Genomic DNA, 327,372 nt, shown 5'->3' with positions numbered 1-327,372 from the left:
GAGTCTGGGCCGTGTCTCAGTCCCAGTGTGGCCGTTCACCCTCTCAGGCCGGCTACCGATCGTCGCCTTGGTGAGCTATTACCTCACCAACGAGCTAATCGGACGCGGACCCATCCAAGAGCGGATTGCTCCTTTGGTTGTCCGGGGATGTCCCCAGACAACGTTATGCGGTATTAGCAGCCCTTTCGGGCTGTTATCCCCCACTCTCAGGCAGGTTATCCACGCGTTACTCACCCGTCCGCCACTAAGAGCTTCCATCGAAACTTCCGCTCTCCGTTCGACTTGCATGTGTTAGGCATGCCGCCAGCGTTCGTCCTGAGCCAGGATCAAACTCTCCACAAAAAATGTAGATAAGCTTGAGTCAAGCTCTCATTAATGAAATCATTGTCCGTCCCGCTTGCGCGGGCCGAATTGACTTTGGTTTCGCACGCTTTTGCTTACAACTGTTTGATTTTCAAGGACCGTAGTTGATATTGCCACGCAGTGAAGTTTTTTCAAACCGTTCCGCGCCGACAAAAAGTATCTTATCACACTCACAACCGCACCGTCAACTGGTATTTATTTCAGCAATCGGTATTTTTTATTTTGGCTGGAGCAGACAACGAAGAGAATCATAACATAAACTTCAAAGCTGGTCAACCTCAGAAGATCATTTTTTTTCGGTTCCAACGTCAATCGTCGGTGATAGGGCCGAACTACCACGAAGGTATACGTTAGGAACGGAACCGGAAATGATACTAGTTGAAATTGGTACCCGTGTGTTTATCGGTACTTCTGTCGACATTAAGGGAACAACAATGCGGATGGCGCTCTCAATATCTAATGCAACCATGTACTTTGTTTGGTTTATCCCTGCCTCTTCAAAAGATTCCACTGGTTTTGCTTTTACACTACCGACTGGGGTTATATGTATCCGCACTTTGGGTCCCACATTAGCCAATAAACTGCTTCCTAACATCTGTCCTAGGGGAACGGCAATTTCCAATTGGTCAAGATTGCTCAATGACTGTTGGACCTCCAGGACCGTTTCGGAAGTCAACTGATTGATTCGTAAGGTATTGGGCTGAAGGAGAACAATCCGTCCCTCTTGATCGGTTTTATAATAGACGAGATCTCGAAAGTTGGCATCGTTCGAGACCCGGTTCAGGATAGCATTGTTGATCGCTTGAGTAGCCATTTCTCTACTTTTTGCTTCAGCGATCGCCATTATGGTGTTTTTCATGTTTACTTCGGCAAGAGCAAACAACAGCAAGCAAACAATAAGGACGATAATCGGTATGACCCAATAGAACAATCCATCTTGCTTCCACCGTTGCCACCGTAGTTGCCATCGTACTAAAACCACTGTCATCACCTCCTGCCTAGTCAATGTATGCGTCACCCTCTGGCTAGGTGAAGACTTTAAGAAAAAAGCGTCTGATAAAAGTTGAAAAGCCACTCCGAAAAGGAGCAGCCCTGTAAACACTTTTGCCTCAACGGCGCGCACACTATAAATTTACATTAAACCGAAACATTTGCATCTAGATGATTAAATACGTTTTTCCGTAATCGCTACGTCTGTATTACTGCCATGGGTGGCTGGAGTCGTTCCCGTACCGGCAGTCTTCGGATCTTTGTTTTTTGAGCTCTTTTTATCCTTAGACAAAAAAATCTCCTCCTTTGACTTCTACGGATATACTGAATTCATACCTTTTTACCGTTCATTTGAATAGAAAGCTTTCACTTAAACAGCTCTTTTGGGAATATTCGCCTGAGGGGTTGGTTCTTTTCTCGTTGGTTCCATTCTAGCGTCAGCTCTTTTTAGCGTCTTTGTAGGCATTCTTCAGACAAAGGGATCCCCTCACTATAGTATTCCATCAAAGATTATCTCACTCGGGAAGCTTATCGTTTCTTTCCAAGCCTGCTCCTGTAGACGTATTTTTATAAGTGACACCGTCTTCCTGTTTTAACCGGTCTGTTCCCGGAAGGATAGGATTGACGTAACTATGCAGTATTCCAGCTTGATTGCCGTGATCAGTCTTTCCTTTATCAGCCAAGCGCTTTACACTCCCTTTTACATTTTGTCCTTAGGATACCTGTAAGTGAAGGCAACCATACGACCGACTAATAAAAAAACTGGACCCATACCCCACAGGGATATTAGCGTCCAGTTTTATAGCCAGTTAAATTCTGAAACAGGAGTGCCTTAAAAACTTTTTACGGCATGAGTATTCCTTGGATCTACCTTATTAGGACGGAGATACCACCAAGCGGATAAAATGACGTTTTCCTAAACGAATCAAGGTACCCTCTTCCGGGGGCACCGTTGAGTGAATATCTTTAATCACTTGATTGTTCACTTTAACGGCGCCTTCAACGATCTTCCGCCGAGCTTCACCGTTAGACTTGACTAGACCAGCCGAAACGAGGACCTTGATCAAGGACACTTGTCCATTTTCCAGGATATCGCCGGTTATCATAAACTCGGGAATTTCATCGGGAAGTTCTTTCTTCTGAAATATGTTGATGAACTCTTCTTCAGCCTGACGAGCTGCCTCTTCCCCATGATAGAGAGAGACGATCTCTCGGCCAAGACGCATTTTTACATCCCGGGGGTGAAGAGAGCCCTCCTTGAGTCCATTGGCGATAGCCGCGATCTCTTCCGATGGAATGCGCGTCACCAATTCAAAGTATCTGACCATCAATTCATCGGCGATAGACATGGTCTTACCGAACATCTCCCGCGGTGATTCATTGATGCCGATATAGTTACCCAAACTTTTGCTCATCTTGTGGACACCGTCGAGGCCTTCCAAGATGGGCATCATTAGTGCCACTTGCGGTTCTTGGCCGTACTCCTTTTGCAGCACCCGGCCTACGAGAAGGTTAAATTTCTGATCGGTACCACCTAGCTCCACGTCGGCTTTCAATGCCACAGAGTCGTACCCTTGCATGAGCGGATAAAAGAGTTCATGCATGCCAATCGGACGATTCTCTTGCATTCGCTTGGTGAAGTCTTCCCGTTCCAGCATGCGAGCCACCGTGTACTTGGCTGCCAGTTGGAGGATGTCGGCAAAATTTAACGGCTGTAACCAAGAAGCGTTAAAGGTGACCTCTGTTTTTTCGGGATCGAGCACCTTGAATATCTGGGTTTTATATGTTTCCGCGTTGCGGTTGACTTCTTCTTCGGTCAGTTGCTTCCGCGTCTCGGACTTCCCAGAAGGATCACCGACACGACCGGTAAAGTCGCCGATGACGATAACCACCTGATGGCCGAGATCCTGGAAATGACGCAGTTTTTGCAGTACGACCGTATGTCCTAGATGAATATCGGGCGCCGTAGGATCGAGCCCTAATTTGACTCGCAACGGGCGCTTTTCCATAATAGAACGTTCCAGTTTTTTCACCAAATCTTCTTCCGGGACGATTTCCGCAGTACCCCGGCGCAGAAGAGCCATCTGACGGTCTATTTCATCTTGAATTTCTTTTGGCAAAACCGGCTTGTCGGACACCGTACTCCCCCTCCTGCACGCCTGACGCGTGCGCTACCACGGAGCTTCCCCCGCATAAATACTTTGCCCATTTTATCATGTTTTTCCACCTCTTTCAACAAAAGCAGCCTTGCCATTTATCTACCACCGTTTCCTATGCTATAATAAACTTTGATTTGTTGCCGAAAAGGAGGATTCCTAGTGGTCGATACGCCTCGGGAACCGAGAAAGACTCCCACTCTACCAAAAACTTCGACGAAAACCGCAAAAACAAAAGTTAACTGGCCTCGAATGGCTCTCTTTATCACCGCCATTTTGCTTGTCTCTATTTTAGGCATCGGCTCCGGACTCGCATTCTCATGGGCTCGGGAAGCCCCGTCCATCAATATGAGCGATCTGGACATACATACCACCACTCAACTCTTTGACGACAAAGACGTACTATTTGCGAACCTTCACGCCGGTGAGAATCGAACGCTCGTCGAAAAGATCGATACTGTACCAAAGAACTTACGCAACGCCTTCTTGGCTATTGAAGACAACAAGTTTTATGAGCACCATGGTCTCGACTTCACGGGTCTCGTCCGGGCAGTCTTTGCCAATATCACTGACGGTTTTGGCTCGCAAGGGGCCTCTACTATCACCCAGCAGTTGGTCAAACTCTCCTTTCTGACCCCGGAAAAAACTCTAAAACGGAAAGTACAAGAGCTAATCCTTTCATTGCAATTGGAGCGAAACTTCACCAAAGACGAAATTTTTCTCATGTACTTAAACCGGATTTATTTCGGTGAAGGTGCTTACGGGGTGAAAGCGGCTGCCCAAACCTTTTACGGCAAGGATTTAGAAAAACTGGATCTCAGTGAAGCAGCCCTACTCGCCGGTTTGCCTAATGCACCCTCCAAGTGGTCGCCCTACCGTGATGCTGAGGTGGCAGAGCAACGGCGTCAAACAGTCCTCAATCAAATGGTTAAATTCGGTTATATCACCGGCGACGAAGCGGAAAAAGCCAAAAAGAATCCGCCCAAACTGCTGGAAAAGGCGAAACGGACCAGCGCTACCGGTGACAACAATTTCCCTTATTTTGTAGACGCTGTGATTCAAGAGTGCATTGATAAGTACGGCATCACGGAGAACCAGCTCTATAAGGGCGGTCTCAAGATTTATACCACCGTCGACCCGGCAGCGCAGAAAGCGGCGGAAGCTGCTTTGTCAGACCCAGGTAACTTTCCGAAAGGAAAAGATGACACTCCCATTCAAGCAGCCATCGCTGTACTCGATCACAGCAACGGTGAAGCCCGGGCGATCGTGGGAGGCCGGGAATATACGGTCAAACGAGGTCTCAACCGAGCCACTGATTTGAAACGGCAACCAGGATCCGTCTTTAAGCCGATCGCCGTCTACGGACCGGCCCTAGAAAAAGGAATGACTCCAGCCACTGTTTTAGATGATGTACCGGTACAGTACGGCTCCTATCAACCGGGCAACTATGACGGCACCTACCGCGGCCTGATCACCATGCGTGAAGCGGCCCAGTTCTCTGTTAACATCTACGCCGTGAAAATGTTAAACGAAATCGGCGTCCAAACGGGATTTGATTTCGCCCGGAAATTGGGTATTAAGACCCTTGATGAAAAACAGGATTTGACGCTTCCTCTGGCTCTCGGCGGTCTACATCAGGGGACAAACCCTTTTGATCTAGCTAGTGCCTATGGGGCCTTCGCCAACCACGGCGTCTGGAACGAGCCTCATGTGATTCGAAAAGTAGTTGACCGAGACGGAAATACCATCGTGGAAGTAAAGCCGAAACAAAGCTCGGTCATGAAAGAAACGACGGCCTATCTGATGACGAACATCCTAGAAACGGTTGTCCAGGCCGGTACGGGTACAAGAGCGCAGATGGACCGACCTGTGGCCGGTAAAACCGGCACGACGGAACTGCCGAGTTCCGTTCCTGAATTCCGCGGCATCACCGGAAACAAAGATGCTTGGTTCGCCGGCTACACACCGGAATTGGTCGGTGTCGTCTGGATGGGCTATGACAATACCGATAAGAATCATTACATGTACAAAACATACGGCGGATCCTACCCGGCACAAATCTGGCGGGCCGTCATGACCAAGGCCCTCGCCGGAACGAAAGCCAAGTCCTTCGTTCGCCCGCCTGGCATCGTAGAAGCAAATGTAGACATCAAGTCAGGCCTCTTGCCGAGTGCTTTGACGCCTGCCGAGTATATCCGCACTGAGCTCTTCGCCGAAGGAACTGTCCCCGGCAATACGAGCAACGTTTGGCAGGAAGTAGAGGTCAACGCTGAAACCGGTCAGCCACATAAGCCAGGCGATTCTGCGAAGACCGTCAAAAAAGTATTCCTAAAACGGCCGACCCCCTATGAAGGCGCCACTCCTGCTGACGCAGACTTAGAGACACCTCATGAAACCACCGTCGAAAAGCCAACACAGCAAGTCCCGGCAACAGATGACTATGATCAGGAGAGTTCACCGAGCTTGCCAAACGGGTCCAATAAAACCACCAAACCAGAAAACACCGGTAAAACGAGTCAGACACCATCAGGTTCCAAACCTCAGACATCAACGCCCTTAGTTATCCCTCCGGGTACGTCTAACAGCCCCGCTACTGATAATGGTCCCAAAGGATAATGGAAAGAGCCCGAACGCATTCGTTCGGGCTCTTTTTGTTAAACCTTTCTCGCAAACAATACGACGAAATTATAGTACTTATAGACACAGTCTACGTCAGAAAAACCAGCTTGCCTTAACCAGTCTGTTTGATCGTCTAACGTGGACATTTTATCTAACTTTTGACGTTCGTAGGCCGCTTTGATTTCTTCCATAGACAAACCGCTGTGCTCTACTTTGTACTTCCAATCTTCCATATACATCGTTTCTAAAAAAGACGTTTTCCCAAGCACCTGGTCGGCATTGACAAAGATTCCCCCCTGTTTCAAAAGAGAATAAATCCGTTGATAGAGAAGACGCTTTTCATCGTCGGTCAAATGATGAATCGACAAGGAAGAGATGACCATGTCGTACTTTTCCGTGAAACTATGTTTCGTATAGTCTGCTACTACATAGGTCATATTCGGATGATCGCCGAACCTTTTCCTGGCCACATCGAGCATTTTTTCGGAGATATCGATCAGCGTAAACTTTCCCTGAGGGTATTTTTCCGCGAAGAGCGATGTAAACAACCCTGTTCCTGCTCCAATATCTAATATTCTGGGCGACTCTGTTTCAGTCTGGCAAAGGGAAAGAGCGATCGAATAAAAATCATCGAAACAAGGGATCAACTGTCTTCTTTGACTGTCATACTTAGCAGCATGGGCATTAAATTTTAATTGAACGTTTTTCTTGGATGAATCCATTTTTATCCTCCTAACATATGCGATAGACAGCGTTAAGACCTGTCCTTATGGGATTTTCTATAGAACGATTATAAATGGAACATACCCCCGTTGATAGTCCCCGCTGAAACCTGATACAGGACCATACCTTATCAATTTGATCCTTACCATTTTATATAAAAATGTTGTATAATAATCATTATTAGTATCGAAGAAATATTGGTAATCACAGGATAAGAAGGTGTTTTTTATGGGAGTTATTAAAAATCCATTGACAGTTATTACAAACATGAAACATCCCATTATCGTCTGTGATGAAAATATGTATATCCAATTCGTAAATCCGGCTGCGGAACGATTACTCGGTAAAAACGCTTCCACGCTAGAAGGAACTCATTTTACAGAAGCTTGCCGAACCGGCCCAGCTCCCGACGAGTTCACTCCGCTATATGATGAAGATTCCACGCTCGCCGGTTACATCATCGAATTGAAAAATACAAGATATTCTAGCCCGACTTCACGATTCCAATTGCTTTTAAAGGCAATACCCGACCCGATCATTACGTTAGATTTAGAGGGACGAATCACAGGGTTTTATGGTCGTTGGGACTATGATACACAGATTCTTCAAAACGGCAAAGAACTGCAACTAAAACTGATTTTAGGGAAAACCCACCGGGACATTTTAGGCGAAGATGACGCCGCTAACCACGAAAAGGCCATCGCCCAAGCTTTGCTTGGAGAAACCGCCTTCTGTGAGTGGAAAATGAAGACACCCGAAGGATTCCGCTATTACCTCACCAGCTATTCCCCCGTTATGGATCACGACGGCAATATCAGCGAGCTAATCGGGATTGGACGTGACATTACCAAACAGGAAGAGCGGAAGCTGCAGTTAGAGGCAGAAGAGCAGCGTTTCCACAGCGTCATCAACTCCCTCGATGAATACATCTGGGAAGTGGACCTCCAAGGCAACTTTATTTATGTATCAGACCGTGCGGAACATATCTTGGGACTGCCCAAAGAAGAGTTAATCGGAAGAGATTCCACTGCCGGTGTAGAACCGGCGGAGTTAGAAAAGTTTAGAACCGCCGTCCGCGAAGCCGTAAAGAACAAAGAACCTTTTAGCGACGTTGAGATTATTCGCAACAATCCCTCTGGGCGATGTTGGCTCAGTCTCAGCGGGATCCCCGTCTTTGACGAAGATAATCGAGTTGTGGCCTATCGAGGCGCGACACTAGATATCACGAAGCAAAAACAGATGGAGGCAACGCTGCGAGACAGCGAAGAAAACTACCGCTCCATCATCACCTCCATGGCTGAAGGGGTCATCGTCACCGACAGAGAAGGCGTGATCATTAAAGCAAACCCCACCGCTGAACATATATTGGGCTTTTCATTCGATGAGATTCAAGGTTGTTCCTGCTTTGATCCCTCATGGGAAATGTATCTCGACGATAATACCCCCGTAACGAGGGAAAATCATCCTGCCATGGTAACGTTACATAGCCGTTCTGCTTGCCGAAACGTAGTCATGCGAAAAAACAGTCTCACTGGTGAACCCCTTTGGATTCAGCACAATTCGGAGCCCTTATTTCGTTTGGGATCTGATAAACCTTACGCTGTTGTATCCACCTTTTCCGATATCTCCGCGCGAAGAAACATGGAAGAGGAACTGAAAAAGGCCCAGCAAAATGCGATTGAGGCCAGTCGTGCCAAGAGTGATTTTCTCGCGATGATGAGTCACGAAATACGAACTCCCATGAATGGAATCATGGGAATGTCTACATTACTTCTCGACACCGCACTCAATCGTCAGCAAAGAGAATATGCCCAGGTCATCAATGATTCGTCGGAAGTCTTGCTAAATGTGCTCAACGATATTTTGGATTATTCCAAGGTAGAAGCGGGCAAGTTGGTCCTCGAAAGCCTCGACTTCCACTTACCGGGAGTTATCTACAATGTCACTACCTTGTTTCAACAAAAGGCCTTGGAAAAGGGCATTCGCTTAACTTCTTTTATCGCACCGGAAGTGGAGGACTGGGTAAAGGGCGATCCTACCCGGTTACAACAAGTCTTGACGAATCTCGTCAGTAATGCTGTTAAATTCACCCACTCAGGGCAAGTAAAGGTCCACCTTCGGAAGGAAACATCAGACCGTCATCAATCAAGACTTCGTTTTGAAGTCACCGATACGGGGATCGGTATTGAAAAAGCGATGATGGAGCAAATTTTTCATCCCTTTCATCAAGCGGACAGTTCGACATCCCGTAAATTTGGCGGAACCGGACTCGGTTTGGCCATCACCGGGCAACTGGTTAAACTTATGGGAGGGAATATCGGAGCGATCAGTGAACCGGGGAAGGGATCAACCTTTTGGTTTTCCATCCCCTTCCAACCTCCCAAAACACAAGTCTTCATACCAAAAGTCGAAGGCCATTCACCCCCGGAAAAAACGGACTTCCCCCTATGGAATATCCCTCTCCCTGTGCTGCTCGTAGAAGATAACCCGGTAAATCAACAATTAGCGGTCACGATTCTGACCAAGATGGGTTTGATGGTTCATCGGGCTAACAATGGCCTCGAGGCGGTAAAAGCGGCAGCGGAAACAGAATATGCGATCATCTTTATGGACTGTCAAATGCCTGAAATGGACGGATTTGAAGCGACAAAAATCATTCGCAACCAACAGGCTCAGTCCGGACGACATGTGCCGATCATCGCCATGACCGCCTTAGCCATGTCCGGTGACCGGGAACGGTGCCTCAACGCCGGAATGGACGATTATCTCAGTAAGCCTGTTCTTATGGAGCATCTGATCGCCCTGCTCGATAAATGGCTACCCTACGAAAAATCTACCCTTGTACAGCCCCCATCGAACTTTCAAACTGATGAATTCCCATCAGCCTCAGCGGGAACGGATCCGTGTTCGGTTATAGATCTGACTGTTTTAAAGAACATACTGGCCATGGGCGACGACGATCATTTTGAGTTTCTAACGTTATTGCTCCAGACCTATTTGGAAGACGCGCAACAGTTGATGCTTACGTTACAACAAGCAGTAACACTACGGGACCCGGCAGGTATTCATAAAACCTGCCACGCCTTGAAGTCTAGCAGCGCCAGCATCGGTGCAAAAGAGCTTGCGTCGCTCTGTGCACATGTTGAACAGCTCGGACGCACGGGAAATCTGGAGAATATGGAGCTATTTTTCACTCAAATGAAAGCGAAGTATACCGAAACGGTTTCCCTATTGAACCAGTTGATAGAATATCCGGACACGCTCCAGTAATAGTGATTTCGATGAGGATGTGAGGGAATCGAATGTCAAGAGCAGCTACATGGATAACGCTGTTACTGGCCGGGGTAACCGTAGCGACTGCCTTGTACATGAATTTTTTGGGAATGAACAAGGATATTCATCCCGATCCCCAGGCAACTAATTCTAAAGAACAAACTTTTTCTACTGCGCAGTCGCCTATTGTCCCACCTTCGAAATTAGATAAAGGCAGTTTCGTCAGAACCATCCGAGGAGATACTCGATCGATGACAGAGAAAACCCTGGCCCGGTGGCAAGAGTGGCGTCAGGCTGTCGAGCTTTTATCTATGCAAAACCCAGATACGTTGTTTATCGGAGGTCCCTCAGAAAAGAAAGCTCTTTGTCTGACATTCGACGATGGCCCTGATAATCGAAACACACCGAAAGTGTTAGACATTCTTCAGAAAGAGCAAGTTCGTGCCACCTTTTTCTTTTTAGGAAATAACTCTGAACAGTACAGGAAAATCGTCAAACAAACCTATGATGCTGGTCACGTAATCGGAAGTCATAGTTTTGATCACCCTTACCTAACCAAAAAAACGGAACCGCAGTTAACAGAACAAGTTCATAAAACAGAGCAAAGTATGTTTGAAATTATTGGAAAGCGCCCTACCCTATTGCGACCTCCCTATGGCGATATAAATGCTTCCGTATTGAACGTCCTAAATAAAAACGGATATAAAGCGGTACTCTGGTCGCTCGACACCTTTGATTGGAACCAAAAGACAAGTACTGAAATCGTCGATTACGTTTCAAGCAATGTCCATCCCGGCGATATTATCTTAATGCATAGTGCCGATAACGGCTCAGCTTCTGTTAAGGCGTTGCCCGCGATCATCGCTGCTCTTAAGCACGCAGGGTACAGCTTTTGTACTGTTGACGAAATGCTGGGGATTACCCCTTATCATTAACCGGCGTCTGACTTGATCGCAAGTAGTATGTTAAAACCCACCTAGGTAGGAATTACTCGACGCAAGATATCGCTATATAATTGTTCAAATCGCTTTTTTAGGAAAAACATAAAGCCAGAGACAAAGGTCTCTGGCTGTTCAAGCCCCGTCTTCCCCAAGGAAAAACCCGGGCTGGTGCAAAATCAATATTTTTTTCGTTAAACGTAAAACGCAGTAGTTCCACTCCGTTGTGTATTCGTCACAATTTTAATTATCCGCCCATTTGGAATGGTATACAGGGAAACTAATTCACCGCCATGTGTAATCGCTTGTTCATTGGATGTCCAAACTTCCGGCGAAACGGAACCCCAATCTCCGGTAAAATGACGCGTAAACAACGATTCAAATAATTCTAGGGGGAAATCAGAACAAAACAATTCGGGGTGCATCGACGTAATACCTGCGTCAAACTTCATATGATGTCGTCGCCACCTTCACAATAATCCCTCTGCAACAATTATATATTCATTGAACAAGGTATGCAATTACTTTTTACATGTATAAATTCTTACAACCCCTCTTATGTTCTGTCCCCGCACTTTAACTGCCATCTGACCGTCCACAAACTCTACTTTACAACAGTCAGTTGCGGTCCTATAAAAAAGCAGTTCAACCATAACGGGTTGAACTGCTTTTACTCGCTCAATGATGTTCTTTAGATCTCCTACACTGATTTAATGCATTCTACGGGACAGGCATCGGCACAGGCACCACAATCGATACAGGCAGCTTCGTCGATAACTCGTTTGCTATCTTCACATTCAGAAATGCAAGAAACGGGGCAGCCGCCTTCACAGGCTCCGCAAGCGATGCAGTCATCCGCGTTGATACGATATGCCATAAGAGAGCCTCCTTTCATCTTTGTGATTATTGGAACAATGTATTTCTTCGCGGCTTATATTCAAATTTCCTTCTGAATTTGACACTGCTCTTCCCACCGATAATGTTCCGTAAGAAACTGCCGTTGCTTTACCCGAAAAAGTCGTTACCTCAACTAAGGTCAGAAGGGTGGCCCGGATATATTGGTTCAACCTGCCATCAAGGTCGAACATTCAAGCTTTTGCCAACTTTATTTCCTTCCTTTCGGGGGAAGAATATATTTGCACGGATATAGCTTCGACCCTAGAGAGCTTTTATGGTCTAAAGTACCACACTACCCGTGTATACTAAAGATGTAGTCCTGATCTGGTTAGACGCTACTCTCCTCGATTGCCATTGGCTAGGGAGGTTTGACGGATATCCCAAGACAGGGCAAAATACGAGGAGGTTTACTATGTTTCAAGACAAGACACTGACCTGTAAAGAGTGCGGAAGTGAGTTCGATTTTACCGCTTCCGAACAAGAGTTCTTCGCCGAAAAAGGTTTCACAAACGAACCAGGCCGTTGCCCCCAGTGCCGTGCGGCTCGGAAGGCGAACATGAATAACCGTGGTGGTGGCGGATATCGTCAAGAACGAGAGATGTATCCGGTAACCTGTTCTTCCTGTGGTAAGGAAACGACTGTTCCCTTCCAGCCCCGTGGAGATAAGCCCGTTTACTGCCGTGATTGTTTCCAGCCCCGCAACCGTTGGTAATAACCATAAATAAGAAAAAAGCTCGCCGGTATGGGCGGGCTTTTTGCTTACGGCCGCTTTTTCTCGTCATTAGCTGAGGGGCTCTATTGATGGACTCCTAAAACTCAACCAAATCGGGTGAAATCTTCAAGAGCCAAGTAACCGCTGAATCGAATCTGGAAATAACGAAGAGAGCAGCAAGAAAACCGTTAAAACAATGAGAATCACCGTGAATAACCAGGCGATTAGGTTATAACTTTTCGAGTTTGTAAAGTTCCCCATGAGATTGCCGTTGCTAGCGATAAGAACCATAAAGATGAGGATAGGCGGCAACAGAATGCCGTTTACCACCTGAGAGATCAGCATGACATGGTATAAGGATAAGTCAGGCCAGAGTACCAATGTGGATCCAAGGAAGATCAACGCTGAGTATAACCCATAAAAAACAGGGGCTTCCTTATAGCTTTTGCTAATTCCACGTTCAAAACCGAAGGCCTCACAGACCGCGTAGGCAGAACTGAGAGGTAAGATAAACGCCGCCAATACGGACGCTCCCAACAAGCCTCCCGCAAAAAGCAATGATGCATAGTTTCCTGCCAGCGGTTGAAGGGAAATGGCGGCATCCTTTGCCGTCTCAATCGATATATGGTTTTTATAAAGGGTAGCAGCCGTAGCCACTATAATGAAAAAGGCGATCAGTCCGGTAAAGAATGATCCAATGAGCACGTCCCAACGAGTGATCGAGAATTCTTTCGCTGTAATTCCTTTATCTACTACGGAGGCCTGCACGTAAAACTGTCCCCACGGCGTGATTGTCGTACCGATAACTCCGACAGCCATCAATATAAAATCAGGCTCACCGGAAAAAGAAGGCGTAAGAGACTGGTGAAATACTTCTCCCCAGGACGGATGAACGATAAATCCAGAAATAATGTAACTAAAAAAGGTGATACAGAGAAGTAAAAATACTTTCTCTACTTTTTCGTAATCGGTTTTTAACACCAACCACCAGACGATAAACGCACCGATCGGTACGGAAATGTACTTACTGATTCCCAGGATCTCAAAACTGGTGGCAATACCCGAGAACTCGGAAGCAGTTGTGCCCAAATTGGCCACCAGAAGGACAGCCATCGCAAAAAAAGTCCATTTGACTCCATACTGTTCACGAATCAAATCAGATAAACCTCGCCCAGTCACCGCTCCTGTTCTAGCCGAGATCTCCTGCGCAATGGCCAAACAAACCGTACTCACGAGCATGATAAACATCATTTTATATCCGTACTTAGCCCCTGCGGACGCATATGTGGCGATGCCCCCTGCATCATTATCGGCAAAAGCTGTAATAATCCCCGGGCCCATCACTGACAAAATAAGCAGGACACGACTCTTTAATCCTTTTATCGCTTCCATCTTTACACCCTCCTTTCCGAGTGGCGCCGTACCTTAAACAAGGAGAACAAGCTTGATCGTTCTCGTTCAGACATCAGTTCTTCCAGCACATCATCCACGGTAATAATTCCCAACATTCTCTGTCGCTCATCGACGACCGGGAGAGCGAGAAGTCCGTACTTGTTGATCCTTTCAGCGACGGTAGCAGGGTGTTCGTAATCGTGGACAGAGACAACATGTGCGTTCATAAAGTCCCCTAAACAGGTCGACGGATCTGCTAAGAGCAGTTCACGCAGAGAAAGTACACCTTTCAAAATACTATGTTCGTCCGTCACAAAGAGATAGTAGATTGTTTCTGCCGTCCTGGCAAACTCCCTCAGGCGAAGGATCGCTTCATCAGCCGTAATCGAAACCGGTAATTCCACAAACTCCGTCGTCATGAGAGAACCTGCAGTGTCCTCCCGATACTCCATCAGTTCCTTTACATCTTGAGCCTCGTCAGCTTCCATAAGTCCTAAGAGACCTCTGGACTTTTCCTCAGGCAATTCAGCCAGGATATCAGCGGCATCGTCGGGCGGCATCTCTTCCAAGATATCCGATGCCCGGTGAGCATCCATTTGGTTGATTAATTCTACTTGTGTATCTAATTCCATCTCTCGCAACGCTTCCACAGCTTGGTCAGAACTAAGGCGTCCCATCAAATCGGCCCGCTTATGATAATCGAGTTCCTCCAAGATATCGGCTATATCAGCCGGGTGAAGCTGACTGAGCTGCTTTTTTTCTCGATTTAAGTAGAGGCTAGAATTTCGATCCTCAAGTGGGTTGATATATTGCCAACCTAGAAACCGATTTTCTATCTTTCGGACGAGAAATTCCAAGCCCATACGGCGCATAAGTCCGCGAAATCCAATGTCTACAGCCACCAGTAATATTAACTTTTCCGAGCCACGAGATACCCAGGAAAGAGTAATATCATTGACTCGTACCAGCCGTGAGCCTTTTAGATCGATGATCTGTTTATCCAATAACCATTTACTGATATAGATCTCATGATCTTGAAGGAGGACTGTTATGGAAGGGGAAAATTCGCAATTTAAGTACATCCCCTTTGCGTCCCACTTCTCTATGCGTTCGGAGGGGATGAGGAGTTTACTCTCTTTGTTAAATTTAATTCCAGTTACTTGGGGCGAATGTCCGTTCCATAGAGTTACTAAATCCCTGACATAGCCTACTGTCTTTCCATGTATGTCAAAAATGGGCTTCCCCAATATTTGACTAAGATAAAAATCGCCCATCACGGTGATTGAAGTCATCACTTAGCCTCCTTCATCTCGGATAGGGTCCGCTTTCTCTCGACGAACGCAAGGACCTCTATCAACGCTTACAGTATTTTTACCGTATATACCGCGTAAAACAACGTAACTGCCGACGCAAACTATGACTGGTTGATTGTCAATTGAGAAACGTATTAACCTACTCGAGGGACCCGTATCCATTCCCCCACCCCCTTCTGTTGAGTCGGTGATTATGTTTTAAAAAGATAAGACCTTCCAATAGAATATTAGAAGGTCTTGCAATCGGGCAAAGCCGGATAAGAGCCTTCTTTCACTCGTTGAGCTTTAGCACTGCATAACGTAGAGCTTCGATAGCTCAGCCACATTAAGTAGAACCTTAAGCCGGTAATACCTGTTGACCCATTGGCGTCTCTCGACGTTTCCGGGCAGTGGCCTTTGTTTATGCAGGAGCCTCACCTAACAAAGAAGAACATTTCATTTACTTTTTTATATAGTTTATTTTTACTTCATAAATCAAAGTTTGTCAACGAAAATAACTTTGGAATTATCAACAACACACATCAACACAGAGCTATCTTCCTAAGTAGCCCATAGGATTCTGAAAGTTTCCGCCTGTCATGACTTCGAAATGCAAATGAGGTCCCGTCGTATTTCCTGTGACACCGGAACGGGCGATGACTTCCCCCTGGTTCACTTTCTGCCCCGAACCGACAAGGATTTCCGAAAGGTGATTATAAGTCGTTTGAACGCCGCCGCCATGATCAACGATGATGCGCTTTCCATAGCTGCCGGCCCACCCGGCAGAGCGAACAACCCCATCGGCACTAGCAGCTATATCGGTTCCAACAGGACAACCGATGTCTACGCCCGTATGCAGTTTACCGTCTCGCATACCGAAGGGGGAGGTAATCAAGTGGCTAGAAGTGGGCCAGGAAAACTTTCCTACGCCGCCGCGGGCTGCAACCATGTACCGATCCCCTTTGGCGACGATGCGAGTTACAGGAGCTTTCAGGACTGTTTCTCCCTGTAATTCCTGATTTACGGTCTCGCCGTTATGTTTAACCACTAAGTATCTAGCTTCTTTTTTTCCGTTTTCCCCTTCTTGCTTGACTACGGGCTTAGACCAGCCTAAGCTCTGGTCTTTCACTTCTTGCGTATCAAATTTGATGTCCTCATCTTGTACGAGAACATAGGTCGTTTCAATGTCGATATCATAGGTCGGTTTAACCAACCTCAATGCTTGTCCGATTTGTAAACGTTCTGGAACAAGACCGGGATTAGAAGCCAATAGTACAGACATGGGTGTTTTGGTTTTTTCCGCAATAATAGAAATACAGTCTCCCGGCTGGACTTGATATGTAATCACTTCTTGTTCCGGATGGGTAAGTTTTTTTACCGCATCCTCTATGCTAAGCGGGGTTGTTCCGGCAGGCAGGTCAACTTCTTCATAGGCAATCGTATCTTTGATTTGGTAAGATTGCAGGGTCATTCCCTGTTCGGCTTTTTCTTTCGTAAAAAAGTCGACCACTTGTTGGATGACATCCTTGGCTTGGGATTCGTTGGGAAGCAAGGCGACCTGTTTGCCCTTAACCACAATCGCGGTAACTTTTTGCCCAATATTTGGCGATTGATTTACCGACGTCATAGGTCCGCTTATCATTCCAAAGGGACCATTTCCTGCGATAGAATTCAGACATAGCGCACCTAAACCAAAAACGACGACCGTAGCCGATATGGTTAAACGTTTATATTGAACGCTATTTAAAGATTTGATGCGTTCGATTTTCAGATATTCCATAAATTTGTCTGTAAAACCCACTCATTCTCAACCCCTAAAATTAATACTTGTGGTACATAATAGTCAACATAGTAATTATATGTCACCGCGATATATAAGCCAAGAAAGGCACGGGAATTCGAAAAAGTCTAAATCTTTCAAAGAGTATCTAAGGAGTAAAAAAACAGACCCTGCAAATACAAGGTCTGTGTACGTTACGGTCGAGAAACCAATATTTATATAATTGTTAGTACATACGTTTAACGGCAGTGATGTGCTTGCCCCAGTATGCATTGGAAGCTACGCTCAAGTAACCTACTTTACCGAGACCGCCGCCTTCTTGGATAACTTGGTCGTTCCCCACATAAATACCTACGTGTTTACCGTTATCAAAAATGACGAGATCGCCAGGGCGCATCTGACTTTTCGGGACTTTCCAACCGACAGAAGTGTTTTGGGTTCTTGAAGCGGTGCTCATCTTATAACCCAAAGCATGATGATAGACATAGGCGGTGAAGTTAGAGCAGTCAAATCCTCTTTGTCCCCGGTCTTCGTTATGACCCCAGATATAAGGTGTACCTAGTTTGCTCTTAGCAACTTTCAAAACAGCATTCAGCTTCTGTTGGTCGCTGGCGCTAAGGGAGGCTAAGGGTTTGATCGTCTTGTCCATCTTTACGCCAGGAGGAAGCTGAGAGTTTACAGATGCAGTCGATACGGTTTGAGTACTCGTAGCAGCAAGAGCCGGACCTGCCAAGGCAGAAACGGTGGCACTGATGGCGAGTACAGAAGCGATGAAAGTACGTTTGAACATGAAATGTTTCCTCCTTTACGCCTACGAGGTTAGCTGACGGGTTCGGTGGGGAGTACACCGGCCGTAAAAACGACTTCACCCCAGAAGTTGGTTCCCCCGCGCTCTTTTCGAGCTTCGGCTTAATCTGTAGTGCTCAAAGAGCTTAACATCTTGTGAAAAGAATCTCAATGATAAGAATTAGGAATAACTTCTATATCCTGAGTGAATTAGATGAACTTAGCTTTCTTGAACCCAATTTCCACAATAAAAACCCCCGATCTTCCACTGTGAAAATCGGGGGTTAGAAACTGATTTATTTTTTTCTTCGCAATCGGGCGATGGACCGGATCCGTCGATAAATACTTTTATCAGGTAGCTTTCGAAATAAAAAGTGAGCAGGACCGGTATTTTCCTCAATAACCCATACCTTGCCTCTCTTATCGACACCTAAATCGAGACCGATCTGCCAATAGGACTTGTATTTATCAAAGCGCCGGCAGACCTTATAGCCAAGACGAATCATATCACGCATGATCTGTGCCACCGTTTCTGCGTCAAAAAGTTCGGATCGTTGAAGCGCCGTTTCAATATCCAGAATTTGACCTTTCGAACGAAGGTAGTTCGTAACAATGCTGTTTTCTCCGGCCACCTTCGCTAAGGCACCGATGTAACGCCATGCACCCTTTTGTCGCATCATCATCAAGCGGATATCGAAAGGTCGTCCGTCAACATGGGCCAAGTCAATCGCTTTTTGAACGATATATCCGTTACCGGTAAAGCAGTACCTTTTCAAACTGTTGTATAGATCAGTAAAAGACGCTCGCCTATGTGTTTCTCCCTTAACACGAACATAGGAATAGCCCTTCTCCGTTTGCCAGACCTTAATGATCCCTTGTCCCCCGTATCCTGCACTTGGTTTCAGATAGACCATTCCGTAGGAGTCGAGGAATCTTTTCAAGCTCGTCATACTGAATTTTCGGGTCGGCGGTAAGTACGGGCGTATGGACGGATCGGCTGCAAAAAAGCGCCATAAGCTCCATTTACCGAGTTCAGGGCGGCTCACTTTTTGGGACTTCAAAAACGTTCACTCCCAATCATTTCCTCGTTCTTTAGCTTATGAATTAAAATCATTGGTTGTTCCATCACGTAACCGTTGTTATCACCCATGAATACAGTAAGGAGAGATTATTTCCCCTATGTGTATTAAGGAGTGGGTGGAGCAGTGCTTCGTTGGATGTGTAAAGGGAAGATTCACCGAGCCACCGTAACTGATGCCGATATCGATTACGAAGGAAGCGTCACGATCGACGCAAACCTGATGAAGCAGGCGAATATTTACGAACATGAGATGGTGCAGATCACGAATTTGCGAAATGCTGTGCTCTGGAAGACGTATGCGATTCCAGCACCGGCAGGTTCAGGGAAAATATGTTTAAACGGACCGCCGGCTCTCTTGTTTCAGCCCGGAGATAAGGTCATCATCCTCAGTATGGGCTCATTCTCACCGGAGGAACTGGTCGAAGGTACCCACTCCGTAGTCCATGTTGATGACCAGAATCGGTTGATTCAGGTGAAGACAAAAAAATTAATTGGCCATGGCTAAAACAACCGCCCGTCTGCGGTGTTCCCGGACTTATGTCTCGGGTACCCACTAGACGGGCGGTTCATTTTGCAATCAGAGCTGTAGCACTTTCCCGGGATTTAAGATTAAATTGGGATCTAGACATTGTTTGATCGCTTTCATCATTTTTAATTCCACGGGATGACAAAACTGCTCCAATAACTTTACTCGTTTATAACCAATACCATGTTCCCCGGACAACTTTCCTCCCAGGGAATAGACCTTTTTGTATATCTCATCGTGCAGTGCCGGCAGGATTCGCCGCCAATTATCATCGTTGATACTGTCTTTCAGTATATGGGCATGCACATTGCCATCGCCGGCATGTCCGGCACAATGGATGGTCACTCCATATTCTTCTCCTCTATCGAAGATAAATTTGATGATATCCCCCACAGCAGAAAGAGGCACAACCAAATCTTCCCCCGAATAGACAGGGCTCCGGGCTCTGCTGGCTTCAGCGAATACTCTCCGGGCCCTCCATATTCGCCTTGGATCAGCTGCTAAAATCTCGATCACACCGCTATCCCTACAGACCTCATCGATGAGAGCCATCTGTCCCTCCAAAAAACCTTCGTCGTCCCCTTCGAGTGTGACGATCAGATAATAAGCATCTTTCCTATAGGGTAACTTTTCCCCAATATACTCTTCACAACATTGTACAGCCCGATTATCCATGAACTCCAGCGCCGCAGGGATGATCCCTTTTTGCAAGATTAGCGGAACCGTTTGCATGGCCGAAGACCGGTCTCGAAAAATAGCCAACAGATCCACCCTATGGCTGGGCAGCGGTTGTAGCTTGAGGATGACCTTCGTAATAATACCTAGTGTACCTTCCGAGCCGATGATCAAGTTCAACAAGCTATATCCGGTAGAATCTTTCATACATTTACCGCCCAGGAACACAATATCCCCTTCTGCAGTAACGACTTCCAAACCGTATACCTGCCTGCGGGTAGAACCGTATTTCAAAACCTTGTTCCCACCGGCGTTGGTGGCCACATTGCCTCCTATCGTCGAGCTATGACCGCTACAAGGATCTCCCGCATACAGAAAACCCGCCTGATTTGCTGCTTCTTGAACTCGTTCCGTGATTACGCCTGCTTCTACGGTCATGAACATATTTTCGGAATCGATTTCAATGATTTTGTCAAGACGTTCTAAAGAGATGACTATGCCACCGAACTTAGGAACGATGCCACCAGAGAGACCCGTACCGGCACCCCTTGGAACGATCGGTAGCTTATGATGATTCGCCAATTTTACGATCTCAGCCACCCGTTGGGTATTTTCCGGCAACAGGACCACTTCAGGATAATGGGCTAATTCCGGGTCTGCCGTTTCATCATGAGTATAAGGACCCATCCGCTCCTGATCGACGATCACATACTTAGCTCCCACGATGAAAATGAGCTGTTCAAGGATCTCCGGTGTGATTCGGTTATATTGGGTCAATGAACTTCCCCCCAACGAAATGAAAAAATACGTTTTCACGATCTTATAGAGGAGCTATTTAGCAATAGAAGAATTAATTTCCTGAGCTTATCTTATTTCAGAAAAACATCTTCTGTGAAACATCCTCCATTATCTAACTCGTCCTTCATTTCTGATTTCAAAGCCGAAGATCGAGTTCCGTAGGAAGGAGTCACCTCTAACCACCCCCACCCATAAAATGGCATCGTAGGTAACTACAATCCACTTGAAAGGAGGAACCCTAAATGGCTGCTGTAGGTGGAGGATATTTCGGTTTCCCAACGGTAGTTGGGCTTGTGATCGCCCTTATCGTAATTGGTGCATTTTATCCGGCCATCATTGGTTTCGGTGCAGTCGGTGATCCCTGATCATAAACTCATTTTGAGAGGAGGAAAAAACCATGGGTGCATGCGGGTGCGGAACGACCGGTGGATATATCGGCAATAGCATTGTGGCCTTAGCGATTTTGATCATCATCATTGCTATCCTGGGCACTGGTTTTGGCATGGGCTTTGGCGTCGGTTATTAAGCGGTACTGAAATCCACATAGAAGGAGGAACAAAAAATGGGTGCAGCTGTTGGCGGCGGTTATGTCGGATTCCCGACCGTAGTCGGCCTGGTGATCGCTCTCATCGTTATCGGCGCTTTCTATCCTGCGATTATCGGTGTTGGTTACGTCGGTGACCCCTGCTAATAGGAAGGGAGGAAGGAAATATGGGTGCATGCGGCGGTTGGACCGGTGGATATATTGGCAATAGTATTGTCGCTCTAGCGATTTTGATCATCATCATTGCCATCTTGGGCACCGGATTCGGATTTGGATACGGTTCTTTCTAATATAGATAATCTTGCTCAGAGGCGTGCGGTAGTTAAACTGCCCACGCTTTTTTCTATTTACAAAATGGGTTCCGCGAGGGATTTGTCCGTCATGAAAGCTTGTCAATGCGTAAATGTCATTGCAGGATTATCACCTTTATCTAAATAAAGTATAATAAGTGTAAAAAGCGACAAGTGTCACGATGAAGGAAGTGGATTTCCTTGGATTTATTGCAAAAAACAGACTTAGAGGAAATCAAAAAAAGTTATCATCAGTTTTTTGAAAATAATCTAGCTATAACATTACTGATCGATCCGCAAAACGGGCGCATTGTCGACGCCAATCGTGCCGCTTGTGATTTCTACGGTTACAGCACAGATGAACTTTGCCACAAGTTCATCTATGATATTAATACATTGCATAACAATGAGATTAATCAAGGAATGTTACGGGCAATAAACAGAAAGTTAAACATCTTTCATTTTAAACACCGCCTATCCTCAGGGGAGATTCGAGATGTCGATGTATACTCTTCCCCCGTTTTCATTCAAGACCAAGCCTTTTTGTATTCGATTGTCTTTGACGTCACCGACTGGAAACGAACAGAAGCGGCGTTGCGGGATAATGAAGAAAGTTTTCGGACCATCGTATCGGTCATGGCCGAAGGGATAGTTGTGCAAAACCGAAAAGGAACCATTATCCGAGCGAATCCGGCGGCGGAACAAATTCTTGGACTTACCGAAGAAAAGATGAAAGGCCGTACGTCAATGGATCCCTCTTGGAGAGCCATTCATGAGAATGGTTCTCCTTTTCACGGAGAAGACCATCCTTCCATGGTTACATTGCGCACCGGCCTCCCCTGCCGCAACGTGACCATGGGACTGTATAAGCCAGAGGGGGATCTCACTTGGATTCGAATCAACTCGGAGCCATTGTTCCGACCCGATGCAGATAAACCCTATGCAGCGGTAACCACTTTTTCGGATATAACGGAACAACGGAATGTGCAAAACAAATTGAAGACCACGGAGCGACAATTAAAGGGCATCTTTAACAGCCTCGATCTGGTCTTCTGGTCGATGGATCCCCACTCGAATAAAATTCTCCAAATCTCGCCAGCATGCGAAAAGATTTATGGATATCCGCCTGAAGCGTTTATTGAGAATCCCCGCCTCTGGTTTGACTGTATACACCCCGACGATATTCATAACGGCGAAAAGGCGAACAACAATGTTCTAGGTGGTTCGCCCGTATATACAGAAAATCGGATCATCAGAAGGGACGGAGAAGTCCGCTGGATTCGGGTCCACATCATCCCGCTTTTCGACGACGATGGCAGAGTCACTCTCCTGAACGGGTTGATTATGGATATTACAGACAAAAAACAAACGGAAGAAGAACTGCGGTTGGCCAAGGAAAAAGCGGAAGAAGCCAGCCGTGCGAAAAGTGATTTTCTCGCGATGATGAGTCATGAGATTCGCACACCGATGAATGGAATCTTGGGCATGAACGATCTCATGTTGGATACTGCGCTGACTCGAGAGCAAAATGAATACGCTGAAGCCATTCAAGAATCGGCTGAAGTTCTTTTGAATGTAATCAATGACATTTTAGATTACTCAAAAGTAGAAGCCGGGAAAATGGAATTGGAAAAGATCGATTTTGACTTACATACGACGATCCGAAGCGTTATCAAGGTTTTTACGAATAAAGCAAAGGATAAGGGATTAGTTTTGTCCCTTTCTATATCGCCGGAAGCAGACAAATTATTACAGGGGGATCCGACTCGCCTGCGACAGGTTTTATTTAACTTGGTCGGTAATGCGATTAAGTTTACGAAGTCGGGTAAAGTTTCGCTCACTGTTACCGTGAAATCGAAAGACAAGGACCGGATAAATATTTATTTTGAAGTTACCGATACGGGCATTGGCATTGAAAAAGAACTCTTAGGTTATCTTTTTTCACCTTTCTCTCAGGCGGATAACTCAACATCACGAAAGTTCGGAGGCACTGGTCTCGGTTTAGCGATTTCAAAAAAGCTCGTTGAACTCATGGGAGGAGAAATAGGGGTAACGAGTGAGATCGGAAAGGGTTCTACATTCTGGTTTACCGTTTCTTTTCTCACTTCCCAATCTTCCCCGGCTGAAAATACCTTTTCGACAGACGGAATCTCCTCACACAAAAACAGCCGCTCTCTTTGGCAAACCGGGCGGCCCCTTTTACTTGTGGAAGATCATGAGACAAACCAAAAACTGGCGGTAGCTCTACTAAACAAACTCGGGTTACAGGTAGACGTAGCGAAAAACGGAATGGAAGCGATTCACGCCGTCACGGAGAAGTCATACGCTCTCATACTTATGGACTGCCAAATGCCAGAGTTGGACGGTTTTGAAACCACACAGATCATTCGTGATTGGGAATTCGCACAACACCAACATATCCCCATTATCGCTATGACAGCCATGGCCATGCAGGGCGATCGGGAGAAATGCATCCGTGCCGGAATGGACGATTATATCAGCAAACCGATCATGATCGAACAACTGGTTAGCGTCTTAGATCGTTGGCTGCCAAAACAAAAGAAGAAGGAAAAACAGGCCTTTGCCGAAAAGCCATCCTCCTCTTCTTTAGACGTGGCTTTTTTCGATCAAGATTCCTCAATCATAGACATGAGCGTGCTGAGGGAAATTGCTGATTTAACAGACGACCAAAGCCATACCCTGCTGCCTTCTTTAGTCGAGACGTACGAAGTTGAATCAAAGAAACTGATGAAAAGCTTGAGTGATGCCGTTAGGCGCTCCGATCCTGAGGCTATTGAAAAAGCGGCTCATGCATTAAAATCGGGTAGTGCGAGTCTAGGTGCTCTACACTTTGCTAAGCTCTGCGGACAACTGGAGTCCTATGGACGTAACAAAAGGGTGGACAACCTTGAACCTCTATTTCTCCATATGGAAAAAATGTATAGGGAGGTCATCACGATTTTGCGTCAATTCAATGACATTCATAGACGCAATTACTGATGACAAGCAAAAAGAGTCCAACCTCACAGAGGTCGGACTCTTTTTGCTCATGGTCAGTTTGTATTCGTTTGTAATCTTAACTTCATTATGTCGTTTATTTTTTACTGTTCTGGTCAGACATCCAGGTTTCATAATCCTTAATGACTTTGGTCAATTCAAGGATGATTTCGTTTTCTTCTTTCTCGGCTAACACTTCAATGAGTTTTTTAGCTTCACTATACATCCGCGACGTGATCTCTAACACGTTGGGATTGTCTTTTTTCCGGGAAAGATGATGGCTCTTCGGTTCCGGGATGATGGAACGGACCATATCTGCAGTGATTACGAAATCACTTTTGGTCTTGATCGGCATGGCGTTCGGGTCAAGTTTTACGCGAAAACGAGTAAGACGACGTTTCACCATGGCCGGCATGATCCCGTGATCTTCTAACTGAAGGGCTACGATGGGACAGAACTCTGGATAAAAAAGCCCTTCAATGTGCTGACATACCCCCGATGAAGTTCTTCCATACTTACAAGGTTTTCCTGGTTCGGTATTATTGTACAATGGGCATAAAGTACTAATCTCGGAAATGTGCTCTTTCTGATTTTGCATATAAACTAGGCTCCTTATTGTGAATGTTTACAAATACATTCGATATTTGCGGTGGAATATCCTGCAAAAGAATTAACAATATATATTTAAACTTCGAATATTGCTCTTACTATTTAGTTACTAAATCATCCAAAAATACCAACCCATTGTTGAAAAGGAACAAAAGCGCCCCCGTTCCACTTTAACGCGTTCATCATATATCCCAGGCCGTCGGCGTTATAACGTCCTATGATCCGTTGAAAAGCCAACAGTTCATAGATTCCATCGCGCTCAAAATCAACAGGATATAATCCGCCAATCCCGTTCACATCTCCCCGGATAGGGGCTTTCAGCTTTCCGTTCTTGTCATAAATCTCCGATAGATACTCTGCGCCCTTGTAGCGGATGTCGATCCGGTAGGACTTGTTCAAGTTTCGACTGATGACTTCCACTTGATAATAGTCTAGATAATTCACGTCGTACCGGTACGCTTCATTGAACCGCTCAAAATCAAATAACTGACGGCCTTGATCATTTAGAAAGGAATAAACATACTCATAGGTGATTCCGCCAGAGCCCCCCGAGGCGATACTGATTTGAATGTCCTTGACTTGATCCCCCGTAAAATCGCCAAGAAATAGAGTCGGGTTGTACCCTGCATTCGCTTTTAAGGGAATGGCGTATGTCCTCATAGTCCTACCGTCTTGAATGTTCAGGGTGATTTTATCGACAAATTGACTACCGGGATAGGGGTAGTTCCCGGTCAAATAGACCCAGTCCGGGACATGATCACCATTGACATCCCCAGTTTGCGCATAAAGAACATTGCCGGCTCTACCGGTTTGAGCCAGCAGAGAATCCCTAAATCCTTGGTGAAACATTACATCTCCTCCTGCAAATCATTGTTTAGATAACCTATGATTTTAGGAAGAGATGTGCCAAGAATTTGGTCGTCATCGTTGAGCACAACGGACTATTTTAACTCTACCACCGTCACCCCGACGCCGCCTTCCCCATGTTCGCCGCTCCGAAAAGACTTCACATAGGGGTGTTTCTGCAAGTAGGACCGGATCGCCGCCCGTAAGGCACCCGTGCCTTTTCCGTGGATCAGGTTTACCGGTGAAATGCCAGCTAAGTAGGCATCATCGAGGAATTTTCCGACCAACTCAATTCCTTCGTCAGCCGTACAGCCCCGAAAATCCAGTTCCCTGGACATCTCTTTCGCCTTACCGCTAGCGATGGCGGCGTACTGAGTGGCACCTGATTTTTGTTTCTCTTCTTTTGCCGCCTGCAGTTCGTTCAGTTTTACGGTCAGTTTAAGGATCCCCGCTTGAATGTGCAGTTCGCCGTGGGCGTTAGGCATCGACAGTACGGAACCTTTTTGGTTGAGCCGCGGTACGAAGACGGTCTGGCCGATTTTAACCGTCTTTATGCCTGCTTCCTCATCGACGACCTTTTTCATCCGCCCCTCAGCCAGTTTTCCCTGCATCGCCCGCAATCGTTGCCGCTCGTTCTCAGCACGGGCCATTTCTTCTTTGACGGGCGCCCGGTTCATAACCTCCCGGAGGGAACGGAGGATCTGATCGCTTTCTTCCTTCGCCTGCCGGACGAGATGGTAAGCCTCTTCCCGGGCCTTATCTAGTAAGGATGCTTCTTTCTCCCGAATCGTTCTTTCCCGCTCCTCGAGCTGCCGCCGCAGTTCCTCTGCTTCCCGGCGAAGCCGATCTGCTTCCTCTCGATCTCGCTGCGCCGATACCTGATCGGCTTCGAGGTGCTCGATCAGGTTGGCCACATCGCGCTCTTCTTGACTTAACAAAGACCGGGCTTGCTTCACCACTTCGGCTTTGATACCCAGCCGGGCGGCGATTTCAAAAGCGTTCGACCGGCCTGGACGGCCGATGAGCAATCGGTAGGTGGGGCGCAGCGTTTCCAGATCGAATTCCACACTGGCGTTCTCGACGCGAGGGTGGGCATAGGCAAAGGCTTTCAATTCACTGTAGTGAGTCGTGGCGATGGTCTTGGCGCCCTTTTGCAAGATGTATTCCATGATGGACTGAGCCAAGGCCGCTCCTTCGGTCGGGTCTGTTCCGGCACCCAGTTCATCTAAAAGGACTAAACTGGTGGGACCTACCTTCTCTAAGACGTTGACGATGTTCGTCATATGCGAGGAAAAGGTGCTCAGGCTTTGTTCGATCGATTGTTCATCGCCGATGTCGACGAAGATCTGATCAAAGAGCGACAATTCCGTGCCATGTTCTGCCGGTACGTGCAGGCCTGCCTGGGCCATGAGGGTTAAAAGGCCCACCGTCTTTAAGGAGACCGTCTTACCGCCTGTGTTCGGGCCGGTGATGACGAGCGTATCGAAGGCATGGCCCAGTTCGATGGTGACAGGAACCACCTTTCCCTGGATGAGCGGATGGCGCCCTAACCGGATCGAAAGTTTTCCCTGGCTGTTGATGGCCGGTTCTCCGGCGTCCATTTTCCAGGATAGTTTCGCTTTGGCGAAGATAAAGTCCAGCCGGGCTAGCACTTCCAAACTAACGGCGATGTCTTCCGCGTTCTGGGCCACCAGCAGGGACAGCCCCCGCAGGATGTTCACCACTTCCGTCCGCTCGGCAGCCTGGTGGCGCTTTAGTTCGTTGTTCAGTTCCACCACAGCCATTGGTTCGATAAAAACGGTAGCTCCGGAGGCAGACTGGTCATGAATCAGGCCGGGGATGTGGCTGCGGTATTCGGAGCGAACCGGAACGACGTAGCGATCGCCCCGGACCGTGATCAGTGCGTCTTGAAGGTATTTTTGCGTGTCCGGGTTGCGGATGATGGCGTCCAGCTTTTCCCGGACCCGGTTTTGGATTGTTCGCATGGCCCGGCGGAGGCGCGCCAGTTCTGGCGACGCGTCATCGGCGACTTCCCCATCACCGACGATGCAGCGGTTGATCTCATCTTCCGCCTCGCGGTAGACACCCAACCCTTCCGCTAAAGCTGTCAGGATGGGTGTAGTCTTTTTTTCGTCTGACAATAAAAAGGCCCGAACTTGCCGGGAGATGCGTAGGGCCTGAGCCACTTGTTGCAGTTCACTCGCTTCTAAGATGCCACCTACCTCGGCTTTTCGAAGGTATGGTCGTACATCGTGAAAAGCAGCCATCGGATTACTCGGACGGAGACGCAGGACTTCCTTCGCCTCCGTCGTCTCACTTAACCCTTCCTGTACCTGCCAGAGCTTGTACTTCGGCAACAAACGTTCTGCTAGTTCCTTTCCCATATCGGAAACACAGTGGCCAGCTAATTGAGACAAGATGCGGTCAAATTCCAATTTTCGAAGTGTCCGTTCGTTCATTCCCTGTTCTCTCCTCTATTCAACCCCCCGGAACAGGTGTCCCTTGGTATATCCCGGCGGATGAACCCTTTCCAAGTCTTTTATCCACGATTGTACCGTATCGTTATTCCAATCCCCTGCCTGGGCAGACCGTAAGGCCTTGCGGTATACGGGCAAAAGGGCCTTCAACCACGAGGCATCTTCCGTCCGCCCTTCAATGCGCAATCGTTTCACACCCAGCGCTAACAAGTCGGGCAAGTTTTCCAGCAGGGATAGGTCTTTCGGATTCAGAATATGCATTCGGCAAAAGCTGTCTGTATATAAGGGAAAACGAAAATTCAGTCGATCGATCAGGTAGAGGTCCCGATGACGCTGGCAGGCATGATCACAGGACTTCTCCAAGGTACGGCCGCCGAGAAGCGCGCCTGTGGCGCAGTATTCGCTCACCATCATCGGGAGGGAACCGTGGACGACGATTTCCGTTTGATCCATAGTCATACCGGCCCGGACAAGACCAGAGTGGCTCATGGCACGCATCTGCTCTAACGATAATTCAGGGCTTAAGGTTACTGTGGCGGCGCCTAATTCCTGAAGACTCCGGGCTGCCTGGCCGTTAAATACCCAAAGCGGGTAGTCGGCCCGAATCTCGATCTGGTCGCTTTCAGAAAGGCTTTTAACCAGTTCCACATATCCCAAATTGGGAAGCAAAAAGGATTTTACCCCTGCTTCAAACCAACGGCGGATGATCCCTTCGATTACAGATCGATGCTCGGCTCTATAAACGCGGGGCAGTGCCACAACGACAGGAATACCGGCAGCCCGGCAAAGGCTGACAGCGGTTTTCTCCTCACCCGGTCGAAAAGGCTGCCCCTGCCGAAACCCTTCGGTGCTGAGATAGACTTCATCAATACCAGTAGACAGAGCCGTTTTTAGATTATTTAAACCCTCCACCGTTACGGTGAGCAAGGGTTCATCCTGTCCCTGTCCTTTTCGTTCCTTCGCTCTCGGTCGTTGAGCGATGGCGAAAGAAGCCTTTTCTGACCAGCCAGCCTTCTCTGCTCCCCTACGAATCAAGCCTAGGTGCGCTAACCCTGCCTGCCACTGACTTTCGTCGATCCGTACCGGACGGGTTCCTTCACTCCGGCGTTTTTCCAATTCTGCGATCGCCTCACGGCGAGCTTCATTTAACTGGCTCACCGGTACCATCGCTTTTCCGTCGCCTTCAAGTTCGACCTGTTCGAGACGGAAGGCGGTGTTGCCGAGGCGCCCCAATTGATCCGTTAAGGACTCTGTCGTCAATGGCCGGTTCCGCGCTTCTTGGGCTCTGTCGGTGGTAACGCCCCGGCCGAAACGCCCTTCTGCGTCACGAAACTCAATCACAACGGGCTGACCGACAGTGGCCCACACATGAGCCCGCAGAGGGTTGCGCCTGCCTTCGCCAGGCCGCTGGTAAGACTCCCGAGCCTGGGTCGTCAGCAACTCATCATGAATTTTGAAGATGCGGTCGCCATTGCGAACATTACCGCGCCATTCAGCTGTCACGTCTTCCCCGGCAAGTGCTTTTTCCCGCACCTGTCCGCTCACCCATATCTTTTCTACTGTCGTAGCGACCCGTCCACCCCGGGTGACCCATGCCTCGATCTCATCGCCCAGGTTTAAATCCTCTTCCAAGACGATCCGGGCCTGCTGTCGTTTCGCGTCATAGCTTTTCACGCGCCCCAGAAAGAGTCCCCGGTTGTTCGGTCGTTTGTAGCTCATCAAATCCCGGCCAGGGTTTCCCAAGAGATAGGCTGGCGCGAAATCCCGGTTGAAGATCTGGCGCAAAGCCCGATCCTCTCCGGGATCGACTGCAAAAGGTTCCTTTGCAGCTGTCCGATCTAAGGCCTGCCGGTATTGGCGGACGACGGTGGCCACATATTCGGGCTTTTTCATACGTCCTTCGATTTTCAAAGAATGAATGCCCGCTCGAACCAACTCGGGCAGGTGTTCAATCGTTTTGATGTCTTTTGGGCTCAAGAGGTGCTGGCCCACATCCTGTTTCGACACCATTTCCCGACCACTCGCATCGACAAGGCCATAGCCAAGGCGGCAGGGCTGGGCGCAGCGTCCCCGGTTTCCGCTGCGACCACCGATGAGGCTGGACATGAGGCATTGGCCCGAATAACCGATACAGAGGGCGCCGTGGACAAAGACCTCCACTTCCAACCCAGGGACTTGGCACAATTCCGTGATGTCTTGCAAAGTCAATTCCCGAGCCGGCACCACCCGATGTACGCCTTGTGCCGCCAGGAGACGGGCTCCTTCGGTATTGCTTACGGTCATCTGTGTGCTGGCATGGATTTCCCACTGAGGCAGCAGGTTTTGGATGACCCGTAACACGCCAAGGTCCTGAACGATGACGGCATCGACGCCAAGTTCGTAAAGATTTCGAGCGTACTGGGGAAGTTCATCCAGTTCAGCGTCATCGAGCAAGGTATTGATCGTTACATATATACGCACATTGCGTTGATGGGCATAAGTTACTGCCTCACCCATTTCGTTCATGTCAAAGTTGGCGGCATATTGTCGAGCACCAAATTTTTTTCCGCTCAAGTATACCGCGTCTGCACCGTTTTCTACGGCTGCCCGCAGCGCTTCCATCGATCCGGCCGGCGCCAAGAGTTCTGGCAAAGCTGTCACAAGCCGACCTCCTACTTCATAATACTTGTCCCATTATATCAAATTTGCATTTCCTACGGCAAAGTTGGTGCGAACCCTGTGTAAATATATTAAACAACTTTTCAATACTGATTATTGTTATTATTGTAATCTTTGCTTTTATAAATTATAATTTTAATCACAAAGGCTTGTTACTTGTGGCGTCTCGGCGGTCTTCCGCCTTTATGCATAAATTGCTCCGGCGTCCCGGGAAACTTCAAACTCCACGCCAAGCAAATCAATCCAAAGGAGGTTGTCACCATGGACGTAGTTCTCTTGTCCCGCATCCAGTTTGCCTTGACGGCGGGGTTTCACTTTATTTTCCCTCCGCTCACCATCGGCATGGCCTGGCTCATTTTTATCATGCAAACGAAATTCTTGCGCTCCGGTGATGAGTTGTACGCCCGGATGTCCCGGTTCTGGTTAAAACTGTTCGCCATCTCTTTTGTGGTCGGTGTAGCTACCGGAATCACCATGGAGTTTCAGTTCGGCACCAACTGGTCGGAATATTCCCGTTTTGTCGGAGACATTTTCGGAGGCCCTTTGGCGGCGGAAGGCATTTTTGCATTTTTTCTGGAATCGGCCTTTATGGGTGTGTTGATCTGGGGCGCCAACCGCGTTTCGAAGAAAATGTATTGGTTCTCCTCGCTGATGGTGGCTGTCGGTTCTACCCTATCAGCTTTATGGATCATCATCGCCAACTCGTGGCAGCAAACACCTACCGCTTATCACATCGTCAATGGACGGGCTGAACTGACCGATTTCTGGGCGGCGATTATGAATCCCTCTACTGTTCCGCGCTATTTGCATACGGTCGACGGTGCACTCATTACTGGTGCCTTCTTTGTGATAGGGATCAGTGCTTACTATTTACTTCGGCAGAGACATCTCGATTTTGCCAAAGAATCTATGAAATATGCCCTCATTGTCGCTCTCGCCGCCTCGCTCGTCCAACTCTATTTTGGACATATGCATTCTGTTCAGGTCGCTGAAACACAGCCGGAAAAACTGGCTGCCCTGGAAGGACTTTTTGAGTCGGAAAAAGGCGCGTCCTTACTCATCTTCGGTATTCCTGACGAAAAAGCCGGCGTTACTCACTTTCGCATCGGCATCCCAAAAGCCTTGAGTCTATTAGCGCATAACGACCCTGAGGCAGAAGTGAAAGGCTTACAGGCTTTCCCTGAAGATGAACGGCCCCCCGTGCTTATGCCTTTCTTATCGTTCCACCTGATGGTCGGCTTAGGTACGTTCTTCATCCTCTTCACCCTTTGGGGCCTTTGGCTTTGGAAAAAGGATACCCTCTGGACAAACCGGACCTTTCTGACGGTTGCTCTCTGGTCCATCCCGCTGCCTTTCATCGCTAATGAAGTCGGTTGGATCGCCGCTGAAGTGGGCCGGCAGCCTTGGATCGTCTACAAACTCTTGAAAACGGTCGATGGAATCTCCTTTACGGTTCCCGCCTGGCAAATCCTTGCGTCCATCATTCTCTTCGTCGCTATCTATATCCTGCTCTTTGTGACGTGGTTTTTCTTACTGCGCAAAAAATTGGATGCTGGCCCGGAAGAAGCGAACTCTGGCGTCATTCGTAACGTCTCCGGAACGGGGGTGGGTCTATGACAACGCTGCAAAGCATCTGGTTTGTTCTTGTGGGCGTGCTGCTCCTCGGTTACACCTTACTGGACGGTTTTGACCTGGGGGTTGGCAGTCTCTATCTCTTCACGAAAGACCCGAAAGAGCGGGAACGCATGCTCTATTCTATCGGACCGTTCTGGGACAGCAATCAGGTTTGGCTGCTCACAGGCGGCGGTGCCATCTTTGCCGCCTTCCCAATGGTCTACGCTACCGTCTTCAGCGGATTCTACCTGGCTTTAATGCTCGTCCTCTTCGCCCTGATATTCCGTGCCGTATCTCTCGAATTCCAACACCAGCTTGACACACCGGGATGGCGCAAGTGGTGGGATATCGGTTTCGGCATCGGCAGCTTGCTTCCTTCAATTCTCTTCGGCGTCGCCATGGGCAACATCCTGCGTGGAGTTCCCCTTGACGCCAAGGCAAACTTTATCGGAGACTTCTTTGGCCTCTTAAATCCCTATTCACTCGTCCTGGGACTGTTGAGTTGTTCTATGTTCGCTCTTCATGGCGCCACTTTCCTCTACGCCCAGACCGATGGTGCCCTAAAAGAGAAGACTCGCCGCTGGGCCCGGACCGCTTGGATGGGGCTGGTACTCTTTTTTATCATCGGAACGGTCTGGAGCTTGGCGGCTACACCGCGACTCTTTACCAACTTTTTCGACCAGCCTTTACTCTTTATTCTCCCCCTGACGGTGATCGTAGGCTTAGTTTATGTACCTGTCGCTCTCGCTAAAGGAAAACCGCTGACCCCTTTCTTGGCCTCCAGCTTGACGATCGCCGGGCTCTGGGGAACGATCGGGGCAAGCCTCTTCCCTTACATGGTCCCCGCTATCAACGACTTGTCGAACAGTTTAACGATCTTTAACGCTTCTTCATCGGAGCGGACCTTGACGGTGATGCTCATCTTAGCGCTCATCGGCCTGCCGATCGTTCTCACCTATACAAGTTATATTTATCGTACCTTCTTGAAGTCAAACAAAGGGGTTACGGTAACGGGCAGTAAATCGTCGAAGTCTTTTTCGAATATGTAAGAGTAGGGAAGCCTTGCCGCTCCGGTCTCGGATGAGTAAGGCTTCCCTTTTTTTATGCCTACTGTTTGGCATATGAATCTCCGTCGGACCTATTTCGGTTCAAGGTCATTTCATTGTTGGCCGGTGTAAACGGATGCAGCGACTGTGGGAGGAAATCTTGATTCGCCCTCTCTAGTGCACCTACATGTTTATCGGGAAACCCTTCTGTTTCTTCGATCACAGCTCCGAGCTTTTCGACAGGAACGGGGGATTCTCTACGGTCTATTTCTCCGATCTGACTCACCTCCCCCGTTAGTATGAGCGATAAAACGCTCCCGATTCTAAGGGCAACTTTCTCCTTCTTCTATGCGCATGTCCCCGTCTATCGGCGAATATGATTAGACAAGTCAAGGAGGGGATTGTACCAATGAGTGCACCGAACATACCGGAGCGTACACGCGAAGAGGCGATCAACGATATTATTGAATCCATCGCGCTGGAGGAAACGGCATTAGCTCATCTCATCAATGCCGAAGCCCATAAGGTGCAAAATGCCATTAGTACAGATAATATTTCCATTCCGGAACTAACTGCACTGAATAAAAGTGTTCGTGATTTAATGATGATCGTGGTGAAAAAGGAAATGCTACTCCAGTTTAAGCTGGAGTTGGTGCTCACATCGTCCCCTTCCCCTTGCTCTCCCAGAGGGCGCTGTCCCTATTTCAAAAAGCGACCGAAAAAAAGGCCTCCCTGTCCACCACCAGGACCACTGATGGATTCACAGGCCCCTTACCGGCCGCCCGTGCCGCCTCACCTATACTCAAATCATCACGGCGACGCTGCGGAAGTACCTACGGCGAACTATTCCCCGAAGCCTCCCTCGAGTCAGCGTCGAAACAAGACACCTTCCCATATGAACGAAGTATTCCAACCGGAAAGCTACCCGTCCCCTGAAAGTAGAAATATTTCTTCCACTTACCCCGTCCATTATTCAGGCACCAGTGCAAAACCGGGCAATCCATCTACGCCCCCATCAGACATGAAAAATAAATTGCTTCGAAGAAAAAAGCGTCGTTAAGGTGAGAAGCATATGGTAAAAGCCGTAACTCCCGCGATGAAATCCTTCTACGATTCTCAAACTCTTCTTCGGGTTGCTATAAAAAGCCTGGAACAGACGATGCATACTGCCCTCGTCCAGGCGGGGGCGTCTGAGGAAGTTCATCAAGAAATCCTTGAGCATTTTGACCATCTTTACTTATTGATCGAGACACGTAAGAACATATTTACCATCACATTAAACATCGAAGGTCTCCCACCGAAAGCTCCCTCGAGTTCGGTTACTCCAACAGTAAGCCCCGTTTCCCATCAGGAACGTCTGATAAAATCTCGATTCACTGGGAAGATCGGTCGAAAAGAGTGGGAAAAAACACCACTCATTTAGAAGTCAAGTTTTCCTTTCCTCTCCCATACTCTTTAGAGCAATAATAAAAAGGAGGGATTTTCCTTGACTGCTCCCGTAATCACGCCGATCCCGACTCTGCCTGAGGCCAAGGCCGAACTGCTTCACTCCATAGCCCTGGAAGAAGTCGCCATTGCCCACATTCTTAACGCCGAAGGGGAAAAAATTCAAAAAGCACTTACCTGTGAACATAACCTGGATGATTTAATCGCTATTGATGCCTCAGTCGCTTCGGTGTTACGTTTACTCATCAAAAAAGAAATGATGCTTCAGTTTAAGTTGGAATCGACTCTTACGCTCCCGAATAGTACCCATCCCCACCCGCACCCCTAGTCTCTTTTTAGCCAAAAGACTCTAACGGCATCTGCCTCTATCGCAGGTGTCGTTATTCTTTTTTAAACCAAATAGTTTCCACAATCCTGTTTATGGAGTTTATCGAAATTTTGGTTTTGGTCAAAGCGGTCATGCCCGGGAATTGAAAACACGTTTTTTCTCAAGCAACATATCCTGGTACAGGTAAGCTGGGCCTTCAAATAGGCTGGATCTTAGGGGGTCTTTCTTTTGACTACAGGGAAACAAAAATTATCTTTAGCGATGATCGTTAGGGATGAAGAAAACTGTATCAAGCGATGTTTAGATAGCGTGAAACATCTTGTCGATGAAATCGTGATCGTTGACACGGGATCAGTCGATCGAACCATAGAGATTTGCCATTCCTATAACGCCCAAGTGTATTCATATCCTTGGAATGATAATTTCGCTGAAGCTCGCAATTTTGGTTTGGACAAAGTTTCCGGTGAATGGATACTCTGGTTGGATGCCGATGAGGAGGTCATTTGGGACGATAAAGATATACTCTCGGATCATTCCCTCTTTGAGGATTATGATGCTCTCTCAGTTCCACTCATTAACTTCTACGGTGATCAGGTGGACTTCGATCAGGTCGCTCAAATCGCACAACCACGAATTTTTAGAAACCAAAAAGGGTTTCGCTTTGAAAACAAGATTCATGAGTGGCTGAATCTGTCAACTGCGTATGCCCAGAACCGTGTAGGCTTTATGGACCTAAAAATCTACCATTATGGCTATATCAACAACAGGATCCACGATAAACAGAAATATCAGAGAAACGTTAATCTGTTATTGAAGGAATTGGAAGAAAACGAGAATAACCCATGGGTCCATTACTATTTAGCGACGGAGTATTACCGAGGAAGAGATCTTAACGCAGCCTTCGAACAGGTTAACCTATCCATCGTACAGTTTTTAAATCAGGGCATAGTTCCCCCTCCCTCGATGCTTTATAGCCTGAAGTATTCCATTCTTATTGAAACGGGGAGTTGGGATGGAGCATGGCCGAGTATTCAATCGGCTGTTAAAATGTTTCCGGATTATGTCGATCTAAAATTTTATATGGGAGTCATTCTCTATTATAAAAAGATGATTACTGAAGCGCTTAAGGCTTTTGAGGAATGTATAGAGCTAGGAGAAAACAACCTTAACTATCTGAGCTTGAGAGGCTTAGGCAGCTTTAAATCTTGGTATTATAAGGGACTTTGTTTAGAAGCGTTGAATAGACAAGATGATGCTGTAGGGGCTTATCTTCAGTCCGTAAAGCTTTCGAACAATTATATTCCTGCAAGCGAAGCCCTCAATAAACTGCTCGCAGCCGCTCGCCCTTAAAACAGTAGTTTGAAGCTATTGTAGCAGATTGCTTTTTATCACATATAGTAAAATTAAACCAGTATAAAGGAGGAAAAAACATGTCATTTCCCTCAATCCCCACGATAACCCCATCCATTAGTCTGAACCGAGGTCAAGTATGCAATCTGCTTCTAGCTTCCATCGCCTTTGAAGAACTCGGTTTAGCACACATTATCAATGCTGAAGGCGAAAAGATTCAAGCCGTATTAGGTACACTTTCTAATGGTGTAACTGTATCAGGAATATCCATTAGCGGATTACTCTCGATAAATCGCGGGGTTAATAAAACTTTACAAAATGTTATTAAAACCCAAATGTTGCTTCAATTTAAATTAGAAGATATTCTTGATAATTGTCAGCAACAGCACAATCAAGAAAAATGTTAAATTAGGATAAAAGGGACCTATCTCATCGTATGATAAAGATAGGTCCCTTTTGTGAAAAACCTCTATTATGCTAATATTTAGCTAAAAAACGTAAAATCTCCTCCAATTTGAATAGTATCAGCATTTGTTGATTAATTACTGCTTTTATTGTTCGCTCAACAGAAGAATTAATTTCAATCAAGTCTTTTATTTTTAATGGTTCATTTTTGTCCTGCCGATGAAGTGGATCTAAAACAAATTGAATTTTCTCTGCTTCTGCGTTAATGATGTGCGCTAATCCTAACTCTTCAAATGCCATGCAGCTTAAAATTAAACTAACAGCTTCCTCCACAGATATATTTGGATTTATGTTTGGAATAGTGGGAAATGACATTTGTCATGACCCCCTCTCATGTGCAATCATTTACTACATAAATTATGAAACTTTCAATAATTTTGTGTTTAAGGCAAAACACTTGTCCCTCCCATGTTTTAAAACATAAGAAAGCGTTCGGAGAGAATTGAACGGACGCTTTCTTTACATATTTTGCATATTATGATGATGAACGATATTAGAAAAAAGGGATAGCCTTGGGTAAACAATCGTCAGGTTCCTCATTATCTACCGAGCTAGTTGGGTTGCGTTCCCTTCAAGCATTAGGGCAATTGATCGTCGCGACTGGTTCTGCCATTGCTTTTTTTTTCGTTAATACGACAAATTCCGTTATTGCAGGAACAGGGGGCTATTATTCAAAAACTATCTCGTTTGATAAAGTGAACTTTTTACCGTTGAGAACATTGTTTTGACCGCAGGGATTGATTCCCAGCGGTCATTTACTTCGCTCACATAAATACAACTAAATCCATAAAGTGGTATAAAGGTGATGCCTTTATTATAGAATTTAACGAGCGTTCGGCAAATACTAAGCCGGACGCTTTTTTTAAGAAGTTTCTGTCATAAATCCTATTCATTTGGGGAAATCTTTTTTTAGGAGTCTCAATCCATAAACTCCAATATTTGAGGGTCGTTTTAACTGTATGGACAAAAACCAGTCATCAAAAAACATTCGTAGACCGCTGGCTTTCGTTTCAACAATAGCCACAAACCACATTCATTTGCGAAACCCCTGGGTAACGGTCTGGCTATCGGCTTTATTTCCGGGATTTGGGCAAATATTTTTGGGAAGCTACGTAAAAGGATTTCTCTTAATTATCTGGGAGATTGTTATTAACGTAGAATCGAAACTTAACTTGGCCATCCTTTATTCATTTACCGGTCAGTTTAACCTCATTAAAGAGACAGTAAACATTCGATGGCTTTTGTTATACGCAGCCACTTTCGTCTATGCCATTTGGGATAGCTATCGTTCAACCGTAGATCTAAATAAGTTTGCGATTCTAGCCCAAAGGAACCACGCTTCTGTAGTTCCATTTAAGATGGATGCACTAGAAATTAACTACTTTGATAAAAGAAACCCCTGGGTAGCTGTTATTTGGTCAGTATTTATGCCTGGGTTAGGTCATCTATATACGCATAGACTACCGACTGGTTTCTTCGTACTCATCTGGTGGATAGCGATTACTTACTTTTCACATCTAATGGAGGGAGTTCATTATACGGCTATTGGTGCATTCGAGCAGGTTAAAATAAGTGTTGACCCACAATGGCTTCTATTCATGCCCTCTATATACTGTTTTTCCATTTATGACGCCTACGTTCATACCGTGGAGTACAATAAGCTCTTTGAGTATGAACAAGCAATGTATTTGAATTCTATGTATCAGAGCAAAAACTTTAAAAAGCCTATATAGCCGCCTGGAGTGGTAGTCATGTATGTCGTGGCAACGTTTGAACAATCACTATTATTAGAACTAGCTATTACAGAACTTGAAGAAAAAGGTGTCGACAAGCAAAATATCCTAGCTATTCCACTGAAGGTAACTATGAAACAAGCTAAAATAATGGACACGATTAACTCCGCCGATGGAATTAGTGTTTTTGATGGAGCTACCGTTTTAGGATCAGGATTAATGGTTTTGGGTGTTATCTATGGTTATGTATTTACTTGGGGACCTATTATCTGGGGGTTAATCGGATTAGCCGCAGGCTTTTTAATTGGTCTAGTGCTTGATCTCATGTTTAGAAAAACTAAAAGAGAGTATCGTGCTTCCAAGTCAGACGTCGTAGTAATGATCTCCTGTTCCGAAAAACAGTTTGACTGGGTTTCTACCGTCCTAGAAAACCATAACCCGAAAGGTATTGGCATGATTAGGGACTAATTTAAGAGAAACACGGTTTTTATGGGATTGACTAGGGTTACACAGGTTATCTAAACAAATTAAATGGTAGTAATTGGGTGCAAACGAGCGAAACTAAGTTAAATTAAGTTCTATGGAGCGGTTAAATGGCAGATATTCCGGAATCATTACTCAAACTGGTCATAATGCATGAGGCGTTTAGTAAGGCTCGAATTGAAGTATGGAATGCTGAAATTCTCTGGTCGTGGAGATGGTGGTTGTTAATCGTTCTCATGTTTGCACCATGGATTTTTTGGTGGCGATTCGTTGACAAAAAGCGGCTAACAGAAATATGTCTGTTCGGGATGTTTATACTTGCAACCTCTTCCTGGATGGACGAGCTAGGGACTGAACTTATATTATGGTATTACCCATATAAGACCTTTGCCTTGTACCCTCAATTGGTTCCGATCAACTACACGGTAATACCTATAACTTTCATGCTCGTATACCAGTACAAAAAATCTTGGAAAACATATATTTTTACTTTAGTAATTATAGCAGCTATCTATTCATGGGTAGCTGAACCAATACTAAATTTAATGGGCATTTACAAGCCAATTAACTGGAAGTATAGCTATTCCTTTCCTTTATATGTTTTGATCGGCATTAGTCATAGATGGCTGCTTGAGGGGATATTAAGAGTAACTAGGAAAAATAGTGACGATATTTAACCAATTTAACTAGCAATCTATGTTCCAGGTTGCTATGATGACGCCAATGGGTTTAACTGGAGACCCATTGACGGTGCGGACTGACGGGGTTAGAATAAGTCTACAGCCCCCTTATAAACTCACAGTTTGGTAGCGTGCTTGGTTCGGGACCAAGAGGCCGCAGGTTCAAATCCTGTCCCCCTGACCATGGTTTATCCGGGGGTTTGTAAGGTCTGACAGTGGCTATTGTTATGATTTGACGCCTGCAGTGACGCCTACGGGGTTTTGAAGAGTTAAAAGTTGAGGAAACAGTTAAGGCCCGGGATGAGAAATCCTGGGCCTTTTTGCGTTTTTGACATAGCGTTTACGTCGGTAAATAAGATGTTCATCTAACGGATTTTAAGGTAAAATATTCTATGGAGAATAGTCCGTATGGAAAGAAGTCTGCAAAAGTAACTATTGGCTTTTAAGGGGTGTTTTATTTGAGCCTTCCGCCCTACCTTTCGAACCTTACCGAATTGTATATCGACATTAGACGGAAATTAAAAGCAGAGATCGATGCAGTCCCTTATACACTTCGTGAAAAACAACCTATAGATGGCTATTGGTCAGTTTCAGAAGTATGTGCCCATCTATCGCTCGTTCAAACGTCCGTTAGTCGCATTCTTGAAAAGCTTATTAAGAAAGCTAATAAAGAAACACTGAACCTTCAAGGAACTGCAAACTGGGATACGAACCTACCTTCTTTACCAGAAAAGGTAAGTGCACCAGAAAAAACTGTTCCCGAAAAAGAAATCTCTTTCGATAATGCATGGACCGAGTTAGAGCTAATCCATGCCAACATATTACACCATATTCCGGAATTAGCCCCATTCGATTTAGGAAAGCTCACATTCCATCACCTTATCTTCGGTGAATTAAACATATATCAGTGGTTGAGGTTTAACGTTGAACATGAAGAACGACATACTGACCAAATTAGAAAAATAAAAAATATGTTTCTGATTGAATCTTTCATAGCCGCCTACAACGATTTTGACGTTGATGGGATGGTATCCATATTGCACGATAATATAATTTTTGAAAATTACTCAAACGGCGAACGAAATGTGTTCACTGAAGGTATTGGGGATTTCAAAAAAATAGCTGTACAGTCTGTCTCTTTTTTTAAGTCGAGGAAGCAAAGTATTTCCAATATTACATTTCAAGGGGATACTGCCGAAGTTACAATAAACTTTGAGGGTATATTGGCTGTTGATTTTTCTGAGAGCCTGAAGGCTGGCGAGACTCTAAAACTTCCGGGAAAATCCGTATACCGTTTTTCAGAGGGTAAAATCTTATATATTGTAGATTATAGTTAATTTTGCATAAGATAACAACCGTACAGGCTAACTTGCTTGACTTCGCAAGATATGCGATGGACTCGGACCTAATTATTTGTATGGGCGATACATTAAGCCATTTAGATAGTTTTGGAGAAATAGAGTGTCTATTTTGCAACGTTTTAGAAAATCTACGGAACAATGGTAAGTTTTTGATTTCTTTCAGAGACTATTCAATTGAATTATTGGGACTAGACCGATTTATCCCTGTCCAAAATGACGATAACAAAATAATGACAACCTTTTAGAGTTTACAGAAAATATCGTATTCGTCCATGATATGATTTACATGAAGGAGCATAATGGATGGAAACTTTATAAAAGTTGTTATAAAAAGTTACGAATTACACCTATATGGATTGAAGAACAATTGAAAAAAATAGGCTTTGAGATAATTCATCACGAGACCCTAACCGGATTTGTGTACTTACTTGCCCAGAAGAAATAAACCTAAACCTTCAATCTCCCTTATTGCGATCTTATACGTAAATGCCTGAGAGATTGTTATTTAGCGGTCAGGTGGCTCGTGAGAACGTGAACTTATATGGTCGCCCTTTACACCTCCTGCTGAATAACGTAATGAAACAACCATAAGGATGCAGCAGGTTCAAATCCTGTCGCCCCGACTATGATGAAAGTCCTGGCCTTTTCGCTGTAGATTGTCAGATTTTTGAGTGGAGGTAATGGTAAAAACTAGATAAAAAAATGAGGTCCCAGATGAGAAGTCCTGGCTTATTTTCTCGATAATGCTGCAGAAGGGCCTGACGCCTACGATGACGCCACGTTGAGGAAGCCTGTTAAGCACGCTCTTCCCTACTCGTCTTCCTCCAAACACACCGATTCCTCTCCCAATGAATAGTAATGAATTTGTAAGGAGGGGAACGGCTGTAATGCCTTTAGCACATGGAACATTTTTCCTATGCACAGTTTATCCTAATGACACTCTATACTCGATCGGAATGAGGTTCGGTAGTACGATTGAGCAGATAGATCAACTAAACGTATTATATCCACCATTTACAGATCCAGGGCTCGTTTTTCCTGGGCAGATACTTGTTGTACCTTATCGATATAATCCGACCACTCAAGTCTTTTACTCTATAAGGCCTGGCGATTCGATGTACTTGATTGCTAACCAATTCTCCACAAGTGTCGAAAATCTGAATAGGTTGAATCCGCAAATTAAAAATCCAAATTGGATTTATCCAAATTTTCCGTTAAAAATTCCCGTTCGGATATACATCGTGTCCCCCAGTGATTCACTCTACAACATAGCAAATAGATCTCGAATATCGATCGAGGCTTTAATTAGGGCAAATAGAGGACGACCTGGTTTTTCACCGGATGTACTCTTTCCTGGTTACGGATTAGTAATCCCGGACTCACGTCAAGCTTGACGCCTACTGAAATTTGAAATGGATATACGATGCCGTTAGGGGACACTCTTTGGCGACGTGATGGCTTTGTGATTACTAGTGGAGCATTTATAGCAGATATTACCGTTTGAGAATGCTTCAGCTTGACATACTCTTCCCGGAGCCGGTCAACCTCACGGGATACTAGGATAGATTTTGAAGAAAAGTTGTTGGTAAACTAATATCGTAATTAAATATGTAAAAGAAAAAGCGTCCGGCCCCACCACTGCCGAATGCTTTTTTCTTTTGTTTATCTGTAAAAAGAAGGAAACTGACCTCGGAACAGCGGATAATAGAGAACCCACCAGAAACGAATCTAACGGGGCCGAAGTACCTGAGTATTACCGGAAAAAAAGTTTATATCCTCAATTGAATCCCTATAGTCTTCCATAATATGAAGGAATATTGTGTTCTTGTTATTTGTTTATCGATAGATTCCTATTCCGACAGCAGCTGGTAACATCACCCCGTGGAATATAAACCATGCCCACTTTCCAAACCGAAAGGCTTCTTCGGGTATATTAGGCCTCATCCATACAAACCCCATTGAAAGTTAAATACATTAGCGGAGTTTATGAAATAATAGACGCTCATTCGCATCTCTAGCACCATAATCACTTCTCATGCATAATATGAAACGGAATAGTATCATGGATGAGGAGGATCAGTTTGTATCAATTTAACGCCTATAGTTACCACGTTTCCCAACTCCCAACGCCTTTTGGAACGTTGACTTATACAGTTCAACCCGGCGATACTTTGGGGAAAATCGCAAGGGATTACGTGACAACTGTTCATAACATCTTACTGTTCAATCGTATACCCGATCCAGACTTTATTTCTCCCGGTCAAACAATCATCATCCCGTTATCTCCACCAGAGTCTATCCTTTATACCGTTCGTCCCGGCGATTCGTTATATTCTATTTCTAACAGATTCGGCACTGGGCTGAGTCTCACGATTTCTATCAACTACCTTTTTCCTCCGTATATTATTTATCCCGGACAACAACTGGTTGTGAATCCGTCATTGCGTTGATCGACCATGCGTTAGGGTAGGCATAAACACAGTTACGCATCAATCTAGGGTATGGGCCAGAAACGAAAGAGAAATACTAACATAAATGAAACTGATAACTGGGTGTTATTCTTACCTGCAGGATCGATTAGGTTCTGGCAGGGATGGTTATATTTTGTAGTGTTTTTCAGGTCATAGTGTTACGGGCTTTAAACGAGGAGGAAGTATTGTTGAGGGAACTACCGGGGTATAGGGCGTATTGCTCGCAAACAAGATATCGGTTGTTCCCTATGGTTTGGTGAAAAAAGCGTTCGGCAGTCATGGGGCCGGACGCTTTCGTATTTGACCTACCTTTACGTCAATACTTGTATAAAACTTCCCCAATGCAACCGCCTGATACTCTCTTAAGATTGATTCCGCAGTGGCAAGTTCTTCATCTGATTTACATTCAACGGACACGATGATCTCTCCTGAAGGAATGGCATTACTTCGTTGATCTCTTTTTCGTATAGATTTATCTATCATGTATCCCAATCCAGCCCCCAGAATCATTCCCAGGAGACCCACTGTTATTGACCCGACATAGAGAACAGAACCGAAAATGACACCAAACAGCATGCCCACTGTTCCAGAAAAAGCCATCCCATCAAATAAACTAAGCCCGTCAGATTTATACATGTCATCGATTAAAACAGATGTTCCTTTAACACAGGTATCCAGCGGTACAACCCTCACTCTATCACCGATAAACCCCTTTTCTTGTAAAGCATAGACACCTAATTCCGTCTTTAGAGAAGTTTTAAACAACCCGTAGATGCACTTCATGCAATCACCTAACCCTAGTATAAACCGGAAGAATAGGGTTATTCTAACTACACACTACTTTAGGAGTGTGTAGTATTGGAGCAGTTCCGATTAAAACGCATGAATATAACCGGTTTATCTATCGGAATGTATTCAAAAAAACCACCCTGGATGTCCGCATGGTGGTCGGCAGCTTTGCCGGGTCTTGGCCATTTGTGTATGGGAGAATATTTTAAGGGACTCATCCTAATGTCCTGGGAAATCTTTGTTAACTTAAAGGCTAATCTAAATCTGGCGATATTATATACCTTTAATGGAAGATTTAACCAAGCTAATGAGGTCTTACATCCCGGTTGGGCTTTAGTTTATGTCTCTATTTTCTCTTTTGCCATCTTTGATAGTTACCGAATGTGTGTTGAATTAAATACTTTATCTGACTTAGAGCGAAAACAAAAAAAGAGATATCTTAAGTTTGCCCGTTACTCCGTCTTAGGTGTTAATTACTTAGATCATAAAAATCCATGGGTCGCAGCTTTGTGGTCTGCATTATTTTCAGGATTCGGTCATATTTACAACATGAAAACATTGAAAGGCATAATACTGTTATCTTGGTTAGCAGTTATCGTATATCTCTCAAATTTTCCTATGGGGATTATCTATACGTTCACTGGACGCGTTCAAGAAGTGAACAGTATGCTCAACTATGAGTGGCTATTGTTTTACCCATCAGTCTATATATTCGGAATATGGGATTCCTACAATGATGCAGTAGAAATGAATAAGCTCTTTGAAGAGGTGTTTAAGAATCATTTAAGAGAAACTTTTGGTGGTTTTTCTAAAAACCCAAAGCCACTAAAATAATAGCAAACCCAAACCCCGGATAAATATAAAACCGCTGTCCTGTGGTCTTCTTCACAGAACGGCGGTTTTTCTTTTAGGTGTTAAGGGCTTTTTCTAAGTTCTCTTACTTTGAGTTCCGAGACACCCGGATCAATCCAGCACAAGTGATGATTTCAACACCACGGGCCTCCAAGGCGTCTAAGAGCAGGTTCATTCCCAAGGAGTCACTGGCCATATGACCGGCGATGACGACATTGATGTGGTTCTTTTCTGCTTCTTTGCGGTGCTTTTCCCCCATGTGCATACCGACGATGGTGCCTACCCCCGCTTGGGAGAGTTTTCCGTAAGCATCTTCAGAACCGGAGGTGCCGCCAGTCATGTCGACCATGACTTTTCCACAGCGGCCTTCGGGACGGCCCGTAAAGAGGGTTGGACCGGAACCCATATCGGCGGCTGCTTTATATTCGGGAATTTCCTTTAAAAGCTTCAAGATTTCGCCCACTTTGGTCGGTTTTTTCTCTTCGATCTTTTTGGTTAAGAATGTCTGCACCTGATTGTCGGCAGGCGTATGGACGCACATCATCGACAGCCCTAAAATGCGGGCCGCATCGACAGCACGGTTATGGTTAAGAGGAGCTAACCCACGTTTGACCTCGCTGATGCGGCTAGACAGCAGTCCTTCGGCTACGTTGATCGGTACGCCCAATTGAGCCAGTAGGTCTTCCTGCATATGCATGACATCGTGGAGAGCCGATAGGGCTTTGCCTTCCGGATGGTGTGCGATGATCAGGTCGATGGGCTGTCCTTTTTGTCCGAGACGATCAGCGAGCAGAACTTCGCCGACTTCGATGTCCACACCGACAAGGATCCGTTTCACATCCCGATCAAGATCGCCTACTAAGAATCGGGTGTCGCTATAGGGATTCTTTAAGGCCTCTTGGTCGAATTCGGCTTTTTGTTCCTCTTTCATTTCTTCGAAGTCTTTCGATTTTTTGGATAAGAGGGATTCTACTTCATTACGACCACGGGGGTCTGCATCGATACCCATGGAGACCATGAGTTCGTAAATTTCACGTGCCTTCAATGATATTCCTCCTAAACAATGCGGTTTTCGAAGTTTTTCCGCGAGTATCGCAAGATTTTATTACCCTTTCGGTTTCGCGAGAATCTTTTTGACGTCCTCAAGGGGCTGGCAGTTCAATATGTCCTTTGGCTCCAACCCGGCCCGGCGGGCATTGTTTACGCCGTAGGAGATATCCCCTAGTTTAGCCCGGTCATGAGAGTCAGTGTTGATCGATAACATGATGCCGCATTCTTTTGCCATTTTTGCATAAGGTGCAGCCAGGTCGAGGCGATCAGGCGATGAGTTGATCTCTAGAATCGTTCCCGTTTTCGCCGCCAAGTCAAGCAACCACTCCATATCGACATCGTAAGGCTCCCGAGCACCGATGAGCCGGCCTGTCGGATGACCGATGATGTCGACATGAGGATTTTTTAAGGCTGTTTCCAACCGGGCATGAACCTTGTGCCGCTCTTGCCGCAATCCGATATGAACGGATGCAATGACGAGATCCGTTTCTCGTAGCATCTCATCGGGGAAATCCAACCGGGCGTCAGGTAAGATATCCATTTCAATCCCTGAAAAGACGGTAAAGTTTTTATCGCGGTGGGAAAGATTTCGAATGGCTTGTCGTTGTTCCCGCAGCCTTGTCTCAGATAATCCCCGGGCGACGCTGAGCGACTGGGAATGATCCGTGATCGCCATGTATTCATATCCTCGTTCCCGACCAGCGTCGATCATCTCCTCTAATGAAGATACGCCATCGCTCCAGTGGGTATGAATATGCAAGTCCCCCCGGATGTCAGTGATCTTGACGACTTCGGGAAGTTTTCCCTCGGCAGCAAAGGCCACTTCGCTGCCTTCCTCTCGTAATTCCGGCGGAATCCAGGGCAGAACGAGATCGCGGTAGTAGTTGATCTCAGCTTCCTGCGTGGTGATAAAACGCTGCCAGTCGCCGCTGTATCCATCGCTCCTTTTGGCTCCTCGCTCCTGTAAGGCGGCCCAGTGAGCTTGCGACCCCGTTGATTCCACCCATCGAGCGATGAATTCGGCTTCATCGACGACTTCCACTTGGACCGGTAAGCCAAAGCTCAACTGAAAGCGGACAAAATTAGCACCGTCATCGAGCAATTTTACGGCGGCAGGGTGTTTTTCGATTAAATCGAGGATTTTATCAGGTTCTTGGGAAGAGGCGAGCAAGTGAATCTCTTCCACCACTTCCTGACTACGGCGAAGGTCACCGGTGATTTCGGCCCGGTGCACTTCCGGCAGGTTTTGCAGAAATCGGACAAATTCTTCTGCGATCGGACGGGCTACGCCGATACCAAACTTGCCGCTTCGGCGGCGCAGCATCTCCACACCACGGATGACAGCCACTTCCGTCTTGGCGGCAATTCCAGGCAGCAGGCGTAGCTTGTGCTTTCGGGCACCTTCCTCAAGTTCATCGAGGGTCGTATATCCGTTGCCAAAAAAGGTCCTTACGGCTCGGATACCCACACCGGGCAACCGGAGCATATCAAGCACTTCCGGAGGTACTTTTTCACGCAGGTTTTGGAGTTGCCGGCTCGCGCCCTCTTCCAGCATCTCGTCAATCTCCGCACAGAGCCCTTTACCGATGCCGTCGATTTTGGCCAGTTGCCCACGATCGGATAAGGTCTTTACTGGTGTCTCGATCCCTTCGACAATGCGGGCTCCTTTACGGTACGCTCTTACCTTAAATGGGTTCTCTCCCAGGATCTCCATTAAATCGGCTATCTCCGTGAGGGCCCAGGCAATTTCCTGGTTGTGCATCGCTTCTCCCTCCTTCCGGCTATTTTGCCCAGGTAGCAAGGAAAAAAGCGCCGGAATCCCGGCGCTTAGAAATCAGGGAATCATTTAGAGGAGCCGGAATCTTCTAGAAGCTTGATCAGGTCGTCATAATCTTCCTGAAGCTTCGCCAAGTCATGAGCTAAGTGAAAAGCGACCAGCACAGCGATCTTCGAAACGGACAGGTGGTTCGCCTTACGGGCGATATCCTGCATACGCTCATCAATCATACCAGCCAATTTTCTAACCTGTTGGGGAGGAACAGGGCTTTTGATAGTATAAGGTTCACCATAAATATGGACAGTTGTCTTAAAAACCTCTTCACTCACTTTGTAGCTCCCCCTCGACAGCGACAGCATTCGAGTTTTTCTGGTTCAGTAATCAATTTCCTTTTCGCTGCCAATGTCGAAAAACCCTTTTTTGAATAAACAATTATCTAAATTGTGCGCCTAGGCGTTCTATGAGGGCTTTTTTGATAGATTCGTGGGCATGATTGACTTCTTCATCCGTAAGGGTACGGTTAGGAGCTTGATAGCGAAGCGTATAGGCAAGGCTGCGGAAACCAGCGGAGATCTGGTTGCCTTGGTAGACGTCAAAGAGTCGCCACCGTTCTAAGAGATCGCCGCCGACTTCGGCGATGACGGCTTCTACCTGACCTACCGGTACGTCTATGGGTAACACCATCGCCATGTCGCGGTCAGTAGAGGGGAACCGGTGCAGCGGGCGGTAGTCGCCTTTTGCCCGGGCCAGCAAGGTTAAGGCGGAAAGGTCCAGTTCCATCACGACCGGACGAGCCACAAGGTCATAAGCTTCCCGTACATCAGGGTGAACTTCTCCCATGTAACCCAAGTCAAAGACCATGCCGTCTTGGACGATCTGTAACCGGGCTGATCGGCCGGGGTGCAGATAAGATAGTTCCGTCTCACGGGACCAGGTAACGCCTTCGATTTTTAAAGCAGTCAACAGTTTTTCGATTATCCCTTTGAGGAAATAGAAGTCGTACGGTTGGGGTTTGCCGCTCCAATGGACTGGTGCCGCCCCCATGACGAGGGCCGATACTTTCCAGGCTTCGTCCGGCAATTCTTTGAGCGGCAGGGCTTTCGGCAGGAACGTTCCTCCCAACTCGAAGATAGCTAGGTCTGGAATACGGCGGCTCGCATTACGGGCGGCCACTTCCAAAAGCCCCGGTATGATCGTCGGCCGGAGGATTCCCTGTTCTTCACTCAAGGGATTTTGCACCGGAATGACCTGACGGAGGTGATCATCTGTAGGGATAACGAGACGGTCCAAATGGCGGGGGTTGATGAAGGAAAAGGTCACCACTTCACGGAATCCGCTGCCCACCAAGGTGTCGATGATTTTTTCCCGCACCGTCTGGGGCCATGTGCGCTGTCCAACCGTCGTCTTGCCTTGAGGCAAGGTGGTTGGGATCCGGTCATAACCGTAGAGACGGGCCACCTCTTCGGCTAAATCGTGCTCGCCTTGGATATCAGGACGATAGGTGGGCGCGACGACGATACCGGCGCCCCCTTGTTCCCCTTCGGCTACTTCTTCCCACTGCACAGGGAATTGAAGGCGTTGGAATATGTCTTCCATCTGTTCCGGATGAATCGTCGTGCCCAGGAGGGCGTTGATCCGGCTGGCCCGGAAGGGGACTTTCGTGGGCTCCATCGGGCGCAGGTAATTGTCCACATATCCAGGAACCACATCAGCTACACCCAATTGAGCTACCAGTTCGGCAGCGCGATCCATGGCCAGTTTCACCGTATCGATGTTGACGCCTTTTTCAAAGCGCTGGGAGGCTTCCGAGCGCAAGCCCACTTGCCGAGCCGTGCGGCGTACACTGGCTGGGTAGAAGTGAGCCGCTTCCAGTAGGATAGTGGTCGTTTTTTCGGTGATCTCTGTGTCCAGGCCGCCCATGACGCCGGCTAAGGCGATGGCTTTTTCGGGGTCGGCGATGACGAGGTTCTCCGAGTTGAGCTCCCGTTCTTGACCGTCCAGGGTGACCAGTTTTTCCCCGGCACGAGCACGGCGGACGACGATATGACCGTCCTTGACGGTGTGATAATCAAAGGCATGGAGCGGGTGGTTCATTTCGAGCATCACATAGTTCGTGATGTCGACGATGTTGTTGATGGGGCGCATCCCCGCTGCCTGCAAGCGGCGCTGCATCCAAAACGGGGACGGCCCCGGCCGCAGGTTGGTGAAAAGGCGGGCCGCATAACGTCCGCAGAGGTCGCTGTCTTCAATAGTGACCTTCACTTGCTCTTCCGTTCGGCCTTTCCCTTTTTCCACCACTTTCACATCGGGAAGCTGCAGCGGTTGGCCGGTAATAGCCGACACTTCCCGGGCCACGTTGATCACAGCCAAACAGTCAGCCCGGTTGGGCGTCAATTCTAACTCAAGGATAGGTACATCGAGTCCCAAAGCCTGGGCGATCGGCTGTCCCACCTGGGCATCTTTGTCGAGGATTAGGATACCTTCCCGGTCCTCTGGAGAGATGGTCTTTTCTTCGAGGGCTAATTCTTCGGCGGAGCAGAGCATCCCTGACGATTTGATACCGCGAAAAGCAGCTTCACCGATTTCTGTACCGTTAGGGAGTTTCGCACCGGGAAGAGCCACCGGGACTTTATGGCCTTGGCGAACGTTTTGGGCGCCCGTGACCACTGTATATTGACGCTCTCCTGTATTGACCGTGCAGACCCAGAGACGATCCGCTTCGGGATGTTTTTCGATAGCATCGATATGACCGACAATGATCTGATCTAATCCAGCGTCTCGGCAAAGGACATTCTCAACGGCAATGCCGGAACGAGTCAGTTTCTCGCCTAAATCAGCCGCTTCCATGCCAGGTTTGACGTACTCACCCAGCCATTCCATGGATACACGCATGGGATTCACCTCATATTTTTGTACGTTTCAATATCTTGGTGGTACATTGATCATCCAAGTTAAAACTGGCTTAAAAACCGCATATCATTTTCATAGAGCAGTCGCATATCATCAATACCGTACTTCAGCATGGCGATCCGTTCGACGCCCATACCGAAGGCGAAGCCAGTCACTTCCTGCGGATCGTAGCCGCCGTATTTCAACACGTTAGGATGGACCATGCCCGAACCGAGGATTTCGAGCCAGCCTGTGCCTTTGCAGACACGACAACCGCTGCCGCCGCAACCGCAGGAGATATCCACCTCGGCGCTCGGTTCGGTGAAGGGGAAGAAGGATGGACGGAGCCGAATCTCCCGCTCTGGACCGAACATCTGGCGGGCGAAGGTAAGCAAGGTGCCCCGCAGATCGCCGAAGGTGATACTTTTATCAACAACCAATCCCTCCACTTGGTGGAACATAGGGGAATGGGTAGCATCATCGTCACGACGGAAAACCCGCCCTGGGCAGATCACTTTCACCGGCAGTTGGGGACGGATCCGTTCCATCGCCCGGATCTGTACCGGCGATGTATGGGTGCGCAGCAGGATATCCGGTGTGATATAGAAGGAATCTTGCATATCCCGGGCGGGGTGATCTTGCGGTAAGTTCAGGGCTTCAAAGTTGTAATAATCGGTCTCCACTTCCGGGCCTTCGGCGATTTCATAACCCATCCCCAGGAAGATTTGCTTGATTTCATCGATGACAAGGGTAAGGGGATGTTTACTGCCGACAAGGGCTACCTGACCTGGCAGGGTGATATCGATCGACTCACTCGCTAAGCGGGCTTGCTTTTCTTTTTCTTTGAGTTGGCGGCTCTTTTCCTCAAGCATAAATTCAATGGCCGCCCGGACTTCGTTGACTAAGGCACCCATAGCAGGGCGTTCTTCGGCAGGAACTGCTCCCATGCCCCGCAAGATTTGGGTCAGTTCGCCTTTCTTTCCGAGATAACGGACGCGCCAGTCCTGCAGCGCTTCCGTCCCTTCCACTCCCTGCAGTTCATCGGCAGCTTGGAGCCGAATTCGTTCCAATTGTTCGCGCATTTGGTTAAACCTCCGGTATATTCGGTTTGTCCATAAAGGGACTCTTGAATAAAAAACAAAAAACTCCCATCCCCTATGGGGACGGAAGTTATTTTCCGCGGTACCACCCCGCTAGGCTGCAGAAAAAACAGCCCACTCGGCCGACAAGTGTCGTTTCCCGATAACGGCGGGAATGCCGTCGAGACCTACCCACTTGTGCGGCATAACGATGCCGACAGCTTCAGCCTGAAGCTCCCGGGTGAATTTCCTCCCTATCGGCTTGAACGGGGCTTTCAGTCTATGGCACCCGTTTCCCTGGCAAGCGACGCTAGGAGTACTTCTCCCGTTCTACGCTTTTCCCTGCTCTTTACTGTATCAGCAAGCGCCGATATAGCATATATGCTGCAACCGAACCCGTCATTGTGAAGACACGCCAGAAAAAGTCAGCGGAAAACACCGACGACCACAACCTTTCTGCGTTCCAGGGTCCACCAGCTAGGGAAATTATATCATAGCCCTTTTTTCGAAGCAACCGAACGATGGCGAGCGGCTTCAAAAATCAATACAGAGGCAGCGATAGCGGCGTTGAGTGACTCTACCGGGGGAACCAAGGGGATGCTCACGGTCATGGAAGCCTTCTCCCGAAAGAGCGGTTGAGGACCGACCGCTTCGCTGCCGATGACGACAGCGATGTTCTTCTGTGCCCATTGGGCTTCATAATAAGGCAGACCATCAGTAGCATCGGCCACAACGATGGAGATCTTTTTTTCCTGTAGTATGTTCACCAGTTGTTCCACAGAGGGCACTGTAGCTACGGGTAATCGAAAAAGGGACCCCATGGCCGCACGAATGACTTTGGGACTATGGGGATCGACCGTCCCTGCCGTGAGCAGTACTCCCGACAAGCCGGCCCCTTCGGCAGTTCGAATGATGGTTCCCAAGTTTCCCGGATCTTGCAATCCGTCGACGATCAATAAAAAAGGATCTTCTTTATCAAGCACTGCCTCCCAGGGGACAGCGGGCAATGGGGCTACCGTAACAATCCCTTGACTTTGTTCCGTTTCCGTAATGGAAGCCAACGCTCGCTCGTCGACGTCAACGCAATTGACGCCGGCCGCGACGAGTTTATCCAATAAGAACTTTCCCCGAGGATTGTTGGCAACCCGCTCCGTGTAAAGAGCATATTCGAGAGCGAGTCCGGAAGAGACGGCTTCTTCCACGAGGCGTACTCCTTCGATCAGGTACTTCCCCGTTAAGATTCGCTCTTTTTTCCGCGATAGAGAGCGCGCTTCCTTAATATATTGGTTGTTGAGCGATGTGATCGTCAACGGGATTCCCCCTCAAAACGGTTCAGATCTTCGTTGGAACCGACAGCCACGATGATGTCTCCCGCATCAAAAGTCGTATCGGCCCCTGGCGATGCGATGACATCGTCACCTTTACGAACAGCGATCACAGTGATGCCATAGCGAGCCCGCAGGTCCGCTTGGCCTAAGGCTTGGCCGATGAACCGTTCCGGTGTGCGAATCTCCACCAAAGAATGGTGCGGTGACAGCTCCAAGTAATCCATGACCGTCGACGTTGCTAATGCGTGGGCGACCCGCACACCCATATCTCTTTCGGGGTAGACCACCTGATCGGCTCCCACTTTCGTCAATACCTTGCCGTGGAGATCGTTCTGAGCCTTGGCCACGACATGTTTGATTCCCATATCTTTTAAGATGACCGTCACCAGGATGTTCGCCTGAATATCGGAGCCAATGGCGACGATGACCGTGTCGAAGTTGCGAATGCCCACTTTTTTGAGCACGTCTTCATCTTTGGCATCGGCCTGTAAGGCATGGGTGACAAAGTCGGCCACTTCATTAACTCGTTCTTCCGATGTATCGATAGCCAGCACATCATATCCCATCTGGTAGAGCGTCTTGGCGATGCTGGTACCAAAACGTCCTAAGCCGATGACCGCAAACTGCTTAGCTTCTTTCGGCTTTGCTTTCACCATATTATGTTTCCCCCTATCCCACCATGACCCGTTCCTCAGGGTAGCGAATTTTGGCTTGTTCCCCATTGTTTAAAGCGACAGCGATCGTCAGTGGACCCACACGCCCGGCAAACATGGTCAGCGCGATCAGTATTCTGCCAAAGTCGCTTAGATGGGGCGTCAAACTCATCGTAAGTCCAACCGTACCAAAGGCCGACGCAGCCTCAAAAAGCAATGCCAGAAAATCCGCATTTTCACTGATCGTCAGCAACATGGTGACAGCCATCACCAGCAACCCTGACAATACCGTAATCCCTACTGCTTTGTAGATGTTATCCGGCGGAATGCGCCGCTCCATGATGCCTACATCAATTTTTCCGTTTCGCATGCTCCAGACTGCTGCGATCAGTGCCGCTACCGTCGTGGTCTTGATTCCGCCACCCGTCGAACCTGGCGATGCACCGATAAACATGAGGATGACCATCAAAACTGTGTGGCCGGCCGAAGGTCCACAATGCTTACTGTGTTATAACCAGCCGTCCTAGGGGTAACCGCCTGGAAATAGGAGGCTAACATTTTCCCTGGCCAACTCAGAGTCCCGAGGGTTTTGGGATTGTTCAGTTCAAGCAAAAAAATAGATACCGTTCCGATGACGATTAAAGCAATGGTCATCATCCAGACCAACCGGGTATGCAACGAAAACCGCTTTACCTCCCGAAAACGGTAGGTTTCGGCGATGACCGTAAAACCAAGACCGCCAAGAATGATCAAGGCAGCTATGGTCAATGTCACCACGGGATCTTCCACATATCCCGTGATGCCTCGAAAACCGCCGAAGAGGTCAAAGCCAGCATTACAGAACGCTGAGATGGAGTGAAAAAAACCGTAATATATGCCCTTGGCAAGCCCCATCTCCGGGATAAACCGCAGCGATAAGATAACGCCGCCGATCCCCTCAATGAGAAAGGTGGCAAAAAGCACGTGTCTAGCTAATCGAACTACCCCTTGCATAGACAAGCTGTTCAATGCTTCTTGCATGAGCAGTCGTTCTTTGAGGTTGATTTTTTTCCCCATCAACAGGTAGATGAGTGTGGCCATCGTCATGAATCCGAGCCCGCCGACCTGAATCAAGGTGATGATGACCAATTGTCCAAGCAGGGAGTAATTATCGTGGGTGTCCACGACGATAAGCCCTGTCACACAGACAGCAGAAGTGGACGTGAATAAGGCATCAAGGAAACGAGTTCCGACACCGCTGCGCGATGCCACCGGTGTGCTAAGCAGTAATCCCCCGATGAGAATGATGAGTGCAAATCCTAAGACCAACACCTGTGCCGGCGATAAGCCATAGGCTGGTCGTTTTCCGCGGACATAAGGGGCAAAAACAGGCTTCGGTGGCTCATATCTTTCCATAGATGAACCTCTTGTCTCCCTGTATAGATTTTAACAAACGTAGACTAGGGGGTTATCTAAAACCTTCCGTTAGCTTTCCCAGAAAAACAAGACATGACCAATGGCCATGTCTTGTTTTTTTCATCGTCTATTACTTCAATTGTCCCTTGGCCACGTCGACAAGCTTGGCAAAAGCAGGCAGGTCGTTTACAGCCAGGTCGGCGAGCATCTTCCGGTTGACAACGACGCCAGCCTTTTTCAGACCGTTCATCATGTTGCTGTAGGAAATGCCGTTCATACGGGCAGCCGCATTGATCCGGGTGATCCAGAGCTTGCGGAAGTCGCCTTTTTTCTTTCTCCGGTGCGCATAAGCATATTGCAGCGCTTTCATAACGGACTGGTGGGCTGTGCGGAACAGCTTGGAATGGGCGTTCCGGTAGCCGCGAGCCAGTTTTAAGATTTTTTTATGTCGTTTACGAGACATGGGTCCCGTTTTTACACGAGCCATAACAAGACCTCCTGTGGCGCTTTTGGCGAAATTTCTAATTTAAGCAGGATCGACGATTCGTTTATAGGTAAGGCAGAAGAGCGTTCAGTTTCGGCGTATCTTGCTTGGAGACTACATCAGTGCCGCGGAGTTGGCGTTTCCGTTTGGCTGATTTCTTCTCCAGGATGTGGCGGGTAAAAGCGTTTTTCGATTTAAATTTGCCGGAGGCCGTTTTCTTGAAACGTTTGGCTGCCCCACGGTGAGTTTTCATTTTAGGCATCTAGTTCAGCTCCTTTACGGGTTAAAGAGACAGCGTCTTATTCGCTAACTTCTCCTTTGGCCGGGGCTTCCGCTTTCTCAGCCGTTTTGGCATCGCGAGGCTTCTCAGCCTTAGGTTCCCGCTGGGTTTCGGCTTTTGGGGTCAGGATCATGATCATGTTGCGACCTTCTACTTTGGCGTCTCGCTCCACGTTGGAGATCGGTTTGCAAACCTCTGCTAGGCGGACGCACAGCTGCCGTCCCAACTCGGGATGAGTAATCTCCCGTCCACGAAACATGATGGTGACTTTGACCTTGTCTCCATCCTCTAGGAACCGGATGGCATTGCGGGCTTTCGTGTCGAAATCATGATCTTCAATGTTCGGGCGTAGTTTAACTTCTTTAATACTGACGATCTTTTGTTTCTTCCGAGCTTCCCGTTCCCGCTTGCTCTGCTCGAACTTATACTTGCCGTAATCCATGATCCGGCAAACCGGCGGTTTGGCCATCGGAGCCACTTCCACCAGGTCGAGATTACGCTCTTGCGCCATGCGCAGCGCGTCCCGCACGGCTAAAATCCCCAGTTGTTCACCATCGGTGCCCACTAAGCGAACTTCGCGGACGCGGATTTCCTCATTGATGCGCAGGTCCTTGCTGATAAATGTTCACCCCCTGAAAACTTTCGAAAAAAAGACAAACAAAAAAGCGGGTTTTCCACCCGCGCTTTCCACAAAACCGCTCCAACAGGCGTACCGATGCTTTTACCGCATCTGGCGCCGTAGGGGCCTTGACGGATTAACCCAGGGAACTTCTTCGCTCCTGGGTGAGAAGCGGATGGCTTCTGCTTGTTTGTCATTCCGCAGTCTAATATAGCACGGTTGGCACAGTCATGTCAAGGTTTTTTCCAGTTAAGTTTAGTCCTAGCCTTTATACTTTATTGCAACGAACCAATTTCTAATTTTTGGTATAATTTATAATTACATCATGCATAAAGGAGGTAGAATTCTATAGAAGAAAATAGGGTATTTCTTTATACGGTAAGTTATCTATTCGCTTTCGGTTGGGCAATCGGGTTTGTTTTTCATCTGCTTTTTCGAAAGAGAATTATTAATCGTATAAAAAAACTAGATACATTCATTTGTACGATCACTTCAAGCGGCGATTTGTCACAGCGCTTCATCGTCGACGGTAATGATGCTCTTACCGATCTTACCGACGACGTAAACGAAATGCTAGCCACGATAGAAGGCGCCCAAGCTCAACTCCGGCAAAGTGAAGCAGAATATCGCTACCTTTTTGATGAAGCCCTGACGGCCAACTTCATCGCCGCACCTGACGGAAAGATACTCCTCTGTAATCGCACTTTTGCCGAAATGTTTGGCTATCCTTCTGTGAACGACGTTTTGTTAAGCCACCTCGCACATCTCTTTCCCGACAAGCAGACCTATCCATGGTTGCTGGAATCAATAAAAAAGGAAAAAAAGCTGGAGCATTTCGAGGTGGAAATGGTAACGCTCGACCAGCGCCGCATCAACGTGATAAAAATCATGGTCGGCCTTTTTGCAGAGGGCCAGTTGCAACAGATCATTGGATACATTCACGATGTTACGGAACGCAAGCGAACCGAAGGGCGTTTGCGCTATCTAGGAATTCACGACATTTTAACAGGTCTCTATAACCGCAGCTATTTTGAACAGGAAATGGATATCATCGACAAAGAGGGCTTTGCCCCGGTCGGCATCATCGTATGCGACGTGGACGGGTTGAAATTCGTCAACGACACCCTCGGTCACAATCAAGGGGACCACTTGCTCATGGAAGCAGGGAAAATCCTTCGCAAGTCTTTCGGTACCTCCTCTATCTTGTCCCGGATTGGCGGTGATGAATTTGCTGTGCTGCTGCCAAATACCGATGAGGCGACTGCGGCGCTAATCACTCAGCAGATTCGGAAAAAGATCGCCGCTTATAATGAACAAAACAGGGAACTTCCTTTAAGTCTGTCGATCGGTTACGCCGTACGAACTGTTCCTTCTATAAGCATGAGTGACGTTTTTAAAGAAGCCGATAACAATATGTATCGAGAAAAAATTCATCATCGGCAAAGCGTTCGCAGTGAGCTCGTGCAAACCTTGACGAAAGCCTTAGAAGCCAGAGACTATCTCACCCAAGGTCACGCCGAACGACTTGAGCATTTCGTCACCTCCCTCGCCAAAGCGGCAAACCTCCCCGTTAAGTCAATAGCCGATCTGCAACTCCTGGCCGAATTTCACGATATCGGTAAAGTCGGTATCCCCGATTATATTTTGAACAAACCGGGACCCTTAACGGAGCAGGAAAAGACGGTCATGCAGCGCCATTGTGAAATCGGCTATCGCATCGCCTGTGCCTCCCAGGATCTTCTTCCCATCGCCGACTGGATTCTGAAACACCACGAATGGTGGAATGGCAGCGGATATCCCCTTGGGTTGAAAGGTGACGAAATCCCCTTGGAGTGCCGGGTTTTAGCCATTGCAGACGCTTTCGACGCGATGACGAACGATCGCCCCTATCGAAAAGGAATGACAGTCGAAACTGCCTGTGCAGAACTTGCCAAGAATGCCGGTACCCAGTTCGACCCCTATTTGATTAAACACTTTTTAGAAATCATACCGAATATCTCCGCCCATCCGCCCAAACCTCCCCTGTGACGACAGGGGAGGTTTTATCTTTTTCTACAATCCCCTGTTCAATCACACCATTTTTTTCCACAGAATAGACTTTAATTGTAGCCGGGTATTTGGCTGTAAGAACAGTAGGTAATGGAGTGGTAACTGTGAGCGAACAGACTAGGGTCGGACTCAACACTCGTCAGGTTTGGTTTGACGGCAGACCCGTTCCTTTGGAACAACATGATCTCTGGTCCTTGATCCACAATTCGAATATTACGAAGGTCCTTGTAACCCCAGCACAGCGGCATAATGGAAACTTTCCATTGAAAACGGAACTGATCACAGAAATCATGGAAACTTCAGACCTCGACGGTATCCCTAACGGGGAAATCGTCCTCTCTGAGAATGGTCCTCTTCTCGAAGCCGCCAAAGCAAAAGGCTATCAAACTTGCATTTCTTTCTTTATTAAAGGTACCCAAGATGACCTGGAAAAAGCCAGCCTAGAGGCGATGAAACATGATTTTGCTATCGTCGACTTCGACCTCCCCACCAACATTCCTTTGGAATTGATCATCGCCCGTCTGCAAGACAGCAAGACGGTTCTCTTAAAAAGGGAATCCACCTACGCCGACATGGAAGTCGCTTTCGGTGTTCTGGAAAAAGGAAGCGACGGGGTCTTGTTGGCGACAACAGACTTCCACGAAATCATTAAAGCTAGTGACTATGTATCTCTACAAGACAAAACCACTCTAGACCTCTGCCCTCTCCTCGTCAAAGAGGTCCGTCATATCGGCATGGGCTTGCGGGCTTGCATCGACACCACGGGGATCATGAAAACCGACGAAGGCATGATTGTGGGCTCCACGTCGAACGGGGGAATTTTCGTCTGCTCAGAGACGCATTTTCTGCCCTATATGAATCTGCGCCCCTTCCGGGTCAACGCCGGGGCAGTGCATTCCTATGTCTGGGCCCCCACCAATGCCACCGAGTATTTGACAGACTTACGAGCCGGCAGCCAAGTTCTCTGCGTCAACACCAAGGGGGAGACTCGGAAACTGATCGTCGGACGGATCAAGACGGAAGTCCGTCCGCTGCTGCTGATTCGAGGAATTGCCGCAGAAACGCCGATTAACGTGATTGTTCAGGACGACTGGCATATTCGAGTCATGGATGTGAACGGTCAGCCTCGCAATGCCACTACCGTTCAACCAGGCGATCAACTGCTTGCCTATGTTTGTGAACCGGGGCGTCATGTCGGTATCAAGGTTAATGAACAAATCCTTGAATACTAGGAGGCCATCGAAAAAATGACAGGTAAACAGATCCGTCTGGGACGTCTCATAAAAGATTCGCAAGGTTTGATCGTCGTCCCTCTCGATCATGGGGTAACGGTCGGTCCGATCCATGGGTTGACTCATATCGCCGAAACGGTTCGTCAGGTCACAGAAGGCGGCGCAGACGCCGTCATCGTCCACAAGGGCTTGGTGAAAACCATCGCCCCGGTCTTGGCGAACAAAAGCGAGTTGATCATCCACTTATCGGCTTCCACCACCTTATCACCAGAACCGAACCGCAAGAGCCTCATATCGTCAGTGGAACAAGCGCTGCGTCTCGGTGCGACAGGCGTTTCTGTACAGGTAAACTTGGGAACCCCTTCAGAAAACGAGATGCTGTTCCATCTGGGAATGGTGGCCGAACAATGCGATCTTTGGGGATTGCCCCTGCTCGCCATGATGTACGTGCGGGACGGTTCCGAAGATAGTGAATATAATACGGAGAAAGTTAAGCATGCCGCCCGTGTCGCCGAAGAGTTGGGCGCTGACATCATCAAGGTGAACTACACTGGTTCGGTTGATTCGTTCAAGGAAGTTACCAGTTCCGTCCGAGTACCCATCGTCATCGCTGGCGGTCCCAAACAAAATTCGAAGGAAGACTTCTTGAAAATGGTTTCTGCTGCTTCTCAAGCCGGCGCCAAAGGGGTAGCTATCGGAAGAAATGTCTTTCAAGATCCAAATCCCCAGGAGCTCACTCGCGCCCTTCGAGATGTTTTCAACCCGTTGTTATCTCAGCCCTCGTAAGAACCTTAACTATGCATAAGGGGGAGCAATCATGTCTCGCAAACACCGTCATACCAGCTTTCAGCCCAGATCTTCCTGGGCTTTTATTCCCAATCAAGTACCAAGAGGGCTGACGCCACCGTCGTCCATAGACGAGAAGCAGGAGCACAAAGATCCGTTGTCTGAAGCGATTGAACTCCACGATGCCGGAGTAAAAGGAGATAAATCTGCAGTGATACGCGCTCACCAGATTTTATCGGATTTGCATTCGTCATCATCGGATCCGTTGGTCCAGTCCTATTACGGAAGCGCGACTTGCCTTTTAGCCAGGGACAAAAAAGACCCGAATGAACAATTTTCTAAAGCTCTGCAGGGCCTGAAAGTCCTCGATGAAGTCGTCAAAACCCACCCCGATCATATTCAAAGCCGGATTCTCCGTAGTCAAGTCTGTCTCCGACTCCCCGAACAGTACTTTCACCGAAATCGGGTCGCTGTCGACGATTTAACCTATCTGGCATCCCGCTTTGAACAAGACCCTGCACTGTTTCAGCAAGAATTTTACTGGAAAATCCTCTACGATCTCGGAACTGCCCACAAAAACATGTCAAAAGTGAACGAAGCCAAAAGCATATGGGCCAAATTGCTCAGTGTCACATCCGATGGAAAGTATCGGCGTTTAGTTGAGAGGGAGTTGAAACAATGAGCCATGCATAATCAGCGTCGAGAAATTGCACCGCGAATCAATTCCTGGTCAGCCATACGCCGCGGCGTTAGTGCAATCTACTCGGGTACCGGATATGGCTATGTAGTGGTAGACAAAGCTCGCATGCAAAAAGGGAGAGAATTACACCACAAGGCTTTATCAGGAGATAAAGAGGCCCTTCGAGCAGCTTTTGATTTCTTTGAACAGCTTTACCAAGAGTATCCCGAAGATGACGTGGTTGCCGCTTACTATGCCGATTGCTTGTCCTTATCATCACTGTTTTCACAACAAACCTTTGCCATGTTTAAGAATGCGGTAACTGCATCCAAACTGCTCGATTCATCGGTGAACAATCAACCGGACAATCATGAAATCCGGATGTTACGAGCTTATCAAAGTTTTCGTCTCCCTGAGGGGTTCTTTTGGCGGACCATGACAGCCATTAGTGACTTTGAGTACTTGATTGAAGAGTATGAATCCGGTCGTACCTCCCTGGCGGAAAAACAGTACCATCAACTTCTTTTTGACTTAGGGTGCGCCTATCAGCGCACCCAGATGACAACAGAAGCTGATCATACCTGGAATCGGCTGCTCTCTCTTATTCCTGATTCGTCTTACGAGAAGGAAATCGAAAAGAAACGGGGTCTCATACCGGTTGAGTGGGAAGAAAAGGTCAACTCACTAACTGCAAAGGAAGACCTGTTACAAGAAGGCATCCGGCTTCACGATCTCAGCGTCGCCGGCCATAGTGGAGCAGCCAAACTGGCCCACCAAGCCTTGTCTAAAGCCTATGAGCTCGATCCCGACGACGCCCTCATCCACGCCTACTTAGGCAGCACTAACGCTTTGACCTGCCTTCACGGGAACGACGCGAATGCATTGTTTTTTAGCGCCATTTACGGCTTAAAAACGCTAACTGAAGCCTTGTCCAAAGATCCTGAAAATCCTCGAATTCACCTCTTACGCGCTTATATGAATTTTTCGCTCCCGGAAGTCTTCTTTCATACCACAGAAACGGCCATCAAGGAATTCCTCTATCTGCTCGACGCTTATGAGAAAAACCCCGCCATTCTCTCTCCCCAGGAATACTGGCAGATGATTGACGACCTGGGAGTAGCCTACAGCCGTCTCGACCGCGACCAGGAAGCTAGACAAACTTGGGCGAAGCTGGCCGATTGCCCTGATCGGGAGCTTGCTTCAAAAAGAATTTCGAGTAATATGGAGTGAATTCAATGGAACTGCCTGCCGAAAAGCGTTTTCTGACGGAAAGAACCCATCCGTTGCTGGCAAAGTACTTTATGAATCATGACGCAGACACGATGCCGACGGAGCTAATGGCAACGTATCAAGAAGAAGCGTTGCAAGAAATCATCACCCACGCGGCGGAGAAATCCCCCTTCTATCGAGAAAAGTTTCAAAAAGCCGGGATCAATGCGAAGGATATTCAGAACATTTCAGACCTCTCCAAACTCCCCTTTACCACGAAAGATGAGTTGCGTGGAGACCCTTGGCGGTTCTTAACCTGCGATAAAAAGAATATCAGTATCATCCATGTATCCACTGGTACGACCGGCGGAGAACCGATCTATGTTATGCATACGTACCAAGACTTTTTTCTAAACGACCTTGCTCCCGGTTTCTGCAAGCTTGTGCCTGTTGAAGAGGGAGATATCGTATTAAACGCACTGCCTTATGAAATGAGCTCGGCCGGACTAGCTTTTCATAAATCTTTTATCCATTGTTGCTCCGCCACCGTCCTTACGGCGGGCAAAGGCGGGGCCTATTCCACACCGGAAAAAACGGTAAAAATGATGCGCGATTTAAAGCCGACCGTCGCTATAACCAGTCCCTCCTATGCTGTCACTCTGGCGGAGACAGCAGCAAAGGAAGGCTTTGACTTGACCACTCTCCCTTTAAAACTGATGTGGATCACCGGCGAAGGCTGCTCTCCGGCTTTCCGGCAACGGGTGGAAAAACTCTGGGGAACGACAGCAAACTTTTATTACGGTACGCTGGAAGGCGGCGTAATCGGCATCGAATGCAATAACCATGCGGGATATCATATTGCCAACAGCCATGTGATTGTAGAAATCGTCAATCCTACGACTAGTGAAGTTCTCGAACCGTTGGAAATCGGTGAGATCGTCGTCACCTGCTTAGCCCGTTTTGGTACCCCCTTGATCCGTTATCGAACCCAGGACCTTGGCTATATCGACCCAGAGCCTTGTGACTGCGGCACCGCGCTTCCACGCATCTTCTTACGGGGAAGGCTCGGCGACCAAGTTAGGGTGAACAATATCGACTTTTCCCCCTTTTATCTGGAAGAGTTTTTGATGCGGCAACCGGAAGTGGGGAACTGGTACCAGTTCGTCGCACAACCTGGAAACAATGACGTCTTGAAAATCCGTGTTGAGCTCGCTCCGGGCGTTGTACCGAGCCCTGCCTTAGCCGACAAACTATCTAGCAAAATGGAATTTGCGATCGGAGTCCCCTGCGAAATAGTGATTGTTCCTGAGGTTCCCCGTCCCCGCGCTAAGACAGTGCGAGTCATCCGCAGCGAGGAGGATACGGCATGATCATCGACGGCCATAGTCACCTTTCCGACAGCGATTACGGTAATATACAAGTGTATTTGACTCAGTTAGAGGAAACCGGGATTGACCAGGCGGTCTTGGTACCCGGCGGCATGGTGGATGTGCGCAAAATGACCGATTACATCACCGGTCGTGCTGAGCCTGAAAGTACCGTACCCAATAACGCTTACATCGCTAAAGCTTGTCAAGAGAATGATCGATTCCATGGTTTTGCCTGCATCGACCCTCACTCTAGCGATAGTGAGGCCCATTTTGAGAGCTACCTAAAAGCTGGCTTTCGCGGTTTAAAATTTTCGCCGCTTACGCACCAGTTTACCTTTACAAGCCGTGCCGTCGCCGATCTCATCGCCTGTTGCAGTCAATACGGGGTTCCTGTCTATAGCCACGTCCTCTATAGCCCAGGCGCCTGTACAGCCAAATTTGTCAGTTTGGCAAAACAGTACCCCAAGGTCAATTTCATTCTCGGCCACATGGGCTTTGGTCCAGCCGATCAAGAAGGATTGGAAGCTGCCGTGAGTCTCGATAACTTCTTTTTGGAGACGTCTACGGGAAGTTTCCTTCATATACAGGAGTCCGTTCGCCGAGCTGGTCCCTCAAAGATCATCTTTGGTTCTGAGTTCCCTCTCTCTCACCCGAAAGCAGAACTTGAAAAGATTCTCCTGTTGAAACTCTCTGATGATGAACGGGAGAAAATCCTCGGAAAGAATATAGCTGAACTGATCCAATTAGGGTAAGCGATCTCGCTTCCCTTTTTTAATATAACAAACTAACAGTAAGACTTTTTATATCTTTTTAAATAATAATCTATAAGTGTCGAATTTTCTAAATTGGCATAACATGGAATTAGGGAGTCATTACTGACTCTCAATAATGACTGAAAGGAGTTTTTCCTAGAGTGGATCAGAAAAATGTACAGCAAGCTATTACCAACATGAGGGTTCAATTAAGCCAAGTAAAGAATGCAGAAAACAAAGCAGAATTTATACAAAACGCCGTCCATGAAATGCTTCAAGGTATGGGCATAAACCCGCAAGAAACGACAGCAGCAGTCCCCAAAGCGAACCATAGTAGCAACGGTACCACCACGAACGATACGCAAGTTAACGAGGTAACCCAGGCGATTCAAGAGAGAATCGCAGCTGTAAGGAACAGCAGCAACAAAGGGCAAGCGATTCAAGAAGCGATCCTGGAAACGATCAACAACCTAAATATCCCCATTCCGCCCACGGTAAATTTGGCTGCGATGATCGGTGCCGCGACTCAGGCCATCGGCAGCTCCTCCGGAAGCAGTCGCTCCAGAAAAAGACGGAGACATTAATCGTACTTGTCGAGAGGGGGTTTCCCCTCTCACTTTTTAGTGATTAAAGTCGTCACACCGCTTCTTTTTTTGAATAGGCTTCAATTAGCCAGAAAAATTTTGGCCGATTGAAGCCTATTCTCTGAGAGTAAATCGAACTTTGGAGTGAGACGAATGGGTCCTCTTATCGAAAATCAACTGGATCGAATTAACTGGGCGTTACAAAGATCCCGGAGTGCCCTTTTTTACCGGGAGCGGCTTCCGAATCATTGTTTACACTCCGTCGAAGAGTTTCGCTCCCTCCCCTTGACCTTCAAAGAAGACTTAGTTCGTCACTCCCCTTTTGGCTTTGTCTCCGTGCCCCTTGATGAGCTTAGACAGTACCATGAAACCTTTGGGACGACGAGCGCTACCGCTTCTACCTGGCTTAACGAAATAGACCTGCGAGATAATGCCGACCAAGTAAATACCTGCGGAGTCCAGTTCAGACCGGATGACGTCGTACTTATTCGCTTCCCTTATGCGATTTCACTCATCGCCCACATGGTTCATCGCGCCGTTCAGGACCGGGGAGGAAGTGTCATCGCAGCGAGTTCCCGGTCGACGATCAGCCCATTTCCCAGGGTTATCGAACTGATGCAAAAGTTACATGTGACTGTTCTCGCCGGTTTACCGATGCAAATGCTTTTGATTGCCGAGACGGCCGAACTGCTCGGGATGAATCCAGCTACGGACTTTCCTACCCTGCGAGCCTTGGTTACCGGCGGCGAACCTCTGTCTACGGGAAAACGGAAACTGCTTGAAAGGATCTGGGGCGTCCCAGTCTTCGAATTATACGGCACGACGGAGACTGGGACGATGGCCACCGGCTGCTCCAACGGGAGGCTACACCTGCTTGAAGATTATTACCTATTCGAGGTATTGAAAGAAGATCTGCGAACGGAAGCCGCTCCCGATGAAATCGGTTACCTTGTCATAACTACACTGACAGAGAAAGCCACACCGCTTGTCCGCTATGTTACCAATGATCGGGTGATCCGTACTTCCCATGCATGCCCTTGTGGGAATGATGAATTTCTTCAGGTCAGAGGTCGCAGGCAAGAGATTATTTCCATCGAAGGCAAACACATAGATCTATGGGATCTAGATGCGATTGTCTCACATCTTCCTTGCCAACGGTTCTGGGTCGCAGGACCCGATGAGAAGGGGCTAAAGCTTATCGTCGAAGCGGAATCTACTGAGGATCAGGTTACTGCCGGTACTCAGCAACGAATGGAGCAGCAACTCGGCTTGCCTTTGGATCTACAAATCGTTCCAAAAGGTACTCTTTATAACCGTGATGAGCTGCTCAGTGTTGGGGTTGTGGGAAAACCTCGATATATCTATACGGCAGCAGAGATGGCAAACCAAAAGTATTTGTCTTCTGTTAAAGTATGACGGTTAAAACAGGCTAAGTTGTGTCCTTTGGAAACGAATGGAATATGATGGTTATGAAGAGTTTAAAGACTCTTGCATCTTAAAGGAGGTCAATTGAGTGGATCAACAACGAATTCAAGAGGCGATTTCTTCCATGACAGAAAAGATGGCTCAGGTGAAACATGCTGAAAACAAGGCCGAATTCATTCAGGGCGCAATCAGCGAGATGTTGGAATCGATGGGCCTCCCCGTACAAATTCCCTCCGCCTTTCCGTCCGTAGCTTCTGACTCCTCGGAAGGGGTTCAATCGTCAGAACAAGTTCAAACGTACAGTCCAGCTATCGGAGCCCCCCTGCCTCAAACGTCCCGTAAGAGAAGAAAGGAACGCCATGACCATCATCATGAAGTCGAATCCACTTCTTCCTTAGGGAACAACACCTCTCCTTCTAGTGCAGGCAGTCAAATCGGGGAAGCCATTCAACAAAGTGTCATGGAGATGCTGAAGGGCTTTAATGTCAAGCCCGCTACCACCAGCAATAATACCCCTGTTGATGTAACACCATCACCCGTATTCCAAGTTCCTTATCAATTCACTGGCATTTCCCGACAAGGTAATAGCAGAAAAAGAAAACGGAGGAGATAAGTTCTCCTCCGTTTGGCCTTCCGTTTACCGATAAAACCAGCCTGAGACGGTGATTTGACTTTTGGCCATAAAATCTCCATCATCGGTTGATGGGACTTGAAAAAATTGATGAGCTTCTAGATCCCTGCTTTGCCAAACAAAAATCATATTTTTCCCGAAGATTAAGGCAGAAAGAAACAGCAGAACGTCAAAGGTAACTGTAACTTTTATATCTATGTTGCAAGAGCTTCCGTACTCCGAAGCGAAGATTTCTGTGCTTTCTTTTACGTTTAGGACATGAATCGCTATGATTCTCGCGTCTCTCGGAAATCGATAAACTTTAACCGGACGTATAAAACGAAATCTATTTGCCTCTTTACATACAACTATCGGAGATATCAACGATATAGAGTCGCCACGAATATTTTCCTTACTTTCCTCAGGAAGGATCGTTGCCTTAACCTCGTTCTGCACGGTTTTGTGCAAGTGGATGATGCAGTCAAACTGGATCGCGGCACTCATACATTCGTAATCAAAGGGCCCCGTCGGTAATGGGCTGTATAGTACCTGATTCGAGGGAGTCTGTTTATCGGTGGACTGATTAATTAGAGAATTTTCCATAGTGCAATCCCTCCGCTCGTTCACTCCTATCCAACCCATACTATGTTTTCTAAAAAACGATGTACCTAGCTAAATATTCCACAGGAGATCACCGGTGTATAACTCATCCAGTAACTGTTTGTTGCTAAGTACCATATGATGGAATTGTAAGTCTTAATTTTTTATCAGGAGGTTGTTGCAATGGGACTTAGAGATGCCATGACCACAGCCACCGTTGCCCCCAACCGGTGTCGGATCGTACCCCTTACATTGCAATGTGACACAAACCGTGCTATCCAACTAAGTGTATCGGTCGATCCCGATTGCCCGGTCTGTGCCAGTCAAGGTCCCTTTAAGTTCCTCGTTCGAGTACGCCGTACTAATCCACCCGGCGGTTCGGTAGTGGCCATGAAATTCGTTGATGCCATTACTCCTGGCGCTTTGAACGGTACCGTAATTCCCATCTGTGAGACGGTCTGCGCCTCGGCTACCTACGATGTGGATATTTTTGCCGCAGAATGCGTGACCATGCCTTGTTCCCTATAGTCTAACTAAATCATTTTATCAGACCTGTCGTTAGGTCTGATTTTTTTATCCTTGTGACCACTTTGCCGCTTCTTCATAAGCTGGGGGAAGAGATAATGTTAAAGACAGGTGGGGCTTATGTGTCTTGATCCCCTATCCATTAGTCTCTGTATGATCGTCAAGGACGAGGCAAGTCATTTGCACCGGTGTCTGAAGAGTGTATCCCCCTTCGTAGATGAAATCGTTATCGTAGACACCGGGTCCATCGATGAGACGCCGGATATTGCCCTATCCTTCGGGGCAACCCTGATTAAAAGCCCTTGGAAGGAAGATTTTTCGGCAGCCAGAAATGAATCCATTCGCCAGGCGACAAAGCAATGGATACTTTTTTTAGATGCCGATGAAGAACTCCCCCAGGATACGGCTCATCGTTTACGTATACTTGTCGCTGAGCCTGAGGTTGAAGGATGGAATTTTACAGTAATCAATGTCAATTCACCGGTAGATGGACATAACCACATCACTCACACGAATCTGCGCTTATTTCGCAACCGTCAAGAGTACCGCTTTGAAGGAAAAATCCACGAACAAATCCTCCCGAGTATACGCAGAGCCAATCTAGGGTCAGTAATACATTCCCAACTTCCCATACTTCATCATGGATATAATCCGCAGTTTGTCGATCAGCAGCACAAGGCACAACGCAATATTCGCTTGCTTGAAAAAGAAATTAGGCTAGATCCCCATAATGCTTTTCATCACTACAACCTCGGTGTCAGTTATTCCGCACTCGGCGTCCTCAACAAGGCACTAGACCACTTTCATATTTCCCGTGAACGGCTAGACTTTTTTCGTGGATTTGAGCCGGCTTTGTACCGAGATTACGGCCGTTGTTTATACGGGTACGGAGAATACGAGTTAGCGTTGGAGATCGTGAATGAGGGATTGACTTATTTTTCTGATTATCCAGACCTGTTTTTTCTACGAGGATGTCTAAACCGAGATCTGAATCGACGAGAAGAAGCGATCGCTGACTTCTCGAAATGTCTCCTGTTTCGCAAAGTACCTTATAACTATCCGACAGAGGAAGGAATCACAGGGTCTCTCCCCCACTTCCAGCTCGCTGAGTCGTATGCACAAATCAATCTCCATGAAAAAGCTATCGAACATCTCCTTCAGACCCATCCGAAAGAATCGTCCCTCCATACTCAACTACGGCTCGATAGTAATATCCGAAAAATCCTGACTACACCAAGTACGGTCGAAGGATTACGAAAACACTTCTTCACTCATACCCACACCGTTATCCAGTTGTTATATGCGGGGAAACACTTTCAACCCTGTTTAGATTGTCTGAACCAACTCGAAGTGAATGAACCAATCCTTCTGTTATGGAAGATCAAATGCCTTATCCATTTGAAACGTTTTGAAGAAGCCGAAGCGATCCTGAATGTTTTTCCTCACGACTCCTCAACCCGAGAGCGGCTTCTCTATCATTGCCTGATTTTATGGCTTCAAGATCCTCCGAAAGAAGCGTCTCCGCTCATCCGTACTTTTTTCGATTCCGATTCCCCCTTGAGCCAAGCCTTACAGCTTGCGGACAAGATCATCTTGAACCGTAGCAGTGAAAGCGATTTATCTGTACGAAACGATGAAATCGCTTTAGAGATATTATCGTTCGCCTTAGAAATGGAGAGCTTGGGATACCTAGAGAAGGCTCTCCTCTTACGACGGCTCTATACGGAAAGCCATGACATCGGAGAGGCATTCTTTCTGCTCGGGAAACTGTCCTTTCTTCAAGGGAATGATGAGAAAGCATATCCCCTGTTAGTAGAGGCCGTCGCGAATGGTTTTTCTGATGACGACGAAGTACACTTTCTTCTGGGTAAGACTTCGGAAAGGCTTACCACCCCACAAAAGGCACTTCACCATTATTTGACCGCACTCAAACATAACCCCGCCAATGAAAGTTATGCCGCCTCTGCCTTAGAACAAATGGCAAAAAGCTGCTTTGTACTAGCTAGTGACGTCCAGCAAAAAATACCCGATGACGCTCCCCAACTTAGGCCACTTCTCCTCTGGCTCCGCTCGATAGAAAAAAAAGCAGCCTACTATAGGGAGGCTTTGCTCACATGAACAGTAGCTCTATAAGCCTTTGCCTAATTGCGAGGAACGAAGCGGAACACATCGGGCGCTGCCTATCCAGTGCCCGAGATTATGTGGAAGAAATGATCGTCATCGATACCGGTTCCTCCGATGCAACCATAGAAATTGCCCAAGCGATGGGAGCGAAGGTCTTTCTAGAACCCTGGCAGGACGACTTTAGTTTCGCCCGAAACAAGTCCCTGGAGAAAGCGCGGGGAAATTGGATCCTTGTCTTGGACTGTGATGAAGAGCTTGAGGAAGCCTCCGCCACTGAACTTATAAACATCACCACAGCTTCTGCTTACGAAGCTTATTATCTGCAGATCGTAAATCGGATTGGAAGTACCCTCGAGATCTGTTCCCCGACGGTGCGCCTGTTCCGCAATAAAGAACAGTACCGGTTTACAGGTCGAATTCACGAGCAGATTCTTCCCTCGCTCTATAAAGCCAGAGGCACGAATTGCGTCGGTACGAGTTCCCTTAAAATTATTCATTATGGATACGATCCATCGAAAACCCACATTCACGCAAAAATACAACGAAACCTGCAAATCTTAGAAAATTACCCGGCAAAAGATAGAGACGGCTTCTTCTGGTATAACAAGGGAAGTGAGTACTTACGGCTAGGTCAAATCGAAGAGGCTCTCTCTAGCTTTGAACAGAGCCTACAGTTAACATCGTCACTTCAACAGGGTTATGTACCATTTCTGATTAAAAAGCTCACGGCAGCGCGAATGGCACTCGGCCGCTATGCCGATGCGCTCAGTCATCTCACCGATTATCAAAAGGTATTCAAAGGATATCGAGACTTACGATACCTGGAAGGGATGTGTCATTACCACTGCGGACGGTATAGTCAAGCTTATGAAATATTCGAAAGCTATCTTGCTTCCTCCGATTCTTTGCAATACCCCTCAGAGACCCCTTTTCACGGGACCTCCCCCGCCGTTTTTCTCGATAACGTAAAAAAGCAACGAGCTTTTAACTCAAAACTTGACATTACCATTTGTATTATCGGTCACGACGCAGTCAATGAAATCGGCCGATGTATTCAGAGTATCCACGAACTCGGAGAACAGGTCATCTATGTCGATATGGGTTCCCTTGATGAAACACCAGGACGGGCCAAACAATTTGGAGCCACTGTATTGCAAGTTCCCCGAACGACTCCTATCGTCGACGCCCGAAAGAAGGCTCTCGCGCAGGCAAAAGGAAAATGGATTCTTATGGTCAACACGAACGAGACGCTTTGTGCCGAGGGCCGGAAAAAAATCAGCCAGCTTGTTGCGACTAGCGACGCCGACGGTTATATCTTTAAAATCGAATCTATGCTTCCCGGAAACCCATCGATACCCCGTCTAACCCGTAAAGGCATGTGTCGATTGTTTCGAAAATCGGAGACACTGGCAGGCACGCTGACGTCGGCTGATGTCACTCTCTATCGATGCAACGATAGAGATTATGATTCGGCCATTCAAATTTTTGAACGGTGTATTCAGGAAAAGGCCGAACCGAAGGATGCTGAATCCTGCTTTTACTACGTTTATGCTCTTTTGCAAAAGTCAAACTATCCATTAGCCATTCAAACCGCTCAGAAAGCGATCCTTCTTTTCCCGGATTACACCGATCTTTATTATTTTGAGGCTTATGCACAACTTTCTCTCGGGAACTTCCAGGAGGCAGAAGCATCTATACGGCGGTGCCTGCAATTGGGCGATGCCCCTTGGAGTCGATATGTTGTCCTCGCCGGAACAGGCAGTTATGCTGCAGAGTTATTACTGGGCGTTCTTTATGCGGAAAAAGGCGATGACTCGAAAGCGATAGATATGTTCATAAAGACCCTCGATCAACCGGATACAAGTTCACAGTCTGTTGAGCAGATTGTTCGAATCGCCGAAAGACAGTCTATTCCGCTGAAACAGTATCTTGAGGAATATCACTTAACGAGTACCTACAGGTTGCTTATCTGTGCTAAGACCTTAGCAACCTTAGGTTTGTTTGAAAAAAGCCTTACCGTACTTTCCACGGCTCTGGGCGATTGGTCTCAGGACCGCGATGAACTACCCCTGCACCTTCTCCAGTCCGTCATGGAAGAGTTGCTGCAGCGGTTTCACCAACAGGTTTGCGAAGCTTTATCCGAAAGCTCTCCTTTGCGCGTTTTCGAGATGTGAAGGAGATAAGCGGCAGTTCCAAGGTAAAAAGTGCGCAAGGGATTGTAAAGACACAGGAAATGATAACCCCCCGGTATAAGACCATCGGTCTGTTTCGGGGGGTTTACTATGCTCACCCGGCAAGGTTCTGATGAGACAGGTATTTTCGTAAATGCTCTTCCCATCCCCGATAACAGGGCATGGCTTCGATGACATGCATATATTCCTTCGCTAAGGAGTACGCGGCATTTCCCTCGCCGAGCACTTCATAAAGATTGCACAAATCTCGAACTGCAGGGAAGAAGAAAGGAGCGTAATATAAGGTCATTTTTAGGTGTTTCTCAGCCTGCTCGATTTCTTCTTTCTCCAGCAAAATCCGAGCCAAGATGTACCTTGCCTGCACGTTCGTGCTCCTAAGGCCTATGCTCGCTTCCAGCGCTTCTATCGCCTCTTCCCGCTCATCGAGCCCCTGATGGGCCTTTCCTTTTTGTTCATAAAGTTCGCTTAAGATATGATTGGTAAGCCGGGAGTGAACGATACTCTCAATCGGCGATGAGAAAAGAATTCGTTCCCTCTCCACTCGAAAGTCATCGTACTTGCGGGGAAAAAAGATGCCCTCAAAACTTTCCGGACTGGCCGTGAGGCAACGTTGGCGGATATCGGAAAAAATATCGAGAACTAGTCGATAATTTTGAAACGTTGCTAGGACCCAAAATAAATTAAAAAGGGGAACAAAGACGTTCTCATCGATGATGGCCGCCTGTTGCCAATCAGACAATATCCTTTGAAACTGTCTGTTCTTTGCTTCTGGTTCAAGATTCTTTTCGAGCAGATTGAGCATTTGAGCGCAGGCCCGCATGTTGAGCCACCAAGCGGTGGAATCATCGGGCCATTGTTGATCATGAAGCGTAATTAGCCGCCCTAAAAGGCTGTGAAATTCACCATAAGTTGCATTAAACACTTGCCTGGCCTGCATCTGAAGTACTTCATCACCCGTCACCGTTACGGTCTTCTTTTGATATCTCCCCAAGAAGCCCGCTTGTTCTAAAATATCGATGATCTTTTTAAAGTGACAGGTGTAACTATCCTTCGCCGTGATTTTTATCTGCGCCCGCTGAGCCATGTCCTTACGTTTCGATTCATCTGTAAGGAACCTTTTGATCAGTTCGACGAAATTATCCCGGCGATAAGAGACATATTCTTGAAATGGCTCTAAGTGTTCATCCACTTCGCTGTTTTCCTCTTCCACCATGAGAACCGCACCTGCCCGAGGTGCCTCGTAGCAACGAAGGTTCATTTCTGACCGTATCGAACGATTAAAAACGATCTTAGAGCGATTTAGAATATCATTGTACTCCTCACCAAAGAGTCCCGAAAGAATCCGAACATTTATGCCTTCTTTTCGTAAATCGCAGAGCGCTTTGAGCCAGAAGGAGCGGTCATATTGGACTTCGTGATTGATGTTGCCCACCAAGGATACATCTATATCGCGCTCATCCTTCCCGTTGTCAAAATGAACTTGAGGTTCAAAACTGTAGAGTGGGCTGTAGGATACATGGTCAAAACCGAGCGAACGAAAATGACGAGTCCCTTCTTTGTCCATGAAGACATAATCGTACAAGTGTAACGTCTTCACCAGGGTGGAATAACCTAGATTCCAATCACTCACTAAGGCGATAACAGGAGCATCCTGCTCAAATAGCCCTATCGGGTTGGCATAAAATTCGGGAGACCAAACAAAAATCAGTTCCGGATGCCATCCCTGTGGGAGTTTTTGTTCTAACTGTTCCATTGTAAAACAGTCTGAGGACATCTGAATCCGGCCATCTTCTTTCCAACTGACCGTAATGTAACGGTTCTCATCAAAATACTCACCGAAGAAGGCTTTCGCGAACGTATCGGAAAAATGGATACAGAGAATTTTCATATCGTTGATAGCCTGGTTCACAGAATCCCCCCAATTTTTTATTTTGAATAAATAAATCATGGATAGTTTAACTCTGACGTTAACGGGCAAAAAAACACCGGCCTTACATCAAGCCGGCTATAGCGAGCAATTTTTCTACCTTTTCTAGGTCAATTAGAATATCCTCAGAATGAATCTTAAATGGTTCTTCATATTCCGCAGGTTGTGGCCCCTCGCCGATCAGGTAGTAGTACTCCAAACCCGCTTGCCAACTCATCGCCCAGTAGAGTCCCTGTACATAATAGGGACCGAATAACTCGATGACTTTTGCTCCTGGAGAAGCGAAGACAAGGTTGGTCAATCCCGCACCATGTGGAGCAATAATCGCTTCCGCATTGGCAAATAGCTCCGCTTGTTCTGTGATTGATAGCTCTTCTAAATAGAACGTTTCGAAGCCCTGTTTTTCGAGCAATTCTCTCAATGCCTCTTCATTAATCACCCTGCGCCAAGCCGATTTTGCCCGGGAAATATATAATTTTCGTTTCTTCATCGGTAGACTTTTTTGCAGTAAAAAGGTACTGCGAAGATAATCGTGGACCCATCGGGGTATGTATCCCCATATCCCCGGAAGTGAAGGTGCCAGCAAAAGGGGGAATTGAAAATGTTGTAACTGGTTACAATGAAGAATTTTTTCATCGGGTATACCGATGATATCCAATGCTTCTTTGTGATAGGGGTACCATTCATTGACAATATAATAATCTGGATGAATCCCACTGCGTCGGATCAACTCAAAACGAGGCAATGCATCGATCATCCAGTGATAAAAGCTGTCGGCGTAGGAAGTCGTAATCACCGCCGCTGTTTTTTCGATTTTCTCCATCTTCGGAAGAGACGATTGTAAAAAAACGGAATGAGTTTGTGGCAAAAATAGAGTTGACTCCACGGATAAGTCATACAGAAGCTGATTATCCGGCGTAATGACAGTTCCATTTGTCCCCCAAACCCGTCCGTTGGGAATGACAGCAACAAAGGCTTCCGGGCTTTGATAGGTGTACTTTTTCCACAAATCCCAATTGATTTGAGCATGAGACTTGATTTCTATATTTTGGGATAATACATCTGCTAATCGAAACTTCCAATGAGTCTCTTTATCCAGTGTTCCCGGAAGACGACGAGAGATCGGTTCACCGGAGAATATTTTTATATATTGGGTTCCCGGGTGTTTTGTCCCTTCCCGTTCGATCCATTCTTTCGCAGTGATATATTCCTTCGGAGGATAGGTCTGGAAAGTAAATTTTCCCTCTCTCTTAATGGTGAAGGCACGCATAACAACCTCCTGGGTGGCAACCTTCAAGTAATCTAACCTGTTTTATTTGGTTCTTCCTACGACTGCACACCATTCCTGTAAGGTCTTTTTTGACCTCTCCCAAGGTACATATACATGGCCTGTGCAAAAGGCACAGGCAGTTGGCGGTTGACGGAGAAAATCTAAGATTTCTGACCCCGTTTTTGTATGAATATCAATGCTAGAGTCAGGTATGACCAAGCCAAAAGCTTTATTCACTGTTCCTGCAAGCCCTACGAAAGCACAATGATATATCTTTCCATTCCTCAAAAATATACATTGTGTTAACCAACAATGTTCAAAGGTACTCTTTATATCTGAATCACCATTTGGATTCAAACTAACAAAAAACTCATTCGCTTCTCTAATGGAAATAGATATGTCGTACTCTTTTGCTTTTACCAGGAGTGCATCCTTTTTTAACCCGGCTATGGGATAAATGGATATATCCAATCCCACTTGATAGGTCTTTAGTGTCTTGTAGAAATCATCTTCCATTTTGGGCAGCAAAATCCCATTCGTCACCAGAGTAATGTAACTATGAGGGAAGAATTGGCGCGTAGTTTTGATAAACTCCGACACGTTTGGATGGAGCAACGGCTCCCCACCTAAAATTCGAATTTGGCCGATATTTTCGAAAATTTCAGCCAGCCTACTCATATCCCTTAAATGTTCATTTAATGAAAGAAAGTGTTCATCTGCGATTGGACAAAAATGACTACAGGCTTTGCAGTTTAAGTTGCAATGATCAGTTACATGAAACTCTATATAAGGTAAAAGGGGAAGTTTTTTATCTTTATCATCCTGCATAGAAGTCCCTCCATGATATTAACTAGAAGTTTGGAGGCGGCTATATTTGTATTAGTGTTCGTTTAAAAAGCTACAGCCAGTCTTTAAGTTGTCGATCAACCTTGTCAATGTCAACTGTAAAATCGGCCAAATAATTGCCGCTAGTGAACGGGTTAATCTCTGCTGGTGGTTCGTCACCCTCTCCAATGAGATATCGGTATTCTAATGGAATAAGTGAACTAAGACCCCAAAACATAACGTTAATATATTTTGGGCCCATCAGTTCAAGTACCCTCGCTCCAGGCTCGCAAAAAACGAGATTGGCTAAACCGGCTCCGTGTGGAGCGACAATAATCTCGGCTTTGCTAAACAGTTGTACTTGCTCGAGAAACGATAATTCCTCAAGATAGACTATACGAAAATCGTATGGTACAAGGTATTTTAACAAATCATCTTCATTAACGATTTTCCGTCCTGATGCTTTAGCCCTGGAAATATACAGACGTGGACGGTTACGCTTATCAGTCACCCTTTTAGATACAAATGTTTTTCGGAGATAAACACATACCCATGGGGGAATTCGGCTCATAATTCCCGGCAAAGAAGGAATAATTAATCGTTTAGCCTTGTAATGATTTGCCTCTCTAACGTAGATCAATCTTTCTTCCGGGATTCCTAATTTTCTAACAGCAACGTCTTGGTAGCTATTGGGATAATGACTCACCAAGTAGTAATCTACTTTTATACCGCTTTTGCGTAATAACTCGTATCGCGGCACTGAATCAAATAACCAATGGTAATAGTTCCACCAACCAGAGGTAGATAAAACAGCAACTGTTCCATCTATGTCATGCACCTTCGGTAATCTTTCTTCCCTAAATATCGGGTTTGCTTCAGGAGGGGCATTAAACCAGCTTGATACATCAGAGAGGAGTATATTATCTGGTGTAATTACAAAACCAGAGGTGCCCCAAACCCGTCCATGTGGAATGGCCGCCACAAAAGTCTCCGGGCTATCTACAATTTGTTCATTCAAAAAAGCTCTATGTGGAGACGTTCCTTCCGTTTGTATTGGAACTGTTCGCTTAATCTTAGTTCCTGGATTAATTCTGATATATTCTATAGAGTCATATATCCCCTTGTGTCTGTCTATCCACTGTTTCGTCGTCATATAACCTTGAGGGATTGGCATTTCCATAGTATCGTTCTTCTCTTCACCATCGAACCTAAAGCACATCCCCAGTCCCTCCTTCCCCTTTTTATTACATACCTAACTTGCGTAGAACCTTTTTCAATTTTTCGATGTTAATGATAAAATCCTCGCGGTAGTTTTCAGAAGAAAAGGGGTCTATATTCCGCGAGGCTTGTTCTCCTTCACCAATTAAATAATGGTATTTCAACCCCATAAGATTACTTAAAGCCCAAAACATAGTAGTTACGTACTTCGGCCCAAACAGTTCTATCACTGTTACATGAGGTGAACAAAAGACAAGATTCGTCAGACCAGCACCATGTGGAGCCACAACTACATTGGCTTGAGAGAAAAGAACAGCCTGTTCCTCAACGGTCAATCCTTCTAACCGTACAACCTCGAAACCTAAAGGTTTCAAATGTTCCATTATCTCCGGCTCGTTTATCAATCGGCGCCATTGCGCACGTTCGCGAGAAATGTATAAAAGGCGATAAGGTTCTTCCACCACATTTTGCGGTAAGAATTTACTCCGCAAAAAGTCACAGCCCCACTTGGTCATATTATCAACGACTGAAGGCAATGACGGCACCACTAGTTTCTCCGCGCAATAGTAGGCGTTGTCATCGGGATTAATTACTTTTTCTTCAGGTATGCCAAGCGACAGCAAGCTTTCCCTCTGAAAATCTAATACATTCGTCTTAATGATGTATTTATCTATAGCGATCCCGCTGCGTCGTAACAGTTCAAAACGGGGCAAGATATCAAACATCCAGTGGTAATAGTTCCACCAACCGGCAGCCGAGACAACAGCAGCCGTCCCGTCGATCTTTTGTGGTGGTGGAAATTTCCCTTCAGTTAGCAGCGGGTGTCGCTCCGGTGGAAAATTAAACATGTTCGAAACATCGATCAGAAGTCTCTGGTCTGGCGTGATCACAGCCCCAATCGTTCCAAAGACCTTTCCCTCAGGAATGGTTGCTACAAAACATTCTGGGCTTGTAAAGGTTTTTCGTTCACGAAAAATCCAGTGAACTTCTTCATCCGCTTCTCCCGGCAAGGTTCGCTTGATCTCTTCTGGGGGAACAATTGTGAGAATCTCATTCTCTGGTCGATGTTTAGCAATTTGAATGTCTATCCATGCTTTCGTGCTCATAAGTCCGGTAATACCTGTCGAATTCTTTGGCGATACCGATAAGAAGTCTGTAAGTCGGGTTGCCCATTTATCATACTCTGGCATCGTCTCTATAACATTTAGATAGTGTAAAGCGAGTTCTCTCGATGCTTCCCAGTTCCCCGCGCTTTGATAAGTTTCACAGAGAGTGATGACCCCTTCAAAATAAAAGGGATCATATTCTAGTAAAAGCTTCAACTGTTCCACTGCATCATGGTTTTTTTCTTCTTTTCGTAAAGCCAAAGCGAGCAGATACCTAGAAGGTATATTCGTGGCACGATAGGTGACGCTTATATCAAAAGCCTCAACAGCACTGCTTAGTTCTCCTAGAGCGATGTGGGCTTTACCTTTTAGTTCGTAGAGCTCACTTAAAAAATTGGTTATCAAATAAGACTGTCCCTTTATCTCTCGAAAACATCTCACTTCAATGCTGTGTCGTTCCGCAGAACCATCTCCCTCTCTCGGAAGAATAAATCCATCGAAACTATGGTTTCTCCCCAGTGAACAGTACTTACGGATATAGTCGAATTCATCGAGGGCCATACGATAATTCTCAGTGAGTACAAGAGCACTAAACCAGTTAAATAAGGGCAAAAAATAGTAATCATCTATTTTCGCTGCATTTTCCCAGTCCTCTAATGCGCTCTGAAAGGATAAAAATCTCTCGGTCTCAGATAGATTTTCATCAGCGGAAGCGAGCATTTTTACACAACCTCTAGCATTCAGCCACCAACTGTCGCTGGGATCACAGTGCCTTTGGAAAAACTCGTTTAGCATCTTTCCGACTGCTCCGTAAGGGGCGTTGTAAATTTGCGAGGCCTGGCCTCGGATAGATTTACTGGAATATGTCCTGTCTACTCTCCCTTTTTGCGAGAATAGTGGATTCTCTGTCAGCAAGTTAACAATTAATCGAAAAGGCTCTTCATCGTTTTTCTTGCTGTCTGTCTTCGTTTCCCCATCTCTAACCATATTCTGAAATTCTTCTTCTTCGTCATCGTCTACAGTGTCTCCCGACTTTCTCGATACGAATGCGCCTTTGAGCCTATGCAAAGGGAAAGCAGAAACATATTGCAAACCGAACTTTTCGAATACTCGTTTCCCTTGGTTATCGGTAAAGAGCCAGTCGTAGTCGCCTAAATGCTCAATAAAAGCGCTCCCTCCCCTATCCCAACGGCAAATGAATGCGAGAATCGGGATATTCTCGACGAACATTCCTAAAGGGTTAGCGTGATCTTCTGGGTTCCAGACGAGGATCAAATCTGGCACCCAACCGTCAGGAAATCTATTTTTGATATCGTCTATGCTGTAACATTCTTCGTGCAATTGAATGTGAGCTGTTCCTTTCCAACTCACCGTGATGAATTGTTTGTCATTAAAATAGTCACCAAAAAAAGTTCTAGCGAAGGGTATGTCAAAATGCAAACAGAGACAATTCCGGTCAAAGTTTTGCTTGTCCATAAACCCTCCTGGAAGATTAAAATCATCCCCTCTTGGGATGATTTTTCTTTATTTAGACACTTTCTTCACATGTTATTCAGGCGAAAGGTGATCGGTTCTTATTTCATAAATCCGTAACCAATTTACTTCCAAATAAATATGTTAATCATGTGTATTGGCAAGCATGATCATGTAACGAGGTGATTGGGTTTGAACGTTGCCATCATCGGAACCGGCTATGTCGGTCTTGTGACTGGTGCATCGTTAGCTTTGCTAGGGAACACGGTGAAATGCCATGACATCGATCAAGAAAAAGTCAACCTCTTATTAAAAGGGCGGGTTCCCTTTTTTGAGCCTTATTTAGAGCCCATCGTTCAGGAACAGGTGACGAACAAGAGACTCCTCTTCAGCAGTAATTTATCCACTTGTATAAGCGATGCCGATTTTATCTTTATTACTGTGGGCACACCAACAGACCAGGTAAGCGGTGCCGTTAATCTGGAATACGTTTGTAAAGCTGCCACATCTATCGGGAAACTTCTCACCCCTGATAAATCTCCGGTAATTATCAATAAAAGCACGGTCCCCGTCGGCTCCCATAAAATCGTTCAGAAGATGATCGAAGAAGGGGTTTATCAATCCGGTAATGATAGCGTCCATTTTGCAGTGGCCAGTAATCCGGAATTTCTGCGCGAGGGAAGCGCCATTATCGATTTTTTTTATCCTGACCGTATCGTCATCGGGAGCGAAAACACAGAAGCGTTAGCACGACTGGAGTTACTCTATCGCCCTCTCTTAGATCAAAGTTTCAATCCCCCTCCCACCATCCCCCCTCGTCCAGAAGGCTTTTCTCAAGTCCCACTGATAAAGGTAGATCCCATCAGTTCGGAATTAATCAAATATGCCTCTAACGCTTTTCTAGCGATGAAAATCTCTTTTATTAACGAAATCGCCAATATTTCTGACCGCTTAGGCGGAAATATACACGACATCAGTCGCGGAATCGGTTTAGATCGACGGATAGGGCCTCACTTTTTAAAGTCAGGCTTAGGTTGGGGAGGCAGTTGTTTCGGTAAAGACTTGAAAGGATTAGTATTTGATGCCAATGCCTCTGGTTACAACCCGAGAGTATTAACGGCTGTATTGGAGTCGAATTCCCTGCAACGCACAGTGCCTATTCTAAAGCTCCAGTCATACTTGAAGTCTTTGCGCGGCAAGTCTATCGGTATACTCGGTCTTTCCTTCAAACCGGATACAGATGACTTACGGGATGCTCCCTCTATAGAAATTATTAAAAAGTTGATCGACTTACATGCCATCGTTAAAGTCTACGATCCCGTCGCTATGAATCATTTTAGGGCGAATTTCCCAAGCCTCCCCATAAAATACGCGAATGATGAATACGACTTAGTCAATTCGCTGGACGGCCTCATCTTAGTCACTGAATGGGACCAATTTACTCATCTAGATTGGAAAACGGTCTACGACAAAATGAAGCACAAGGTGGTTGTGGACGGACGCAATGTCTTAGATAAGAAGGGTATGGAGGCGATCGGTTTTGTCTACTATGGCATCGGTTCGTAATTCAAAACAACCACTGTCACTCGTTTCAGGGTGTGCAGGTTTTGTCGGAAGTCATCTCGTCGATCGATTGATCCAAAAAGGTCATAACATTATCGGCATTGACAATTTATCTACAGGCTCCTGTGAGAACCTCTGTCATGCCCTGGAACAACCGGAACTCTTCCGTTTCATTCAAGGTGATTTGTCGGATACTACTGTGATCCCTGATCAAGATTACGATTTCATCTGGCATATTGCCTCACCGGCGAGTCCCCCAGATTATCAGCGGTTGAGTATCGATACCATGTTAATCAATAGCATGGGTACTAAGAACATGTTGGATATGGCGAAAAAAAAAGGATCGCGATTTCTGTTGACCAGCACCTCTGAAGTATATGGCGATCCATCGATGCACCCCCAAAAGGAATCCTATTGGGGAAACGTGAATCCCGTCGGAGAAAGAGCATGCTATGACGAGAGTAAGCGTTTTGCGGAAGCCCTCACGATGGAATATCATCGCAAGTATGCTGTTGAAACTCGCATTGTCCGTATTTTTAATACCTACGGACCTCGGATGCGTCCGAATGATGGCCGTGTCATCACTAACTTTATCGTTCAAGCTCTCGAGGAAAAACCGCTCACTATCTATGGGGACGGAACCCAAACCCGCAGTTTTCAATACATTGATGACTTGATAGATGGATTGTTGTTGGTGATGGAATCGGATTATGCTCACCCGATTAATTTGGGCAACCCTGAGGAGTATTCCATGCTCGAGTTGGCAAGGATCGTCCTTGAATTGACCGGAAGTTCGTCACATTTATCTTTTTTACCTCTGCCATCAGATGATCCGAAGCAGCGGAAACCGGATATCACCTTGGCGAAACAATTACTCTCTTGGGAACCTAAAGTTACTTTACGGCAAGGCTTGATGAACATTCTAACCACTTTTCAAGCCCTTAAAGAAATATAAGAAAAACGAAAGCGTGCATTCACTGTTTAAACTTTGAATGCACGCTTACCTTTGACATATCCATTTTTTTACCGATTAAATCCAGCATACCGGTGTCTTGGTCCTAATCTTTACTTTAGCGACAAGAGTCCCTTCTTTAGGTTCGGGTACGCAAAAGTAACAATGACAGCTTAAGTTACAGAACTGCCGTGAAACAATGCGAGTTTTACCCTCTACGACGGCCGAAAATATGACTACAGCATCAAAGCAAACGGTCACTTTCACATTAGCTAAGCAATGAGGATTATCGTTTCCGATCATTTCAATATGTTTCACAACGTTCAACGGGTGGCAGGCGACGATTACAGCCGATTTGGGGATTCCGAACACCTTAATCCGTTGTTTTGTACAACAACATTTTGATTCTTTAAACACAATTTCTGATGCGATGATACAGACCGGTGGCCCTATGATCTCTTCACACTTGTCTTTTTCACAAACCAGATTTGCTTCCAGTTGGATCGGAATTACTTTTCGTAAGAGGACGCAGCATTCGAATTCAATTTCTCCAGGTATTGGCGTTTCACAAGGTAACTCGACCAATGTACAGGTTACCTCGTTGGGACCTACCGTCACAGAGGTCGATGCATCTTTTATAGTACAGTCCAGGGAGCATCACCCTTTCATCGTAAACAACGCCCGTTTATTCACTCCCATTATATGTATCGTCTCTTAATTCGCTACATTTTTCAAAACACCGTTTCCAACATATCTCGTAACCTCACAGGTCGTTGATAGACAAATCAAAAGCCGCCGATTTACATCAGCGGCCCTTCCCGAGAGGAATTCTAGTAACTTAAAAAGTTAGTATTCATTATTACATCGACGACAACAACTGCAGCAACAACAGCACCTATCTTTTGGTAGTAACCGATCATGATGTTCTTTATGATTACAAATGTTAAGGTCCTCATCGTTACAGTAGTCGTCACAGTATTCCCTACTGTAACAGCATGAATAATACTTACTATAAGCTTTCGAATGTTCCTCACAGCATCTGTTGATATAGCCAATTAGGTCGTCATAAGAACGGTGGTACCTGTCATTGGTATTTCGACAGTGATGGTTCGGCGGATAGTCCTGTCGACGAAGATAGTATGATTCACCGGAATCGGGTTGATGACAATGGTGCGAAAAATCAGATGGAATTGAACAAAAAGAGGCTCTTCTTTTAGGGCTTTTCTTTCTTTTATGACACTCCAAAGAAATACCTCCTTTATTTTCATTGTATGTTATCGAACTTTAGCTTGGTTCCTTTCTCCAAATAGGTCTATAAAAAACAAGAGCCACTAACATCGTTAGCGGCTCCATTCGGTTCATTTAGATTATGAGCAAGCTTTTCCCGGATTTTTCTTCGTTTCGATTTCTTCCATCAGCATCTGCGTAAACTCATCGAGCCCGCAAGCGCCTTTATCCCCTTCTCCGTATTTGCGGACGGCGACAGCACCGTTCTCAGCTTCCTTGTCACCGACCACCAACAGGTACGGGATTTTCTTGACTTGGCCTTCCCGAATCTTATAACCGATTTTTTCATTACGGTCATCCACTTCAGCCCGGATACCCCGTTCAGCCAAGTGGGCCAGAACCTTCTGGGCGTATGCATGATGACGGTCTGTAATCGGCAGCACCCGCACCTGCACCGGGGCCAGCCAGGCTGGGAATGCACCGGCAAAGTGTTCCGTAAGGATGCCGATAAAGCGCTCAATAGATCCGAAGACAACCCGGTGAATCATGACAGGGCGGTGTTTCTGCCCATCTTCACCCACGTAGGTTAGGTCGAACCGCTCCGGCATTTGGAAGTCCAGTTGGATCGTTCCACACTGCCAGGTCCGGCCGAGGCAATCTTTTAAGTGGAAATCGATCTTCGGTCCATAGAAGGCGCCATCGCCCGGATTGATTTTATAATCCATGCCTTTGGCTTTTAATGCCTCTTCCAGAGACGATGTAGCAAGCTCCCAAATATCGTCACTGCCCATGGCTTTTTCCGGCTTCGTGGACAATTCGATATGGTAGTCAAAACCGAAGGTCTTATAGAACCGGTCCACCAGATCGATGACACCCATGATCTCTTCTTTGATCTGCGAGGGCAGCATGAAGATGTGTGCGTCATCTTGGGTGAAACAGCGGACCCGCATCAGACCATGGAGGGCTCCAGAAATTTCGTGGCGATGAACTAGTCCCAGTTCCGCCATGCGCAGGGGCAGATCGCGATAAGAATGAATGGAGTTTTTGTAGACGAGCATGCTGCCGGGGCAATTCATCGGTTTGACACAAAAATCCTGCTCATCGATCTGGGTGAAATACATATTCTCTTTATAATGATCCCAATGACCTGAGCGTTCCCAGAGAGAGCGGTTCAAGATGATCGGTGTCCGGATCTCCTGGTAACCAGCTTTGGCATGTTGCTCACGCCAGTATTTCTCCAGTTCGTTGCGAATGATCATCCCTTTGGGAAAGAAGAAGGGGAATCCGGGACCTTCTTCCATAATCGTATACAATTCTAGTTCCTGGCCGAGTTTACGGTGATCGCGGCGCTTCGCTTCTTCTAAGCGATGCAGGTAATCGTCCAGTTCGGATTTTTTCGGAAAGGACGTACCGTAAATCCGCTGTAGCATCTTGTTCTTTTCACTGCCGCGCCAGTAGGCCCCAGCCAGGCTCATGAGGCGCATCGCTTTAATCTGCCCGGTTGTCGGCAGGTGAGGGCCGGCACAAAGGTCGATAAAATCTCCTTGGCTGTACATGCTGATCACAGCGTCTTCCGGCAGATCCTCTACGAGTTCGACTTTGTAACTTTCACCGATCTCCTGGAAAAACCGAATCGCTTCTTCACGGCTGACTTCGCGCCGGACAATAGGCAAGTCCTCTTTTATGATCTGGTCCATTTCTTTTTCGATGGCTTGTAAGTCTTCCGGAGTAAACTTGTGTTCCGAATCAAAGTCATAGTAGAAGCCTTCGTTGATAGCCGGGCCTATACCCAACCGGGTACCCGGGAAAAGCCGTTGCACTGCTTGGGCTAACAAGTGAGAGGAAGAGTGACGATAGACGTCCCGGCCTTCCGGATCATCGAAAGTTAAGATTTCCACGAAGGCATCTTTTTCGATAGACGTGGTTAGTCCGACGACTTTACCATCGAGCTTCCCAGCCACTGCATGCTGTGCGAGCTTTCGGCTGAGGGCCGCAGCCACTTCCGCAACCGTCGTGCCTTGGGGAAATTCCCGAACGGCACCATCTTTTAGAGTAACCTTCACTATACTCAATGTATGTCCTCCTCACATATAGGTAAACCTCTCGCCTTAGAAGCTAGGCGAGAGGCGAAAGTCCGTCTCAAAATATAATTTTAGACCTCATATATGGGCTTGTCAACCGAACCGCTTTCATCAATCCATATTGGCCTTATGAAAAGAAACCGCGATACTTCAAGCACCCTTATGAAAAAAGCCCCATCTAGTTTGACTAGCTAGGGCTCTTTTGCCTATGTTCATCGCTGCAGCACCACGTTTTCTTGAAACACCAAACAGCGATCACAGCCTGGGCAATAGTGCAATCGGTCTCCAAAGACAGCTTGTATCGTCTGCATTGATTCGCTCGACGGAACGCCTTCCGTATAATGAATCACGACTTGAACGGGGGCGACTGTAACTAAAGCGCTGATCAAGAGATCTTCGAAACAGATTTCTTCGTGCTTTATTACATCCTGATGAAATCCTTCGACGATTTCATTGTTTACTGGTATTCCACGTTCATCGAGAAGTTGAAAACCACCGGGGCGCATATACACGTGAACAACAGGGACTCGTGTATCTTGAATCTCCAAGAAATAGCGTAACAAGCTGACGAACTCTTTGTATTCCTTCTCCATCATATATTCGTCTACAGCCACATCTACAGAATCGGATAAGGTCGCTAAATAATCACTGAGTCGAAATCGAAGGAAGCCGTCGATGTGAACTCTTCCAAAGGTGACCAGCACATCAAGCAACCGTTCTAGAATCCGCTGTCTACGACCGACTCGATAGATGATATATTCCTTCGAGGTCTCTTCCTCTTGTTTCAATATTTGTGTCGCTTTCTCGGCGATGACCCATCGTTCTTCTTCTGAAAAATAAGCATATTCGCTGTTAATACGTTTCTCAACCAGTTCCTGTTCCCAAACGTCAAGAATCCAATCGGTTAGCATTCTCGCACAGTATTGGCGCAAGATTAGCGCCATCTCTTCCGGCGATTCGCCTTCGGGGTGTTCATCGAGGTAGCACGAAAACTGGTGAACCCCGTTTAACCATTGCCGGCGGGTACCGAACTGCCATCCTTCTCCGGCCAGTTCAGTCAGTTCGCAGGTGAGCCGGTAACCTAGTTCATCCAGATCACGGCTTGCACCGATAGATAAGATCTGAACCAAGGAGTTCACCCCCCTTTGATGTCTTTATTATATGTTCGACAACAAGGGAGTATACAGTTTATTCCCTCCATTAATATCCATTTGTTTTCCTGAAAAGGTAGAAGAATAGGGTCTTCCAGAACGGGTACTTTACCATTGAAAGCATAAAGGGGGGATTACTACATGCAGCGCTTACTCTGGTTACTTGTGATTGCTTTTATTCTGATTACAGGCATCACTTCTTGTTCTCCACAGCGCCGCCCCGCTGAGTCTCAAGGCCAAGGACAGCAACAGGGGCAGCAAGGGCAACAAGGTCAAAGCCAACAAGGACAGCAAGGCCAAGTCCAGCAGCAACAACCGGAATATCAAAACATGAAGGCCATGATGCTGGACATTATAAAAACTGACGAATATCAACAACGGCTGGCGCGCATGATTCGGGACCCCGAATTTCAGACGATGGTTTTATCGCAAGATCCAAAGTTTATGAAAACATTCCAGGAAATGCTGATGAGTTCCAAGTTTCAAGAACAGCTTGCCTTAGCCATGAAAGAAAAAGAAGTAAAAAAGTCAATAAAGGATACGGTCAAAGACGCTATGGACGATCCGGATGTTAAGAAGAAAATCCAGGCAGCAGCGAAAGCCCAAGGAGGCAAAAGCGGTGGCGGCAGTGAAGGCGGCGGCGAGGGAGGCGGTGAAGGCGGCGGGAGCAGCGGCGGTGGCGGTAGCGGCGGAGATAAAGAAACCAGCAAAGATAAAGGCAGCTAACTTTGAATCGACGCTAATCTCATGAATTAAACTGCAAAGGCTGACCAGCTCGGCACCCCGTCGGTTCTCCTTCCATGACTGCTGCCTGGCCGTTGACAAAAACATACCTCATCCCTACGGGCAGTAGATTCGGTTTATTCCGTTTCGCCCGATCTTGTACATCCTCCAATCGAAAAACAAGTAGATCTGCCTTGTAACCGGGAGCTATTTTCCCTCGACGGGAGATCCGGAAACGTTGAGCCGGCAGATTACTCATCTTGGCGACGGCTTCTTCCAGAGAAATCACTTGTCGATCGCGGACATAACGAGCCAACATCCTGGGAAAGTTGCCGTAGGCGCGTGGATGGGTGACTTTTCCGTTCGCGTAAAGGCCGGAATCGCTGGCGATAAATATACGGGGATGGGCTAGTCCCAATTGAATATTCTCTTCCGAGATGGAAATGCGTCCAGTACCAAAATCCCAGGAAGAAAAATCATAGAGGTACATGTCCCCCCAGAGGTCGACTCCCTTAGCATTTGCATTGCTTATCCGTTCGAGCACTGCCGGATACTTGTCCCAATTGTCTTGAAAAAGAGCCTTCACATGGCTGTACTGCCAGGAAACACCCGACTCCAGAGCTATCTCCGTCATCTCGTCGATGGACTCTAATAGCTGATCCGATTCACTTCGTATATGGGTAGCCATGATCCCTTTCTGATTGGCCAGCGTTTGAGCGAGTTTTTTTAGTTCCCGCCCTGTGGCTGATGATTGAGGTGCATATTCCAAACCGAAAGACAGACCCGGAGAACCTGCCTGAAGACCTTGCTGCAATAGATCGACCATTCGATCGATTTCTCTCCCGGTGGCCTCACGCTCTGCTTCCTCTCCCATGGCCAAGCGGCGTAGATTTCGATAACCCATCAACTGCCCATAGTTTATGCCCAAATCGCCGAGAAGCTGGTAAAAACGAGGAATGTCGTCGACCGATTCGCCACAATTTCCTCCGATTTGCGAGGTCACCCCTTGTAGGAGACGTATTTCGGCCCGGGGATTTGTCCTCAGGTATTCTTCGTTATGGGTATGTACATCGATAAAGCCGGGAGTAACGCAAGCACCGTCTGCAAGAATCACTTTGCAGTCCGGTTTTAATCGGTATCGCTCTGTTCCGACATACACTATCGAATGATCGATGTTGGCGCTGCCTTCGAGCACAGAAGCAATCCGGTCCTTCGTCACCGCCACTGTTCCTCGGAACCCCCCTTTGCCTGTTCCATCGATCACGTTGCCGTTGGTGATGAGCAAGTCCCAATCGATATCCTTAGCATCAGGCAATGTTTCCTTTTGAGGTTTAGTGGTGGTTAGTCCTCGGTTCGGTTCAACGCTGCTTTGCCTCCTACTTCCTCCAGTGGCACAACCGGTGAGACCGGTCAGGGAGATACCCCATGCCACTCCCTGAAGAATAAACTCTCGTCGGTTCCTGTCGGACATCGTTCCCCTTCCCTTCCCATGAACAGTAACTACCTTCATGAACAAAATCCGGTATAATGAGTTTACAAAACTGCTAATAGGGGGAATTCAGATGGTTGAACGTACAGGTATCATCACATTTCAGGGAAATCCCTTAACTCTGATTGGCCCGGAAGTAAAAATCGGCGAAAAGGCACCCGCTTTTACAGCCACTGCGAATGACTTGTCCCCTAAGTCTTTCGGCGACTTTGCCGGTAAGGTAAAGTTGATCAGCGTGGTCCCCTCACTCGATACACCTGTCTGTGATCTGCAAACGCGTCGATTTAATCAAGAAGCTGCTGACTTAGGAAAAGATGTAGTCATTCTAACTTTAAGTTGCGATCTACCCTTTGCTCAAGCACGGTGGTGCGGCGCCGCTGGCGTGGATCAAGTCGTAACCCTCTCCGATCACAAAGATGTCTCCTTTGGACAAGCTTACGGCGTGCTGATCAAAGAACTCCGTCTCTTGTCCCGTGCTATTTTTGTCATCGATAAACAAGATCGGGTAACTTACGTGGAGTATGTACGAGAAATAACCAACGAACCTGATTACAATCAAGCACTCGCATTCGTTAAAAAATCCTTGGGGTAATTTGTCTACTCAGGATATCGAAAAAGCAAGGAGTATCCCTTTGTCGAGGGAATCCTTGCTTTTTTCTTTTGGGGTCGACCAGAGGAGATGGTTCCTCTGTATTTGTCCATAAAACAATCATCCATTGGATATCATAGTAATAGAGAATAGTGAACCGGACGCAAGGAGGTTTTGACAATGCTTTTTCGGGGCCAACAAGGTCTTTTGCCTTTAGAGAAGGTGGTTCGAGCCTTTCAGCTATTCTCAGCCGAATTTCCCGATGCACCGGTACGCCTCTGGATTGGGACAGACAGCCAGACTCATGGTGGAACAACACGTGTCGTTACTTCGATCACTGCCTATCGGGAACACAAAGGCGGGCAGTCCTACCAGTACGTTCAAGTTTTAGATCGAGCGCTGGCATTAGCCGAAAAACTCGATGTGGAAACGCATATGTCCATTGAGATCATCGGGAAACTGCGGGATTTGCTGAACCAAAAGCTCATCTACTGGGAGTTGGAACTACATATCGATGGGGGTACGAATGGGATGAGCCGGCTTCACCTCCCCCGTGTCGTCGGATGGGCCGAAAGTATGGCTTCCGTATATCAGTATGCCGTACGGACAAAACCGGACGCCATTGGTGCTAGTCGTGTCGCCGACCGGTACGCCAAGTAGACTAACCGCTGACACCGACGAGACGGGGACTGCGTAATTCCTTCAGTTGCCCATCGATGAGCGAAAACAACCGTTCCAGCTCCTCTTCCTTATATATGAAAGATTCCGGTTCCACCAGTTCAGGCTCATGAAACTCATCCCATTCAATCTCCGGATACCGGTAGGTCACCGAGATAGAGCCGGCGACGTGGTAATCCAGCTTCACGAAAAATGTGATGACCTCATCTTCCCCGTTCTGAGGATCCCATTCCGAGTCGATCTGTACGCTTAGCCGATCCCCTACCGCCGCTTTAAACAAGGTCACCGTGCCTATGTTCAGCATAGATGGGCAGATCATCAGATGCTCACCGAGCAGTACAGAAGCTTTTTGTAAACGGTTTGCCAGCGGGGACTGAATACGCTCTATAAAGAACTGCTGAAACTTACGGTGCATGTGGCTCGCTTCTTCCCATTCGCTGCGCAGCTTGTTTTTCTCTTTAAGTGGGGCAGAGGAAAATTCCCAGCGAAGAACCGGCAGGATCATGGAGTAACAGACCTTGCAGAGGCGAACCGGTTCCACCCCTTGTTTCGAATCATCATTCTGAGGAATGATGGCTCGAACCTCTTCATGAAGGAGAAAGGGGGCTTTACAACAGGAGCACCGGGCTAGTTCTTGAGGGTCAAAGCTTTCGGAGGGATAACCTTTTCGACCGAGTTGAAAGCTAAGCTCTAAAATCGTCATGTCAGAAAAATATCTGGAAGGGTCGAAGGACAAAGCAGTTCCCCGTTGCGGTTCTGTCCGGCGCAGCAGATGGGCCAATTGCTTCGCGTAGAGGCGAATTTCATCGACCTCCAGATCGCGAGATACGGCCTGACGCATGACCATCATCTTTTCGTCGGCTTTGTTCGTTTCTTCCGCGATTAAACGTAAATTTTCAGCGATATGGGTAGGCACTTCTAAGCCATACTTATACATCATCGAATGCTGCAGCACAGCCCAAAAATGCTGTCCCACGGTGCGAACCTGGATTTCGGCAAACCGGGTGATGGGACCTTCGGGAGCATACATGTCATATTCAATAATCAAGTGATAACTTCGATAACCGCTTGCCTTCGGGTTACGAAGAAAATCTTTCTCATTCACCAAGCGCATATCGGAACGTTTTTTTAGGATATCTACTACCCGGCTGATATCGTCTAAATGCTGGACAATCACTCGCAAGCCGGCAATATCTTTTATGTTTTTCGTGATCCCTTCATTGACAGGCCATCCATAACGGCGTGCTTTTTCAATCAAACTCTTCGCTTTTTTCGTTCGGCTTTCAATAAACAAGATGACGGGACGTCCATACTTGATTTCTAAGGGCCCCCGCAGTGCATCGAGTTTAACCCGCAGTTCCAATTCCATCTGCCGGTAAGAAGCGAGGATGCTTTCTAGTTGTTGACAGGTGAGTTCCATGGGCATTCACCTCAATCATATGGGGCATATTTGTAACATGTCGTACATTCTTTTTATTCGCCGAATTGATGCGCCGTTCCTTCCCTGATGTATGTATACTTGCCGAGAATTATGAACTTTTTGTCAGTTCGGGAATCGGAAAAATGGGGGCGGCCATTGACCTTTACCTATTCTTTGATTAGGCTGGTAGTAATTCATACCGATTAAACCAAAGCAACGAGAAAGGTTCGGTGCCCCGTGAAAGAGACGCTGCGTGAATACGCCCTTGTGATTGTAGGTGCTCTTTTTTTTGCTATAGGAACCCGGGAGTTTATCCTTCCTTCTAAGCTGGCGCCGGGTGGCGTTGCCGGGCTGGCTACGTTGGTCTACTACATGACGAACATCTCTCCAGGTATTCTTATGTCCCTCATAAACCTTCCCTTGTACATCCTCGCCTATCGCAATATCAACCGGGAGTTTGTCCTTAAGACCTTTATCGCTGTAACCGTATCGTCCACCTTTATCGACTGGCTTCGAATACTCCCTGACTTTTCTACGCAAAACATCCTCCTAAATGCTTTGTACGGAGGCTTGATTTACGGTACCGGCGTAGGATTGATCGCACGTGTCGGCGGAAGTCTGGGTGGCGTCAATATCCTCGCTAAAATCTATTCCAGCCGGTTAGGTATTTCTTTCGGCACCTTAAACCTCACCTTGAATTCGATCATCGTTCTCCTTTCCGGTTTGTTTATCGGTCATGAAGCGGCCATGTATACGATCGTAGCCTTCTACGCTTCGAACCGACTGGTGGACTTCATCCAAGAAGGCCTGCCGAAAAAGGCGGTGACGATCATCTCCAAGGATCCGGAACTGATCGCCCACAGCATCATGGAGGAGATGGGACGAGGCGTCACTTTTCTTAAAGGAGAAGGCGCTTTTACCCATGATAATAAAAACGTCATTCTCTGCGCGATAGAACCTAACCAGTTGTTTACCCTGAAAAAAACGGTCTACCGCCTCGAACCGAACGCCTTTATCATCATCTCTGATGCCAAGGAGATCTTGGGGAGAGGGTTTAGGCCGCTAACCCCCTCTTCCTAAAAAAAAGAACCCCCATTTCGGGGGCGCGGTATCCCGCCTTACTCATATAAAATTATTTTGACAATATGGGCGATGAAGAGCGGCCCCAGAGCCGGTTCCACCATCCTTTGACGCCTCGCTGGTTTTGGTCCCTCAGGACCTTCTGACGCCATTTGATGATCATCTCCGTCGAACGATCTACCGACCGTCTTACTCCTTCTACAGAGCTCTTCAGATCATCGAGACGTTGTTCGATCACTTCGGAACCGTTTTGTTGGTTGCCCACCACTTGGCTTAAGGTTTCACTCACTTCCACCATCAGCTTCTTCACTTCACCCACCGTAGACTGGTTGTCTACGGACAATTTATGGATGAAAGCTTGACGCATTTCCCCATCGGATTGACTGGCCGCTACTTCCTGCAGCGTACACCGCATATCATCGAAGACAGTGTCTACATTGTGCTGCCAAGCATCGAGTCCACCACGAAACTCACTGAGGCCTTCGTTCAAGTCGTGCCGTACTCGTTCCATCGACGTCCGCAGATCGCCGTTTACACTCTGATGCAGATGGACCACCCGGCCTTCCACTTTGCTCAAGTGCTGGTGAAACCCTTTTTTCAGGCCTAGCACATCCGACTGGACTTCAACGATTTGCTCGATCATTTGTTCTAACCGTTGCTCCCAGTTCGGCATAGAACGCAACAGTTCAATCAGTTCCTTCGCTGTCGCTTCAGCCTCGGAAGAACTGTTTAATCGTCTTTCGCTCTCCTCCGGACATGGTAGAGTGGTCGCTTCACCCGCTTGTCCTTTTTCGGCGGAACCGCTTGCCACCGCTTCCCCTTCCCGCATTAGTTCCTTCTTCGGCGCTTCCACTCCCAGGATAGTCGATACAACGCCCCGGTGCCGACAAAAGTCTCGTAATCCTTCCAGGGGAATCAAATACATAAACCCTCCCGGGATCTTTTGCTGCTTCGCAGCCAATTCGCCACGATGAATGGCGTCCCGCAGGGTATACCGTTGCAGACCAGTCATTTTCGATGCCTGGGCCACTGTCAACTCTCCCGGCAAGCTCATAAACGCGTGCCCCCTCCTTCTCACCCCGAGTATTCGGCAATGACGCTGGCAATTCCTTCCATCTGGTTACATTTATATCAAATTTTTTCCATTTTTTCAATTGTTAAAGGCAAAAAAGAAGAGGACCGACACAATGATCAGTCCTCCTGTTGTGATATAGTGACTTATTTCGCCGCTTCGTAAGCGCGAGTGATCTCTTGCAAAATAAAAGCTCGATCTTCCGGTTTGTGAACATAATCGAGGTTAGTCACGTCTAACGTTAACAAAGAGCCGCCTTTATAATCACGGTAATTATTTTCATAAAAAACGTTCAGCAAGGCCCAGTAATCGCGCTCCACCTCGACTTCATCGGCACGTCCTCGCATATGGATACGCCGTATCGCTTCGTCTGTATCCACCTTTAAATAGACCATCAGACGGGGCGGTTCTAGGCCGTCAATCATGCTGTTCAACAGATTTTCATAAACATTATATTCTTCAACCGTCAGATACCCTTGTTCGCGGTACATTTTCGCGAAGATACCATCTGAATAAATGGAACGATCCATAATCGCCTGATTGGAACGGGAAGCTTCCCGGTATTGTTTAAACCGGTTGGTCAAAAAGTTGATCTGCATGGGAAAAGCCCAGCGTTCCCGGTTGTGAAAAAACTTGTGCAGCAGTTGATTTTCATCTTCAAACATCTCTCTGAATTCAACTAGGTTCAGATTTTTGGCAAGCAAATCGACGAGGGTTGACTTGCCTACACCGGTCACTCCGTCGATCACCAATTGAACCTGACCGGGATTCGATAAGGTCATAATAAGCACTCCTTTTGGACATCTGCTATTAGCTCTTAACAGAGGCACAATCGCGCCGTATCCATCTCCTGCTCATTACTTCGCGAACGTCTGCGGAATATCCTTCCACGAGCGGGAAAGTATCTCTTTGTCTATGGAATGTGACTTTTTGATTAGACATTTTTGAAAACCCTATGATATACTAAATCAAGCCATGTCCTCGGAAGTACTTTTGTCTTTTTGTAATAATTGTGCCCCTTGAATCATATACATTTTTGGTAAGTACGATTGAAAGGAGGGCCGTTTACGTGGTCTATGCGGTGCCCCTCCAACCCTTGCAGAGCGTGCAGGCATTAATCAGCGGGTTGCTGCTTGGCATCACTTTGGCCATGCCCCTTGGCCCCATCGCGGTAGAAGTACTTCGTAATTCCATGCGCTACGGATTTTGGATGGGGTTGGCCGTCGGTACAGGAGCAATCATCGCTGATGGTTTCTATCTGATTCTGGTTCAATTCGGCCTTGTGCCTTTATTAGAAATGCCCTGGGTGCGTACCATCTTCGGTTTTGTGGGATCCATTGTTCTCTTCGTGATCGGCGCTTCTCTCGTTCGGCCTCACAAACAAATGGCAAAAGCGTTCCCCGGTTCTGGAGAGATGGCACCGGAGATGGAGTCTCCCTGTTTAGGGCAGAGTAAATTTTCCCTACAATCGCTTTTATCGAATGCCACCTCCAATCGGGCAACAAAACGAGCTCTTTTAAATGGTATGTTGATCACTGGCCTAAACCCGTTAACGCTGACCTTGTGGATCGGCGTCGGTACAACGGCCGTTTCTAGTTGGAACTCCTCCTCTCCGTTGCTCGGATTGATCTTCATCTTTGGGATCCTCTTCGGACAGGAACTTTGGTTCGCTGCCATCTCCCGGCTGGCTCGTACCCGTTTCTTTCAGTGGCAGATGCATATCGTCCCTTGGATTCAAAAAGGATGCGGCGTCTTAATGATCGGCCTTTCCTTCTTTACCATCTGGTATACCTTTTTCCGTTAAGAACTTAACTTCGCTAAAAGAAACCCCCCTGCCCTAGGCATTTCCTACGGACAGGGGGTTCGTTTTTTCTTTATCCCTAATTATCAGGATAAATTTATAGGTAGATCTGTTGGCCTTTGGATTTTATCGCGTTCTTATTTACCTAATTGACGCTTCAAGGCAGCAAGCTCATCATCTACGCCTTGGCCTTTATCTAGAGCAGCCAGTTCATCATCGAGGCTTCCTGCCGAACCGTGAGCCAACTCTTTGCTTGCTTCGGCGCGGGCTTCCATGCCTAGAACCTTTTCTTCCATCCGTTCGAAGCCCCGGCGCGCCGAATTGCTGTCAAAACCACTCATGACCGAGTGGACTTGCTCAGTGGCCTTTGCCGCATTGGCCCGGGCCACGAGCGTATCCCGGCGGGCTTTCAATTTCTCGAACTCAGAACGCATTTCTGCCAACTGGGCTTTAAGTTTCTCAGAGGTAGCTGAGTGAGTCTCATACTGGCTTTTGAAGTCACGTAGGCGAGTTTCATGATTCTTTTTGTCTTCCAGGGCACGTTTAGCCAAATCGTCTCGACCGACATTGATCGCTTTTACGGCGTCTTCCTGGCGTTTTTGAACCATCGACTCGGCCTCTTTGTATTGGGCCTCGAACTTCTTCGTCACCGCAATTTGCTGAGCTACTGCAGCGGAAGCTTCTTGGATATCTTCAGCCATATCCCGAAGGTATTGGTCTAACATTTTTACAGGATCTTCTGCCTTGTCGAGAAGGGCATTGATATTGGATAAGGTCAGATCTTTCAGACGTTTAAACAGGCTCATGGTTTCCTTGTTCCTCCTCAAATTTTATAAATTTAAGTTATCCGGCTACGACGGACAGTTCAAATGCGTCTATCCATCGCCCATCGTAGTGAAAAAAGCGTCCCTGTTGCCATTCGATCCGGTAAATCTCCCGTTGATCCGTCTCGAACTGCCAAAACATCAGTTGTCCCCGTCCGACCGTCGTCTCTCCAAAGGTGTCGACCGGACCTTCACCATGGTAATCTAGGAAAAAATGCTTCCCGTCTAAAACATATTCTGTCTTCACATCGGTCATATCGTCGATCCGTCCGGCAAAGGGGGTGAGCACAACCGCCTTATCCGGTGCGGAACGATCGAAGAACAATCCCTGCCGCTGTCGACCAGACTTTACAGCGTAGAGAACCCATCCCGGTTGCGCATGGTAGATCACTTTACCCTCAATGATCCAGTCCTCCAAATCGAGCGAAACGACCTGGCCCACGTTGAGGTCGAACAACGTGCGTTCTTTTGAAACCGGTTCATCGGCGTGAACTTCTGCCTCGAACATCTGGCGCAGGCGTCCAAAGAGGCTCAATGTCCTCACCTCCATCTCCATCTTCTCATAAAACGGTCTCATTGAAAAGATTTCATACAATTTTCTTCACGACTTGTTTGTGAATGTTTGTCTGTTTATACTAAAAGCGTTGCACAGTTTCTACGAAAGGATGAAATGGAATGAAGTTTACTTGGAAAAAAGGCACCGCCTTCGTCACGTTAGCTATCGCGACTTTTTTGGTCGGTTGCAACCAGACTTCCAATAAGCCCTCTGAACCGGCCCCTGCTCAGCAAAGCAAGGAAGCTCCCGCTCCAGCCGCCAAAGCGCCGACAGCCGAAAAGAACAATAAGTATTCCAAAGCCCCGGAAATGCAGATTGACACGAAGAAACAGTATATCGCCACGATACAGACGAACCTCGGCAATATAAAGATTCAACTGTTAGCTGCCGAATCGCCCAAAACGGTCAACAATTTCGTATTCCTGGCCCGGGAAGGCTTTTATGACGGAATCCCCTTCCACCGAATCGTCAAAGACTTCATGATTCAAACAGGTGACCCTTTGGGCAAGGGTATTGGCGGTCCCGGCTACAAATTTGACGATGAACTACCGCCCAAACTCTCCTATGGACCAGGCGTTGTAGCTATGGCCAATTCAGGTCCGAACACAAACGGAAGCCAGTTCTTTATCTGTAACGGTGAGCAAGCGAAAGTGTTAAACAGTCACCCTAATTATACTGTATTCGGAAAAGTCATTGAAGGTATGGACACAGTGTTAAAGATTTCGGACGTTCCCGTTACGAAGAGCGACTTTGGCTCAGAGGTCAGCAAGCCCACACAAAACATTGTCATGGAAAAAGTCACAATCGAAGAAAAGTAATCAGACTGTCGCCCCCTGTATTACCAGGGGGCTCTTTTTCACCTTGCTTTTTGAATCCCAGGGCGAAATAAAAAAAACCGTGAAAAAATATCACGGTTTTTTTGCTCTTGAAAGACTAGATGCACTTGCGCGTATCGGCAGGCCACTGCGATTTGCATTCAGGACATTGCCAGGCAACCGTCTGATCACCGTTATAGTTCAAAATGCCAATCGTCCGGAAGACTGAGCAGTAGTTATCGCTTTTCCGAGATGATTCACTTTTTTTGTCCGCCAATAAACTGGCTCCACATTCAGGGCACGTCGTCAACATTCTACCCATGAGGTTCTCCTCCTAACTTCAACAGATGTGAAGTTGTTTATCTTTTGCTAATGCTATTTTAATGAAATGTCGCGAAAACTAGACATTAATTATTAAATCGATGTAACACTTTCTATACATTAGTTTATCATAGTCTATACATAAAAGACAAGATTTGCCTCTGATATCAGAATAATTAGTTTTTCAATAACGAAACTTGTTCACAGCCTGGCGTAACTCTTGCCCAAGCGAAGCTAGCATTTTCGCATTGGAGGAGATTTCTTCTGCAGAGGCGTACTGTTCCTCGGTCGTGGCGGCGATTGTCTGGGCATAGTCACTAATTTTCTTGGCGATTGCACTGATCTCTTCGGTGGCATGAACTGTATTCGCACTGCCGACGGCCATATGCTCGATGGCACTAGTCACTTCACCAATCTGCCTAGACACGTCGGCTGCCTCTTTTTCGATTTCCTGAAATGTTTTTACCCCTTCCCCGATAGTTAGAACGCCCAATTTCACCACATCGGAGTTATGCTCCATCGCCTCCACAGCTTCATGGGTCTCTTCGTGAATTTCATGGATAATCTTCGTAATTTCACTGGCAAACCTTCCCGCTTGTTCAGCCAGTTTACGAACTTCCTCGGCGACGACGGCGAAACCTCGTCCAGCTTCTCCGGCCCGAGCGGACTCAATCGAAGCGTTTAAGGAGAGAAGGTTTGTCTGTTCCGCAATTTTATCGATTTGCTCAACCATTTTCTCGACCTTCTGGGTTTGCTTTTCGAGCTGATGAATCAATGTAGCCACTTCGTTGGCGGAGTGATTGATCTTTTCCATGTCATTCATGGCTTTCGTCATTGTTAACGTACCTTTTGAGGCTTTTTCACTTGTTACAGTCGCTGAGGAATAGACATGCTGTGCCGACGCGTTGATTTGCTCGGCCACGGCAGATATTGCCTCAGCGTTTTCCACAGTCGTTTCCAGATGATTATTATGGTCTTCCAAGTCTTTCGCCAGTTGTTGCGCCACAGCAGCGACCTGACTGACGGCATGTTTGTTTTGCTCTGTACTCGCACTCAGTTCTTCTGAGGAACCGCCTAATTGTTGTGATCCTTCATCAATTTTCAAAACAAGATTCCGTAAGCTATTCACCATCTGATTGAAACGTACCGCCAGGATGCCAAACTCATCGTCTCCGGTGATCGATATCTTTTCTGTTAAACGGCCATTCGATATTTGTTCCGCCGATGTTAGAAGAACATCCACCGAATGGGTAATACGGCGAACCATCGTATACAAAGTGAGCGTAAAAAAGGCCGTAACTAATACGATGGCGGTAATAAGTATCATTCTTGTCTTTTCATGGTCCTGATCGTTTATCCGCAAATCTGTTGCGGCACCATTCAGGTTATAAACGACGAGACTTTCTGCCGACTGCCACAAGCGGTTAAAGTAATCTCGCAGTTCCCCTTTTAGTAGGAGAGTCGCTTCTTTATCATCACTTTCTTGCCCTAGAACTATAAATTTCGAACTAGCCGCTCGAAAGCCTTTCCATTCATCTCGGATCGAATTTATGGCCTCAATGTCTGAGGGTTCCATCGCCGTGTCTCGATACTCTGTGATCGCCTTTTCAATTTTTTCTTCTATCTCCGATAAGGTCCTTATATTGAGTTGATCTTCATCTTCAAAATAGGGGTGTGAAAGTTCGATTTGTTCTCTGCGATATTCCACAAACAAGCATTTTAACTCATTAGATAGATCGACTCTCGACAGCCATATATCGTTCATCTTTTCTAGCCTCTGATGGGAATCTTCATACTTCGTTAAGCTATACATTCCGAAACCAATGAATAAAAACAAGGTGATTCCAAAGGAAACGAACAGTTTCGCTCGAATTCCCAAATGGACTCCTTTCCATCGCATAAGGTGAGAACAGCTCCTTTCCAACTTGCCTGGCTTCAACGACATCACTGTTTGCGCCTAAATAACCACCTCCCTTTTTTATACTTCAAATCATCCTCGCATTTATATTTTAACTATGGACTATTTTTTCGTTACAATCCTTAGATTTGAGAATAAAAAAGAGGCCAGTTCAAGTAAAATTCTTGAACTGGCCTCTTTTTTATATTTGAAATACTCTCTTGCTATACAAGCAAATTTGTTAGTTGCCGATAAACTCCTGTACCCATGCCCCTTGATAGTAGCCGACACCAATAGTGTCATAATTTGAATTTAAGATATTCGCCCGGTGACCGGAGCTGTTCATCCAGCCCTGCATGACCTCCTGCGGGGACTGTTGACCTTCGGCGATGTTTTCTCCGGCATAGCTGTAGGCAATACCATATTGCTTCATCATATCAAAAGGAGAACCATAGGTCGGGGAGGTATGCGAAAAGTAATTGTTTTGGATCATGTCTTTTGCTTTATCGGCAGCCATCGTGCTCAAAGCTCCGTCCATCCGAAGGGGTTGCAGTCCCGCTTTGGCCCGTTCTGCGTTGACCAGTTGGGCCACTTGCTGAACGTAGCTCAGTTGCGGTGCCGGCTGCGGCGATGGTTGAGGAGCGGTCACAGAAGAAGGGACATTGAGCACCTGTCCTACGTAGAGGTAGTTCGGGTTGACTTGGGGATTCGCCTGCGTCAGGCTGTTCAAGGAAACACCCAGTTTGGAGGCGATTTTCCACATGGTATCACCGGAGACAACCCGATAGGTTTTGCCTTGAGAAGGGATCGTTAACGTTTGACCAGGGTAAATCGACGTGGTGGACATGTTGTTAGCCTGCATCAAACTAGAAACAGACACACCGTTCGTCGCAGCGATTCTCCAAAGGGTATCACCGGTTTGAACGGTATAGTTCGACGAAGCCATGGCGGGTCCTGCTAAACTGGTAACTAGAAGCATTCCGGCAAGAAGACTTGATGCCAGGGTCCAAGCTTTTCTCTTCATGTAGCGTCACTCCTTTCGCAAAATTATAAGCCGCTATTGGATAACGACTTGAAAAGAAAGCTTGATGCAGTATAACACAGTAAAATTCCAACATCAATCTCATTTATATATTTACATATAATTACCTAATTCATAGAGTACCCAAATTTACACCATTGAGAGCTTATGGAGTGTTCATTTCATCATCCCTTTACGGTAATAAATCATCATCGGTGAGACTTTTGTTTAAAATTACAAATCCCCCGATGATTTCATCAGGGGAGAAAGATATAACATCCTAAAAAAGTTTTTCGCCGATACCCATCAATACTTCAAAAACGATCAATAGGATAATCGCCAGTTCGAGGAGCACACCTCGATGATTGATAACCTCATCATTCAGCATGGAATAATTGCCTTCGATCACTTTTAACTTATGGCGGATGCTGTCCATCCACACCGACGTTCGCAAGATGGAGTGAGCTGCTCCATAAACGCGCGCATAAAAAATATCCTCCGTTACTTTGATGGAGTTCTGGATTTTTTCGGTGACTTCGTTGATATCGATGGCGAGAGCCATTTGCGATTTCATGATTTGGCGGTATTGGCGGAGTCGGGAATACCAGGAATCCTTGTCAGCCCGCTCAATGTCGTCATACATGCGTTTCATTTCTCCCGATAACAACCGGTCGAAATACCGAAGCTCTACCAATTGCGTTAAGGCAAATTCCACTAACTCGGGAATATCGGTGCTTCCTTCAGCGTCGACGACTAAAGCGGAGTCCCAAGTGAGGATCGTCACGTCTTTTGTCCCGTAGGAAAAAGAATTTTTCAATGTATCGTGGCGAAGTTTTGGGCTTACCGGTTCCCGCTCGGCTAAAAGAATCGGAACAGGATCCCATTCGTCGCGCCAACGGCGGAAGAAAAAGAGGGTAAAGTCTTCCTCCACTTTTCCCTCCTGCAGCGGTTCCATGGCCCCTGATAATATGCTCGTAACTTTATCGAGCCACTTATGAAAGAGAGATTCCAGTTCTTCCTGCGTATACAAGGCGACCGATAAGTCCAAGAGCTGCTCATAAGTCAAATCATCAGGAAGCATGATCCGCAGGATAAGGCCGATCACCCCTAGATCATACACCCGGGCTAAAACATGACAGGTGTAATTTTTTCCTCGGAATGAAATCTCTACAGGACCTAAATCGATCGATACAGGTGGATTTTCGATGATGATCGATTTGGGTCGCACACGAGATAAGCGCATGCGGCTCGTCGGCTTTTCTTTGACAAAGATGTCCTGGACCAATCCTAAGTCAAATTCTTTGGCTTCTTCATAGATCCGGTACAACCAAATGGAATCCTGCATGGTTTCTTCCCCTTTAGAAGTCTAGAGGAGTATCCACATAAAGAACCCCCACCTGCGATATGGACGCTTGACCGGAGGTCCAATCATTCACCTTTTTCGTAAGGATCCCCTCAAAACCTTTTTTCTCTAAGGCCACCAGGATGACCTTATCGGTAAATCTCGTTTCATCGATGCGATAACCGAGGGAACGCAGTTCATTCTCGACAGCCCCGTAAAAGGTATAATCCATTTCGATGGCCATCCGCGTATGCAATCGACGCTCCAAGATTCCCGCCGCTTTTAGTCCCACAGTGGCTCCTTTGCCATAAGCGCGGATCAGCCCGCCTGCACCCAACTTGATGCCCCCGAAATAGCGGGTGACCACGATCACTGTATCTTTGATCCCTGTTTTTTTGATCACTTCAAGGATCGGTTTGCCGGCGGTACCGGAAGGCTCTCCGTCATCATCGGCTTTTTGGTGTTCATCCTTTTCTCCGATCACGTAGGCAGAACAGTTATGGGTCGCATCCCAATGTTTCTTTTTGATTCGTCCGATAAACTCCAAGGCCTCTTCCACCGTTTCAGCGCGGTTTGTATAGATAAGAAAGCGGGATTTGCTAATCTCCAGCTCTGTTTCTCCGTATTCTTTCACGGTTTGATATATTTCAAGCATGTTTTTTGTAACACCTCAAGAAAAGCATACCCTACCGCTTCTCCAGGCACAATGTCCTATCGCTAAAAAGGCTCATTGGTCCTAAAACCAGAACGTATAGTCGACCCTTACTGATGAAAAACTAAGTAAAACTTCTTATTTGCCAAACGATCCAGGGCAAAGGAAGCATGGTGAAAACAGGGGGGAGAAGCTTGGTCGATAAACTCTCTGGGATCATAACCTTTTTGCTTACCTATTTCGCCTTTTCCATCACCAGTTGGATCTTTCCGATGGACCGAAAATGGCTTGAATCCCTGGACAAGCCCGCATGGTCTCCTCCCGGCTCGGTCATCGGTCTCGCTTGGGTCGTCATCTTCGGCCTAATTTCCCTCGCTGTCGCCCTTTTGCAGGAGAAAATCGGCTGGCGCCGTCTGGGCGGGCTTTGGAAAGGGGTTTTTATTGCTAATTATCTATTCAATCAACTCTTTATCATCGGACAGTCTTTCAGCCGGAACCTTTTGCTTTCCTTTCTGGATACGGCCGCTATCGCCGTTACTGCCTTTGTATTGGTCTTCGTCACTTGGTCTTATTCGCGCCTTGCCTCAATTCTGTTTATCCCCTATGCCCTCTGGTCAGGGTTTGCCACTTTTCTTTCTTACGCTATATACCGACTTAATCGGTAAGAGAACGAAAGTAGCTCTTAAAATCTTTGCGAACATGAAAAAGACCTTTCCCAACATCTCTATTGGGAAAGGTCTTTTTTTTGAATAATCCCTTTTCATCGAAAGAGCCTGTGAGCCCACAGTCATGAACGACTAATTAAATCGGCCTATAGCCAAGACCAGCCTACAGTCCATCAATGGTGACTGCACACGTTCCTGTCATCGATGGGCGCGATTTTTCCCGCGCAAAAAGCGTCGACGACTTTCTCTACAGTCTGCTCGCTCGCTTGATACACTTCGATCCCTGCGCGGCGAAAACCGGACAGAGGGCCTCCTCCGATCCCTTGAACAACGAGCGAATCGACTTGATGAGCCGAAAGCAGTTGCACCGGCCGCATGCACCCGCCATGAACATGGGGCGGGTTTTGAATCACGTCGCTTCCTATGACTTTTCCTTCTTCTACGTCAACGACGGTGAAGCAGTCACAACGGCCAAAATGACCAGAGCAATCGGCTGAAAGACCACCAGGAGCAACAGAAGGAACGGCAAGACGCTTTTTCGACATATGATTCATCCTTTCTTACCTTTACCAGTGACTGTTCTGCCACGGTCAAAGCACTCATCTGTTTGATCATCTAAATTAGGTCCTAAACTGGTGATTAACACTTTCGACGGATGCACCTTCTCACTTATGCGCTTGTATTTTCTCCTTTATCCTGCACGATCACAGTCCCGTCAGAGGAAATCGATACAGCCAATCGTTTTAATGGCTTTGGCGGAGGTCCGGCCACGTTTGTCCCGACGTTATCAAAAACGCCGCCGTGACAAGGGCATACGATTTGCTTGTCTTTGAGATTCCCTTTGGGAACATCCACAGTACATCCCAAATGGGTGCATTTTAAGGTAAAAGATATTACTTGGTCTTTATCCACTTTCATCGCCAAGGAGGGAACGTCTTCATAGGCAAAGAAGACCGGTTCCCAGGGTTTCATATCGTCGATATGGGTGACTTTTTTCGGAGCCGGCGGTCGAAGCAACGAATCGGGAGGATAGATAAAACTCCCGGTAGCGGCTATCGGAGCGGAAATCGCTGCGACAGCCGGGACGGCGATCATACCGCCAAGAAATTTCCGTCGAGATAGGTTACGGTCCTGCATAGTTCGAATCCCCCTTAAAAGAACTGGCGTCCTTTACGCCCATTTCTCCGGCCTAGTCCTTGACCGCCAATCTGACAAAGCTTATCGATACAGTTGCGGAACATGGGACCAAGCCCCCTACCTCCGAATCCCGCGCCGGTTCCCAAACCTCGACCGGCTACTTTTCCGTATTTCAAGGCGCTTTTCTGATCTGTTGGTACGTCTTCCCATTTCATGACACATCGACCACGTCCTCGACCGGTCATCATTCCCTTGCCTAGAGGTCCTGATCCATTGAATCCAGGCATACTGATTCCCTCCTCACCATTTCTCATTGGTTCTTAACTCGTTTACTCATAACTCACGATTTATGAACTCTGCTCTTACTGAACCAGTAAGATGAAATATTTCTGCAATAACCGTTGTCATACCATTACTGTTTGCTATTTATCACTACTATATATTTGTCATTAGTTAGATACACTTGAACACCTTGATAAGGGGTCACGAAATCACATGTATGACATCCTGCGTCTCACGACACAGTTGCCACAGGCAACGGCATCGTCGGTTTTCATTCAGCTTCACCAGCAGATTCGAACCCCTCAAAGACCCGGAGAAAGGCTTCTAAATCGCTTTTTTGCTTTTTAAGACTGACCGCCCAAGCACGGAGATAACATTCTCCCTCTGGGGTGATCGAGTACACCTTTCGGGCCGGACCTCCTTTCCCAGGCTCAAGCCGGGATTCCACCATCCCTTCTTCTTCCAGGCGCCTCAGGTAGCGGTAGACAACAGCCGCATCAGGCAAGACATGGATAAAGGGCATCTGGGACAGCTTTTCCATCAATTCGTACCCGTGAGCGGGATGCTGTCGTAGGCTCAGCAAGACACTGGGAAAAGCCATGGAATCGGTGCGACCGCCATGTCCTCCACCACAGCCGCAACGGCCTCGTCCTCTCCCCCGGCCACGGCCGTAACCCGGGCTGGCCTCAAGTGTTTCGTCAGGACCAAGATCCCTGCTACACTTCAAATCACTTTCTTCTTCGAACGTCAACACGGCATCACCCCTCGTCAGTATTATCGCATGTCACTACTTGCATTTTATCACTAGTGATGTTTTGCTGTCAATAATTCTTGCCAGCAATTCCTAAAGATATTCATCAGATCAATTTATTGTAAAATGCTGCTTTCATCAGTATATTGTAACCAACCTAGTATGTAGGTAGATAAAAACAATCATAAGAAGCCCTCTATTGCTCATAATCGCAAATTGTTTTGGTACGGATAGGATTCGAGAGTTCGTTGCAAAACCATAAAAAACCGCAAAATTAAGAAGGATATTTGAGCTAAAAGTTGAATACATGTAAGTGACTAATGATCTCTGGAAAACCGAAAATTGATTGCTGGAACAGGTCGCCCAACTCATCTCTAGTTGGGCGTTAGAAAGGGAAGTTCGGTGGAAATCCGACGCGGTCCCGCCACTGTAAGGGGAATGACCCTCCACTAATGTCACTGGCGTTAAAGCGCTGGGAAGACGGAGCGGCCAGATGAACCCGAGCCAGGAGACCTGCCTGTTACCACGTCACCGCATTGACCCACGGCCGATGGGGAGGTGATGGTTCAGAAATGGTTATCGTCGCATATCGTGAAGAATTTTTCAAGCGACACTAGATCTGAATTTCACACACTCCCCCCTGCCGGGCTCAGACCTTGCAGGGGTATTTTAATTTTCAGAGCGTTCTATTTCATCCTAACTGAAACAGGAGGTTAGACTATGCACATTATGGAAGGCTTTTTGCCTGCCACACACGCTGCCGCATGGACGGCCGCCTCGGCCCCCTTCGTCGTTCACGGGGTTCGCTCTATCCAAAAAACAGTAAAAGAGAATCCGGAAGCAAAAATGCTGCTCGGTGTTTCAGGTGCTTTTTCCTTTGTCCTCTCTGCTTTAAAACTACCCTCTGTCACAGGCAGTAGCTCCCACCCTACGGGTGCCGGCTTGGGGGCGATTCTCTTCCGCCCCACGGTTATGTCTGCTTTAGGTACGATTGTACTCTTGTTCCAAGCTCTGTTGCTAGCCCATGGGGGCATCACAACTTTAGGGGCCAACGTTTTTTCTATGGCTGTCGTCGGACCCTTTGTGGCCTACGGTATATATCGTTTGGGGCAACGTCTCAATATCCCGACCACAGTATCCGTATTTCTAGCGGCAGCTCTGGCTGACCTCTCCACCTACGTTACTACATCTGTTCAGTTGGCCTTAGCTTTTCCCGATCCTGTTGGCGGCTTTATGGCCTCCTTTGTTAAGTTTAGCACCATCTTCGCAGTCACCCAGATCCCACTGGCGATTAGTGAAGGTTTCATCACCGTTGTCATCTTCAATACGCTGGCCAAATATAGCGGCCACGAACTCTCATTACTTAATGTCTTTCATAAAAAGGAGGTAAAAGCATGAGCAAGTTTTCTATACGCAACAACATCCTGCTCATCGCCGCTGCCGTTCTTTTATCTGCGCTTCCACTGTTTATGTCCCATCATTTTTCTGAGGGGAATGCAGCTTTCTCCGGTACTGATGATCAAGCTGAAGCAGCGATTCAAGAAATCAACCCCGACTATAAACCATGGTTTCAATCGTTCTGGGAGCCTCCCTCTAGTGAAATTGAAAGTCTTCTTTTCGCTCTGCAGGCAACATTGGGAGCAGGCTTTATCGGCTACTACATAGGTCAAAAACGAAAACGCTCGAACCCCCTAGACACGAAACTCGGCAAAGAACCTTCTGTACAATAGGAAGACCTTCGCCCCAGAGCGGTCGTGTATATTTCAAACTATAATAGGTTAAGAAAGCCCGAAAAGCGACCGTCGTCGCTCTTTCGGGCTTTCTTCGTAAAATAGGATAATGTTCCATCTGTCGAAAAACTTCGTGGTTTAAAAGTACCTTACATAAACGTACAGATGCGATATGGCGACAGACAGGAGCATGAAAGGAAATCCAATCACCAGAAACTTTCGGAAAGATATGGGCACTCCTGCCTTTTCGGCAATACCCGCGACGATGATGTTGGCCGACGCACCGACAAGCGTCCCGTTGCCGCCCAAACAGGCACCGAGTGCCAGTGACCACCAGACCGGCCCTAAATCCATGCCTGACAGGGCACCCATCTCGTGAATCATCGGGATCATGGTCGCCACAAAGGGAATATTGTCTACAAAGCCGGAAGCGATGGCGGAAAGCCACATGATTAAAAAGGATGTCGTTTGTGTGTTGCCTTGAGTAACCGTGAGAGCCCATTGTGCCAGCGAAGCGATGACACCAGTCGACTTCAGTCCCCCCACGAGGACAAAGAGACCGATAAAAAAGAAGATCGTCGGCCATTCCACATGGAGCAAGATATCTTCCGGTTCTTCCCGGCTGATGATCATCAGCACCATGGCACCGGTCAGTGCAATCGTGGCTGATTCAAGATGAAGTATCCCGTGTAAGGTGAAGCCGACGATCGTCAGCCCTAAGACAACCAGTGACTTTTTGAGCAGCGCCCAGTCCTTGATTTCTTCCTTCGGCTCCATAATCAGGATCTTCCGGCGGCTTGCTTCATCACCTTTTAACTCTTTACGGTAGATCACCATCAAGAGTGCCGTCGAAACCAGCAGAATCAGCAGCGCAATAGGAGCTAGGTGAATCAAAAAATCCATGAAGCCAAGTCCTGTTGAACTGCCAATCATGATATTCGGGGGATCACCGATCAGGGTCGCTGTACCGCCGATGTTGGAAGCTAGCACTTCTGTAATCAGATAGGGTATGGGATTCACTTTCAACGTATCGGCTAAGATGATGGAAATCGGCGCAATCAGAAGAACTGCTGTTACGTTGTCCAACAAGGCAGAGGCAAATGCTGTAATCAACGATAACAACCCTAACAGATAGAGGGGATTGCCGTGGGTCACCTGGGCCGCCCAGATGGCTAAGGCTTCAAAAATACCGGTGCGGCGAGTGATGGCTACGAGGATCATCATGCCGATTAATAAGCCGAGCGTATTGAAATCGATGTCATCCTTGATGGCCACTTCCTGGGTTAAAAAGCCCAGCAAGATCATCACGAGTCCCCCTAGCATAGCCGTAGTGGCCCGGGGGATTTTTTCCCAGATAATCAGACCATAAGTAATCACAAAGATCACGATCGAAGCGATAAATCCAACATCCGTCATATCCTTTAGTTCCTCCCTTTTCCAGTGCAAAAAGACAAAAAGGAGCCTGTCGATGACAGGCTCCTCCTATTTACTCAATATGCACTTTTTCTAGAAGTATTATACGATATCTATGCCCCAATTACCATAGTTTTTGCTAGCGGCCAGCATGGCCTCAAGAACCCCGCCGGCGACAGCTCTCGCCTTATCGCTGATGGTAAAACAGGAGTCCCGATCGGCTCGCGGATCCACATCTCCGATTTTCATTCCTGATGTGACTGTTATTCCATCTTTGATCAACCCGCGCAGCATGCCCGGAATCGTACTTTCAACGGGATGACCACCGACATTCCCCACGATATCGCCCGCTTTGACCAGATCACCGATGGCTTTAACAGCGGTAAAAGTCCCGTCCACCGGCGCTCGTAACAAGCGCTCGTGACTGAAGCCGCCGATTTCGCCAGGAATCCCCGTATTCGCAATGGCGGGACCTTCCCAGATCACCCGTCCGAGATAATGGCCGCGCTTGGTCTCTACGACGGCATGGACATCCTTCCCCGCGTAAAATCCGGGGCCTAAAGCGATCACGACTGGCGCATCATCGATGCTCGTTCCCAGATTCTCCTTGGCCACAGTAGCGTCAATGAGCACATGGGGCCTCATTTCCAGAATCACCTGCCCGGACACATCGGGAAGCACCGGGATGATCCTTTTTCGGCGGTATTCCATGGCCTCTTCTAGATTCATGACCCTTTTGGCGGTAACCCCTTCCACAGTCGCCTCACCGGAATAAATCGCTTCAGCAAAAGACACGGTCCGGCGAACAACCAAGGGATGCTCCAGTTCGGTCATAACCGGCACAAATCCGGAGCGGTAGAGCCGATGAGCAACACCACTGGCTAAATCACCGGCACCTTTGATGACGATCCGAAGTCTTTCCATAGAATCAATCCCCTTTACCGACTGGAGCGATGAAAACTTCCATGGTGCCGCCACAAGCCATTCCCTCTTCAGCCGCATCGTCACTATTCAAGGAAAAGCGATACAATCCCGGTTCTCCGCTCTCTATTCGCTGCAACGCCTCCCGGCGAACTTCCCCTTCGATACAACCGCCTCCGATGGTCCCCATCATCCTTCCATCCTGGAAGATGAGAAGTTTCGCGCCAGCCTTGCGGGGCGTGGAACCTTGTGTGGCGATGACTGTCGCCAGTGCCGCCGGTAGCCCTTTTTGTGCGGATTCTACTAAAGCCCTTAGTAAGTCTATGTCCTGCATGGTGATCCCGCCTTGACGATACTTGATCAGTTCGGCGGCAATGCTGACGGCTATTTCTTCCGGTGTTTCAGCGCCAATATCGAGTCCGATAGGCATATGGAGACGTTCCATCAGACCGGGATCGATGTCCTTTTCCTGCAAGAGATTTCGAATCAGGTGTACTCTACGACGACTGCCGATCATGCCTAAATAGGCTAGGTTCTTTTCCGACACTTGCTCCAAGCAGAGAAGATCATGGCGATGTCCTCGGGTGACGATGACCACACTGCAGCGTCGGTGCAAGGGAAGCTTACCGATGGCATGGACAAAATCATCACAAATCACCAGCTCTGCATCGGGAAACTTCTCCCGATGAGCGAAGGAAGGCCGGTCGTCGACAACAGTGATCTGATATCCGAGCATAGCGGTGATCGGGACCAAGGCCTGTGAAATATGACCGCCACCGAGCACGACGAGTTCATCAGGGGGAAAAAAAGGTTCACCGACGAGAGTGATTTCCTCTCCCTGATCGTTTCGTAGTCCTTTCCTGAGGGTCAGCTTTCCCGAACGATAGACTTCTTCCGCTAAGCTGTCTGCCACATCCTCCAGTCCCAAGTCACCGAGCGATCCCTCTATCCATTCAGGGGACCATAAGCGATTTTTCCCTACACCGATACGGTGGATGTCGTCCTTTACAGCCTGGTCAAGGAGCATCGGAGGGGTCCTTCGAACCTGGATGACAGTGATCAGAACAGCCGTTTCTCGACGATTTAAAATCTCTAAAAGCTTGGCATATATCATAGGTCATCTCCATCCTTACCTACGATAATTCCTTTGGGTGGAACAATGCTTATCCTCATCTATCTGCCACCTTGACCGAAGCTGCACCGAGGAAAATGACATTCTGTACAACTGCGGCAAAGGCCTCCATGGGCCATCTCTATAATGTCATCGCTATCGATTCGTTCTCCGGCAAAGATCCGAGGCAGGATTAGATCCAGTAGAGTGATGCGAAAATACATACCGCAAGCGGGGATGCCGATAACCGGCACGTCGCCATGATAGGCCAGCATAAACATCGCTCCCGGCAACACCGGCGCTCCATACTTAACAACAACAGCCCCACTCAAACGGATCCCTTGGGGCGTTACGTCATCAGGGTCGACAGACATTCCCCCACTAACCAACACCATTCCTGCTCCAGCTGCGACCATCGCCGAAATCTTTTGCGCGATGACCTCGGGGTCATCCGGTGCGTAGTCGGTACTGAGCAATCGAGAACCATAAATCTCGACTTTTTGCTGCAGCACAGGACCAAATTTGTCCTGAATCCGCCCAGAGAACACCTCGGCACCGGTGACAACGATTCCTACGTCCATCGGCCGATAAGGGACCACCTCAACGATTTTTCCAGATTTCAAACAGATCTCTTCTGCTGATTGGACGACTTCCTCCTTGACTGCTAAAGGAATCACCTTCGTTCCAGCTAACAGGTCTCCCTCTAGCACTGGAGTATTGTTGGTCAGCGTCGAGAAGATCACTTCCGGCAATCGATTGATCTCTTTTAGGGCCGGTACGTTGATTTTTAGCAATCCCCTTTGATTTGCATAAAGATTGACTCGGCTTTCTCGAGGTTCACTGCAAGTAACCCCTTCCCCGGCGGCAGCCGATCCGAGTCGAACTCCCGCTTCATCTTCATGGACGTCATCGGCTTCGAAGTCCAGTACAAAAATCTGCGATTTACCCATACTAAGCAGTTCGGGAACGTCTTTATCTTGAATCACATGGCCTTTGCGAAAACAAGGTCCTTTGAATCCGCCTTTTTCAATTTTGGTCATATCATGGGGAATCACCATACCTACTGCATCTTCTACCTTGACCCGTTGGACTTTCATGCCTTCCCCCCCGTGAAGCCTATCTTCTACAACAAAATTCTAGCACTTGTGATATTTTACACTTTTTGGAGTTCGGGAAAAGACTCTATTCGACTGTTTAACACAAGTATGTACAATTCGCGAAACAGGACTATATATCCTCCCTCAAATAAAAGCAGACGAAAGCTTCATGTATGAAATATTACCTGTTTTCAAAAAATACTATGAATTCCTTCGTCTAAAACTCTAGTTCCAGGGAGGAATTACCGAAACGGCGTAGAATGTGATTATTATTACAAATATTATTCTATGGAGGTTTACTGCCCATGTCTGATAAACTCAAAGGAACAAAAACGGAAGCCAACTTAAAACTTGCCTTTGCCGGTGAATCCATGGCACGAAATAAGTATACCTTTTTCGCGAGTGTCGCCAAAAAAGAAGGTTACGAACAAATCGCCGCCAAATTTATAGAAACGGCTGAGAACGAATCGGCTCACGCAAAAATCTGGTTTAAGCTACTCCAAGGAATCGGTGATACGAAAACCAACCTCGAACATGCTGCTCAAGGTGAACACGAAGAGTGGACTGATATGTATAAAGGGTTCGCCGAAACAGCGAGAGAAGAAGGGTTTTTAGAGATTGCCGACTTGTTTCTCCGCGTCGGTCAAATCGAGAAGGAACATGAAGAGCGATATCGGGAACTTCTCCAAAATCTTGAAAATGGCACCGTTTTTCGTAAGGATGCCGTCCAAACCTGGCAGTGCCGAGTTTGCGGTCATCGTCATGAAGGACTGGAAGCGCCAACGGTCTGCCCCACATGTAGCCATCCTCAATCGTACTTTGAACTGACCTGTAAAAACTTTTAAAAATTAAAGGGATATTTCCGGAGACAGAATTTATTATCGTCTTAGGATTACAAGGCGAGGATCACTTAACAGATCCTCGCCTTTTCATTTTGTCCATCGAAAAAAATAAAAACCGTCAAAGAATCCTTTCTCTGACAGTTTAGAACGAAACAAATAGACTTAAGTAGTTACGCACGGTTTTTAGGAAATCCAATCTGCTTTGCGGTTTATCAGAACCACATTGTTAACGATAGGCTGGATTCGGATTCGTGAACTTTTCCGATTGGTTTAGCAACCCCAACAAAAAGTCCAACTCCTCTGTCGTTAACAGGTCCGCCCAAATTTTTGGGAAATCATCATTGTCCCAGGCCATTTTAACGTCCCTCCTAACAGCTTCTGCTCAAATTTTAATAAATGATTAATTCGATAGAACGCCAATATTTCCTGCTTTCTTTTAAGAAATTCTCTCACAAAAAATAAAACTGCCGCAGCGCAGCAGTTTATTAACCCTATATCTTATGCAATTCTTGTACGATTTGAGTCAGTTCCTGCACTAGCACTTCGTCGGGCAACCGTCGGCGGATCACCTTACTGAATTCATCGTAATACCAAAGAGTTTGTTCCTTAGTGGCATGAAAGCGGTTCCAAACCTCTTCGCCATAGCGCTCTATATCGAGTAGTAAAGACCGTCCATTATGAATTTTATCCGCCAGGGAGACGTACAATGCCCCGGTGCTCGCTTTTTCCAAATGGGCTAGGTATTTTTGCTTTCGCTCCAGCCACGGAGGTTTTGGTGTTTCCTCGGCATCACTGCACTCTAAAACGAGGTCTCTTACGGATGGTCCAAAGAGGCTGGCGATTTTTTCTGCCATCGCCCTCCCGCCACGGTCTTCCACAGCATCATGAAGTAAAGCTGCGATCACCTCATCTTCCGGCCTCCCACAATCAATGACCATAGAAGACACTGCCAGGAGATGCCCTACGTAAGGTCTTTTTCGCTCACTACAACTGAGCCTTTCACGTTCCGTAAGTTTTCGATCTTGATCGGCATGGAGTTGCATGGCAAAGATGAGAGCATCTCTAAAGCGGGATGTCAGTTGCAACCTAAACCCCTTCCTTTCGTTTACTCGAATAAACTTCGCTGGGAGAAATAAAAAGTTTCGAGGGGGGTGGTGGGAAGTGATACGTACCGGCCTTGTTCTTTTTTGGGATGCTCTAGCTTACATCATCGCCACGGCTTTTTTCGATATAAACACCGTCATCCCCAGTTTTATCTATTCCGCCAGCCATTCAGAGATGTGGGTCGGTTCTGCCTATGCCATCAAGCAGATCGGATTTGTCCTGCCTCAATTGTTCATGATGACTGTCGTTCATCATCTATCGAATCCCGTTCGTTTCATTTGGAAAGTTATGCTTTTCGACCGGCCCCAATGGCTGTTCTTTCTGCTTACGCTTGCCGCGAACGCCGGTGGGGAGCTGACGTTGTTTTCTTTCTTTTTCTGTTTTGTTCTGTTCTCTGTTGGGGAAGGCATCATCCAAGTACCTTGGATGGATCTTTTTAGCCGTTCCGTAGAAACGGGTCGACGAGGCCGACTATTTGGCTGGATTCATGTCGCCGGAAACACGGGGGCGCTCGCAGCTGGATACATCATCTCTAAGGCGATCCCTGATGCCGATCACGGTTTACCTACCGACTATCTCCCCGTTTTTTCTGTAGGCTATCTATTGTTGTTACCGTCGCTGCTCTTTTTCCATCTGGCTCGTGATCCATCGCCTGTCCGATTATCGTCTTTACCGCCAGCAGGCCTTACAGCCGTCGGTACCTGGTTTCGGCACTGTTTAGACAATAGCAGTTTCCTCTATCTTACACTCTGTCAGTACGCACTGTCCTTAAGCTTGCTCGCATCTCCCTACTATCTCATTGCCCAACTGGAAAAGCCTCATGTGGACCTGAGTATGGGAGATATGATTTTCTACAGCATCGCCGGCTCGGCTGCCGGTGCGCTGCTTTTTGGCTACCTCGGCGATAAGCAGGGAAACCGCTCGGCCATGATCATCGCATCAGCTCTAGCTCTATTTTGTCCGCTTCTTTTTGTACTCTGTGACATCTTAACCTCTCATGAATGGTTACAACCCTTGCTGGTGACCGCCTTTACCTTGCAGGGGGTCGCCTCCTCCGGTTCACTGAGTTTATTCAATTACTTATTGGAAATACCCAGTGACCGGGAGAGACCCGGCTTTGTAGCGATAAACAGCCTGCTTCAACTTCCCGTCAGTTTACTTCCGCTGGCAGGAACGTTGCTGCGAGACCACTTGGGGGATACACCCATTCGTCTGGTCGTATCGCTGGCAGCATTTTTCGGGTTGATTCTCGCTTTGTACCTCCAGGACTCTCGCCCATATCGTTAAGAGTGGCGTAATTCATCCCGCCAAGTTGGCCCGACAATGACCACATCATACTCCATGATCAATACCTCCTAAGTAACCATTCGATCCCATAATAACATATTAATCCACTGTTTATTATTGGTCTCCCAAAACAATCAATCAAGCGACAAAGGGAACAATATTTTTTGGAAAAATTTGTTTTTCTTGCAGGAAAAAGCGACCGGTAGGTAGAAAGAATTTTCCAGAAACTAACAACAAGATGGCTGAATTTTTATCAATCGGTATTTTACGCATATTTTTGCGAGAGGAGCACGTTAACATGAACATGGAAAACTTCCACAACTCCACCGAGGTAGCCTTGAAATTCGGATTCGTCGGGATTGGTCAAGGAGGCGGAAAAATCGTCGACGCTTTCGCCGGAATTAAAACGTCAGAAGGAACACCCCTCTATGAGACGATGGCTGTCAACACGTTCCCCGGCGACTTAGCTGCCTTGAAAAACGTCCCTCAAGACCGGAGGGTTCAGTTGCGCGGCTGGGAAAAAGGTTCCGGCGGCAACCCTGACGAGGGGTATAGAGCATTAGTGCACGATGAAAACCGGGAACGTGTCCTGATTCGTCTCGAAGAGGTAGCACTAAAGTCAGATGCTTTATTCATCGTTGCCAGCTATGGCGGCGGCACTGGTACGGGCGGTCACGGCGAGTTGATCAACTGGGCCAATCAGTTGGGTAAGCCTGTCGGTGCCATCGTGACTTTACCTCGGAAGGGGTATCTCGAAGAATTGGAAAACGCCCTGTCTGCGTTAACCCACTTGGTGAACAACCAATTAGGCACTGGGGTAAAACCTTTAAAAAGCTTAATAATTCTCGATAACGAAAAACTCTATCGTGATTTTCTGGTCGAAAAGGAACAACAAATGGTTCCTGAAGATGTCGATTGGTTGAGTCATAGCAACCGAAAACTATCCTCCATCCTTCATGATCTGAATGTGTTAGCCACAGGCTCCAGCGACATCGCCATCGACGGTCAAAACCTCTTCAACGTTCTTTTTAGCGGCGGTTGCTTGGCTTTGGGGCTGCGCCAGTCGAAGGAGGACAACAGTGAAAATAACCTACTGAACGAAGTCCTCCAAACGATTGAAGGCAACAATCCTCTCAGCGATGGCTTTGATTTTCGCAAGACCGTGGCCGGTCTCTATTTGGCGGTTACGAACAACGGCAGCCGCATGATCAACAACATGGAAACCTTATCGGACGAGTTAAAGACGAGATATCCCGGTCTAGGTCGCTGCCATTATCGCGGTTATGTCGATTGGAGCAAAAGCGATCAGATGCTCCTTTACACTTTGATGTGTGTCCGCTCTCTCCCCGATCGAGCCCGTCATTTAGTGAAAGAATTCGTCGTCGGTAAGAAAGAGGAAGAAACGTTCCTCGCCTCTATCAACGACTTCGCCATCGAGGCTGATGTAGACGGTTTTTGCCTTCGCCTTGACGATATGGAGATGGAGATGATCGAAGAAGTCGATTTTGGCGCTGCAGCCGTCGAAACGGCCATCGCTCAGGAAAGGGAACTTCCCAGCAAGACTGAAGTGAGCCGTTGGCGTATGTAGTCCGGGGAAAAGCCAAGATGGAGATGTTCAATATGCCATTTCCGCAAGGACGCGAATATTTAGAATCGGTAGAAGACCTACGGAATGCTTTCGAGGACCGTGAACTTCGAACCTGTTTCGTAGAGCGAACTCCTTTAGGACGGCCGAGACTATACTCAGGGGGCAATACGACCACCTTTCACTTCTACCGTCCTCAGGCAGGCTGGGCTGTCCGATGTTATTTGCAAGAGATACCGAGTTTGGATCACCGCTATCAGGTCATTCGGATGCTCATGAAAGAGAAGCCATGTAACCTTTTTGTTCCCTCCGAATGGGTGAAAAAGGGCATCCGTGTTGGCGACCAATGGTATCCCATCGTCAAAATGCCTTGGATCGACGGAGATCTCCTCCATGATTACATTGAAAAAAACTTGTCCCAACGGGTTGTGTTGCAGCAATTACCCAAGGCTTTTTTGCAGCTCATCCTTCAGTTGAACAAGCTGGGTGCTGCCCATGGCGATCTACAACACGGAAATATCATCGTCCACGACGGAAAACTCCATCTCATCGGTTATGACGGTATGTATATCTCCGACCTGTCTAGCCTGGGACCACTCAACCTTGGCCATCCCAACTACCAACATCCCTTGCGCAGCGACGCCCATTATGATGAAAGCATCGATAACTTCTCTTCTATCGTCATCTATCTAGCTATGGCGGCGACAGCCCTTTCTCCAGTCCTATGGACGCAGTTTGCCGACGGTGAAAACATCCTCTTTCGCCAAGAAGATTTTCACCGCCCTGAACAGTCGGAATTGCTTGCTCGGATGAAAGAGCTTCCCCAAGTCGCTCATCTCGTTGACCGTTTTAAGTTGATTTGCCGGCTGCCATATGAGAAAATCCCTCGATTGGTCGATTTTCTCTCCCGAAACTACGTCCCCCCCTCCTTGCAAAATGTTTCTTTACCGTCACCTGCTTTGCGAAGCCCCTATCCCCTGGTGGAAACCACTGACCCCGAACGATTACTATCCCATGTGGGCCAGCGTATTGCCGTCTCAGGACGAATTTCTCGCATTCACCGAGGATTCCGCCGGCCAGAGATATTCTTTCACTTCGGCCTTCCACCTAGAGAGACTTTTTCTGTAATGGTATGGTCGGAACAGATCGACACGCTGCGCCGAAATGCCCTGGTCGAACATTTTTCCGGTAAAAAGGTTCGAGTCACCGGGGTTCTCACCATCCATGAAGGTAAGCCGGTAATGATTCTAGACAGTTTAACATCCCTTCAAGTCCTAAAAGAGCCTATGAGCATTCCCGCTAACCGAAATCAACCATCATTTACCCCGCCACCATCACCGGTAAATACCGGAGAAAAAACTGCCGCCCCAACTCAGGCAATCGCGCAGCCCCTTGCCGAAGACCCCCAAAAAAAATCTAACGTCACTGAAGTCCCCTCACTCGTTCCCTCACCCGTCAAGACTGAATCTAAGGATGACCCCGATGATGAATTGACTTCCATGGAGACATCTCGGCCAGAAAATATTACCGAAGAACTCTGCCAGGATCTTGCCTTATCGGGGTTGTTAAAAAATGCTCTCGCCAATGCCGATAGAGACCAATCGGTGCCCCCTCTTACTCTCGAATCATTCCCTTCAGCGGCGGTCGAGACGAATGACAAAGAGGGTATTCCAGAAGAGGCTAATCGAGAGCCGGATCGAATGAACGAAGTGGGTTCAGAAGCGAATCCCCCTGATACGACGAAGAATCGCTCTACGGCACCAGTGATTGAGAAAAGAATCCCTCTAACCCCATCGTCGGGCATACCCTTTGGCGCAGAACCCGTATTGCCCAAAAAGAAAGGACAACGCAAAGCTTCGGTTCGTACCGGAACCCCTTCTTCGCACTGCCCTACTCATATCCCTTATGGGACAAGCCCATCAGCAACTCCCAGCAACCTATCCCTGATCAAAACAGTCTTTCGATACTTTTTTGATTAACCGTCGACCTTATTGCTGATCAGTTTCCATGGAAGTAATCAAATCCAGTCGCTGCAATTCCTTTATAAACGATTCACTGTCGTTGAAGTGGATGGAATTTCCCGTCTCCTGTTGGACCGTTGTCTTCATCTCTTCCATAAAGTTCGTCACCGACGGTTTCACCGTCGTAGACTCTTCCATCATTCCGCGGACAATATCTTCGTAAGTCTCCCCTTGAACGGCCAGACCCTCTTTAAAGCGAACACGGATCATTTCCGCACCTCTTCTCTTAATAAAGCTATCGCCTTTACTGGTTTTATCGCCCGATCTTCCTTTACACCTAGACTTTTTATTGAATGCATCGGTCCTGTTACTAAGTGTTCTCGCCTTGCCTTCACTTATTCACATTAGCCTCCCTTCTCGACGCTAGTTTACAGGAGAGAAATGACCCGCTATGATTGAGGTATAGCATTTCACAAGAAAGGTCGGACATCTCTGTGAACAACGTACGCAACATCTACTGTGTCGGTTGGAACTACCGCCTTCATGCGCAGGAACTGGGCAACACCGTTCCCGACTCGCCGATCATCTTTACCAAACCTACTCACGCTTTAGTGGAGATGCTCGGACAGGAGATAGCTTTTCCGGCAGATCAAGGTTCTCTTCACTATGAGGCTGAACTCGTGCTCGTTATCGGCAAGGCTTATCGTCCAGGAATCAAGGTGGACGACTTAGTGGACCGAATGGCCCTCGGTCTTGATATGACGCTTCGCGATAAGCAAAACGAAGTAAAAAAACAAGGCCGCCCCTGGTTGTCTTGCAAAGGATTTCTTCGTTCTGCTCTGATAACAAAGACCCTTCCCTTTCCCGGGATAGATAACCTCGGTAAAACAGAATTTGTATTGCAGAAAAATAACCAAGAAGTGCAGCGCGGCAATGCAAGCCTGATGGTCTTTGCGCCTCAGGCACTCGTCGATTATATCGGTTCCCACTATGGGCTCGATGCAGGAGATCTCATTTTCACCGGAACCCCGGTCGGTGTAGGCCCCGTCAATCATGGCGACCATCTAGCCCTGTACTGGGGCGAAGAGCAACTTGGCGAATGCACCGTCCGACTGGCATAAAAAGAAGAAACCCCTGAGACATTTCGTCTTAGGGGTTCTTTCTTAGGCTGTTGATTTGGGGAGTATCCTTACGTAATTAGTGCTCAATTTTCGGCTGCTGGTCTACACAATAACCGCAGCCGCCACATTCGACACATTCATGGGGTTGATAGACACACATCAAGAGCGTGTCAAATTCGGTCGTGGGCAGGACCTTTAGGATTTCTTGAGTCATATACAGCGCCTCCCTTTACCGGTTCTGTTGCATCAACCTTGTGATTTACGCCACTATTTGTGAATGTGTTAATTTTCTTTTATTGTAGTCTATCTGTGAAAATATTTCAAGTATTATCTCCTTTTTGTCTCGCTCAAAAAAGCGCTATATTTAAAAAGCACCCTTCTCATGGCAAAACCGCTCCCACCACTTTCCACCTGCAAACAGCGATTCAGGGGTATGGATTTGCCACATTTTATGGATCCTTAAGAAGAATAGCGAGAATAAGGAGGCTCATCAAGTGACCCTCGATCCACAAGTCAAGGAATTTCTACAGCATTTTTCTTTTACCGGAACTTTTCCCTTAAGCATGCTCTCTCCAGGTATGATACGCACTGCCTCAATGATGCACATAGGGGCGATCGACGAAAGCGACATAGGCAACTTACAAAAGATCGAAAATCATACCGCTATCGTCAATGAGCGGAAGATCCCTATACGAATCTATACGCCAAAAGGCAGTGCCCCCCACCCTGTTCTGGTCTTTTTTCACGGCGGCGGATTTGTCGTAGGTAATCTCGACACTCATGACGCCTTCTGCCGAGAAATGGCCCAAAGTGCCCGCTGTGCTGTCATCTCTGTCGATTACCGGTTAGCACCGGAACATAAATTCCCAGCTGCTGTGGAAGATGCTTACGACGCTGTAACCTGGGTGCATGATCACGCCGAGGAATTCCAAATAGATAAAGAGCGCATCGCAGTGGGTGGAGACAGCGCCGGAGGAAATTTGGCTACTGTCGTCGCCATTCATGCCAAAGAAAGAGGATTTCCCCAAATCGTCTATCAACTGCTCTATTACCCGTCTACGAATTTTCTCGGCGAGACCGCCTCTATTCGTGAATTCGGCAAAGGCTTCCTTCTCACCACTGAGTTGATGAAGTGGTTTGCCCGGCACTATCTTCGCGACGATGAAGACAGAAAAAATCCCTATGCTTCTCCGCTGCTCTACCCTGACCTTCATGGACTGCCGCCGGCAATGATCATCACCGCCGAATATGATCCCCTCCGCGATGATGGAGAAATGTACGCAAAAAAATTGGAGGAAGCAGGTGTCCCCGTTACATTGAGACGATACAACGGTATGATTCACGGCTTTGCCAGCTTGCTGGATCATTTTGACCAAGCAAAAAGGGCCATAGAAGACGGCGCTAACCAGTTGAAAAATATTTTATATCCTGGCTAAAACCGATTGCAGTTTAGCGTAATTCACTTGAACACCGTCATCGATATCAAGGGAAAGGGCTTGCTCGGCTAGTCGGGCAAGTGTTTCACTGAATCGATGACATTCTTTAAGCTGTTCCCAAATTTTCTCTTCCTTTTTACGGATAGCACCTTTTTCCGGATTAGAAATTCCAGACCCTTCTAAGCGTCTCAATTCGGCTTCATAGATGCCTATCTGCAAGGGGAGGTATATCGTTCTCAGTCGCGTCAGCGTTTCCGGATCATAGCGATGCATGTAGATAAGAGCCTTAAAACCTTCCCATGGTCCCGAATTGACCTGCCAGTAGATCGGTCTTTTCCGATAAACCTGAAGATGATCCTTGAAAAAATCACTGTGAAAATACCGTCTGATAGTCTGCAGGGCCGTTTCCACTGATTTTTTTCCTAAAATCCGAGCGACGTAGTTCAAGTTCTCTTCTAACCTAACGGTACCGAAGCATTCACCCATAAACTGCTCAAACCGGTGGACAATATCATTCTCTTTGGCAAGGCAGTCAGCTATGTTTTCGTCACAACTCGGTAGTGCTTCACTATTGGCGATGAGAACAATATTACCTTCAACGGGGCCGAAGGCAGTTTTCACCCAGCCTACCCCTTTTACCTTAACCTCCCAACTCTGATCAGCATTATTCTGCCTCCATCGTTCACCGAAATCGCCGCCCCCATAAATCAGACCTGCTTGAACGAGCGAATACCGGCCAAACATGCAGCCGACAGCATAGGACAAAAAAGAATTGACATCACGCAGGGCATCAGCTTTTTTGATGGAAATGTCCTTATCAAGCACGTTCGGTGCCAGATCACCTTTCAGACCGTACAAGTCGATGAAAACCCGGTTCAGTTTCTCTTCGTTCGCTCTTAATCGTTTAAATTGCCCTTCGGCAAAACCTTCCCACCGATGGAAAGTTTCCTCGAAGCTGTCCCCCTCCTGTTTATGCATCAGCAAAGGGTGCCGCTCAAAATCCCAAGAAATCTCCTGGTTGTCCCAGTCTCGCCGGGACAATTCTATATTCTGCCTCACGAGCGCATTAACCTGAGATAAAGTGTGTTCGTCAGGCTCTACCACTGGCAACCGGGCGATATCACCCGGTTGATAGTTAATCGTTGGGTTGAGAGAATCGATCAAAAAAATTAGCTTGGAATTCAGGAGCCCCAAAATATAGTTCCGTTTATCTTTTTCGCAAAAAAAACAACTTCCGCCATTGTCAAACAAATAGCCGTGGCCGAAGGACCGGGCGCTGAAACTGCCCGACGTAACTGTCGACCAAGTGATCCCTGGGACATAATAGAACTCTTTATTTCGCAGGTTCGATTTGGGAAAGCTTCGTATTTCCTCGCCCTCGTCTTGCCAGTTCAAAACGAATTCATTGTTACCATACCACTTGCGAAAACTGCCGCCTTTGTTGTATGGAACCCATTTATATTCCCCCTGTCGTGCCTCCTCAACGTTTTCCGTAGGAAATCGAATGGTTCCCGCCTTCACTTCGTGCCACAAGCGGAGAAAGCGGGCGTTATCACCCGTATCGATGCCTTTGCAGCATTTTCCAAAAGCACCTAAAGGGGGTGCCTCCTGAAACAGGGCGATGTTTTTTTCATTCAGCCAGTAGGCAATCGATCGGTTCGGCAATTTTTCAAACACCTGCTGAGCGATCGCCTTGTTTCGATTGTGCGGCGGTGGGAACACTTTCGGTTGTTCTTTTTCCATCCCTTCCGCTTCCATATACAGATATCGTCCCTTAAACATTGGGACCGAACTGTTACGAAAGACCGTCGCCGATGTGCCAAAAGCGATTCCCATGACCATATTGCCCATATGGAGCAACGTCCATATGGTCCTTTGCGAAAGGATGGCTTCTCTAAATTTTTCAAAGGACCTTAGGTACATCCATGATTGCATCGTAACCATAGCATTAAACCCGTGAGGCTTACACCACCGAAACCCTTTTTCCATAAACACGGCAAAAAGGTCGCTGCTGCTTTCAGGGTAATGGCGATCGACATACTGGACGAGTTTTTTTCCCATCCCTTTACGCCCCATATAGGGAGGGTTTGTCACCACCACGTCATATTTTTGCGCCATGATCTTCGCTTGTTTGATCAGCAACGTCAATTGCCGGAGAGCTGTCCCTGTATCCTTTGGGTTCTGTTCAAGGCACTTGCAGTCACTTTTCCTAATTTCATACCGGTTCTGTTCCAGAATGTAATGACTCATAACGTTCTCACGTATTTTCTTCAGCCTAGCTTCGATTGCTCCGAGATGTACCGGAGGAATCTCCAAAATCGATCCGTACTCCTTTGCGTCCTGAAAGAGATCGAGAATCTTTGTAAGGTCTTCTTGATTAGAAATGAAAAAAGCGTCGATAGCGCTTCGGGGAAAATGGTTGCTTTCTTGGATAGAACATATATTTAGTTCGATTTTATCTTCGAAGACTCGAGGGTTTTTGCTCCTGGCCTTCATCCATAAGGCAAAAGCGGCCAGCTTTGCCGATCTGTCATCGATATCTAAACCAAAAAGGTTCTTTTCCAGAATCAAAACGGGGATATCCCTCTCCGAGTAACCGGCAGCTTGGTAGATGTCGTAAAGTAAATCGAACGTGTAAACCAGCATGTGCCCAGTCCCGACAGAGGGATCAAGCACTTTGATCGATTCCGGCTGTATCCCTCCGACCGTTTCCCGGATTTTTTTCAACTCCACAGAAACGCCGGCTTCCTGCTCTTCATCTACAAGGTAATAATCCCATTTGGCTTGCAAGGCCTCATCGGGGTGGGCTTCGATCCACAACCGACCAATAGAGTTTTCTACGAGATAGCGCACAATCCACTCAGGCGTGAACAACTGGGTAGCAGCCGGGATATTATCCTTTGAGATTTTAATGTTTTTCTTTAGTCCTTCAAAAACCTCGTCTTTCTTCTCAGAGACATAATACTGGTATAACCATCCAATGACTTCAACATGTTCCCGAAAATTCGCTTCGTCGATGCTCTCGACCAGTTTGCGAATGACAGATCCCCGGGAGTGTAAATTGGAGGGAAGGAGCCTCTCATCCCTTTCATCAATCGTCTCCAACAATTCGGGAAAAACAGACTGGAGGAGGTCCCATTGCAAGATGAGGAGCGATCGGAACAAACCCTCCTGATCTCCGCACTGTATGTAATGAGAAAGTCGCTCTTGATTTGCAGGAGTATTTATCACCGAGGGCATTTGAAAAAAATTTGGGTCTTTTAACGACAGGATTTTAAGCCCCGCAGGATAATAATCATTGACTTCCATGTACCATAAGATGATGAAGCGAATAAACCAGCTAAAAGCTGTTTCCTCGATGAGAAACCTACGTTTTTTTATTTCCTCTGCAGTTAATTCCCCTTCACTTATTTCAAAAAGTGCCTCTGCTTTCTGTCCGATCTCTTCGACAAGTTGCTTTCTAGCGGAGAGAGCAAAATTTTTCAATGTCCTTTTATCCATTTGGAACTGCCTCCCTATCCATAAGCAAGGTTTGTTACGGATATTTTATCAGATACTATCCTCAAGTGGTTTTTCATAAAAGAACCTCCTTTCGCTTGTCCAGCTAAAAAGGAGGTTCTATTTCGTTTCTTCAGTTATATCAGCGAGAATCCATCAAGACTCGGCTGTCCCAATCATTTTGAATGATCCCGTACTCCTCATCAGTCACTTGTTCTTCCGAAGTGATCAGCGCCTTTTCGTTAAAGTTGGCGTTCGACGGGACTAATCCTTTTTGTTTTAGAATCCGGATTCGACTGGCAATGCGCTCCCGGGCGTCGGCCTCAGCAATATCCTTTTCTGCACCAATCCCTAAAAAGCCTTCCACCTCGCCATTAGGCCACCGATATGCAACACGGTAAACAAACATAAAAACACTCCTATCGATGTATATTCGACACGGAAGCTATGTTCGATCCTTCAACAGAATGCATCATTTGATTGGCCCTGTTTCAAACCACTTTTTTAGTATACCTCTGAGTGAGTGGATTCACAACAACAATAACATTCGATTTGTTTCCGCTGTTCCATGGCATAAAATCGTTAAAATAATAAAAAATCCCCGGTCTTCCGGGGAGATACTAACAAGGGGCCTATTCCTTATTTTTATACACAGCTTCAGTCACCGCTTTTTACGGCAACAAACTCGCCATATTCATCACCACATTCTATCCCTTTCGTTTGCGCACATTGAAAGGTGTGTATCCCATTCGGATATTTATCCCCGTAAACTAGATCCATGAAGGCTGCACAAATGCCACAGAGCATGTAGGCACTCATCTTGGAAGAACGTCCCTGCTCGACAATATCCGCCTCATAATAGTCGTAGGATCGAACGACCATTTTCGTTTTCGGGATTAATTCGACGATCTCTGCCTTAGCCCAGCCCCAGCTGGTGATGACGGCTAACAGACCGTGCAGGGTATCTTCCGGTGGTTTAAAGACAAATGGTTGAACGACAGAACGCCACTCTTCGGAAGACAGGATGCCCTGTCCCGTATGGTATCCGCACTCGTGTGCAGCGTTGATGAGCAGTTCTTCCGCAGCTCTTCGCAGATCCATCCGAACGGATCGTGTCAATCGCTCGGCAAAGTTGTTCCAAAAATCTGCGGGCAATTGCGTCAAGAATACTCCGAAGGCGGAAATCATGCCGTTCTCATTTCCTTCCACCTCCAATCGACAAAGATGGTCAATGATTTGCTTTCTATCGATCGGCATAGGCTTTACTCCTTTCAAACCCGTACTGCAATAAACAGCGATTGCATATCACCACAGGCGATGCTCTTCTCTTCGACGACTCGATAGGAGCGAGCGGGTTGGTTATATAAGCTAGAAAAGAGCGCTGCGATAAATCCACAAGTAATAAAATTTACCGGTTTTTCTGCCCGGCCGAATTTTTTTAACCATCCGCTGTCTAGATGGGAGTGGTGCAAATAAACTTCACCACCGTTTTCTCCTAGACAGCCGATCTTCATATCTCCTAAACCGGACCAGGAATAAAACTGCCGGCCCATGTCGGCTTTTTCCTCCAGAGTCATTCCAGGGTGATCCGCGTCGTACCGATCGAACCATGCTCGGAAGCTGTCTTCTGCAGCGTCGGTTAGTAATTGGGGACCATCCGCTAAATCCTTTGCATCGATGGCTAACTGGGTATACAAGGTTGCATAATGGTGACAGTGAAATACGAAGGTGTTTCCATTGATCTTTCGGCGTGCCTGCTTAGGGTCATATTTATAATCTATTTCCAGGGCTTTGTAAGTGGACATCTTCATGATAATTAAGCCTCCTCCTGTTGCCTTTCTCTCTCCTCGTCTAATCTCTTTTCAAGAACCTCACCGAGTTTTCGTTCAAAGTCCTTTTGGAGGTTACCTATCTCCCCTAAAAAGACGACCCGAATCACCCTTTCTCCAGTTAGGCCCTGCATTTGGATCCCCTCAGATGGGCGAATTCGAAAGAACGGTCGAGGAAAATGGCTATAAAATTCTAGCCTTCCAAACTCCCCTAACGACTTCAACAATCTTTCGTCTATCGGAAATAATATCTCATACAGAAATGATCGGGGGTCTATAAAACAGTCCTCTAAGGTGGAACGGATGAAGAGATTTCGTTCAAAGCTCATCTTCTACGCTTTGTAAGGTTTGCCGGTGACTTCCTCAGCCGCTTTTGTGTATCTCTTTACTTTTTCGGGATTCGACGGGGTATTTTCATCGATCCGATTTACATCCTCTCCCAAGAGCATCGTCAATCTGGCCATCGCCAACTTGGGTAAACGACTATTTTTCCGGACAAATTCAAGAATTTCTAACAGTTCACTCATCCTAAACTAACTCCTCCCCAACGACAATCGCAGCCTCCGATAGCTGTATGTATTCATCGTAATCTATTTTCCATATTTTGCTACTATATTGAATTTTCATATGGCACTATTCAATGTTATTCTTCACTGTTAAACAAATGCTACATAAATGCAAAAAGGCCCAACAGCAATCTGTTGAGCCAATAAAACCAAAAAAGATCCCCCTGCAGGCGTTTCGGTCTCTCCGGCAGGGGAAACAGTGTAGGGACACCATTTATTATAGCCTTTGCTTCTTTTATTTACCAGCGGGAGAAAAACAATATTTTTGTCGAAATCTCCCGTAGTAAGTAGATTCGAACATAGAAAATCCCCTTAACAAAAAAAGCACACCTTACAGTGTGCTTTTATGTATGAAGTGGTGCCGGAGGCCGGACTCGAACCGGCACGGTCTTGCGGACCGAGGGATTTTAAGTCCCTTGCGTCTACCAATTCCGCCACTCCGGCGTGTTTGTCGTGAAAAAAGCGATTGGAGGCGGCACCCGGATTCGAACCGGGGAATAAAGGTTTTGCAGACCTTTGCCTTACCACTTGGCGATGCCGCCGAAGTATTTAAATATTACCAGATTTAAGAAGCTGCCGTCAAGGGATAACTAAGATCGTCCATAGATATCTACGGGAAAGGAGTTGAGATAATGGCAGACATTTTTACCCATTTAGGGGACATCATCTTCACTGCCGACGTCCATAAGATTGGGGACATGATCGAGCGACTGAAAGATGGTGACGAACTGATTATCTCGTTAGAAGCGAACGACGCCCACCAGGCCGATAGCATTTTAGCCTTTCTCGACCGTAACGGCATGGATTACCATGCCGAAGGCAGTCATGACGGAAAAGAGTACCGGATTATCGCACGGCGAAAGCTTCATTAATCTCAAAAATAAACGCCACCTCGGATGCTCGTGGTGGCGACTTTGTTGTTATGGAGCGGGAAACGAGATTCGAACTCGCGACCCTCGCCTTGGCAAGGCGATGCTCTACCGCTGAGCTATTCCCGCAAGTGGTGCCTCGGGGCGGAATCGAACCACCGACACGAGGATTTTCAGTCCTCTGCTCTACCGACTGAGCTACCGAGGCAACTGGCGGAGCAGACGGGATTCGAACCCGCGATCTCCAGCGTGACAGGCTGGCATGTTAGGCCTCTACACCACTGCTCCGTGCCGACAAGGGATATTATAGCGAAGTTGTCCCCTGTCGTCAATTCTTTTTTACTGGTTGATTATTCCTCTAAGAGTATTCTGCTTTAATCGTCAGGGCTTATTTAAGTAAGTCTTGAACGAACTTCGGCAGTGAAAATACCGCTTTGTGCAGAGCCGGTGTGTAGTACTTCGTATCCCGTTCCGGAATCGTGCTGACGTCGACAGCTTCCGGATCGTATACTTTCGAAGCGATCGTAAAGCTCCACAGACCGGAAGGATACGTGGGGATGGAAGCGAGATAAAGCTTAGTGATCGGGAAGATGCCCTTGATGTCTTTATAGACGCGGGAGATCAACTCGGCGTTGACAAAGGGCGACTCCGTCTGGGCGACCATGATGCCATCCGGTTTTAAGGCACGGTAAACGGCTTTGTAGAAGTCTGCAGCGAAGAGGCCTTCGGCCGGTCCTACAGGCTCTGTCGAGTCGACCATGATGACGTCGTATTCGCCTTCATTTTCTTCGATATGTTTGACACCATCAGCGACGAGTATTTCCACTTTGGGATGACCGAAGAGAGCTGAAGCAATTTCTGGAAGGTATTCCTTGGACGTTTCGATTACCCGTCCGTCAATCTCGCAAAGAACAGCCTTTTCTACCTTGTCATGCTTCACAGCTTCTCGGATCGCGCCGCCGTCGCCGCCACCGATGATCATGACTTTTTTGGGGTTAGGGTGAGTGTTCAATGCTACGTGGCTGATCATTTCATGGTAGACAAACTCATCTTTAATCGTCGTCATGACCATGTTATCCAATACGAGCATGCGACCCCATTGAACCGTGTCGATCATAGCTAGCTCTTGAAAGGGCGTCGTTTCTGTGTGCAATGTTTTGTTGATTTTGCAGCTGTAGCGCAGATTCGGTGTTTGTTCTTCCGTGTAAAAGAACCCTGAAGACATCTTGCATTACTCCTTCTCGCAGTATCATCTTATCGACAAATTGTTTTAAAAACGTGTACGTAGCTGTTGAGAGGTCCCCGAATGAAATCACCTGCCTGCTATCTCACGCAGGCAGGTGTTTCAATGGACGATGCGAGGATTAGTACCAAAGGGGCGCAGCAGCGAAGGCGCAACCTATCTTTTCAACGGTATGTTCTACAGCATTGACTTTGATTTCCTTCAGTTCCATACCGCGGACTTCGAAAGCTTCTTGAACCATTTTTGTGATGCGGGCTTCCGCTTCTTCTTTCGAAAATTTGCCCGTCAATTCCATGATCACACCGAAGCTGTCTGGAGAGACGCCAACGGCGATGGCAGCAGCGATCGTTTCCCCAGGGATGTCAGAGATGATGGAACCGTAAGCTGTAGGAACCAAAGCGCCGTAGGGAATCTTCATTCCCGGCGTGTACTCGCAATCGGGAGGCAGAATACTGCTGACCCGCACCAAGTTCACATTGCCGATGCCGGCTTTCAACAGGGCGTTATCGAACGCCGTAAGCTTACTTTTTCCCTCCGCAGCCGCAGCTGTCGTAAAGTATTTCTTCGGTACGGGAAGCATAATGGCATACCTCCAGAGACTTATTTTATTATCGGTCAAAGACCGAATTTATTATACCAGAGACTCCGAAAAAATAAACAATAATTTTGCATTAAAATGTAGGGAAGGAAGACTTTCGCCTCCCTTCCCTGTTCCGACATGGTTATGTCAATATTTTCCGCTACTTAATGACCTCATTGTAGGATAGGCCCCGTGTGTGCACCGTATGGCTCCACTCGCGCTTATTACGGTTCCAGAAACCGAAGAAGCAGATAGGAATCCAACTGTAGATGAAGACCGGGTATATGACGACCCACTTATAGGAGCGGCGATCAACCTTATCCAGCATAAGAGCTACTAAAGGCAGCAGCAGTTGGATATAAGAAAGGATCATCCACAACCGTTGGTCATAGACTGTACTGAATACCTGCGTATAGCTCGATACAAAGGGCTCAATACTGCTGATGACGAGGAAAATCGTTACGATAATGACCAGCAGAGGTTGGAAGAGATGCATGGCCCCATCGATCATCGAGAAGTTGCCCGTGGTAAAACCTTTCCAGGCCATCTTCAAGAAATAACGCATAAACATATCCACATGTCCTTGAGCCCAGCGCTTGCGTTGGTTCCAAGACTGTTTAAAGGTCAAGGGTTTTTCATCGTAGATGATGGCATCATGAGCCCAGGAGGTTTTGATGCCATTCATAAGCGCTTTCATGGAAAACTCGAGGTCTTCCGTTAAGGAAGTGGCGCCCCAACCGTATTCTTTCAGCAGGTTTGTGGCAATACACATGCCGGTACCGCCCAGAAGGTTGGAAAGGCCGAGATTATAACGGGCCAGTTGAAGGAGTCGGTTCGTGTACCAGAAGGCGATGGAGAAGGTAGCTGTGACCCAGGTGTCAAAGGGATTTTTTGAGTCGATATAGCATTGGATAATTTGATGGCCTTCAACCATCTTTGTGTTCATTTCAGTCAGAAAGTTTGCTTTAACGAGGTTGTCCGCGTCGAAAATGCAAATGCCGTCGAAGTGGCGTTCCATCCGGAAAATCTTTTCAAACATCCATTCGAGAGCATAGCCTTTGCCTCGTTCTTTACGGTTGAACCGTTCATAAACTTGGGCTCCGGCTTCACGGGCGATATGGGCGGTCTTGTCGGTGCAGTTGTCGGCGACAACGAAGATCTCATAAAGTTCTTTTGGATAGTCAAGTTTTTTTAGGTTTTCAACGAGAGGACCGATGACAAACTCCTCATTATGGGCAGCAACGACAAGAGCAAATGTTTTTTGAGGGGCCGCCGGTGGACTTTCCTTCTTTCGGTAGAAACCGAAAACGGCAAGAAATAGGTAATAGAAGGTGCAGAAAATGATCATGAATTGAACAGGTATCATGAATACGTCGTATCTCTGTGGAAAAAGAGCCTCCAATAACTCCAAGGCTCAACTCTCTCCTTTCCCTATCCCTCCCGTTGGGGGTCAGGGCACTTTTTCTCTTTGGTAATTTTAGTCAATAGTGGAACCAAGGAACTATCCTTGTGTATTGTACCGAAAAAAGCGGGGTATCGTCAATGCTCCTGTTAAAATCAGTTATTTTCTGAAGAAAAACTTTTCTCTGCAGTCCCTAACTGGTATTACGTTCAAGAGAGAATCAGCCCTTACCGTCTTATTCCATTCACGATTTGCTAGAAGATTCTGCAGTCGCTTCTTAAATCGATAAGGACTTATGTAATTGGGAGCCGACTCCCGAAAGCCGGCATCAGAGGAACCGTGAATGAGAGGAGTCATTTAGATTACTCTAGTTTCTTACTGACAAAAAAGTTTCCTTTCGTGTCAATTGCCGCGAAAAAGACTTCGTCAACTGCCTTGATACCCATTTTTTCTAGTTCCTTCAACAGCCATTCTTCATCCTGTTTGATCGCTCGAAGGTTTCGATAGTCTACTTTACCATCGAGAATCAGCGGTGCAGGCAAGCCTTCGTATTCTGTGGGGATGTGCAGGTCCTCCGGTGTTAGAGGACGTTTTTGTGACTTCGGGATGACACTTAGTTTCCCCGATGTCTCTAAAACGGCAAATTCAATATCATGAATGTTCGGTACATTCTTTTCCCGTAATTGGGCCATCAAATCGTTCAAGTTATACCGTGTTCTACGCATCTCCCCTTCCAATATCTTGCCGTTTTCTATGATGACCGTGGGAGAACCGTTGAGCAAATCTCTTGCTCTGGGTGATTTTAGAGCGATGTAAGAAAAAGTCACTTCAGCAAGTACCAGAATTCCGATGGGGATCAATCCGTGATGAAGGGGTATTTCGGGATCTTCCATAGGTATAGCTGCCAGTTCCGCGATCATGATCGCCACAACAAGGTCGACAGGCGAAAGTTTGCCGATTTCCCGCTTGCCCATGACACGCATGATCACGAGAACAGAAAGGTAGATCACCAATACCCTGCCGATAATGGTTAATACTTCTCGTAAGTCCATATTCGTCCCCCGGCTCAACGATAATACCTATGCCGGTACTATTATGGCCTTACAATGGACTAATATGAACCTGTCCTTCCGTCTATTCACGGTTCTTTTGTAAAGAGATCCCTAATGAAAAAGCCAGCTAGTCGTAGAGTTCGTGATACATGTAATAATCATGCAAGACAGCCTTCACATACTCTCGAGTCTCAGGGAACGGTATGTCTTCCAGGGTATGTTCTTTGCCAGACCATCGCTGTTCTTTTATCCATTGCTGCACATTGCCTCGGCCTCCATTATAGGCGGCGATCATGATCGGTATATTACCGTTAAATTCCTCTTTAAGGCTGGCTAGATACCAACAGCCCATACGAATGTTCGTCTCCGGTTCATACAGTTGTTCATCGCTGTAACCGGCTAACGGAATCTGCTTGGACACCCATTGAGCCGTTTGGGGCATGATCTGCATGAGGCCTTTAGCCCCTTTAGCACTTTCTGCCCAATAAAAGAATTTACTTTCGCGACGAATGATGGCTGTCACAAGGTAGGGATCGATCCGATATTCGGAGGAATATTTGAATATCAGTTGTTTATGGGGAACAGGATATAGTAATTTTTGCACCCACGGGCTGAACCATATGAAGTTACCTGCCAGGCCCAGGACGAGGACGGTAGCGACGACTCGGCTGATCCATCGGGTGCGTGGGAAGTCAAGCCTCACCAGACGCCTCCTTCCAGTATCGTTCTACTCTTTGCAACATTAGGTTTAAAGGTTCCTTCGCGTCTATGATTCTATGGGCCTTCTTTACCTTTTCGGCCAAAGGCATTTGGGAGGATATGCGCGCTCTCGCTGCCGTCTCATCGAGCCTGTCCCGTTCCATCAAACGATGAAGCTGGGTGCCTTCATCAATAGCAACCACCCAGACTTCGTCTGTCATGCGATCCATGCCGGTCTCCAGCAGCAGCGGAACATCCCAGATGACCATCGTCTTTCCTTCACGGGCCAACTCTTCCGTTCTGCGGCGAAAGACCTCAAATACAAAAGGGTGAGTAATATCGTTCAGGCGTTGGCGAGCCGTTGGATCGGAAAAGACAATTCGCCCCAAGGCAACTCGATCAAGCGTACCATCCGGGCGAAATACATCTGGCCCGAAAATTCCTAGAATTTTTTTCCACGCTGGCTCTCCAGGAATGACGACTTGGCGAGCGACCACATCGGCATCGATGACTGCCGCCCCCAGCTTTCGCAAGTGATTGGCGACAGTCGTTTTTCCGCTGGCGATACCGCCCGTCAAACCGACAACTTTCACGGAGTTCTCTCCTTAAACATATTTATGTGAAACTCACAAAGAATAGTCGACTTTCAAAAGGTTATTTAGAAAAAGATTTTTCCGATACCGAGGGATAACAAGACTAAACCTGAACCGTAGGCGATCCAAGTCCCCCCAGCCCACCGTGCTTGGAGATGACCAAAATAAACACCGGTGCTTACAAAGAGCAGTTGAGTAAATCCCACCACCAGGGGTGTAAACAATGGCAGGCTGCCGACCATGGAAGCGCCAAGCCCAGCAGCCATGGCGTCCATATTCAAAGCGATACCCAGCAAAAGGGCTTCTCGCGGGACTAATTCGCCGGAGTGGTCCAAATCAGCTCGCGTCGGTTCTCTCAGCACTTGGATAACGAGGCCAAAAGGTCGCAGCGTAATCGAGAGAATCTGCTCAGCTTCCAACTCAGATACATTTTCCGGAACATCTTCTTGAACAATCTGTCGATTTGAACTGTCTTTCAGTGTGTTCAACAGCTGAAAAAGACCCAGCAAGATGAGAATAAGTCCGCCTAGTTTGCCGGCCCATTCTCCGGGGATCAGCGTCGTTAAACCGTGTCCTGCCAATAGGGCCACCGCCATGGCGATAGTTGAACAAAGACAGATAACCAAAAGGGAAAACAATGGTACACGGATCCGCTTGATTCCGTAGGCGATTCCTGCTCCGAAACCATCCAGGCTTAAGGCGACCGCCAATCCTAACAACGACCATATCGTCACGATTACTCCCTCCCGGGCTGACACCGTTTCCCCCATATACTATGGTGTCTTCCGGAAAAGGTACCGAGAGGAGAGCATCAGACCTATAGCAGGTTGGCTGCGTTCCAAAGGTTGACTAGAAGGACTCCATAACAGTTTCCCATTCTGCATAAGCCTCGGTCAACTTGGCTTGAAGATCCTCAAACTCGTCCTGTATCTTCCGAGCGTAGTTACCGTCGCGGTACGTCTCCTCCGAGGCCAAAGCTTCCGTCAGTTCCTGCAACCTTGCTTCCAGCTGAGAAATCCGGGCTTCCGCATCTTTTAAGGCTTGTTCCCTTTTCCAAGGGTTTGAGATCTTCCGTTGGTTATCATCGCGCATAACCACCTTGGGAACTGCCGAAGTTTGTTTCTTTTCTTCCTGTTTGATTGCCGCTTCCTTGGCGGCTGCTTCGAGCTCCAGTTTTTTGGCCCGGAAATCGGAGTAATTTCCGAGATACTCCGTAAAACGGCCGTCGGCCAACTCTAGAACACGGTCGGCCAGGCGGTCCAAGAAAAAGCGATCGTGGGAGATCACCATCAGGGTTCCTGGGAAATCGGCCAGAGCCTCCTCTAAGGCCTCCTTAGCGCCAATATCAAGGTTGTTCGTCGGTTCATCGAGAAGCAGCAAGTTCGCACCCGTCAAAAAAAGTTGGGCCAGGACGATGCGGCTTTTTTCGCCTCCGCTTAAAACACCGATAGGCTTGAATACATCTTCTCCACGAAAAAGAAAGCGCCCCAGCAGTGTCCGCGCCTGTTCCTCTGTCATGGGCCTCATGCTCCGGATGGCTTCTAGAACTGTTTGGTCCGGGTTCAGATGCTCCTGCTCTTGGGCGTAATAGGCTGGTTTCACCCGGACGCCGAACAGGACGTCTCCCTCAGCAGGCGGCAGTTCTCCTAAAAGAACTTTGAATAAGGATGTTTTACCGACGCCGTTTTTGCCTAAAACAGCGATACACTCGCCCCGCCGGACCGTCAAGTCCAGCTCTGAAAAAAGGGGTCTGCCGGGATATTCGGCTGCCAGTTCGTGAGTCACCAACACTTGTTCGGCACTGGCCGTCTGCGGGATGAACTTCAAATCCTGCAGCCGCATGCTTTCCACGGGTTTGGTGATGCGCTCGCGCCGGGCCAACAAAGTTTCCCGCCCGCGAGCTTGCTTAGCGTTCACGCCGGCTTTATTTCTCCGGATATACTCCTCAATCCGGGCGACTTCCGCTTGGTCCTTCGCGAAAGCCCGTTTCTGAGCCAGCATCGCTTCTTCCCGAAGATGCAGGAAGCGGCTGTAGTTTCCCGGGTAAACGGTAAGTTGGCCCATTTCCAGATGGAAAATCCGTCCACTGACCTTATCGAGAAAATACCGGTCATGGGAGATGACCAAAACGGCCCCACGATAACTTTGAAGATAATCTTCTAGCCATTCTGTTGCAGTGATGTCCAGGTGGTTCGTCGGCTCGTCCAACATGAGCAGGTCGTAAGGGCGCAAGAGAAGACGGGCCAGAGCCAGTCTCGTCTTCTGGCCGCCGGAAAGCACCTCGGCAGGTAATTGGAAGTCGTCATCGGAAAAGCCTAACCCTTTTAAGACAGATCGCACTTTAGCCTCAGCGCCGTATCCACCGCCTTCCTCGTAGCGGTGAGTCAGGTCTGCATAAGTGCTTATCACCTTGTCTAAGGTGCTTTCATCGTTGAGCACATCAGGCTGCTCCATCTCTTTTTCCAATCGAGCGATCTCCGTGCGCATCGCCAGGATGTCAGCGAGTTCCTCCAAGGCCGCCGTAAAGACCGTCTGTCCCGCTGGCGGTGTCCTGACCTGCTGCAAATAGCCCACTCGAACCCCTTGGGTCCAGTTTAAAGCTCCTTCGGAAGGTTCTTCCGTTCCCGTCAGTGCACGAAACAGGCTGGTCTTCCCGGCCCCGTTGGGACCAACCAGCCCAACCTTATCTCCTTCATGAATAATAAAAGATACGTTCTCAAAAACCCGGCGTGAACCGTAATTGAGTGCCAGGTTTTTACTTTGGATAATAATCCGGTTGCTCATCGTTATCTAAACATCCTTACTAAGGCCTTTTGGTCCTATAGTCACATCTTACGGTAGGTGAAAGGTGAATTGGAGAGGCAACGCAACTCCACTCTAGCACAAGGCCGCAAAATTACGTTACGTAGCGACCACAGTGCCCTACCGCTGGCAAAAAGGACAAAAGTGGGTACTCCGTCCTCCCCGTTTTTCCCGTACCACCGCTGTCCCACAGCGCCGGCAAGGCTCCCCTTCTCGACCATAGGCCCAAAGTTTTTCCTGAAACTCGCCTTTCTTTCCTTCCCCGTCTACATAATCCCGAAAGGATGTCCCTTTCGCGTCAATTCCTTCTTGCAAGACGGCCTGAATACTCTCATAGAGCCGTCTGCCCTCCTCATCATCCAGGGAATTTGCGTTGCGATCGGGATGAAGACCAGACCGAGCCAGTGCCTCGTCGGCATAAATGTTGCCCAGCCCGGCAAGAAAACGTTGATCCAGCAATAGCGGTTTCAGTTTTGTTTTGCGGGCACCCAAGGCTTGGCAGAAGTGCTCATAGGAAATCTCCAGCGGCTCGGGGCCTAAAGCCGCTCTTCCCGGACTGCTTAGAGCGTTCGACCTATCCATGATGGCCAGTGTGCCAAACTGGCGCACATCGGTATAACGCAACAGGCTCTGATCGTCTAAGGCAAAGACGACATGCGTATGGGCCGGTTCTGGTGTATTGCTTTGACAATGGACCAACCGGCCCGTCATACGCAGGTGGATGACCAGCGTCTCTTCTTGGTCCAAGTGTATGAGGAGATATTTCCCGCGACGGCCGAGTTCAACAATAGGCCGACCTGTGAGCGCATCTGCAAAGGGCCGGCCGGCCGGTGAAGTGACCATCTTCGGGAGCCGAACATCCACTTTGACAATCGTCCGGTTGAGCACCCGGGAAGCCAAGGAACGGCGGACTGTTTCTACTTCCGGTAATTCGGGCAATGCTATTCCTCCAACGTATAGGGCTTCATATCGTACCAGTTGGCTCCCTTTTTCACGTCGACCGTGAGCGGAACACTGATCTCGATCGTCTTTTCCATGATTCTCTTAATCAGTGGGGCAACGACAGTCAGTTCTTCTTCGGGGACTTCAAAGATCAATTCGTCATGAACCTGCAGCAGCATGCGGGTTTTCAGTCCATGATCTTTGAGGGCCTTCGGGATCTTCACCATAGCTGCCTTGATGATGTCTGCCGCAGTCCCTTGGATGGGTGTGTTCATGGCCGTCCGTTCACCGAAGTTCTGCCGGATTTTGTTTTTGACAAAGAGATCGGGCAGGCGGCGGCGGCGTCCCAAGAGGGTCGTTACGAATCCCTGCTGACGGGCTTCCGCGATGATCCGGTCAATATATCCACGGACACCATGATAGCGCCGGAAATAACCTTCGATATATTCCTTCGCTTCTCCCCGGGTGACACCGAGATCCCGACTCAAACCAAAGTCACTGATACCATAGACGATGCCAAAGTTGACCGCTTTCGCTCGGCGGCGCATTTCGCGGGTCACATTTTCCATGGGCACGTCGAAGACTTCACTGGCTGTTCGGGTATGAATATCTTGGTTTTTGGCGAAGGCATCCTTAAAGGATGGGTCATCGGAGAGGTGGGCCAGGATACGAAGCTCGATTTGAGAGTAATCGGCAGCCAACAAGGTCCAACCGGGCTCGGGAGCGATAAAAGCTTTACGGATGAGGCGGCCTTGTTCCAGACGAACGGGTATGTTCTGCAGGTTCGGCTCTGTCGAGGAGAGTCGGCCTGTAGCGGTGACGGACTGGTTAAAGCTGGTGTGAATTCGTCCTTCCGGACCGTCGATGAGCGGCAGCAGCCCTTCCACATAGGTCGATTTCAGCTTCATAAGCTGGCGGAATTCGAGTACTTTAGGCACGATGGGATGACGGTCGGACAGTTCTTCCAGCACCTCGACGTCTGTCGAATAACCGGTTTTCGTCCGTTTTATCACGGGCAGCCCTAGTTTTTCAAAGAGGATTTTGCCGAACTGCTGGGTCGAATTAATGTTGAAAGTCTCACCGGCCAGTTCGTGAATCTCCGCCTGAAGCTTTTGAATATCGCTGTTCAGTTCCCCTGCCATGTCCTGAAGGACTTTGGGGTTGACTTTGATCCCGATCCACTCCATGGAGCCGAGGATGGGAGCCAGGGGGAGTTCCACGTCGCGGTAGAGTTTTCCGAGGCTCTCTTCCCCCAGTTTCGCTTCCATGGCAGGAGTGAGATGAAAGAGCCCGGCAACGGCCAAAGCCGCGTCTTCAGCCGGTAACACTTGCTTGCCCGCTTCGGGCGAGATCTTCCAATCGATCAGTTCGTGAGCCAACCGGGCCAGTGAGTAGTTGTTCGCCAGGGGATCCAACAGGTAGGCACCGATGAGGCCGTCACCGTCGATGCCCTGAATTTCCACGTCTTCCTGACGAGCCAGCAGCCAGAGGGATTTTATATCGTAAAAAAGCTTTCGATGCTTCTCAGAGGACCAAAAAGGCTCGGCCTCAGCAAAGATAGGTCCCGGATCGTCGATCACCCAAACACGGGGCGGTTCGGGGTGAGCATCCTGCCCAACGGCCAAAGCGATCTGCCTCAAAAGTCCCTTGCGGGGCGGGCCTTCCCAGGCAGCTAATATAGCCGTCCGGTAGCCCGGTTCCTGTCCGAGGCGCATCAGTTCTGCCAACATCTCATCCCGTTGACCTTCGTCTTCTACCTTCTGGTAGGCGACGTTCAATGGCGCATCGACTTGCACATCGATGCTTCCGTCGGTTTCGTTTATAGACCCCTTTTCTGAAAGAGTCTGTTTGCCTTTGCTTTTTCTTTCATCGCTTTTATCTCGTTCATTCCCTTCCTTCGCAAAGAGCACCGCTTCAGCAGACTCTTCGCCTTCAGGAAGAGGAAGGTTTTTCAGAAGTGAGCGAAATTCCAAGTCTGTGTAGAGCTTACGCAGCACCACAGGGTCCGCCTGCATCCTTTTGAGGGATTCCCAATCGATTGCGATGTCCATGTCACAGACGATGGTGGCCAGTTTTTTCGACAAAAAGGCTTGCTCTTTGTGGGTGACCAGCTTTTCCTTGAGCTTACCCTTCACTTCGTCTACCCGGTCATAGAGAGTCTCCATCGTCCCGAACTGCTCCAACAGTTTTAGCGCCGTCTTTTCACCGACACCGGGAACGCCGGGGATATTATCAGAGGTATCGCCCATAAGGCCTTTTAGGTCGATGATCTGCTTCGGCGAAAGGCCGACTTTCTCTTTTAAAGCCTCCTCATCATACCGTTCCACTTCACTGATGCCCTTGCGAGTCAGCAAGACTTCCACACCGGGCGATATCAACTGCCATGCATCGCGGTCACCGGTGACGATGAGGGTGTAAATCCCCTTTTCTTTGGCCAGGCAACTCAAGGTGCCGATGATATCGTCGGCTTCAAAACCTTCCTGCTCGTACACCCCAAAGTCATGGGCCGCCATCACTTCTTTGAGTAACCCGAATTGGGGCCGCAGATCATCAGGTGTAGCCCCCCGCTGTGCTTTGTATCCCTCAAAGGTTTGCGTGCGAAAGGTCATCCGGCTCTTATCGAGACAAACGGCCAAGTACTCAGGCTGGTATTCCCGGCGAAGCCGCTCGAACATCGTCAAGAAACCATAAACGGCGTTGGTAGGCACCCCCTGAGAGCTGGACATAGGCGGAAGCGCGTAAAAGGCTCGATGGAGCAAACTGCTGCCATCGATGACCATAAAGACAGAATTTTTCACGAAACATGGCTCCTTCAAAACCAATATGGCTAAATCAAGCGTTAACTGGTATTACTTCTGCAGAAAGTAAAAAAAACCTGCTGAGCTTTATTAAGCTTCAGCTGACCTTTATCCAGCTTCAGTGAAAAGGAATTTCTTGTCTTACGACCCTGGACAAGCAGAACTGTGCAACCTTCTTATGAGTGATTATACCCTTTCCTAGAAAGGTAAAACGGAAAAAGAGACCTAAGTCGCAATTTTAGACTTAGGTCTCTTTTTGTATGGATGTTTTTACCTCACCAAAGTACACGTTTATGGGCGGGAGGAACGTACCCTTCCGGGCAATCGATCTTCTCTATCTTACAGGCGCATACTTTAAGTTCCGGGATTTTGGCGATAGGGTCAGTGGCAGCATTGGTCAACTTATTGACCATCGCCTCGACAAAGTGGAAGGACGTGAAGACCATCCCTGCGACGATGCGATCGGTCATCCAAACGGCTATCTCGATGGCTCCCCGCCGGGTCGACAATCGTACCCAATCATGGTCCTTCAAACCGAGATCGTCCGCATCATCAGGGTGAATCTCCAGGTGTTCTTCCGGATAGACTTCTTCCAAGCCGGAACGGCGAGACATGGTCCCTGTATGGTAGTGGAAGAGGCGGCGACCTGTCGAGAGGATGAGTGGGTACTCGTCATCAGGCTGCTCCGCCGGGGGTAGATAGGGAACAGCGTGAAACTTGCCTTTTCCCCGCACAAAGCCGTTCATGTGCAGCCGCGGTGTACCGGGATGGTCCTTCGCCGGGCAGGGCCAGCAAAGGGGGCCTTCCTTATCGAGTCGATGGTGGCTGATACCGCCATAAGAAGGTGTCGTTTCCGCAATCTCGTCCATGATCGACGCCGGGTCCCTATAGGGAAAAGGGGATCCCATGGCGGCGGCGAGGTCTCCGATGATCTGCCAGTCGGGCCGGGAATCGCCGACCGGTTGAATCCCTTGGCGAACCCGCTGCACCCGCCGTTCTGTGTTTGTGAAGGTGCCTTCCTTCTCGGCAAAAGAGCAAGCCGGGAAAATCACATCGGCGTGGCGGGCAGTGTCGGTCAAAAAGAGATCCATGACAACGAGGAAGTCCAGCCGCTCCAACGCTTCGATGACGTGTTGGCTGTCGGGGTCCGAGACGACCGGGTTCTCCCCCATGATCAGCATCGATTTAAGCCGGCCCTCGTGCGCGCCTTGCAGCATTTCACCGACGGTGAGGCCAGGACGCTCCGATAAGCTATCGATCTTTACGTCCCATGTTCGGGCAAATTTTTCACGTACACCGGCGTCGGTGACCGGTTGATAGCCAGGGAGCACATTGGGCAGCGCCCCCATGTCACAGGCGCCTTGAACGTTGTTTTGCCCGCGCAAGGGGTTGACGCCGGTCCCTTCTCTTCCAATGTGCCCCGTCAGCAAGGCCAAATTAGCGATAGCCATGACGTTGTGGGTACCGGTGTGTTTTTGGGTTACCCCCATGGTGTAGTAGATAGAACCCCTTTGTGCCCTGGCATACCGGCGGGCCGTATCTCGAATCAAATCGGCGTCGATGCCACAGATGCTCTCAGCCCATTCGGGCGTCGTTTCTGTGACGGCTTCGCACAGGGTTTCAAAGCCTTCCGTATAAGTCTTGATGAAGTCTTCTTTGTAGAGCCCCTCGGTGATGATCACATGAGCCATCGCGTTCAGAAGAGCTAAGTCGCTGCCCGGTTTTAAGGGCAAGTGCTTATGGGCCAACGCCGCCAGCTCTGTCTTCCGGGGATCGATAACCACACAAGGGGTTCCTTGGCGGATCGCCCGCAACATAGAAAGAGCTAAGACCGGATGGGACTCGGTCGTATTGGAACCGATGACGAGCATAAAATCGGTCTTGGCGATGTCTTCGATCGGATTGGTCATGGCACCGGAACCAAAAGAGGCCGCTAAGCCAGCCACCGTCGAGCTGTGGCAGAGGCGGGCGCAGTGATCGATGTTGTTCGTGCCGAGAATAGTCCGGGCAAAGCGGTTCAAGAGATAGTTCTCTTCATTGGTGGCTTTCGCTGAAGCGAGAACACCAAAGGCGTCACCGCCATATTCGGCATGGATGTCCCCCAAACGGGAAGCGGCAAAAGCGATCGCTTCTTCCCAAGAGGCCTCGACAAATTGTCCGTCCTTCTTGATCAAGGGAGTGGTCAGGCGATCGCGGTGATGGATGAAATCCGTCCCAAATCGACCTTTGACACAGAGGGCACGCCCATTGACTGGCGCGTCGATCGATGAGGCGACGCCGATCACTTCTTCTCGCGTCTGGCCCTTAGAATCGGAGCGACGGGCGATTTCCAGGTCAAAATTGCACCCGGTACCACAATAGGGACAGGTCGTGCGGACTTTCCCGATATCCCAGGCCCGTCCTTTGCCTACCTTGTTCTTTTCGATGATGGCGCCGGTGGGACAGACTGAGACACAGGAACCGCAGTAGACGCAAGCCGTGTCTCTCAGTTCTCGATCCATCTCCGGGGCAACTCTCGTCGCAAAGCCCCGGTGGGCATAATCCAAGACGAACCTTCCCTGCACTTCCCCACAGGCGCGGACACACTTGCCGCAGAGGATGCACTTGTTCATATCCCGCAAAATAAAGGGATTGCTGTCGTCGACGGCGTAGTTCTGGCGCTCTCCATCGAGGGCCGAACCAGACTGGGGAAAGTCGGCGCCGTATTCGTAAGCGTAAGACTGCAAACGGCAGTTGCCAGTCCGTTCACAGCGCAGACAATCTTTCGGGTGGTTCGCCAAGAGGAGTTCGAGGATCTTCTTGCGGGTTTTTCGTACGGTCTCTGTCAGCGTCTGAACCACCATGCCGTTGCTGACAGTCGTCACACAGGACGGCGGCAGATTCCGCATCTTCCGTCCGTTGAGCTCAATTTCTACAACACAAAGTCGGCAGGAACCGGGATTAGACAATTCAGGATCGTGACACAATGTAGGAATGGGAATCCCCACCCTTTGTGCCGCTTCCAACACGGTCGTTCCTTCTGGCACAGTCACTTCCTGCCCGTCGATCGTCACCGTTACCGGTTGCTTTGGCTTTGGATCCATCTCTACCTGCCTTGCGATCACTGTCTTCACCGTTTCGTTCTTCGTCCTATTCTGCATCATCGCCATCTCTCCTTACCGGCGTGACACAGCGTTGAACTTACATTTGTCTTTGCAAGCTCCACACTTGATGCACCGGGTGCTATCGATCACATGGGCTTCTTTCGGTTTGCCGCTGATGCAGTTGACCGGGCAGACCCGGGCACAGAGGGTACAGCCGATACACCTGTCCGCTTCAATCTGATAGGTGAGCAGCGCCGAGCAAGCACCGGCAGGGCAGCGCTTCTCTTGGATATGGGCTTCATATTCATGGCGAAAGTAGCGGAGTGTGGTCAGCACGGGATTGGGAGCCGTTTGACCGAGCCCGCAAAGAGAGGAATCCTTTACGACCTGGGCCAGTTCTTCGAGGGCCTCAACGTCCCCTGGGCGGCCTTCCCCCTGGGTCATCCGGGTCAGAATCTCCAGCATCCGTTTCGTCCCCTCCCGGCAGGGGGTACACTTGCCGCAGGATTCCTTCTGGGTAAAGCTTAAGAAAAATCGAGCAATATCGACCATACAGGTTTCTTCATCCATAACGACGAGACCGCCGGAACCGACCATCGCACCAGCCGCCGTGAGCGAATCATAATCGACAGGCAGATCTAGCATCGATTCAGGCAGGCAGCCGCCGGAAGGGCCGCCGATTTGCACCGCTTTGAAGGGCTTATGATCTCGAATCCCTCCGCCGATATCAAAAATGATCTCCCGTAAGGGTAAACCCATCGGGACTTCTACCAGGCCCGTGTTGTTCACTTTTCCGGTCAGGGCAAAAACTTTTGAACCTTTCGACGTCCTTGTCCCCATCTGTGCGTACCAGTCAGCACCGTGACGGAGGATGTGTGGTACGTTCGCATAAGTCTCTACGTTGTTGATATTTGTCGGCTTGTCCCAGAGCCCCTTGACGGCGGGAAAGGGCGGTCTGACCCGGGGCATCCCGCGGTTGCCCTCGATCGAAGTCAGCAAGGCTGTCTCTTCGCCGCAGACGAAAGCGCCGGCACCGGCTTTGATGTGCAGATTAAAGTTGAACCCTGTTCCCAAGATGTTTGTCCCTAGAAGTCCGTATTTTTCGGCCTGACCGATGGCGATTTGCAGGCGTTCAATCGCCAGAGGATATTCAGCCCGTACATAGATGTAACCCTCATCAGCACCGATGGCGTGAGCAGCGATGAGCATCCCCTCGATGACGGCGTGAGGGTCACCTTCGAGGACCGAGCGGTCCATGAAGGCACCGGGGTCGCCTTCATCGGCATTGCAGATGATATATTTCTTTTCACCAGGCGCATTCGCGGTGAATTCCCACTTCATACCGGTCAGAAACCCGGCCCCACCGCGACCTCGCAGCCCCGAACGCTTTAGTTCTTCGATGACAGCGCCCCGCTCCATCGATAAAGCCTTGCGCAAACCCTGGTACCCTTGTAAGGCCACGTATTCGCCGATATCTTCGGGATTGATGTGTCCGCAGTTTTGCAAGACAATCCGTTTTTGCCGGGCGTAGAAGCGGATTTCCGGATAAGCGAACACGGCCTCACCGCTTCCCGGTTCCCGGTATAACAATCGGTCAACCCTCTCCTCCCGGAGAAGGTGCTGTTCCACGATTTCATCGACATCTTCCGTCTGCACACGGCAGTAGAAGGTTTTACCGGGCTCGACGATCAAGATCGGCCCCTGTTCACAGAAGCCATGACAGCCGGTCAAAATGATATCGACATCTCGTCGCAGTCCCCGTGCCGTCAACTCCTTTTCTAAGTGCTCTTTGAGCGGGCGGCTTCCCGACGCAATGCACCCGGTCCCTGCGCAGATGAGCAGACGTTTTTTTCCCTCCGCTGGTTGTTGGATAGTTCGAATCCAATCTTGTCTGGCCTCTTTACAAAGTTCACTATCGTGACAGAGGGGTCCCTCAAGCCTACAGGAGATGTAATCACTGCAAGGAGTCAGTGGGCTATGGGTACATTGACGGCAGCAGGCTTCCATCAGGTTTTGCACCGTAGGGTACCTCCTCACTCGTATTTCGATAAAATCTCAGTCAATTTTTCCGGCGTCAATCGTCCATGAGTATCGTGATTGATCATGATCACTGGCGCCAATCCGCAAGCGCCGATACAAGCGACCGACTCTAAGGTAAAGCGCAGATCCGCCGTCGTCTCTCCGTCTTCGACGGCCAGTTTCTTTTGTAGGGCTTCAAAGATTTTAGCACCTCCGCGGACATGACAAGCCGTACCTAAGCAGACCCGGATGATGTTGCGGCCCCGTGGTTTTAGGTGGAACTGGGAGTAGAAGGTAACGACGCCGTAGACTTTCGCCAAGGGAATCTGCAGTTCTCGGGCGACCTTTTGCAGCACTTCTGCCGGCAAATAACCGTATATCTCCTGGGCTTCCTGCAAGACGGGAATGAGCGCCCCCGGTACGGTGCGGTATTTGTTCAGCAACTCAACCAGTCGCCTGTCTTTTTCAGATAGAGCCGGTTCGGCGTTGCAAGAGCAGTTACACATGAAGGCTTTGTCCCTCCCTGCAGTTGATGATCCGAGATTCTGTAATGATCAAGTCCATGGGGATATCGTGTTCATCAGAGATGAACTCGTCCATGAGCTGCAACTCAAAGGCGAAGGCGATCTTCGGTGTATCCGGCGGCAAGGACGGCAAAAATCGATCGTAAAAGCCGGCGCCGTATCCCAACCGGTTCCCCCTCAGGTCGAAAGCAACACCAGGGATCACGATCAGGTCAATCTCTTGAGCGGGCACAGCTTGTACTTGGCGGGGTTCCAAAATGCCCCAAGTGCCAGGCTGCAGGTCGTCGGGATAATTGAAGATCGCCGCAGGAATCAGCCGTCGTTCCTCTTTTTGCGTCACTGGGACGGCGATCCCTTTGGCGTTTAGCAGGGCTTGTTGAATCAAGCTTTTTGTCTCTACTTCCTGCCGAAAGTCGACATAAGTCATGATCATCTTAGCTCGATTGTAAGCGGTATGAGACAACAGGTTCTTGACGATGGTAGAACTCTTTTCGGCGACTTCCTGATGGGTCTGTCTGCTGCGAAGAGCGAGTACGCTTTGTCGTATTTTTTGTTTCCATGCTTGTTTTTCAGCTTGGTTCAAAATCCAACATCCTTTGTTTCAAAGGGTCTCTAAATATAGATTCGTGATAAATGTCGGTTTTCCCCTGTCGAAACAATATTACAACTCATCTGAAAAGTTAGTCAATTCCACAAAAAAAACAAAGGCTCGGCATGAAGCCGGCCTTTCAATACATATGAACAAGTAACGGAGGCGGATATCAGCGAAAGGCAATGCCGCGAACGGTAGTTGCCTGAGGTCGTAAGCCATTCGTATTGAGGTTTTGCGTAAAGCGCATTAAGTCGAAGTATACAGTCAAATCGACATTTTGGACCTGTACATGGGATGGTCCTTTTAAGATGATTGGTGAGAAATTCAGAATCGCTTCTACACCAAGGTCGGTCAATTGCTGAGCCACGCTTTGCACGGCATCAACCGGTACGGCGAGGATAGCCATCCGTACGCCATGTTCCTTGATCAAAATCTCTGCTTCTTCCCACGAAACAACAGGTCTTTCAATCACTTGGGTGCCTATTTTCTCCGGATCCGTATCTACCATAGCGACGACATCAAATCCTCGCTGTTGGAAACCCGGATAAGCGGCTAAAGAAGAGCCCAAGTGGCCGGCGCCGACGATGATTACGGGCCAGTTGCGGTCTTGCCCCAAAAGTTTGCGAATGTTGTCCCGCAGTTCCCGTACGTTATATCCAACGCCGCGAACGCCAAACTCACCGAACATGGACAAATCCTTACGGACGACTCCCGAATTGATTCCTACGGCGTCACCCAGCTCGACCGAAGAAATGATCGGGACCCCACGATCTTCCATCTGTTCAAGAATTCGCGAATAGAGGGACAAACGCATGATTGTCGGCTCAGGCACCTTGAAAAACTTCACGTCCTCATCCTCTTTTGTACTCTTTGATGTCAATTATGTGCGTTGGGCAACCAGGGATATCTTTTGTCCGATATCCTATGAATGTTTGTCTATCTGTAATTTAACTATACATGCGATAGTTTCCACTTGCAATACCTTTTTTGCAACTTTTGCATAAACTTTGACACATTTTTTTCGACTCTCTCTTTTGACATTTGAGGCTCCTTGATCATAATATAGATATGAGTTCTGATCTGTTCGAAAGGAGACCTTGGTTATGTCCCGCCTAGCTGATTCTCGTCAACCCGATGACAATTCTCTCCTGTACACCTTTGGCCGGATCAACCGCTTTGTCCAACCGGCCCTGCTCTTGCTGCTCTCGGAGAAGCCTTCGTACGGGTATGAATTGATGGAGCGAATCAGCGACCTACGTTTGCTTGACGGACCGACAGACGCCGCCCTTATTTATCGAACCTTACGCAAGATGGAAGATGAACATCTTGTGCAATCGAACTGGCAGACCGGTGAAAGCGGTCCGGCCAAACGCTGCTATGAACTGACGAGCAAGGGTGTTGAGTCTTTACATAAGTGGGTCGCTGAAATGGAGCGGCATCGAGGCGCTTTAGAGGATTTCCTCTCCCGTTATCGTTCACATTTTAATTTGCCCTCCGAAAGGGAAAACATGTTGGATATCGGTTAAACAACCATCTTTTATGACATAAACATGATTGCATAACAGGGGCAAGTCTCATCGCACGCTGGGCTTGCCTTTTACACAAAAAAGAGGTACTTCGAAAACCCACAGGGTTTTTGAAGCACCTCTTTTTCGCTGGATTTAGACGATATAAAGCTTTCTTTATTAACGTCTAACGATCGTCTAACGTCAAGGACTCGCCCGGTTCGAGGATTTGGCAAAGGCAATCAGTATTTTCCGTGACCGCCTTTTGGAAGCTCCTGGCATCCTGGGCGATCACCGGGAAGGTATTATAATGCATCGGAACGACCTGCTTCGGGTGCAGCAGTTTTGTGGCGAACAAGGCGTCGTCCGGTCCCATGACAAAGTTGTCACCGATAGGCAACAAGGCCAGATCCAGTCGAGCGCCCTTTAGAAAACACATACTGATCAGTTCCATGTCACGAGTTAAACCGGTATCACCGGCATGGTAAAGGGTCTTTCCGCCCATATGGATCAAAAAGCCGCAGGGATTGCCCAGTTCGATAGGACGACCGTCTTCTACCGTACCGGAACCGTGTAAGGCCACGGTCAGGCGAACCCGGCCGAAAGGGAAATCTCGTTTGCCGCCGATGTGCATTCCATGGGCCTTGGCGCCTTTACTCTGGCAATAGACAGCCAACTCGTTCGGGGCGATGATGGTCGCGCCGCACCGCTTGGCTATCGTGAGCGCATCACCAAAATGATCTCCGTGAGCATGGGTGACGAGAATATAATCGGCGGAGACTTGATCCGCCTTGACAGGTGAAAGAGGATTTCCCGTAAAAAAGGGATCGATCAATACTTTGTATTGGCCATCATCAAGCAGGAAGATGGAGTGACTAAAAAAGGTTACCTTAAGCATTCCTTTTCTCCTCTCCGTTGAAAGGTATAATAAAGCACCTTTTGGATCTTTCGCCCAATCCGGTCAAAAATCCTTCCTCCTGACCTGGCGTCCGATGATACAGCGCTGGCTTTCAGATGGAGTCTTCTCCAACAGCTCCTTTGGCCTCAAGAGCAGCGTTCAAACCAGTCTGATCGCCAGAGACAACTAGTTCGGGTAATTTTCGGTTACCTCTTATCCATTATGATCCACAAAAGGTGAATTATACAGGAAGCCAGCTTTATTTTGTTTGTAAAGACAGAACATATGTCGAAAATGTCTGTTATCCTCGAAAATCGTCATGAAAAAGCCATCCACATCTTTTTCCACAAACTTTTTTCAGTCATAGCAACAGCTCGATAGACTTATCCCCATTATCCACAATCAGGTTTTCCAGAGTTATTCCAAAAGCTTTCCACACGAAAATTCCCTGATAACTCACTTACCAACAGACTTATCCCCATTATCCACAGAGAAAATCATCCACAGTGGGGATAAATCGAAGATCTGTTTGCCCCTTGACAACAGAAAAACCGGGACCATGATCCCGGCTTTTTCTGGAAAATACGACAGAAGTCCCGATTTATCAGGATTTTTTCCGAACGATGTTCTAATGGGTTAACCTTAAGAGATGGAACGGGGTAGAACAAAACAACGAACTACTTTAAGCCGTACTTACCGGATAACCAGTTCCGTTCATGCTCTACTTCTTCATCGGTGAGCACTGCAGGACCGCCGGCTAAAAAAGACAACAGGTAGACCATAGCGCATTCTTCCAGCAGTTCCGCTAAGGTAAAAGCTTGATCTAATCGTTTTGCTACGGCGACAGAGCCATGATTGGCCAACAGCGCCACCGGGCCATCGCCTAAGGCCTCGATGACATGGTTGGCTAATTCGGGCGTCCCGATGGCTGCATGGCAAGCCGTCTTCACTCCGCCGCCGAAGAAGGTGACCATGTTGTCCAGTGCAGGAGGAAAGTCTTTGCGTGTCGTAGCCACCGCCGTGGCGTATCTCGAATGGCAATGAATCACCGCGTTCACGTCAGGGCGGTGCAAGTAGATCGCCCGGTGCATTCCCTGCTCGATTGAAGGTTTTCGATGGCCTAATACCACCTCACCGGAGGCAATATCCAAGACCACCAAATCGTCGAGAACCAACTTGTCATAGGACATGCCGCTGGGGGTAATCAGGATCTTGTCCCCTTCCGGCAACCGGTGACTGATATTTCCTCCCGATCCTGTCACCAGACCTTTGGTAATGAGCAACCGGCCGTAATGAAGAATCTCTTCAGCGATGTCTTGCATGTTTCTTCTCCTTTCAGGTCCCCAGAGGCCAATCGGCCACCGCATTTAAATCGACAGCGGCTGTCTCTCCCCGCATCAACCGGTGATATCCGGCGCAGGCGATCATGGCTGCATTATCGGTGCAGAGGATCAGCGGCGGAACAACAAGACGACGGCCGTCGGCAGCCAGGGCTTCCCGTAGACGTTCCCGCAGGTACCCGTTTGCGGCCACGCCGCCGGCAAGCAGCACCGTCTCCGCATTAGACTCTCGAGCTGCTCGACAGGTCTTTTGAATGAGCACATCGACAACGGCCTCCTGAAAAGAGGCGGCCAAGCCAGCCTTGTGGATCTCTTCGCCGCGCTGCTTCGCCCGGTTCAGCAGGTTAAGGACGGCCGATTTCAAGCCGCTGAAGCTGAAGTCATAGCTGCCTTCGAGCCACGCCCGAGGTAGATCATAAGCCTCGATAGAGCCTTCCCTCGCCAGTTTCTCGATCAAGGGACCACCGGGGTACCCAAGCCCAAGCGCCCGGGCAACCTTGTCAAAAGCTTCGCCAGCAGCGTCGTCGCGGGTAGAACCGATGATCTCCAAACGTCCATGCTCCAAAAGACGTACAAGATGAGTATGTCCGCCCGATACGACGAGGCAGAGCAAGGGAAAAGAAAGTTCCCTCTCCGTCAATAAGTTGGCGTAAATATGCCCTTCAATATGGTGAACACCGACTAAAGGCAGTTTTCGGGCCATGGCGGCCCCTTTCGCATAGGCAACTCCGACGAGGAGCGCCCCCACAAGGCCCGGCCCGCTCGTCACGGCGATGGCCGTCAGATCATCCCAGCCGATTCCTGCCTCTTCGAGGGCACTATCGACCACCCCGGTGATATTCTCCATATGTTTCCGCGAGGCGATCTCGGGAACGACGCCGCCAAAACGCTGGTGGGTGGTGATCTGCGAAGAAATCACATTGGACAGGATTTCCTTCCCGTCTTTCAACACGGCTGCCGATGTCTCATCACAGCTCGTTTCCAGTCCTAATATAAAGCGACCGGCCTCACGGGCCGGTCCACGCAGTGAAAATAACGTCAATGTAAACACCTCTACCAGACCCGGACGTTTTCTACATCGACCCCGCCAAAGAGCCATTTTGTTTTTATCAGCCGGGCAGGTTTATTTGGATCGATCAACTTCAAAATCCGAGGGTAATGAATCGTTACCTCGTCCACATTCGCAGTCAAAAAGTATTCAGGTTCTTCCGGTAAGCCCCCTCGGACCGAGGGGACATATGTGTCCAAAGGTGTTCATCCGCCGGAACATAAGCGCTGCAGTTCCACAGTCACTTCGTTGTTCCACTCAGCCAGCTTCGGCTTGGCTTGTACATCAACAGCCCATTCCATCCAGTCTTCCCCCTTTTTCATAAACCGGTATCTACATTTATTATACCCCGTACCGGTATGTTGACAACCCAAAGGGGTTTATTTTTTCTGTCCGACGGTCATGTAATAACCCTCACTGATGTCCGTGGTCAATATATCGCTGAAATTCCTCTGAGCCAGCAATGCCTCGACCTCCACCGGTGCCACTCGATGGTCCTGGGGAGGCCCTATTTCTGTAAAACCGGGCTTCCAGTCTACGACGCCCAACCGTCCACCTGCACGAAGAATACGATAGGCTTCCTCCACATAGCCGCTTCGGTTTTTCAACTCATGAAATACAGCGACCATGATCACAGCGTCTACGGAATTAGCCGGAAGGGGAAGAGAATCTTCTGGATTCAGTATCCACGCGATATTCCGAAGACCTGCGTCCTGGCTTCGCCGGCGTCCCTCGATGATCATCTGTTCTTGCAGGTCGAGGGCGAATAGGTGACCTTCCCGTCCGACCCTCTCGGCAGCAGGGATGGTTACATAGCCAACACCACATCCGAGATCGGCAAGATAACTTCCCTTCTCGACCTGTAACAGATCGAGCATCTTGTCGACAGGGAGCAGTTCCTGTCTTCGCGGATTGTCTAATTTGGCAAACTGGCGGCTGTCAAAAAGATGGGTCAAGCGGAACACCTTCTCTCAGTGATGGATTTTCGATTGTCTTTTGACAAGACGATTTCTCACCTAAGGGTTGGCTTCAGTGGCGTCCTTTACGTTAGCTGCCCTTCCCGAAAGGCGAGCACATACCGGCGAAAGCCGGGATCTTTTTGCAGCAGCGCCTCTGCGGCCCGCAGCGACGCCATTAAGTTTTTGTTTTCCGGGTCGAGGATGGCTCCGTCTAGGCCGGCGCTGATGGCCAGCGTGAGAAAGGTACGGTTCAGCAGAGCACGGGCAGGTAAACTGTAAGAAATGTTCGAGACACCACAGATGATGTGCATGGCGGGAAATTCGCCGCGCAGACGACGGATGACTTCCAGACTGAAGTTTCCCCAGTGCTCTCCCTGCCCGACGGGACGAATCAAGGGATCGAGGTAAACATCGTCCACATCCACACCATCTTGTGTCAACCGCTCCATCAACCGGTTGGCTACAGCGATTTCCTGATCAACCGTCTCAGGGACACCTTGATCGTCTAGGCAAAGAGCGATTACTTTACAGCGGTATTGTTTCACTAAAGGGATCAACGTCCGGTACCGTGTTTCTTCCGCCGAAATAGCATTGATAAAAGCCCGTCCCCGGTGTACTTTCAACGCCGCTTCTAGAGCGACCGGGTTAGGGCTGTCTAAACATACCGGTTCGTTAACGACCGTCTGGACCGTTTCTACGAGCCAACTGAGCCCCTCCGGTTCTCGGTGGCGCATGGTCGTACAATTCAGATCTAAAACATCAGCACCAGAGAGTTTCTGACGTAGGGCAAGATCCTGTATGAGGGCCACGTTCCGAGAAATAATGGCGCCTTCAATGCCGGGTCGCCCAGTATTAATCTTCTCCCCCACAATCAGCATATTATCCATCCCTTCTATTCACCGGCGGGGCCTGATCCCTTTTCGCCATGAGAAGGATCGAAAAACCCTGCCGCCAAGCAGGGTTACGCTAGTTTTCTCAATTGCTTCCCTCGAGTAACTGGGCACACAAATCGAGCACATCACTGACCGAAAGAATGCCCACCACTTTTTCCCCTTCCAAAACAGGCAAAACGCTGACCTTATACCGGCGCATCAGTCGCACCGCATCGGCTAAAGGGGTCTGCACTTCACAATAGACAGGATTTTTCGTCATCACCCATTCGACAGGGGTCAGTGGAATAATACCGGCCGAACGCATCGCTTTGTCAATATCATGAAAGGCTATGATCCCGACTAGTCGATCATGATGGTCGACTACGGGCAGTCGTCGTACCGTATTCTGAGTCATGACTTGTAAGGCATCACGAATCGGTGTTGTCAGCCCTGTCGTAATCGCTGGGGAAACCATTTTTTCACCGACGTTCATAGGTACCCTACCTGCCTTTCTGAAAATACTGGAAAGGTCGTACCTATGTCTTCGTCATGAAGACATCAAAATCCTGCTTTGCCCTGCTGTTCCTCTTCGGCTTTACGCAAATCCCGCCACATGATGATCGCATCCTCACCCGTGTCGGTGTAGTAACCGCGACGTCGGCCCACGTCTTGAAAACCTATCTTGCGGTATAGCGCAATCGCACTCTCATTGGACGGGCGAACCTCCAAGGTGATCCGCTCACCGCCTTTGAGGATAGACTCCAAAAAGATAAAGTTCAACAGAGCTTCGCCGAGTCCCTTTCCTCGCCAGTCCCGGTGAATCGCGATGGTGGTAATATGGACTTCATCCAAGATGGCCCATGTGCCCGCATAGCCGATCACCCGGCCCTGATCCGATTCCGATGAACTTTCTGGGTAAAAGAGGCAAACCCAGTAGTGCGAGAGGCTGCTTTCAGTTAACTCAAGGACAAAAGAGCTGCGGCTCCATGGAGTCGGAAAGGATTGGCATTCTATTTCCATGACCGCATCAAGGTCGTCTATCGTCATGGGCCGAAAAGAAACCTTGCCGCCTTTAATTTTCATCGTTCACACCCCTGGCAAGCAGCCCTGTTTTTTGGCCCAATTCACTTCTGCTTCCGATTGACGCAAATAAAAGGGGGCTAACTGGTGCAGATCGTCTCTGTGGCCTTGGCGAAGCCGTTCCCAGCCGAGGCGAGCCACCTGGCTTCCTCGCGGATAGCCCGTTTCGGCAGTCGCGAACAGCGCTTTCTCCTTCAGTCCCTCTGTAAACAGTTCCCGGTACACAGGCACTGCGTCTCCGACGAAAAGGACCGTCTGTCTCTCCTTCGCTCTGCCCGCATAAGTTACTTCGGCTTCGGCCAGATAGGAGCGAAGTTGTTCCATGAGTTTTTCAGGGTGAATAGCCTGGTAATCGGTCACCTTTTCCATTTCTTCAGTGCCGCTGCGGTAAAGACACGTATACACTTCCGACTTGCGGGCGTCCAAGATGGGACAAACAATCCCTTCATAAGGCCAGGCGTTGCGAGCTAACCCATCTAACGTAGGCACGCCGACGATCGGCAGCCCGAGCGGGTGAGCCATCCCTTTAATCGTTGCCATGCCGATGCGCAAGCCTGTAAAGGATCCCGGACCCGTCGCGATGGCCAGTCCATGCATATCTTGCAGCGTAAGCCCTGCCAGGGAAAAGAGTTGCTCTATTGCCGGCATTAAGCGCTTCGAGTGAGGTCGATCATTATGTAGAAATATCTCGGCCACAACCTGGCTGTCATCAACGATAGCCAAGCCGGTTACCCGAGTGGAGCAATCCAGTCCAAAGACGTACACGCCGTTTCCAACTCCTTTACCAATGCCAGCGCTTTTTCGCCGCGACCCATCAGTTCCACACGACGGCCTTCGTCAGCACTAGCCGAATCGTCTCGTGTTAACCGGATCGTCAAGGCCTCTTCAGGCAACAGATGGTCTAACCGTTCAGGCCACTCCACACAGAGTACGCCCTCTCCCCGAAGATAATCGGACCAACCGATATCCCAGACCTCTTCGGGATCGTCGAGGCGATAAAGATCGAAATGATAGAGGGAAAGGCTCCCTTCATATTCATGCACCAAGGTAAAGGTCGGACTCGTCACCCGCCCTTCATAACCTAAGCTGCGAGCCATCCCCCGAACCAAGGTCGTCTTCCCGGCGCCCAAATCCCCATACAACAATAGAATATCGCCAGACCTCACCCGCTGGGCCAACCAACCTCCCAGGGCTTCTGTGGCCCTCTCGTCAGGTAAAAATCCTTGCCAAGATGATTCGTACAAGCGTCAGAGCTCCTTAATCTAAAACTATGGATTATTGCACTATTCAGCCACGTCTATATTATTTCCACTCCGCATGATACACAGCCATCACCTTTTGTATATCCTCCCAGACGGGCCGTTTTTTCGACGGATCCCGCAGCAGTGCCGCCGGATGGAACGTAGGCATGATCAACCGGCCTTCTTTACGGACCCATTTTCCCCGGTCCCGAGTGATCCGGGCTTTCGGATCGACCAATACCTGTGTAGCTAAGGCCCCTAAGCAGATAATGATCTCTGGATTGATCAGTTCAATCTGCCGTTCTAAGTGGGGTAAGCAGGCTTTTACCTCGTTCGGTAAGGGAAGGCGATTAGACGGCGGCCGACATTTGACGACATTGCATATGTATACCTCATTCCGCGGGAAGCGGCCGGCATCTAAAATCTTGTTTAATAATTGCCCGGCGGCACCGACGAATGGACTGCCTAAGCGGTCTTCATCAGCTCCAGGCCCTTCACCAACAAGCATGAGGCGCGCCTCAGGGTTCCCTTCTCCGAATACGACCTGATTACAACCTTCCCGCAGCGGACAAGCGCGGCATTCCTTGGTAAGGGACTCATAATCAGCTAGTTCCCTTTGACGACTCACAAGTACCCCTCCTATTTCCATCCTACACGAAAACATTTAAAATAGCAAAACCCTGCAAAAAAAGAAAAGGCCGCCCCGCAAGGGCAACCTTTATATCCAAAAGACCTGTCACGAATTACATACCCGTAGATTTTCTTCCCTCTTAGTCGACTTCTCCCATCGGCTTTCTTCGATGACAGTTTCCCACAATGTATCGATCCGCTTTCGTAATTCATAGACGTCGAAGGGTTTGGTCATGTAATCAATAGCACCTTGTTCTAAGGCCCGCTGAATCAATGCTTCATCGGAGTAAGCTGTCATTAAAACGACTTTGATGTCGTGATTGATTTTCAACATCCGCTCCATAGCCTGAAACCCGTCCAACCCGGGCATGCGTACATCCATCAATACAAGAGGGGGGTTCAATTCTTCCACTTTTCGCAATGCATCCAGCCCGTTGCCCACAGTGATCACTTCATAGCCAGCATCCTGAAGGATGATTCGTAAAAGTGAACGGACACCAGTCTGGTCATCGACTACCAATATCTTTCTATCTGACTTCATCCCTGCAAACCCCCTCGACTTAACTCGACAATTTCCGACATACTTTTTACATCTCATCTTATATTTACCAATTCTAGTTTTTTGTTAGAATTCCTGCCATGTTTCGAAAAAGTATGAGGAAATTTGGGGATTAATGGGTAGAAGCACTATTTTCCAACAATCTCCATGCCTTTGACCCAAACCCGTTCGACATGGCTGCGGGTATCAAAGGGATGACCATCCCATAGGACCACATCGGCCTGCTTGCCCTGTTCCAGGCTCCCCAATCGATCGTCGATTCCCAGGATTTGAGCCGGATTGATGGTGATTGCCTTAAGGGCTGCTTCCTCCTCCATGCCAAAGCGGACGGCGAGACCGCCGCAAAGGGGGAGGTACTGGATCGGGATGACAGGGTGATCGGTCATCAAGGCGACCAGAACGCCGGCCCGATGTAAAGCGCCGGCAGTAGCCGGGCTGATTTCCTTCATTTCCACCTTGGCCCGGTTTACCAAGGAGGGGCCGACGACGGCGGGAACAGCCGCTTGGGCCACCTCCTTGGCGATGAGATGGCCTTCCGTACAATGCTCAAGAACCATTCGAAGACCGAATTCTTTGCCGATACGAATCGCTGTCAATAAATCATCAGCCCGGTGGGCATGGATCCGCAAGGGAATCTCTCCATCCAGCAGGGGTCGAAGCGCCTCCCAGCGCAAATCGGGCTCTGGCGCTTTAGCAGGGTCGGCTGCGGCATAATCCTGCTTTTCCCGGTATGCTTTTGCCCGCACCAGCGCTTCCCGCAAGAGCGCCGCCGAAGCCATCCGCGTGATCGGCGCTTTTTTCTGCTTGCCATAGACCCGTTTGGGGTTTTCCCCAAGGGCACCTTTCATGGCCCCACGATTTTGCAGAACCCGATCTGCCAGGGGACCGCCCGTTTTCATCACCACCGCCTGCCCACCGATGACGTTTGCACTCCCCGGTAAGATGCAGACTGTCGTGACGCCTCCTGACAAGGCGTCCTGAAAAGCGGGATCGGAGGGATTGACGCCGTCTAAGGCTTGCAGATGTGGCGTGATGGGATCAGATATTTCGTTCAGATCGTCCCCCTCGACAGGGGCGATTTCCTCCACGATGCCCACATGGCAATGGGCATCGATGAAACCCGGTAAAAGCAGTTTACCTGTTCCATCGATGATTTGGGCATTTTCGTCTGCTAAAAAAGGAGGCAGGACCCCTATGTCGGGTCCCACCCACGTAATGATACCTTCCTCATCAAAGGCCACAAGGCCGGGATCGTAGCTTTCCCCAGCCATCGTCAGCACCTGAGCGCCGCGAATGATCGTGGTCATAAAAATCTCTATCCTTCCAAGGTAAAGGCCGTCCGGACCTCGCCGACGACTTGCTTTACGTTGTTTTTGATCACAAAGTTGTCATGGGCCGCTAAAGCTGCCCGCTGTTCTTGAGTTAAAACACCGAGTTGGCTCAAAGACTCGACGACAATCGGGCCCAGCATCTTCATATTACCGTCGTCAATCTTGGCAGCCAAACCAATTCCTTTTTCCGGTACCGCCAGCGCGTAGACACCGTCGGCACCGATCTTTGCGACGACAGCACCTTCGGTGACCTTCATCAGGTCCGTATCGAGCCGGCCCGTCCCCGAAATCAGGAAGGGATGCTTGACCATCGCTTGGGTCATGCGCCGGCAAGCGATGCGGCGCGCTTCCGACCCGTGGTTGGCCAGGCCCAATCGAGCAAAGGCAAGGGCGATGTTTTCTAAAGGCATACCGTAGACGGGGATACTGCATCCGTCGATCCCGATCACCACGTCTTCCGCTTTTAGGCCGGCCATATCGGCGACGGCCGCTAAGATATCGACCTCAGCCGGATGGGAGGGATCGGTGTAGTTAGCCAGTTCAAAGCCTTTGAATTTTGCGTAGGCCAAAACGCCTGTATGTTTACCAGAACAGTTACAATGCAACACCGTCGGCTTTTGACCGGCCGCCCGGAGGGCATCGGCGGTTTTCCGATCAAAGGGAGTATGGGTCCCACAGGACAGGGCGGCCTCGGTTAAGCCGACCTTCTCCAAAGCCTCAGCGACAACTCGGCGGTGTTCGTCTTCTCCGGCATGGGAACTGGCGAAAATCGCTAGGTGTTCATCGCTCAATTGGAAGTGTTCGGCACCACCTTGTTCTACCAGGGGCAGTACCATCAGGGGTTTTGAGGATGAACGCATAAAGGTCATCGCCGGTTCCCCGACGGAGGCAATCCGGCGCCCCTCTCCATCAACAACGACGATCGCACCACGGTGACGGTTTTCCACCATTGGGCCCCGGGTGACTTCAACGAGAACTGCAGACATGATGACTCGCTCCTTATCGAATGCTTGAATGAAAGGACCCATTTGAGATACGGGACAGAAAAGGGGATATAGGGCAGTCAGTTGAAAGACCGGATGATATAGAGAGACAGGTTTACGGGGTTAGACAAATCGATGATCTTCTCATGGTCCAGAGGAATTTGGTGTTCATTAAAAACAATACGGACAATAGGTCGTGAGGGCAAGCGGCGGTTAGCCTGGATGACCACGCCGCAGTCGTTGTTACTTAATTGAATGACTGAACCGATCCGAAATAGAGTGATGCTGTTTAACAAGGCTTTGACGACCCGTTCCGGGAACAAGACGCCGGAAGCTCCCATGAGGTACTCGACCGTTTCGACGGGATTAAAACCGCGGCGGTACTGCCGAGATGAAGTCATCGCCTCGTAGACATCGGCGACACTGACGATCTGGCTGAACAAATGGACACTATCACCGGTTAATCTCTTTGGATAACCCGATCCGTCCATACGCTCTTGATGCTGCAGAGCGATCAAGGCAACTTCCTCAGGGATGTCTTTATCCCGGTGGAGTATCTCGTAGCCTAGCCGAGGATGCTCTTCGATCTTCTGACGGCTTTCCCGATCAAGTGGACGATCAGACCAAAGAACTTCCGGAGGAATCCGCTTCTTACCCAAGTCATGATAGAGTCCGCCCAGTGCGATGTTTCGTATGCTTCCCTCGGACAGACCCATGTTGATTCCGACGAGCACCGATAAAACGGCCACATTGACAGAATGGCGGAATGTATAGGCGTCCACCGATTTGATATCCAACAAGTACAGGATCCGGTTTCGCCCTCGCACAAGCTCGCGGAACATACCTGTGATGGCCTCGATATCGGCAACATGACCACCCTTTTGAGAGTAATTGATCACCGCCTGTTTGACCATCTGCGATAAGTCTTCCCGCAACAAGTGGTAAAAGTCTCGATCCTCGACGGCTTCTGTTGCTTCTGCTTCTCGCGGCAAAATCGGACTCTCGAAGGCCTCTTCATCAGAGATATCTTTGCTCCGATCTAGACTGAAGGATCCCAACTTTTTTCGAGCCAATTTAGGGGTGACTTCGATATATTCAATGCCTAGATTCTTTAAGTAAGGAATATGCCGCTCATTTAAACTCGTTCCCCGAGGAAGCAGCAAGGCCCCACTTTTGGTATAGATATGCTGGTCCAAAATCAACCCCTTGTGTATCGCCTCAACATGAATCCGGTTCACGGTAACCAACCTCCACGGGTTCTCCCTGTACCCATTGTTCCCCTCTACATGCTTCGGCAAAAAGCTGGAACAATCCTCTCGCTTCCGGTTCGTAAAGATATAAATCTTCCGGATGCCATTGGACGCCGACGATAAAAGTGTTCCCCGTTCCTTCGATCGCTTCGACGATCCCGTCTGGAGCGACTGCCGTAGAGCGCAGGTTGTTTCCCAAGCGGTCAACAGCCTGGTGGTGAAAGCTGTTGACCCGGCCAAATCCGGAGGAAAAGACTTCTCGCAGCCGGGATCCTTCGGCCACTTCTACGGCGTGGGAGGTGTGCCAGCGTGGCGCTTTCTGCCCGTGGCGCAGGGCCAGAGGACGCTGTTTCGGGATGTCCTGAATCAGCGTTCCGCCCATGGCTACATTGAGCACCTGCATTCCCCGGCAAATCGCCAAGATAGGGATTGCTTTCTGCAAGGCATAGGCGATCAGGGAAAACTCCAATTCATCCCGCTCCGGATCGATTTCTCCCAGAGCAGCATGAGGCTGTTGCCGGTAGCGAACCGGATCGACATCTCCGCCGCCGGATAACACCAACCCCCTGATATGGTCGCAGTAACTGGCTACATCGTGGACCGCCTCAAGAGGCGCTGGCCAGACGACGAACCCTGCGTCAGTCAAGGCCCTGCAGTACTCATGGCGAAGTGAAATCCGCCCTCGTTCAAAAGAGGGCGTGATCAGCACGGGTAGTTTGGACATAGTTCTCCCTCCCCTGAATTTCTTTCTTCTCCAGGACAAAGAAAAAGCCCGGGGGTATTTCCCGGGCTTTTTTCTCAGATATCGATGAGGCCAAGACTGATTTCCAGCGCCTGCGCGACTTTATTCATCATTTCTTCGTCGAGAACGCCGATTTTCTCTCGTAACCGTGTTTTATCGATGGTGCGGATCTGTTCAAGTAAAACAACAGAATCCCGATCCAGTCCGCTCCGGCGTGCCGGGACTTCAACATGGGTCGGGAGTTTGGCCTTGCTAATCTGCGACGTAATGGCGGCGACAATGGTCGTCGGGGAGTACTGGTTACCGATATCATTTTGGATGATCAGTACCGGACGGGTTCCTCCCTGTTCGGAGCCAACTACCGGGTTCAGTTCGGCGTAGTAGACTTCTCCTCTGCGAATAACCATGACGACTACCTAGCCAACCTGGCCTCGTATAGTCGTTCCACATCGACTTCGGCCACAAAGCCCTCCAACGCCAATTCAAGGTTAATCCGCGCCATCTCGATGTACCCGCGACGCATTTGGTCCCGCAACACCTTCCGCTTGTGCTCGTTCATGTAGAGATTGACTGCTTCTCGGATGAGCTGACTACGGTTCATATTTTCCGCCATCAATACCCGGTCCAATTCGTTCAGCAATGTTTCCGGCAAGGTAACTTGGATGCGTTTTAACTCGGGCACACGGTGCACCTCCCAGGGGATTATCCGCCTTTGTACTCCATTATATAAATTGTACCCCAATCGACGCAAGAGTAACATGGCAAGCCAACCGTTCCAAATTATGGGACATAGCATCGAGGGATGCGCGGCGATATGCCGCAGAGAATCTCGTAGGAAATCGTCCCCAGTTTTTGGGACCAATCTTCCACGGAAGCTTGCCGCCATTCGCTTCCTTCCATCCAGCGGCCAAAAAGGACCACTTCATCGCTTTCGCTTAAGGGCGACTCTCCGATATCGACCATGATATGATCCATACAGACCCGTCCCACTTGCGGGAATGTCCCACCTCGTCCGTACAGTTGAATACGGCCCGAGAGTACCCGCGGGATTCCGTCGGCATAGCCCAGAGGAACCGTGGCGATGCGGGTGGGCCGAGGACAGCGATATGTACAGCCGTAACTGACCGGCATCCCTGCCGGCACTTTTTTCACCTGCACAATGCGAGCTTTAAGAGTCATCACCGGCAGCAAGGGTACCTGTTCACGGTTCACCTCATCGGACGGGTAATAGCCGTACAGGGAGATACCGGCGCGAACCGCCTCTAAGTGTGATTCAGGCAGATCGATGATGCCTGCTGAGTTTGCCATGTGACGCAGGGGAATCTCCAATCCTGCCTTCCGAAGCTGTTCCACCGTCTCCAGAAACTGCTCTAACTGACTGTGAGCGAAGCTCTTGTCCTTCTCGTCGGCCGTGGCAAAATGGCTGAAGATCCCTTCGATTTCAATCCCCGGGAGCCGGGCCACGGCGAGCATGTTTCGAATCGCTTCCTCTCCATAGAAGCCGACTCGTCCCATGCCCGTCTCCACTTTCAGATGGACCCTCGCTTTTTTCCCCAGCCGCCGGGCTGCCTGAGATAAGGCCTCTGCCACAGGCAGGCTGTATACCGTTTGGCTGAGATCGTATTGAACCACCTGCTCACAGGCGGCGGGCGGCGTATACCCTAAGATGAGGATCGGTACGTCGATGCCCCCTTGGCGCAGGTGAATCCCTTCATCGAGGATGGCTACGACAAAACCGTCGACCCCTTCTTGTACAGCCGCCCGAGCGAGCGGCAAGGCACCGTGCCCGTAGGCGTCCGCTTTGATGACCGCAAAAAACTTGGCTTCTCGGCGAGTCACCTGCCTCAGGGCACGCAGGTTATGGACAAAAGCCTTTAGATTTATTTCTGCCCAGGCCGGCCGTCCGTCAAGGGGATAATTCTTGGAATACGTGGGGGTCTGCGATTCAAAAAATGGTTGCAACTCCGAATATGACGGCAACTCGACTTCCAATGTAAATTGCGCCTCCTGTCAAACCAGGTCCTGCGCCAGGGCTCGAATGATATCAGCCCGGGTGACGATCCCGACGATTTTCTCATGGGCGACGACAGGGAGACGATTGATCTTCTGTTCTGTCATGGTATTGGCCATTTCAGACACCAACACATTCTCTTCCACGGTGATGACGTCACCAGTCATGATCTCTTCCGCTTTCAGTGCTACCGATTTACGGAATTCCTCTTCAAAACGCTTCGGGCTCTCGAGATAAATCATGCCGCCTAGAAAAGAGATATAGGAAGGATAGCGCAAGTCCTTGTCTTTAAAGAGCAGATCCCCTTCCGAGATGATCCCCAGTACGGCTCCATGTTTGGAGATGACGGGAACACCGCTGATCCGCTTTTCAATCATCAGTTTTACGACTTCGCTGACAGGAGTCTCCGGATATACCGTAAAAACCTCTTTCGTCATAATGTCGTAAGCCCGCAAGTCTTTTGAACTCATAAAGCCACCTGCTTTCCATCGAGATTCATCGCTGCCTGTTCCAATTGGGTCCATCCTTCAGGCAGAAAATCGACAATATCGCCGGCTTTCATGGCTCCTTGCCCATAGCGTCGAGCCGCCAAATCGCCAGCCAGCCCGTGAACATATGCACCTAAAGCAGCCGCGTGAACCGCGTCTACCCCCTGGGCTGCAAGCGCTCCGATGACCCCGGCCAAGACATCGCCGCTGCCGCCGGTAGCCATGCCCGGGTTGCCGGTAGAGTTGATGTAAAGACCACCTTCCGGCGTAGCGATGACGGTGCGAGAGCCCTTTAACACGATGACACAGCCCCACTCCTTGGCATAGCGGGCGGCCACCTCAATACGGTCCTTTTCCACTTCCGCCGTGGAAAGGCCTGTCAAGCGAGCCATCTCGCCAGGATGGGGCGTCAATATGACCGGCCCCTGAGCTGCCGCCAGCAGTTCGATATGACCGGCCAAAGCGAACAAGGCGTCCGCATCAAGCACCACCGGTCCCTTCACTGCCTCCAAGAGAGCGAGTAAAAAATCGGCTGACTCTGGTCGTCGTCCCATTCCGGGCCCGATGACAGCAGCACTGAAGGGACTGCAATCTTTTTCTTGGAGAGAATCACCGGTCAAAGCACCATCGACGGAGGGAAGCGGCCAAGTCATCGCTTCGGGCACCTGCGGAACGATCAGCGGATAGATCGACTCTGGTATAGCTGCGGTGACTAAACCGACACCGGAGCGTAAGGCGCCGGAGACGGCGAGAACAGCCGCACCGGCCATCCCGGTCTGACCGCCGGCGAAGAGCAGATGTCCAAAGTGTCCTTTATGGGCCATTGCCGGACGACGCTTCAGCCAGTTCCGGCAAAGTTCCCCCGTCAATAAAGCACGAGAAATGCGAGTATTGGCGATCATTTCACCAGGTATGGAGATGTCCACAACGACCACTTCCCCGGCGGCTGATGCGCCAGGTTCGACGACCAGCCCCACTTTCGGTAAGCCCAAGGTCACTGTCACCTTTGCCTGCAGGCAGACCGACGGGATTTTGCCGGTATCGGCTTCCAATCCAGAGGGAAGATCGACAGCCAGCACGGGCAAGGCTGATTCGTTGATCATGGTCATGGCCTTGGCGATCAATTCCGGCACGTCCCCGCGAAAACCGGTCCCATAAATCGCATCGACCACTACCGAGGCCGACAGCAAAGCTAGGCGCAAGGCGTTCAAGTCTTTCGGATCTTGAAAAGAATAGACCTTCCCGCCCATGCGCTGATAAATGGTCAAGTTCGTCAAGGCGTCACTTTTGATATCGCGCTCTGAGGCGAGCAAAAAAAGGATGACTTCGGCACCGTTGTTGATCAGATGACGAGCCGCCACAAAGCCGTCGCCGCCATTGTTCCCTTTACCGCATAAGATCAATACTCGTTTTCCGTCGATGTTCCCGGCGAGCAAGCGGGACACTTCCCGGGCGACTTGTATGCCGGCGTTCTCCATTAGGATCAGCGAGGGAATGCCATATTCTTCGGTGGCTCGGGCATCGAGACGGCCCATTTCCGCCGCGGTTACCAGTCGCATTCGTTTGTCCCCTCCCCTGGTCGGCCCCAAGCGATCACGGTGGCGATGGCATGGGTCCGTTCATGAGACAAACTGACTGCCCAGCGCTTCCATCCCGACTTGGCCGCATATTCTGCAGTGAGGCCAGTAAAATGCACCTGCGGTTTTCCTGTCGAATCCCGGAGAGTTTCCATCTCCGTCAACCGGGGAACGAAATCACCCGGCATGGCTTTGATGACGGCCTCCTTGGCGGCGAAACGAGCGGCGAATGAAGGCCAAGGATTGGCTTTTTGCCGGCACTCCACGATCTCGGCCGGAGAAAAAACCCGCTCTAAAAAGCGTGGATGCCCTTCCGCCGCCTCCCGGATACGAGCAATTTCCACAATGTCACAGCCGATAGCCATCGGTTCCACAGAGTCGTCGCTCCGTTTCGTATGTATTCATCTTGGAAATAGTATAACCTAAGTATAAAAGCCAAAACCCTGCTTATACTACAGGGTTTTGGTTTGCTTGCTTTAAAGGGCTCCGGCCAGTTGGGCCTTCTCCCGTTCTGTCAATATTTTATCCAAATCTAAAAGGATCAACAATCGCTCGCCTACCTTGCCGACACCTTTCAGGTAATCGACAGCAATGCTGGAAATCATCGGCGGCGGCGGCTCGATAGACGCAGTGGCCAAGCGCAGTACCTCAGTGACGGCATCAACGATGATACCTACCGTATGTTTGCCTACATTGACGACGATGATCCGGGTATTTGCCGTGTATTCTTCCAAGGCAAGGCCAAAGCGCTTTTTCAAGTCGATGATGGGAATAATATTCCCCCGCAGGTTGATAATCCCCTCGACAAAGTTCGGTGCTTGGGGAATTTTTGTCGGCGTGATCAGCCGGTTGATCTCTTGCACCTGTGTAATGGGAACGCCATATTCTTCTGTTCCTAACTTAAAGACGACGAGTTGAATTTCCCCAGAATCGACTCTCAGCTCGCTCATGTTCACTGTTCCTCCTTTCGTAATGGAAAAGCTTCGTCACCCTCTAGGCAGTTCACTCCTAGGGAAGGATTATCGGCCCGAGGGACAAATTTGACCAGCCGGATAGAGTTTCCTTTTTGGTTAAACGTGACTTCATCCATGGCCGCACGGATGAGCAACAAGCCTCGTCCCGTCTCACTCAGCAGGTCATAATCTTTTCGGACATCCGGATTAAAGCCAGTGCCTTCGTCGGTCGCTTCCACCAGAAAACGTCCATCGACCACCCCGTAGCAAACAGTCACCCATTTGTCCGGATTTTCCTTGTTCCCATGGACGACAGAGTTTACAAGTGCTTCGATCAATGCGAGTTTGATAAAGTCCAAATCCATCGGTTCCCAGGGGAGGGTTCGCACCTCGTCAAGGATTTGCTCCACTGCTTTTTCAATATTTCCGAGACAACTGGCAAAACGAAAAACTTTTGTCGCTGTCATGAGGAACAACCTGCCTTTATGCATGGGGACACAATATCCTGACTTGCGCCTGTCGATTTCCTGTAAAACGCAAATGTTGTGCCCATGATGCCAGATGTTTTAGGGGCTAAGGGGATTTGTCGGGTACATATATTCGTGCTTACGAGGAAAATATCCTTTTCCCCATAGTCATCTTCTTTTCGATCTCTTTCGCGCCCCATTCGCTGCCCCCCTGCAAAGCTGATTCATCGTTTAATGCTTTTATAGTAATTGTTGTATTTCGCTGCTCATGGACGGATTCCTTTTTGAAAAGAGGAATTCCTTGTGATTCCTTTGGGTAAAAGTATCTGTTGACATCTTATGTGATTTGGAGTAAATTCGCACTAGATACCCTACGGGGGGTATGGTAAATAACGAGGAGGATTGAGCGATGGAAAAGAACGCTCATTCCATGGTGTCTCAACGGAACAAGCAGGATTTGCTCAACCGCATGCGCCGCCTGGAAGGTCAAGTTCGGGGAATCACTAAAATGATTGAAGAAGACAGATACTGTGTCGATATCCTTCTACAGATCAGCGCTTCTCGGGCAGGGCTGCAAAAAGTGGGCCTTTCCATTCTCGACAGTCATACCCGGGGATGTGTAACGTCCGCTATCAAGGAAAACCGGGGCGATGAGATGGTGGACGAACTCATCGATGTTTTAGACAGGTTCATGAAGTAACAGTGCAATAGTTTGGAGGTAAGAATTCATCGCTTTTATAAGGAATGGCTCCCCTCTATTCGATAGTTGAAGGGAGGAATCTAAAATGTCAAATGGGACAGATTCATCGAAATCTTGCAGTGAATCTGCTTGTACAGTTGATCCAGTTCAGACAACGAAAACCGTACAAAAAGATTCGAAGGGTCCGACCGGGCCTTCTGTTCGAGTGACCCTTCCCGTGACCGGCATGAGTTGCGCCGCCTGTTCGAGCCGGATCGAGCGAAGTTTACGCAAGATTCCAGGCGTGCTGGAATGCAATGTGAACTTGGCCCTCGAAAAAGCGACCGTCGAGTTCGATCCCGGTCAGACTGGTATTGATGCCTTCGTACAAAAAATCCACGACCTTGGCTTTCAGGTGCCGACGGAACGAATAGAGCTATCTGTCGGCGGCATGTCTTGTGCCGCCTGCGCAGCACGGATCGAAAAAAAGCTGAACCGCTTGCCCGGAATCATTACGGCCTCGGTCAACTTAGCTACAGAAAAAGCGGTCATCCAGTACTACCCCGGCGAGTTGGGAAACGCTGAGATCATCAATGCCATCCTCACTTTAGGCTTTCAAGCTCGATTTGCCGAGACCTCCGACGGGACCGACCGGGAACAGGTCGAGCGCGAGCAACGCCTTCGCCGCCAATGGCTTCTCTTCGGTCTCTCGGCCCTCTTGTCTTTTCCGATGCTGCTGATCATGATCGCTGAGATGAGTGGCTTTGTCCTTCCCCGCTGGCTCACATCCCAGTACACGCAATTCCTCCTGGCAACACCGGTTCAGTTTGGCGTCGGTTGGCAGTTCTACCGGGGCGCCTACAAAGCTTTGAAAAACGGCAGCGCCAACATGGACGTGTTGGTCGCCTTAGGTACCTCCGCCGCCTACATTTATAGCGTCTACTTTACCTTTTTCTCTCCCCATGGCCATCATGTCTATTACGAGACAGGCTCCATCCTAATTACGCTGATCCTGCTCGGCAAGACCTTAGAGGCTGTGGCTAAAGGACGGACCTCAGAAGCCATCAAAAAACTGATGGGATTACAAGCGAAGACAGCCCGCGTCGTCCGTGACGGCAAGGAAATAGATATACCCATCGAGTTGGTGATGGCCGGCGATAGGGTTATCGTCCGGCCTGGCGAAAAAATACCTGTCGACGGCATTGTAGAAGAAGGCTTGTCCGCCGTAGATGAATCTATGTTGACCGGGGAAAGCTTGCCTGTCGACAAGAAACCTGGGGACGCCGTCATCGGTGCGACGATCAACAAGCACGGAAGCTTCAAGTTCCAAGCCACTAAGGTGGGCAAGGATACAGCCCTCGCCCAGATCATCCGGGTCGTCGAAGAAGCGCAAGGTTCGAAAGCGCCGATTCAGCGCATGGCTGACAAAATCTCCGGCTACTTCGTTCCGGCTGTCGTGACGTTGGCCGTCGTCACCTTCCTCCTTTGGTACTTCCTGGTCGAGCCGGGGAACTTTACCCGGGCGCTGCTCAACTTTACCGCTGTTTTGGTCATCGCCTGCCCTTGTGCCTTAGGTCTTGCCACGCCCACATCGATCATGGTGGGAACCGGGAAAGGTGCCGAAAATGGCATTCTCTTTAAGGGCGGAGAACACCTGGAGAAGGCTCACAAGATCAGCACTGTCATTCTTGACAAAACAGGCACGATCACGAAGGGAAAACCGGAACTGACTGATTTTATTGCACTCGGCGACTTTGCCGGTCAAGAGTCAATGCTGCTGCAGTGGGCCGGCCGGGCAGAAAAATCTTCTGAACACCCGCTGGCCGAAGCGATCGTGAAAAGGTCTAAGGAAGAATCTGCATCCTTGGCCGATGTAGAATCCTTCCAGGCCATTCCCGGACGGGGCGTTAGAGCTACTATCGATGGCCACTCTATTCTTTTGGGAACACGCAAACTGCTGACGGAAAACGAAGTCCCCTTTGCCGACTTTGAACCGATCGCCGAAAGGCTGGAATCGGAAGGAAAAACAGCCATGTTTATGGCTGTGGACGGTACCGCCGCAGCTGTGATTGCCGTAGCCGATACTATCAAAGAGACTTCCGCGGAAGCAGTTTCGGCACTGAAGGCAATGGGTATCCAAGTCTGGATGATCACCGGCGATAACCGCCGCACCGCCGAAGCTATCGCCCGGCAGGCAGGGATAGACCACGTCATCGCTGAAGTTCTCCCGGAAGACAAGGCCCTAAATGTGAAAAAACGCAAAGAAGAGGGCCATGTGGTGGCCATGGTCGGTGATGGCATCAACGATGCGCCCGCCCTCTCCACGGCTGACGTGGGCATGGCCATCGGCACCGGTACGGATGTGGCGATGGAGGCAGCCGATATCACCCTCATGTCAGGTGATCTGAGAGCTATCGTCGCGGCGATCCGCCTCAGCCGGGCCACGATGAGCAACATCCGGCAAAACCTGTTCTGGGCGATGATTTATAACAGTTTGGGGATTCCCGTAGCGGCAGCAGGCTTGTTAAATCCGGTCATCGCCGGCGGGGCTATGGCTTTCAGTTCTGTCTCGGTCGTGGCGAATGCGTTGCGGTTGCGGAGGGTTCAGCCCTATGATAGAACGTAACGAACAGCTTCTAAAGCCGGCTTGCGCTTATCCTTGCCAAGACTGCAGTTCTTTGAGGTCAAATAGACCTTAAGATAAAAAATTTATATTTCATAGTAGTATAGGAGGAGTTTCTATGACCGACATCACCCTGAAAGTCGAAGGAATGTCTTGCGGACACTGTAAGGCGGCTGTGGAAAAGGCATTACACAGTCTGACCGGAGTGAGTAAAGCAGAAGTCAACCTAGCAGCGAAAGAAGTAGCCCTTTCTTTTGACGAGACACAAACCAGCATAGATGTCATCAAAGAGGCTATTGAAGACGCCGGGTACGATGTGATTTAGTTCCACCATCACCTGTCTTCCTTGGGTAGAATCAGCATCCGAAAAGACGTACCCCTTGTGTAAAAAAGGAACTGGTTTTCTATCAATTTCCCTTGCACTCTCCTTTGTTCTATGATATATTTCATAAATGTGGCTAACTAAACGGCCACTCCCTGCTCCACACAGTGAGGTGGGGCCATACGTCCGAAGGGAGGTGCCATTGTGCGCGAATACGAAGCGATGCTTTTGATCCGCCCCAACATGGAAGAAGAAGCTTTCCAGGGGGTCGTCGACAAGTTCGTCAACCTCATTACCCAACAAGGTGGCGAAATCGTCAAAGCTGACAAGTGGGGTAAGCGCCGGCTCCAGTACGAGATCAAGAAGTTGAAAGAGGCCTTTTATGTCCTCATCACCTTCAAAGGCGAGCCTGCTGTCGCCCACGAGCTGGATCGGGTCATGCGGATTTCCGATGACATCGTCCGGTTCCTCGTCATCCGTAAAGACGAGAAGTAATGGGTTACGATTCGTCCATCTTTTAGGGTAAAGGAGGTTTAACGCATGCAAGATCGTGGTGATAAGCCGGAACGCAAAGGCCGGAAAGGCCGTCGTCCCCGCCGCCGCATTTGCTTCTTCTGCGTCGACAAGATTGAACAAGTCGAATACAAAGAAGTCGGCAAACTGCGCAAGTACATCACGGAACGGGGTAAAATTCTTCCCCGCCGTGTATCAGGCTGCTGCGCTAAGCACCAGCGTCAACTGACCTTGGCCATCAAGCGGGCCCGTCACGTTGCCCTGCTGCCGTTTACCGTCGCAGAATAATCAAAGCTCGTCAAACCGGAGGAACCCTGTTACAGGTGTCCTCCGGTTTTTCATTTTTCTTGTAGGTTTTTTTAATCCTTCGTCGAACAAGTCCTCTATTACGCAATATGCCCGTCTCGATAAAAATACCTTCGAATATGATTATCGAGGCAGGTTCTGTTGGAGCCGACTGGGTCTTTTTGACCCGGAAAGGAGTGATTTCGGTGCCCGAGGCGGCCAATTCAGAGACGGAAAAGGAAATACCAAAGCGGATACCTTATCAAAAGACGCTTGCCGTGCTCTCCATTCTGGGGTTAACATTGACAGCCGCTGGTTGTGACTCCGATCCCCCTCCCCCTGCAGATGATCAAGCCGCCTATTCCGATGATGGGGTCGTCATGGAAGACGACGAAGATGATGATAATCTCTTTATCTATCACGGCGGCAGTTATTACCCATACCGTTCCTTCACAGGATCTTGGGATGGGGCTACCATGGTTTCCCGCAAGAACGGAACGTATGTGCCTTATACAGGAGCAAAACATCCACCTTCTTGGAGCGGCAATCCCGGTTATGTAAAACCGACAACCTCTCAAGGAACTGGCAATGTAGTGCGGAAATCGAGCGGCAGCTCCAGCAGTTCATCGGGCAGCATCTTTGGCTCCGGCGGGTCGAAGTCCAGCTTCGGATCTTCTTCGTCTGGTGCTCGAGGCAGTGCCGGATCAGGCAGTTCGTCCTCAGGCGGTTAATCGTAAGAGGAGATCACCTATGTTACCTTTTTTCGACTCTGCTAAAGCTATCGCTTCCCTGCAAGAGAACCGGTCCGTGCCTTTGTCTGCCGATGCCGTGGAAGGAGTACTCGGTTATCTAGAAGAACAACAAATGCCCTATCTGATCACTTATTATCCTGAGCAACACAGCCGGGAAGAGCACTGGCTGGTTCAACTGCCCGAAACAACAGGTCAATACAAGATGAAGGAACCGACAGCCCCCACGGTGGAAGCAGCGCTGACTCAGTGGCTGTTGCAGCGCTGGACCGTCACCGATGAAGAAACGGCCGTCCTTCTCGCTGAGGGGCTTTGCGCCATGGGTCTAGCTTACCTTTGCTTGTTTCATCCTGAATCGGTAGGCGACCGGGCCCACTTTGAGTTTCGCAAGCCAGAGTATCAGGGGCCTTTGCTCTTTTAGCGTCATTTCATCAGCGGAAGGAGACCATCGATGCAGCTTTCGGCGATTCTACCTGATGATCGAGAAGCTTACTTGGACCGGTGGGAAGAGGACGTGGCCCGCTATGAAGAAACGTTCGGCTTTACCTGGGCTTTTGACGGGCGGGGGCAGCATTTTTACAATTTGCACGCCCTAGTGATGTCTACGGAGGAGCATCGCCGTTTTCTCAGTGCCCATCGACAGGTGGTCGATCTGCTGCATACGGTTCAAGTGGTGATCGAAGGTCATCCTGATCTGCTCGATTTTCTCGGTATCCCCAAATCGCTTCAGGCTCACTGCTTACGGCAACGCCTGCCTTGGCTGACAGCCTTGGGCCGCTTTGACTGGTACTGGACTGATCAAGGACCGAAACTGCTGGAGTTCAACAGTGAGACCCCCTTCGGCCTGGTCGAATCATGCCTCCTGCAGCCTCAGGTAGCCCGAACGTATCATCGTACCCTCTCTGACCCCAATGAATTACTCGAGGAGACCCTCCGCCGGAGCTTGCGCGATTCTTTCGTCCGGCAGGGCGGACAGGCCGGTACGGTGACAGCCATCGTCGGGTTCCCATCGGATCCTGAAGAACGATCGACCTTACGGTTCGTGGAGAATTTAGCCGCCTATGAGCCTGGAAAAGTTCTCATCGGAGACGTTCGGGACCTCTCTATCGATTCAACGGGACGCCTCTGTGCAGGCAATTTCCCCGTCGATTTTTTGCAATCCTTTTATTCCGTAGAATGGTACGCCCGCGATCAAGGAGGTCCTCAATTCATCGATTGCATGGAAAAGGGGCAGCTCTGTTTGATCAATCCTCCTTCCACCCTTCTCCTGCATTCGAAAGCTCTCTTAGCCCTTTTATGGCTTGTAAAACCGAAACTATCGCCTCCACGGCAGGAAGCGATAGAACAGTATATTCCTTACACATCTCTTGACCCGGATCTGATGCAGGGCCGCCCCGTCATGATCAAACCGCTGCACAACCGGGAAGGTCTCGGGATCATCGACTGTGATGCATTGACCATGACCGATCTGCCGCAAGGTGACGTGGTATATCAAGCACGAGTTGATGCCGAACCTGTCTTCTTTCCAGTCATGCGAAACGGCCGCATCCGAAAACGGCCCCTGCTCCCGACGATCGGCACATTTTGCCTGTTTGACGAATTAGCTGGCTTTTACACCCGCCTTAGCCCGAAAATTGTCACAGCTCAAGAGGCCTGTTGGGTGCCCACACTCGTGCAACCGGATTAACGTCAGGGAGGGATATATCTCTTGGCGATAGAAAATTTTCTGAATGCTCTGCTCTATTTTGCCGTCTCGTCGGTACTTATGCTCGCGATGGTGCGCATCTTTTTCTGGGTTACCCCATACAACGACGCAGAAGAGATTCATCAAGGGAACGCAGCCGTAGGGATCACCCTTTTTTCGCAGATGGTTGGGCTAGGGATCATCCTCTGGTCTGCCATTTCTCACAATGATACCTTAGCGGAAACTATCGTTTGGGGCGTCTTCGGGTCCCTCTTAATGATGGGCAGTTACCTCATTTTCGAATGGCTGACACCAAAACTTCCCGTCCGTGAAGAACTTCGCAAGGGAAATATGGCTGTCGCCTGGATCGTGGCGGGCATCTTCATCGCCCTCGGTTTAGTGGTAGCAGCCTGTATCAGTTAGTGCCTATGGCGCTCCCTCATAAAACCGAGCGAACCTTACGTAGCCCTTAGTGGACTGAGTCGTTGCACTCCTGTTTACCACAATTGAATGCCGTAATGCAAAGAAAACAGAGTCTTTCTCCATTGAAGAGAAGAGACTCTGTTTTTTATGACAGGCAAACTTCTTTTCGAGCCTCAAGACGAGGTTCTTTCATCAGGTATTCACCGCTCGACGGGAGCATTTGCAAGACTTCTCCAAGAAAGCGCCAACTCGCTTCTGGCATATATTCATTACAGTCGGTTTCCATTTCGCGATGCAGGCTGGCCATACGTTCCTTCAGCAGAGGTATGTGAGACGGTTCAACCTCCAAGCAACCCAATAGGCAATACCGCTGTCCTTCCAGCGGGAGAAGGCGGGCTACCATTCCCTTCCCCGCTTGAGGCGGTTCGAAATAGCTCCGTAATTCGATTTCTTGTTCCCTTTCTCGGAGGAGGTCAATGATCCGGCAAGTGCCTTCCGTTCGCCACTCGACGATCTGGTAAATTCTAAAAGGCTGTTCAAACCATTTTTTAAGGACTCTAGCCAAGGGTGGGTGGAGCAATTCCAACTCATGACGCAGTCCCGGCGGTTGTTGTTCCGGCGGCAAGGCGACCGTCAAGAACTCCAACAGCAGCCCTCTAGCGGAATGGTGAGGGTGAAGCAGTTGTTCCGGTGACGTGCCTAAGCGATGGCCGAGTAAAAATACAGCATTCGCCAGTTCGGCAGGCTCCCCGTCAGTGAGCCATTCGCTCCATGCCCGAAGTACAAGGGACCAGTAAACTTCCGGTTGCGCCAGCGATTCTTCAGGTTGGGGCCACCACTCTTTTGACAACTCTAAAAGCTCCATCGATAAAAAGGATAAGGTTTTTCGAAATAATCGGCTCCACTCGTCGAAAGAGGACGCTTGGATCGTTCGCATGCGCTCCGTAAAGGCGGTCTTTAACCACAGGGGTAATCGCCCTCGGTGTACAGGCACAATGGCTCGGGAAAAAAGTCGTCGTTCCCACAGGTTCAGATTGATATCATCATCACAGACCATCACCAGTTCATGGCCAATCCGATAAAAGGTACATCGCTTATCGTGGCCTTCATCTATGGCACTCTTCCATAGCAGAGACCGTTCTTCCCAGTAATCATTGATTCGTACCATTGGGCAGAAAAGCTCCTGATCACTGTCAAGACGGTTCGTTACCGTCCGTACGTTTTTGCCTAGATCGTAGACCCGGAAAAAGAAAGGTTCTTTCACTTTATTTACTTTTTCCTTCATCGTTAAGTAGCGAGGCTCTGCCCACTCGGCTTCGGAAAGCCACCACTGCCTTCCGAACCGAGAAACAGTGATACGCACGGTCGTCTGCTGCCAAGGCGGCCCCAGTATATCCAAAAGCACTGGCTTTTCGACGACAGAGCTTTTTAACCATTCCACCTCGAATCGACGCCGTTCGTCGGAATCTAAAGTATTCGCTTCCAACGTAAGGGGTTGAACTTTTACTTTTTCCGATTTCCAAGGGACGACGAGCGCTGTATTGATCACGTCGTCGACCATATGATTGACAAACTGCTGCATCGTGTCTTCATTGCCTGGAGTCAACGTCAGCTTTTGATCGATACGACCTCGCATACGGGCATATAGACGCCAGGGGGCGATCCTTTCCTTAATAGGCAGATCTTCTTCCTGTAAGTACCGTTCTTGGGCCACCCACCAAGGCTCTTCCGCTTTTGCCAAGCCATCGACCCAAAGGGCTCGTTCTAGTTCGAAGTCGATATTTTGACGGGCCTGAAGATAGGTATAAATGATATCTTCTGCGGTCAACCTCGAAGGACGCAGTTTATGTAGTAGCCGCCGGCTCGTCTCCACGGACAGCGACGTCAACGAACCGACTCCATCGATCAACCGACCCAAATCAGGCCAGAACTGTTCCACGATATCTGCTGTACTGGATTCCTTTCCCTCTACTGTTTTCCAGTATCGCAGCATCGACTGGACGGCACAGCCGATGTCCTCACGGTTGACAGGCACCTCGTTCCCCTGTCCGCATCCGCACTGCCACTCCTGTCGGGACATTTCCTGCCAGAGTAAAAAGGCCGTATCCATAGGGTTGAAACTCAACTGTCCGAGGCAGACCTGTAACATCCTGCCTTTGCCCTGCCAAGCAGCGCGGAAGTTAAAGGTGGAATGGAACCAGCGGTTCTCGGGCTGGGCAAAAGCGCCGATGAATCTTTCGCTCGACGGTTCTCCTCGGAGATTGGGTCGTCGCTGGATCGGGATAACCTTTGACACCTTGTTACCTTCTTTCCCTACCGCAAGATAGGACAAGTCCCCGCAGCGGCGGGGACCGAGAAAAACAATTCTGAAGTTCTTGCAAGTCAAAGACGTTTTTCCAAGGTCCACGGGAATATTCAGCAAAGACCCCTTTGTTCTTTGCTATTTTATACGCTATCTTTATTCGTGATCGGTCGGCACATTCCTTCCATTGTTTACGCTTTACAAATCCTTTTTGTGAAAGTTGTACAGCGCTAGTCCTAAACATGCCATCAGATATAGAAGTGTATAGATGATCATCAAGTTGCTGGGCGGTACAGCTACACCAAATGGTCCTAAAGACAAGGACGCAAGGGGGTTTTCCTGAGCGACGGTAAGGACTGTCATCAGTTTGCGAAACAAGGCATCGCTCGGAATGACCAGACTGATGACAATGCCTACATTGACTAAAGACGGCTTGGCTACTAAACCACCAACCTGTTCTAGAAACCCGCCTACCGTTCCGAGTACATACAGGACCGTCACGACGACCCCTGCGGTAAGGGTTCGCAGCGCCGATCCAAAGACCATGGACAAACCGAGCAACACCAGCGGTTGGAGGATAAAGATCAATGCCCCATAGACGAGATGAAAGGGTGTGAGGAGACTCAGTATTTGAGGGTTGTACAGCCGATTCAAGACCACGATACCGGCGAACAATAGAAGGCCTAAGCTGACCAGCATGGAACCATAGCCGAAAAATTTGCCGAGGATGATCGATGAACGGGGTATCGGTTTCGAAACAATCGCATGCAACAGCCCGTTCTCGATCTCTGAAGCGACAGATCCGACGCTGGCCAGGAGTGCCAACAAGGCCATTAAGAAAGAGGCGAAGTACATGCCCGAGCCTAACAACTGATTTCCCACAATCTGTTGAATGACCGGCTGCCGGCCTCGCAAAGCGTTTAAGCGCATCATTTCCTGGGAAGCAAAATCAAGGGCAATTCCGTAGAGAAGAAAAAAAGCTAGACATAGGAAAAGGATGACCAGAAAGACCCGCTTTCGGGCGCCTTCAGCAAAGGTCAATCGTGCCAGGGTAAGCAAAGCGGTTCCCACTTTCGAATCTTTTCATCTTTCCTCAAGTTATTATCCACATTTACGCTTGAAGGCATGATCTAGGTGTCTTCATTCGGTTTCCTGCGTCACAAACTGAAGAAATAGCTTCTCCAGCGAATCTACCTGCGGAGTCACTTCATAGATGTCGATTCCGGAAGCGACCAAGGATTGGATGAGCGTAGGAACGGAACCCTGTTCCGGAATACGAAACAACAGTTCATGCCGGAACCGGCTGAGTGCAGGCCCGCCTTCGCTCCTTGTCGCTGCCTCCAGCTCGCTTGCCACCCCTAAAGGCCGCTGAGCCAGCAATTGAAAGCCCCCATCGCTGGCACTGGTGAGTTGGGAAGGTATCACATCTCCCACAACCACTTTCGTTTGGTACGATCGCCGGGCCAGTTCACGCCAATCGCCTTGGTAGACGAGGCACCCTTGCTTGATGATGGCGATCTGGTCGCAGAGAGTCTCCAACTCGCTGAGCAAATGACTGTTGAGAAAGACCGTTTTTCCCTGCCCTTTCAATCGCTCCAGCAGTTCCCGTACTTCTTTACGTCCAATCGGGTCGAGGGCTGATGTGGGCTCATCGAGAAAGAGCAATTCCGGATCAGGCAAGAGAGCGACAGCCAAACCGATGCGCTGCTGCATCCCCTTGCTGTACCTTCCAACTCTCTGGGCCGCTTGTTCTTTCATGCCCACTTGGCCTAAGACTTCGGGAATGCGGGCGCGAACCTCCGCCGGCGATAGGCCGAACAGGGCGCCGTGAAAGCGAAGCAAATCTTCTCCGGTCAACCAGTCATGGTAGCGAAAGTTTTCCGGTAGAAAGCCGACTTTCCGGCGAACGGACAGGTCGGAAAAAGGTCGCCCGAGAATGCGTGCCTGGCCTGAGGTGGCCTGAAGCAATCCGACAAGCATTTTGACCAAGGTACTTTTGCCTGCGCCGTTGGGCCCGAGCAAACCGAAAACGGTGCCGCAAGGTACAGCGAGGGAGATATCCCGACAACCGCCGTGGCCGGAATAGGTTTTCGTCAGTTTTTCCGTCTCGATAGCCAGCAAAAAAGGTCACCACGTTCTAATTCTCCAATTGTCCTGATTATTTAAGCGATTGGGCCACCTTAAGGGCCTCCCCTTTATCTAAGGAACCGTCGAGTTGATAGAGAACACCCTTGTCCACCCAGAAGAGAAAACTCCGTCCCATATGGAGGTTTTGGGCATAAAGCCCTTCTACCCCGTTGATGGTCACTTTCTCCATGCGGTCTTCGGCGTAAGGCACGATCATCGTGTTTTTCCAGTCGCCGATGGCAGACAGCTGGGTACGAAGTTCCGTTGGTAAGATCGGCAAATCGAGCAGAGCCGACCGAAGTGCATTAGCATCAACGCCTTCTGGAACGGTCACCTCTGGGCTGTCAAATTGGTTAAGGGTAAAGACTTTTCGTCCGTCTGGTTGAATGTATTCCGTTCGCAGGCCCGGCGGTATGCGTATACGAAAAGCTTTCCCCGACAGGTCCTGCGGAAGCAATGTCTTCGATCCAAGACTTTGCAGCAGTTGGTTCACCTGGGGAACGTTCAATTGAAACTCTGCGGTCCCCTCCTGGTGCATATCAACCGGTTCGGCTAAGCCCGTGTTCAGCGGTAAATAAGCTGGTTGACGGATTTTAAATGGCAGTTGATTGCGCGCTTCGGCGAGTGAAATTTTTTTCTGTTCCGGTTTCTGAATGACATCGGCTTTTCCGAACTGCTGTAAGTTGATTTCTCCAGACTGCGATTGCATCGCTTGACCCATCTGCTGCAATTGTTCTGGAGTGATTTTCACCGTTTCCATCCGCTGCACCCGGAAGCGGGAGAGAAAATCAGCTGTCGCCTGCCGTAACGGTGTCACGGCAAAGAATCCTGATAACAAAAGAATGGTTGCAACGGCAGCGGTGATCTTTTTTCGTCTATCCATTATCTCATCCTTTCCGGCTAAACCAAGATATGGGACTTATCACAGATTATTCTCTTTTCAACATATTTCTATCCATGTCTGCATCCTTTTCCTCGCTTCTCGTAGAAGAAAAAGCACTGACGATGGGAGGATTCGCAAGACTATCGTCGAAATATTGAGTAAGTGATTGTGATTTCAATTTTATGTTACTGAATTTGTTCGCAGGAGTGTTACTATGGATTATTCATTAGAAAACTACGGCCTTAAAGATCTCATCGATATTGATTTGCTGCAGCGCTTTCAAGACTCCTTTTCTGCGGCCACAGGGATGGCCAGCATTACGGTCGATCTGCATGGTCCCATCACCCGTCCGAGTAACTTCACTGATTTTTGTATGAATCTTACCCGAAAAACTCCAGAAGGGCTCCGTCGCTGCAACGAGTGCGATCTCAAAGGCGGAAGAGAAGCTGCTCAGAGCGGGAAACCGTCGATCTATTATTGTCACGGCGGACTAATGGATTTTGCAGCCCCCATCGTGGTCGGAGGAAAACAACTCGGTGCGATGCTAGGCGGTCAGGTACTGCCGGTACGGCCGGATGAACAAAAATTTCGCCAATTAGCTCGTGAATTGGGAATAAACCCTGACGAGTATATCAAGGCTCTTTCGAAAGTGCGCATCGTTCCTGAAGATAGCATCCGAGCGGCGGCAGAGCTTCTTTATATTGTGGCTAACGCCTTGTCGCGAATCGGCTACCAACGTTTGCAGACGATGTTCAGTGCCCGTCAATTAGACGAGCTCTCGAAAAACATGCACCAGAACATGCTGAGCCTCTCTGAAAATGTACAAAGCGTCGCTGAGCAAATGGACAATCTCCTAACCACGTCCAAGGGATTACTCTCCACATCGGTCGACTCCAAAAACAAGGTTTTGGAAACGGATCAAATTCTCGGTTTTATTCGGAACGTGGCAAATCAAACAAATCTGCTCGGATTGAATGCTGCCATCGAAGCCGCCCGTGCCGGGGAACAGGGCCGAGGCTTTTCGGTCGTCGCTGAAGAAGTTCGAAAGCTCGCTGGGGTCAGCGTGGAATCAGCCCGGAAGATTGAGTTGATTTTAAAGAGCATTCGCCAAGGGATGCAGGAAATAGAGACAGGTGTAAACCAAACGGGTGGAATTATTGAAAAGCACTCCGATTTTATGGGCGTTATTTTCAATAAAATCACCGAGTTGGAAAAAGATTTTTCAAATCTTCGAACGCTGACCGAATCGCTACAATCAAAAGTAAATATGTAACAAGTCTTGCAGGACAAGTAATAGGGCAGACCCCGTGAATAGGGGGGTCTGCCCTATTTTTTTCCTACCTAGCAACAGCCGTTACCTTTGCCACTGTTTTGCCTCCTTCAGCAACTTTAAAAAATCCAGTTGCTCCGCCAACTCACGGCAAAGAGATTCCCTGTTCTCTGCAAGGCCCATCGAACTATCGATGCGCGGCAGGCAGGCTAAGATGGGCAACCCGGTCATACGGGCAATCATGGCTGGACTCGTCTCTTCTGCCAAAGTAGGAGTTTCCGATAGTTCATTGAAGATGATGCCGAGAAGGGGCAGACCTTTTTCGTGGGCATAACGGGCAGTTAGTACGGTATGATTGATCGTTCCCAAACCTGCTCGGGCTACGATGATCGCCGGAATCTGCAACTGAACGGCCAAATCAGCCATGGTAAACTCGGGCCCGGAGACAGGGACGGCTAAGCCACCGGCGCCTTCCACCAGCACTAAGGGTTGTCTTTTTGCCAACCGCCGATATGCTCGCTGAACTTCTGCCAGATCGACGGGCCGTTCTTCCAGTTCAGCAGCCTGGGCTGGCGCGAGCGGATATTCGTAACAAAGGGGACACAACTCGTCATCGGTCCATGGAAGGGAAGCGAATTGTCTGTAGACAGCCACATCTTCCCGATACCAATCTCCCTCGACTTTCGCTGCGCCTGTTTGAATCGGTTTACAGGGCACCGTCGGGATGCCTCCATCGGTGAAAACCTTCGTCAACGCTGCAGTGACTACCGTTTTTCCGACACCTGTATCGGTACCGGTGATGAAGATTCCTGTTGCCATTCTTATCTCTCCCCTTATTGCGAAGCCTCTTGTGCCCCCGCGGATGCACGACGATGCAACCACACTTTCAGTCCCAGAAAGGCGGCGACTCCACTCAAGAAAATGTCTCCGGGCAGGGGCAGCAGGATTCCATAGAGCACTGTGTTTACTACCGATATGGGAGAGTTCGTGACATAATTCATGATTCCATACAAGTACAGAGCGCCCATTCCGTAGATGATAGCGAGGCCAGCCAAGACGGAGAGAAACAGACGGCCCTTGTGGGCTTCCAGCAGACGCTCTGTCAACAGGCCGATCACATATGCCCCCAGAGCGAAGCCAATCAGATAGCCGAAGGTTGGTTTCAGCACATAAGCCGGTCCACCCCCCTCAGCAAAGACAGGCACTCCCAAAAGGCCGATGGCGATGTAGAGGATCTGGCTAGCCAATCCCAGCCGTGAACCCAGCAGGATCCCGGCCATAGCGACGAAGAGATACTGTAAAGTGAACGGAACGAAAGGAACAGGAACTTTGATAAAAGCGCCGACAGCAGTCAGGGCCGCAAAAAGAGCCACCTGGCTCATGTCCCGGAGAGTCAGATTGGACATGTCGATCAAACAACCCCCTTCATTGTAAACCACTCCGAATTATGTAGTTGACAAAATAACTGTATCTAGAAGGACTGCTTCTGTCAACCATATGAAAAAATTCAGTTTACAATCAAGCCCTCTACAACAAAAAAATCGCCCCTTGCTTTTAGGGCGATTTAACTGTTTATTTTGATGATGCGCGGTTTCTCTTCCGGTTTTTTTCCAATGTGAATGTGGAGCATCCCATTTTTGCCGGCAGCGGTGATTCTGTCGAGATCAGCGTTACCAGGTAGGACGACTGAGCGGTGAAAGGTACCGTAAGATCCTTCTACTATGTGTGTATTCCGGTCTTTTCGTTCCAACTCGGCTCGCTTTTCTCCCTTGATGGTAAGTATATTTCCAGTGACTTGGATTTCTACTGTCTTGGGATCGATGCCAGGGATTTCTGCCTCGATGACATATTCATCTGGCTGTTCCATCAGGTTGAGCCGTGGCAGCCAGCCTTTGCCTTCGAAGGCATGAAAGAAATCGTTCGAGAAAAAGGGTTCCTGAAACATCTGCCGGAAGAGTTTGTTCATCTCTTCCTGAATACGAAAAACCGGATGGTCGTATTCGTCCCGCTTTTTCAGTGTCATCGATCATCCCTCCTCCCATTACATATTATTCGGGAACAGGGATAATGAAACACCGTTTAAGCAAAGGCAAACCCGCCAGCGATGATCGCATAGGTCGCCAGCAACATGAGGCCTTCGAGCCAGTTCGTCTCACCGTCTTTGCTGATCGACTTGGCGATCCATACGGACAGGACGACTGCCACTAGCTCGAAAGTATTGAAGACCAAGTCCATCGGCTGGTCGAAGATTCGTCCTGCGAGCACCAATAGGGAAGTAACCAGCAAAGCGATTTGGATGCTTGAGCCAAGCGCGATCTCAGCGGACACTTCGATCTGGTTTTTCATCGCCATGAGAACAGCGCTGCTGTGTTCAGCCGCATTCCCGATGATGGGGATAAGGATGATCCCGATAAATGCTTCCGACCATCCTAGTGAAGACACCGTATGCTCCAGAGAGCCCACCAAGACTTCGCTTGCCAGTGCAACAGCCACTGTGGCGGCGAGCAGAACCGTAAGGGCCTTCCCTTTCGTCCACGCTGCTTCATGGTCATCGGAGGCAGGTTTATGTACCGTTCCCGCTGTCCTATATTCCGTAACTGTTGTAGCTGTCGACTCTGCCTCTGCGTCGCCTTGAGCAGCTATACCGGAATGATTAAAGTTGAAATAGAGCAAGGCGCCGTAGACGATGAGCAGTACGATAGAAACTTCAACGGAAAGGTTGACGGCCGCTTCCGGGTGCACTTCCGTATGCATAAATAAAGAGGGTACCAGCATGGCGATAACAGCCAACAACAAGGTGGTCGCATTCATTTTGGCTGTTTCCGTACTGAACTTCTGCGTGCCATGCTTGAAGCCTCCCAATAGAACCGACAATCCTAGGACCAGCAGGATATTACCGATAATCGAGCCGATGATGGAGGCTTTCACCACCTCGATGTGCCCGGCCTTCAGCGCAAAGAGAGCGATAATCAATTCGGTCGCATTGCCAAAGGTGGCATTGAGAAAACCGCCGATTTTCGGTCCCGTGTGTACAGCGAGTTCTTCTGTCGCTTTTCCCATATATCCGGCCAAAGGTAAAATACTGAGGGCAGCCATCAAAAAAGCCCATCCGCTTTCGGGATCAGTCCAGCGAAAGTAGAGCATGAGTGGCAAAGCCAACAATAGATAACGCAAATACTTCAAGGCAGTCCCCCCCATCATTTTATCTTTTTCTTTTTCGCTGCCCAGGGACAACTTCCTACCACACCCGGGTTATTCTTTTCCTTGCAAGGGGACCTTCAAATGGACGAACTAAAGAGAAACCTCCTGTTCTCCAAAACAGAAGGCTTTTTTGCGCTTATTTGAGGGGGACTTCTCGATTTTCCACCTCTAAAGACTTCTCTTCCCCGCTGGGAAACCGGATAGACCAGCGGGCCTTTTTCTTCCCAGGTCGGACTTTCAGGATCGATCGTTTCTCTGCGCTCCCGCTCGGAATCGCGAGAGCTAAAGCATCTCGGCCGCACACCCTCAGGCAAGCGGCACAGTCCCAGCATTCTTTTGGCTCACGGAGCTCGATTTTTCCATTTTCATCGGGAGCCAACAAGTTGCTTGGACAGATTTGGGCACACCGGAACCGACCGCCGCATCCATTGCACTGTTCCTTGTCGACGAGGAGAACCACTAGCTATCACCTACTCACCACTTCTAGGTAGCCCAACTCCTCCAACTTCCTGATAATCCGGCGGGTGCAGTTCTCCGGGGTGTCCCGATGAGTCTCCACGACAAGCTCAGGGTCAACGGGGGTTTCAAAGGGATCGATGATACCCGTGAACCAACGGATTCCTCCGGTCAACGCTTTTTGATAAAGACCTCTCACGTCTCGAGCGATGCATGTTTCGAGAGGCGCTTTGAGATAGACTTCTACGAAGTTGCCCTCGTGCTGAGCCCGGATGATTTCCCGCATCTCCCGATAAGGCACGAGCACTGCCACAACTACCGCAATGCCGTTCCGTGACAACATTTTGGTCAGATATGCAAGGCGTTTAATTTGCACATACCGCTCTTGTCGGGTAAATCCCGACTCCGGCGACAGGTATTCCCGAATGTCCTCTCCGTCGAGGAGTTCCACTTTTCGCCCCCGAGCTTGCAATTCTTGGGTGATCACCTTGGCCAAGGTCGTTTTTCCGCTACCTGATAGACCCGTCAGCCATAGCGTAAACCCCTGTTGTTTTTTGGGAACGGAATGGTTGCACACCGGAACCCCCATCCTTCCCCTGCCGGAAGAGATTCTTATCCATCGCCATCATGAGCAAAAGCTGGAAATTGAAAGGTCTAATGTCGTTTTCAATCTATGCGGTGAGGCGAAGACCTGTGCTTAGGCTGTGCTGAAGTGCGATTCGGAAGGGCTGACCGACGTTTTCAATAATCCGACTGTATCTACCCCACGCATAAGGCACCTATCTTTGCTGCAAAAGCTGCAGTTTACAGTTAAGTTGGCGATATCGCGGGTTTGTAAAAATACTTCGGCATTATGGATTTGAACTCGCAACAAATTCTTTTCCCCCTCATCGGGATGGAGAAAACGGATTCCGTAACGGTAAAATCCACTTTGCTCCTTTCTCCAAACAATCTGAGATTCGTTGCTTATGTTTCCGGAAAGACGAGTCTTAAAGTGAACCGTCATATCAGCGAATTCATGGATGGTAGGGAACTTAAGATGGGAGACAAATTGAGCACCGGAAGGACTGATGTCGAAAACACAGACGTCGATGGGGTTGCTCTGCTGTGCCCCTTTTCCCCCTTTTACTGTCATCCGAAGACAGGCACAAAGGGGTTTTTCCCGAAAGGCTGTTCGAGGGTCTTTTCTTCTCTCTACACCCTTAAACATAATCGTCCCCCGGTTTCCGATTTAATTAATCATTAAATCGATCGGTCAAAATCCTAGTTAATAATAAAAAATAACTTAATCTTCACTTTATTTAATATAGATCACTGGCGCGGATTGTCAACCTGTATTTTCATTGGTTTATTTTTGAATCAAACAAGCAGTTATTTACAAAAAGACCTTTCTGCCCTCCACCTGTGAGAACAGAAAGGTCTTCAAACTTCTTACAGCAAATCATTGAAGCTGCCGAGACGGTAACCGGCTAAATCGAGGGTTACAAAAGAAAATCCGATACTCTTCATATAACTGACGATCAGGTCGGCCTTCTGGACGGCCGTTGGCAGGCTGTCTTTATCGATTTCAATCCGTACCAAACGGTCGTGATAGCGTGCCCGCACTTGGTAAAAACCGAGCTCTTTCAAATACTTTTCCGCCTTTTCGACCTGAATAAGCCCATCCTCGGTGATGCGGGTTCCATAGGGGAAGCGCGAAGACAAACAGGGTGAAGCCGCTTGATTCCATGTAGGTAGACCTAATTGGCGGGAAAGTTCTCGAATCTCCTCCTTCGTTAATCCGGTTTCCATCAGAGGACTACGTACGTTTAGGTTTCGAGCCGCTTTCATTCCCGGGCGATAATCGCCCACGTCATCGGCATTGTTGCCATCGACGATATGGGGGAAACCTTTTTCCGTAGCTATTTCCCACAACCGTTGAAAAAGGGCCGTTTTACAGTGAAAACACCGGTCCGGCCCGTTTTGAACAAATTCCTCCCGCTGGAATTCGTCTGTGTCGACCTTTTGAAAGGGAACGCCGATATCTTCGGCCATCCTCTGTGCCTCGAAAATTTGATCTCGCGGAACCGTTTCGGAGATTCCCAACACCCCGAGTGTGTTTATCCCCAGCGTGTCGTAAGCCACTTTCAGCAAGAAAGTACTATCGACGCCGCCGGAATAAGCGACAAGCACTCGGTCCATTTCTTTGAGGATTTGCTGCAATCGTTGAAGTTTCTCGGTCATTTGCATCCTGTTCATCCCCCATTTAAAAGGGCTAAGCAGTCCTCCGAACATTCGGGTTGAAACTGCTTAGCCCCCGGTTTTTATATATTATGTTTTTACTGTTTTGCTTTCGCCAACGCTTGTTCGATATCGTCGATGATATCTTCGGCGTCTTCCAAACCGATGGAGAGACGGATGAAATCGTCGGTAACACCGGTGGAGATTTGCTCTTCCGGAGTCAACTGCGAGTGAGTCGTCGACGCGGGGTGAATAGCCAAAGATTTTGCGTCACCTACGTTCGCCAAGTGGGAGAGCAGTTGCAGGTTGTCGATGAACTTCCGGCCTGCCTCACGACCGCCGGCAATCCCGAAGCCGAGGATAGCACCGAAGAGACCTTCCCGGTGGTATTTTTTCGCCGTTTCATGGTTGGGGTGATTCGAAAGTCCAGGATAGACGACCCAGTTCACCTGAGGATGGTTTTCGAGATATTGAGCCACTTTTAGTGCATTCTGGCTGTGTCGTTCCATTCGAATCGGCAAGGTCTCGACGCCTTGCAGAATCTGAAAGGCGTTGAAGGGGCTTAAAGCTGCACCGATATCACGAAGGAGTTGCACTCGGGCCTTGATGATATAGGCGATGGGACCGAAAGTCTCCGAATATTTGAGGCCGTGGTAGCTGGGATCGGGCTCAGTGAAGTCGGGGAAATTGCCATTGGTCCAGTCAAATTTTCCAGAGTCGACGATGATACCGCCGATCGAGGTGCCATGTCCGCCGATAAACTTCGTTAAGGAATGGACGACGATGTCGGCACCATGTTTGATCGGTTGGACGAGATAGGGCGACGGTAAGGTGTTGTCGACGATGAGAGGAATGCCCGCTTCATGGGCGATGGCCGATACGGCTTCAAAGTGAAGTGTATCCAGTTTCGGGTTCCCGACAGACTCTGCATAGAGCGCTTTCGTTTTCGGTGTGATCGCTTTGCGGAAGTTTTCCGGATCTTTAGGGTCGACAAAATTTACTTTCACGCCCAGTTTCGGCAGTGTATAGGCAAAGAGGTTGTATGTTCCGCCATAAAGGCTGTTGGCAGAGACGATTTCGTCTCCGGCATGAGCGATGTTGAGGATGGCCAGTGTAATGGCGGCCGAACCGGAAGATACGGCGAGAGCGGCCACACCACCTTCCAAAGCAGCGATTCGCTGTTCCAACACATCTGTGGTGGGGTTCATGATCCGTGTATATATGTTGCCGAATTCCTTCAGTCCAAACAAGTTTGCGGCATGATCGGAGTCTTTAAAGACATAAGATGTCGTCTGGTAGATGGGTACAGCACGAGATCCTGTGGTAGGGTCAGCTTTTTGTCCTCCGTGCAAAGCGGTTGTAGCGAATCCTTTTTCAATGCTCATGGGTAAAACCTCCTGCTAATCTATATTCCGTCTCCGTAAGCTCCTTCTACTTGAGGGAACCGTAGTTTTTCCGTCCGTTCTAGTTGAACGATACGGCCGTTCTGTACGACGATGACCACTTCGCCGTATTTCAATCCACGAACGGCCTCGATAATTCGCACTCCTGTGGGGCTTACGTTGTGATTATTTTTTTGACTGGACGTGTTCGGAGGACTTTGCCGGCTTTCAAACATGAGACTGCTCCTTTTCAACCAGATTCCCATTCCCGCGTTCGAGTAGGTTACTCAAAATCTTGATCAAGGCTTTATCGAAAGCGGATCTTTTCAAACTTGTTCATTTGGATGACATGGGAATCTTGAATGATTAAGGTAATCGTCCCGTGTTTTATCCTTTTGATTTCTTTTTCAATCCGTTCGAGTACTTCCAAGGAAATTATATCGTTATCATTATCTTTATCTCTGTTTTCTTCCACTCCGCTTTCCACCTCCTCAAGATATCAAACAAATCCGATTTGATTACTTGAATTAAGGTGAGTATAGAGCCTACCAGAGTGGAATGTCAACACATTTTTGCCACCTGATTACACTTCTTGGAAGAGGGCGGTGCTAAGATAACGCTCTCCTGTATCAGGCAGTATGGTTACGATAAGTTTTCCTGCGTTTTCCGGTCGCTTGGCGATTTCTAGAGCGGCAAAGGCAGCGGCACCGGAAGAAATTCCGACGAGAATTCCCTCTTCACGGGCTAAACGACGGCCCGTTTCCAGGGCTTCTTCATTTTTGACCTTGTAGATCTCGTCGACAATAGCGAGATTTAATACGTCTGGGATGAAGCCAGGGCCAATTCCTTGAATCTTATGAGGTCCCGGCTGCCCACCGGAGAATACTGGAGAATCAAATGGTTCCACCGCAACCACCTGCAAATCGGCTTTGCGCTTTTTCAGTGTCTCCCCTACGCCGGTAATCGTTCCTCCTGTACCAATACCACCGACCAGGATGTCGATCTGGCCGTCTGTGTCGTTCCAAATCTCCTCCGCTGTCGTATGCCGGTGGATCTCCGGGTTCGCCGGGTTCTTGAACTGTTGCGGTATGAAAGAGTTAGGGATCTCGGCTGCCAGTTCCTCAGCCTTGCGAACAGCTCCTTTCATGCCTTCTGAACCAGCAGTGAGGACGAGTTCAGCTCCATAAGCCTTTAGGAGGTTCCGTCGCTCTACACTCATCGTCTCCGGCATCGTTAAGATCAGCCGGTAGCCCCGGGCCGCCGCAACCAGGGCTAGGGCGATGCCGGTGTTTCCGCTCGTCGGTTCAACGATGACTGTATCTTGATTGATAAGTCCCTTTTCTTCAGCGTCTTTGATCATGGCATAACCGATGCGGTCTTTCACACTGCCGCCGGGGTTGAAATACTCCAGTTTGACGACGACCTTACCGACGGTTCCCTCGGTCACCCGATTGAGTTTTACCAGCGGAGTCTTTCCGATCAAGTCCGTTAAATTCTCAATAATTTTGGCCATTTTGGTTCCCTCCATGTTTATAAATTTTCCTTGTTTGACTTTTTTCATGTTACTGCTTTTCAAAAACAAAAGGAGGCCGAGGGCAACCTTCCTTATCTTCGATAGGTTACCCGCCGGCCTCCGGTATTTCCGGTCAGCACGTAATTCCGAGTTATTCGATTTATATTTATGATATTAAAGGCTGTTTGTCCTGTTGTCAACGGGTTATTTTACAGATTTCTTTAATTTAGACTTACAGTGCCTTTAAGGCTTCTTCGAGGTCTGCCTTTAAATCATCGGGATCTTCTAGGCCCACAGACAAGCGGACTAATCCAGGCCCGATGCCGCGCTTCTCCCGTTCCGCTGGTTCCATCGCCGCGTGAGACATTGTCGCCGGATAAGAAAGGATGCTTTCCACCCCGCCAAGGCTGACCGCCACGAGGGGTAACTTGATATGAGCAAACAGTTTTTTCACTTCATCTTTGCCGCCTAGATCAAAAGAGAGGACAGCTCCCGCTCCCTTGGCTTGTTGACAGTGGATTTCCTGACCGGGATGGCTGGACAAACCGGGATAATAGACGCGCTTTACTTTGGGATGACCAGACAAGTAATCTACCACCTGAGCAGCCCCTCGTTGCGAAGCTTCCATCCGTACGGCCAAGGTTTTGATTCCTCGCAAGAGCAGCCAGCTATCATGGGGACTCAAGATCGCGCCAAAGGCGTTCTGTAAAAAACCGATCCGCTTTCCTAGCTTGTCGTCTTTAACGACAACGGCGCCGGCGATCAAATCGCTGTGGCCCCCTAAAAATTTTGTAGCGCTATGTACGACAACATCGATTCCCAGTTCCAGAGGTTTCTGTAAACAAGGTGTCATAAAGGTATTGTCCACGATCGTCAGCCAGCCCTGTTCCTTGGCCAAAGTCGCACAGGCCCTCAGGTCGGTGATGGCCAATGTGGGGTTGGAAGGTGTTTCTAAGACGAGACCGCGGGTGTTCGGCCGGGCTGCAGACCGAATCGCTTCGATGTCTGTGGCATCGACAAAGGTCGTCTCTACGCCGAAATTTGACCAGACCTTGTCCAATAAACGATAAGTCCCGCCATAGATGTCCCTAGTAGCTATCAAATGGTCACCGGCACTAAACAAACCAAGGCAGGTAGACATGGCTGCAATCCCGGAAGCAAAAGCGAACCCTCGCGTACCTCCTTCCAGCAAAGCCATGGTCTCTTCGACAGCTTGACGGGTTGGATTGCCGGAACGGGAGTAATCAAAGGGCTGGGGGGTATCGATGTCTTTCTGATGAAAGGTGGATCCCATAAAAATCGGAACCGAAGAGGCCCCAGTATGTTCTTCCGGTTCAACGCCCGAGTGAACCACCAATGTGGACGGATGTAGTTTCATCGTTCAACAGCCTTTCAAAAAATCATTTATTTGAATGTGAGTGCCTGATCCAAGTCAGCGATCAAATCCTGCACATTTTCAATACCCACCGATAGCCGTAACAGCGAATCGGTCACACCACAGCGCTCCCGGATTTCTAAGGGGATGTCGCCATGAGTCTGACGGGCTGGAAAGGTAAGCAATGACTCGACACCGCCCAAACTTTCGGCGAAAGAAATCAGTTGAATTCGCTGAAGCACTCTGGCGATGATGGACGGGTCTTTGACGCGAAATGAGATCATGGCACCTGGCCCCTTCGCTTGTCGGAAATGAACTTCTCTCCCGGGGTGATTCTCCAAGCCGATAAAATCAACGCCCTCTACAGCGGGATGTGTTTCCAGCCAGCGGGCAATCGCAGCCGCATTTTCCTGGGCTCGGTCAAGCCGGAGTCCCAACGTCTTTATTCCTCGAACAAGCAGCCAAGCATCCCAAGGTCCCAATACGGCACCGGATGCATTCTGATGAAATGCCAGCCGTTCCCCGATCTCTTCCGTCGCTGCAACGACGAGTCCAGCGACCACATCATTATGGCCACCCAGATATTTGGTTCCACTGTGGACGACAATATGGGCTCCTAATGCGATAGGCTGCTGCAGATAGGGGCTCATAAACGTGTTATCCACGATGAGCAGCAAATCTTGTTCCCGGCAAATCTTGCTTACAGCAGATAGGTCTGTAATTCTCATCGTCGGATTCGTTGGCGTCTCGATAAATATGGCTTTCGTTTGATCGGTTATGGCCCCGTAAACTTGTTCCAGATCGCTCGTGTCAACATAACTCGCTGTCAATCCCCATGGTCCATAGACCTGCTCCAGAAGCCGGTAGGTTCCCCCATAGAGGTCTTGACAGAGGATCAGGTGGTCGCCTGGACGAAATAGGGATAAGACGTTCGTGATCGCTGCCAATCCGGAAGAAAAGGCCAGACCCCGTACTCCTCCCTCCAGGTTAGCGATCAGTTCTTCCAGTACCTGTCGAGTCGGGTTTCCCGAACGGCTGTAATCATAACCTGTACTCTCCCCTAAAGCGGGGTGACGAAAAGTGGCTGTTTGATAGATAGGAAAGCTGACGGCACCAGTAACCTGATCTTTTCCATTGCCGGCCTGGACCAAGAGGGATTCAATATGCATGTTCTCTACTCTCCTTCGTTTTCTTGTCTTACTGCCTGCCCATGCAAGAGGGCATTGTCAGAAAAATGAAAACGGATCTTCTCTCTGAAAGAAAAGACCCGTTGATCGGCAGTAAGTCTTATCTTTCAGGGTTTCCCCTGCAGGAATTGGCACCATACAAGTGTATACTTGCTGGTTGCCGGGCTTCATCGGGCCAGTCCCTCCGCCGACTCTTGATAAGAAACAAGATTATTCGGTTGTCATTTCGCCATTTCAGTTGCGACTGCTATAAAAATAAATGCGATCTGCCGTTCCCGTCAAGACTTTTTTGCATAGTTTTTTGCACAAATCGAAGAAATTGCTTTTTCAAAGGAAAAGCTGCCCCATTCCCTTGACAGCCTTGCTCGCCTCACGTATCATGGTAATAATAATTTATCATATTCCGACCTAAATAGTCGGATTGTATCGATTGGGAGAGTGATCGTTATGGCCCCTATCGCCAAGAATGTTACCGAACTGATCGGCAATACACCACTGGTTCGTTTGAACCGGATCGCTGGTTCCGAATCTGCAGAAATACTCGCCAAACTAGAATTTTTCAACCCCGGCGGCAGCGTGAAGGATCGTATCGGCCTGCACATGATCCAAGATGCCGAAGAACGAGGTTTGCTCAAACCGGGCGCCGTCATCGTGGAGCCGACGAGCGGAAATACAGGGATCGGCCTCGCTTTAGCCGCTGCAGTGAAGGGATATAAACTGGTTCTCACCATGCCGGAATCGTTCAGTCTGGAACGTCGCAATCTTTTAAAAGCTTTTGGCGCTGAACTTGTACTGACGCCTAGCATCGAAGGAATGCGCGGGGCCGTCTTAAAAGCCGAAGAGATCGTCAAAAACACTCCTGGAGCCATCATGCCCCAGCAGTTTGCCAACCCTGCCAATCCGGCTATACACCGTGCTACCACCGGTGAAGAGATTTGGCGGGACACGGAGGGAAAGGTCGATGTTTTTGTCGCTGGTGTTGGAACCGGCGGTACTCTCACCGGCACCGCTGAGGTGCTAAAGAAATACAATCCTGCCCTGCAAGTGATCGCCGTCGAACCCTCTGGATCGGCCATTCTCTCCGGTGGCAAGCCTGGTCCCCATCAGATTCAAGGGATCGGCGCAGGCTTTGTACCGGAAGTTTTGAATACCGATATCATCGATGAAATCATTCCCGTCGATGATGACGACGCATTGAACACAAGCCGCCGGCTCACTCGGGAGGAAGGCTTGCTCGTCGGTGTTTCGTCGGGAGCTGCCGTCTTTGCGGCTTCTATCATCGCCCAACGCCCGGAGAATCATGGGAAGCGCATCGTCGTCATTATTCCCGATACGGGAGAACGCTACCTGAGCACCGCCTTGTTCGCTGATCTGTAGTAGGAACTTTCTATATTTATTCTTCTTCCCGTTGACTTCACGGCATAACTCACCTATTGTAGATAAAGAGTCTTTATTTCAGATGGGAGTTATGTCATGGATAGTTTGTATTTTGTCGCCGTCGTTTTAGGCATTGTCGAGGGGCTGACCGAGTTCATCCCTGTATCGTCGACAGGTCACTTGATTTTGGTGGGAAATCTTCTCGGTTTTACCGGCGAGAAAGCAGCAACCTTTGAGGTCTTCATCCAATTAGGAGCCATCTTGGCTGTCGTTGTGCTTTACCGGCAGCGCTTTATAAATATGATACTCAATCTCTTTGCCGATGGTTTCCGATTTGACGGCCGCGGACTCACCCTTTGGCATGTGCTTGTGGCTATGCTTCCGGCATCAATTTTAGGCTTGCTGGTGCACAAAGCGATCAAAACATATCTTTTTTCGGTCCAAACAGTGCTCATCGGTCTGGTCCTTGGTGCCATACTCATGCTGGTGGCCATGAAAACAGGTCCCAAACGGCCTGTGTCCGACTTAGATGATATGAATTACCGTCAAGCTCTCTGGGTAGGCCTAGTACAGTGCCTTTCCTTGTGGCCCGGCTTCTCTCGCTCCGGTTCAACCATTGCAGGTGGTATGCTGGGCGGTCTCACGTCTAAAGTGGCTGCAGAATTCTCCTTCATCGTCGCAGTTCCGATGATGATCGGTGCGACAGGGCTGGACATGATAAAATCTTACCAGTACCTGACCGCCAGCGATCTCCCCGTCTTCGCCATCGGTTTTGTCGTATCGTTCTTCGTGGCCTGGGCCGCTATCGTATGGTTTTTAAACTTATTGCAACGAATCGGTCTAGCTCCTTTTGCCTACTATCGTTTTCTCGTTGCCTTTGTGTACGGCGTTTTTTTTCTGCTCTAATCGGATGCAAAAAACAGGGAAAGCACCGCGAATGTGCCGCGATGCTTTCCCTGTTTCTTTTTAGCCGGGATCCTTCTGTATCTCCGGAATGGAGTCTATCTCTTCAATGCTGCTGGCTACGTCTAACTCTTCAATTTCGCCCAGCCCGTCAGGATCTGTTGACGCTCGGAGCTCGCCGCGATTGCTCTTTTTGGGGTCTGACATGCGTCCATCCTCCTTTTGTCACAGTATCCCCGAAGGCTCTCAGGTCTATGAAATGACCGCCCGTCATCATACCTTGGAGATTGAAACGTTACGTCCCAAATCCTGCAGCATTTGAATATCCTCTGCCACAGTTCTGCCGCTGGTCGTCAAATAGCTTCCGACCAAAGCCGCATTGGCACCTGCCATAAAACATAAGGCCTGTAAGTTTCGCAATGCCCCTTCGCGCCCTCCCGCCATACGTAGATAGGCTGACGGGAGGATGAGACGATAGATGGCGATGGATTTAAGAATCTCCATCGGTTCTAAGACCGGTTGCCCCTCCATCGGCGTTCCTGCGATGGGATTGAGAATATTGATCGGTATCGAAGGGATATTCAGATCGCGTAACTCAAAAGCCATGTCTATGCGGTCCTGGATCGTTTCACCCATAGAGAAGATACCGCCAGAACAGACCTTCATGCCCACCGCTTGGGCTGCTTTGATCGTCTCGATGCGATCTTCATAGGTATGGGTGGTGCAAATGCTAGGAAAAAAGTTGCGGCTCGTCTCTAAATTGTGGTGATACATGGTTACACCACAGTTCCAGAGGCGCTGCAGTTGATCCTTCGTTAAAATACCCAAAGATGCGCAGAGGTGAAGGTTCGTCTTCACACGGAGTTGTTCATATATGTACAAAACTTGGTCCAAATCGACGTCACTCATCCCCTTGCCGCTGGTAACGAGGGAAAAACGATGGGCACCGGCTTGTTCCATTTCCTTAGCTCGTTCTAAGATCGGTTCCACACGAAGTAGATCATAATGTTCTACGTCGGTATTATACCAAGCCGATTGGGCGCAAAACCGGCAGTCTTCCGAACAGGCCCCAGACCGGGCATTGATGATGGAACACAAGTCTACATGCTTTCCAGCATACTGTTCCGTCACCCGACGGGCCGCGTCCATCAGTGCGTAGATCTCGCTCCCCTCTGTTTTAGCCAATTGATAGGCCAGTTCTCGATCAATACCCTTCCCGGCAAAAGCCATTTCTTCGGCTTGGTGTAATCTTTTTTGCATAAATGGTTCTTCCTCTCTGTCTTCGTCGTTTGTCAACTCGTTATACTAAGCAAGGTATACAATCCGATTATACCCTCCTCTTCCTCACCTGTCTAGAAGCGGAACTTGTCTGGCCTCTTGCGAAAAGACTCACTTCTTGTTACGCTTGATCTCAAGAATACTTTTGCAGTTATATGTATGTTTTCTGGAGAGGAGGCTCGCTCATGTTTGAACACCAAATCCTGTTATTTTTGACCCAACGAATGACGATTGTAATTACGATCGCCTTCCTTCTGTCCAGACATTCCGCCATTCGTCGTTTTTTTGCCTACCAGCGAACGACGACGAGCGACGTCATACGTTTGATCGGGATTTTTGGGACCGTTTCCATCTTGGGGACCTATTCGGCGATTCCCATTGACGGTGCCTTAGCTAACTCCCGAGTCATCGGACCGGTGCTGGCCGGATTGCTCGGTGGACCTGCGGCAGGTATCGGGGCTGGGCTGATCGGAGGAATTCACCGTTACTCTATGGGTGGCTTTACTGCTCTAGCTTGTGCTCTTTCCACGGTCACAGAAGGTTTGATCGGCGGTCTGATTCGACGTTACCACCCTCATTCCTTAAATGGATTGAGCGCCTTTATCACTGGGCTCGTCGCTGAGACATTACAAATGCTGATCATCCTGACCGTCGCTAAACCTTTCGAGGATGCCGTGACTCTGGTTAGGCATATCGGTTTGCCCATGATCCTAGTCAATGCGACAGGGATCGCCGTTTTCGTACTACTGATTCAAGATATTCGAGCCCAAGAAGAACAGGCAGGTGCCCTGGTGGCTCAAAAGTCCTTGCATATCGCCAATATCACCTTGCCTTTGCTGCGGCGAGGTTTAACGGAATCATCAGCCCAAGCCGTAGCCGAACTTGTCAAGAACATGACTGATTTAGACGCCGTGGCACTGACAGATCGGGAAAAAATCTTGGCTCATGTGGGAGCGGGGGCTGATCATCATCTACCGGGAGAACCGATCATGACCCGGGTGACCGCGGAAGCCTTAGCGACAGGAACGGCCGTCGTTGCCTCATCGAAAGAGGAAGTCCAATGCGTACACCCGAACTGCTCTTTGAACGCCTCCATTGTTGTCCCCTTGCTCTGTAAGGACAAGCCTGTCGGCGCACTGAAACTATACCGTACCAAAGAGATGGGACTAGTAGATCAAGAATTGGCGAAAGGATTAGGCCATCTCTTTTCGACACAGTTAGAAATCGCCGAATTAGAAAAAGAAGCTCGTCTAAAAACGACCGCCGAAATTCGTGCTTTACAGGCCCAGATTAACCCTCATTTTCTCTTCAATGCGTTGAATACGGTCGCCTCCTATGTGCGGACTCAACCGGAGACAGCCCGTAAGCTGTTGAATCAATTGGGAGACTTCTTTCGAAAAAATCTTCGTGAACCGGCTCAGTTCGTTTCACTGCGGGAAGAAGTGCGGCATATTGAATCGTACCTCGCCTTAGAACAAGCCCGCTTTGAAGATCGCCTCCATGTGGAATACGACATTGCCGATGATGCGGCGAACTGCCAAGTTCCGCCTTTGCTGCTGCAGCCTCTCGTGGAAAACGCTGTTCGTCACGGGCTCCTTCCCCTGCACGAGGGAGGAACCATCACAATTCGAGCCCACCGGCTTGCTGATATTGTCTTTATCACCGTTGAAGACGACGGGGCAGGCATGACGTCTGAGCGGATGGCACAGCTTTTTGCGGAACGACCGCCTTCTGCCTCCTCTTCTAGCAGCATCGGGTTGCGCAATGTGAATGAGCGTCTCTGCAGCATTTACGGTTCAGACTATGGCTTGCATATCGATTCGAAACCAGGTTTAGGGACCATTTGTTCCCTTCGAATTCCCGATGCTCCACAGTCCCTTTTATTGGCTGGTTAGGAGGTGGATTTAATGCCGATTCGCACGCTTATCGTCGATGATGAAGCGCCAGCCCGGCGGGAGTTGCGCTTTTTATTGGAAAAGCTGCCTGAATGCCAAGTGATCGGAGAGGCTTGCAGCGGTGAAGAAGCTTTGGATTTCCTGTCCACCCACACTGTGGACGTCCTCTTTTTAGATATTCAAATGCATGACATGGACGGGCTAATGGTAGCCCGCAGACTGTTGGAACAGGGGCGACTCCCTTTCGTCGTATTTGCGACAGCCTTTGATGCCTACGCACTTCAAGCTTTTGAAGTCCGGGCTTTAGACTATCTTTTAAAACCTTTTGATCCGCAGCGTTTGGAGACAACCTGGCAACAGATTCAGGAACGGATGCTTCATCCCAGAGGCTTGGAGGAGCAGTTGGGACAGTTGCGAAGCTTGTTGTTAAGCAAGAGTGACTCGAACCATGAACCAAAAGACCACGGGCAAGTTGAAGCAGACCCACCCTCCCCCCGCTTGTTTCGTTGTGTCGCTGCCAATAAGAACGGTAAGATGTTACTCGTCGATACAGCGAAGATCCTTTACGCCACTGTGGAGGGACGAAAAGCCGTCGTTAAAGTCGATGACGAACGTCTCGAATTGAACCTGACTCTACAAGAGTTGGAAGATCGCCTCGATGCGAATCAGTTTTGCCGCACCCACCGGGCCTATTTAGTGAATATCTCTGCCATCCGGGAAATCATCCCCTGGTTTAACGGAGCTTATAATCTTATCTTGCATGATCAAAGTGAAGTGCCCGTCAGTCGCCATTATGCCAAAGCGTTGAAAGAACTACTAGGGCTCTAACTGCTAAGGAGAATCCTTCATCTAGGGGGCCATCGCGTTCAATTAGAGGGTTGATTCAATCGTCATTTTTACGAAACGAAATATGTATTCCATGTGAGAAAGCGTGCACGTTATGCACGCTTTTTTGCCTTTTATACGGGGTTCCTAGACGTTTGTGTATAATATCACTAATATAAAAACATGAAATCCTGCTCTACGCTCTTATCACGATTTTTCACACAAAGGGGGAACTGTTATGAGTGCATTGACTTTGATCATTGCTACTGCCTGCATCCTAATCTTGGCCTACCGCTTCTATGGCGGTTTCGTCGCGGCCAAAGTGCTCGCCCTAAATCCGGCACGGAAAACACCGGCTCACGAGTTCAATAACGGTACCGATTATGTGCCGATGAACAAATGGGTCGCCTTTGGTCACCACTTTGCTGCCATCGCTGCTGCCGGTCCCCTCGTCGGACCTATCTTGGCTGCTCAATTCGGCTATCTTCCCGGTACCCTATGGCTGCTCATCGGGGCCGTACTCGGTGGCGCTGTCCATGACATGGTTGTCCTCTTTGCTTCGGTACGACACAAAGGTCAATCCTTATCAGAAATTGCCAAAGAAGAAATCGGCCCCATCGCTGGTTTCGCTGTTGGTTTAGCTATCCTCTTCACCATCACCATCACCATGGCCGGCCTGTCCCTCGTAGTCGTTCATGCCTTGAAAGATAACCCTTGGGGCACCTTCACCGTTGGAATGACCATTCCCATCGCTATGATTATCGGCTTAATTATCAAAGCCCGCCCGGACAAGCTTCGGGAAGCCACAATTCTGGGTATGGCCTTGATTATCCTGGCAGTAGCTTTCGGGCCTTATATCAAAGGCACCTGGATCGGCCACCTGTTTACCCTCTCCGAAACAGGCATCAAACTTGCCCTTCCTATCTATGCCTTTTTCGCTGCTGCCCTTCCTGTATGGTTCCTTCTAGCTCCACGAGATTACCTCTCTTCCTACATGAAGATCGGTACGATCGGTGCTCTTGCTCTCGGTATCATCTTTGTCAACCCGGTTTTGCAAATGCCGGCGTTGACTCAGTTCATCAACGGCGGCGGCCCCATCATCAAAGGGCCGGTCTGGCCTTTCGTCTCCATTACCATCGCCTGTGGCGCCATTTCCGGATTCCACGCTCTGGTTGGTTCTGGAACAACACCCAAGATGATTGATTCTGAAAAGGATATTCTGTTAGTCGGTTTCGGCGGTATGCTGATGGAAACTTTCGTCGGCATGATGGCTCTTATCGCAGCTTGTGTTCTGCAACCTGGTGACTATTTCGCCATTAACTCCGCTCCTGCCGTCTTTGCCAAGTTGAACATGCCCATCGTCGATCTCAATCATCTATCCCAATTGGTCGGTATGGATCTGGCCGGCCGGACCGGCGGGGCTGTCTCCCTAGCTGTCGGTATGGCCTCCATCTTCTCCAGTCTCCCCGGCATGGATCATCTCATGTCCTACTGGTACAATTTCGCCATCCTCTTTGAAGCGGTCTTCATCTTGACGGCGATTGACGCAGGTACCCGGGTAGCCCGGTACATCGTTCAAGACTTCTTTGGTCAAGCCATTCCCAAGTTAAAAGATAACGATTGGAAACCGGGCGTCATCGGATCCAGTGTCCTCGTCTGCTTCCTCTGGGGGTACTTGCTCTACGGCGGCGATATCGCTACTGTATGGCCGCTCTTCGGAGTATCTAACCAATTGTTGGCTTCACTGGCTCTGGCGATTGGAACCAGTCTCGTATTGCGCAGAAGCAACGGCAACATCCTCTACGGCCTTGTCACAGCAGTCCCGATGGTCTATCTGTTCGCTTCCGTCATGACTGCCGGCTACTGGACTATCGTCAACCAGTACCTCCCGGCAAACAACTATCTGAATACCGTCCTTTCTTCTATCATGATGGGCCTGTCCGTCATCGTCATGGGTGATGCTTTGATCAAGTGGTATTCCATCATTAAATCGGCGTCAAGGTCTAAGGCGGGACAAGAAGTGAGCAAGTCTCTGTAGAGAATAGATTGCTCCTCCGATAAAAAGTCCTGGCACTTTAATCGTTTACTTCTATGAAAAAAAGAAGCCGGAGATGTTACATCTCTAGGCTTCTTTTTTTCATAGTTAGGAGCTCTTCTTGATGCTTATGCCTGGGTCTGTTGGCGTAGTGAATGATTTGGTCATAATGCCGTCACTTATTCTACATTTCCAACCCGATATTGACCTCGATCCGGCCGATCGATGTATCCACCGGCACAGATACCGTCTCGATGGAACTGATGATGAAGTAGATGTCTTTACCGAAGATAATGGACGGCGGAGTAATATCGAAGGTGATCTTTTCACCAGACAACAACAAGGACAGGCTCGATGAGATGGCATTGCCAGTGATCATATTGGCCATCTCTCCGATCGCACTGCGGGCGATCGAATCGATTTCTTCCACAGGCATGCCATACATCATGGCCGATACGGTTTTCTTAGCCGTTTCTGAAGACATCGAGTAAGCTACGTTTCCCCGTACATTTCCCACCAAACCTAGGACGGCGGTAATATCGGTGTCTACATGCATCGTCTCTTTCCGTTCAGGCTTACCAAAATGGATGTCGGTCACACCGAACTGACCGATAACGTTTTTCAAGGCCTCCAAAAAGGGGCTTATGTATTTATCTTCCATGAGACTGTCCTCCTCCGGTACCTATGCTTTGCTGATCGCCACGCTGGCTTTCAGTTTTCCGTAGGCGGTCGTACAGGTGACCGAAGCCGACGCGACCTTCGGAATGGAGATAATGACATCCGTTCCGGCAAATACGATAGGCGGTGCTAATCGAAGACTTAATCCGTATTCGTTATTGAGCTTTGTAATGGCGTTGCCGGAGATGATGTTGTTCATCTCAGAAACTACGGCCAACACCATTTGTTCTTTTGGGGAATCATAGCTTGAGCCGGTTATATTCTTTGCAGCTTGCAGCGCTACCTGCGTATCTAGGTCGATCAGAAAACGTCCTTTGATTTTTCCAGCGAACGTGATGATCGAAGAAACGCCATATGAATGAACTTCTTCATTGTCGGTAAAAGGTTCACCATCGGTTTGAGCTTCAATCATGGCCATTTGTTTGAAGATATCCTGTAATGCTTCCACAAAAGGCACGGTCATGCGCATATCCATAGAGGCTGCCCCCCTTAAATTACTTTAGCAATTGCGCTAATAATCTTGTAATCATCAAAGGGTTTTTGCAGGAAGATATCGATGCCGAGGGCTTTGGCTTGCGACACGATTTCCTCATCGCCCATGGCACTTAACATGATGATTTTCGCCGTCGGCTGTTGACTTTTAATCGCTTTCGCCGCTTCCAATCCATCAATGATCGGCATGGTGATATCCATAAAAACTAAATCCGGTGATAATTGGGTGAATAGTTCCACAGCTTCTTTTCCATTCATAGCATCGCCTGCAACCTCATAACCATGTTTTTCTAATGTCTTCCGCAACAAGTTATGGATCAAGGGAGAATCGTCAACGAGCAGAATTCTTTTTATCATGCTTACCCCTCCAAGTATACAAGTTCAAGTGTCGCCTCAATGTCACCGGCAAAGTAATGTTTGCACCGGTCCACAGGTTTGCTTTTATAGACAATGTGCTGATTTTCCCCAACCAGGACGAAAGGAAGTGTGATTCGAAAGTGAAAATCAGTTCCGACGAGAGAAGATTTGCTGCTTCCGGCGATCATATTGACGAGTTCCGCCATGCCGTCGGCCAGATCGTCCTCTTCGAGTTCAGCCGGAGATATACCGGTCATATAAGCGACGACGAGTTTCGCCGCTTCCCGGCTCATACTGAGAGTGATCATAGCGGTGCGACGTCCGATGACCAACATAGCTCCCGTGTAGTCACAGGTTGTTTTGAAACCGCCACCGACGGGGCAAGGCTGTTCATCGACGAGGATGCCGGCCATCGAGCGCAATACTTCTTTCGTGGATTCCGCTAGTGAGTTGCGCAATCGCGTTAGTTCGACGATATGTCACCCCTCCCTAGACATTCAAGGATTTTTTTCTGCAGATCTTCCGTGGTAAAAGGTTTCACCAAGTAATGGACCGCTCCAGCACGTATGGCTCGAACGATGTTTTCCCTTTCCCCTTCGGTGGTCACCATCATTACCGGAATGTATTTATAAACGGGGTGGCTTTTTATCCGGTTCAATAACTCCCATCCGTTCATTCCAGGCATGTTCCAGTCCAAAAGGATCAAGTCGATACCATCATGTTTGTCCATAATCTCTAAAGCTTCCTCACCGTCCGAAGCTTCTAACAATGTTCCTTCCAGGACTTCTACAGCCCCCCGGATGATCTTGCGGATGATGGCGGAGTCGTCTACTGACAATACGATCATATGCTTACCTCTTCACAGTATAGTAGATGCCGCCCATATGTTCCTTAACGTTAAAATGATCCCTGTAATCTGTATAAATCTCTGAATTGCCTAAAAACAGCACTCCATCGGCGGAAAGACTCCGGGCCATTTTTTGTAAGACGAGACGTTTAAGGGTGTCTGCAAAGTAAATGGTTACATAACGGCAAAAGATGATATCAAATTGACCGAAGATGCCGTAGTCATCTTGTAGGTTGAATCGTTCAAAGCGAATCATCTTTTTGATTTTCTCGTCGATAGACCAGATGCGCCCCTCTTGTTGAAAATACTTCGCTTTGTACGAGTCGTCCATTCCTCGAATCATGGAAATGCTATCATATCTCCCCAAACGAGCCAACTGAACGACGGCAGGCGATATATCGGTCGCTAAGATCTCGAATCGATCTGTTGTGATATCTTTGATTCCATGCTCTCGTAAATAACGATCAATACACATCGCTGTGGAATAGGGCTCCTGCCCTGTCGAACAGGCAGCGCTCCAAATTCTCACCCGAAAGCGCTTACCTGCCCGAAACTGCTCCACAAAGTTTGGGAGCAAGACTTCCTCTAAGACTTTCCAAGGCGTTTTATCGCGGAACCACAAAGTCTCGTTCGTCGTAATGGCATCGATGACTTTTTCCGCCATTGCACGATCCCGCTGCTGATGGATCCGATAATAAAACTCTTCAAAGTCTCGAGCACCTGATTCAGCCAGCAGACGTCCCAATCGCCCCTCAATGAGATAGGCTTTGTCATCACCGAGGTGGATGCCGCATTCCTTCTCAATGTATTCCTGAATCAGACGAAACCCTTTTAAATCGGTGGAAGCCATCAGCTATTTTCCTCCCGAAACGAGCCGGTTAATCCGCGGCGCTATCTCTTCGATGTCGACAGCTTCATCGGAAAGACCAGCCTCAACGACACTACGGGGCATGCCGTAGACAACACAAGTCTTTTCACTCTGGGTCAGGCAATAGCAATCACAGTGTCTCTTCATTTCTGTCACGCCCCGCAATCCGTCGTTTCCCATGCCGGTCAGTATGACCGCCAGTATTCGTTCTCTCTTAAATCCTTGAGCCAACGATTCAAAGAGTACATCAGCAGCCGGACGCACGCCGTTAACTAGGGGACTATTGCTCAGCTTGATCGCTTTGCTTGCCCCTTTTCCAGGCTGCACAGTCATATGCAGTCCGCCGGGAGCGATCATGATTTTACCTGGCCGAACCGTTTCTCCTTCCCCAGCTTCTACCACGGGAAGTTGGCACTTCCTTGTGAGTGATTGGGCCAAAATCCGGGTGAACTCGGCCGGCATGTGCTGAACGATAAGGACGGGGATGGGAAAATTGGCCGGTAGTTGTTGGCAGACCTTCTCCAGAGCTACAGGCCCCCCGGTAGAAGAGGCGATCACGACGAGGTCAACACCGTTGAATTTTTTTTGGTTTATGGAAAGGGAGGTCGCCGTTCTTTCTTTGGCGACAGGTGGTGCCAAAGTAAGGGTTTTTTGTGTTTGTTCGGAGGTTAGGGTAGCCGATTCTTTGATGGACGATAGTTTCTTGATCTTGATTTGAGCGAATAAAGCCTGAAGTTGGCTTTTCAACTTTTCCATGCTTTTGTTGGCGTCAGACTCTTCCGGTTTAAGGATAAAGTCCAATGCACCCAGACTTAATGCACGGACAGTGGCGCTGGCATTGTCCGGTCCTCGGCCGCTGATCAGGATGACGGCGATCTGGGGGTGTTCCTTGCGGATTTGTTCCAAGACAGCCAATCCATCCATTTCAGGCATGAACATATCTAGCAAAGCTACATCGAGTTTATTGTGCCTGATACGCTCCATGGCGAGCAAGCCGTTTGACGCCGTAAACTCGACGGTTGCTAACCCGGTACTTTCAACAGCGTGTGCAAGGATCTTGCGATAGACTAAGGTATCATCGGCGACTAGGACCTTCAGCTTTTCCAAGCCTACCACCTACTTATTTAGACCTTGAACTGTTTTACCAGCGTCTCCATCGTTTTCGCCATATCGGCCAGGTGTTGTGCCGCACCACTGGTCGATTCAGCTCCGCTCGCCGTTTCGGTGGAGGCCATACTGATCTCTTGAATGCTGGCCGAGATTTCGTCAGCGCCTTTGGCCACTTCCGTTGCCGAGCGGGCCACTAAGCCGACTTTTTCAGAAGCGTTCTCTGTATTGCGAGCCACATCATTCGCTGCGATGGACAGTTCCTGGGCAGAGCGGGCGATTTCCTGAACTCCTTTGGAAGCTTCTTGGCTGCCACGGGCTACCTGCTGAGCGTTAGAAGCTAAATCGCTGATTTCCCGAGTGATGTTGTTGACTCGCTCTGCTGCCGCTACGATCGACTTCGAAATCTCCCCGGTGATGGCTGATTGTTCAGTCACAGCCGAGGCAATCGTGTTCGTGATTTCGGTGATTTCACCGATGACGTCGGTGATCTTCTCTACGGCTTTGACGGCTCCAGCCATGTTGTCCTGCATGGCTTCGATTTGCTGGCTGATCTCATCGGTCGCCTCTGCCGTTTGTTTGGCTAGTTCCTTCACTTCGTTGGCTACGACGGCAAAACCCCGTCCAGCCTCACCGGCACCAGCTGCTTCGATGGCCGCGTTGAGGGCCAGCATGTTCGTCTGCTCGGCGATATCGTTGATTACATTGACGATTTTACCAATTTGCTTAGAAGATCCGTTGAGTTTTTCGATGATCGTATTCGTTTCGTTTGCCCTGTTGCCGGCGTCACTGGTGATATGAATGGAACGTTCACAGTTATGACTGACTTCGTTTAGAGAGATATTGATTTCCTTGACAGCGGTGGCAACGCTGTTGACGGAACCGGATACCTCTGATGACGAATGAGACACGCGGTTAATACCATTAGAAATCTGCTCAACTACATCGCTCACCTGATCGACACTGGCCGAAATCTCTTCGGAAGCGGCAGCCAAATTCCGGACGGTACCGGACATTTCCTCTACGGCCGAAGCGATGACATGGATGTTCTTGCTGGCATCCCCTGCCGCCATGGCCGTAGACTCGATGCTGGTCGTGATCTGGGTAGTGGCAGCGCTGACGACACTTGTCTTAGCACTCATCTCTTCACTAGTGGCCGCCATAGTGCTCGATGTGTCGAGCAGGTTCACCGAAGCTTGATTGAGAGAAAGGGAGTTTTGATAAATCTCTTTCATCATTTCCTGGAAGCGGCCCATCAACCGGTTATAGGATTCCGTAAGCTGTCCAACCTCATCTTTGGAGACGCTTTCTCCGCGGACGGTAAGATCGCCTTTTTCCGCTTGGGCCATGAGTTCTTGAATTCGTACGATCGGCCCTTTGATATTATTAGATATGTACAATCCGAGTACGATGGCAATGAGCATACCGGCCGCCGACAAAATGAGCATAAACTTGATCGCCGAATCGCCTTCAGCCTCGTTCGTCTTGGCTTTGGTCTCGGCTTGAGCAACTTTCATTTCAATCAGGCGCTGCATGGAATCGCTGACGTCGTTGGCCTGGCTTAAACCGTCTTTCATGACGGCGACAGCTTCATTTCTTTGTCCCGTCGCTGCAACCTGTAAAATACGTTCTTGTAAAATTAGATACTTTTCGAAAGCCTTGTCCAGTTTGTCGACTTCTTTACGAATCTCATCAGATTTAACGGTTTTCGCAAATTCATCAAGGTTTTCCGCAACGATCTTATCATTATCCTTTAACTTGTTCTCATAATCTCTTCGACTCATGGAGTCATCGGCAAGGATAAAATCCCTCATGTTGACTCGGCTTTTATGGAATGCAATCGCTGCATTGCTAATGTGGTTCAAAGGTTCCGTATTCGTTCCGTACATGTCCTTGAGGGCTTCATCCAAATGCTTCACATTTAGATAGCCCTGGATGCCGATTAAACCGGCGATGCAGGCGATCAAGATGAAACTGCTGATCAGCTTTGCCCCGATTTTCATGTCCTGAAACCACTTCATCTTCGATTTCCTCCTTTTCCTTTCTCCATTATTGCTCAAAAATGACTTCCGAATCGATGACCATCAACAGTTCCTCATTGAGTTTGACCACTTCTTTGACAAACCGTGTGAGCTCTCCACTCATGTTGGCCGGCGGACCTTCCGAGATATCATCTTGGATATCGACGACAGACCCCGTCCGATCGATGAGAAACCCGATATGCTCAGGCGCTTCGGCTCTCGGCTTTAAGACGATGCAGACTGCTCTTCCCTTCTCCGGCTCTTTTCCGTTATTCAACAGATAAGCTAAATCGAGAAGAGTGACAACCTGTCCCCGCATGTTGAACAACCCGACAATATGAGCCGGAGAGTCTGGAACGGGCGTGTATTCGATATTGCGCTGGATCTCTTTCACGGCGACGATGTCCAAGCCGAAGAGCAGTCCGCCCAAATAAAAGGTGAGTACTTTACCGGTCATCCTGCTTCCCTCCTCAAGCGGAGTGCCTCTTCCAACCGATCCAGGATCCGTTCTTTGTCTAACTTAACCTCGTAAAAGTCGAATCCGGCTTCCCTACCGAGTTGACGGCTTCGCTCGTCCGTCATCGACGTGAGGGCAATGACGGGCAAGGGGGCCAATCTTTGGTCGGATCGAATTCGTTTGACTAGTTCAAAGCCGTCCATGACCGGCATTTGGATATCAGACACAACCACATCGACAGAGGAATTTTGCAGGATGTCCCAAGCCTCTTTACCGTTTGACCCGTAGAGAACGCGATAACCGGCCCACTCCAGGTAGCTCCGTTCCATCTTCGCAAAAAAGGGTGTGTCCTCGACAAGCAGCACTGTCCTCCGGTTTCCACTGTGACTGTGTCTTTCGTGGATTTGATAATGCTCCGGTGCAGCTAGCTCGAAGAGATCATAGATGTTGATCACCAGCACGATTCGGTTGTGCAGGATCGTCGATCCCACTAAGCCTTTTGCTTTGATGTTCTCCTGGTTGAATTTAACCCGTGTCTGGATGATGTCTTCAATCCGATGGATGAGAATACCCATGGGATATTTGACGAGTTTCGGAATAATGACGTAAAGCTTGTCCGGTTGCCCCTCTCTTCGCGTAACGGGAAGATATTGTTCCGGACGAATAACCCGGAGCGAATCGCCTCGAAATTGGATGTACTCCTTTTCGCCAATCCGTTCAATCTGGCTAGCCTGAATCGGTTCGACCCGGGCCACCATGGAGAGATCGAGGCTGAACGTTTCCGTACCGGAGCACTGAAAGAGCAGCAGGTTTTGGGCTTCCGCCATGCTCTCGATGGCCGATTGTTCTTCTTCAGCGCTCTTTTTTCGTTGTTCCTCCGTAAATCTCAAGTTTGCCTTGCCTGAAATGCCTTCCGGGTTCAGAATCATGGCGACCTTGCCGTCTCCTAGGATAGTCACTCCCGAGTAGCATGGGCATTCTCCCAGGTACCGCGGAAGAGGTTTGACGAGTATTTCTTCACCATCATGAATCGCATCGACAGCCAGACCGTATTGTTTCGTGCCAATCTTGAGCACAAGGACACGAACCACCTCTGTCGTATCGAGAGATTCTTTGCGCAACCCCAGCACATTGCCGAGGTGAATGATCGGCAATAGGCGGCCCCGTAATCGCAGCACTTGGGCGCCTTGAAAGCGTTCGATTTTCCGGTTCGGATCTCCCGGTTTAATTCGAACCATCTCCTGAAGGTTCACTTGAGGCAAAGCAAACTTTTGACCAGCTACTTCCACGATGAGGGATGGAATGATCGCCAATGTTAAAGGCAGTGCGAGCCGGAAGGTCGTACCTTGTCCAGGTCGGGTCATGATGTCGATAGCTCCGCCCAGCTTTTCAATGTTTGTCTTGACCACGTCCATGCCGACACCTCGGCCAGACACATCGGTGACTTGCTCTGCCGTAGAAAAACCGGGCTGGAAGAGCATGTTCAGAATTTCCCGTTCGCTCATACTCTCCGCTTCGGCCGCTCGCATCAGCCCTCTCTCTAAGGCTTTCGCTTTGATCTTTTCCACCTTGATACCGGCACCGTCATCGATGATGTCGATGTTGACACGGCCGCCTTCGTGATAGGCTTTGAGAAAGATATGACCCGTTTTCGATTTGCCCTGAAGTTCCCGCACCTCAGGTCTTTCGATCCCGTGGTCAGCCGCATTTCGAATCAAATGAGTCAGTGGGTCTGCTAGCGATTCAATGATGGACTTATCAAGTTCAACTTCTGTGCCTTCCATTTGAAGATCGATATCTTTCCCAAGCTTTTTGGACAGTTCCCGGATGATCCGTGGAAATTTGTTAAAAACTTTCGCCACAGGCTGCATGCGGGTCTGCATGATTTTTTCCTGCAGTTCCGTGGTGATATTATCGATGTTTTGAAGGACACTGTTCAGTCCGGCGATCTCTTTGCGGTGATCTTCCAGGCAACGCAGCAATTGGTTCCGTCCCAGCACCATTTCGCTGGCGAGATTGAGCAAATCGTTCAACAGGGAAACATGCACACGAACCGTATCGTCCACAGCCACCGCTTGGGCTTTCTTCACCATATCCCCAGCATCGTCTACATTCGGCGACGCTGTCAATGGCGTCGAAAGACTAGACGAATTTACCGGCTTCATTTCTTCTGTCGTCACTGAGTGATCCATAACACCATTTGCCATGCCGGTGCTGCTTTGAACCATTTGCCTTGGTTCAGTCAGGGGATCGAACTTTTGGAATGCACTAGAAAAGTCCAAATCCTTCCTAAGAATTTGGGCTAAATCCTCTTTCTTCGTGTTTATGTCTAACTCCACGATATCCTCTTCGGGGATATCAAGGGCTAAAGTGATCAAATTCTTTTCCAAGACCGTCGTGAACAGAAATATGAAGTTGATGTCCGCGTTGAGAATATCATCGAGTCCGCCTACTTCGCTGATGTCTGTATAGGAATCGATGATCTGTCCGATCGATGACAATTTATTGAAAAACATGACCGGAGAAGGATTGGCCTTGACATTTTCGTTCAGGCGCAGGCGAATTTTATATAAACCATGACCATGTTTCAGTGCATCGGTGATGATCGTTTTTTCGTTGTCAGCAAAAAGAACTTCCTGATTTTTTTCGTCCGTTACGACAAACTCTACCGCCGGTTCATTCGGAAGATTGGGCTTGCGATTTTCCAGGATGGCGGTGATGTTCTCAATATGGACAGAGACATCTCGATCGTCGCTGTTTTCCACATCGACGATCATCTCTTTCAAACAGTCATTGGCCGCCAGAAGATAATCGACCGTGTCATTCGTTATAGCCAGATTGCTGTTGCGAACCTCACCGAGCAGGTTCTCCATGACATGGGCGATCTTGATGATATTCTGTAAACCAAAAAAACCAGCAGTACCTTTGATGCTATGGACAGCACGAAAAATACCATGTATCGTATCCGGTTCGTTGGTTCCGTTGCCAAACAACAGCAAGCCGTTTTCTACCGTTTCTACATGTACAGTTGCTTCTTCAATAAACTCTTTAATGAACTCCAGGTTTTGCAACTGTCAACCACCCCTTTACTAGGCAGTTTCGATTTCGAGGATTTTATCCAGCTTCATCAAACGAAATAGCCCGAATATATCTTCATTAAGCCCGGTCAATTTGAAAGCCTTACTGTTGCTGCAAGCTGACTTATAAAGTCCGATGATAAAAGAAATACCCGTAGAATCGATATGCTGTACCCGCGACAGATCCACCGATATTTCACGGTAATTATCGATTTGGCCTACCATACGTTTTGCTTCGTCGACCAATCCTTTAACCCGGTTTGCTGTTAGATCTTTCTCTATTTGAATACATAGTTTTGCTTGTTTAACTTCGCTTTTCACTTACGATTACCTCCCTCTTTTCCAACGTTTCCAAGCTGAGCTCAGCGCGAACCGAACTACCTAAAACCGATACAGTAAAACCCATCAGCGAAATGATCTGCAATCCCCGATTTCGTTCCCGAGTCAGATCCTGCAGGACATTCTCGGGAATCGCTTTATTCAATTCAAAACCCGATCCTTCGTCAGTAACAGCTAGATAAATCCGTTGTCCCTCTACACGAACGTCACAAAGAACTCTTTTGCTCACATCCATACGGTTTCCGTGTTCTACCGCATTGTTCATGATTTCCCTAAGGGCAAAGTCAATGATAAAAGCCGTCCTGGGAGGGTGATTTGGGAAATCCTTTTTGAAAGTTTCAACGATTTGTTGGACGACCTGATCGACCGCCTCAAAGGTAGAAGCGATTTCAAAATGAAGTTTCAATCCTTGCTCGCCCCCCTTGTTACCCTCTCACTTCGATGTCTAGATTCATTATAACTGCGTCGATTTCGTCGTACAATGATTCCAACCAATGGATGTTCAAGAAGTGGCTAAACTTTTTTAAAAAAGAAAGAGACAGGGCAATGCCTGCTCTCTTTTTAATAAGTTTCCTTTAATCATCAATAGAAAAAGCAAATGAGTGACCCCTTAATGAATCACTTACCGTTCCGGAACCAAGAGAAACTGAATATGGGGATTTTGCTCGGTGGCCCAGCGAACAGACCATTCGTTACGGAAGAGGGCAACGGGACGATCTTGAATATCGCGGATGATCACACCGCTGTCCAATCCTTTGACCGGTTTACCTTCCTGATACCCATCGAGCCAACGGGCCACACTGTAGGGGAGGTGATGCATAGAAATATCGACACCATACTCGTTTTTTAGACGATATTCTAATACTTCCAACTGCAAAACCCCGACAGCGCCAACAACGAATGATTCTACACCGATTTCCGGTTGCCGGAAGACTTGAACAGCTCCCTCCTGGGTTAACTGAGTCATACCTTTGACAAACTGTTTTCGTTTCATCGTATCTTTGGCTTGCACCCGTGCAAAATGCTCCGGCGGGAAGACTGGAAAATCTGCAAAGTGGACGTTCTTCCCTTCCGAACAAATCGTATCGCCGATGCCGAAGACACCCGGGTCAAACAACCCGATTACATCGCCGGGGTATGCCTCATCAATGATGACTCGTTCCTGCGCCATAAACTGTTGCGGCTGGGCCAGTTTGATAGATTTACCGGAAGGCACGTGTTTGACAGACATCCCCCGAGTGAACTTTCCCGAACAAACTCGAATAAAAGCGATCCGGTCCCGGTGAGTCGGGTTCATGTTCGCCTGTATCTTAAAAACAAAGGCGGAGAAATCCTCGTTCGTGGGGTCAATCGGACCATCTGCTGTTTTCCGGGCCAGGGGTTTGGGAGCTAACTTCAAGAATTCTTCCAAGAAGGGACGAACACCGAAGTTTGTCAGGGCGCTGCCAAAGAACATGGGCGTCAACTCGCCCCGCAAAACCTTATCGATATCAAATTCATCGCCCGCCATATCCAGCAGTTCGATATCGTCGCAAAGCGCCCGATGAGCATCAACACCGAGAATATCAGCAAAGGCCGGATCATCTACTGTTCCCACCGTAGAAGGCATGACCCACTGCCCATGAGCTCCACCTTTTTCAAAGAGTTCCACCTGAGCTAGGCGACGGTTGTAGACACCTTTATAGTTGCCATCGACTCCGACAGGCCAGTTCATCGGATAGGAGCGTATCCCCAAGACGTTTTCAATCTCTTCCATCAGTTCAAAGGGACTCTTTCCGTGACGGTCCAGCTTGTTGACAAACGTAAAGATGGGGATCCCCCGCTGTCGGCAGACGTGGAAGAGTTTCTTGGTCTGATCTTCGACACCCTTAGCTACGTCGATGACCATGACGGCGCTGTCTGTTGCCATCAAAGTCCGGTACGTATCTTCACTAAAGTCTTGGTGACCGGGTGTATCTAGGATGTTTACACGAAAGCCGTCGTAATCAAACTGAAGCACACTGGATGTAACGGAAATACCCCGCTGCTTTTCGATCTCCATCCAGTCCGAAACAGCATGTTTGGCTGCTTTCCGAGCTTTAACGGTTCCAGCCAAGCGAATGGCCCCGCCATACAGAAGCAATTTTTCCGTCAAGGTGGTTTTCCCCGCGTCGGGGTGCGAAATAATGGCAAAAGTTCGACGCCGTTGAACTTCCGAATGTAATTCCGTTGCCATTTCAGACATTTATCTTTCCTCCAAAATGTATAATCAGCATATTTTTAAGGACTCATTGCACGTAAAGGGAAATCGGGCCTTACGCCCTAATACGCCACAATGGATAACCTAATGGATGCTTAAACAGTTGATATAGTAAGCCTAGCCAAATTCTCTGGCTAGGAAAACCACATTATAATAGTATACATTTTATTCGTCCAAAGGAAAAGGCCGGCGACAAAGAATCTTCGCGCACGGCCACGATTATCATCATTCGCTTTTCTCACAGTTACAGCCAGGCAGGTGCATCGTGAATTTGGTCCCCCGTCCAGATTGACTGGTCGCTTCAATTCTACCTCCATGAGCCTCGGCAATCGCCTTGACAATCGATAACCCCAGTCCAGTTCCGATCGTCCTTCGGGTGACCTCGTTTTCAGCGCGGTAAAAACGCTCAAACAAGTGGGCCTTTTCATCCGGTCCCAGTCCGATCCCCGTATCCCAAACTTCAATTGCGATCATTTTCCCTTCTGCCGAGACCTTAATTCCGCAACTTCCGGAAGGGGTGTATTTAATCGCGTTCGACAGGAGATTGCTGACAGCCTGACCCAGGCGAACTTCATCACCGTAGATTCCCGGGAGATTAGCGTCAATCTGAGCATGAAACTCCAGCCCTTTTTTCGCGGCAAGCAAGTTGTAGTTTTCGATTTGTGGCATAAGTAAAGTTTCTATGTTCAAGCATTGACGGCGTGCGTGGGCTGGGTTGGCCTGTAGTTTTTCCAAATCAAGAATATTGGAAACGAGATGGTGCAAACGTTCCAGATTCGCCTTGGCTTGGAGCAAGAACTGCTTACGTTCGCTCGGTTCCAGATCCGGTTCCATAGCGAGTTCTATGTACCCGTCGATGCTGGCCAAGGGAGTACGTATCTCATGGGTGGCGACGGAAAAATACTCGCTGCGCAAACGGTGAACCTCTTCGTCTTTTGTCACATCGCGAAAGATGAGTAACCAGCCTACCCTTTGGTCATTTGTTTGGACAGGGTTCGCATACATATCGACCTGGCGGTTTGTCTCCGCTTGCATAGACAGTCGGATTGGTCCGAGAGGACTGACGGAACCGCTGCTTAGTTCCGATTGCAGCAAGGCAAGGAGCTTCTCGGTCTCCTTAATTTTCATTTTAATCGATCGATAGAACAAATCAGTGTTATCGAAATTGATCACTTCTTCGTCGATGCCGAACAATTCACCGAAAGCGGTATTGCACATCCAAGCCCCATGTTTTCCACTGTAAAATGCCAATCCATCCTTTGATGAATTCATCAACGCCACTGTCCGTACCCGCTGCTCTGCACGGCGGCGAGCGAGTTCTTCAAAGGGACTCTGAACTTGACTGATGAAAATAGCGTTATAGAAAAAGGCGTAACTCACTATTTTCAACAGATGGCCAGACAAGTTAATAGTGTCATAGGGCAGGTTGAATAACATAAAGGACAGTTCTGTTAGGGCCGATAATCCGAGGCCAGCGGCGATCAGATCCCCTTGATGGTTAACTGAAGCCTCATCTTTTCTCAGCCAGTAAAAGTATCCCGAAAGCCCATAGAGAAGAATCAAAATCCCCTCGACGGCCATTTTCCAAAAAGAGTTCTCATTCTCTTCCATATAGACTGGAAGATGGTCCAGAACAGTACGTCCCACATAGATCGTAGTAAATACAAAAACTCCGATCCAGAGCAATCCCACATAGACTGTCGCAGCAGGCCGTCGTTCCATCGACGGGATGAATAGCCCCGACATCATCGACACAGCCAACATGAACCGGGTAACAGTCCAGAAAAATGCCGACAGCCGAGGATCCGCTGTCCAGGGACCGGGCATACCCGGATAAGTAAGCAGATGTATCGTATCGAGCAAACCAACTGTTAAAAAGGCCAGACCAGTATGAATCTGCCAGGAAGTCGCCTTGTCTTTCGTATGCCAAATCGTGGAGAAAACAAACATGGCGACGAGAATGGCCATTCCCTCAGCGACGATGTGGATGGGAAGGGCTACAGCAGGTTGAAGCTGAAGATAATCATCTAGCCCAAAGACTCGACTGAGCAAAAAGATCAGACAAGCGGCACCCACCGTCAAGGGAGCAATGGAGAGGCGACGATTGCCAAAAGCCGGGAAAACTTTTGACAAGACCGGAAACGTTTCCACAATCCCCTCCCCCTTCGATGGATTTTTGTTTTTTTGTCTTAATAGGTTCCTTGATAAGGTTATTTTTTCCTCCTTTGTGCATAAAAAGATATTTATTCTTCTAAATCATTCATTCTTACCAAGATCGAATGAGCGGAACAATCAATGGCTGATAGACAAATTCCAAAAGTAAAAAGAGCATGGCTCCGACCAAAGATCCGACGACCGAACCGTTGATCCGTATCCACTGCAGGTCATTACCTGCTTTCTCTTCGATAAAGCGGTTTAAATCGTCGTTTGTAAAGGAACGTAATACCTCATAAACGATCTGCCCAACGAGCTTATGTTCCCTTTCGATGATGCTGCACAAGGTATCTTTAATCTGCGACTCAAGCTGATCTTGCAGTTCCCTTTTTGACTTAAAAAAGAGCCAAAGACGCTCCACAGGGCCTTGCAACCACGAAGAGGAAGTACTCTCTTCTTCCGACTGTTCATCATTTAGTAGAGCCATCAACTGGCGGATCAGGTCTTCCAAGCGCATACGGTCGATGAACTGCAGCTTCCAATGTTCAAGGGCTTCCACCCAATCACTTCGGACCGCTACATCGTCGAGCTTCTCGGCGATAAGTACTTTGATCTTGCGACGCAAGGGATGATCAACATTTTTAAGATCCCACAGCGTATCGATGAGTTGACGGTGCATGGAATTGGCAGCAGCAGATGGATTGTAGCTGTTCGTCAGTAACGCTGTCGTCAAAACGAGGGCCGGAAGCAACCCTTCCACTTGGCTCTTTTCAGTGTTTCGAACCAGCCGGTAAATCTCCTTTCGTGTCTCCGGCTTTTCGGCGATTCGAATCAACTCATCGAGCACATCATCGAGCCACCGATCCACCTCTCCCTGTTCGAGGGCCCCATGAAGTAGAGGGATCAACTGTCCTGTTAAGGATACTTTTCGCAGCTCTTCCTTGAGGGGTCTTTCTAAGTAACGGGCCAGGACTTTCGGTTCTAACGAGAGCATTCCTTCGCGAAGCAATTGGTGCAGTATTGAAACAAAATAGGACAGTCCTCGGCGCTTTTCCACCCAATCGATTATCCCGTCAACAAGGTGAACATGGGCCAAACGATTCTTCAACACTTCGGCGCTCAAGAGATCCTTTTCTACCACTTTTACGATCGCTTCGATGGTCTTTTCTCGATTCCGAGGGATCAATTCCGTATGCCAGGAAAACCCCAAGGGGCGGCGAAAGAGTGCCGTTATGGCAAACCAATCAGCAATCCCACCGACTAGTGCCGCTTCCGCCGTAAAGAAGCCGAATCGAATCCAAAAAGCGTGAGGATAGACATATCGCAAAAGAACGAACAGCGCGAAGAGCGCTGCGGAAGCAGCCAAAATGATATCTGCTTTTTTCCATCTCATATGCATTCACCCTCATGGCATCCAAAAAGTGAGCAGGAATATGAGTAAACCGACGAAACCGCCGACGAGAGAACCGTTGATCCGGATCATCTGCAAATCATTCCCTGCCTTCGATTCGATCAGTTCTACTAGTTCGCCATCGGAAATTCGCTGCAGGTTTTCTTCCACCAGTTTTCCTATCTCTCCGTGTTTTTCATCGATCCAGAGAAAAAGAAATTCTTTGATCACCCGCTCCAGTCCTTGCCGCTGATCTTTGTCGCCTTTCCATTCAGCGATTAACTTTATTAACCGGCTGCGCAGAAGTTTTAACCATTTTGGCTCCTCTTCGGTCACCGCGTTGCTATGATCGTGGACCCCCTGAATGATCTCTTCCAGCATGGGACGCAAATGCAATCGTTCCATCAGCCTTTTTTTCCATTCTTCCACTTTCTGCTGCCGAGAAGGGTTTTTTCGCAGATCTTCTGCCCACTCCTGAATGCGTAGCAGCAACCGTAAGCGTAGAGGATTATCGGCGTCATGAATTCCCTCCAAAAACTTCTCCATATCCTTCTGTAAGCGGACAGCTAACGTTTCCGGTGTCATCCCTAGAATCGTTTCATTGAAAAAGCGGCGCCGTTTCATCCCTGACTCATAGTTTTGTTTGGCCACCTTGATTAAGCGAATCACTTCCGGCGTCACCGCTGGATGACCGATAAGATCTTTCAATTCATCGACAGCCAAATCGACCAATCTTCCCGCGAGGCCTTTGTCCAGGGCCGACTCGATATGGCCAGCCAGTACTGGTGCCAACGGAACCTCCATGAAGAGTATCTTCATGGCCTCTTCCAAGACATCGACTGCTCGGGGATGTTCCGCCCATTGGATCACCTTGGCGCTTAGCAAGCGGGTTACGTCCCCTCCTTGCTGTGCGTCAGAGATGTGTCCGAAGAGTAACTCTGTCAGATCATATCGGTTTAATTGCTCTTTAATATTATCCCTCGTCAACAGTTCCCCTTCGACCATATGAATGAGCGCCTCGAAAATCCGCTCGCGGTTACGGGGGATAATCTCGGTCCGAAAAGGAATCCCTAAGGGTTTTCGAAAGAGAGCCGTTACTGCGAACCAATCGGCTAACCCTCCGATTAGAGCTGCACTACAAGTGCTGGCGATAAGTCCGCCGGCAAAAGATGCATGAAAGGGATAACTCCCCAAAAAGCCGACAAATGCGACAAACAGCAGAAAGGTCGCTTTGTGACGGTTGTTCACTCAAATCGTCCCCCCGTATTCGGGTCTTTCTATCGTTTAAGCTCTTTCTTATTAATTATAAACATTTTTACAACCCCATTGTAACGCAAAAAGGCCTATGGTAAAAATAATGCTATCGTCGACATAATTTGGTCATTGATTGTAATTATCCTATGATTAAAAAACCTGTTATTATAAACGTGAACCAAAAAGGGGGGAGATGGCTTGCTAACCCGTAAAGAAGCGCAGGAAGAGGCTGTTTTATCGGTCATCCATATCAACGATGAGCCGATAGGTTCGGGAAGCATCCGGCAGTTGGTGGCCGATCGAGGTTTGGCGATCAGTGAGGCCACCATTGGTCGCATTCTGAAAGAGCTGGATCAGAAGGACTACACGGTCAAAAAAGGCTTTCAAGGCCGTACTTTAACGCAAAAAGGCTATGAGCGGCTTTGTGAGTTAAAGCACCGCCGGGAACATTCCACGATTCGTAAGGAACTGGAAGAGACCTTAAGCCCGGAAAATAAAAAAAATATGCTCGACATGCTGGTGGCTCGCCGTGCTATTGAAGGCGAAATCGCCGCCCTGGCAGCGACACACATCACCTCCCAAGAGATCGACGCCATGGAACGGGTACTTGCTCACCATGAACTTCATCGTCAGCGTGGACAATACGGTGTAGAACAGGACATCCACTTTCACCAACTCTTAGCTCGCGCTTCCCGGAATCGCGTCTTGGAAAAAGCTATGGATCTGATTCTCCAATCGGGCCGTCGTTCCCCCACCCTAGAATTTATCCGCAAAGAAGTCAACGGTAACATCATTGATGACCATCTCCGTATTTTCGAAGCAATCAAAGAAAAAAACCCTGACAAAGCCCGTTCTGCTATGATCAGCCATATGGAAAACGTCACCCGTGATGTCACTTTGTACTGGAAAAGCCACTGATCTGTCGTTCCATGTCGCACCTGCTTTTTTCGGAAAAATGTAATTGCGGGAACAGTCACAAAAAATATTTGATTTTGCAGGAATTCCTGATTCAAAGGAGAATATTTATCTCATCAGTCGCTCATCACCGATGAGTACCCAATAGTTGCCGAATACACAAATTATGGAGGTAACCATCGTGGCTAAAGTCGTTATCATCGGAGGCGGTTGGGCCGGTTGCGGTGCCGCTGTCACTGCGGCCAAAGCAGGTGCAGACGTGCTGGTTCTCGAACGGACAGACATGCTCTTAGGTACTGGACTCGTTGGCGGGATCATGCGCAACAATGGCCGCTTCACTGCCACTGAAGAAGCGATCGCCCTCGGAGCGCCTGAACTCTTTATGGCTGTTGATGAAACGGCGAGACACAAGAATATGGAATTTCCCGGTCATAAGCACGCTACCCTCTATGATGTAGCCAGAATCGAACCAGCCGTCCGCCGTGTCCTTGATAAATTAGCCGTCCATGTGCGTTTTCAATCTCGTGTCAAAGATGTGAAGATGAGCGCTGAAACTGTTGAAGCCGTCGTCCTTGACTCAGGCGAAGAGATCCGTGGCGATGTCTTCATTGAGGCGACCGGTAGCGCCGGACCTATGGGGAATTGCAGCAAATTCGGCAACGGTTGTGCCATGTGCATTCTTCGCTGTCCTACCTTCGGCGGGCGCGTTAGCATCGCCGCCAAGGCCGGTGTGACTGAGATTATGGGCAGGAAAGCCGATGGTACCGTCGGTGCCATGTCCGGCTCTTGTAAGCTGCATAAAGAATCCCTCGCTGAAGAAATCGTCGAAGAATTGAACGAGAAGGGTGTCTCTGTCATTCCCATTCCAGCTAAACTGCAAAAAAGTGACAGCTTAGGTATGAAAGCCTGCCAACAGTATGCACTCAAAGAATTCGCCGAGAACATCATCCTTTTAGATACAGGTCATGCCAAACTCATGTCCCCTTACTACCCGCTGGACAAGCTTCGTCAGGTTCCTGGATTTGAAAATGCCCGCTTTGAAGACCCCTATTCCGGCGGCATCGGCAACTCGATGCGCTACCTAGCTCTCTCCCCCCGGAGCAACGCCTTGAAAGTCGATGGTGTGGACAACCTTTTCTGTGCCGGTGAAAAAGCCGGCCTGCTGGTAGGGCATACAGAAGCGATCGTCACCGGTTCCTTAGCCGGACACAACGCCGTCCGCTTCGTAAAAGGCAAGGAACTACTAGAGCTGCCGACAAACTTGGCTATCGGCGATGCGATCGCTCATGTGAAAGAGCAGATGCAAACGGAAGAAGGCCTTGGCAAAAAATATACCTTTTCTGGCTCTGTCTATTTTGAACGGATGAAAAAACTCGGTCTTTACAGCACCGATGTGACAGCTATTCAAAAGAAGATCGAAGATGCCGGTTTACTGAATATCTTCGGAGCATCCATTCAGTTCGTGTAAGCCCTCTAGTATCACTCCATCCCCCTCCTTTTCTCACCCTTAGGCCGGTCAAAACCGGCCTTTTTTGTTTTTCATACAAAATATATTCTTTCGGGAATACTAGGACCGACCGAAAACACCACCGGAAGGAAGGGATATTCATGCGTTCCGATCTCACCCATAATCAAACGCCGCGAGATTTAGTCGCTGCAATGACCAACGCGAGAAACTTCCGAGGCGGCTTTAACCTGCAAGCCTCTGGCTTCAATCCGCAAATGCCTGGACACAGCACCAGCCATGACATGATCCTGCGACAAGAACCGCGTACGGTCAAAAAGATCGGTGCCGGCATCGGCTTGCCTTATGAAGTGCGATTGGAAATGGCATTGATGCTCGACGATCATCAATGCGCTTTGACAGTGGCCCTGCACCAGTACAACAAACATCACTGGATGACGGAAGGTGCAGAAGCTTTTTTAAGCCTTCACGAATTGCTCAATGAACACCGCGAAAAAACGAACGACCATATCGATGCGATCGGTGAGCGAGTGACCCGGTTAGGTGGTGTCCCCACAGCCCATCCGGTGACGCAGCATGAATTGTCTTATATCAAACACGAGGTAGAAGGCCGCTACAGCATACGGGACTTCCTGCGCAACGATCTGGAACACGAACTCAAGATCCAGGAAATGATGCGGATGCAAATTCAACGTGCCCATGATCTCAAAGATTTCGGTACGGTAGAAGTGCTCGAAGAGGTGTTGCGAGACCGGGAAGATCTAGCCTACCACCTCTACAGCGTCCTGGAAGACGATACGCTGGTAAGAGGGATGCACCACTTGCTCGATCACCGGCAAGATATCTCAGGCGACCGCCCCTTCCACTCCGGTTCGAAGCTGCAATAGTCTCACTTCCTGCCGCTGCTTCTCGCCGGATCGAAAAAGAAAACTCACCGGCTTTTTACTGACCGGTGAGTTTTCTTTTTTACATAAGCTTTATTCTCCGAGCATGGCTTTCAGATCGTCGTCCACATTTCCGATGAGTTTCAAACCAAAGGTATTGACGAGGACGTTCACCACATTGCTTGTAAGGAATTCAGGCGGGCGTCCGCCGAGGTACATGTTTTTCACACCTAGACTAAAGAGTCCCAACAAAATCGCACAAGCTTTTTGTTCAAACCAACTCAAAACAATCGTCAGTGGCAGATCGTTGACACCGCATCCGAAGGCATCGGCCAAAGCCAAGGCGATTTTGACGGCAGAGCCCGAGTTGTTACACTGACCCAGGTCGATATAGCGAGGGATTCCGTCGATATCACCGAAATCAATATCATTGAAACGGAACTTACCGCAAGAAGTAGTGATGATGACACAATCCTTCGGAACTTTCAAAGCCAGTTCACGGTAGTAGTTTTGTTCTTTGATGGGCGCGTCACAACCGGCGATGACAAAGAAGCGGCGGATTTTTCCGGCTTTTACTGCTTCGATGATCTGCGGCGCCAGTGCCAACACATTGACATGATGGAATCCTGTTGTCATCACTTTGTCAGATTCTTGATTAGCTTCTGGCAGGGCTAACGCTTTTTCGATGATCGCTGTGAAGTCATCATTTTCGATCTTTTGGACCCCTTCAAGGCCGGCGGTGCCATAAGTCCACATGCGGTCAGAATAGCTGCCACGAATCGGCATCAGGCAGTTCGTTGTGCCTAAGATGGCGCCGGGGAAATCTTCGAAAAGTTTGCGCTGATCATGCCAAGCTTTACCCACATTCCCCTTCAAATGGGTATACTTTTTCAGTTCAGGGTAGCCGTGGGCCGGCAACATTTCTGAGTGGGTGTAGACGTTGATTCCTTTTCCCTCGGTCTGCTTGAGCAGTTCCAACAAGGCATGTAGATTGTGCCCCGTGACGAGAATGGACTTGCCTTCGATTTTGTCGGACGATACGGTAACCGGAACTGGAATGCCGAATTTATCCGTATGGGCGCGATCGAGCAGATCCATCACCTTGACCGTCGCTTCACCTACTTTTAAGGCCATGCCTACATGTTCATTCAGATTAAAGTTGGAGTTGGTCAGCGTCATATATAAAGCTTCTTGGGTGATAGCGTCTACTTCTGCATCGGAATATCCCAACTCACGGGCGTGTACCGCATAGGCGGCGACCCCTTTTAGCCCGAAGATGATTGTGTCCTGCAAGCTGGCTATATCCTCATTTTTTCTACAGACACCGATTTTGGTGCATCCACCTTTTAGGGTTTGCGAACATTGATAACAAAACATGTTTCCAGGTCCCCTTTCGTTTTAATAACTAACTAACTTACTAATATAATAGCGAATTCTTTTTTCAGCTTCTGTGATTTTTATCACGCTTTCAAAAAATATGTGAATTTTAACATTGCTCTCTTGTCCCAGCCGATGCTAAAGTAGACTCCAGATAGACAACGAAATGAAGTGAGGGATTATCCACTTGTTAGTTCATGAGTTGATCCATTGCGGTGCACCTGATAAAATTGCCGTTTTCGAAAAAAACGCGCAATTTACCTACGGCCAGCTCCAACAGATGGTCGACCGTTTCCGCTGGTATTTTTATACTCAGGGGATCCGCCCCCAGGACAAGGTAGGTCTGTTTTGCCGAAATTCTTCTGACTTCCTCTTTTCCTATTTAGGTATCGTCAGTTTGGGCGCCGTTGTTGTTCCCTTAAATATCATGTTTCGTCCTCGTGAAATAGCCTATATCCTGAGTGACGCCCAGGTGAACCATGTGATCTCGGACAAGCAGTTAGAACTCGCTAGTGCTGAACTAAATGATTCCGACTTACCGGTACAGTTGTATCTTCCCCGCATCAAAGAAGTATTGGCCCAGGACAGTTCCGCCTCCACCCCTTCCGAATTGCCGTCGATCCCTGTCCAACCGTCTGATCCTTGTGTCATCCTATACACTTCAGGTACGACCGGTCGACCGAAGGGCGCTGTCCTTAGCCACTCGAACTTAATCAGCAACGCCCGATCCTACACCAATACGATTCACGCCTCTGCCGAAGACAACTTCCAATGTGTGCTTCCCATGTTTCACAGCTTCGCCTGGACCTGCTGTGTCACTACAGCTTTGTTAAATGGCGCCGCCATCACCATCATGGAGTCCTTTCTGCCGAAAGAAGTCTTGTCCATGATTAAAGAACAGGGCGTTACCGTCGTGACGGGGGTACCAGCCATGTACGGCATTTACACCACCATCGCCAAACCGGAAGATTTCTCGGGAGTCCGTCTCTTTGTATCCGGAGGAGCTTCCCTGCCTGTCGAGATCATCAACAGCTTTTATGAAAAGACAGGAAAGTCTATCGTCGAAGGCTACGGTCTCTCCGAGTCGTCGCCCGTGGTGACCTTTAACCCGGTCGACGCCACCAAACCCGGCTCCATCGGTCTGCCGATTCAGGACGTGGACGTGAAAATCGTCAATAATGAATCGCAAGCAGTCGGTCCGAGAGAAGTGGGGGAACTAATCTGCCAGGGTCCCAACGTCATGTCTGATTACCTCGGACTCCCCGCTGAGACGGCGACATCCATCCGGGATGGATGGCTCTATACGGGCGATCTGGCTTATACCGATGAAGAGGGGTACATCTACATCGTCGACCGTAAGAAAGACCTTGTCATCGTTGGCGGGCTCAACGTCTATCCCCGGGAAGTCGAAGAGATCCTTTATCAACACCCTGGTATTAAGGAAGCCGCCATCATCGGCGTTCCAGACAAGACTCGCGGTGAAGCGGTCCAAGCTTTCGTCGTACCGAAAGATGGCACTGTCATAAATAAGAAGGAACTCATGTCATTCCTGAAGGCAAACCTGGCCACTTACAAGTTGCCTCGTGAGATCATCGAACTGGAGGCGCTGCCGCGAAATGCTACAGGAAAGATTTTGAAGAAAGAATTGCGAAATCTAAAACACTAGTTGGTGACAAGTGTTATTTATTGATAGCCTGACCGGGTTCACACAGTATGAGTTTCTTATCTTTTCGTAAATACAAGGAGGCGGCAAGAATGGCCGCCTCCTTTTTCATTGATTACGGTTTGTTGGAATTCGCTATATCCTTCGAGATGATCAAACCATACGGTTCTTTTCGAGAACCCTCCAAAGGCAAGCATAGAGATCATTGATCGATATGGGCTTTGCGAGCAGTTCTTCCGCATAGGTGCGCCACTCATCGGTCAGATTTAACTGGAACACGTCACTGGTGACCAAGATCGCCGGTGGGCTGGTGTTGGCGATTTTGGCCACTCCTCCTACGATCTCACGAGCTTCCCCATCGTGGAAGTCGTATTCCATCAAAATCAGATCAGGCGGCAACTGTTGAGCGGCCTCTATCGCCTCAGTCACACCTCGGGCCACGGTGACCTTGCCTCCCAGAAGTCCAATGACCCGGCTCAGCAACATAATGGATGCGGGATCTTCATCGACGAGCAACACGTTCCCCCCAGCTATCCGATCCTTTAACATTTCTAAGCTGAACGTACCCGGCGATTCCTGTATAGAAGGCATTTCCAGGTAGCGAACAGGCAAGGATACGGCGACCGTCGTTCCCGAACCCTCTTTTGACGCAACCACAATCTGTCCCTGCAACGTTTTCACCAACTGTTGGGTAATGGCCATACCCAACCCCGAGCCGGCGATTTTGGTCACGCCTTTCGCCCGATAGAAGGCATCAAAGACATGTTTTACCGTCTCTTCATTCATGCCGATACCAAAATCACGAATCTCCATGCGAAAAGAGTCGTTGTCTTTCCATATCGAAAAAATCACCTCACCACCGGGCAAGGAATACTTCACCGCATTGTCCAAAAGGTTTAAGAGTATCTGGCATATTTTACCGAAGTCGCTTTCCACCAGATAATGCACCGGCATCCGGTTATCGACACGGTATACCACCTTTGCCCGCCGGGCTTTGTAACTGATTACGGCACCCACCTGATCGGTCAACTGGTCCACGGAAAAGACCTTGTTCTCGACGGCTTTTTTTCCTAACTCGATGGAAGACAGTTCGAGAACCTGTGTCATCAAGTTGTTCAGGTTGTCGGCAGCTTTCCGGTTCATATCAAAATAACTGGCAATCTCATCACGAAATTCGGAGGAAATGTGAGCCGCCTCAGCCGTTGTGTCGGTGCCCAACTGGCTGACTCCAAGAATGACATTTAAGGAACTGCGCAAATCATGGGACAGCTCGGCGATAAATCGAGTTTTCATATGGTTGGCCCGCTCGGCGTCGGCCTTGGCCAGCGTCAGCTCTTCCGTCAACTGCCGTTCCGTTTGTAGTGTTTGCTGCAACCGGCTTTGCAGATCATACTGTTCAGTAATATCGTAGGCCACAATTAAAACGCCCATGACCTGTAGTTCTTCGCTATGCAAGGAAACAAAGTCCACATTGAGTGTTTTGTTGCGCCAGGGGATGACCGTACGGTCAATTGATGTGGCTTCCCCCTGAATGAGTTGTTCCAGATGGTTTTTCAACTCGTTAAAAATGGGCGGAACGGGAAGTCCAAAAAGATTGCGGTTAATCGCCTTGGTATCGGGAATGTCAAACAAATCGCTGGCGGCGTGGTTCCACTCCAGCACACGACCTTCCAAATCCAAGGCGATCACGGCTACGTTCACGCTGGACAGCACACTGTTTTTTAATGCAGATACGGACTGCAACTCCAACGTGCGCACTTCCAACTCCTCGTTGATCGTCTCCAGTTCCTCGTTGGCCGCCTCTAGCTCCTCGTTGGTCGTCTCCAGTTCTTCATTGGCCGATTCAAGTTCCTCGTTGGTCGTTTCCAACTCTTCGTTGGCCGCCTGTAGCTCTTCGTTGGTCGTCTCCAGTTCCTCATTCGTGGCTTGCAGTTCTTCCGCCAAGGAGAGCGCATCTTCCAGTTCCTTCTCCATACTGTCCATTTCCCGGTCCAAGAAATAACCGATATTGGGCTGCCGGCGAGCCACCGGGGTAAAGAGAAGCATCATGATCGGCAACTGTTCTTCGTCCTTGTCCAGCACCACCGTCAACCCGTAATTCCGGTTCACATCCCGGTAAGGAACAGAGATCTCCTGAAAACTGGGAACTAAATCGGTTCGGTAACTATCGCGCAACTGATCGATGATTTCTTTACCGAGTAGTTGAAATATGGCTGTTTCTCGATCCAATTTCCCTTTATCTACTTGGATACCTGTGCCCGCCAACATTTCTTCAGCCCGCCGATTATAGAGGACGACTTCCATCTGTTCATTTAGGACAACTACCGGCGTCGGCATGTTTTCCAGAGCGATTTCTGCCGCATGACGGAGATTCAACTTACTCCCCACCGGAGCATCAGCCCAACTATTCCGGCTTTTCACATAGGTCAGACGCCTACCGGGAACGGGACGTGCCTTGTACAGTTTCCACCGGCGGTCCACCACATCATAATACTCAGGCACGACCGATGTCGATTCCGATTTGCCCAAAAACAGATATCCACCAGGATTCAGAGCGTAATGAAACATGGTCAGAACTTTTTTCTGCAACTCTTTCTCAAAATAAATCAATAAATTTCGACAGACGATGATGTCCACCTTGGCGATGGGTGCCGAATGCGTGATGTCCTGGACACCAAATATGACCCATCCCCGGATATTTTTTTTCACTTTGTAAAAATCGCCGCAGGCGATCATGTATTTTTCTTTATACCCTTCCGGCAGGGTTCGAACCCGGGTTTCATTATATAGCCCGCGACGGGCTTCCAGAATCGCGGCTTCATCCAAATCGGTCGCATAAATCTTGACTTCCAACTGTTTCCTCTGCTCTTCCAGAATATCGGCGACCATAAAGGCCATCGAGTAGGCTTCTTCTCCGGTGGAACACCCCACCGACCAAATCCGCAGTCCTTCACCGTTGTTCATCCGGGCAATGATCGGTTCCAGGCAATTGACACGCACAGAATGATAGGCCGCCTCGTCGCGCAGAAACTGGGTCACGTTGATGAGAAGATCATCATGAAGCATTTCTAGTTCTTCGGGCTGATATTTTAAATGTTCGATATAGTCTTTAACAGAACCTACGTGAAGCTGCGCCATCCGTTTGCGCACCCGCCGCTTGAAGGTGGAACGGCGGTAATTCAGCACATCTACATTGAGCTTTTCCCGCAGCATTTCGGCGATTTCCTTATGTTCATCCAGGGTCAGTTCCTTACGAACCGACTCAGGATCTTTCATGATCTGGGATACAATCTTCGGGATCTCATTCAGAGGAAGGACGAAATCTATGGCTCCCGTATTGATGGCATTTTGGGGCATGGCATTATAGAGGTTGTTCGACGAGTCCTGAGCAATGGTAAAGCCGCCCTGCTCTTTGATAGCCACAATCCCGTTGCTCCCGTCCGATCCGGTACCGGAAAGGATTAACCCAATTGCCCGGGTCCCATAGGCCTCTGCCGCCGATTCGAAAAGAACGTCAATCGAAGGCCGGGCGAATTTTACTTTTTCCGACTCGGCGTCCAAATGAATCCGGTTTCCGTGCAGGACGAGATGATGATTGGGAGTGGCTACATAAATCGTGCCTCCCTGAATAGTTTCATCGTGTACCGCTTCTTTGACTTCCATCTGCGAAGACCGTTTCAATATAGCCGTCAAATGGGAGGGATACCGGGGAGACAAGTGTTGGACAACGATAACAACCAGATTCTTGTCTGGTGTTAATCGATTCAGCACCTCCTGAATCACTCGCAATCCCCCTGCCGAAGCACCGATTGCCAGTACCCATAATTCCTGTTTTTGCTCTTCTAATTCATAGTCCGCCATAAATCCTCCCCCTCTCTGCCAACCCAACATAAGCACCCCAAAGTAACAAAAAGCGTTATATCATTAAACTTGTTTAATATTTGTATAATCTTAGTTATTTCTTTTATTAACCCTCAATTCGCCTTGCAGAGCAGAATTCCTGCTTCATCCCCATTTAGATAAAAAAAAGAAGACGCTCTGCGTCTTCACTAACTATCTACCCGTCGATCTGCAAGCCCGAGTGTTGCTCTTCGGTTAAGTCGATCGTATCCAGAATTTGAGTATTTTCAATTAAGCAAACGATGGGCCGCAACGGATTTCCTGAATTCTGTTTGACGACCAGGGCTTTTTTACGATTGGATAGCTGCACCATCGTTCCATTCGGAAATATGGCGACAGTCTCCGTAAAAAGCTTGATGATTTCCGGGTCGAATTGCTTCGTCGACTGTAACAAAAGATACTCGTAAGCCTTATTCCCTGTGATCGGCGAGCGGTAGGGCCGCTTGGATGTTAATGCATCATAGACATCCGCCACCGAAGTAATCCGTGCGAAAAGATGAATATCTTCGCCCTTAAGGTTTCTTGGATACCCTGTACCATTGAACTTTTCTTGATGCTGAAAGGCCACATGCGCTGAAAGCAGGTTCGAATTCTTACGCAGTAAGTCGAAACCCAGGCTGGGATGCTGCATCATAATTGTGCATTCTTCTTCGGTCAATTTTCCTGGTTTGTTCAATATTTCAAGAGGCACCTTCGTCTTGCCGATATCATGGAGCAAGGCGCCCATTCCTAGAATGTACAGTTCCTGCCGGGAAAGACCTTTCTGTAAACCGATAATGATGGATAATACACAGACAGATACAGAATGGGTAAAAGTGTACTCGTCGTAGTCATGAAGGGCATTGACATCGATCAATGTTCCTCGATTGCGCAAAAGTTCATCGACGATGAGCTCTACAGACTTTTTCGCCACCGACAGGTCCGAATGGGTTCGAGTTGAACCGAGCACATCCACGAGCTTTTTAGTATTCTTCATGACTTCGACATATATCCTGTCTGAAAGTGCATTTTCATAGTTAACGAGGTCTGAAAAAGGGCCTTCAATGTAAATGGAACCAATCTCTAAACTTTCCAACCTTCTAAGGTAGTTTGACGTCAATGTCACTCCTGGGGCAAGCAGTATATTACCTCGCCCGTCATAGACTGGTCTGGCTAAGACTGCACCTGGTTCAACTAGACGGGTAGAAATACGTATCATTCCGCCAGATCCTCCTGATTAGGGGCTAACCTTTTCTATATATTATAGGAGAAAAAATACAGAGTAAACAAGTTTATTAAGATAAGAATTCTTGTTTAATGATCTTTTCTGTCTTTTCGAATCGCCGATTCAAGGACCTGGGAGAAAGGTTTAAACTTCCCTCTATTCCCCGCCTCTTCTCTCTTCTTTTCTTTACAATCTCGGTTTTTAGGGAATGCGGCAGGGAGAATAGGGATGATACGTAAGCCTTCCATGGCATTCATCTCCTTTTGGCAACCTCGCCTTTTTCCTATCCCTTATTCATTTTATCGTGAACGCTAACACAAACCCTTAATAACTTCTGGTGAAATATTCTTGATTTTCGCAATTTAAAACTTGTTGTTGTGATTTTATTCACCTAATTGTATAATTGCGCCTGTATCTTTTACGAATATACAAACCCTAAGACGGAGGAAAAACGGATGAAAAAATGGATGCGCCTTGTCTGTGCGGCCTTGGTGTCGGCCGGACTACTGATGACCTTGACGGGTTGCGGAAAGAGCACAACCCCGACCACTCCATCGAAGAAAATCGTCGTTGGAACTGAAGCGTCCTTCCGACCTTTCGAGTGGCGAAATGAGAAGGGGGACATCATCGGATTCGATATTGAACTCGCCAAAGAAGTCGGTGCGGAAATCGGCGCAGAGGTCGAAATTCAGAATATCCCCTTCGACGGACTTATCGCTGCCCTGAATAACAAAAATATCGATATGGTCTCTTCGGCCATGACAATTACGGAAAAACGAAAAGAAAGTGTAGACTTTTCAAAACCGTATTTTGAGGCTACTCAGGCCATTGTCCTCAAAAAAGGTTCCTCTCCCAAAAACCTTTCTGACCTAAAAGGTAAGAATGTGGGCATCCAAAACGGAACAACCGGACAAGATGTGGTTGAAACGTTGATGGGCAACCGGGATCCCCATATCAAACGCTTTGAAAGCGTTCTCGACGCCCTGAATACATTACGGATCGACGGACTGGACGCTGTGGTCGCTGATAAGCCGGTCGTTCAAAACTACCTATTGAGCAACCCCGAATCTCAATTAGTCCTTCTTGACGATAACAGTTTTGTGAAAGAAGAATACGGTTTCGCTTTCCGTAAAGGTGATACGGAACTGCAGACACAAGTGAACGAAGCGCTTGATAAGTTGGAGAAAAAAGGCAAGATTAAAGAATTGGCTGCAAAATATCTGGGAGAGAAATAAATTAGCTCAATGAGCCTTGGGTGCGTCAGTCCTTCAACTGACGCACCTTTTATTTAGAATGACGAACTTGTTACTATTAACCATTTTTTCAAGTTAACGTAAGTTTATTCATTATGGTATTGTCCACTACACCGAACTATACTAACGGAACTATTATCTTTTTGCATAACATTTCGTGTCTTATAATCTCGAAATTTCACCATCAAAGTCGAAATCCCTGTATCACTTATATGTTTCCCTACATTCCTTACAGACAAGGCAATTGTAGGATAGGCGTTGCAACAAAATTTTCTATAAATTTATAAAAATAATGTTTTGAATACGCCGCTTTTGATATATAATATACTTAAAAAACTAGGTAAAGGACGGTATTCCACATGCGTCAACTGGAAGAGTTGTCCCCTCAAGATAAGGCATTACAGCAATTAGATGCAGATTATCAACGCTATCGTCAGTCCGTAGAATTTGCATTTAAAATGGCCCAAGAACTTGTAAACCGTGCCCTCGACCCTGTGGTCAGCGAATTAGCTTCCGTACGTAATGTTTTACAAGATCTTCAGACCACAATCCAAGTAGAAAAGCAAGAACAAAGCAACCTGGTTGACACACTCGGAGAAACTACTACCTCTTTGGCCGCTGAAGAAGATTCGGAAACCGCCGAGACTATGGAAGCACCTCGTCGGGGACGTCGTAAAAAAGTAGTTGAACCGGTTAAAGTCAAACCCAACCGGATTCGTTGGGGAAGCACCGAAGAAGAGATTAAAAACACCATCTTCGAACAACTCCGTCTTTTAGAGGAACATGGTAAGGAAATCACCGTTACGAACATAAAAGAAGATGTCCCCAGTATGATGCGTTTTCTTTATGGAAAAGATGCCCTGTTCCAAGGAATCAATGCACTCATCGAGGAATATGAACAAATAAAAAAAGGCGCCACTGAAATTCCGGAAGAAATCAAGGAAACTGAACCGGCTTTTCCAGATGTCGAACCAGAAGTAATTCCGGAAACAACGGAAACAGAAGAAATAGGCGTCGGGGAAGAAACAGCCGAATAATTTTTACGCAAAAAACGCTCCCGGAGAACAAGATCTCCGGGGGCGTTTTGCTTTACTATCTGGGATTCTAGTCTATAAATAGGTGAATGAGACAGGTTTCTTTTCTTTCAGTTCTGTTAAGAAAAGAGCGATCTTTTCTTCTGGCATCTGTTCCAAAGCGTCTTCAATCATCGCTTCGAGATCCATCCCCGTTAAAAGCATCGGTGCTAAGGGATGGTCCGATAATCCAAGAAACCGGCAAAGAAACACTGGGGATGCGGCCAAAATATCCTCGATTCGTTGATGTCTCACTTCTTCTAGCAAGTCCATTTGACCTAACATTGTGTCCCCTCCATTTTCGCGTTTTTCGCATGCCGTTCAGTTCTAAATATTTCTTTCACATTATCTTTTCCGCAAAGAAGTAAAAAATCCTCCTTGCCCATCTATCTGAAACAAGCTATTTTCGTGAATCATTGTAAACTTTAAATAATCATCTGTCCGGGGCAACGATTCTCAATGGATTTGTACAGAGATTCCCCAGGTATTCGACCCGTGAGAAAGACCAACGAAACCAAAGCGTGCTTTCTACATCCCATCCCATAAGGTTATAAGGATACCCATACTTTGTCTCTGACAACCCTCGTTCGGTCAGGTGGACAGCGTCATAATCTCGGCTGATCGCCTCAAAGTCCAGCTTCGCCTTCCCCATCGGCAATTCACCACAAAACAGTGAATAGATTTCACTAAATCTTTTAGCAGGGATAAAGGGGCCGTTCCAACCGGGATTGACATGATACCGACAGAGCAGTTCTTCAAAGTCATAATAGCCATCGATCCTGTATACCCGAGCATCGGGGGTGGCCATAACAATCCAAGCCTCTAACGCCGTTCCCTTCCAATAAGTCTCATGCGTATAGGAAAAAAGAACCCAATCAGACATGAGGGTCTCATGATAGGTAGAAGTCCAAAAGCCACCGAAAGGTTTGTTTTGAGGCGTATTGGTGACGGGATTGATTTTAGCAGGGTCTAGCGGCGAACGTCCGAGCCATAATTGAGGCGATAAGATTGTAGGATGAGCCGAATATTGACGTTCTACCACTGCCATAACACCACCTCTTATCTTCTTATTCTTAGTGCTTAGTTAGACCAGAGCATCATTATTCTTAATATTCCGCTTTTTCAGTCAAATTCCTTTAATTTGTCAAACAAAAGGTTTTGGACATGTTGAATCCATCCGGAAACCAAAAATATATAGCATCAACGCCAATGAAAAAGCGTTTAAGAACCTAGTGAGTTAGAATTCTTAAACGCCTTATTATTTAGTTCTTATTCCTCATGCATTTCTTACACTTCAAGAATTATGATTGTACAACTGATCTATTTTATTTTTCGCGTTTTTGATGGCTTGCGCTTTCAAATCGTCCACTTGCCAGTATAGCAACGCTTTCGTCGGGCACGCTTGCACACAGCGGGGGATTTTATGATTTCGCAAGCAGTTTTGATCGCACTTAATGGGTTTGTGAGTTTCTTCATCTTGAATGATAGCACCAAAGGGACAACTCATGATACACATCCAACATCCATTGCATTCCGATGGGCCATCTTCATTTGTCACAATGCCGTCATTACGGCGGTGCATGGCACCGGTTATGCAGTAGTCAATACAAGTCGCGTTGGTACAATGGTTACAGTTCAAGGGGACCTTTTTTCCGGGCACCTGATGGACTTGTATTCGTTTTTTGGGAAGTTCTCCAGCTAAGACCACTTCGACAACCGATCTCTTTGTACTGTGAGCTACAGCACAGGCAAGTTCGCAAGCTTTACATCCGATACACCGTTCCACCTTAGCAACTATCTTTCCTGCCATCGTCATCCCCCCCTACCAAAGACGGGTCGAGAGCCCAAGATCTGCCCTGCGCTCTTGAATGGCCAGAAACAGTTTTTTCGCAGCTTCCAAGGGATTTGTCTCCACGATCAAATACCCGCCTGTAATTCCCCTAATATCTTTGGTCAAGGTTTTAACCACTTGTTTAGAACCCACAACAGGTGGAACCATTCCAAGGTGCGTGGGGAAACCGAGCGCGACGGCGTAAGTCCCGATAGAAAAAGCTTTTTCCGTCTTGTACTCGGGCGCTGAAGCGACAACAGGCAGCATATCCGTATCTACACCCAATTTTTCCGCGATGGCAACTGCAATATCAACAGCCCGAGAATTATCTACACATGATCCCAGATGCAAAACTGGTGGAAGAGGACCCTCTAACCCATTGGCCTCTCCGATTGCGGACAGGACAGCCTTCATCCCCTCCCCGGCGTAGGCCTTTGTCGCCTCTCCATTCATAAAACCGAGGCGACCGAGAGACCCTGCGCCACATCCTGTAGCTAACAGAAGCACATTTCGCTTTGCCAGTTCCTTCGCCATAATGATATAGTTTTCATCTTGACGAACCTTCACGTTATTGCATCCAGCAAACAAACATATCCCCTGTATGTTTCCATTTACGATATTATCAATCAAAGGCTGTAATGGTTCTTCTTGGTTCAACTTGGCAAGAGCAGCGACGATCGCTTCTGTGGAAAAACCGGCAATCACCTTCTCTTTGCATTGAGGAACGTGAAAGGATCTACCAGCCCGTTCTTTAAATGCTGCAATCGCGAGCCGGAGAATCTCTTTCCCCTTTTCCCAGGCATCTTCCTCATGAATTTCAATATGGATTGCTCCGGGAATTTTGGCCATGGACATGGTCGTAATCACTTTCGTAGAATAACAACCGGCTAAGGTCGTGATGGACGGATATACGCATTGATAGTCCACCACCATCGCGTCCAGAATACCAGTGAGGATCGGCAACTCTTGAGACACGGAGTGCGTACATGATGGCACACCGTGTCTCATGAGCACTTCGCTGCCGGTACAGCAGATACCGACGAGATTTATGCCTGTCGCACCGGCCATTTTTGCCTCTTCTCTCATCTCTCGCGACACTTGAACTAATAAATCCGAAAGGACCGGATTGTGACCATGGAGGGCTACATTCACCTGTTTTGGATCCAACACACCCATATTCATTTCGGAAAATACAGGAGTAGGGGTTCCGAAAAGAATATCAGATAGGTCGGTTCCCATGTGGCACCCCGCATAATCAGCGATCCCCGCAGCTATACTTCCTAACAACAGATTGTTCGCATCAGCATCTACACCAAGTGTCGTACGATGCATCATTTCCGCGATGATGGAATCGATGCCTATAGGGTTGATACCGAATTTATTCCACAGTTCTGCTCGACTTTTCGTGACCGTCCGATTTGCAAAAGCAATGGGAGTTTCTCGTTCCGAAAAATCTTCCAAGGCCACTTCTGCCACCAAGCGGGCGATCGTCTTAATTTCCTTTCCTTCTACCTCGATCCCGTGACGCTGGGCGACGGCCAAAAGTTTCCTCTCATCTTTCACCGGATAATCAGGCGCTTTCCCATCGGCCCATTTTTTTAGCACATGAGCCAAGTGTTTGGAGTGCCCTGAATGTGAGGCTGTTCCGGCGACAATAGACCGGGCCAAGTTGCGAGCAACTAACGTATCTGCATCAGCGCCGCAAACGCCTTTTCGAGGTCCATCTCCAAAAGGATCGATTCGACAGGGGCCCTGAGTACAATTCCGGCAGCATAGACCTAACTCACCAAAGCCGCACTGAGGCTGTTGGGAATTTAAACGGTCCCAAGCAGTTTCAATTTTATTTTGGAACGCCACTTCTAACATCTCTTGTACAGCTAAATCAACGGATCTTGTATCCATACTAACACTCCCACCCTTTTAAGTTAGACGAGTCAAAATGGTTTTCAACACATTTCCTCGCAGCAAATCCTTGGCGTAGTGACGAACAGGCAACCCTCGGATGATCAAATTGGCATAAGGACCCGCTTGGTCTACATCCCCTACTAATGCCGCCCCGACTAATTGAGGCCCTTTAAAAACCAAATGTCGGTGAGCAACGGAAGATTTGAGACTTGGGCCGCCTTTAAAAATCTCCACGTCTTCACCCTGTACATCTACATGTCCTATCGATACCACAGGAATCCCATTAAATTCTGTGGCATTCATACGAGTCAGTCTCGGAATATACCGTTGCAGCGGTTTCCCCCGCGTAACCGCGAGTGCGTTATAACCCGCTACACGTCCCTGTACCGATGCTAATGACCATAAGGCAGAAGTCGTATGTTCGCCAGTTATCGGATCTTGCACTTCGATCACGTCGCCTGCGGCAAATATGTTCTCTCTGCCTATCGACAGAAAAGGATCGACTAAGAGACCCCGATTTTGTTTTCCTCCAACCCCTAAAGCCAGCTCTTGATTAGGAGTTACACCTTTTCCCACGACCGCTAATTGAGCTGATAATCGGCTGCCGTCTTCCAAGATGATTTCTGACAGTCCCTCTCGCTTGTCTCCCTCAAAAGCAATGGGATTGACGCCAAAAACAAACTGGAGTTCTAGCTTTTCTAACGCTCTTTTGACGATTTCCGCGGATAAAGGATCCAGTTGACGGCTAAGAATTTGCCGTGATTTGATCACCACGGTCACTTTTTGAACGCCTCGTTCTTTAAGTGCAGCAGCAGTCTTCAACGCAATAAGACCGCCTCCAACGGTTACTGCGGAAGATACTTGATCAGCTCGGCGTACGATGGCTTTCGCATCATCATAGGTTCTTAATGTAAAGACGCCAGGCAAGTCATCACCGGGAATATTTAAACTGGATGGCCGAGCACCCGTGGCCATAACCAAACCGTCGTAATTCAAAGAAGTTCCATTTGATAAAAGCACTTTTCCCTGTTCAGAACATATCTTTTCAACTCGTATTCCCAAAAGTTCTTTAATATTTAGCCTGTGAAAGTGATCGGGCCTCCGGATTTGCAATCCGGTTAAGTCTTTTTTTTACCCGATATTACCTCCCGGATGACACATCGGGAATAGGAAGAATAGGGTTCATCAGATACCATAGTCACTTCAACCAAGGGATCCATTTGACGAACAGCTTCTGCCGCCGCGACTCCCGCAGCACTGTTACCGATAATAAGAATGCTCACTAGATTCAGCCATCCTTTCATGTAAGAAGTTTGAAGCTAATTAATTAAATTCCTTTACATTATTTCTACACCACAGTTCCCAACTCCTTGTTGAAATTTTTATGTGAAAATAATTTTTAATTGTAATTACATTCTTCCTCAAACCCTTGTTAAGGTAGATGTCTTAATACCTTGTTTCGCCCAACTGTTCATCTACCTGCAAAAACAAAAAAATCTTTATTTCCCGTAATTTGTTATTCCATTTTTAATACAATGGTGTATATTATTGTGTATACAAGATAATAAAAGGAGGCGCGTATCTTGAAGGGCGTTATACTAATGTGCGTAAAAGAATTGGTGATAAAAAACTTTGGAGAAAATAAGTGGGAGGAAATTTTGCATCAATCTGAAGTTCCCCGACAAATCTTCGTTCCTATGGGAGATGTTACAGATGAAGACACCATGAAGGTAATCACGACCGCCTGCAATGTATTAAGCCTGTCTCTCAACCAAGTAATCGATGCCTTTGGTCACCATTGGTCCACCGTATTTGCCCCGAAGATGTACCGACTTTATTTTACGGGTGCGAAAAGTTCAAAAGAGTTCTTATCAAAAATGGATTCCGTCCATGTAACTATGACCCAGCGTATGAATGGTGCGAAACCACCGCGCTTTAAGTACGAGTGGCAGAATGACAAAACGGTTATAATGACGTATTCCTCACAGCGGGGACTTATTGATATTGCTATCGCTTGCATTCATGGAGTTGGCGAGTATTACAAAGAAAAACTTCAAGTTACCAAAATGGGCGGCGATAAAATCAAGATTGTTTTTCCATAATTGATAGAACGTACATAATTCAAGCCGGGGAAGATAACTCCCCGGCTTTTTTCTACACTCAAAGATACTTCCGTTGCACCTTTTCCCCGTTAAAACTAAAGAGAATCTTCTTCCCGTCTATGATCGTCTCCAGGTTTACCGTCTTGCCCCAAAGGGTATAACCCTCTCTTTGCGACCTTTTCCCAGTCTGTAAATCAGGTTCCACGATAAGGTAAAAAAATAAGGCCGGACTAAAACCGGCCAGAAATAAAAATGTATTTAGATGTGGGAGTCCTTCTTCGGTTGGACACGGTCAGTTTCGCTTACTTTTTTACCACAGTTACTTCTAGAGTATAAGTCGTTGACGCGGCTTCAATATCACCAGCGGCCCAATATTTTGATGGTACATCAGACCATGTGCTTTTACTTAATCCTAACAGTGGTTTCCTGCCGATGATTTGATTCATGAGTACAACGATTTCAGCTCTTGTAACAGCTTGGTTAGGATGGAAGAATCCATCAGGATAGCCCTTGATTATATTTGCCTCTTCCATAGCCGCAATAGATTTTTCTGCCCAGTGGCCCTGTACATCTCCAAAGGTACTATGCCCATTGCTAGTTAATTGTTTCCACTTGCTGACCAAGGTAGCGAGTTCACCTCGCGTTACAAACCTGTCGGGTTTGAACGAACCGTCTGGATATCCCTGGAGCAAATTCATTGCTTGAAGCCTTGCAATTGATTCAAATGCCCAATGATTAGAAGGGACATCGGAATATTCAATTGCGATACTCTTTGGTTCCCCTGTTAAATGTCGGGCAATGATGGTAGCCAGTTCCCCTCTGGTAATCGCTTGTTCTGGTTTGAACGTTCCATCTGGATAGCCGAGTACGTAAGGTTTAATTGTTTCTGACGAGGGAGTTGTTGGTCTTACCGGTTCTACAGTTTTTTCTGGAGGAAGTGTAGCCCTTGTACCTCCGCCTCCCCCGTTTCCTCTGCCTATGGCCTGAGCGCGAATGATAGTAAATACACTAAACTTATTAATTTCAATAGTAATCCCGACCGGCTGATTTAGGTTATTATATTGGACAGTTCCTGTTTTCACTTCTTCGGTTCCATCCGTATGCTGTACCCACACCTTTAGCGAAGCCAAGTAGGCGTCACGTTCACTGGCTGTCGTCGGAAGGCTGATATTTTGTAAGGGAAATGTAACAAATGTTCGCCGATTGTTCAAGTTGGTTTCAATGGTCATCGGCCTGCCTACCACTTGAACCTGCGAGGCTGAACCTCCCGTCGCCTGGCTAACGGTAGAACTATTCTTAGCATTACCTGCAAGTTGATCCACTACCGATACTTGCTTGATGGGTACCACGCGGAAGTACAGGTCGATGCTATCATTGGTTAAAGCTTGAATGCTTTCTGTCGGTATTTTGACTTTTACATCGGGACTCGCGATCTGCAGTTCTTTCTGATAACCATTCAGTCGGGCCAGCGCGTCCCTGTCAATCCCGACATTGAAAACATCCGCTTGGCTGGCAATGTTGTCTGTCAGATCGATGCTGACCACCGATTGCTGACGGTAAACCGCTTCCTGGACGCTTTCACTGGCTTTTTGTTCGTTGAATGACACGGAGTCGACGATTTTGCTAGAGCCTTCGGGAGTGGACCATACGGTGCGGGTTACGGCCACTTGGGCGGCTGTCGTGCCGGTTTCACCCGCTTTTACATCGACCGTGCGTTGTGTCGTGCTTTGAACGGCGCCTGGGTTCTGGGGTTTTACGATGACCAAGAACGCCTTCTGAACGGAGAGGCCATCGAGACTGAGCGTTGCCGTCAGCGTGACTGTTACATCGTCACTTCCATAACTGGGGCGCTGAACAGTTCCGTTTGCCGATATGATCTCCGGTTTGCTGGAAGACCAAGTGACCGGAACGCTTCCCGTGCTTGACGCGGGGAGTGTCACGTTTCCGGTAACGCTGTTCCATGCATCGCCCGGTTGGAAGAGGATTTCAAGGTCCCTTTTGGCGGCCGTCACCCGATCGGCTTGTCGGGTCACCGTCACCGTGTAGGTTTTCTTCGTGCCGTCTTGGGCCGTGACGATGATATAGATGGTATTGGGTCCAACTGACAATGGAATGGAATCGCTCGGCAGTCCGCTCGCAACATCTATGCCGTTCACCCGCAGCGCAGCGGTTGCGTCAACCGCCGCCGTTACGGTTGTCGAACTGATGTTATAGGGAACGGTCGCGGTATAGTCGTAGACGGCGGAGGATATGGTCTCATTCAAGGTGATGCCGCTTAAGACCAGAGCAGAAATAAGGTTATTACTAGACAGGGACTGGGCATTCACCTGCAAGGAGAGTGCAGATGTCGCCGTCTGTGCGTTGTGGTCGGTAACGCGCACTGTGAAGTTGGAGGTTCCCGCCGCCGTCGGCGTTCCATACACAGCGCCGGTAACCGTGTTCAGATCAAGACCTATGGGCAGTGCGCCGTTGGCAATGGACCAAGTATAGGGCGTTGCACCTCCGGATGCATCTAATGTTGTGTTGTAGGGGGCTCCGACTGCCCCATTCGGCAATGCCTGCGTGGTTATCGCCGGCGCGTTGTTGCCCAGCGCGGCGCTGGTGGCGATATCCACCTTCACGGGCGTCGTTTGCAGGTTGGGCACGCCGTCTTCTGTCACCACGTAGACGTCATAATCCGTTGACGCGCTTAAACCGATGAGGCTGATGGTCGCTTCTGTGTTCGCAGTCAGGTTCACGTAGCCCTTTTTACCGGCGCCTGCGTCGGCGCCGTTGGCATCCTGACCGGCTTTCACCTGCGCCGCCGTCGGCGCGGGCGCACCATTGGGGAGCACCACATAGTAGGCTTTGCCGCTCTCGTTGGACTTCGCCAGCACGTTCGCGCTGTTGTCGGTGAGCGTTCCCTCCTTGGGATAGGTGGCCGCCCAGTTGGGGGGCGTCGTGTCCGGCGCCGCGCTGGTGGCGATGTCCACCTTTACAGCGGTCGCTTGTAAGTTTGGCACGCCGTCTTCGGCTACCACGTAGACGTCATAGTTCGTCGAAGGGTTCAAGCCGGTGATGCTGATCGTCGCCGGCGAACTCGTCGACGTCAGGTTCACGAAGCCACTCATCCCGGCGCCCGGGTCCGCTCCGCCCGCCGCCTGGCCGAGTTTCACCTCCGCCGCCGTCGGCGCGTCGGCCCCGTCGGCCACCACCACATAGTAAGCCTTGCCGGTCTCGTTCGTCTCGACGAGCACGTCGGCGCTGTTATTGGTGATGGTTCCCGCCTGCGGGTAGCCGCCCGCCCAAGTGGGAGGCGTCGTGTCCGGCGCCGCGCCGGTGGCGATGTTCACCAGCGTGGCGGATGCCTGCAGGTTCGGCACGCTGTCTTCGGCCACCACGTAGACGTCATAGTTCGTCGAAGTGTTCAAGCCGGTGATGCTGATCGTCGCCGGCGTGTTCGCCGTCACGTCGATTTGGCCTTTGTTCCCTGCGCCCACGTCGACGCCGCCCTGGTTCTGTCCGGCTTTTACCTGCGCCGCCGAAGGCTGTGCCGCTCCGTCGGGGAGCACCACATAGTAAGCCTTGCCGGCCTCGTTCGTCTGCAACAGCACCTGCGCGCTGGTGTCGGTGATGGTTCCCACCTGCGGGTAGCCGCCCGCCCAGTTGGGAGGCGTCGTGTCCGGCGCCGCGCTGGTGGCGATGTCCACCTTCACGGCGGTCCCTTGCAGGTTGGCCACGCCGTCTTCCGTCACCACCCAGACGTCATAGCTCGTCGAGGGGTTCAAGTCGGTGAGGCTGATCGTGGCCAGCGTGTTCGCCGTCACGTCGATTTGGCCTTTGTTCCCCGCGCCCACGTCGACGCCGCCCTGGTTCTGTCCGGCTTTCACCTGCGCCGCCGAAGGCTGTGCGGCCCCGTCGGGGAGCACCACATAGTAAGCCTTGCCGGCCTCGTTGGTTTGCACCAGCACCTGCGCGCTGGTGTCGGTGATCGTTCCCGCCTGCGGGTAGCCACCCGCCCAAGTGGGGGGCGTCGTGTCCGGCGCTGCGCTGGTCGCGATGCCCACCTTCACGGCGGTTGCCTGCACGTTCGGAACTCCGTCTTCCGTCACCACCCAGACGTCATAGCTCGTCGAGGGGTTCAAGCCCGTGAGGCTGATCGTCACCGGCGTGTTCGCCGTCAGGTCAATTTGGCCTTTGTTCCCTGCACCCACGTCGACGCCGCCCTGATTCTGCCCGGATTTCACCTGCGACGCCGAAGGCTCTGAGGCCCCGTCGGGGAGCACCACATAGTAAGCCTTGCCGGCCTCGTTGGTCTGCACCAGCACCTGCGCGCTGGTGTCGGTGATGGTTCCCGCTTGCGGGTAGCCGCCCGCCCAGGTGGGAGGCGTCGTGTCCGGCGCCGCGCTGGTCGCGATGTCCACCTTCACGGCGGTTGCCTGCACGTTCGGAACTCCGTCTTCCGTCACCACCCAGACGTCATAGCTCGTCGAGGGGTTCAAGCCCGTGAGGCTGATCGTCGCCGGCGTGTTCGCCGTCACGTCGATTTGGCCTTTGTTCCCCGCGCCCACGTCGACGCCGCCCTGGTTCTGCCCGGCTTTCACCTGCGCCGCCGAAGGCTGTGAGGCCCCGTCGGGGAGCACCACATAGTAAGCCTTGCCGGTTTCGTTCGTCTGCACCAGCACCTGCGCGCTGGTGTCGGTGATGGTTCCCGCTTGCGGGTAGCCGCCCGCCCAGTTGGGAGGCGTCGTGTCCGGCGCCGCGCTGGTCGCGATGTCCACCTTCACGGCGGTTGCCTGCACGTTCGGAACTCCGTCTTCCGTCACCACCCAGACGTCATAGCTCGTCGAGGGGTTCAAGCCCGTGAGGCTGATCGTCGCCGGCGTGTTCGCCGTCACGTCGATTTGGCCTTTGTTCCCCGCGCCCACGTCGACGCCGCCCTGGTTCTGTCCGGCTTTCACCTGCGTCGCCGAAGGCTGTGAGGCTCCGTCGGGGAGCACCACATAGTAAGCCTTGCCGATCTCGTTCGTCTGGACCAGCACCTGCGCGCTGTTATAGGTGACCGTTCCCGCCTGCGGATAGCCGCCCGCCCAGTTGGGGGGTGTGGTGTCTCCACCGCCGCTGGTGGCGATGTCCACCTTCGTGGCCGATGCCTGTAAAATCCCTGTGCTATCTTCCGCGACTAGCCAGACGTCATAGTTTGTCGCCGCCGTCAAGCCTGTGAGGCTGATCGTGGCTGGCGAGCTAGTTGACGTCAGATCCGCATAGCCGCTTTTCCAGGCGCTCGCTCCGCTGGCGTTCTGGCCATTTCTCACCTGATCCGCCGTCGGCGTCGAGGCGTTGTCAGAGAGCACCACGTAGTAGGCTCTCCCCGTCTTATTCGTTTGCGCCTGCACGTTGACGCTCACATCGGTTATCGTTCCCGTCTTCGGATAGGTGGCCGCCCAGTTAGGAGGGGTTAGGTCAGTAGTTTGAACGAAACTCTCTTTGGCTTGGATGGTCCAGCTTTGACCGTTGCCCAGTGAGGCGTTGTCCCATTCCATGCCGTATCCATTATCAGTGATGGTCGTGTCCACAAAGGTTGGAATCTCACCTGCACACATGTAATCGAATAGAGCACCTTTGTCGCCTGTGTAATACTTGCTCGGTATCGTAATCCCTTGCATGCCCATCATTTGACTCAGGCCGCTCTCGACCTTGTTCGTGCCGACTGTTCGCGATGGCGCGTTGTAAAAACCCGGCCCCGCGTCAGAACCGGACAAAACCGTATCGACGCCGCGCATAAAGCGGATGTCCGTAAGGGTTGAACCCGAATTGTTGGTGATGGTCCAGGTCATGTCGATGGTCTGGGAGGTCAGGGAGGGAAGCGTCACCGTTTGCACGATCGTAAGCGCAGGCCCGCTCGTCGTCGACCACGTCGTGGTTATCGAGGTATGCGAGCCATTCATTATCTGTGAGTCGACCTGCAACGGTTGCACATTACCATACGTGTTTGTTTCGTAAATCGTCTCGCTTCCGGATACAGTGCCCCCATGATTGATAGAAATGCCAGAACCGTAGAGGTAAGCGCCGTAATCATAATACTGATTTTGAAAGCTGCTGCCGTTATGCCGCTCGACTTGAAGGGTGCCGTCATAGGAAGACACCCTAAGGTTGCCTGCGTTGCCTTGAGAATCAAGCGTATGCGAGTAAATAGGAGAGAAAAGAAGGCTGTCGTAGGCCTCAATCGCCAACCCAGCGACCCCAATCGACCCTGTCTTTGCTTCCAAGTTCCAGTTGCCATGCAGCGCCTTGGCGCCGGTGGCGTCATCGGATGCGGCGATATGCGCGCTAGTGGCGTCAGCCACTTGCGAAATAAACGCTTTGCCGGCTTCGCCTCTAGCCACATCGCAACCATAGATCAGGATGTCCCCGTCTTTGCCCAAAGCAGCGCCGATCGACGCAAGCTGTTCCCTGTATGTACTGAGATTTGCCGCAGAAAGCGAACCTTTTCCCAGGAACACCTTACCAGGCGCCCCGTGGGAGATGATGTGGATCGCGCGCACATCATGCCGGTCTCGCAATGTGTCCGCGATCTGTTCAATCCCGTCTCGCTCACTTTCCAGAAAAACGGCTTCCACCCCTGGCGGGAGTGATTGCTCGACTAGCAGGGGATGTGTGATCGCCCGATCGATGAAGGCAATTTCCCCGTGTTTAGCATGCGCTTCCCCTGTCACTACATATAGGGATAAAAGACAGAGGACCAAAAAAACGAGTGCCAGCCTTTTCTGCATCGCTGGCCAGACCAATAAGCGATTCATACCTTCCGACTTTAGAGACTGCGACATTGAATTGATACCTCCTTGTACATTTTGCTTTTGCGGTTGGGTTTCCGATTTCTCCCCCCCTTGTTGATGCGTCGAATGTTTATATAAGACAGATTTGATTCTTATACAAATAGCTAACTTATCCTTGAAATAACTAGGTAATTAAACCAAGCCATTACCGGTGTGGATTCTACTTTGTTTTAGCTTTTAACTGTGTAGTAACACCCTCTGCATTTTAGTGAACTCTTAGTCTATATCTAAGAAACCACCACGTAATTAATTTTCAAAGTAAACTCTTCCATTTTGGAGTCAAACTAGTTGTTCGATAAACGCCCCAAATAATCCTTTTTTTAAGAAAATACTTACTTCTCAAATTCAGGACTGTAAATTACCGTTCTATGTAAAAAACAGCTACATCCACCTAGTAATTACCATAAGTTCCTAAATTTTATTTTAATACTTGATGCCATGAGAATAATTATGTGCTAAATGTACTTTTATATAATTCCAAAGTATTCCTTTGGTAAAAACCTCTTTAACGGTTTTTATGGACAGGTGAAGCCGTATAAAAAAAGCAGCATCGCATACTGCCCTCCTCGATGCCGCTAACTTTTTTGGTATTGGGTAAGTAAAGGTAAATCACGTCTAACCCTTTGGAGCAATCCAATCTAGCGGTAGTCGCCAAATTGATCGGAATAGGACGTCTTTTTCATCCCAGAAGTTTAATGTGGGGCTCAAATTCCCTGCTCTTTCATACCCAAATTAAAGATACTTCCGCTGCACCTTTTCCCCGTTATAACTAAAGAGAATCTTCTTCCCGTCTATAATCGTCTCCAGGTTTACCGTCTTGCCCCAAAGGGTATAAAAGTGAGGCAGTGTTCTTTCCAAATAGGGAATATCTAGTTCTGCACTCTCAAAGGCGTGGCGGATCAACAGTTCCCCACTCCGGTTGTAATCACCATCATCTACATATAAAACCGGTATTCCTCCGTTGGTCATCCGATTGACCATCTCATCGCGCACCTTTTCCCAGTCCTTCTCGACGATCTGCCACTGGTTGCCTACCTTCTTATAGACGTATAAGTCCATCTCGTCGACCAATTCTTTGGTCAGGTAGTTCCGGAGGAAGGATTGATCCGTCTCAATCTCCCGGACTTCAAAGATTTTTTCGCGGTTCCAGCGCTTCTCTATATCCTCAAAAATCTTCAGTCCCAAGTAATAAGGATTGAGCGACGTCTTGGACGGCTGCACGACCTGGGCATGCATCTTAGCGAATTCCCAGGCATCTTCCTCCTTCATATCCATCTCACGTAAGATGCGCACATGCCAAAAACTTGCCCAGCCTTCTTATCTATTTTGGCAAGGATTCTCTTATCTTCTGCTCAATAATATGAGCCACCATTTCACGTTCTTCCTCGGTCAAACCCTCTGCGTCTCGAATTCCATCATCTGTAACCAATAGTACTCGCACATGTATTCCCTCCGTTGGAACGTATGTTCTAAATAAACTATGCCACAATGATTCTGGGCGGTCAATCCCAAGACAACAAATTTTTTACTTTAATTCTGCGCCTCCTCAAGTTATACTTGAGAATTAGAAAATAATATGTAAGAGGAAACCGTTGTGCGTGTGCGCGTTCGTGAGGCTCGGGAAGCGGCCGACATGACACAGGCGGAATTGGCCCGTTTGGTCGATGTTGGTCGCTCCCTTATTAACCAAATCGAAAGCGGCCAGTCGAAACCTTCATTATTAACCGCAATTAAAATAGCGGTAGTACTGAATAAGCCCGTAGAGGAGCTTTTTCAAATTGAGAATAACGACTGGAGATTACGGCGCACTTAGATTGTTTAATGACACTAAACATATTTCTTGCCTTATATCAAATTTCCTTTGTTGAAATTTGTCGAATTAGAACATATGTTCACGAAAAATGTAACCCCGGCCTTATGAGCCGGGGTTTTTTTATGCGAATTTCTCAGTTTCGCCCTGAATTAATTTTTCTGCCTCCTCGAAAGACCTACCATACTCTTTTAGGCACTCTTCCACCCTATAACCCATTTCTCTTTGCCCGTACCGCTTATCTGGAGGAGGCGCCATTCTGACCATCATTGTCGGTATCTGCTCCGTATCCTTGGGCGCTTTCATTGCCACTACTGCCCAGTGAACGTCTGGTGTCTTGTCGCAATCTTCTGGGGTCAACGGTCGTAGTTCTGACTTCAATTGCTGATAAACCGATGGCTTAGTTTTATATAAAACCAACTGTAACCCAGCTGCTTTCATCGTCTCCACAAAGGAACCGAAGTCTTCGAAGTTATGCCCTAGCCAAATAAGTCCACCACGGTATTTTCGTGATTCGCGAACCATTTGCCCCCAAATCGATGTTCCTCCACCTGTGGCCGATCCCAAAAATTTGTGCGGTTCATCTTGTATAAAGAAACACGGTGTCCGTTCTTCTTCCTTTATATTTCGTCGGCCCAGCAGTTCAAGAAACCACCTGCCGTTGATGGCCGTCATCAGCAAATCTAGCCCTTCTTCGCCGAGTACCTCTTTGTCTGCTCTAAAGATAACGAGGTATGGTCCCCGCTCATCACCATCCATCCACCGACGAAAAGACATCTCTTTTGCTTCTGGCTGCAACAAAATGTTTGCGATAAAATCATTCGCAAGCAGCATAGACAAACGATCCATAATCGGACGTAGTAAGTTATCTCGCGCATCTGGCTTCATTTTGTCCAAATCCTTCAAATCGGCCACTGCTTTCCAATGTCCGCCACGTTGAATCGTCGCTTTTCTTACCTTATCATCCGTTAGTGTCTTAATGACGTCAGAAATCCCAGCACCTTGATGGCTTAAGGTTAGCTTAGCTGCTGCCCCTAAGTATCGGTTCATCCTTGGTGACATTTCTTCTCCGTGGAGCTTTCCTAAAAAGCTAATCAGATAGTCTGTAAACCTGGCGGCTGCGATCTTTCCGTCGACCGTCCCGTCTTCAAACTTCATTGGCCCGAACATCGATAGAGCGATCGGCCAATCTACCCGGTTGAAATCTAGGTCAATTATATGATCTGGAGGAAACCCTTCCGGAACAGTATCACGGCACATGTCGCCGAATTCACCGTCAGCCGTCTCGGCTACAAAAACACTAAACCCTTGCCGGAGTGAATCAGCGCAGAAGCCAGCTCCGAATCCTTTGGACTTACCGCACCCTTGTTCACCCAGCACGAGACGTGGTTTGCACAGGGCGTCGTAGTCGTGCGTAGGCCAGCAGACGGTAATAATTGACCCTTTCCAAGTGATATCTCCAATAGGGATGCCCTTAGAGATAGTCGGTGGAGGATCCACTTCCGTTTTTTCCTGCTGGACTACCTCTGGAAATGCTTCCTGCGTGCTCTTCAATGGGAGGTTTACCAATTTGGCTAGCTCTGGAACGCTGAATATATCCCCTTCAAACTTCGCGTCCACCTCTCTACGATGAACCTTTCTTATAAACTTATCCGAAACACCTTCAACGCTGACATGCCATTCGTTATCTGCATTTAGGTCGTTCATCGCCGTGATGGCAGACTTAAGTAGTATCTCGCGCTTTTCCCAATCTTGAGACTCGACCACAAGGCGCGTTGTCACATCAAACCCTTTATACCTTGTTTTGTGCATCGTGCTTTCCGATAAGCCGCCATCCCTTAATAAAGACGCTCGACTTGGAACACCATCTTCGTTAGTAGATATGCCTTCTCCGGAGAGTGCCGCACAAAAACCAGATATGCTCTCCAGTCCTCCGTCCAATATTTCCCCTAGAGATACAAGTGCGTTATTAAGATTAAATCTCAACCGTTTTTTCAAAACATCTTTCTTGAATTGTTGGTAAGCTTCTGCGGCGCTGTCTCGCCAATCATCACTTTCCGGCATAATGACAACCTGTAGCATAGCCTTTTCGTTTTTTGATAGGTCTCTCGTTACCTCTATAAGTGAATCCAGATGCGCTCGTGTCTGTCGCTTATCTGTTTTCATGCTCATAAAATAGTGATGCTTTAGCCCAAGAGTGGCACCGGTGCTATTCTTCGAATCAAACACCGGTACATCAGATTGAACCACAGCCGCTCGTGGCCATGTAGCCGATATCTTCTGCTTAATCATCTCCGCCCACAGGTTAGGACAAGAGAGGAAATACTTGACCGTTCCGTGCTCAAGCACTGTTTCCCACACCGCGTACTCCTGGGGGCGGTAAGAAATACCGACAGGATACAGCTGAACCCTTGATAGGGGAGGTTTGTATAGTTCGTGAATGCTCAGCAGCAAGGTTTCTACATTCTCATTCGTCAACGTCCGATTCGGGATAATTTGAAATGTGATCCATGGCTCTTCTATGGCTTTCCACCAGGATCTTGTGTTCCAGCGTCCACATCGATCGCGTCTAGGCCACCGAAGATCGTACCGAAGAATATGGCCACGAAATACACGAGAGCCGCCTGCTGCCACTTCTCCACTGCCTGTTGCTTCTTGCCCAGTCCCCACTTCAGTACGCCCCACAGAAACAACGTCTTCCCCAACGGTTTCAAGATGGTCCGAAGCAGTCCCCAAATCAGATCGAACAACGTCCCCAACGCCTTCTCCATCTCCTTGAAGGCTTGCTCCTGCGGAACTGCTGCATGAGCTGGTGAAGCGTACAGTAAAAGAAGGGCTCCTGGGATAACGATTCTGGTTGCTACGCACACAAGGTTTTCGCATTGCTGACGTCGCACCTCCCGCTTCCATGTTCCTCTACGCCAAGCGTCCCAAGAAATCAAATAAACTCTACCCACGTCGCCCCTCCCTCCGCTGCCGGTACCAGACCGCACAGCCAAAAACAATAAGCCCCATTCCCGCCGTTTTTATAAGGTCGATCACGATATCCATGATGAACGACAACCAAAATCACCCCTTTCAGGGCATAAAAATAGCCCCCCGTGTGGAGGGCAGACTTTCCGCAACGCTCTGCTTCGCTAAGAGCGTATGCAGCCACCCCCTCGGTTTATGACGGATATGAATAATATCCTTTTGTTAGGGGCAAAAATGTTTGTAAAGGCAAAGATTGAAAGGAGCGTATTCATGTTTGAGCGCGATAGACTATATTTTCACCCCTTTGCTTACATCCTTGGAGGAGCCTTGCTTTACGGTTTTGGAGAATTGATGGAAGCAATAAATCGATAAAGAGAAGCCTCGGCTATATGGCCGGGGTTTTTGCTTTCCCTGAACTGTTTCCTGCCGTCAGCACCAGCCGAAACACTCCCTGAGTCTCCGCCTCACTCACTTCCACCGTCCACGCTGCCTGCTGCCAACCAGCTTTCCGGGCCTCCAACTCGTGGGCATCCACGAAGTCTTGTGCGCGGATCATAAAACCGCCTCCTCACAAATCACTCAACGCATCATCCAGCGCCCCATCCAAATCACCAAGGAATGTATCACACTGTGATACATCGCCGGCAACAATCTCCACCTGTCGGCTTGAGCTACCGATCCCGAAGAAATAAGCCCTGGCGGCTGCCCTCAGCAAGCGTGCCCGTTCCCCTTCATCTAACCGGGACCACTTCTCATCATTCCAAAACTTAATGAGGTCATCATCCTTACCAGGTCGAAGTCCGGCGATCAGGAAAGTTCGCTTTTCGCCCATTGCCGCTTTCCTATCTTCCACATGCCCCGAGCCACGGTCACCTGATCGCCCTTTTCCCACTCTGCCGGTATCCACTCTTTTAGCAGGTCAGCGCCGCCACCAAAGCAGAAAATCTTTTTCCATCCATACCGAAGCGACATCACCTCTTCAATGACCGCTTCTGCTAGCTGATACAAAGCACCGTCCGCCTTTATCCTCCCCTCCCGGATCTCACGATCCACCTCGCAAACAGTCAAGCCTCCCATAATTTTGGCGACCGCTTGCAAGGCCGTCTCGCTCCCCAAATGCACCGATCTTGATTTTCCCTGAATAGGTTTCATTCCGAATAAACCGAGTAAGCCTAACGTGCCGGTACCGATATCCACGCCGAGGATAGGCTGTCGTGCCACTTCCTCGTCTTTAATCTTCCCTTCTTCATCCAGCAGAAAATCCATCAGTCCTGCGTAGGGCTGTGGGACAATCTTCACCGATCGCACTTTTTCTTTATACCCAAGCAGCAGTGTTTCCAGCTTCCCTTTTTGCGCTCCATACATATCGACCGGCAGACCAGATACGACATAACACTCACCAGGCACCAAGTTAAGCGCAGCCTCAATCAATACTTGAGATGATGGGCTGTCGGCCAATTCTGACCGTCGAGAATGTCTTTTAATGAGGCTATTGTCGAGCGCATCTTCTCCGACGAGCCACTTCCCCTTAACAGTCATCATCTTTCTGTCTTCCAGAGAATACTGGGCCTCGCCTACAACGCTGGGGAAGCAATGTAGGTTACCGTCGGTCACTACCTTTGTATGGCCGTAACCACGGTCAATGGCGGCTATTCGTACCATCTGCACCCCTCCTGCTCTTGTATAACGGTGTGATACACGATAGATACATACTCTCGCTCTGCTTGTCCCTATTCCAATCAGGAAAAACTTTTTCCCAACTGGGTAAATGGGCAAATAAAAAGTCACCTTCGTTATTCTGAAGGCGACTCATCGTCGAATAATTCATTTACAGTTTTACTGAGAGCCTTGGATATGGCTAAAGCCAACCTTAAGGACGGGTCCCTTTCGCCAGTCACGATCCTCTGTATGGTCGACGGTGTCACATCAATCGCTCTGGCTAAATCCGAATAATTCCACTCCTTCTCTACCAGCGCATGCTCAATCGCTTTCCTCCTGGCTACCATCCCACCAAATCCATCGGAATAATTCCGCCCACATACACAGCGACCGTGTACAGCACAACCAACAATGCGAACCGCACCCTCATCACCTCTCCTGTATGTGGTTCTACGTCTATTTGGTAATTCCTTCCAATAAATATAGGTTTTTGAGCAAGGTAATCATATTACCCTGTTGATTTGAGAGGCTTGTGCGGCCTCTCAACGTGGCTCTCGCAGGCCGTTTGACAAGCTCGAAGAGATTACTAGGAGGAAAATAATTCATAACGTAGAAGTGGAAACGCAAAAACGAAAGCGGTGATTTTGTGCCAGACTTTACTGATCCAAAGGTTAGGTCATGGTTTTATACCACCAGTCCGAAGGTTAAATACCTCGGAGGACACCCGGAACTCGGAAAAGCAATGGAATTGGCAGTTATGGGTGATGGAGATAACATTCAACTATTTACTCACGATTTCAACATATCGATTCCCAAAAAGGATATTGTAAGCCTGACCTGCCAAACCATTAGAGGCAGGAGTGCGGGTAAAGCAGCGGCCGGGGCTCTCCTGGGTGGAATATTAACAGGTGGAATCGGCCTCATTGCAGGGGCTATCATAGGCGGGTCAGTGAACGTAGAGAACGTAATAGTTTTGACCATCAAGTGCGGCTTTGCGAGTGTTGACGTCCTATTTGATGGCGGACCAAATCAAAAAGATTATCAGGCGATGGTGAACGCTTTAAGATAGAAAAGCCCCCATCCTCACTCCAAGGATCGGGGCTTTGTCTCATTCCACCACATCAATAATCTCATTCAGCCTGACTTCCCGATCGACACCCATATCCACCACAAACAGCACTCCACCCGCAGCCGTTACCGGAATCGCCGACAGCCACTTCCCGTCTTGCAGCCGGATCCGAACCTCTCTACGGTTGCGCATGGCTGACGATAGGATATACTCCATCTCTTCCTTCTTTACTTCCGATGGCGCCGTCAACTGCTCGGCCAGTGAGGCATGACGGCCGGCGATAGTACCCTCGCGATGCTCCGGCAGGAAGAACGATGACCTCCAGAGCATGTTTTTCCGAAAGAACTCCGCTGCCCTCGGACTCATCTTTTGCGGTCCAGTGTGGTAGAAGCTCATCGGCGCTTCCTCCTCGATGAGGCTTCTTTGACCATGACAAGTTCACCGTTTTCCCAGGCGGTGATGCGGTATCGTTCGCCCTGGTGGATAACAAGATAGCCTTCCTTTAATCCGGACTGGGAAAGGTCCTGCCAGAGGTCCACTTGGATTTTAGACCAGGTTTCACCGTTGTCGAAGCTGACCTTCAGTGTGGTTGTAGTGATATCGATGGTGTCGACTTCTTGCGGATATGCTTGGCAGTAGTCTTCTTGGTATTCGAACATACGAACGCCTCCCTTTACGAACATTATAGCGCAAAGGAATATTTATTGGAACACCTGTTCCAAAGGAAAAACCCCGTTCCTCATTCAGTGGAACGGGGTTTTTCCTTCTGTTCAATTGTAACGCTGAATCCCATAATCTCTGCCGCTCGTTGAAAGTCCACCAAACGGATTGCCCCGTTGTTGACCGCTGAACGGAGAGTATTCTCCTTCTCCCCCATCTCACGGGCCAGTTCCGCCAAACCAGTTAAACCCGATGCAGCAATCATCATCCGTATCGTCGTCTTTATATCTGTCTCGCCAAGAACAATTTTGGTAGTCATAACCCTCACCACCTCATTCTTATCATAGCATAAATGTAAATGAATCGTCAAAAATATTTCACAAACCACTAAATATTCGTTGACTCAATCAATTAAGCGTGGTATTATTGTATCAGAAAGGAGGTGGCACTGTGGAGCTAAAGGAGATAATCGCGATAGCAAGTCTGGCCTACACAATCATTCGGGACATCATCAGCTATCGCAAATCAAAAGAGCGACGTCGCCCCGCCAGGCTTCGCCGCTCACCCAAACCGAGGCAGGGGGATTAACCCCCTCCTCTAGCTCCATAGTATCGGATGAAATCAAAAATTTCAATCACCAACATCTTCACAGCCCGCGGTGTTCTCGGTCTCTCCGTAGCTTTCTTGTACTCGCCAGCAGACATCTGGTGGAAGCAGGCTATCGTGGTAACGGCAGCCGGTTATCTACTGATTACCGCATTGATGGGTAAAAGAGACTAGGGGCCGCAAGGTACAGCCCGTGAAAGTCGGGCCGGGGAGCTATCCCCGCTACGCTTAAGGCCAAATCGAAAGGAGCGATCGAGATGTCATCCTCCTCCGCAATACTAGGTGCGTCGAGACGCCACGAGCAAAAGGATAATTGAGGCCTTGTTCATTGACCAGAACTCAGGAAGTGTCAAGATCAGCCAGTCGCAGTCGGTAGTATTTACGGTTGTACACATCCGGGAGATTAACGACTAACCATCAACGGCCCGCCGGGAGCCGATAATCCCCGTGAAAATGCCAGCAGGAAAGGATGGTGCCACTGATGTTCAAAGTGACGGTGCTCGGCAAAATCGGCAACAACAAAATCGTGCTCACGCAGTTCGGACCTCGGGATTACACCGTCACGAGTGAGCATCTTGGCACCATCGACTGGAACCGAAACTTCAAATCGAAAAAAGCTGTTAAGCAGTTTATCGGCGAGTTGAAAGACCTAGACAAGGAATAGGGGTGTAGCCATGCTTACCACCAAAGACCTATCTGAGCATGCTCAACAGATATTAAACAAAATACATGACGGTGAGAACATCGTTTTCATCGAAGAAACAGATTTAGCCTATTATGTATATATTCAAAGTGAGAGTTTCTTCAAAATAGTTCGGATTAGTAAAAGCAATGACGATTATACGCTTGATATGTTCACAGCATTGGAATCGCTAAATTTGTTAAGTTTGGCAACCTTAGAACGAATTACATCCAAGCAATAGCCGAAAACTTAGTTTAAAACGCAAAAAGCACCGCTCTCTCACAATGGAGAGATCGGTGCTTTGGTTAGGGCCACAGCGTCTTTTTTACAGTTTCACTAACGATATCCACTAAGATATCTTTAAATCCTTGGGCAACGACTGGACCTGCTTTAGCCATAAATTTTTTTAATCTAGTTGTAGCAACAGTTGTTTTCGGACTATCTTTAACAATATCATCTATGCTTCTACTTAATATGTCTCTTTCTTCTTTGCTAAGTCCGTTTATTTCTTCAGCCAATTCTTTAGCAGCTTCAATTCTTGACTTAGTCCATGGATAAGGTTCTCCGCATTCATGACAAAAGGAGCGGATTTCGTTAGTGCCAAGATCAGCAAACCCGGGGATGTTGTAATACCCTCGAATATCGGTGTTACATTTCTGGCATTTGTCAATCGTAGGTTCTCCGCATTTGCCGCAATACTTTTGATTATCCATTGGATACTCTTTTGATGAAGCATTAATTAAATGTCCATTCAAGCAAACCAATGCAGTATCATACCAAGGATCTCTATCTTGTCTCATCACATTCACCCCCTTTCGGTTTATTTCAACGCCTACTATACAGTTTGATTCTTTAATGGTTTTTCCTCCCAGAATATTATTTTTCTTTGGTGGTGAAAGTAAAAAAGCCCCGATCTCCTAGGCGGAGATCGGGGCTTTTTTATGTCGCGAATCTATTCGTTGCCTGTAGTTGTCGGAGGCCGAGGTGAATAGGACTGTATGTCTTGGTTTTGATCCTTCACTGGGGTTTCTTTCGGAATAGTCACATATGTTCCGGTACTCGGCGGAAGTTCTATGCTAGCATTTCTTTGATTGCCTTCGTTGGGTTTAATCAGGGCGATAAAGGCCGTGGTGCCTCCGATAAGTACAGCGGTAACTAAAGCATCGGCAAACTTGTTATTCATGTCCAATCCGCAAAACCACGCAATGGACAAAATGCCGATTGCAATCAGAACAAGGCTAAATACCAGGAACGCCATTGGGCCGACTCTGTTGACGAAATCCCTCATCCGCTTTCCCTCCTTTATTCCACAAATACTGTTTTATTGGCATCGTCCCACCGGACGTTAGCACCAAGTGCTGTCGCCAACTCCCGAATGGCACCAAAAGACTTTCCATTTGAGAGGACACCGGGAACTTCCTTTCCCTTAACGACTACACGAACAGGACCGTTGTAGTTTTGAACAACGACGGTCCTGCTGGCCTCGTCCCAGGTCACCGAACCGCCCATCATCTCTACGATCTGGCGCACAGGTGCAAAAGACTGATCTCGATAGATGTGGCCATCGATAGGATAGCCGTTCACAACGATCTTGACTGCGTCCATTTGTTCTTCTCCTTCCCATTGTCCGACCAGCATCGCATTCAGCCGGTCAAAATCAAAATTACTACCAGGACAATCGGTCTGCATCCAATCCCTGTGACCACTCACCGGGATATCTCCATAGGTGCCTCGGATGTACTGCACAAGCTCCGCCAGCGCCTGGTATTGCTCATCGGTAGGTTCAAACTTCTCGAAGTTCCCCGACAAGCACACTCCAATCGTCTTTCCGTTCGCTGTCGGTCCGGCATGGGATCCGATAGTGTCGATGGGCCGACCGGTTTCAATCATGCCGTCCATCCGAATGACGTAGTTGTATCCGATGCCCTTCCAGTACACTTTTTGGCCATTAATTACGTCATACCGGGCTAAGTGCCACTGGTGGATCGTCGCCGCTCCAGCGTCAAAATCGGTATCTGAGTGATGGATGACGATGCCGACAGTGGATGAGCGCTTGACCGGTTGACCATTGAAGTTATGTTGGATTTCAACGATGTTCATGCGGATTGCTTCTCCTCCTTTAAGTCTTCAGATTCTCCCCTAGCCTTCAGCAAGGCCACAGCCTTTTTGAGCTTACCAGGTACCGGAATTCCAATTCGGCCAGCATTCTCGATGATGGACAGCGCCTCGTTGCCGGCGTAGAACAAAATAACGGCATCCTGGATAAACGACCCGTCGCCCATCAGGATATCGGCCAAATGACCCACAACGACGAGCATAAAAATAGCCACCTTCTTGGCGGCACCTTTATACCCTATCTCGCTCGATAGTTTCCCTTCCACGGCACCGGCGATCATGCCAGTGAGATAATCAATGATGACCAACGCTGCCAGTACCGTCAATAGTTCCTTCCACCCCCCTATTAAATAGCTCAATGATGCCCCGACAAGTGCTAGACCTGCCTTGATTGTGGTGACTTCATAACGGTCGATGACGTTCACCTCCCTTCTTGCAATAAAAATAACCACTCACGAATGAGAGGTTATTTACCATTTGTGTGGTTATAATTTACAATGAAAGAAAAACCGGAAAGGATGACCAAGTATGAAAAAGTTTCTTGCTGGCATTATTGTAGGTGCTGTGCTCGCCACCAGTACGGTTGCCATAGCGAATAACCCGGTGAAGCTCGTCGTGAACGGTCAGGATATTACGAGTGCGGCAGAGCCCATCCTGCATAATGATAAGACGTATGTGCCTGCTCGTCCCCTCGCTGAAGCTCTCGGGGCGAATGTGAAGTGGGATCGTGCTACGAATACGGTTACGGTTACGAGCGAGACGACGACTGCATCCCCTGTAAGTGGTATAATGGAGAAAAAAGGGGATGAAGCAGTAGTGACAGGAGATTGGGTAAAAACGACCCAGATCGCAGAAAAGTACGGCTTGCGTCTTTCTCCCGTGAAGAGTGGCTTCGGCGTTGGACTGTATCAAGGAGAAAAGCTAGTTGAATTTGAAGTGCCAAAAACTGATGGCATTTACAATGTGAATGACGTTGCCGTCAAGGTTGAAGGCGGGCGTATTTTCTTTCAAGAATCAGAGCTAAAAACGAAAGGATTTATTCCGCAGGCGGTGGACTAACAGAACGTTTGACTTCAAGGAAAGCCGTGGCATCGATTCTGCCCAATCTATCGGACCATATTTCGACGCTGTTCCAAATACCAATAGTTAAAAACTGAAGAATGTCTAACCCAGTTTGATCGGCATGGAACGGGCCTCCTAATTGCGAGGTACGATCGATGCCATTTATTTTTATCGTTACACTGGTTGGTTTTGTGGATTTGTAGATGCCAAAAACTAACTCATGAGTGTGCGGTGGGATATTGATCTGGTGACTGTGCTCTGGTATCTCAATGTTGTGATAATGAACCGGCATGTCGTGACTATGAGTCATATCGTGATCGTGACTGGGGTCACCACCGTTGCCGGTATCACCATAGTATGTTTTAGTGCCAAATAATGGTGATATTGTCCCATAGTCCACATGTTCATCACTTGTTGTTGTAGCTACCCCACCACCATCCTCGGATGAAGTAACAATACCACCACTAGATTTTGCTCCCTTTTCATAGGCCCGAAACTCCAACAAGCGAAATCTTAAAAGAGCCTTGTGAATCCTCACTGTCTCTGGCGGCACATACAGATTTACCGTCAACGGATCGTCCTCATCCACGTTGTCGCATCGGCCCTCCTGCCACGCATCCAACGTGCCTTCAGCATCGATGCAAGATACACCTTGTGAGTAGACCGGGTTGCGGTTACTATTCACCAGGCCGTCCAAAGACAATGTGGTCACACCGCTGGGTGTCTGCACATTGCTGGTGAATGTGGCCGACAAAGCGATTTTAGCTTCCACTTTATCCAGCGGATCGCCCATTTCTAGTTCGCAGTTCCAAGGCTGAAATAGGTTCCACTTGTGACGGATGATTCTGCAGGTGTCCTGTACTCCTAGCCCTTCATCAATCAGATCGGCCATTTGGTACAGTGCAAATTCTTCGTGCTCATAACCCGGCAGCGTCCGCAGATCAACTACGCCCGCCTGCAGCTTCCGACCATTGGACTTGCCCGTCTGAAAGTGGCGTCTGGGCTTGCATACCTTGGAGAGTTGCTTTTCCGCCGCCGATTTCAATTCTGCCGGGTCATAAATGGTCGTGTTGACATAGACATCAGCGTAAATGTTCTGGGTGTAGGTAAGGTTCTCAACGTACAACTTGCCACCATTCACCGAGGCAATATTAAGATCGTCATAGCCAAAGGGATACAACCTGGTTACGATATCCGCCGATTCCGTGACCTTTAGGCCGATGAGGTTTTTCCGATACCGGACCTGAAAATTACATCTGTCTGACTGCTGGTTATACCCAGGCTTCCATGTATCTTCGCTTCTTAGGCTGACCGTCTTCTGAATCGAATCAAAGACAACAATACCGCCCCATTTCTTCTGGATTTCCCAGACGTTTTGGAGGCGATTTTTCTTTTCCGTCTCAAGGTCATGCGTTCCAGTAACGTCAACGGTTCCGACCGTCCACGTACTCCCTTGCATGACATAACGCAGGGCGGATTCAGCGCTGCCAGCCGTGCAACCAGCGAACGGTGTGCCTCCGGAGAGGATTTGCACGGTTCCCCAATGCGGAGTCGAGTTGTGCGGGTCGTTACTGATTCCGTTGCTGTCGGTACCTGGGAATTCTTTGTTCAGTAGAAGCCATGATTCATGCGCCGTCACTTTTCCGATGAGCTTTTTCCCATCCCTGGAAAGCTCGATATTGTCCGGCTTCAACAGGATGTACTCTCTGCCGGCGGCATAGATGCGGCATTCGCTCGTGAAATACTGCCACTTTTCATTATCCAGTGGCAGGGTAATCTCCAGCACAGAAGGTCCGTTCATCTCCATGTCCGGCCAGCATTCAAGGCCAGGATCAGAGGCAGGCGAAAGGCGGGCCTTGCGCTGGCCCGCCTCAAAAACTTCTATGTAATTCAACTTGTTTCACCTGCCTGCAGGGTTAATTGGACTCCAAGAGGTCGGGGCGACGAGTAATGACTTCTTGATAAACCAGGGCTTTGTCTTCCGGGGATAGCTTGGTGTAGCTGTTAATCACAGCATCCAGGTTCTCTCCACGGTCGCAGCGGTAAATTACTGCTTTGACAACTGCTTCAAATTGAATTGGTGTTAGCATCCTTACTCACCTCCTTTACATAAACATCATGTCAACTAGCATGACGTTAAGTTCGTTAATCATGGTATCTTGTGCGGCCAGTTTTGCTTCTTGGTTCGCTAGTTGCTGCTGTTGGGCTTCGACTTTGGCTTTCAGCTTGTCTACTTCAGATAGTTCCGGTTGGGACGGTTCCGCTTGTTGCGATACATCCTCGAATTGACCGTTGACGTACCGTTTTCCTAGAAGGGTTATGTCATAGGTATCAATTGACAGAAGGTTATCGGCTGCGACCTCACCAGTGAGTCGAGAAATGCCAATAACAATGCAGTCTGCATCGAGTTGGAGATAGATTTTACTCAAACTCAACCACCTCCCACCCTACTAAAGTGGGGTTAGGACTAGAAGCAACCCTTGTAGCCGTAACAGTGGTTGAGTTTGTTAATGCTACTCTTGCCAGGGCGATAGATACGTCCGAGTTACCGGAAGTTGTACCTAAGAAGTGAATAACGCTTTTTGTGATGTCTACTGCGGCAATCGTCGCTGTTGCAGTTGTATACCCAGAGCCAATCGAAATAACTCCACTTTGAACACTTTTAATCCCCTTGCCCACCTTTAGCCACGTCCCCCCTCCATCGATGCTTAACTCGGGATATCCATTGGTATATCTCCATTTAATCCCGTTGACGCTTCCCGCATCGCCTGTAATGGACGCAGGAAGCTTTGCGTTACTGTCGAGCCGAAGCACTTTGTTGGCTTGTGCTGAGGTTACAACGTCCGATGAATTCAGCTTTAACCCTAACTGTGTGGCCATCGTTGTGGCGAAGTTAGGATCGTTGCCCAGTGCGGCGGCTAACTCTTGCAATGTATCAAGGGTGGATGGTGATGAGTTGACCAGCGCTGCGATCAGTGCTTGTACTTGTTGCAATGGCGTTGCGTGGAGAGGTTGTGTAGCAACTCCTGAAAGAGTAATGTGGCCCGTCATCTCTCCACCGGTTACAGGTAAAGCCCCAATGTCCGCAGGTGTTAGTTCGTCTGTTCCACCTGTAGCATGAGTGCTCGCGTGAGGACCAGGAGTAGCATCACCCGTCGCAGTAATCGTGATGGTTTTGGTCTGCTGATTTACCGAGATGGTGATACCGGTTCCGCCCTGCACATTAATATTGCCGCCAGGATTCAGCAGTCCAGCGACAGATAGAATAGCCCCCACTTGTTCAGCAGTGACTTCGTGGGGGTTATCCTTTTGATCGACGTGAGTATTCCACTTATTCCTATCCAGCTCCCCGACGTGCTTGGCATTATCGTCAATATGATTTTCTGTTTCATGGAAGTTATCGTTCATCGCCGGATAAGCCTCGCGAAGCTTCATTTCCCCGGTTAAATACTGCATAACACACCACCTTTTATAGGAACTTTCCGGCAAAATAAAAGACAATGGAGCAGTTTAGCCCATTGCCGTCCACGGTTATTGCGTTCTCCCCCGGTTCGAGTGCAAGAAAATCACCATCGATTAGGTTAATGGCATTTTGACCATCCTTTGTAGCGGTCATTTTTTGACAGTCAATCTCAAGATTGCCCTCTCCTCTACAGATCAGCGTTTTCATATTGGTAGATAAGCGTAACTCTGTAAATGTACCGCCAATACGAATTATTGGATTTATTGGATACGTGCCTGGGTTGACGATCGTTCTAGACATTGGTCCAGTAATCGGATCGACTGAGAATTTGTACTCATCGCCATCCAGGCGAATATCACTGTTCAGAAGAACGTCGCTTTCGAGGATAACGTCGTAAGACATGATGGCAAACGGATCGAAGGCGACGAACGTAAGGGGTAATTCCATATACGGGTTCAGTAGATACTCGGCATCAATGGTGCCAAGTATTCGTGCCTTATACTGCTTTTCGGGCTCATCGTCTAAAACGAGTGTCCGCTGGCCTTTCTTGGGGTTAATCCATGCCGCGATGCGCCGGGAGAGTAATCGAATGTTCTGCCTGGATTCCTCCTTATAGCACAGCCTAACCGTAATCGGACGCTTATCAAAGTCACATCCGAAGTCATACGCTCCATCCATACCCGGGACTTGCACTTCATAGTCCCGGGTTGGAGGCAAGATGGGATCTTGGATAGCTTGAACATTGAGACCTAGTTCGTCTGAATGGATGCCGTCAAACCGAAACCCGATAGTAATCACCCCCCAACGGACTGCAGCAGCGAAACAGCTTGACGATTCAGCATATGCATATCTCCGCCATCCACGTTTTCAATGTTCATGAGATTGCCAATGGAAATGCCCATTTTCCGCTCAATGGCCGCCACGATACGATCTGTAGCTTCGCCCATCGCCGCTGCAATGTCGCTATCCTTTGATTGTTTCGCTTGAAGCATAGTCTGTTCAGGGATTAGCCACTCACCAAGCTTGGCGATCATGGGCATCTCATCTGGACGGATCCCTGGCGCCATTCCCGAGGCAAACTGACCCCCAATATGCCACCGTTGGGCCTTATACCATGAGTAGGCTTGGTCATAGTTCATGCTGCTTATCGTGCTGGCCAAGTCACTCGGCAGCTTGGCGTAATACTTTTGCGCCTCGCTGGCAGCAGAGGCCATGCCTGTACTGTTGCCCGATTGGCTCGCTTTTTGCCACTCTCCCTTGAGGTAGACAATCTCATTGATAGCCGTTCGGTAAGAGGAAAGTGGGTTCGACGACGATGATTTGCCACCGGAGGATGAAGGACTGCTTCCACCCATGGTAGGCATACTCGGCAACTCAAGGATACCGGAGTTGATTCCCGCCTGCAGCGCCTGCATCCAGGCTAACCCGGTTTGATACCATCCTTCGTTTGCCGTGGCCGCTTGTGCCAACAGGGTAAGGTTTTTGTCCGAGATGAGCTTTTCCGTCTCTTGATAATACTGCTGGTTGGCCTGCTTCTTGGCTTCAAGGTTATTTCTGAGTCGTTCCTCTTCCTGCCGATAGAAGTCATCGTTCTCCTGAGCCTTTTCATCGTTCGACCGCTTGAGATCGTCAATCTCGTCCTCGATCGCCTTCACCCTGGCATCTGCCGACTTTTTGAGACTGTCTACCTGCTGCTGATACGCGTCTTTCTGGTCATCCCGGCGCCACTTATCCTGTGTCTGCTGCCAGTTATATTCTTCGTCGGCCATTTGCTTCTGCAGGTCAATCACAGCAAGACGGTGCTCTTCGCCCGTCCGCATCTGCTCTTGTCGGAGTTTTTCGGCGAGCTCGGCTAACTTATCATTGTGCTGCTTGGTGAACGCTTCCCGATCGTCCTGCGTCTGCTCATCGTCCAGGGCATCCATCAGACGTTGGATAGCCTCGATTTGAGCGTCTACCGACTCATTGACAGCTTCCTTCTCATCCTCAAGAGCCTGAATTCTGTCCTCCGAAGCTTTTTTCTCGGCCTCCGTTTTCTGTTTGAGCGACTCAAGATATTTGCGGTTAGCCTGTTCCTCGGCATCGATGGCTTTAGAGTCGGCTTCTTTACGCTGGTTTAAGGCCTCCCGTACAGCTTCGGCCTGCTCGGAATAGAGCTTTTTAAACATGGACAGCTTGTCTTCTTCGATCCGGCGGATCATCTCAGCGGACCACTGATGAGCATCGACGATCTCATCCAGCAGGCGAATCTGCTCTTCGGAAGACATTCGCCCCATCTTGATCTCATGCTCTGCCAACTCTTTGGCCCGTTGATAAGCGTCCTCATTCATCCGTTGATCAGCTTCATCGATAGCAAGCTTCTGCGCTTCTACCTGCCACCACTGCTGACCTAAGCTTGCGACGCTGGCCCTCAGCGAGTCAATCTCCTGCCGGTACTGCTTAGCTGCATCCTTATCCGTTGCGCTTGCCTCAGCCTTCCGCAACTCAAGGATAGCCTTCCGTTCGGCATCAGCCTGCAGGCTCATGGCTTGCTGTTGTAAGACAAGTTGCTCAGCTTTTTGGCGCCGAACGTCTACTAGTTGCGCCTTCTGCTGTTCCGTCGCTACGCCGGCCTGGGCGAGCTGCTGGAGGAATTGCTCTTTGGCCGTTAGGATATTGAGGTTATCGGTAATCTGTTTTGTGGCTTGTTCGTATGGGCGAAGATTTTCAGTGATGCTTTGGACGGCATCCTTGGCCGCGCTTCCTCCGCTTTTCGCCTTATCGGGTACGGACCACGAACGACCTCCGCCACCCGAAGCAGCTCCGCCGCCAGAAGGTGTGCTTGCGCTTTTGTTCCAGTCCGGATTCGTCAGTCTCTCTAGGTCAGCCTGAGCATTGGCAAAATCCGAGTACATCGTTGCCAGTTTTGTTTTGGCGGCATTGAAGTCTTGAGCCCATTGCCCTTCTACCTTATGCAGGCCTTCGGAAACCATGTTCTGATCAGCTTGATAACCTCCAAGAAGGTCGGGGTTACGCATGGCCTCTTCATTGAGCACGCCTTCAGCTCTGCCGAGGTAAGCCTCTTTGGTCATATCCTTGTTCACAAATTGGGCGTAGTCTTCAAAGGCTTTTCTCTTGGCAGCGACGACCGCCATTTGATTGGCCTGGGCGTTCCGGATAGCCGCTGCCGTGTTCTCGTTCAACCTTGCAGTGTCAACAGAAATAGCATTGCCGTGAGCATCCCATTGACTGATCGCACTTGGCATCTGTTGAGCAATTTGCTGGATAACCGATTTTAGGCGTTCCTTAGCCTGTTTGTTTTCCTCCGTAGATAGAGTTCCGGATTCGATTTTCTGCGTGAGTGTCTCGTACTCGCGCCGAAGGTTTTGTGAGGCAGAAGCCGTCTCCATCGCCGCCTGGTTGGATTGCTCCTGCGCTCCCTTGTAGGCGAGAAAACCAGTCGTGCCGATGCCGACCACGGCCGTCAGTGCCGTAATCCAGCCGACGGGACCAGAGAAAAACGCTGATACACCGGCCATGGTGATTCCTAATGCCCGAAGTGTAGCTGTCAAGATGGTCACTGCCGCGACTAAGCCAGCGCCGCCGATCAGTGTTTCTACGAGCTTCCTCGAACCATCATCCAGCGAGTTAAAGCCGTTTAGAATGCTCCCGAGTACGCCTAAAACCTGACCGGCACCGCCTCCAAAACCTTCAAAAAGCAGGATTTTTGTGCGCTCTAAACTAGCATTGAACCGCTTAACGGCTCCATCATAGGTGTCGGCCATCGCCGTGGCCATTTTCTTGGTGGCGCCATCGGCATTGCCAATATCGTTCGTAAAGTCTCGTAGGTAAGCGCTACCCTTATTCAGTGATGTAGCCATGGCTCGAATGCCGTCAGAGCCGAAGATCGTTGTCAATGCTAGCTGTCTAGATTTCTCATCCATGCCGGCCGTGGTGCGTTCAAACTCTGCAACGATGTCCGACCACTGCTTCATCCGGTTCTGCTGGTCATAAATCTGTATGCCTAAACTTTCGATAGCTCGTTTGGCCTCGTCGGATGGATTGATCAGAGCCAGCAGAGCTGACTTGATCGAAGTACCGGCATCCTGAGCCTGCTGTCCAGAGTCTCTTAACACGGATCCGGCGGCTAAGATTTCCCGGAAGTTTTGGTTCGCAAGCTTGCCGACAGAGCCCACGGAAGACATAATCCAGACAAAATCCTTGCCGGAGAGAGCACCACGATTCATCGATTCCGTGAAGGCATCGGTGATTTGACCGGTATCCGTCAAAGCGATGTTGTAGGCTTTGGCCGTGGACACAACGGCTGTAGCGGCATCTTCCATATCCAGCATAGCCGCTGTGCTAAAGTCCAGGATAGTAGGCGTTGACGCCACGATCTCGTTTGTCGTGGCCCCGGCTTGCCCTAACTCTCGGTAAGTCTTCGCTAACTCAGTAGGCGACTTTGTATCCAGCAGTCCGCTCTTGGAGAGCATGGACTGATCGCGCAGTGTAGAGGAAAAGTCACCTGTGACAGCCTGAGCCTGTCTGATGGTGAGTTGGTATTCTCGCCCTGTGTCTAGCGTCTGCTGAAGAAGGTTTTGAAAGGTATACAGGGCGCCAGAACCACCGACAGCGGCTAGGAAGCCATTGACGCCGACCGTCATGCCGCCAAGAATAGACGTCAGTCCACCGCCTGACTTCGCCACATCGGATATGCCTCGTTCGATCGACTGCATGGCGCTTTGAGTCGCTTTTCCCGACACTCCCTGTGCCGCAAGTGAGGCGCTGACTTTTTTGGACTGCTCATCGACCGCTTTCTGCGCTGAGGCTAGGCGTTCAGAGGCTTGCTGGAGCCTCTGCATGGATTCTGCGCTTCCCTTTCCTTCTTTGGCACTGGCGGCTAAGGCTCGGGCAAACTGATCCTCTGCGGACTTGGCTTCCCGTTTCACTTTCAACAGTTCGGAGATGGACTTATTTAATGAATCAGCGGCTGTTTGGGATTGCTTTGTGGATTTTTCCGTTTTCTGTTGTTCGTTTTGATACTTCCGAAAAACCTCGGTGAATTCATCAAAGGCTCTAATTGTAGCGCTTAAAACTGCGTCGCTCGTAAAAACTCACCTCCTTCGAGGACATAAGAAACGCACCTCCGCTTGAGAGTCGCTTCATCGTTTCCGGAAGCCTTTGCTGTATTTTCTGCCTATATCCTGCACACCGGCAGGGTCCTCGGAATACCACTTCCACCACTCTCTGAATCGTTGATAGTCCAGAAGGATATCCTCACCTGGCGGATAGTGCTTGTAAATCGCTAAGGTTTGAAAGGCGTTTTGGTACTCCTTCGTGACGTTAACTATCCTTCGCTGGTCGGCTGTCCATTCACTTTGAGCGCCAGGAAAAACGCCGTCAAGATGTTTTCCTGCCGCTCGGCATATTTCTTGCCACTCAAGATTTTGCAGGATAATTGGCACGAAAAAACTCGGGCAGTCTGCCCTCCTTGAATAGCCGCCAGCGGAAGAAAAGCTGAATTAGGGCTTCTTGATTTGTCAGGTCAAGTTCAGCAATTTGCTCGACCAACGAGAAATAGGGCTTACCTTCCTTGGTTTTAGCAGACTCAAATATCTCGGTGAGTAGTTGGTACTCTCTCGCCCGATGTTCATATGTCTGCGCCCGAAGTTGGCGTTCAAGGTCTTCGATCATCTTAGTCTCTTCGATGGCTCTTAACTCATCCTCGTTATGAAAGGTTTCCATGAATTCGGATAATCGCTGTGTTCTTTCTTCGATGGCTTTCTGCCTTTCTTTTTGGAGTTCTTCCGGAAGAAGAGATGCCTCTTCATCGGTGAGTTGGTCTATCGGGCCTAGAAGATCATGCGGAGCCTCTTTGAAGAATCGCTCCAAAGCTTTTCGTTGCTTGGTAGGAGCCTTTAGGTCGATGCCTGCGTCTTTGCAAGCCTTCTCTAACACTCGCGGAAGGAACGCCTCATTAAACATGCCACCTTGAGCCATGAGTTCTTTTAACTTGGATGAGTATGCTTGACTCGCCTTCCCTTTCGCCTGAAGGGTTATCTTATGTAACACAAGGTCAGGCAAGCCGTTAATTTCCGGTTCGTAAATGCCAGACTGGATTTGGTTGAGACGGTTTCGGATCATATCTTCGGTGAGTTCAGCCATCAGTTGGCGCCCTCCTTGACATTCGTTTGGTCCAGGCCAGCAGAGTCGAACTGCCTTGATTCCCTTGCCCGGATGATCGCTCTTTTGTGGGTTACCCTAATCGGTGGAGGTGACTTGGTTGTCAAGATTTATGGACCGAGTGTTTGCGTCTGGATGTAGCTTTGAATATCGCCGCGAGGGAAACACTTGCCATTTGAAACTTACTAGGGACGGCGACGTGTTGTTCGACGGTTCCGGTAACATTGCCGAGCTTGAAAGGCAAGCATTACAGGTTTTGGGAGAGTAACGGGGCGAGTTTGTCGCCCCGTTTTGTTATGCCTTGGCATAAACGACGATAGCCTTGGTATTGGGACCCAGGCCATCAGAACTATGCAGAGTGATGGCGCTGGCCGTTTCAGTGTAGACGCCGGCAGCAGCCGCCGTGCCCTTGGTCAAGCGTTTCACCTGCTTACTGTTCTGGGCTTGAATCAGAACCAGAATCGCGTAGAAGGTGCCGCCGTTGCCATCATCCAGAGGGGCGGCGTCATCGCTCAGATCGAGTGTCGTGACCGCCGTAGCTTCGCCATCAAACTCTTGGATGATGATCTCTTTATCAAAGACCTCGGCATAGGTGAGGGCTTCAAACGGGAACTGCACATTTCCCGTGCGAACTCCCCGCTGTTTGTTACCGATTTTAGCAGTGTCAATCACGCTGCCGCCCAGCGGAGTGACCCCGTCATCGTCGAAGTCTTTCGATACTAGATAAATGGGCATATTGGTATGAGGCGGGTCGTTGATAAAAGCAGAAGGCTGCTTCCGGTTTGCATAGGCCAGGGCGGTTTTTTCACCTCGAGTCCCTTCCACCTCGAAACTACCGGTAACTCCTTCGTAGTTATCGGTAATAGCAACCGGACCACGACCGCCAAAGGTGTTGTTGCCTCGACGCTCAACCTTTCGCTGAGGGTCGAAACCAAAGGCCTGGGTATCGGGAATTTCGCCCCATGCATAAGGGCCACCGATCATAAATAGGTGAGAGTTTTTATTCTGGCGTAAGCCCAAGAGTGATCCCTCCTTCTAATTCATAGGTGACCACCAGCGAACCTGGTAGGTCAGAAAAATGGATTTGTTCGCGGCATCGTTGGGATCTTCGACCTCGTCTAGCAAGGGCGATTTCCCTTCGATAACTTCGAACTTGATTTCCCCTGCCCGAGTAGGGCTTGTAGGATTGGTCCAGTCGTACCGGAGAATGAGGATGCCCGTTCCTGTCAGCCCTGCCAAGGCTTTGCGAACCTTATCTCCAAACTGGCGTGGAAGGTTCCAGTAAAAGTCCACGGATGGATTTGCCGCCCTCATCTTGCATTCCAGTTCGACTTGAACCATCCACCGTTCGCCCCTGACGCCTTGGTCCAACAAGTTGCCAAATGGCGCTTTCTTGGTGTCTGGCATGGGGCGCATGGTCGTCATGATCAGCCACTTTGAGCCTGGATTCCATGAAGCCTTTGACTTGCCGATGAGTTTGAGGTCACTTGTGGAGGCAAGGCCGAAATCAGCATAGCGGCCTTGGATGTACTTAGCGATGGTCGTCATGGTGTTATCCATGACATCACCTCTTTTCTAGGGGATAAGACGAGAGTGTCTGTATCACCCTAAATTTCGGGTGATGTAATGTCGGAAGATTTATTCCCCACACAACGCTTGACGGTTGTAGATGGGAAAAATCCATACAAAGCAAAGATGGTTATCAAGCACGATATCGGCCCAGCAATAAAAAAGGCCTTCTCTCCGCTGGAGGAAGACTCAGTAAGTGACCGGCAATAACTTCCCTTCTCGGGCATGGTCGATCGCGGCCTGCATCTGTTCCTGGAAGTACCGATCGATGAGGGGGATATTACTCCGAAAGAACCCTTTGCCCCTGCTTCCCTTGCGCTTGTAGGTGTAGATAACTTCCTTTCCCTGTCCACGCTGCAGGATGCCCACAGCAAATAGGTAGCGAAGTTGCTTTGCCGTGAGAGGCTTTCGTTCTGTTTCAGGTGATGGGATGCCTAGATCGACATACAGCGCATAGGCCAAGTTCGTTCCAATGACACCGCGATAGCCTTCAATCCTCGTGATGGACTCATCCTTCCCTTGCGCCACGGCTTGCGGATTTCCCTCTGCTCGCATGCCGTACTGGTCGATGAGATAGCCCATCACACTGCTCCTGAGCCTTCCTGTGTCGACCGGGGCACTCTCTGCAATCCTCCCCGCTCCCCACAGCACCGTGCGGGCCACGGCGTTTTTGACGTTCGCATCCAGTAGCTGCTGCGTCTTTTGGGCCAGCTTAATAAGATCTTCCATTCCGGTAAACTTGATTTCAAAAACGGTTTGAACGCTCATTCCTTACCAGCCCTGACGGTGTAGCTCAGTGTACTGCCTAGATAGGTCCGCTTGACGGACTTAGGACGATAAATGGCGCCCATGTAATCGATGCGGTCACCATAAGTCGGTGTCAGGACAGAGGCCCGAATCTTGAACTCCATATCGCCAAAAACGTAGAATCCGCCGCTGTTCTGGATCTCCTCCATGGATAACTCCCGGCAGGATGCTTGGATAGCCGTATCGTCATAATTTGGCGACTCCGCAATCCCTAGCGCAGCGTCACCCGGTGTCATGCCGGTGAACCGTTTGTAGGTGATGGGCTCTTCAATGTCGGCGCCGATGTCCGCCAGATCGGCTTGCATGGTCGCCACGTCTTTTTCGGTCAGCATGGCTTAATACCTCTCTGGGGGATTAAAAGCTCCGGTCCAGGCGATTTCGGCTACAGCGTCGGCAGGCGTAGTCATGGATTGCTGGAGGAAATAAGCGGCCTGCTCTCGGCACTCCTTCGCCTGCATCGTCTTATCGACCGTGCGTCCGTCAGCAGAGAATTTAAAGTTTCGCAAGGAAGCATTCCCGGCTCGGAGCATCCAGAAATGGGCGCTGACTTGATTGACGTCACCCATGCGGTCCAAAAAGGATTGAATCACGTCATCAGCAAAGGTGTATGGCTCTACGCCATCTTGAATGTTCATCCTGACTAAGTCTAAGTCAGTCAATCATATTACCCCCGATCAAAGAGAGAGGCTCGCAGCAAGCCTCTCTCTTATCGTTCGGTTTACGATACTTGGCCTTTGTACATACCCCGGAAGTCCACCGGTTTGGCGCCGGTGATGTGACGGACCTTCCAACGGATCGGCTCATCGTCCATCCCCATAGGATCAGCGGCCATACCATTCAGCGTCGTCCATCCGGAAGACTTGAGAAACAATTGCGGAGCTTCGCCCACACCGCGGAGGAAGCCGACTTCAATGGTGTCGATGGTGGATTTGTCGGCGATCAGGTACCAGTCGTTCGGATCTGTGAGCCAGTCGCAGACAAGGAGTTCCAGCCCAGCGTCTTTCAGGACGTTGGTGTCATTGGGGGCATACGTGGCCGAATCGTTGCCGGCAGAAGGTACCTGGGCGCTGTTCAGCAGCTTGCGGGCTGTCCACTCTAGTTCGACCGGTACAAGCAGGTACTTGGGACGGACATAAATCCGATTACCCTTGGCATCGGTCTGCTTCTTCATGGCGGTGATGCCCGTGGTCAAAGAGGATTCAGATAGACCTTGGGTGCCCAGGTTATTGTGACCAGCAGCGAAAAGGTTCGTGCTGTCGCCCATCACCGGGTTGTTTTCCAAGATGCTGAATACCAGCTTATTCAGTAAGCGAGCCGCAGCACGACCAAAGCGATCCGGTTGCTTCTTAATGGCGTCCATATCATCGTTGACGATGGTTTTGTAGGTCGTGGTGAAGGTGCGGCCATAGATGCCTAAGGCGTACTTCTCTTGGCTTTCCAAGAGAGTGGAGTCTTTGTACTCCCCGACTTCGCCCTTGATTTCTTCGAGGTCATCGGCTTCAGACAGAGAAAGGATGGTTTTCTCTTTGAAATCCGGCAATGTGGCCACGTTGACGATGGACCGCCACTGATCGGGGACTTGTTCGTAAGCCCGTTGTAAGATTTTGCCCAGCGTCGGGGCCAACAGCATGGGGAAGTCAGAAGTCGAGGCAGCTTCACGCAAAACTTCATATACCCGAAGGATAGAGCCTTGATCACTCGCCTCTTTCAGACGAGCTCTTTGTGCGTCGTTAAGACGTGCCAAAATATCGGCCAATGGGTTTCACTCCTTATCATCATTTTGGGCAAGAGAAAAGCCCCTGCACCTTATTTGCAGAGGCTTACCCTTTAAGCTTTACGGGGATGGTGGCTGTTTGGCCGGCAGCGATGGGGGCCAGCGCATAGCCGTAAAGTACACCGGACGTTTTCTTGTTCAGCTTCGGTGTGTCGGCTGCCACTAGATAGATTTCATCACCAACGGCAACGGCGCTGTTTCCGCTGGTGTTAACGGCCTTGACCGTTAGGTTAAATACACCTTGCGTTTCCACGGCACCGCTGTTCGCGCTATCGGCATCTTCAAGGGCGATGCCAGCGATTTGACCGACAACCACAGGGTCACCGGACTTGGTTCCTTCGCCGATCGCCAGGTAGAGTCGACGGCCTTCTTGGACGTAGTTTTTCGCCATGAGTGTTTACCTCCTGGTATGTTTTAATTACTGTTTGGCAGGCTTTTCGGTTACGCCGAACATACCATCCAGCGAGAAACCTGTCCCCGCTGGGGGCTGATCGCCACCGCCACCCATGCCAGTGATTTGGCCGGCAGCCGTCAGTCGGGAGATGTATTCCCGTTCTTCGTTGATGGCCTTGTCGCAAGCCTCCTTCAGCTTGTCACTGTCGAGGGAGCCGTCTTTGGCGTAGTCTGCAGCGGCCAACAGGCGGAACAGTTTGTCTTGGGTGATGTCGGGTAGCTTAGATTCTTTCAACTTAGCCCGAATGGCCGGCTCTGCCTCCATTTGAACACGGGCCTTGGTCATTTGCTCGGCGGCCTGCTTAGCCGGGGCCATGGCAGCTTCCACAATCCTGGTTACCTCGCTGGAGATGGTGGCCTGCAATGTGGCTGCATCGATGCCGGCTATTCCTACGGGGGCACCAACAATGCCAGCAGGTGCAGCTGCTTCTTTAGTTTGGGTGATTTGGGCAAACAGATCGGGGCGGCTTGCTTTCAATTGGTCAATGGTCAGGTTTTTGAGATCCAAGTCAATGTCCTCCTTCGCGCTCTCTATGAGCTGATCAACTGTCCCGCCCGCAGCGGGCTTTGTGACAATATCGACGCTTCGTAGGCCGATGGCCGATTCTACGATCTTGCCTCGGCGGCCTTCTGCGTCTCCGATTCGGGTCGTTCCATAGCCGTCAATCGAGGGGCCAACCAGGACAATGCCCTTCTCATTGTTAAGCTTCTCGGCCTCGGCAATGGCCGCCTTGAGCCATGATGCCGACTCTAGTAAAGTCAAGGTGGCCGTGGCTCTTCCGTCAGGCTCTACCTTGGCATCGGACCAATAACCGACAAGATCGCGAGTAGACCGTTCCGGCTTCTCTCTCTCTTCCCTGTCGGTCTGGTGATCAGCATAGGCTTTGGCGCCTTCCAGCAAGGGGGCCAAGCTGGTGACGAATTGCTTGGTATAATACTTATCGCCAAGACTTCCGTCCAATCGGATGTTCCACCCAGGGCGAAGGACCGTCATGCGCCATTTGTTACCGCCCATTGGAGTGGCAGCTTCGGTCAGGCGGGTAAGGCCATCAAAATCTCCTTGCTCGGTGGCCCCTTCCGTCAAACTGGTCGTTACTGGTGCCGGACCAGCGCTCCCACCGGGTTTCAACTGCCACACTCGCTCCACTTCTTGCCATTGGCCGATGGTGACGTTGCCGGCAGCATCCACCGTGTAATCAACACGATACCACTTGCCGTCCTGCTCGTCTTCGACGATACAATAGTCTGGGTACACGTTGTCGATGCTCAGCCAGTACCGATACATGCGGTTTCCCTGGTCATCCTTTGAGTCAATCATGGCAATGATTTTGTCGCGGATATCACCGAAGCTGGCAGCTTCTTTTAAGCTGTCGGGGATGAGCTGGCCTTGCTTTCGTAGGGCAAATAAGGCTTTATTCAGATTGCGATCCATACTGAGGTTTATCACCTCCTTCTCTTAATATTAAGGCAAAAGAAAAAAGGCCAATGAATGGCCTTTTTTCCTGTTGTTTTTATTTGACTTCTGCGATAGTTCCTATCTCTTCTTCGGACACTTCTACAAGTTGTCCTTTTGGGTAAACATCATCTATCAAGACTTCTACCATGTACGTTATTTCATCGTCATGGATATACTCAATCGGCTTGCACGCTAGCTTCGCCCCATCGGTATACGTCAATATAACGGGTTTGCCTCGTAAGCTATCGAGTTGACTTAACTTGGTCATTTTCATCATCCCCTACAGGGTACATATGTATTCCTGTTCTAGAATACACGACTAAGATAGAACTTGTATCAACAAATTCTCCCTTATCTTTATTGTAGTATTTCCCAACAATCATGTCATTAACTTTTATCTTTTCTTTCGGCGGTCTACCTTTGCTTTGAACGATGATTCTTCCTGTTCCAGCAAAGCGATGAACAATCTCTTGCGGATTGAGATGTGCGTTTAGAACACTCGGTTTATCTCCCTTTAGCGCCAAGCTTGAAGCGTAATCGTTATACTCTTTAGTACCTTCCAGATGCTTGTTTTGTTTGTTCGCATTGATTTTTAATTTGTACTTACCTTGTATGATATCGCTACGAGCACGTTCAGCTTCATTAAGAGAAGACTCTTTTTTCTCTTTTTGCTTCTTGAGTTTTTGCAGTTGATCAGCCTTGAAAGCTTTTGTGTTTTCGTTGGCTAATGCGTCTGCAATTTTGCCTTCTTCTTCGCTAGTAGCAATATCAGGAACGATAAAACAACGACAGCGAGGATGTGCTGGCGGACCACCGAAAGGTATCTTGTCGATGGGGAATAGCTTCCGGTGCAGAGGGCCACAAACCTTACATACCCGTTCATCAGCAGCCGTAAGCCATTTAACTCGTTTTACGCCGTAGGATTCATAAACGAATTTAGCCCCCTGGTTAGAAGCCCGCAGAATTTCCGTTCGAGCCACGACGACAGCCCGCTTCTCTACCAAAGGCCAAATGCCCTTATCCAGCTTCGTGTTCCGCAGTCGCTTAGCGATATCGGGAATCGATTCCCCTTGTATGTAGCCAAGCTGCAATTGCTCCCGAATCTGCTGTTTGACTTCCAACGAGACCTTACGAATCAGGTCTAACTGATAGTCCTGCAAGTACGATATGGCAGGCATGTGGACCATCGTAAAGCCAGCCTTAATGCCCAGCGCCGCCATTCCAGCGTCAGCACCCAGTTTAATGGCCTGCAAGGATAAGGGAGCCAGCGGAGACGAGATCGGCACGTCTGACCTACCGCGAACCCATGCCTCGGCATTCACCGTCATGGTGTCGCATATCCGGTCAATATCCTGAAGGATGCCTTCCAGTCGAGTTTTTTCCCAATTCTCGACCGTGGCCAGCTTCGCTTTGATTTCCGTCTCAGCCTGCTTGAAGATAGCCAGCAGTGCCTTGAGCTTCTTCTTCTCCCAAGTAGCAAGCTTCCGGTTCAGTCCATCGTGGAGCTTTTCAATGGCGTCGATATCAATCGGTGTCGCCATCTAGATCGTCCTCATCGTCTTCTGGATTGCCGTCAGGAGGATTAAACGCCGGATATTTGTTCGTCTCATCTTCCAGTCGGCGCTTCTGATCAGCTTCATACTCAGCCTGCATCATGGCTTGCTCTTGCTCCCAATCCTCCACGCCGAGAGAGAGCGCTGCTGTCTGCTTCGACTTGACGCCGATTTCGATTTGCTTCGCTAAGGCATTTGTGAGCTTTTCGATGTCCTTATCCACCAGTGGGGGGAAGTCAATGTCAATGTGGACATGATCGGTCGACAGTTCAAGTTCAATTTCCTTGCCACCGGCTTGACGTTTTACGGTCGTTTTCTCCGGCAACGTCCCTGCCTCAACAGCTGCCCGAATCACCCTTCGAAAGATCGCTAAGAAAGTCTCTTCGAAAAGCTTCTGCCGCCATTCAAACATTTTGAGCATCGGGATTTCCATGCTGTCGGCTCCGGCTCGAGTGGAAATCTTGCTGTCGCCGAACCAGTGCTCAAAGATACCTGAGCCAGCGCAAATCATCAGCTTTATGGCTCGACCATCCTCTGAAGCGTCCTCAGCCTTTACGTCACTGTTAATGACGGACCACTCGACGCCTTCATTCTCCACGATGACACCGCCTATTTTGGGAGGCTCAGGCCTATCGAGCACTGCATTAACGACCTTGTTTATGCCATTGACCACAGCCTCGGCAGCCGTTTGAACCATCCTTGCAGCGCCTTTGATTTTCTTCTTCCAGGCAAAGACGGCCTTGGCTTTGTTAATTTTCGCTCGGTCTTCCAGCCAGTCTTTATACGCCGTCAGGTAACCTAAGACTCGGTTCAAGGGTGAGTGACCGAACTTCGCATAAAGAGGAACACCAATCTTCATATGCAGGACATCTTCGGCAGGGATGTACTCAGCGTTTTGTCCGGTATGATCAATATACTGGTTGTATTGCTTCGACTGCGGATCCCATCGCTGTTCCGTCCACTCTCGCTTGTACCAAACCGGAGTTTCGGCATCATCCGGATCGGTGAGAACATCAGTGATTTGCCATGCCGGGATACACCTAACTTTTACCCTGCCAGTGAATTGGTCCGTAAAAAAGCGTAAATAAAACTCCCCGTCGATTTCGATGTCGTCGGAGAGTTGCGCTTGCCTCATGAACCATTTATTCGATTCATCCTGCCAAAAGGCTTTCAGGATTTCTTGGACCTCTGGGTCCTCGGCTTTAAAACTGATGCCCTGCCCGATCGTGAAGTGACGCTTGATGTCAACGATTTGCCCGGCCATAGGGTTTCGCTTGTAGGCATCGCGAGTCTTTTCAATCACTCGCCGTCGTTCATCGCCAGTGAGTTCCCATGGTGCTTGGCTGCTGATGCTTGAAACATTGGTCCATCCCCGCTCCTCGGCCTGCATCGCGGCCACGGCTTCCGTCAGCTTGGTGATGGACTCATTCATTTGGTTGAGTTCTGGCGCCATGACTCGCTGGGCGACGGCGCGAAGAGGGTTTTTCATGCTTGGGTGTCACCTCGCTTTCTAAAACGCCGAATCGTTGTACACCGCATCGATGGGCGCCATATACACCGGGGCAAACGACAAAATAACGGCATCGGCTCGGTCCGGCGACCTTCCGATGCGCTTCTTCGTCTCTTCCTTCTCTTCGACCTTGATCTGGCCTTTCGAGGTAAACTTATACTTTATCCCGCAAAGGTCAGCCATCAGCTCGTCATCTGGTGGCAATCCGATCGGATGTGGATTTACCCGTGGATCGGGATTCAGCAAGTCACGCATCATCCACCAGAGCTCAGACCTTAAATTGACGAAGCGCAATTTAGACTTATCCGGGTCGGTGTTATCACTGTCCAGCTTTTCCCGCGAGGCTTCCGCCACGTTGATACCGAACACTGGATATCCTAGCTCAGCTAATCGGTCAACGACGCCAGCACCGTAACCGATGACGTCGACCTTAATCGATTCGGCCAAAACCTCTCTGAATTCATGAATCACACGGCCCACGGTTTCCATGGTGTCCTGCTTGACGTACACATTGAGAGGCATGACCTTCAATCCCCGCCGGTTGGCAACGACCGTCTTGTCTGAGCCGTAACGAGCCACGTCGACACCTAGCTCATTGGGTACCGCATCATCGGACATCTCATGCCACCTAGACATGGCCATTTCAATCCAGTTCAACGGAATTAAGGTATCCTCGGCCTCTGCCGGGAATTGACCTTTCACCCGGGCATGATAGGCAGGCGAGTCGGGTCCCCACTGCACATGCTTGTCGGCGACCCATGCCGGGGTGATGAGTTTTGGATTGAACAGTGGCCCGGTGATTTTGCTTTCCCATGTGCCGTCCGCGACGTCTTGCTCAGTAATGCCAAACTCGGTAAAGTTCGGCGTGTCAAAGGCAGAAATGGCAATGGTGTTCCATCCTGGATTACGGAAGGCTTTATAGAACGTGCCGGACAACGCAGTAGGGTTTCCCAACAGCAAGAGGCGGGCATGTTCTGACGTAAGTACGCCTTCCACCGCTTCGAAGATGTCTTCTGGCACACCGGCCGCTTCATCCACCACGACCAAAATGTATTTTTCATGGAAGCCCTGGAACCGGTTCGGGTCATTCGTCGATAAGCCAGCAGCATACCATTCATCTTGCACGACCTGAATCGTGGGAGAAGTGGGGAGGATGCGACCGCCGAGTGGCATCTTCGCCCTTTTATATGAGGCGCGGACCTCTTTCCAAACGAGTTTTTCGACCTGCCGCCATGTTGGTGCTGTCGATAGGACGATAGCATTGGGATGGTTGTACAAAAACCAGAGAATGATTTGACCGGAAACGAAAGATTTGCCGATACCGTGGCAGCTTCTGACTGCAGTTCGAGGATTATCCCTGACCGATTCCATAATCTCAATCTGTTTGGACCATGGCTCTACGCCCAGGATGTTTTTCGTCCACCAGGTTGGATCTCTCTGCCCCTTCAAGATGAGCTTGCGGGCATCAGTTGGCGTCGGCTTCATCATTTGGTGTTTCACCCGCCAGTTTCATCAACTCGGCCCAACTCATCCCCTTGTTTTCGTCAGGGTTTTCGATCTTGGCGACTTCGGCCTTTAGCTTGGCGATACGGGCTTTTTGTTCTTCGGTGGCGAGGTCAGATTTGCAGAGTTCTTCGTACTTGGCGATCATTCCTTGCAGGGTAGACATCGCTCGAGATTGGGCCGTCAGGAAAGCTGCATGCTTATCCCACGGGAATTGAATCTCGAACTCCCGTTCATAGCCACTTTCGCTTTCCTTCTCCCTGCGAAGGTGCTCGGTGATGTCTTCCTTATCCTTGACGAACATAATCTTCTGAGCCCTGGCTATTGCCACATACTGAATGACGATGTTCTCCCAGAGGATGTCGATGGGATTCTTTTCCGAGATGGCCTCGACGATGGCATGGGTTTCGGGGTCATCCGGCAATATCTTGGAGAAGAACCCAAATTTGAGATTCTTCTTGTTGCCGTATGGCCCGCCCTTGCCGCCCCGGTTGCCCTTCGCGTTCTGATTGCCAGGTGGACCACTCCTGCCTTTCTTGCTGGCGTGAGGCTTCCCTTTCGGCGCTCCCCGCTTCTTGGGTGCTAGAGGTTCATCCCGCAACGCAACGCCATCATCATTGATTGGCGTTGCGTTGCATTCATCTCCCTGTAAGCGTTGCGTTGCATCGGTGGACGAGTTTTCCCCGGTTGGCTCACTCTTCGTCCACCCTTCTCTCGCCTTCCGACTTCGGACTGTGCCAGCAGAGACACCGTACTTTTTCGCAAGATCCGTGGGTTGTGCATCTGTGGTTTCATACTCTTGACGGATGGCTTGCCAGTCTAGATGATAATCATTGGACATCGCCTCCCACCTACTTTGCTGTTGGTTTATTTTTGAAACGTAAATCGCGCAAGTCGCTTCGCTGAAGCTCAATATCTAAACGGATGAGCTTCTGGAGGTCATCGACACTTTGAATCTTGATGTCGCCGGCTTGGAAATCTTTAATCCACTGCCCAATACCCGCCTGAATCACTTTGCGGTACTTGGTCCTGGATTCCTTGATGCCTTTTTCGATTTCTTCTTGTTCCTGAGAAATGGATAGTTCTTTTTTGTTCGTCAACTTGTGACACCCCCGCCCATTATGTAAAATGGAAAGCGAGATAGCAGCTTGCGAACCGTGGCCACGGATATCTGCTATCTCCTGCCGGGGGTGCCTGGCATGAGCAAAGGGAGGGTGTTAGCGCACCCTCCCCATTTTTATGTATTGAGCAATATGGCTTTCTGTCCGGTGAATTCTTCCCACCGCTTAATCTGGACATCGACATATACCGGATCGAGTTCCATGATTCTGGCGCTTCGCCCGGTCTGCTCGGCAGCTACCAGCGTCGAACCGCCGCCACCGAACAAATCAAGCACGATATCGCCAGGCTTGCAGGAGTTCTTAATCGCCCGGGCCGGAATGCCGACTGGCTTCATCGTCGGATGGTCACCGTTCTTTGTCGGCTTTTCAAACCGCCAGATAGTCGTGAGCGAATCGTCTCCTTGATGCAGGACTTCGTAGGACGGCACCTTAATTGTCAGGTCGTGGATGCCCGTGGAGAAGGTAAGCACGATTCCATCCGCTTCCTCGCGAACCGTCACGCCTGGGGCTTCATCGATGATGGTCGACTGTTTGCGGCCGCCATACCACTTGTGTCCTGTCCCCGGCTTCCATCCGTAGAGAATCGGCTCGTGCTTCCACTGGTAGTCCTGTCGGCCCATCACGAACTGATTCTTTACCCAGATGATGCACTGCTTTACAAGCCATCCGGCCTCTCGCATGGCACCGCGAAAGTTGGATCCCTCAGAGTCGGCATGGCAAATATAAACCGCTCCCCCTGGCTTTGTCACTTTTTCCATGCAAGTGAACGCTGCCAGCAGGAAGCGGTAAAAGGAGTCGCTGTCCATGTGGTCGTTTTGAATTTTCTTGCCGTTTTCGGATTCGTAGTTGACGTTGTAGGGCGGATCGGTGAATACCATATCGGCCTGTTGCCCATCCATCAGCTTTTCCACGTCTGTCAGTACGGTGGAATCTCCGCACATCAACCGGTGACGGCCAAGTTGCCAGATATCGCCCGGCTTTGAAGTCGGTTCCGTGATTTGCTCCGCTTCTGCGACGGGGTCAAAGTCGTCTGCATCCCCGGTGTCGATTGGTAGTTCAGCCATCAACTCCGCGAGTTCGTCGCTACCAAAACCGGTTAACTCCATGTCGAAGTCAGCGTTATCAATTTCCTGCAGCAGTTCCTTCAGGATGTCGTGATCAATTTCGCTGAGCTCCGATAACCGGTTGTCGGCGATCAGGTCAGCCCATTCCTCGGCTTCGCTGGCGTAGTCTTGATAGTCCACCGGCACTTCGGAAAGGTTGAGCTTTCTGGCGGCCATTAGCCTGCCGTGGCCGCGAACGATGAAGCCGCTCCTCTTAGAAACGGTAATCGGGACTCGCCAGCCTTGGGCCTCGATAATTTTCGCCAGCAGAACGATTTGATTCTCCGGGTGCTGGTTCGGGTTTCGAGGATTGGGGATGACTTTTTCTATGGGCACTATGTCTGTGTGGGCGCAATGGATTGTAGGCGGCATGGCGATGCCTCCGTTCCGATTGAATAATTTCTGTGCTAAGTTTTGTATTTCTACTACAAAAGCCGTCACAGATTGTTTTTGCTACTTGTCAGGGCTGTAAACTCCATGGTGAAAGGCGTCCTTTTTGTGGCGTCTCGCAATTTCACCAGAAAGGAGAATGTCCTATGTTGTTCACAAACCTTCCGTACGCCCTTTTCGCTTTGGCGATCTGGGTGTTCCTCTACTTCGTGTTGGCGCCGATTTGGCCTGCCTAACATGAAGTGTCCCGGCGGCCGGCGCCCCCATCTTGCAGGTGAGCGCCGGAGCCTTGCCGGCAAGCAATATAAAAAAGACGCCCGACTCCTGGCAGAGAGTGGCGTCTTTTTTGCATAATAATTTTAGCTAGGCCCCATGGTTCCTTTAGCCATCTCCGCCAGGGCTTTAGCGCAGATGTCCTTTGCCTGTTCCCATCCCCATTTTAAGCATTCTTCCATAAGCTTCTTAATTTTTTGGTTTCCGTTATCCGTTGGTTCGATTGATGCTTTTGATTCAACGAAACTGATTCCTTCCCGACTCATCATTGCCTTATGCATCAAATACTCTACTTCGTTATCTCCGCTAACCGCAATAACTTTATCAATTAGCCCTTCGTTAGACAGCTTGCTTATTGCAACGTTAAAAGCGGAACGAGAAATACCAATGGATTCCGGTGTAACGTTAGTCATGTCGGGTATATCTTTTTGGTACTCGGTATAAATCGCAAGAAGCACTTTCTGTTTTGCATCCAACTTTGTCATATCGAGGTTCATCTTAAGTACCTGCCTTTACCTGCCTTATTTGATGTCCCACGTTATGTTGTGAGAAGAACCGCAAGTTCCGCAAATCCATTTGTCATTCTTGATGACACCCTGTTTTTCGGCGTTACACTTTTGGCACTTGCCCATTGTTTTTTGTCCATCTAAGACCTTTCCGGGATTGTTCTTGATATAACGAAACATGTCATCTAGGTTTTTGAAATCCGGCATTTCCTTCCCTCCCCTCTGTATCCATTATCTACCTTGGAGAGGGGTTTTTCATTTAAATTTTCTCGTCAAATTACGACAAAATCATTTTGGACCCAGCCGCCGGAATCGAACCGACCAGGCGCTTGTGCGACATGCCTGCCGTGCCAACGGAGCCGGGAAAAAGACTGCGCTCATCTGATTAGAGAGCGCAGTGCGATGGGAGAGAAAGGAGGCAGTGGATGGCTGGGTACCCGGCTGCCGGAATTGAACCGGCGAAAGGCCTGTGGCCGGGGAAATAGAAAACCCCGCCATAACTGACGGGGTTCAAAAAGCCTATATACTAAGTGCTTTATTAATTACTGCCGCAAAAACCCTTCCACTTTGAAGAAAACTACTGCCAGGGATTAGTTCCACGTCATCTCTAAGGGTTACTTCGGGGTTTCGCAGTATAAATTCAACTTCTAGTTTTTTAAAGTTTTTTTGAGTGTACTCCGTTAATCTTGCAATATCAGCTAATTCATAATTGCCAGAGCTAAACTTAGCTTTCATCTCCCGTATAAACGGATCTTTAGTCTGAGTCATGTTTCCGGAAAAGTACCCGGCGTTAGTTCTTGCCCATTTTCCTTCGTCATCTTTTAGAGTGACATCATTTTGGAGTACGTTTTTGGGGATTTCCAATAGAATTTGGGCTTGTTCTGGCGTAAGACTCTTATTGAACCTTCTAATCTTTACAATAAGAGAAGATATGATTCCAAGGTTATACTGTCCTCTTTCAAACTGCTCACTAACCAAGTTGAATTCTCTCAACATGTTAAGTTCCATCTCTTATTACCCCACCTTCGTAATTATATGGGTAAATTCGATGAAATTTCTTGTTTCCCTTCCATTAATCCAACTAAATGGAAAAGAAAAAGAAGTCTCTCCGAGCAATATTTAGCCGAGATAGACTTCTTTTTAATTGCGTTATGGTTAGCTAGCAGCATGTGTTCAGACGCACCTTGTCGCTCACGCTGATTATATCATTGTCATAGGGAAGATGCAAAAAATGTCCAGAATGTCCACCCGCGTATCAGCTTACCCCTTGAAGCTCTCGACCATGGAGCGCCTTAGCCATCTTAGCAATAGCTGATCGTCGAATCTCATAAAATCGGCTTCGTGACACCCCAATGTGCTGAGCGATTGCGTTGGGTTTGAGTCCATCCATGATACACTCAATGACGGTTCGCTCTTTATCGTCGGCGAGTACTGCCAGGGCATCGCTGATGCTATGTAACCTTCCCTCAAGTTGCTGCAGTCGCTTTTCCTGTCGCTGTCGGCGCTGGACTTCATAGTACACCGGATCCGACTTCTTATTTTTCGCCTTCGGCATGTCGCTGTCGGCATTCATCTGACGAGTGACGCCTTCCCCCGCTCCCTGGAGATACTCACGCAGGCGAATCATTTCGTCGACCATGAAGTTATGATCCTTGATGTCCTCTTCTGTACGCTGGAGGATGTCGATCAATGGGTCAAGGAGCTGAGTCGGATCTTTTTGCCACTCCGGACAGTCGTTAATATACGAGACGGCGGATTCTTTTATCTTGCAATATAGACTTCCGCCCCAATTCGTTCCTGGGCAAGTGGGGCAGATTTCGTTCCGGCAGCGGTCATTGTTCAAGTCCTTACGCCTCCTTTTTGGGATTCACCTTCAAGCATACGGCATTGCCTTCCATCCACAAGATTGCCGTTCCCGGTTCATCGACCAACAGACTGCAGGCCTTCAAGATGTTGGCCTGCAGCTCTTCGCTGATCTTCATGCCTTTGGTAGAAATGAAGACGTTGTCGAAGGTCATTGCGCTTTCTCGGCGATTAATTAAACTCACTGAATAAACCTTCCCTTATCGACAAAAACTCTATGTGAATAAATCTGGGGAGGAATAATAAATGCTGGCTAAGATTCTTGGACTTTTGTTTGATGGTGCAAAGTTTGTATGCAATATTGCGAAAGAAGAGTTATGGTTAGCGGCTAAAAGAACAGTAGGTCGTGTTTGGCAGGCTTTAAAGGCTAAATTAGATTCTTTTGTTTATGCGTCGGCTTAAATTCTCCTACTTTTGTACGAGGCCATTCCCAGATGCTGGTCTCGTAAATACATAAGTGACATAATCTACTGACCCGCCGGCACATAGTTGCTGCCGTCATGGCAGCCGTTGCACGGTTGTTCGGTGCCGGAGTTGAATTCGCTGTCGCAGCCGTCGCAGTGGGCCATTACAGTTCACCTCCAGTATCCGGCATATAGTCCTTCACGCCGCCTTCCACGACAGCGGTAATAATCTCACCGCTGCCGACAGCACCACACTTCCAGAGTTCACTCAGCTTGCCAATGCTGATTTGGCCCAGCAGGTACATGCCTAGTTGTTCCAGTGGATTCAGTTTATCTGGGTCGAAGTCGATTTTGTCGAGCTCGTCATCGATGCGATCCAGCTCGTCGGAGTGCATGTGATGGTCCACGACTACCCCTTCTTTCTCTTCACCGGCGCCACTGGCTCCGGCAGCGTCTCGATGCAAATTTCAACCCTAGGATCCCCGTAAAACTTCCGTACCGTCAGCTCAACAACCTGAGTGTCATCGAGCCAAATCACCTGGGTTAGTGCATCCATGACTCCCTTAACCACGTTATCAACGTCCGGCTTCGTCGTGGGCCAGTATTCGCCTCGCTCAGCGGCTTCGCGCTTGTACACTGGGAGAGACTTCGGCATGGCTTTGTAAATATCAACCTGTACTTTCAGTGGACAGGTCAGCAAGTGCTGTGGTCGATGCTCCTGGGCCACCAGGCGCACGTAGGTTTTGTAATTGGCGGACTTTTCGGGGTCGAACATTTTGACGTGGCCGCCGAGAGTTGTGGCGCGAGGCCGGCCTTGAGCGACGGCCTCGCCGTAGACAGTGAAATGAATAACCATCTGCCTCTCCCTTATAATAATGTTACATAGGTATTCCTTTCTTGCTATTGACACAGGAAATCCTTTCTGCTATCATACGTTATAGAGAAAGGTTTTCCTTTCTACTAATTTTTTTGGAGGAAGCAACATGTCGCTCGATCGTTTTTTTGGTTGGTATCCGAAGTACAAAAAATTCAAAGACAATCCCACTGTTAAGAAAATTTATGAGTTCCTATCAGAACCGGAATCTATCGACAAAATGATCAGTGCTTGTGAAAACGGTAAACCCGCATTATCGGGGATCGTTCAAAAACTTGAAGAACAGTTTGCTAACGATCCTTATTTAACACTTAGCAATAACACCGTAAAACAACTCATCGGTTCGTTAATCAAAGAAGTTTTGTATGATTTTGGTTACATCGTGAATATCCAACGGGTGGTTTCTAACTCACAAGTCTTTTCCTCAGCAACCCATTACTGCAAAGATGACGAAAAAGTAAAAAAAATCCTTGTCCGTAAACTCGTAATTGAAGATGTGTCACCCTTAGCACCGACAGAAGAGACTCTTTTAGAAGAAGAAGATGCCATAACTGAATAGGCAACTCTGTCAGGGCAGTTTTCGAACTGCCTTTTTATTTTATGTGCAACCTTTTTGTCTTTCTCTCATTCTTTGCTCTAGCTTGATTATCACCTTGCCGGCTGCTTCGCTGAGCTTCACGTCACACAGTTCGGCGATTCTTGCCGTCAGAAACAGAACATCGCCGATTTCGTCGATCACTTCGTCGGTTGTTCCTGGTTTCTCATCGGGATGGCCTATGCGGTGACAACCGAATCGTCGAACCGCTCTGGCCAGTTCACCGACTTCTTCGCAGAGCCGTGCCGTTAGCTGATCGCCAAGGATTTTTCCCGGCTTATCGTTGAGGAAGATTTGGGCAGCCAGTTCCTTTGCCTCAAACTGAAACAAGCCTAAGTTGTCTATTCCTCCGTTTATCAAAATGGCTATGCTCCTTTCTCGGTGCTAGGTTCCGACTCCGATACCTTAAGTTCATCAAACTTCGGATCCCACACGATGATCGGCATGTTCACCCGCTTGGCCGCCTCGACCTCAACACAGCAGCCTTCGGATTTCTCCCAATCGCCGAACACCCACAGTTCATCCAATCCCAGCAGGATATCGATGCACCACAGTAATGCCCGTTTGCGCTGCTCTGGCTGAGTGTCATCCAAAAAGCTGAACATATGCACAAACGACACGGGGACCACGTCCGGATGTTGCTCGTAAACCCATCGGCAGATGGCGTCAATCTTGGCCATATTCCCGGGGATGTCGCCCTTCAGTGGGTGACTGATACCTACCCTTCGCCGCTTAATCCCGAGCGCCGCTTGATAGGGACAGCGACCATCGGGCGGGTTTTCCATTCCTGGGGGTATGGGGACCATGCAGCGAAGCATGGATATTCGGGACTCACACTTCTCGACCGCTTCGCCCCTTTGCATGCAGGACCGGCAAGCCTCGATGGCTTGAACTGAGATGTTGAATAAATCTTCCGTGGGGACTATGGTTTCGGCGGCTTCTTCCAGCAGGCGCTTCTTATCTCTCCTGGCTTCACTGTCGGCGACGAAAAGGATTTCATGCTTCGATGTTTTATACAGCAGCTTGTCGCGTTGGACTTGATCCATGCGGACCGTCATCTCTTGCAGGCCTACCATGGTCATTTCCATGGCGTCGAGCATCATTTGCTCTATCTCTGGGTCGTACTGTCGCCACCAGCAGGCGGTTCGGGCGAGTTCGTCCATGGCGGCCGTCGTGCGGAAGAATTGCGCCATCGATGCTTGGTTGAGGTATTTAGGCCGCTTGCCCTGGGTGATGTCGCCCATTTGGTCGATGGAGCTTCTTGATTGTTCGATCTTCTCGATGCAGTACCGATCGATTTCCCGGGCCTCTGTGACAGTAAGGCCCGGGCGGTTGTCGAGAGTGGTAGTACTCATCGGTTATCCATCTCGCTGATCAGCACTTCCACTGGTACGGTGATGGTCATTGTGATTTTTCCTTCCCGGACCGCTTTGCGAGAGAATTCATCCTGCATGAAGGCGATAGCTTCTTGGTAGTTATTGAATTCAACTGCTTTGTCGTGGTTGCGACGGATGGTGACGGGCCATGAATAGGGAATAATCGAAACTTGATCGTCCGTGTCGCTGTGATTGACTGACAGGTCAGTCATTTCAACCGTGGAGTCTTCCTTATTTTCGGCAACGTCGCAAGAAATTTCGTTGGTACAAGCATCTTCGGCATGGTAGGCAATATCTTTACACCCATCTGTATCTATCGACGCTTCTTGGGGCAAAATAGACGGGGTTCCTTCGTTCACTGCCGCGACTACCTCTTCCGCTGGAGTCGCGGCTTCTTGTGTTTCCAGAGTGGGCTGGACTTGTCCGTTTGCAGTTTCTTTTTCGGCTAACCACTTTTCGTGTTTCGCCTTCAGGTCATTGATGCCGCTGTCGATGCCCATCGACGTCATCTTGGCGTTCACGTTAGCCGGATTGGAATCGATTGCTCTCGCCACCTTCGTGGCCAGTGCCCATTTCGTCATGCCTTTTTCATAGTGCTTAAAAAGATCGTCCAGTGTAAGGACCTTCACCTTTGCCATTTCTTTGTCTCTCCCTTTCTCTTCCTTGTCTTTCTCCTTGGTCGGATACCCTCCCCACAGGGAATTCGTTTTTTTGCCCTTCTGTCCGTTCATCAGGTACCCAGGCGGCCCATATTTCTTGTGCAGCTCCGCCGGATCCACGAAGTACGTTGTCACCTTGTTTGCTTCGCCGGGCAATTCGCTTTCGTCGCCATGGTTGCCGTCAGCTAGTGACGGAAAGACGAGTTTTTCGCTAACGCCCATACATCGTCCACGCTTCACCGGTTTCACCCCTCTCTTAATTTGACCTTACCATAGTTTGAAAAACTCATACACTAGGCTCAATGATGGCTTGAAATAGGCTAAACTTTGGAAATTCTCAACTTCCGATAATGAATCCTTACTGAAAGTTGACCACGTTTACAGCCTCGTCAGCAGCGCCCCAATCTTCTTCACGCTATCCTCGCCGATCTGCTCACTCATCGTTTTGCGGAATTCATCTTCCGACTTCCAGCAGTCCTCCGCGATTGTTGGCACCAGTTTCCTTCGCCCCGCCCACTTACTGTCGACCGGCCACTGACCGATCTTTGTTCCCATCGCTCTTATCGCATAAAGCTTATAAGCGAGTTCATGGCCGTGCTTCACGAGAGCTTCGAACCTTAGATGTGACCAGAGCTGCCGGTCGCTCCAATCTCTCGGGTCGTGGTGGACGGCCGGAAGCGGATAGCCGACGACGGAGCCATCAGGCAAGGTGTAGAAATCGATTTTGCTGTACTTATCCTGTGAGGCCAGCCACTCCGGGAGAGCGATCTTGATGCCTCGCTCGTCGGGCTCTTTATCGAGGTAGGCGTAGATGTAAACCGGTGTGCCGTGGAGGTCGGTTTGGATGACTTCGCCCTTGACGATGAGTCGGCGGAGGAAGTCGGGACCGGTGAGATTTGTCGGTTGAATATTAGTAATTTGGTTATTCATGTTGGAATTGTGGAATTCGGGCTGAATCGGAGGCTGTGGCGGGATGGGCGGCTTCGCTGGGCCATCAGCGAAAAACAATCCGCCGTCCGCTTCCCCTTTTGTGTTTTTCCGCTTTACATCTCCGAAGATTGCCATACTGCAAGCCCTCCGTTTCTGATCCCCGACTGATCCCGCTGATCCCACGCTGATCCCGGAATTTTTCGTTCTGGGATCAGGCTGAAACCCGCACCCTGCTTGGGTTAGAAGGCTCTCTGATCCCATGATCCCGGAATTTTTGAAAATGCAGCTATATATTTTTAAATTTATTTTTTTAGTGATCTGTCGATCTTGAAGAAAAAAATTTTGTCATTAAATATATATATTTTTCTGGGATCAATGGGATCATGGGATCAATAGATAAAAAGACCTGTTATACACGCTGTTCGTATGATCCCAGAACTTTCGACCTCCGGGATCACCGGGATCAATTCTGGGATCAGCAAACTAAAAAACCGGAACCTCATCATTATCTGACGGATTTTCGCTCACCGATTGACCTAAATCCCCGCTCTTTGATGGCGATTCCCCTTCATCCCCACTCTTCGCCGGCAGAAGACAGACAAACCGACTCTCCGATCGCCTGGCAGTCGGCCATGGCGGTGACTTCAGCACCTGGTACCGAGTTCGCATCCCATCGCCCTCTTTTTCCTGAACCGAAGCAATAAGACCTCGGCATGCCATTTCCCGCACCGTGCCCTGATGATAACCACCATCTTTGAGCCATTCGTTGAACACCTTGGGAATAAGAAACACAGCGCCATCCTCAATGAACCCGGCCCTGTCACCCACATGAGGAACCGATGCCTCCGGCCCACCGTACAAATCACCCTGTTTAGTGACTACGGCAAACCGGTTGGCATACTGAGAGACGCACCCCCACAGGTAGTCAGCACAGCGAGTCACTTCATCGCGGTCAGCCTTGGTTGGAATCGCTTGAAATATGGACTCGGCAGCATCGATGGCCCGGTTAAAAGCGGCTTCTTCCCCCATGCCGAAAATCCACATGCCAGCCAGTGCTCCGGCAAAACAGACCACCGCGACCATTTCCACGGAAGCTTTCGTATGTGATTTGGCTCCCTTCGCTGAAGCAACATGGTTGTAAATCTTTTTATAGGCATCCTGCACTCCCGTAATCCCGTTCTCGGCGATGAGCTCAACGAGCCGACGAACAAAAGCAGGTCCGGCGGTCCCATGAAACCGAGGTGCCAGTGCATATACAGATTTTGCGAGCGAATCGTCCGGCAGAGGCTGAGCATTGATCTCGAGCACCCGATTCACCGCTCCGCCTTTCGTGCGGTCTGAAGAAAGCGGCCCCTCACCGGTAGTCACAAGAACTGTCTTCCAAGAGCGATTTTCTCGAGATGAACCATCTACACGACCACGTCCCCGGCCCTGTTCTTCCGCGAAGCGATAGACAAGCCCCTGAAAACTATCTTCACTTCCACGCCAATTCCCGCTACTATCCGCCGTCTCCCGCTCGTTCATCAGGATCGGCACGTGCTGATACAGTGCGGCCCGGGCCTCGAGTGCAGTTCCAGTTTTGCCCATACTAAAGTTTAACTTTGTCTTATCGGGATTCCCCCACACCGATGACATTACATATCCGGCTGCGGTCTTCCCTGAGCCGGATCCGGCCCAAATGTGTACCGCAAAGCTCCTTGTGGAGAGCACCGATAACAATGGACCGGAAAAGCCCACCATACCCACAAACCAAGCAATATCCGTGCAGTTGAACATGGGTAGAAACGCTTTAACCCATTGTTCCAAACTCCCCCGCTCCGTCAGCTTTTCGTGCTCATCGAGGTCAATAAAGACATCCTCTTGAGACTCCCCGGGCAGGAATTCTACAAAGTCATCACCGGTCCACCCGTACCTAGATACAGAGGTCACCACAGGCAAATCACTGAGATTGTCGGCCATGAGCTGGTGTAAAAATCGCACCAGCCTTTTTGCATTCTCAGAGGTAACGGGAAGTTCACAATCCGCCAGAGATACAATGTTCTTCGCCTGAAACACCACGGTCATCGGACGGGTGATATGCCTCCAGCGACCGTCCATCAACCACGCAAGCTCAATTTTTGCCACCTCTGAAGGCGAAGCTGGCTTCAATCGTTTGGTCAGCACAATCGGCACCGGAAGAATCTGTGTCGCGTTTCCATGGGCATCGATGGCGTATAAGCCATGCTCATACAACGCCCAGCCCTCTGGAATATGTAAGTCAATCGGACACTTGGGCAAAAGCGACGTTCGTCGAACTGGTACCGATTGAACCGTCTTTTCTCCCTCTGCCGGCTTCTCTACCGCCTTGACCTGAGCGCGAAGCTCTTTCACCCCGACCCCCATCAGCTTGGAAAGTCGCTTCTCGGTCCGGGCCCGGTCGAAGTCATTCAGCTTGAGAAAGACAGGCAGCACTCGATCTTTGAAAAACGGTCCCTTCTCCCCATCCGGGATGTTCCGAAGCGACTCAAGGAAAAGCTCTATCTCTTGCTCTGGCGCCAAGCGCACAGGGCGAGGACTGTCACAGTCATCAATCGTGGGTCGATCTTCTGGGTTCATGTTTTGGTACTCTGACCAAAGGTCATCGCTCAACGGCCCCACCACCTTTGCGCGGCCGTCATCGCCGCAAGGCGTTCCGGCCCGTAGTGCATTTGGTCTAACATCGGAACGACATCACCAATCAGGTTGACTGCCGCCTCAAACTGCCTAATCGCTTCTGGATCATCATGGTTACGTTGATAATTGAAAAATGCTCCATAGCACGCCCTCTCGACGGCTGCTAGCAGCAAAAACTCATGAGTAAACGTCGCCTCCAGTCGCTCCCGCTGCTCCAACCTTCGCCGGTTCTCCTCGAGCTTTTCCCGTGCCTGCCGCTCGGCTTCCGGATCGCGCTTGCCCTGACTAACACCCAGTTCCCGAGCCAGCTCTTTCACCGCCTGCCGGGTATCGCATCCCCAAAACCGAGCCATCATGTCGACCTGATCCCCGCTGGCATGGCAGCCGAAGCAGAAAAAGCGATGCTGTTCTTCGTAGATGATGAGGGAAGGCGTGTTATCCCCAGCATGAAAAGGGCAGTTCGCCACCAGGCGGCCCCGTTGCGTCTGCGTATGTAGTCCGATTCTGTCAATAGCGTCACGAATGGTAAATTTGTACTTTATCTGTTCGATAATATTTATAGTGCATCCGCTCCTTTGCCTACCTGGCGGCTAGGGTGGAATGGCGCCCCGATCAAATGACCGGGACGCCTTGACTGTTTGGGCAGATAAACTTACTTCGTCGGTTGGCCGGCAAGGATTAAGAAGTCGTTGAGACCTTCCTTGAGTCGCGCCACTTCTGCAGCACGAGCCTCTTCCAGGTACCGGGGCAGTTTCGGGCAGCTCAGTACAATTTCCGGAGTACCACCATCGGGCCACTCGATGGCCAGTTCGATTTCCATCTTGGCGACGAAGGGCGATTCGTTGAACACGGGAATGAATGCTTCAATGACCGTAGGAAGCTTGGCCGTTACCACCACATCGTTAACGTGATATTCAAAGCGAATGGTTTTTCCGGATTCATTGATGTCATGACCGCCTTTAACTTCTTTGGCAAACTGCATTTTACTTGCGTTGGCAATCAGCGCTTCGACACCGGCTACTTGATCGGCAGGGCGGCGTTTCAAGAAATCCACAAACTCTTTCTGGTTGAAGCCCTGACGCTGATGGCGTTGGAAAACGTCTTCCCACTCTTTGAACAGCACCGATTTTTTGAAGCCATAGGCCAAGGTATCTTTCTGACGGTCCTTCACCCGGTCATCCAGGACAGCGTTGAATCCGTTCTCGTGGTAGAAGATGACCGTTCCTTCGGTGCAACCCTTCGAGGTTACGGCGTTGATGAAACTTTCCGTGGACTCGAGGTTGTAATTAAAACCGTTATAGCGATAGGCAGGCGGTTCGTTGACCGTGACCAGACGAATTTCAGCAGCTTCCCCAGTGTTGATTTGAACCTTTACGTTTTCGTTATCCATAATTAAATCGTTTCTCCTCTCAGTGGCTCAGTGGGACGATGCTTTCAATGGTCGCCCCACTGGCAGCGTTGTTATGTTTTATCGAAGCACGGATAATTGAGTGATCGGAGCCGGCTCAGGTACCGCTTCCGTTTGCAGTACACCATCGGAACCCAGCGTGCAGACATGGCCACGTTTTTGCGGCGGGAAGGTCGTCTTCAATTCGTAGTTGAGATAAAACTGAGACTGCGTACCTTTGACCCGTTCCACATTGATCGTGATGGCAATCTTCCCTTTGGAGACTTTCTCCGGATCTACAGCGGCAAGGGCTTCCATCAGCTTGACTTGTTCATGTTGAAAGTCTTTTTCCAGTGCACCTTGGAAAGCGTTGGCCAGCATCAACGGCTGGTCCTGCGGCGTATCCCAACTCGGGTTAGCCATGAAACAACACTCCTTTTCCCTGTTTGTTATGTTGGCAATAAGGCAAACCGGATGATTTTACACCGGACTCACCCCCTTCAAAGCGGCGATAGTCGAGGATTATTCCCCTTTGCACTCCTCCTGGCAGCCAATGCAGCTTTTTATCAGCTCATCGGTATCCAATCGCGCCGGACAACCCACTCCAAACTGTTTCCGTGCCGCCAGCATCCCATCTTCAAACCCCTGCTGATAATCCTTCCGCCGGATATACTCCATCACCGCAATGAGCAGAGGACCGACTAGAACGGCTCCCGCGATAAACGTCCAGACAAAAGCCCACGCTTCATTTGCCACCAGCGACACCTACTTTCCGGCTCCAGCCGCCTTGCGCTCCCGTTTCGCTTCGACCGCATTAGCTGCCATCGATGATACGCACTCTTCACAGACAATTTTTCCGCGAAAATTCTGCACGTTTTTCGCGTTCCCGCAGAACACACAAGCCGGTTCGTACTTCTGAAGGATGATTTGATGCTCGTTGACGTAAATCTCTAGCGGATCCTTTTCCTCAATCCCCATAGTCCGGCGCAGCTCAATCGGAATCACAACCCGGCCCAGCTCGTCCACCTTACGCACAATCCCTGTCGATTTCATAGAAACCATCTCTCCCTTTCCCATTCTTTGTATTTTTCTCGCGCACTCAGCGCATGATAGAGACTGAATACCCCTGCCCATCACGCTGTGGGCAGTTTTTTTATTCGGCCTGCTTGACCTTCAATTGCTCAGAAGCCATTTTTAAGCCGATAAGGTAAGCAATGATTCTCCAAGGCATCTCATCACCAGCTCTGAAAAACCACTCATGGTAACAATCATCCAATTCGGAAAGTATGCTGTGATTCCAGGCAAGCGCATCCCAATGGGAACGGTGAGAACATCTTCTAGCATCTTCAAACAACTGTTGCATGTCGTCATGGTCGTATTCCTTGCCAGCTTGCTTGATGTCGTTTAGCCACTCACGAAGCCTTTTCACCGCTTTGTTTTCGTTAAAATCTCGCCTGTCGTCGCTGAATGCCACCATCTTGCCTTCAAAGTAAGAAAGGCTATAGGTTGCCTGAGTATGAACGTCAGCATGTTCCGTGAACCAAAACACCGCACTTCCTAGATCACCGGATACATACATCATGTTTCGGTCAAAGACATACCGCACATAGTAAGAACTAGTCCCCAGCCTTCTCCATTCAAGCACTTTCAGATCGCCGTGCTCCGTCAGTGTAGCCTGATGGTCCCTAAACCATCTCTCGCGAATTTCTTTTTCAGTTTCGGTCACTGCCAGTCGCCTCCAATCAGCAGGTACACAGCACTACATCTTTCCCCGTCTCCCGGTCATGCTTCACCCCGACATAACCCGGGCATCGCGGTACATGGGTCCCACTCACCGCAGACCGGTAGTAACAAATTGCGTGTTCATTGTTGTGCTTCGAGGCCCGACCAATCGGGCAGTCCTCCACATGGACCACAATCCGCTCAAACTGGTTGCCATCAATGTGAGCCGTGATGGCCGGAATTTGTTGTTCACTCATGAGATATTCCTCCAATCAAATAATCCCAAGTTCTTTGTACACCCTTCTCCTGGCCCAAAACTGGTTCGCCAGCGTCCCAATCTCCGTATCCACGAAGTCATACACCACTGGCTGCCCTTTCCCGGGAAAGGTCCGCTGAATCCGTCCTACGGTTTGCTCGACCATAATTTCATCTCTTCCCCCAGAGACGAAGAACAACTGATCCAGCCGTGGGACATCGAGGCCTTCCTTCCCAAGGTTGACGGCAAATAACATATCGAGTTCACCCTGGTCCATGGCCGCGATAATCGCTTCACGAACCTTGTCCGGCATGGGCCACTCTTTCGTGTTGCCATGAACCACTGCTGCTCTGAGGTCTGGACACATTTCCCTCAGCAGTTGCACCATCCGGTACCCATGCTCAATCCTCGACGTAAGAACCAGTGAACTGTGACCAAAACCGAGAGTCCCAAGAATCCGAGCGATGAAGACGTTGCGCTCCTCATTCCCCAGCACGTCACTGATGAGCGCATTGTGATCAATGACTGGCTTTCTGGGCTTCGGCAGTGGCGATAATCCCTGTAACACTCGCTCTGCATTCGGTATCTCCTGGGCTTTGCAAGCCTCTTCCCACCGCTTGAGCTTCTCCTGCTGATGGTCCCAGACCACGGAACGAAACCGTAGCTCAATCTTTTCCAGTCGAGCTTTCATCACGCCGCCAGCCGCTTCGACAACGGAACGGGGAATCTTGTGGAGCGTAGGGCCAATAACTCGCTCTGTGATGACCTCTAATCCATCACCACGCTTGAAAGTAGCCGTAACCCCATACCTGCGCTTCGTGTCTAATTGATTTAGAACAGTTTGCCAAGTTTGACAAGAAGTGTGATGAACCTCATCGACAATGACCTGCCCAAACTTGCCTTTTAACCTGGAAAGGTCCATCCTGACCATCTTCTGAAAAATGCCGATAGTGAGCCTTGGACCAATTCGCTCTTTACCCATTCCGATGATACCGATCTCTTCCCGTGGGATGGATAACTTCGCAGGTCGAGTTGAGGTACCGCAAGCCCGGTCAATGATTTGCTTGGCCAAGTCTTTGTTATGGGTTAAACAGAGAGTCGGCAGCTTGCTTTCTGCAATAATCTGCAAAAACATTTCTGTTTTCCCTGCACCAGCACAGGCTTGCAATATGCCCTGGGTAGCCTCCAGCATCGCCTTAACCGCTGGAGCTTGATAGTCTCGTAGCTGAATCAGCGAACCGAATTCCACTGGCTCTGGAGAAGCCCGCAGGTCTACAATTTGATAGCCAATCCCGTTTCTGTGCAATAACCTGAGCAGTTCGGTCATGTACCCCCTGGGTAACCACAGCGTTCCGCTTCCTCGCGGATCGACCTGCCACAGCGTCAACTTGGCCGGAATACCTCTTAGCGATCTGCCGTACTTCTCCGCTTCTCGATATTCTGGGTTATCCAAAACCATAGCTTCCCGGATGGATTTTATTACCTGGGGATATCGTTGCTGGAATCCCACAGGTAAGGGAAAGTGAATCTTGTTCGATACCGTCAGAACTACGTTCACCGAATCACCTTCAAATGCCCCGGCCTCACCCGCTGCATCAACCGCCGCATCCCATCGGGCCGATAATCCGGCGGCATCGATGTGGCGAACCGCAGCGCCCGGGAAAACCCGCCCATGAGAATCTCAATTCGCTGATACACCACGGCCAGTTGCTCATCCGTCAGGGGCTGCCCAATCTCTTTAGTGTCGCGGTCAATCTTGCCGATCGTCACCGCTAGCGTTTGGATGGCATCCGGGCTCAAATTCGCATGGTCCACGTTGGTCATCTCCTTTCGCTGTGGGCTCGTCGTGCCAAGGGTAAACGCCCTGCAAGGCAAGGTTCGCGGTGTCGATCGCGTCAACCCAAGTAAAGTCGTCTTCCCTGTAGGCATCCGCGATAAACTGAAGCACGCCTTTCAGTTCTGAGACCTGTTCCTCCAGTTCCACAATCCGAAGGTCGGATTTTCGAAGGTCGCATTCTCCATGATGCGCTTCCGCATCCCCGCAAATTGGGCACTGGCAGTTCTCTCTCCGGTCGTTGAGCACCTTTTCAAATATCAGATTCATCCTGTCTGAATGCTCATCACTACTTGTCGCAGGAGCCCACTTTCTGTACATTTCTCGCGCTGTTTCGGTGATCGCGACGGCTATTTCCAACTGCCCAAAAGCAACGTGTTCGGCAACGTCTTTCATCGTGCCAACAAGGTTAGAGATTACTTTTTCAGCCACGGTTGCGTAATTCTTGAGCTCTTCAACCTCGTTCTCGGCATTGATAGCTCGGTTGATGGCGTGAGTCCCGACTTCCAGCAACTTCGGCGAAATATTGCAGTTCCTATCATCGGTCAACCACGCCAAATCCGCTTCCAAATGCCGCCGATTCTCTTGATCACTCACCCGTTCTCCCCCTTTCCGCCTAAACAAAAACGGGCACCGCTAGCCTACACACAAGAGTGAAGCTCGCAGTGCCCGTACACACCCGGGTCACGAAGGTGACGGACCTTACCTGTTAGGAAAGATCCCCTTCTTATTTACCTTTCCGCTTCGAGAACTGAGGGCGGCGCTTGTTGCTCATCCGGCATCACCTGCCCATTCCCACAGGCCAAGTTTCCCCTTTGCCGGAACTGGTTTATCGAGAGGCCTTACATCCTCCAGCACCCATGCGTATCTCCCTGGGGAGTAATCACCGAAAGCTCGTTCCTTGGTAGTTAGGCCACTTATATCTTCAACAGGTATCACGTCAACAAGATTACATATAGCAATAATCGAACCTAACGGCATTTCATAGAAATACAATCCATACTGTGTTTTGCTTTCGCGCATCAATCGGTGAACTATTAGCGTCTGCTTGAATCCAGGAAGTCCACAAGTGGCTTTTTCATGTTTTCCGAACTTAGCACTCGCGTGTATCGCCAGCGGTCCCCGGTACTTCGTCGCCCAGCTTCGCGTCTCAATCTTCTTGGCACCGATGGCGATGAGTGAGGCCCACGGCTGTAAGAGAGATAATGCTTTCACTCGTCATCACCTTCTATCGCTTCCTGTAGCGTGACCTTGGCGAATGGAGCAAGCGTGTACTCATTCAAAACTTTATTTGCTGCATCTTCTATCCGGATTAACCGTTCCAGCGCATGCCTGGCGATGTCGCAAAGGCTACCGGGATACTTATCGGCATCCCGCCGAAACATCCGATTTTCTACGAATCGTAAGTCTTTATGTAGGTCACGCTTCGGCATTACAGCATCGACCTTCCCGTTCCATCTCTTCCCGAATCATTGTCGCCAGCCGTGGCATGAGTTTTTCTGCGAATGACCTCATGCTCCGTGGATATGTTCTTTTGGCCATTTCAAATGCATCGCACAAGCTAGTGTTGTGATACCACAAAGGGAAATTGCCTTCTTCTGATAGGTCGTACTCGTCGAGCAGTTCCCATTCTGTTCTTGCTTCGTCTTTCGATAAACTCCTATCTCTACGATGCTGAAGGATGGTTTCACGGACATGCTTTTTGGTTTCTTGACCATCGTAAACTTCGCCATGGGGAGCCACTTTTTCAAGCAAATAATCGGGTGAACTGCTCACATCTATTACAAATTTCCGAAAATCGTCTTTTCCGTGATGAGTCCACTTAAACACGTAATTTCCGTAATCAGTGACCGCGGCAAACATACCCGTCGAGTCAAGGAGGAAGATTCCCCATCCCTGCCCCTTTTCTGGAGGCACCGAGTACCTCCAGAACTTCGTTTCATCGGACATTCCTCATCACCTCACCGTCGGATCCGCCCGACGAATCCGCTGCACCAGCAGCACTTCTGCCAGCGCCTCAAACACCGACCGAGCTGACACCCCGTCCTCATTTTTCTGACGCTTCGGCTTCCGTTGCTTCGCTCGTTTGGCTTCTGGGTCCATCGCATAGCCCATCTCCGTGGCATGAGAGATAATTGTAAGCTTGTGAGGGATGGGGCCGTCATAACCAACGAGCATCGTCACGCAATCCGGCCCCATCGTTCGGTAATACTGCCGAATGTTCGGCTCAAAGACGTTTTTCCAGTCGTACTTTGGAGTGAAGGTCACCTACGCCACCACCCGAACACGAGCCCCCGTTTCATCGCGGTAAACTTCGACCTTCTGAGGGAATCGTTCTCTAAACAGGGGATCATGGGATATTGCCATCACTTTCAATCCGGGGCGTGATTCAAATTCCATCGTCACAGCTTCGATGTAGGCGTCTACCCCTTCCGCATCGAGGAAAGGAGGCTCATCGATACCTAAGAAATTCGACTGAATGGCTCCCCTGGAAGATACCAGTCCCGACAATCCAAACACCATACTTAAGGCAGCGCGAACCTTTTCGCCACCAGAGTAATCCTTGTATGGCCGCTCTGAGCCCCAATCGCTGACGAATACTTCAATTGCAGGAACTTCCTTGCCGTTCTTCTGCTCCCGGTCCGGCTTGACGGCGATGGTCATTCGACCGCCCGTCATGCGGATTAAGCGATCGTTCGCCCGGGCGTTGAGTTCAGGAATGGCCGCTCGAATGATTCGGTGAGGGATGCCTGTCGCACTGAAGGCCTCTTTCAACCGTTCAAGCCGAGTGAGCTTCTGGGCCAGTGGGGAGAGTTCGATTTGCTTTTCACTCAAAGAGACTTCTTTCTGCTGCAGTGTGGTGATTTGAGACTGGAGGCCGCCAATAATGCCAAGCAAGCGCCGTTCGTTATTCCGAAGAGTGTCGTTCAGCAGTTTTCGAAGCATATCCACTCTGTCCTTGGCAATAAAGGAATTCTTAGAAGCTGATTTAAGCTGATCGATTTCTGTCTGCAAGGATTCCTTCTGATTGAGCTTTTCAAACTGTTCGATATCAATCCGCTGCATTGATTCCTCAGCGTTCTTCACCGTTTCCCGAAGCGCCGGGATAGAATCTTTCAGCTTCGCCCAGCCTTCCAAGTTCGGAATCTTCCGTTCCAACTCGGCCAGGGGAGCCGTTTCTTTCTTCAGCAATTGGATGACTTGCTTCGCCTCTTGGCATTGTTTTGTCAGCACATCCGCCTGAGCCTGAAGCTCTTCATGACGAGCCTTGAGGGTAGTTAATAATTCCTCTTTCCCGGAAAACTGAGCCAGCAGTTCTGCTTTTGGTCGAAGCTCATTGATCTTTTGCTTCAACTCCCGGTGTCGCTGAGCATCATAACCGAGAGCGTCCCGTTCGGCTTCCATGTCAAGGTATTTTTGCTCCAACGTCTTAACAGCTTCTTCATCCAGCATGGAAAGCTTCTGCTGTGCTTCGGCAAGCTCAGCCTTAGCCTTGTGAGAATCGGCAAGGTAACCACACTTTGCATTTTCCGGGTCAATGCAACCTGAGTTTTCCAGCAAGGCCACTCGGCGTTCACAGTTATTTATAGTCTGCTGAAGGCTGCTCTTTTCGCTGGACAGTTTTACGTGAGCCCGTCCCCATTCAATATTTGCCTGATGTACTTTGAAATTTAGATCGGCCCACTTCTGCTCCAGGTCATCCATGCCGTTCATTGAATTGACGGCTTCCCTGTACTCTTTCGTCGCATTTTCAAGCTCATTTTTGGAGGCAAGCTCTTTCTCCGTTTTTTGAATCTGGCCAGCGACTTGCGTGATGTTCCGATCCACGGTGATAAGGTCGGTCGTCAACCGAGAAAATTCTCGTTCCTTTTCCTGCAGGACAGGTATTTTAGCCTTCAGCTCAATGACTTGCGCTTTGACCTTTTCCAACTCCGAACACTTGGCTAGGATAGCCGGCTCATGGGATAGCTTGTCCTCGGCCTCTTTCTTCCGCTGCTCCTGCTCCTGTCGTTCGGCTAGCTTCTTCCGAATCTCCGCATCGATGGCAGTCATCTGACGCTGCAGTTCTTCGGACCGCTCCGCCTGAGCCTGCAGCTTCCGAAGCTCATCTTCCGCTGCCTGCAGATCCGCCTCCGCCTGAGCAATCTGCCCATTCACCTGCTCTAAATCCTGGTTGGCCTTAACCAACTCTTCCAGCAGTCCAGGCAGTCGTTCCACTTCTTTCTTGAGCTGCTCCACATGGGCCTTAACCACCAGCAACTCGTCAGAAGTTTCTTTGCGTTTCTTATCGGCCAATTCCCGGAGGTCATCATATATACCAAGGCCCAAGATGGCCGCCAGCACTGCCATGCGTTCCGATTTATCTGCCTCAAGGAATCGTGCGTAGTCATCCTGCATGACCATGCACACACACCGGAAAGTGTCCGCATCCATACCCAGGACATCGACGATTTTCTTCTGCACCACGGAAGCACTGAGTCCCTTGGATGCTGTCTCCCACTTACCCTCCACCATTTGGTCCAGCGTAAGCGAAAGCTTTCCATTGCCTTTGATGGACCTTGCTCTGGTCACCCGCCAGATTGTTTCGCCCATCCGAAAGACGGTCTGAATCATGCCTTCATCCTTGCCGGTCGTAATCCAGCCACCAGTGACACCTGATCTAGACGCAGACTTTCCGGTAGGCTCAAACAATCCGTCTACGATGGAATCCATGAAGAAGGAGCTTTTCCCTTTGCCGTTCAACCCGCAGATGGCCGCGAAACTGACGTTTCGGAAGTCAAAGGTTTCATTGGCGTAGGCTCGATAGTTTCGGACCGTTTGCTCTATGAGTTCAAACGTCCCGCCAATCTTTCCGGTAGGTCTCCGAGCTTCCACCGTGGCCACCATCGGCACTGCCAGCTCGACGAGGGCTTCCGTTTCTTCTTCAGGAATCTCTGAGTAACTGCACCATCCACGGAGGTTTTGAATCGGGTCAGCGTTTTCATTGAGGGAATCTTTAGCCTGCTCCTGGATGATTTGTTTTGGCGTGACTTCGGAGATGTAAAAGGCGCCGTTATCATACAGGTAACGCATAAGGTTGTTTCGATTGAGGAGTTTTTCGTTTTCCTCGGTGCATTCATAGTGGACTCGGACGATGCAATCCGTAATATCAGGGAACCAGGGATCCTGGTCGTCGAACCAACTGTATGTTTCACCATTTATAAAGTTTTGAATGTCGCTGTCGTCCATTTCCATAGTGACGTATCGCCGATAGGGCGTGATTACAAAGTGAGGATCTTTTATGTCTGCTGTATCATGCACTAGGAAGCCTTTTTTCTGGGCCTCTTCGTTAAAGGTGACCCCGTTCAAAGAGCCGGAGAAAAACACTGGAACCGTACCGCCGGACCACTTAACTTGATGCTTGCGATGCCAATGCCCCAGGCAAACCAGGTCAAATCCTAATTCCTGAAGCACTCCTGGATGGAGCAACACATCGCTTTGTGACGTCGCTTCCGTACCGCTGTCCAATCGTCCGCCATCGATACCGTAATGAGCTACAAGGATAGTCGGACCATCTGATGGACGCACTTGCATCTTTAGTTCACGAAGCATACCCGATAGCATCACGCTACAGACTTCATTTTCTTCTTCCGGCCGCATCCCCGGACTCAGTGCCCGAAACATGGCTTTGTCATACCCCGGCATACAGGCCACTTGAACCGGACCAAATCGAATCACTTCCGGCGCCATTACGATCCACACGTTCCGGATCTGCATTTCCTTCAGCAGCTTGAATGATGCATCACTGTCATGGTCCTTTGTGCCCTGCACTACAACCGTAGGACAAACCTTCCCCATCTCTCTGAGTGCATTGGCCACCAGAAGGACTTCCTTGACGAGCTGATCTCCCCACAATTTTGATTTGTGGAAAACGTCACCGGCGACCACTTTCAGCGCCGGCTGAAACCGCCTTACCTCGTCCACCATGTAGTCGAGGCACTTGACCGTATCCAGCAGCCGTGCGTTTTCTCCATGCACTGTGGGCCCTTTGAGTTCGCCGATGTGCCAGTCGGCAGAGTGAGCGATTTTCATAGCTTTTCACCTATTGTTTTGGATTCAACATAATCGACCAACTGCTGAACCGTTTTCATTTTTTCTGCATCTTCGTCTGGAATCTCTATGTCAAATGTTTCTTCAATGCTCATGGTAATTTCGACTAAATCCAGAGAATCTAGGCCGTTAGCATCAAACTGATAGTCTGGAGTGATGTTTTCCTCTTTGACTGTTTCGTCTGCCTGTTTAGCAACTTCAGCAACGATGTCTCTGATTTTTTCGAAGGTAGTGCGATTATCTCTTGCGACTTCGAGATAATTCAAAGGATATACATGCCTATGCTCATTCCTTGCTTCCTCTGGGCAAATCGCCAATATCAACCGCATCTTTGCCACCGCTTCATTCGGCGTGTCGGCAATCACCAGTTCCTTGTCCTGGGTGTGATCGTCACCGATACGCAAACTGTAAATGTAGTTCGCTCTCCCGCACACCCACTTGCCGTTATTAAGGGCTGTCAGGAATAATCCGATCGTGATATGTTCCGGCAAACCTTCGCCCCATGGACGGCCTTTCAGCATTCTGGGAAGCAGGGCAGAGTTGGTGGAGAATTTGGGCAGCGCTCTTTCATACTGTTCGCCTAGGGCGTATCTTCTTGGAAGATGCCCATGTTTGATACCAAATGAATCCTTGTTGGCTTCGTAGTGGTTCCTATCTACCAAACCATGAATAGTCATTCTTTCCAATGGGACAAGGGCTTCCGCTGAACATATCTCCCAACCTTCCACCCTGTCGGCATAAAGAGCGTCGAAAGTTCTATCGACCGGCAGGGCTAGAATCTCATCCCGAGTCATGTTCAAGTTGAATGTCCTGAAATACCCTTTTGTTTCCTGCAAGATGGATTCCACGCTATCCGTTAGCGGTCTGCTCATTACCCACGCACCCCATTTCCTTCATCACAACTTTTATGGCCAAACTCGCCATCTGCCCCTTATCGACGCGCTCTTTCACGCGCTTAACAATTTCCACTTCACGGTCACTATAGGTCCGGTACCCAATTCCATTTCGCTCTGGCTTGAGGAAGTCGTACCGGGACTCCCACGCCCTGATCGTGTTGCGATTCACGCCGGTCATCTGCTCGACGGCTTTGATGTTGTACATGGCTCATCAAACACTGTCTATTAGGTTTTTGGCGTTGTCGGCAATCATCATAGACATGTTAGCAACATCGGTGGCTTCATTGATAAGATAAGGCTTATTAAGACCGCGATGCTCGGCAGCTCCCCAGCTCTTATAAACACTTTGCCCGACCATTGCCCGAACACCAGTCATCATGGCATTGATGGCAACCTTCTTTTCCGGAGTTACGCAAAGCAGCCCAATAACTTCCGAGACTTCTTCGAGCAACTTATCCACAAGGAAATCCGGTTGACACCCTTCCCATCCACCCTTGTAGTCATTGCGTTTTAGAACAATCTCCATCCTGTCAGCAAACCACTCTACGGATGGTCGAAGCACTTTCTTTTCTTGTTCAGCAGCAATACTCATAAGGCTCACTTCCCCTCCAAAAACAAATCCACGTTCACCAAGCTTCGTATCTCCTGCGCTGGCGGCAAGCTCGAAAGAATCTGCCACCCGTACCCCTTCGCTCTTACGCGAGGGTCAAGGATGGCCACGATTCCCCTGTCTGACCGAGTCCGAATCAACCGGCCAAAACCCTGCTTCATTTTGATGATGCACTCCGGCAAGCTATACTCGTTGAAGGACCGTCCACCCCGGCGCTCAATCGCCTTGACCTTGGCCTCGACCACGGGTTCATCCGGAACGCCAAACGGAAGCTTGACTAAGATGACGCAGGATAGTGCCGAGCCTTCCACAGACACACCTTCCCAAAACGACGAGGTTGCGAACAGAATCGAGTGCTCATCTTCCCGAAACATATCCAGCAATCGTTGCTTTGAAACCTCGCCCTGCTTAAAAATCCTGTACGGTAGCCGCTTATCTGGCGGTCGGCTTGTGATCACGTTGAAGGCTTCATTCATGCCCTTGTAGCTGGTGAATAGTACAAATGCCCTTCCCTGTGTCACTTGCAGAATCTTCTCGATTTCCGGCACCACTAAAGTGTGAAAGTCTCTCGACAACGCATCCGGCAAGCCACTCGGCAGATACATCAAGCACTGCCTTTTGTAGTCAAAGGGACTCTGTACTTGTAGTTCAATCGCTTTCTGGCACCCAACCGATTTCTTAAAGTAATCAAACGAACCGGCCGTGGAAATTGTGGCTGAAGTCATAATCACTGACCGGATTTCCTCATTAGAAAAAAGAAGTTGTTCCAACTTTTCGGACACATCCACTGGAGTAAGATGAATGGTGACTTTTTTCCGTTGATGCTTATCATGGGTAACCTCAACCCAAGAAACATCATCTAACGAGTCATTGTAAATAATGGATTCACTTTCTATTATTGCGTTGGTTAGCCTTTGAAAAAGTCCGTCAACGCGATCCGTCCACCCTTGTGGGTCAAACATTTTCCCTACTTTATCGACGGCTTTTCGTAAGTCTTCAAGGCTGTCCATCATTTTGGCCAACGGCTCTCCATCAGCGGTTTTCGGGATATAAAACTTATCTATCTTTCCATTTCCAGCCATACTCACCGTGAAAAAGAATGCCTCGTTCGCCATACTGGCCTCGCGAATAGATGACGGATCCGATCCTGGGCACTTCTTCAACTGTGATAAGATTTGAGGAATCCGGTATTGCGACACCTGCAAGCCCTGTATCTTGACAGCCACAGGCTCTAAGTTGTGCGCCTCATCCAGCACCACTACGTCAAAGTCCGGTAGGATAGAGTGCTCTCCCATGGTTTCTTCCCGAAGCTTTAGGTCTAGGATAAAGAGCGTGTGATTCGTCACCACAACGTCGGCAGACTCCAGCCGCTCCTTCGCCTTCAGCCGGAAGCATCGGTTTGCATTTCTGCACTTCTTTTTGCCCACACAGTTGTCGTCACAGTTGACTTCCATCCACACTGGCAGCGCTTCCACTGGCAGTTCAGTCTTGTCACCGGTGCATGTGTTCTGGGCCCACTGAAACACATTCCCAAGTGGATTGTCCTCATCAAACAGTCCTAACTCTTGCACCTGTTCCTGCAACCGGGTCCAGCACAGGTAGTTACCCTTGCCTTTCGCCAGTTCGGCATTTAATGAATAACCGAGAACCTTTTCTAAATCAGGGATGTCTTTCCCCAATATCTGCTCCTGCAAGGCAATGGTCCCGGTCGAAATCACAGCGCAGCTCTGTGGGTGTTCTTGTAGGTGCTGTGCTACTGGCACCAGGTAGGCCAGTGATTTGCCTGTCCCCGTTCCGGCCTCACTGATGACGTGGCTTTCTTCCTGAATGCCTCGCTCCACGGCCCGGGCCATCTTGATCTGTTCTTCGCGGATCTCAATGCCAGGAACAACGGAAGGGAGAGTTTCACGAAAGAATTGTTCGGCTTTCGATGGCTTTGGCGGCTCCATTACCGGAACTGCACTCATACCTACTTGTTGCCCTTGCCAACGGGACAAAATATCGTTTATATTGAGAGTGCTAATACTTCCTCACCCCTCTTGTTTGGGGAGGCCGGACAGGTCAGTGTGTCCGGCCTTTTTTCTTTTCTTAGAATGCAGGCGGCTCGTCGGGATCCGGAGCACTAGATGGTTGATAGGTAAAGGCCGCATCATCTTGCGGAGCATTTCCGGCAGTGCCTTCCGCCTGGCTAACTTGCATATAGTCGTCGCGGTCCATCTGAATTTCGCGCCATTGGGCGATGAACTTATCTCGAATCTGCTTGTTTTGTAGAATTTCCAACGGCGTCATCTTGCGACCACTCGAAGGCACAATCACGGCAGCCTTCTTCTTGCCGCCGTACTGCTGGAGGTTCAATCCAAACAGCACTGCACACGCTAAATTAGAGACCTTCATCGTCGCTCTCGCCGAGGCGAATGTGTCCCATGCCTTCAGCGAAGTCGGCGGCAAGCTAATGTAGGTTGGAAGGTCAAAGCCAGGAACCATCCAGTAAATCATTCGGCTCTCTTTACAAGCTTTTCCATCTGTCTTGTTGCCGGAATCATCAATCGCTGTTCCGTATTTGTTGCTTGGGCAAGTGGCACAGTGCCGTACATTTCCGTTGCGATCCGTCCCAGTAATGCCATCCTTGGAAGAGCACAGCGGCTTTTTGTCGTTGTCATCGGCATGATTGAACTCGGCCCGAGGCATCGACACATACAGGACTACGGCCTCGACCTTCTCCATGGGGTTCCCCATCGGGTCCACGAACACACCATTTTTAATGTCCTTAGAGATGGTCCACCGGGCCGGGCGATAGACAAAGCCTTCCTGAGAGATCTCCATGTCCTCCACCAGGACCATCGCCAGTGCCATTTTGTCCTCGGCGCTCATCCCGGTAGTGTCGTAATCCTTGAGCATGAGGTCAACCTGCTGGGGAGTAAGTAACACCTGTTGAGCCAAAGCGGCCGTTCCGCCTTGAGTGGTAGCGATCGCTGTCGTCATTGTAACGACGACCTCCCTTTCTATTTCTTTTTGCACGATTTCACCGGGTAGCCAGAGACCGGAACGGGATTGCTTATAATCATCCATGACCGTTGTCGCGAGTCGGCATCACGAGACCAGCCATAAGGAACAGCTTGCCGGCGGCGAACATCACCCGGGCGCGAGTTTTGGAAAACTCTTTTTCGAGCATTTCTAGGTCAAGTGCCAGCGACTGTGCTGCCTGCTCCGCCGGTTCGCAAAGGCTCTGTAGCCGAGCATACTCAGGGTCAGAACCTAACCGCCGAGCCAATTCCGCTTTCCGTTCCGCGTCATTCTTAAAGGCTTTGTCCGCCTTGATGATCACCATCTCATCGTTTTCGTAAGCCCTCATGGCCTGCTTCGCATCGGCAGCCGCCTTGCTTTGAATCGACAACTGCTCCTTGACGGTTCGCATCTGTGCCAGCAGGTCATCCATTCGCCGATCGTCATAGTCGGCGCCGGTACCGTCAATCAACTGCTGGGCCAGAGCTAGAGCCGCCTGTTTCTCCGGGGTTACACTCACAGGGGATTCCTCCTCATATGTTTTTTCTATTACAGCCACTATGGCAAAGCTGTTTAAGCCGTCAAAGCATCCCCCACGAACCCGATGGTCTTGGCCCGCGAACGAACATAATCCTTGGTGACTTGAATACCGACTTCCACATCGGCGAGAATCTCCACCACTGCGGGAGAGCCTTCCCGGTAGTGCCGCCGAATCGCATAGTCAATGACCGCCATCGTAATATCGTCAAACTTTGTTTTGAAAGCCACTTTACCCAGCCTCCTCTTTCCAAAGTCCTCTTTTGATGGCCTCCTCGGGCCACAGCCAACAGTACACATACAGGTGACTGCCACCGATTAGCGGCACATGCTTGCAGACTTCCACTTTGCCGCATTCCGTAAGTTCATCCACCACGGTCAACTCACCGTGAAACTGCTGCAAGGCTTCTATGTTAGCCACCCTGAGTTGGAAGAAGTCTATCGGAGGTCCATCCTCCGGCGCAAAGTCGATCACGAATTGAACTGGCTTCTCGGTTACCGCCCGAATGGCATCCCTCACTTGCTTGATGAGGAGCCTGGCGGCAGCCTGTTCCGTCATCACTGTTCAAAGCACCCCCAATCTGGTATGATGGGGTCGAAAGTTTTTCGCATGGACCGCTCCTCATGTTTTGAGGGCGGCGTTTTTTTATTTCTCTTTTTTAGGCTTGAAATAAAACCGATCTTCGTGCTCACAACAATACTTGCAAGGTTGCTCGTCATGATCTAGCTTTTCGTATTCGCAACCACCACAACTATCACCGTGAACAATGATGTACTCATATCCGTTTTCATCGACCTGCGGCAGCTTGCTGGCGATAAACGTCCGCACATTATCAACCACCGACAGGCTATCATCCCACGGAAGTTTCATGTTTCCGAAGTAATTCCGAATCATATCAAGCTGTTTTACCGCATCTTCCTTCATGGCCTCCGCCATCACCGTTGCCGAAACACTACCCATACACATCTCTTGTTCACCTCCCCGAAAACCTCACAATCGGAATCCTTAACTCGTCGATAATGCGCCTAGCTTGTTCCCGGATGGATTCGCAATAAATCGGGGCAAGCTTGATTTTCTCCTTCGGAAGCACTTCTTCCATCACTGAAGGCATTACCACCGAAGGCTCTTCAACCTTCGCCACCGGAATGAAAGGCTTGTCCTCTCGCTGGCGGTTGCGGTGCTTCTTCCCTTTCGGAGTTCGTGGTTTTGCAGCCATCAGCGGATCCCATTGCTGACATCGATCAGCCGTTTGCTCAAATCCCCGTTGCAAGCTGCCAGGAGCTTGTCCTTAAAATTGGATGGCTTGGACTTGATAATCAGATGAGCCTGGCGCTTCGGTTGTTGCCCAGAGTGGTTATCTCTCGTCGCATGAGATGAAGGACAAATCGCGGTCACCATCATGTCCGCTCACCATCCTTGCTCTTTTTTGCTTTCGGCTCTTTCCCGGTCACAAACTCACCAGAAAAACAACCCAGCTTCAAGTTCGTGGCATGCAGACCGGAAGAACAGGACTGCTCCGCTTTCGGGCCACGCTGACAGTGCAGGCAGGGAACCCAAGCGCTTGCACTCATGCCACCCTCACCCTTTCATCCGACCGAATCAGCGCCACCAGCTTGTCCCGCATCGAAGGATCCGCCACTCCCCGAGCCAATCGGTTGGCGGCCGCTGCCACCCGCTTCTTGCGGTTGCGCTTCGCCTTTTCGCTTAACTTAGGACTGTGGGCACCTTCCCGAGTTTTGCGGGCAACGCTGCCGGATTGGCGCTGAGCAAAAAGATTAGAAAAAATGCCGCCAAGGTTGTTGTTCCAGAAATTCATGACGTGACCGATTGCCGTGGTATTCATGTTGTTTCTCCTCCCCCAATGTGGTTATGTTTTTGGTATATAAGTTTCCTATATAGTAGGCTCAGCTTTAGCGATGACATCTTCTAGCCTTTTGATGAACTCTTTGCGTTGGTAAAAAGCATATTGATAGCACAAAAAAAGACGTAAAGATTCTTTTGCAACTTCAAGCAGTTCATCTCGCTGAGCTTCAGCTTTTACGGCCCGTTCGTGCCATGCCTTCCTCGATCTTCTAAGAGAGCAAAGAGTTTCGTAGTAAGCATCTCTTTTTGGCAAACCCATGATTTCACGCATGGTTTTATCTCCATGCTCCCATGTGCCTTTTGCTCTCTCGTTAGCTTCGATTAAGTCAGCTACCTCGCCGGCATAAGGCTCGTCCACATTGACAACAAGATATTTTTTGTCGCCGTTATCCGTGCTGTCGGTACGAGTTACGTTGAATTTCACTCAACTCACCTCCCCTCTCGAATAATCCAAACCAAAACCTCCCGCTTCCCGAATCGATCCGCCTCTTCTCGGGAATCCATAAAGATATCAATCCTGCGACCGCGAATCAGTCCAATGTTCTTCTTTTTATCCCAACCGGTGTCCTCGGCAATCAGCAAACCGTTGATTCCCTCCACTTGTAATCGACTGCCGAGAGGTATCACTGCAGGATCCACCGCGACTGTTCTTCCGGCACGAGGCCACGGTCCTGTGGCAGTCGGCTGTCCGGTGTGCGTGTACGCTGTGGCGAGGACTTTTAGCTCCTTGAGGGCTTGTCCGCCTCTGTTTGGTGGAGGGGAAGGCTTGTCCTTTTTTACTTCCACTGGAGGTTCTTTCGCCGGAGCCTCTTCCACCGGTACATCCTCCGCCAGCACGAACCTGTGATCTTTAGCTCCAAACTGAACCTGTACGCCATTGCTCAAAGTGACTTGAGCCTCTTGCGCTGTCGGCTCACTCATCGAATGTTCAGCTTGCGACTGGCAACCTGTCATAAAGACCGGCAGAAGTAACACTACAATCCATGCTTTTCGGGTCATTCGCACCTTCCTTCCAATTGCGTTAAGGCTTGTCCTCTGGGTAAGGCTTTCGCCTTAACCCGCTTCAGCAGCCGCCTGAATCACAGCGGTGATGCCTTTTTGGATGACCTCCCTGGCCCGCTCGATTTCTTCCGGCGTCAATTCATCGAATGTTTTGGTGCCAGAATCGGTTTCAAAGAGCAGTATCGCCATTGTCGCCACCTCCCGGTATCACGTTATGTGCCGACAACTTGTCCCATTTCCGCCGTTTGATTGATTGATTGTTCAATCAAACGCGGTTTGTAAAAAAAGTTGATCGGCTTTCCGGTTACACGGCAGAGCTCGGCAACGGCCTGACCTTCTGGCTCCTCTTTCCCGTTTTCCCATTGAGAGATTCGAGAGGCAGAACGAGGCGGATTCATACGCTGACCAAACTCGCCTTGAGTAATTGTCCTCCCTTCGAATGCCCCAAGTTCGTGGCGAGAAAGTCGTAATGCCGAAGGATCAAACTGCATAGAGATGTTATTTGCCACCGTTTTTCTCACCTGCCTTCTGGTCCCAAGTATACACATGATTGACCGATCAGTCAATCGGTAAACCATAAAAAATTTGCTGTTCACAGTATAACCTTTTCGTTGTAGCATATACATGTAACTTCCGCACAAAATAAACGGCGAAGGGGGATGACATTGGGATACGCGGAAAGGATTTCCGAACTGATTGAGCAATCCGGCATGCAGCTTATCGAGATATCGGCCCGATGCAAGATGTATGGAGTGAATGTAACATCAAGTTACCTATCCAAGTTAAAGGGAGGAAAGATGCCTCCCCCATCAGAGAATATCAATATTGCCTTAGCCAAGGTGCTAGAGGTAAATGAGGACGAATTGATCTGGGAAGCTTTCATTGATCGCGCTCCAGATAGATTCAAGGAAGAGCTAGTCGCTTTCCGCCATGCTTGGCCAGACATTCGAGATTCAATGCTTTCATATATAGAAAAAATCGGTCTATCTTCACTTGCAGACGAAGTTCGCTCACTGCCCTTAGAAAAGCAAGCGAAAGCGATCCGGGCTGTGGTTTCAGATGTTAAGTTTGCACCTGACGGAAGTGTCGACACTATTAAAATTGACGTAAGGAAGAAATAACAATGCCAGTTGCAGCTGTTTCAAGCAAAACGCTTCCTCCTTTGGTTGACACTAGGGAGACGGCTCTGTATGTCCGGGTTTCCGATGATGAACAAGCAGAAGAAGGGTATTCGATTCCCGAACAAACAGATTTCTTGATTCAGTGGGCTCATTTACAAAAAATTAAAAACTTCAAAGTCTATGTGGATGACGGCTATACCGGGAAGAATATGAACCGCCCAGACTTCCAAAAGATACTTCACGGAATTGAGTCAGGCTCTATCGGAATGGTTGTCACTAAAAAGCTTAACCGCCTGTCTCGTAACTTGATTGATACGCTCTGGTTTGTCCTGGAGCTTTGCGTAAACCATAACTGCCGATACAAGTCAGCCACTGAAGACCATGACACCAGCACTCCTTCCGGCCTTGCTTTCTTTCAGATCATGGCTACTTTCGCGGAGTACACTAGCAACCAAATATCTTACGATGTCAAGGCGACGATGACCAAAATCTTCGAGGACGATCCGAGAAGATCTCTTGGTCAAACCGCTTTCGGCTTTGCCTCCAACGACGAGAAGTTACTCGTCATCAACGAGAGAGAGGCGGCCACAATCCGAAAAATGTGGGAGTTTTACGCCGAAGGCTATGGTTATCGAGGCGTAGCCATGCGGCTAAACGATTTAACTCCTGATGAGTTTGCCGGTCGTAGAAACGGACAGCCTTGGCAATCTGAGATCGTAAAGGCTATGATTAACAACCCCATTTATATTGGAAAAAGACTACGCAATCAGCGATATAAGGACAGGCACGGTAAAGGGTATTACAGGCCGATGGAAGAGTGGGTTTTTAAAGACTTGCCGGAAGAACTAATCATCATAAAGGATGAAGAAGTCGCCCAAAAAGTATTGCAACGCCTGGGTATAAAGAAAAAAGTCGGTCGTAAAACAGCTGGGAAGAGTATTTTTTCCGGTTTGTTGGTTTGTGGACACTGCGGATCGAAAATGTATTCATGGAACCGATTCGGGAAAAGAAGCTATATTTGCGGAAACTATAGAGTATCTGGTGGTTGCTTTTGTCATTGGATTAACCAGGATACATTGATAGAGAAGTTAGATACAGAAATGAAATTCCTTCCAGATATGATTCGGAGCAATCCAGAAAAAACAATTGTTAATGCATCCACAAAAAACGATCAGAAACGCCGAAACCTTGAAGCTGAGTTGGCAAAGGTGGAGGGAAAGTTTCACCGTCAATGGGAAGCTTACCAGGCGGGAGTCGTCTCTCTTGAGCAATTACAGAAAGCTAAAGCAGCAGCAGAAAAAGAAAAAGAGTGTCTTCGTAAGGAAATAGATTCAATGGATATTGAAAAGCCAGTAACTAAGCAAGAAATACTAAACGCCTTGCAAAACAGTTACGAACAGTTTCGCAAGGCGTTGGAGATGCAACCTTCTGATGGGTACGCCGAAGTGGTAAATGTGGCCCTTAAAAAATTCTTAAAAAGCATCGAAATACGAGATAAGGAAATACACTCTTTGTCTTTCCAAAGTATTTCCATATAGAATTTAAATCCTTGCCAAAATACATATGAAGGCCAGCCTTCGTTCTGTAAAGGTGCTTAGAATACATCTCGTTTGGCTGATCTCAGAACCCGATGGGTTTGTCCACCGGGGCTATCAAATGCCGCTTGTATTTCCACAATCTTATATTGACCGGACTTTAGGGTAACCACCATCAATTGTCTGGTCTTCTGGCAGATCGATTTGGAATGATAGTTTCAGGTTATGAAATACTGTGTGTCGGTTCTATGGTATTCAGCGGCGATTGCTGTGGCTTATGCCACCACCAACCAGAAATCAGTGAATACATTTTGCAAACTCTTTTCAGTACGTTAGCAACCCTGTTTTATGGACTTTCTGACCAATATATCGTAAAAAAATTCGCAGAATGATACTTCTGCGAATTTTTTTAGCACCAATGGGCGCATGATAAAAGCTCCCCAAAGAGATCTTTTACGGGTACTTTCGATATCCAATGTTCGCTTACACATGATCTGAACAAAAATACCTCTTCAATGTGGGCTTATGAAGTGTTGAGTTGACTCCGTTTAATAACGCTTCTTTAACCTATTGTGTTTATCAAGACCTACCAATTTTATCTAAACGATCTGGGCCAGTAATCCTTGGAAGTCACAGTCCCTGACAAGCACCGGCAACAGGTTTACATGTATACCTCTTGGTTCCCGACTTAAGGTGGGTGTGAAATTCAAATTCAGGTAGGACGGTGAAGGACGGGGTTGAAACAATTTCAAATCAAGAGTAATATATTCATGGGATTAAATTGAAATGAAGAGGGATAATTTATGTCTAGCAAAACGTACAATCTTTTTATTAGTCACTCCTGGACTTACAGCGATTCCTATAACAGGTTAATTAAACTCCTGGATAATAGTGGCATACCCTACAAAAATTATTCGGTTCCCAAGGACGATCCAATACATAATGCGGACAATGATGATGAACTATATGAAGCTATTAAAAATCAGATTGCACCCAGCAGTATCGTAATTATTCTGGCAGGTGTTTATGCAACCTATAGTAAGTGGATTAATCATGAAATTAACATTGCAAAAAATGAGTTTTCTACGAAAAAACCAATTCTAGCCATTGAAGAATGGGCTTCCGAAAAAACATCAAAAGTAGTTAAGGACAACGCTGATAAAGTTGTAAAGTGGCAATCTTCTTCAATCAAAGCTGCAATTGAAGAACTATGCGGTAAATAAAGTTGGTGTTGTGACATGAGAAAAGCATTAGTTGTTGGCATTAATGATTATCCAGTTAACCCGTTAGATGGCTGCGTAAATGATGCAGTTAAAGTTTCTCACGTTCTGAAGACCCACGAAGATGGTTCCATTAACTTCCACGTAAAGCTTATGACTTCACCACCTCAAACAATTACAAAGCCAGTTTTAAGGGAGTTAATCGAAGAACTCTTCGCCCACAAAAATGAAATTGCTTTATTTTACTTTTCCGGTCATGGTTCGATTACCACTACAGGAGGCTATATCGCAACACAAGATGCAGCAAAATATGATGTAGGTATCTCGATGGATGATATCTTACATCTTGCTAATGATTCACCAGCAAAAGATAAAATCATTATTTTAGACTGTTGTTTTTCAGGGGCGATGGGTTCTCCAGTACATGCTGGAGGAGGAAATATTGCACGTTTGGGTGACGGACTTACGGTATTAACGGCTAGCAGGAGTACGGAATCATCTATTGAATTAGACGGGGGAGGGTTATTTACATCTCTTTTGGTAGATGCTTTACGAGGTGGAGCTGCCGATCTACTGGGGAACATTACTCCCGGGGGAATATATTCGTATATAGACAAAGCTTTGGGAGCATGGGATCAAAGACCAATTTTTAAGACAAACGTGTCTAGATTTACTTCTTTACGGCAGATATCTCCCCAAATACCACTAGAAACATTAAGGAAAATCCCGGTATACTTTCCAAACCCTCAAAAAGATATGAAGCTTGATCCTACCTTTGAAGACACAAATGTGGATATTGCAGTTGAAAAGAATGTTAAAACCTTTAAAGATTTGCAAAAGTTATTTTCTGTTGGGATTGTTCGTCCAGTTGGGGAAGAATATATGTATTTTGCGGCTATGAATTCTAAGTCTTGTAGACTAACTTCTATGGGATATCAATACTGGCGATTAGTAACCGAAGGAAAGATTTAACCATTCAATAAGGTGGAGATTGTTCATTAAGCGCAGCGTGGTAAAAATTATGAAGTGGACCAAGATTGGTCCACTTCATAATTTTTACCCCAATAATACGTTGGGGCTTCCGGCGGCCACCCCACATGTAACCGGAACACCAACGCGAATCACCGGCAGTCCGTTGACGAATACGGTGGAACTACCACCTCCGAAAGCATCCGAACTTAATACCACTCTTGGCCGACAAATCATTTGCTGATTAAGAGGTCTTGCAGTGTTCTGCCGGGTATTTCCCGGTGAACAGCAGGATGCGCCAATAAAACGAATCTTCGTTACCTTGTCGTTAAAGATTTTACCTTCGGAAATAATTTGGTGTAATACTTGTTTCTTTAATTACGTTGAACGATAAATCAAAAATTTTTTGGGAGCATTTCCGGCAGTATTCGATTATCTTTAGACTTTTAAACGAAATGAACGACCTACTAATGTAGGCCGTTTTTTTATATCACTAGAGAAATCTCAATATCCGAATCTCTCAATAAAACAACTTTAGACACAATTATATGCAATAGCTTTTTTAACTCCGGGATAGGCAAAACGCCTACACTCTCTGAAAAGCTTGTATACCGTTCCCTCAGCCCAGCTAAAACTTTATTTACTGCGTCCTCATCAAAGGAACCTTGCAACTCCCCACTTCGCCCTATCTCCTCATCGAATCTTCTTTTCTCTTCCATAAGATCACTTAACTCAATAAGTCCTGCGGTATATGCTTCCACTTTTCTTTCATACCTTCCCTTTGCATTCCGCAATTTCTGCTCTTGCTTTTGAACGTTTTGATCATGTACTTGGCTTATAACTACTTCACGAATTGTTTGATCAACCGAATCGACAAGGTTTTTCAGGCCTTCGATAAACCACCCTTCCACTTTATCCGCCCTATACGGCTTGCTATCGCAAGTCCCATAATTTTTATAAGCGGAGCAACGGTAAACCCGATGCCGTTTCGGCCAACCTGACCAGCAAATGCTCATAGATGACCCGCATTTCCCACATTTCAACAGTCCGCCAAGTAGATGAGGACTAGACTTGGCTCTAGGTGGAATTTGTGGCTTACCGCTGATTTTTTCATTTACCTTGTCCCATATTTCTTTATTAATAATAACGGGTAACGCATTAGGTATCATGATCCATTCACCTTCTTCTTTTGTTTTACGTTTCTTTTTACTCGAATCCGTACGGTTCCAGGCTAATGTTCCCTTGTAAACAGGGTTTGTCAGCATGAGTTTAACGGATCTGTTCGACCACTGCTTACCTTGACGGGAAGAAAGCCCTTCTTCGTTTAATTGCTTTGCTATCGCAAAATACCCCATTCCTTGATTTAAGAACATGTCATAGACTCTTTTGACCACATCGGCTTCCGAATCATGTACAACTAGCTGCTTCTCTACAAGCCGGTACCCGTACGGGTGCTGGGTTAACCACTTTCCAGACTTGGCTGCATGCACCATATTATCGACGACCCTTTCGCGAATTCGCTCCCTCTCAAATTCAGCAACTGCCCCAAGAACTTGTAACGTTAACCTGCCTGATGGCGTTTCTGTATCAAAGGATTCACTGGTAGATACAAAGGAGACTTCATGATGAGCAAATACATCAATCAGAGTAAGCAAATCCAGCAACCTTCGACTAAGCCGGTCTAGCTTGGTAACTAACACCCGCGAAACAGTACCACTCTCAACTTGAGAAATGAGTCTTTTCAATCCTGGTCTATCCATATCTTTTGCTGAGTATCCGTCATCAATAATTTCCTCAGCCTCAACCTTCCACCCCATGGCAACACAATAGGCTTTTAGGCGTGTCCTTTGTTCATCTAAGGACACGCCTTCTTTTGCTTGTTCGTCTGTCGAAACCCGGCAGTATAAGACTACTTTTTCATTTCCTTCCTGTCGCTTCATGGAATTAAACCGTCTCCTTGACCGAGGTTGTCATTAACGTATATGCTGCGAAAGCCAAAGGAAGGCGCTTTTTCTTGGTCTGAAATCACTTTAGATTAAATCCAGTCATTTTTTCGGGACAAAAAGAAGGGTTGTCCCAGCCTTCACGATACATAGGGTTAGTTTCAGAGGGGGTATCAAGGATGGTAGCAAGGGTGCAGTTTAAAGCATCTTTTAACGGTCAACACATCACCTTTTGTTCCGTTTCCGACCTTGATTCGTCCCAAAGGGAAACGTTAGCTAAGAGAATCATTGATTGGAACTGTTCCCTACAGAAGGCCGCCATTAAGTCGATTTTGGAAAAAGAGCTAGGCAAAGAATTTGCCGATAGCTCCATGATCCAAGTTCATCCTATTGAAACTTTGTAAAACTGTACTCTATTTACCTGAAGCCAAATTGCCTGAAATCACATCCCTCACGCAATAAAAAAAGAGGCCGCGCATATATCGTGCCTCCAATGGAAATCGTTATTCATTTTTTTGAACGCCCATCCACGTAAGTGAATATCTTTTAGGCTTATTGACAAACTAATGCATAACTTCCCTTTCAACCTTTATCTTTTCCGGTACTTGGTGATCTTTCAATCCCGTTAGTCCATGTTCCAGTAATTGAAGAAGGCACTCTGACTGTTCAGGGTTCGTTTTTGCCATGTCATTTAAAATTTCCTGAACTCTGTATACCCGAAGCTGTAAGGTAGTCTCCAGGCCAGAGCACTCTTTGTTTTCAACCGCATGGCCACAAATAAGACAAGCCTGTAAACCTAATTGTTCCTGAAGAGATTTTAGAAAGTCAACCGAAACATTCTCGGTTTTCCCACTCTCCAAATTGCTGAGATAACCGGATGAAACGTTTAACTGCTTGGCCATCTTATTCAGACTGATTCCAGCTTTCTCCCGGAGTAAACGCACCCGATTTCCAAACGTTATACCACTAATCAAACATCATTCGCCTCCGAAAGTGAGATGTACTCTTTGAACCAACGCAAACGCCATACTGTCACTAAAGAGTTATCCATCCGGGAAATCACCTACCGCCATGATCCGGAAGCTGCGGAAAAATGGTTTCAACTCTGGGTAGAACTATTGACTCGAAAACTTCACTCAATGCCTGAAGAAAATTAACCGGTTAGATGATACTAATGAGAGGTGATGGTTTTGAAAACCGTCGCATATTATCGCCGGTCTACCAATATACAGGAGCACTCCTTAGCAATGCAGCAACAGAAGGCCTTCAGTCGAGCCATTAAAGAAGGCCTTATTATTGAAGAAGAATTTATTGACGACGCTATATCTGGAAAAACCCGAATTGACGACCGGCGTGAGCTCCAACGATTAATGAGTCAAATCAACCGGGATAAAATCAAAAACCTGCTTGTCTACAAACGGGACAGACTCAGTCGTGATGCGATTCAGTACATTGAACTGTACCGATTGTTTCGTGATAGAAAAATAAATGTCATATTTACCTCTGACGAGGAAATACCCATTCAATACTCTCCAGTTGGGGAACTGATCGAAATCTTAATGGCCGCCATGATAGAAAGAGAAAGCCAGCAAATTGTTGAACGCATTAAATCAGCAATAGAGGCAGATTTTCTAACGGGTAAAAACCCAGGAACTCTTCCATTTGGTTATTCGGTAGATCGCCAAAATGGGATTACCATTCAATTGAACGAAGATGAAACAGAGCTAGTTCGTTCCATGTATCGTATGGTCTTAGAAGGAAGAACCCTTCAAGAAGTGTCTTTGTACTCGCGAGAAAAATACCCTAAGCGAAACTGGACTAGCTCTTCAGTAAAGAAGCTTCTTCAGAATCCAACATATATGGGTATTCGCCTTCTGAACGTAAAAGGCTTGCCACAATTAAAACAAGAGTACTCTCAACTATCTATTATTGATGAAAGAGAATGGTTACAAGTTCAGGATATACTAGAGCAAACCCCTAAACAAAAACGGGAACAGTTACTCATGTTGATTTTTTGCTTGAGGGAATATTGTGTTGCAAACCATGCAACCAAAAAATGAAAGGGCATTCCAAGCGAAGCGGAACTAAAGTCACACACTCTTACCGATGCGAACAATGCTCACAAAAGGTACAAAAAATCGATATCGAAGAGTTGGTTTTTGAGACTTGTTTTAACTTCGTTCAGTCCTTATTTCAGGCCCACTATCCAAAATTGCTAGATCGGTACCGGGTTCGTAGTCTGAAGACTCTAAAAAACCGATTGGAAAAGGTAGAATCTCAAATAAGGAAATGCGGGGACCAATTGAATTACAACACCCAAGACTACTTATACGGTCAAATGGCCCAGAAGGAGCGAAACGACTTAGAGATAAAGCTCTTGTCCATCTATGACAAATACGTGGAATTTAAAAGGGTAAAAGAATCCCTAGAAGATGAAATCATGTCTTTAAACTCTTTACCAGATAAGGTTTTGGAGATGCAATCGTTAATGTCTGAAAAGAAGTCAAAGTTTAAATTCAAAGAATATTTACATGATGTGCTTCACCATGTATGGATCGATCAGCATTATCTCGACTTTACCTTTTGCCACCCTTTTGGCGGCATGAAGGAGGCTCATACCTTTGACGTCAGTACAGGATATTATTAAGCCCGGAATGCGATGTGCTTTTTATGGACGATATTCCACCGACAAACAGGATTATCTCCTCCAGCTACATTCCGTAGAAAAGTTTGTAGAAAACTTCAAATGCCGGTTGGTTCAAAAATATACAGATGGAGCTGTATCATCCACCAAGAAAAAAATGGACAAACGGGAATATCTGAAAAATGTTCTCATGGATGCCTTGGACGACAAATTTGACTTTATCGCAGTTTACAAGGAGGATCGACTGGCCCGTGATGTTATTGAGCATGAGAATATTCGCAGATTTTTAAGAGATGCCAACAAACCGATCATTATTACTTCGAATCAAACGGTTTATGATGAGTCAGACATCTTGCTTCGGTTGCTCAAAGATGGCTTAACCTCTTTCGAGGCAGCTCGTATCCGAGAAAGAACCAGAGATGCTTTGGAAGCCCTATTGAAAAAAGGCAGATGGGCAGGCGGTAGGCCTCCTTTTGGTTACGAGTATGATAAAAGAACCGGCAAACTGGGAGCAAAAGCTGACCAACTTGAGTTGGTGAAACAAATCTTCTCTTTGTATCTCTCCGGGGTCGGATGCAGTTCCATCGCTAAACATCTTCCTCCAAATTCTAATAGGGGAACACCGTGGACTCGATCCAAAGTAGAGTTAGTGATTAAAAACCCCTTTTATGCCGGGTATATCGTATGGGGAAAAAGAAGTAACCGCTATTCCACTAGCCAACAAGTTGATCTGGATACTCCGGATGAGAGTCTTGTGATTTGTAAGAGCCCATTGATCGAGCCGGTTATTACCCGAGAAGAATGGGAGCGCTGTTGGAAGCTTTATAACCAACGAAGCTCAGGGGAGATCGATCCCCATTATTTTCATACCAACTTTCTTCTTCGAGACGTGGTAGTTTGCAAGCACTGTAATCAGAAACTTGGTGTAGACGATCAACGAACCGAAGTGAAAAGAAGATTAGTCGGAAAGCGCTTGTATAAATGCCCCAACTGCGAAGATGTTTCCGCTGACGCAGACTTACTGGAAGACAAGATTAAGAGAAACTTGATAAATCGTCTTAGCTATAGCGACACTGTAACACTTTCAGCAATAAAAGCTACCAACCAAAATAGTCTTTTGGAGATAAACGAAACCATTGAACGGATTTCAGAGCAAATCAGGGATTACTCAGATAAAGTTCGTTCTCTTGAGTTCGAGATTAGAACCCGGATGAATAGAGAGCGAAATGATACAAACAATAAAATAATCGAAATCCTAACCCTTTACAGAATAGAACTAACTCAGAAGGTTGAATTTGCAGAGAGTCAAATTCAACAGTTACAGGCTAGGAAGTCCTTCATCGAAAAAATCGAAATACGGATGCTTACTGGCAACCCCTGATTTCCCTTTTAAATAAAGCAATGAGTGAAATCACCAAAACGGAATGGCGACAAATCATCACCAATCTCCTGGCCTTGGTTAGAATTGACCGTAACGGTAAGTTTGATCTGGTGTTCAACTTTGAACTTGGGAGACAACCGGATAAAAGCAACCCACAAATGACAATTTTTGAAGTTTGTTAAAAGAGCCCCATGAGGGGGCTCTTTTTTATGTCTAAAGGATTCGGTACTTAGGTTGTATTAAGGTCGCTGTTTCCGAGCTTTTTTCGGTACTTAGGAATGCACACGATCCCGTGTATGCCTAAGCACCGTAGCAGAATCTAAGCGAAAAGGGCTTGTCCCCAAGCCAGATAAGGGGGTTGTCCTTTTCACTATTATTAACGGGTGGACAGGGTTGTAAACGCTATTCGGTGGTTAGGATTAAAAAACAATAAATTTTTTCGGTGCTTAGGCGATTAGATACCAGAAGTATTTTTAAGCACTATCCACAAATGAAAGTACATGATGATGGAGACGTTTTTAGGTGGTGAATTTCCGTTAACTTCTGTTTCTAGATAGAATGATTTTTATCCTAAAAATTGAGCAAACAAAAAGCCCTGCATTCCTTGTTGTACGAGGATTGCGGGGTTTTAAAACGTTCGGTGAGATGTAAGAAAATTCCGGTTATATGCCCTAGCCCATGAACTCCATCCAACTTTACCGACTTAGGGTCGGTTGTCTTAGTGCACAGAATCTAATAATTTGCAGGTCCGAATCATGCCACTCCCGTCAAATAACAAAGAAGACTATTGAGGAACTCCCATATTGTATACGATAAGTTTTTTGGGACATAAGTATACAATTCTATGGGAGTTTTACATATCGGCAAACAACTTTTTCAGATTTTCAATCTCGGCCTCGATCGCTTCGTTGGAGTGGCCGTCCTCAACCTTAGCTTCGACCTTCTGTACTTCTGTCAAGCGGCCTTAATCTTCATTACTAGTCCTGTAAATAATAGTCATCATTTAAGAGTTGGCGAAGAAGCTTCAAGTTAATTGAGTGAAAAGAAATAACCCCTTCAAGCTGATCTACTCGAAAGGAAATGCCCAAGCTTAGCTTTGACGATGGGCAGTGAAATTGATTTTATGGTAATCTCCGACACAACGACCTAAACGTTTCTAAGCCATGGATTTTTCATTTCTCGACTTAAGAATTTTTATAAAACTCATTACTTTCATTAGAAAATTATTTCTGGTGAAATGAAACAACTGAGCATCACCTTGTAACCCACCAATGTCACTTTCATCTATTTCTTCTTCTACAAACATAGCCACATCCTTACCGAAAGCCAGAGCAACTCCCTTTTCTTCCAAAAGCCATGCAGTTGTTGTATACTTTCCATTTTCTTTTTTATCACGTTTAGTCATAACAATTACCGCCATATCGCTATTAAATATTTTGTCTAATATCGCTTGGGAAATAGAACCTATCCTATCAGCTTTACCATCCAATACTTCGTAACCCTGTGATATTAAGACTTCCTTAAATCCTTCTACGAATTCATCATCAACAGTACGATAGCTGTAAGCTAAGAAAATTCTCATACTTCTATTGATATTTTCTTCATTTAATATCATTTTCTTCATATTACTGTTACTCATAGTACTAATATTTACTTCAATGGGCTCAACAACACAAAACTTAGCCGCAGTAAAATTTGCTCCGTTTTTCTTTGTTCCAGTTAAATACGTACCCGTGAGATCTGCTTCAGTAAAGTTTGCTTCACTAAGATCCGCATTAAGAAAATTTGCACATCGAATGTTGGCCCTGCTCAGGTCAGCCCTTGTTAGGTTTGTATTTTCAAAGTTTACATTTTCTAGAACCGCCTCAATCAAGTTTGCACCTCTGAGATCGGCACAACTAAGATCTGCGCCGCTAAGGTTCGCCCCACTGAGGTCGGCCCCTCTTAGATTTGCCTCATGGAGGTCTGCTCCGCTGAGATCCGCAAACATAAGTTTTGCTTCGGTTAAGTTTGTCTCTCGGAGGTTCGCTTTGATGAGGTTTGTCTTAATGAGGTTTACTCCGCTGAGATCCACCTCACTAAGCTGTACCTCACTAAGATCCACCTCACTTAAATCCGACTCGCTTAGATTCGACCTATTAAGTGCCCCTACTCCTAGAACGGCTGCATCGAGAAATGGCTTCCCGATAAGGCTTGCTCCAGCGAGGCCTGCTCCGACAATGCTAGCTCCAATTAGATATGGTTTTATCTTCAGGTTTTCTTTTCTCCACCTATTCCAAACCTCCACGCCTTGACTGAGCATCTCAATCTGCTCCTGCTTTGCCATGTCTAAAACACCGCCTAAATTGTAATATTTAACTCTAAACCATACCATTACAGTTATATTTGGCTATTTAACACCTTAATCCATTTGAAAAATAAACGTTACCTAGCCGCCAACGGCCTCCAAATAACTGATCTTTTAATAAAGCAGTAAGGGCGGACGATTGAGTTTTTATTATTTCCGACAGTTATGTCGGTTGATACCTGTATTTCCTAATTTCTATTAATTATTTCCTCCACCCAAGCAACCCGACCCTCCACGTCGCCCTCTACACCTCTCAAAACGGCCTATCATAACCATTCATACCACAACAGGTAATCAAACCTGGGCTTTTACAGCAGACTAATGTTGGATGTGGGATTTTTAGGCGGTAGTTTGCGGTGTTTTAACTGCAAAGTCAGCGAATTTGAGCCATTATAAATCAGCCTATAAATGAAAAAAAGCCCGGACATTGGCCAGACTGCTTGAACTCGACTATTTATAAACTTTTCTCTGACCCTCACTAGATTCTAACCCCGGGAAACTTCATAGTGACTTCGTTGCTCTGTTTCCTGTTCTGTTTAGCTAGTGTCGCGTGTCAGAAATTCCTTGTATAGCAACCGAATGTTGAAATATATCTAAAACTTCGCTAATGCAAAGCTAAACTGTTGTGTCAATTGGATAAGTAATTCTTTTGTCGACCCCCTGTAGGGGGTCGGAAACCAGGTCTCCCGATGATCGATCATTTCCAGTGTAAAGTCCCCATTCTTCATCAGGGTAAACCGAGCACGAGATACCTTTTCCTCGTCCTCGATGGAATAAATAATGAGATGCTTCCCATATTTGCGTACATGAAGATGTTCAAAGCCGTTTTCATCCAAGAACTCCTTGATTTCTGGACATTCATATATAAGCAGGTCTTTCATCGATTTGTCAGGCATGTCATGCCGCCTCCTGTTCTTTATCCTGCATGGGATATCCACGGAAGGTCCACTTAAATGGGTGACCTTCTTCGGTATTCCATACCAGGATAAACTGCATGACCGCTTCTTTCAATTCTTCCACGCTGAAAAAGTCACTATGTCGGAAACAGCGGCGATGCAAGATGGAAAAGAAGATTTCCACCTGATTCACCCAGGAGGCATGCTTCGGCGTGTAGTGGAACTCGAATTTGTTCCCATGGCGTTGATTAAACTCGATCCACCGGCGAGATGGCCCATCTTTGTGGATGTTGAGGTTGTCCCAGATAATATGGACTTTGGGCACATCCTTGTATGCTTCGGCAACCTTTTCCATAAATGCAACCAAATCATCGGCCGTGCGAGTCGGGCCACATTGGGTGATGACACGGCCGGTGCGGGTATCGAAAGAGGCCAACAGACTTTGGGTGCCATGTCGAATGTATTCATATTCAAATCGACCCGGTCTACCGGGGACCGCATGTCGAGTTTCATGCTTTCGCTCCAACGCTTGCATCCCTGTTTTCTCGTCAATACTGAGAACAGCGTGACCTTCCGGTGGGTGTAGATAAACTCGACAATCGCGTTCACTTTTTCCTTAAAGTTCGGATCCATGCTATGAAGCCACATTTGTTTTTTTGTGTGGACGCAGGGCATTTTCCCGGAGAGTTCGACCGACTGTACACCGACTCATTGGAAACCCTTGTTGTTTCGCAACTTTCGATAGAATCGTTAGCGTCCAAATAGGGTACGTGCCAAATCCATACTGGGAAGGATTATCGCAAGCGATGGCAATTAACTCGCATCGTTGGTTTACGGTAAATTTCGATGGTGCTCCGGAGCGGGGATGATCATACAATCCTTTTAGTCACAATCCGCGGAAATGAATCGATCTCGCCATTTCGATACGGGTTTGAACCGATGTATTCAGTAATCGAGCCACCTTGGCCAGAGAACAGCCTTCATACAAATGCATAATGATTTTGCATCGGAATACCATTCGCTGCTCAGAAGTAGAAGCGTGTATCTTGTGATTCAATTGGTTCTTTACTTTTAGACTCATCCGTAGATTCTTTTTCATCGTCATTATGGTACATCCCCATCTGTAATCGAATCATGATGTACTACATACGACACTTCGACAAAGAATCCTTTAAATCGCCAAAACGTGGAATAAGGAATTTAATAAACAAATTTTATACCATCAAAGAACTTCTGACACGCAATACTAGTGTGTTTTCAGTCAGTTGGGAGGATTCCACTCCGTCCACTACTATTTCTTTCGACCCCACCGCTTTACCGACCCCGTACGTTTCATAAGAAATTACCCCTTACGGGGCTAAAGCCTAAATAAAACCGATAAAGCCGTTCAACCCTTACGCGTAAAAAAGAGTAATCGCTAATCGTCGTTAGTCCGTATACTGCTTCAACTATGGTCAATGCTCGCTCATAGCATACCTGTGCCCGGTTAGATCCCATAGGTCCATTAGTAATAGCCCCAGATTGTTCACAATCACAATATTGGCAACAGTTGGATGACCCGATCCGTATATGACGTTGAATGTAGACGGTGTATTCAAAAAATGTCATTAATGTCCTTTTATTTAATAATAACCGAATTACTAAGACTAATATCCGAAATAACGGGGATAATACAGATATTTTATAATGTTAAATATTCGGAGGGATACTTATGGATTATATAAATGTTAAGTTTGAAGATGACGAGAGATCCGCGATGAGGGCTTATCTCCAAAGGGCAGAAACACGATTATCTACCCTACATCGCGTTGGTGGGGGGTTTCTAAGCGGTTCAGGATTATTAATATTTTTTCCTGTATTCACAAGAGATACGTTTTTAGAACTATTAAATATCGTTGTAAACGGAGGTAACTATAGCTATTATGTATTAATTCTTTCGGTAATAATTACGTTTGGGCTTCAACTTTACGCCTTATATCTTCTTTTTATGGACATCACTAAATTCTATTTTACAGCCCATCAACCAGGTCATAACGACGATAAATTTCACCCGAGATTTACTTTATCAGGGATTGCCTTGTCTCCAGACGAATTACTAGATAATAAGAAAAGTGTGTTAATGTGTCAGTTGTCTAGAAATAAAATTATTAACTTTATTCTTCCATTTAACGAAGAAGATAAAAATTATTTTGCCTCTAAATTAAAAAATATACCGGGAATAATCCCTGAGACACGGCGGATAAATGGAGATAACAAAGGTAATAGTTTAATAACAGAGGAAATGAAACAATCATTAATAAACGATTCTTATGAAGATAATTATGAACATCAAATTGATTTGTTCCACGTTGCTTTCGGTATCTGCGGAGTTTCCGATCGTAAACTTATTGAGGAAGTCGCTAAAATGGAGGCCTCACTAGTACGCCATATATTTTATCTAAGAACAATTATTTTAAGATATGTTAAAGCCTTTATAATGTCTATCTGGACCAGTATCTCTTTAAGCCTCGTTGTAGAATTGTACGATAAATGTCCAAAGGGAACCAACGAAAGTAATCCGTTCTCACCATTAATCGTCTCCTTAGGTTTGTTTCTATGGGCTAGTGTTTTACCTATATTAGTAAGAATGCCGATTGACTGGATATATGACTTAGGAAGTCGTAATAAATCTAAACATGGATTTGTTAGAGACGCCCATTTATCCGGGTTTGAACGTACAGTTGTTCGTCTATCATTGCTCGTATTATTTTTATCAAACTTATCGTTTATCATTCTATCTAATTCAAGTGTAGCAACAAATAGAAATTTCTTTGGTTTTATCCTTTGTATAGGTCTGTTAGTTTTTGTTACTTTGTTAGTAAAATGGAAGCACTTACTGTATGTAAATGATCCGATAAATGAAGTTGTGCAAAAACCTAAGGCCACACATTTTTAGTTTAACATTGGGATAATATCTTAAGCGCGTTTTCAACACCCCTACCGTAAGTAAAAAAAGAATTTTGGCCTAATGGAATTTTTTGCAATTTAAAGGATTATG

General features: G+C 48.7%; 335 protein-coding genes, 5 tRNA genes, 1 rRNA gene, 3 pseudogenes, 4 riboswitches and 1 other annotated feature. Of the genes and pseudogenes, 95 read left to right on the top strand and 249 right to left on the bottom strand.

Annotated elements, in window-relative coordinates; all coding sequences use genetic code 11:
• The 4 genes from H1S01_RS04655 to tyrS all read right to left on the bottom strand — a co-directional run.
• Positions 1-342, bottom strand: a 16S ribosomal RNA gene (locus H1S01_RS04655); the annotation flags it as partial.
• A 307-nt stretch (positions 343-649) separates the two neighbouring features.
• Positions 650-1,345: a sporulation protein YunB gene (yunB, locus tag H1S01_RS04650; RefSeq protein WP_188038925.1), complete on the bottom strand. Its 696-nt coding sequence runs from the start codon at positions 1,343-1,345 to the stop codon at positions 650-652.
• 523 nt (positions 1,346-1,868) lie between these two features.
• On the bottom strand, positions 1,869-2,036 hold the full coding sequence (locus H1S01_RS04645) for a hypothetical protein (RefSeq protein ID WP_188038924.1): 168 nt from the start codon (positions 2,034-2,036) through the stop codon (positions 1,869-1,871).
• Between the two features lie 192 nt (positions 2,037-2,228).
• A complete protein-coding gene (gene tyrS, locus H1S01_RS04640) occupies positions 2,229-3,491 on the bottom strand; it encodes a tyrosine--tRNA ligase (protein WP_341479030.1) in 1,263 nt (420 codons plus the stop codon).
• A gap of 180 nt (positions 3,492-3,671) precedes the next feature.
• Here tyrS and H1S01_RS04635 point away from each other — a divergent pair, with 180 nt between their 5' ends.
• Positions 3,672-6,125: a PBP1A family penicillin-binding protein gene (locus tag H1S01_RS04635; protein WP_188038923.1), complete on the top strand. Its 2,454-nt coding sequence runs from the start codon at positions 3,672-3,674 to the stop codon at positions 6,123-6,125.
• Between the two features lie 38 nt (positions 6,126-6,163).
• Here H1S01_RS04635 and H1S01_RS04630 read toward each other — a convergent pair whose 3' ends face one another.
• Positions 6,164-6,850, bottom strand: a complete 687-nt coding sequence (locus tag H1S01_RS04630; protein WP_188038922.1) for a class I SAM-dependent methyltransferase — start codon at positions 6,848-6,850, stop codon at positions 6,164-6,166.
• A 229-nt stretch (positions 6,851-7,079) separates the two neighbouring features.
• Between H1S01_RS04630 and H1S01_RS04625 the strand changes: the two genes are divergently transcribed.
• Both H1S01_RS04625 and H1S01_RS04620 read left to right on the top strand, forming a co-directional pair.
• A complete protein-coding gene (locus tag H1S01_RS04625; protein ID WP_188038921.1) occupies positions 7,080-10,121 on the top strand; it encodes a PAS domain S-box protein in 3,042 nt (1,013 codons plus the stop codon).
• 254 nt (positions 10,122-10,375) lie between these two features.
• Positions 10,376-11,059, top strand: a complete 684-nt coding sequence (locus H1S01_RS04620; protein WP_188038920.1) for a polysaccharide deacetylase family protein — start codon at positions 10,376-10,378, stop codon at positions 11,057-11,059.
• 197 nt (positions 11,060-11,256) lie between these two features.
• Here H1S01_RS04620 and H1S01_RS04615 read toward each other — a convergent pair whose 3' ends face one another.
• Together H1S01_RS04615 and H1S01_RS04610 are read right to left on the bottom strand one after the other, a co-directional pair.
• Positions 11,257-11,514, bottom strand: a complete 258-nt coding sequence (locus H1S01_RS04615) for a hypothetical protein (protein WP_188038919.1) — start codon at positions 11,512-11,514, stop codon at positions 11,257-11,259.
• 248 nt (positions 11,515-11,762) lie between these two features.
• On the bottom strand, positions 11,763-11,939 hold the full coding sequence (locus H1S01_RS04610) for an indolepyruvate ferredoxin oxidoreductase subunit alpha (protein WP_188038918.1): 177 nt from the start codon (positions 11,937-11,939) through the stop codon (positions 11,763-11,765).
• 432 nt (positions 11,940-12,371) lie between these two features.
• Here H1S01_RS04610 and H1S01_RS04605 point away from each other — a divergent pair, with 432 nt between their 5' ends.
• Positions 12,372-12,671 (top strand): zinc-ribbon domain containing protein, encoded by a 300-nt coding sequence (locus H1S01_RS04605; protein WP_155477737.1) that lies wholly within the window; start codon positions 12,372-12,374, stop codon positions 12,669-12,671.
• A gap of 126 nt (positions 12,672-12,797) precedes the next feature.
• On the opposite strand, the gene H1S01_RS04600 is transcribed toward H1S01_RS04605, so the two are convergent.
• The 5 genes from H1S01_RS04600 to H1S01_RS04580 form a co-directional block, all read right to left on the bottom strand.
• On the bottom strand, positions 12,798-14,063 hold the full coding sequence (locus tag H1S01_RS04600; RefSeq protein ID WP_188038917.1) for an Nramp family divalent metal transporter: 1,266 nt from the start codon (positions 14,061-14,063) through the stop codon (positions 12,798-12,800).
• A 2-nt stretch (positions 14,064-14,065) separates the two neighbouring features.
• Entirely contained in the window at positions 14,066-15,355 is a 1,290-nt protein-coding gene (locus H1S01_RS04595) for a magnesium transporter MgtE N-terminal domain-containing protein (protein WP_188038916.1), read from the bottom strand.
• A 283-nt stretch (positions 15,356-15,638) separates the two neighbouring features.
• Positions 15,639-15,808: riboswitch (M-box (ykoK) riboswitch) on the bottom strand.
• Positions 15,809-15,908: 100 nt separating this feature from the next.
• The gene (locus H1S01_RS21340; protein ID WP_188038915.1) at positions 15,909-17,156 is read right to left on the bottom strand and encodes a peptidoglycan DD-metalloendopeptidase family protein; all 1,248 of its coding nucleotides are present in this window, start codon (positions 17,154-17,156) and stop codon (positions 15,909-15,911) included.
• 205 nt (positions 17,157-17,361) lie between these two features.
• The gene (locus H1S01_RS04585) at positions 17,362-17,925 is read right to left on the bottom strand and encodes a C40 family peptidase (protein ID WP_155477739.1); all 564 of its coding nucleotides are present in this window, start codon (positions 17,923-17,925) and stop codon (positions 17,362-17,364) included.
• A 3-nt stretch (positions 17,926-17,928) separates the two neighbouring features.
• A riboswitch (cyclic di-AMP (ydaO/yuaA leader) is annotated at positions 17,929-18,055 on the bottom strand.
• A 162-nt stretch (positions 18,056-18,217) separates the two neighbouring features.
• Positions 18,218-18,982, bottom strand: coding sequence for a YheC/YheD family protein (locus H1S01_RS04580; protein WP_188038914.1), 765 nt, complete (start codon positions 18,980-18,982; stop codon positions 18,218-18,220).
• A gap of 144 nt (positions 18,983-19,126) precedes the next feature.
• Here H1S01_RS04580 and panD point away from each other — a divergent pair, with 144 nt between their 5' ends.
• The gene (gene panD, locus H1S01_RS04575; protein ID WP_188038913.1) at positions 19,127-19,507 is read left to right on the top strand and encodes an aspartate 1-decarboxylase; all 381 of its coding nucleotides are present in this window, start codon (positions 19,127-19,129) and stop codon (positions 19,505-19,507) included.
• A gap of 72 nt (positions 19,508-19,579) precedes the next feature.
• Here the strand turns inward: panD and H1S01_RS04570 are convergent, their stop codons facing one another.
• Complete coding sequence (locus H1S01_RS04570; RefSeq protein ID WP_243236950.1) at positions 19,580-20,980, bottom strand: FAD-binding oxidoreductase; 1,401 nt, start codon at positions 20,978-20,980, stop codon at positions 19,580-19,582.
• A gap of 263 nt (positions 20,981-21,243) precedes the next feature.
• On the opposite strand from H1S01_RS04570, the gene H1S01_RS21870 reads away from it, so the two are divergent.
• From H1S01_RS21870 to H1S01_RS04565, 5 genes are all read left to right on the top strand, one after another.
• Entirely contained in the window at positions 21,244-21,366 is a 123-nt protein-coding gene (locus H1S01_RS21870; RefSeq protein WP_268892098.1) for a hypothetical protein, read from the top strand.
• A 32-nt stretch (positions 21,367-21,398) separates the two neighbouring features.
• Entirely contained in the window at positions 21,399-21,527 is a 129-nt protein-coding gene (locus tag H1S01_RS21865; protein WP_279286944.1) for a hypothetical protein, read from the top strand.
• Positions 21,528-21,563: 36 nt separating this feature from the next.
• The gene (locus H1S01_RS21860; RefSeq protein WP_279286943.1) at positions 21,564-21,692 is read left to right on the top strand and encodes a hypothetical protein; all 129 of its coding nucleotides are present in this window, start codon (positions 21,564-21,566) and stop codon (positions 21,690-21,692) included.
• A 20-nt stretch (positions 21,693-21,712) separates the two neighbouring features.
• Positions 21,713-21,835 (top strand): hypothetical protein, encoded by a 123-nt coding sequence (locus H1S01_RS21855; RefSeq protein WP_279286942.1) that lies wholly within the window; start codon positions 21,713-21,715, stop codon positions 21,833-21,835.
• A gap of 201 nt (positions 21,836-22,036) precedes the next feature.
• Entirely contained in the window at positions 22,037-24,835 is a 2,799-nt protein-coding gene (locus tag H1S01_RS04565) for a PAS domain S-box protein (protein ID WP_188038912.1), read from the top strand.
• A 94-nt stretch (positions 24,836-24,929) separates the two neighbouring features.
• On the opposite strand, the gene H1S01_RS04560 is transcribed toward H1S01_RS04565, so the two are convergent.
• The 4 genes from H1S01_RS04560 to H1S01_RS04545 form a co-directional block, all read right to left on the bottom strand.
• On the bottom strand, positions 24,930-25,430 hold the full coding sequence (locus tag H1S01_RS04560; protein WP_188038911.1) for a hypothetical protein: 501 nt from the start codon (positions 25,428-25,430) through the stop codon (positions 24,930-24,932).
• A 125-nt stretch (positions 25,431-25,555) separates the two neighbouring features.
• Complete coding sequence (locus tag H1S01_RS04555; RefSeq protein ID WP_188038910.1) at positions 25,556-26,290, bottom strand: VCBS repeat-containing protein; 735 nt, start codon at positions 26,288-26,290, stop codon at positions 25,556-25,558.
• A 92-nt stretch (positions 26,291-26,382) separates the two neighbouring features.
• A complete protein-coding gene (locus H1S01_RS04550; RefSeq protein WP_188038909.1) occupies positions 26,383-28,746 on the bottom strand; it encodes an endonuclease MutS2 in 2,364 nt (787 codons plus the stop codon).
• 15 nt (positions 28,747-28,761) lie between these two features.
• Positions 28,762-31,404, bottom strand: coding sequence for a U32 family peptidase (locus tag H1S01_RS04545; RefSeq protein WP_188038908.1), 2,643 nt, complete (start codon positions 31,402-31,404; stop codon positions 28,762-28,764).
• 279 nt (positions 31,405-31,683) lie between these two features.
• Here H1S01_RS04545 and H1S01_RS04540 point away from each other — a divergent pair, with 279 nt between their 5' ends.
• Positions 31,684-33,039: a cytochrome ubiquinol oxidase subunit I gene (locus H1S01_RS04540; protein ID WP_188038907.1), complete on the top strand. Its 1,356-nt coding sequence runs from the start codon at positions 31,684-31,686 to the stop codon at positions 33,037-33,039.
• Positions 33,036-34,085 (top strand): cytochrome d ubiquinol oxidase subunit II, encoded by a 1,050-nt coding sequence (gene cydB, locus H1S01_RS04535; protein ID WP_188038906.1) that lies wholly within the window; start codon positions 33,036-33,038, stop codon positions 34,083-34,085. Before H1S01_RS04540 ends, cydB begins: the two co-directional genes overlap by 4 nt.
• Before the next feature lie 58 nt (positions 34,086-34,143).
• Here the strand turns inward: cydB and H1S01_RS04530 are convergent, their stop codons facing one another.
• Positions 34,144-34,368: a hypothetical protein gene (locus H1S01_RS04530; RefSeq protein ID WP_188038905.1), complete on the bottom strand. Its 225-nt coding sequence runs from the start codon at positions 34,366-34,368 to the stop codon at positions 34,144-34,146.
• A 123-nt stretch (positions 34,369-34,491) separates the two neighbouring features.
• On the opposite strand from H1S01_RS04530, the gene H1S01_RS21140 reads away from it, so the two are divergent.
• The 5 genes from H1S01_RS21140 (at position 34,492) to H1S01_RS04505 (ending at position 37,613) form a co-directional block, all read left to right on the top strand.
• Positions 34,492-35,142 carry an alpha-helical endospore appendage domain-containing protein gene (locus H1S01_RS21140; protein ID WP_207732178.1) on the top strand — a complete coding sequence of 217 codons (651 nt, stop codon included), beginning with the start codon at positions 34,492-34,494 and terminating at the stop codon, positions 35,140-35,142.
• A 12-nt stretch (positions 35,143-35,154) separates the two neighbouring features.
• A complete protein-coding gene (locus H1S01_RS04520; RefSeq protein ID WP_188038904.1) occupies positions 35,155-35,505 on the top strand; it encodes a hypothetical protein in 351 nt (116 codons plus the stop codon).
• Between the two features lie 63 nt (positions 35,506-35,568).
• A complete protein-coding gene (locus H1S01_RS04515; RefSeq protein WP_188038903.1) occupies positions 35,569-35,856 on the top strand; it encodes an alpha-helical endospore appendage domain-containing protein in 288 nt (95 codons plus the stop codon).
• Positions 35,857-36,084: 228 nt separating this feature from the next.
• Positions 36,085-37,206, top strand: coding sequence for a glycosyltransferase family 2 protein (locus H1S01_RS04510; RefSeq protein ID WP_243236949.1), 1,122 nt, complete (start codon positions 36,085-36,087; stop codon positions 37,204-37,206).
• Between the two features lie 80 nt (positions 37,207-37,286).
• On the top strand, positions 37,287-37,613 hold the full coding sequence (locus H1S01_RS04505) for an alpha-helical endospore appendage domain-containing protein (RefSeq protein ID WP_188038902.1): 327 nt from the start codon (positions 37,287-37,289) through the stop codon (positions 37,611-37,613).
• Positions 37,614-37,683: 70 nt separating this feature from the next.
• Here H1S01_RS04505 and H1S01_RS04500 read toward each other — a convergent pair whose 3' ends face one another.
• A complete protein-coding gene (locus H1S01_RS04500) occupies positions 37,684-37,986 on the bottom strand; it encodes an alpha-helical endospore appendage domain-containing protein (RefSeq protein WP_188038901.1) in 303 nt (100 codons plus the stop codon).
• A 644-nt stretch (positions 37,987-38,630) separates the two neighbouring features.
• Between H1S01_RS04500 and H1S01_RS04495 the strand changes: the two genes are divergently transcribed.
• From H1S01_RS04495 to H1S01_RS04470, 5 genes are all read left to right on the top strand, one after another.
• A complete protein-coding gene (locus H1S01_RS04495) occupies positions 38,631-39,404 on the top strand; it encodes a hypothetical protein (RefSeq protein WP_188038900.1) in 774 nt (257 codons plus the stop codon).
• Positions 39,405-39,422: 18 nt separating this feature from the next.
• On the top strand, positions 39,423-39,872 hold the full coding sequence (locus H1S01_RS04490; RefSeq protein WP_188038899.1) for a hypothetical protein: 450 nt from the start codon (positions 39,423-39,425) through the stop codon (positions 39,870-39,872).
• Between the two features lie 125 nt (positions 39,873-39,997).
• Positions 39,998-40,564, top strand: coding sequence for a CBO0543 family protein (locus tag H1S01_RS04485; RefSeq protein WP_188038898.1), 567 nt, complete (start codon positions 39,998-40,000; stop codon positions 40,562-40,564).
• A gap of 461 nt (positions 40,565-41,025) precedes the next feature.
• On the top strand, positions 41,026-41,904 hold the full coding sequence (locus H1S01_RS04480; RefSeq protein ID WP_188038897.1) for a nuclear transport factor 2 family protein: 879 nt from the start codon (positions 41,026-41,028) through the stop codon (positions 41,902-41,904).
• A gap of 2,105 nt (positions 41,905-44,009) precedes the next feature.
• The gene (locus tag H1S01_RS04470) at positions 44,010-44,378 is read left to right on the top strand and encodes a LysM peptidoglycan-binding domain-containing protein (RefSeq protein WP_188038895.1); all 369 of its coding nucleotides are present in this window, start codon (positions 44,010-44,012) and stop codon (positions 44,376-44,378) included.
• Between the two features lie 297 nt (positions 44,379-44,675).
• On the opposite strand, the gene H1S01_RS04465 is transcribed toward H1S01_RS04470, so the two are convergent.
• Positions 44,676-45,182 (bottom strand): hypothetical protein, encoded by a 507-nt coding sequence (locus H1S01_RS04465; protein WP_188038894.1) that lies wholly within the window; start codon positions 45,180-45,182, stop codon positions 44,676-44,678.
• A gap of 75 nt (positions 45,183-45,257) precedes the next feature.
• Here H1S01_RS04465 and H1S01_RS04460 point away from each other — a divergent pair, with 75 nt between their 5' ends.
• Positions 45,258-46,022, top strand: coding sequence for a hypothetical protein (locus tag H1S01_RS04460; protein WP_188038893.1), 765 nt, complete (start codon positions 45,258-45,260; stop codon positions 46,020-46,022).
• Positions 46,023-46,125: 103 nt separating this feature from the next.
• On the opposite strand, the gene H1S01_RS04455 is transcribed toward H1S01_RS04460, so the two are convergent.
• From H1S01_RS04455 to infC, 12 genes and pseudogenes are all read right to left on the bottom strand, one after another.
• Complete coding sequence (locus H1S01_RS04455; RefSeq protein WP_188038892.1) at positions 46,126-47,085, bottom strand: Nif3-like dinuclear metal center hexameric protein; 960 nt, start codon at positions 47,083-47,085, stop codon at positions 46,126-46,128.
• A 60-nt stretch (positions 47,086-47,145) separates the two neighbouring features.
• On the bottom strand, positions 47,146-48,852 hold the full coding sequence (gene polX / locus H1S01_RS04450) for a DNA polymerase/3'-5' exonuclease PolX (RefSeq protein ID WP_188038891.1): 1,707 nt from the start codon (positions 48,850-48,852) through the stop codon (positions 47,146-47,148).
• Positions 48,853-48,932: 80 nt separating this feature from the next.
• Positions 48,933-49,196, bottom strand: a complete 264-nt coding sequence (locus H1S01_RS04445) for a cell division protein ZapA (RefSeq protein WP_188038890.1) — start codon at positions 49,194-49,196, stop codon at positions 48,933-48,935.
• Positions 49,197-49,299: 103 nt separating this feature from the next.
• Positions 49,300-51,759 (bottom strand): phenylalanine--tRNA ligase subunit beta, encoded by a 2,460-nt coding sequence (pheT, locus tag H1S01_RS04440; RefSeq protein WP_188038889.1) that lies wholly within the window; start codon positions 51,757-51,759, stop codon positions 49,300-49,302.
• A 59-nt stretch (positions 51,760-51,818) separates the two neighbouring features.
• Entirely contained in the window at positions 51,819-52,838 is a 1,020-nt protein-coding gene (gene pheS / locus H1S01_RS04435; protein WP_188038888.1) for a phenylalanine--tRNA ligase subunit alpha, read from the bottom strand.
• A gap of 74 nt (positions 52,839-52,912) precedes the next feature.
• Positions 52,913-53,177, bottom strand: a binding site (T-box leader).
• A 7-nt stretch (positions 53,178-53,184) separates the two neighbouring features.
• Entirely contained in the window at positions 53,185-53,274 is a 90-nt protein-coding gene (locus H1S01_RS22245) for a YqzL family protein (RefSeq protein ID WP_170292065.1), read from the bottom strand.
• Between the two features lie 52 nt (positions 53,275-53,326).
• Entirely contained in the window at positions 53,327-54,145 is an 819-nt protein-coding gene (locus H1S01_RS04425) for a TrmH family RNA methyltransferase (protein ID WP_188038887.1), read from the bottom strand.
• Complete coding sequence (locus H1S01_RS04420; protein WP_188038886.1) at positions 54,142-54,819, bottom strand: potassium channel family protein; 678 nt, start codon at positions 54,817-54,819, stop codon at positions 54,142-54,144. Before H1S01_RS04420 ends, H1S01_RS04425 begins: the two co-directional genes overlap by 4 nt.
• A 13-nt stretch (positions 54,820-54,832) precedes the next feature.
• Positions 54,833-56,211 (bottom strand): annotated as a pseudogene (locus H1S01_RS04415) (TrkH family potassium uptake protein).
• A gap of 130 nt (positions 56,212-56,341) precedes the next feature.
• Positions 56,342-56,698 (bottom strand): 50S ribosomal protein L20, encoded by a 357-nt coding sequence (gene rplT / locus H1S01_RS04410; protein WP_155477490.1) that lies wholly within the window; start codon positions 56,696-56,698, stop codon positions 56,342-56,344.
• A 61-nt stretch (positions 56,699-56,759) separates the two neighbouring features.
• Positions 56,760-56,957, bottom strand: a complete 198-nt coding sequence (rpmI, locus tag H1S01_RS04405) for a 50S ribosomal protein L35 (protein WP_155477489.1) — start codon at positions 56,955-56,957, stop codon at positions 56,760-56,762.
• A gap of 37 nt (positions 56,958-56,994) precedes the next feature.
• A complete protein-coding gene (gene infC, locus H1S01_RS04400) occupies positions 56,995-57,594 on the bottom strand; it encodes a translation initiation factor IF-3 (protein ID WP_188038947.1) in 600 nt (199 codons plus the stop codon).
• 504 nt (positions 57,595-58,098) lie between these two features.
• On the opposite strand from infC, the gene H1S01_RS04395 reads away from it, so the two are divergent.
• The 10 genes from H1S01_RS04395 (at position 58,099) to H1S01_RS04350 (ending at position 68,293) form a co-directional block, all read left to right on the top strand.
• Positions 58,099-59,622: a sensor domain-containing diguanylate cyclase/phosphohydrolase gene (locus H1S01_RS04395; RefSeq protein WP_188038885.1), complete on the top strand. Its 1,524-nt coding sequence runs from the start codon at positions 58,099-58,101 to the stop codon at positions 59,620-59,622.
• Positions 59,623-59,747: 125 nt separating this feature from the next.
• The gene (locus H1S01_RS04390) at positions 59,748-60,875 is read left to right on the top strand and encodes a 3-dehydroquinate synthase II domain-containing protein (RefSeq protein WP_188038884.1); all 1,128 of its coding nucleotides are present in this window, start codon (positions 59,748-59,750) and stop codon (positions 60,873-60,875) included.
• Positions 60,876-60,890: 15 nt separating this feature from the next.
• Complete coding sequence (locus tag H1S01_RS04385) at positions 60,891-61,661, top strand: 2-amino-3,7-dideoxy-D-threo-hept-6-ulosonate synthase (RefSeq protein WP_188038883.1); 771 nt, start codon at positions 60,891-60,893, stop codon at positions 61,659-61,661.
• 31 nt (positions 61,662-61,692) lie between these two features.
• Positions 61,693-62,343: a hypothetical protein gene (locus H1S01_RS04380; protein WP_188038882.1), complete on the top strand. Its 651-nt coding sequence runs from the start codon at positions 61,693-61,695 to the stop codon at positions 62,341-62,343.
• A 3-nt stretch (positions 62,344-62,346) separates the two neighbouring features.
• Positions 62,347-63,570 carry a tetratricopeptide repeat protein gene (locus H1S01_RS04375; RefSeq protein WP_188038881.1) on the top strand — a complete coding sequence of 408 codons (1,224 nt, stop codon included), beginning with the start codon at positions 62,347-62,349 and terminating at the stop codon, positions 63,568-63,570.
• A gap of 5 nt (positions 63,571-63,575) precedes the next feature.
• Positions 63,576-64,919 carry a phenylacetate--CoA ligase family protein gene (locus H1S01_RS04370; RefSeq protein WP_188038880.1) on the top strand — a complete coding sequence of 448 codons (1,344 nt, stop codon included), beginning with the start codon at positions 63,576-63,578 and terminating at the stop codon, positions 64,917-64,919.
• A complete protein-coding gene (locus H1S01_RS04365; RefSeq protein WP_188038879.1) occupies positions 64,916-65,671 on the top strand; it encodes an amidohydrolase family protein in 756 nt (251 codons plus the stop codon). The genes H1S01_RS04370 and H1S01_RS04365 overlap by 4 nt, the downstream gene beginning before the upstream one ends.
• Positions 65,672-65,832: 161 nt before the next feature.
• A complete protein-coding gene (locus tag H1S01_RS04360) occupies positions 65,833-66,255 on the top strand; it encodes a hypothetical protein (RefSeq protein ID WP_188038878.1) in 423 nt (140 codons plus the stop codon).
• Between the two features lie 153 nt (positions 66,256-66,408).
• Entirely contained in the window at positions 66,409-67,671 is a 1,263-nt protein-coding gene (locus H1S01_RS04355) for a phenylacetate--CoA ligase family protein (protein ID WP_188038877.1), read from the top strand.
• A 97-nt stretch (positions 67,672-67,768) separates the two neighbouring features.
• Positions 67,769-68,293, top strand: a complete 525-nt coding sequence (locus H1S01_RS04350) for a hypothetical protein (protein WP_188038876.1) — start codon at positions 67,769-67,771, stop codon at positions 68,291-68,293.
• A 24-nt stretch (positions 68,294-68,317) separates the two neighbouring features.
• Here the strand turns inward: H1S01_RS04350 and H1S01_RS04345 are convergent, their stop codons facing one another.
• Positions 68,318-68,893: a hypothetical protein gene (locus H1S01_RS04345; protein ID WP_188038875.1), complete on the bottom strand. Its 576-nt coding sequence runs from the start codon at positions 68,891-68,893 to the stop codon at positions 68,318-68,320.
• A gap of 180 nt (positions 68,894-69,073) precedes the next feature.
• Between H1S01_RS04345 and H1S01_RS04340 the strand changes: the two genes are divergently transcribed.
• From H1S01_RS04340 to H1S01_RS04330, 3 genes are all read left to right on the top strand, one after another.
• Positions 69,074-69,418, top strand: a complete 345-nt coding sequence (locus H1S01_RS04340) for a hypothetical protein (protein ID WP_188038874.1) — start codon at positions 69,074-69,076, stop codon at positions 69,416-69,418.
• A 117-nt stretch (positions 69,419-69,535) separates the two neighbouring features.
• Positions 69,536-71,533, top strand: coding sequence for a glycosyltransferase (locus H1S01_RS04335; protein ID WP_188038873.1), 1,998 nt, complete (start codon positions 69,536-69,538; stop codon positions 71,531-71,533).
• Positions 71,530-73,713: a glycosyltransferase gene (locus H1S01_RS04330; protein WP_188038872.1), complete on the top strand. Its 2,184-nt coding sequence runs from the start codon at positions 71,530-71,532 to the stop codon at positions 73,711-73,713. Before H1S01_RS04335 ends, H1S01_RS04330 begins: the two co-directional genes overlap by 4 nt.
• Before the next feature lie 112 nt (positions 73,714-73,825).
• Here the strand turns inward: H1S01_RS04330 and H1S01_RS21335 are convergent, their stop codons facing one another.
• From H1S01_RS21335 to H1S01_RS04305, 5 genes are all read right to left on the bottom strand, one after another.
• Positions 73,826-75,640 (bottom strand): glycosyltransferase family protein, encoded by a 1,815-nt coding sequence (locus H1S01_RS21335; protein WP_188038871.1) that lies wholly within the window; start codon positions 75,638-75,640, stop codon positions 73,826-73,828.
• An 82-nt stretch (positions 75,641-75,722) separates the two neighbouring features.
• A complete protein-coding gene (locus H1S01_RS04320; RefSeq protein ID WP_188038870.1) occupies positions 75,723-76,928 on the bottom strand; it encodes a glycosyltransferase family 61 protein in 1,206 nt (401 codons plus the stop codon).
• 42 nt (positions 76,929-76,970) lie between these two features.
• Positions 76,971-77,756, bottom strand: a complete 786-nt coding sequence (locus tag H1S01_RS04315; RefSeq protein ID WP_188038869.1) for a radical SAM protein — start codon at positions 77,754-77,756, stop codon at positions 76,971-76,973.
• A gap of 70 nt (positions 77,757-77,826) precedes the next feature.
• The gene (locus H1S01_RS04310) at positions 77,827-78,972 is read right to left on the bottom strand and encodes a glycosyltransferase family 61 protein (RefSeq protein WP_188038868.1); all 1,146 of its coding nucleotides are present in this window, start codon (positions 78,970-78,972) and stop codon (positions 77,827-77,829) included.
• A 25-nt stretch (positions 78,973-78,997) separates the two neighbouring features.
• The gene (locus H1S01_RS04305) at positions 78,998-81,553 is read right to left on the bottom strand and encodes a glycosyltransferase family 61 protein (protein ID WP_188038867.1); all 2,556 of its coding nucleotides are present in this window, start codon (positions 81,551-81,553) and stop codon (positions 78,998-79,000) included.
• 189 nt (positions 81,554-81,742) lie between these two features.
• On the opposite strand from H1S01_RS04305, the gene H1S01_RS04300 reads away from it, so the two are divergent.
• Both H1S01_RS04300 and H1S01_RS04295 read left to right on the top strand, forming a co-directional pair.
• Positions 81,743-83,116, top strand: coding sequence for a UDP-glucose dehydrogenase family protein (locus tag H1S01_RS04300; protein WP_188038866.1), 1,374 nt, complete (start codon positions 81,743-81,745; stop codon positions 83,114-83,116).
• On the top strand, positions 83,100-84,068 hold the full coding sequence (locus H1S01_RS04295) for a UDP-glucuronic acid decarboxylase family protein (RefSeq protein WP_188038946.1): 969 nt from the start codon (positions 83,100-83,102) through the stop codon (positions 84,066-84,068). The genes H1S01_RS04300 and H1S01_RS04295 overlap by 17 nt, the downstream gene beginning before the upstream one ends.
• Before the next feature lie 75 nt (positions 84,069-84,143).
• Here the strand turns inward: H1S01_RS04295 and H1S01_RS04290 are convergent, their stop codons facing one another.
• From H1S01_RS04290 to ytxC, 3 genes are all read right to left on the bottom strand, one after another.
• Positions 84,144-84,650 carry a hypothetical protein gene (locus H1S01_RS04290; protein WP_188038865.1) on the bottom strand — a complete coding sequence of 169 codons (507 nt, stop codon included), beginning with the start codon at positions 84,648-84,650 and terminating at the stop codon, positions 84,144-84,146.
• 782 nt (positions 84,651-85,432) lie between these two features.
• Positions 85,433-87,358 carry a threonine--tRNA ligase gene (gene thrS / locus H1S01_RS04285; RefSeq protein ID WP_188038945.1) on the bottom strand — a complete coding sequence of 642 codons (1,926 nt, stop codon included), beginning with the start codon at positions 87,356-87,358 and terminating at the stop codon, positions 85,433-85,435.
• Positions 87,359-87,585: 227 nt separating this feature from the next.
• Entirely contained in the window at positions 87,586-88,503 is a 918-nt protein-coding gene (gene ytxC, locus H1S01_RS04280) for a putative sporulation protein YtxC (protein WP_188038864.1), read from the bottom strand.
• A 162-nt stretch (positions 88,504-88,665) separates the two neighbouring features.
• Between ytxC and H1S01_RS04275 the strand changes: the two genes are divergently transcribed.
• Positions 88,666-89,250 carry a hypothetical protein gene (locus H1S01_RS04275; RefSeq protein WP_188038863.1) on the top strand — a complete coding sequence of 195 codons (585 nt, stop codon included), beginning with the start codon at positions 88,666-88,668 and terminating at the stop codon, positions 89,248-89,250.
• Positions 89,251-89,269: 19 nt separating this feature from the next.
• On the opposite strand, the gene H1S01_RS04270 is transcribed toward H1S01_RS04275, so the two are convergent.
• The gene (locus H1S01_RS04270; protein ID WP_188038862.1) at positions 89,270-90,718 is read right to left on the bottom strand and encodes an N-acyl-D-amino-acid deacylase family protein; all 1,449 of its coding nucleotides are present in this window, start codon (positions 90,716-90,718) and stop codon (positions 89,270-89,272) included.
• 91 nt (positions 90,719-90,809) lie between these two features.
• Between H1S01_RS04270 and tpx the strand changes: the two genes are divergently transcribed.
• On the top strand, positions 90,810-91,328 hold the full coding sequence (gene tpx / locus H1S01_RS04265) for a thiol peroxidase (RefSeq protein WP_188038861.1): 519 nt from the start codon (positions 90,810-90,812) through the stop codon (positions 91,326-91,328).
• Between the two features lie 177 nt (positions 91,329-91,505).
• A complete protein-coding gene (locus H1S01_RS04260; RefSeq protein ID WP_188038860.1) occupies positions 91,506-91,985 on the top strand; it encodes a ribonuclease H-like YkuK family protein in 480 nt (159 codons plus the stop codon).
• 1 nt (position 91,986) lies between these two features.
• On the opposite strand, the gene H1S01_RS04255 is transcribed toward H1S01_RS04260, so the two are convergent.
• The gene (locus H1S01_RS04255; protein WP_188038859.1) at positions 91,987-93,423 is read right to left on the bottom strand and encodes a GTP pyrophosphokinase; all 1,437 of its coding nucleotides are present in this window, start codon (positions 93,421-93,423) and stop codon (positions 91,987-91,989) included.
• A gap of 237 nt (positions 93,424-93,660) precedes the next feature.
• Between H1S01_RS04255 and H1S01_RS04250 the strand changes: the two genes are divergently transcribed.
• Positions 93,661-94,503, top strand: coding sequence for a YitT family protein (locus tag H1S01_RS04250; RefSeq protein WP_188038858.1), 843 nt, complete (start codon positions 93,661-93,663; stop codon positions 94,501-94,503).
• Positions 94,504-94,555: 52 nt separating this feature from the next.
• Here the strand turns inward: H1S01_RS04250 and H1S01_RS04245 are convergent, their stop codons facing one another.
• Positions 94,556-95,557 (bottom strand): hypothetical protein, encoded by a 1,002-nt coding sequence (locus H1S01_RS04245; RefSeq protein ID WP_188038857.1) that lies wholly within the window; start codon positions 95,555-95,557, stop codon positions 94,556-94,558.
• 164 nt (positions 95,558-95,721) lie between these two features.
• The gene (locus H1S01_RS04240) at positions 95,722-96,357 is read right to left on the bottom strand and encodes a deoxynucleoside kinase (protein WP_188038856.1); all 636 of its coding nucleotides are present in this window, start codon (positions 96,355-96,357) and stop codon (positions 95,722-95,724) included.
• Between the two features lie 287 nt (positions 96,358-96,644).
• Here H1S01_RS04240 and H1S01_RS04235 point away from each other — a divergent pair, with 287 nt between their 5' ends.
• A complete protein-coding gene (locus H1S01_RS04235) occupies positions 96,645-97,379 on the top strand; it encodes a LysE family translocator (protein WP_155476090.1) in 735 nt (244 codons plus the stop codon).
• A 134-nt stretch (positions 97,380-97,513) separates the two neighbouring features.
• Here the strand turns inward: H1S01_RS04235 and H1S01_RS04230 are convergent, their stop codons facing one another.
• Both H1S01_RS04230 and H1S01_RS04225 read right to left on the bottom strand, forming a co-directional pair.
• Positions 97,514-98,182 (bottom strand): PspA/IM30 family protein, encoded by a 669-nt coding sequence (locus tag H1S01_RS04230; RefSeq protein WP_188038855.1) that lies wholly within the window; start codon positions 98,180-98,182, stop codon positions 97,514-97,516.
• Positions 98,183-98,219: 37 nt separating this feature from the next.
• Entirely contained in the window at positions 98,220-98,744 is a 525-nt protein-coding gene (locus tag H1S01_RS04225; RefSeq protein WP_341479028.1) for a DUF4178 domain-containing protein, read from the bottom strand.
• Positions 98,745-98,875: 131 nt separating this feature from the next.
• Here H1S01_RS04225 and H1S01_RS04220 point away from each other — a divergent pair, with 131 nt between their 5' ends.
• Complete coding sequence (locus tag H1S01_RS04220; RefSeq protein ID WP_188038853.1) at positions 98,876-99,574, top strand: peptidylprolyl isomerase; 699 nt, start codon at positions 98,876-98,878, stop codon at positions 99,572-99,574.
• Positions 99,575-99,689: 115 nt separating this feature from the next.
• On the opposite strand, the gene H1S01_RS04215 is transcribed toward H1S01_RS04220, so the two are convergent.
• From H1S01_RS04215 to H1S01_RS04195, 5 genes are all read right to left on the bottom strand, one after another.
• Positions 99,690-99,893 carry a hypothetical protein gene (locus H1S01_RS04215; protein WP_188038852.1) on the bottom strand — a complete coding sequence of 68 codons (204 nt, stop codon included), beginning with the start codon at positions 99,891-99,893 and terminating at the stop codon, positions 99,690-99,692.
• Positions 99,894-100,076: 183 nt separating this feature from the next.
• Positions 100,077-101,792, bottom strand: coding sequence for a methyl-accepting chemotaxis protein (locus H1S01_RS04210; RefSeq protein WP_188038851.1), 1,716 nt, complete (start codon positions 101,790-101,792; stop codon positions 100,077-100,079).
• A 238-nt stretch (positions 101,793-102,030) separates the two neighbouring features.
• Positions 102,031-102,813 carry a LysM peptidoglycan-binding domain-containing protein gene (locus H1S01_RS04205; RefSeq protein WP_207732175.1) on the bottom strand — a complete coding sequence of 261 codons (783 nt, stop codon included), beginning with the start codon at positions 102,811-102,813 and terminating at the stop codon, positions 102,031-102,033.
• A gap of 277 nt (positions 102,814-103,090) precedes the next feature.
• A complete protein-coding gene (locus H1S01_RS04200; protein WP_188038850.1) occupies positions 103,091-104,155 on the bottom strand; it encodes a hypothetical protein in 1,065 nt (354 codons plus the stop codon).
• A gap of 13 nt (positions 104,156-104,168) precedes the next feature.
• On the bottom strand, positions 104,169-104,807 hold the full coding sequence (locus H1S01_RS04195; protein WP_188038849.1) for a YigZ family protein: 639 nt from the start codon (positions 104,805-104,807) through the stop codon (positions 104,169-104,171).
• Positions 104,808-104,998: 191 nt separating this feature from the next.
• On the opposite strand from H1S01_RS04195, the gene H1S01_RS04190 reads away from it, so the two are divergent.
• The gene (locus H1S01_RS04190; protein ID WP_188038848.1) at positions 104,999-105,469 is read left to right on the top strand and encodes a TspO/MBR family protein; all 471 of its coding nucleotides are present in this window, start codon (positions 104,999-105,001) and stop codon (positions 105,467-105,469) included.
• A 173-nt stretch (positions 105,470-105,642) separates the two neighbouring features.
• Here the strand turns inward: H1S01_RS04190 and H1S01_RS04185 are convergent, their stop codons facing one another.
• The 4 genes from H1S01_RS04185 to H1S01_RS04170 form a co-directional block, all read right to left on the bottom strand.
• Positions 105,643-106,014, bottom strand: a complete 372-nt coding sequence (locus H1S01_RS04185) for a NifB/NifX family molybdenum-iron cluster-binding protein (protein ID WP_188038847.1) — start codon at positions 106,012-106,014, stop codon at positions 105,643-105,645.
• Between the two features lie 124 nt (positions 106,015-106,138).
• A complete protein-coding gene (locus tag H1S01_RS04180; RefSeq protein ID WP_188038846.1) occupies positions 106,139-106,606 on the bottom strand; it encodes a QcrA and Rieske domain-containing protein in 468 nt (155 codons plus the stop codon).
• 14 nt (positions 106,607-106,620) lie between these two features.
• Positions 106,621-106,893 carry a DUF5320 domain-containing protein gene (locus H1S01_RS04175; RefSeq protein ID WP_188038845.1) on the bottom strand — a complete coding sequence of 91 codons (273 nt, stop codon included), beginning with the start codon at positions 106,891-106,893 and terminating at the stop codon, positions 106,621-106,623.
• A 266-nt stretch (positions 106,894-107,159) separates the two neighbouring features.
• A complete protein-coding gene (locus tag H1S01_RS04170; protein ID WP_188038844.1) occupies positions 107,160-107,642 on the bottom strand; it encodes a helix-turn-helix transcriptional regulator in 483 nt (160 codons plus the stop codon).
• Between the two features lie 336 nt (positions 107,643-107,978).
• A riboswitch (cobalamin riboswitch) is annotated at positions 107,979-108,174 on the top strand.
• Between the two features lie 185 nt (positions 108,175-108,359).
• On the opposite strand from H1S01_RS04170, the gene H1S01_RS04165 reads away from it, so the two are divergent.
• The gene (locus H1S01_RS04165; RefSeq protein WP_188038843.1) at positions 108,360-109,037 is read left to right on the top strand and encodes an energy-coupling factor ABC transporter permease; all 678 of its coding nucleotides are present in this window, start codon (positions 108,360-108,362) and stop codon (positions 109,035-109,037) included.
• Positions 109,034-109,369, top strand: coding sequence for an energy-coupling factor ABC transporter substrate-binding protein (locus H1S01_RS04160; RefSeq protein ID WP_188038842.1), 336 nt, complete (start codon positions 109,034-109,036; stop codon positions 109,367-109,369). The genes H1S01_RS04165 and H1S01_RS04160 overlap by 4 nt, the downstream gene beginning before the upstream one ends.
• Positions 109,370-109,507: 138 nt before the next feature.
• Here the strand turns inward: H1S01_RS04160 and H1S01_RS04155 are convergent, their stop codons facing one another.
• The 4 genes from H1S01_RS04155 to H1S01_RS04140 all read right to left on the bottom strand — a co-directional run bounded on the left by H1S01_RS04155 (position 109,508) and on the right by H1S01_RS04140 (position 113,911).
• On the bottom strand, positions 109,508-110,785 hold the full coding sequence (locus tag H1S01_RS04155) for an ArsB/NhaD family transporter (RefSeq protein WP_188038841.1): 1,278 nt from the start codon (positions 110,783-110,785) through the stop codon (positions 109,508-109,510).
• 99 nt (positions 110,786-110,884) lie between these two features.
• A complete protein-coding gene (gene yqeB, locus H1S01_RS04150) occupies positions 110,885-111,706 on the bottom strand; it encodes a selenium-dependent molybdenum cofactor biosynthesis protein YqeB (protein ID WP_188038840.1) in 822 nt (273 codons plus the stop codon).
• A 4-nt stretch (positions 111,707-111,710) separates the two neighbouring features.
• Complete coding sequence (locus tag H1S01_RS04145) at positions 111,711-112,817, bottom strand: XdhC/CoxI family protein (RefSeq protein WP_188038839.1); 1,107 nt, start codon at positions 112,815-112,817, stop codon at positions 111,711-111,713.
• Positions 112,818-112,876: 59 nt separating this feature from the next.
• Positions 112,877-113,911 carry a molybdopterin-binding protein gene (locus H1S01_RS04140; protein ID WP_188038838.1) on the bottom strand — a complete coding sequence of 345 codons (1,035 nt, stop codon included), beginning with the start codon at positions 113,909-113,911 and terminating at the stop codon, positions 112,877-112,879.
• A 305-nt stretch (positions 113,912-114,216) separates the two neighbouring features.
• Between H1S01_RS04140 and rbr the strand changes: the two genes are divergently transcribed.
• Positions 114,217-114,756, top strand: coding sequence for a rubrerythrin (rbr, locus tag H1S01_RS04135; protein WP_188038837.1), 540 nt, complete (start codon positions 114,217-114,219; stop codon positions 114,754-114,756).
• 223 nt (positions 114,757-114,979) lie between these two features.
• Here rbr and H1S01_RS21850 read toward each other — a convergent pair whose 3' ends face one another.
• Positions 114,980-115,108, bottom strand: a complete 129-nt coding sequence (locus H1S01_RS21850; RefSeq protein WP_279286941.1) for a hypothetical protein — start codon at positions 115,106-115,108, stop codon at positions 114,980-114,982.
• A 136-nt stretch (positions 115,109-115,244) separates the two neighbouring features.
• Positions 115,245-115,838: an HD domain-containing protein gene (locus H1S01_RS04130; protein WP_188038836.1), complete on the bottom strand. Its 594-nt coding sequence runs from the start codon at positions 115,836-115,838 to the stop codon at positions 115,245-115,247.
• A 76-nt stretch (positions 115,839-115,914) separates the two neighbouring features.
• On the opposite strand from H1S01_RS04130, the gene H1S01_RS04125 reads away from it, so the two are divergent.
• The 3 genes from H1S01_RS04125 to H1S01_RS04115 all read left to right on the top strand — a co-directional run bounded on the left by H1S01_RS04125 (position 115,915) and on the right by H1S01_RS04115 (position 120,708).
• Complete coding sequence (locus H1S01_RS04125; protein WP_188038835.1) at positions 115,915-117,144, top strand: MFS transporter; 1,230 nt, start codon at positions 115,915-115,917, stop codon at positions 117,142-117,144.
• Positions 117,145-117,442: 298 nt separating this feature from the next.
• Positions 117,443-118,732, top strand: coding sequence for an FtsZ/tubulin family protein (locus H1S01_RS04120; protein WP_188038834.1), 1,290 nt, complete (start codon positions 117,443-117,445; stop codon positions 118,730-118,732).
• Positions 118,720-120,708: a hypothetical protein gene (locus tag H1S01_RS04115; protein WP_188038833.1), complete on the top strand. Its 1,989-nt coding sequence runs from the start codon at positions 118,720-118,722 to the stop codon at positions 120,706-120,708. Before H1S01_RS04120 ends, H1S01_RS04115 begins: the two co-directional genes overlap by 13 nt.
• A gap of 9 nt (positions 120,709-120,717) precedes the next feature.
• On the opposite strand, the gene H1S01_RS04110 is transcribed toward H1S01_RS04115, so the two are convergent.
• Positions 120,718-120,960 carry a hypothetical protein gene (locus tag H1S01_RS04110; RefSeq protein ID WP_188038832.1) on the bottom strand — a complete coding sequence of 81 codons (243 nt, stop codon included), beginning with the start codon at positions 120,958-120,960 and terminating at the stop codon, positions 120,718-120,720.
• 224 nt (positions 120,961-121,184) lie between these two features.
• On the opposite strand from H1S01_RS04110, the gene H1S01_RS04105 reads away from it, so the two are divergent.
• The gene (locus tag H1S01_RS04105; protein WP_341479027.1) at positions 121,185-121,811 is read left to right on the top strand and encodes a fumarylacetoacetate hydrolase family protein; all 627 of its coding nucleotides are present in this window, start codon (positions 121,185-121,187) and stop codon (positions 121,809-121,811) included.
• Between the two features lie 76 nt (positions 121,812-121,887).
• On the opposite strand, the gene H1S01_RS04100 is transcribed toward H1S01_RS04105, so the two are convergent.
• Entirely contained in the window at positions 121,888-122,025 is a 138-nt protein-coding gene (locus tag H1S01_RS04100; RefSeq protein ID WP_188038831.1) for a hypothetical protein, read from the bottom strand.
• Between the two features lie 280 nt (positions 122,026-122,305).
• On the opposite strand from H1S01_RS04100, the gene H1S01_RS04095 reads away from it, so the two are divergent.
• Entirely contained in the window at positions 122,306-123,247 is a 942-nt protein-coding gene (locus H1S01_RS04095; RefSeq protein WP_188038830.1) for an alpha/beta hydrolase fold domain-containing protein, read from the top strand.
• On the opposite strand, the gene pglX is transcribed toward H1S01_RS04095, so the two are convergent.
• The 7 genes from pglX to H1S01_RS04060 all read right to left on the bottom strand — a co-directional run bounded on the left by pglX (position 123,233) and on the right by H1S01_RS04060 (position 129,682).
• Positions 123,233-126,748 carry a BREX-1 system adenine-specific DNA-methyltransferase PglX gene (gene pglX, locus H1S01_RS04090; RefSeq protein WP_188038829.1) on the bottom strand — a complete coding sequence of 1,172 codons (3,516 nt, stop codon included), beginning with the start codon at positions 126,746-126,748 and terminating at the stop codon, positions 123,233-123,235. The genes H1S01_RS04095 and pglX overlap by 15 nt on opposite strands.
• A gap of 139 nt (positions 126,749-126,887) precedes the next feature.
• The gene (locus tag H1S01_RS04085) at positions 126,888-127,154 is read right to left on the bottom strand and encodes a hypothetical protein (RefSeq protein ID WP_188038828.1); all 267 of its coding nucleotides are present in this window, start codon (positions 127,152-127,154) and stop codon (positions 126,888-126,890) included.
• Between the two features lie 248 nt (positions 127,155-127,402).
• Complete coding sequence (locus tag H1S01_RS04080) at positions 127,403-128,002, bottom strand: hypothetical protein (RefSeq protein ID WP_188038827.1); 600 nt, start codon at positions 128,000-128,002, stop codon at positions 127,403-127,405.
• A 14-nt stretch (positions 128,003-128,016) separates the two neighbouring features.
• Entirely contained in the window at positions 128,017-128,556 is a 540-nt protein-coding gene (locus tag H1S01_RS04075) for a 4-vinyl reductase (protein WP_188038826.1), read from the bottom strand.
• 350 nt (positions 128,557-128,906) lie between these two features.
• Positions 128,907-129,101 carry a hypothetical protein gene (locus H1S01_RS04070; RefSeq protein WP_188038825.1) on the bottom strand — a complete coding sequence of 65 codons (195 nt, stop codon included), beginning with the start codon at positions 129,099-129,101 and terminating at the stop codon, positions 128,907-128,909.
• 395 nt (positions 129,102-129,496) lie between these two features.
• Positions 129,497-129,584 (bottom strand) — tRNA-Leu (locus H1S01_RS04065).
• Between the two features lie 23 nt (positions 129,585-129,607).
• A tRNA-Cys gene (locus tag H1S01_RS04060) sits at positions 129,608-129,682 on the bottom strand.
• Between the two features lie 90 nt (positions 129,683-129,772).
• On the opposite strand from H1S01_RS04060, the gene H1S01_RS04055 reads away from it, so the two are divergent.
• Complete coding sequence (locus H1S01_RS04055; RefSeq protein ID WP_155476061.1) at positions 129,773-130,012, top strand: hypothetical protein; 240 nt, start codon at positions 129,773-129,775, stop codon at positions 130,010-130,012.
• Positions 130,013-130,063: 51 nt separating this feature from the next.
• Here the strand turns inward: H1S01_RS04055 and H1S01_RS04050 are convergent.
• From H1S01_RS04050 to H1S01_RS03965, 18 genes are all read right to left on the bottom strand, one after another.
• Positions 130,064-130,138, bottom strand: a tRNA-Gly gene (locus H1S01_RS04050).
• Between the two features lie 3 nt (positions 130,139-130,141).
• Positions 130,142-130,217 (bottom strand) — tRNA-Phe (locus H1S01_RS04045).
• Between the two features lie 3 nt (positions 130,218-130,220).
• A tRNA-Asp gene (locus H1S01_RS04040) sits at positions 130,221-130,297 on the bottom strand.
• Between the two features lie 100 nt (positions 130,298-130,397).
• Entirely contained in the window at positions 130,398-131,234 is an 837-nt protein-coding gene (gene speE, locus H1S01_RS04035; RefSeq protein ID WP_188038824.1) for a polyamine aminopropyltransferase, read from the bottom strand.
• Positions 131,235-131,373: 139 nt separating this feature from the next.
• The gene (locus H1S01_RS04030) at positions 131,374-131,832 is read right to left on the bottom strand and encodes a pyruvoyl-dependent arginine decarboxylase (RefSeq protein ID WP_155476059.1); all 459 of its coding nucleotides are present in this window, start codon (positions 131,830-131,832) and stop codon (positions 131,374-131,376) included.
• 160 nt (positions 131,833-131,992) lie between these two features.
• The gene (locus H1S01_RS04025; protein ID WP_188038942.1) at positions 131,993-133,198 is read right to left on the bottom strand and encodes a glycosyltransferase family 2 protein; all 1,206 of its coding nucleotides are present in this window, start codon (positions 133,196-133,198) and stop codon (positions 131,993-131,995) included.
• A gap of 398 nt (positions 133,199-133,596) precedes the next feature.
• The gene (locus tag H1S01_RS04020) at positions 133,597-134,286 is read right to left on the bottom strand and encodes a DUF421 domain-containing protein (RefSeq protein WP_188038823.1); all 690 of its coding nucleotides are present in this window, start codon (positions 134,284-134,286) and stop codon (positions 133,597-133,599) included.
• A 127-nt stretch (positions 134,287-134,413) separates the two neighbouring features.
• Entirely contained in the window at positions 134,414-134,989 is a 576-nt protein-coding gene (locus tag H1S01_RS04015; protein WP_341479026.1) for a lytic transglycosylase domain-containing protein, read from the bottom strand.
• Positions 134,979-135,578, bottom strand: a complete 600-nt coding sequence (gene coaE, locus H1S01_RS04010) for a dephospho-CoA kinase (protein ID WP_188038822.1) — start codon at positions 135,576-135,578, stop codon at positions 134,979-134,981. The genes H1S01_RS04015 and coaE overlap by 11 nt, the downstream gene beginning before the upstream one ends.
• 65 nt (positions 135,579-135,643) lie before the next feature.
• Positions 135,644-136,312: a sporulation membrane protein YtaF gene (gene ytaF / locus H1S01_RS04005; RefSeq protein ID WP_188038821.1), complete on the bottom strand. Its 669-nt coding sequence runs from the start codon at positions 136,310-136,312 to the stop codon at positions 135,644-135,646.
• A gap of 115 nt (positions 136,313-136,427) precedes the next feature.
• Positions 136,428-138,362: an ABC-F family ATP-binding cassette domain-containing protein gene (locus H1S01_RS04000; RefSeq protein ID WP_188038820.1), complete on the bottom strand. Its 1,935-nt coding sequence runs from the start codon at positions 138,360-138,362 to the stop codon at positions 136,428-136,430.
• 138 nt (positions 138,363-138,500) lie between these two features.
• Positions 138,501-139,319: a DNA-formamidopyrimidine glycosylase gene (mutM, locus tag H1S01_RS03995; protein WP_188038819.1), complete on the bottom strand. Its 819-nt coding sequence runs from the start codon at positions 139,317-139,319 to the stop codon at positions 138,501-138,503.
• A 2-nt stretch (positions 139,320-139,321) separates the two neighbouring features.
• Complete coding sequence (gene polA / locus H1S01_RS03990) at positions 139,322-142,120, bottom strand: DNA polymerase I (protein WP_188038818.1); 2,799 nt, start codon at positions 142,118-142,120, stop codon at positions 139,322-139,324.
• A 275-nt stretch (positions 142,121-142,395) separates the two neighbouring features.
• Entirely contained in the window at positions 142,396-145,203 is a 2,808-nt protein-coding gene (fdhF, locus tag H1S01_RS03985; protein ID WP_188038940.1) for a formate dehydrogenase subunit alpha, read from the bottom strand.
• Positions 145,204-145,275: 72 nt separating this feature from the next.
• Positions 145,276-147,222, bottom strand: coding sequence for an NADH-quinone oxidoreductase subunit NuoF (gene nuoF / locus H1S01_RS03980; RefSeq protein ID WP_341479025.1), 1,947 nt, complete (start codon positions 147,220-147,222; stop codon positions 145,276-145,278).
• Positions 147,223-147,236: 14 nt separating this feature from the next.
• Positions 147,237-147,728 (bottom strand): NADH-quinone oxidoreductase subunit NuoE, encoded by a 492-nt coding sequence (gene nuoE, locus H1S01_RS03975; RefSeq protein WP_188038817.1) that lies wholly within the window; start codon positions 147,726-147,728, stop codon positions 147,237-147,239.
• On the bottom strand, positions 147,721-148,329 hold the full coding sequence (locus tag H1S01_RS03970; RefSeq protein ID WP_188038816.1) for a 5-formyltetrahydrofolate cyclo-ligase: 609 nt from the start codon (positions 148,327-148,329) through the stop codon (positions 147,721-147,723). The genes nuoE and H1S01_RS03970 overlap by 8 nt, the downstream gene beginning before the upstream one ends.
• Before the next feature lie 178 nt (positions 148,330-148,507).
• Positions 148,508-149,218, bottom strand: coding sequence for a redox-sensing transcriptional repressor Rex (locus tag H1S01_RS03965; RefSeq protein ID WP_188038815.1), 711 nt, complete (start codon positions 149,216-149,218; stop codon positions 148,508-148,510).
• Positions 149,219-149,441: 223 nt separating this feature from the next.
• Between H1S01_RS03965 and H1S01_RS03960 the strand changes: the two genes are divergently transcribed.
• Positions 149,442-149,864, top strand: coding sequence for a PadR family transcriptional regulator (locus tag H1S01_RS03960; protein ID WP_188038814.1), 423 nt, complete (start codon positions 149,442-149,444; stop codon positions 149,862-149,864).
• A 166-nt stretch (positions 149,865-150,030) separates the two neighbouring features.
• Here the strand turns inward: H1S01_RS03960 and H1S01_RS03955 are convergent, their stop codons facing one another.
• From H1S01_RS03955 to H1S01_RS03840, 24 genes are all read right to left on the bottom strand, one after another.
• Complete coding sequence (locus H1S01_RS03955) at positions 150,031-150,741, bottom strand: metal-dependent hydrolase (RefSeq protein WP_188038813.1); 711 nt, start codon at positions 150,739-150,741, stop codon at positions 150,031-150,033.
• Positions 150,742-151,418: 677 nt separating this feature from the next.
• Entirely contained in the window at positions 151,419-152,063 is a 645-nt protein-coding gene (locus H1S01_RS03950) for a class II aldolase/adducin family protein (RefSeq protein WP_188038812.1), read from the bottom strand.
• Positions 152,064-152,076: 13 nt separating this feature from the next.
• Positions 152,077-153,123, bottom strand: coding sequence for a tRNA (adenosine(37)-N6)-threonylcarbamoyltransferase complex transferase subunit TsaD (gene tsaD, locus H1S01_RS03945; RefSeq protein WP_243236946.1), 1,047 nt, complete (start codon positions 153,121-153,123; stop codon positions 152,077-152,079).
• A gap of 11 nt (positions 153,124-153,134) precedes the next feature.
• Positions 153,135-153,329, bottom strand: a complete 195-nt coding sequence (locus H1S01_RS03940; RefSeq protein WP_188038810.1) for a hypothetical protein — start codon at positions 153,327-153,329, stop codon at positions 153,135-153,137.
• Positions 153,330-153,509: 180 nt separating this feature from the next.
• The gene (locus H1S01_RS03935; protein WP_188038809.1) at positions 153,510-154,085 is read right to left on the bottom strand and encodes a class I SAM-dependent methyltransferase; all 576 of its coding nucleotides are present in this window, start codon (positions 154,083-154,085) and stop codon (positions 153,510-153,512) included.
• Between the two features lie 86 nt (positions 154,086-154,171).
• Positions 154,172-154,975, bottom strand: coding sequence for a methyltetrahydrofolate cobalamin methyltransferase (locus tag H1S01_RS03930; protein WP_243236945.1), 804 nt, complete (start codon positions 154,973-154,975; stop codon positions 154,172-154,174).
• 88 nt (positions 154,976-155,063) lie between these two features.
• The gene (locus H1S01_RS03925; protein ID WP_188038808.1) at positions 155,064-155,453 is read right to left on the bottom strand and encodes a CBS domain-containing protein; all 390 of its coding nucleotides are present in this window, start codon (positions 155,451-155,453) and stop codon (positions 155,064-155,066) included.
• A gap of 65 nt (positions 155,454-155,518) precedes the next feature.
• Positions 155,519-156,043: a ribosomal protein S18-alanine N-acetyltransferase gene (gene rimI / locus H1S01_RS03920; protein WP_188038807.1), complete on the bottom strand. Its 525-nt coding sequence runs from the start codon at positions 156,041-156,043 to the stop codon at positions 155,519-155,521.
• A gap of 3 nt (positions 156,044-156,046) precedes the next feature.
• A complete protein-coding gene (tsaB, locus tag H1S01_RS03915; protein ID WP_188038806.1) occupies positions 156,047-156,805 on the bottom strand; it encodes a tRNA (adenosine(37)-N6)-threonylcarbamoyltransferase complex dimerization subunit type 1 TsaB in 759 nt (252 codons plus the stop codon).
• On the bottom strand, positions 156,769-157,284 hold the full coding sequence (gene tsaE, locus H1S01_RS03910; protein ID WP_188038805.1) for a tRNA (adenosine(37)-N6)-threonylcarbamoyltransferase complex ATPase subunit type 1 TsaE: 516 nt from the start codon (positions 157,282-157,284) through the stop codon (positions 156,769-156,771). The genes tsaB and tsaE overlap by 37 nt, the downstream gene beginning before the upstream one ends.
• A 58-nt stretch (positions 157,285-157,342) precedes the next feature.
• Positions 157,343-157,909, bottom strand: coding sequence for a uracil-DNA glycosylase (locus H1S01_RS03905; RefSeq protein ID WP_341479024.1), 567 nt, complete (start codon positions 157,907-157,909; stop codon positions 157,343-157,345).
• A 108-nt stretch (positions 157,910-158,017) separates the two neighbouring features.
• A complete protein-coding gene (locus tag H1S01_RS03900) occupies positions 158,018-158,452 on the bottom strand; it encodes a response regulator (protein ID WP_188038803.1) in 435 nt (144 codons plus the stop codon).
• A gap of 146 nt (positions 158,453-158,598) precedes the next feature.
• A complete protein-coding gene (locus H1S01_RS03895; RefSeq protein WP_188038802.1) occupies positions 158,599-159,777 on the bottom strand; it encodes an amidohydrolase in 1,179 nt (392 codons plus the stop codon).
• An 8-nt stretch (positions 159,778-159,785) separates the two neighbouring features.
• Positions 159,786-160,787 (bottom strand): asparaginase, encoded by a 1,002-nt coding sequence (locus H1S01_RS03890; protein ID WP_188038801.1) that lies wholly within the window; start codon positions 160,785-160,787, stop codon positions 159,786-159,788.
• A 77-nt stretch (positions 160,788-160,864) separates the two neighbouring features.
• On the bottom strand, positions 160,865-162,022 hold the full coding sequence (locus H1S01_RS21330) for an HD domain-containing phosphohydrolase (protein ID WP_188038800.1): 1,158 nt from the start codon (positions 162,020-162,022) through the stop codon (positions 160,865-160,867).
• Positions 162,003-162,758, bottom strand: coding sequence for a gamma-glutamyl-gamma-aminobutyrate hydrolase family protein (locus H1S01_RS03880; RefSeq protein WP_188038799.1), 756 nt, complete (start codon positions 162,756-162,758; stop codon positions 162,003-162,005). The genes H1S01_RS21330 and H1S01_RS03880 overlap by 20 nt, the downstream gene beginning before the upstream one ends.
• Positions 162,759-162,832: 74 nt before the next feature.
• Complete coding sequence (locus H1S01_RS03875; RefSeq protein ID WP_155476035.1) at positions 162,833-163,183, bottom strand: type II toxin-antitoxin system PemK/MazF family toxin; 351 nt, start codon at positions 163,181-163,183, stop codon at positions 162,833-162,835.
• Between the two features lie 5 nt (positions 163,184-163,188).
• The gene (locus H1S01_RS03870) at positions 163,189-163,458 is read right to left on the bottom strand and encodes a ribbon-helix-helix protein, CopG family (protein ID WP_188038798.1); all 270 of its coding nucleotides are present in this window, start codon (positions 163,456-163,458) and stop codon (positions 163,189-163,191) included.
• A 98-nt stretch (positions 163,459-163,556) separates the two neighbouring features.
• Positions 163,557-164,768, bottom strand: a complete 1,212-nt coding sequence (gene alr / locus H1S01_RS03865; protein WP_243236944.1) for an alanine racemase — start codon at positions 164,766-164,768, stop codon at positions 163,557-163,559.
• A gap of 18 nt (positions 164,769-164,786) precedes the next feature.
• Complete coding sequence (locus H1S01_RS03860) at positions 164,787-165,257, bottom strand: CBS domain-containing protein (protein ID WP_243236943.1); 471 nt, start codon at positions 165,255-165,257, stop codon at positions 164,787-164,789.
• The gene (locus H1S01_RS03855; protein WP_188038797.1) at positions 165,254-166,834 is read right to left on the bottom strand and encodes an NAD(P)H-hydrate dehydratase; all 1,581 of its coding nucleotides are present in this window, start codon (positions 166,832-166,834) and stop codon (positions 165,254-165,256) included. Before H1S01_RS03855 ends, H1S01_RS03860 begins: the two co-directional genes overlap by 4 nt.
• A complete protein-coding gene (gene acpS, locus H1S01_RS03850) occupies positions 166,822-167,217 on the bottom strand; it encodes a holo-ACP synthase (RefSeq protein WP_188038935.1) in 396 nt (131 codons plus the stop codon). Before acpS ends, H1S01_RS03855 begins: the two co-directional genes overlap by 13 nt.
• Positions 167,218-167,328: 111 nt before the next feature.
• Positions 167,329-167,802: a chemotaxis protein CheW gene (locus H1S01_RS03845; protein WP_188038796.1), complete on the bottom strand. Its 474-nt coding sequence runs from the start codon at positions 167,800-167,802 to the stop codon at positions 167,329-167,331.
• Between the two features lie 2 nt (positions 167,803-167,804).
• Positions 167,805-168,272, bottom strand: a complete 468-nt coding sequence (locus H1S01_RS03840; protein ID WP_188038795.1) for an ATP-binding protein — start codon at positions 168,270-168,272, stop codon at positions 167,805-167,807.
• 409 nt (positions 168,273-168,681) lie between these two features.
• Here H1S01_RS03840 and H1S01_RS03835 point away from each other — a divergent pair, with 409 nt between their 5' ends.
• The 9 genes from H1S01_RS03835 to H1S01_RS03795 all read left to right on the top strand — a co-directional run bounded on the left by H1S01_RS03835 (position 168,682) and on the right by H1S01_RS03795 (position 175,550).
• Entirely contained in the window at positions 168,682-168,972 is a 291-nt protein-coding gene (locus H1S01_RS03835) for a metal-sensitive transcriptional regulator (protein WP_207732171.1), read from the top strand.
• Between the two features lie 85 nt (positions 168,973-169,057).
• Entirely contained in the window at positions 169,058-171,577 is a 2,520-nt protein-coding gene (locus tag H1S01_RS03830) for a heavy metal translocating P-type ATPase (protein WP_188038794.1), read from the top strand.
• 115 nt (positions 171,578-171,692) lie between these two features.
• Positions 171,693-171,899 (top strand): copper chaperone CopZ, encoded by a 207-nt coding sequence (gene copZ / locus H1S01_RS03825; RefSeq protein ID WP_188038793.1) that lies wholly within the window; start codon positions 171,693-171,695, stop codon positions 171,897-171,899.
• A 201-nt stretch (positions 171,900-172,100) separates the two neighbouring features.
• Entirely contained in the window at positions 172,101-172,391 is a 291-nt protein-coding gene (gene rpsF / locus H1S01_RS03820; protein ID WP_188038792.1) for a 30S ribosomal protein S6, read from the top strand.
• Between the two features lie 45 nt (positions 172,392-172,436).
• Complete coding sequence (gene rpsR / locus H1S01_RS03815; protein WP_188038791.1) at positions 172,437-172,697, top strand: 30S ribosomal protein S18; 261 nt, start codon at positions 172,437-172,439, stop codon at positions 172,695-172,697.
• Positions 172,698-172,900: 203 nt separating this feature from the next.
• A complete protein-coding gene (locus H1S01_RS03810) occupies positions 172,901-173,425 on the top strand; it encodes a hypothetical protein (protein WP_188038790.1) in 525 nt (174 codons plus the stop codon).
• Between the two features lie 19 nt (positions 173,426-173,444).
• On the top strand, positions 173,445-173,864 hold the full coding sequence (locus tag H1S01_RS03805; protein ID WP_188038789.1) for a hypothetical protein: 420 nt from the start codon (positions 173,445-173,447) through the stop codon (positions 173,862-173,864).
• A 30-nt stretch (positions 173,865-173,894) separates the two neighbouring features.
• A complete protein-coding gene (locus H1S01_RS03800; RefSeq protein WP_188038788.1) occupies positions 173,895-175,130 on the top strand; it encodes a glutathionylspermidine synthase family protein in 1,236 nt (411 codons plus the stop codon).
• Positions 175,131-175,151: 21 nt separating this feature from the next.
• Complete coding sequence (locus H1S01_RS03795; RefSeq protein WP_188038787.1) at positions 175,152-175,550, top strand: DUF350 domain-containing protein; 399 nt, start codon at positions 175,152-175,154, stop codon at positions 175,548-175,550.
• Positions 175,551-175,695: 145 nt separating this feature from the next.
• On the opposite strand, the gene H1S01_RS03790 is transcribed toward H1S01_RS03795, so the two are convergent.
• The 4 genes from H1S01_RS03790 to H1S01_RS03775 form a co-directional block, all read right to left on the bottom strand.
• Positions 175,696-177,846 (bottom strand): hypothetical protein, encoded by a 2,151-nt coding sequence (locus tag H1S01_RS03790; protein ID WP_188038786.1) that lies wholly within the window; start codon positions 177,844-177,846, stop codon positions 175,696-175,698.
• A gap of 204 nt (positions 177,847-178,050) precedes the next feature.
• Entirely contained in the window at positions 178,051-178,911 is an 861-nt protein-coding gene (locus H1S01_RS03785) for an ABC transporter permease subunit (RefSeq protein WP_188038785.1), read from the bottom strand.
• Positions 178,912-178,992: 81 nt separating this feature from the next.
• On the bottom strand, positions 178,993-179,973 hold the full coding sequence (locus tag H1S01_RS03780) for an ABC transporter ATP-binding protein (protein WP_188038784.1): 981 nt from the start codon (positions 179,971-179,973) through the stop codon (positions 178,993-178,995).
• A gap of 37 nt (positions 179,974-180,010) precedes the next feature.
• On the bottom strand, positions 180,011-180,862 hold the full coding sequence (locus tag H1S01_RS03775) for a DUF4367 domain-containing protein (protein ID WP_188038783.1): 852 nt from the start codon (positions 180,860-180,862) through the stop codon (positions 180,011-180,013).
• A gap of 214 nt (positions 180,863-181,076) precedes the next feature.
• Between H1S01_RS03775 and H1S01_RS21845 the strand changes: the two genes are divergently transcribed.
• Positions 181,077-182,135 carry a PocR ligand-binding domain-containing protein gene (locus H1S01_RS21845; RefSeq protein ID WP_188038782.1) on the top strand — a complete coding sequence of 353 codons (1,059 nt, stop codon included), beginning with the start codon at positions 181,077-181,079 and terminating at the stop codon, positions 182,133-182,135.
• Positions 182,136-182,216: 81 nt separating this feature from the next.
• Here the strand turns inward: H1S01_RS21845 and bioD are convergent, their stop codons facing one another.
• From bioD to H1S01_RS03700, 14 genes are all read right to left on the bottom strand, one after another.
• Positions 182,217-182,951, bottom strand: a complete 735-nt coding sequence (bioD, locus tag H1S01_RS03765) for a dethiobiotin synthase (protein WP_188038781.1) — start codon at positions 182,949-182,951, stop codon at positions 182,217-182,219.
• A 14-nt stretch (positions 182,952-182,965) separates the two neighbouring features.
• Positions 182,966-183,538, bottom strand: a complete 573-nt coding sequence (locus tag H1S01_RS03760) for a biotin transporter BioY (RefSeq protein ID WP_188038780.1) — start codon at positions 183,536-183,538, stop codon at positions 182,966-182,968.
• 158 nt (positions 183,539-183,696) lie between these two features.
• Positions 183,697-184,155, bottom strand: a complete 459-nt coding sequence (locus H1S01_RS03755; protein WP_188038779.1) for an Hsp20/alpha crystallin family protein — start codon at positions 184,153-184,155, stop codon at positions 183,697-183,699.
• A 56-nt stretch (positions 184,156-184,211) separates the two neighbouring features.
• A complete protein-coding gene (gene cax / locus H1S01_RS03750; RefSeq protein ID WP_188038778.1) occupies positions 184,212-185,315 on the bottom strand; it encodes a calcium/proton exchanger in 1,104 nt (367 codons plus the stop codon).
• A 154-nt stretch (positions 185,316-185,469) separates the two neighbouring features.
• On the bottom strand, positions 185,470-185,793 hold the full coding sequence (locus H1S01_RS03745; RefSeq protein WP_188038777.1) for a 4Fe-4S dicluster domain-containing protein: 324 nt from the start codon (positions 185,791-185,793) through the stop codon (positions 185,470-185,472).
• A gap of 6 nt (positions 185,794-185,799) precedes the next feature.
• The gene (cysC, locus tag H1S01_RS03740; RefSeq protein WP_188038776.1) at positions 185,800-186,378 is read right to left on the bottom strand and encodes an adenylyl-sulfate kinase; all 579 of its coding nucleotides are present in this window, start codon (positions 186,376-186,378) and stop codon (positions 185,800-185,802) included.
• A 108-nt stretch (positions 186,379-186,486) separates the two neighbouring features.
• The gene (locus H1S01_RS03735; protein WP_188038775.1) at positions 186,487-186,999 is read right to left on the bottom strand and encodes a PilZ domain-containing protein; all 513 of its coding nucleotides are present in this window, start codon (positions 186,997-186,999) and stop codon (positions 186,487-186,489) included.
• A 221-nt stretch (positions 187,000-187,220) separates the two neighbouring features.
• A complete protein-coding gene (gene larE / locus H1S01_RS03730) occupies positions 187,221-188,018 on the bottom strand; it encodes an ATP-dependent sacrificial sulfur transferase LarE (protein ID WP_243236942.1) in 798 nt (265 codons plus the stop codon).
• Positions 188,019-188,107: 89 nt separating this feature from the next.
• The gene (locus tag H1S01_RS03725) at positions 188,108-189,394 is read right to left on the bottom strand and encodes a homocysteine synthase (protein ID WP_188038774.1); all 1,287 of its coding nucleotides are present in this window, start codon (positions 189,392-189,394) and stop codon (positions 188,108-188,110) included.
• A gap of 20 nt (positions 189,395-189,414) precedes the next feature.
• Positions 189,415-189,627, bottom strand: coding sequence for a YezD family protein (locus H1S01_RS03720; protein WP_188038773.1), 213 nt, complete (start codon positions 189,625-189,627; stop codon positions 189,415-189,417).
• Positions 189,628-189,698: 71 nt separating this feature from the next.
• Positions 189,699-189,866: a DUF2292 domain-containing protein gene (locus H1S01_RS03715; protein WP_188038772.1), complete on the bottom strand. Its 168-nt coding sequence runs from the start codon at positions 189,864-189,866 to the stop codon at positions 189,699-189,701.
• 108 nt (positions 189,867-189,974) lie between these two features.
• The gene (gene cysK, locus H1S01_RS03710; protein ID WP_188038771.1) at positions 189,975-190,904 is read right to left on the bottom strand and encodes a cysteine synthase A; all 930 of its coding nucleotides are present in this window, start codon (positions 190,902-190,904) and stop codon (positions 189,975-189,977) included.
• A gap of 232 nt (positions 190,905-191,136) precedes the next feature.
• Positions 191,137-192,282 (bottom strand): trans-sulfuration enzyme family protein, encoded by a 1,146-nt coding sequence (locus H1S01_RS03705; RefSeq protein ID WP_188038770.1) that lies wholly within the window; start codon positions 192,280-192,282, stop codon positions 191,137-191,139.
• Positions 192,283-192,308: 26 nt separating this feature from the next.
• Entirely contained in the window at positions 192,309-193,448 is a 1,140-nt protein-coding gene (locus H1S01_RS03700; protein WP_188038769.1) for a trans-sulfuration enzyme family protein, read from the bottom strand.
• 115 nt (positions 193,449-193,563) lie between these two features.
• Positions 193,564-193,670: riboswitch (SAM riboswitch) on the bottom strand.
• 243 nt (positions 193,671-193,913) lie between these two features.
• Here H1S01_RS03700 and cysK (H1S01_RS03695) point away from each other — a divergent pair.
• Positions 193,914-194,843 (top strand): cysteine synthase A, encoded by a 930-nt coding sequence (gene cysK, locus H1S01_RS03695; protein WP_188038768.1) that lies wholly within the window; start codon positions 193,914-193,916, stop codon positions 194,841-194,843.
• Positions 194,844-194,939: 96 nt separating this feature from the next.
• Entirely contained in the window at positions 194,940-195,749 is an 810-nt protein-coding gene (locus H1S01_RS03690) for an undecaprenyl-diphosphate phosphatase (RefSeq protein WP_188038767.1), read from the top strand.
• A gap of 60 nt (positions 195,750-195,809) precedes the next feature.
• On the opposite strand, the gene H1S01_RS03685 is transcribed toward H1S01_RS03690, so the two are convergent.
• Both H1S01_RS03685 and bioB read right to left on the bottom strand, forming a co-directional pair.
• Positions 195,810-195,953, bottom strand: a complete 144-nt coding sequence (locus tag H1S01_RS03685) for a hypothetical protein (RefSeq protein ID WP_188038766.1) — start codon at positions 195,951-195,953, stop codon at positions 195,810-195,812.
• Positions 195,954-196,019: 66 nt separating this feature from the next.
• Entirely contained in the window at positions 196,020-197,006 is a 987-nt protein-coding gene (gene bioB / locus H1S01_RS03680) for a biotin synthase BioB (protein ID WP_188038765.1), read from the bottom strand.
• Positions 197,007-197,209: 203 nt separating this feature from the next.
• Here bioB and H1S01_RS03675 point away from each other — a divergent pair, with 203 nt between their 5' ends.
• The 3 genes from H1S01_RS03675 (at position 197,210) to H1S01_RS03665 (ending at position 201,782) form a co-directional block, all read left to right on the top strand.
• Positions 197,210-198,919: a sensor histidine kinase gene (locus H1S01_RS03675; RefSeq protein WP_243236941.1), complete on the top strand. Its 1,710-nt coding sequence runs from the start codon at positions 197,210-197,212 to the stop codon at positions 198,917-198,919.
• Positions 198,920-198,931: 12 nt separating this feature from the next.
• Positions 198,932-199,747, top strand: coding sequence for a LytR/AlgR family response regulator transcription factor (locus tag H1S01_RS03670; protein ID WP_188038763.1), 816 nt, complete (start codon positions 198,932-198,934; stop codon positions 199,745-199,747).
• Between the two features lie 235 nt (positions 199,748-199,982).
• A complete protein-coding gene (locus H1S01_RS03665) occupies positions 199,983-201,782 on the top strand; it encodes a carbon starvation CstA family protein (protein ID WP_188038762.1) in 1,800 nt (599 codons plus the stop codon).
• A 181-nt stretch (positions 201,783-201,963) separates the two neighbouring features.
• On the opposite strand, the gene H1S01_RS03660 is transcribed toward H1S01_RS03665, so the two are convergent.
• The 16 genes from H1S01_RS03660 to H1S01_RS03585 all read right to left on the bottom strand — a co-directional run bounded on the left by H1S01_RS03660 (position 201,964) and on the right by H1S01_RS03585 (position 219,053).
• Positions 201,964-202,440: a chemotaxis protein CheX gene (locus H1S01_RS03660; RefSeq protein WP_188038761.1), complete on the bottom strand. Its 477-nt coding sequence runs from the start codon at positions 202,438-202,440 to the stop codon at positions 201,964-201,966.
• Between the two features lie 21 nt (positions 202,441-202,461).
• The gene (locus tag H1S01_RS03655; RefSeq protein WP_188038760.1) at positions 202,462-202,932 is read right to left on the bottom strand and encodes a chemotaxis protein CheX; all 471 of its coding nucleotides are present in this window, start codon (positions 202,930-202,932) and stop codon (positions 202,462-202,464) included.
• A gap of 14 nt (positions 202,933-202,946) precedes the next feature.
• Positions 202,947-203,306 (bottom strand): response regulator, encoded by a 360-nt coding sequence (locus H1S01_RS03650; RefSeq protein WP_188038759.1) that lies wholly within the window; start codon positions 203,304-203,306, stop codon positions 202,947-202,949.
• Positions 203,307-203,308: 2 nt separating this feature from the next.
• Positions 203,309-203,719: a chemotaxis protein CheX gene (locus H1S01_RS03645; protein WP_188038758.1), complete on the bottom strand. Its 411-nt coding sequence runs from the start codon at positions 203,717-203,719 to the stop codon at positions 203,309-203,311.
• Positions 203,720-203,769: 50 nt separating this feature from the next.
• Positions 203,770-204,153 carry a response regulator gene (locus H1S01_RS03640; protein WP_188038757.1) on the bottom strand — a complete coding sequence of 128 codons (384 nt, stop codon included), beginning with the start codon at positions 204,151-204,153 and terminating at the stop codon, positions 203,770-203,772.
• A 4-nt stretch (positions 204,154-204,157) separates the two neighbouring features.
• Positions 204,158-205,003 (bottom strand): CheR family methyltransferase, encoded by an 846-nt coding sequence (locus tag H1S01_RS03635; protein WP_188038756.1) that lies wholly within the window; start codon positions 205,001-205,003, stop codon positions 204,158-204,160.
• Positions 205,004-205,006: 3 nt separating this feature from the next.
• Positions 205,007-206,128: a chemotaxis-specific protein-glutamate methyltransferase CheB gene (gene cheB, locus H1S01_RS03630; protein ID WP_188038755.1), complete on the bottom strand. Its 1,122-nt coding sequence runs from the start codon at positions 206,126-206,128 to the stop codon at positions 205,007-205,009.
• Positions 206,129-206,145: 17 nt separating this feature from the next.
• Positions 206,146-208,149 (bottom strand): methyl-accepting chemotaxis protein, encoded by a 2,004-nt coding sequence (locus H1S01_RS03625; RefSeq protein WP_188038754.1) that lies wholly within the window; start codon positions 208,147-208,149, stop codon positions 206,146-206,148.
• A gap of 28 nt (positions 208,150-208,177) precedes the next feature.
• Positions 208,178-208,606, bottom strand: a complete 429-nt coding sequence (locus tag H1S01_RS03620; protein ID WP_188038753.1) for a chemotaxis protein CheW — start codon at positions 208,604-208,606, stop codon at positions 208,178-208,180.
• On the bottom strand, positions 208,603-211,677 hold the full coding sequence (locus H1S01_RS03615) for a hybrid sensor histidine kinase/response regulator (protein WP_188038752.1): 3,075 nt from the start codon (positions 211,675-211,677) through the stop codon (positions 208,603-208,605). The genes H1S01_RS03620 and H1S01_RS03615 overlap by 4 nt, the downstream gene beginning before the upstream one ends.
• Positions 211,678-211,695: 18 nt before the next feature.
• A complete protein-coding gene (locus H1S01_RS03610) occupies positions 211,696-212,004 on the bottom strand; it encodes an STAS domain-containing protein (protein WP_188038751.1) in 309 nt (102 codons plus the stop codon).
• Entirely contained in the window at positions 211,988-212,428 is a 441-nt protein-coding gene (locus tag H1S01_RS03605; protein WP_188038750.1) for an ATP-binding protein, read from the bottom strand. The genes H1S01_RS03610 and H1S01_RS03605 overlap by 17 nt, the downstream gene beginning before the upstream one ends.
• A 216-nt stretch (positions 212,429-212,644) precedes the next feature.
• Positions 212,645-214,246 (bottom strand): peptide chain release factor 3, encoded by a 1,602-nt coding sequence (locus H1S01_RS03600; RefSeq protein ID WP_188038749.1) that lies wholly within the window; start codon positions 214,244-214,246, stop codon positions 212,645-212,647.
• Between the two features lie 240 nt (positions 214,247-214,486).
• Complete coding sequence (locus H1S01_RS03595) at positions 214,487-216,412, bottom strand: MASE3 domain-containing protein (protein ID WP_188038748.1); 1,926 nt, start codon at positions 216,410-216,412, stop codon at positions 214,487-214,489.
• Positions 216,413-216,527: 115 nt separating this feature from the next.
• Complete coding sequence (locus H1S01_RS03590; protein WP_188038747.1) at positions 216,528-217,808, bottom strand: DUF445 domain-containing protein; 1,281 nt, start codon at positions 217,806-217,808, stop codon at positions 216,528-216,530.
• Positions 217,809-217,820: 12 nt separating this feature from the next.
• Positions 217,821-219,053, bottom strand: coding sequence for a DUF445 family protein (locus H1S01_RS03585; protein ID WP_188038746.1), 1,233 nt, complete (start codon positions 219,051-219,053; stop codon positions 217,821-217,823).
• Positions 219,054-219,257: 204 nt separating this feature from the next.
• Here H1S01_RS03585 and H1S01_RS03580 point away from each other — a divergent pair, with 204 nt between their 5' ends.
• From H1S01_RS03580 to H1S01_RS03570, 3 genes are all read left to right on the top strand, one after another.
• On the top strand, positions 219,258-219,977 hold the full coding sequence (locus H1S01_RS03580) for an FCD domain-containing protein (RefSeq protein WP_188038745.1): 720 nt from the start codon (positions 219,258-219,260) through the stop codon (positions 219,975-219,977).
• A gap of 178 nt (positions 219,978-220,155) precedes the next feature.
• Complete coding sequence (locus H1S01_RS03575; protein ID WP_188038744.1) at positions 220,156-221,442, top strand: FAD-dependent oxidoreductase; 1,287 nt, start codon at positions 220,156-220,158, stop codon at positions 221,440-221,442.
• Between the two features lie 140 nt (positions 221,443-221,582).
• Entirely contained in the window at positions 221,583-222,326 is a 744-nt protein-coding gene (locus H1S01_RS03570; RefSeq protein ID WP_243236940.1) for a ferritin-like domain-containing protein, read from the top strand.
• A gap of 90 nt (positions 222,327-222,416) precedes the next feature.
• On the opposite strand, the gene hcp is transcribed toward H1S01_RS03570, so the two are convergent.
• The gene (hcp, locus tag H1S01_RS03565) at positions 222,417-223,700 is read right to left on the bottom strand and encodes a hydroxylamine reductase (protein WP_188038743.1); all 1,284 of its coding nucleotides are present in this window, start codon (positions 223,698-223,700) and stop codon (positions 222,417-222,419) included.
• A 187-nt stretch (positions 223,701-223,887) separates the two neighbouring features.
• Here hcp and H1S01_RS03560 point away from each other — a divergent pair, with 187 nt between their 5' ends.
• Positions 223,888-225,366 carry a long-chain-fatty-acid--CoA ligase gene (locus H1S01_RS03560; protein WP_188038742.1) on the top strand — a complete coding sequence of 493 codons (1,479 nt, stop codon included), beginning with the start codon at positions 223,888-223,890 and terminating at the stop codon, positions 225,364-225,366.
• Between the two features lie 150 nt (positions 225,367-225,516).
• Here the strand turns inward: H1S01_RS03560 and H1S01_RS03555 are convergent, their stop codons facing one another.
• The 3 genes from H1S01_RS03555 to H1S01_RS03545 all read right to left on the bottom strand — a co-directional run bounded on the left by H1S01_RS03555 (position 225,517) and on the right by H1S01_RS03545 (position 230,715).
• The gene (locus H1S01_RS03555; RefSeq protein ID WP_188038741.1) at positions 225,517-229,224 is read right to left on the bottom strand and encodes a chemotaxis protein CheB; all 3,708 of its coding nucleotides are present in this window, start codon (positions 229,222-229,224) and stop codon (positions 225,517-225,519) included.
• Positions 229,225-229,420: 196 nt separating this feature from the next.
• Positions 229,421-230,461: an HD-GYP domain-containing protein gene (locus H1S01_RS03550; RefSeq protein ID WP_188038740.1), complete on the bottom strand. Its 1,041-nt coding sequence runs from the start codon at positions 230,459-230,461 to the stop codon at positions 229,421-229,423.
• Between the two features lie 95 nt (positions 230,462-230,556).
• Positions 230,557-230,715 carry a hypothetical protein gene (locus H1S01_RS03545; protein ID WP_188038739.1) on the bottom strand — a complete coding sequence of 53 codons (159 nt, stop codon included), beginning with the start codon at positions 230,713-230,715 and terminating at the stop codon, positions 230,557-230,559.
• A gap of 207 nt (positions 230,716-230,922) precedes the next feature.
• Between H1S01_RS03545 and H1S01_RS03540 the strand changes: the two genes are divergently transcribed.
• Positions 230,923-231,702, top strand: a complete 780-nt coding sequence (locus H1S01_RS03540; RefSeq protein ID WP_188038738.1) for a basic amino acid ABC transporter substrate-binding protein — start codon at positions 230,923-230,925, stop codon at positions 231,700-231,702.
• Between the two features lie 377 nt (positions 231,703-232,079).
• A complete protein-coding gene (locus tag H1S01_RS03535) occupies positions 232,080-232,757 on the top strand; it encodes a hypothetical protein (RefSeq protein WP_188038737.1) in 678 nt (225 codons plus the stop codon).
• A 72-nt stretch (positions 232,758-232,829) separates the two neighbouring features.
• Here H1S01_RS03535 and H1S01_RS03530 read toward each other — a convergent pair whose 3' ends face one another.
• The 6 genes from H1S01_RS03530 to H1S01_RS03505 all read right to left on the bottom strand — a co-directional run bounded on the left by H1S01_RS03530 (position 232,830) and on the right by H1S01_RS03505 (position 237,812).
• Positions 232,830-233,078, bottom strand: coding sequence for a hypothetical protein (locus H1S01_RS03530; RefSeq protein WP_188038736.1), 249 nt, complete (start codon positions 233,076-233,078; stop codon positions 232,830-232,832).
• A gap of 148 nt (positions 233,079-233,226) precedes the next feature.
• Positions 233,227-233,841: a hypothetical protein gene (locus tag H1S01_RS03525; protein ID WP_188038735.1), complete on the bottom strand. Its 615-nt coding sequence runs from the start codon at positions 233,839-233,841 to the stop codon at positions 233,227-233,229.
• Between the two features lie 246 nt (positions 233,842-234,087).
• Positions 234,088-234,603, bottom strand: a complete 516-nt coding sequence (locus H1S01_RS03520; RefSeq protein WP_188038734.1) for a 4Fe-4S dicluster domain-containing protein — start codon at positions 234,601-234,603, stop codon at positions 234,088-234,090.
• A gap of 12 nt (positions 234,604-234,615) precedes the next feature.
• Positions 234,616-236,526: an anaerobic carbon-monoxide dehydrogenase catalytic subunit gene (cooS, locus tag H1S01_RS03515; protein WP_188038733.1), complete on the bottom strand. Its 1,911-nt coding sequence runs from the start codon at positions 236,524-236,526 to the stop codon at positions 234,616-234,618.
• An 18-nt stretch (positions 236,527-236,544) separates the two neighbouring features.
• The gene (locus H1S01_RS03510; RefSeq protein ID WP_188038732.1) at positions 236,545-237,642 is read right to left on the bottom strand and encodes an NAD(P)/FAD-dependent oxidoreductase; all 1,098 of its coding nucleotides are present in this window, start codon (positions 237,640-237,642) and stop codon (positions 236,545-236,547) included.
• A gap of 5 nt (positions 237,643-237,647) precedes the next feature.
• On the bottom strand, positions 237,648-237,812 hold the full coding sequence (locus H1S01_RS03505) for an FAD-dependent oxidoreductase (protein WP_188038731.1): 165 nt from the start codon (positions 237,810-237,812) through the stop codon (positions 237,648-237,650).
• Positions 237,813-238,112: 300 nt separating this feature from the next.
• On the opposite strand from H1S01_RS03505, the gene H1S01_RS03500 reads away from it, so the two are divergent.
• Complete coding sequence (locus H1S01_RS03500) at positions 238,113-238,631, top strand: heme NO-binding domain-containing protein (protein WP_188038730.1); 519 nt, start codon at positions 238,113-238,115, stop codon at positions 238,629-238,631.
• Positions 238,632-238,933: 302 nt separating this feature from the next.
• Here the strand turns inward: H1S01_RS03500 and H1S01_RS03495 are convergent, their stop codons facing one another.
• The 3 genes and pseudogenes from H1S01_RS03495 to H1S01_RS22740 all read right to left on the bottom strand — a co-directional run.
• On the bottom strand, positions 238,934-245,437 hold the full coding sequence (locus H1S01_RS03495; protein WP_188038729.1) for a DUF4347 domain-containing protein: 6,504 nt from the start codon (positions 245,435-245,437) through the stop codon (positions 238,934-238,936).
• 741 nt (positions 245,438-246,178) lie between these two features.
• Entirely contained in the window at positions 246,179-246,415 is a 237-nt protein-coding gene (locus tag H1S01_RS22745) for a hypothetical protein (protein WP_480035571.1), read from the bottom strand.
• Positions 246,413-246,751 (bottom strand): annotated as a pseudogene (locus H1S01_RS22740) (SpoVR family protein); the annotation flags it as partial. The gene H1S01_RS22745 and the pseudogene H1S01_RS22740, both read right to left, overlap by 3 nt.
• 289 nt (positions 246,752-247,040) lie before the next feature.
• Here H1S01_RS22740 and H1S01_RS03485 point away from each other — a divergent pair.
• Positions 247,041-247,259 (top strand): helix-turn-helix domain-containing protein, encoded by a 219-nt coding sequence (locus H1S01_RS03485; RefSeq protein ID WP_207732170.1) that lies wholly within the window; start codon positions 247,041-247,043, stop codon positions 247,257-247,259.
• A 120-nt stretch (positions 247,260-247,379) separates the two neighbouring features.
• On the opposite strand, the gene H1S01_RS03480 is transcribed toward H1S01_RS03485, so the two are convergent.
• From H1S01_RS03480 to H1S01_RS22480, 6 genes are all read right to left on the bottom strand, one after another.
• The gene (locus H1S01_RS03480; protein WP_188038728.1) at positions 247,380-249,617 is read right to left on the bottom strand and encodes an ATP-binding protein; all 2,238 of its coding nucleotides are present in this window, start codon (positions 249,615-249,617) and stop codon (positions 247,380-247,382) included.
• Between the two features lie 158 nt (positions 249,618-249,775).
• Positions 249,776-250,213 carry a hypothetical protein gene (locus H1S01_RS03475; protein ID WP_188038727.1) on the bottom strand — a complete coding sequence of 146 codons (438 nt, stop codon included), beginning with the start codon at positions 250,211-250,213 and terminating at the stop codon, positions 249,776-249,778.
• A 401-nt stretch (positions 250,214-250,614) separates the two neighbouring features.
• Entirely contained in the window at positions 250,615-250,785 is a 171-nt protein-coding gene (locus tag H1S01_RS03470; protein ID WP_188038726.1) for a hypothetical protein, read from the bottom strand.
• A 12-nt stretch (positions 250,786-250,797) separates the two neighbouring features.
• Positions 250,798-251,061 carry a hypothetical protein gene (locus tag H1S01_RS03465; protein WP_188038725.1) on the bottom strand — a complete coding sequence of 88 codons (264 nt, stop codon included), beginning with the start codon at positions 251,059-251,061 and terminating at the stop codon, positions 250,798-250,800.
• Positions 251,037-251,891 carry a ParM/StbA family protein gene (locus H1S01_RS03460; RefSeq protein ID WP_188038724.1) on the bottom strand — a complete coding sequence of 285 codons (855 nt, stop codon included), beginning with the start codon at positions 251,889-251,891 and terminating at the stop codon, positions 251,037-251,039. Before H1S01_RS03460 ends, H1S01_RS03465 begins: the two co-directional genes overlap by 25 nt.
• Before the next feature lie 131 nt (positions 251,892-252,022).
• Positions 252,023-252,235: a helix-turn-helix transcriptional regulator gene (locus H1S01_RS22480; RefSeq protein WP_188038723.1), complete on the bottom strand. Its 213-nt coding sequence runs from the start codon at positions 252,233-252,235 to the stop codon at positions 252,023-252,025.
• Positions 252,236-252,534: 299 nt separating this feature from the next.
• Between H1S01_RS22480 and H1S01_RS03450 the strand changes: the two genes are divergently transcribed.
• A complete protein-coding gene (locus tag H1S01_RS03450; RefSeq protein WP_188038953.1) occupies positions 252,535-252,957 on the top strand; it encodes a hypothetical protein in 423 nt (140 codons plus the stop codon).
• A gap of 39 nt (positions 252,958-252,996) precedes the next feature.
• On the opposite strand, the gene H1S01_RS03445 is transcribed toward H1S01_RS03450, so the two are convergent.
• The 3 genes from H1S01_RS03445 to H1S01_RS03435 all read right to left on the bottom strand — a co-directional run bounded on the left by H1S01_RS03445 (position 252,997) and on the right by H1S01_RS03435 (position 253,936).
• A complete protein-coding gene (locus tag H1S01_RS03445) occupies positions 252,997-253,353 on the bottom strand; it encodes a YolD-like family protein (protein WP_188038722.1) in 357 nt (118 codons plus the stop codon).
• Positions 253,350-253,616: a hypothetical protein gene (locus H1S01_RS03440; protein WP_188038721.1), complete on the bottom strand. Its 267-nt coding sequence runs from the start codon at positions 253,614-253,616 to the stop codon at positions 253,350-253,352. The genes H1S01_RS03445 and H1S01_RS03440 overlap by 4 nt, the downstream gene beginning before the upstream one ends.
• Before the next feature lie 80 nt (positions 253,617-253,696).
• On the bottom strand, positions 253,697-253,936 hold the full coding sequence (locus tag H1S01_RS03435; protein ID WP_188038720.1) for a hypothetical protein: 240 nt from the start codon (positions 253,934-253,936) through the stop codon (positions 253,697-253,699).
• 296 nt (positions 253,937-254,232) lie between these two features.
• Between H1S01_RS03435 and H1S01_RS03430 the strand changes: the two genes are divergently transcribed.
• The 3 genes from H1S01_RS03430 (at position 254,233) to H1S01_RS03420 (ending at position 255,146) form a co-directional block, all read left to right on the top strand.
• The gene (locus tag H1S01_RS03430) at positions 254,233-254,397 is read left to right on the top strand and encodes a hypothetical protein (RefSeq protein WP_188038719.1); all 165 of its coding nucleotides are present in this window, start codon (positions 254,233-254,235) and stop codon (positions 254,395-254,397) included.
• Between the two features lie 307 nt (positions 254,398-254,704).
• Entirely contained in the window at positions 254,705-254,887 is a 183-nt protein-coding gene (locus tag H1S01_RS03425) for a hypothetical protein (RefSeq protein WP_188038718.1), read from the top strand.
• A 10-nt stretch (positions 254,888-254,897) separates the two neighbouring features.
• The gene (locus H1S01_RS03420) at positions 254,898-255,146 is read left to right on the top strand and encodes a hypothetical protein (protein WP_188038717.1); all 249 of its coding nucleotides are present in this window, start codon (positions 254,898-254,900) and stop codon (positions 255,144-255,146) included.
• Between the two features lie 64 nt (positions 255,147-255,210).
• On the opposite strand, the gene H1S01_RS03415 is transcribed toward H1S01_RS03420, so the two are convergent.
• From H1S01_RS03415 to H1S01_RS03400, 4 genes are all read right to left on the bottom strand, one after another.
• Complete coding sequence (locus H1S01_RS03415) at positions 255,211-255,705, bottom strand: DUF2321 domain-containing protein (protein WP_188038716.1); 495 nt, start codon at positions 255,703-255,705, stop codon at positions 255,211-255,213.
• A 152-nt stretch (positions 255,706-255,857) separates the two neighbouring features.
• Positions 255,858-256,193: a hypothetical protein gene (locus H1S01_RS03410; protein WP_188038715.1), complete on the bottom strand. Its 336-nt coding sequence runs from the start codon at positions 256,191-256,193 to the stop codon at positions 255,858-255,860.
• 14 nt (positions 256,194-256,207) lie between these two features.
• Positions 256,208-257,005: an N-acetylmuramoyl-L-alanine amidase gene (locus tag H1S01_RS03405; protein WP_188038714.1), complete on the bottom strand. Its 798-nt coding sequence runs from the start codon at positions 257,003-257,005 to the stop codon at positions 256,208-256,210.
• Entirely contained in the window at positions 257,002-257,445 is a 444-nt protein-coding gene (locus H1S01_RS03400) for a phage holin family protein (protein WP_341479022.1), read from the bottom strand. The genes H1S01_RS03405 and H1S01_RS03400 overlap by 4 nt, the downstream gene beginning before the upstream one ends.
• Positions 257,446-257,548: 103 nt before the next feature.
• On the opposite strand from H1S01_RS03400, the gene H1S01_RS03395 reads away from it, so the two are divergent.
• The gene (locus H1S01_RS03395) at positions 257,549-258,079 is read left to right on the top strand and encodes a stalk domain-containing protein (protein ID WP_188038713.1); all 531 of its coding nucleotides are present in this window, start codon (positions 257,549-257,551) and stop codon (positions 258,077-258,079) included.
• On the opposite strand, the gene H1S01_RS03390 is transcribed toward H1S01_RS03395, so the two are convergent.
• The 28 genes from H1S01_RS03390 to H1S01_RS03255 form a co-directional block, all read right to left on the bottom strand.
• Positions 258,057-259,976 carry a phage tail protein gene (locus H1S01_RS03390; protein ID WP_188038712.1) on the bottom strand — a complete coding sequence of 640 codons (1,920 nt, stop codon included), beginning with the start codon at positions 259,974-259,976 and terminating at the stop codon, positions 258,057-258,059. The genes H1S01_RS03395 and H1S01_RS03390 overlap by 23 nt on opposite strands.
• A 22-nt stretch (positions 259,977-259,998) precedes the next feature.
• Positions 259,999-260,172 carry a hypothetical protein gene (locus H1S01_RS03385; protein WP_188038711.1) on the bottom strand — a complete coding sequence of 58 codons (174 nt, stop codon included), beginning with the start codon at positions 260,170-260,172 and terminating at the stop codon, positions 259,999-260,001.
• A 15-nt stretch (positions 260,173-260,187) separates the two neighbouring features.
• A complete protein-coding gene (locus tag H1S01_RS03380; protein WP_188038710.1) occupies positions 260,188-260,511 on the bottom strand; it encodes a hypothetical protein in 324 nt (107 codons plus the stop codon).
• Positions 260,504-261,538: a hypothetical protein gene (locus H1S01_RS03375; protein WP_188038952.1), complete on the bottom strand. Its 1,035-nt coding sequence runs from the start codon at positions 261,536-261,538 to the stop codon at positions 260,504-260,506. Before H1S01_RS03375 ends, H1S01_RS03380 begins: the two co-directional genes overlap by 8 nt.
• A gap of 13 nt (positions 261,539-261,551) precedes the next feature.
• Entirely contained in the window at positions 261,552-262,343 is a 792-nt protein-coding gene (locus H1S01_RS03370) for a distal tail protein Dit (protein WP_188038709.1), read from the bottom strand.
• Positions 262,340-266,473, bottom strand: a complete 4,134-nt coding sequence (locus H1S01_RS03365) for a phage tail tape measure protein (protein ID WP_341479034.1) — start codon at positions 266,471-266,473, stop codon at positions 262,340-262,342. The genes H1S01_RS03370 and H1S01_RS03365 overlap by 4 nt, the downstream gene beginning before the upstream one ends.
• 213 nt (positions 266,474-266,686) lie before the next feature.
• Positions 266,687-266,989 (bottom strand): hypothetical protein, encoded by a 303-nt coding sequence (locus H1S01_RS03360; RefSeq protein WP_188038707.1) that lies wholly within the window; start codon positions 266,987-266,989, stop codon positions 266,687-266,689.
• Positions 266,964-267,689, bottom strand: a complete 726-nt coding sequence (locus H1S01_RS03355) for a hypothetical protein (protein ID WP_188038706.1) — start codon at positions 267,687-267,689, stop codon at positions 266,964-266,966. Before H1S01_RS03355 ends, H1S01_RS03360 begins: the two co-directional genes overlap by 26 nt.
• 312 nt (positions 267,690-268,001) lie before the next feature.
• Positions 268,002-268,727 carry a hypothetical protein gene (locus H1S01_RS03350; RefSeq protein WP_188038705.1) on the bottom strand — a complete coding sequence of 242 codons (726 nt, stop codon included), beginning with the start codon at positions 268,725-268,727 and terminating at the stop codon, positions 268,002-268,004.
• A gap of 15 nt (positions 268,728-268,742) precedes the next feature.
• Complete coding sequence (locus H1S01_RS03345; RefSeq protein WP_188038704.1) at positions 268,743-269,267, bottom strand: hypothetical protein; 525 nt, start codon at positions 269,265-269,267, stop codon at positions 268,743-268,745.
• A 198-nt stretch (positions 269,268-269,465) separates the two neighbouring features.
• Entirely contained in the window at positions 269,466-270,044 is a 579-nt protein-coding gene (locus tag H1S01_RS03340; protein WP_188038703.1) for an HK97 gp10 family phage protein, read from the bottom strand.
• Positions 270,041-270,415, bottom strand: a complete 375-nt coding sequence (locus H1S01_RS03335) for a hypothetical protein (protein ID WP_188038702.1) — start codon at positions 270,413-270,415, stop codon at positions 270,041-270,043. The genes H1S01_RS03340 and H1S01_RS03335 overlap by 4 nt, the downstream gene beginning before the upstream one ends.
• A gap of 3 nt (positions 270,416-270,418) precedes the next feature.
• Entirely contained in the window at positions 270,419-270,742 is a 324-nt protein-coding gene (locus H1S01_RS03330) for a hypothetical protein (protein WP_188038701.1), read from the bottom strand.
• 59 nt (positions 270,743-270,801) lie between these two features.
• Positions 270,802-271,839 (bottom strand): phage major capsid protein, encoded by a 1,038-nt coding sequence (locus tag H1S01_RS03325; protein ID WP_188038700.1) that lies wholly within the window; start codon positions 271,837-271,839, stop codon positions 270,802-270,804.
• Positions 271,840-271,903: 64 nt separating this feature from the next.
• Positions 271,904-272,248, bottom strand: a complete 345-nt coding sequence (locus H1S01_RS03320; protein WP_188038699.1) for a DUF2190 family protein — start codon at positions 272,246-272,248, stop codon at positions 271,904-271,906.
• Between the two features lie 27 nt (positions 272,249-272,275).
• Positions 272,276-273,742: a hypothetical protein gene (locus tag H1S01_RS03315; RefSeq protein ID WP_188038698.1), complete on the bottom strand. Its 1,467-nt coding sequence runs from the start codon at positions 273,740-273,742 to the stop codon at positions 272,276-272,278.
• A gap of 79 nt (positions 273,743-273,821) precedes the next feature.
• A complete protein-coding gene (locus H1S01_RS03310) occupies positions 273,822-274,034 on the bottom strand; it encodes a hypothetical protein (protein WP_188038697.1) in 213 nt (70 codons plus the stop codon).
• Positions 274,009-275,307, bottom strand: coding sequence for a phage minor head protein (locus tag H1S01_RS03305; protein WP_188038696.1), 1,299 nt, complete (start codon positions 275,305-275,307; stop codon positions 274,009-274,011). The genes H1S01_RS03310 and H1S01_RS03305 overlap by 26 nt, the downstream gene beginning before the upstream one ends.
• On the bottom strand, positions 275,291-276,808 hold the full coding sequence (locus tag H1S01_RS03300) for a phage portal protein (RefSeq protein WP_188038695.1): 1,518 nt from the start codon (positions 276,806-276,808) through the stop codon (positions 275,291-275,293). The genes H1S01_RS03305 and H1S01_RS03300 overlap by 17 nt, the downstream gene beginning before the upstream one ends.
• Before the next feature lie 21 nt (positions 276,809-276,829).
• The gene (locus tag H1S01_RS03295) at positions 276,830-278,317 is read right to left on the bottom strand and encodes a hypothetical protein (protein WP_207732169.1); all 1,488 of its coding nucleotides are present in this window, start codon (positions 278,315-278,317) and stop codon (positions 276,830-276,832) included.
• On the bottom strand, positions 278,295-279,173 hold the full coding sequence (terS, locus tag H1S01_RS03290) for a phage terminase small subunit (RefSeq protein WP_188038694.1): 879 nt from the start codon (positions 279,171-279,173) through the stop codon (positions 278,295-278,297). The genes H1S01_RS03295 and terS overlap by 23 nt, the downstream gene beginning before the upstream one ends.
• A 10-nt stretch (positions 279,174-279,183) precedes the next feature.
• The gene (locus H1S01_RS03285) at positions 279,184-279,432 is read right to left on the bottom strand and encodes a hypothetical protein (protein WP_188038693.1); all 249 of its coding nucleotides are present in this window, start codon (positions 279,430-279,432) and stop codon (positions 279,184-279,186) included.
• A 137-nt stretch (positions 279,433-279,569) separates the two neighbouring features.
• Complete coding sequence (locus tag H1S01_RS03280) at positions 279,570-280,928, bottom strand: site-specific DNA-methyltransferase (RefSeq protein ID WP_188038692.1); 1,359 nt, start codon at positions 280,926-280,928, stop codon at positions 279,570-279,572.
• 377 nt (positions 280,929-281,305) lie between these two features.
• Positions 281,306-281,716, bottom strand: a complete 411-nt coding sequence (locus H1S01_RS03275) for a YjcQ family protein (RefSeq protein ID WP_188038691.1) — start codon at positions 281,714-281,716, stop codon at positions 281,306-281,308.
• Between the two features lie 24 nt (positions 281,717-281,740).
• Positions 281,741-281,932 (bottom strand): hypothetical protein, encoded by a 192-nt coding sequence (locus H1S01_RS03270; RefSeq protein WP_188038690.1) that lies wholly within the window; start codon positions 281,930-281,932, stop codon positions 281,741-281,743.
• Positions 281,933-282,244: 312 nt separating this feature from the next.
• Positions 282,245-282,733, bottom strand: a complete 489-nt coding sequence (locus H1S01_RS03265; RefSeq protein WP_188038689.1) for a hypothetical protein — start codon at positions 282,731-282,733, stop codon at positions 282,245-282,247.
• A 247-nt stretch (positions 282,734-282,980) separates the two neighbouring features.
• Complete coding sequence (locus H1S01_RS03260; protein WP_188038688.1) at positions 282,981-283,568, bottom strand: sigma-70 family RNA polymerase sigma factor; 588 nt, start codon at positions 283,566-283,568, stop codon at positions 282,981-282,983.
• Between the two features lie 4 nt (positions 283,569-283,572).
• On the bottom strand, positions 283,573-283,773 hold the full coding sequence (locus H1S01_RS03255; protein ID WP_188038687.1) for a hypothetical protein: 201 nt from the start codon (positions 283,771-283,773) through the stop codon (positions 283,573-283,575).
• Between the two features lie 61 nt (positions 283,774-283,834).
• Between H1S01_RS03255 and H1S01_RS03250 the strand changes: the two genes are divergently transcribed.
• Entirely contained in the window at positions 283,835-283,990 is a 156-nt protein-coding gene (locus H1S01_RS03250; protein ID WP_188038686.1) for a hypothetical protein, read from the top strand.
• A gap of 166 nt (positions 283,991-284,156) precedes the next feature.
• On the opposite strand, the gene H1S01_RS03245 is transcribed toward H1S01_RS03250, so the two are convergent.
• Both H1S01_RS03245 and H1S01_RS03240 read right to left on the bottom strand, forming a co-directional pair.
• Positions 284,157-284,399 carry a hypothetical protein gene (locus H1S01_RS03245; RefSeq protein WP_188038685.1) on the bottom strand — a complete coding sequence of 81 codons (243 nt, stop codon included), beginning with the start codon at positions 284,397-284,399 and terminating at the stop codon, positions 284,157-284,159.
• A 2-nt stretch (positions 284,400-284,401) separates the two neighbouring features.
• Entirely contained in the window at positions 284,402-284,848 is a 447-nt protein-coding gene (locus H1S01_RS03240) for a RusA family crossover junction endodeoxyribonuclease (protein WP_188038684.1), read from the bottom strand.
• Between the two features lie 127 nt (positions 284,849-284,975).
• Between H1S01_RS03240 and H1S01_RS03235 the strand changes: the two genes are divergently transcribed.
• Positions 284,976-285,425, top strand: a complete 450-nt coding sequence (locus H1S01_RS03235; protein WP_188038683.1) for a hypothetical protein — start codon at positions 284,976-284,978, stop codon at positions 285,423-285,425.
• A 39-nt stretch (positions 285,426-285,464) separates the two neighbouring features.
• Here H1S01_RS03235 and H1S01_RS03230 read toward each other — a convergent pair whose 3' ends face one another.
• The 37 genes from H1S01_RS03230 to H1S01_RS03050 all read right to left on the bottom strand — a co-directional run bounded on the left by H1S01_RS03230 (position 285,465) and on the right by H1S01_RS03050 (position 310,788).
• Positions 285,465-285,821, bottom strand: coding sequence for a MazG nucleotide pyrophosphohydrolase domain-containing protein (locus H1S01_RS03230; protein ID WP_188038682.1), 357 nt, complete (start codon positions 285,819-285,821; stop codon positions 285,465-285,467).
• A gap of 5 nt (positions 285,822-285,826) precedes the next feature.
• Positions 285,827-286,816 (bottom strand): DUF7768 domain-containing protein, encoded by a 990-nt coding sequence (locus tag H1S01_RS03225; protein ID WP_188038681.1) that lies wholly within the window; start codon positions 286,814-286,816, stop codon positions 285,827-285,829.
• A complete protein-coding gene (locus H1S01_RS03220) occupies positions 286,813-287,736 on the bottom strand; it encodes a hypothetical protein (RefSeq protein WP_188038680.1) in 924 nt (307 codons plus the stop codon). The genes H1S01_RS03225 and H1S01_RS03220 overlap by 4 nt, the downstream gene beginning before the upstream one ends.
• 138 nt (positions 287,737-287,874) lie before the next feature.
• Positions 287,875-288,561: a hypothetical protein gene (locus H1S01_RS03215; RefSeq protein WP_188038679.1), complete on the bottom strand. Its 687-nt coding sequence runs from the start codon at positions 288,559-288,561 to the stop codon at positions 287,875-287,877.
• Between the two features lie 348 nt (positions 288,562-288,909).
• On the bottom strand, positions 288,910-291,054 hold the full coding sequence (locus H1S01_RS03210; protein WP_188038678.1) for a DUF927 domain-containing protein: 2,145 nt from the start codon (positions 291,052-291,054) through the stop codon (positions 288,910-288,912).
• Positions 291,051-291,629 carry a CHC2 zinc finger domain-containing protein gene (locus tag H1S01_RS03205; protein WP_341479033.1) on the bottom strand — a complete coding sequence of 193 codons (579 nt, stop codon included), beginning with the start codon at positions 291,627-291,629 and terminating at the stop codon, positions 291,051-291,053. The genes H1S01_RS03210 and H1S01_RS03205 overlap by 4 nt, the downstream gene beginning before the upstream one ends.
• A gap of 101 nt (positions 291,630-291,730) precedes the next feature.
• Positions 291,731-292,468 carry a hypothetical protein gene (locus H1S01_RS03200; protein WP_188038677.1) on the bottom strand — a complete coding sequence of 246 codons (738 nt, stop codon included), beginning with the start codon at positions 292,466-292,468 and terminating at the stop codon, positions 291,731-291,733.
• A 78-nt stretch (positions 292,469-292,546) separates the two neighbouring features.
• The gene (locus H1S01_RS03195) at positions 292,547-292,888 is read right to left on the bottom strand and encodes a hypothetical protein (protein ID WP_188038676.1); all 342 of its coding nucleotides are present in this window, start codon (positions 292,886-292,888) and stop codon (positions 292,547-292,549) included.
• A 99-nt stretch (positions 292,889-292,987) separates the two neighbouring features.
• Positions 292,988-293,221: a hypothetical protein gene (locus H1S01_RS03190; RefSeq protein ID WP_188038675.1), complete on the bottom strand. Its 234-nt coding sequence runs from the start codon at positions 293,219-293,221 to the stop codon at positions 292,988-292,990.
• A gap of 9 nt (positions 293,222-293,230) precedes the next feature.
• Complete coding sequence (locus tag H1S01_RS03185; protein ID WP_188038674.1) at positions 293,231-293,518, bottom strand: AbrB/MazE/SpoVT family DNA-binding domain-containing protein; 288 nt, start codon at positions 293,516-293,518, stop codon at positions 293,231-293,233.
• A 100-nt stretch (positions 293,519-293,618) separates the two neighbouring features.
• The gene (locus H1S01_RS03180; RefSeq protein ID WP_188038673.1) at positions 293,619-294,191 is read right to left on the bottom strand and encodes a hypothetical protein; all 573 of its coding nucleotides are present in this window, start codon (positions 294,189-294,191) and stop codon (positions 293,619-293,621) included.
• 16 nt (positions 294,192-294,207) lie between these two features.
• Complete coding sequence (locus H1S01_RS03175) at positions 294,208-294,444, bottom strand: hypothetical protein (RefSeq protein ID WP_188038672.1); 237 nt, start codon at positions 294,442-294,444, stop codon at positions 294,208-294,210.
• 15 nt (positions 294,445-294,459) lie between these two features.
• Positions 294,460-296,001: a DEAD/DEAH box helicase family protein gene (locus tag H1S01_RS03170; RefSeq protein WP_188038671.1), complete on the bottom strand. Its 1,542-nt coding sequence runs from the start codon at positions 295,999-296,001 to the stop codon at positions 294,460-294,462.
• A complete protein-coding gene (locus tag H1S01_RS03165) occupies positions 295,998-296,144 on the bottom strand; it encodes a hypothetical protein (RefSeq protein ID WP_188038670.1) in 147 nt (48 codons plus the stop codon). The genes H1S01_RS03170 and H1S01_RS03165 overlap by 4 nt, the downstream gene beginning before the upstream one ends.
• Positions 296,145-296,193: 49 nt before the next feature.
• Positions 296,194-296,901, bottom strand: coding sequence for a hypothetical protein (locus tag H1S01_RS03160; protein WP_188038669.1), 708 nt, complete (start codon positions 296,899-296,901; stop codon positions 296,194-296,196).
• A 147-nt stretch (positions 296,902-297,048) separates the two neighbouring features.
• Positions 297,049-297,492 carry an ASCH domain-containing protein gene (locus tag H1S01_RS03155; RefSeq protein WP_188038668.1) on the bottom strand — a complete coding sequence of 148 codons (444 nt, stop codon included), beginning with the start codon at positions 297,490-297,492 and terminating at the stop codon, positions 297,049-297,051.
• Entirely contained in the window at positions 297,489-297,710 is a 222-nt protein-coding gene (locus H1S01_RS03150; protein ID WP_188038667.1) for a hypothetical protein, read from the bottom strand. Before H1S01_RS03150 ends, H1S01_RS03155 begins: the two co-directional genes overlap by 4 nt.
• Positions 297,697-298,227, bottom strand: coding sequence for a phiTE_072 family protein (locus tag H1S01_RS03145; RefSeq protein ID WP_188038666.1), 531 nt, complete (start codon positions 298,225-298,227; stop codon positions 297,697-297,699). The genes H1S01_RS03150 and H1S01_RS03145 overlap by 14 nt, the downstream gene beginning before the upstream one ends.
• 6 nt (positions 298,228-298,233) lie before the next feature.
• Complete coding sequence (locus tag H1S01_RS03140; RefSeq protein ID WP_188038665.1) at positions 298,234-298,545, bottom strand: hypothetical protein; 312 nt, start codon at positions 298,543-298,545, stop codon at positions 298,234-298,236.
• Positions 298,546-302,349: an AAA family ATPase gene (locus H1S01_RS03135; RefSeq protein ID WP_188038664.1), complete on the bottom strand. Its 3,804-nt coding sequence runs from the start codon at positions 302,347-302,349 to the stop codon at positions 298,546-298,548.
• Complete coding sequence (locus H1S01_RS22475) at positions 302,346-303,203, bottom strand: acyl carrier protein (RefSeq protein WP_423751913.1); 858 nt, start codon at positions 303,201-303,203, stop codon at positions 302,346-302,348. Before H1S01_RS22475 ends, H1S01_RS03135 begins: the two co-directional genes overlap by 4 nt.
• A gap of 13 nt (positions 303,204-303,216) precedes the next feature.
• Complete coding sequence (locus H1S01_RS03125; RefSeq protein ID WP_279286940.1) at positions 303,217-303,468, bottom strand: MerR family transcriptional regulator; 252 nt, start codon at positions 303,466-303,468, stop codon at positions 303,217-303,219.
• A 6-nt stretch (positions 303,469-303,474) separates the two neighbouring features.
• Complete coding sequence (locus H1S01_RS03120; protein ID WP_188038662.1) at positions 303,475-303,855, bottom strand: hypothetical protein; 381 nt, start codon at positions 303,853-303,855, stop codon at positions 303,475-303,477.
• Positions 303,856-303,860: 5 nt separating this feature from the next.
• Positions 303,861-305,840 carry an ATP-dependent DNA helicase gene (locus tag H1S01_RS03115; RefSeq protein ID WP_188038661.1) on the bottom strand — a complete coding sequence of 660 codons (1,980 nt, stop codon included), beginning with the start codon at positions 305,838-305,840 and terminating at the stop codon, positions 303,861-303,863.
• Positions 305,841-305,961: 121 nt separating this feature from the next.
• On the bottom strand, positions 305,962-306,942 hold the full coding sequence (locus H1S01_RS03110; RefSeq protein ID WP_188038660.1) for a hypothetical protein: 981 nt from the start codon (positions 306,940-306,942) through the stop codon (positions 305,962-305,964).
• Positions 306,935-307,396 carry a hypothetical protein gene (locus tag H1S01_RS03105; RefSeq protein ID WP_188038659.1) on the bottom strand — a complete coding sequence of 154 codons (462 nt, stop codon included), beginning with the start codon at positions 307,394-307,396 and terminating at the stop codon, positions 306,935-306,937. Before H1S01_RS03105 ends, H1S01_RS03110 begins: the two co-directional genes overlap by 8 nt.
• Positions 307,397-307,449: 53 nt before the next feature.
• A complete protein-coding gene (locus H1S01_RS03100) occupies positions 307,450-307,644 on the bottom strand; it encodes a hypothetical protein (RefSeq protein WP_188038658.1) in 195 nt (64 codons plus the stop codon).
• A 1-nt stretch (position 307,645) separates the two neighbouring features.
• Entirely contained in the window at positions 307,646-307,975 is a 330-nt protein-coding gene (locus H1S01_RS03095; protein ID WP_188038657.1) for a hypothetical protein, read from the bottom strand.
• 84 nt (positions 307,976-308,059) lie between these two features.
• The gene (locus tag H1S01_RS03090) at positions 308,060-308,380 is read right to left on the bottom strand and encodes a hypothetical protein (RefSeq protein WP_188038656.1); all 321 of its coding nucleotides are present in this window, start codon (positions 308,378-308,380) and stop codon (positions 308,060-308,062) included.
• 7 nt (positions 308,381-308,387) lie between these two features.
• Complete coding sequence (locus H1S01_RS03085) at positions 308,388-308,630, bottom strand: hypothetical protein (protein ID WP_188038655.1); 243 nt, start codon at positions 308,628-308,630, stop codon at positions 308,388-308,390.
• Positions 308,630-308,815: a hypothetical protein gene (locus H1S01_RS03080; RefSeq protein ID WP_188038654.1), complete on the bottom strand. Its 186-nt coding sequence runs from the start codon at positions 308,813-308,815 to the stop codon at positions 308,630-308,632. The genes H1S01_RS03085 and H1S01_RS03080 overlap by 1 nt, the downstream gene beginning before the upstream one ends.
• Positions 308,812-308,985, bottom strand: a complete 174-nt coding sequence (locus tag H1S01_RS03075) for a hypothetical protein (protein ID WP_188038653.1) — start codon at positions 308,983-308,985, stop codon at positions 308,812-308,814. The genes H1S01_RS03080 and H1S01_RS03075 overlap by 4 nt, the downstream gene beginning before the upstream one ends.
• Positions 308,982-309,257, bottom strand: coding sequence for a hypothetical protein (locus H1S01_RS03070; protein WP_188038652.1), 276 nt, complete (start codon positions 309,255-309,257; stop codon positions 308,982-308,984). Before H1S01_RS03070 ends, H1S01_RS03075 begins: the two co-directional genes overlap by 4 nt.
• A gap of 48 nt (positions 309,258-309,305) precedes the next feature.
• Positions 309,306-309,701, bottom strand: coding sequence for a hypothetical protein (locus tag H1S01_RS03065; RefSeq protein WP_188038651.1), 396 nt, complete (start codon positions 309,699-309,701; stop codon positions 309,306-309,308).
• A 5-nt stretch (positions 309,702-309,706) separates the two neighbouring features.
• On the bottom strand, positions 309,707-310,276 hold the full coding sequence (locus tag H1S01_RS03060; protein WP_188038650.1) for a 3D domain-containing protein: 570 nt from the start codon (positions 310,274-310,276) through the stop codon (positions 309,707-309,709).
• 54 nt (positions 310,277-310,330) lie between these two features.
• Positions 310,331-310,468 carry a hypothetical protein gene (locus tag H1S01_RS03055; RefSeq protein ID WP_188038649.1) on the bottom strand — a complete coding sequence of 46 codons (138 nt, stop codon included), beginning with the start codon at positions 310,466-310,468 and terminating at the stop codon, positions 310,331-310,333.
• A 23-nt stretch (positions 310,469-310,491) separates the two neighbouring features.
• Positions 310,492-310,788, bottom strand: a complete 297-nt coding sequence (locus tag H1S01_RS03050; RefSeq protein ID WP_188038648.1) for a helix-turn-helix domain-containing protein — start codon at positions 310,786-310,788, stop codon at positions 310,492-310,494.
• A 156-nt stretch (positions 310,789-310,944) separates the two neighbouring features.
• Between H1S01_RS03050 and H1S01_RS03045 the strand changes: the two genes are divergently transcribed.
• The 4 genes from H1S01_RS03045 (at position 310,945) to H1S01_RS03030 (ending at position 315,127) form a co-directional block, all read left to right on the top strand.
• Positions 310,945-311,400, top strand: coding sequence for a helix-turn-helix domain-containing protein (locus H1S01_RS03045; protein WP_188038647.1), 456 nt, complete (start codon positions 310,945-310,947; stop codon positions 311,398-311,400).
• A 2-nt stretch (positions 311,401-311,402) separates the two neighbouring features.
• Positions 311,403-312,938 (top strand): recombinase family protein, encoded by a 1,536-nt coding sequence (locus H1S01_RS03040; protein WP_188038646.1) that lies wholly within the window; start codon positions 311,403-311,405, stop codon positions 312,936-312,938.
• Between the two features lie 800 nt (positions 312,939-313,738).
• Positions 313,739-314,158 (top strand): TIR domain-containing protein, encoded by a 420-nt coding sequence (locus H1S01_RS03035; RefSeq protein ID WP_188038645.1) that lies wholly within the window; start codon positions 313,739-313,741, stop codon positions 314,156-314,158.
• 15 nt (positions 314,159-314,173) lie between these two features.
• The gene (locus H1S01_RS03030) at positions 314,174-315,127 is read left to right on the top strand and encodes a caspase family protein (RefSeq protein WP_188038644.1); all 954 of its coding nucleotides are present in this window, start codon (positions 314,174-314,176) and stop codon (positions 315,125-315,127) included.
• A gap of 482 nt (positions 315,128-315,609) precedes the next feature.
• On the opposite strand, the gene H1S01_RS03025 is transcribed toward H1S01_RS03030, so the two are convergent.
• Positions 315,610-317,064, bottom strand: coding sequence for a recombinase family protein (locus tag H1S01_RS03025; protein WP_188038643.1), 1,455 nt, complete (start codon positions 317,062-317,064; stop codon positions 315,610-315,612).
• Between the two features lie 182 nt (positions 317,065-317,246).
• Here H1S01_RS03025 and H1S01_RS03020 point away from each other — a divergent pair, with 182 nt between their 5' ends.
• Complete coding sequence (locus H1S01_RS03020; protein ID WP_188038642.1) at positions 317,247-317,471, top strand: hypothetical protein; 225 nt, start codon at positions 317,247-317,249, stop codon at positions 317,469-317,471.
• Positions 317,472-317,630: 159 nt separating this feature from the next.
• Here H1S01_RS03020 and H1S01_RS03015 read toward each other — a convergent pair whose 3' ends face one another.
• Entirely contained in the window at positions 317,631-318,041 is a 411-nt protein-coding gene (locus H1S01_RS03015; RefSeq protein WP_188038641.1) for a helix-turn-helix domain-containing protein, read from the bottom strand.
• Positions 318,042-318,074: 33 nt separating this feature from the next.
• Here H1S01_RS03015 and H1S01_RS03010 point away from each other — a divergent pair, with 33 nt between their 5' ends.
• The 4 genes from H1S01_RS03010 to H1S01_RS02995 all read left to right on the top strand — a co-directional run bounded on the left by H1S01_RS03010 (position 318,075) and on the right by H1S01_RS02995 (position 321,092).
• On the top strand, positions 318,075-318,224 hold the full coding sequence (locus H1S01_RS03010) for a hypothetical protein (RefSeq protein WP_188038951.1): 150 nt from the start codon (positions 318,075-318,077) through the stop codon (positions 318,222-318,224).
• Between the two features lie 27 nt (positions 318,225-318,251).
• Positions 318,252-319,127, top strand: a complete 876-nt coding sequence (locus H1S01_RS03005; protein ID WP_279286938.1) for a recombinase family protein — start codon at positions 318,252-318,254, stop codon at positions 319,125-319,127.
• Between the two features lie 242 nt (positions 319,128-319,369).
• Entirely contained in the window at positions 319,370-319,714 is a 345-nt protein-coding gene (locus tag H1S01_RS03000; RefSeq protein WP_188038639.1) for a hypothetical protein, read from the top strand.
• Complete coding sequence (locus H1S01_RS02995) at positions 319,689-321,092, top strand: recombinase family protein (protein WP_188038638.1); 1,404 nt, start codon at positions 319,689-319,691, stop codon at positions 321,090-321,092. The genes H1S01_RS03000 and H1S01_RS02995 overlap by 26 nt, the downstream gene beginning before the upstream one ends.
• 1,156 nt (positions 321,093-322,248) lie before the next feature.
• Here H1S01_RS02995 and H1S01_RS02990 read toward each other — a convergent pair.
• The 5 genes and pseudogenes from H1S01_RS02990 to H1S01_RS02975 all read right to left on the bottom strand — a co-directional run bounded on the left by H1S01_RS02990 (position 322,249) and on the right by H1S01_RS02975 (position 325,440).
• Entirely contained in the window at positions 322,249-323,418 is a 1,170-nt protein-coding gene (locus H1S01_RS02990; protein WP_188038637.1) for a pentapeptide repeat-containing protein, read from the bottom strand.
• 614 nt (positions 323,419-324,032) lie between these two features.
• On the bottom strand, positions 324,033-324,335 hold the full coding sequence (locus H1S01_RS02985) for a hypothetical protein (RefSeq protein WP_188038636.1): 303 nt from the start codon (positions 324,333-324,335) through the stop codon (positions 324,033-324,035).
• A 1-nt stretch (position 324,336) separates the two neighbouring features.
• Positions 324,337-324,918 (bottom strand): annotated as a pseudogene (locus H1S01_RS02980) (IS630 family transposase); the annotation flags it as partial.
• Between the two features lie 51 nt (positions 324,919-324,969).
• On the bottom strand, positions 324,970-325,212 hold the full coding sequence (locus H1S01_RS22470) for a hypothetical protein (protein ID WP_423751912.1): 243 nt from the start codon (positions 325,210-325,212) through the stop codon (positions 324,970-324,972).
• A 9-nt stretch (positions 325,213-325,221) separates the two neighbouring features.
• Positions 325,222-325,440 carry a hypothetical protein gene (locus H1S01_RS02975; protein WP_188038635.1) on the bottom strand — a complete coding sequence of 73 codons (219 nt, stop codon included), beginning with the start codon at positions 325,438-325,440 and terminating at the stop codon, positions 325,222-325,224.
• Between the two features lie 606 nt (positions 325,441-326,046).
• Between H1S01_RS02975 and H1S01_RS02970 the strand changes: the two genes are divergently transcribed.
• Positions 326,047-327,270, top strand: coding sequence for a hypothetical protein (locus H1S01_RS02970; protein ID WP_188038634.1), 1,224 nt, complete (start codon positions 326,047-326,049; stop codon positions 327,268-327,270).
• Positions 327,271-327,372 lie beyond the last annotated feature (102 nt).

The sequence above is a fragment of the Heliobacterium chlorum genome (assembly GCF_014502795.1).
GTDB lineage: Bacteria > Bacillota > Desulfitobacteriia > Heliobacteriales > Heliobacteriaceae > Heliobacterium > Heliobacterium chlorum.
This window is presented reverse-complemented; position numbering and strand designations above follow the sequence as displayed.

What these genes read in the sequence shown, in the direction of transcription:
- H1S01_RS04630 (WP_188038922.1), bottom strand. Translation starts at nt 6,850, where the DNA reads ATGGATTCATCCAAGAAAAACGTTCAATTAAAATTTAATGCCCATGCT.
- H1S01_RS04625 (WP_188038921.1), top strand. Translation starts at nt 7,080, where the DNA reads ATGGGAGTTATTAAAAATCCATTGACAGTTATTACAAACATGAAACAT.
- H1S01_RS04620 (WP_188038920.1), top strand. Translation starts at nt 10,376, where the DNA reads ATGACAGAGAAAACCCTGGCCCGGTGGCAAGAGTGGCGTCAGGCTGTC.
- H1S01_RS04615 (WP_188038919.1), bottom strand. Translation starts at nt 11,514, where the DNA reads ATGAAGTTTGACGCAGGTATTACGTCGATGCACCCCGAATTGTTTTGT.
- H1S01_RS04610 (WP_188038918.1), bottom strand. Translation starts at nt 11,939, where the DNA reads ATGGCATATCGTATCAACGCGGATGACTGCATCGCTTGCGGAGCCTGT.
- H1S01_RS04605 (WP_155477737.1), top strand. Translation starts at nt 12,372, where the DNA reads ATGTTTCAAGACAAGACACTGACCTGTAAAGAGTGCGGAAGTGAGTTC.
- H1S01_RS04600 (WP_188038917.1), bottom strand. Translation starts at nt 14,063, where the DNA reads ATGGAAGCGATAAAAGGATTAAAGAGTCGTGTCCTGCTTATTTTGTCA.
- H1S01_RS04595 (WP_188038916.1), bottom strand. Translation starts at nt 15,355, where the DNA reads ATGACTTCAATCACCGTGATGGGCGATTTTTATCTTAGTCAAATATTG.
- H1S01_RS04585 (WP_155477739.1), bottom strand. Translation starts at nt 17,925, where the DNA reads ATGTTCAAACGTACTTTCATCGCTTCTGTACTCGCCATCAGTGCCACC.
- H1S01_RS21870 (WP_268892098.1), top strand. Translation starts at nt 21,244, where the DNA reads ATGGCTGCTGTAGGTGGAGGATATTTCGGTTTCCCAACGGTAGTTGGG.
- H1S01_RS21865 (WP_279286944.1), top strand. Translation starts at nt 21,399, where the DNA reads ATGGGTGCATGCGGGTGCGGAACGACCGGTGGATATATCGGCAATAGC.
- H1S01_RS21860 (WP_279286943.1), top strand. Translation starts at nt 21,564, where the DNA reads ATGGGTGCAGCTGTTGGCGGCGGTTATGTCGGATTCCCGACCGTAGTC.
- H1S01_RS21855 (WP_279286942.1), top strand. Translation starts at nt 21,713, where the DNA reads ATGGGTGCATGCGGCGGTTGGACCGGTGGATATATTGGCAATAGTATT.
- H1S01_RS04560 (WP_188038911.1), bottom strand. Translation starts at nt 25,430, where the DNA reads ATGCAAAATCAGAAAGAGCACATTTCCGAGATTAGTACTTTATGCCCA.
- H1S01_RS04555 (WP_188038910.1), bottom strand. Translation starts at nt 26,290, where the DNA reads ATGTTTCACCAAGGATTTAGGGATTCTCTGCTGGCTCAAACCGGTAGA.
- H1S01_RS04550 (WP_188038909.1), bottom strand. Translation starts at nt 28,746, where the DNA reads ATGAACGAACGGACACTTCGAAAATTGGAATTTGACCGCATCTTGTCT.
- H1S01_RS04540 (WP_188038907.1), top strand. Translation starts at nt 31,684, where the DNA reads ATGGACGTAGTTCTCTTGTCCCGCATCCAGTTTGCCTTGACGGCGGGG.
- cydB (WP_188038906.1), top strand. Translation starts at nt 33,036, where the DNA reads ATGACAACGCTGCAAAGCATCTGGTTTGTTCTTGTGGGCGTGCTGCTC.
- H1S01_RS21140 (WP_207732178.1), top strand. Translation starts at nt 34,492, where the DNA reads ATGAGTGCACCGAACATACCGGAGCGTACACGCGAAGAGGCGATCAAC.
- H1S01_RS04520 (WP_188038904.1), top strand. Translation starts at nt 35,155, where the DNA reads ATGGTAAAAGCCGTAACTCCCGCGATGAAATCCTTCTACGATTCTCAA.
- H1S01_RS04505 (WP_188038902.1), top strand. Translation starts at nt 37,287, where the DNA reads ATGTCATTTCCCTCAATCCCCACGATAACCCCATCCATTAGTCTGAAC.
- H1S01_RS04500 (WP_188038901.1), bottom strand. Translation starts at nt 37,986, where the DNA reads ATGTCATTTCCCACTATTCCAAACATAAATCCAAATATATCTGTGGAG.
- H1S01_RS04495 (WP_188038900.1), top strand. Translation starts at nt 38,631, where the DNA reads ATGGACAAAAACCAGTCATCAAAAAACATTCGTAGACCGCTGGCTTTC.
- H1S01_RS04490 (WP_188038899.1), top strand. Translation starts at nt 39,423, where the DNA reads ATGTATGTCGTGGCAACGTTTGAACAATCACTATTATTAGAACTAGCT.
- H1S01_RS04485 (WP_188038898.1), top strand. Translation starts at nt 39,998, where the DNA reads ATGGCAGATATTCCGGAATCATTACTCAAACTGGTCATAATGCATGAG.
- H1S01_RS04465 (WP_188038894.1), bottom strand. Translation starts at nt 45,182, where the DNA reads ATGAAGTGCATCTACGGGTTGTTTAAAACTTCTCTAAAGACGGAATTA.
- polX (WP_188038891.1), bottom strand. Translation starts at nt 48,852, where the DNA reads ATGCACAACCAGGAAATTGCCTGGGCCCTCACGGAGATAGCCGATTTA.
- pheT (WP_188038889.1), bottom strand. Translation starts at nt 51,759, where the DNA reads ATGCGTGTATCCATGGAATGGCTGGGTGAGTACGTCAAACCTGGCATG.
- pheS (WP_188038888.1), bottom strand. Translation starts at nt 52,838, where the DNA reads ATGCGCGAACAATTGGAACGAATTCGGCTCCAAGCTGCCGATGAACTG.
- H1S01_RS04420 (WP_188038886.1), bottom strand. Translation starts at nt 54,819, where the DNA reads ATGGTGAAAGCAAAGCCGAAAGAAGCTAAGCAGTTTGCGGTCATCGGC.
- rplT (WP_155477490.1), bottom strand. Translation starts at nt 56,698, where the DNA reads ATGGCTCGTGTAAAAACGGGACCCATGTCTCGTAAACGACATAAAAAA.
- rpmI (WP_155477489.1), bottom strand. Translation starts at nt 56,957, where the DNA reads ATGCCTAAAATGAAAACTCACCGTGGGGCAGCCAAACGTTTCAAGAAA.
- H1S01_RS04385 (WP_188038883.1), top strand. Translation starts at nt 60,891, where the DNA reads ATGACAGGTAAACAGATCCGTCTGGGACGTCTCATAAAAGATTCGCAA.
- H1S01_RS04380 (WP_188038882.1), top strand. Translation starts at nt 61,693, where the DNA reads ATGTCTCGCAAACACCGTCATACCAGCTTTCAGCCCAGATCTTCCTGG.
- H1S01_RS04375 (WP_188038881.1), top strand. Translation starts at nt 62,347, where the DNA reads ATGCATAATCAGCGTCGAGAAATTGCACCGCGAATCAATTCCTGGTCA.
- H1S01_RS04370 (WP_188038880.1), top strand. Translation starts at nt 63,576, where the DNA reads ATGGAACTGCCTGCCGAAAAGCGTTTTCTGACGGAAAGAACCCATCCG.
- H1S01_RS04365 (WP_188038879.1), top strand. Translation starts at nt 64,916, where the DNA reads ATGATCATCGACGGCCATAGTCACCTTTCCGACAGCGATTACGGTAAT.
- H1S01_RS04355 (WP_188038877.1), top strand. Translation starts at nt 66,409, where the DNA reads ATGGGTCCTCTTATCGAAAATCAACTGGATCGAATTAACTGGGCGTTA.
- H1S01_RS04345 (WP_188038875.1), bottom strand. Translation starts at nt 68,893, where the DNA reads ATGGAAAATTCTCTAATTAATCAGTCCACCGATAAACAGACTCCCTCG.
- H1S01_RS04340 (WP_188038874.1), top strand. Translation starts at nt 69,074, where the DNA reads ATGGGACTTAGAGATGCCATGACCACAGCCACCGTTGCCCCCAACCGG.
- H1S01_RS04335 (WP_188038873.1), top strand. Translation starts at nt 69,536, where the DNA reads ATGTGTCTTGATCCCCTATCCATTAGTCTCTGTATGATCGTCAAGGAC.
- H1S01_RS04330 (WP_188038872.1), top strand. Translation starts at nt 71,530, where the DNA reads ATGAACAGTAGCTCTATAAGCCTTTGCCTAATTGCGAGGAACGAAGCG.
- H1S01_RS04320 (WP_188038870.1), bottom strand. Translation starts at nt 76,928, where the DNA reads ATGCGTGCCTTCACCATTAAGAGAGAGGGAAAATTTACTTTCCAGACC.
- H1S01_RS04315 (WP_188038869.1), bottom strand. Translation starts at nt 77,756, where the DNA reads ATGCAGGATGATAAAGATAAAAAACTTCCCCTTTTACCTTATATAGAG.
- H1S01_RS04310 (WP_188038868.1), bottom strand. Translation starts at nt 78,972, where the DNA reads ATGTGCTTTAGGTTCGATGGTGAAGAGAAGAACGATACTATGGAAATG.
- H1S01_RS04305 (WP_188038867.1), bottom strand. Translation starts at nt 81,553, where the DNA reads ATGGACAAGCAAAACTTTGACCGGAATTGTCTCTGTTTGCATTTTGAC.
- H1S01_RS04295 (WP_188038946.1), top strand. Translation starts at nt 83,100, where the DNA reads ATGGCATCGGTTCGTAATTCAAAACAACCACTGTCACTCGTTTCAGGG.
- H1S01_RS04275 (WP_188038863.1), top strand. Translation starts at nt 88,666, where the DNA reads ATGCAGCGCTTACTCTGGTTACTTGTGATTGCTTTTATTCTGATTACA.
- H1S01_RS04270 (WP_188038862.1), bottom strand. Translation starts at nt 90,718, where the DNA reads ATGTCCGACAGGAACCGACGAGAGTTTATTCTTCAGGGAGTGGCATGG.
- tpx (WP_188038861.1), top strand. Translation starts at nt 90,810, where the DNA reads ATGGTTGAACGTACAGGTATCATCACATTTCAGGGAAATCCCTTAACT.
- H1S01_RS04260 (WP_188038860.1), top strand. Translation starts at nt 91,506, where the DNA reads ATGCTTTTTCGGGGCCAACAAGGTCTTTTGCCTTTAGAGAAGGTGGTT.
- H1S01_RS04255 (WP_188038859.1), bottom strand. Translation starts at nt 93,423, where the DNA reads ATGGAACTCACCTGTCAACAACTAGAAAGCATCCTCGCTTCTTACCGG.
- H1S01_RS04245 (WP_188038857.1), bottom strand. Translation starts at nt 95,557, where the DNA reads ATGAGCTTGCCGGGAGAGTTGACAGTGGCCCAGGCATCGAAAATGACT.
- H1S01_RS04240 (WP_188038856.1), bottom strand. Translation starts at nt 96,357, where the DNA reads ATGACCTTATCGAATCCCGGTCAGGTTCAATTGGTGATCGACGGAGTG.
- H1S01_RS04230 (WP_188038855.1), bottom strand. Translation starts at nt 98,182, where the DNA reads ATGAGCCTGTTTAAACGTCTGAAAGATCTGACCTTATCCAATATCAAT.
- H1S01_RS04220 (WP_188038853.1), top strand. Translation starts at nt 98,876, where the DNA reads ATGAAGTTTACTTGGAAAAAAGGCACCGCCTTCGTCACGTTAGCTATC.
- H1S01_RS04215 (WP_188038852.1), bottom strand. Translation starts at nt 99,893, where the DNA reads ATGGGTAGAATGTTGACGACGTGCCCTGAATGTGGAGCCAGTTTATTG.
- H1S01_RS04210 (WP_188038851.1), bottom strand. Translation starts at nt 101,792, where the DNA reads ATGCGATGGAAAGGAGTCCATTTGGGAATTCGAGCGAAACTGTTCGTT.
- H1S01_RS04205 (WP_207732175.1), bottom strand. Translation starts at nt 102,813, where the DNA reads ATGAAGAGAAAAGCTTGGACCCTGGCATCAAGTCTTCTTGCCGGAATG.
- H1S01_RS04200 (WP_188038850.1), bottom strand. Translation starts at nt 104,155, where the DNA reads ATGCAGGATTCCATTTGGTTGTACCGGATCTATGAAGAAGCCAAAGAA.
- H1S01_RS04195 (WP_188038849.1), bottom strand. Translation starts at nt 104,807, where the DNA reads ATGCTTGAAATATATCAAACCGTGAAAGAATACGGAGAAACAGAGCTG.
- H1S01_RS04185 (WP_188038847.1), bottom strand. Translation starts at nt 106,014, where the DNA reads ATGTCGAAAAAGCGTCTTGCCGTTCCTTCTGTTGCTCCTGGTGGTCTT.
- H1S01_RS04180 (WP_188038846.1), bottom strand. Translation starts at nt 106,606, where the DNA reads ATGCAGGACCGTAACCTATCTCGACGGAAATTTCTTGGCGGTATGATC.
- H1S01_RS04175 (WP_188038845.1), bottom strand. Translation starts at nt 106,893, where the DNA reads ATGCCTGGATTCAATGGATCAGGACCTCTAGGCAAGGGAATGATGACC.
- H1S01_RS04165 (WP_188038843.1), top strand. Translation starts at nt 108,360, where the DNA reads ATGCACATTATGGAAGGCTTTTTGCCTGCCACACACGCTGCCGCATGG.
- H1S01_RS04160 (WP_188038842.1), top strand. Translation starts at nt 109,034, where the DNA reads ATGAGCAAGTTTTCTATACGCAACAACATCCTGCTCATCGCCGCTGCC.
- H1S01_RS04155 (WP_188038841.1), bottom strand. Translation starts at nt 110,785, where the DNA reads ATGACGGATGTTGGATTTATCGCTTCGATCGTGATCTTTGTGATTACT.
- yqeB (WP_188038840.1), bottom strand. Translation starts at nt 111,706, where the DNA reads ATGGAAAGACTTCGGATCGTCATCAAAGGTGCCGGTGATTTAGCCAGT.
- H1S01_RS04145 (WP_188038839.1), bottom strand. Translation starts at nt 112,817, where the DNA reads ATGATATATGCCAAGCTTTTAGAGATTTTAAATCGTCGAGAAACGGCT.
- H1S01_RS04140 (WP_188038838.1), bottom strand. Translation starts at nt 113,911, where the DNA reads ATGAAAGTCCAACGGGTCAAGGTAGAAGATGCAGTAGGTATGGTGATT.
- rbr (WP_188038837.1), top strand. Translation starts at nt 114,217, where the DNA reads ATGTCTGATAAACTCAAAGGAACAAAAACGGAAGCCAACTTAAAACTT.
- H1S01_RS21850 (WP_279286941.1), bottom strand. Translation starts at nt 115,108, where the DNA reads ATGGCCTGGGACAATGATGATTTCCCAAAAATTTGGGCGGACCTGTTA.
- H1S01_RS04120 (WP_188038834.1), top strand. Translation starts at nt 117,443, where the DNA reads ATGAACATGGAAAACTTCCACAACTCCACCGAGGTAGCCTTGAAATTC.
- H1S01_RS04110 (WP_188038832.1), bottom strand. Translation starts at nt 120,960, where the DNA reads ATGATCCGTGTTCGCTTTAAAGAGGGTCTGGCCGTTCAAGGGGAGACT.
- H1S01_RS04100 (WP_188038831.1), bottom strand. Translation starts at nt 122,025, where the DNA reads ATGACTCAAGAAATCCTAAAGGTCCTGCCCACGACCGAATTTGACACG.
- pglX (WP_188038829.1), bottom strand. Translation starts at nt 126,748, where the DNA reads ATGGATAAAAGGACATTGAAAAATTTTGCTCTCTCCGCTAGAAAGCAA.
- H1S01_RS04085 (WP_188038828.1), bottom strand. Translation starts at nt 127,154, where the DNA reads ATGTTTGTTTACCGTGTTGCATATCGGTGGCCTAATGGCGAGGTGGAA.
- H1S01_RS04080 (WP_188038827.1), bottom strand. Translation starts at nt 128,002, where the DNA reads ATGCCGATCGATAGAAAGCAAATCATTGACCATCTTTGTCGATTGGAG.
- H1S01_RS04075 (WP_188038826.1), bottom strand. Translation starts at nt 128,556, where the DNA reads ATGAAGATGTCCACTTACAAAGCCCTGGAAATAGATTATAAATATGAC.
- H1S01_RS04070 (WP_188038825.1), bottom strand. Translation starts at nt 129,101, where the DNA reads ATGAGTGAACTGTTAGAAATTCTTGAATTTGTCCGGAAAAATAGTCGT.
- H1S01_RS04055 (WP_155476061.1), top strand. Translation starts at nt 129,773, where the DNA reads ATGGCAGACATTTTTACCCATTTAGGGGACATCATCTTCACTGCCGAC.
- speE (WP_188038824.1), bottom strand. Translation starts at nt 131,234, where the DNA reads ATGTCTTCAGGGTTCTTTTACACGGAAGAACAAACACCGAATCTGCGC.
- H1S01_RS04030 (WP_155476059.1), bottom strand. Translation starts at nt 131,832, where the DNA reads ATGCTTCCCGTACCGAAGAAATACTTTACGACAGCTGCGGCTGCGGAG.
- H1S01_RS04025 (WP_188038942.1), bottom strand. Translation starts at nt 133,198, where the DNA reads ATGATACCTGTTCAATTCATGATCATTTTCTGCACCTTCTATTACCTA.
- H1S01_RS04020 (WP_188038823.1), bottom strand. Translation starts at nt 134,286, where the DNA reads ATGGACTTACGAGAAGTATTAACCATTATCGGCAGGGTATTGGTGATC.
- H1S01_RS04000 (WP_188038820.1), bottom strand. Translation starts at nt 138,362, where the DNA reads ATGAGCAACCGGATTATTATCCAAAGTAAAAACCTGGCACTCAATTAC.
- fdhF (WP_188038940.1), bottom strand. Translation starts at nt 145,203, where the DNA reads ATGGATCCAAAGCCAAAGCAACCGGTAACGGTGACGATCGACGGGCAG.
- nuoE (WP_188038817.1), bottom strand. Translation starts at nt 147,728, where the DNA reads ATGTGTAACTGCTCTTGCAACGCCGAACCGGCTCTATCTGAAAAAGAC.
- H1S01_RS03960 (WP_188038814.1), top strand. Translation starts at nt 149,442, where the DNA reads ATGTCCCGCCTAGCTGATTCTCGTCAACCCGATGACAATTCTCTCCTG.
- H1S01_RS03955 (WP_188038813.1), bottom strand. Translation starts at nt 150,741, where the DNA reads ATGCTTAAGGTAACCTTTTTTAGTCACTCCATCTTCCTGCTTGATGAT.
- H1S01_RS03950 (WP_188038812.1), bottom strand. Translation starts at nt 152,063, where the DNA reads ATGCAAGACATCGCTGAAGAGATTCTTCATTACGGCCGGTTGCTCATT.
- H1S01_RS03930 (WP_243236945.1), bottom strand. Translation starts at nt 154,975, where the DNA reads ATGGATAATATGCTGATTGTGGGGGAGAAGATTAATACTGGGCGACCC.
- H1S01_RS03925 (WP_188038808.1), bottom strand. Translation starts at nt 155,453, where the DNA reads ATGAACGTCGGTGAAAAAATGGTTTCCCCAGCGATTACGACAGGGCTG.
- rimI (WP_188038807.1), bottom strand. Translation starts at nt 156,043, where the DNA reads ATGAAAATTAAAGGCGGCAAGGTTTCTTTTCGGCCCATGACGATAGAC.
- H1S01_RS03900 (WP_188038803.1), bottom strand. Translation starts at nt 158,452, where the DNA reads ATGAAGTCAGATAGAAAGATATTGGTAGTCGATGACCAGACTGGTGTC.
- H1S01_RS03895 (WP_188038802.1), bottom strand. Translation starts at nt 159,777, where the DNA reads ATGACCACGATCATTCGCGGCGCTCAGGTGCTGACGATGGCTGGGGAA.
- H1S01_RS03890 (WP_188038801.1), bottom strand. Translation starts at nt 160,787, where the DNA reads ATGTCTGCAGTTCTCGTTGAAGTCACCCGGGGCCCAATGGTGGAAAAC.
- H1S01_RS03880 (WP_188038799.1), bottom strand. Translation starts at nt 162,758, where the DNA reads ATGTCCAAACTACCCGTGCTGATCACGCCCTCTTTTGAACGAGGGCGG.
- H1S01_RS03875 (WP_155476035.1), bottom strand. Translation starts at nt 163,183, where the DNA reads ATGGTTATTCGCAGAGGAGAAGTCTACTACGCCGAACTGAACCCGGTA.
- H1S01_RS03860 (WP_243236943.1), bottom strand. Translation starts at nt 165,257, where the DNA reads ATGAGTTCAAAAGACTTGCGGGCTTACGACATTATGACGAAAGAGGTT.
- H1S01_RS03855 (WP_188038797.1), bottom strand. Translation starts at nt 166,834, where the DNA reads ATGCGACTGGTAACCGCGGCGGAAATGGGCCGTCTCGATGCCCGAGCC.
- acpS (WP_188038935.1), bottom strand. Translation starts at nt 167,217, where the DNA reads ATGGCTATCGGCTGTGACATTGTGGAAATTGCTCGTATCCGGGAGGCG.
- H1S01_RS03845 (WP_188038796.1), bottom strand. Translation starts at nt 167,802, where the DNA reads ATGAGCGAGCTGAGAGTCGATTCTGGGGAAATTCAACTCGTCGTCTTT.
- H1S01_RS03840 (WP_188038795.1), bottom strand. Translation starts at nt 168,272, where the DNA reads ATGACAGCGACAAAAGTTTTTCGTTTTGCCAGTTGTCTCGGAAATATT.
- H1S01_RS03835 (WP_207732171.1), top strand. Translation starts at nt 168,682, where the DNA reads ATGGAAAAGAACGCTCATTCCATGGTGTCTCAACGGAACAAGCAGGAT.
- H1S01_RS03830 (WP_188038794.1), top strand. Translation starts at nt 169,058, where the DNA reads ATGTCAAATGGGACAGATTCATCGAAATCTTGCAGTGAATCTGCTTGT.
- copZ (WP_188038793.1), top strand. Translation starts at nt 171,693, where the DNA reads ATGACCGACATCACCCTGAAAGTCGAAGGAATGTCTTGCGGACACTGT.
- rpsR (WP_188038791.1), top strand. Translation starts at nt 172,437, where the DNA reads ATGCAAGATCGTGGTGATAAGCCGGAACGCAAAGGCCGGAAAGGCCGT.
- H1S01_RS03805 (WP_188038789.1), top strand. Translation starts at nt 173,445, where the DNA reads ATGTTACCTTTTTTCGACTCTGCTAAAGCTATCGCTTCCCTGCAAGAG.
- H1S01_RS03800 (WP_188038788.1), top strand. Translation starts at nt 173,895, where the DNA reads ATGCAGCTTTCGGCGATTCTACCTGATGATCGAGAAGCTTACTTGGAC.
- H1S01_RS03775 (WP_188038783.1), bottom strand. Translation starts at nt 180,862, where the DNA reads ATGGATAGACGAAAAAAGATCACCGCTGCCGTTGCAACCATTCTTTTG.
- H1S01_RS21845 (WP_188038782.1), top strand. Translation starts at nt 181,077, where the DNA reads ATGGATTATTCATTAGAAAACTACGGCCTTAAAGATCTCATCGATATT.
- bioD (WP_188038781.1), bottom strand. Translation starts at nt 182,951, where the DNA reads ATGGCAACAGGAATCTTCATCACCGGTACCGATACAGGTGTCGGAAAA.
- H1S01_RS03760 (WP_188038780.1), bottom strand. Translation starts at nt 183,538, where the DNA reads ATGTCCAATCTGACTCTCCGGGACATGAGCCAGGTGGCTCTTTTTGCG.
- H1S01_RS03755 (WP_188038779.1), bottom strand. Translation starts at nt 184,155, where the DNA reads ATGACACTGAAAAAGCGGGACGAATACGACCATCCGGTTTTTCGTATT.
- cysC (WP_188038776.1), bottom strand. Translation starts at nt 186,378, where the DNA reads ATGGGGGTTCCGGTGTGCAACCATTCCGTTCCCAAAAAACAACAGGGG.
- H1S01_RS03735 (WP_188038775.1), bottom strand. Translation starts at nt 186,999, where the DNA reads ATGTTTAAGGGTGTAGAGAGAAGAAAAGACCCTCGAACAGCCTTTCGG.
- larE (WP_243236942.1), bottom strand. Translation starts at nt 188,018, where the DNA reads ATGCAAATGACCGAGAAACTTCAACGATTGCAGCAAATCCTCAAAGAA.
- H1S01_RS03725 (WP_188038774.1), bottom strand. Translation starts at nt 189,394, where the DNA reads ATGAGCATTGAAAAAGGATTCGCTACAACCGCTTTGCACGGAGGACAA.
- H1S01_RS03720 (WP_188038773.1), bottom strand. Translation starts at nt 189,627, where the DNA reads ATGTTTGAAAGCCGGCAAAGTCCTCCGAACACGTCCAGTCAAAAAAAT.
- cysK (WP_188038771.1), bottom strand. Translation starts at nt 190,904, where the DNA reads ATGGCCAAAATTATTGAGAATTTAACGGACTTGATCGGAAAGACTCCG.
- H1S01_RS03705 (WP_188038770.1), bottom strand. Translation starts at nt 192,282, where the DNA reads ATGAAACTACATCCGTCCACATTGGTGGTTCACTCGGGCGTTGAACCG.
- H1S01_RS03700 (WP_188038769.1), bottom strand. Translation starts at nt 193,448, where the DNA reads ATGCATATTGAATCCCTCTTGGTCCAGGCCGGCAATGGAAAAGATCAG.
- cysK (WP_188038768.1), top strand. Translation starts at nt 193,914, where the DNA reads ATGGCCCCTATCGCCAAGAATGTTACCGAACTGATCGGCAATACACCA.
- H1S01_RS03690 (WP_188038767.1), top strand. Translation starts at nt 194,940, where the DNA reads ATGGATAGTTTGTATTTTGTCGCCGTCGTTTTAGGCATTGTCGAGGGG.
- H1S01_RS03685 (WP_188038766.1), bottom strand. Translation starts at nt 195,953, where the DNA reads ATGTCAGACCCCAAAAAGAGCAATCGCGGCGAGCTCCGAGCGTCAACA.
- bioB (WP_188038765.1), bottom strand. Translation starts at nt 197,006, where the DNA reads ATGCAAAAAAGATTACACCAAGCCGAAGAAATGGCTTTTGCCGGGAAG.
- H1S01_RS03675 (WP_243236941.1), top strand. Translation starts at nt 197,210, where the DNA reads ATGTTTGAACACCAAATCCTGTTATTTTTGACCCAACGAATGACGATT.
- H1S01_RS03670 (WP_188038763.1), top strand. Translation starts at nt 198,932, where the DNA reads ATGCCGATTCGCACGCTTATCGTCGATGATGAAGCGCCAGCCCGGCGG.
- H1S01_RS03665 (WP_188038762.1), top strand. Translation starts at nt 199,983, where the DNA reads ATGAGTGCATTGACTTTGATCATTGCTACTGCCTGCATCCTAATCTTG.
- H1S01_RS03660 (WP_188038761.1), bottom strand. Translation starts at nt 202,440, where the DNA reads ATGGAAGATAAATACATAAGCCCCTTTTTGGAGGCCTTGAAAAACGTT.
- H1S01_RS03655 (WP_188038760.1), bottom strand. Translation starts at nt 202,932, where the DNA reads ATGGATATGCGCATGACCGTGCCTTTTGTGGAAGCATTACAGGATATC.
- H1S01_RS03650 (WP_188038759.1), bottom strand. Translation starts at nt 203,306, where the DNA reads ATGATAAAAAGAATTCTGCTCGTTGACGATTCTCCCTTGATCCATAAC.
- H1S01_RS03645 (WP_188038758.1), bottom strand. Translation starts at nt 203,719, where the DNA reads ATGGCCGGCATCCTCGTCGATGAACAGCCTTGCCCCGTCGGTGGCGGT.
- H1S01_RS03640 (WP_188038757.1), bottom strand. Translation starts at nt 204,153, where the DNA reads ATGATCGTATTGTCAGTAGACGACTCCGCCATCATCCGCAAGATCATC.
- H1S01_RS03635 (WP_188038756.1), bottom strand. Translation starts at nt 205,003, where the DNA reads ATGGCTTCCACCGATTTAAAAGGGTTTCGTCTGATTCAGGAATACATT.
- H1S01_RS03625 (WP_188038754.1), bottom strand. Translation starts at nt 208,149, where the DNA reads ATGAAGTGGTTTCAGGACATGAAAATCGGGGCAAAGCTGATCAGCAGT.
- H1S01_RS03620 (WP_188038753.1), bottom strand. Translation starts at nt 208,606, where the DNA reads ATGACCGGTAAAGTACTCACCTTTTATTTGGGCGGACTGCTCTTCGGC.
- H1S01_RS03600 (WP_188038749.1), bottom strand. Translation starts at nt 214,246, where the DNA reads ATGTCTGAAATGGCAACGGAATTACATTCGGAAGTTCAACGGCGTCGA.
- H1S01_RS03590 (WP_188038747.1), bottom strand. Translation starts at nt 217,808, where the DNA reads ATGAGATGGAAAAAAGCAGATATCATTTTGGCTGCTTCCGCAGCGCTC.
- H1S01_RS03570 (WP_243236940.1), top strand. Translation starts at nt 221,583, where the DNA reads ATGCGTTCCGATCTCACCCATAATCAAACGCCGCGAGATTTAGTCGCT.
- hcp (WP_188038743.1), bottom strand. Translation starts at nt 223,700, where the DNA reads ATGTTTTGTTATCAATGTTCGCAAACCCTAAAAGGTGGATGCACCAAA.
- H1S01_RS03555 (WP_188038741.1), bottom strand. Translation starts at nt 229,224, where the DNA reads ATGGCGGACTATGAATTAGAAGAGCAAAAACAGGAATTATGGGTACTG.
- H1S01_RS03550 (WP_188038740.1), bottom strand. Translation starts at nt 230,461, where the DNA reads ATGATACGTATTTCTACCCGTCTAGTTGAACCAGGTGCAGTCTTAGCC.
- H1S01_RS03545 (WP_188038739.1), bottom strand. Translation starts at nt 230,715, where the DNA reads ATGGAAGGCTTACGTATCATCCCTATTCTCCCTGCCGCATTCCCTAAA.
- H1S01_RS03540 (WP_188038738.1), top strand. Translation starts at nt 230,923, where the DNA reads ATGAAAAAATGGATGCGCCTTGTCTGTGCGGCCTTGGTGTCGGCCGGA.
- H1S01_RS03535 (WP_188038737.1), top strand. Translation starts at nt 232,080, where the DNA reads ATGCGTCAACTGGAAGAGTTGTCCCCTCAAGATAAGGCATTACAGCAA.
- H1S01_RS03530 (WP_188038736.1), bottom strand. Translation starts at nt 233,078, where the DNA reads ATGTTAGGTCAAATGGACTTGCTAGAAGAAGTGAGACATCAACGAATC.
- H1S01_RS03525 (WP_188038735.1), bottom strand. Translation starts at nt 233,841, where the DNA reads ATGGCAGTGGTAGAACGTCAATATTCGGCTCATCCTACAATCTTATCG.
- H1S01_RS03520 (WP_188038734.1), bottom strand. Translation starts at nt 234,603, where the DNA reads ATGGCAGGAAAGATAGTTGCTAAGGTGGAACGGTGTATCGGATGTAAA.
- cooS (WP_188038733.1), bottom strand. Translation starts at nt 236,526, where the DNA reads ATGGATACAAGATCCGTTGATTTAGCTGTACAAGAGATGTTAGAAGTG.
- H1S01_RS03495 (WP_188038729.1), bottom strand. Translation starts at nt 245,437, where the DNA reads ATGTCGCAGTCTCTAAAGTCGGAAGGTATGAATCGCTTATTGGTCTGG.
- H1S01_RS22745 (WP_480035571.1), bottom strand. Translation starts at nt 246,415, where the DNA reads ATGACCAACGGAGGAATACCGGTTTTATATGTAGATGATGGTGATTAC.
- H1S01_RS03470 (WP_188038726.1), bottom strand. Translation starts at nt 250,785, where the DNA reads ATGATCCGCGCACAAGACTTCGTGGATGCCCACGAGTTGGAGGCCCGG.
- H1S01_RS03465 (WP_188038725.1), bottom strand. Translation starts at nt 251,061, where the DNA reads ATGGGCGAAAAGCGAACTTTCCTGATCGCCGGACTTCGACCTGGTAAG.
- H1S01_RS03460 (WP_188038724.1), bottom strand. Translation starts at nt 251,891, where the DNA reads ATGGTACGAATAGCCGCCATTGACCGTGGTTACGGCCATACAAAGGTA.
- H1S01_RS22480 (WP_188038723.1), bottom strand. Translation starts at nt 252,235, where the DNA reads ATGGTAGCCAGGAGGAAAGCGATTGAGCATGCGCTGGTAGAGAAGGAG.
- H1S01_RS03445 (WP_188038722.1), bottom strand. Translation starts at nt 253,353, where the DNA reads ATGAGCTTCTACCACACTGGACCGCAAAAGATGAGTCCGAGGGCAGCG.
- H1S01_RS03440 (WP_188038721.1), bottom strand. Translation starts at nt 253,616, where the DNA reads ATGTTCGAATACCAAGAAGACTACTGCCAAGCATATCCGCAAGAAGTC.
- H1S01_RS03435 (WP_188038720.1), bottom strand. Translation starts at nt 253,936, where the DNA reads ATGACTACCAAAATTGTTCTTGGCGAGACAGATATAAAGACGACGATA.
- H1S01_RS03430 (WP_188038719.1), top strand. Translation starts at nt 254,233, where the DNA reads ATGAAATCAAAAATTTCAATCACCAACATCTTCACAGCCCGCGGTGTT.
- H1S01_RS03425 (WP_188038718.1), top strand. Translation starts at nt 254,705, where the DNA reads ATGTTCAAAGTGACGGTGCTCGGCAAAATCGGCAACAACAAAATCGTG.
- H1S01_RS03420 (WP_188038717.1), top strand. Translation starts at nt 254,898, where the DNA reads ATGCTTACCACCAAAGACCTATCTGAGCATGCTCAACAGATATTAAAC.
- H1S01_RS03415 (WP_188038716.1), bottom strand. Translation starts at nt 255,705, where the DNA reads ATGAGACAAGATAGAGATCCTTGGTATGATACTGCATTGGTTTGCTTG.
- H1S01_RS03410 (WP_188038715.1), bottom strand. Translation starts at nt 256,193, where the DNA reads ATGAGGGATTTCGTCAACAGAGTCGGCCCAATGGCGTTCCTGGTATTT.
- H1S01_RS03405 (WP_188038714.1), bottom strand. Translation starts at nt 257,005, where the DNA reads ATGAACATCGTTGAAATCCAACATAACTTCAATGGTCAACCGGTCAAG.
- H1S01_RS03395 (WP_188038713.1), top strand. Translation starts at nt 257,549, where the DNA reads ATGAAAAAGTTTCTTGCTGGCATTATTGTAGGTGCTGTGCTCGCCACC.
- H1S01_RS03385 (WP_188038711.1), bottom strand. Translation starts at nt 260,172, where the DNA reads ATGCTAACACCAATTCAATTTGAAGCAGTTGTCAAAGCAGTAATTTAC.
- H1S01_RS03375 (WP_188038952.1), bottom strand. Translation starts at nt 261,538, where the DNA reads ATGCAGTATTTAACCGGGGAAATGAAGCTTCGCGAGGCTTATCCGGCG.
- H1S01_RS03355 (WP_188038706.1), bottom strand. Translation starts at nt 267,689, where the DNA reads ATGGCTGAACTCACCGAAGATATGATCCGAAACCGTCTCAACCAAATC.
- H1S01_RS03345 (WP_188038704.1), bottom strand. Translation starts at nt 269,267, where the DNA reads ATGGATAACACCATGACGACCATCGCTAAGTACATCCAAGGCCGCTAT.
- H1S01_RS03340 (WP_188038703.1), bottom strand. Translation starts at nt 270,044, where the DNA reads ATGAGCGTTCAAACCGTTTTTGAAATCAAGTTTACCGGAATGGAAGAT.
- H1S01_RS03335 (WP_188038702.1), bottom strand. Translation starts at nt 270,415, where the DNA reads ATGCTGACCGAAAAAGACGTGGCGACCATGCAAGCCGATCTGGCGGAC.
- H1S01_RS03320 (WP_188038699.1), bottom strand. Translation starts at nt 272,248, where the DNA reads ATGGCGAAAAACTACGTCCAAGAAGGCCGTCGACTCTACCTGGCGATC.
- H1S01_RS03315 (WP_188038698.1), bottom strand. Translation starts at nt 273,742, where the DNA reads ATGGATCGCAATCTGAATAAAGCCTTATTTGCCCTACGAAAGCAAGGC.
- H1S01_RS03310 (WP_188038697.1), bottom strand. Translation starts at nt 274,034, where the DNA reads ATGACCAAGTTAAGTCAACTCGATAGCTTACGAGGCAAACCCGTTATA.
- H1S01_RS03305 (WP_188038696.1), bottom strand. Translation starts at nt 275,307, where the DNA reads ATGGCGACACCGATTGATATCGACGCCATTGAAAAGCTCCACGATGGA.
- H1S01_RS03300 (WP_188038695.1), bottom strand. Translation starts at nt 276,808, where the DNA reads ATGAAAAACCCTCTTCGCGCCGTCGCCCAGCGAGTCATGGCGCCAGAA.
- H1S01_RS03295 (WP_207732169.1), bottom strand. Translation starts at nt 278,317, where the DNA reads ATGATGAAGCCGACGCCAACTGATGCCCGCAAGCTCATCTTGAAGGGG.
- terS (WP_188038694.1), bottom strand. Translation starts at nt 279,173, where the DNA reads ATGTCCAATGATTATCATCTAGACTGGCAAGCCATCCGTCAAGAGTAT.
- H1S01_RS03280 (WP_188038692.1), bottom strand. Translation starts at nt 280,928, where the DNA reads ATGCCGCCTACAATCCATTGCGCCCACACAGACATAGTGCCCATAGAA.
- H1S01_RS03275 (WP_188038691.1), bottom strand. Translation starts at nt 281,716, where the DNA reads ATGAACCTCGATATGACAAAGTTGGATGCAAAACAGAAAGTGCTTCTT.
- H1S01_RS03270 (WP_188038690.1), bottom strand. Translation starts at nt 281,932, where the DNA reads ATGCCGGATTTCAAAAACCTAGATGACATGTTTCGTTATATCAAGAAC.
- H1S01_RS03265 (WP_188038689.1), bottom strand. Translation starts at nt 282,733, where the DNA reads ATGGAACTTAACATGTTGAGAGAATTCAACTTGGTTAGTGAGCAGTTT.
- H1S01_RS03250 (WP_188038686.1), top strand. Translation starts at nt 283,835, where the DNA reads ATGCTGGCTAAGATTCTTGGACTTTTGTTTGATGGTGCAAAGTTTGTA.
- H1S01_RS03240 (WP_188038684.1), bottom strand. Translation starts at nt 284,848, where the DNA reads ATGGTTATTCATTTCACTGTCTACGGCGAGGCCGTCGCTCAAGGCCGG.
- H1S01_RS03235 (WP_188038683.1), top strand. Translation starts at nt 284,976, where the DNA reads ATGTCGCTCGATCGTTTTTTTGGTTGGTATCCGAAGTACAAAAAATTC.
- H1S01_RS03225 (WP_188038681.1), bottom strand. Translation starts at nt 286,816, where the DNA reads ATGAGTACTACCACTCTCGACAACCGCCCGGGCCTTACTGTCACAGAG.
- H1S01_RS03215 (WP_188038679.1), bottom strand. Translation starts at nt 288,561, where the DNA reads ATGGCAATCTTCGGAGATGTAAAGCGGAAAAACACAAAAGGGGAAGCG.
- H1S01_RS03200 (WP_188038677.1), bottom strand. Translation starts at nt 292,468, where the DNA reads ATGGATAACGAAAACGTAAAGGTTCAAATCAACACTGGGGAAGCTGCT.
- H1S01_RS03195 (WP_188038676.1), bottom strand. Translation starts at nt 292,888, where the DNA reads ATGGCTAACCCGAGTTGGGATACGCCGCAGGACCAGCCGTTGATGCTG.
- H1S01_RS03185 (WP_188038674.1), bottom strand. Translation starts at nt 293,518, where the DNA reads ATGAAATCGACAGGGATTGTGCGTAAGGTGGACGAGCTGGGCCGGGTT.
- H1S01_RS03175 (WP_188038672.1), bottom strand. Translation starts at nt 294,444, where the DNA reads ATGAGTGAACAACAAATTCCGGCCATCACGGCTCACATTGATGGCAAC.
- H1S01_RS03150 (WP_188038667.1), bottom strand. Translation starts at nt 297,710, where the DNA reads ATGCCGAAGCGTGACCTACATAAAGACTTACGATTCGTAGAAAATCGG.
- H1S01_RS03145 (WP_188038666.1), bottom strand. Translation starts at nt 298,227, where the DNA reads ATGTCCGATGAAACGAAGTTCTGGAGGTACTCGGTGCCTCCAGAAAAG.
- H1S01_RS03135 (WP_188038664.1), bottom strand. Translation starts at nt 302,349, where the DNA reads ATGAAAATCGCTCACTCTGCCGACTGGCACATCGGCGAACTCAAAGGG.
- H1S01_RS03125 (WP_279286940.1), bottom strand. Translation starts at nt 303,468, where the DNA reads ATGTACAACATCAAAGCCGTCGAGCAGATGACCGGCGTGAATCGCAAC.
- H1S01_RS03120 (WP_188038662.1), bottom strand. Translation starts at nt 303,855, where the DNA reads ATGAGTATTGCTGCTGAACAAGAAAAGAAAGTGCTTCGACCATCCGTA.
- H1S01_RS03115 (WP_188038661.1), bottom strand. Translation starts at nt 305,840, where the DNA reads ATGAGTGCAGTTCCGGTAATGGAGCCGCCAAAGCCATCGAAAGCCGAA.
- H1S01_RS03110 (WP_188038660.1), bottom strand. Translation starts at nt 306,942, where the DNA reads ATGGATGATTATAAGCAATCCCGTTCCGGTCTCTGGCTACCCGGTGAA.
- H1S01_RS03090 (WP_188038656.1), bottom strand. Translation starts at nt 308,380, where the DNA reads ATGTGTATGGGTAGTGTTTCGGCAACGGTGATGGCGGAGGCCATGAAG.
- H1S01_RS03085 (WP_188038655.1), bottom strand. Translation starts at nt 308,630, where the DNA reads ATGGCTGCAAAACCACGAACTCCGAAAGGGAAGAAGCACCGCAACCGC.
- H1S01_RS03080 (WP_188038654.1), bottom strand. Translation starts at nt 308,815, where the DNA reads ATGATGGTGACCGCGATTTGTCCTTCATCTCATGCGACGAGAGATAAC.
- H1S01_RS03075 (WP_188038653.1), bottom strand. Translation starts at nt 308,985, where the DNA reads ATGAGTGCAAGCGCTTGGGTTCCCTGCCTGCACTGTCAGCGTGGCCCG.
- H1S01_RS03070 (WP_188038652.1), bottom strand. Translation starts at nt 309,257, where the DNA reads ATGAATACCACGGCAATCGGTCACGTCATGAATTTCTGGAACAACAAC.
- H1S01_RS03060 (WP_188038650.1), bottom strand. Translation starts at nt 310,276, where the DNA reads ATGACCCGAAAAGCATGGATTGTAGTGTTACTTCTGCCGGTCTTTATG.
- H1S01_RS03055 (WP_188038649.1), bottom strand. Translation starts at nt 310,468, where the DNA reads ATGGCGATACTGCTCTTTGAAACCGATTCTGGCACCAAAACATTCGAT.
- H1S01_RS03040 (WP_188038646.1), top strand. Translation starts at nt 311,403, where the DNA reads ATGCCAGTTGCAGCTGTTTCAAGCAAAACGCTTCCTCCTTTGGTTGAC.
- H1S01_RS03035 (WP_188038645.1), top strand. Translation starts at nt 313,739, where the DNA reads ATGTCTAGCAAAACGTACAATCTTTTTATTAGTCACTCCTGGACTTAC.
- H1S01_RS03030 (WP_188038644.1), top strand. Translation starts at nt 314,174, where the DNA reads ATGAGAAAAGCATTAGTTGTTGGCATTAATGATTATCCAGTTAACCCG.
- H1S01_RS03025 (WP_188038643.1), bottom strand. Translation starts at nt 317,064, where the DNA reads ATGAAGCGACAGGAAGGAAATGAAAAAGTAGTCTTATACTGCCGGGTT.
- H1S01_RS03020 (WP_188038642.1), top strand. Translation starts at nt 317,247, where the DNA reads ATGGTAGCAAGGGTGCAGTTTAAAGCATCTTTTAACGGTCAACACATC.
- H1S01_RS03005 (WP_279286938.1), top strand. Translation starts at nt 318,252, where the DNA reads ATGGTTTTGAAAACCGTCGCATATTATCGCCGGTCTACCAATATACAG.
- H1S01_RS02990 (WP_188038637.1), bottom strand. Translation starts at nt 323,418, where the DNA reads ATGGCAAAGCAGGAGCAGATTGAGATGCTCAGTCAAGGCGTGGAGGTT.
- H1S01_RS02985 (WP_188038636.1), bottom strand. Translation starts at nt 324,335, where the DNA reads ATGCCTGACAAATCGATGAAAGACCTGCTTATATATGAATGTCCAGAA.
- H1S01_RS02975 (WP_188038635.1), bottom strand. Translation starts at nt 325,440, where the DNA reads ATGACGATGAAAAAGAATCTACGGATGAGTCTAAAAGTAAAGAACCAA.
- H1S01_RS02970 (WP_188038634.1), top strand. Translation starts at nt 326,047, where the DNA reads ATGGATTATATAAATGTTAAGTTTGAAGATGACGAGAGATCCGCGATG.